At 36.8% G+C, this 461,373-nt stretch carries 433 protein-coding genes, 4 tRNA genes and 1 pseudogene (2 of these 438 cut by a window edge); 257 read left to right on the forward strand and 181 right to left on the reverse strand.

Translation table 11 applies throughout. From position 1 onward, the window contains the following. From K9M53_RS00755 to K9M53_RS00780, 6 genes are all read right to left on the reverse strand, one after another. Positions 1-855 carry the 5' portion of a lipopolysaccharide biosynthesis protein gene (locus K9M53_RS00755; RefSeq protein ID WP_224017047.1) on the reverse strand. The gene continues 525 nt to the left of window position 1, outside the view, so 855 of the gene's 1,380 nt are visible here — the first part of the coding sequence; the start codon lies at positions 853-855; the stop codon falls past the left edge of the window. Between the two features lie 36 nt (positions 856-891). Continuing rightward, positions 892-1,752 carry a glucose-1-phosphate thymidylyltransferase RfbA gene (rfbA, locus tag K9M53_RS00760; RefSeq protein WP_224017049.1) on the reverse strand — a complete coding sequence of 287 codons (861 nt, stop codon included), beginning with the start codon at positions 1,750-1,752 and terminating at the stop codon, positions 892-894. Further along, complete coding sequence (gene rfbB, locus K9M53_RS00765) at positions 1,752-2,801, reverse strand: dTDP-glucose 4,6-dehydratase (RefSeq protein WP_224017051.1); 1,050 nt, start codon at positions 2,799-2,801, stop codon at positions 1,752-1,754. Before rfbB ends, rfbA begins: the two co-directional genes overlap by 1 nt. 70 nt (positions 2,802-2,871) lie before the next feature. Further along, on the reverse strand, positions 2,872-3,939 hold the full coding sequence (locus K9M53_RS00770; RefSeq protein WP_224017052.1) for a glycosyltransferase: 1,068 nt from the start codon (positions 3,937-3,939) through the stop codon (positions 2,872-2,874). Between the two features lie 111 nt (positions 3,940-4,050). Continuing rightward, a complete protein-coding gene (locus K9M53_RS00775) occupies positions 4,051-5,253 on the reverse strand; it encodes a hypothetical protein (protein WP_224017054.1) in 1,203 nt (400 codons plus the stop codon). A 52-nt stretch (positions 5,254-5,305) separates the two neighbouring features. Continuing rightward, positions 5,306-5,935, reverse strand: coding sequence for a sugar transferase (locus K9M53_RS00780; RefSeq protein ID WP_224017055.1), 630 nt, complete (start codon positions 5,933-5,935; stop codon positions 5,306-5,308). A 187-nt stretch (positions 5,936-6,122) separates the two neighbouring features. On the opposite strand from K9M53_RS00780, the gene K9M53_RS00785 reads away from it, so the two are divergent. The 3 genes from K9M53_RS00785 to K9M53_RS00795 are packed head-to-tail and all read left to right on the forward strand — an operon-like array spanning position 6,123 to position 9,012. Continuing rightward, entirely contained in the window at positions 6,123-7,133 is a 1,011-nt protein-coding gene (locus K9M53_RS00785) for a glycosyltransferase family 4 protein (protein ID WP_224017057.1), read from the forward strand. Between the two features lie 59 nt (positions 7,134-7,192). After that, the gene (locus K9M53_RS00790) at positions 7,193-8,026 is read left to right on the forward strand and encodes a 2OG-Fe(II) oxygenase (protein WP_224017059.1); all 834 of its coding nucleotides are present in this window, start codon (positions 7,193-7,195) and stop codon (positions 8,024-8,026) included. Between the two features lie 38 nt (positions 8,027-8,064). Then, positions 8,065-9,012: a class I SAM-dependent methyltransferase gene (locus tag K9M53_RS00795; protein WP_224017060.1), complete on the forward strand. Its 948-nt coding sequence runs from the start codon at positions 8,065-8,067 to the stop codon at positions 9,010-9,012. A 4-nt stretch (positions 9,013-9,016) separates the two neighbouring features. Here the strand turns inward: K9M53_RS00795 and K9M53_RS00800 are convergent, their stop codons facing one another. Next, positions 9,017-10,090, reverse strand: a complete 1,074-nt coding sequence (locus tag K9M53_RS00800; RefSeq protein ID WP_224017062.1) for a glycosyltransferase — start codon at positions 10,088-10,090, stop codon at positions 9,017-9,019. Between the two features lie 153 nt (positions 10,091-10,243). Here K9M53_RS00800 and K9M53_RS00805 point away from each other — a divergent pair, with 153 nt between their 5' ends. Both K9M53_RS00805 and K9M53_RS00810 read left to right on the forward strand, forming a co-directional pair. Further along, positions 10,244-11,353 (forward strand): glycosyltransferase family 4 protein, encoded by a 1,110-nt coding sequence (locus tag K9M53_RS00805; RefSeq protein ID WP_224017064.1) that lies wholly within the window; start codon positions 10,244-10,246, stop codon positions 11,351-11,353. A 24-nt stretch (positions 11,354-11,377) separates the two neighbouring features. Next, the gene (locus K9M53_RS00810) at positions 11,378-12,289 is read left to right on the forward strand and encodes a glycosyltransferase family 2 protein (protein ID WP_224017066.1); all 912 of its coding nucleotides are present in this window, start codon (positions 11,378-11,380) and stop codon (positions 12,287-12,289) included. On the opposite strand, the gene K9M53_RS00815 is transcribed toward K9M53_RS00810, so the two are convergent. The 5 genes from K9M53_RS00815 to K9M53_RS00835 are packed head-to-tail and all read right to left on the reverse strand — an operon-like array spanning position 12,253 to position 19,821. After that, on the reverse strand, positions 12,253-13,587 hold the full coding sequence (locus tag K9M53_RS00815) for an O-antigen polymerase (RefSeq protein ID WP_224017067.1): 1,335 nt from the start codon (positions 13,585-13,587) through the stop codon (positions 12,253-12,255). The genes K9M53_RS00810 and K9M53_RS00815 overlap by 37 nt on opposite strands. A 37-nt stretch (positions 13,588-13,624) precedes the next feature. Beyond that, entirely contained in the window at positions 13,625-14,959 is a 1,335-nt protein-coding gene (locus tag K9M53_RS00820) for an O-antigen polymerase (RefSeq protein WP_224017069.1), read from the reverse strand. Further along, the gene (locus K9M53_RS00825) at positions 14,959-16,221 is read right to left on the reverse strand and encodes a lipopolysaccharide biosynthesis protein (RefSeq protein WP_224017071.1); all 1,263 of its coding nucleotides are present in this window, start codon (positions 16,219-16,221) and stop codon (positions 14,959-14,961) included. Before K9M53_RS00825 ends, K9M53_RS00820 begins: the two co-directional genes overlap by 1 nt. Before the next feature lie 9 nt (positions 16,222-16,230). After that, entirely contained in the window at positions 16,231-17,298 is a 1,068-nt protein-coding gene (locus tag K9M53_RS00830; RefSeq protein WP_224017073.1) for a Wzz/FepE/Etk N-terminal domain-containing protein, read from the reverse strand. Between the two features lie 21 nt (positions 17,299-17,319). Next, positions 17,320-19,821 carry a polysaccharide biosynthesis/export family protein gene (locus K9M53_RS00835; RefSeq protein ID WP_224017074.1) on the reverse strand — a complete coding sequence of 834 codons (2,502 nt, stop codon included), beginning with the start codon at positions 19,819-19,821 and terminating at the stop codon, positions 17,320-17,322. 174 nt (positions 19,822-19,995) lie between these two features. Here K9M53_RS00835 and abc-f point away from each other — a divergent pair, with 174 nt between their 5' ends. Continuing rightward, complete coding sequence (gene abc-f, locus K9M53_RS00840) at positions 19,996-21,888, forward strand: ribosomal protection-like ABC-F family protein (RefSeq protein ID WP_224017076.1); 1,893 nt, start codon at positions 19,996-19,998, stop codon at positions 21,886-21,888. A 47-nt stretch (positions 21,889-21,935) separates the two neighbouring features. On the opposite strand, the gene K9M53_RS00845 is transcribed toward abc-f, so the two are convergent. After that, on the reverse strand, positions 21,936-22,478 hold the full coding sequence (locus K9M53_RS00845) for a hypothetical protein (protein WP_224017077.1): 543 nt from the start codon (positions 22,476-22,478) through the stop codon (positions 21,936-21,938). 163 nt (positions 22,479-22,641) lie between these two features. Here K9M53_RS00845 and K9M53_RS00850 point away from each other — a divergent pair, with 163 nt between their 5' ends. The 4 genes from K9M53_RS00850 (at position 22,642) to K9M53_RS00865 (ending at position 25,135) form a co-directional block, all read left to right on the forward strand. Further along, positions 22,642-22,935, forward strand: a complete 294-nt coding sequence (locus tag K9M53_RS00850; RefSeq protein WP_224017079.1) for a hypothetical protein — start codon at positions 22,642-22,644, stop codon at positions 22,933-22,935. 47 nt (positions 22,936-22,982) lie between these two features. Next, complete coding sequence (gene obgE / locus K9M53_RS00855) at positions 22,983-23,981, forward strand: GTPase ObgE (RefSeq protein ID WP_224017081.1); 999 nt, start codon at positions 22,983-22,985, stop codon at positions 23,979-23,981. 90 nt (positions 23,982-24,071) lie between these two features. Beyond that, entirely contained in the window at positions 24,072-24,977 is a 906-nt protein-coding gene (locus K9M53_RS00860; RefSeq protein ID WP_224017083.1) for a diacylglycerol/lipid kinase family protein, read from the forward strand. A 53-nt stretch (positions 24,978-25,030) separates the two neighbouring features. After that, positions 25,031-25,135 (forward strand): 30S ribosomal protein THX, encoded by a 105-nt coding sequence (locus K9M53_RS00865; protein ID WP_224017085.1) that lies wholly within the window; start codon positions 25,031-25,033, stop codon positions 25,133-25,135. 13 nt (positions 25,136-25,148) lie between these two features. Here K9M53_RS00865 and pdxH read toward each other — a convergent pair whose 3' ends face one another. Both pdxH and K9M53_RS00875 read right to left on the reverse strand, forming a co-directional pair. After that, complete coding sequence (gene pdxH, locus K9M53_RS00870) at positions 25,149-25,790, reverse strand: pyridoxamine 5'-phosphate oxidase (protein ID WP_224017088.1); 642 nt, start codon at positions 25,788-25,790, stop codon at positions 25,149-25,151. A gap of 46 nt (positions 25,791-25,836) precedes the next feature. After that, entirely contained in the window at positions 25,837-26,340 is a 504-nt protein-coding gene (locus K9M53_RS00875; RefSeq protein ID WP_224017090.1) for a hypothetical protein, read from the reverse strand. Between the two features lie 181 nt (positions 26,341-26,521). Here K9M53_RS00875 and K9M53_RS00880 point away from each other — a divergent pair, with 181 nt between their 5' ends. The 3 genes from K9M53_RS00880 (at position 26,522) to K9M53_RS00890 (ending at position 29,642) form a co-directional block, all read left to right on the forward strand. Next, positions 26,522-27,064, forward strand: a complete 543-nt coding sequence (locus K9M53_RS00880) for an RNA polymerase sigma factor (protein WP_224017092.1) — start codon at positions 26,522-26,524, stop codon at positions 27,062-27,064. Continuing rightward, entirely contained in the window at positions 27,061-28,563 is a 1,503-nt protein-coding gene (locus K9M53_RS00885) for a hypothetical protein (protein ID WP_224017094.1), read from the forward strand. Before K9M53_RS00880 ends, K9M53_RS00885 begins: the two co-directional genes overlap by 4 nt. A 71-nt stretch (positions 28,564-28,634) precedes the next feature. After that, positions 28,635-29,642, forward strand: a complete 1,008-nt coding sequence (locus K9M53_RS00890; protein ID WP_224017095.1) for a hypothetical protein — start codon at positions 28,635-28,637, stop codon at positions 29,640-29,642. Between the two features lie 74 nt (positions 29,643-29,716). Here the strand turns inward: K9M53_RS00890 and pyrH are convergent, their stop codons facing one another. The 10 genes from pyrH to K9M53_RS00940 form a co-directional block, all read right to left on the reverse strand. Then, complete coding sequence (gene pyrH / locus K9M53_RS00895) at positions 29,717-30,430, reverse strand: UMP kinase (RefSeq protein WP_224017097.1); 714 nt, start codon at positions 30,428-30,430, stop codon at positions 29,717-29,719. Positions 30,431-30,568: 138 nt separating this feature from the next. Next, positions 30,569-30,841, reverse strand: coding sequence for an HU family DNA-binding protein (locus tag K9M53_RS00900; RefSeq protein ID WP_224017099.1), 273 nt, complete (start codon positions 30,839-30,841; stop codon positions 30,569-30,571). A gap of 332 nt (positions 30,842-31,173) precedes the next feature. Beyond that, entirely contained in the window at positions 31,174-31,944 is a 771-nt protein-coding gene (locus K9M53_RS00905) for an exodeoxyribonuclease III (RefSeq protein ID WP_224017101.1), read from the reverse strand. A 56-nt stretch (positions 31,945-32,000) separates the two neighbouring features. Further along, positions 32,001-34,697: a methionine synthase gene (metH, locus tag K9M53_RS00910; protein WP_224017103.1), complete on the reverse strand. Its 2,697-nt coding sequence runs from the start codon at positions 34,695-34,697 to the stop codon at positions 32,001-32,003. A 120-nt stretch (positions 34,698-34,817) separates the two neighbouring features. Next, positions 34,818-35,837: a homocysteine S-methyltransferase family protein gene (locus tag K9M53_RS00915; RefSeq protein WP_224017104.1), complete on the reverse strand. Its 1,020-nt coding sequence runs from the start codon at positions 35,835-35,837 to the stop codon at positions 34,818-34,820. A gap of 297 nt (positions 35,838-36,134) precedes the next feature. After that, positions 36,135-37,040: a DUF5777 family beta-barrel protein gene (locus K9M53_RS00920; protein WP_224017105.1), complete on the reverse strand. Its 906-nt coding sequence runs from the start codon at positions 37,038-37,040 to the stop codon at positions 36,135-36,137. 4 nt (positions 37,041-37,044) lie between these two features. Beyond that, a complete protein-coding gene (locus K9M53_RS00925; RefSeq protein ID WP_224017107.1) occupies positions 37,045-37,590 on the reverse strand; it encodes a YceI family protein in 546 nt (181 codons plus the stop codon). 2 nt (positions 37,591-37,592) lie between these two features. Then, entirely contained in the window at positions 37,593-38,033 is a 441-nt protein-coding gene (locus K9M53_RS00930) for an OB-fold putative lipoprotein (RefSeq protein WP_224017109.1), read from the reverse strand. A 50-nt stretch (positions 38,034-38,083) separates the two neighbouring features. Beyond that, positions 38,084-38,704, reverse strand: coding sequence for a recombination mediator RecR (recR, locus tag K9M53_RS00935; RefSeq protein ID WP_255580654.1), 621 nt, complete (start codon positions 38,702-38,704; stop codon positions 38,084-38,086). A gap of 93 nt (positions 38,705-38,797) precedes the next feature. Then, complete coding sequence (locus tag K9M53_RS00940; protein ID WP_224017113.1) at positions 38,798-39,394, reverse strand: ribonuclease HII; 597 nt, start codon at positions 39,392-39,394, stop codon at positions 38,798-38,800. 66 nt (positions 39,395-39,460) lie between these two features. On the opposite strand from K9M53_RS00940, the gene K9M53_RS00945 reads away from it, so the two are divergent. The 4 genes from K9M53_RS00945 to K9M53_RS00960 all read left to right on the forward strand — a co-directional run bounded on the left by K9M53_RS00945 (position 39,461) and on the right by K9M53_RS00960 (position 43,839). Continuing rightward, on the forward strand, positions 39,461-40,399 hold the full coding sequence (locus K9M53_RS00945; protein WP_224017115.1) for a COX15/CtaA family protein: 939 nt from the start codon (positions 39,461-39,463) through the stop codon (positions 40,397-40,399). 67 nt (positions 40,400-40,466) lie between these two features. Then, positions 40,467-42,683, forward strand: coding sequence for a patatin-like phospholipase family protein (locus K9M53_RS00950; protein WP_224017117.1), 2,217 nt, complete (start codon positions 40,467-40,469; stop codon positions 42,681-42,683). A gap of 20 nt (positions 42,684-42,703) precedes the next feature. Further along, positions 42,704-43,114: an SET domain-containing protein gene (locus K9M53_RS00955; protein WP_224017119.1), complete on the forward strand. Its 411-nt coding sequence runs from the start codon at positions 42,704-42,706 to the stop codon at positions 43,112-43,114. 74 nt (positions 43,115-43,188) lie between these two features. After that, entirely contained in the window at positions 43,189-43,839 is a 651-nt protein-coding gene (locus K9M53_RS00960; protein WP_224017121.1) for a porin family protein, read from the forward strand. A 68-nt stretch (positions 43,840-43,907) separates the two neighbouring features. On the opposite strand, the gene tsf is transcribed toward K9M53_RS00960, so the two are convergent. The 4 genes from tsf to rplM form a co-directional block, all read right to left on the reverse strand. Beyond that, positions 43,908-44,732, reverse strand: coding sequence for a translation elongation factor Ts (tsf, locus tag K9M53_RS00965; protein ID WP_224017123.1), 825 nt, complete (start codon positions 44,730-44,732; stop codon positions 43,908-43,910). A 109-nt stretch (positions 44,733-44,841) separates the two neighbouring features. Further along, positions 44,842-45,723, reverse strand: coding sequence for a 30S ribosomal protein S2 (rpsB, locus tag K9M53_RS00970; RefSeq protein WP_224017125.1), 882 nt, complete (start codon positions 45,721-45,723; stop codon positions 44,842-44,844). Positions 45,724-45,816: 93 nt separating this feature from the next. After that, positions 45,817-46,206: a 30S ribosomal protein S9 gene (gene rpsI, locus K9M53_RS00975; protein WP_224017127.1), complete on the reverse strand. Its 390-nt coding sequence runs from the start codon at positions 46,204-46,206 to the stop codon at positions 45,817-45,819. Positions 46,207-46,216: 10 nt separating this feature from the next. After that, positions 46,217-46,660 carry a 50S ribosomal protein L13 gene (rplM, locus tag K9M53_RS00980; protein ID WP_224017129.1) on the reverse strand — a complete coding sequence of 148 codons (444 nt, stop codon included), beginning with the start codon at positions 46,658-46,660 and terminating at the stop codon, positions 46,217-46,219. Between the two features lie 506 nt (positions 46,661-47,166). Here rplM and ligA point away from each other — a divergent pair. From ligA to K9M53_RS01000, 4 genes are all read left to right on the forward strand, one after another. Further along, positions 47,167-49,260 carry an NAD-dependent DNA ligase LigA gene (gene ligA, locus K9M53_RS00985; RefSeq protein WP_224017131.1) on the forward strand — a complete coding sequence of 698 codons (2,094 nt, stop codon included), beginning with the start codon at positions 47,167-47,169 and terminating at the stop codon, positions 49,258-49,260. Positions 49,261-49,352: 92 nt separating this feature from the next. After that, entirely contained in the window at positions 49,353-49,916 is a 564-nt protein-coding gene (locus tag K9M53_RS00990) for an NUMOD4 domain-containing protein (RefSeq protein ID WP_224017133.1), read from the forward strand. A 116-nt stretch (positions 49,917-50,032) separates the two neighbouring features. Further along, positions 50,033-50,290, forward strand: coding sequence for a DUF7660 family protein (locus K9M53_RS00995; RefSeq protein WP_224017135.1), 258 nt, complete (start codon positions 50,033-50,035; stop codon positions 50,288-50,290). 37 nt (positions 50,291-50,327) lie between these two features. Continuing rightward, positions 50,328-50,990 (forward strand): DUF2461 domain-containing protein, encoded by a 663-nt coding sequence (locus K9M53_RS01000; RefSeq protein ID WP_224017137.1) that lies wholly within the window; start codon positions 50,328-50,330, stop codon positions 50,988-50,990. 307 nt (positions 50,991-51,297) lie between these two features. On the opposite strand, the gene K9M53_RS01005 is transcribed toward K9M53_RS01000, so the two are convergent. Together K9M53_RS01005 and K9M53_RS01010 are read right to left on the reverse strand one after the other, a co-directional pair. Continuing rightward, complete coding sequence (locus tag K9M53_RS01005) at positions 51,298-52,182, reverse strand: cupin-like domain-containing protein (RefSeq protein ID WP_224017139.1); 885 nt, start codon at positions 52,180-52,182, stop codon at positions 51,298-51,300. A 216-nt stretch (positions 52,183-52,398) separates the two neighbouring features. Beyond that, a complete protein-coding gene (locus tag K9M53_RS01010) occupies positions 52,399-52,848 on the reverse strand; it encodes a hypothetical protein (RefSeq protein ID WP_224017140.1) in 450 nt (149 codons plus the stop codon). A gap of 391 nt (positions 52,849-53,239) precedes the next feature. On the opposite strand from K9M53_RS01010, the gene K9M53_RS01015 reads away from it, so the two are divergent. The 3 genes from K9M53_RS01015 (at position 53,240) to K9M53_RS01025 (ending at position 58,419) form a co-directional block, all read left to right on the forward strand. Next, the gene (locus tag K9M53_RS01015; protein WP_224017142.1) at positions 53,240-56,863 is read left to right on the forward strand and encodes a gliding motility-associated C-terminal domain-containing protein; all 3,624 of its coding nucleotides are present in this window, start codon (positions 53,240-53,242) and stop codon (positions 56,861-56,863) included. A gap of 3 nt (positions 56,864-56,866) precedes the next feature. Continuing rightward, positions 56,867-57,877, forward strand: a complete 1,011-nt coding sequence (locus tag K9M53_RS01020; RefSeq protein WP_224017144.1) for a PorP/SprF family type IX secretion system membrane protein — start codon at positions 56,867-56,869, stop codon at positions 57,875-57,877. A 119-nt stretch (positions 57,878-57,996) separates the two neighbouring features. Beyond that, on the forward strand, positions 57,997-58,419 hold the full coding sequence (locus K9M53_RS01025) for a response regulator (RefSeq protein ID WP_224017146.1): 423 nt from the start codon (positions 57,997-57,999) through the stop codon (positions 58,417-58,419). Here K9M53_RS01025 and K9M53_RS01030 read toward each other — a convergent pair. Continuing rightward, on the reverse strand, positions 58,406-59,185 hold the full coding sequence (locus tag K9M53_RS01030; protein WP_224017147.1) for a sensor histidine kinase: 780 nt from the start codon (positions 59,183-59,185) through the stop codon (positions 58,406-58,408). The genes K9M53_RS01025 and K9M53_RS01030 overlap by 14 nt on opposite strands. 81 nt (positions 59,186-59,266) lie before the next feature. Between K9M53_RS01030 and K9M53_RS01035 the strand changes: the two genes are divergently transcribed. Next, positions 59,267-59,548, forward strand: coding sequence for a hypothetical protein (locus K9M53_RS01035; RefSeq protein ID WP_224017149.1), 282 nt, complete (start codon positions 59,267-59,269; stop codon positions 59,546-59,548). Between the two features lie 56 nt (positions 59,549-59,604). Here K9M53_RS01035 and K9M53_RS01040 read toward each other — a convergent pair. After that, positions 59,605-59,676 (reverse strand) — tRNA-Arg (locus K9M53_RS01040). Between the two features lie 85 nt (positions 59,677-59,761). On the opposite strand from K9M53_RS01040, the gene K9M53_RS01045 reads away from it, so the two are divergent. Next, the gene (locus K9M53_RS01045) at positions 59,762-60,412 is read left to right on the forward strand and encodes a tetratricopeptide repeat protein (RefSeq protein ID WP_224017151.1); all 651 of its coding nucleotides are present in this window, start codon (positions 59,762-59,764) and stop codon (positions 60,410-60,412) included. A 66-nt stretch (positions 60,413-60,478) separates the two neighbouring features. On the opposite strand, the gene K9M53_RS01050 is transcribed toward K9M53_RS01045, so the two are convergent. The 3 genes from K9M53_RS01050 to K9M53_RS01060 all read right to left on the reverse strand — a co-directional run bounded on the left by K9M53_RS01050 (position 60,479) and on the right by K9M53_RS01060 (position 62,790). Further along, entirely contained in the window at positions 60,479-60,835 is a 357-nt protein-coding gene (locus K9M53_RS01050) for a hypothetical protein (RefSeq protein WP_224017152.1), read from the reverse strand. Between the two features lie 21 nt (positions 60,836-60,856). Then, positions 60,857-61,993: a PA0069 family radical SAM protein gene (locus K9M53_RS01055; protein WP_224017154.1), complete on the reverse strand. Its 1,137-nt coding sequence runs from the start codon at positions 61,991-61,993 to the stop codon at positions 60,857-60,859. 173 nt (positions 61,994-62,166) lie between these two features. After that, positions 62,167-62,790, reverse strand: coding sequence for a 2'-5' RNA ligase family protein (locus K9M53_RS01060; RefSeq protein ID WP_224017155.1), 624 nt, complete (start codon positions 62,788-62,790; stop codon positions 62,167-62,169). A gap of 113 nt (positions 62,791-62,903) precedes the next feature. On the opposite strand from K9M53_RS01060, the gene K9M53_RS01065 reads away from it, so the two are divergent. The 3 genes from K9M53_RS01065 (at position 62,904) to K9M53_RS01075 (ending at position 64,931) form a co-directional block, all read left to right on the forward strand. Continuing rightward, on the forward strand, positions 62,904-63,350 hold the full coding sequence (locus tag K9M53_RS01065; protein ID WP_224017157.1) for a LexA family protein: 447 nt from the start codon (positions 62,904-62,906) through the stop codon (positions 63,348-63,350). After that, positions 63,347-64,627, forward strand: a complete 1,281-nt coding sequence (locus K9M53_RS01070; protein WP_224017159.1) for a Y-family DNA polymerase — start codon at positions 63,347-63,349, stop codon at positions 64,625-64,627. The genes K9M53_RS01065 and K9M53_RS01070 overlap by 4 nt, the downstream gene beginning before the upstream one ends. A 112-nt stretch (positions 64,628-64,739) precedes the next feature. Further along, entirely contained in the window at positions 64,740-64,931 is a 192-nt protein-coding gene (locus tag K9M53_RS01075) for a hypothetical protein (protein WP_224017162.1), read from the forward strand. A 56-nt stretch (positions 64,932-64,987) separates the two neighbouring features. Here the strand turns inward: K9M53_RS01075 and K9M53_RS01080 are convergent, their stop codons facing one another. After that, positions 64,988-65,596, reverse strand: coding sequence for an L-threonylcarbamoyladenylate synthase (locus K9M53_RS01080; RefSeq protein WP_224017164.1), 609 nt, complete (start codon positions 65,594-65,596; stop codon positions 64,988-64,990). A 115-nt stretch (positions 65,597-65,711) separates the two neighbouring features. Between K9M53_RS01080 and K9M53_RS01085 the strand changes: the two genes are divergently transcribed. The 3 genes from K9M53_RS01085 (at position 65,712) to K9M53_RS01095 (ending at position 69,531) form a co-directional block, all read left to right on the forward strand. Then, on the forward strand, positions 65,712-66,635 hold the full coding sequence (locus K9M53_RS01085; protein ID WP_224017166.1) for a PfkB family carbohydrate kinase: 924 nt from the start codon (positions 65,712-65,714) through the stop codon (positions 66,633-66,635). A gap of 2 nt (positions 66,636-66,637) precedes the next feature. Then, positions 66,638-67,003, forward strand: a complete 366-nt coding sequence (locus tag K9M53_RS01090; protein WP_224017168.1) for a hypothetical protein — start codon at positions 66,638-66,640, stop codon at positions 67,001-67,003. Between the two features lie 128 nt (positions 67,004-67,131). Next, a complete protein-coding gene (locus tag K9M53_RS01095; RefSeq protein WP_224017170.1) occupies positions 67,132-69,531 on the forward strand; it encodes a hypothetical protein in 2,400 nt (799 codons plus the stop codon). Positions 69,532-69,599: 68 nt separating this feature from the next. Here K9M53_RS01095 and K9M53_RS01100 read toward each other — a convergent pair whose 3' ends face one another. Together K9M53_RS01100 and K9M53_RS01105 are read right to left on the reverse strand one after the other, a co-directional pair. After that, complete coding sequence (locus K9M53_RS01100) at positions 69,600-70,184, reverse strand: hypothetical protein (RefSeq protein WP_224017171.1); 585 nt, start codon at positions 70,182-70,184, stop codon at positions 69,600-69,602. 83 nt (positions 70,185-70,267) lie between these two features. Next, positions 70,268-72,925 carry a lamin tail domain-containing protein gene (locus K9M53_RS01105; RefSeq protein WP_224017173.1) on the reverse strand — a complete coding sequence of 886 codons (2,658 nt, stop codon included), beginning with the start codon at positions 72,923-72,925 and terminating at the stop codon, positions 70,268-70,270. A gap of 418 nt (positions 72,926-73,343) precedes the next feature. Between K9M53_RS01105 and K9M53_RS01110 the strand changes: the two genes are divergently transcribed. Next, positions 73,344-74,336 carry an aspartate-semialdehyde dehydrogenase gene (locus K9M53_RS01110; protein ID WP_224017175.1) on the forward strand — a complete coding sequence of 331 codons (993 nt, stop codon included), beginning with the start codon at positions 73,344-73,346 and terminating at the stop codon, positions 74,334-74,336. Between the two features lie 102 nt (positions 74,337-74,438). Here the strand turns inward: K9M53_RS01110 and K9M53_RS01115 are convergent, their stop codons facing one another. Next, a complete protein-coding gene (locus K9M53_RS01115; RefSeq protein WP_224017177.1) occupies positions 74,439-74,936 on the reverse strand; it encodes a hypothetical protein in 498 nt (165 codons plus the stop codon). Between the two features lie 56 nt (positions 74,937-74,992). On the opposite strand from K9M53_RS01115, the gene K9M53_RS01120 reads away from it, so the two are divergent. Continuing rightward, on the forward strand, positions 74,993-75,499 hold the full coding sequence (locus K9M53_RS01120) for a cupin domain-containing protein (RefSeq protein WP_224017179.1): 507 nt from the start codon (positions 74,993-74,995) through the stop codon (positions 75,497-75,499). A gap of 11 nt (positions 75,500-75,510) precedes the next feature. On the opposite strand, the gene K9M53_RS01125 is transcribed toward K9M53_RS01120, so the two are convergent. The 3 genes from K9M53_RS01125 to K9M53_RS01135 form a co-directional block, all read right to left on the reverse strand. Further along, positions 75,511-76,623: a hypothetical protein gene (locus K9M53_RS01125; RefSeq protein ID WP_224017180.1), complete on the reverse strand. Its 1,113-nt coding sequence runs from the start codon at positions 76,621-76,623 to the stop codon at positions 75,511-75,513. A gap of 9 nt (positions 76,624-76,632) precedes the next feature. Continuing rightward, positions 76,633-77,856 (reverse strand): MFS transporter, encoded by a 1,224-nt coding sequence (locus K9M53_RS01130; RefSeq protein ID WP_224017183.1) that lies wholly within the window; start codon positions 77,854-77,856, stop codon positions 76,633-76,635. An 83-nt stretch (positions 77,857-77,939) separates the two neighbouring features. Next, a complete protein-coding gene (locus K9M53_RS01135; RefSeq protein ID WP_224017185.1) occupies positions 77,940-78,884 on the reverse strand; it encodes a helix-turn-helix domain-containing protein in 945 nt (314 codons plus the stop codon). A 264-nt stretch (positions 78,885-79,148) separates the two neighbouring features. Here K9M53_RS01135 and gyrB point away from each other — a divergent pair, with 264 nt between their 5' ends. Both gyrB and K9M53_RS01145 read left to right on the forward strand, forming a co-directional pair. Next, on the forward strand, positions 79,149-81,128 hold the full coding sequence (gene gyrB, locus K9M53_RS01140; protein ID WP_224017187.1) for a DNA topoisomerase (ATP-hydrolyzing) subunit B: 1,980 nt from the start codon (positions 79,149-79,151) through the stop codon (positions 81,126-81,128). Positions 81,129-81,250: 122 nt separating this feature from the next. After that, entirely contained in the window at positions 81,251-81,451 is a 201-nt protein-coding gene (locus K9M53_RS01145) for a hypothetical protein (RefSeq protein ID WP_224017189.1), read from the forward strand. A 146-nt stretch (positions 81,452-81,597) separates the two neighbouring features. Here K9M53_RS01145 and K9M53_RS01150 read toward each other — a convergent pair whose 3' ends face one another. Both K9M53_RS01150 and atpA read right to left on the reverse strand, forming a co-directional pair. Further along, positions 81,598-82,293: a zinc metallopeptidase gene (locus K9M53_RS01150; RefSeq protein WP_224017190.1), complete on the reverse strand. Its 696-nt coding sequence runs from the start codon at positions 82,291-82,293 to the stop codon at positions 81,598-81,600. A gap of 126 nt (positions 82,294-82,419) precedes the next feature. Then, positions 82,420-84,000: a F0F1 ATP synthase subunit alpha gene (gene atpA / locus K9M53_RS01155; RefSeq protein WP_224017192.1), complete on the reverse strand. Its 1,581-nt coding sequence runs from the start codon at positions 83,998-84,000 to the stop codon at positions 82,420-82,422. A 145-nt stretch (positions 84,001-84,145) separates the two neighbouring features. Here atpA and K9M53_RS01160 point away from each other — a divergent pair, with 145 nt between their 5' ends. Next, a complete protein-coding gene (locus tag K9M53_RS01160; protein WP_224017195.1) occupies positions 84,146-87,955 on the forward strand; it encodes a M4 family metallopeptidase in 3,810 nt (1,269 codons plus the stop codon). A gap of 156 nt (positions 87,956-88,111) precedes the next feature. Here the strand turns inward: K9M53_RS01160 and K9M53_RS01165 are convergent, their stop codons facing one another. The 5 genes from K9M53_RS01165 to K9M53_RS01185 form a co-directional block, all read right to left on the reverse strand. Beyond that, entirely contained in the window at positions 88,112-89,956 is a 1,845-nt protein-coding gene (locus tag K9M53_RS01165; protein ID WP_224017197.1) for a 2-oxoacid:acceptor oxidoreductase subunit alpha, read from the reverse strand. 261 nt (positions 89,957-90,217) lie between these two features. Continuing rightward, a complete protein-coding gene (locus tag K9M53_RS01170; RefSeq protein WP_224017199.1) occupies positions 90,218-90,757 on the reverse strand; it encodes a CvpA family protein in 540 nt (179 codons plus the stop codon). Between the two features lie 63 nt (positions 90,758-90,820). Continuing rightward, positions 90,821-91,273 (reverse strand): GatB/YqeY domain-containing protein, encoded by a 453-nt coding sequence (locus K9M53_RS01175; protein ID WP_224017200.1) that lies wholly within the window; start codon positions 91,271-91,273, stop codon positions 90,821-90,823. A 31-nt stretch (positions 91,274-91,304) separates the two neighbouring features. Continuing rightward, positions 91,305-91,649, reverse strand: a complete 345-nt coding sequence (gene gldC, locus K9M53_RS01180) for a gliding motility protein GldC (protein WP_224017202.1) — start codon at positions 91,647-91,649, stop codon at positions 91,305-91,307. A gap of 28 nt (positions 91,650-91,677) precedes the next feature. After that, positions 91,678-92,745: a glycosyltransferase gene (locus tag K9M53_RS01185; RefSeq protein ID WP_224017204.1), complete on the reverse strand. Its 1,068-nt coding sequence runs from the start codon at positions 92,743-92,745 to the stop codon at positions 91,678-91,680. On the opposite strand from K9M53_RS01185, the gene K9M53_RS01190 reads away from it, so the two are divergent. From K9M53_RS01190 to K9M53_RS01200, 3 genes are all read left to right on the forward strand, one after another. Beyond that, positions 92,726-94,162 (forward strand): TolC family protein, encoded by a 1,437-nt coding sequence (locus tag K9M53_RS01190; RefSeq protein ID WP_224017207.1) that lies wholly within the window; start codon positions 92,726-92,728, stop codon positions 94,160-94,162. The genes K9M53_RS01185 and K9M53_RS01190 overlap by 20 nt on opposite strands. Before the next feature lie 14 nt (positions 94,163-94,176). Beyond that, positions 94,177-95,271 (forward strand): efflux RND transporter periplasmic adaptor subunit, encoded by a 1,095-nt coding sequence (locus K9M53_RS01195; protein ID WP_224017208.1) that lies wholly within the window; start codon positions 94,177-94,179, stop codon positions 95,269-95,271. Positions 95,272-95,392: 121 nt separating this feature from the next. After that, the gene (locus K9M53_RS01200; RefSeq protein WP_224017210.1) at positions 95,393-98,548 is read left to right on the forward strand and encodes an efflux RND transporter permease subunit; all 3,156 of its coding nucleotides are present in this window, start codon (positions 95,393-95,395) and stop codon (positions 98,546-98,548) included. A gap of 5 nt (positions 98,549-98,553) precedes the next feature. On the opposite strand, the gene acpP is transcribed toward K9M53_RS01200, so the two are convergent. The 18 genes from acpP to K9M53_RS01290 form a co-directional block, all read right to left on the reverse strand. Continuing rightward, positions 98,554-98,886, reverse strand: coding sequence for an acyl carrier protein (gene acpP / locus K9M53_RS01205; protein ID WP_390687165.1), 333 nt, complete (start codon positions 98,884-98,886; stop codon positions 98,554-98,556). A 201-nt stretch (positions 98,887-99,087) separates the two neighbouring features. Continuing rightward, the gene (locus K9M53_RS01210; RefSeq protein WP_224017212.1) at positions 99,088-100,800 is read right to left on the reverse strand and encodes a HAMP domain-containing sensor histidine kinase; all 1,713 of its coding nucleotides are present in this window, start codon (positions 100,798-100,800) and stop codon (positions 99,088-99,090) included. A gap of 1 nt (position 100,801) precedes the next feature. Beyond that, positions 100,802-101,920, reverse strand: coding sequence for a sensor protein KdpD (locus K9M53_RS01215; protein ID WP_224017214.1), 1,119 nt, complete (start codon positions 101,918-101,920; stop codon positions 100,802-100,804). A 113-nt stretch (positions 101,921-102,033) separates the two neighbouring features. Continuing rightward, positions 102,034-102,597: a K(+)-transporting ATPase subunit C gene (locus tag K9M53_RS01220; protein WP_224017215.1), complete on the reverse strand. Its 564-nt coding sequence runs from the start codon at positions 102,595-102,597 to the stop codon at positions 102,034-102,036. 34 nt (positions 102,598-102,631) lie between these two features. Next, complete coding sequence (gene kdpB / locus K9M53_RS01225) at positions 102,632-104,689, reverse strand: potassium-transporting ATPase subunit KdpB (RefSeq protein WP_224017217.1); 2,058 nt, start codon at positions 104,687-104,689, stop codon at positions 102,632-102,634. Between the two features lie 134 nt (positions 104,690-104,823). Then, positions 104,824-106,539, reverse strand: a complete 1,716-nt coding sequence (gene kdpA, locus K9M53_RS01230; protein ID WP_224017219.1) for a potassium-transporting ATPase subunit KdpA — start codon at positions 106,537-106,539, stop codon at positions 104,824-104,826. A gap of 18 nt (positions 106,540-106,557) precedes the next feature. Then, on the reverse strand, positions 106,558-106,638 hold the full coding sequence (gene kdpF / locus K9M53_RS01235; protein WP_224019165.1) for a K(+)-transporting ATPase subunit F: 81 nt from the start codon (positions 106,636-106,638) through the stop codon (positions 106,558-106,560). 152 nt (positions 106,639-106,790) lie between these two features. Further along, positions 106,791-106,997, reverse strand: coding sequence for a hypothetical protein (locus K9M53_RS01240; RefSeq protein WP_224017221.1), 207 nt, complete (start codon positions 106,995-106,997; stop codon positions 106,791-106,793). A gap of 182 nt (positions 106,998-107,179) precedes the next feature. After that, positions 107,180-109,162: a KUP/HAK/KT family potassium transporter gene (locus tag K9M53_RS01245; protein ID WP_224017223.1), complete on the reverse strand. Its 1,983-nt coding sequence runs from the start codon at positions 109,160-109,162 to the stop codon at positions 107,180-107,182. A gap of 218 nt (positions 109,163-109,380) precedes the next feature. Then, entirely contained in the window at positions 109,381-110,724 is a 1,344-nt protein-coding gene (locus K9M53_RS01250) for a sigma-54-dependent transcriptional regulator (protein WP_224017225.1), read from the reverse strand. A gap of 44 nt (positions 110,725-110,768) precedes the next feature. Next, positions 110,769-112,046 (reverse strand): hemolysin family protein, encoded by a 1,278-nt coding sequence (locus K9M53_RS01255; protein WP_224017227.1) that lies wholly within the window; start codon positions 112,044-112,046, stop codon positions 110,769-110,771. A 28-nt stretch (positions 112,047-112,074) separates the two neighbouring features. After that, a complete protein-coding gene (gene gmk, locus K9M53_RS01260) occupies positions 112,075-112,647 on the reverse strand; it encodes a guanylate kinase (protein ID WP_224017229.1) in 573 nt (190 codons plus the stop codon). Between the two features lie 5 nt (positions 112,648-112,652). After that, a complete protein-coding gene (gene murA, locus K9M53_RS01265) occupies positions 112,653-113,960 on the reverse strand; it encodes a UDP-N-acetylglucosamine 1-carboxyvinyltransferase (RefSeq protein WP_224017231.1) in 1,308 nt (435 codons plus the stop codon). 220 nt (positions 113,961-114,180) lie between these two features. Next, positions 114,181-114,912, reverse strand: coding sequence for a DUF4290 domain-containing protein (locus tag K9M53_RS01270; RefSeq protein ID WP_224017233.1), 732 nt, complete (start codon positions 114,910-114,912; stop codon positions 114,181-114,183). Between the two features lie 94 nt (positions 114,913-115,006). Continuing rightward, the gene (locus tag K9M53_RS01275) at positions 115,007-115,399 is read right to left on the reverse strand and encodes a VanZ family protein (RefSeq protein ID WP_224017235.1); all 393 of its coding nucleotides are present in this window, start codon (positions 115,397-115,399) and stop codon (positions 115,007-115,009) included. Between the two features lie 3 nt (positions 115,400-115,402). Next, the gene (gene gcvH, locus K9M53_RS01280) at positions 115,403-115,780 is read right to left on the reverse strand and encodes a glycine cleavage system protein GcvH (protein WP_224017237.1); all 378 of its coding nucleotides are present in this window, start codon (positions 115,778-115,780) and stop codon (positions 115,403-115,405) included. Between the two features lie 73 nt (positions 115,781-115,853). Further along, a complete protein-coding gene (locus K9M53_RS01285; protein WP_224017239.1) occupies positions 115,854-116,603 on the reverse strand; it encodes a peptidylprolyl isomerase in 750 nt (249 codons plus the stop codon). Between the two features lie 16 nt (positions 116,604-116,619). Then, positions 116,620-116,973, reverse strand: coding sequence for a hypothetical protein (locus tag K9M53_RS01290; protein WP_224017241.1), 354 nt, complete (start codon positions 116,971-116,973; stop codon positions 116,620-116,622). Positions 116,974-117,137: 164 nt separating this feature from the next. Here K9M53_RS01290 and serS point away from each other — a divergent pair, with 164 nt between their 5' ends. The 4 genes from serS to K9M53_RS01310 all read left to right on the forward strand — a co-directional run bounded on the left by serS (position 117,138) and on the right by K9M53_RS01310 (position 121,506). Next, the gene (gene serS, locus K9M53_RS01295) at positions 117,138-118,406 is read left to right on the forward strand and encodes a serine--tRNA ligase (RefSeq protein WP_224017242.1); all 1,269 of its coding nucleotides are present in this window, start codon (positions 117,138-117,140) and stop codon (positions 118,404-118,406) included. A 31-nt stretch (positions 118,407-118,437) separates the two neighbouring features. Continuing rightward, the gene (locus tag K9M53_RS01300) at positions 118,438-118,734 is read left to right on the forward strand and encodes a c-type cytochrome (protein WP_224017244.1); all 297 of its coding nucleotides are present in this window, start codon (positions 118,438-118,440) and stop codon (positions 118,732-118,734) included. A 99-nt stretch (positions 118,735-118,833) separates the two neighbouring features. After that, positions 118,834-120,288 (forward strand): DUF1800 domain-containing protein, encoded by a 1,455-nt coding sequence (locus tag K9M53_RS01305; RefSeq protein WP_224017245.1) that lies wholly within the window; start codon positions 118,834-118,836, stop codon positions 120,286-120,288. A gap of 24 nt (positions 120,289-120,312) precedes the next feature. After that, complete coding sequence (locus K9M53_RS01310) at positions 120,313-121,506, forward strand: DUF1501 domain-containing protein (RefSeq protein WP_224017247.1); 1,194 nt, start codon at positions 120,313-120,315, stop codon at positions 121,504-121,506. Position 121,507: 1 nt separating this feature from the next. Here K9M53_RS01310 and K9M53_RS01315 read toward each other — a convergent pair whose 3' ends face one another. Continuing rightward, positions 121,508-122,107 (reverse strand): hypothetical protein, encoded by a 600-nt coding sequence (locus K9M53_RS01315; protein WP_224017249.1) that lies wholly within the window; start codon positions 122,105-122,107, stop codon positions 121,508-121,510. Positions 122,108-122,149: 42 nt separating this feature from the next. Beyond that, on the reverse strand, positions 122,150-123,829 hold the full coding sequence (locus K9M53_RS01320; RefSeq protein WP_224017250.1) for a peptide MFS transporter: 1,680 nt from the start codon (positions 123,827-123,829) through the stop codon (positions 122,150-122,152). A gap of 148 nt (positions 123,830-123,977) precedes the next feature. Here K9M53_RS01320 and purD point away from each other — a divergent pair, with 148 nt between their 5' ends. From purD to K9M53_RS01355, 7 genes are all read left to right on the forward strand, one after another. Then, positions 123,978-125,258, forward strand: a complete 1,281-nt coding sequence (gene purD, locus K9M53_RS01325) for a phosphoribosylamine--glycine ligase (RefSeq protein ID WP_224017252.1) — start codon at positions 123,978-123,980, stop codon at positions 125,256-125,258. Positions 125,259-125,440: 182 nt separating this feature from the next. Next, entirely contained in the window at positions 125,441-126,466 is a 1,026-nt protein-coding gene (locus K9M53_RS01330; protein ID WP_224017254.1) for a rod shape-determining protein, read from the forward strand. Between the two features lie 136 nt (positions 126,467-126,602). Next, the gene (mreC, locus tag K9M53_RS01335) at positions 126,603-127,460 is read left to right on the forward strand and encodes a rod shape-determining protein MreC (RefSeq protein ID WP_224017256.1); all 858 of its coding nucleotides are present in this window, start codon (positions 126,603-126,605) and stop codon (positions 127,458-127,460) included. A 4-nt stretch (positions 127,461-127,464) separates the two neighbouring features. Next, positions 127,465-127,998 carry a rod shape-determining protein MreD gene (locus K9M53_RS01340; RefSeq protein ID WP_224017258.1) on the forward strand — a complete coding sequence of 178 codons (534 nt, stop codon included), beginning with the start codon at positions 127,465-127,467 and terminating at the stop codon, positions 127,996-127,998. A gap of 103 nt (positions 127,999-128,101) precedes the next feature. Beyond that, complete coding sequence (locus K9M53_RS01345; RefSeq protein WP_224017260.1) at positions 128,102-130,243, forward strand: penicillin-binding transpeptidase domain-containing protein; 2,142 nt, start codon at positions 128,102-128,104, stop codon at positions 130,241-130,243. Further along, positions 130,243-131,592, forward strand: coding sequence for a rod shape-determining protein RodA (gene rodA / locus K9M53_RS01350; RefSeq protein WP_224017262.1), 1,350 nt, complete (start codon positions 130,243-130,245; stop codon positions 131,590-131,592). The genes K9M53_RS01345 and rodA overlap by 1 nt, the downstream gene beginning before the upstream one ends. 21 nt (positions 131,593-131,613) lie before the next feature. Then, a complete protein-coding gene (locus K9M53_RS01355; RefSeq protein ID WP_224017264.1) occupies positions 131,614-132,357 on the forward strand; it encodes an MBL fold metallo-hydrolase in 744 nt (247 codons plus the stop codon). A gap of 118 nt (positions 132,358-132,475) precedes the next feature. On the opposite strand, the gene K9M53_RS01360 is transcribed toward K9M53_RS01355, so the two are convergent. The 7 genes from K9M53_RS01360 to K9M53_RS01390 all read right to left on the reverse strand — a co-directional run bounded on the left by K9M53_RS01360 (position 132,476) and on the right by K9M53_RS01390 (position 138,393). After that, positions 132,476-132,901, reverse strand: coding sequence for a hypothetical protein (locus tag K9M53_RS01360; RefSeq protein ID WP_224017266.1), 426 nt, complete (start codon positions 132,899-132,901; stop codon positions 132,476-132,478). A gap of 9 nt (positions 132,902-132,910) precedes the next feature. Beyond that, a complete protein-coding gene (locus K9M53_RS01365) occupies positions 132,911-133,672 on the reverse strand; it encodes a hypothetical protein (RefSeq protein WP_224017268.1) in 762 nt (253 codons plus the stop codon). 31 nt (positions 133,673-133,703) lie between these two features. Beyond that, positions 133,704-134,261, reverse strand: coding sequence for an RNA polymerase sigma factor (locus K9M53_RS01370; RefSeq protein ID WP_224017269.1), 558 nt, complete (start codon positions 134,259-134,261; stop codon positions 133,704-133,706). Positions 134,262-134,337: 76 nt separating this feature from the next. Next, positions 134,338-135,297: a transketolase family protein gene (locus K9M53_RS01375; protein ID WP_224017270.1), complete on the reverse strand. Its 960-nt coding sequence runs from the start codon at positions 135,295-135,297 to the stop codon at positions 134,338-134,340. A 137-nt stretch (positions 135,298-135,434) separates the two neighbouring features. Next, entirely contained in the window at positions 135,435-136,490 is a 1,056-nt protein-coding gene (gene galE / locus K9M53_RS01380; protein WP_224017271.1) for a UDP-glucose 4-epimerase GalE, read from the reverse strand. 68 nt (positions 136,491-136,558) lie between these two features. Then, on the reverse strand, positions 136,559-137,707 hold the full coding sequence (locus tag K9M53_RS01385; protein ID WP_224017272.1) for an inorganic phosphate transporter: 1,149 nt from the start codon (positions 137,705-137,707) through the stop codon (positions 136,559-136,561). Positions 137,708-137,745: 38 nt separating this feature from the next. After that, positions 137,746-138,393 carry a DUF47 domain-containing protein gene (locus tag K9M53_RS01390; RefSeq protein ID WP_224017273.1) on the reverse strand — a complete coding sequence of 216 codons (648 nt, stop codon included), beginning with the start codon at positions 138,391-138,393 and terminating at the stop codon, positions 137,746-137,748. A 382-nt stretch (positions 138,394-138,775) separates the two neighbouring features. Between K9M53_RS01390 and K9M53_RS01395 the strand changes: the two genes are divergently transcribed. The 5 genes from K9M53_RS01395 to K9M53_RS01415 all read left to right on the forward strand — a co-directional run bounded on the left by K9M53_RS01395 (position 138,776) and on the right by K9M53_RS01415 (position 148,548). Continuing rightward, positions 138,776-141,862, forward strand: a complete 3,087-nt coding sequence (locus tag K9M53_RS01395; RefSeq protein ID WP_224017274.1) for a SusC/RagA family TonB-linked outer membrane protein — start codon at positions 138,776-138,778, stop codon at positions 141,860-141,862. A 35-nt stretch (positions 141,863-141,897) separates the two neighbouring features. Further along, positions 141,898-143,367 (forward strand): SusD/RagB family nutrient-binding outer membrane lipoprotein, encoded by a 1,470-nt coding sequence (locus K9M53_RS01400; protein WP_224017275.1) that lies wholly within the window; start codon positions 141,898-141,900, stop codon positions 143,365-143,367. A gap of 148 nt (positions 143,368-143,515) precedes the next feature. Then, positions 143,516-146,827, forward strand: coding sequence for a TonB-dependent receptor (locus K9M53_RS01405; RefSeq protein WP_224017276.1), 3,312 nt, complete (start codon positions 143,516-143,518; stop codon positions 146,825-146,827). 151 nt (positions 146,828-146,978) lie between these two features. Next, the gene (locus tag K9M53_RS01410; RefSeq protein WP_224017277.1) at positions 146,979-147,377 is read left to right on the forward strand and encodes a hypothetical protein; all 399 of its coding nucleotides are present in this window, start codon (positions 146,979-146,981) and stop codon (positions 147,375-147,377) included. A 76-nt stretch (positions 147,378-147,453) separates the two neighbouring features. Then, on the forward strand, positions 147,454-148,548 hold the full coding sequence (locus K9M53_RS01415; protein ID WP_224017278.1) for a hypothetical protein: 1,095 nt from the start codon (positions 147,454-147,456) through the stop codon (positions 148,546-148,548). 7 nt (positions 148,549-148,555) lie between these two features. Here the strand turns inward: K9M53_RS01415 and K9M53_RS01420 are convergent, their stop codons facing one another. After that, the gene (locus K9M53_RS01420; protein WP_224017279.1) at positions 148,556-149,626 is read right to left on the reverse strand and encodes a glycosyltransferase family protein; all 1,071 of its coding nucleotides are present in this window, start codon (positions 149,624-149,626) and stop codon (positions 148,556-148,558) included. Between the two features lies 1 nt (position 149,627). Then, positions 149,628-150,479: a UDP-2,3-diacylglucosamine diphosphatase gene (locus K9M53_RS01425; protein WP_224017280.1), complete on the reverse strand. Its 852-nt coding sequence runs from the start codon at positions 150,477-150,479 to the stop codon at positions 149,628-149,630. 412 nt (positions 150,480-150,891) lie between these two features. Here K9M53_RS01425 and K9M53_RS01430 point away from each other — a divergent pair, with 412 nt between their 5' ends. Continuing rightward, the gene (locus tag K9M53_RS01430; protein WP_224017281.1) at positions 150,892-151,482 is read left to right on the forward strand and encodes a hypothetical protein; all 591 of its coding nucleotides are present in this window, start codon (positions 150,892-150,894) and stop codon (positions 151,480-151,482) included. On the opposite strand, the gene K9M53_RS01435 is transcribed toward K9M53_RS01430, so the two are convergent. Beyond that, entirely contained in the window at positions 151,479-152,528 is a 1,050-nt protein-coding gene (locus K9M53_RS01435; protein ID WP_224017282.1) for a sensor histidine kinase, read from the reverse strand. The genes K9M53_RS01430 and K9M53_RS01435 overlap by 4 nt on opposite strands. A gap of 196 nt (positions 152,529-152,724) precedes the next feature. Continuing rightward, complete coding sequence (locus K9M53_RS01440; RefSeq protein ID WP_224017283.1) at positions 152,725-153,420, reverse strand: response regulator; 696 nt, start codon at positions 153,418-153,420, stop codon at positions 152,725-152,727. A gap of 173 nt (positions 153,421-153,593) precedes the next feature. On the opposite strand from K9M53_RS01440, the gene K9M53_RS01445 reads away from it, so the two are divergent. The 6 genes from K9M53_RS01445 to atpH all read left to right on the forward strand — a co-directional run bounded on the left by K9M53_RS01445 (position 153,594) and on the right by atpH (position 160,447). Then, entirely contained in the window at positions 153,594-155,816 is a 2,223-nt protein-coding gene (locus tag K9M53_RS01445) for a hypothetical protein (RefSeq protein ID WP_224017284.1), read from the forward strand. Between the two features lie 121 nt (positions 155,817-155,937). Further along, positions 155,938-157,752: an ABC transporter ATP-binding protein gene (locus tag K9M53_RS01450; RefSeq protein ID WP_224017285.1), complete on the forward strand. Its 1,815-nt coding sequence runs from the start codon at positions 155,938-155,940 to the stop codon at positions 157,750-157,752. 96 nt (positions 157,753-157,848) lie between these two features. After that, entirely contained in the window at positions 157,849-158,979 is a 1,131-nt protein-coding gene (gene atpB / locus K9M53_RS01455; RefSeq protein WP_224017286.1) for a F0F1 ATP synthase subunit A, read from the forward strand. Positions 158,980-159,016: 37 nt separating this feature from the next. Next, on the forward strand, positions 159,017-159,235 hold the full coding sequence (gene atpE / locus K9M53_RS01460; RefSeq protein WP_224017287.1) for an ATP synthase F0 subunit C: 219 nt from the start codon (positions 159,017-159,019) through the stop codon (positions 159,233-159,235). Positions 159,236-159,321: 86 nt separating this feature from the next. Beyond that, on the forward strand, positions 159,322-159,831 hold the full coding sequence (atpF, locus tag K9M53_RS01465) for a F0F1 ATP synthase subunit B (RefSeq protein WP_224017288.1): 510 nt from the start codon (positions 159,322-159,324) through the stop codon (positions 159,829-159,831). A gap of 52 nt (positions 159,832-159,883) precedes the next feature. Next, positions 159,884-160,447, forward strand: coding sequence for an ATP synthase F1 subunit delta (gene atpH / locus K9M53_RS01470; RefSeq protein ID WP_224017289.1), 564 nt, complete (start codon positions 159,884-159,886; stop codon positions 160,445-160,447). A gap of 75 nt (positions 160,448-160,522) precedes the next feature. Here the strand turns inward: atpH and K9M53_RS01475 are convergent, their stop codons facing one another. The 13 genes from K9M53_RS01475 to pdxA all read right to left on the reverse strand — a co-directional run bounded on the left by K9M53_RS01475 (position 160,523) and on the right by pdxA (position 174,333). Then, positions 160,523-161,467 carry a DUF6089 family protein gene (locus K9M53_RS01475; RefSeq protein WP_224017290.1) on the reverse strand — a complete coding sequence of 315 codons (945 nt, stop codon included), beginning with the start codon at positions 161,465-161,467 and terminating at the stop codon, positions 160,523-160,525. A 91-nt stretch (positions 161,468-161,558) separates the two neighbouring features. Beyond that, the gene (gene nth / locus K9M53_RS01480) at positions 161,559-162,203 is read right to left on the reverse strand and encodes an endonuclease III (RefSeq protein WP_224017291.1); all 645 of its coding nucleotides are present in this window, start codon (positions 162,201-162,203) and stop codon (positions 161,559-161,561) included. 50 nt (positions 162,204-162,253) lie between these two features. Then, positions 162,254-162,535, reverse strand: coding sequence for a hypothetical protein (locus K9M53_RS01485; RefSeq protein ID WP_224017292.1), 282 nt, complete (start codon positions 162,533-162,535; stop codon positions 162,254-162,256). A gap of 59 nt (positions 162,536-162,594) precedes the next feature. Continuing rightward, a complete protein-coding gene (locus K9M53_RS01490) occupies positions 162,595-162,891 on the reverse strand; it encodes an FtsB family cell division protein (RefSeq protein WP_224017293.1) in 297 nt (98 codons plus the stop codon). A gap of 215 nt (positions 162,892-163,106) precedes the next feature. Continuing rightward, the gene (gene eno, locus K9M53_RS01495) at positions 163,107-164,396 is read right to left on the reverse strand and encodes a phosphopyruvate hydratase (protein WP_224017294.1); all 1,290 of its coding nucleotides are present in this window, start codon (positions 164,394-164,396) and stop codon (positions 163,107-163,109) included. Between the two features lie 149 nt (positions 164,397-164,545). Continuing rightward, positions 164,546-165,448, reverse strand: a complete 903-nt coding sequence (gldA, locus tag K9M53_RS01500; protein WP_224017296.1) for a gliding motility-associated ABC transporter ATP-binding subunit GldA — start codon at positions 165,446-165,448, stop codon at positions 164,546-164,548. An 8-nt stretch (positions 165,449-165,456) separates the two neighbouring features. After that, positions 165,457-166,803: a PSP1 domain-containing protein gene (ricT, locus tag K9M53_RS01505; RefSeq protein ID WP_224017297.1), complete on the reverse strand. Its 1,347-nt coding sequence runs from the start codon at positions 166,801-166,803 to the stop codon at positions 165,457-165,459. A 312-nt stretch (positions 166,804-167,115) separates the two neighbouring features. Further along, positions 167,116-168,327 carry a DNA polymerase III subunit gene (locus tag K9M53_RS01510; RefSeq protein WP_224017299.1) on the reverse strand — a complete coding sequence of 404 codons (1,212 nt, stop codon included), beginning with the start codon at positions 168,325-168,327 and terminating at the stop codon, positions 167,116-167,118. A gap of 82 nt (positions 168,328-168,409) precedes the next feature. After that, positions 168,410-168,973 (reverse strand): glutathione peroxidase, encoded by a 564-nt coding sequence (locus K9M53_RS01515; RefSeq protein WP_224017301.1) that lies wholly within the window; start codon positions 168,971-168,973, stop codon positions 168,410-168,412. A gap of 6 nt (positions 168,974-168,979) precedes the next feature. Further along, positions 168,980-170,413 (reverse strand): choice-of-anchor Q domain-containing protein, encoded by a 1,434-nt coding sequence (locus K9M53_RS01520; protein WP_224017303.1) that lies wholly within the window; start codon positions 170,411-170,413, stop codon positions 168,980-168,982. Positions 170,414-170,448: 35 nt separating this feature from the next. Then, positions 170,449-171,150, reverse strand: a complete 702-nt coding sequence (locus tag K9M53_RS01525) for a ComF family protein (protein WP_224017305.1) — start codon at positions 171,148-171,150, stop codon at positions 170,449-170,451. Positions 171,151-171,233: 83 nt separating this feature from the next. Then, complete coding sequence (gene radA / locus K9M53_RS01530) at positions 171,234-172,601, reverse strand: DNA repair protein RadA (RefSeq protein WP_224017307.1); 1,368 nt, start codon at positions 172,599-172,601, stop codon at positions 171,234-171,236. A 640-nt stretch (positions 172,602-173,241) separates the two neighbouring features. Further along, positions 173,242-174,333, reverse strand: coding sequence for a 4-hydroxythreonine-4-phosphate dehydrogenase PdxA (gene pdxA / locus K9M53_RS01535; RefSeq protein ID WP_224017308.1), 1,092 nt, complete (start codon positions 174,331-174,333; stop codon positions 173,242-173,244). A 102-nt stretch (positions 174,334-174,435) separates the two neighbouring features. Here pdxA and rsmA point away from each other — a divergent pair, with 102 nt between their 5' ends. Both rsmA and K9M53_RS01545 read left to right on the forward strand, forming a co-directional pair. Then, on the forward strand, positions 174,436-175,191 hold the full coding sequence (gene rsmA, locus K9M53_RS01540) for a 16S rRNA (adenine(1518)-N(6)/adenine(1519)-N(6))-dimethyltransferase RsmA (protein ID WP_224017310.1): 756 nt from the start codon (positions 174,436-174,438) through the stop codon (positions 175,189-175,191). A 353-nt stretch (positions 175,192-175,544) separates the two neighbouring features. Further along, the gene (locus K9M53_RS01545) at positions 175,545-178,877 is read left to right on the forward strand and encodes a methylmalonyl-CoA mutase family protein (RefSeq protein ID WP_224017313.1); all 3,333 of its coding nucleotides are present in this window, start codon (positions 175,545-175,547) and stop codon (positions 178,875-178,877) included. A 181-nt stretch (positions 178,878-179,058) separates the two neighbouring features. Here K9M53_RS01545 and K9M53_RS01550 read toward each other — a convergent pair whose 3' ends face one another. The 6 genes from K9M53_RS01550 to K9M53_RS01575 all read right to left on the reverse strand — a co-directional run bounded on the left by K9M53_RS01550 (position 179,059) and on the right by K9M53_RS01575 (position 182,626). Next, on the reverse strand, positions 179,059-179,271 hold the full coding sequence (locus K9M53_RS01550; protein WP_224017315.1) for a hypothetical protein: 213 nt from the start codon (positions 179,269-179,271) through the stop codon (positions 179,059-179,061). Between the two features lie 106 nt (positions 179,272-179,377). After that, the gene (locus tag K9M53_RS01555; protein WP_224017317.1) at positions 179,378-179,737 is read right to left on the reverse strand and encodes a hypothetical protein; all 360 of its coding nucleotides are present in this window, start codon (positions 179,735-179,737) and stop codon (positions 179,378-179,380) included. 59 nt (positions 179,738-179,796) lie between these two features. Next, complete coding sequence (locus K9M53_RS01560) at positions 179,797-180,345, reverse strand: RNA polymerase sigma factor (RefSeq protein ID WP_224017319.1); 549 nt, start codon at positions 180,343-180,345, stop codon at positions 179,797-179,799. Between the two features lie 257 nt (positions 180,346-180,602). Next, positions 180,603-180,800, reverse strand: coding sequence for a hypothetical protein (locus K9M53_RS01565; RefSeq protein ID WP_224017321.1), 198 nt, complete (start codon positions 180,798-180,800; stop codon positions 180,603-180,605). 143 nt (positions 180,801-180,943) lie between these two features. Beyond that, complete coding sequence (locus tag K9M53_RS01570; RefSeq protein WP_224017323.1) at positions 180,944-181,663, reverse strand: hypothetical protein; 720 nt, start codon at positions 181,661-181,663, stop codon at positions 180,944-180,946. Between the two features lie 147 nt (positions 181,664-181,810). Continuing rightward, positions 181,811-182,626 carry an alpha/beta hydrolase gene (locus K9M53_RS01575; protein WP_224017325.1) on the reverse strand — a complete coding sequence of 272 codons (816 nt, stop codon included), beginning with the start codon at positions 182,624-182,626 and terminating at the stop codon, positions 181,811-181,813. A gap of 128 nt (positions 182,627-182,754) precedes the next feature. Here K9M53_RS01575 and rplS point away from each other — a divergent pair, with 128 nt between their 5' ends. Both rplS and K9M53_RS16065 read left to right on the forward strand, forming a co-directional pair. Next, the gene (rplS, locus tag K9M53_RS01580) at positions 182,755-183,114 is read left to right on the forward strand and encodes a 50S ribosomal protein L19 (protein WP_224017327.1); all 360 of its coding nucleotides are present in this window, start codon (positions 182,755-182,757) and stop codon (positions 183,112-183,114) included. Positions 183,115-183,314: 200 nt separating this feature from the next. Continuing rightward, complete coding sequence (locus K9M53_RS16065; protein WP_255580657.1) at positions 183,315-183,440, forward strand: hypothetical protein; 126 nt, start codon at positions 183,315-183,317, stop codon at positions 183,438-183,440. A gap of 34 nt (positions 183,441-183,474) precedes the next feature. On the opposite strand, the gene K9M53_RS01585 is transcribed toward K9M53_RS16065, so the two are convergent. After that, the gene (locus tag K9M53_RS01585; RefSeq protein WP_224017329.1) at positions 183,475-183,615 is read right to left on the reverse strand and encodes a hypothetical protein; all 141 of its coding nucleotides are present in this window, start codon (positions 183,613-183,615) and stop codon (positions 183,475-183,477) included. Here K9M53_RS01585 and K9M53_RS01590 point away from each other — a divergent pair. The 4 genes from K9M53_RS01590 (at position 183,614) to K9M53_RS01605 (ending at position 187,480) form a co-directional block, all read left to right on the forward strand. Then, on the forward strand, positions 183,614-183,847 hold the full coding sequence (locus tag K9M53_RS01590) for a Sec-independent protein translocase subunit TatA/TatB (protein ID WP_224017331.1): 234 nt from the start codon (positions 183,614-183,616) through the stop codon (positions 183,845-183,847). The two genes, K9M53_RS01585 and K9M53_RS01590, sit on opposite strands and share 2 nt — an antisense overlap. Positions 183,848-183,935: 88 nt before the next feature. Then, the gene (gene tatC / locus K9M53_RS01595) at positions 183,936-184,784 is read left to right on the forward strand and encodes a twin-arginine translocase subunit TatC (protein WP_224017334.1); all 849 of its coding nucleotides are present in this window, start codon (positions 183,936-183,938) and stop codon (positions 184,782-184,784) included. A gap of 34 nt (positions 184,785-184,818) precedes the next feature. Further along, a complete protein-coding gene (gene gatA, locus K9M53_RS01600) occupies positions 184,819-186,279 on the forward strand; it encodes an Asp-tRNA(Asn)/Glu-tRNA(Gln) amidotransferase subunit GatA (protein WP_224017336.1) in 1,461 nt (486 codons plus the stop codon). Continuing rightward, on the forward strand, positions 186,272-187,480 hold the full coding sequence (locus tag K9M53_RS01605) for a lytic transglycosylase domain-containing protein (RefSeq protein ID WP_224017338.1): 1,209 nt from the start codon (positions 186,272-186,274) through the stop codon (positions 187,478-187,480). The genes gatA and K9M53_RS01605 overlap by 8 nt, the downstream gene beginning before the upstream one ends. On the opposite strand, the gene K9M53_RS01610 is transcribed toward K9M53_RS01605, so the two are convergent. From K9M53_RS01610 to K9M53_RS01630, 5 genes are all read right to left on the reverse strand, one after another. Beyond that, on the reverse strand, positions 187,481-188,095 hold the full coding sequence (locus K9M53_RS01610) for an ABC transporter ATP-binding protein (RefSeq protein ID WP_224017341.1): 615 nt from the start codon (positions 188,093-188,095) through the stop codon (positions 187,481-187,483). A 95-nt stretch (positions 188,096-188,190) separates the two neighbouring features. Next, positions 188,191-188,988: an acyl-ACP--UDP-N-acetylglucosamine O-acyltransferase gene (lpxA, locus tag K9M53_RS01615; protein WP_224017343.1), complete on the reverse strand. Its 798-nt coding sequence runs from the start codon at positions 188,986-188,988 to the stop codon at positions 188,191-188,193. Positions 188,989-189,097: 109 nt separating this feature from the next. After that, on the reverse strand, positions 189,098-190,504 hold the full coding sequence (locus K9M53_RS01620) for a bifunctional UDP-3-O-[3-hydroxymyristoyl] N-acetylglucosamine deacetylase/3-hydroxyacyl-ACP dehydratase (RefSeq protein ID WP_224017345.1): 1,407 nt from the start codon (positions 190,502-190,504) through the stop codon (positions 189,098-189,100). A 101-nt stretch (positions 190,505-190,605) separates the two neighbouring features. Then, entirely contained in the window at positions 190,606-191,646 is a 1,041-nt protein-coding gene (gene lpxD / locus K9M53_RS01625; protein ID WP_224017347.1) for a UDP-3-O-(3-hydroxymyristoyl)glucosamine N-acyltransferase, read from the reverse strand. Positions 191,647-191,702: 56 nt separating this feature from the next. Next, positions 191,703-192,884 (reverse strand): HD domain-containing protein, encoded by a 1,182-nt coding sequence (locus K9M53_RS01630; RefSeq protein WP_224017350.1) that lies wholly within the window; start codon positions 192,882-192,884, stop codon positions 191,703-191,705. A gap of 205 nt (positions 192,885-193,089) precedes the next feature. Here K9M53_RS01630 and porX point away from each other — a divergent pair, with 205 nt between their 5' ends. Continuing rightward, on the forward strand, positions 193,090-194,646 hold the full coding sequence (gene porX / locus K9M53_RS01635; protein WP_224017351.1) for a T9SS response regulator signal transducer PorX: 1,557 nt from the start codon (positions 193,090-193,092) through the stop codon (positions 194,644-194,646). 30 nt (positions 194,647-194,676) lie between these two features. Here the strand turns inward: porX and K9M53_RS01640 are convergent, their stop codons facing one another. Next, positions 194,677-195,189 carry a hypothetical protein gene (locus K9M53_RS01640; RefSeq protein ID WP_224017353.1) on the reverse strand — a complete coding sequence of 171 codons (513 nt, stop codon included), beginning with the start codon at positions 195,187-195,189 and terminating at the stop codon, positions 194,677-194,679. Positions 195,190-195,407: 218 nt separating this feature from the next. Between K9M53_RS01640 and K9M53_RS01645 the strand changes: the two genes are divergently transcribed. The 4 genes from K9M53_RS01645 to K9M53_RS01660 all read left to right on the forward strand — a co-directional run bounded on the left by K9M53_RS01645 (position 195,408) and on the right by K9M53_RS01660 (position 198,744). After that, complete coding sequence (locus tag K9M53_RS01645) at positions 195,408-195,674, forward strand: hypothetical protein (protein ID WP_224017355.1); 267 nt, start codon at positions 195,408-195,410, stop codon at positions 195,672-195,674. 131 nt (positions 195,675-195,805) lie between these two features. Further along, positions 195,806-196,588: an MBL fold metallo-hydrolase gene (locus K9M53_RS01650; RefSeq protein WP_224017358.1), complete on the forward strand. Its 783-nt coding sequence runs from the start codon at positions 195,806-195,808 to the stop codon at positions 196,586-196,588. Positions 196,589-196,631: 43 nt separating this feature from the next. Beyond that, positions 196,632-197,567 (forward strand): ComEA family DNA-binding protein, encoded by a 936-nt coding sequence (locus K9M53_RS01655; RefSeq protein ID WP_224017360.1) that lies wholly within the window; start codon positions 196,632-196,634, stop codon positions 197,565-197,567. Between the two features lie 31 nt (positions 197,568-197,598). After that, the gene (locus tag K9M53_RS01660) at positions 197,599-198,744 is read left to right on the forward strand and encodes an acyl-CoA dehydrogenase family protein (protein ID WP_315857672.1); all 1,146 of its coding nucleotides are present in this window, start codon (positions 197,599-197,601) and stop codon (positions 198,742-198,744) included. Between the two features lie 50 nt (positions 198,745-198,794). On the opposite strand, the gene K9M53_RS01665 is transcribed toward K9M53_RS01660, so the two are convergent. Both K9M53_RS01665 and K9M53_RS01670 read right to left on the reverse strand, forming a co-directional pair. Next, positions 198,795-199,043 (reverse strand): HU family DNA-binding protein, encoded by a 249-nt coding sequence (locus K9M53_RS01665; RefSeq protein WP_224017363.1) that lies wholly within the window; start codon positions 199,041-199,043, stop codon positions 198,795-198,797. Between the two features lie 32 nt (positions 199,044-199,075). After that, the gene (locus tag K9M53_RS01670) at positions 199,076-201,325 is read right to left on the reverse strand and encodes a RelA/SpoT family protein (protein WP_224017366.1); all 2,250 of its coding nucleotides are present in this window, start codon (positions 201,323-201,325) and stop codon (positions 199,076-199,078) included. Between the two features lie 164 nt (positions 201,326-201,489). Here K9M53_RS01670 and K9M53_RS01675 point away from each other — a divergent pair, with 164 nt between their 5' ends. Beyond that, positions 201,490-201,981, forward strand: coding sequence for a hypothetical protein (locus K9M53_RS01675; RefSeq protein WP_224017369.1), 492 nt, complete (start codon positions 201,490-201,492; stop codon positions 201,979-201,981). 47 nt (positions 201,982-202,028) lie between these two features. Here the strand turns inward: K9M53_RS01675 and K9M53_RS01680 are convergent, their stop codons facing one another. Beyond that, positions 202,029-203,669 carry a GDSL-type esterase/lipase family protein gene (locus K9M53_RS01680; protein ID WP_224017372.1) on the reverse strand — a complete coding sequence of 547 codons (1,641 nt, stop codon included), beginning with the start codon at positions 203,667-203,669 and terminating at the stop codon, positions 202,029-202,031. Between the two features lie 246 nt (positions 203,670-203,915). On the opposite strand from K9M53_RS01680, the gene K9M53_RS01685 reads away from it, so the two are divergent. The 14 genes from K9M53_RS01685 to K9M53_RS01750 all read left to right on the forward strand — a co-directional run bounded on the left by K9M53_RS01685 (position 203,916) and on the right by K9M53_RS01750 (position 218,380). Then, positions 203,916-203,997 (forward strand) — tRNA-Leu (locus K9M53_RS01685). A 45-nt stretch (positions 203,998-204,042) separates the two neighbouring features. Further along, positions 204,043-205,410, forward strand: a complete 1,368-nt coding sequence (gene tig / locus K9M53_RS01690) for a trigger factor (protein WP_224017374.1) — start codon at positions 204,043-204,045, stop codon at positions 205,408-205,410. A gap of 177 nt (positions 205,411-205,587) precedes the next feature. After that, positions 205,588-206,280: a ClpP family protease gene (locus K9M53_RS01695; RefSeq protein ID WP_224017376.1), complete on the forward strand. Its 693-nt coding sequence runs from the start codon at positions 205,588-205,590 to the stop codon at positions 206,278-206,280. A gap of 92 nt (positions 206,281-206,372) precedes the next feature. Continuing rightward, a complete protein-coding gene (locus K9M53_RS01700; RefSeq protein WP_224017377.1) occupies positions 206,373-206,996 on the forward strand; it encodes a ClpP family protease in 624 nt (207 codons plus the stop codon). Positions 206,997-207,171: 175 nt separating this feature from the next. Then, on the forward strand, positions 207,172-208,413 hold the full coding sequence (clpX, locus tag K9M53_RS01705) for an ATP-dependent Clp protease ATP-binding subunit ClpX (RefSeq protein WP_224017378.1): 1,242 nt from the start codon (positions 207,172-207,174) through the stop codon (positions 208,411-208,413). 242 nt (positions 208,414-208,655) lie between these two features. Continuing rightward, positions 208,656-209,918 (forward strand): adenylosuccinate synthase, encoded by a 1,263-nt coding sequence (locus tag K9M53_RS01710; RefSeq protein ID WP_224017379.1) that lies wholly within the window; start codon positions 208,656-208,658, stop codon positions 209,916-209,918. An 89-nt stretch (positions 209,919-210,007) separates the two neighbouring features. Beyond that, positions 210,008-210,451, forward strand: coding sequence for a hypothetical protein (locus K9M53_RS01715; protein WP_224017380.1), 444 nt, complete (start codon positions 210,008-210,010; stop codon positions 210,449-210,451). Positions 210,452-210,520: 69 nt separating this feature from the next. Next, positions 210,521-211,798 carry an anthranilate synthase component I family protein gene (locus tag K9M53_RS01720; RefSeq protein WP_224017383.1) on the forward strand — a complete coding sequence of 426 codons (1,278 nt, stop codon included), beginning with the start codon at positions 210,521-210,523 and terminating at the stop codon, positions 211,796-211,798. Positions 211,799-211,911: 113 nt separating this feature from the next. Beyond that, entirely contained in the window at positions 211,912-212,403 is a 492-nt protein-coding gene (locus tag K9M53_RS01725; RefSeq protein ID WP_224017386.1) for a glucosaminidase domain-containing protein, read from the forward strand. Continuing rightward, positions 212,400-213,761, forward strand: a complete 1,362-nt coding sequence (locus K9M53_RS01730) for an SGNH/GDSL hydrolase family protein (protein ID WP_224017389.1) — start codon at positions 212,400-212,402, stop codon at positions 213,759-213,761. The genes K9M53_RS01725 and K9M53_RS01730 overlap by 4 nt, the downstream gene beginning before the upstream one ends. Next, positions 213,739-214,500 carry a DUF459 domain-containing protein gene (locus K9M53_RS01735; RefSeq protein ID WP_224017391.1) on the forward strand — a complete coding sequence of 254 codons (762 nt, stop codon included), beginning with the start codon at positions 213,739-213,741 and terminating at the stop codon, positions 214,498-214,500. The genes K9M53_RS01730 and K9M53_RS01735 overlap by 23 nt, the downstream gene beginning before the upstream one ends. 23 nt (positions 214,501-214,523) lie before the next feature. Next, positions 214,524-216,002: an MBOAT family O-acyltransferase gene (locus K9M53_RS01740; protein ID WP_224017393.1), complete on the forward strand. Its 1,479-nt coding sequence runs from the start codon at positions 214,524-214,526 to the stop codon at positions 216,000-216,002. A 228-nt stretch (positions 216,003-216,230) separates the two neighbouring features. Continuing rightward, on the forward strand, positions 216,231-216,800 hold the full coding sequence (locus K9M53_RS01745) for a hypothetical protein (RefSeq protein WP_224017395.1): 570 nt from the start codon (positions 216,231-216,233) through the stop codon (positions 216,798-216,800). Beyond that, positions 216,704-218,380, forward strand: a complete 1,677-nt coding sequence (locus K9M53_RS01750; RefSeq protein WP_224017398.1) for a T9SS type B sorting domain-containing protein — start codon at positions 216,704-216,706, stop codon at positions 218,378-218,380. Before K9M53_RS01745 ends, K9M53_RS01750 begins: the two co-directional genes overlap by 97 nt. Positions 218,381-218,387: 7 nt before the next feature. Here the strand turns inward: K9M53_RS01750 and K9M53_RS01755 are convergent, their stop codons facing one another. From K9M53_RS01755 to K9M53_RS01765, 3 genes are read right to left on the reverse strand one after another with little or no spacing between them, the layout of a single operon-like run. Next, complete coding sequence (locus K9M53_RS01755) at positions 218,388-219,602, reverse strand: alanine dehydrogenase (protein ID WP_224017401.1); 1,215 nt, start codon at positions 219,600-219,602, stop codon at positions 218,388-218,390. Positions 219,603-219,641: 39 nt separating this feature from the next. After that, the gene (gene tsaE, locus K9M53_RS01760; protein ID WP_224017403.1) at positions 219,642-220,049 is read right to left on the reverse strand and encodes a tRNA (adenosine(37)-N6)-threonylcarbamoyltransferase complex ATPase subunit type 1 TsaE; all 408 of its coding nucleotides are present in this window, start codon (positions 220,047-220,049) and stop codon (positions 219,642-219,644) included. A gap of 60 nt (positions 220,050-220,109) precedes the next feature. Further along, positions 220,110-220,562, reverse strand: coding sequence for a GNAT family N-acetyltransferase (locus K9M53_RS01765; protein ID WP_224017405.1), 453 nt, complete (start codon positions 220,560-220,562; stop codon positions 220,110-220,112). Positions 220,563-220,628: 66 nt separating this feature from the next. Here K9M53_RS01765 and K9M53_RS01770 point away from each other — a divergent pair, with 66 nt between their 5' ends. The 12 genes from K9M53_RS01770 to K9M53_RS01825 all read left to right on the forward strand — a co-directional run bounded on the left by K9M53_RS01770 (position 220,629) and on the right by K9M53_RS01825 (position 230,346). Beyond that, entirely contained in the window at positions 220,629-221,423 is a 795-nt protein-coding gene (locus tag K9M53_RS01770) for a thymidylate synthase (protein ID WP_224017407.1), read from the forward strand. Positions 221,424-221,432: 9 nt separating this feature from the next. Continuing rightward, on the forward strand, positions 221,433-221,924 hold the full coding sequence (locus K9M53_RS01775; RefSeq protein ID WP_224017410.1) for a dihydrofolate reductase: 492 nt from the start codon (positions 221,433-221,435) through the stop codon (positions 221,922-221,924). 113 nt (positions 221,925-222,037) lie between these two features. Further along, positions 222,038-222,835, forward strand: coding sequence for an O-methyltransferase (locus K9M53_RS01780; RefSeq protein ID WP_224017412.1), 798 nt, complete (start codon positions 222,038-222,040; stop codon positions 222,833-222,835). A 33-nt stretch (positions 222,836-222,868) separates the two neighbouring features. Then, on the forward strand, positions 222,869-223,993 hold the full coding sequence (locus K9M53_RS01785) for a Re/Si-specific NAD(P)(+) transhydrogenase subunit alpha (RefSeq protein WP_224017414.1): 1,125 nt from the start codon (positions 222,869-222,871) through the stop codon (positions 223,991-223,993). Between the two features lie 23 nt (positions 223,994-224,016). Continuing rightward, positions 224,017-224,325, forward strand: coding sequence for an NAD(P) transhydrogenase subunit alpha (locus tag K9M53_RS01790; RefSeq protein WP_224017416.1), 309 nt, complete (start codon positions 224,017-224,019; stop codon positions 224,323-224,325). 199 nt (positions 224,326-224,524) lie between these two features. Continuing rightward, entirely contained in the window at positions 224,525-225,877 is a 1,353-nt protein-coding gene (locus K9M53_RS01795; RefSeq protein WP_390687218.1) for an NAD(P)(+) transhydrogenase (Re/Si-specific) subunit beta, read from the forward strand. A 136-nt stretch (positions 225,878-226,013) separates the two neighbouring features. Further along, positions 226,014-226,547 (forward strand): hypothetical protein, encoded by a 534-nt coding sequence (locus tag K9M53_RS01800; protein WP_224017420.1) that lies wholly within the window; start codon positions 226,014-226,016, stop codon positions 226,545-226,547. Positions 226,548-226,555: 8 nt separating this feature from the next. After that, complete coding sequence (locus tag K9M53_RS16150) at positions 226,556-226,849, forward strand: Dabb family protein (RefSeq protein WP_224019167.1); 294 nt, start codon at positions 226,556-226,558, stop codon at positions 226,847-226,849. A 57-nt stretch (positions 226,850-226,906) separates the two neighbouring features. Next, positions 226,907-228,304, forward strand: a complete 1,398-nt coding sequence (locus K9M53_RS01810; protein WP_224017422.1) for a methyltransferase RsmF C-terminal domain-like protein — start codon at positions 226,907-226,909, stop codon at positions 228,302-228,304. A 53-nt stretch (positions 228,305-228,357) separates the two neighbouring features. Then, positions 228,358-229,347: a muramidase family protein gene (locus K9M53_RS01815; RefSeq protein ID WP_224017424.1), complete on the forward strand. Its 990-nt coding sequence runs from the start codon at positions 228,358-228,360 to the stop codon at positions 229,345-229,347. Positions 229,348-229,386: 39 nt separating this feature from the next. Continuing rightward, positions 229,387-229,989, forward strand: coding sequence for a nitroreductase family protein (locus K9M53_RS01820; RefSeq protein WP_224017426.1), 603 nt, complete (start codon positions 229,387-229,389; stop codon positions 229,987-229,989). Between the two features lie 51 nt (positions 229,990-230,040). Then, positions 230,041-230,346, forward strand: a complete 306-nt coding sequence (locus K9M53_RS01825) for a barstar family protein (protein ID WP_224017428.1) — start codon at positions 230,041-230,043, stop codon at positions 230,344-230,346. Positions 230,347-230,356: 10 nt separating this feature from the next. Here the strand turns inward: K9M53_RS01825 and fmt are convergent, their stop codons facing one another. Together fmt and K9M53_RS01835 are read right to left on the reverse strand one after the other, a co-directional pair. Next, entirely contained in the window at positions 230,357-231,340 is a 984-nt protein-coding gene (gene fmt / locus K9M53_RS01830) for a methionyl-tRNA formyltransferase (RefSeq protein ID WP_224017430.1), read from the reverse strand. Positions 231,341-231,379: 39 nt separating this feature from the next. Continuing rightward, positions 231,380-232,570, reverse strand: coding sequence for an exo-beta-N-acetylmuramidase NamZ family protein (locus K9M53_RS01835; RefSeq protein ID WP_224017432.1), 1,191 nt, complete (start codon positions 232,568-232,570; stop codon positions 231,380-231,382). A gap of 210 nt (positions 232,571-232,780) precedes the next feature. Between K9M53_RS01835 and K9M53_RS01840 the strand changes: the two genes are divergently transcribed. The 6 genes from K9M53_RS01840 (at position 232,781) to K9M53_RS01865 (ending at position 238,196) form a co-directional block, all read left to right on the forward strand. Then, positions 232,781-233,206: an FKBP-type peptidyl-prolyl cis-trans isomerase gene (locus K9M53_RS01840; protein WP_224017434.1), complete on the forward strand. Its 426-nt coding sequence runs from the start codon at positions 232,781-232,783 to the stop codon at positions 233,204-233,206. A gap of 108 nt (positions 233,207-233,314) precedes the next feature. After that, the gene (gene pepT, locus K9M53_RS01845) at positions 233,315-234,562 is read left to right on the forward strand and encodes a peptidase T (RefSeq protein WP_224017437.1); all 1,248 of its coding nucleotides are present in this window, start codon (positions 233,315-233,317) and stop codon (positions 234,560-234,562) included. Between the two features lie 115 nt (positions 234,563-234,677). After that, on the forward strand, positions 234,678-235,874 hold the full coding sequence (locus K9M53_RS01850) for a hypothetical protein (RefSeq protein WP_224017439.1): 1,197 nt from the start codon (positions 234,678-234,680) through the stop codon (positions 235,872-235,874). Between the two features lie 73 nt (positions 235,875-235,947). Next, positions 235,948-236,871, forward strand: coding sequence for an SPFH domain-containing protein (locus tag K9M53_RS01855; RefSeq protein WP_224017441.1), 924 nt, complete (start codon positions 235,948-235,950; stop codon positions 236,869-236,871). Between the two features lie 181 nt (positions 236,872-237,052). Further along, entirely contained in the window at positions 237,053-237,730 is a 678-nt protein-coding gene (locus K9M53_RS01860; protein ID WP_224017443.1) for a MotA/TolQ/ExbB proton channel family protein, read from the forward strand. Positions 237,731-237,785: 55 nt separating this feature from the next. Next, positions 237,786-238,196, forward strand: coding sequence for an ExbD/TolR family protein (locus K9M53_RS01865; RefSeq protein ID WP_224017445.1), 411 nt, complete (start codon positions 237,786-237,788; stop codon positions 238,194-238,196). An 8-nt stretch (positions 238,197-238,204) separates the two neighbouring features. On the opposite strand, the gene prmC is transcribed toward K9M53_RS01865, so the two are convergent. Further along, entirely contained in the window at positions 238,205-239,056 is an 852-nt protein-coding gene (prmC, locus tag K9M53_RS01870) for a peptide chain release factor N(5)-glutamine methyltransferase (RefSeq protein ID WP_224017447.1), read from the reverse strand. 113 nt (positions 239,057-239,169) lie between these two features. Between prmC and ribD the strand changes: the two genes are divergently transcribed. The 3 genes from ribD to K9M53_RS01885 are packed head-to-tail and all read left to right on the forward strand — an operon-like array spanning position 239,170 to position 241,137. Further along, a complete protein-coding gene (gene ribD, locus K9M53_RS01875; RefSeq protein ID WP_224017449.1) occupies positions 239,170-240,183 on the forward strand; it encodes a bifunctional diaminohydroxyphosphoribosylaminopyrimidine deaminase/5-amino-6-(5-phosphoribosylamino)uracil reductase RibD in 1,014 nt (337 codons plus the stop codon). A gap of 1 nt (position 240,184) precedes the next feature. Then, positions 240,185-240,802 (forward strand): IMPACT family protein, encoded by a 618-nt coding sequence (locus K9M53_RS01880; RefSeq protein WP_224017451.1) that lies wholly within the window; start codon positions 240,185-240,187, stop codon positions 240,800-240,802. Then, positions 240,799-241,137: an MmcQ/YjbR family DNA-binding protein gene (locus K9M53_RS01885; protein WP_224017453.1), complete on the forward strand. Its 339-nt coding sequence runs from the start codon at positions 240,799-240,801 to the stop codon at positions 241,135-241,137. The genes K9M53_RS01880 and K9M53_RS01885 overlap by 4 nt, the downstream gene beginning before the upstream one ends. A gap of 48 nt (positions 241,138-241,185) precedes the next feature. Here the strand turns inward: K9M53_RS01885 and K9M53_RS01890 are convergent, their stop codons facing one another. The 4 genes from K9M53_RS01890 to K9M53_RS01905 all read right to left on the reverse strand — a co-directional run bounded on the left by K9M53_RS01890 (position 241,186) and on the right by K9M53_RS01905 (position 244,792). Next, positions 241,186-241,932 (reverse strand): class I SAM-dependent methyltransferase, encoded by a 747-nt coding sequence (locus tag K9M53_RS01890; RefSeq protein WP_224017455.1) that lies wholly within the window; start codon positions 241,930-241,932, stop codon positions 241,186-241,188. A gap of 51 nt (positions 241,933-241,983) precedes the next feature. Continuing rightward, positions 241,984-242,592: a YdeI/OmpD-associated family protein gene (locus tag K9M53_RS01895; RefSeq protein WP_224017457.1), complete on the reverse strand. Its 609-nt coding sequence runs from the start codon at positions 242,590-242,592 to the stop codon at positions 241,984-241,986. 117 nt (positions 242,593-242,709) lie between these two features. Then, a complete protein-coding gene (locus tag K9M53_RS01900; protein ID WP_224017459.1) occupies positions 242,710-243,600 on the reverse strand; it encodes a 3-hydroxyacyl-CoA dehydrogenase family protein in 891 nt (296 codons plus the stop codon). A 4-nt stretch (positions 243,601-243,604) separates the two neighbouring features. Further along, positions 243,605-244,792, reverse strand: coding sequence for an acyl-CoA dehydrogenase family protein (locus K9M53_RS01905; RefSeq protein ID WP_224017462.1), 1,188 nt, complete (start codon positions 244,790-244,792; stop codon positions 243,605-243,607). 51 nt (positions 244,793-244,843) lie between these two features. Between K9M53_RS01905 and K9M53_RS01910 the strand changes: the two genes are divergently transcribed. After that, positions 244,844-245,308 carry a hypothetical protein gene (locus K9M53_RS01910; protein WP_224017464.1) on the forward strand — a complete coding sequence of 155 codons (465 nt, stop codon included), beginning with the start codon at positions 244,844-244,846 and terminating at the stop codon, positions 245,306-245,308. Here the strand turns inward: K9M53_RS01910 and pyrF are convergent. Further along, positions 245,305-246,126, reverse strand: a complete 822-nt coding sequence (gene pyrF, locus K9M53_RS01915) for an orotidine-5'-phosphate decarboxylase (protein ID WP_224017466.1) — start codon at positions 246,124-246,126, stop codon at positions 245,305-245,307. The two genes, K9M53_RS01910 and pyrF, sit on opposite strands and share 4 nt — an antisense overlap. Before the next feature lie 12 nt (positions 246,127-246,138). After that, on the reverse strand, positions 246,139-246,756 hold the full coding sequence (locus K9M53_RS01920; protein ID WP_224017468.1) for an FMN-binding negative transcriptional regulator: 618 nt from the start codon (positions 246,754-246,756) through the stop codon (positions 246,139-246,141). A 71-nt stretch (positions 246,757-246,827) separates the two neighbouring features. Between K9M53_RS01920 and K9M53_RS01925 the strand changes: the two genes are divergently transcribed. Further along, positions 246,828-247,244, forward strand: coding sequence for an EamA family transporter (locus K9M53_RS01925; RefSeq protein WP_224017470.1), 417 nt, complete (start codon positions 246,828-246,830; stop codon positions 247,242-247,244). 31 nt (positions 247,245-247,275) lie between these two features. Here K9M53_RS01925 and uvrA read toward each other — a convergent pair whose 3' ends face one another. Next, on the reverse strand, positions 247,276-250,137 hold the full coding sequence (uvrA, locus tag K9M53_RS01930) for an excinuclease ABC subunit UvrA (RefSeq protein ID WP_224017472.1): 2,862 nt from the start codon (positions 250,135-250,137) through the stop codon (positions 247,276-247,278). A gap of 350 nt (positions 250,138-250,487) precedes the next feature. Between uvrA and K9M53_RS01935 the strand changes: the two genes are divergently transcribed. Both K9M53_RS01935 and K9M53_RS01940 read left to right on the forward strand, forming a co-directional pair. Next, the gene (locus K9M53_RS01935; RefSeq protein ID WP_224017474.1) at positions 250,488-251,069 is read left to right on the forward strand and encodes an RNA polymerase sigma factor; all 582 of its coding nucleotides are present in this window, start codon (positions 250,488-250,490) and stop codon (positions 251,067-251,069) included. A gap of 117 nt (positions 251,070-251,186) precedes the next feature. Beyond that, a complete protein-coding gene (locus tag K9M53_RS01940; protein WP_224017476.1) occupies positions 251,187-252,125 on the forward strand; it encodes a polyketide cyclase in 939 nt (312 codons plus the stop codon). 2 nt (positions 252,126-252,127) lie between these two features. Here the strand turns inward: K9M53_RS01940 and K9M53_RS01945 are convergent, their stop codons facing one another. After that, positions 252,128-253,051, reverse strand: a complete 924-nt coding sequence (locus tag K9M53_RS01945; RefSeq protein WP_224017478.1) for a TIGR01777 family oxidoreductase — start codon at positions 253,049-253,051, stop codon at positions 252,128-252,130. A 133-nt stretch (positions 253,052-253,184) separates the two neighbouring features. On the opposite strand from K9M53_RS01945, the gene K9M53_RS01950 reads away from it, so the two are divergent. The 5 genes from K9M53_RS01950 (at position 253,185) to K9M53_RS01970 (ending at position 259,000) form a co-directional block, all read left to right on the forward strand. Further along, a complete protein-coding gene (locus tag K9M53_RS01950; protein WP_224017480.1) occupies positions 253,185-254,702 on the forward strand; it encodes a hypothetical protein in 1,518 nt (505 codons plus the stop codon). A 9-nt stretch (positions 254,703-254,711) separates the two neighbouring features. Further along, positions 254,712-255,689, forward strand: coding sequence for a DUF6427 family protein (locus K9M53_RS01955; RefSeq protein WP_224017482.1), 978 nt, complete (start codon positions 254,712-254,714; stop codon positions 255,687-255,689). 143 nt (positions 255,690-255,832) lie between these two features. After that, positions 255,833-256,504 carry a phosphoribosylformylglycinamidine synthase subunit PurQ gene (purQ, locus tag K9M53_RS01960; RefSeq protein ID WP_224017484.1) on the forward strand — a complete coding sequence of 224 codons (672 nt, stop codon included), beginning with the start codon at positions 255,833-255,835 and terminating at the stop codon, positions 256,502-256,504. A 76-nt stretch (positions 256,505-256,580) separates the two neighbouring features. Further along, on the forward strand, positions 256,581-257,036 hold the full coding sequence (locus K9M53_RS01965) for a protein-disulfide reductase DsbD domain-containing protein (protein ID WP_224017486.1): 456 nt from the start codon (positions 256,581-256,583) through the stop codon (positions 257,034-257,036). 41 nt (positions 257,037-257,077) lie between these two features. Further along, positions 257,078-259,000, forward strand: coding sequence for a protein-disulfide reductase DsbD family protein (locus K9M53_RS01970; RefSeq protein WP_224017488.1), 1,923 nt, complete (start codon positions 257,078-257,080; stop codon positions 258,998-259,000). A gap of 95 nt (positions 259,001-259,095) precedes the next feature. On the opposite strand, the gene icd is transcribed toward K9M53_RS01970, so the two are convergent. Further along, positions 259,096-260,361, reverse strand: a complete 1,266-nt coding sequence (icd, locus tag K9M53_RS01975; RefSeq protein WP_224017490.1) for an NADP-dependent isocitrate dehydrogenase — start codon at positions 260,359-260,361, stop codon at positions 259,096-259,098. Between the two features lie 143 nt (positions 260,362-260,504). Here icd and K9M53_RS01980 point away from each other — a divergent pair, with 143 nt between their 5' ends. Next, positions 260,505-262,889, forward strand: coding sequence for a T9SS type A sorting domain-containing protein (locus K9M53_RS01980; protein WP_224017492.1), 2,385 nt, complete (start codon positions 260,505-260,507; stop codon positions 262,887-262,889). Here the strand turns inward: K9M53_RS01980 and K9M53_RS01985 are convergent. Further along, complete coding sequence (locus tag K9M53_RS01985; RefSeq protein WP_224017494.1) at positions 262,878-263,360, reverse strand: hypothetical protein; 483 nt, start codon at positions 263,358-263,360, stop codon at positions 262,878-262,880. The genes K9M53_RS01980 and K9M53_RS01985 overlap by 12 nt on opposite strands. 150 nt (positions 263,361-263,510) lie before the next feature. On the opposite strand from K9M53_RS01985, the gene K9M53_RS01990 reads away from it, so the two are divergent. The 7 genes from K9M53_RS01990 to K9M53_RS02020 all read left to right on the forward strand — a co-directional run bounded on the left by K9M53_RS01990 (position 263,511) and on the right by K9M53_RS02020 (position 273,318). Then, the gene (locus K9M53_RS01990) at positions 263,511-264,539 is read left to right on the forward strand and encodes an FKBP-type peptidyl-prolyl cis-trans isomerase (protein WP_224017496.1); all 1,029 of its coding nucleotides are present in this window, start codon (positions 263,511-263,513) and stop codon (positions 264,537-264,539) included. A 65-nt stretch (positions 264,540-264,604) separates the two neighbouring features. Beyond that, positions 264,605-265,774: a hypothetical protein gene (locus K9M53_RS01995; protein WP_224017498.1), complete on the forward strand. Its 1,170-nt coding sequence runs from the start codon at positions 264,605-264,607 to the stop codon at positions 265,772-265,774. Between the two features lie 240 nt (positions 265,775-266,014). Further along, positions 266,015-267,811, forward strand: a complete 1,797-nt coding sequence (locus tag K9M53_RS02000) for a DNA polymerase III subunit gamma/tau (protein WP_224017500.1) — start codon at positions 266,015-266,017, stop codon at positions 267,809-267,811. A gap of 195 nt (positions 267,812-268,006) precedes the next feature. Next, positions 268,007-269,644 (forward strand): pyruvate dehydrogenase complex dihydrolipoamide acetyltransferase, encoded by a 1,638-nt coding sequence (locus tag K9M53_RS02005; protein ID WP_224017502.1) that lies wholly within the window; start codon positions 268,007-268,009, stop codon positions 269,642-269,644. Between the two features lie 197 nt (positions 269,645-269,841). Beyond that, entirely contained in the window at positions 269,842-270,906 is a 1,065-nt protein-coding gene (locus tag K9M53_RS02010; protein ID WP_224017504.1) for a hypothetical protein, read from the forward strand. A gap of 832 nt (positions 270,907-271,738) precedes the next feature. After that, positions 271,739-272,116, forward strand: a complete 378-nt coding sequence (locus tag K9M53_RS02015; protein WP_224017507.1) for a hypothetical protein — start codon at positions 271,739-271,741, stop codon at positions 272,114-272,116. A 176-nt stretch (positions 272,117-272,292) separates the two neighbouring features. Further along, positions 272,293-273,318, forward strand: coding sequence for a hypothetical protein (locus tag K9M53_RS02020; RefSeq protein WP_224017509.1), 1,026 nt, complete (start codon positions 272,293-272,295; stop codon positions 273,316-273,318). A gap of 138 nt (positions 273,319-273,456) precedes the next feature. Here the strand turns inward: K9M53_RS02020 and K9M53_RS02025 are convergent, their stop codons facing one another. Next, on the reverse strand, positions 273,457-273,822 hold the full coding sequence (locus K9M53_RS02025; RefSeq protein ID WP_224017511.1) for a hypothetical protein: 366 nt from the start codon (positions 273,820-273,822) through the stop codon (positions 273,457-273,459). Positions 273,823-274,238: 416 nt separating this feature from the next. Here K9M53_RS02025 and K9M53_RS02030 point away from each other — a divergent pair, with 416 nt between their 5' ends. From K9M53_RS02030 to K9M53_RS02105, 16 genes are all read left to right on the forward strand, one after another. Further along, positions 274,239-275,078 carry a hypothetical protein gene (locus tag K9M53_RS02030; protein ID WP_224017513.1) on the forward strand — a complete coding sequence of 280 codons (840 nt, stop codon included), beginning with the start codon at positions 274,239-274,241 and terminating at the stop codon, positions 275,076-275,078. Between the two features lie 167 nt (positions 275,079-275,245). After that, positions 275,246-275,590, forward strand: coding sequence for a nuclear transport factor 2 family protein (locus tag K9M53_RS02035; RefSeq protein WP_224017515.1), 345 nt, complete (start codon positions 275,246-275,248; stop codon positions 275,588-275,590). 711 nt (positions 275,591-276,301) lie between these two features. Further along, positions 276,302-276,979, forward strand: a complete 678-nt coding sequence (locus K9M53_RS02040) for a hypothetical protein (RefSeq protein WP_224017517.1) — start codon at positions 276,302-276,304, stop codon at positions 276,977-276,979. 107 nt (positions 276,980-277,086) lie between these two features. Beyond that, on the forward strand, positions 277,087-277,575 hold the full coding sequence (locus tag K9M53_RS02045; protein WP_224017519.1) for a hypothetical protein: 489 nt from the start codon (positions 277,087-277,089) through the stop codon (positions 277,573-277,575). 130 nt (positions 277,576-277,705) lie between these two features. Then, positions 277,706-278,920, forward strand: a complete 1,215-nt coding sequence (locus K9M53_RS02050) for an MFS transporter (protein WP_224017521.1) — start codon at positions 277,706-277,708, stop codon at positions 278,918-278,920. 148 nt (positions 278,921-279,068) lie between these two features. Continuing rightward, a complete protein-coding gene (locus K9M53_RS02055) occupies positions 279,069-280,298 on the forward strand; it encodes an isocitrate dehydrogenase (NADP(+)) (RefSeq protein ID WP_224017523.1) in 1,230 nt (409 codons plus the stop codon). Between the two features lie 66 nt (positions 280,299-280,364). Beyond that, positions 280,365-281,213: a DUF6263 family protein gene (locus tag K9M53_RS02060; protein WP_224017525.1), complete on the forward strand. Its 849-nt coding sequence runs from the start codon at positions 280,365-280,367 to the stop codon at positions 281,211-281,213. 211 nt (positions 281,214-281,424) lie between these two features. Further along, positions 281,425-281,745 carry a DUF6686 family protein gene (locus K9M53_RS02065; RefSeq protein ID WP_224017527.1) on the forward strand — a complete coding sequence of 107 codons (321 nt, stop codon included), beginning with the start codon at positions 281,425-281,427 and terminating at the stop codon, positions 281,743-281,745. A gap of 8 nt (positions 281,746-281,753) precedes the next feature. Further along, complete coding sequence (locus K9M53_RS02070; protein ID WP_224017529.1) at positions 281,754-282,905, forward strand: PepSY-associated TM helix domain-containing protein; 1,152 nt, start codon at positions 281,754-281,756, stop codon at positions 282,903-282,905. A gap of 79 nt (positions 282,906-282,984) precedes the next feature. Further along, on the forward strand, positions 282,985-283,695 hold the full coding sequence (locus K9M53_RS02075) for a YebC/PmpR family DNA-binding transcriptional regulator (protein WP_224017531.1): 711 nt from the start codon (positions 282,985-282,987) through the stop codon (positions 283,693-283,695). A gap of 167 nt (positions 283,696-283,862) precedes the next feature. Then, positions 283,863-285,185: an aspartate kinase gene (locus K9M53_RS02080; protein ID WP_224017533.1), complete on the forward strand. Its 1,323-nt coding sequence runs from the start codon at positions 283,863-283,865 to the stop codon at positions 285,183-285,185. A gap of 96 nt (positions 285,186-285,281) precedes the next feature. Further along, positions 285,282-285,680, forward strand: coding sequence for a thiol-disulfide oxidoreductase DCC family protein (locus K9M53_RS02085; protein WP_224017534.1), 399 nt, complete (start codon positions 285,282-285,284; stop codon positions 285,678-285,680). A gap of 2 nt (positions 285,681-285,682) precedes the next feature. Beyond that, a complete protein-coding gene (locus tag K9M53_RS02090; RefSeq protein ID WP_224017536.1) occupies positions 285,683-286,048 on the forward strand; it encodes a CoA-binding protein in 366 nt (121 codons plus the stop codon). A gap of 109 nt (positions 286,049-286,157) precedes the next feature. Beyond that, a complete protein-coding gene (locus tag K9M53_RS02095) occupies positions 286,158-286,616 on the forward strand; it encodes a hypothetical protein (protein WP_224017538.1) in 459 nt (152 codons plus the stop codon). Between the two features lie 91 nt (positions 286,617-286,707). After that, positions 286,708-288,294 carry a T9SS type A sorting domain-containing protein gene (locus K9M53_RS02100; RefSeq protein WP_224017540.1) on the forward strand — a complete coding sequence of 529 codons (1,587 nt, stop codon included), beginning with the start codon at positions 286,708-286,710 and terminating at the stop codon, positions 288,292-288,294. A 202-nt stretch (positions 288,295-288,496) separates the two neighbouring features. Beyond that, positions 288,497-288,970: a ribonuclease H-like YkuK family protein gene (locus tag K9M53_RS02105; RefSeq protein ID WP_224017542.1), complete on the forward strand. Its 474-nt coding sequence runs from the start codon at positions 288,497-288,499 to the stop codon at positions 288,968-288,970. Between the two features lie 70 nt (positions 288,971-289,040). Here K9M53_RS02105 and yihA read toward each other — a convergent pair whose 3' ends face one another. Beyond that, a complete protein-coding gene (yihA, locus tag K9M53_RS02110) occupies positions 289,041-289,637 on the reverse strand; it encodes a ribosome biogenesis GTP-binding protein YihA/YsxC (protein WP_224017544.1) in 597 nt (198 codons plus the stop codon). A 152-nt stretch (positions 289,638-289,789) separates the two neighbouring features. Between yihA and ubiE the strand changes: the two genes are divergently transcribed. Then, on the forward strand, positions 289,790-290,533 hold the full coding sequence (ubiE, locus tag K9M53_RS02115; RefSeq protein ID WP_224017546.1) for a bifunctional demethylmenaquinone methyltransferase/2-methoxy-6-polyprenyl-1,4-benzoquinol methylase UbiE: 744 nt from the start codon (positions 289,790-289,792) through the stop codon (positions 290,531-290,533). Next, the gene (gene porT / locus K9M53_RS02120; protein ID WP_224017548.1) at positions 290,518-291,237 is read left to right on the forward strand and encodes a type IX secretion/gliding motility protein PorT/SprT; all 720 of its coding nucleotides are present in this window, start codon (positions 290,518-290,520) and stop codon (positions 291,235-291,237) included. The genes ubiE and porT overlap by 16 nt, the downstream gene beginning before the upstream one ends. Before the next feature lie 86 nt (positions 291,238-291,323). Here porT and K9M53_RS02125 read toward each other — a convergent pair whose 3' ends face one another. Continuing rightward, entirely contained in the window at positions 291,324-293,045 is a 1,722-nt protein-coding gene (locus K9M53_RS02125; RefSeq protein ID WP_224017550.1) for a hypothetical protein, read from the reverse strand. Positions 293,046-293,081: 36 nt separating this feature from the next. Between K9M53_RS02125 and K9M53_RS02130 the strand changes: the two genes are divergently transcribed. The 5 genes from K9M53_RS02130 to K9M53_RS02150 all read left to right on the forward strand — a co-directional run bounded on the left by K9M53_RS02130 (position 293,082) and on the right by K9M53_RS02150 (position 298,937). Next, positions 293,082-294,422, forward strand: a complete 1,341-nt coding sequence (locus tag K9M53_RS02130) for a dihydroorotase (protein ID WP_224017552.1) — start codon at positions 293,082-293,084, stop codon at positions 294,420-294,422. A gap of 8 nt (positions 294,423-294,430) precedes the next feature. Further along, positions 294,431-295,747, forward strand: a complete 1,317-nt coding sequence (locus tag K9M53_RS02135; protein ID WP_224017553.1) for a MutS-related protein — start codon at positions 294,431-294,433, stop codon at positions 295,745-295,747. Positions 295,748-295,808: 61 nt separating this feature from the next. Next, positions 295,809-296,495, forward strand: coding sequence for a hypothetical protein (locus K9M53_RS02140; RefSeq protein WP_224017554.1), 687 nt, complete (start codon positions 295,809-295,811; stop codon positions 296,493-296,495). A 17-nt stretch (positions 296,496-296,512) separates the two neighbouring features. Then, positions 296,513-297,082, forward strand: a complete 570-nt coding sequence (locus K9M53_RS02145; RefSeq protein WP_224017555.1) for a hypothetical protein — start codon at positions 296,513-296,515, stop codon at positions 297,080-297,082. 61 nt (positions 297,083-297,143) lie between these two features. After that, complete coding sequence (locus tag K9M53_RS02150; protein WP_224017556.1) at positions 297,144-298,937, forward strand: ABC transporter ATP-binding protein; 1,794 nt, start codon at positions 297,144-297,146, stop codon at positions 298,935-298,937. Here K9M53_RS02150 and K9M53_RS02155 read toward each other — a convergent pair whose 3' ends face one another. Beyond that, positions 298,938-299,945 carry a GlxA family transcriptional regulator gene (locus K9M53_RS02155; protein ID WP_224017557.1) on the reverse strand — a complete coding sequence of 336 codons (1,008 nt, stop codon included), beginning with the start codon at positions 299,943-299,945 and terminating at the stop codon, positions 298,938-298,940. 129 nt (positions 299,946-300,074) lie between these two features. Between K9M53_RS02155 and K9M53_RS02160 the strand changes: the two genes are divergently transcribed. The 5 genes from K9M53_RS02160 to K9M53_RS02180 all read left to right on the forward strand — a co-directional run bounded on the left by K9M53_RS02160 (position 300,075) and on the right by K9M53_RS02180 (position 305,094). After that, positions 300,075-300,578, forward strand: coding sequence for a DinB family protein (locus K9M53_RS02160; protein ID WP_224017558.1), 504 nt, complete (start codon positions 300,075-300,077; stop codon positions 300,576-300,578). 20 nt (positions 300,579-300,598) lie between these two features. Next, complete coding sequence (locus tag K9M53_RS02165; RefSeq protein WP_224017559.1) at positions 300,599-300,976, forward strand: VOC family protein; 378 nt, start codon at positions 300,599-300,601, stop codon at positions 300,974-300,976. A 190-nt stretch (positions 300,977-301,166) separates the two neighbouring features. After that, entirely contained in the window at positions 301,167-302,714 is a 1,548-nt protein-coding gene (locus tag K9M53_RS02170; RefSeq protein WP_224017561.1) for a YifB family Mg chelatase-like AAA ATPase, read from the forward strand. A 69-nt stretch (positions 302,715-302,783) separates the two neighbouring features. Further along, positions 302,784-304,622: an ABC transporter ATP-binding protein gene (locus K9M53_RS02175; RefSeq protein WP_224017563.1), complete on the forward strand. Its 1,839-nt coding sequence runs from the start codon at positions 302,784-302,786 to the stop codon at positions 304,620-304,622. Between the two features lie 166 nt (positions 304,623-304,788). After that, the gene (locus tag K9M53_RS02180) at positions 304,789-305,094 is read left to right on the forward strand and encodes a hypothetical protein (RefSeq protein WP_315857673.1); all 306 of its coding nucleotides are present in this window, start codon (positions 304,789-304,791) and stop codon (positions 305,092-305,094) included. Between the two features lie 65 nt (positions 305,095-305,159). Here K9M53_RS02180 and K9M53_RS02185 read toward each other — a convergent pair whose 3' ends face one another. Continuing rightward, positions 305,160-305,603, reverse strand: coding sequence for a DUF2721 domain-containing protein (locus K9M53_RS02185; protein ID WP_224017567.1), 444 nt, complete (start codon positions 305,601-305,603; stop codon positions 305,160-305,162). 12 nt (positions 305,604-305,615) lie between these two features. After that, entirely contained in the window at positions 305,616-308,051 is a 2,436-nt protein-coding gene (locus K9M53_RS02190) for a TonB-dependent receptor (RefSeq protein ID WP_224017569.1), read from the reverse strand. 207 nt (positions 308,052-308,258) lie between these two features. On the opposite strand from K9M53_RS02190, the gene K9M53_RS02195 reads away from it, so the two are divergent. Next, positions 308,259-308,954: a response regulator transcription factor gene (locus K9M53_RS02195; protein ID WP_224017571.1), complete on the forward strand. Its 696-nt coding sequence runs from the start codon at positions 308,259-308,261 to the stop codon at positions 308,952-308,954. Between the two features lie 105 nt (positions 308,955-309,059). On the opposite strand, the gene ruvB is transcribed toward K9M53_RS02195, so the two are convergent. Next, entirely contained in the window at positions 309,060-310,094 is a 1,035-nt protein-coding gene (gene ruvB / locus K9M53_RS02200) for a Holliday junction branch migration DNA helicase RuvB (protein WP_224017573.1), read from the reverse strand. Positions 310,095-310,239: 145 nt separating this feature from the next. Here ruvB and K9M53_RS02205 point away from each other — a divergent pair, with 145 nt between their 5' ends. The 4 genes from K9M53_RS02205 to K9M53_RS02220 all read left to right on the forward strand — a co-directional run bounded on the left by K9M53_RS02205 (position 310,240) and on the right by K9M53_RS02220 (position 314,784). Further along, entirely contained in the window at positions 310,240-311,280 is a 1,041-nt protein-coding gene (locus tag K9M53_RS02205; protein ID WP_224017575.1) for a sensor histidine kinase, read from the forward strand. 18 nt (positions 311,281-311,298) lie between these two features. After that, a complete protein-coding gene (locus K9M53_RS02210; RefSeq protein ID WP_224017577.1) occupies positions 311,299-312,018 on the forward strand; it encodes a LytR/AlgR family response regulator transcription factor in 720 nt (239 codons plus the stop codon). A 438-nt stretch (positions 312,019-312,456) separates the two neighbouring features. Beyond that, complete coding sequence (dnaB, locus tag K9M53_RS02215) at positions 312,457-314,019, forward strand: replicative DNA helicase (protein ID WP_224017579.1); 1,563 nt, start codon at positions 312,457-312,459, stop codon at positions 314,017-314,019. A gap of 54 nt (positions 314,020-314,073) precedes the next feature. After that, positions 314,074-314,784 carry a 16S rRNA (uracil(1498)-N(3))-methyltransferase gene (locus tag K9M53_RS02220; RefSeq protein WP_224017581.1) on the forward strand — a complete coding sequence of 237 codons (711 nt, stop codon included), beginning with the start codon at positions 314,074-314,076 and terminating at the stop codon, positions 314,782-314,784. Here the strand turns inward: K9M53_RS02220 and K9M53_RS02225 are convergent. After that, a complete protein-coding gene (locus K9M53_RS02225; RefSeq protein WP_224017583.1) occupies positions 314,779-315,840 on the reverse strand; it encodes a quinone-dependent dihydroorotate dehydrogenase in 1,062 nt (353 codons plus the stop codon). The two genes, K9M53_RS02220 and K9M53_RS02225, sit on opposite strands and share 6 nt — an antisense overlap. Positions 315,841-315,963: 123 nt before the next feature. Here K9M53_RS02225 and K9M53_RS02230 point away from each other — a divergent pair, with 123 nt between their 5' ends. Then, positions 315,964-317,142 carry an acetyl-CoA C-acyltransferase gene (locus tag K9M53_RS02230; RefSeq protein WP_224017587.1) on the forward strand — a complete coding sequence of 393 codons (1,179 nt, stop codon included), beginning with the start codon at positions 315,964-315,966 and terminating at the stop codon, positions 317,140-317,142. A 160-nt stretch (positions 317,143-317,302) separates the two neighbouring features. Beyond that, positions 317,303-319,963: an MGH1-like glycoside hydrolase domain-containing protein gene (locus tag K9M53_RS02235; RefSeq protein WP_224017589.1), complete on the forward strand. Its 2,661-nt coding sequence runs from the start codon at positions 317,303-317,305 to the stop codon at positions 319,961-319,963. A 66-nt stretch (positions 319,964-320,029) separates the two neighbouring features. Here K9M53_RS02235 and K9M53_RS02240 read toward each other — a convergent pair whose 3' ends face one another. Then, positions 320,030-321,532 carry a lipopolysaccharide biosynthesis protein gene (locus K9M53_RS02240; RefSeq protein WP_224017591.1) on the reverse strand — a complete coding sequence of 501 codons (1,503 nt, stop codon included), beginning with the start codon at positions 321,530-321,532 and terminating at the stop codon, positions 320,030-320,032. A gap of 90 nt (positions 321,533-321,622) precedes the next feature. On the opposite strand from K9M53_RS02240, the gene K9M53_RS02245 reads away from it, so the two are divergent. After that, entirely contained in the window at positions 321,623-322,261 is a 639-nt protein-coding gene (locus K9M53_RS02245; RefSeq protein WP_224017593.1) for a hypothetical protein, read from the forward strand. 84 nt (positions 322,262-322,345) lie between these two features. On the opposite strand, the pseudogene arfB reads toward K9M53_RS02245, so the two are convergent. Beyond that, a pseudogene (gene arfB, locus K9M53_RS02250) lies at positions 322,346-322,726 on the reverse strand (alternative ribosome rescue aminoacyl-tRNA hydrolase ArfB); the annotation flags it as partial. A gap of 127 nt (positions 322,727-322,853) precedes the next feature. Here arfB and K9M53_RS02255 point away from each other — a divergent pair. The 6 genes from K9M53_RS02255 (at position 322,854) to K9M53_RS02280 (ending at position 329,271) form a co-directional block, all read left to right on the forward strand. Beyond that, positions 322,854-323,612 carry a geranylgeranylglyceryl/heptaprenylglyceryl phosphate synthase gene (locus tag K9M53_RS02255; protein WP_224017597.1) on the forward strand — a complete coding sequence of 253 codons (759 nt, stop codon included), beginning with the start codon at positions 322,854-322,856 and terminating at the stop codon, positions 323,610-323,612. A 206-nt stretch (positions 323,613-323,818) separates the two neighbouring features. Beyond that, complete coding sequence (pheT, locus tag K9M53_RS02260) at positions 323,819-326,245, forward strand: phenylalanine--tRNA ligase subunit beta (RefSeq protein WP_224017599.1); 2,427 nt, start codon at positions 323,819-323,821, stop codon at positions 326,243-326,245. A 95-nt stretch (positions 326,246-326,340) separates the two neighbouring features. After that, positions 326,341-326,628 (forward strand): hypothetical protein, encoded by a 288-nt coding sequence (locus tag K9M53_RS02265; protein WP_224017601.1) that lies wholly within the window; start codon positions 326,341-326,343, stop codon positions 326,626-326,628. A gap of 1 nt (position 326,629) precedes the next feature. Next, positions 326,630-326,911, forward strand: a complete 282-nt coding sequence (locus K9M53_RS02270) for a cell division protein ZapA (RefSeq protein WP_224017604.1) — start codon at positions 326,630-326,632, stop codon at positions 326,909-326,911. Positions 326,912-327,248: 337 nt separating this feature from the next. Beyond that, positions 327,249-328,814, forward strand: a complete 1,566-nt coding sequence (gene rny, locus K9M53_RS02275; RefSeq protein ID WP_224017606.1) for a ribonuclease Y — start codon at positions 327,249-327,251, stop codon at positions 328,812-328,814. Positions 328,815-329,043: 229 nt separating this feature from the next. Next, complete coding sequence (locus K9M53_RS02280) at positions 329,044-329,271, forward strand: hypothetical protein (RefSeq protein WP_224017608.1); 228 nt, start codon at positions 329,044-329,046, stop codon at positions 329,269-329,271. Positions 329,272-329,280: 9 nt separating this feature from the next. Here K9M53_RS02280 and K9M53_RS02285 read toward each other — a convergent pair whose 3' ends face one another. The 3 genes from K9M53_RS02285 to K9M53_RS02295 form a co-directional block, all read right to left on the reverse strand. Continuing rightward, positions 329,281-330,792, reverse strand: a complete 1,512-nt coding sequence (locus K9M53_RS02285; protein ID WP_224017609.1) for a V-type ATP synthase subunit I domain-containing protein — start codon at positions 330,790-330,792, stop codon at positions 329,281-329,283. 201 nt (positions 330,793-330,993) lie between these two features. After that, entirely contained in the window at positions 330,994-331,752 is a 759-nt protein-coding gene (locus K9M53_RS02290) for an HNH endonuclease (protein ID WP_224017611.1), read from the reverse strand. A 14-nt stretch (positions 331,753-331,766) separates the two neighbouring features. After that, positions 331,767-332,003, reverse strand: a complete 237-nt coding sequence (locus tag K9M53_RS02295; protein WP_224017613.1) for a hypothetical protein — start codon at positions 332,001-332,003, stop codon at positions 331,767-331,769. Positions 332,004-332,511: 508 nt separating this feature from the next. Between K9M53_RS02295 and K9M53_RS02300 the strand changes: the two genes are divergently transcribed. Further along, entirely contained in the window at positions 332,512-333,126 is a 615-nt protein-coding gene (locus K9M53_RS02300) for a hypothetical protein (RefSeq protein WP_224017615.1), read from the forward strand. A 76-nt stretch (positions 333,127-333,202) separates the two neighbouring features. Here K9M53_RS02300 and K9M53_RS02305 read toward each other — a convergent pair whose 3' ends face one another. Beyond that, the gene (locus K9M53_RS02305) at positions 333,203-333,385 is read right to left on the reverse strand and encodes a hypothetical protein (RefSeq protein WP_224017617.1); all 183 of its coding nucleotides are present in this window, start codon (positions 333,383-333,385) and stop codon (positions 333,203-333,205) included. A 43-nt stretch (positions 333,386-333,428) separates the two neighbouring features. Further along, entirely contained in the window at positions 333,429-334,064 is a 636-nt protein-coding gene (locus K9M53_RS02310) for a hypothetical protein (protein ID WP_224017619.1), read from the reverse strand. Positions 334,065-334,276: 212 nt separating this feature from the next. Here K9M53_RS02310 and K9M53_RS02315 point away from each other — a divergent pair, with 212 nt between their 5' ends. Beyond that, entirely contained in the window at positions 334,277-334,747 is a 471-nt protein-coding gene (locus tag K9M53_RS02315; RefSeq protein ID WP_224017621.1) for a hypothetical protein, read from the forward strand. Positions 334,748-334,935: 188 nt separating this feature from the next. Continuing rightward, positions 334,936-336,636, forward strand: a complete 1,701-nt coding sequence (locus tag K9M53_RS02320) for an OmpA family protein (protein WP_224017623.1) — start codon at positions 334,936-334,938, stop codon at positions 336,634-336,636. 542 nt (positions 336,637-337,178) lie between these two features. On the opposite strand, the gene K9M53_RS02325 is transcribed toward K9M53_RS02320, so the two are convergent. From K9M53_RS02325 to K9M53_RS02350, 6 genes are all read right to left on the reverse strand, one after another. Further along, positions 337,179-337,364, reverse strand: coding sequence for a hypothetical protein (locus tag K9M53_RS02325; RefSeq protein WP_224017625.1), 186 nt, complete (start codon positions 337,362-337,364; stop codon positions 337,179-337,181). Positions 337,365-338,074: 710 nt separating this feature from the next. Continuing rightward, positions 338,075-339,493: a Glu/Leu/Phe/Val family dehydrogenase gene (locus tag K9M53_RS02330; RefSeq protein WP_224017627.1), complete on the reverse strand. Its 1,419-nt coding sequence runs from the start codon at positions 339,491-339,493 to the stop codon at positions 338,075-338,077. 93 nt (positions 339,494-339,586) lie between these two features. After that, positions 339,587-339,808, reverse strand: coding sequence for a CcmD family protein (locus tag K9M53_RS02335; protein WP_224017629.1), 222 nt, complete (start codon positions 339,806-339,808; stop codon positions 339,587-339,589). Continuing rightward, positions 339,801-340,475 (reverse strand): cytochrome c biogenesis protein CcsA, encoded by a 675-nt coding sequence (ccsA, locus tag K9M53_RS02340; RefSeq protein WP_224017631.1) that lies wholly within the window; start codon positions 340,473-340,475, stop codon positions 339,801-339,803. Before ccsA ends, K9M53_RS02335 begins: the two co-directional genes overlap by 8 nt. A 46-nt stretch (positions 340,476-340,521) precedes the next feature. Next, positions 340,522-341,178, reverse strand: a complete 657-nt coding sequence (locus tag K9M53_RS02345; protein ID WP_224017632.1) for a heme exporter protein CcmB — start codon at positions 341,176-341,178, stop codon at positions 340,522-340,524. Positions 341,179-341,251: 73 nt separating this feature from the next. Next, positions 341,252-341,821 (reverse strand): thymidine kinase, encoded by a 570-nt coding sequence (locus K9M53_RS02350; protein WP_224017633.1) that lies wholly within the window; start codon positions 341,819-341,821, stop codon positions 341,252-341,254. Between the two features lie 108 nt (positions 341,822-341,929). Between K9M53_RS02350 and K9M53_RS02355 the strand changes: the two genes are divergently transcribed. The 10 genes from K9M53_RS02355 to K9M53_RS02400 all read left to right on the forward strand — a co-directional run bounded on the left by K9M53_RS02355 (position 341,930) and on the right by K9M53_RS02400 (position 352,223). Further along, positions 341,930-342,676: a hypothetical protein gene (locus K9M53_RS02355; RefSeq protein WP_224017634.1), complete on the forward strand. Its 747-nt coding sequence runs from the start codon at positions 341,930-341,932 to the stop codon at positions 342,674-342,676. A 194-nt stretch (positions 342,677-342,870) separates the two neighbouring features. Next, positions 342,871-344,001 carry a DegT/DnrJ/EryC1/StrS family aminotransferase gene (locus tag K9M53_RS02360; protein ID WP_224017635.1) on the forward strand — a complete coding sequence of 377 codons (1,131 nt, stop codon included), beginning with the start codon at positions 342,871-342,873 and terminating at the stop codon, positions 343,999-344,001. A gap of 7 nt (positions 344,002-344,008) precedes the next feature. Beyond that, a complete protein-coding gene (locus K9M53_RS02365) occupies positions 344,009-345,319 on the forward strand; it encodes a UDP-glucose dehydrogenase family protein (protein WP_224017636.1) in 1,311 nt (436 codons plus the stop codon). Positions 345,320-345,342: 23 nt separating this feature from the next. Beyond that, positions 345,343-346,326 carry a UDP-glucuronic acid decarboxylase family protein gene (locus tag K9M53_RS02370; RefSeq protein WP_224017637.1) on the forward strand — a complete coding sequence of 328 codons (984 nt, stop codon included), beginning with the start codon at positions 345,343-345,345 and terminating at the stop codon, positions 346,324-346,326. Between the two features lie 98 nt (positions 346,327-346,424). Beyond that, complete coding sequence (locus tag K9M53_RS02375) at positions 346,425-347,714, forward strand: nucleotide sugar dehydrogenase (protein ID WP_224017638.1); 1,290 nt, start codon at positions 346,425-346,427, stop codon at positions 347,712-347,714. Between the two features lie 48 nt (positions 347,715-347,762). Beyond that, positions 347,763-348,752, forward strand: a complete 990-nt coding sequence (locus K9M53_RS02380) for an SDR family oxidoreductase (protein ID WP_224017640.1) — start codon at positions 347,763-347,765, stop codon at positions 348,750-348,752. A gap of 56 nt (positions 348,753-348,808) precedes the next feature. Beyond that, entirely contained in the window at positions 348,809-349,366 is a 558-nt protein-coding gene (rfbC, locus tag K9M53_RS02385) for a dTDP-4-dehydrorhamnose 3,5-epimerase (protein WP_224017642.1), read from the forward strand. A gap of 3 nt (positions 349,367-349,369) precedes the next feature. Further along, positions 349,370-350,242 carry a dTDP-4-dehydrorhamnose reductase gene (rfbD, locus tag K9M53_RS02390; RefSeq protein ID WP_224017644.1) on the forward strand — a complete coding sequence of 291 codons (873 nt, stop codon included), beginning with the start codon at positions 349,370-349,372 and terminating at the stop codon, positions 350,240-350,242. A 35-nt stretch (positions 350,243-350,277) separates the two neighbouring features. After that, positions 350,278-351,465 (forward strand): THUMP domain-containing class I SAM-dependent RNA methyltransferase, encoded by a 1,188-nt coding sequence (locus K9M53_RS02395; protein ID WP_224017646.1) that lies wholly within the window; start codon positions 350,278-350,280, stop codon positions 351,463-351,465. Between the two features lie 29 nt (positions 351,466-351,494). Further along, a complete protein-coding gene (locus tag K9M53_RS02400; RefSeq protein WP_224017648.1) occupies positions 351,495-352,223 on the forward strand; it encodes a hypothetical protein in 729 nt (242 codons plus the stop codon). A gap of 87 nt (positions 352,224-352,310) precedes the next feature. On the opposite strand, the gene K9M53_RS02405 is transcribed toward K9M53_RS02400, so the two are convergent. After that, positions 352,311-354,044 carry a T9SS type B sorting domain-containing protein gene (locus tag K9M53_RS02405; protein ID WP_224017650.1) on the reverse strand — a complete coding sequence of 578 codons (1,734 nt, stop codon included), beginning with the start codon at positions 354,042-354,044 and terminating at the stop codon, positions 352,311-352,313. Positions 354,045-354,120: 76 nt separating this feature from the next. Continuing rightward, positions 354,121-355,119, reverse strand: a complete 999-nt coding sequence (locus tag K9M53_RS02410; RefSeq protein WP_224017653.1) for a beta-ketoacyl-ACP synthase III — start codon at positions 355,117-355,119, stop codon at positions 354,121-354,123. Between the two features lie 121 nt (positions 355,120-355,240). On the opposite strand from K9M53_RS02410, the gene ruvA reads away from it, so the two are divergent. Together ruvA and sov are read left to right on the forward strand one after the other, a co-directional pair. Then, complete coding sequence (gene ruvA, locus K9M53_RS02415; RefSeq protein WP_224017654.1) at positions 355,241-355,825, forward strand: Holliday junction branch migration protein RuvA; 585 nt, start codon at positions 355,241-355,243, stop codon at positions 355,823-355,825. 33 nt (positions 355,826-355,858) lie between these two features. Next, positions 355,859-363,166, forward strand: coding sequence for a T9SS outer membrane translocon Sov/SprA (gene sov, locus K9M53_RS02420; RefSeq protein ID WP_224017656.1), 7,308 nt, complete (start codon positions 355,859-355,861; stop codon positions 363,164-363,166). Between the two features lie 42 nt (positions 363,167-363,208). Here sov and K9M53_RS02425 read toward each other — a convergent pair whose 3' ends face one another. Both K9M53_RS02425 and K9M53_RS02430 read right to left on the reverse strand, forming a co-directional pair. Continuing rightward, on the reverse strand, positions 363,209-364,240 hold the full coding sequence (locus tag K9M53_RS02425; protein ID WP_224017658.1) for an LLM class flavin-dependent oxidoreductase: 1,032 nt from the start codon (positions 364,238-364,240) through the stop codon (positions 363,209-363,211). A 90-nt stretch (positions 364,241-364,330) separates the two neighbouring features. Continuing rightward, entirely contained in the window at positions 364,331-364,711 is a 381-nt protein-coding gene (locus K9M53_RS02430) for a hypothetical protein (RefSeq protein ID WP_224017660.1), read from the reverse strand. Between the two features lie 183 nt (positions 364,712-364,894). Between K9M53_RS02430 and K9M53_RS02435 the strand changes: the two genes are divergently transcribed. Together K9M53_RS02435 and K9M53_RS02440 are read left to right on the forward strand one after the other, a co-directional pair. Then, a complete protein-coding gene (locus K9M53_RS02435) occupies positions 364,895-365,731 on the forward strand; it encodes a hypothetical protein (RefSeq protein WP_224017662.1) in 837 nt (278 codons plus the stop codon). 133 nt (positions 365,732-365,864) lie between these two features. Further along, the gene (locus K9M53_RS02440; protein WP_224017664.1) at positions 365,865-366,140 is read left to right on the forward strand and encodes a hypothetical protein; all 276 of its coding nucleotides are present in this window, start codon (positions 365,865-365,867) and stop codon (positions 366,138-366,140) included. Between the two features lie 74 nt (positions 366,141-366,214). Here K9M53_RS02440 and K9M53_RS02445 read toward each other — a convergent pair whose 3' ends face one another. The 4 genes from K9M53_RS02445 to K9M53_RS02460 all read right to left on the reverse strand — a co-directional run bounded on the left by K9M53_RS02445 (position 366,215) and on the right by K9M53_RS02460 (position 373,196). Next, complete coding sequence (locus K9M53_RS02445) at positions 366,215-368,575, reverse strand: 3-hydroxyacyl-CoA dehydrogenase/enoyl-CoA hydratase family protein (RefSeq protein ID WP_224017666.1); 2,361 nt, start codon at positions 368,573-368,575, stop codon at positions 366,215-366,217. A 120-nt stretch (positions 368,576-368,695) separates the two neighbouring features. Further along, the gene (gene metG / locus K9M53_RS02450) at positions 368,696-370,834 is read right to left on the reverse strand and encodes a methionine--tRNA ligase (RefSeq protein ID WP_224017668.1); all 2,139 of its coding nucleotides are present in this window, start codon (positions 370,832-370,834) and stop codon (positions 368,696-368,698) included. Between the two features lie 81 nt (positions 370,835-370,915). Beyond that, positions 370,916-372,649 (reverse strand): hypothetical protein, encoded by a 1,734-nt coding sequence (locus K9M53_RS02455; protein ID WP_224017670.1) that lies wholly within the window; start codon positions 372,647-372,649, stop codon positions 370,916-370,918. After that, the gene (locus tag K9M53_RS02460; RefSeq protein WP_224017672.1) at positions 372,636-373,196 is read right to left on the reverse strand and encodes an RNA polymerase sigma factor; all 561 of its coding nucleotides are present in this window, start codon (positions 373,194-373,196) and stop codon (positions 372,636-372,638) included. Before K9M53_RS02460 ends, K9M53_RS02455 begins: the two co-directional genes overlap by 14 nt. A 109-nt stretch (positions 373,197-373,305) precedes the next feature. Here K9M53_RS02460 and K9M53_RS02465 point away from each other — a divergent pair, with 109 nt between their 5' ends. Both K9M53_RS02465 and K9M53_RS02470 read left to right on the forward strand, forming a co-directional pair. After that, positions 373,306-374,328 carry a S66 peptidase family protein gene (locus K9M53_RS02465; RefSeq protein ID WP_224017674.1) on the forward strand — a complete coding sequence of 341 codons (1,023 nt, stop codon included), beginning with the start codon at positions 373,306-373,308 and terminating at the stop codon, positions 374,326-374,328. A 2-nt stretch (positions 374,329-374,330) separates the two neighbouring features. After that, on the forward strand, positions 374,331-375,230 hold the full coding sequence (locus tag K9M53_RS02470) for a S66 peptidase family protein (protein WP_224017676.1): 900 nt from the start codon (positions 374,331-374,333) through the stop codon (positions 375,228-375,230). 43 nt (positions 375,231-375,273) lie between these two features. Here K9M53_RS02470 and K9M53_RS02475 read toward each other — a convergent pair whose 3' ends face one another. Beyond that, entirely contained in the window at positions 375,274-377,244 is a 1,971-nt protein-coding gene (locus tag K9M53_RS02475; protein WP_224017678.1) for a KUP/HAK/KT family potassium transporter, read from the reverse strand. Between the two features lie 499 nt (positions 377,245-377,743). Here K9M53_RS02475 and K9M53_RS02480 point away from each other — a divergent pair, with 499 nt between their 5' ends. Together K9M53_RS02480 and K9M53_RS02485 are read left to right on the forward strand one after the other, a co-directional pair. Continuing rightward, positions 377,744-378,496 (forward strand): DUF6089 family protein, encoded by a 753-nt coding sequence (locus tag K9M53_RS02480; RefSeq protein WP_224017680.1) that lies wholly within the window; start codon positions 377,744-377,746, stop codon positions 378,494-378,496. A 189-nt stretch (positions 378,497-378,685) separates the two neighbouring features. Next, positions 378,686-379,387: a DUF4197 domain-containing protein gene (locus K9M53_RS02485; RefSeq protein ID WP_224017682.1), complete on the forward strand. Its 702-nt coding sequence runs from the start codon at positions 378,686-378,688 to the stop codon at positions 379,385-379,387. 72 nt (positions 379,388-379,459) lie between these two features. On the opposite strand, the gene K9M53_RS02490 is transcribed toward K9M53_RS02485, so the two are convergent. Then, the gene (locus K9M53_RS02490; protein ID WP_224017684.1) at positions 379,460-379,831 is read right to left on the reverse strand and encodes a DoxX family protein; all 372 of its coding nucleotides are present in this window, start codon (positions 379,829-379,831) and stop codon (positions 379,460-379,462) included. 103 nt (positions 379,832-379,934) lie between these two features. Here K9M53_RS02490 and K9M53_RS02495 point away from each other — a divergent pair, with 103 nt between their 5' ends. Further along, positions 379,935-380,318, forward strand: coding sequence for a winged helix-turn-helix transcriptional regulator (locus tag K9M53_RS02495; RefSeq protein WP_224017686.1), 384 nt, complete (start codon positions 379,935-379,937; stop codon positions 380,316-380,318). Here K9M53_RS02495 and K9M53_RS02500 read toward each other — a convergent pair whose 3' ends face one another. The 3 genes from K9M53_RS02500 to K9M53_RS02510 all read right to left on the reverse strand — a co-directional run bounded on the left by K9M53_RS02500 (position 380,319) and on the right by K9M53_RS02510 (position 382,721). After that, positions 380,319-380,873, reverse strand: a complete 555-nt coding sequence (locus tag K9M53_RS02500) for a hypothetical protein (RefSeq protein WP_224017688.1) — start codon at positions 380,871-380,873, stop codon at positions 380,319-380,321. It lies immediately after the preceding gene. Positions 380,874-380,937: 64 nt separating this feature from the next. Continuing rightward, entirely contained in the window at positions 380,938-381,345 is a 408-nt protein-coding gene (locus K9M53_RS02505; RefSeq protein ID WP_224017690.1) for a DUF4293 family protein, read from the reverse strand. Between the two features lie 95 nt (positions 381,346-381,440). Further along, a complete protein-coding gene (locus K9M53_RS02510) occupies positions 381,441-382,721 on the reverse strand; it encodes a serine hydroxymethyltransferase (protein WP_224017692.1) in 1,281 nt (426 codons plus the stop codon). Between the two features lie 276 nt (positions 382,722-382,997). Here K9M53_RS02510 and K9M53_RS02515 point away from each other — a divergent pair, with 276 nt between their 5' ends. From K9M53_RS02515 to K9M53_RS02530, 4 genes are all read left to right on the forward strand, one after another. After that, positions 382,998-383,996, forward strand: a complete 999-nt coding sequence (locus tag K9M53_RS02515; protein WP_224017694.1) for a sugar phosphate nucleotidyltransferase — start codon at positions 382,998-383,000, stop codon at positions 383,994-383,996. An 87-nt stretch (positions 383,997-384,083) separates the two neighbouring features. After that, complete coding sequence (locus tag K9M53_RS02520; protein ID WP_224017696.1) at positions 384,084-385,025, forward strand: NAD(P)H-dependent flavin oxidoreductase; 942 nt, start codon at positions 384,084-384,086, stop codon at positions 385,023-385,025. A gap of 195 nt (positions 385,026-385,220) precedes the next feature. After that, positions 385,221-387,488 carry a polysaccharide biosynthesis/export family protein gene (locus K9M53_RS02525; protein WP_224017698.1) on the forward strand — a complete coding sequence of 756 codons (2,268 nt, stop codon included), beginning with the start codon at positions 385,221-385,223 and terminating at the stop codon, positions 387,486-387,488. 9 nt (positions 387,489-387,497) lie between these two features. Continuing rightward, positions 387,498-388,514 (forward strand): GumC domain-containing protein, encoded by a 1,017-nt coding sequence (locus K9M53_RS02530; protein WP_224017700.1) that lies wholly within the window; start codon positions 387,498-387,500, stop codon positions 388,512-388,514. Positions 388,515-388,528: 14 nt separating this feature from the next. Here the strand turns inward: K9M53_RS02530 and K9M53_RS02535 are convergent, their stop codons facing one another. After that, positions 388,529-390,136 (reverse strand): NAD(P)/FAD-dependent oxidoreductase, encoded by a 1,608-nt coding sequence (locus K9M53_RS02535; RefSeq protein ID WP_224017702.1) that lies wholly within the window; start codon positions 390,134-390,136, stop codon positions 388,529-388,531. Positions 390,137-390,255: 119 nt separating this feature from the next. Then, positions 390,256-390,654, reverse strand: coding sequence for a DUF3127 domain-containing protein (locus K9M53_RS02540; RefSeq protein ID WP_224017704.1), 399 nt, complete (start codon positions 390,652-390,654; stop codon positions 390,256-390,258). Positions 390,655-391,209: 555 nt separating this feature from the next. Here K9M53_RS02540 and dnaA point away from each other — a divergent pair. The 3 genes from dnaA to K9M53_RS02555 all read left to right on the forward strand — a co-directional run bounded on the left by dnaA (position 391,210) and on the right by K9M53_RS02555 (position 393,016). Further along, complete coding sequence (dnaA, locus tag K9M53_RS02545) at positions 391,210-392,643, forward strand: chromosomal replication initiator protein DnaA (RefSeq protein WP_224017706.1); 1,434 nt, start codon at positions 391,210-391,212, stop codon at positions 392,641-392,643. 176 nt (positions 392,644-392,819) lie between these two features. Beyond that, positions 392,820-392,908, forward strand: a tRNA-Ser gene (locus tag K9M53_RS02550). 33 nt (positions 392,909-392,941) lie between these two features. Further along, positions 392,942-393,016 (forward strand) — tRNA-Pro (locus K9M53_RS02555). A gap of 328 nt (positions 393,017-393,344) precedes the next feature. Here K9M53_RS02555 and radC read toward each other — a convergent pair. Next, a complete protein-coding gene (gene radC, locus K9M53_RS02560; RefSeq protein ID WP_224017708.1) occupies positions 393,345-394,046 on the reverse strand; it encodes a RadC family protein in 702 nt (233 codons plus the stop codon). A 66-nt stretch (positions 394,047-394,112) separates the two neighbouring features. Here radC and K9M53_RS02565 point away from each other — a divergent pair, with 66 nt between their 5' ends. The 4 genes from K9M53_RS02565 to K9M53_RS02580 all read left to right on the forward strand — a co-directional run bounded on the left by K9M53_RS02565 (position 394,113) and on the right by K9M53_RS02580 (position 398,637). Beyond that, positions 394,113-395,063 (forward strand): ribose-phosphate pyrophosphokinase, encoded by a 951-nt coding sequence (locus tag K9M53_RS02565; protein WP_224017710.1) that lies wholly within the window; start codon positions 394,113-394,115, stop codon positions 395,061-395,063. Positions 395,064-395,307: 244 nt separating this feature from the next. Continuing rightward, a complete protein-coding gene (locus K9M53_RS02570) occupies positions 395,308-395,931 on the forward strand; it encodes a 50S ribosomal protein L25 (protein WP_224017712.1) in 624 nt (207 codons plus the stop codon). 119 nt (positions 395,932-396,050) lie between these two features. After that, positions 396,051-397,904: a membrane protein insertase YidC gene (yidC, locus tag K9M53_RS02575; protein WP_224017714.1), complete on the forward strand. Its 1,854-nt coding sequence runs from the start codon at positions 396,051-396,053 to the stop codon at positions 397,902-397,904. Positions 397,905-397,995: 91 nt separating this feature from the next. Next, a complete protein-coding gene (locus tag K9M53_RS02580) occupies positions 397,996-398,637 on the forward strand; it encodes a hypothetical protein (protein ID WP_224017717.1) in 642 nt (213 codons plus the stop codon). Positions 398,638-398,688: 51 nt separating this feature from the next. Here K9M53_RS02580 and K9M53_RS02585 read toward each other — a convergent pair whose 3' ends face one another. After that, positions 398,689-399,048: a hypothetical protein gene (locus K9M53_RS02585; RefSeq protein WP_224017719.1), complete on the reverse strand. Its 360-nt coding sequence runs from the start codon at positions 399,046-399,048 to the stop codon at positions 398,689-398,691. Between the two features lie 157 nt (positions 399,049-399,205). Between K9M53_RS02585 and K9M53_RS02590 the strand changes: the two genes are divergently transcribed. The 3 genes from K9M53_RS02590 (at position 399,206) to K9M53_RS02600 (ending at position 402,242) form a co-directional block, all read left to right on the forward strand. Beyond that, positions 399,206-400,627: a tetratricopeptide repeat protein gene (locus tag K9M53_RS02590; protein WP_224017721.1), complete on the forward strand. Its 1,422-nt coding sequence runs from the start codon at positions 399,206-399,208 to the stop codon at positions 400,625-400,627. A gap of 107 nt (positions 400,628-400,734) precedes the next feature. Continuing rightward, the gene (locus K9M53_RS02595; protein WP_224019168.1) at positions 400,735-401,505 is read left to right on the forward strand and encodes a phosphosulfolactate synthase; all 771 of its coding nucleotides are present in this window, start codon (positions 400,735-400,737) and stop codon (positions 401,503-401,505) included. Next, positions 401,505-402,242, forward strand: coding sequence for a shikimate dehydrogenase family protein (locus K9M53_RS02600; RefSeq protein WP_224017722.1), 738 nt, complete (start codon positions 401,505-401,507; stop codon positions 402,240-402,242). The genes K9M53_RS02595 and K9M53_RS02600 overlap by 1 nt, the downstream gene beginning before the upstream one ends. On the opposite strand, the gene K9M53_RS02605 is transcribed toward K9M53_RS02600, so the two are convergent. The 3 genes from K9M53_RS02605 to K9M53_RS02615 are packed head-to-tail and all read right to left on the reverse strand — an operon-like array spanning position 402,239 to position 403,797. After that, on the reverse strand, positions 402,239-402,670 hold the full coding sequence (locus tag K9M53_RS02605) for an acyl-CoA thioesterase (protein WP_224017723.1): 432 nt from the start codon (positions 402,668-402,670) through the stop codon (positions 402,239-402,241). The genes K9M53_RS02600 and K9M53_RS02605 overlap by 4 nt on opposite strands. 5 nt (positions 402,671-402,675) lie before the next feature. Beyond that, positions 402,676-403,257, reverse strand: a complete 582-nt coding sequence (rdgB, locus tag K9M53_RS02610) for an RdgB/HAM1 family non-canonical purine NTP pyrophosphatase (protein WP_224017724.1) — start codon at positions 403,255-403,257, stop codon at positions 402,676-402,678. A gap of 39 nt (positions 403,258-403,296) precedes the next feature. After that, positions 403,297-403,797: a hypothetical protein gene (locus tag K9M53_RS02615; protein ID WP_224017725.1), complete on the reverse strand. Its 501-nt coding sequence runs from the start codon at positions 403,795-403,797 to the stop codon at positions 403,297-403,299. Positions 403,798-403,849: 52 nt separating this feature from the next. Between K9M53_RS02615 and K9M53_RS02620 the strand changes: the two genes are divergently transcribed. From K9M53_RS02620 to K9M53_RS02640, 5 genes are all read left to right on the forward strand, one after another. Next, complete coding sequence (locus K9M53_RS02620; RefSeq protein WP_224017726.1) at positions 403,850-404,914, forward strand: branched-chain amino acid aminotransferase; 1,065 nt, start codon at positions 403,850-403,852, stop codon at positions 404,912-404,914. 150 nt (positions 404,915-405,064) lie between these two features. Then, positions 405,065-405,445, forward strand: coding sequence for a 30S ribosomal protein S12 (gene rpsL, locus K9M53_RS02625; protein WP_224017727.1), 381 nt, complete (start codon positions 405,065-405,067; stop codon positions 405,443-405,445). Positions 405,446-405,483: 38 nt separating this feature from the next. After that, positions 405,484-405,951, forward strand: coding sequence for a 30S ribosomal protein S7 (gene rpsG / locus K9M53_RS02630; RefSeq protein ID WP_224017728.1), 468 nt, complete (start codon positions 405,484-405,486; stop codon positions 405,949-405,951). Between the two features lie 178 nt (positions 405,952-406,129). Beyond that, positions 406,130-407,710 carry an NAD(P)/FAD-dependent oxidoreductase gene (locus tag K9M53_RS02635; protein WP_224017729.1) on the forward strand — a complete coding sequence of 527 codons (1,581 nt, stop codon included), beginning with the start codon at positions 406,130-406,132 and terminating at the stop codon, positions 407,708-407,710. Beyond that, on the forward strand, positions 407,691-409,229 hold the full coding sequence (locus tag K9M53_RS02640; protein WP_224017730.1) for a hypothetical protein: 1,539 nt from the start codon (positions 407,691-407,693) through the stop codon (positions 409,227-409,229). Before K9M53_RS02635 ends, K9M53_RS02640 begins: the two co-directional genes overlap by 20 nt. A gap of 162 nt (positions 409,230-409,391) precedes the next feature. Here the strand turns inward: K9M53_RS02640 and K9M53_RS02645 are convergent, their stop codons facing one another. Further along, positions 409,392-410,069 (reverse strand): hypothetical protein, encoded by a 678-nt coding sequence (locus K9M53_RS02645; RefSeq protein WP_224017732.1) that lies wholly within the window; start codon positions 410,067-410,069, stop codon positions 409,392-409,394. Positions 410,070-410,391: 322 nt separating this feature from the next. On the opposite strand from K9M53_RS02645, the gene fusA reads away from it, so the two are divergent. Beyond that, positions 410,392-412,545, forward strand: a complete 2,154-nt coding sequence (fusA, locus tag K9M53_RS02650; protein ID WP_224017734.1) for an elongation factor G — start codon at positions 410,392-410,394, stop codon at positions 412,543-412,545. A 127-nt stretch (positions 412,546-412,672) separates the two neighbouring features. Here the strand turns inward: fusA and K9M53_RS02655 are convergent, their stop codons facing one another. After that, entirely contained in the window at positions 412,673-415,618 is a 2,946-nt protein-coding gene (locus K9M53_RS02655) for a T9SS type A sorting domain-containing protein (protein WP_224017736.1), read from the reverse strand. Between the two features lie 423 nt (positions 415,619-416,041). Here K9M53_RS02655 and K9M53_RS02660 point away from each other — a divergent pair, with 423 nt between their 5' ends. The 3 genes from K9M53_RS02660 to K9M53_RS02670 all read left to right on the forward strand — a co-directional run bounded on the left by K9M53_RS02660 (position 416,042) and on the right by K9M53_RS02670 (position 419,757). After that, entirely contained in the window at positions 416,042-416,374 is a 333-nt protein-coding gene (locus K9M53_RS02660) for a helix-turn-helix domain-containing protein (RefSeq protein ID WP_224017738.1), read from the forward strand. Positions 416,375-416,495: 121 nt separating this feature from the next. Continuing rightward, positions 416,496-417,107, forward strand: coding sequence for a dihydrofolate reductase family protein (locus tag K9M53_RS02665; RefSeq protein ID WP_224017740.1), 612 nt, complete (start codon positions 416,496-416,498; stop codon positions 417,105-417,107). A 169-nt stretch (positions 417,108-417,276) separates the two neighbouring features. Continuing rightward, positions 417,277-419,757: a gliding motility-associated C-terminal domain-containing protein gene (locus K9M53_RS02670; protein WP_224017743.1), complete on the forward strand. Its 2,481-nt coding sequence runs from the start codon at positions 417,277-417,279 to the stop codon at positions 419,755-419,757. Positions 419,758-419,790: 33 nt separating this feature from the next. On the opposite strand, the gene K9M53_RS02675 is transcribed toward K9M53_RS02670, so the two are convergent. Continuing rightward, a complete protein-coding gene (locus K9M53_RS02675) occupies positions 419,791-419,991 on the reverse strand; it encodes a hypothetical protein (RefSeq protein ID WP_224017745.1) in 201 nt (66 codons plus the stop codon). Between the two features lie 448 nt (positions 419,992-420,439). On the opposite strand from K9M53_RS02675, the gene K9M53_RS02680 reads away from it, so the two are divergent. Continuing rightward, positions 420,440-422,032: a hypothetical protein gene (locus K9M53_RS02680; RefSeq protein WP_224017747.1), complete on the forward strand. Its 1,593-nt coding sequence runs from the start codon at positions 420,440-420,442 to the stop codon at positions 422,030-422,032. A 49-nt stretch (positions 422,033-422,081) separates the two neighbouring features. Here K9M53_RS02680 and K9M53_RS02685 read toward each other — a convergent pair whose 3' ends face one another. Further along, on the reverse strand, positions 422,082-423,383 hold the full coding sequence (locus K9M53_RS02685) for a glycosyltransferase 87 family protein (protein ID WP_224017749.1): 1,302 nt from the start codon (positions 423,381-423,383) through the stop codon (positions 422,082-422,084). A 197-nt stretch (positions 423,384-423,580) separates the two neighbouring features. On the opposite strand from K9M53_RS02685, the gene K9M53_RS02690 reads away from it, so the two are divergent. The 26 genes from K9M53_RS02690 (at position 423,581) to map (ending at position 437,855) form a co-directional block, all read left to right on the forward strand. Beyond that, positions 423,581-423,871 (forward strand): hypothetical protein, encoded by a 291-nt coding sequence (locus tag K9M53_RS02690; RefSeq protein ID WP_224017751.1) that lies wholly within the window; start codon positions 423,581-423,583, stop codon positions 423,869-423,871. Between the two features lie 113 nt (positions 423,872-423,984). Then, positions 423,985-424,620 (forward strand): porin family protein, encoded by a 636-nt coding sequence (locus tag K9M53_RS02695; RefSeq protein ID WP_224017753.1) that lies wholly within the window; start codon positions 423,985-423,987, stop codon positions 424,618-424,620. Between the two features lie 76 nt (positions 424,621-424,696). Then, on the forward strand, positions 424,697-425,422 hold the full coding sequence (locus tag K9M53_RS02700) for a ribonuclease H-like domain-containing protein (protein ID WP_224017755.1): 726 nt from the start codon (positions 424,697-424,699) through the stop codon (positions 425,420-425,422). 124 nt (positions 425,423-425,546) lie between these two features. Further along, positions 425,547-425,852: a 30S ribosomal protein S10 gene (rpsJ, locus tag K9M53_RS02705; RefSeq protein WP_123122649.1), complete on the forward strand. Its 306-nt coding sequence runs from the start codon at positions 425,547-425,549 to the stop codon at positions 425,850-425,852. Between the two features lie 129 nt (positions 425,853-425,981). Continuing rightward, positions 425,982-426,599 carry a 50S ribosomal protein L3 gene (rplC, locus tag K9M53_RS02710; protein WP_224017756.1) on the forward strand — a complete coding sequence of 206 codons (618 nt, stop codon included), beginning with the start codon at positions 425,982-425,984 and terminating at the stop codon, positions 426,597-426,599. 2 nt (positions 426,600-426,601) lie between these two features. Beyond that, complete coding sequence (gene rplD, locus K9M53_RS02715; protein ID WP_224017758.1) at positions 426,602-427,231, forward strand: 50S ribosomal protein L4; 630 nt, start codon at positions 426,602-426,604, stop codon at positions 427,229-427,231. A gap of 6 nt (positions 427,232-427,237) precedes the next feature. Beyond that, on the forward strand, positions 427,238-427,537 hold the full coding sequence (rplW, locus tag K9M53_RS02720) for a 50S ribosomal protein L23 (protein ID WP_224017760.1): 300 nt from the start codon (positions 427,238-427,240) through the stop codon (positions 427,535-427,537). Positions 427,538-427,598: 61 nt separating this feature from the next. Further along, entirely contained in the window at positions 427,599-428,438 is an 840-nt protein-coding gene (gene rplB, locus K9M53_RS02725) for a 50S ribosomal protein L2 (RefSeq protein ID WP_224017762.1), read from the forward strand. Between the two features lie 60 nt (positions 428,439-428,498). Then, complete coding sequence (rpsS, locus tag K9M53_RS02730; protein WP_224017765.1) at positions 428,499-428,771, forward strand: 30S ribosomal protein S19; 273 nt, start codon at positions 428,499-428,501, stop codon at positions 428,769-428,771. A 19-nt stretch (positions 428,772-428,790) separates the two neighbouring features. Next, positions 428,791-429,135, forward strand: a complete 345-nt coding sequence (gene rplV, locus K9M53_RS02735; protein ID WP_224017767.1) for a 50S ribosomal protein L22 — start codon at positions 428,791-428,793, stop codon at positions 429,133-429,135. Positions 429,136-429,175: 40 nt separating this feature from the next. Then, positions 429,176-429,967 carry a 30S ribosomal protein S3 gene (gene rpsC / locus K9M53_RS02740; RefSeq protein ID WP_255580668.1) on the forward strand — a complete coding sequence of 264 codons (792 nt, stop codon included), beginning with the start codon at positions 429,176-429,178 and terminating at the stop codon, positions 429,965-429,967. A 70-nt stretch (positions 429,968-430,037) separates the two neighbouring features. Next, positions 430,038-430,460, forward strand: a complete 423-nt coding sequence (gene rplP / locus K9M53_RS02745; RefSeq protein ID WP_224017769.1) for a 50S ribosomal protein L16 — start codon at positions 430,038-430,040, stop codon at positions 430,458-430,460. 41 nt (positions 430,461-430,501) lie between these two features. Then, positions 430,502-430,711 carry a 50S ribosomal protein L29 gene (gene rpmC, locus K9M53_RS02750; protein WP_224017771.1) on the forward strand — a complete coding sequence of 70 codons (210 nt, stop codon included), beginning with the start codon at positions 430,502-430,504 and terminating at the stop codon, positions 430,709-430,711. A 22-nt stretch (positions 430,712-430,733) separates the two neighbouring features. Then, positions 430,734-430,994 (forward strand): 30S ribosomal protein S17, encoded by a 261-nt coding sequence (rpsQ, locus tag K9M53_RS02755; protein WP_224017772.1) that lies wholly within the window; start codon positions 430,734-430,736, stop codon positions 430,992-430,994. A 93-nt stretch (positions 430,995-431,087) separates the two neighbouring features. Next, positions 431,088-431,456, forward strand: a complete 369-nt coding sequence (gene rplN / locus K9M53_RS02760) for a 50S ribosomal protein L14 (RefSeq protein ID WP_224017774.1) — start codon at positions 431,088-431,090, stop codon at positions 431,454-431,456. A gap of 65 nt (positions 431,457-431,521) precedes the next feature. Beyond that, positions 431,522-431,860, forward strand: a complete 339-nt coding sequence (gene rplX / locus K9M53_RS02765; RefSeq protein ID WP_224017776.1) for a 50S ribosomal protein L24 — start codon at positions 431,522-431,524, stop codon at positions 431,858-431,860. After that, on the forward strand, positions 431,860-432,426 hold the full coding sequence (gene rplE, locus K9M53_RS02770; protein WP_224017778.1) for a 50S ribosomal protein L5: 567 nt from the start codon (positions 431,860-431,862) through the stop codon (positions 432,424-432,426). The genes rplX and rplE overlap by 1 nt, the downstream gene beginning before the upstream one ends. 42 nt (positions 432,427-432,468) lie before the next feature. Continuing rightward, positions 432,469-432,738, forward strand: a complete 270-nt coding sequence (gene rpsN, locus K9M53_RS02775; protein WP_224017780.1) for a 30S ribosomal protein S14 — start codon at positions 432,469-432,471, stop codon at positions 432,736-432,738. Positions 432,739-432,809: 71 nt separating this feature from the next. Next, positions 432,810-433,208: a 30S ribosomal protein S8 gene (rpsH, locus tag K9M53_RS02780; protein WP_224017783.1), complete on the forward strand. Its 399-nt coding sequence runs from the start codon at positions 432,810-432,812 to the stop codon at positions 433,206-433,208. Positions 433,209-433,291: 83 nt separating this feature from the next. Continuing rightward, entirely contained in the window at positions 433,292-433,846 is a 555-nt protein-coding gene (gene rplF, locus K9M53_RS02785; protein WP_224017784.1) for a 50S ribosomal protein L6, read from the forward strand. A 64-nt stretch (positions 433,847-433,910) separates the two neighbouring features. Further along, complete coding sequence (rplR, locus tag K9M53_RS02790; RefSeq protein ID WP_224017785.1) at positions 433,911-434,267, forward strand: 50S ribosomal protein L18; 357 nt, start codon at positions 433,911-433,913, stop codon at positions 434,265-434,267. A 28-nt stretch (positions 434,268-434,295) separates the two neighbouring features. Then, a complete protein-coding gene (rpsE, locus tag K9M53_RS02795) occupies positions 434,296-434,814 on the forward strand; it encodes a 30S ribosomal protein S5 (RefSeq protein ID WP_224017786.1) in 519 nt (172 codons plus the stop codon). Between the two features lie 73 nt (positions 434,815-434,887). Then, the gene (rpmD, locus tag K9M53_RS02800; RefSeq protein ID WP_224017787.1) at positions 434,888-435,070 is read left to right on the forward strand and encodes a 50S ribosomal protein L30; all 183 of its coding nucleotides are present in this window, start codon (positions 434,888-434,890) and stop codon (positions 435,068-435,070) included. Positions 435,071-435,123: 53 nt separating this feature from the next. Beyond that, positions 435,124-435,573, forward strand: a complete 450-nt coding sequence (gene rplO / locus K9M53_RS02805) for a 50S ribosomal protein L15 (protein ID WP_224017788.1) — start codon at positions 435,124-435,126, stop codon at positions 435,571-435,573. 75 nt (positions 435,574-435,648) lie between these two features. Continuing rightward, the gene (gene secY / locus K9M53_RS02810) at positions 435,649-436,980 is read left to right on the forward strand and encodes a preprotein translocase subunit SecY (protein ID WP_224017789.1); all 1,332 of its coding nucleotides are present in this window, start codon (positions 435,649-435,651) and stop codon (positions 436,978-436,980) included. Positions 436,981-437,051: 71 nt separating this feature from the next. Beyond that, entirely contained in the window at positions 437,052-437,855 is an 804-nt protein-coding gene (gene map / locus K9M53_RS02815) for a type I methionyl aminopeptidase (protein WP_224017790.1), read from the forward strand. Between the two features lie 3 nt (positions 437,856-437,858). On the opposite strand, the gene K9M53_RS02820 is transcribed toward map, so the two are convergent. From K9M53_RS02820 to K9M53_RS02835, 4 genes are read right to left on the reverse strand one after another with little or no spacing between them, the layout of a single operon-like run. Further along, complete coding sequence (locus K9M53_RS02820; RefSeq protein ID WP_224017792.1) at positions 437,859-438,518, reverse strand: response regulator transcription factor; 660 nt, start codon at positions 438,516-438,518, stop codon at positions 437,859-437,861. Continuing rightward, positions 438,511-439,293 carry a sensor histidine kinase gene (locus K9M53_RS02825; protein WP_224017794.1) on the reverse strand — a complete coding sequence of 261 codons (783 nt, stop codon included), beginning with the start codon at positions 439,291-439,293 and terminating at the stop codon, positions 438,511-438,513. Before K9M53_RS02825 ends, K9M53_RS02820 begins: the two co-directional genes overlap by 8 nt. Further along, complete coding sequence (locus K9M53_RS02830; RefSeq protein ID WP_224017796.1) at positions 439,280-439,942, reverse strand: hypothetical protein; 663 nt, start codon at positions 439,940-439,942, stop codon at positions 439,280-439,282. The genes K9M53_RS02825 and K9M53_RS02830 overlap by 14 nt, the downstream gene beginning before the upstream one ends. 32 nt (positions 439,943-439,974) lie before the next feature. After that, a complete protein-coding gene (locus K9M53_RS02835; RefSeq protein ID WP_224017798.1) occupies positions 439,975-440,487 on the reverse strand; it encodes a hypothetical protein in 513 nt (170 codons plus the stop codon). A 293-nt stretch (positions 440,488-440,780) separates the two neighbouring features. Between K9M53_RS02835 and K9M53_RS16155 the strand changes: the two genes are divergently transcribed. The 11 genes from K9M53_RS16155 (at position 440,781) to K9M53_RS02890 (ending at position 453,112) form a co-directional block, all read left to right on the forward strand. Beyond that, entirely contained in the window at positions 440,781-441,065 is a 285-nt protein-coding gene (locus K9M53_RS16155) for a response regulator transcription factor (protein WP_390687754.1), read from the forward strand. 111 nt (positions 441,066-441,176) lie between these two features. Continuing rightward, on the forward strand, positions 441,177-441,323 hold the full coding sequence (locus K9M53_RS02845) for a hypothetical protein (RefSeq protein WP_224017799.1): 147 nt from the start codon (positions 441,177-441,179) through the stop codon (positions 441,321-441,323). A 69-nt stretch (positions 441,324-441,392) separates the two neighbouring features. Further along, positions 441,393-441,791: a hypothetical protein gene (locus K9M53_RS02850; RefSeq protein ID WP_224017801.1), complete on the forward strand. Its 399-nt coding sequence runs from the start codon at positions 441,393-441,395 to the stop codon at positions 441,789-441,791. A 69-nt stretch (positions 441,792-441,860) separates the two neighbouring features. After that, a complete protein-coding gene (locus tag K9M53_RS02855; protein ID WP_224017803.1) occupies positions 441,861-442,208 on the forward strand; it encodes a hypothetical protein in 348 nt (115 codons plus the stop codon). Between the two features lie 71 nt (positions 442,209-442,279). Next, positions 442,280-443,077, forward strand: a complete 798-nt coding sequence (locus K9M53_RS02860; RefSeq protein WP_224017806.1) for a porin family protein — start codon at positions 442,280-442,282, stop codon at positions 443,075-443,077. 35 nt (positions 443,078-443,112) lie between these two features. Next, positions 443,113-443,910, forward strand: coding sequence for a hypothetical protein (locus K9M53_RS02865; protein ID WP_224017808.1), 798 nt, complete (start codon positions 443,113-443,115; stop codon positions 443,908-443,910). 25 nt (positions 443,911-443,935) lie between these two features. Beyond that, positions 443,936-447,616: a gliding motility-associated C-terminal domain-containing protein gene (locus tag K9M53_RS02870; protein ID WP_224017810.1), complete on the forward strand. Its 3,681-nt coding sequence runs from the start codon at positions 443,936-443,938 to the stop codon at positions 447,614-447,616. Positions 447,617-447,630: 14 nt separating this feature from the next. Continuing rightward, positions 447,631-448,677, forward strand: a complete 1,047-nt coding sequence (locus K9M53_RS02875; RefSeq protein ID WP_224017812.1) for a PorP/SprF family type IX secretion system membrane protein — start codon at positions 447,631-447,633, stop codon at positions 448,675-448,677. Between the two features lie 10 nt (positions 448,678-448,687). Beyond that, positions 448,688-450,256, forward strand: a complete 1,569-nt coding sequence (locus K9M53_RS02880; protein ID WP_224017814.1) for an NHL repeat-containing protein — start codon at positions 448,688-448,690, stop codon at positions 450,254-450,256. A gap of 61 nt (positions 450,257-450,317) precedes the next feature. Then, entirely contained in the window at positions 450,318-451,766 is a 1,449-nt protein-coding gene (locus tag K9M53_RS02885) for a carboxypeptidase-like regulatory domain-containing protein (RefSeq protein ID WP_224017816.1), read from the forward strand. A gap of 119 nt (positions 451,767-451,885) precedes the next feature. After that, positions 451,886-453,112, forward strand: a complete 1,227-nt coding sequence (locus K9M53_RS02890; protein ID WP_224017818.1) for a BaiN/RdsA family NAD(P)/FAD-dependent oxidoreductase — start codon at positions 451,886-451,888, stop codon at positions 453,110-453,112. 2 nt (positions 453,113-453,114) lie between these two features. Here K9M53_RS02890 and K9M53_RS02895 read toward each other — a convergent pair whose 3' ends face one another. From K9M53_RS02895 to K9M53_RS02910, 4 genes are all read right to left on the reverse strand, one after another. Beyond that, complete coding sequence (locus K9M53_RS02895; RefSeq protein WP_224017820.1) at positions 453,115-453,573, reverse strand: hypothetical protein; 459 nt, start codon at positions 453,571-453,573, stop codon at positions 453,115-453,117. A gap of 235 nt (positions 453,574-453,808) precedes the next feature. Further along, positions 453,809-455,713, reverse strand: a complete 1,905-nt coding sequence (gene rpsA, locus K9M53_RS02900) for a 30S ribosomal protein S1 (RefSeq protein WP_224017822.1) — start codon at positions 455,711-455,713, stop codon at positions 453,809-453,811. A gap of 279 nt (positions 455,714-455,992) precedes the next feature. Beyond that, positions 455,993-456,649, reverse strand: coding sequence for a hexitol phosphatase HxpB (gene hxpB, locus K9M53_RS02905; protein ID WP_224017824.1), 657 nt, complete (start codon positions 456,647-456,649; stop codon positions 455,993-455,995). A gap of 24 nt (positions 456,650-456,673) precedes the next feature. Continuing rightward, a complete protein-coding gene (locus K9M53_RS02910; RefSeq protein ID WP_224017825.1) occupies positions 456,674-457,408 on the reverse strand; it encodes an SIMPL domain-containing protein in 735 nt (244 codons plus the stop codon). Between the two features lie 87 nt (positions 457,409-457,495). Here K9M53_RS02910 and K9M53_RS02915 point away from each other — a divergent pair, with 87 nt between their 5' ends. After that, positions 457,496-458,263, forward strand: coding sequence for a lysophospholipid acyltransferase family protein (locus K9M53_RS02915; RefSeq protein WP_224017826.1), 768 nt, complete (start codon positions 457,496-457,498; stop codon positions 458,261-458,263). A gap of 46 nt (positions 458,264-458,309) precedes the next feature. Here K9M53_RS02915 and K9M53_RS02920 read toward each other — a convergent pair whose 3' ends face one another. Further along, positions 458,310-458,831: an acyl-CoA thioesterase gene (locus tag K9M53_RS02920; protein WP_224017827.1), complete on the reverse strand. Its 522-nt coding sequence runs from the start codon at positions 458,829-458,831 to the stop codon at positions 458,310-458,312. Positions 458,832-458,905: 74 nt separating this feature from the next. On the opposite strand from K9M53_RS02920, the gene K9M53_RS02925 reads away from it, so the two are divergent. Together K9M53_RS02925 and K9M53_RS02930 are read left to right on the forward strand one after the other, a co-directional pair. Next, the gene (locus tag K9M53_RS02925; protein ID WP_224017828.1) at positions 458,906-460,126 is read left to right on the forward strand and encodes a proline dehydrogenase family protein; all 1,221 of its coding nucleotides are present in this window, start codon (positions 458,906-458,908) and stop codon (positions 460,124-460,126) included. A gap of 62 nt (positions 460,127-460,188) precedes the next feature. Next, positions 460,189-460,659, forward strand: a complete 471-nt coding sequence (locus K9M53_RS02930) for a hypothetical protein (protein ID WP_224017829.1) — start codon at positions 460,189-460,191, stop codon at positions 460,657-460,659. 1 nt (position 460,660) lies between these two features. Here K9M53_RS02930 and K9M53_RS02935 read toward each other — a convergent pair whose 3' ends face one another. Further along, a protein-coding gene (locus K9M53_RS02935) for an ABC transporter substrate-binding protein (protein WP_224017830.1) crosses the window boundary here: on the reverse strand, positions 460,661-461,373 show its 3' portion. It continues 460 nt past the right edge of the window; only the last 713 of its 1,173 coding nucleotides appear in the window; its start codon lies beyond the right edge, outside the window; it ends in the stop codon at positions 460,661-460,663.

A 461,373-nucleotide genomic window follows, 5' to 3' on the forward strand; every position in this document is an offset into this window, starting at 1 on the left:
GGGAGAGAAAAGCTGTGTAATTAAAAAGTTATCAGTAGAAAAAATAACAAGAACAGCAATTTGTATGATGAAAAACTTTATACCTAACGACATTACATCATGTAAATAAAGCTTATTAAAATAACGAAAGGAAGGAGCGATGTTTTTATAAATGGTTTTAAAAAGATATAGAGAAACAAAAATGTTTACAATAAGAGGAGCTGCCGAAAGCACAATCCCTATTACCAATAATGGATGCGACGTGCCGCTGTACTTTACAAATAGCGTAGCTGCTAATATCAGCAATTGAATGCAGAGCGACAGAATATTACCTTTACCTGTTTTATGATTGGCTGCATATATGGTTTGAATGAGTCCTGCAACGAAGTTTAACAGCGTGCAAATAAAACAACTATACGCCAGTAACAGTAATTCTGATTCACGAACAGAAGGCGCATTTAATAGTTTATTCCATGGAACAAAAAATCCTGCTATTGAAAAAATAAGTACAAAAGAAAGAAACAAAAAAGATAAAAAAACATAGGTAGTGCTGACAATGATCTTTCCTTTCTGAAAGTCGTTTTCGGCTAGAGATTCTGTCAATTTATTTCTTAACCCATTACCTAGCCCAAGGTCAAAATAAGTAAACCAGCCTGTTATTGAAAACAACGTAATCCAGATGCCGTATTCTGTTTTGTTTAAAACAGTTAATATGATCGGTATTTGCAGAAAACTTAAGAAGATACTAAGCCCTCTTGTAACAAAGCCCACACCAATATTTTTGACAACGCTTTTATTTCGTTGGTTGGTATTGGAAAAAAATTTAGCAGCTACTGTACTTTTGACTTTATTGATAATATGGTTAGATACTGCCATTAACTACTTAATAAAGCCATTTCTTTTTAATGAAAATTAACCTACTATCCTTTTCAGGTATTCGCCATAGCCGCTTTTCTTTAATTTATCTGCCAGGGATAATAATTGTTCTTTGTTTATGAAACCCATGCGATAGGCAATTTCTTCCAGGCAGCCGATCTTTAAACCTTGTCTTTTTTCTATCACTCGTACATATTCTGTTGCATCACTTAAAGAATCAAAAGTGCCTGTATCCAACCAGGCAAAGCCTCTGTCCAGCACAGCTACTTTTAATTTATTTTTTTTCAGGTAGATTTCATTAACCGTAGTTATCTCATACTCTCCTCTTGCACTTGGCTGAATATTTTTTGCAATTTCCACTACATCATTATCATAAAAATACAGACCCGGAACAGCATAATTACTTTTAGGTTGCGCTGGCTTTTCTTCAATGCTTATCGCATTAAAATTTTTATCAAATTCAACAACACCGTAGCGTTCAGGATCGCTTACCGGGTAAGCAAAAATTACAGCACCATTCGGATCTGCAGAATTTTGTAATAATTTACTAAAACCACTTCCATAAAATATATTATCACCCAAAACCAATGCTACGCTGTCTTTGCCAACAAATTTTTCGCCTATCACAAATGCCTGCGCCAGCCCGTTAGGAACCTCCTGCTTTGCATATTCGATCTTACATCCCCATTGCGAGCCATCACCTAACAAACGCATGAACTGCGACTGATCTTCGGGAGTTGTAATGACTAAAATTTCTTTTATGCCTGCTAACATTAAAGTGCTTAGAGGGTAATATATCATGGGCTTATCGTAAATAGGCATTAATTGTTTGCTGATGCCCATTGTAATGGGATAAAGCCTGGTGCCGCTTCCGCCTGCAAGGATTATTCCTTTCATTATCTTTTGTGATATTGTTGTTCGTAATAGTTTTGATAGTTGCCGCTGGTAATATCATTCAACCATTGTTGATTGGCTAGATACCAATCAATGGTTTTGGAAATGCCTTCTTCAAATTGTAAAGAGGGCAGCCAGCCTAATTCATTCTTTAATTTAGTTGCGTCTATAGCATACCTTAAGTCGTGACCGGCACGATCTTTAACATAAGTAATTAATTTTTCCGATGCGCCTTTTTCTCTGCCTAATTTTTCATCCATCTGGCGACATAATTCTTTTACCAGGTCGATATTGGTCCATTCGTTATGTCCGCCGATATTATAAGTTTCACCAATAGCGCCTTTATGGAAAATAACATCAATAGCACGCACATGATCTTCTACAAACAACCAATCACGTACATTTTCGCCTTTACCATATATAGGCAACGGTTTATTATTGATGATATTATGAATACAAAGCGGTATCAATTTCTCCGGAAAATGATATGGACCATAATTGTTTGAGCAATTAGAGATTTTTACAGGAAAATGATAAGTATGATAAAATGCCCTTACCAAATGGTCTGATGATGCCTTTGATGCAGAATAGGGGCTGCGTGGATCATAAGGCGTTTCTTCCGTAAAAAATCCTTCAGCACCCAATGAGCCGTACACTTCATCTGTAGAAATATGATAGAATATCTTTCCATCAAAATTTCCTTTCCAGTATTCTTTAGCTGTTTGTAATAAAGAGCCTGTGCCTAATACATTGGTGGTTACAAATGCCAGGGGATCTGTAATGGACCTATCCACATGGCTTTCTGCAGCGCAGTGTAAAACGCCGGTAAACTGGTGCTCTTCAAACAGCTTACGCAATAATTCAATATCCGTAATATCGCCTTTTACAAAAGTATAATTAGGCTTGTTTTCAATATCTTTTAAATTTTCAAGGTTACCTGCATAGGTAAGCTTGTCGATATTAACTATTTTATAATCGGGATATTTTGTGACAAATAATCTGGTAAGATGTGACCCAATAAACCCTGCACCACCTGTAATTAAAATCCGCATTGACATTGCTTATAAAGTTTTTTGGCTGCAAATATAATATGTTATTGCCAGTAAGACGAAGAGTGGCATATTATGAAAATAAAGACAAAAAATTCTCTTTATTGGCAACAACACTATACCTTTTCTCTATTTTCTTCCTGCCATCATTGCCCATTTGCTGGCGTAGTTGTTCATCACAGATCAATTTTTCAAAAGCATTTATCCATTCCGATTCGGTTTTGCATAAAAAACCATTGATATTTTCGTCTACTATCTGCTGATTTACTCCAATCGGCGAGGCCACTACCGGAATACCCAATGACATAAATTGTATCAGTTTAAAACCACTTTTACCTTTAGATACTTCATCATTGCTTAAAGGCATAACACCGATATTAAATTGCATCAGATCTGCAATTTCAGTGGCTTCTTTCCATTCTATAAAACGGAAGCTTTTTAACGGAAGATGTGGGTTCTGGTCGGCAATTACAATAAACTCAAAATCGTGATGCTGTTCCAGTTGTTGCAGCACAGGTACTATTTCATTCAAATAATGCAGTGTTGAAAAAGAGCCCGTCCAGCCAATTACTACTTTTTCAGTAGCCTGGTCCTTAATTACATTATGTTTATTAATGGTATCAACACAGGTGGGATTAATAATCACCGACGGATTATATTGAATGGCATAATTGTATAAATAATCGTTTCCTACAGATACTTTATAAGCTCGCCGGCAATTCTTTTTTACTTTCCAAAATGCTTTGGTAAACTTTGCCCATGAATTATTTGTAGATATTTGCGGGATCCAGATAGCATCATCAAAATCGTATATTAATTTCTTTCTTAAGATTTTTGAATAGATCCATTCAAAAACCGGTGGACCAACCGGCGCTGCTTCTCTTAAAACAAAAACATAATCGTATTTTGAAACTATAAATAAAGATTGAAATCTTCTTATAAACCCTTTTAAAACACCGATCGCTTTTTGAAAGATCCTGCCTTTTTTATAAAGAATACTTCTTGCATAATAATCCCAAAAGAAAACAGTATCATATTCAAAGCCGGCGTCTTTAAGCACTTGCTCATATATTTCTACCCTAAACCGCTCGGAAGGATATATTTTTTTTGGAAATGGAACTACAAAAAGGATCTTTTTCATCAGCAAGTCTCTATAGCAGCAAGGCGGTTTATGTTTTTTGCCAAAGATAGCAGAATAATTGTGTGAACAGGGATTTTTCTGCACCGATAAAGTGCATTTACAGGCAGAGTTTTAACCATTTTTATATTCTTTATTGGTCAATTTTAATACTTGAAATAATACTACATATACCAATAATTGCACCGGTACAATCAAAGAGAATATATAAATGCTTTTAAATAAAAACGACAGTAAAAAAAAACCAACACCAATAACGCAACTCATCAAATTAAGCAGGTTTATTTTGGAGATAATTCCCTCTTTAAATAACACATAAGTGACCAGGTTTACAGGCAATATCAATAAAGAGCTAATAACAAAGGGTATAAAAAGCAGCCAATCATTAGTGATATCTTTTTGTTTAAAAATATAAAAGCTTATAAGGAGTTGGCAGATGATAATGCCTGCAGAGAGTACTATAAAAAGCTTATGCTTTAATAAATTACCGATAGATGCATTGGTTTCGTCTCCCAGCTTTCTATATAAAATAGGCGCCAGTGAAACAATAACCCCACTGGCAACTTCAGGAAATTTTGCCAAGAAAAGATAATAGCTTTTTAAAGATGTATCTGCTAGAAATACCATGCCAGTAAGACTTACTGCAATCAGCAGCTGATCTAACCGAAACATTATAAAATTGCCAATCTGTTGTAATGGAACATGATAGCTTAACAGGGCAATAGCTTGTTTTTCTCCTTTATTTCTAAATAAAAAAGCTAAAAGTATGCGTACTAATGAAGATAATACAGAGCATATAAAAATGACATTAATTGAAAGTTGATGAATATTGTAAGCGATAAAGATCAATATAAATACCAGTGGGTTGCCTAACAAAGTTAAGAGAGCTGAGTTTTTAATTCTATTGCTTATGCTTAACTCTGTGCTGATGGCTATCGTAATTGCTTCCATTGCAATAGTAATCGCTAATGCCGATGCATAAGTAGGTCCTTTTATAAGGCCAATAACAATGCAATAAGCTATTGTGAGCGGAATGATTCTTTGTTTAATGAAAGCGCTGAATTGTGTAGTATTGTTTGGCTGTAGCCGTGCCAAGATCATTTGATCAATACCATATTTTGCAATAGTAATGCCCAGCCATTGCAATTGAATGAAATTAAGTAAGAAGATGGTAGATTCCTTATCCGAAGGCAATAACCGGTTAGAGGAAACTAAAAAAATCAACAGGGCAGAAAGCGCTCCGGGAAAAAGCAATAGAAAAGAATCGATGGCTGTTTTAGTATAACCTTGTACGTTATTTTTTTGCAGTTGCTTCAAGAAAACCTGTTTTAGCTAAACTTAAAAAGAAAAGATAGCCATTATTTCACAATTACAAACCTTCCATAGTTGTTACAACATTAATTGTTTTGGCAAGGATCTGAAAATCTAGCTTTACAGAATAATTGTTGATGTAATACAGGTCGTATTGCAGTTTTACCAGGTTTTCTTCAGGTGTAGCAGTAGGATTATTTACCTGCGCTAATCCTGTAATGCCTGGCTTTATAATATGACGATACTGATAAGAGTTATTTGCCTGAATATATTTTTCAACTATCTCTACTCTTTCAGGACGAGGGCCGATCCAGCTCATGTCGCCTTTTAATACATTGAACAATTGAGGCAGTTCATCGATCTTTAATTTTCTTAAAAACAAACCAACCTTAGTTATACGGCTGTCATTTTTCCTGGTAAAATCCACATAACCTTCGGGGCAATGCACCATTGTACGTATTTTGTAAATGGTAAAGATCTTTCCATTTAAACCTACTCGTTTTTGCTTAAAGATAAGCGGGCCGCCGGAAGAGATCCACATAGCTAAGCAAGCCAATAAAATAATAGGTAATGCTAAAGGCAATAATACAAGTGAGAAAAGAATATCAATTATTCTTTTAACCAGCAGTTTAATAACAGGGATTTCCTGTACCGACAAGTAATTTACGGAATCGTTAATAGTCACCATAATACTAATTCACTATGTCTGAAAAAAGTTTTGGTAAAATTTAGATCATTAAGTGGGTTTAAATTGTAGTCGGTACTGTAAAAATAAGCAATAACAGGACAAAAAGTTAAATATTTACGCAATCGAGGCCAAAAACAGCCTGAAATTAAAAGGATTTTTAAAACGTATATATTTGCAGCTCTAACTGATGAATTATTATTCGTTTCTCTGCTTTGGGGTTTCGCTGATAATGAGCATGCTCATTCAGGTTATTTTTATCCGATTGTCTCATAAAAGAGGCATTTTTATAGATCATCATGAAAGCGATCTGCCTCAAAAATTTCATAAAAATCCTACGCCAAGGGTAGGAGGTGTTGGCGTTTTTATTGCTTGCTGGATCTTTTGTTTTGTAGGTAAAACCGGCTTTTTACTGTTGTTCTGCGCATTGCCTGCTTTTTTAGCCGGGCTGTTTGAAGATATTTACCTCAATTTCAGCCCCAATAAACGATTGCTGATAATGTTTGCTTCGGGCATTTTACCGGCTATTTTATTAAACACTGTTGTTACCAATTTTGGATTGTTTACTTTAAATTATTCAAGCGGTGTATTCATCAGCTTTATTGCTATCATTGGCTTAATTAACGGAGCAAATATGATCGATGGTTTTAACGGGCTTTTATCAGGCACGGCAATAATCATTTTTGGCTCTTTTGCTTATATGTGCCATCGTTTTTTTGATGGTGAATTATTTATAATAAACGTAGTAATTGTTGCTGCTATTATCGGCTTTATATTTTTTAATTACCCGAAAGGAAAGATCTTTTTGGGCGATGGAGGTGCATATATTCTTGGATTTTTTATGGCAGTAATGGCAATGCTGATCTCGTGCCGACATACACAAATTAGTCCCTTTTTTGTGTTGGTTTGCATTGCATATCCTGTTATGGAAGTTATTTTTTCATTCATCAGAAAGGGAATTATTGAAAATTCTTCACCATTTCATCCGGATAGTAACCATTTACATATGCTGATAAACAGAGGCGTTGTGAAAGGGAAAAACTCACAAACTGTTTTTGTGATATTGCCTGTTGTATTTTTTTTTAATATAGCAGCAATTTGTTTTTATAATAATCAAACGGCTTTAATTTTATTTGTTTTATTATTTGTTATTATATACCTGATGTGTTATGCTTTTTTATCAAAAGCGAAGGAAAACTAAGGTATTGCGCTATGTAATGATTTGCTTTTAAATTAATATAACTTCGTAAAAAGTATAAGATGGATTTTCTAAATATCAGTATCGAGGAATTATTAGAACTAGGAAAAAAGCATAGTGCGGAGTATCAAAATGCGGCTCCTTTTCCTAACATTTATTTTGATGATTTTTTCAATGCAGATGCGTTAAAAAAAGTATTGTCTGAGTTTCCCGAGCTCGGTAATGATAAAACAGATATTAAGTTTGAAAATCCTTATCAATTAAAACTAGCTACCAAAGGCGAATACAGGTTTGAAGATGCAACAAAAGCATTTGTACATTTTTTAAATTCTCAACCATTTCTTGAGTTTCTACAAAACTTAACAGGTATAAAAGAAACGTTGTTGCCTGATCCATATTTTGAAGGCGCAGGTTTTCATGAAATAAAACCAGGAGGTTATTTAAAAATGCACGTTGATTTCCATAAACACAAAACGAGTTTATTGGATAGGCGGGTAAACATACTTGTATATCTTAATGAAGATTGGAAAGATGAATATGGCGGCCATTTTGAATTGTGGGAAAGAGATATGAGCAAATCTGTTAAACGTATTTTACCCGTATTTAACAGGCTGGCAATTTTCAGTACAACTGATTATTCATGGCACGGACATCCGGATCCACTAACATGTCCGCCAGACAGAAGCAGACGTTCTTTAGCATTATATTATTACACCAATGGCAGGCCGGCAGAAGAAGTTCAGGTAAAAGATGATGAAAGAACATTAACCACTTTTGTAGGACGCAAAGGAATGGATGCGAATGTAAATAAGTATACTACGATCAGAACTATTGCAAAAAGTATTCTTCCCCCTATTATATTCATTGCGGTAAAAAAAATTCGTAATAAGCCTTAGTACATACAGTTAACTAAAGTAAATAGCCTAGAATAAAAATGAATCAAGATAATTTAATCGAACTGTTTATTTGTCCGTGCTGTTTAAGGTCTTCTATTGAAAAGACAGATGCCGTTGCTTTTCGCTGTATCGATTCTTCTTGCTATGGTTATCAGCAAAAATTTTCCATTATAGATAATCAACCCGTCTTAATCGATTTTCGCAATTCTATCTTTAAGAAAGAAAATTATACAAATGAACAGTTAGGAAAAGTGCAGCACAGGCGTAAAGGAAAATTACATTCTATTATCAAAACAATAATTCATGGTAATGGAATTAAAAGTAAAATAGAAATTAAGCGTTTTGTTGATATTCTTATAAAAGACAATCCCAAGCCAAGACTTTTAATTGTAGGTGGTGGTGCTATTGGAAATGGGGTTAAAACAGTATATGAAACTACAGCCATGGATATTGTTTCATTCGATGTATATCTGTCTGAAAACACTCATTTCATAGCAGATGCACATCAAATTCCTTTAAAAAATGAGTCTTTTGATGCTGTAATTGTACAAGCTGTATTAGAGCATGTTACTAATCCTGCCAGGGTTGTTGAAGAAATATACCGGGTGCTGAAACCTAATGCGTTGGTTTATGCTGAGACTCCTTTTATGCAACAAGTACATGAAAAAGCATATGATTTTACCCGGTTTACAGAAAGCGGACACCGCTGGCTTTTTAAAAATTTTGAATTAATTGGGTCAGGACAACTTACAGGGCCGGCAGAAGCGCTTAAGTGGAGCATTCGTTACTTTTTTGCCGGTATTTTTAGAAGTAAAAAAATAGGACAGCTTTTTAGTCTTTTGTTTTTCTGGGTTCGCTTTTTTGACGTAATAATACCTTCAAACTACCAATCAGATGGAGCTTGCGGGGTCTTCTTTTTGGGAAGAAAAAGTAATAGCACAATTACGGAACAAGATATTGTTGCTTTTTACCGGGGTGTGAAATAACTGATCAGGAAAAAAGAGATAGGAAGTTATTTTTATTGGATTCTACACTATAAAAAGATTCTATTTTTTCTCTTCCTTTTTTCCCCATGCGTTCACGCAATTGATGATCCACAATTAATTTCTCCAGACTATCGATCCACTCCTGTTTTGACTGGCATAAAAATCCGTCTATTCCTTCCTCTATAATTTTTGTATTAACTCCTACAGGCGATGCCACTACCGGTATGCCTAATGCCATAAATTGAATTAATTTGAAACCACATTTACCCAACGTATAATCAGTTTCATATAAAGGCATCATACCAATATTGCTTTCTAATAGATCTGCAATCTCAGAATCTTCTTTCCAATATTTAAACACAAAATTTTTCAACGGCAGAGCCGGATTTTGATCGGCGATCACTAAAAAATCAAAATCATACTTTTTTTCAAGTTCCTGTAGCGCCTCCAGCACGTAATTCAAATGTACTAATGTAGAAAAAGAACCTGTCCAGCCAATAACCAATCTTTTTCCATTTAAATGTTGGTTCTTTATTGAATTATGAGAAAGCTTTGTATCAACACAAGTTGGATTTAAAAAAACATTTTTACTATAATTAGATGCATAATTGTACAGGTAATTATTTCCTACAGACACCTTATATGCCCATTTACAAATATGCCCAACCTTCCAGGTTGCTTTAAAGCTTTTTGCAATTAAATTATTTTTAGATGCCTGTGAGATCCATATGGCATCATCAAAATCATAGATAATTTTTTTTCTAAATACCCTGGTGAATAGCCACTCAAAAATCGGTGGTCCAATAGGCGTCGCTTCTCTTAAAATAAAGATATAATCGTATTTGGGAAGTAATGGTAATAAGGCAAAGCGTCTTGCAAAGCCTGCCAGTAATCCTAAAAATTTCAACACCCCATTGCCTTTCTTATATAAAATGGAATAAAGCCTGGCACTCCAGAAGTATTTTGTGGTCAGTTCAAATTGATGCTCCCGTAATATATCTTCGTACAATTCTATCCTGAATCTGGCAGATGAATTAAGTTTTTTTGGAAAAGAAACAACAAAAAGAATTTTTTGCATGATAGTAAAATGCTGAAAGTTCTCAAAGTTAAGTAATGTACACAGCATCTTTTAATTATATATTAAAAGGAGAAAGAACAAGTTGCATATACATTTGTAATAGACTAATACAAGCTTTAAATTTGCTCTTTTTACGGGCATTAACTCAAAAATATGTTAGTTGTTTTTTCGGGAAATTGTGGCAGAAGTTTATATCATTTTAGATTAGCTGCTGTAAAAAAAGTTCAGGAACTTGGTTTTACAGTAAAAGCTGTTTTGCCGGAAGATGAGTATATTGATAGACTTAAAGCCGAAGGAATAGACATTATATTGATAAAACAGATGCAACCTTCGGGAACTAACCCTGTTCAGGATTATAAATTGTACAAAGAATATTTAAAAATTTATTCTCAAATAAATCCTTCCTTAATTTTCGAGTACACTATAAAGCCACATATTTACAGTACCCTTGCTGCAAAAAAACTTAATATACCATGTATCGCCATTGTATCGGGCTTAGGATTTTCATTTACTCACTCGGGAATTATTCCTTCAATTGCCAGGAAAGTATATGGTTTTGCATTACAAAAGGCAGAACAGGTATGGTTTTCAAACAATGATGATAAATTGTTTTTTGAAAAAAAGAAATTTGTAGATAAAAATAATTCCGTTCTATTAAATGGCGAAGGTATTGATACAGATCATTATCAATATGCTCCAATTGATTATAGCAAACGCTCTTTCATTTTAATGGGAAGGCTTCTTTATGATAAGGGTGTTAAAATATATTATGAGGCTGCTTTGAAATTAAAGCAAAAATATCCACATATTGTTTTTAAAATACTAGGATTTACTAACCATGAAGATCCACGTTCTGTAAGAGCAGAAGAATTGCAGGACTGGGTAAAAACCGGCGCTGTTGAATATTTAGGTTCAACAACCAATGTTAAACCTTTTATTGAAGATAGTACCTGTATGGTTTTACCTTCGTTTTATAAAGAAGGTATGTCAACGGCCTTAATGGAAGCTGCATCAATGGGGCGACCTCTAATAACAACCAATATTGCAGGATGTAGAGAACTGGTAAATGACGGCAAAAGCGGTTACGTTTGTGTTCCCCAAAATGTTGATGATCTGGCAGAAAAAATGGAATTGCTTATAAATATGAGCGATGATGATTTATATGCAATGAGTAAAAACAGCCGGCAAAAAATGATAGAAGAATTTAGTATGCAGCGGATATTACCGATATACGAAAATGCTGTAAGGAAAATTGTAAAATAGAATTATTCAACTAATTAATTACGTGTGCATATTGACATTGTTATAGTAAACTGGAATAGCGGTGATTTTTTAAAGAAATGCATTAAGTCTGTTTTTACGGAAAAAAATATAAATCTTATCAATAAGGTTATTGTGATTGATAATGCTTCCAAGGATAATTCTTTAGAAGGGCTTGTAAAAAACGACAAACTGGTTTTTATAAAAAATGAACAGAACCTGGGTTTTGCCAAAGCATGTAATCAAGGATTTGAAATTTCAGATGCAGCATATGTTCTTCTTCTAAATCCCGACGCTCAACTCTTAGAAGCTACCTTACAAGATTGTTATCAGTATATGGAAGCGCATTCGTCGATAGATATTTTGGGCTGCCAGTTATTGGATGATGACAATAATATTACTGCAAGTTGCGGGCGTTTTCCTACTCCAAAATCTTTTTTTTATAGGTCGCTTGGCCTAACGAATCTCTTCCCAAAAGTTTTTACACCTCCGGAATTAATGTATGATTGGGATCACTTGGAAAGCAGGTATGTCGATCAGATCATCGGGGCTTTTATGTTTATCCGTAAAAATGTTTTTGAAAAGATCGGTTATTTTGATGAGCGTTTTTTTGTGTATTCTGAAGAGCTCGACTTTTCAAAGCGATTGGCGAATGCAGGAGGTAAAAGTTATTATAACGCAGACATTAAAGCTATTCATAGCTGTCACGGTTCTACAGACTCTGTTAAAGCTTATCGGCTTTTTTTGAATAATAGAAGCAGGTTATTATGTGCAAAGAAACATTTTTCAAAATCGGGCTACTTGCTTACACTAATAAGCACTTTGTTTTTTGAGCCGGTTTCAAGAATATTTTTTTCTTTGATTAAATTCAAGTTCAGAGAAATCATAGACATAGTTAAGGCCTATGCATTATTATTTAAGTTTGTATTGTTAGGATAGTGCTCTACTCTATAATTTTTAATTAAAATCTTATTGATAAAGCATATAATTTCAACAATAACAATAATTTGTATCCACATAGAAAATAAACTAAAATACTGATCCTCGAAGAAACTTAAGAAAAGTGGGAAGAGCATAAATATATAATAAAGCGAAAATTTGATGCTTTTATAATATTTAAATCGATTAAAAAACAGGGTGTGTAAAAACCCTAAAAATGCAATTATCAAAAAAGCATATAGGCTACCAAAGTCTGCAATATAAGGTCCGTATAAAGCATATACATTAGTGGGGTAAGGGACAAAAACATATTCTTCTATAAGTGGCCGTACAACGCTGTTTCGATCTATACCTGTTTCAAATAAAACTCTTTTAAATGTTCTCAAAGTTCTGTCTCCTGTATCATCCGGTTTAATATTATCAATGTATGTGCCACAAGCATTTAATGGAGTAAAAGCATAAATAGCAATTGATTCAATAGCAGACTTTGAGTTTTCATTCAATGAATTATCCGCATGACCTCCCTTGGAATAAAAGGCAATACCAATAATGCTAAACACTAACAGAAATGCTATGCAAGCAATTAATACTTTTTTTAATGAAAAGCTATTACTGTATAAATAGCTGGAACCGAAATAAATTGCAAATAACATTACATAGTACGTCCTTCCTGTAGTGAAAATAATATATACCAGATTAGCAATTATTGAAACTACCAACAATATTCGACTAAATTTTTTATCGTTTGAGTTAAAATATAAAATAAAATTTAGTGCAAGAGCAATAAAGGAGAGTGTTACCAAATATTTAGAAGGACCAATATCTACGTCGCCATAACAAAGTTCTGTACGAATGCCTTCAAAAAAATTTTCTGTTTCCGATAACAAGAATAAATTGAAGCAGGCTTTAATAAAAAATGGCAATCCTACAATTACAACAATTGTACAAGTCAGACATAGATATTTGTTTAAGCTCAAATTGGTTTCTTGTAAAAAGGTTGTTCTTTTTATTGTATCAACGGGTGAATATATAGCCTGCAACAAAGCTCCTAAAGTAAAGAAAACAACCCCACCCAAAAAAACGAGATGAGTAGAAATGCTAAGCTTAAAAAGGTCTTGTAATACTGTATGGCGAACTATAAAGTGAAATAAAATTATAAAAAACCATAGAAATGAAAATAAGATAGCAGGATGAAAAACTTGTCTTTTAAATATGAGAAGATTTAATCTCCAGGCAAAAAAATGGAGCAGTATAAATAAAATCTCAATTAATATGGTGTCTGATTGTAAGCTTCCCATCAACCTCGTTTCTTTTATAAATATACAATAATGAAAATTAAAAGAGATTTTTGCTAAAAGATATATTATTGGCATTGAGCTTATGCCTATTCAAAATATTATTTATAAAGCAGACAATTTCTACCATAACAATAATTTGTATCCACATAGAAAACAAAGTAAAATATTGATCTTCAAAAAAGCTTAAAAAAAGCGGGAACAGCATGAATGTATAATAAAGAGAAAACCTCATGTTTTTATAAATTCGGAGATTATTGAAAAGCATAGTATGTAAAAATCCTAAAAAGGCAACTACTAACCATGAATATAATTTTCCATAATCTGCAACATAAGCACCATATAAAGCATAAACATTTGTGGGATATGGCACAAAAACATACTCTTCAATAGCCGGGCGCACAACAATATTGCGATCAATACCCGTTTGATACAAGATTTTTTTAAAAGTTCTTAATGTTCTATCTCCTGTATAATCAGGCTTTGCATTATCTATCTTGGTGCCGCAAGCATTTAACGGAGTAAACGCGTAAATGGCAATAGATTCAATGGCTGATTTTGAGTTTTCATTTAAAGTATTATCTGACCTGCCGCCTTTAGAATAAATAGCAATTCCAATAATACTAAATACAAATAAAAAGCCTATACAAGCCAACAAAACTTTTTTTAATGAAAAGCTATTACTATATATATAACTGGTGCCAAAATATACAGCAAATAGCATCATGTAATAAATCCTTCCTGTAGTAAATACAATATAGATAAGATTAATAATTATTGATGAGATTAACAATCTTCTGCTAAGTACTTTATTGGCAGAAGTAAAATATAAAATGAAATTTAGTGCAAGTGTAATGAAAGACAGCGTTACAAAATATTTGGTTGGTCCGATATCTACATCACCATAGCAAAGTTCAGTACGAACTCCTTCCAGGAAATTTTCTGTTTCAGATAATAAAAACAGGTTAAAACAAGCTTTAATAAAAAAAGGCAACCCAATTGCAACTAAAATTGTACAGGCTATACACAAACGTTCATCTAAAATCAAACCCCCTATTTCAATAGCCTGCGGATGCTTTTTTTTTATGGTATCGCCCCGAGAAAATATCGTTTGCAAAAAAGCCCCAACTGTAAAAAAGACAACTCCTATTAAAAAAACAAGATGAGTGGAAAAACTTAGCTGAAAAAGATCCTCCAGTATTGTATGACGAACTATAAAATGGAATAAGATCATGAAAAACCATAAGAAAGAAAATAGAATAGCAGGGTGAAAAACTTGCTTTTTAAAAAGAACAACATTCACTCTCCACATAAAGAAATGTAGTAGTATAAATAGAATATCTGTAAGAATAATAATTAAACTAGCATCTCCCATTAAAAATGTTTTTCCGGAAAAGCATTAATTTTTCTTTTTATGAAATATACAACAAAAAGTAAGTATATAGAAGCGGCTACAAAGTAACCTGCCGGATAGAGGAGGGGTGTCTTTGCACCACCTAATAATAAATAAACAACCAATTGTATTACAAAAGCGAGTATTACAATACTTAACAAAAGCTTACTCATACGCTTCAACTCAAAATATTTATGAGCTACCATTGCAATTTGAAATACAAAAGTTCCCAATATCACTATAAGTCCCATTTGCTTATATAGAATTATAGACGGAATTTTTAATATGCTGAATAAAATTGTAGCACCAAACAGCCAATAGCAAACGCAACAAGCTACCATTAAAATAAGCTCTAACAGTATAATGCGATAAAGTGTTTTCTTTATTGTTTCCTTTTGGTTTAAGGTATAAGCCTCTGCTAATAATGGAAAAAGAGTAGTTAAAATCGGAGACAACGCCAATACTATCGTTTTGGATAACATATCAAATATAGCCTGGTAATTACCTTGCATTTCTGCTCCGAATGTTTTCAAAATAAAGATCTTGTCAATATAAGATAGCAGGTATGAAAAAATATACCAAAGCGAAAAAGGTCCTCCATAATCAAGAAATTTTTTAAACAATTCTTTTTGTTCACCCATTTCTGTTTTAGCCTGTAGAAAAACCGGCACATTTATTTGCTTGTATATGTATGCTATGGAAACTGTGTATGAAACAATTATACAAGAATAAAGTACATATAGGTTATTGATACCTAAAACAAAATAAAAAAGAAGCCATGCTATGAGATAAAGCACACTTCTTATAAGTTCTGAGTATATGTTCTTTGCAGATTTCTTGGATATCTGTATAATAGACAATCCCACTGATTGCAATGAGCATACGAGTGTAATTAAAAAAAATAAAAAACTATCAATAAGGCTTCCTGTAAATATGAATACGGTAATGATCATAGGGAGTAGTATGATCAATTGTGATTTCCAGAAAAATTTAAATACGTTTCTTACAAATAATTCTTTGTCTTGATAAAAATTATAAAAGAGTAACACACTTTGCACCAACCATCCCGATAAAATAGATGAACAAAGAAGGGCGGCATAAAAAAATATAGCATACTGTCCATACAATTCAGCGCCGAGCGTTCTTTTTAGTATTGGAATAAATGCTCCTGTTATAAGGGCAGGAAGTATTATACTTAGTAAATAATTAAGATAATCTTTTTTAAACCTGCTAAAAATATCCATGAAGTTTTTTTATTCATTCTTTCCTGATGCAGTATCGGAATAATCATTAATGGTTTTTGATTTGGCCATAAACCAAAAAATAAACGATAGAATAGCAACTCCTAAGAATGCAAACAGAACAGCCATTTTTAATCTGCTCATTTTAATTCTTTTCATTGGGTAATCAGCACCATCTATTATTTGCATCAGAGGAATTTGCTTTAGATATTGATAGCGGGCCAGTTCAAGGTTTTTAAACAATTCTGCATAAGCGCCTCCGTATGTTTGCATGTTTAACTGTTGCTTTAGAACAGGCACTTGGCCTTTAGAGAAAGCAGGATTTAAATTAGCATCCTGGATATCAGCTTTATTCGAAATGCTTTGATCCATATTACCTTTCATATAGGCAACCCTGTCTTCCAGAATCTCAAGCGTTTGGCGTGATTTCTTGCTGCAGATGTCTACATAAAATTCATTCGTTTTTGTTATCAACTTATCGGTAAAATCTTTTGTGAATTTTTCGTTTAAGCTAGTTACATTAACATTGTAGATATTTAATTTCCTATCAGGTCTTTCTGCAGTAATATAATCTCTTACAAAAATGTTGTAAGTATTCAATAATATGCTGTCTTGTAAATAAGAAAGATTTTCTTTAGTTATACCTGGTAAATAGTCAACATTTGCTGCATTGCCTTTAGCTGATTTCTTATAATCAGTGATCGTAAAATAATAGCCGATCATGGTGTAAGGCTTGTTGTCAAAAGTATCTACTGATAATAGAACACTTTCAACAATCCTTCTGCTTTTCATTATTTCCAATATATTATCTCCAATAAAAACATTTTTACCGTCGCCACCGAGATTTACACCAAACTGAGCTGCCAGGCTCAAGGCTCCCGATAAGCCAGATTCTGCCCCGCCGTCATCCAATGCAAAAACTAAATTACTTTGATATGCGGGCTTTTTTAAAGATGCATATACAATTCCACCAATTGCAGAAATTAAACCAACAGCAAGAAATAGCCATATCTTTTTAACTATGAAATTTTTAATTTCAGCTAGCTTACTTACGATAAATGAGTTACTGTTTCTTTCCATTTTAAGAAATAAAATTAAGTTTTATTTTCTTGTACTAATTATCACATTCGCTACAATTGCCAAAGCAGAAACTATCAAGGACCATTCGCCCAATGATATTCTGGTTTTATTAGCTGTTGATTTTTGAGGTACAAAAATTTCTGAACGGGAAGTCACTTCGGGATAATTTTTAAAGAATAAGAAATGCCTTACCTTACTCGCCCTTCCATCAGGGTAAATAACCATTATGCTCGATTTACGCCCCTGTGGTGTCACGTTGCCTGATTTTTGAATATAATATTTTACACTTCTTCCTTTCTCAAATGGAATAATAGTTGGAAAAAAGACCTCGCCGCTCACTTTTACTAAATTGGTATTTCTATCAATTGTAACGATGTCTCCATCCTCCAATATCATGTTTTCTGAGCTGGAAGGATTTTCCAATGCTTCCTTTAAATTAATACTGATAATATCGTAATTCTTATATATCTCATTCTTGATTCTTGGATTTGCCTGTAAGCTATCCTGGTTAAGATTCAATAGCTTGGTCAATGTTTTCTCCCGTTCTTCGGCTGATTTATTTTTATCGGAATATCTTCTGATCACAATAGTAGAAGAATCGGCATTAGATGTAAAGCCACCGACTCTTTTAATAAGATCAGCAACTTTGTCGCCACTGCGTTTTAAAACATAACGCCCCGGATTGATTACCATTCCATCAACAAACACAGAGCGTTGCCTGCTATAGCCCGAACGTTGTTTTACAATAATTATATCCGATGGCTTTAAAATAATATCCATTGTTGTGCTGTCGGCTATATTGGCATTAATGATCTCTGTTTGCAAATAATTATTTTGAGTAACCTGCGCATTTTTAATAACTCTCGCAATTTCAACATTAGAAGGGTCTCCAAATTCTGTTAATCCACCGGCAGTAAGTATTACGTCTCTTAAGGTTATATTTTCCGCCCATTTGTACGTGCCGGGTTTTTTAACCAACCCATCAATACTAACAGTTTGCTCGTTTCTTAGATCAAAAATTGAATAAACGGTAACGCTGTCATCTTTTTTTAATACCACATTACTGCTACCGTTTAAAATAGAATCAATATCAAACGATAATTGATAAGGCGTTCTATCAGAATTTAAGCGACTGATGCTTCCGCGTTTGCTATATACATCTTCTTTAACGCCCCCGGCTTTTTCTATTAGCTCTTTTAAAGTAAGCCCCGAGCTCAAGGCATATTCTCCAGGACGCATAATAGCGCCTTTAATGATCAGTTTGTTTTCAAATCGGTTTAATAACTTTCCAACAACAATTGAATCGCTTGATTGAGGTTTGTAAATAGCATATTGTTCTTTTGTCAAATCATTTATTCTTCTGTCCTTTTCAGTAAGCTGATAAACAGTAACTCCTGCTTTGTACGCATCATCAGCAAAGCCGCCACTAAAGCTTAATAGGTCCTGAAAGGTTTCATTGCCCTGCATTTCATACTTGCCTTTGTGCTTTATATTCCCGTTTAAAATTACACGGGTCGTGTAGTACGGAATACGTATCACATCGCCTTCGCGTAATAATACATTATCTTTTTGATCGCCTTTCAGCAAAAAATTATACAAGTCCACCTTTCTTTTAATGTCATTACCTCTTATTAATTCTATATTTCGGTAACTACCGTAATCCGAAGGCCCGCCGCATAAATACAAAAGATTAAACAAAGTAGTTAAGGAAGAAACTGTATACGTGCCGGGTTTTTTCGCCTCTCCGATAACGGTAACGCGTACACTTCTTATTTTACCGAGGCTTATTTGTACATCGGTTTGCCCGCTTCCAATAGCCTTGTAAATAGTAGCTCTAAGTTTTGCCTTTATTTTGGCAGATGCTTGTTCTATGGTTAAACCCGTTACGTATAAAGGACCAACTTGCGGAATGTAAATATTGCCTTCTTCGTTTACAGTTAAATTATAGGTTCTTTCGCTGAAGCCAAAAACATTAACGATCAACTCATCATCAGGACCTAATATGTAACCGGCAGGAGTGGGGATGCGCAAATTAGGTTCAAATACCAGACTGCTTTCTGTAAAAAGTTCCGACCCGAAAATACTAAGATCGCTCTTTACTTTTTTCATGGGTGTAGAGTAGGCATCTCTATTAGCATCTCTGTCCTTTTTATTCCTGTCCTTACTAGTATATTTTGATTTTATATAAGCTGTAGAATCCTGCATTTCATTGTCATCATCGTCCTCATTATCGCTGTTTTTTACATTGTCAGTTTCTTTTGGCTGCCCTAATGCATCAATACGCTCTTTTAGCTTATCAATTTCACTGGCAGGCATGCCTCTTTGCGCCAGTGCGGTATAGACTGTTTGTTCGGACAAACCATTGGACAATGCTTTTTGATAGTAAGTTTTAATTTCCTTATCCGACAGATCATCAACCTTAACAGATGAAAGATCTTCTGATAATAAACTTGCCTGTGCCGAAGCAACAAGTTGAAATAGAAAACAAAAAAAGATCAAAGCAATGCCACGCTTAAAATTCATAAAACAATAATTAATGCAAATTTTAAAAAAGAAACCGGTGAAAGGTAGATTTGTTGTATAGGCAAATAAGCATTTATAGTTGTGGAGTCGCAAATGTAAGAAACTATATTGGAAAAAAGAATATAAGCGCCTGCAAATAAGGCTTTCACGCTTTCTTATGGTAACTTTGCGCCCATGCATTACGCCTCGGTAGAAAACATCAGTAAGTCTTTCGGAATCAGGACACTTTTTAAAAATATTTCGTTTCATGTGGAGGAAGGCGATAAAATAGCCTTTGTTGCCCGGAACGGCAGCGGAAAATCTACTTTATTAAAAATTATTGCCGGCTTGGATACGCCCGATAATGGCACTGTTTGGGTAAATAAAGAAGTAAAAGTTATAATGCTTGAGCAGGATACTGTTTTTGATGAAACAAAAAGCATTTGGGATAATGTATTACGCCTGGATAATCCGGTAGTGAAGGTGGTGAAAGAATACGAGATGTTTTTAGAACAGGAATCGGAGGATATTGATAAGCTTACAGAATTAATGTCGAGAGTAGATGAGCTAAATGCGTGGAACTTTGAAAGTGAATTGAAGCAGATATTGGGAAAGCTCAACCTGCATCACTTGAATGAGCCTGTAAAAAATCTCAGTGGCGGCCAACGAAAAAGAGTGGCATTGGCGCAGGCTTTAATAGAAGCTCAATTACATGAAGGCCGATGTTTATTGATATTAGATGAACCTACCAATCACTTGGATGTAGGAATGATCGAATGGTTGGAAGATTTTTTGTCATCACAAAAAAGCACACTGTTATTAGTTACCCACGACCGCTATTTTTTAGATGCCATCTGCAACGAAATACTGGAAATGGATGACGAAAAAATTTATGTTTATAAGGGCGATTATGACTATTTCTTAGAGCAAAAAAGTCTTCGCCATGAAGTTCAGCAAAGCGAGTTGCAAAAAGATAAAAATATTTTCAGGAAGGAGCTGGAATGGATGCGCAAACAACCTAAGGCAAGAACCACTAAATCGAAATCAAGACAGGATGCATTTGCTGAAATTGAAGACAGAGTAAAACAGCAAAAAGACGAAACAGAATTGAGCTTGCAGGTTAAAATGACACGATTAGGTGGAAAGATCCTGGAAATGAAAAAGATCTACAAATCATATGGCGATAAGGTTTTAATAAAAGGATTTGATTATACTTTTAAACGTGGGGAACGTGTAGGGATTGTTGGAAAGAATGGCGTTGGTAAATCAACCTTTTTAAAAATTGCTTTGCACGAAGAACAGCCGGATAGCGGAAAGATCAATCATGGCGAAACCGTAGTGTTTGGAAACTTTAACCAGGAAGGACTTCGATATAAAGAAGATAAAAGAGCTATTGAATATGTAAAAGACCTGGCAGAGTTTTTTCCGTTGGCAGATGGCAGTAAGATCAGCGCCAGCCAGTTCATGGAAAAATTTGGCTTTAATGCCGAACAACAATACACGCTTTTAAGCAAGTTAAGCGGTGGAGAAAAAAGACGCTTACATTTAATGAGCGTTTTGTTTCGTAACCCTAACTTTTTAATATTGGATGAGCCTACCAACGACCTGGATCTGCAAACGCTAAGAACATTAGAAGAGTTTTTATTGGATTATCCCGGCTGTATATTAATAGTTAGTCACGACCGCTATTTTATGGATAGAATGGTGGATCATTTATTTGCATTTGAAGGAGATGGAGTGATAAGGGACTATCCTGGTAATTATACGCAATACAGGGAAGCAGTAGCCAAAGGAACATTAACGGACGACAGGCAGATAATAAAAGAACAGTCATCAAAACCCGTTGCAGAAACCGTTCTTGCGCAAGAGCCTAAAAAAGGACTTTCATTTAAAGAGAAGCGTGAATTTGAATTAATAGAAAAAGAAATGCCGGAACTTCAGAAAGAAAGATCATCATTAGAAGAAAGAATGAATTCCGGTTCTTTAGCATATGATGAATTGCAAAAAGCTGCAGAACGGGTTGGCACCATAACACAATTATTAGATGAAAAAGAAATGCGTTGGCTCGAGTTGAGCGAACGCATTTGATAATATACTTTTTAGTTGCCTTTGCAAGAAAAAGTTTGGCGGAGTTTTTAATTTGTTACAGTTCTTCCCTTCATTTGTCTTTTTTGAATATTGGTTGTTTTCACCCATTTGGCATCTATTTTAACAGCAGCTTCTGTTCCGGTAGATTCTATGTGGTAACGCTTACCTTCATAAGTAATAATGCCATAATCGCTTACCCAATTATCCGCTAATATTCTGTAAGGATCATCTGCAGTGCCCGCTTTTGTTCTGCCAAAGTTTAAAAATTTTCCATCTCCCATTTCAAATGAAATAGAAACTTTGTCTGGACCTGAATAGGTACAAACACCTGGTGTTCCTTTCTTTAAAGTAATGATGTTTACATAGTGCCCATTCTCAAACTTAACAGCCCCAGATGCAACCTTGGTTTCACCCTTATCCAGTTCTCTTTTTAAAACAACATCTCTATCAATAAAATATTGAATTTTTGAAAGAGGCACCGAGTTGGCTTCTACCCGCTTTCTAATGTTTGCACTAAAATAAGTTTTGCTGCTGCTGCAGGAAGATAAGATCACCATGCTTACTAAGCCGACATAAAAATAATTTTTCATAATACTTGTTTTCGTAAAAGCCATAGACACTAACTGATTTAAAAAGTTTATTGGTTAAATGCACATTAACATGCAATTTATAATATCAACGGTTATATTAACAACTCACTTACATTTAAGTAATATTTTTATCGTCATAATACTAATACTTTAAATATTTTTTATGTCTCAATCCAATAATAAATCACCGCATATTTTAAATGCTTCTTCGAATCTGTTAGGCATTTGCTTTGTAGTACTTACTTCATTAAAGATTTTAAATATTTCTCAAAAAACAATTATTGACGAAATAACAACGGTTGCTATTATATTATTTATGGGTAGCTGTACACTTTCATTTTTATCCATTCGTAATAACAATAACAAGATTGAACGAATAGCAGAGTATTTATTTTTGGGAGGGATCGGCTTGTTATTTTTAACCACGTTGCTGTTTACGTTCAATATAATAGCTTAAGTTTAAAGCTTTCATCCTAAACCTTTCACCTTTCCTATCTTTGCCGCATGGAAAAATCCAACTTTGTTGATCAAATACGTATTTTTTGCAGAAGCGGGCATGGAGGTGCCGGCAGTAAACATTTTATGCGTACTAAATACAATGCAATGGCAGGGCCGGATGGTGGCGACGGTGGACGTGGCGGGCACATCATTTTAAGAGGAAATAATCAACTTTGGACATTATTGCATTTGCGTTATTATAAAAATGTATTGGCTGAAAACGGAGAGCATGGAAATAAAAACAATAGTACCGGCAGAAACGGTAAAGATATTATTATAGAAGTTCCTTTAGGAACTATTGCACGGGATGAAGAAAGCGGAAAAAAAGAAATTGAGATATTGGAAGATGGACAGGAGGTTGTATGGATGAAAGGTGGACGTGGTGGATTGGGAAACAGCAATTTTAAAACGGCAACTAACCAGGCTCCGGAATATGCACAACCCGGCGAAGAAGGGATAGAAGGATGGAAAGTGCTGGAGTTAAAAGTATTGGCAGATGTGGGATTGGTGGGCTTTCCCAATGCAGGAAAATCAACGTTGTTATCATCTATAACGGCAGCAAAACCTAAAATAGCGGATTATGCATTTACTACATTAACACCGCAATTGGGTATGGTAGAATACCGCGATGGTAAAAGCTTTTGTGTTGCCGATCTGCCGGGGATAATTGAAGGCGCTGCAGAAGGAAAGGGATTAGGTCATCGCTTTTTGAGGCATATAGAACGGAACTCTATTTTACTTTTTGTGATCCCTGCAGACAGCAAAGACCATAAAAAAGAATATAAAATATTACTGAACGAATTAAAGGAATACAATCCTGAAATGTTGCAAAAGAATTTTGTGATTGCCGTTAGTAAAAGCGATATGCTGGATGAGGAGTTAAAAGCTGCCATTAAAAAAGAACTACCTAAAAAAATACCACATATCTTTATTTCATCTGTTATTAATCAAAATTTAAATGAGTTAAAAGACCTGTTGTGGGCTGAGTTAAATCGAAAAGAATAATAACTTTAAATTCCAGATAACAGTATCCAATTCTTAATGTAAAGACTTTACAAATCTGTAATTTGCAATCTATAATTTGTCAATCTCACGATGCAGCGTAAAATAATTTATTTTATTAATCCGGTTTCAGGAATACAAGACAAAGCTACACTGCTGAAAATGATCGAGGAGAAAACCCGCCAACGCCAGGTCAAATATGAGATAGAACATACCAATCCACAAGGCAATTATTTTTATTTAAAAGATAAGATAGATGCCGAAAATATTACAGATATAGTTGTTTGCGGAGGAGATGGAACTGTTAATCAGATTGCGAGCGCTTTAATAGATATTGATATAAATGTTGGTATTATTCCTGTGGGAAGCGGTAATGGGCTTGCATTAGCAGCTAAGATCCCCAAGCAAATTGATAAAGCCATTGACTTGATCTTTACGGGCAAAGCTTCTTATATAGACGCTTTTTTTATTAATGATAAGTTCAGCTGCATGTTATGTGGTTTAGGCTTTGATGCACTGGTAGCACATGAGTTTGCCAAACAGCCAAAAAGAGGGTTGGCTACTTACGTAAAACAAACTGCGATACATTTTATTACTGCCGAGCCTTACACGTTTGAATTAACCAGCATGGGAAAAAGCTTTTCTACGCAGGCATATTTTATTTGCATAGCCAACAGCAATCAATTTGGCAACCAGGTTACTATTGCGCCGCAGGCAAGCTTAAATGATGGATTGTTGGATATTGTAGTGGCGCAAAGCACCAGCAAGCCAAAGCTGTTGTGGGAGATAATCAAACAGGTGCGTAAAGGAAAAGTTCAACCCAATCAAAGCGAATATTCAAGGCAAAAAGATATATTGTATTTTCAGACAGATAAGCTAATCATCAATAATCTTTCGATGGCACCCTTGCATATAGATGGAGAGCCTGCTTCTACAGGAAGAAAATTTATCATTGAAACAATTCCGGGTGCATTTAGACTGATACAGCCTGTAGCATAAGCTTAAAATGCTTTATATTTGATCTCTTATTTTATACTAACAACAATTACAACATGGGACGTGGAGACATTAAAACAAAAAAAGGTAAAATAGCAAAAGGTTCTTTCGGTAAAGCAAGACCCGCAAAAGCTAAGAAAGCGGCTGCTAAAAAAGCATAAACTTAACCGTTAGTTAAGGAGCCAGGCGCTCAATTTTCCAATTATTATCTTTTTGTAAGCTATATTGAATTCTGTCATGGAGGCGATTAGGCCTTCCCTGCCAGAATTCAATTTGTTTTGGTACTATACGGTAGCCGCCCCAGTGCGGCGGACGTGGAATGTCTTTTCCTTTGAATTCTTTTTCATAAGCTAAAAAACTTTCCTCGAGCTCATTTCGAGTGCTAACCACTTTGCTTTGAGGCGATGCCCATGCTCCAATACGACTTCCCTCCGGCCGGGAAGCAAAATATACATCACTTTCTTCGGCACTTAATTTTTCAACAGTTCCTTCAATACGAACCTGGCGTTGTAATTCTTTCCAAAAGAAAAGTAACGCAGCCTGTGGATTGGATGCTAATTCCAATCCTTTATCACTTTCATAATTAGTATAAAAACTAAATCCTTTCTCATCAAATCCTTTTAATAAAACAATACGGGCAAATGGTTTTCCGGTAGGTGTTGCGGTAGCCAATGTCATAGCGTTTACTTCATCAATATTACTTTTGATAGCAGCATCCCACCATTTTGAAAATTGCTCTACCGGGTTTGCGGCAACATCCGATTCAGCCAACGACTGTAGTTTATATTCTGTTCTTATATCCGCTATTTTAGTCATCTTAATTTTCTTTTTGAAATTTCAAAATTCCCAATTCCATTGTAAGCTAACTTTCAGCAGCTAGCTTTTCTTTTAATTCATCTCTTTCTCTTTGTACAATTTCCAGCAGGCTTTCTAATTCTGAGATCTGGCTGGTTTGCTGTTGCAATTGCAAATTTCTGTTTTCCATTTCAACCAAACGGGTTTGCAGGTCGGTTAATTGAGTTTGCAGGTAAGTATATTGCTGTTGCATATCTTCCAATTGATGTTCAGTGCTCACGGCTGTGCCTAACTGTTTTTCAAGGTCCATTTCACGGTCGGCAGCACCTTTAGCTTGTTGTCGTAATCGATATAAATGATCTTGTAAAATATCGAGCTCTTCTAATTGATTATCAATATTGCTTTTTGTTTGAGTTACTTCACCCATTTTTCTTTTAAGAGCATCAATTTCTTCATTACGGGTGTCAATTATGTAGCGATACTCTTCCAATTGCGCTTTAAGGCTTTCGTTTTCTGCCATAAAATGCATTAATTGCAGTTGGGTATCATTTGGTTGTGTTGAATCGCTCATTTTTTAACGATACTGATTGCCGATTAGAAATAATTGTTAAATATCCCGTTAATTTAAGCCATCCATAATTAATAGTAAAATATAGCCGGATTTTTTGTAATTTAAACCACTGCAGGCGGGCAGCGTATGATCCGTACAAAGTATCTACGAAAGGTCGAGCCTGCTTAAAACGAAGAGCAATTTGACTGAAGAGCAATTAATAAAAGCTTGCATCAGGGAAGATGCCTCCAGCCAAAAGGAGGTATTTAACCGTTTTAGCGGCCGCATGTTAGGCGTATGTTACCGCTATGCCCGCAATGCAGCAGATGCAGAAGACATTTTGCAGGAAGCTTTTATTAAAGTGTTCAACAAACTTCACCAGTTTAAATTCGAAGGCTCTTTTGAAGGCTGGATACGGAGAATTGTGGTGAACACAGCGCTTAAGAAATATTCAGTTGCCCGTTATGAGAAAGAAATAGTTGGCTACGAGGTGAAGGATAAAGATGAAAGTATACTGGAGCCTTCGGCTTATTCGCACATAACGCAAAAAGAATTGATGGATTTGATTAATAATTTGCCCGATGGCTACAGAATAATTTTTAACCTGTATGTTATAGAAGGTTATCAGCATGATGAAATTGCAGAAATGCTGGGAATTCAACCCGGTACCAGCAGAAGCCAATTAGTAAAAGCCAGAACTATGTTACAAAAGCAAATTTTACAACTGCAAAAAATTGCCGTATGAGTAACGCAGATAACTTTGATGAACATATAAGAAGCGAATTCAGTGATTTTAATCCCCAGGTACCTCGGCATATCTGGGATAATATTGTTGCAGAGCGTGAGCGCAGAAAACCTGCTGGTTTTTGGTTTAATCTTTTTAATAATAAGGCAGGTATGTGGGCAGGATTGATTGCTGCCGGAGTAGTGGGTATATTATTGCTTGCAAAAAATAACAATACTTCTATTACAGACGAATTAAATGAGCAAAAAACTATTACTACTCAACCTATCAACAATAATGCAGGCTTAAAAGATAATAATGCAACGAATGCTGTTGTAGGAGTGAAAGAAAAAACCAATACAACGATAACTGCTTCTAAAGATCTTGTTGCAGCAGAAAAAAATCCGTCTTTCAAAAGAAGTAGAAGTAATACATTGGTTCATTCCGGGAATTCAGAATATAATATCAACAAAGCAAATAACAATAGCAATGCTATTGCAAAAGCAAATAAAGATAATAATATTACAGAGGGTTTGCCATCACAACAAAATACGTTGTCTTTTTATAAAAGATCAAAAGGGAAGTTTTCATCTTTTAAAAGCAGAACAAATAGTGTCATTAATAACGGCTCTGAAGAAGATGTAAATGATATAGCAGAAGATAATATTTCAACAAGTACGACTTTTAATTTCTTAGCATTATCTCAATATTCGCCATCAACAGTAGAAAAAAATTCTTTAGTGATGAATGATAACTTATCACTAAAGAAAAAGCCAACGCCCGATATCAACCTGCCCGAATGTCCTACAATAGAAAAAGACGCTGCAGGAAATAAACGTTATTTTGAAGTGTATTTAGGTCCGGATTATGGAGTAAGAACACTTTCAGATACCGCCAATTCTGTTTACCTGCAAAAAAGAGAAGAAACCAGCCGCTTCACGTATGGATACAGTGCCGGCGTTCGTTACACAAAAGTATTTAGTAACGGAATGAGCGTAAGAGCAGCGCTTAACTACAGCCAGATAAATGAGAAATTTACTTTTATACAAGGCAATATTGTGCAGGTAACTTATACCATCGACCCTAATACAGGCGATACAACAGGTAGTTATACTGTTACAGGCTCCCGTTATAAAACTACCTATAATGCCTATCGCAGCATCGATATTCCATTAACCATCGGTTATGAATTAGGTAATGGAAAAATACATGCAAATATTAATGCAGGAATAGTTGCCAATATTTATAGCTGGCAAAGAGGAGATATATTGGATACTAATTTTAAACCTGTTGATATTACTACCGGCAAAGGATCTACTTTCTATCAATTTAAAACCAATGTAGGCTTAGGCGTTACAGGGGGCGCATCTATTTATTATAAAATAAATGAACAATTGCATTTCCTGGCTGAGCCTTATGTGAGGTATAATTTTCAACCGATGGGTACCAACAATCTTTCATTACAACAAAAATATACTACTATCGGCTTGCGGTTAGGCTTGCGGTTCGATATCCCTTAAAATCCAGTCAGGCAGCACATTTGAGAAGTAAGGTATCTGCTAAGTGTGAAGCTGCAAATAAAATGAAGCTAATGAGAAAAACATACACGATTACATTTTTATTGATAACGTTGGCATGGTTAAGTTCTTGCACTAAAGATACGGATGTGTTTATTGCAGATGCGGGACAAATAACGCAGCCCGATAGCACGTGGTATTCTTCCCTCACTTCTAATATGCCGATAAATGACCTGCAGAAGGGATTACAATTGCGTCCTGATGTAGATACAATAACAATTGATGGGATCAATGATAATTCAATTTATTCTTCTTCGGGTTTAAGCTGTACAATCCCGGCAAATAGCCTTATTGATTCTAATGGCATACCTGTTACCGGAACCATAAATATTGAAAGTTATTTATTGCAAAAAAAAGGAGAATTATTAAGAATGGGATTGCCTACTGTTTGTAATGGTAAATTATTGGTATCTCAAGGTGTCTTTTCAATTGAAGCTAAAAAAGATGGGCAAAAATTGAAGTTTGCAGATAGTGCAATTTTGTCTTTTAGTTATCCCCGCATTATTACAAATCCTCAACAAGCAGTACAAAAAGTACAGCTGTTTGCGGGAAGTGATACCAACGGACAATTTAACTGGAATTTATTACCTCCAAATGATTCTTCAAATTTTATATTGCCAACCGATCAATTATACTTTAGTAATATTACTTATGCAAATTTAAAATGGATCAACTGCGATTATTTTTATGCTGATACTTTAGCAGGAAAAATTACTATCGCCGTAAAGCTACCTCCTTATTTCACTAATGTTAATACAAGTGTAAGTATTGTGTTTGATGATATTCGTTCTGTAACTGGTGCTTTTCCTGATATTGCTTCAAAAAAGTTCAAGAGTGATAAATTACCTGTAGGGCTAAATGCAAAAATTGTAACTGTTACAAAAGATGGTAATTTTTATTACTTAGGCACAAAAGAGTTTACAACAGAGCCACCATCCTCTGATGATGGAACTCAATTGGTAAATGTCACTCCCGGGCGCTGTACATTGAATGATATTAATACATTACTAAATTCTTTATAAACTTTTGCTTGCTTATATATACAAAAGCTTCAGTTTAATTACTGAAGCTTTATTTTTTAAGAGAATTTTTTTGCTTATCCTTTCACCAGTGTTCCTACTTTTTCGCCTGTAACTACTTTTAATAAATTGCCGGGCGTATTCATATCAAAAACAATAATGGGCAAATTATTTTCCATGCAAAGAGTAAATGCAGTCATATCCATTATTTTTAAATTTTTGCTGATGCATTCATTGAAAGTAATGGTTTCGTATTTTTTTGCATTCGGGTCTTTTTCGGGATCAGCTGTGTAAATGCCATCTACCCTGGTTCCTTTTAAGATAACATCTGCATTAATTTCAATAGCTCTTAATGAACCAGCCGTATCCGTTGTGAAATAAGGGTTGCCCGTACCTGCGCCAAAGATGACCACTCTTCCCTTTTCTACATGACGCATCGCTCTTCTGCGTATATAAGGTTCTGCAATTTGTTCCATTTTTATAGCGCTTTGCAAACGGGTGTATACTCCTGCTTTTTCTAAACCACTTTGTAATGCCATCCCATTAATAACTGTTGCCAGCATTCCCATATAATCTCCTTGTGCACGCTCTATGCCTGTTTCCGCTTCATTCATACCACGATAAATATTACCTCCTCCTATAACGATCGCCACTTGCACGCCTAAAGCTGTTACTTGTTTTATATCCTTTGCGTAACGAGAAATCACATCACTATCAATTCCATAGTTTTTATCGCCCATTAATGATTCACCTGAAAGTTTTAATAAGATCCGTTTGTAAGCAACAGCCATTATAATTATTTTTTAATAGAAATTTTTGTGAGAAAATTAATGAACACAAATATCATTAATCATTTTTAAAAGTAATGCTTAAAAAAAAGCAAGATATAAATGAATATATCTTGCTTTTTTAATGCGATTGGTCAAGCATTACAATTTAGCTGATAATTCTTTACCCGCTTTAAACTTAGCTACTTTTTTAGCTTTGATTTTGATAACAGCACCTGTTTGTGGGTTACGTCCGTTACGTGCAGCTCTTTTTGAAACAGAGAAAGTTCCAAATCCAACTAAAGTAACTTTACCGCCACCTTTTAAAGTTTTAGTAACTGCTTCTACAAAAGAATCTAAAGCTGCATTAGCTTGAGTTTTTGTAATCTCAGCATCATCTGCAATTTTTGCAATTAATTCTGCCTTGTTTGCCATAATAAGTGTGTTTGATTTTTTAACGGTAACAAATATAGAGGCTTTTTAATTGCAACAAAATTTTTTCTATGATTTTTTATTGTGAAGATTTTGCTGTAATGTAGTATTGGCGTGGGATTTGTGAAAAATTATAGAGTATATTTTATAAGTTGTAAATTGAATGATAGGCTGAAATGCTTGACAGGCAAGGGTTTTAAGAGATTGTCTTTGAAAGCCTGTATTCATGCGGGTTTGCGGCAATATACAAATGTTTTATTCTTAAAAAAGAATTAATTTTTGTTTTGCACATTTATTGCACAGGAGATATTATTGACAACAAATAAAGATGAATACTATTTTGTTTTTATTTCCAGAAAGATCGGGCAGTGATCACTTTGCTTTACATCAGGATAAATATCGGCGCTTACCAATTGCTTTTTTAACGGCTCTGTTACTGTAATATAATCGATACGCCATCCCTTATTATTTAATCGAACACTTGGAAAGCGCTGGCTCCACCAACTATAACGATGCGGTTCTGTATGAAATTCCCGAAATGTATCGATCCATCCGCTTGCTAAGAACTTATCCATCCATGCTCTTTCTTCAGGTAAAAAACCACTGCTGTTTTTATTTCCTTTCGGATCATGTATGTCGATTTCTTTGTGTGCAATATTATAATCGCCACACAATATGATTTTAGGATGTTTCTTTTTTAATTCATTCAGATAATTATAAAATTCATCCAGCCATTTATATTTGAATTGCTGGCGTTCATCGCCGCTTGTGCCAGATGGAAAATAGGCATTGATCAATCGTATATCGCCAAAGTCCAATTGTATTACTCTTCCTTCATCGTCGCTTGCACCATGCCCATTCCCAAAAACAACATTTGTTGGTTTTATTTTTGTAAATACGGCAACGCCACTGTATCCTTTCTTTTGCGCACTGAACCAATGATGTTCAAAGCCCAACGCTTCCAACAGTTTCACATCAACATCATCTTTGGTCGCTTTTGTTTCCTGCAGACAAATAATATCAGCAGGATCTGTTTTTAACCAATCAATAATGCCTTTTTTTAAAGCAGCACGAATGCCATTTACATTATAAGAGACGATGCGCATGATGTGTTAGATTTTTGAATTTTGTGTATAGATAAACTCTTTGCGCTTAAAATATTTTAAGCATACTCTAAAATAGGACTTAACCATCTTTCTATTTCTTCAATAGGCATTTCCTTTCTTTCAGCGTAGTTCACTACCTGGTCTTTTTCAATTTTGCCAACGCCAAAATATTTACTTTCAGGATTAGCAAAATACCAACCGCAAACCGAAGCCGCAGGATACATCGCCAATGATTCAGTTAATGTAATACCGGTTGCTTCTTTACCTCCTAATAGATTAAATAATTTATATTTTTCTGTATGATCAGGACAAGCAGGATAGCCCGGTGCCGGACGAATGCCTAAATATTTTTCAGCGATCAGGTCTTCATTGCTTAAATGTTCATCTTTTGCATAACCCCACAATTCTTTTCGTGTTCTTGTATGTAATAATTCTGCAAATCCTTCTGCTAAACGATCAGCCAATGCTTGTAAAGTGATTTTATTATAATCATCATGTGCTACCTCAAACTTTTTAATATGTGGTTCAATACCCTCAATAGTTACAGAAAATGCACCAATATGATCCTGGTAATTTTTTTCTGCAGGAGCAATAAAATCTGCCAACGACATATTCGGTTGGCCTTCTGCCTTCTTAATTTGCTGACGTAAAAACTCTAATTTTAAAGTTGATGAATTTGCTTTTACATCTACTGTATCAGCAGCAATTTTATTAGCCGGCCAAAAACCAACAACACCTTTTGCACTTAACCACTTTTCATCAATGATCTGTTGGAGTAATTTTTTAGCATCATTATAAAGCTTGGTTGCTTCTGCACCTACTTTTTCATCGCTTAATATTTGAGGAAATTTACCGTGCAATTCCCATGCAATGAAGAAGGGCTGCCAATCTATGTATTCAGCGATTTCAGCTAAAGAATAATTTTCAAAAATCTTTGTTCCGGTAAATGTTGGGGCCACCGGAGTGAATTTATCCCAATCAACTTTAAAAACATTTTTTTGCGCTTCTTCAAAACGTAAATAATTTTTTATCACTTTCTTCTTACCAAAGTCTTCTTTTATTTTATCATATTCTTTTTTAACTGCTTGAAGAAAGCCTGGTTTTTGCTCTTTGCTTAATAAGCTACCAGCTACGGTTACACTACGACTTGCATCCAATACATGAATAACGCCATTGTCATATTCCGGTGCGATCTTTACAGCGGTATGTGTACGGCTTGTAGTGGCACCCCCGATCAATAGTGGAATATCCAGTTGCTGGCGTTTCATTTCTTTGCCAATATGCACCATTTCATCTAAAGAAGGAGTGATCAATCCGCTTAACCCAATAATATCAACATTGTGCTTTTTTGCTTCTGTTAAAATTTTATCCGCAGGAACCATCACACCCAAATCAATAATATCATACCCATTACAACCTAATACAACACCCACAATGTTTTTACCAATATCGTGCACATCGCCTTTTACAGTTGCCAACAATATTTTTGCAGCACCGCCTTGTTGTGCATTGGGATTATTTCTTTTTTCTTCTTCGATGAAAGGAGTTAAAACAGCCACGGCTTTTTTCATTACACGAGCGCTCTTAACTACCTGTGGCAAAAACATTTTACCTGCGCCGAATAGATCACCCACAATGTTCATTCCATCCATTAGCGGACCTTCGATCACCTCCAACGGCCTTGGATATTTTTGACGAGCTTCTTCTGTGTCAGCATCAATATAATCAGTAATACCGTTCACTAATGAATGTGCCAAACGTTTTTCAACCGGTTCATTACGCCATGCTTCATCTTTAACTTCTACTTTGCCTTTTGCTTTTACAGTATCTGCAAATGTGATCAGTTTTTCAGTAGCGCCGTTATCATCATTATTTTTATTAAGAATAACGTCTTCGCATAATTGTTTTAATGTTGGCTCAATATCATCGTAAATAACCAATGCGCCAGCATTTACAATGCCCATATCCATGCCCGCTTTTATAGCATGATACAAGAACACGCTATGAATGGCTTCACGCACATGGTCATTACCTCTGAAAGAAAAGGAAACGTTACTTACACCACCGCTTACTTTCGTCAGCGGCATTAGCCTTTTTATTTCACGGGTTGCTTCAATAAAATCAACTGCATAATTATTGTGTTCTTCAATACCGGTAGCAACGGCAAAAATGTTCGGATCAAAAATGATGTCTTGCGGAGCGAAACCAACCTGCTCCGTTAATATTTTATACGCACGATGACATATTTCTATTTTACGAGCTTCTGTATCTGCCTGACCAACTTCATCAAACGCCATTACAATTACGGATGCACCATAACTTTTACAAACGAAAGCCTGCTCAATGAATTTTGCTTCGCCTTCTTTCATTGAAATAGAGTTCACAATACACTTGCCTTGCACACACTTTAAACCAGCTTCAATAATTTCAAACTTACTACTGTCGATCATCACCGGGATTTTTGCAATGTCCGGTTCAGCCTGCAATAAGTTTAAAAATGTTGTCATTGCCGAAACGCCTTCCAGCAAGGCGTCGTCCATGTTTACGTCAATTATCTGTGCACCGCCTTCCACTTGCTGACGAGCGACACTCAACGCTTCTTCATAATTTCCTTCTTTAATTAAACGTGCAAATTTTTTACTACCGGTAACGTTTGTACGCTCACCAACGTTTACAAAATTTGTTTCCGGACGAACAACTAAAGGCTCCAATCCGCTTAAACGTAAAAAAGGTTTTATAATATTTTGTTCCATTTTTTGTACTTAGCTTTTATGCTACTATTAAGCATTGTCGTGAACTTGTTCTGTTATCCATTTCTTTCAGTGAAAGAAATGAGATAATCTCTCTTGCACGACACAATTCTATTCATCTATCTATGCAAAACTTTCTTCCACAACAGGTAATTGTCTTGTTGTGAATTTTTTCACTGCATCTGCCATGTGTTTAATATGATCTGGAGTTGTGCCGCAACAACCACCAACAATATTTAAGAATCCTTCTTTTGCCCACTCTTCAATGATATGCGCTGTTTCATGCGGCTCTTCATCATACTCGCCAAAAGCATTTGGCAAACCTGCGTTGGGATAAGCAGATACAGCACAAGTGGCTATCTGCGATAACTCTTCAATGTGCGGACGCATTTGCGTAGCACCTAAGGCACAATTTAATCCAACACTTAAAGGATTGGCATGTGCTACAGAAATATAAAATGCTTCCAATGTTTGGCCGCTTAAAGTTCTTCCTGAAGCATCGGTAATAGTTCCCGAGATCATTATCGGTAATTCAGGGAGGTTATTATTTCTGAAATAATTTTTTGCAGCGTAGATAGCCGCTTTTGCGTTTAATGTATCAAAAATTGTTTCGATCAATAATACATCTGCTCCGCCGTCAACCAAGCCTTTTATTTGTTCGGTATATGCAATGGCTACTTCATCAAATGTTACTGCACGGTAACCGGGATTGTTTACATCAGGCGATAAGCTTAATGTTTTATTTAACGGTCCGATGGCACCTGCAACAAAACGTGGTTTGCTGGGATCTTTTTTTGTGTATTCATCGGCTGCTCTGCGTGCACATTGTGCAGATGCGACATTTAATTCGTATGCCAATGCCTGCATATCGTAATCTGCCTGGGCAATAGTAGTGCTGCTGAATGTATTGGTTTCAATAATATCAGCACCGGCTTCCAAATATTGTTTGTGAATGCCTTCAATAATTTGTGGTTGCGTAATGCTCAACAGATCGTTATTACCTTTTACATCAGTATGCCAATCTTTAAAGCGTTCGCCGCGATAATCTGCTTCTTCTAATTTATGACGCTGTATCATAGTGCCCATTGCGCCATCAATAATTAATATTCTTTCTTTAAGACAGTCTTGAATTGTTTTGCTCATAACTTTTTCCTCCTTTTGCCTTTGTCTTTTTTGACGGAAAGGCATTTTTGTTTTTAGACAGTAACGAGTTTATTGTTGAAATTGGTATGCCGTTTAAGTGAGTGACACAACGATGTTGAACATAGTTGTTAAGCTGACCCCAAAAAATCAATGTATAAACTGATAAACGACAATCAACCTGTGAGAGTTATAGAGATTGGTTCGTTTATTAGTTCGATTTTTACAGGCTGAACAATAAACAAATCCGCCTGAATTGCGGAGGCAAAGTTAATGGATGTATTACGGATTACAAAATGTTTACCAGCCGGACTTTGCCTTTTTGGAAACATTGAAAACACGGGAAAGATTGAATCCAAAGCCGATCTCGCCCTTATCCCACTTACCCGTGGTTTCGGCAATGAAAGCCTTGTCTGTCATACCTTGTGTGTTGGTGAAATGGAGCTGGAATACGTGACCGCCGGTTTCAATATCAATACCAATGGAAAGAACGTTGGCGGAGCCGGGCTCCTGTGTAGAAGGTAATTGGTAATAGTATTCTGCATTAAGGCTCATGTGCCGGGTAATTTTTTGGCGACCGCCGATGCCAATGGCAAAATCAACCGGGTGTGAGAAAGAAAAGAACGAAGCCTGGTCTTTTACAATGAAGGCTGGCATTATTTGCAAGGATAAATTTTCAGAGAATTTTCTTCCGATCACTAAAGTTGTTGCTACGCTTGTTCTGTCTGCCGCATCAAGCGTTTTGCCAATCACTTCATCTTTTAGCGTATTGTAAGCTACTGTAGCAGCAAGGTCTACTGTTACAGGCATATTGATTTTGCCGGTTGATTGGCGTAATATTTTCCACTTGAAAAATGCATCATATGTTTTTTGATAAGTAGTATGCCCGATACCGACCATTAGTGATTTACTGATTCCATAATCAAAACCGAGGCGCATAGAAGCATTGTCTAAACCAAAAAATTCATAAGCGCCACCGTTTAATGAACTAAAGCGATGATCGATACGAAGATCCAAAACTCCGGGAGCTGTTGTTTCTACAGATTGTCCGTTTATTAAGCGGGTGGTTTTAAAAGTAGCAGTAGTATAAATGGTTTTGGCGGAGTCCTTTTCTAACTGAGCCATTACATCTGTAGTGTCTTGAGCAATTGTATAGTTACTGAAACAGAAAATGAAAATGAAAGCAGGTAGTATTTTTTTTATCATAGCATTATATTTTGTTTGGATAGGTGCAAGCCACCGTTATTTCAATAGTTTCGGCAACATTGTTTTTTACAATGCTGATGTTTATTTTATAATCTGATAAATTGATCTTGAATTTTGAATTGGAAGAGATAACGCCGTTTTTAACAGTGATGGTTCCGGTTGCAGTTACTTTATTAGTAACGCCGTGAATGAAAAGATCACCGGTTACTGTAGTATTGTACGTTCCGTCTTTAGTAAAATTGATATCGCTGAGGTTGGTGATCTTTCCTTTAAAAGTTGATTTTGGATACTTTTCACTTTCCATGTAATCTTCATTAAAATGCTCTTCCATAGTGGCTTTTGGAAAGTGAAAGCCTGTATTTAATAAAGAGAATTGAATTTCGCCTGTGGCCGGATTGATAACGCTTAATACTTCGTTGTTATCTGCTTTAATGTCTTCCAGCTTAGCCTTGGAATAAAAAGAGATCAAGCCGTTTTTAGTATAAAACTTTTGTGCATTGCTGCCAATAACAGCAAACAAACACAATATTGAAATGAATATCTTTTTCATAATTAATTATTTTCTGCAACATAACATCTTACCAAAATAACATCGCCGGGTATGCCCAGGTCTGCATCGCCGCCGTTGTAACCGTTGCATATTCCTTTAAGGGTTATGGTATGATCGAATATGATATTATTTATATCGCCTTCCATGGTACAATTGATAGATGCGTTTTGTTGCGCTGTGTTTAACAGTATGATTTTTTGTTTTAAATTATTTATACTAGAATCGGCAATAACACCGGTTACTTCAACGATCTTGTTTAGATATTTTGTTCTTGCTGCCGCCGAATCTTTAATAAAGCTATTGTACAATTCATTGGCTGTTACTTTGATGGCTGTTGCATCTTTTACATCTTTATGCGGCTTGTTCCACATATAAAATCCAACTGCGCCGGCAACTGCAATAATAAAAACTATTATTAAAATTATTTTGAATCTATTGCTCATTGGTGAAATACTATCGGTTATAAATGAAGCTTGGTTGCCTTCGTAAATAATTATCCTTCATTAATATAATGCTCTACCGGAATACGATTACTGATGCTTTTTGCCAGGGTCATTTCATCGGCATATTCCAGTTCGCCGCCAAATGCAATACCACGGGCAATGGTGGTAATCTTAACCGGGGTATTTTTTAATTTCTTACTAATATAGTAGACTGTTGTATCGCCTTGTATATTGGGGTTGAGCGCAAAAATGATCTCTTTGATTTCTTCCTTTGAAATACGCTGTATCAATGAATCGATATTCAATTGTTCGGGACCAATTCCATCCAAAGGAGAAATAATTCCGCCCAATACATGATAAACCCCATTGAACTGTTGTGTACTCTCTATCGCAATCACGTCTCGAATAGTTTCCACCACACAAAGCGTTTCATGCAGGCGTGAGCGATTGGAGCAAATATTGCACAAGTCATTATCAGAGATATTGTAGCAGCGGCTGCAAAAGCGAATCTCATCCCGCATTTTAGTAATAGTATCGCCAAAATAATTTACTTCGCCTTTATCTTGCTTAATAAGATGTAAGACCAAACGTAAGGCAGTTTTTTTACCAATGCCGGGAAGCTTTGCAAATTCATTTACCGCATTTTCTAAAAGAGAAGAAGAAAAAACCATATCCAAAATTAATTAAACTTTTCTCACAGAGATACAGAGATCACAGAGTATAAAATTTGTTGCTCTTCGAGCGCTTTGTGTACTCTGTGAGACCTAAAATATTTGTAATTGCGCAGGAATAATATTGAAGCTCTTGCGGTGGTATTTACAAATTCCGTGTTCTTCAATAGCCCGGCGATGCTCGGCTGTGCCGTAGCCTTTATTACTTGTCCAGCCATAATGTGGAAATTCATCGTGCAATTGCTGCATGTATTCATCCCGGTAGGTTTTGGCTAAAATACTTGCAGCGGCAATGGATGCGTATTTGCCATCGCCTTCAACTATACAGTGATGGGAGATTTCTTTATATGCTTTAAATCGATTGCCATCTACCAACAAACTTTCGGGAATAATTGACAATGCATCTAAAGCCAGGTGCATGGCTTTAAAAGATGCCTGCAAAATATTTATGATATCTATTTCATCATTATCTATAGATGCTACAGCATAAGCAATGCTTTCTTTTTCGATTATTGGACGAAGGAGATTTCTGACTGATTCTTTTAATTGTTTACTGTCGTTTAATAATGGATGATAAAAGTTTTTAGGAAGAATAACAGCTGCCGCAAACACAGGTCCTGCATAACAACCACGACCGGCTTCATCCAAACCGGCTTCAACTAATTTTTTATTAAAAAAAGATTGCAGCATTAAAAATAATTGCAGGTAACAAAAATAACATTGTTGCTTTACTAACTTTGCGGCAATTTATTCACAATGCGATTTATTAAAGGTTGGATAGTTGCAACGTTTGTTCTTACTTTTTTAGTAATTATTGCAGGCGGAGTGGTGCGAACTACACAAAGCGGAATGGGTTGCCCGGATTGGCCAACCTGTTTTGGTAAATGGATACCACCAACCAATGCATCTGAATTGCCTCCCGATTTTGAAAAGTATTTACGTAAGCAGGATATTGATCATACGTTTAATGCCTTTCACACCTGGATAGAATATTTTAATAGATTGTTTGGGGCATTATTGGGCTTGTTTGCTATTGTGCAAGTTGCATTGCTGTTTCCTAAAAAAGAAAGCTATAAAAAAACATATCGATTATCTGTTGCTTACCTGGCTATAGTGTTACTCACCGGAATTTTTGGGGCAATTGTAGTAAAGTTAAATCTGTCTCATGCAAGTATTTCTGTTCATTTATTTTTTGCGTTATTGTTATTACAAATTCAACTGGCGTTAATACTTTCACTTAAATCATCTTTAGCCGCTATTCATGTAGAAAAAAGAGTAATTCAATGGCTGGTTATTTTTTTAGCATTATTAGTAATACAGGTATCCTTAGGTACTAATGTGAGAATGTATGTAGATAATGTTTCCAAAATCTTACATTACGAACAGAGGGAAACCTGGCTGGCTGCCACGCCTGTAGCTTTTTTAATTCATCGTAGTTTTTCCTGGGTAGTATTGTTAAGTATAATTGGCATCAGCTGGTATTGCAGAAATAATCAGCTTATAAATAAGAAAATATTCTTGTTAGCTACCATTATCATAGCAAGCATGATAACCGGCATTGTTCTTTTTTATGCTGATATGCCTGCCGTTGCTCAACCAATACACTTGTTCTTAGCAAGCTGCGCCATTACACAAACCATTTCTATTTTACTTCAGACTAAAACAAATAAGGTTTCGGATACGTTAAATAGCTAGCAAGCTGTACAGATTTTGTTGATTGTGTGCTTATTTAAGTACTTTTAAGAAAGGAACCACAGTCCAAATGCGCCGACTACTCAACGATATTTTCTATTCTTTTCCCGTACAGCTTTTTATTTTACATTTTCGTAAATATCAATTGCTGCTGGTGTTTTGGTTTATTCTGATCAGTACGATCGACAGTAATTTTATGAAAGGCTATGGCGCCGATGCTTTGTTTTTTGTTCCGGAGTATTTAGGTAAAACATCACCCTTAAGTATGGCGATTGTAGGCGTTGCAATAGGCGTGTTTTTTATGAGCTGGAATATTACGACGTTCATACTGCATAGCAAGCGATTTAAATTTTTAGCAACTACCTCCAAACCATTTTTAAAATATTGTATCAACAATGCAATAGCGCCGCTGCTGTTCTTAATTTTCTATTTTATTCGACTTTCACAATTTGACAGTAACCGTGAATTATTGACCGGCGGCCAAATTGTTTTATTGTTGCTGGGTTTTATCGGAGGCCTATTGTTATTACTTATTTTCTCTTTTGCTTTTTTCTTTGGCGCTGATAGAAGGATACTGAAGACCATTGCACCTGTTATAGCGGACCCCAAAATGTTCAAGAAAAATTATGATCCAACAGTAAACCCACAGCAGGATGGATTTGGGATGAAGGTCAGTTATTTTTTCAGCAGTGGATTCCGGTTAAAAAAAGCAAGAAGTGTCTCGCACTATAGCCAGCTTTTTCTAGATAGGATTTTTAAACGTCATCATTTTGCCGGAATGATCGGTGTTTTGCTGGCATTTATTTTTTTGGTGATCGTTGGGTTCTTTTTAGATGTAAAAGCATTCCAGGTGCCGGCGGCTGCAAGTATCATCATATTTTTTGCCATTATGATCGCTGTTATTGGAGCGCTTACGTATTTTCTGCAAAGCTGGAGTATGGTATTTATAATTGTATTGGTAGTGGTGTTGAATATTTTATATACCAATGAGATCATAGACCCCAGAAACAAAGCATATGGATTGAATTACGATAATAAAACAGAATATCCCAATTATACCAAGCAATCTGTACAAAGGTTATGCCCCCCGCAAACCATACAGCAGGATAAAGAGAACATGCTGCAAATTTTAGAGAATTGGAAAAAGCGACAAACTTCAGAAAAGCCGGTGATCTTTTTTGTAAATGTAAGTGGCGGCGGACTTAGAAGTGCTACGTTTACAATGAATGCTTTTCAGCAATTAGACAGCATTACACACGGGCAGTTCATGAAACAAACTTTTTTGATCAGTGGCTCGAGTGGTGGTATGCTGGCAGCAACTTATTACCGTGAACTATATCGTCAAAAACAAAATAATCCTTCTATCAATTTGCATAGCAACCGATATACAGATGATATTACACAAGATCTGTTGAACCCGGTTTTTTCATCTATGTTTAACAGGGATATATTTTCTCCTGCACAACAATTTTCGATTGCACCTTACAGCTATGTGAAAGATCGTGGGTATGCTTTTGAAGAAAAGCTGGATGAAAACTCTGAAAATATTTTGGGCGGCCAATTAAAGGATTATTATACAGATGAAAGAACGGCGACAATACCTATGATAATTTACAATGCCGTAGTAACAAGAGATGGAAGAAAGTTGATAATGGGTACACAGCCTCTCAGCTTTATGATGAAGCCTTCATTGTATGCAGCGGATAGCAATTATAGTCCGGATGCAGTAGATTTTTCTTCTTTCTTCGCAAAGCAGGACCCACAGAATTTAAGAATACTGACAGCATTAAGAATGAATGCGACATTTCCTTATGTATTGCCAAATGTATGGTTGCCTTCTACCCCGGTAATAGACGTAATGGATGCAGGGTTACGGGATAATTTCGGACAGGAAAATGCCTTACGTTTCATAGATAATTTCAGAGACTGGTTGGATAAAAATACGGGCGGAGTTGTAATTATTAATATGCGGGACCGGTTGAAAGATAACTGGCAACATCCGTTGGTTACCGGTTCTGTTACGGATATTTTTACAAAGCCAATGGCAATGCTGCAATACAATTGGTACAAGCTGCAGGATTATTACCAGTCAGACCAGTACGATTATCTAAAAGATTCTTCTGCTAATATTCATCGGCTTACTTTTATGTACGAACCTGAAAATGAAGATAAGGGAGCTGAACTTAATTTTCATTTAACTGCTGCTGAAAAGAAAGATGTTATATCTTCATTCAATTCGCAATACAATAAGCAAATGGTTAAAGAGCTTTTATCTTTAATAAAATAATTTATTTTTCATTTTTATTTATGGATGCAAAACAACTGTTGGCAGAGCTGCGTAATGAAACGTATGTAATGATAAAACCTTCACCGATCGATGGTATTGGAGTATTTGCTATCAGGGATATACCTAAAGGTTGTCGTAGTATGTTTTCAAAAAACATGGGTGAATGGATACCAATTCCTAAAATTGAAATTGATTCACTGCCCAGGCATTCCAAACAATTGGTGGAAACCTATTGCTTATTTGATGACGACCAGTATTTTGTTCCGGACTATGGATTTAAAGTAATGGACCTGGTTAATTACCTGAATCATTCTGAAACACCTAATATCATTTCTATTAATGATGGTGAAGTGTTTGAAGCCATAAGAGATATTAAGGAAGGAGAAGAACTTTTGATCAATTATGGAGATATTGTTGAATCTGATGAATAGATGATTTTATAATATGTGCTGATTCTTTTATACTTTAGCGAGCACGAAAAATCTTAAAAACTAAAACCTACACGATGAAAAAATTAACGGCAACACTTTTTGCCATAGCTTTCATTTGCTCTATTTCATTCGCACAAAACAAGATCAGCAATCAATCTTCACAAACTATCTCCGATAAGGGAACCTGGGAACTCACCCCAAACATCGGGTTTAATTTTGCATCCTTGCAGGCAAATTCCTATCAACAAACAGCTTCAAAAGTTGGATTGAACATTGGAGCTTCAATAGAATATTATATTTCGGACAGATGGAGCTTTAAAGGTCGATTAGCTTTTGATCAAAAGGGATGGGGCAACGGATTTATTGTGCCGGATAATGGACCATCTTATACTACTGATTTTACGCTGAATTATGTTACAACCACTTTACTAGCAAGCTATCATTTTGCAAAAAAACGAAACTGGTATTTGCACTTCGGGCCTTATTTTGCTAATCTTATCAGTGCCAGTGAATCCGCAGGTGGTATGGATGTTAAAGATGCTTTTAGCAGTGGTGATATTGGATTAGATGCCGGTATAGGAGTAAGATTACCTATATCTGAAAAAGCAAAAATAATTATAGAGTATGACGGGCAAAGCGGATTTGGCAATGTATTTAAAAGCGGAACAAATGCAACTACGCTGCGAGGCAGTTTTAATTTCGGAGTAAATTTAAAATTCAATTAAAGACATAACAATAAAAGAAAAGAGCGAAACATTTGTTTCGCTCTTTTCTTTTTATTTCATTCAGGTTATTAACCTAATGCTACTCTTTTAAAGTCTGTTACTTTTAGATCAGCAGCAACTCCTTTTAAGTATTCAGCAACAGATTTATTGTTGTCTTTTACGAAAGGCTGTGCTAACAATGTGTTTTCTTTAAAGAATTTAGCCAGCTTACCTACGGCAATTTTTTCAGCCATTTCAGCAGGCTTGCCTTCTGCTTTGATTTGCTCAATAGCTATTTCTTTTTCTCTTTGAATTGTTTCGGCAGAGATAGATGTTTCATCAACTGCTAATGGATTCATCGCAGCAATTTGCATGGCTACGTCTTTACCGGCTTCTTCAGCTTCTTTAGTTAAGCCAACCAAAACGCCCATACGGTTTGCACCGTGTATGTAAGAAGCAACATAAGGAGCTTCTACTCTTTCAAATTTAGAAATAGCGATCTTTTCACCGATAGCAGCTAATTTATCATTGATAAGATCCGCTACTTTAGCGCCGTTGATCAGTACTTCATTCAACTCATCCACACTTTTTACATTGTTGGCGATTGCTGCATCAGCAATGCCTTGCGCAAACGCAACGAAGTCTGCATTTTTACTTACGAAATCAGTTTCGCAACTGATGCATAAAACGATACCTGCTTTGTTATCTGCAGTTGTTTTTGCTAAAACAACGCCTTCTTTAGCTTCACGGTCGCTACGTTTAGCAGCCACTTTTTGACCTTGCTTACGCAACCAGTCGATTGCTGCTTCAAAGTCACCATTGCTTTCTGTTAAAGCTTTACGACAATCTAACATTCCTGCGCCGGTTGTTTGACGCAATTTATTTATATCAGATGCTGTTATTGTTACACTCATAAATGAGAATTAAAAATTAATAATTAAAAATTTAGGACAGTTCGACATAATAACAACAATTGATGTTAATTGTTGAACTGCACTGTAATTGAACAAACTTACTGCTCAATTATCTTGGGCCGCCTGTACCAGCTGGTCTTCTGCCACCTGCGCCTGGTCCTGGAACCCTGCGCTTAGGAGCATTACCACTTCTGCGTCTGCCACCATCTTCGCCATCAGCTTGTTGTTCAAAACGTCTTGCTTTTGCTTCTGCTGATTCTTCAGCTTCTGCATTGCTGTCGTCTTCATCTTTTTCAGCCTGGCGTTCAGCTAAACCTTCTGCAATAGCAGCAGTAAGATAATTAGCAATAATAGCAATTGACTTAGTAGCATCGTCGTTTGCAGGAACTGCAAAGTCAACTTTGTTAGGATCGCAATTCGTATCAACCATACCAAAAGTAGTGATGTTCAAACGTTTTGCTTCTGCCAATGCAATGTGCTCGTGACCAATGTCAACCATGAACAAAGCTGCAGGGATACGGCTTATTTGCGCAATACCGCCCAATACTTTTTCCATTTTGTCTTTATCACGTGTTAAGGTTAAACGTTCTTTTTTAGTAAGATTATCGATGCTGCCATCGTTCAACATTTTTTCAATGCTCTGCATTTTTTTAACGCTCTTACGCACTGTGTTGAAGTTCGTCAACATACCACCCAACCAACGTTCGGTAACAAAAGGCATGTTTACTTTTTTAGCGCAATCCGAAACGATTTCTTTCGCTTGCTTTTTAGTAGCAACAAACATTATTTTTTTACCGCTTTTTGCAATTGATTTCAATGCAGCAGCAGCTTCCTGTAAACCTTCTACGGTTTTGTTCAGGTCAATAATGTGAATACCTTTTTTTTCTGCAAAGATGTAAGGCAACATTTTTGGATTCCATTTCTTTTTCAAATGTCCAAAGTGTACACCTGCATCAAGCAATTGTTGTTGTAAGGAAGTGTTATTTTCCATTGTCTATTATTAAAGTAGTTTATTATTAGTTTAGCTTCAAGTCTCAAGCTGCGAAGAGTAAAACCCTTGTGGCTTGCATCTTGTAGCTGATTATTAACGTTTGCTGAACTGGAAGCTTCTTCTTGCTTTTTTGCGACCTGGTTTTTTACGCTCAACAGAACGTGGATCACGTTTAAGCAAACCTGCTGCTTTTAAAGCCGGGCGATAATCAGCATTTACCTGTAACAAAGCACGGGCAATACCTAATTTAATTGCTTCAGCCTGTCCTTTTACACCACCGCCTTGTGCATTGATAACAACGTCAAATTTGTCAGTAGCTTCAATAGTTTTAAGCGGAGATTCTACCTGGTTTTGTAAATAAACCAATGGGAAATATGCTTTATAATCTTTACCGTTTATCGTTAACTTACCATTACCCTTGCTTAAGAAAACACGGGTTACAGCTTCTTTACGACGACCAACAGCGTTTTTTTGTTTTTCCATTATTTAAAAATTAGAACGTTAATGTTTGAGGTTTTTGAGCTGAATGAGAATGTTCGCCACCTGCATATACAAATAATTTTTTGTACATCTTGCGACCTAAACGATTTTTAGGCAACATCCCTTTAACTGCTCTTTCAATAATAACTTCAGGACGACGTCTTTGAAGATCTTTTGCAATTTCTTCTTTACGTCCGCCGGGGTAACCGGTAAAGTGGTCGTACACTTTTTCGTCTAATTTGTTACCGGTAAATTTTACTTTTTCGGCATTAATAAGAATGATAAAATCGCCGCAATCAACGTGTGGAGTAAAATATGCTTTGTTCTTACCACGAAGAACAGCAGCAATTTTAGAACACAAGCGACCAACGGTTTGATTAGTACCATCCACAACATACCAGTTGTGCGTAACGGTAGCCTCGTTCGCATGCTTTGTAGTGAAATGTAATTTGCTCATTATTTATTTTTTTTTAGATTCGCCGCTATCCCGGCGATTTTTAAAATGGAGTGCAAAGGTGCAGCTTCGTAAATTGTTTTCCAACAAAATGTGCAATTATTTTTATCACGCCTTTGTAATTGATTGATTTTCAGTAAAAATTTTGATGTTATTTTTTTATGACACCAACTTTTGAGCGCTGATTAGGCTTTGACGGCAACGCTCCGTTGAAAAGTATTGCTACTATTGGGCTTTAATTAAAGCGAATTGTTTCACGCAAAGAGGCAAAGGATACAAAGCACGCAAAGTTTTTTATTTGAAATTATATACGAAAAGATGCAGAATCTTCAAACCTAAGAATAGAATTACCAATGCTGAAGCTACAGTAGTACAAAAGATGAATATAGCTGTCTGGCAGGAACGGGCCGTCATCGTTCCTACCTTGACTTTTTTTGTTACTTTTTTGTGTCAAGACAAAAAAGTAAATAAAGAGCTAACAATTTAACTTTGAACCCTACCTATTATATATGTATACAAAAGAACAAACTCAGCAGCTTCAAAAGCTTACCAATGAATGGATGTCATCCGGCAAAGCCGATAACAATACTATAGAACAATTAAGAGACGTACTTCGCTTTCATGAATACCGTTATTATGTTTTAAACGATCCATTAATTAGCGATGTAGAATACGATGGTTTATATAAACAATTAGAAAATTTTGAAAAAAGCAACCCCGATGCCATAACTCCCGATTCTCCTACACAGAGGGTAGGCAGTAGTTTAAATACTTCATTTGTTACGGTACAGCATATTGTTCCTATGTTAAGCCTCGAGAACAGTTACAATGCTGACGACCTCATTGATTGGGATAGAAAAGCAAGGGAACTAACGGGATTGGATAAGGTGGAATATTGTATTGAGCCCAAATTTGATGGAGCCAGCATTTCTCTTATCTATGAAAACGACTTACTAACGAGAGCGGCTACACGAGGTGATGGAGTGGAAGGCGAAGAAATAACCACCAACATCAAGCGAATAAAGTCAGTGCCGCTGTCAGCCAAATTTTCTACTTACGATATTGAGCAAATTGAAATTCGTGGGGAAGTGATGATGAACAAGAATAGCTTTAAAAAATATAACGAACAATTGCAGGAGCAAAACCTGCTGCCATTGGCAAATCCACGCAATGCAGCATCCGGCTCTTTGCGTATGAAAGATCCAAAAGAAGTTGCGAAAAGAAACCTCGAAGCATTTTTATATAATGTAAGTTTTCTTACAAATAAAACTTCCAATGCACACACCAATGTGAAATTGCCAACACATTCATCCATGCTGGAAATGTTGTGGCAATTAGGTTTTCATAGTCCTAAAGCAGAAAAAAAAGTAGTGAAAGGAATTGATGACGTTATTCAATACGTAAATGAATATGAATACAAGCGGGATGATCTGCCATATGAAATAGATGGCATGGTGATTAAGGTAAATGATCTGTCACTGCAGGACAAAATGGGAATGACAACGCATCATCCGCGTTGGGCAATTGCTTTTAAGTTTAAAGCAAGGCAGGCAACCAGTAAATTAATAAAAGTAGAATTCCAGGTTGGACGCACAGGCAGCATTACACCGGTGGCTAAAATAGAGCCGGTACCGATTGGCGGTGTCACAGTTTCTTCTATCTCTCTTTTTAACGAAGATGTGGTGCGTGAAAAAGATTTGCATATTGGCGATACGGTTTTGGTAGAACGTGCGGGTGATGTGATTCCATATATTGTAAAACCTTTGGCGGAGCTAAGAGATGGAACAGAAAAGCCGATCATCTTTCCAAAAAATTGCCCTGTTTGTGGTGATGAACTGGTTAAGCCTGAAGATGAAGCAGTGTGGCGTTGCGTAAATATCAATTGTAAAGCGCAGGTGGTAGAACGCATTATTCATTTTGTAAGTAAAGATGCAATGGATATTAAAAGCTTTGGTGAGGCCAATGTTCGCAAGTTTTATGAATTGGGTCTGCTAAAAGACGTTCCGGGTATTTACCAATTGGATTTTGATGTCATCAGTAAACTGGAAGGGTTTGGTAAAAAATCTATCGATAATCTTCACACTGCTATTGAAAATTCTAAAACGCAACCGTTACACAGGTTAATATTTGCACTGGGTATTCGTTACGTTGGAGAAACTACTGCCAAAACACTGGCACATAAGATCACCAACTTGCTTGATCTGAAAAACTTTTCAGAAGAACAATTGCAACAGTTTGATGATGTTGGCGTAAAAGTTGCAGCTAGTATTTACCAGTTCTTTGGTAATAAAGATAATATCGAAATGCTGCACAAGTTGCAGCAATTAGGTGTTCAATTGGAAAGCAGTAAACAACAATTAGCCGTTGGCGATAGTTTGGCAGGTAAAATGTTTCTGTTTACCGGAACGCTTGAAAAACTAAAACGCAGCGATGCGGAGGAGTTGGTTGAAAAGAACGGTGGCAGCATAGTCGGCAGCGTTACCAGCAAATTAAATTACCTGGTAGTGGGTGCCGATGCAGGAAGCAAATTGGAAAAAGCCAAAAAGATCCCAGCCATAAAGATCATTAGCGAAGAAGATTTTATTAAAATGATTCCGAAATAGCGAATATTTTTTTTATATTTATAACAGGTTCTTAATAAAATTTTGTACAGGCATATTTGTTGCATGTACTCACTTAATAAAACGATGTTATTATGGTCAAGAAAATTGCCGGAGAAACATGGAAGCAACTTCAGTTTGGCGGCCGCAATGCTCTCCGTAAAAAATATGCAATCTCTTCCTTAGGACGTGCTGCCAGTTATACAATTACTGTATCTGAAGATGGAAAACTTTTGGTGGGTTCTCTTACTTCCGGTTATAGAACATTGAACTTACATATTGGTGATGGTAACGGAACTATTTACCTGCACCGGGAAGTAGCCAAATTGTTTTTAAAAAAGCCATCTCCTAAATACAAATATGTAATTCATCTTAATCACAAAAAAAGTGATAATAATTACAAAAATTTAAAATGGGCTACGTTAGAAGAAGTGAGCGAGCATCAGCAAGGTAGTCCACAAAAAATTGCGTACAAAAAGCGACAAGCCAGTAAAACCAATGGGCTTAAGCTGTCAGCAACCCAGGTTAAAACAATTAAAGACACACTTAAAAACCCCAAGCGTAAGCTTACTTACAAGCAATTGGCAACTAAATATAAAGTAAGTGAAATGACATTATATAGAATAAGAAGTGGTGAAAACTGGAGTAAGGTTAAGTAAACTTTAAATTGAAAATTTATAAAGGAATTGAGCAATTCGTGCATCAATTCCTTTTTTATTTTGTAATATTTTTGAAGATAGATTTGTATAGATTACAAAATACTTATAACCAATTTATGAATAAAATACTTAATGATTTTAAAGTAACGAATAGGTTAGCTTTTATAGAGTTTTTTAATTTGCTAAGACAAGATTTATTAGGTAACCCTGAAAATTGGGAGAACAAAACATTACCTGATTTTTTAGAGGCTTTAAGTTCTTGTACAGAAGATATTCAAGGTTATTACAGCAATATGAAACAAGAAATAAATGTCAATAATCCAAATTGGCAAGTGTTTGCAGATATTTTTAAATCAGCAACAATCTACGAATAAGCGTTTTGTTAGATTAATAATATAATTTTTTTACTTCATGCTACAATCCTCTACTTTAAAATTTTTAAAAGACTTAAAGAAGAATAATAACAAACCTTGGTTTGATGAGAATCGAAAAATTTATGAGCTGGCAAAACAGGATTTTATTTCGATGGTAGAAAAATTAATTACTGGTATTGCAAAATTTGATGCACCCATCGGAATATTGAAAGCAAAGGATTGCATTTTCAGAATTAATAGAGATATACGTTTTAGTAAAGATAAAAGCCCTTATAAAACCAATATGGGAGCGTTTTTTACCCGCAATGGGAAAAAAAGTCCTGACGCAGGTTATTACATTCATTGCGAACCGGGGCAAAGTTTTATCGGCGGCGGATTATATTTGCCAATGTCTCCTTTATTAGCTAAAGCCCGACAGGAAATTGATTACAATTTTGATGAATGGAAAAAGATCGTCAACAATAAAAATTTCAAAAAATACTTTCCGGAGGGTGTTGATGGAATTGAAGTTTTATCACGTCCGCCAAAAGGATATGCGGATGACAACCCTGCTATTGAATTTTTAAAAATGAAAAGCTTTATCGTTTCGCATGCCGCTGAAGATAATTTGCTGACTGATAAAAATTCAACAAGTAATATTCTGCAATCCTTTGCAGCAATGAAACCTTTCCTGGATTTTTTGAATAATGCTATTGAATAGTTTCAAACAATGAATCTGAGAAAACAAAGCCTATAAGAATATCCGTTATTATTTCGTCTTTCTTTGTGCGGTTACAAAACCTCCATTAAAAAAGATGGCCAGTGATAAAAATCACCGGCCTTGCTTACCTCTGAAACCACAAGAAAAAAAGGTAAAAATATTTTTATGTTATAAAGGATATATAAAATTGAATCTTGCAACAGCACATAGCTGTCACATCACCGGTTTAAATAAGATTGGAGGAATTTGGGTTAGCGACCAAGCAGACCGTAAAGTTAATATATTCTCGAAATAAATATAATTTTTTTTAAGAATCTTTCTGAGAAAGTTCAATTTCTTTAGAAGCAGCAGTTAAAAGTTGGGTTTTTTTATGTTCATACCACCATTTTGGCGCTGTTTTCTTCATCAAAGTATCAATATTTCTCATTCCAAAAAGGTTCCATACGCCATGCAATTTGCCCGTCAGCGTATTTTGCATAGCCCTTAAGCTCATAGCAAAGCCACTTTCCAGGTATTCCATATGATGCCAGTAGCCAGCGGGCATAAATAAAGTATCGCCATGTTCCAAAATAACTTCGTAACCTTTTGCCAGCTTTGCTGCCGGAAAACTTTTGTAATCAAACTTATTGTAATAATTGGCGTAATTAGCCATGCTTAAAACTTCCCACGGTTTTCGATATAGCTTGTGTTGTTCCTCGTAAGGAAATAATAGTACTCTTTTTTTACCCAGGAACTGCGTATGTAAAATGTGGCTCAGGTCAATATCAAAATGCATATGTGTTATAGAGCCTTCCCCGCCAACAAATAACATAGGATATTTCTTTACAAAGCCTTTCATTAAATGTTCCGGCCATTCAAAATCCTTTACCAGTTGCGGGGCATGCTGAAAAATATTAAATAAAAAGATCCTCAATTCCAACGGACCTTTTTTTACCTGTTGTAAATAATCACCAAATTTCATGTAATCATCTGCCGTATTGATCGGTGTGTAAGCATCGCTCTTTATATTATTATAAACACCCACCTTGGTTTCGCCCACTACTTCAGTAAAATAATCCCAATTCCATTTGTTATATGCGGACCATTGCTTCGCAAGTCCGGTGATCACTACCGGCTCTTCGGCATTGTAATAATTTGCTTTAAAATTCTCAGGAGAAATGGTTTCAATCTTGTCAACAGGTTTTAGCAACATAGCACAAATTTGATGTGCAAAATTAAAGATTAAACCAATCTGGGCTGTCAACAATATGTCAATGTTCACCAACGGTCCGGGCTGTACGCTGCAAGTACGCCACGCCCCAGGGGGACTGCCTCCGCACCAATCTTCAGCGTGCTTTTCGCTTCCATCCCGCAGCTTTTCAACATTTTTTTATAATCATCTATTAAAAAGCACACGTCAAATCACCACTCAATCAAAATAATAATGACAGCCGATAGCAGCCTGGTAAAACTCTACTTTGCTAACTTCTACAGAAAGATTTTTGTATAAAAAAGTCAACCCATATCCACCTATCCAATAATTGCCATCAGCCTTTTCACTGCTTGATAAAAAGCGATAATACCCACCGCCGGATAAAATAAATGTGGTGTTCTCGCCTGTATTCCAACCATAACCAACACGTCCTCCTAAATAAAAGGGGCTTACACCACCGGTAAATGAACGTTGATCATACTCTGCTACAATAAGTCCATTGGGATCAAATACTTCATTGAACTGGTAGCCAAATCGTAAATTCATTAACGGTGAATTACTCATACCCGGACGGAATGCCAAACCAAGGTTATAACCACCATACATTTGAGCATTTACATTGTACGCAAAGAAAAGCATACAACATGCTACCAATAATTTTTTCATCAATAAATTTTAAATAAGAAATAATACGGTTACCAAACAGGTGTTGACCTTAGCGTGTAATTATTTTCGAAGGATAAATGAAACTAAGCGGATATTGCGACAAGCATAATCAGTACCTGCACAAGATAAGTAAAATTTATCTTATATATCAACTGTTCCTTGCTATAAAAAATAAATATTAAAAGGTTAAAGACACATAGAGTTCACAATATCTTAATCAATTGATAACTCTGCAAAATCAATATTATTGGCATAATCAAAGATTTTTGTGGCTTTGAATTATTTCCAAATTCTAATTCAGCGGAAATCCGCCCACTCTCCGAAAAACAGTTTAACTGAGCTTATTTGTAAGCTGCTTTGCACAGAGTTAATTTATGTGAAATAGTATTTTATGTTTTTACGCTTCAAAAAAATCTTATTAATTATTGTAGAGTGTATTGGCATATTTCTATTGTCACAATCTTCTGTAAAAGCTCAAAATATACTTTATTTTCAGGGCTTTGAGGGTATATGCGATAATTGGAGTACGTCCGGTGCTGTACAGGTTACCGCGGGTACCCAACGTACAGGCAGCCATTCGGGAAGAGTAGGAAACCAGAACAGTACACTTACACTAGCTTCTGCCAATGTTACGGGCTACTCCGGTTTACTATTAAATATTTATCATTCCGTAAATGCAGGGCAGGGTCCGGGCATGGATACGAGAGAAGGCGCTCTTATACAAATAAGTCTTAATGGTGGCGCATTCACTACTATTGGTCGCGTGAGCGGATATAATGACGCACATTGGGCATTCGGTGCAACCGGCGCTCCCAACGGAGGACCATCAGCAGGTTGTAGTGTGTACACAATGCCCAATCCTGTTACTTATAATATTCCTAATGGCACTACATCAGTACAGGTAAAAGTAGTAACAGTAAGAGCAGGGAGTTGCAGTGCTTTTAATACGGCAATGAACAATGCAACACCGTCCAGCTTTGATCGAGCAGATGAAGGTATTTATATTGACGATGTACAAATTACTACTACCACACCTTTGCCTCCTGTGTTGGTACTTACTTCGCCTGAACCTTCAGATACGCAGCATATAATTTCCTGCACCAATACAGCTATTGATAATATCACTTATTCGGTTAGCGCAGGCGGTGGTACAGTAACAGGATTGCCACCCGGAGTTACGTATGCAAACAATAATGGTGTATTAACTATCAGCGGCTCTCCAACTGCAGATGGTAATTATAATTATACAGTAAAAGATGTTTGTTCCGGAGAAACATTAACAGGATTGATCACGAAGCTAACGCCAACTTCCACCAGTGTAGATTCAGAAAATGTGTGTACCGCAGGTCTTCCTTATACATGGAATGGAACAGCTTACAGTTTAGCTGGTAGCTATGTTTATCATACTACCAATGCCGCAGGTTGTGATTCTGCAGTTACTTTAGTTCTTTCTGTTACGAATGATGTTACTAAAAATATTCCTGTGAGTGTTTGCGAAAACTTACTGCCATATGTATGGAATGGGAACTCTTATACTACAGCCGGCTCTTATGACTATCACACAACAAACGCAGCAGGATGCGATTCGACTGCTACATTGCAATTAACCATTTTAAAATCTACTGCCAGTCCCACACCTGTAAGTATTTGTGAGAATTTACTGCCGTATGTATGGAATGGCAATTCTTATGCTACAGATGGTTCTTACGATTATCATACAACAAATGCCGCAGGTTGTGATTCTACTGCAACATTAGTACTAACCGTATTAAAAGCCTCAAGTAGTTTTACACCTGTAAGTGTTTGTGAGGCATCTTTACCATATTCATGGAATTCTACTCTTTATGATAGCAGCGGCTCTTATGATTATCATACCATCAATGCTGCGGGTTGCGATTCCAGTGCAACGTTGGTGCTAACAGTTTTGAAAGCCACTAATAGCTCTACACCTGTTAGCGTATGTGCCTCTACGCTACCTTATCAATGGAATGGCAATTCTTATACTACAGATGGCTCTTACGATTATCATACAACGAATGCTGCAGGCTGTGATTCCACTGCTACGTTAGTATTAACTATTTTGCCAACTCCTGTTACTTCTATCAACCCTATAAGTGTCTGCGAAAATTTATTACCGTATGTATGGAATGGTAACTCTTATGTTACAGCCGGTTCGTATGATTATCACACAACGAATGCCACAGGCTGTGATTCTACTGCTACGTTAGTATTGACGATATTAAAAATATCAGGCAGCACTAATCCTGTAAGCGTTTGCGAATCAGCATTGCCATATGTATGGAATGGCAGCTCTTATACTACAGCCGGCTCATATGATTATCATACAACCAATGCTGTAGGTTGTGATTCTGCTGCAACGTTGGTATTAACAGTATTAAAAATGTCCAGCAGCACTAACCCTGTAAGCGTTTGCGAAAACTTATTACCATATACGTGGAATGGCAGTTCTTATAACAATAGCGGTTCCTATGATTTTCATGCTATGAATGCTGCAGGTTGTGATTCTACTGCAACCTTAGTATTGACAGTATTAAAAACAACAAGCAGCACCACTTCTGTAAGTGTTTGCGCAGGATTGCTACCATATGCATGGAATGGTAACTCATACAGTACAGCCGGTTCTTATGATTATCACACAACGAATGTTGCAGGTTGCGATTCCACTGCTACATTGGTGCTGACCATATTACAGGCGCCTACTAATTCCATCAACCCAATTAGTGTTTGCGAAAATTTATTGCCATATGTATGGAATGGTAAATCGTACAATTTGCCCGGCTCTTACGACTATCATACAACGAATGCTGCGGGTTGCGATTCCACTGCTACATTGGTGCTGACAATATTGAAAACATCTAAAAGTGTTACACCTGTTAGCGTATGTGCCTCTACGTTACCATATCAATGGAATGGAAATTCGTACAACACTGCCGGCTCTTATGACTATCATACAACGAATGCTGCAAGTTGCGATTCCACTGCAACTTTAATATTAAGTGTATTAAAAGAAACAAGCAGCTCTACAGCTGTTAAAATTTGTTCTTCTGCATTACCTTATACCTGGAATGGCAACGCATATAATGCAGCAGGGTCATATGATTATCACGCTACCAACGCAGTTGGCTGCGATTCAACCGCAACACTTATTTTAACAGTTTATAAACCGGCTACCAGTATCATAACAATAAAAATATGCCCCACTGATCTGCCATATATATGGAATGGCAATTCTTATACTACAGATGGTTCTTACGATTATCATACCATCGGAACAGGAGGTTGTGACTCTATTGCAACATTGGTATTAACTATATTGAAAGCAACCAATAGTGTAACTACAATAAATGTATGTAACACAAACCTTCCTTTTGCCTGGAACGGGCAGGCATATACGCAATCAGGAACGTATGTAATGCATGTTCCAAATGTTGCCGGCTGCGATTCTTTAGTTACATTGCAATTAACTGTTATTGACAATGATTTCAATGTAGAACTATCCGCCTCTGACAATGATGTGCTTCCGGGCGCTGCTATTTCTCTAAATACTTCAGGTACTTCCGACTATCACATATTATCATGGAAACCCAAACAGGATTTTCTTTCACAAACATCTTTGAATCAAAACCTGATTGCTAAAAAAACCACGGACATTATAGTAACAGCTATGTCGCAATTAGGATGTTTAGATACGGTTAGCTTACGATTGGTTGTAAAAGACGTAAATGACTTTTTTGTACCCAATGCATTTTCGCCTAATAATGACGGTTCAAATGATTTCTTCTCGGTATATGGAAGTTCGGTAAGCAGTGGTAGAATGTCGGTATATAACCAATGGGGACAATTGATGTTTGAAACTGCTGATATTAAAAAAGGATGGGACGGCACTTACAAAGGAAAGCAACAGCCTGCCGGAGTATATAACTATATCGTAACTGCGGTTATGTATAATGGTGCAGCTATAAATACAAAAGGAACTATAAATCTTATACGATAGATAATGCGAAGAAAGGGTTTACTATATTTTATTTTATTTATTGGTATTTTCAATAAAACAACGGCGCAGGTCGATCCTCATTTCTCGCAATTTTATGCATACCCATTATATCTGAATCCTGCATTAACCGGCGTGCTGGATGGCGATTACAGGGCAACCGCTATTCATCGCAATCAATGGAATGTTTTCGGAGCCCCTTTTGTTACCACCGGCATATCTGCAGATATGACCACTAAAAGCAAACTAAACGTAGGTATAAATATATTTGATCAAACTGCCGGCGATGGTGGTTATAATTATTTGCAAGGCGCACTTTCCTTAGCATATTCAGGTTTACAATTGGATGCAAAAGGCTTTAAAAAAATAATCATCGGTTTGCAGGTAGGATTTATCAATCGTAGATTCGATCCCGCAAAATTAAAATTTGGTGATCAATGGGTATTCGGCACAGGCTATGATCCCAATATAGTTTCTCACGATCTGTTATCAACCACTTCTGCCACCACGTTTGATGCCGCAGCAGGTATTGCTTATTATGATAATGATCCGGACAAATCAGTAAATCCTTTTATTGGATTTTCTATGGATCATCTTACACAACCGGTAGATCCTTTTTTATCAACAGGCTTAAAAGAAAAGCTCCCATACCGGTATACAATTCATGGAGGATTAAAATACTTTTATACAGAGCGGGTAAGCATTACACCTAATTTTATTTATATGCAGCAGGGAAATGCAAATGAGATAATGATAGGTGCTAATGTGCAGGTACCTGCAAATCCCGCATCGCAAACAGATATAATTGGTGGAATAAATTATAGATTGAACGATGCAATATCTCCTTTTGCGGGCTTATATTTTAATCATGTTACGATTGGAGTAAGCTATGATATCAATACTTCATCATTAGGTAAAGCAGTAAAAAATACCAATAGTTATGAGTTATCATTAACTGTAACCGGGAAGCGAGTAGCAACAGATAATTCTTTCCGGTGTGCTCCGCCAAGATTTTAAGACAAAAAACGCTGTTCTCTTAATTTGTTGTTAATGAATTACTTATCTATTGAGTATTTTTTCGAGTTGTCTTATAAAACCTACAAAATAAAGAGAATACCTGTTTTAATTTTACCATTATGAATACTTTAAAGGGAGTATTGATCGTAGATGATGAAGATATAATAGTAAAAGGATTACAATATCTCATTTCGGCAAACTTCCGTGATTATATTATTAAAGGGGCATCTTCGCTTAAAGAATTAGATCAATCCCTTATTGCAAATGAATACACGCACTTGATTCTTGATCTAAATCTTAAAGACGGCAATTCTATTGATATACTTCCCCGGCTCACTATACAATATCCGGATCTTTCCATACTTATTCATAGCATGGTTTCTGACAAAGAAACGATAGATAAACTAATGCAATTCAAAATCGCAGGTTTTCTTAATAAAAGATCCGGCGAAAAAGAAGTGTTAAATACCTTACAGAATTTTTTAAATAAAGGATGTCGTGATAGCAATACTCCTGAAGAAAAAAAAACTAACTATTTCTAAAGATCAGGATGGTTTTTGTTTTATTGGGTATTTCTGCTTCAAACAAAACCTTGATAGTTATTTTTCTACTCAACTCATCTACTACTTTTAAACCAAGTCCTTCCAATCCTTTAGAAGAACTATTGTTTGCTATGATCTGTTCATACTGTTGCTGGCTGAATGGTTCACCTTCGTTAGTAATGGATAAAGTAGTGTAAGGCAGACCACCTATTGATTGTTCTGCGCTGTCAATAGTAATAGTACTATTAGGGATAGCTGCTTTAATGGCATTTTGTAAAAGATTACGGATAATAGTTTGTAAAAAATCAGGATCGGTATATACCAACACAGATTCATTTACGTTGTTTTCAATTGTAATATTCTTTGCTTCAATGGTAAGTGCTAATAGTTGCAGGCATTGAGATAGAAGTGAGAGTAATGATACATTTTGATAAACTGTTGTAAATTGGTTTAGCTGCGTTTTACTCCAGAGCAACAAATTTTCCATTGTTTCCAACAATGAGCCGGCTGCAGTTTGTAATTTATTATTTAAGTTTTCCTTTTCAGTTTCTGTAAACAAATGTGGCGCTTTTTGCTGTAGTTTTAAAAACTGATGAACGTGATGAATAGGTGAGCGGAGATCGTGGCTTATAATACCAAATAATTTTGCTTTTACGGCAATACCGGTTCCGCTTAAATGTGTTTGTGTAAATCCAAGAATTTCTTTACTGCTGTAATTGTATCCGCTGCACCAATCCCATCCATTAAACTTATCCCATTTTTGCACTATGTTAGAAGGCCCGACAGGTAAAAGGAAAAGTAATCGACTCCAAAGATGGCTCCGCTTTATCTTCCATATCAGTAAAGGGTGAAAAAACAGCGACCATTACTAAACCCGGCAACATTGAAAGTAGAAGCAAAAGCAATATCCAACGGAACGATCAATGTTATATTAAGTAATTCAAAAGACAATCTTGTTGCATTCTTCAACGTAAAAGCGGCACCCGGTATAAAAAACAAATTCCTATATTTTATAATGCCGCCTGGTTGGAGCCATACCGGTGATCATAAAACTGCTAAAGCAACTTTAAAAAAATATCTTGAGGAAGAACAAAAAACCCAAAGCCATTATCTAATTGACAGCTTTTGAGATTGTATGATTTAAGCAAAAAGCAGCTATATCTGTTTATTTGTATTAAAACTTAGTAGTCCCAGCAAGAATCGAACTTGCATCAAAAGTTTAGGAAACTTCTATTCTATCCATTGAACTATGGGACCAATATTGAGCGGCAAAAATACTATCACAAATCAGAAATCACAAATCCACTATCGTGCCCTATCTTTGCCATCCAATTTTATATGTATGAAGTGGTTGAACACGATTATCAAATACCGTTTACAATTAGGTATTCTTTTTTTAGCGCTGGCAATTTTTACCAATATACAAGCTGGTTTTTGGCCTTCATTTATTTTATATTTGATAGCAGTGGTGCTGATTGTAGGGCATTTTATTTTTGGCCCGCTACGTTTAATACAGGATGCTATGGAGCAGGGGGATATGGAAGGAGCCAAAAAGGTAATTAATTCTATAAAATTTCCGGGGTTGTTGATCAAACCCGTTCGCTCGGTGTATTATACTATTAAAGGCAATCTGGCAATGGTTGACCAGGATTTTGATACCGCTGAAAGGCTAATGAAGAAGAGCCTCGATATGGGTATGCCGATGAAAGAAGCTGAAGGCGCCAACAAATTGCAATTAGGAATGCTCGCCATGCAAAAAGGCGATCTAAAACAATCGGAATCTTATATCCGTGCAGCTATCCGTTCAGGATTGCCTGATAAAGAAAATGAAGCAGCAGCCTACTTACAGCTATCTTCTATCATGATAAACAAAAGAGAGTTTCGAGCAGCAAAAGAATATTTCAGAAAAGTAAAAGCATTAAAGCCTACTACTCCGCAAATTGTTGACCAGGTAAAGCAAATGGAGAAATATATTACCCGTATGCCGGGATAATTAAAAAAAACTTAATAAAAAGCCTCTCAAATTTTGAGAGGCTTTTTATTAGCGATCTTAAAATCATTAATAAGGCAACGTCAAAGCATTTTTATTAATTTCCGGTTTATAAATATTTTTTACAAACGAAATATTATTCTGTAGCCAATCTTCATTCGTTGCCCAGGCAATACATTTTTTTATAAATTCATTTTCCCAGTTTTGGCTAATGATAGTTTGGTCGGATTCATTTCCAACAATAAAGTCTTTTAGCTTTGCATCAAAGTAAGGAATAGAAACAATAAAGTCTACGATCTCTTCATCTGTAACAGCAATGGTTTCATTTGCTACACTCTCTACAGAGATATTACGACGCAGATAAATGGTAGTATTGATAGACCTTTCAATGATGTTTACTAAATAATCCCCGGTTATTGATGTCATAAGTTTTATCGATTTAATTTCTCAAAATAATTTTCCCTGTCCGCCCGGAACTCTAAATAATTTTGTATTCAAGCTCCACTCTTCTGCATTCATATTATACAGCTTACCGTATTTTTTATATTGCTGATTTACTAATTGCGCAATATTTCCTTCGCCCCGCATGCGCACGCCCCAGCGGGTATCATTCACTTTTCCATCATGACTTTGCTCTACTAAATGCCAAACTTTATCTGCATGATTCGGAAAGTTTTTATACAGCCAATCGTGAAATAAGAATTTAATAGCGCCATTTAAACGGATAAAAGTATAAGCAGTAAAAGTGGCACCGCAATCAGCAGCAGCTTTCATGATGCGTTGCATTTCGTGTTCATTCAAACCCGGGATCATTGGTCCCATCATTATTCCCATGCGCACACCGGCATTGCTTAACTCTTCAATTACTTTTAATTTTTGCTTGGCGGTGGTAGTACGCGGCTCCATTACTCTGCGCAGATCTTCATTAAAAGAAGTAATGGAAACCATGGCTGATACAATTTGTTTCTTCGCCATTTCCTGTAACACATCTTTGTCTTTTAATATCCATGAGTTTTTTGTGAGTATGCCAACCGGCTGATTAAATTCGTTGCATACTTCCAGCATCGCTCTTGTTAAACGATAAGTTTGTTCTGCCGGTTGATAACAATCTGTATTTCCGCTTAACATGATGGGAGTACAAACCCATTTTGGATTCATTAAGAACTTGCGTAACAGTTGTGGTGCATTTTTCTTTACAATTATCTTTCGTTCAAAATCCAAACCTGCACTGTAACCCCAGTATTCATGAACATTACGTGCATAACAATAAATGCAGCCATGTTCACAACCGGCATAAGGATTCATACTATAGCTCATGCCCACATCCGGACTTGCAACATTGTTTACAATGGTTTTTGATTGTTGCTCTATGTATTGTGTCGGCACATTTGTTTCTTCCCAATCATCAATACCTTCAATATGTTCTTTGGTAGATTCATTTTTTATGAACTTATTTTTTGTATTGAATTGTGCTCCTCTGCCTTGTAGGTACTGAGATGTCTCTTCCTGTGATTTTACATTTACTTTATGATGGTCCTGCCGAAGATTCATTTGCTTGGCAGATGGTTTGGAGTTATTATCCATTATTATTATTTTGTTTCACGCAAGCTGCAAAGAGTTAAAGCGCAAAGATTTTTTGTTGAATATTATTTCAGACTTAAAAGTTGCTAATAGTTGACAGCGGTATACGTACAAGTGAAAGATGCTTCGTTTCTCAGCACAGTTTCCACAATGCCGAAATTTAATAGTACCGCTCGTTACATAAATAACTCGCCTTGTGTCGTTGCCGGTATCAGCAGGTTTTGAAATTCCAGCCGCTGCACAATTTGATAGCGCATTTCACCAACAGGTCGTTTTAATAATAACATGGCGTCGGCTATAAATCTTCCCGTAAAATGTTTGTGACTGTATTCCAACCAGCCTTTTTCATATTGCCAGGGTAAAAGTTTACGGGCAATCGTTAAATGCGGTTCCAAAATAAAGTGTGGCTTATTGTCCTCGTTTAGTTTCATTAAACGTTGAGCTTCACTGCGAATTTGCTTTACCAAACTTTGTATCGGCAATTTTGATAGTATATTAATATATATGGTATGCGATGGAAAGCTGCCGTAATCTTTCAATTCTATTTTTATGGGATGAAATGACATGGCAATTGCCTTTAAACGATTCAATAATCTTTCTTCCAGCATTTCGTATTGTACAAAATTTACCAATGTGATATGAGGTTTGCTGTATAAAGCCGTATCGGATTGATAGGTATCATGAAACTGCTGCTTTACATGCATGATCTTATTACGCAATTCTTCATGTGGATTCAGCACCAGTAAATATTCATATACCCTGTAACCGGGTATACTGTTGAGTTCTTTAATGTTTTTCATATTTAAATTTTTTTATGCCTGATGTATGTAGTACAAACTCTAAACCAAACTTGTTTTACCAAATAATTTAGTATAAATTTACTAAAATATTTAGTCAAACAAAATTAATTTTTATGGAGGATGAACTTTTTTTTAGCAGTACTTATAAGGGGAGTAAACAATTTAAGCAACAAGATGTACCGATGGCTAATGCAACCGGCTTTGGCGCTGCTGCCGATGATTATATGGAACGTGGCATAGATCTGAATGAACAATTGATCCGAAATAAACCGGCAACATTTTTCTTTAAGATGAATAGCAACGCTATGAATGGTGCCGGCATTCAAAGTGGAGATATATTGATTGTTGACCGTTCTGTGAAAGCAATAAGCGGAAAAATAATTATTGCAGCGATTGATGGAGAGTTGGTAGTACGTCGCTTATCACAAACAATGAATCGCATCATACTGCAGGCAGAAAACAGGCAATTCAGAGATATTGTTGTGGAAGAGTTTACCGCATACCAGCCTTGGGGCGTTGTTACCTGCGTTATTCATATTCTTGAAAAAGGATTGTTATGAAAGCTGTAGTAGATTGTAATAGTTTTTATTGTTCCTGCGAACGGTTGTTTCAACCGCACTTGGACGATCGCCCTGTTGTGGTGCTGAGTAATAATGATGGATGCATTGTTTCCCGCAGCGATGAAGCTAAAAAGATCGGCGTTGAAATGGCAGGACCATATTTTAAAGCAAAACCATTGATAGATAAATACAATGTTGCAACGTTTTCTTCTAATTATAATTTGTATGGCGATTTAAGCTGGCGTGTAATGGAAACATTAAAAATGATCCTGGGAAGAGAGAATGTAGAAGTATATTCTGTTGATGAAGCCTTTTTAAATTTAGATGAATTTGAGAACGCTGATCTGTATGAAGTCGGTTTATTCATTCGCCAAACTGTAGAGCAATGGACGGGGATAAAAGTATCTGTAGGTGTAGCGCCAACAAAAGTGTTATCGAAAGTTGCCAATCATCTTGCCAAAAAAAATAAAAAAGAAACACAGTGTGTAGTGGTACTGGATAATGAAGAAAGTATTGCCGGTGCATTGCAACAAACGCCTGTTGGCGAGATATGGGGCGTAGGTAGAAAATATGCAGAGAAGCTACGGATGTACTTATTATTTACCGCTTATGATTTAAGTAAGAAAACAGAAGAATGGGCAGGTAAAAATATGGGAGGTATAACGGGCGTGCGTTTATTGAGAGAATTGAAAGGCGAAGATGCAATTTTTTCGGACAATGAATTGATAAATAAAAAGATGATCGCCACTACAAGAATGTTTGGTCGTATTGTTGATGATATTAATGAGATCAAAGAAGCAGTGGCTACTTATACTTCAAAAGCTGCAGAAAAATTACGTCGACAACAAAGTGCTGCTACTGTAATAAGCGTGTTTATGGTTACAAAAGGAGAAGATCATAACATCGGTTTTCATCGCGGTAAAAGCATTGGAAGTTACACTACTTTGCCTTTTGCAACATGTGCCACCAACGAATTGATTAAACCGGCATTAGAATTAGTAGAACGTTTATATGAGAAGGACAAACTCTATAAAAAAGCCGGCGTAATGTTAAGCGGATTGGTTCCTGATGAAACCATACAGGGAAATTTGTTTGTTCCTGAAACAGACAATAACAAACGTTTTTTAATGAATACAGTTGATAATGTAAACTTCGCTATGCGCAACGATGTAATAAAATTTGCAGCATCCGGCACTAAAAAAGATTGGAAAATGCGACAGGAACTGCGTAGCCCAAGATATACTACCCGGTGGAATGAACTAATGGAAGTGAAATAACAATTGCTTTACAATTGCAAAAGTTTTCTTAAAGGAAATTCGTGTTTAAACTTTGTTTTCAATAAAACATCTATTTAGTAAAAGAATTAAATAACAATTAAAAACATTTTTTATGAAATCGAAATTCTTCCTTGCATCAATTGCAACATTAATATTGGCTTTTGGAATCAGTACAGCGAATGCTGCTCCTGTAAAACCTCCGGTTAAACATGGTACCGAAATGCGGGTAAACAAAAAACAGGTAAAAAAACATCATCATAAACACCACCACAGACACCATAAAGGAATAAGACGCGTTAAGTAGTTTTTGTTTGAAACATGGGTAATGATAAATGCTTCGGGATAGACCCGGAGCATTTTTTATGCAGCCCATTCGCCCAATCCTTGGCGTAATACTTTCCAATCGTCGGTAGTACAATCAACAACAGTAGAAGGAACCATTCCGCCAATGCCACCATCAATAACTATGTCCACCAGGGTTTCAAATTTTTTATACATTAATTCAGGGTCGGTGTATTCTTCTACCATTTCACCGGGTAACGATGTGCTCAAAATAGGATTACCGGTTTCCTGTAAAATGGCGCAGCAAATCTTATTGTCCGGCACACGCAAGCCAATAGTTGATTTTTTGCTTTGCAGTATTTTAGGCACCTGCTTACTGGCAGGTAGAATAAATGTATAAGGCCCGGGCAAATGATTTTTTAATACACGGTAAAGTGGAGTGTCAATACTTTTAGTATAGTCGCTTAGATTACTAAGGCTGCTGCAAATGAATGATAACTGCGCTTTTTGAATGTCTATATTCTTAATGCGACAAATTTTTTCAACGGCTTTATGCTGAAAAATATCACATCCTAAACCATAAATGGTATCAGTAGGATAAATAATGATACCGCCATCTTTCAGGCATTCGGCTACCTGCTTAATCAACCTTGGTTGAGGGTTTTCAGTATGAACCTGTATTAACACAATGGTAATTTTATTGTTTTGTAAAAACCTTTCACAACTTAGCAAAAACACTTTGCAATCCACTACTTTTGCATAGTTTTTTAGAAATCAATTTTTATACCATTTAAAATTAATTATGTCTGTAATTACAGTTGGCACCATGGCTTTTGACGCTATTGAAACGCCTTTCGGAAAAGTAGATAAGATAGTAGGAGGTTCCGCAACATATGTTGCGTATGCTGCAAGCAATTTTGTACAACCTGTACAACAAATCTCTATTGTTGGCTACGATTTTCCTAAAGAAGAAATGGATTCATTAAAAAAGTTGGGTGTTCAGTTGGAAGGTGTAGAAATTGTTCCCGATAAAAAATCTTTTTTCTGGAGTGGTAAATATCATTTAGATATGAACACCCGTGATACATTGGTTACAGATCTAAACGTGTTGGCAGATTTTAAACCTGTTGTACCGGATAGTTATCAAGGAGCAGAATTTGTAATGTTAGGAAATTTGGCTCCTGAAATACAACTGAGTGTGATCAGTCAATTAAAAACAAGACCAAAGTTGATCGTAATGGACACCATGAATTTTTGGATGGACATTGCTTTGGATGGATTGAAACAAGTATTGCAAAAGGTAGATGTATTATTAGTGAATGATGGGGAAGCAAGGCAATTAAGCGGTGAATTTTCTTTAGTGAAAGCAGCCCGTAAAATATTAACCATGGGTCCAAAATTTTTGATCATAAAAAAAGGAGAGCATGGTGCATTACTATTCCACGAAAATCATGTTTTCTTCGCACCTGCGTTACCGTTAGAAGAAGTGTTTGATCCCACCGGTGCCGGAGATACATTTGCGGGTGGCTTCATCGGTCATTTAGCAAAAACAAAAGACATCAGCTTTGAAAATATGAAGACTGCTATTATTGTTGGTAGCGCTTTGGCGAGTTTCTGCGTAGAAAAATTTGGGCCTGAAAGAATAAAAGAAATAACCAAAGAAGATATTGACAGAAGATTAGCAGAGTTTGTACAATTGGTAAATTTTGATATTGATTTAGTATAACTATGGCAGACGCAATAATATTAATATTTCTTTGTTGGGGTATTTCAATTAAAGCCAGGAAAAAAGGGCTAAGTTCCATACGATGGATATTTTATACCATCGCTGCCTGGTTTGGGGCTGAATTGTTTATTGGCGCTCCGCTTGCATTATCATTGTCACATATAAATGCGGAACAGTTGCGGAACATGGTTTTAAATCCTACTTCCAATGCAGATCTTTCTCAATTGCTTTTATTTGAACTAATTGCATTAATGGCTGCTTTCGGCGGTTACCTTGTGATAAGATATAATTTAGAAAAGAAACCGGATTATGACGATAACGAGAAAAAAGATGTGGGTATCGATGATCTAAAACCTCCGGTAAAATAACTAAAGCTCCTCATTGCCAAATGGGGAGTTTTAATTTATACTGTTTAGCATCTTATTAATATTTTTTCTGCCAAATAATAATTTACTTTATACATAGAAAATAAGTAACTGCCATGAAGAGAAACCGCATGTTTAAATTTTTATCTTTCATTGTCATTGTTTTACTCTTTATTCAACCTGTTAAGGCACAGCATATAGATTCATTATTAAATCAATTAACTGCCCAATATCAGCAGGAAAAAATTTATGTGCAGTACGATAAAGGATATTATTTTTCCGGCGATACCATTTGGTTCAAAGCTTATATTACCACAGTAAACCTGGCACCTGCATTAAGTAAAACGATATATGCAGAATTGTTGGATGATAAAGGAAAATTATTACAGCGGAAAGTAATGCCGGTAATTCAATCGGGAGCGGCATCAGCGTTTGAATTACCCGATTCATTAAAATCATCAACATTGTACGTTCGTGCTTATACACAATGGATGCTCAACTTCGATTCCTCTTTATTATATATAAAACCTATTTCTATTATCAATACTTCTCAAGCACCCAAAAAACCAATTGCCTCATTATATACGTTATCGTTTTTTCCTGAAGGTGGTGACCTGGTCGCAGGCATTGCTTCCAAAGTAGCATTTAAGGCAGTTGATCAAAAAGGAATGCCGGTAGCGGTTTCAGGCAATATTGTTGATGAAAAGAATTCAAAAGTGACAGCCTTTTCGTCTGTACATGATGGTATGGGATATTTTACGCTTGATCCCTTGGCAGGCAAGCTCTACAAGGCACAATGGAAAGATAAAAAAGGAACGTTGCATGAAACTGCCTTGCCAACAATAAAAGAACAAGGAGCAACATTAGCGCTTACCTATGAAAATAATCGCGTTAATTATAGTATCTCAAGAACAGATGGTGTTGATGAATCGTTCAAAAAATTTTCCGTTATAGCGCATATCCAACACCAATTGGTTTACAGCGCTAAAATTAATATGGCTGCTAAAAACGTAGTGAATGCATATATTCCTGCAGACAGTACTATTGATGGCATTATGCAGGTAACCTTATTCAATGCGGATGATGTGCCCGTTGCCGAACGTATTGTTTTTGTTAGCCAGGGAAATTATTTTTTTAATACGGATCTGCATGCTATTGAAAAGAATATTATCAAGCGTGGTCACAATGTGTTGCAGATAGATGTTGGCGGAACGTTAAACACCAATTTGTCTATTGCTGTTACAGATGGTGATTTAAATCCTGTTTCGGGTAATGAAGACAATATTTACTCTTCTTTATTATTGAGCCAGGATGTAAAAGGATATGTGTATAACCCTGCTTATTATTTTTCAAGTGATGATGATTCTGTAAAACAACATTTAGACCTGGTAATGATGACAAACGGTTGGCGTAGGTTTAAGTGGGAGGAATTATTGGTCGGTAAATGGCCGCAATTAAAATATTCCATCGATAGCCAAATATCAATACAAGGCAAGGCATTTGGATTAACCTCGATTGCTTTAAAAGGAAAAGAGTTGACGGGGATCCTTAAAACAAAAAATACATCTACCAATATGTTTATAATGCCATTGGATAAAGCCGGGCAATTTAAACAAAGTAATATGTATTTTTTTGATACGGCTAAATTGTTTTATCAATTCAATAACGATAAGGATAAGATATTTACTTCTACGGCGAGTTTCTCTTTTAGTAATGGTTTTGCAAAACCCCCGTTTTCATCACTTCAACAATTAAATGATCTTTTTATAAATCCTATAGATAGTTCTTTATGGAAAAAAAATAAACTTATTGCAGATCTGATTCACAAAGAATTTTTAGAAAATGAAAAAAAGATAAAGCTACTAACCACTGTTACGGTAACTGCTAAAATAAAATCCAAGGAGGAAAAAATGAATGAAGAATATACTTCAGGATTTTTTTCCAGCGATGACGCACATACGTTTATATTGGAAGATGATATATCGTCAAGTTCCTATTCAAGTATTATTAACTACTTGCAAGGAAAGGTAGCTGGGCTGCAAATCTATACGGATGGCAGCGGCAATGCTTCGGCTTCGTGGAGAGGAGGTACTCCGGGCTTTTACCTGGATGAAATGAGCAGCGATATGAGTGCGATGCAATCAATACCTGTTGCAGACATTGCTATGATAAAAGTTTTTCCGCCTCCATTCTATGGAGGTTCAGGAGATGGGTCAGGTGGTGCTATTGCCATTTATACAAAAAAAGGCAGCAGCCGAAACCCGGACATAAAGGGGTTGGATTTTGTTTCTATTGTTGGGTATTCGCCTATTAAAGAATTCTATTCTCCTAACTATGAAACAACTACCGATTTTTCAGCTCCTGATTATCGCACTACGCTTTACTGGAATCCTTATTTGATAATGAATGCAAAACGAAGAAGAATAACCATTCCTTTTTATAATAATGATCAATGTAAAAAGATCAGAGTTATAATTGAAGGCGTAAATGAAAATGGACAGTTAACGCACGAAGAAAAAATATTTCAATAAAAGTGCTATAAAATAATAAGTCCAGCATAATTTTTAAAATTATGCTGGACTTAAACGATAAAAATAATCTAGAAATTTTTGCTCGCCAATTCCATTTCTGCAGATAAACCTTCTATTTTAATTTCTCCATACTGATCCGACCAATAAGAGGTTTGATCATTGAATGCATTTTTAAAAGTTGTTTTTATTTTTTTGCAAATAAATGTTCCTGCAGGTACCGTAACAGATTCATTTAATGATTCAAGCTCGTGATAATACGTTTCTGAAGGCGTTATTCTTGTCCATTTGTCACCAACCTGCGCATTGGTAAATTTCAAAATAGGCTGATCAGGACCAATACTTTCTCCGTCATCATACGTACATAAAAATCCATTTGAATAATATTCAAATGCCGTGCTTTTATCATTATCAAACGTAACAGCTAATGTAAATATTCCATTATTGTTGGCGGTTATTTCCTGCGTGGAGGTAGAATAACTGAATGCAAGGATTCCTCCTGTTATATTGTACACCCATTTATTACCTGTTTTTAAATAGGTGATTGGAGGATTAGGGTCGGCTTTAACACCACCTGAACTGGCATCATCTTTTTTACAGGAATACAAGGATATAATAGCGCATAGCGCTAATGCCGGAATACGAACTTTTTTCATTTGTAGGTTTTTTAAAATTTGGGAATTATGTTATAGAACAAATATATATAATTTGTTTTGATGATGTTCCCGATAAACATAAATTAGTTCTTTCTTGCCAATACAACAGTATTCTTAAACTGTTTTGTTTTTCCTTGCAGGTTAAATATTTCTGTATAGATCACATACACGCCAACAGGGAGCTTCGCATTTTTATCATTCAATCCATCCCAGCGATAAAATCCTTTTATACCGCAAAGTGCATTCTTTTGCAGGTAGCGTACCGGCCTTCCTGAAGCATCAAAAATTGTTATGTTGGCAACATATCCCGGCTCAGGAAAATTATAATCGATCGTTGCAAAATCATCTTGCCCATCATTGTCAGGAGAAAATACAGATGGAGAAACAGTTATCTCACCTTGCACCTGTTGATCTAAGCGGTATTGAGAATTTTTATAAGTAGGTGTTCCATATCCAACACTTGTGGCAGCAGAATGCCAGTTGCTCTGTTGTTGTGGTTGTGTAGTGTCATCAGAATTGATTCTTTCCAAAGCAACGCCTTCTGTATTATGGATCAGCGGAAATTGCCATTTGTCTGTATAATCCACTTCATCAATTATGGTTTGGTCTCCCGTGCAAAGTATCACATACCCCTTATCATCACTATAAGATGGCATACTCGGTACCGTTACAAAAGCGGTAGTATCTTTTACATAAAAATCTCTGCGTACAATAGCCGGATTAGATGTTGCCACTACATACTGTTGCGGTTGTAACAGCTGACTTGCACTGCTTAATTTTTGTAAACTTCCTATAGCTCCTGTTGTGCTGCTGCGATTGGCAATATAAACAGTGCTCAAATCAATTACTTTGTTACTGCGATTGTATATTTCAACATAATCAACACCCGAGGGTTGTAAATTGATGGATGGAATAGGATTGTATAATATTTCATTTACCACGAGGTCAAAAGGCGCAACAGGAGAAGCAACTAATAAATTGGCTGAATTGGTAGCGCCGATCAGGTTGCCTAAGCAATCTGTAACATTGCTTGCTGTAATTGTATATTGAGTACCTGTAACCAATGGAGCACTTAATGTAATATTAACGGAATTGTATAACGGACCAACTGCTGTTGCGGCACTAACAGTTAAATTATTAGTGAGTGTGTAATTAGAAATGGCAGAACCGGAGATACTATCCAATGATTCATCGAAGTTGATAACAATGTGCGTTGGATCTGTAACAAAAGCGCTTAAAAGTTTTGGACCTGTTACATCTGCAGTTCCTCCGTTTACTGAATTAACGGTGCCGGGTGTTCCGCCACGAGGGTCGATGCTTGCTGTCCAATTGGAAGCACCTGAGCATGGGCTCGTAGTGTTGATCATTTCCAATGTCCAGCCGCCATCTTTCTTTGTATCATCTCCAAACCAGTCAGGAGAATAATTTACAGCGTGAATGGTTGCTCCATTATTGTCCACCAACGTAAGCAATTCACCTGAATTATTTAATGAAGGAAAACTGCTTACACCCAGTACATCGCCATAAGCCGACATATCTGCAACAGAACTTGTACCACATAAAATTACATAAGAGCCGGGTTGCAAAACAAAGGAAGTAAAAGCGCCGCTTTGTCCTGTAGCATCTTTAATTCGCCAGCCTTGCAGATTGATGGCAGAGGAAGAAGTATTCTTCAGTTCCACCCACTCTCTTTCAGGCAGGCTGACAGCAGGTGTTTCATCGCTCATGATCTCATCAATTACCACATCATATTTTTGAGCTGTATAAGGAGCAAAATAAGTGAAGCTGGTAGTTCCATTACTAATTGCATTACCCGAAATATCTTTTACTCCGTTGATGGTAAGCGTATTGCTTACAGCATTTGCAAAACCGGCAGAAAAGGTTAAATGTACCAATGCGCTATTGCTTACATCTAATGCGGCAGTTGATGGGGCGCCTAAATTATTATTGGCTGAATAATTATTGATGTCCTGTGCTGTAGTAGCATCTAACGCTTCATTAAACAATACATCTACTGTTGATGGTAATGTAACAGCGGAGGATTGAATAAGCGGTGGGGTAACATCGGGCGTGTAAGGTTGCACTACTATGCTATCGAAATAATGATTTTTACGTGGAGTAGCCGCGTTGCTTTCCGTAATTAATATGCCAAAGAAAGAAGAGGTAGTATAAGTAGCATCCACTGCAGAGCCTTCGCTGCTGTAATTGGTACCACCGGTCATGTCACGATATAATATCCATTGATTGTTGGCATCCCGTACTACTTTAATGCGGATCAGGTTATTACTGGAACTTGATACTTCGTTATTTAATCCATCAATTAAACGGGTTGTATCATTTGCACCTGTGCTACCTTTTTTAAATAAACAGATTTCTTTTTGAGTACCGCCGATGCGTACAAAGTAACCTGAAGTGGCGCTCGCCGTTAGATCGCTTGCAGAAGCAATTAAATAAACATCTACGTAATTGGCGCTGCTAACGGAGAATTTAAGATTTACGAAAAAACTCCATTCGGCAGTAGTAGCTAAAGTATTGGCAGTACTTAAATAGTATTTAATAGAGCTTGCGCCCACAGCATTGCTTTGCAGTTGCGATGATGTGTTTACGATGAAGCTGTCGGTATTACCAATCCAGGTGGGATTATTGGTAAAGTCGCCATCGGTAAAAGTTTCTGAAAATTGTGCAGACCCGGTTAGCACTGAAAATAATAACGAAAGGCAGAAAATCAATTTTTTCCTCATAAATAGCAAATCTTGTTTTTTAAAGATAATGACTTTATATAATACTCAGTTCATTGTTTACCTGCTTTGTGATAAGTTGCTATTGTTCAATATAAAAATACGTGATGACGGGCTGCGGGATGTAAGCGGAAAGCCCGCTGAAGCTAAGTGTGTGGGCTATGTGGCGGACTTGTAGCGTACAACCCGAACCACTGATGAATAAAGCGGTGCAGCCGATAGCCCATAAAAATTATTAATTGCCAATTATAAATTATTAATTAAAATGCCTACATTTGCGCCCACAATGATGAACAAGAAACATACAAAGACCACCAAGACGTTTTCCCAAAAGGAAGGTTAATGGTATTTGTTTGTTCTACAATATTCACAAGCCTTCCTCAACGGGAAGGCTTATTTTTTAAATTTAAAAACAAATAAAATGAAAGTTGCCGTAGTAGGCGCTACCGGCTTGGTAGGCAGCAAAATGTTGCAGGTTTTAGCAGAAAGAAATTTTCCTGTGGATGAATTAATTCCTGTTGCTTCTGAAAAATCAATAGGTAAAGAAGTGGAATTTAAAGGAAAGAAATATAAAGTAGTTGGCTTTGAAGATGCAATTAAAGCAAAGCCTGCTGTAGCTATATTTTCTGCAGGTGGCAGTACCTCGTTAGAGCTGGCACCAAAATTTGCTGAAGCAGGTATTACGGTTATCGATAACTCATCGGCATGGCGCATGGACCCTACTAAAAAATTAGTAGTGCCGGAAGTAAATGCCAATGTATTGACGAAAGACGATAAGATCATTGCAAATCCTAACTGCTCTACCATCCAAATGGTATTGGTGTTAAAACCTTTGCACGAAAAATATAAAATTAAAAGAGTAGTGGTTTCTACTTACCAAAGTGTTACCGGTACAGGCGTTAAAGCCGTTGATCAATTATTTAATGAACGTAAAGGCGTGGAAGGTGAAATGGCTTACAAATACCAGATTGATCTGAATGTAATTCCGCAGATCGATGTGTTTACAGAAAACGGTTACACGAAAGAAGAAATGAAGATGATCAAAGAAACCAACAAGATCATTGGCGATAATTCTATTAAAGTAACGGCAACGACTGTACGCATTCCTGTTATTGGCGGGCATAGCGAAAGTTTGAACATTGAATTTGAAAATGATTTTGATGTAGAAGAAGTAAAAGCATTATTAAGCAAAGCTCCTGGATTGGTGTTGCAGGATGATATAGCGAATGCTGTTTATCCAATGCCATTAACAGCGCATGAAAAAGATGAGACCTTTGTTGGTCGCATCCGCAGAGATGAATCACAAGCGAATACATTGAACTGCTGGGTGGTGAGCGATAACTTGCGTAAAGGCGCTGCTACTAATGCTATACAAATTGCAGAGTATTTGCAAAGTAAAGGTTTGTTGAATTAGAGCTGAACGAAGATTGATAACAGATATATTATGATAAGGCTCCGATTTTTCGGAGCCTTATATTTATTTCTTTGTGCGCTTTGTTTCTCTGTGAGAAATCATTTAAAACAATCCCCATTCATCTTCACAATCGTCTTTTTCAAAAGTAGCTACCCACTCTTTAAAAAGTAAACGGAAGTTTTGCATTTCATCCTTTATTACCTTTTCGTGTTTTTCATCTGCTAGTCCCATTAATACAGATACGCCTATTTGTTCCATTAGCTGAATACAGTTTACACGAATAATGGCGGCATTTTCCATTTTAATGATATAAAGCGTATCGCCGGCAGCACTCATAATTTTGGGCGCAACTACCATTAGATTTTCTATGATGAGCTTTTGCGTAAAACCTTGCTCCTCATCTTCGGGCAGCGATTCGGCAAAAGCAATCGATAAATGAAAAACATCTCTCCATTTATTATAAAGCGTTTCGGCTATCTGTATTGCTTTATTGGTTTTCCATTCTTCTCCTTCTTCATTATTAAGCCGTAAAAATTTATCATCCCATTCCGGCAGAAAAAATAACTGTCCCAGGTCCATATTAATTTTTTGAGGAAACAAAGGAACGATTCATTTTAATAAATAACGTTATAATTTTGCGATTCCTATTTTATACAATGACAGTGACACCTCAACAGCTTATTAAGCAATTCAGTTTACAACCGCATCCGGAAGGTGGTTATTATAAAGAAACCTATCGTTCTGCAGAAGTAATTCCTGTAAAAGTTCTGGATAAACGTTTTAAAGGAGACCGGAACTTTTCAACCGCTATTTACTTTTTATTGGAGCAGGGTAATTTTTCTGCTTTTCATAAAATACAAAGTGATGAATGCTGGCATTTTTATGCAGGAGGCTTGTTGTTGATCCACGTTATACATATCAATGGAAAATTTGAAACCATCAAATTGGGAAGTGATCTGCAAAAAGGTGAAGTGTTTCAATATGTAATACCTGCCGGTTGCTGGTTTGCAAGCGAACCTGCACCAGGTACAGAGTTTAGCTTTGTAGGTTGTACCGTTGCTCCGGGTTTTGATTTTGACGATTTTACTTTGGCTAAAGCTGATGTATTGGCAAAAACTTTTCCTAAGCAGGAAACAATTATAAGAAGATTGTGCAGGCAATAATAAACGTATAGTTAATCTTGTGCATTTTTGGCAGCTAATTTTTTCTTCAACATCTTATCAATACGCCACATAATTATCCAATACAATGGCAAGAGTATAGGATATAATAAAAGGCAAAAAAATACGTAGCCATGAAACCGGCTTGCGCTGCTTCCGATAATAGTATCAATGAAGTCAAATGAAAAGAGGTAAATGAATAAAACAGCAAGCGGTATAACCAGGCTTCCAATTATTACCGCTAATGAGAATTTTTCTGTTGGATATCTATTTCGATAATGGCGAACTGTTCTTAAATGTAACATGAAGAATAAGATGCCCGATATGACTGCTATTCCAAAAGGATCGATAAATACTAAAACCTTTGCCAATACATTGATTTTCGGCATATAGTTAATATCAATATAGTCGTCAGGAAGCTTATTGAATGACCAGCTATTGCTTTGTTGAATTGTTTTTCCGTTTGGCTCACCTAAATTGGTGGTGAATGGTTTGGTATCGCCTTCGCTTTCAACATAGACATCCAATTTACCAAAGGATTTCCAAAATTTAGCAGGTGTCAAAGAATAACGGAAGCTGTGTTGAGCAACCCAATCATTGCGGTCTGTCCATGCATTGGCAGTGTATTCTACTCTTATTTTATGAGTGCCTTTCGTTAAGCTGGCTTCAAAGTATTTCAGGTCATTGATTTCATAATTAGATTGATAATTTTCGCTCCAGTAAATTGTGACAAATGGAGAATTGCTATAATTGCTTGCTTTTTTAATGGAATTTGCAAACACTGAAAACGGAGAATCATTAATATTTTTATAACTGTCGGGTATTTGTTGTACAGTTACTTTTTGATCATCAACCCAAACTATAAAATCATCTTTATAATTTTCTGCATAAAAAAGTAAAGGAATTTGCTTGCCCGTGCTATCGGTTTCAATTGAATATTCAACAACATATTTTGCTGTAGTAAATTCTTTATTAATGCTGATGTGGATAGTTTCGGAAAGAATATTAATGTCTTTGCTGGAAAAAGGAGCACTTGTTTTTGTTCCTTCCTGAACAGGAGAAGCCATGTTTGCCTTACTATGTAAAGCAAACAATAATGATATAATAATTAGAAGCTTCGTTTTCAAAATGTATGATTATGTTTCTACAAAATTCAGATCCTTACCAAAACTTTCTTTTGTATAATACGCAGCTATTACAGCCATCGCCATTAAAATAATTCCTGTTATCCATCCGCCGGAAACATAATGACCGGTTAGGCTTCTTATCCCCCTAAACAATAGCAATATTAATGGCAGCCCTCCACGCACCATGTTAGGAATGGAAATAGCAGCAGTTGCTCTTAAATTAGTTCCAAATTGTTCAGCAGACATTGTAATGTATAAAACAGAAAAGCCCGAACCAAAGCCTAATCCGGCACAAAGCCAATACATTCTTTCTGCGCTTCCCCCCGCTTGCAAAAAATATAAAATGGTAAATATGCCTTGAATGATAAAGAAAGTAAACAATGCTTTTTTTCGGCTTTTTAAAATATTGCTTAAGATACCTGCGGCAAGATCGCCAAAGCATAAAGCAAAGTATTGATACATGACCGCTTTACCGGGATCAACGTTGGCAATGCCCATTTCTTTTCCAAACTTGTCTGCAAACGTTATTAAAACACCAATGGCATACCAAACAGGTAAGCCAATTATAACGCCACGCATGTATCGAAAGAACCTGTCTTTGTTGGTAAAGAACATAAAGAAGTTGCCGCGTTCAATAGTTGTTTTCTTTACTTCATCATACATGCCGCTTTCGAGTATGCTTACACGCAACAGCAATAATAATAAACCGATACCGCCGCCAATGTAATAGCACAATCTCCAATCCTGGAAATAATTGTATACTTCATATGCTAATACAGCACCTAGTACACCTAAGCTTGTAATAATAGCAGCAGCAATGCCTCTTTTTTCTTTGGGTAATATCTCGCTTACCAATGTAATGCTGGCACCCATTTCACCCGCCAATCCAATGCCCGCAATAAAACGTATGATGATATATTGAGGGATAGTGTGTACCATACCGTTAGCAATGTTGGCAATGGAGTATAATAAAATGGAACCAAACAATACATTTAATCTTCCTCTTTTATCACCGAGTACGCCCCAGAATATGCCGCCAACAACCAGCCCTATCATTTGTATACTGATGATCCATTCACCGGTATTGGTTATTTCATCGCCTCTTAATCCTAATGCAGCTAAGCTTGGTTTGCGAATGATGCTGAACAATAATAGATCGTACACATCTACAAAAAGCCCTAAAGCGCCTACAATAACGGGAAGAGAAAATACACTGTATTGTTTTTGATTCATGAAGCCTTCGTTGTTAATTAAGGGATGCTCAAAGATACTTCACTATGTATAATAGCAATGTCGATCCTGAAGGTAAAATGTGATTAATGTAATAATAGCTCACAGGGCTTAATGCCGGTGTGCTTTTTAAAAGCTGTACTAAAGTGAGAGATGGAAGAGTAGCCCAGCATTAAAGAAACTTCGGTAACGCTTAAGCCTTTATCGTATAAAAGATATTTGGCGTGTTCCATGCGTTGGCTTTGGTAAAAATCGAAGATAGTAGTGCCAAACATTTCTTTAAAGCCTTTCTTTAAATAACATTCGTTGATAGCAACTTTGCGACTTAATTCTTTAATGGTCAACGGCTCACCGATATGCTGTAATAACACTTCTCTTGCTTTGGTGATCTTTTCCCTGTCATCAGCGTTAGCTAAAAACTTGCAGGTAAACACTTCTTCTTTTTCAGTGCCGATGCCCAACATGCAATCCATGCTGTATAGCAATAGGATTTGCGTTTGTGCATTAATGAAAATATTTGCTCTTGTATCTGTGTAAGCATGATTGAGTAACGACTCGATCGTCATGCGTGTTTTATTACACAGCGGCAAAATTTTAGAAAAGGATGATTTATGTGTGAAAGAAAGAACTTCTTCAGTGATATTGATATTCTTATTGTCTTTTGCAAATTGAGTAAGGTAAGATGGTTTAAAACTAAAGCTTAACACATCTACGCTTTCAATTTTTTCGTTGCACGATCTTTTTGATTCTGTGATACAACCATTGCATTGTGCTTTTGATTCGTTGCAATACATATTGCCTGCAATACAAAAGCGTAGTTCTAAATAATTAGCTTCGGGGTTGTTTTTTTCAAAATGATATACAAGCATGCCCGAATCTTCAAAACTGAATTGAGGCACTTTACGGTAACGCCTGATCTGGTAATTTATAGAACCCGGAACAAGGCGATCAACATCCTGTAATAGCTCCATTTCATCCAATAACATCGGACGTTTGTTAGCAATATTCAGTATGTCGATGGGATTATGCATAAAACGGTTGCGAAGATAGCGCATATAGGGCAGGACGAATGCCACGGTTATGTAAAAAAGCAAGCAAGATATATTGAATATTATTCGTAAGCAATGCCCTTAAAATCAATCAAAAACCAGCTTTCAAAAGTGAAAAATTGCTTGTGGAAATCTTTGTAAAAATATATCTAATTTGACTCGTTTAAATGCTGTACAACCCTTTATTTGTGGTATATTTGCAGACGGTCGATTTTAGAAAAAATTAAAGCGAATTTCCTCCCATTTATGAGTACAGAAACTGAAGAAGTAATAGCCCCCGCCACCAACGGTTATGGTGCAGATAGTATCCAGGTTTTAGAAGGTTTAGAAGCAGTTCGTAAGCGCCCTGCCATGTATATTGGCGATATCGGCGTTAAAGGATTGCATCATTTAGTATATGAGGTTGTAGATAATGCTATTGACGAAGCCTTGGCGGGTTATTGTAAAAATATCATTGTTACTATTCATGAAGATAATTCTATAAGTGTAGATGATGATGGTCGTGGTATCCCAACGGGTATCAATACCAAAGAAAAAAAATCAGCTTTAGAAATAGTAATGACGGTGTTGCACGCCGGTGGTAAGTTTGATAAAGACACCTACAAGGTTTCCGGAGGTTTGCATGGTGTGGGTGTAAGTTGCGTGAACGCATTAAGCACCAAATTGCATGTAACAGTAAAAAGAGAAGGTAAAATATTTGAACAGGAATATAAGATCGGCGTTCCCCAATATGAGGTTCGTGAAATTGGCGTGAGCAACGAAACCGGAACATTGGTTCATTTCTGGCCAGACACATCTATCTTTACTGCAAATGTTTATAATAAAGATATTTTAGAAGGACGTTTAAGAGAATTAGCCTTCTTAAACAGGAAAGTAACCATTACTATAAATGATCTGCGTGAGAAAGATGATAGTGGCAATACTTACTCTAAAACATTCTATAGCGAAGGTGGTATCATCGAGTTTGTTGAAATGTTGGATAAAAATGCCAATCGCCAACCATTATTGCCATCAGTAGTGTATTGCGAAGGAAGAGATGAGAATACCAATGTAGCGGTAGAAGTAGCCATGATCTACAATACCGGCTACCAGGAACATTTATTCAGCTACGTAAATAATATCAATACCATTGAAGGTGGTACGCATGTTGCCGGTTTTCGTCGTTCTATAACAAGAGTGTTTAAGGCATATGGCGAAAAAGAAAGCATGTTTGAAAAAGCCAAGGTAGAAATTGAAGGGGATGATTTTCGTGAAGGCTTAAGCGCTATCATTTCTGTAAAAGTTCCCGAACCACAGTTTGAAGGACAAACAAAAACCAAACTCGGTAACTCCGAAGTCATGGGCGTGGTGGACACTACTTTAAGTCGTGTATTGGAAGCATACTTGGAAGAAAATCCAAAGAATGCAAAGACCATTATTCAAAAAGTAATATTAGCAGCACAGGCAAGAGCAGCGGCCCGTAAAGCCCGTGAAATGGTACAACGCAAAAGCGTTTTAACCGGAGGCGGATTGCCCGGTAAATTGGCGGACTGTTCTGATAAAGACCCAATGCGCTGCGAATTATACCTGGTAGAAGGGGACTCGGCTGGTGGTACAGCCAAGCAAGGCAGAGACAGAAGCTACCAGGCAATACTTCCTTTACGTGGTAAGATCTTGAACGTGGAAAAAGCAATGGAGCATAAGATTTACGACAACGAGGAAATAAGGAATATGTTTACGGCAATGGGTGTAAAAATTGGAACCCCCGAAGACCCTAAGGCTTTAAATACTTCCAAACTTCGTTATCATAAGATCATTATTATGACCGATGCCGATGTGGATGGAAGTCATATTGCTACGTTGATCCTTACATTCATCTTCCGTTATATGAAGGAATTGGTAGAGCAGGGGTATATCTACATTGCACAGCCGCCGCTTTATCTTGTTAAAAAAGGGAAAGAGCAGGATTATGCGTGGAATGATGTAGAAAGAAAAGGCTTAATTGCTTTGTTTGGGCAGGGAAAAGACGAATCGGTAACTACACAACGATATAAAGGTTTGGGAGAAATGAATGCAGAACAATTGTGGGAAACAACCATGAATCCTGCAACCAGAACCTTAAAACAAGTTACCATTGAAAGTGCTGCTGAAGCAGACAGGGTTTTCAGCATGCTAATGGGCGATGAAGTGCCTCCCCGCAGGGAATTTATTGAAACGCATGCCAAATATGCTAAAATTGATGTGTAAGCAATAGTTATCCCCAAATAAACATGGGGTATTGCAGAGGAAAACATATTTGCTATCTTTATCAATGTTAGGATTAGTCCTTACAAACAAGATATTCTACTAACTATTAAAAACTTATTATTATGGCAACTCCATTAACAGCGTATAACGTAAAAACAAAAGAAAAAAATGTTACCATGCATGACGCAGTAATTACTAAAACTGCCCGTGGTGGATACATGGCTCAAGGCAACGACGGAAAAGGCAACAAATTGACTTCTTTATTAAGTGAAGCAAAAGCATTACAGGCTATAAAAGAGGGTGTTGCAAAACAAGGCTGGTAATTAATTATCTGTAAATATTTGTAGAGCTATTCTGCTTAAGCGGAATAGCTTTTTTATTTGGTAGAATTTGCATTGAAACATTTATTAATGTAAACAATAATGCCTGTTCACAATGAACAGGCATTATTATTATTTAAACTACTATCTTAATTTCTGCTCCTGCCATTATAGATCAAAATATAATAAGCCAAAGTAGCAATGGATGATAAAGCGGCTACCACATACGTAAGCGCTGCCCATTGCAATGCATCTTTTGCTTTATCATGTTCCGGAGTAGTGGTTATTCTTGCTGTATCCAGCCATTTTAAGGCTCTTGCAGATGCATCAAACTCAACAGGTAAGGTAATTACAGTAAATAAGGTAGTTACGGCAAATAATACAATTCCTGCCAATAATAAAGTTTGATTACCGCCGCCAAAACCCATAAATCCAATTCCGGCTAAAATTATCCATTGAGAAAGATTAGTGCTAACCTGTGTAACCGGAACTAATTTACTACGAAGCGTTAACATAGAATAGGCACTTGCATGTTGTACAGCATGCCCACATTCATGCGCTGCAATGGCTGCTGCAGCTATATTTCTTCCTGCATAAACATCAGGACTAAGATTTACGGTTTTATTTGACGGGTTATAGTGGTCCGATAAAAAACCGTCTACAGAGATTACCTGTACATCATAAATGCCATTATCACGAAGCATTTTTTCTGCTATCTCCTTTCCGCTTAAGCCGCTTGTAGTGGGCATTTCACTGTATCGTTTAAACTTGCTTTTTAATCTAAACTGCACTATCATACCTATCGCCATAAAAACAATAGAGATGCCTAATATTCCTAATGTCATTTTTAAAAATTTATAATACGATTGAACAAATAATATTCCACCTTATTTTATATGACAAAGTTACAGCAATAACAAAAAAAGCTGCTTCATTTCTGAAACAGCTTTCTATAAAAATTATTTAATTTTTTATTTTTTATACTGACCAACTAATGATTTAGATAAAGCAACTACTTTATTGATGCCATCATCCGATAAGTTACCTTTCTTGAAATCAGCCAATACTTCAGGATGTTTGTTTTCCAATTCCAATAAGAAATGTTCTTCAAACTCTCTTACCCTGTTAACCGGAACTTCTCTTAATAAACCTTGTGTTCCTAAGTAGATGATCGCCACTTGCTTTTCTACTGAGAACGGAGTGTATTGAGGTTGTTTTAAGATCTCCACGTTTCTTGCCCCTTTATCAATTACACTTTTAGTAGCAGCATCCAGATCACCACCAAACTTACTGAACGCTTCCAACTCACGATAAAGCGCCTGGTCTAATTTTAATGTACCGGCAACTTTCTTCATCGATTTAATTTGAGCGTTACCACCCACGCGACTTACCGAAATACCCACGTTAATGGCAGGACGAATACCGGCGTTGAATAAGTTGTTTTCCAAAAAGATCTGCCCATCTGTAATAGAGATTACGTTAGTAGGAATATATGCAGATACGTCACCCGCTTGTGTTTCAATAACTGGCAATGCTGTTAATGATCCGCCACCTTTTACCAAATGCTTGATAGATTCAGGAAGATCATTCATCTGCTTAGCAATATCATCTCTTGAAATGATCTTAGCAGCTCTTTCCAATAAACGGCTATGTAAATAGAATACGTCACCAGGATATGCTTCACGTCCCGGAGGTCTTCTTAATAATAAGGATACCTCACGATAAGCCACCGCCTGTTTAGAAAGATCATCATAAATGATCAATGCAGGGCGACCTGTATCACGGAAGAACTCACCGATAGCAGCACCTGCAAATGGAGCATAGAACTGTAAAGGAGCTGGCTCAGAAGCAGAAGCGGCAACGATGGTAGTGTAAGCCATTGCGCCATTTTCCTCTAAAGTCTTCATAATACCGGCAATGGTAGAAGCTTTTTGCCCGATCGCTACATATATACAGTAAACAGGTTTACCTGCTGCAAAAAATTCTTTTTGGTTGATGATCGTGTCGATCGCAATAGCAGTTTTACCGGTTTGACGGTCACCAATGATCAATTCACGCTGGCCACGACCGATAGGGATCATCGCATCGATCGCTTTGATACCGGTTTGCAAAGGTTCTTTAACCGGCTCACGATAGATAACCCCGGGTGCTTTACGCTCCAAAGGCATTTCGTATAATTGACCGCTTACAGGACCTTTACCATCAATTGGTTCACCTAATGTATTAATAACACGCCCGCTTAAGCCATCACCTACTTTAATAGAAGCGATCTCGCCCGTGCGTTTTACTTTATCACCTTCACGGATCTCGCTGCTTTCCCCCATCAATACCACACCCACATTGTCTTCTTCAAGGTTCAAAGCGATCGCTTTTACGCCATTTTCAAATTCAACAAGTTCACCACTGCGTACATTGTTCAATCCATATACACGGGCAATTCCATCACCCACTTGTAATACGGTTCCTATCTCTTCTAAACTTGCCGAAGCATTAAAATTGGTTAACTGCTGGCGAAGAATGGCTGATATTTCATCAGGTTTTATATCCGGCATAATTGCTTAATTAATTAGTTATAATAATAGGTCTATTTTTCAGGCTGCAAAGGTAGGGGACGCAGGTTTAGAAACAAAATAGAACGGGGAAAATTTAGGCTTAAATAATTTATTTCGCTAATTTGTAGCCGTCTAATATCAACCCATGCGCCAATTCTACTGTAGTTCAAAATACGTGTTTTTGATTTTGTTGATCTGTGTTGTGTCTAACAGCGCAAAAGCACAGTTATCCCCTCAAAAAAAGATATTAAATGAAAATCTGGGCGATTCCTCCTTTAAAAAGAATATTAAAGCGGATAAAAAGATAGTTACCGCATTATATGATGCAGCCAGGCAAACACCCCGATTGGTTACTTTTAAAAAAGAAGATGCCTATCGTTCTTCTGAATCTGATGCCGTATTAAAAGAGATATTGCCTGTAAAAGCCGGCGTTGATGTTCTTAAAAAGAAAAATGAAAATAATCCCGATAAAACAGTTAGCGTTTACCGTTATCAGCAATATTTTAAAGGAATAAAAGTAGAGCAGGGTTCTTATGCCGTTGTTTTAAAAGATGGTAACATCTCTTACGCCAGCGGCGAGTTTTACGTATTGGATAAATTGAAAAGCATTGTTCCGAATATTACAGATTCTGTTGCATTGAAAAATGCACTCACAAGTGTAGGGGCTACTTTATATAAGTGGCAGGAAGAGGGCGCTCAAAATGCAACGGTGGGAAAATACCCGGTGCCGGAATTGGTAATTATGCAGGATTATTATGGTGATGAAGGATTGGTACTGGCATATAAGTTTGATATATATGCAGTAAAGCCGCTTAGCAGGAATATTGTTTATGTGAGCGCAGTTACGGGTAAGGTGATCTATAAAAATCCATTGATCCATCATGCCAATGCTAACGGTACAGCAGACACGAAATATAGCGGAACAAAAAATATTACTACAGATAGTCGTTTTGGATCTTATCGATTGAGAGAAACAAGAGGTATTGCTTCGGGAATCGAAACCTACAACATGAAGAAGGGCACCAATTACAATACAGCCGTAGATTTTACAGATGGTGATAATAATTGGACGAACGCTGAATTTAATAATGCCAACCAGGATATTGGAGCGTTGGATGCACATTGGGGCGCTGAAACAGTATATGATTATTGGCTGAACAAGCACAATAGAAAAAGCTGGGATGGGAATGATGCCAAAATAAAAAGTTATGTGCATTATGATAATGCCTACGACAATGCTTTTTTTGATGGCAATGAAATGAACTATGGAGATGGAAGCTATCCTGTTCCCGGCGGGTTTAAAATATTAACCACCTTAGATATTTGCGGACATGAAATTGGACACGGCGTTTGTTCTTCTACCTGCGACCTGGTTTACAGCAGAGAATCAGGTGCTATGAACGAAGGCTTTAGCGATATTTGGGCGTCATGCATTGAGCATTATGCAGATCCAACTGCATCGCAATATGATTATTGGCTAATTGGAGAAGATGCAACAGCGGATTATGTAAGAGGCGTTAACAGGGATGCATTGAGGGATATGAAGAATCCTAAGGCACAGGCGCAACCGGATACTTACCTGGGTCAATACTGGCAGGATGCAACAGTGTCGGGATGCCCAAGCCCTAATGAAACTACCAACGATTATTGTGGCGTTCATACCAATAGTGGTGTTTTAAATCATTGGTTTTATTTAGTAACAGAAGGCGGCAGTGGAACCAATGACAATGGAAACTCTTATCAATTCAGCGGACTCGGTTTTGATGAATCGGAGCAAATTGCTTTCTTAACGGAAACATCTTTAACAGCTACTTCTGTATATTCCGATTGCCGGGATGTTTCTATTAATGCTGCTACCACTTTGTACGGCAGCTGCAGTAAAGAAGTAGAAATTGTAACGAATGCCTGGTATGCCGTTGGTGTAGGCGCTGCATATGTTCCCTGCGTTCCTACTGTAAGCTTTAATAAAGCTGCAGAGAATATCTCTGAAACAGCTTCTCCTAATATAAGTTGTCCTCCTTCTAAAACCATTACATTAACTGTGTCGCTTTCTTCAGCGGCATCAGCTCAAACAGATGTATCCTTGCAATTAAGCGGAACAGCAGTTGCGGGTATTGATTATACCGTCTCGCCTTCTACTGTTTCATTTGCAATAGGAGAAACAGGCCCCAAAAATATAACCATCACTGTTTTTGATAACGAGGTGATTGACAGCACCAGGACTTTAACTATCAGTTATCTCGTAAATGCAAATGGAGGAAATGCAGTTGCAGGCAATTCATTTAATACATATGCGCTTACTATAACAGATGATGATATTGCTCCACATGCTTCTTATGTAAATACGGTTGCTTATGGAAATTATACAACTGGATTAGCAACCAGTGCTTTTGCAGATGCGGCTTATCGAGATAAAAAGATACAACATATTTATTCTGCTGCTGATCTAAAATCATATGGATTGGTACCCGGCACTATTACAGCCATTGCAGTAAACGCATCGGAAACATCTCTTACAGGAAACGTGTATAAGAATTTTAATTTTGCTGCAGGATTTTCTTCCAGCACAAGTATCACCGGTTCCTATATCAGCGGATTAACCAATGAATATAGCAACAGTGCATTTACACTTGCCAGCAGTTGGAACACCTTTTCTTTTTCTACTCCGCTTGTTTGGGATGGCGTATCAAGCCTGGTATTACAATTCTGTTATAATAATACAAGTAATGGCAACAGCGATGATGCGTTAGAAGGAGAAGATGCAGGAGCAGGAAGCAATGTTACAGCATATCAACGTGCCAATTCCGGAAGTGCGGATGGCTGCTCATTCACCAGCGTTAACAATACACAATACCGGCCAATTTTAGCAATAACAGAAACTGTTCCTCAAACCAATGCAGAAACAACAATGGTTTCCGATACTGCCACATTAGGTCCTAATAAAGATGTTTACTTCTACTCTTCCACCGGCAAAATAATGGCTCGTGTTAAAAATCTTACTGCTTACGATTACGGTTGTACGAAAGTGAGTATTGATAGAATAGGTTCTTCTTCATCACAATTCTGGAATGTTGTTCCCAATAATTATTTAGCTTCCAAATCATTTAGAATAACTCCAACAAACAATACCTCATCAGGTCATTACCAGGTTACCTTATACTATACTGCGGCAGAAATAACAGGTTGGCAAACTGCAACCGGTCAATCGTGGAATAATGCACAAATGGTAAAGGTAACAGACGGGCATTATGTGCCGGATGTTAGTCCTTCAACGCCGTTTACAAGCAGTGTTATGGTTGTGAATGCTACTCACGATACATTAGGAACTAATTATACATTGCAAGCTGATTTTAATAACGCGGGCTTTTCGGGTTTTGGTGCCGGTATTCCGGGTTCGGTAGCAGTGTTGCCTGTAACCATTACTGAGTTTAACGGCTACAATAAGAACAGCTTTGCAGCACTGCAATGGATCACCACTTCGGAATATGGCAACAAAGGATTTGAAATAGAGAAGAGTTACGACGGGACCAGTTTTCAGGATATTGGATTTGTATTTGGCGCTACTAATTCTTTAATGACAAATACATATTCTTTCGATGACAATGTTCGTTTGTCTTCTGTTCAATATTATAGGTTAAAACAAGTTGATGAGAACGGAACTGTTACTTATTCAAAAACTATTGCCATTAAAACAAGCTCTATACAGGAGTTGAATTTGCTGAGTGTTACCAATCCATTTAACAGCAGGATAAACTTAGACTTTAATAAAGCTGTAAATGGCGTAGTTAAAATTGATCTGATGGACATAACAGGAAAGACTATCCTAAAAGCACAACAATCTTCTTCGTCAAATACTATCAGCTTTAATATTAATAGTAAGCTAAGCAGCGGAAGCTATATTTTAAAAGTGATGAACGGAACAGACACGTTTATAAGGAAGCTATTGAAACAATAACATAAAAAGCTTTTCTACGCTTTAATAAAAGTTGAATAACGATATTCGGTTGCAGTGAGTGACACAACGATGCTTAATGGTAGCACTACAGCTTATTACATAAAATAAAAATCCTGCACTTGTGCAGGATTTCAATATTTTTCACGCTTAAGATGATTATAAAAACTTCTTGATCTCGTCGATCATTTCGCCTTTGGTAATAGGAATACCCATTATCTTATTATATCCTTTCGCATCTACAAAATAAACATCACGGATGATCTTTATTAATTGGCCGTTGTTAATTTCCGGAATTATAACGTGATCAAAATTCTTAAGGATTTGTCCTAGGTTTTTAGGGAAAGGACGAACATAACGTAAATGCGCATGAGAAACAGCATGACCTTGTGCCTGCAAATCTTTTACTGCACTTTTAATAGCACCGTAAGTGCTTCCCCAACCTAATACCAATACTTTTCCTTTTTCAGGACCGCTATCTAATTTTTGCTCAGGAATATAATCAGCAATTTTATCAACCTTAGCCTGGCGCGTTTTAACCATGTGCTGGTGGTTTTCATTGTCGTAGCTAATGTTACCGGTGATGTCTTGTTTTTCTAATCCCCCTACACGATGCTCTAAGCCCGGTGTACCCGGAATAGCCCATGGACGAACTAATTTTTCATCTCTTTTATATGGCATTAATTTTTCTTCGCCTTCATCTAACTTTTCTTTGAAATTTACTTTTATTTCAGGTAGATCTGCAGCTACAGGGAATTTCCAGGGCTCTGCACCATTGGCAATATAACCATCGCTTAAAAGAATAACCGGTGTCATATGCTGAACACTGATGCGTACCGCTTCAAATGCTACATCAAAACAATCACTTGGAGTAGAAGCAGAAATTACCGGCATCGGACATTCACCGTTTCTACCATAGTATGCTTGTAACAGATCGCTTTGCTCAGTTTTGGTTGGCAAGCCTGTACTTGGTCCGCCACGTTGAATATCCACGATCACCAAAGGAATTTCCAGCATTACCGCCAAGCCCATTGCTTCCGCTTTTAGCGCCATACCCGGACCGCTGGTAGTGGTAAGACCTAAGCTGCCGCCATAACTTGCGCCAATTGCAGAAGCAATCGCAGCAATCTCATCTTCAGCCTGGAATGTTTTTATTCCGAAAGTTTTGTATTTGCTTAATTCGTGTAAGATATCGCTGGCAGGAGTAATAGGATAGCTTCCTAAAAACAATTGCAAGCCGCTTTTTTCAGCAGCAGCGATCAAGCCATACGACAAAGATTGGTTACCCATAATAGAACGGTATGTTCCCGATTCCATCTTTGCTTTTTCAACTACGTATCTCGTATCAAATGTTTCAGTAGTATCGCCATAGTTATATCCGGCGTGTAATACACGGATATTACTTTCTAATATTTCTGCTTTTTTGCCGAATTTCTCTTTCAGGAACTCAATCGTATTATCCATGTTACGATTGTACATCCAATATAAAAAGCCCAGTACAAACATGTTTTTTGCACGGTCTTTTTCTTTAGTTCCCATCGTGATATCCTTCAATGCTTCACGAGTCATCTTGGTTACATCCATTTTAATAACGTTGTAACCTTCCAGGCTATCATCTTCCAATGGATTTACACCTTCAGCATAATTTGCTAAACGTAAATTCTTAGAATCAAAACCATCTGTATTGGCAATAATAATACCACCGTGTTTTAAGCCTTTTAAATTTACTTTTAATGCAGCGGCGTTCATTGCTACCAATACATCACAGGCATCACCCGGAGTAAAAATGGTATCGCTGCTAAAACGAAGCTGGTAACCACTTACACCCGGCAACGTACCTATTGGGGCACGTATCTCCGCAGGAAAATCCGGGAAAGTTGCCAAATCAATACCCATCAAAGCCGTGTTGTTGGTAAACTGGCTTCCGGTTAATTGCATACCGTCGCCGCTATCGCCGGCAAATTTGATAACTACGTCTTGTAGTACTTGTTCTTTTGTGCTCATAATCGTTGAACTATCGCAAGCTTATAATTAAAAATGAAGCGCAAGTTACGCCGCATTTTTCTTATCTGTATTGTTTTTGGTTATTTTATACGGAAACGTTGCCAAAGAGAGAAAATTCAAATTATTGACGGCAATCTAGGCTATGATCCTTTGAATTTGGATTTTTTGGTACGGGCCGAAGTTTTTCATGGCGGCATCTTTGTGTCACATTTCTTTCATCGGCAGTACTATTATTAAGCGATGACGGAACCATTGCCGCAATTATTTGGAAACCTGCGTAGCAACACCTTCAAAAAAGCTTTCTAATTGCTTGAACAGGTTTTTAAAGATAGGGATCAGGTCTCCGATCAGGTCAATTGCTTTTGGGCCGATAGGTTTTATGTACGGATATACTTTTGATGCCTGGATGGTATTGCTGCTCAGCAAATGGATCTTTTCTATATAAAAAAGAAAAATACTGAAAACGAGCGTGTAAAGTACTATGTATATTAATGCACCGGCCATCCGATTGGCAAAGCCCAACATTACGGCTTCTGCCGTTTTTTGGGTAAGCCTTCCGATTAAACGGACTAAAAAAACAGCTCCAATAAATACTAATATATACGATACAAACGGCAACCATTTCTCGTAACTCTTATTACCATCTGCCAAACGATTCGCCACTACTGCTGATAATTTTATGGCAGCTGCCATACCAATAAAAATAGCTGCAAAAGAAAATGCAGCTACTACTAATCCATTTCTGTACCCTTTAACGGCTACGATTATTATGAGTATTATATATATAACATCTATGAGCATGGCGTGAGCATCATGAGGTCTCAAACATAAAAATCAATTTCACGTTTGACGTCTTACGTTTTGTTATTTTGTAAGCAACTCTTTCACCGCAGCGCTGATAGCTTTTCCATCTGCTTTGCCTGCCAATTGTTTGCTGGCAACGCCCATTACCTTACCTAGATCAGCAACTGAGGATGCACCTGTTTCAGCAATGATGGCAGTAAGCGCTTCTTTTAATTCAGCTTCGCTCAATTGCTTTGGTAAAAATTTTTCTATTACAGCAATTTCTTCTTTTTCTTTTTCTGCCAGATCAGCCCTACCTTGTTTTTCAAAAATCTCTAATGAATCTTTACGCTGTTTCATCATTTTTTGTAAAAACTTTTGTTCTACTTCTTCATTGATCTCTCCTCCGGCGCCGGGTTCTGTTTTTGCTTTTATTATTTCAGCTTTAATCGCTCTTAATCCGCGTAAAACTGCTTCATTCTTGCTTTTCATGGCGTCTTTCATTTCTGCCATTATTTGTTGTTCTAAACTCATGTCTTATAATTTTGAAGGTTTAAACTTAGAACTATTTCTGTTCTTTTATTTGTAATGCTCTGAATTTATCGAAGAAATTCTTTGCAAATGTTTTCATGTCTTGTGTCAATTCTTCCTGCTGTGTGGCTCTTTTAAATGTATCTGCCATTGTCATCATCATTTGATAATAAAAATCAGCCATTTCATCTACCATCATGTCTTTTGTCCAAAGGTCGATCCGCATAGCAGTTTTATCTATGCCATCCCAAAATGCAATGCACATAGCTTTTGCTTTCTGTGCTTCTTCTGCCGTTGAGCCCGATGCACTCCAGCTTATTTGTTCCGGAATTTTGTTCGGGTCGAGCAACACATCTATTTTAATGCTGGATTGATTCATATTCTTTTTTTGAGGATGCAAAGATAAGCTATACTGTTTCTAAAATTGCCTGCCATAATAGCTCTGCAGACTTATCCCAATTAAACTGCTGCCATTGATGGCGGGACTTTTCAATCAGCTCATTCCGTTTGTTCTCATCTTTAAATAGCAACATCATTTTATCTGCAATGTCTTCATGGTTGGAATTATCAACATATAAAGCCGCTCCATCGCATGTTTCGCCAAAAGCTTCTATATCTGATGCAATAACAGGAACATTGCATTTTAATGCAGCTGCCAAATACATATCAAAATCATTATACAACGATACCGTTATATATGTATAAGCTGCTGCAATGATTTTTGCCAATTCATTTTCAGCGATCGCAGGCAAAACTTTTACATCGTTTCGGTATTTATATGTTTTCAGCAATTCATCAAACTCATTATTGGAATTAGTTGCTGCAATTAGTAATTGCATATTGCTTTTTTGCCGTTTCTTGAAAAAAGAAAATGCTTTTAATAATGTAAATAAATTATGAATGCTGCTTAGAGAACCGGCGTATAAAAAATATTCTTTGCCTTCTGCATATTTTTCTTTTATTGATTCTCTTTCATTAAAATCGATCGACTGATATAGATCATTTAGCCCAAAAGAGACAATGCTCATTTTGCTTTCATCAACCTTGTATTTCTCTAATAAAGTTTTTGTTATGGATTGAGAAATGCCAACAATGTTATTTGCTTTAATGTAAGATGGCGCAGCAAATTTTTTATAAAATGCAGCAACTTTCTTTTGTAACAATTTCGGATAGTGCAGAAATGCCAGGTCATTTACCAATAACAATTGTGGCGTTTTGCTTCGCAATGAACATAACCCGTTTGTATTAATTAAAACTGATGCTTTTATTTTTCTAACTTTTATTGTAAGTTTATAATTATACCAAAGCTGCCATAAAAGATTGTTGTTGCCAGGCTTGCCGATAATAAGAGATGAACAGTTTTTAGGCAGTGAATTTGTATCAAATTCTTCATCTGCAACAAACATGAATTGATGTGCAGAATGTTTAGTTGCAATTCTTGTAAAACATTCGTTAATGAAAGCTTTTTTTGCCACACTATTTTCTTTGTCAATGTCTTTTATGTTTATTACTATTATCACGTTTGCAAAAGTAATGAACACACTTAACAACGAGATAACATCTTTTAATAACTACTTAACTCAACGCATAATAGCTTTGCGTCCACATTTTTTATTTATCCCGATGCGAAAGGTATTTTTTGTATTTACGATTACGTTATCCGTTCTTACCCAAAAAAGTTTAGCACAAGCTGATACTACTACTATATCTGTTGCCGATGCAGAAAAGATCTTTTTACAAAAGAATCTTTTTTTATTGGCAGCTAAATATAATATTGACGCCAACAAGGCATTGATACGCCAGGCAAAGCTCTGGGATAATCCTGTTTTAAATACTGATCAGAATATTTATGATGGAAAATTTTTCCGTCATGATGCAGATAACGGTCAGGTGTATGTGCAATTACAGGAATTGATACGCACAGCAGGTAAGCGTAACAAAGCGGCTCAATTAGCAACGGATAATACCAAAATCTCTGAAGCACAATTTGATGACCTGGTAAGAACATTGCGTTATGCATTAAGAAGTGATCTGCATGAAACGCATCACTTACTCAGGATAAAAGCGGTGTATGATGCAGAGATCGCAGAAGTGCAAAAGCTTTCTGCGGGCATGGATGAATTATTGAAAGCGGGTAACATTTCTGTAAAGGAAAACATGCGCATTAAAGCATTGTTGTTTGGTTTACAAAATGAATTGGTAAATGTAGAAAGCCAGCTATTACCTATCCAGGCTGAAATAAAATTACTGCTACAAAATACCGATGGTAAATTTATAAAGCCTTCTTTTGATTATCAATTACCGGATATTATTAAAGCTTCCATTCCTGATAATGACAGCTTAATGAAACTGGCATTGGCAAACAGAACCGATATTAAGATCGCACAATCACAACTTGATTTTCAAAATCATAATTTGATCTATCAAAAAGCACTGGCAAAAGCAGATGTTACAGTAGGTACAGAGTTTGATCAGCGTAATAGCTATGCGCCTAATTACTTTGGGTTGGCTATTTCATTGCCGATAAATATTTTTAATCGTAACCAGGGAAATATAAAATCTGCACAGGCAAGCATTCTACAACAAAAAGCGGTAAGTGATCAAACACAGTTTAAAGCACAGAATGATGTAACAACTGCCGCTGATAAATTAAGGTATTTTCAAAGCATCAACAATCTTCAACAGCTTTCTTTTTCAGATCAATACGATGCATTGTTTCAAAACATGCTGAAAAGCTATCAGCAACGCCAATTAAGTTTATTGGAATTTATAGATTTTATAGACGCCTACAAAGACACCAAATTAAAATTGGTTGACCAACACAACAGCTTATTGAAAGCCGCAGAAGATCTAAACTATGCGGTAGGTACAGATTTAATTAAAGACAATTAATAGTATTTATAAAGATGAAATTATCCTTTACATTATCTGCAATTGCATTAACAGCAATGCTTTTTTCGTGCAGTGAAAAGAAAACGGAAGCGCCTGTCAAACAACAATTTTGTTTGAGCGATACATTTAAACAAATGATCACCATTGATACGGTGAAAACCTGCAATGTGGAAGACGAGTTACAATTAACCGGGGAAGTGAGTTTTAATGAAAACCAGGTAGTAAAAATATTTCCAAACAGCAGCGGACAAGTGTTGGAAGTAAAAGTATCTATGGGTGATAAAGTGCAGAAAGGACAAGTGTTAGCTGTAATGAAAAGTGCCGATGTAGCGGGTAATTACAGTGATTTGAACAATGCTGATGCCGACCTGGCAATTGCTAAAAGCCAATTGGATAACGAAGAGTCATTGTACAAGAATGGTATTGCCAGTCAACGTGAATATGAAGAAGCAAAACAGGATTATCAAAAAGCATTGGCAGCAAAAGAAAAAATAAATGCTGCTATCAATATTAACGGCGGCGGACAGACGAAAGCAGGTGGCTTGTATAATATTGTTGCTCCAACAGATGGTTATATTGTTGAAAAGAATGTAAATGCAGGAAGCTTTATACGACAGGATATGGGAAATAATCTTTTCACTATTTCTGATTTGAAAGAAGTGTGGGTTTATGCGAATGTATTTGAAGCCGATATTCCAAAAGTAAAGCAAGGATATCATGCATCCATTACAACATTGGCTTATCCTGATAAAGTATTTAATGGCACTGTTGATCAGATAAGTGAAGTGCTTGATCCGAATAACAAAACACTTCGTGTCCGTATTAAATTGCCAAATGATGGTTTGCAATTAAAGCCTGAAATGTTTACTACGGTTAAGATCGATAACACAGAAGGAGTAAGTGCTATATGCATTCCAAAGTCAGCCCAGGTCGAGTCTTATGGCAAAACGTATGTGGTTGTTTATAATAGCGATTGTGATTTAAAAGTTGCACAAATTGATGTTTTAAAAGTGGTCGGCGACAGGTTATACATTAAAGATGGGTTGACGGTTGGACAAAAAATAATAACCCGGCAAGCACTTCAATTATTCCAGGAGTTTACAGATTAGTTTGGTGAATGGGCAATCTTGAATAGTGAAATCTTTTAGAGATATTATTCACAAACAAATTTTCACGGTTGACCATTCACGATTGACTTAATATAATTAAAATAGAACAGCAATAACATTTATGGTTAAGCTTATAAAAAATATTATTCACTTTTCATTACGCCACCGCTACCTGGTTTTCTTTTTAACAGCAGTGTTGGGAGTGATCGGCTTTGTTAGTTATAAAAATACGCCTATTGAAACATTTCCTGATGTTACCAATACGCAGATAATTATTATTGCACAATGGCCCGGTCGTAGTGCTGAAGAGGTGGAAAAATTTATTTCTATTCCACTGGAAACAACGCTGAATAGTGTTCAGAAGAAAGTGAACCTTCGCAGCACGTCTGCATTTGGGCTTTGTTACATCCGCATTATTTTTGATGATGATGTAGATGATGCGTTTGCACGGCAACAGGTAATTAGTCGTTTAGGTAATGCAGACCTTCCTGATGGCGTAAAGCCGGAAGTTGAACCACCTTATGGTCCCACGGGAGAAATTTATCGATACACATTAAGCAGCAAAACCAAATCTGTTCGTGATTTATATACTATACAGGATTGGGTGCTGGATAAACAATTTAAACAAGTGCCCGGTGTTGCAGATGTAAATAGTTTTGGAGGCGAAGAAAAATGTTACGAGATAAGTGTTAATCCTGATTACTTAATTAAGTATGGTTTATCATCGCTGGATGTTTATAATGCTGTAGCAAAGAGCAATGTGAACGTTGGTGGCGATGTGATTGAACGTAATGGGCAGGCCTATGTGGTAAGGGGTATTGGATTATTGGATAATAAGGAAGAAGTTGAGAACGTAATTGTTACTAAAATAAATGGTGTTCCTATTTTGGTCAAGAATGTTGCCAGTGTAAATGAAACAGGAAAACCAAGACTGGGGCAGGTTTCAAGAGATAATGATGAGGACGTGGTAGAAGGAATTATAGTAATGCGGAAAGGAGAAAACCCCAGTGAGGTATTAAAATTAATAGAAGACAAGGTTAAGTTTTTAAATGATAAAGTGCTACCTGCCGATGTAAAGATCAATACTTTCTACGATCGCACGGAGCTAATGCATTATGCACAGCATACAGTTATTCATAATTTATTGGAAGGCATCATACTCGTAACGGTAATTGTATTATTGTTCATGGCTGATTGGCGTACAACGGTCACCGTTAGCATTATCATTCCTTTATCCTTATTGTTTGCATTTATCTGTATGCGCCTGAAAGGAATGACGGCAAACCTTTTGAGTATGGGTGCTGTTGACTTTGGTATTATCATAGATGGCGCTGTGGTAATGGTGGAAGGGTTGTTTGTTGCGTTGGATCATCGTGCAAAAGAAGTAGGGATGGAGAAGTTTAATAAGCTGGCAAAGCTTGGATTATTCAAACAAGTAGGAACCGAAATGGGTAAAGCCATCTTCTTCTCTAAAATAATCATTCTTACTTGTCTTGTTCCCATATTCGCTTTCCAAAAAGTAGAAGGAAAAATGTTTTCGCCATTAGCGTATACATTAGGTTTTGCGTTGTTAGGTGCTTTGCTGTTCACACTCACGTTAGTGCCGGCATTATCAAGCATCTTATTAAAAAAGAATGTAAGAGAGAAGCACAATCCTGTCGTACTGTTCTTTGAAAATGGCGTTAGTGCTCTGTTCAAGCGAGCTTATAAATTTCCTAAAATCAGTTTGCTGATCGCTATATCAATAATGGCAGTAACGTTCTTCTCTGCAAAATTTTTAGGAACAGAATTTTTGCCGGACCTGAATGAAGGTGCTTTATGGGTAGAGGCTGAAATACCGATGAGCGCTTCATTACCGCAGGCAATGGTTATCTCAGATAAGATGGTGCAGATATTGCATGAGTTCCCGGAAGTAGAGCAAACCTTATCGCAGGTGGGAAGAACTAATGATGGTACCGATCCCAAAGGCTTTTTCAATATTCAAATACAGGTAGATCTAAAAGATGAAGAGCAATGGCGTAAAGGCTTAACAGAAGATGATCTGATCGATAGCATGGATACACAATTAAGAAAGATCCCTGGCGTAGTATTGAATTATTCGCAACCGATACGTGATAATGTAGAAGAAGCTGTTGCCGGTGTAAACGCCTCCATGGCAGTAAAAATATTTGGGCCTGATTTTAATACACTTGATTCCTTGGCAGAGAAAGTAAAACAACAAATGGCTAATGTGCGTGGTGTTGATGATCTGGGTATACTTAGAAATTTAGGTCAGCCTGAATTTAGAATTGAATTGGATCAACAAAAAATGGCCTTGTATGGTGTAAGCACTGCCGATGCACAAGCAGTGATTGAAATGGCGATTGGTGGTAAAGCTGCTACTCAATTGTATGAAGGTGAAAAGCGTTTTGATGTTCGTGTTCGTTATGCAAAAGATTTTAGAGATACGGAAGACAAGATCAAGCAATTGATGGTGCCAACACAAGATGGCATTAAAGTTCCAATTAGTGAAATTGCAACAGTGAGAACATTGACCGGACCTGCGTTTATCTATCGTGATAATAACATGCGTCACATTGCGGTTAAGTTTTCTGTTCGTGAAAGAGATTTAGGAAGCACTATTGCGGAAGCACAGCAAAAAGTAGCCGATGCAGTTAAGTTACCGCAAGGATATACTACTACATGGAATGGTGAATTTGAAAACCAGATACGTGCTACCAATACATTAAATAGAGTAGTGCCGCTTTGCTTACTCGCCATCTTTATCATTTTGTTTATTACCTATGGTAATGTAAAAGATTCATTGCTTACAATATTGAATGTGCCGTTTGCATTGATAGGAGGAATATTGGCATTGCATATTACCGGAATAAATTTCAGCATTAGTGCCGGTATTGGTTTTATTGCCTTGTTTGGTGTGTGTATTCAAAACGGTGTGATATTAATAAGTGTGTTCAAGAAAAATATAGAAGCTAAGATGCCGTTGGATACTGCTATTTTCGAAGGTGTTAAGTCTCGTGTACGCCCGGTAGTTATGACGGCTTTAATGGCGGCTATTGGTTTGATGCCGGCGGCAATATCACATGGTATAGGAAGTGAAACACAAAAACCATTAGCAGTTGTGGTAATTGGTGGATTGGTTACGTCAACAATATTGACATTATTAATACTGCCGATACTGTATGCAATGGTTCATAAATTGATACACGACAGATCGCACAGGAACCTGTTGCATAAAATAGGAATATTAAGCAAGGTGGAAAAACCCAATCAATAAAAAGATTAATTGAATTGGGTAACAGGATCAAGCGTAGCAGAAGCTAATTCTTCTTTTACTTCAGGGGCTACAATTGGTTTAGCTGCCGGAGCAACATGTCCTAATGAATTATTAATATAATCTGCTAATAAACCTACAGTAGTTAGTTTTTCAGCATCTTCATCATTAATTTTTATGCCGAATTCTTTTTCTGTAGCCATTATTAATTCATAAACATCCAATGAGTCTGTTCCCAAATCATCGCTAAAAGATGTTTTCAAAGTAAGCGCATGTGCATCTACTCCCAATTTATCAGATATCAATTGAAGGAGTCTTTCTGTGGTTTTTTCTTTGTTCATATTATTGTTTTCAATTATTGAGTATAACGACGTTTTTCTATGTGGTAGTATAAAACAGGGAGGCAAATTTGCTTGCTTCTTTAGTTAATTAGCTGTTAACTAAAATTTCTACTACAATAATAAATTTGATGGAATATTGCAAAAGCCTGTAATAGTAATGCTTACAGGCGAAGAGATTAAAAAAGTAAGAAATTGTTAATTTTAAATAGCAGTGGATTTATTACCTGATGCAATCATGGAAAAGCCGAAAGTGCTTCCTTCGTTTATTACACTCTTTACCCAGATAATACCATGCTGCGCTTCGATAAATTCTTTTGAAATGGCTAAGCCTAAACCGGTTCCGCTTTTTTCTCCCGTGCCGGGAACCTTAAAATAACGATCAAATATTTTTGGCAGGTATTTTTTTTCTATTCCTCTGCCATGATCTTTCACTGCAAACTCTACAGCATCGGTTTGTTTATAAAGATTGATTTCAATGGTTGAGTTTTCGGAAGAATATTTAATGGCGTTGGTTAAAAAATTGATCAGCACCCAGGTGGTTTTTTCTTCGTCTACATTAATTGCAGGAAGATCAGATTGGATAGTTGTTTTTAGCTCTATGCTTTTTTGTTGCGATTGAAACTTTATCGCCTGTATGGCATGCTCTAAAATTTTTTCAGGAAAAACAGGTTGAAACTTTAACTGAATATTGCCGGTTTCCACCTGTGTCATATTTAATAGTTCGCCGGTAATTTTTAATAAACGATCAGCATCTTCACGTACACTGCCGATCAATTCTTTTTGCTCATCACTTAATGCACCAATACGATCATCACTTAATAATTGAGCGCTCATCTTAATAGAAGAGATAGGTGTTTTCAATTCATGAGAAACCGTTGCAATAAAATTTGTTTTTGCTTCATTCAATTCATGGAATGGTGTAATGTTACGCAATACGATCACCTGTCCAATTATTTCTCCTCCGTCCAATACATTGAAAGTGTCTTTATTAAAATAGCTTTCTTTATTATCCGCATAGATCTTTAATTCTTTCTTGTTGGTTTGCTGCTGCAATAAAGTACGCATCAGGTCATTTTGCAAAGCCACATCAGGCGCATATTTATTAATGATCTGTTCCTCTTTTAATCCTAATATTTTAGCGGCTACTTCATTTAAAAACAAAATATTTTTCTTTGCATCCAATCCAACAATACCGTCTTTCATTTGATTGATGATGGTTTCAATGCGTTTCTTTTCAAATTTTAATTTGGCAAGATTGCTGTTTTCAAATTCATCTAATTTTTCTGCCATTATATTAAACGCATTTGCCAAATCGCCAAACTCATCTTTCTGTTCTAAGTGAATGCGCTTTTGATAATTTTTTTGAGCGATTGCTTTTATACCTTCTGATAGAGCCCTGATCGGATTTGCAACAGCGCCCGGAAAATTTACCACCAATGTAAACGCTATCAATGTAAGAATAACAAACATGGATGTAAGCCACACAATTGCTTCCTGCGAATCCTCATGCGTAGCATGGTTCTTACGCATGATGGCAACCTGGTTAATATTGTTGATGCTTTGTATAGCCTGGATAATGTTGCTTCTGTAACTTAAGTTTGAAGGGTCTTTTTTAAGCGATTCAAAATTCTGTCGCAATTGTTTGGTGAATTCTCCTTCACCTTGTTCCGTTACATTTTTTTCCTGCCTTTGTAAATTATTTTCAAATGTGTTTAATGCAGATGAATCTTTTGATATATCATTCAGCACTTTCAGCATGTTATTATCATATACCAGCGTTTCGTAATTATTCTTTAATATTTTATCAGCATCAGAACTAAACTGCGTGATATAATAAATGCCCGCTATTCCAAAACACAGAATAACTAAAAACAGAAAACCGAACGCCAGCCTTAGTTTGTTTTTTAATCGCATGTCAACTCAATATTACAATGTCTATATCAGATGCTGCCAATTTATTCAGCAACTGGTTAAACACTGCGGTTTTTAAAATAATGTTCATCAAATTCAAGTGTGGTTTTCCAATACAAATAGTGCTGATCTGTTTTTGCGCCGTTGCTTCAAAGATTGCTTTTGCAATATTCTTGTTCTTTATTTTTATTACTTCAGCGCCTAATTCCGTTGCCAGCTTAAAATTATTTATTAAATGACGTTGTGCAGCTAATCCAATTTTATCTCCTTGCTCTTTCGGTGTTTGCACATATAATAAATACCATCTTGAATTATAATAAGAAGCCAGTCTTGCTGTTTTACGAATTACTTTTTTTGCAATTTCATGATTACTGCTGATACAAGCCAGGAAGCGCTCAGCCTTTAAATGCCTGGGTATTTCCGTTTCTATCTTTCGTTCAACCTGCGATGCCACTTCTTTTAATGCCAGCTCACGCAGCTGAAGAATTTTTTCTGACGCAAAAAAATTCTTTAACGCAATTTCAATTTTATCTTTCGTATAGATTTTACCTTCCTTTAATCTTGTTACCAGTTCATCTGCAGTAAGGTCAATGTTCACTACTTCGTCTGCTTCGCTTAATACAATATCAGGAATTCGCTCAGCAACACTAATACCTGTAATGTCTTTTATCTCTTCGTTTAAGCTTTCTATGTGTTGAATGTTTACAGCACTTATCACATTAATGCCGGCATTTAAAATGTCCATCACATCTTGCCAGCGTTTTTCATTTTTACTTCCTTCAATATTAGTATGCGCCAACTCATCTATGATAACAATTTCCGGGTGAAGATTTAATACCGCCTGCATATCCAACTCATCCAACTCTTTTCCTTTGTAAAATAATTTTCTGCGTGGTATTAAAGGAAGCCCTTCTATTAATGCATGTGTTTCTTGCCTGTTATGCGTTTCAATATACCCGATCTTAATATCGACACCATTTCGTAATAGTGTATGTGCTTCCTGCAACATGCGATACGTTTTTCCAACACCGGCACTCATGCCGATATATATTTTAAACTTGCCGCGTTTTGAACGACGGATAAGATCCAGGAAATGTTCTGCGTCTTGTTCTTTATCAGGCATTGTTATTATTTACTTCACTGTAATTTCTGTCAAAATAATCATTTGCGAAAAAACCCCTCTCTTTTGTGAGAGAAGGGTTGGTCTACAGTACAGCAACCAACTGGACCTAAACACTATTTTAATTCAGCTAAGCCCACGTTTAGTTTCAGTACATTAACACGTGCCGGACCTAAACTGTTAAACAAGGGCTTTGCTGTTGTTGATTGAATAAGAGTGATGATCTTTTCTTTTGGAATTTTTCGTGTGCTGACAATCCTGTCTACCTGCACATAAGCTGCTTCAGGCGAGATGTCGGGATCCAATCCGCTTCCCGAATTGGTCACTAAGTCTGATGGAATATCTTCTTTTTTTACAGTTGGATTATGCACCAGGAAAGTATCTATATTAGCCTGAACAGTAGCTAAATAATCAGCATTGGTAGGACCTTTGTTAGAGCCTGCTGAACCCGCTGCATTATAACCAACAGCCGAAGGGCGTCCCCAAAAAAAGTTGTCTTCTGTAAACTTTTGCCCAACATTCGCATAGCCTACTACTTTTCCATTAACTGTTACAGTTTCTCCTTTACCTGCACCGGGAGCGAATTTTGCAATTCCTGCTATCAATAACGGATATAGTACCGAACATATAACAATGAATACAAGCGTTAACATTAAGGAGGGCAACAAATATTTTTTCATAACTTATTTTTTAATCTTTTTATTCAATAGAACTTTACATAAACAGGCCTAATGCCATATCAATTAATTTGATCCCGATGAATGGCGCAATGATACCGCCTACACCATAGATCAAAATATTTCTGCGTAATAATGCACTGGCGCCAATTGGTCTATACGCAACGCCACGTAATGCTAAAGGAATAAGAATAGGAATGATGATCGCATTGAAAATTACTGCGGATAGTATAGCGCTTTCGGCACTTTTCAAGTACATAATATTCAATGCCTGTAAACTCGGAATAGAAACAATGAACAATGCAGGAACAATTGCGAAATATTTTGCCACATCATTGGCAATGGAGAAAGTAGTTAATGTTCCTCTTGTCATTAATAATTGTTTTCCTATTTCAACGATCTCGATCAATTTAGTTGGATCATTATCCAGGTCAACCATGTTGCCTGCTTCTTTTGCTGCTTGTGTTCCGCTGTTCATCGCAACGCCAACATCAGCTTGTGCCAATGCAGGCGCATCATTAGTGCCATCGCCCATCATCGCAACCAGCTTACCACCTTGTTGTTCTTTTTTGATATAATTCATTTTGTCTTCAGGCTTTGCCTCTGCAATAAAATCATCCACACCTGCTTTTTCTGCAATGAATTTTGCTGTTAAAGGATTATCACCGGTTACCATTACTGTTTTAACGCCCATCTTACGTAAACGTTGAAAGCGCTCTTGTATGCCGGGTTTAATGATATCCTGTAATTCAATAACGCCTACTATTTTTTCATTTTGGCTAACAACTAACGGAGTTCCACCATTGGACGCAATGCTTTTTACTTTTTCTTCTGTTTCTGAAGGAAAACTATTTCCTGCTGCAGCTGCAATTTTTTTAATAGAATCAAAAGCTCCTTTACGTATGCGGATATCACCCATGTCAATACCGCTGCTTCTTGTTTCAGCAGTAAACTCAATGAATCTTACTTTATCAGTTTGTAAAGAAGGAGCTTTGATGCCTCTCTCATTACCTAATTCAATAATTGATTTTCCTTCCGGTGTTTGATCAGCTAAAGAAGATAACACACATGCTTCTATAAAGATCTCTCCAGCAATATTATTAGCGGGCCAAAAATTAGTTGCCTTTCTGTTACCAATTGTAATTGTTCCTGTTTTATCTAATAATAAAGTATCCAGGTCACCGGCTGTTTCCACGGCTTTGCCACTTTTAGTTATAACGTTTGCACGCAAGGCTCTATCCATTCCTGCAATACCAATAGCGCTTAACAGTCCACCAATAGTGGTAGGAATTAAACAAACATATAAGGACACAAATGCTGCAACTGTGATGGGAGTATTTGCATAATCAGAAAATGGTTTTAATGTTACGCAAACAATCAGGAAGATCAATGTAAAGCTTGCCAGCAAAATTGTTAAGGCAATTTCATTGGGCGTTTTTTGACGGGATGCACCTTCTACCAATGCGATCATCTTATCTAAAAAACTTTCGCCGGGTGCTGTAGTAACACGAACCTGTATTTTATCGGATAAAACTTTTGTACCACCGGTAACAGATGATTTGTCGCCACCCGCTTCCCGTATTACCGGTGCAGATTCTCCGGTGATAGCAGATTCATCAATAGTGGCAATACCTTTTATAATTTCACCATCCATCGGTATGGTATCACCCGCTTCACAAAGAAACACATCTCCTTTTTGTAGTTGAGAAGAAGGAACAATTTTAACTTCATTTACGTGCATATCTCCTACAGGAAATATTTTTTTAGCGGGTGTTTCTTCTCTTGTTTTACGTAAGCTGTCTGCCTGCGCTTTGCCTCTTGCTTCTGCAATCGCTTCTGCAAAATTGGCAAACAAAACAGTTACTAATAGAATAAGAAATACGGCAAAATTATAACCAAGATTTCCTTGTGATCTTTCACCGGCCAATATCCATATGCAAACAGCTAACATTATTGCTGTTCCAATTTCTACCGTGAACATTACAGGATTACGAAGCATTATTCGTGGGTTCAGCTTAACAAATGATTGCTTTAGCGCATCTTTTACCAGCGAAGCTTCGAATAATTTATTGCCTGTGTTTATGTGCTTTGACATTGTGTTCTTTTTTTTACTTTTTTTATAATGAACTTTATACGGCATCAGTAATTAATATTTTTATTTTGTGACCAACTTTAAATCTTTAATCAACATCGTTGTGTCACTCTCTTGTACTGCATTACTTTATTCAACTATTTTATTCCAAAATATTCTGCTATCGGACCTAGTACCAACGGAGGGAAATAAGACAAGGCGGTAACAATAATAATTACACCAAACGTCATTGCTCCAAAAGTGATAGAATCTACTTTTAGTGTACCCGCAGATTCGGGAACATATTTTTTCTTAGCCATTATTCCAATAATTGCTATTGGGCCAATGATTGGAAGAAATCTTCCTAATAGTATTATTAAGCCGAGCAAAACATTCCAGAAAATATTGTTACCGGTAAGCCCGGCAAAAGCACTACCGTTATTGGCATTGGCAGAGGTGACCGCATACATCATTTCCGAAAATCCATGGTAGCTTGGGTTGTTAAGCCACCCTGAAGGTTTATATGCCCAATCAGCATTGCCATAATGAAGCAAAGTATAAGAAGCAATAGCTAAGCCTCCTTTAATAAGAAAAGCAGATAACAAAGTGACTAGCGCTGCAATTTTTACTTCACGGGCTTCTACTTTATGCCCCATGAATTCAGGAGTTCGTCCAACCATCAACCCTGATATAAATACTGCAATAATGATATAGATGAAATAATTAAGTATGCCAACTCCGCAACCACCATAAAAGCCATTCACGAGCATACCAAGCATTTGCATCAATCCCGATACTGGCATATAACTATCATGCATACCGTTTACTGAGCCAGTAGAAATAATTGTTGTAATAATGCTCCAGTAGCCGGATGCAGCTGGACCAAATCGTACTTCTTTACCTTCCATAGCACCAGTCGCTTGTGCAATGCCCATTTTAGCAATTTCAGGATTGCCGTGTATTTCAGAAATAACTGTAGGTATTACCAGGCATAACAAGCCTACTGTCATCACTCCAAAAATTACATACGCAAATTTTTTACGTTTAAGATAAAAGCCCAGTGCGAAGATCATTGCAATGGGTATGAGTGTCTGTGCAATAATTTCCAACATATTAGTAAAGTAATTGGGATTCTCTAATGGATGAGCAGAGTTGGCGTTGAACCAGCCACCACCATTAGTTCCTAAATGTTTAATAGCGATCATACCGGCAGCAGGTCCGCGGGATACTTGCACTGTATAACCTTGCATTGTTGTAATGGTATCTTTACCATCATAGCTTGCAGGCGTACCATTAAATGCAAGCAATAGAGCAATTACAATACAAATGGGTAATAATATTCTTGTAACGGTAACTGTTAGAATATGCCAAAAATTGCCAAGATTATTTGTGGTCTTTTCTTTTAACCCATTAAACAAACCTACTAAACAGGCGATGCCTGTCGCAGCGCTTAAAAATTGTAAGAAAGTAATTACAAACAATTGCGTTAAATAAGTAACCCCTGTTTCTCCGGAATAATTTTGCCAGTTTGTATTTGTAATGAAACTGATAGCAGTATTGAAACTCAGATCCGGCGTCATATCAGGGTTTCCATCAGGATTTAAGGGCAAATGTGATTGAAACAAAAACATGAAGAAAGCATATACAAACCACAACATATTTATGGAAAGCATAGCTTTTAAAAATTCTTTCCAATTCATTCCTTGTGCAGGATTAATACCCGAAATGCGATAAATGAAACGTTCAACCGGTTTCATAAAATCGAAAAATGTTTTTTCTCCGCCAAATACTTTTGCAACGTATTTTCCCAGCGGGTATGCCAGCAGCACAGTAAGAACGAATGAAACGATTATACCTGTTATTTCTGTATTCATTATTTGGTTATTTAAAAATTAAAACTTTTCAGGGCGTATTAAAACATACAAGAGGTATATAAACACCACAATGGAAAGAATAAAAAGTGCTATAAACATGTTTATTTAATTAATGGTTGTAAAAGTTATTCCAAACAATAGAGGTTAAATATTTTCAAAAAAATCGATCGCTTTAAAAAATAGAATAAAGCAAATGATAGCTATTGTGAATAAAATAATTGGTAGCATAAGATTGTACTTGTTGATGAAAATTATTTATTGCCAATAGTTTTGCGAGGAGTAAAAAGCGGTAACAGAATGCATGCGACGAATACCAAGAAGAGAACTACTGTTTGCGTTACTCCATTTGATTCAGTTGCGATCATATTTTCACTTGCCGCAAATGTTGCCTGAGCTATGATTGTGAGTAGTAAAGCCATACAAGCTTTTTGCCCGTGTTTATTAATTAATGTTTTCATTGTGAATAATTTTGAAACATATAATGCCAAAGCTATGCCCGGGATAGCGGAGAAAAATTAATAATTGAGAAAAGCCTTATTGGTATTGAGTTTTAGTAGTTTTTATATGCTGTACAATTAAATAGTTATAACAAAAAACCTTTCCAATTTGGAAAGGTTTTTTCATTTTAGAAAGGGCTGTCTTAATAATGCATGGGTACTTGCGATAACTCAGTCCTTTGCAATTTTACACTAGTTGCCGGTGCAATTACCATTGGTATGTTTTCAATTTCAGTATCACTCATATCCAGACCAAATGCTTTTTTATCACTTTGAGCTAATTCTTTAATAGCAAAATAGGAGCGAAGTATAAAACCTTCCCTGGAAGAAAATTCATTTTCTACCGATAAAAATTTCTCGATAATTACATACCGTATATCTGTAGAAATTTCTTTTGTATTGCTACATCCATAACGTGCACCTCCTTTTACATCGTAATAGTCCATCGTTTCCTCCAATACTTTTCTAAAAAACAAATGAACTCTTGGCTGTACACGAAAGCCTAAGTTAAAATCAACACGTATAATTTTATCAGGCACCATTTCGTCAACAGTATATTCCATTGTATAAGGTTCATCGGTGCGGTTGATATGTACAAACCAATAAACATCGGCACGCTTGGGGCGCTTCTTTAAAATGGAATCTATAATTCTGCTTTCAATATTTTTTTTATTGTTTGCTTTTGTGAGATAAACGAGATGTGTTGCATATTTAGGAATAGAAGTGTCGAAGCTTAATTTTTTTAACGTATCAAAATGCTGCATAAAATTTTCAAAGTGTAAAAATCGATTGGATATCTTTCTTGCCTTGAACCAAACATACATGGTAAACACTAACGATATTTCGAAAATAAGGAACTGCCAGCGTTTCGCCAGCTTTACAACATTGGCAACAAAGAATGATGATTCTACCGAAATAAAAATAACCAATATCAATGCAATTATTAACGGCGACCATTTTTTTACAAACTTCATATAATAAAACATCAGCGTAGTTGTCATTATCATTGCAACAGTAATAGAAAAACCATAAGCTACTACCATTGAGTTGGAGTCTTTAAAATATAACATCATACCAACACATCCTGCGTATAAGATCCAGTTAATGCTCGGAATATAAATTTGCCCGCGTACATCCGTTGGATATTTAATTGTGATACGCGGCCAAAAATTCATGCTAACAGCTTCGCTTATCAATGTAAACGATCCGCTTATCAATGCCTGGCTGGCAATAATAGTTGCCAATGTTGCAATAACAATTGCCGGAATTAAAAACCAATGTGGCATTATTTCGTAAAAAGGATTTAATCCACCCAACGTTGTTTTGCCGCTATGTAACAGCCACGCAGCCTGACCAAAATAATTTGCTACCAATGCTACTTTTACAAATATCCAACTGACTTGTATGTTTTTTTTACCGCAATGCCCGAGGTCACTGTACAGTGCTTCGGCACCGGTAGTACATAAAAACACAGCGCCTAATAACCAAAAACCATTCGGATATTTTACTAGTAATTCAATTGCATAATAAGGATTGAATGCAGCAAGAATATTCGGGAAGTGAAAAATTTGAATGATGCCCCAAAACATTATCATGCTAAACCACAAAAACATTATCGGACCAAATGCACTGCCCACCACTTTTGTTCCAAATTGTTGAAAGAAGAAAAGCAATGTAATGATACCGATGACAATGCCAATAGTAAGTGCGTTACCGGGTACAATTATATTTTCCAAACCATGCACACCGTTTAATCCTTCAATTGCAGATGCAACTGAAATAGGTGGAGTAATGATTCCGTCTGCCAATAAAGTAGCGGCGCCTAATATAGCCGGAAAGTAAAGCCAGTGGCGGTACCGCCAAACCAAAGCGTATAAAGAAAAGATGCCGCCTTCGCCGCGATTATCTGCCTGCAGCGTTAATAAAATGTATTTGAAAGTTGTTTGTAAGGTTAGTGTCCAGAACACGCAGGATATACCGCCGTACACCAATTCTTTTGTGATTGGGCGATTGCCGATGATAGAGCTGAACACATATAGCGGCGAAGTTCCGATATCACCGAATATGATTCCTAAAGTAACTAAAAGCCCTGCGGCCGTTACCTTTTTTAATTGGTTTGTCTGCATACAGTTTAAGTTTAGGTTGGTTGCTATAAAACGTTGCAGGCAAGAATCGTGTTACTGTTTTAAACTTTTAGGTGTAACCTCTTTAAGTATCAAAATTTATTCCGCAGGAAGTTAGGAGTAATGAAAGCCTTACAGGTTACTGATCTTAAAGAAATAATATATTTATTGGAATGATATGGACCATGCAGAAATGGAAAGGTTTTTCCAAAATGGAAAGGCTATTGAATATCGTATTCTTTGATCTTGGCGTATAAAGTAGTAAGTCCGATGCCCAACAATTTAGCAGCTTTGGTTTTATTTCCTTCAGCTACTGCCAGCATTTTTTGTATGTGTGCTTTTTCAATATCACTTAAACTGTAATGAGTAGAATCGGAGTGGGAAGGGGCACTAAAGCGAAGTTCGATAGGAAGATCATTTGCAGTTAATTCATTTCCGTTACTAATGATACAAGCCCTTTCAATTACATTTTTCAATTCACGGATATTACCCGGCCAGGAATATTGTTTTAACGTGTCCAAAAATTCATTACTGAATTTTAATAAAGGCTTATTGATTTTAGCGCAGAACAGTTCAATAAAAAATTCAGTTAATGCCTGAATATCGGGCACACGTTCCCGTAAGGATGGTAGTTCAATCTGAAAAACTGATAAGCGATAATACAGATCTGAACGAAAATGATTTTGCTTTATTTCTTCTTCCAAACTTCGGTTGGTAGCAGTGACAATGCGCACATTCACTTTAGTTGGTTTGGTGTCACCAACTTTTATAAACTCGCTTGTTTCCAACACACGCAATAGTTTTGCTTGTAATTCAACCGGCATTTCGCCAATCTCATCTAAAAAGATTGTGCCCTCATTGGCTTCTTCAAACAATCCTTTTTTATCTTTTATAGCTCCTGTAAATGCACCGGCTTTATGCCCAAAAATTTCACTTTCTAAAATCTCTTTACTAAAAGCGCTGCAATTAACTGCTACAAAGGATTTGCCGTTTCTGTTGCTGGCATGATGAATAGCTTGCGCAAAAACTTCTTTACCGGTGCCGGTTTCGCCGGTTAATAAAACAGTTGTATCCGTTACTGCCACTTTACGGCCTAATTCAATGGCTTGCTGTATGGGCTTTGATTTGCCGATAATAGATTCAAATGAATATTTGGAACCTACCAATTTTTCCAATTGCTTAACTCTCTTTTGCAATTGCGCTTTTTCCAATGCCCGGTTTAATAAAGGAATGATCTTTTCATTATCATCGCCCTTCATTATATAATCAAAAGCGCCGTTCTTCATTGCTTGTACGCTATCGGGCACATTACCATAAGCAGTCAATAAAATAATTTCTATGTGAGGATATTTTGTTTTTATTTCTTTTACAAAATCAACACCATTGCCATCAGGAAGCTTTACATCACACAATACAATGTCGATCTCATCTTTCTCCAAGATCTTTAACCCCGATTTAAGTGAGCCTGTTTCTGTAACGGTAAAATTTTCTAATTTAATGATACGTGCAAGAAGGTTGCGTAGCTTTTCTTCATCATCAATAATCAGTACATTGGAAGAGGACATTTATTAGAATTGAGAAAGCAAAGGTAGACGTTTATCTGAAATTGTTATTTCAACACTCTCAACTTCACAGTTTCAATTCTTGTATCACTTACATTTAAAATATCAAATTCGTAATTGCCGATGATGATCCTATCTTTTTGCTTGGGAATATCTTCGTGGTGTTGAATGATATAACCGGAGAGCGTTTCCGCTTCTTCATCTTCCGGAAAGGCGAGTCCAAATTTTTCTGTAATGTAGTCCAGTTCTAATCTTCCGCTGAAAATAAAATCAGTAGTAGATAATTGTCTTTCTACAAAATCTTCAGTATCATATTCATCCCTGATATCACCAAAGATCTCTTCTAAGATATCTTCCATGGTTACAATACCTGCCGTGCCGCCAAACTCATCAATAACCCAGGCAATACTTTTTCTTTCCTTAGAAAATTTATTCATCAGATCCGTAGCACTCATACTTTCCGGTATAGCAGGTATTGGCAATAAGATCGATTGAATGGTAGAAGGATTTTTAAAAAGATCTAACTGGTGCACATATCCTAAGATCGTATCAATATTTTTATCAAACACGATCAGCTTGCTTAATTTACTGTTGATGAATTTTTCTTTCACATCTTTTATAGAAGTGGTGATATCAATGCCGTAAATTTCTTTTCTTGGAATTAAGCATTCACGCACTTTCACTTCACTAAGCGATAACGCATTTTCAAAAAGCTCTTTATTTATCTCCGCACTTTCTTCTTCATCATAATTTTTGCTTTGCTGTACAAAATGCTCCAGGTCTATTTTTGTAAATGCATCTTTTTTGTTTTTAAGATTTACATCAAACAAATATTTCAAGATCCATTCGGCGATGCTAACAAAAAACATTGCCAGCCACCCTAAAGAAGAAAAAAAGAATCGAACAATATACGTTAGAAAGCTGCTGCTGATAATGTTTTCATTCTTTGCACGGAAAATAGCTTTGAATGTAAATTCAACAAAAAGTAATAAGGTGGTTGATAAAAGTGTTTCAACAATTAAGCGAATGTAAGTATTGCTGATATTTATTTTATGCCAGAACTTGAGTTCCCAAAGCGGTTCCATAAAGCTGCTCCACAATAAGCCGTATGCTACCAATAAAACATTAAAACCCACTAAAGAGGTTCCTATAAATTTTGCCGGATTATCGGCATATTCACTCCATATTTTTCCGCTGAATGTTCCTTGCTTTTTCTTTAATTCAATAGAAAGCTTATTAGCCGACACAAATGCGATCTCAATACCGGAAAAAAATCCAATTAATATTAGTGAAAGAAAGATTGAAAGAAGTGCTGTCCAGTCCATATTATCACAAGTTATACGAATTTAATAATTATATAGAAATAAAGTTGGATACAATTTGCTCGGCTTTGTTACAAGCCTTTGTCAGATCATCATTCAATATTATTTCATCAAACTGTTCTTTAAACGATAATTCATAAGAGGCTTTATTAACTCTCGCCATCAAAGACTCTTCGCTTTCTGTCCCCCTGCTTTGCAAACGTTTTTTTAATTCCGCAACAGAAGGCGGCTCAATAAAGATTGTAAGAGACGTTTGAGGAAATTGCTGCTTCACATGAATGGCTCCCTGCACATCAATATCCAGCACAGGGATTTTTGATTCACTCCAAATGCGATGCATCTCTGATTTCAACGTGCCGTAATATTTTCCTTCGTACACCATTTCCCATTCTATGAATTCATCGTGCTGTATTTTATGTTTAAATTCTTCCTGGCTCATAAAATAATAATCAACACCATTCTTTTCTTCGCCTCTTGCCTGACGTGTAGCAGCTGAAACAGAAAATGACAATTGCGGAAACGTCTGCATCAAATATTTTGTGATGGACGTTTTTCCTGCACCCGATGGAGCTGTAATGATTATTATTTTATTTTGATACAACATATCTTTTAATCAATTCTTATTATTTCGGCACCTAATTTTCTTAAGCGTTCATCTATGTTTTGATAGCCTCTGTCTATTTGTTCAATATTTTGAATAACGCTTTTTCCTTGTGCACTCAACGCTGCAATTAACAATGCAACACCCGCACGAATATCAGGGGAGCTCATAGTGATACCTCTTAACTGTTGTTTACGTTCCAATCCGATTACCACTGCACGATGCGGATCACACAAAATGATTTGAGCGCCCATCTCAATTAATTTATCTACAAAGAACAAGCGGCTTTCAAACATTTTTTGATGTATCAACACGCTGCCCCTTGCTTGTATCGCTGTAACTAAAACAATACTCAACAGGTCTGGAGTAAAGCCCGGCCAAGGATGGTCGTAAATCGTTAACACACCGCCATCCATAAATTTATGAATCTCATAAATATCCTGCGCAGGAATATGAATGTCATCTCCTTTAAAATTGAGTTGGATACCCAATTGCTGAAATTTTTCAGGAATAATGCCAAGATGTTTAATGCCTGCACCTTTAATGGTGATATCGCTTTGTGTCATTGCTGCCAAACCAATAAAGCTGCCTACTTCGATCATGTCGGGCAATACGGTATGTTCGGTTCCTTTTAAATAATCAACACCTTCGATCTTTAATAAATTACTGCCGATACCGTTGATCTTTGCTCCCATGCGATTGAGCATTTCGCAAAGCTGTTGTAAGTATGGCTCACAGGCAGCATTATAGATCTCTGTTATACCGCTTGCCATTACAGCTGCCATTACCAGGTTAGCCGTTCCCGTTACACTTGGTTCATCCAGCAACATTGTAGTGCCTTGTAAGCCCTTAGTGTTCAAATGAAAAAAACCATCATCACTATTGTATTCAAAAGAAGCGCCTAATTTTTGAAAGCCGATTATATGCGTATCTAATCTTCTTCTTCCAATCTTATCACCACCGGGTTTGGGTATATATGCTTTTTTAAATCTAGATAACATAGGACCGGCAAGCATTACAGAGCCTCTCAGTCTTCCGCTTTTTTTATGATACTCTTTGCTGTGTAAGTATTCAACATCTACATCATCTGCCTGGAAAGTGTACGTGCTGCTGTTTATTTTTTCGATCTTCACTTTCATTTCTCCTAATAACTCGATCAATAAATTCACGTCAATGATATCGGGAATATTTTTGATCGTTACTTTTTCAGGAGTAAGCAATACCGCTGAAACGATTTGGAGCGCCTCGTTTTTGGCGCCTTGAGGAATAATTTCACCTGATAATTTTTTCCCGCCTTTTACTTCAAATGAACCCATCGTTATTTAATAATTTAATTGTGCTTTGTTTTTATTTCACGCAAAGAGCGTTAAGAAGATCAAGGCGCAAAGATTTTGCGCTGTAAATATTAATTATTAAAAAGAATCTTCAAAATTTTAGTCTTTCAAAATCCTACCCAAAGAAAGATTTTGAAAAGCGTTTAAAATAAAACCCTGACATTAATAAAAATATCAGGGCTTTAAAATGCTTATTTGATTTTTAATATCTTTTTTTAAAGTTGCGGTTATTATTGTTGTTCCGGTTATTATCACGTCCGCCACCACCTCTGTTGTCTCGTCTGCCACCACCGTTATTATTGTTTCTATTGTTGTCTCTGTTATCTCTTCCACCAAAATTTTTGCGATAGCCGCCACCATTATTACTTCTGTAGTCTTCGCTGCTTCTGTTGTCGGTGCGGTGTTTTACAAACGGACGATTATTAAATTCTAATTGTCCTTCAGTAATAGTATGTAACTCGCTTTGGATATTATCATCATGCACCAGCTCTTTATGCCAGTTGCTGTATGTAAGCTTCATGTAATAAGCAATGGCATTGGCAAAGCCTTGACGCTTTTCTGGATTTTCTTCATCCAATGCCTTATCAATTACTACTTCAATATTTTTCCCAAGATGATTATAACGGGGATATCTTTTCGGATAGCGTAAACGTTCAGGTTTTGCTTTTAAGGTTTCTTTAGTTGGGATGGGGTAAGGACTTTCCACATCCAACTTAAATTCACTTATCAAAAACAAATGATCCCATAGTTTATGACGGAAGTCTTCAACATTTTTTAAATGAGGATTTAAAAAACCCATTAACTCAATTAACGCTTGTGCGTTACGTTGTCTTTTTTCGGCGTCTTCAATAGACAATACAAATTCCACCATCTTTTGGATATGACGGCCATATTCTCTCATGATCAAATGGTTCCGTGTGGTGTTGTACTCCATGTTCTCTGTATTCAGCATATATCTACAAAAATAGTGAAAACTAAACCAAGCTGCAAGTTTGCTAACAGCTATTAAGCCATATGAGCCTATAATATTAAGATTTTGTATATCTTTTCTTGCTAAAGAAGTAACCAATGGCGGCGCCAATTGAGTCTGCCAGCCAATCGAGGGGATCATAAGTCCTTCCTACGATCCAGAATTTTTGGATCAATTCGGTACAATAGCCCCAAATACTGGTGGCTATGGCAATGTATAAAAAATACTTTTTTCTTTTTTCGATGGAGATGGAAGTATTCTTAAACGGCCAGCAAAACAGGGTAGTTAACATGCCAAAAACTCCCATATGAACCACTTTGTCAAAGTCCAGTTCGTCTAAGAAAGTTTTCGGAATATCTTTTCCCGGTAATGCAATCAATGTCAATACAAAAGCAAACCAAATAATGCCCGGTATAAATTTTAAGAAAGAAGGTTTGCGTAGATCTTGCATCAATTAGCTGACTAAAGCAGTGTATGCTTCTGCGGTTAATAAAGATTCGATATCTGCAGGATTAGAAGTTGTTACTTTAATTATCCAGCCTTCTCCGTAAGGGTCTGTGTTTATTAATTCGGGTTGCGATTCCAATGCAGGATTGATTTCTATAACGGTACCGGCTATCGGCAAAAACAAATCACTTACTGTTTTAACAGCTTCAATAGTTCCGAAGATTTCTTCGGCTGCCAATGTTTTTCCATTGGAGGTAATATCTACAAAAACAATATCGCCTAATTCTCCTTGTGCAAAATCGGTAATTCCGATAGTGGCTGTGTTTCCATCAATTGAGATCCATTCGTGATCTTTAGTGTAGCGAAGGTTTGCGGGTGCATTCATAGCAAGTCAGTTTTTCAAATTTTAAAGGTGTATTCAATACTGCAAAATAATAATTTTATTCAGTTTATTGCAGTTATGGTTTTATAATTTCAATTTTCATCCTGATATCAGTCAAAGGACGATCATTACCATCTTTTGCTGCAGCCGAAATTTTATCAACTGCATCCATGCCTGATTCAACTTCTCCAAACACTGTATAGTTCTGATCTAACCAGGGAACACCGCCGATTGTTGTATAAGCAGTTCTTTCTTCCGGCGTGAATTTTCGGTTCATTCTTAATTCAAACTGATTCAATTCATCATTAGAAAATATTCTTCCCGTTACAATATAGAACTGGCAAGCGTTGCTGGATTTCATCGGATTTACGTTGTCGCCATTTCTTGCAGCAGCCAGTACACCGCGTTTATGAAATAAATAAGGTTTGAATTCTGCAGGAGTCATCGTCATTGTATCGCCACCATTTCCTAAAAATGCGCCGGGTGCTGCATTTTTACTGGTAGGATCGCCGCCTTGAATCATGAAATTGGGAATTACCCGATGAAACAGTAAGCTGTCATAAAATTTTTGTTTTACCAGCTTTACAAAATTATTGCGATGATTAGGTGTGGAGTCGCTCAGTTTAATAACGATAATGCCTGAATCGGTAGTGATCTTTATACGTACGTTTGAAAGTGTTTTAGGAGCAATAGGTTTAGCCGCTATTTTTTTTGTAACAACCGGTTTTTTTGCAGGAAAGCTTTTTTTTACTTGTGCAATGCTGCTAAAAGCGAAACAGTTTATCAGCATACATAAAAAAGATGCTGCAACAATTTGTTTTTTCATTTTGTAAGATTCTAATTTATTGGTCTGTAAGAATATCGCTAAAATACAGCAGTACATGATCTTTTAAAAAATTTTCCTGCTCAAATAAATTGAAAGGCGGCAATTCTTTTAATTGTTTAAAATGCGGCCAACCTTCCTCATCATGTCCTTCCAATACATAATAACCACTTTGAGAAAGCACCGTACAAACGGCAATGTGCATCAGGTCTTGCTTTTGTTCCTTGGTGTATTCCTGCTGCCCGTGTCCTAATTCCTGAACACCAATTAAAAAGAGTATTCCATCCATTTCGGGCTTGATACCTAATTTCTCTTTTAATTTTATCCGGAGCTTGAGCCAACGTATTTGTAGATCGTCTTTTGCAGATTGCATACACAAATTTATGGATTAAGGAAGGGAAGTTTATCTTTGCACGCACCTTATTATAGTTGAATAAGGAATAAAAAGTATAAGTGAGTGACACAACGATGTTCAATTGAGATAAAATGTTGATGTCAAAAAAATAAATAGAATAAAATAAATCATCGTTCAGAAAAATGTTACAGATCAATTTTATCAGGCAGAATGCGGACTTAGTAAAGGAAAGATTAAGCGTAAAAAACTTTTCGGATTTGGGTTTGATAGATAAAATTTTGCAAGCCGATGAACAACTGCGGAAGTTAAAAACGGAAACCGAAACCTTGCAGGCATCGATGAATGCAGCCAGCAAAGAGATCGGCATGTTGATGGGTAAAGGCGATAAAGCTGCTGCTGAAGAGAAAAAGCAAGAAGTTGCGCAACATAAAAACACTTTGCAACAATTAAATGAACAATTGGTAGTTGCAGAAAAATCGTTACATGATGAAGTGGTAAAGCTTCCTAATCTTCCCAGTACTTTGGTTCCAAAAGGAAAAACTCCGGAAGACAATGAAGTGGTTCGTGAAGCCGGTGTAAAACCAACATTGCCTGCAAACGCAGTTCCACATTGGGATTTGATAAAGCAATATGATTTGGTGGATTTTGAGACCGGCGCAAAAATTACCGGCAGCGGATTTCCTTTATACAAAGGCAAGGGGGCAAAATTGCAACGTGCGTTGATTCAATATTTTTTAGATTATAATACTGCAGCTGGTTATACAGAGTATTTACCTCCGCACATGGTGAACGAAGCTACGGCTTACGGTACCGGGCAATTGCCGGATAAAGAAGGACAGATGTATCATGTAACGGAAGATGGATTTTATTTGATACCGACTGCGGAAGTTCCGGTTACAAATATTTATAGAGATGAAATTGTAAAGGAAGAAGAATTGCCCATCAAGATGACGGCATATACGCCTTGTTTTAGACGTGAAGCCGGCAGCTTTGGAAAAGACGTACGAGGATTGAATCGTGTGCATCAATTCGATAAAGTTGAGGTGGTGCAATTGGTACATCCCAATAAGAGTTATGAAGTGTTGGATGAAATGGTAACGCATGTAGAAAAATTATTGAATGCATTGGAATTGCCGTATCGCATTCTTCGTTTATGCGGTGGCGATATGAGCTTTGCTTCTGCACTTACTTATGATTTTGAAGTGTACAGTGCTGCACAGGAGCGTTGGCTGGAATGCAGCAGCGTAAGCAACTTTGAAACATTTCAAACCAATCGTATGAAGATTCGTTACAAGGATGTTAATGGTAAAACACAATTGGTACATTCTTTAAACGGTTCTTCATTAGCCTTGCCAAGAATAGTGGCTTGTTTGTTGGAAAACAATCAAACCGAAAAAGGAATTATGTTGCCGAAAGTATTGCATAGTTATTTTGGTGCCGATACTATTTAATGCTACATTTATAATTGTAAAATAAACCGCAATGAAAAAATATTTTGTAGCGCTTACATTAATCGCTTTTGTTTGGAGCTGTTCTCCTAAAACTACTCCAACTACAACTACCACGACTCCTGCACCTGCAAAGCCTTCCGGTGATGTAGCGGCGGGTAAAGAAACTTATGAAGCAAAATGTGGTCGCTGTCATGGCTTACCTAATCCCGGTGATTTTACTGCTACAAAATGGCCCCATATTATAGATGAAATGGCTCCTAAAGCTAAACTGGACGGTACTGAAACAGCAAATGTGTTGGCGTACGTTTTAGCAAACGCAAAACAATAATTCAACTGAATTAAATTAAGTTTATGATTGGTTAAACCTTGTATTTGTTGCAGGGTCTGACAGGCTGTTTTTGTATATTGCAACAACACCTTCACTGCCATGATCATAACCAATCGTTTAAAAAACCAACATCTTCTTTGGCGTGCAGGCTTTGGGCCAACGGCAAGTGATGCTCCCTCGCTTGGTAACATCTCGCAAAAAAAAATGTGGGAACAATTAATAAAATCTTCTTCTAAATCTCCGGATAAAATTAATGTAGCTTCTAATCGTTTCGATGGCTTGATGCAAGGCATTAAGGATATTGAAAAAATGAAGGAGCTGAGTAAAGAAGACAAGAAAGAATTGCGCCGCCAGTCTGCTGATGATTTGAAAAATCTGAATGTAAGCTGGATGAATGAAATGATTACAGGCAAAGATCAGTTGCGTGAAAAGATGAGTTTATTCTGGCATGGACATTTTGCATGCAGAGTTATCAATATTTATTTTCAACAGGAATTGTTAGATGTCATTCGTCAAAATGCATTAGGAAATTTTGGCGACTTATTAAAAGGTGTTAGCAAGAGTGCGAGCATGTTACAATTTTTAAATAACCAGCAAAACAAAAAGCAGCATCCTAACGAAAACTTTGCCCGAGAAGTAATGGAATTATTTACAATGGGCAGAGGTAATTATACAGAAGAAGATGTTAAAGAAGCAGCAAGAGCCTTTACAGGATGGGGTTTTAATCTGCAAGGTGAATTTGTTTTCCGGGAAAAACAACATGATGACGGAGGTAAAACTTTCTTAGGTAAAACAGGGAATTACAATGGCGATGATATTATAGATATTTTATTGGAGCAGTCACAAACATCGGTTTTCATTACTAAAAAGCTGTATCGCTTTCTTGTTAATGAAGATATAGATAGTACTAAAGTAGATTGGTTGGCAAAACGTTTTCATCAAAGCAATTATGATATAAAAAAATTGCTGACTGATATTTTTACTGCAGATTGGTTCTATGAAGAAAAAAATATCGGCACACAAATAAAATCACCGATTGTATTGCTGGCGGGCATCAGAAGAATATTGCCGTTGCAATTAAGCGATGATTTGTCACAATTACTCTTTCAAAAAGCATTAGGACAAACATTATTTTATCCACCCAATGTAGCAGGCTGGCCGGGCGGTAAGAATTGGATCGATAGCAGCACATTGATGTTACGGTTACGCATACCCCAAATAATTGCAGCGAATGAAACCATCAACATACAAACCAAGCCTGATGATGATGTAATGATGGGTATGAGTAGTGAAGAGCGCATGGCCGCAAAGATGAATAAAGACTATGCTGATAAAGGAGTGAATGTAACAGTGGATTGGAATAGTGTAATAAACATGTTTGACAATGTATCACGAGATCAGTTATTGCAACAAATTTCCGACACTTTATTGCAGTCGCAAAGTCGTGTAAATACTACAGTTTTAGAAAAATATCTGAAGACAGATACAAGAGAAAATTATATTAAGAGTGCTATGATAAATGTGATGAGCACGCCGGAGTATCAATTGTGTTAGTTGAATAATTTAAAATGATTGTCTATGTTAATCAAACGCCGTGAGTTTATACAAGTAGGTTCATTAGCAACGGCATCGTTGATGTTGCCAAAGTTTTTAAAAGCTTTTGAAGTGCCGCGATTGGTTCCTGCGGGAAATAAAATAGTAGTAGTTATTCAATTTAGCGGAGGCAATGATGGGCTGAATACTGTGATTCCGGTACGTAATGATATTTACTATAGCTCACGTCCTAAGTTGGGAATTACAAAAGATAATGCTTTATCACTTACTGATGAAGTTGGTTTGCATCCTTCATTAACAGGTTTAAAAAGTTTGTATGATGATGGAAGCCTGGGAATATTAAACAGTGTTGGTTATCCCAATCCTGATCGTTCCCATTTTAGAAGCATGGATATTTGGCAAACAGCCGCCAACAGCAATGAATATCTTACTTCAGGTTGGATCGGACGTTACCTGGATGCGCAATGCATTGGCTGCGATAAACCTACACAGGCATTGGAAATAGATGATATTTTAAGTTTGGCTTTAAAAGGACAAAACAAAAATGGATTGGCATTTAAAGACCCACGCAAACTATACAGCAGCAGTAATGAAAATTATTTCAAAGAAATTAATGCCGGTCATCATCACGAAGAAGAAACGGTAGACTATCTGTATAAAACAATGAGCGAAACACTTAGCAGTGCCGATTATATTTATAAACAAAGCAAATTACATCCTACCGGCTCAGAATACCCAAAAACAGGATTAGGCAAAAGCTTAAAGACAATTGCATCGCTTATTTTATCAGATATCAATACCAAAGTATATTATGTTTCCTTAGGAAGTTTTGATACGCATGTTGGTCAGGAGAATAAGCAGAAGCAATTGTTCACTGAATTTAGTGATGCTGTTAGTGCTTTTACTGCAGATATGAAAACGAACAATCGTTTTGATGATGTATTGTTATTTACATTCAGTGAATTTGGAAGAAGGGTTTCTCAAAATGCCAGCGGTGGCACGGATCATGGTACAGCGAATAACATGTTTTTGATCAGTGGTGCATTAAAACAAAAAGGAATTATCAATGCAATGCCAGATCTATCTGATTTACAAGAAGGCGATTTAAAATATAAGATGGATTTTAAAAATGTATATGCTACGGTTTTAAATAAATGGCTCAATGCAGATGATGCATCGATATTGGGAAAACAGTATGAACTGCTGAATTTTATTTAGCCTATTGTTCTAGTACTTCAATTTTAGCGAGAAGCTTTTTGTTTTTTCTTTTTGCTGATAATCCACTTGAAAATTTAATGGCGCCAAATAAAATAGCTCCCCAGGCAATAATATAAATTCCTCCTGAAGCCCTTGCATGAGTGTATGTTACTAAGGTTATGAAAACTCCTAAAAGAAAAGAAAGTCCGCCGGCTAGCATTTTAGTATCATAATCGTCCACAATAGTTTTTAACTTATCACTGGTTGTTAATAAAAGTTTCTTTCCTTGTTCTTCATCTAAACCTCGTTCAAGAAGTCCTTTTAAAATTTCATCGTCGCTTGTTCCTTTTTCTTTTTCTTCAAAAATAAACGACCAAATAAGTTTGTTGAAATCATCTTCACTGGAAACCTTTAAATCTTCAATTTTTCGCTGATGAATTTCCTGTTTGGTTTGCTCTGCGGATTCTATATAGGCTTGATCAAGATTGCGTTTAGCAAATTCTTCCTTTAATGCCAGTAAAGCTTGAGGCGGAAGGGTATGTCCATCTTCAACTGCTAGGTTTATCAGTTGAGTATCCAACATTTTTGAATAAGTTTCTTTAACGCTTAGAATGTCGATCATTCTTAATTGTATTTAATGCTTCATGCAATCAACCACTTACAATTATCTTACCCCATGCATCATTTTCTTTAATACCGGTGTAAGCGAAAATAATAACGCTGCTGCTAATCCGCACAACACAACAAATACCATGAAAAACTCAAATAGGTTATGAATAGTAAATCCGGCAAACACCGGGTTATGCATACTGATTTTTTCAGCAGTTAAAAATTTAACTTGTTCAGCGGTAGGAACAATTTTATTATCTAAAACTCCTTGCAGATCTATTCCCACTTTTTTTGCAGCAGCAAATTGTTCACCGGTTGCAGGTAATATAGAGCCTAATGTTCCAGCCAGTGCATAGCCGGAAGCGTTAGATAAGAAGAATACGCCGTATAATAAGGAGGAAAAGCGTTTTGGCGAAAGTTTTCCTACCAATGAAAGTCCTATAGGAGATAAACATAATTCACCAAAAGTTTGTATCAAATAAAGCAAGATGAGCCATTTTACCGCAAGTAATCCATTGTTACCAAGGTCTTTTACATTAAAAGCAATAATGAAATAGCTTAATGCAATCAATGCAAGCCCGATGGCTTGTTTAAACGGAGAAATAGGTTCTTTACTTCGTGCCCTTAGTTTATCCCACAAAATGCTGAATGGTACTGCAAATACTACTACAAAGATCCCGTTAAAAATTTGCACCATCGATGGCGGCATATCCCAGCCAAAAAAGTTTCTGTCTGTTTGATTGTCGGCTATAAATGTTAAGGAAGAACCTGCTTGTTCAAAAGCAGCCCAAAAGAAAATAATAAAGAAGGAAACAATATAAATTACAATGATTCTATCACGTTCAACCTTAGTAATAGAGCCGTCGGAAATAATTAATCCGGCTAATGTAAGACCACTTGCGTATATAATTGAATAGATAACATTCTGTCCAAAAAAATAATTAAAACAAAAAGCTAAAACAATAAAAGCAATAACAGAAATTATCAATGATTTATTAGAAAAATGAGCTTTTTGTGATTCGCCTTCTTCATAATCCGATACAATATTCTTTGATGGCAGATCCCCGATAGGTCTCCCTTCTGGTGTTACTACATATTTGTTTTTAAGAAAATAAAAAGTGGTAGTTCCGAGGATCATTGCTATAGAAGCGGCTAAGTATCCCCATTTAAAAGCAAATACATCTCTTACGCCGTTTTTATCTACTACATCTCCTAAAATAGGACAAATGAGCTGTCCTAAAAAAGCACCGATATTTATACCCATATAAAAAATGGTGAACGCAGTGTCTAGTTTTGTTTTTTCGGATTTCGGATAAAGGCTACTAACCATGCTGGAGATGTTTGGCTTAAAAAAGCCATTTCCAAAAATGATAACTCCCAAGGCTACGTACAACAAGGTTTTTGCTAATTCAAGATTAGAACTAAAAACGTTGGCGCTGATAAATAAAATGAATTGTCCTATTGCCATTAAGGCACCTCCTAATATTATGCAGTATCTATTTCCTAAAAATCTGTCGGCAATAAAACCTCCTAACATTGGCGTTAAATAACATAACCCTAAAAACCCTCCATAGATCAATGATGACTGTTCTTTACTCATCATTAGGGCGCTGACAATAAAAAGGGTGAGAATTGTCCGCATTCCGTAAAAATTGAAGCGCTCCCACATTTCTGTGCCGAATAGAACCCATAAGCCTTTTGGATGTCTTTGTTTCTGTACGTTTAGTTCAGTCATGTTCATCATTTAATTACTCAATGTACCAATTTTCCGCTTTATTAAAAAGATGCTTTTATTGGAAGATGTTATTATCTGTATAACTTATTATTGTAAACAATACTATCTATATTATTTTCGCAAAAACATTTAAAATTTTTTTATTCCAATGAAAATCTTACTCGTAGGGGGTGGCGGACGTGAACATGCATTAGCCTGGAAAATACGCCATAGTCATTTATGTGAGCAGCTCTTTATTGCTCCCGGTAATGCAGGTACCGATCTTTGCGGTGAAAATGTAGATATCAAGGCAACAGAGTTTGATAAACTGGCTGACTTTTGCCTGGAAAAAGAAATTGATATAGTAATTGTTGGGCCTGAAGAGCCGCTGGTAAAAGGTATTTACGACTTCTTCAAGAAAAAATCTTCCACAGAACATATACATGTTATCGGTCCATCAAAAGATGCAGCGCAGCTGGAAGGCAGTAAAGCTTTTGCGAAAGAATTTATGCATCGTTATAATATTCCAACGGCTACTTACAAAGAATTTACTTTGTCTAATTATGAAGAAGGTGTTGAATATATCCGCAATCACCCGTTACCGGTAGTTTTAAAGGCAGATGGTTTGGCTGCAGGTAAAGGTGTAATTATTTGTACCAATCGCTTAGAGGCACTGGCAGAATTTGAATTAATTATTCAGCGTGCAAAATTTGGGGAAGCAGGCAAACGTGTAGTAGTAGAGCAGTTTTTAGAAGGTATTGAAATAAGCGTGTTTGCATTAACAGATGGAATCAATTATGTTTTATTGCCGAATGCAAAAGATTATAAAAGAGTTGGTGTAGGCGATACAGGTCCCAATACGGGAGGTATGGGTGCTGTTAGTCCAGTTCCATTTGCAGACGATGTTTTTATGGAAAAAGTAAAAACAAGGATTGTTGAACCAACGGTTACAGGTTTAAAAAAAGACAAGCTTGAGTATAAAGGAATTATCTTTTTTGGATTGATTAGCGTTAAGGATGAACCTTATGTTATTGAATATAATTGCCGTTTTGGCGATCCGGAAACAGAAGTAGTAGTGCCTCGTATAAAAAATGATCTGGTAGAATTATTAGTAGCAACCTCACAGCAACGCTTAAACGAAATAAAGATTGAAATAGATGAACAAACTGCAGTTACAGTTGTGGCAGTTAGTGGCGGCTACCCGGATGGGTATCAAACAGGTAAAGTTATTGAAGGGCTGGATGATTCAATAATTGAAGGTTCTATCATTTTCCATTCAGGAACACAAAAAGTGGATGATAAAGTGGTAACAGCCGGCGGGCGTGTATTAACTGTTACATCTTTTGGTGATACGATACGAGAAGCAGCAGAGCAGTCTACGTATATGCTGGAGCAGATCTATTTTGACGGTATTTATTTCAGGGAAGATATTGGATATGAGTTTAAGTAAACGTGAATCGTTAGACGTGAAATAGAAGAATGGCCACCACTAAGGTTTCTCATTTCACTTCTCACGTATTACCAACATTTCCTTAAAACTCTCTAAAATAAAAATTGGGCATTGTTAATTCGGATAATTTCCTTCAACTTTGCTACCATTACTAACAAGCGGCTTTTCTTTTATATATTCCTATGGGCTTATTTAACTTTTTCACGCAGGAAATTGCGATGGATCTGGGTACGGCAAATACCCTTATCATATTTAACGATGAAGTAGTAGTAAACGAACCTTCCATTGTTGCTTTAGATAGAAACAATCCTAAAAACATTTTAGCAGTGGGTAAAAAGGCATTGATGATGCACGAAAAGACCCACGAAAGCATACGAACGGTACGTCCGTTGAAAGATGGTGTAATTGCCGATTTCAACGCTGCCGAGTTGATGATCAGGGAGATGATCAAAATGATCTACCCTAAAAAACCACTGTTTGCACCAAGCTGGCGGATGATGATCTGCATACCAAGCAGCATTACAGAGGTAGAAAAACGTGCTGTAAGAGACAGTGCGGAACAGGCGGGCGCTAAAGAAGTGTATTTGATACACGAACCAATGGCGGCGGCTTTGGGTATCGGTATCGATGTGGAAGAACCCGTTGGTAATATGATCATCGATATTGGTGGTGGTACTACAGGTATTACCGTAATTGCATTGGCAGGTATTGTGTGCGACCAAAGTATTCGTATTGCAGGGGATGAGTTTACTGCAGATATTATGGAGGCTTTGCGCCGTTATCATAGTTTATTGATCGGAGAACGCACAGCAGAACAGATCAAGATACAAGTGGGCGCTGCATTGAAAGACCTGGATAATCCACCGGATGATATTCCTGTAAATGGTCGCGACCTTGTAACCGGTATTCCAAAACAGGTAATGGTAAGCTACCAGGAAGTGGCGGAAGCGCTGGATAAAAGCATCTTCAAAATTGAAGAAGCAATATTAAAAGCTTTGGAAACAACACCTCCTGAATTAGCAGCAGATATTTACCGTCGTGGATTGTACATTACCGGTGGTGGTGCATTGTTGCGTGGATTGGACAAAAGAATTGCCGCAAAAATTAAGCTTCCTGTTCATGTAGCAGATGATCCGTTAAAAAGTGTGGTAAGAGGTACGGGAATTGCGTTAAAGAATTATGACAGGTACCCGTTTGTAATGCGGTAAAACTATTCCAAATACCAAAGTCAGGGTTCCAGTGGTCTTCAAAATAGTTTTCAATTAATCCAAAAACTCTTCACTTGGAATTTGGAACTTGTTTTTTGGGATGGATAGTTGGAATTTGCAATTTTAAATCTCTTCGGTGCGTAATATCTTTTTCTTCATAAAAGTTTATTTTAACCTGATTATTTTCCTGCTATTACAGGCAATAAGCATTTATCTCATTGTACATTATAACCGTTACCACAGTGCTGTTACCACAGCTTATCTCAGTGAAGTTACCGGCAAAGTAAATACACAATACAATAAAGTAGAATACTACCTTCAGCTTAAAAAGACCAACGATTCATTAGTTAAAGCAAACGAGCAATTATATAATAAGCTCAAAGCTGATTTTGATTTGCCGGATACTGTCAGCAAAATCGTGATAGATACCATGAAGTTGGATTCTTTGCAACCGTATCGTAAGTATAGATACATGAATGCAAAAGTGATCTATAACTCTGTTGCCATGGAAAATAATTTTATTGAATTAGGAAGAGGAGCAACCGGAGGCATAAAAAAGGACATGGGAGTTATTAATACCAACAATGCGGTAGTGGGTATTGTAACAGATGTTAGTAATAACTATGCTATTGTAATGAGCTTATTGAACAAGGATAGTCATACCAGCGTAAAACTTAAAAAGAGCGGCGAGTATGGCACTGTAGTTTGGGACGGACAGGAGCCTAATGTTTTAACATTAAAGGAAATTCGTAAAAGCGCTAAAGTAGTAAAAGGCGATACCGTAGTAACAAGCGGACTTGGGCTGATCTTCCCTTATGGATTGCTGGTAGGTACGGTATCTGAAATTGTTCCAGATAAAAGCAGCAACAATCTTTTTATAAAAATAAGGTCAGCGGCAAATTTTTATAGCTTACAATATATTTATGCCATTGAAAATTTAAAGAAGGAAGAGATCAATAAGTTATTAGAAAACGCAAAAAAGAAAGCACAGTAAGGGAATGAGCACTGCATTAAAACACATAGTACGCTTTATTGTTTTTATACTGGTACAGGTATATGTGCTTGATAAAGTGCATATACACTACATGATAACACCTTACATCTATTTTCTTTTTATTTTGTGGCTGCCCTTTAACATGAAACGCAGCGTACTAATGATCGTTGCTTTTTTATTGGGAATTACGTTAGACAGCTTTCGTCATAATCCCGGCTTTCATGCGGCAGCCTGTGTGCTTATTGCATACATACGCCCTTTTCTTATTAACCTGCTTATTCCGCAGGAAGGTGCAGATACCAATTACCAGGAACCATCTGCAAAAAGTTTAGGAGGTTTCGGTCCATATGCTACTTATATCGCCATTCTTGCGCTTGTTCACAATGCCTGGTTGTTTTTATTAGAAGCCTGGCAGTTTGCCAATCTTTGGTATTTTTTGGTAAAAACATTGTTATCTACCATAATAAGTTTACTATTGATATTGGTAACGGAGATAATGTTTACCCGCAAACAGAAGTTCAGAACAAATACGGTTTAATTTTTTTTGTTAACAAACTTCTATACTATACCCAACATCGTTGTGTCACTCACTTGTACGGCATACCTTTGTTCAACAATCAAGATAAAATCAATTAAGCAGCGTGCCTGTTTTCAATCAATCTCGTAAAACATCTATACAGCTCATCTTCATTGCTATGTTTGTAGTTATCATAGCAAGATTGCTCACCTTACAGGTATTCTCCAACAAGTATAAAATAATGGCTTTGGACCAGGGTATCTTTCGTAAGATCATTTATCCTGACAGAGGTATCGTGTACGACAAAAAAGGAAAGGTGATGTTGGATAATACCAGCATTTATGATCTGATGGTAGTGCCTGCAAAAATAAAAGGCGTTGATACCATGGCGCTTTGTAATATCTTAAATATAGATACCGTTGAGTTTAAAAAACGAATGGCAGATCTCATCTTTAAGAATACAAAAATTCGCCCCTCTATTTTCGAGGCGTTGTTAAGTGAAGAATCTAAAGCCAGGTTAGATGAAGTGATGTTTAAGTTTGAGCCGGCATTCTATTTACAAGAGCGTTCTGTGCGCAACTATCCTTATGATGCCGCAGCAAACGTATTGGGTTACATCGCTGAGGTAGATACCAATTATCTCAAAAAACATAAAGATGAAGGGTACGCTGCAGGTGACTATGCAGGTATGACAGGGATTGAACATACCTATGAAAAAGTGTTGATGGGTGAGCGAGGTATTGAATATTGGAAACGCGATAATAAAAATCGCTTAACCGAAAAATTAGAAAATGGAAAGTATGATACTGCAGCTGTAGCCGGCCAGGCAATACACACGTCTATTGATATTGAACTCCAGGAATTAGGCGAAAAACTAATGCAAAATAAATTAGGGTCTATTGTGGCTGTAGATCCTAAAACAGGCGGTATACTGGCAATGATAAGTGCCCCTACGTACCAGCCTAAATACTTAACAGGGAATCAACGTCGTAAACATTTTTCCGAGTTATTCTTAAATCCGGCATTGCCATTATTGAACAGAACGGTAAGTGCCACCTACTCTCCGGGTTCTACTTTTAAAACCTTACAAGCTCTGATCGGTTTGCACGAAGGTGTTATTACTACTGATTTTAGAGTGACCTGTAGCGGTGCTTTTTATGGTTGCGGTTATGGAAAACCAATGAAATGCCTCGATAAAGGAACCTTTGATCTGCGTAGCGCCATCACTATTTCTGATAATACTTATTTTGCTACTGTAATGCAACGGGTGATTGATAATTCTAAATACCCGACAATTGACAGCAGTTTGTCTAATTGGGATAGGTACATGTCTGCATTTGGATTAGGACATAAATTGGGAGTGGATGTTCCTTCTGAAAAACGTGGAAATATTCCAACACCGGAATATTTTAATAAAACATATGGTAAAGGCAGATGGAATTATTGCAATTTTCGTTCGGTAAGTATTGGTCAGGGGGAAGTAAGTGTTACTCCATTGCAGGTAGCTAATGAAATGGCGTATATCGCCAATAAAGGATGGTATTATATTCCACATGTAGTGGATTCAATTGAAGGTGGTGACAAATTTGGTTTGATGGATTCTTATAAAATAAAACATACACCCACAGACATTCCGGATAGTGTGTTTGAAGCCGTGCGTGATGGTATGCAAGGTGTGGTTGACAGGGGAACAGGTATCGGCGCCAAAATAAAAGACATTGTTATTTGCGGTAAAACAGGAACAGTAGAAAACTATTATCACGGCGAAAAGCAACCCAATCATACTTTCTTTTGTGGCTTTGCTCCAAGAGAAAACCCCAAGATCGCTATTATGTGTGTAATAGAAAACAGTGGTCACTTTGGTGGAACCTATTCTGCGCCAATTGTAGGATTGATGATAGAAAAGTATTTAAAAGATTCTATTACCGATCCGGCTAGATTGAAGCAAATAGAAACATTGTCTAATTTAAACTTAATGCCTAAGCGTATTTATCTGGAAGTTCGTCGGCAGGATTCTTTGCGCCATTCAAAGGACTCAGCATATTTATTGGCAAAAGGTTATATTAAATTGATAAAAGATTCTATTGGCTTAGAAGATGATCCGACCGATATCGAAATTCCAAATGCCAATAAAGAAAGGACAATAGCAAAGGATAAAGAACAAAAGAATAACAACACTGATAATTCAGCAAAAGAAAAAGCGCAGGGCATCTTACCAAATGACGATAGAGAGATAAAAAGAGATACTGCTAAAAAAGAAAATTAATGTACCAGAAAAACCCGTCAATAGCAAAAGGGGCAGATTGGATCATGATAGTGCTGTACATACTAATGGTAAGTATAGGATTGCTTTGCATTTTTTCGGTTGAATATAAAACAGGCGATAGTGTTATTCAATCGTTTATAGGGTTCAAAAAAAATTATAGCAAACAGCTTTTTTATTTTGGCGCTTGTGGCTTACTGGCAATTTTTATTTTACTGACAGATAGTAAGTTATTTACTGCAATGGCTAATCTTTCTTACCTGGCGGGTATTTTATTGATACTGGCAACGTTTGTGGTAGGTAAGGAAATTAAAGGCTCTAAAAGTTGGATACCATTAGGTTTTATGAACCTGCAGCCGGTAGAATTGTGTAAGATCTTTGTATCGTTGGCATTAGCAAAATATTTAAGTCAACAGGAAGTTGATTTTAGCAAACAGCGATCGCAATTGATTGCAGCAGCCATTGTATTTTCTCCGGCCGTGTTTTCTATAATGCAGGGAGAGACCGGACTGGCATTGGTTTATTTTGCTTTTTTAATTCCTATGTATCGTGAAGGATTGCCACCCGGCTATATGATCGTAGGTGCGGCAATGGGAGTTCTGTTAGTGGTATCATTATTATTTTCTGCAAAAACATTGATCATCGCATTCTCTATTGTAGCTGTTCTGCTCATTGCTTTAATGCGACGTACCATTTTTAAGAGAAATCGCCAATTGCTTATACTAATAACTATTATCTGGCTGTTCTGCAGCTTATTTGTTGGGGTAGCAGTACCATTTGTTTTTAAACATGTTTTAAAAGGTTACCAGGCAGATAGAATATTCAGCATGGTGGGCGTAGATAATCCATTTGCAGATAAATCAGCAGCACTGGATGAAGTTGAATTAAAAAAGAAAGAAAGAAAAAAACAACAGCAGGCGTATAATGTAAAACAATCCAAAATAGCTATTGGATCGGGTGGTTTTTGGGGACGAGGCTTTTTGCAGGGAACACAAACGCAGGGCGACTTTGTGCCGGAACAACACACCGATTTTATCTTTACTTCTGTTGGTGAAAATTTTGGTTTTGTCGGTAGTGCTTTATTAATGTTGCTTTATCTAGGCTTATTATTCCGGATCGTTTTTATTGCGGAGCGGCAACGAAGTACTTTCTCAAGAGTGTATGCGTATAGTGTTGCCGGTATTATTTTCTTTCACGTATCTGTAAATATTTGCGTTACTATCGGGTTAGCTCCTGTGATTGGTATAACATTGCCTTTAATAAGTTATGGCGGCTCATCGCTGCTTACATTTACCATTTTACTTTTTATCTTGATCAAACTGGATGCCGACAGGCAAATGGTATTAAGATAATTGTCTCAATTAGACTTTGATATGAAGATATTTCCATTAGGTGAAGGCGCATTTACGGTTGATAAAACAAAACAGTTTATTCCTTTTGAATTAAATAAAGATGATCTGCAACAGCGGCCAACAGGAAGCCTGTTGGTAGAAATTCAGCCATTCGCTATTATTACGTCAAAAGATATTTTATTAATAGATACAGGGCTTGGGTTTAATAATAAGAACGGCGTATTGCAAATTCATCAAAACTTATTGGATAATGGGATTAATCCTGCAGATGTAACAAAAGTATTGATGTCGCATTTGCATAAGGATCATGCAGGCGGCATAAGTAAAGAAGATGAAATTTTACATCAACGTTTTTACAGTTTTCCCAATGCCAAATATTATCTGAATAAAGATGAACTGGAGTATGCCTTATCAAAGGGAAGTCCATCTTATATAACAAAAGATTTTGCGATGTTGAAAGATTCAGATCATGTGGTGCTAACGCAGGGTAATGGAATTATTGATGATTATATAAAATATGAAGTTACCGGTGCACACTCTCCATTTCACCAGGTGTTTTGGATAGAAGAAAATGGTGAGATAATATTTTTTGGCGGAGATGATGCGCCTCAACTACAGCAGATGAAAAGCAAGTTTATTGCAAAGTATGATTATGATGGAAAGAAATGCATGGAGCTTCGGCAGCAATGGTGGCAAAAGGGACAACAGGAAAAATGGACATTTCTTTTTTACCACGATATAAAATCCCCGGTGTTTAAATTTTAGGATAAAAAAAAGGCCTGCTCTAAACAGAGCTGGCCGTTGCTAACCTATGAAAAACACCTACTACAAATCTATATCAAAAAACATAGATTCCAAATAAAAAGTTAAAATTTTTTGAGGATTAGCTACGGCGCAGGCTTTGGCGAAGGAAATGCTGATTACCGTCAGCTTTACGATTCCGTAATTGCTTGATTAACAGTTCCCGGAAACGATTTTCGGCATCAAATAATTTATTGGTCCTATCAGCACCAATAATAGCAATAAAGCGTTCTTTATAGCTTTTTCTTACGTTCAAGATCTTTTCATCACGCCCAATTACGTCAGGATTATCGTGATAGCTTTTATAAATCGCTTTTGTTTCTTGTGAGTATTGGTTGTAAACCGGCCAGAATTTTTCAGCTTCCTGTGGAGTAAGATTCAACTCTTTACTAATAAACGCAACCTTTAACGCTTCAATATTCTGCTGCCTGTTTCCGGGTTGCCCGTTTTGCGCTTTTACAAAGCTGATTACGAATAAAAAAGATATTAGTAAATAGATTTTCTTCATGCTTCCGGCTTAATTATTAGTTTGGTTGATAGTGGTTTTCTCTAAAAAATTATCCAGCGTTTTATCGTCTATAAAATAATCATCTGCATTTGGCAATGCATTTTCATCAATGCTTGACGATATAGCTGCCATATCATCATCGTTGCCATATTTTTCCAGGTAATTCGTAATGGCATCTGCCGGCAAGTTATTCAGCGCATCATCAAATTGCTGCTGGTTCATTTTAATGCCTGTTTCCACCGTTGGATCTAATGATGCCAATTGTACGCCTGTATGGTTACTGCCTGTAAATTTATAAACTCCCACCGCAAGTGCACCGGTTATTACTGCAGCCGCAGCGTATCTTATAAAAGAATTACGCTTGTGCATTGAAATAACTTTGGCAGGCTGTGGTTTTGTTTTGGCAAGAACGATATCTGGTAAAGATTGAAAATAGTTGGCAGGAACCCGGAATACCTGTTCTCCTTTAATGCTATGTAATAGAGGCGATAAGCTTTTTATTTCTTCATCACTGCTTTCATTTTGCTGTTTTATTCTATTGAGGATCTGGTTGGACAGATCATCGAAGTAACCTTCCGGAACAGCAGCTTTCATTTCTTTAGAGATATTGTCTACACAAGTGTTGTTATTGTCAGTTACACAAGCCAATAAGGTTTCTGGAAGTACAGAAAAATAATCATCCGGCACGGTAAAAACATTTGTTTTTTCCATGTCGGCTATAAAAGGACTTAGTTCTTTTAATTCACTCCTTATGTCATCATTCAAATTCATTTTCTGTAAGACGTTGACACATGCACCAAGTTTAATTACTGTTTAGTATAAAATTCTCTATCTTTTTTACTGCGTGATGATAGCTTGCTTTAAGTGCGCCCTCACTGGTTTCCAGCACACGGCTCATTTCTTCGTAAGGCATTTCATCATAATACCTGAGATTGAAAACGATTCGTTGTTTTTCAGGCAGTTGCTGAATAGCCAGTTGCAGCTTCCATTCCAGCTTATTAGCATCAAAATTTTTATCTGCTTTTAACTGGTTGCTTAATCCGTTTTCTACGTCGCTTAGCGAAATAGCGCTTTTTCTTTTTTTCTGCTCTAAAAAAGTAAGGCTTTCATTGGTAGCTATACGGTACAGCCACGTGTATAATTGACTGTCCTCTCTAAAATTATCCAATCCCTTCCACACTTTAATAAACATATTCTGCAGTACGTCGTTCGCATCTTCATGCTCTACCACCATTCTGCGGATATGCCAGTATAAACGTTCCTGGTATTTTTTTATAATACCCGTATACCCTCTTTCCCTGGTGGCAGGGTCTTTAAATTGGAGCAATAGTTCCTGATCGCTAAGATGTGTTACTGCCATATATCTAAAGCATAAAAATACAATAAGAAAGCCAATCAAACGATTGGCTTTAAATATTTTAAAAATACCGGTTTAATTATTTTGATTTTCTTGCAATTGCTTTTTCAGCAGCAGCCACAATATGGTTTTCATCTAAACCATATTTAGTAAGCAATTCTGTAGGTTTACCACTTTCGCCAAATGTATCGTTAGTGCCTACATATTCAATAGGTATAGGTAAATTTTTAGTTGCTACCTGCGAAATGCTGTCACCTAAACCGCCAATGATGTTATGTTCTTCGCAAGTAACGGCGCATTTGGTTTTGGTAATAGATGCTAATACAGCTTCTGTATCCAGTGGTTTGATCGTATGAATATTGATCACTTCTACACTGATTCCTTTTGCTTCTAAAATTTTTCCGGCTTCGATCGCTTTCCATACTAAATGACCGCAGGCAAAAATGCTTACATCTTTACCATCAGAAAACTTTTGTGCTTTACCAATTACAAAATCTTCTTCTTTTGTAAATATTGGCCAAACAGGACGACCAAAACGTAAATAGACCGGACCCTCATATTCAGCGATTGCAATAGTAGCCGCTTTTGTTTGATTATAATCGGCAGGAACAATAACTGTCATTCCCGGTAGCATCTTCATTAAGCCAATATCTTCCAATATTTGGTGTGTAGCACCATCTTCTCCTAATGTTAACCCTGCATGCGATGCACAGATCTTTACGTTTTTTCTACTGTACGCAACAGATTGACGGATCTGATCGTAAACACGCCCGGTTGAAAAGTTTGCAAAAGTAGTTGTATAGGGAATTTTACCGCCGATAGTTAATCCGGCTGCAATACCTATCATGTTTGCTTCTGCAATACCGCACTGGATATATCTTTCAGGAAATTGTTTTATAAAATCATTTAATTTTAATGAACCCGCTAAGTCGGCGGTTAATGCTACAACATTTTCATTTTTTTTGGCTGCTTCTACAATGCCATCACCAAAACCACTGCGGGTATCTTTATTACCTGTTACCTGGATATCATTCAACATAAAAAATCGTATTTATAAAGGGAGCGCAAGATAATTGAATTTTTGCAAAGAAGGATTGTCAATAGTGAATAGGCAATGATGAAAATGTGTTAAAGAATGAGCGGGCGAAATTTCACTATTGAAAATTCACCATTCATTTAATTCAGCACAGCGTTTTTACCGCCAAAAAAGTTTTCATCGTTTTTAATTTTTTGCTCCCATTTCCAGGCAGTTGCCATCATTTGGTCAATATCGTATTGAGGCGTCCAGTTGAGTTCATTTTTTGCCTTATCGTTATTTGCATAAATAGCAATAACATCTCCATTGCGACGAGGACCTAATGTATAATTTAATTTAACGCCTGATACTTTTTCAAATGCGGCGATAACTTCCAGTACAGTGTAGCCATTACCTGTACCTAAATTAAACACATCGCAATTGGTTTTATTTTTATTTTCTATAAGATAATGTAACGCCAATGTATGCGCATGGGCAATATCGCATACATGAATATAATCGCGTACACAGCTTCCATCACGTGTTGGATAATCGGTTCCATAAACATGCATTACGGGAATTTTACCGATAGCAGTTTGGGTAATAGCCGGTACTAAATTAGCCGGTTTTCCCAACGGAATTTCACCAATATTTGTTGATGGATGAGCGCCAACAGGATTGAAATATCTAAGCAAAATAGCCTTGTTATTTCCGTTTTTAACGGTTTCGGAAACTACAATTTCACCCATTTGTTTAGTATGTCCATATGGTGATTCGGCAGGACGTAAAGGAAATGATTCTGTTACAGGAATTGAATCGGGGTTGCCATAAACAGTGCAGGAAGAAGAAAACACAAAGTTTGAAATATTGAACTCCTGCATACATTTTAAAATGTTTACCAATGAAGTCATATTGTTATCAAAATACATCAATGGATTTTCAACCGATTCACCAACAGCTTTGTATGCTGCAAAATGAATGATCCCTTTTATATCTTTATTCTCTTCAAATACTGCACGGGTATCATCAAAATTGCACAGATCAATTCTGTAGTTTTTTATTTTCTTACCTGTAATTTTTTCTGCCCCCTCTAAAATGAAAGCATTGCTTCTTGAGTTGTTGTCTATCGAAATAACATCATAACCATTTTGTATCAGATCAACAATAGTGTGAACACCAATATAACCACATCCACCTGTGACAAGAATTTTTTTCATGTTGCAAAGAAAAAGAAAATCGCTTACTGAGAATAAGCTATGAAGAAATTTTTATATAAAATATTATGCTATTTTATAAACAGATGCAGTATGTGATATACTATCATCGCTAATAATGCACTTACAGGAATGGTTAATATCCATGCCCAAATAAGATTGATAGTAACCCCCCAACGTACAGCACTTAGCCTTTTGGTAGCGCCAACACCCATAATAGAACCGGTTATTGTATGAGTAGTACTAACGGGAGCTCCTAAATTAGCAGCAGTAAATAATGTAATAGCGCCGGCTGTTTCAGCACACACGCCTTCCAGTGGAGTTACTTTGGTAATTTTGGTACCCATCGTTTTTACAATTTTCCATCCACCGCTCATTGTACCAAGCGCTATTGCAGAATAACAAGTAAGAGGTATCCATTCGGCGTGAGATAAAGCATCTCCAACATTACTGTAATGCCCCATTGTAACCAATGATGCTGCAATAATACCCATTACTTTTTGTGCATCGCTGCCACCATGACCTACACTTAATGCAGCTGACGAAACCAACTGCAGTTTTTTATACATGTTAGCTGTTCGGTAAGCATTCTCTCCTTTAAAATAATTATATAAGAAGGCGCATATGAATATGATGCCAAGGGAAAGCAAAGCGTATTTTTCAAACATTCCTTTTTTGCTGTGTTCAAAAGGAACAAAGAAAAAGCATGTCAACATAATAACTGCCAGAATTCCTACCTTGACCCACACACTTTTTTGTACAAATATTAATGTGATAATAATGGATATGATCATTCCTATTAACGGAGCCAAGACAATAAAAAGAACCGTTTTATAAATACTTCCGGAATCAATGCTTCCAAAACCATTATAAGCAACTGCAGCACCGGCAAAACCTCCGATTAAAGTATGAGAAGAGGAAGAAGGTATGCCATACCACCAGGTAATTAAATTCCAGATGATGGCTGCAATTACACCCGACAGTATCACTAAAAGAGTGATAGAATCTTTATGAACGGTTTTAGCAACCGTATCAGCTACTTTAAAATCGGTGAAAATATAATACGCTACAAAATTAAAAACAGCTGCCCACACAACTGCCTGGAATGGTGTAAGCACTTTAGTAGAAACAATAGTGGCTATAGAGTTAGCCGCATCGTGAAAACCATTAATGAAGTCGAAAATGACGCATAAAACGATGATCACTACTAATAATACCATAAAAAATTAATTTGGAAATTTTCGTTGAGCGTTAGTTGTTATGCGTATTTAACAATGATCGATTCTATAACATTACCGGCATCCTCGCATTTATCAGTAACAATCTCCATTACCTGGTATATTTCTCTTTTTTTAATTACTTCTTTTGCATCAGTTTCAACAGCAAACAAACGCTCAATACTCATATCAAAAATATCATCAGCCTGGTTTTCTATGCTGTTGATTGCAACCAAAGCATCTGTGATCTGGCGCATGTTTTTCATATTGCGCAATTCAATTACGGCTTTATATACATGATGGCATCCGGCAGCAATTAACTCTGCCATTTTTTGCATGCCTGTATCATTTGGATTAACGCGGTAAAAGTTTATTTTTTTGGCAGAAGCATAAATATAGTCTGCAATATCATCCAGTGCAGATGCCAGGTAGTGAATATCTTCTCTATCGAAAGGAGTAATGAAGTTTTTACCTAGCTCTGTAAAAATATTGTGAGTGTAATCATCATTCACATGCTCCATGTCTTCTATTTCCTGTATCAATTGCGCACGCTTATCAAAGTCTGGTTCGTTTACAACTTCTTTTAACTTTTCACCCATTTTGATCAGCTCTTCCGCAACGCTTTCAAATAACTGATAAAAAACCCTGTCTTTAGGTAAAAATATTTTAAGAATGGAATTTAATGCCATAACCGTTAGTTTAAAATTGGCGCAAAAATAGAGTTATTGTAGATACCCGTAAAAACTTTATCAATGATAACTATTAGTTAATATGATATGTTATTATTTTTTAAATATTCTTATTATGCAAGTTTTGTACGGTGGAGAGGCAATGTAACATTTATTAATTATAATAAGATTAATTTGAATTAGTTTTAAGTAACTGAGATGATATTTAGAAAATAATTAAATAAAAGCTAAAAACATTGAGTACACGCTAAAAACAATATGTCAAAAAACATCTTTTTTGAATTTTTTTTATTTCACGCAGCAAAAAAAAAATTCACCTTGTCTTGTTTTTTGTTAAAGATTATCTAAATTTAACTTATTATTGATAACGTAAAACAAAGCTATGAGAAAAATTGCATTACTATTGACAGTGCTCTTATGTAGCACTGCACTCGTCTTTGCTCAGTCGCAGGTAAAAGGAAAAGTGACTGATTCTAAAGATGGTTCACCATTATCCTCGATATCAGTAAAAGTAAAAGGAACAACATCGGGAGCCAGTACGGCGGCTGATGGTTCATTTACAGTTGATATTACGGGCTCTTCTGCTACTCTTGAAATTTCAGGAGTGGGGTTTACTCCTAAAACAATTAAAGTATCTGCAGGTGAGACAGTTTCAGTCTCGCTTGAAAAGGCAACTCAGAATTTAACGGAAGTTGTTGTAACCGCCTTAGGTATTAAAAGAGAAAAAAGGCAGCTTACGTATAGTACGCAGGAAGTAAACGGTGAAAGTGTTGTACAAGCAAAGCAAGATAATTTGGTAAATGCTCTTGCAGGAAAGGTTTCCGGTGTTTCTGTAATTAATTCAAGCGGTATGCCAGGTAGCCCTTCCCGTATTGTAATTAGAGGAGCTACATCTCTTTTAGGAGAAAATCAGCCTTTGTTTGTAATAGATGGGGTTCCTATCAGCAATGAAGAGTCGGGCGCAATTGATGTCTTTGGACAAGGGGCTAATAATGTAAGGCTTAATCAGGGAAGTACCTCAAACAGGGCAATTGACCTTGACCCAAGCATAATTGAATCTGTAAACGTATTGAAAGGAGGTGCTGCTACTGCCTTATATGGTGCACAAGCTGCAAGAGGAGCTATTATCATTACCACAAAAACAGGAGGAGGAAAATCTTCAAAACCTACAGTAAGTATTAGTTCCAGCCTGAAATTTGATAACGCTATTTTGGCTGAATATCAAAATAAATATTCTCAGGGGCTTGATGGTTTATTTATCAATGGAAGTATTCAAGGTACAGCCAGCAGCCAATCCTGGGGAGCAAGAGTTGATACTTTAAAGGTTGATGGATCGCCTGTTAAAACATATGATCCAAGAGCCATATTTTTTAGAACCGGTAAAACCACAGATAATAATATCAGTATTTCGGGAGGGTCTGAAAAATCAAATTATCTAATCTCTTATTCTTATCTAAATAATGAAGGTATAATACCTACAACAGCATTTACAAGAAATGCATTTTTTGCTAAGTTCTCTAATCAGATCACTAGTAATTTAACTGCAAACATAGAAATTAACTATGTAAATACAGTTAATGATAGAACACAGGAAGGTAATGGTTTAAGTAATCCGATATGGGCTATTTACCCTGCACCTATTACATGGGACCCGCTTCCTGCAACATGGCCTGATGGTACTCAAAGATTGTACAGAACCTTGTCAAGAAACAATCCTTTTTTCGTGCTTGATAATTCTGGCTTTCAATCAACAGTAAATCGTTTTATACCTGTTGCAAGTTTTGTATATACTCCAACTAAATGGTTAACTATCACAGAGCGTGTTGGTACCGATATCTTTGCAGACAATTCAAGGTATTATGAAGCCAGCACAATTAATAACGGCGTATTTAGCGGTGCCGGTGGGGTTTCAAACCGCTTGGAAGATTATCGTCAGTTTAATCATGACTTTATTATTAGTTTTCATAAAGAGCTGTCTAAAGATCTTTATGGATCTTTATTGTTAGGTAATAATCTTCTTTCTCAATTTACAGATACTTATGTTCAATCGGGAGTAGGTCTTGCACTTCCTGGTTTTTATAATATTAGTAATGCAGGTACTATATTATCAAGCGATAATGTAGTACGATATAGAAAAGTAGGTTACTATGCACAAGCTAACCTGGAGTATAAAAAAATGTTGGATCTGAGCTTAACCGGAAGATATGATGGTACTTCGGTTCTTAACCCTGATAAGCAATATTATCCTTATGGTTCTGCCGGGCTAGGATTTATTTTTACGGAACTTATGAATAAGAGTGATGCGTTTAGTTTTGGTAAAGTGCGTATTTCTTATTCTGCAGTGGGTAATGATAATTTATCTCCTTATTCACTAAGTACACCATTTTTATTAGGTACCAATATGCCTGCAATAAACAATGTTAATTTCCCATACAATGGTGTTAATGGGGCAAAACTTACCACTGCATTGGGTAATCCTAATTTAATAAATGAAAGTTTGAACGAATTTGAAGTGGGATTAGAATTGAAATTCCTTAAGAATCGTCTTTCATTTGATGGGTCTTACTTCGATAGAGAATCTAAAAACCTCTTAAGTCAGACTCCTATTGCATCTACTTCTGGTTTCTTTACTGGTTTTCAAAATGTGGGACAAATTCAAAACAAAGGGATAGAGTTTTTAATAAGTGGAAATCCTGTAAAAACCAAAAACTTTACATGGGATGTAAATTTGAATTTTACTCGTATACGTAGTAAGGTAATTACTTTAGGACCAGGTGTTAATAGTATTCAGTTAGGTGGATTTGGTAATGCAGGTGTTTTTCTGTTTAAAGATCAACCGTACGGAATATTATACGGACTACAATATGTAAGAAATGATAAAGGACAAATTGAAGTAGGGGATGATGGATTACCGATCTCTTCAACAGATTTTGGACCAATAGGTAATACTAATCCTGATTTTACTATGGGACTTTCAAATACATTTACTTACAAAAGATTATCACTTAGCTTCTTGATTGATTATAAAAAAGGAGGCGATATTTTGAATTTGGATGATAACTATATGTGGTTTTATGGAACTTCAAAAATAACAGAGGCCAACAGAGATAAGCCTTTTGTTGTTGGTAATTCGGTTTATGCAAGTTCAGGATTGCCTAATACCACACCTGTTAGTGCACAGGATTACTGGAGTACAATTTCAAGTATAACAGAGTCTAACATAGAAGATGGAACATATGTTAAACTGCGTAATGTAACAGCTGCTTATACTTTTGGAGCAATTAGAAAAACTCCTTTTAAATCTTTGACAATTAGTTTTAGTGGAAATAATTTGTGGTTCTATCTTCCTCATTATACAGGTAGTGATCCGGAAGCGAGTGTTTCAGGAGGAGATAATGGACAAGGAGTTACTAATTTTCAAACGCCAACAACCAGGTCTTATATCGTAGGTGTAAAAGCAACATTCTAATTAAAACTCCAATCATTCATTTTAAAATTTTTCAAATGAAAAAGAAAATAATATACAGTCTAGTTTTAACAGCAACAATTCTTACGATGGGAGGGTGTAAGAAATTCTTAGATGTTAACACGGATCCTAATAACCCTCTTCAGGCGCCTGAGTCTTTGATTCTGCCTCCCGTAATTGTTGACGTTTCTACTGTTGTTGCCGGAGGATCTTTTTCCGTACAAAACACATCAGGGATAGCGGAAATAACTTCTTACTGGATGCAGCAGATATCTTTAAACCAGCCATTGCCGCAATTTGAAAGTTATAAATTCACTACTGGAGACGGCGAGTACTCATTTGGTGATATATACTATAATTTAATGCAGAACATTAAAAGAATGGGGGATGTAGCGAAAGCTAATAACGACCATTCTTATGGCGTGATATCAAAAGTATTGATGGCGTATTCAATAGGAGTTACTACAGACATGTGGGGTGATGTGGCTTATAGTGAGGCTTTTGATGGTAATTTGCATGCAAAATATGACAAACAGGAAGATATTTATACTGCAATTCAAGCCATGTTGGATAGCGCTATTGCTGAGAATCAGTTAGATCCAGGACTTTCTGTTCCTGGTGACGATGATTTCTTGTTTCATGGAGATATGAGCAAATGGGAAAAATTTGCTTATGCTTTAAAAGCAAGACACTACATTCATTTGACTAAAGCACCTGGTCATGATGCAGTTACTCAATCAAACTTAGCTTTAGCTGCATTAGATCATGCCTTTACAGGTACAGATGATGAGGCTACCGCAAATTTTTATACGGGATCTGCAGGTCAGGAAACTCCTTGGTATAAAAATACAGAACTAGCTCAGGGGGGTGTTGTGTTGGGCGCAACTTTAATTGATTCTTTAATTGCCAGATCGGATCCACGTTTACCTATCATTGCTAATAAAGGTTCACAAGACAGTTATTTAGGTAGAATAAGCACTTCCGATGTTGTTCCTGATGTTACAATTTATTCAACTTTAGGATATTCCTTAGGAGGAGCTGATATCAATGATGTTATCACTACGGGAGCTTCAGCTCCCATTGCAATCCTTCCTTATTCAGAGCTTGAATTCATAAAAGCAGAAGCTACTTTTAGAGTGTCTGGAGCTGCTGCAGCACAGCCAATTTATCAACAAGCTATTACAGATAATATGGTTAAATTGGGACTTAGCGCAAGTGATCCTAATGTAACTGCTTACCTGGCTGCAAGAGGTACATTAACAGATGGCAACGCTTTACAAAGAATTATGGAAGAAAAGTCAATTGCAGATCTTCTCTCTATTGAAAATTTCAACGACTGGCGTAGAACAGGCTATCCTAATTTAACTATAGTAGCAAATCCTGAAGCTGGAATTACTACCATTCCAAGAAGATTTCAGTTTGGTACTCAAGAAGTGACCTCAAACCCACAACCTGAGAATACTAATGTTAAAATTACAGATAGAGTATGGTGGGATGCAGCTCCATAATATAATATTTTAATAATGTATATAAAAAAGCTACTCAATCGAGTAGCTTTTTTTATTTATACATTCCAGCATCACTTAACAATTTGGTAACCTTTACGTAACATTGGCATAATTGTTAAGACGTCTCTTTGCGCAAAAATTAACTAGCATGAAGACAAAGCAATTACTATTTTCTTTGCTTACAGTATTTTCCCTTATTACCACAAATGTTTTTTCTCAAGAAACCTCAGCCACGTTAAGTGGAAATGTTAGCGATGAAAAAGGCACTCTGGTTCAAGGAGCTACAATACTTGTTAAGCACGAGCCAACGGGCGCGACGTACACTACACAAACGAACAAAAAAGGGCTTTTTTCGTTTCCAACTTTAAAAGCAGGCGGCCCTTACACTATAACCGTATCGTTTACAGGGTTTTCTACAGAAACATTTGACAATGTTAGTCTTACCTTAGGCAATAACCCGGATGTAAGCGTTGTTTTAAAACAAAGCACCAAAAATTTGGAAGCAGTTGTTGTTAGCGGTGCTAAAAGAAGTTCAGGTATAGGCAGAGCACAATTAAATGCTTTACCAACTATCGGACGTAGCTTAAGTGATTTCACACGTTTAACTCCTCAATCAAATAACAACTCTTATGGCGGTTCCAACTTTCGCTATAATAACTTAACTATTGATGGTGCTGCTAATAACGATGCGATCGGTTTTAGTAACTCCTTTGGTGGTGTTAGTGGTGGTGGTCAATCAGGTGCAGCAGGCGCCGGTACACGTACTAATCCATACAGCTTAGATGTTATTCAGGAAGTACAAGTACAATTGGCTCCATACGATGTGAAAATCGGAAACTTTACCGGAGGTAGCGTAAATGCAGTAACTAAAAGTGGCGGTAACGATTTTCATGGATCTATCTATGCTTATGGACATAACCAGGCATTAGTAGGAACCAGTGTTGATGGGAAAAATTCAAAAATATATAACACTTATTACGATCATCAATACGGGGCAACCTTAAGCGGTCCTATTATGAAAAATAAGGCTTTCTTTATTGTAAACTATGAAGGATCGCGTAATGAAGTTCCAACTTTTTATAATGCAGGTGACCCGGGTGCTGCAATGACTTTATTAGAAGCACAACAAATAACTAATGCGTTAAAAAAATACAATTTTAGTCCCGGCACTTATGGACCAAATAAAGTATTTACTAATAGTGATAAGGTTTTTGGACGTTTAGATTTTAATCTTAATAACAAAAACAGTTTAACATTAAGAGGTATTTATACAAGCGGTTCAGGAAATAACATTGAACGTACTACAACTAATTTTCAATTTTCTTCTACTGACTTTACTCAACATACCGACAACCTTAACCTGGTTGCCGAGTTAAAAAGTAAAATCAACAATGAAGCAAACAACCAATTAATTGTAAGTTATATAAAGGTTCATGAATACAGAGATTTCCCTGCACCATTAGATTCAAATGGTAATGCATCAGGTGTACCGGCATCAGCATTTGTTGATATCGATAATGGACGTATCTGGTTAGGTACCTGGAGAGAAGCTGCTATCTATAACATGAAGCAATCTACAGTTGAATTGACGGATAACTTTACATTAAATAAAGGAATTAATAAATTCACTTTCGGTACTCATAATGAGATATATGATCTTTCTTACGGATTTATCAACTCATGGAATGGTCGTTGGGAATATGCAGGTGGTTTAAATTCTTTCCTTGCAGACAACCCTTCTCGTATTCGTAGCGGTTATACTTTTGATTCAACAAAAAATAACAGGAACGGCTTATACAATGATTTACCTGGTAGCAACTTTACTGTAGGTTTATTTAGTGTGTATGCACAAGATGAAATTGCAGTTAACAAACGTTTTAAAATAACTCCGGGTGTAAGATTTGATTATTCTAAATTATTAAGTTCACAATTCCCATTAGATCCGGCTTTAAACGGAACACGCAATTATGTTGCGCCTGCTGATAGTGCAACTTATTCACATACTCCATTTAGCCAATTTAATAATAAGTGGCTTGGGCAGGTAACGATATCTCCACGTTTAGGATTTAGCTTTGATGTTAAAGGAAACCAATCTTTAGTGATCCGCGGAGGAACAGGAATATTTGTAGGTCGTATGCCATTTGCATGGATGGGATATGCTGCTACATTAAGCGGAGCAAACCTGGGGAATGTTGACTACAAACCTTCTAGCGGTACAGTAGTGCCATTAGCTGTTGACCCAACACAATTGATTTCAACATTAAGAAATATTCCTGCTGCTACAAATGCAACTAAACTGCATGAAGTAGATCTAATTGATAATAACTTTAAATTACCTACTGTTTGGCGTTCAAACATTGCTGTTGATGTTAAATTCGGCAAAGGGTATAAAGCTACATTTGATGCGATGTACACAAAAACATTGTATGATGTTATGTTCCAGCAGATCAATATCAAAGACAGTGGTGTACAATATTTCAGCACAGGACCAACTCAAACTCCGTATTATGCAACCGGTGCTAAAAACAATTCGGCTTATACAAACATCTATTTCTTAACAAATACAACACAAGGATACCGTTATAACTTAACAGCACAGATCAATAAAACATCAGACAATATTAAATTGGGTGCAGCACATTCATTTAATTATTTCTGGAGCGCTGCTTATACTTATGGAATGAGCAAAGACGTTAGTAACGGAATTCGTAACTCTTTCCAAAGTAATTACGAATTAAACCCAACAATAAATCCGGAAAATTCACCATTGGCATTCTCTAACTTTGACTTGCGTCATCGTATAGTAGCAACATTAGGTGGTAGCTTTAGATGGAATGATGTACACACGTCTTCAATTGCATTCTTCTATTCAAATCAATCCGGAAGCCCTTACTCATTGATTTACACAAGTGCTCCTTTTGGTAACTCTTCTAATGCTCCTTTGGTATATATTCCAAAAGCACAAAGCGATATCAACTTAGCTGATTATAAAAAAGCTGATGGAACAACTTATACTGCAGCTCAACAATGGACAGATTTAAACAACTTCATTAATGGCGATGATTATTTGAAAAATCACAGAGGCGAATATGCAGAGCGCAATGGTTTACGTACTCCATGGAATCAGCAATTGGATATGAAACTTCAGCACGAGATACATTTAAGCAAAACAAACAAGTTTAAAACCTTAGTATTAAGCTTTGATATGTTGAACGTATTGAATTTCATCAATAACAATTGGGGTCATATTTACTTTGTTACAAACGTAAATAACTATACAGTTAACTTCCTGAAATTTGTTAAAGATGCAAACGGAAAAGCTGTAGGCACACCGGCAAGCGGTTATTTACCAACGTTTAACTACCTGGCGCCGCCTGCAGGTTCAAACAATCAGTATTATACAGTTGATCCGCTTAATAGCCGTTGGCAAGGTCAAATGGGCGTTAAGTTCAACTTCTAATAAAATTTTAATAGCATAGCAATCAAACAAGTTCCTTAAGCAAATAGCAAATTTTCTCAAGCTTGTACCACCCGATAATCTTATCGGGTGGTTTGTTTTTTATGTATTTATAGTGTGTCGCCTTGAAGCAAACAATTGTATATTTGGCGTCATGAAAAAGATAATAATCGCCTTGTCAATAATAGCTATAGCAATGTCTTGCAATCACCCTGATAAAGAATTGAAAGCAACTATAGCTAATGCAGATAGTGTATATGTTCAATATTTTTCCGGAGATCAAAACAATGTAGCCACAATAAGAAGCATTAAAAACACGGATACTTTAAACAAACTTACTGAAGCAATTACAGCTACAACTATAAATGGCAAATCAAATTGCGGATATGATGGTTCTATTCATTTCTTTAAAAACAATGTAGTAGTACAGGATGTTTATTTCAAAATGAACAATGAAGATTGCAGTCAATTTACTTTTATACAGAATAATAGATCTGCAGCAACTAAATTATCTGCCGATGCGAAAAAGCTATTGACAGAATTAAAAAAATAATTTCCTTAACGCAAGCATAAATTTCCCTTTACTATTTCATTATATAAGATGATAAAATTTGCAAAACATCTCCTTAATGAAATACCTCGTAATTGCTTTTCTGCTAGCAGCCAATACGGCCGTTTGCCAGGATACAAATAGTCCTAACATTTTTATTATTACTACAGATGGTTTTCGTTGGCAGGAAGTGTTCACGGGTGCAGATTCCTCTCTTTTATTCAACTCATCATATGTGGACGATACAGCTACGTTAAGGTACTTGTATTGGGCAAACACTGCTGAAGAACGCAGACAAAAATTAATGCCTTTTTTGTGGAATTACGTAGCACAAAAAGGACAATTATGGGGCAACAGAAACTATGGGAACGATGTGTCAGTAATAAATCCTTATAAAATATCTTATCCGGGTTACAACGAATTGCTTACCGGTTATAACGATTGGTTCATAAGTCTTAACAGGAAAACGTATAACAGCAATTCTAATCTTTTGGATTACTTAAATAATACGGATCGATATAAAAACAAAGTTGCCGCATTTGGCTCATGGAAATTATTTAAGTACATATTGAATAACCCTTCAAGCAATCTTCCTTTAAATTGCGGTTACCAGCAAAGCGAAGATGATACGCTTACTCTTACAGAAAAAGCAACGAATTATATAGAAGCAACAAGTAATGAAAATAAAGAGGCTACACGTCGTGACATGTTGACTTTTACATTAGCTGCAGAATACATAAAGAAGAAGCACCCTAAAGTTGTATTTATTGGCTTTGGCGAAACAGATGAATTTGCACACAATGGCAGATACGATTTGTATTTAAACCAGGCAAATCTCTTTGATAAATTTTTGGCAGAACTATGGCAGCTAACGCAGACGGATAAATTTTATAAGAACAAGACGCTGTTTTTTATTACTACCGATCATGGAAGAGGCGATAAACCAACAACATGGTCAACCCATGGCTTTTGGGCAAAGGGATCAAAAGAAACATGGTTGGCAGAATTTGGAGCCGATATTCAACCATTGGGAGAAGTAAAAGAAAAAGACAGTATTCACACTATACAGTTTCCACAAACTATTGCGAATTACCTGGGAGAAGATTTTAGGGCAGACCACCGGGTAGCCGCCGCTTCCCAAATATTATTGTCTGCAACTACTATCAATAAATAACAGAAAACTATAAAGCAGCTTTAGGAATAAAGATATCTGCGGGACTTTGAATAATATCTCCGCTGAATTTTTCCTTTGATAGATTTTTGAAAGATTTTCTTTGTGCCAAAACGAGGTCAATTATTTTATCGGTCTCATCCGGAAAATCAACTTTTATATTTTGTTCATTTTCCAACCAATGCTTTACTTTATCAGCGTGTTTGTTTTTTAGGCTTTTTAAAACCGGTACACCAAATTGTTTCGCACCTGCTGCATTACAATGTTGTTCATATTGATTCTTCATTGGGATCACTATGACCTTTTTGCCCATGTATAAAGCTTCTGCCGGTGTTTCAAAACCACCTCCACTGATGATTCCTTCGCAGCTTACAAAGCTTTCAGCAAAATCATCATTATTAACAGGACGTACCCAGCAATTTTTTTCTACAAATGATTTTTTGGTATGCTTAGAAAATATATGCCAGCGAACGTTTTTGAACTGACCTAAAAATTTGATTAGTTTTTCTTCGCTGTAAGCGGGTAAATAAACAGTGTAATGCCCTTTGTTGCTTATCTCTGCATTGCGAATTTCCTTACGGATGACAGGAGTAAAAATGTTTTCGCTGTATTTTTTAAAATGGAAACCTACGCCAATTTTACAAGGCGCATAATATTTTAAAACCATCAAAGCAAAAGGATCAAACTTGTCCGGGCGTGGAGCATTTTTATCAAGTATTGCAAATTGATGGCTCATGGAAACGCAAGGCACGTGCTTGATCTTACAAGCCCATGCGCTCACCGGTTCAAAATCATTTATTACCAGATCGTAATCTTCAACAGGAAAATTTTTTATCTCGCTCACAAATCTTTTAGATTGCATTTTTTTGAAAGTAGCGTAGAAATCTATGCCTCCTTTTTTACCAAATACATAACTAAAGCCTTTGCGTTTATATTTTACTTCATGGTTTAGTTTTACTTCAGCTTCAGTTCCACTTATTAAAATATCGAGATCGCATTTCTTTTTTAGCAGAGGGATGATTTCTGTTGCACGGCTGATATGTCCGTTGCCTGTAGCTTGTATGGCGTAGAGAACTTTCATTTTAAGATGCTAATTCAAAATCCTGCATCATCATTTTAAATAACTCGGCAGTACGTAAATAAGCGGCTTCATCCATATAATAAGAATCATTCAATTCTTTTACCTGGTTGTCTTGCTGATATTGATATACACTCCAGTTATCATCTGCATATTCCAATGCAGTCAAATTTTCGATCCAGTCGCCGGAATTTAAATATTGTACGCTGCCTTTTGGTGTAACAATCTTACGATCGCACGGTTGATGGATGTGACCGCAGATAACATAGTCATATCCTTTTTCAATAGCTATTTCAGCAGCAGTATTTTCAAAGCTGTTGATATATTTTACGGCGCTTTTTACAGAGTTTTTTATTTTTTTGGAGAGAGAGATTTTTCCTCTTCCCATTTTTTTGCTGATGTAATTGATGAATGTATTTATCATTATCAATGTATCGTAGCCAACAGCACCCAGCTTCGCTAACCATTTACTGTATTTCATCGTAACATCAAACACATCTCCATGAAATATCCAACTGCGTTTATTGTTATTATGATGAATGATCAGCTTGTTTACAATATGAAAATCGCCAATAGAAAAGTTTTCAAAACGACGCAACATTTCATCGTGATTGCCGGTAACGTAATATACTTTAACCCCACGGCTAAGCATACTCGTAATTTGCTTTATCACCTGCATATGCCCTGCCGGCCAGTATTTCTTACTGAACTGCCAGATGTCGATAATGTCGCCGTTTAAAACTAAAATGGATGGATCGATGGTGGAGAGGTAACGGGACACTTCACTTGCACGGCATCCATAAGTGCCTAAGTGAACATCAGAGATAACCGCTACATCTATTTTTCTTTTTTCCAAGGGAAGCGATATAGTTTGCATGCAAAGTTCCTTCACTCATATTTATTAATTGTGAATATAAGGTTACCAAAATGTAAATTCATTTGGTAAATATTTCATAACGCAGCATTCATGCAGGCATAACATGAGGCATATACATTTGATAAGACAAACAAATAAGGGTTAGTAAATTATTTGTTGGGCAGGTAAATTTTCTCTTTGTGCATCGGGTGGAATTTCTATTCTACCCTTTTTTTATTCAATTTTTTTCGGCACTACTGCGTTTATTCGTTATCGTTGTTCATGACTATAATGCTCTTTATTACTCTTCATGCAAACGCTGATTGCAAATAAAAGAATACTATTAAAATGGAATTAGTAATTTACCAATAAATGAATGTGTAAAAATTCAAGATGACGTATGCCGGTTAAGATGAAAGTATTTTTGGTTCTTTACTTTTTTGGAATTCCTCTTTTAGTTGGTTTTCTTATCTATTTTAAAAGAAAGAAACTAGATGCTGATAAAAATTATTATGCGCCTAAAAAACAAAAACAAAATCGGGCAATAACAAAAGAAGAAAAGAACATTATTTATGTAGCAAGTGCATTTGAAAATAAAGAGCTCTTTAGTAGTCGTGCAAAAGAAGTTGCACAAACTATAGAATTTGATAAAGCGATCAAGCTGAAAGATTATTTTCATAATAACCCGCCAGTGCCGGAAGACCTGCAACAGCCGTTATCTAAATATGGGATTTTGGGAGTGTGGATGGAAGTATGTCAAAATTCTATTTTTGAGATCTTATACAATTACAACGAGAAGGCGATACCGATAATATATCCTATTGCCTTTGGCGTATACGATTGGACTCAATACAAAGCAATTGATCTTTTATTTAGATTTATGAAGGAAGGAATAAAAAAAGATGAAATTATAGCAGCGCTTAAAAAATTTTCTGAACAAACTTCAGATGAATATTTAAAAGATCAGATTAAGAATGAATTAAGTAAATATATATCGGATTAATCCTTTTTGCTCTCTAACGTAAAACCAAATGTGGAACCAACATCTAACGAACTACGAACGTGAATAGTTTGTCCGTGAGCTTCAATAATATGTTTACAGATAGCTAAGCCTAACCCGCTGCCACCGATTTTTCTGCTTCTTGCCTGGTCTGTTCTGTAAAAGCGTTCGAATATCCTTTTCAAGTGCTCTTCTGCAATACCGGCGCCATCATCGCCGATTTCAATTAAAATAAGCTTGCCGTCGATTTTATATACACTTGCCTCAATTGTGCCATTTTTTTTCCCGTATTTAATGGCATTCTCTACAAGATTGATAAGTACCTGGCGTATTTTTTCTTTATCTGCGAAAACGCTTAAAGGCACTTCGCATCCTTTTTTAATAATTAAGCGAATGCTGTTTTCTTCTGCTTTTATTGATAATGTTTCATACACTTCTTTTATCAGGTCCTGGATAATAAAGTTTTCTTTGTATAGTAATTGTTCACCGCTTTCTAATTTAGAAATTTCATCCAGGTCATTTAACAGGTTTACCAGCCGATCTATATTGCGGGACGTGCTGCTTAAAAATTTACGATTTACTTCAGGTTTTTCCAGAGCACCATTTAATAAGGTATCGACATAACCTTGTATGGCAAATATGGGAGTCTTTAATTCATGCGAGAGATTTTGTAAAAACTCTTTACGGAAGGCCTCATTCTTTTTTAATAATTCGATCTCTGCTTTTCGTTGCTCTGCCCATTTCTCTACGTCTTCTCTAACTTCATCAATGCTTTTTTGCGGTAAGATATTTTTATAATAAAACTCTTCCCGTTTACTTGCCTTTGTTTGATAAATAAGCTTATAGATGAGTTTTATTTTACGATAGATGAAACGTTGCACCATGAATAATATCAGTGCAAAGCTTCCTAAAAATACCACCAGCAATGTAATCAACGCAATCCACCAGACAGGCTTAAAATAATATAGTGCTGCAGCAATTGGCGCAGATAAACAAAATGCTGTTAATGCAGATAATTGTTGCGGCGAAAAATTCTTAGTTGGGAGCATCTCATCCAAAGTACGTAAAAATTTATGAATGAAAAATCAGAGTTATGAATGAGGGATAAGTAGAAAAAAGCAATATAGGGTCAGTGTTCAATAAAGATATTCAGTACAAGAGAGTGACACAACTATGGTGGGTTGAGGCCAAATGCTTGTTACAAGATAAAAGCAAAATATAATAATTCCCTTAAGGAATCAGATGCTACATTTCAAATTTATAACCAACACCTTTAACGGTGGTGATACAATCCATGTTTAATTTTTGGCGGATCTTTCGAATGTGCACATCAATAGTTCGATCGCCAACAATTACTTCGGTACCCCAAACCTGGTTCAATATTTCATTGCGTAAAAAAACCTTTCCCGGGCGGGATGCAAGTAATGCCAGCAATTCAAATTCTTTTCTTGCTAATATTATTTCGTTGTTGTGAAGATTCACCAAATATTTTTCACGGTCTATCTGCAGATCACCTATTTGCAAAAGTGTAACAGTTTCTGATTGATGCCCGTTTGTACCCTTTTTATTAGAGACTCTTCTGAACAAAGCATTTACCTTACTAACCAAAACTTTTGGACTTATCGGTTTGGTCAAATAGTCATCTGCGCCGGTTTCCAATCCCCGTATTTCAGTGCCCTCATCGCTTAATGCTGTAAGGAAAACAATTAATGTGTCTTTGAATGCAGGTTGAAGGCGAAGGATATTACAAACCTCAATGCCGTTTTTGCCCGGCATCATAATGTCTAAGATGATCAGATCCGGCTGATGCATTTTTGCCAGTTCAATTGCTTCATCTCCATTCTTTGCGGTAAATACTTCGTACCCTTCTGCTTGCAGGTTAAATTGAATGATTTCGAGGATATCGGCTTCATCATCTGCAATTAAAATTTTTTTACTCATAAGCCAATTGTATACGCAAAATTAAACTATCATAGTAAGCCAAACGTCAGTACTGACGCTAATCTGTATTATCAAATTGTTAACCAACAAATAACAAGATGTTTGATTACTAGCGATAATCAACGATATTTGCATTGAGCCTCTTTAACTTATCTGACATACGGTGCTGATTTATGAAAAAACTTATTTCCACGTTAATATTATTCTTTGTATTTATAAGTGCGTTTGCATTTGATAATACCGTAAAAGATACGTCAAAATATCCTATCACACGAGCTTACTTTCACGAATTAATAGATAAAGAACAAAAGCAATGTGATGCAGCCGATGGCAAGCAGGACGGAATGATCAGGGCAACCGCCAATGATGAGATCAACCTGCAAATTACTGATGCAGTTATTAGAAAGGTTGATGAATTGCAGGATTTTATAGAAGCCGATACCGGCATTAATACCAACCAGCAAAAAGTTACTTATCTCCGGTTTATTGAACAAATGGTGAGAGAGTATAGGGCAGGATGGCGATCAAGGCAGTTAAATCCAACATTGGCTCCTGAACTTGTGAATGGTTTTGAAAAAATGTGTAAAGCAAATATCAATGACCAAAGCATAGCACCTTTTTTTACTAATCTTCATTATGAAGCAGGAAAGATTCTTTCAGAAATATTTAAAGCAAATAAAGGATACGGCGATGCCAGGAAAGCGTTATTTCTGAAATTTTGCGCATTGTATCCAGAAAAAACGTTATCGCAAATAGGACAGTATGCAAATGAACCTTTTGCAGATAGCTTGTTAGCTGCAGCCGCTTTGCGTGATCCTGTGCAATTATATTCTTATGCCCAGGCAGCTTATTCTCCTGAAGGCAAATTGATCCATCGAAGTAATGATCCTGTAGTAAAACAAATTGCACTGTTAAGCAAAACACCAAGAGCATTGTTATACTTTCCTTTCTTAGATAATATCTTAAAGGGTAGCCAATCCATTGATAGCATAAAAAAATATGTTGGCACAGATGAGCGGGGTTATGATAGTGTTGGTTATTATAAGCTGCTGGTAAAAACAGAAATAAAATACAGTATGCGCCTGGCAAGCGGCGACACACCGATCGCTATGTTTGGACCGAATGGCTTACGGGATATGCTGCAACGTAAAGCGCTAGAACATTTTATTACGCCCATTAATAATTTGCATGAAGAAACGAATTTGGATATTCGTATGCGAGCACTGAATCCGTTGTCTGCCGAAGATATTTATTACATGATCGTAATGGGTGAAAATGATATTTATACCTCAAGCTATAAACACAGTTTTGCCCGTATGCTGCAAAGGATGGGAGACCGCCCACGTACCGATTATTTGTTGATGAGCGTAAATATGGATTATTTTAAGAAGTTTATAAAGATGGCTGCCAACTTCAATCACCTGGATACTTTTTTACGATTGATGCCATCTCGTAATTCAGAGATATTGATGAAAGCTTTTGTTGATAACCTTGACAAATCAAGCAGCCTGGAAGATGCAGTAGATGTAGCAGATAGCTATAGCAGCATCAAGAATAAAACTTTATTAAATAATATCTTACAAAATGTTATTGCTAACGAAGATCGCAGTATTGAAGAAAACAGTAACAGGGGAAAAGTTATTTACGGGTTGCTAAAAACAATTTTCTTATCAGCAAATGACAGTAAGATCGATCTTACAAAAGAGATCGGTATCCCTTCTATTTATTCCGTTGATCATAAATATTTAGTGGATGATAGTGACAGGGTAATTCAACAGGTTTTCTTTTTTGGTGATGATGATGGCAAAACAAATTTCAAAAATTTCATTGCTTCGTTTTCTCCAAACGATTGGCGGATAACAATGGAAAAAGAATGGGCAACTATTAAATCATTAAGGGGTAAAAAGGTTTGGATATTCGCTAATCGGCCATTAGAAACAGATGACAATTTAGATGACTCGGCGCAAATACATTTGAGCAGGTATCTCACAAGAAACGATCTGTATCCAACGGTTGTAATTCACCGTGGTCACAGTTATTGGTTGCCGCGTACTATAGACAGAATGCCCGCCAATGCAAAAGTGATCGTACTAGGCAGCTGCGGTGGCTATAAAAATTTAAAACAAATACTAGAGATCTGTCCCGATGCACATATCATTTCTACTAAAGAAATAGGCAAAGGCGATATTAACCGCCCGATATTAAATTACCTGAATCAAACATTCATCACGGGAAAAACTTTGTACTGGCAGGATATGTGGACGAACCTGACCAAGCTTTTTTCTACTGACCCCAATAAGGAAGTGCGTGAAAGCTGGGACGACTATGTGCCTCCTTATAAAAATCTCGGCGCCATATTTATAAAAGCTTATAACAAAAAGATGGAAGGAGAGTAGTTTTGTGACTAACACCTGATCATTATTCATCATTCTTGTGTCACTCTCTTGTACTGCATATCAATATTGAACTTTTATTAAAGCGAAATGTTGAATATTCATCAACACGTAACTTTGTACTATGAGCGAGCAAACTGGAAAAAGAAAAAAAGTAGTAGATACATCATTGCTTCGCCGTTTATTGGTTTTTGTCACTCCCTACAAAGGCAAATTTTACTGGTCAATTTTTTTAGCTGTTTTTTTGGCTGTACTTTCTCCCATCCGTCCATGGCTTATTCAACTAACATTAAATAAGGGATTAAAAGCACATGCGGTTGGTTTTTTGCATAGCCCTTCACAAGTGATCATCGGTATTACGATCATTCAAATTGTAATACTTTTGATAGAGTCTGCCTGTCGTTTTGTATTCTCCTTTTATACATCCGCATTAGGACAAAGCGTTGTAAAAGATATGCGTGTTGCTACCTATAATAAAATACTTCATCTCAACCTTTCGCAATACGACAAAACACCCATCGGTACTTTAACTACACGTACAATAAATGATATCGAAGCGATCAATGATATTTTCAGTGATGGATTAATTCCCATTGTTGCGGATCTGCTTTCTATTGTGGCTGTATTATTGTATATGTTTTTTGTTGACTGGAAACTAACATTGGTTTGTATTGCTCCTTTTCCAATATTGATCATAGTAACTTATTATTTTAAAGAAAGTGTAAACAAATCTTTTATGCGTGTGCGCAATGCGGTAGCAGCATTAAATGCGTTTGTACAGGAGCATATTACAGGCATAAGCGTAGTACAGGCTTTTGCAGCAGAAGAAAGAGAAGCTAAAAAATTTGATGCGATCAATAAAGAACATCGCAACGCCAACATCCGTTCCATAATGGCATATTCGTTGTTTTATCCCATAGTAGAATTAATATTGGCATTTTCATCGGGCTTATTGGTTTGGTGGGCTGCTAAACAATCTATTTATGTAACCGATGATAAAGCAGTAGAAATAGCAGGCATAGTAACTTCCTTTATTTTATGTTTGAATTTATTGTTTCGTCCGTTACGTGTAATTGCCGATAAATTTAATACGCTGCAAATGGGAATGATCGCAAGCGAACGTGTATTTAAAGTATTGGATAATCCCGATAGTGCTGTTAATGAAGGCAAGTTTATTCCCGAACATGTTTCAGGTAATATAGAATTTAAAAATGTTTGGTTTGCCTATAATGAAAATCATTACGTATTAAAAGATATCTCTTTCACAATAAATAAAGGAGAAACCTTAGCAATTGTTGGACATACGGGAAGCGGTAAAACATCTATTATCAGTTTGATAAACCGGTTGTACCATATTCAGAAGGGTGAAATAAAAGTGGATGATCATAATATTGAAGATTATGATTTGTTTCATCTGCGTAGTAAAATAGCAGTGGTATTACAGGATGTTTTTTTGTTCAGTGCTTCTATACGGGATAATGTTACACTTCGTAATAATGCTATTTCAAAAGAACAAGTAATAGAAGCTGCAAAACTTATCGGCATTCATGATTTTATTATGCGCCTGCCAGGAGATTATGATTATAATGTAATGGAGCGTGGTGCTACACTTTCTTTAGGACAACGACAGTTATTATCTTTTGTTCGGGCTTTATTATTTGATCCATCCATATTAATATTGGATGAAGCTACTTCTTCTATCGATACAGAAAGCGAACACTTGATTCAAAGAGCCATTGACAAATTAATTGCCGGAAGAACTTCTATTATTATTGCGCATCGCTTAAGTACAATTCGTAAAGCAACTAAAATCATTGTATTGGACAAAGGTGAAATAAAAGAAATAGGCACGCACATAGAATTACTTCAAAAGCAAGGGTATTATTACCAGTTGCATAAAATGCAGTTTGAAAAACAACTGGAACAATCTGAAGCTTGATTTTCATAAAAAACCCTTTTCAGGGCTTAAATATTTCCTTTCTTTTCGCTTTTTACCCTATGCTTCCTTATCTTTGCGCAAAATTTAAGGTAGTACATGTCGTTAAAAAGCATAAAAGCATTACTGGTAGCGGGTTTCAGCGCAGTTATATTACTTTTTTCGAATATTTCGCTTGCGCAAGAACCTGCTGCTGCAGAACAACATGCTACTGCAGAAAATGCAAAGCCTGAAGAAGGCAAATTCAACGTTACTGAAACCATTTTAGAGCACATTAAAGATGCGCATAGCTGGCATTTATGGGGACACACTTCTGTTTCATTGCCAATTATTCTTTATACTGATAAAGGACTGGAATTCTTTTCTTCTTCAAAATTATTGGACGAACACCATGAACCAATAGCTTATCAGGCGAATTACAATTATAAATTGGTAGGTGGTAAAATTAAAGTTGTGGGTGAAGATGGAACTGTTGATGTGGCAGCTTCAAAAAAAGTGTGGGACTTTTCCATCACTAAAAATGTAGCATCTTTATTAATTACGGTTACTTTATTACTTATCATATTTTTAAGTGTAGCCAAGGCCTATAAAAAAACAGGGGTATCATCTGCGCCAAAAGGATTTCAGTCTTTTATGGAACCATTGATCTTGTTTGTAAGGGACGATATAGCAAAGCCGAATATTGGTCATCATTACGCTAAATACACTCCGTTTTTATTAACGGTATTTTTCCTTATCTGGATCAATAACATGTTGGGACTGGTTCCGTTCTTTCCGGGTGGTGCTAACGTAAGTGGTAACATTGCTTTTACCATGACATTGGCTGTTTGTACGTTTATCCTGGTAAATATCAATGGTAATAAATCTTATTGGGGACATATTTTCTGGATGCCGGGTATGCCCATCGCAATGAAAATATTTTTGGCACCGATTGAATTATTAGGAGTGTTTACAAAACCTATCTCATTAATGATTCGGTTGTTTGCGAACATTACAGCGGGTCATATTCTCGTATTAAGCTTAATTTGTTTGATCTTCATATTCAAAAGTGTTGCTGCATCTACCATTGCAGTACCTTTTTCAATTTTCATCAGCATGATAGAATTATTGGTTGCTTTTTTACAGGCATTCATTTTTACCATGTTGGCGGCAATGTATATCGGTATGGCAATTGAAGAGCATCATCATCATGGTGATCATGATCCGCATTACAACGAAACAGAAGATTAATAAACTCTTTTTTTATAACAATTAAAAACACAAAAAAATGGCAGGAATTGTAGGTAGTGTTGCTGCGATTGGTGCTGGTTTAGCTGCAATTGGCGCAGGTATCGGTATTGGTTTGATCGGTAAAGGAGCAGTAGAAGGTATTGCTCGTCAACCGGAAGCGGCTAATGACATTCGTGCAAACATGATCGTAGCTGCGGCTTTCGTAGAAGCGGTTGCTCTGTTTGCTGTGGTAGTTGCCCTATTGGGTAATGGTTAATCCACCAACTTTTTACAGGCTTAAAGCACAGGGCGGAGAGCCTGTAATTTTTAAATTTTGATATTTTCAATTTTCAATTATAAGATATGTTGTTAGAAATAAATCCTTTAGTATTACCTGATATCGGTTTGGTATTTTGGAGTACTATTTCCTTTTTGATTTTATTGTTTGTGTTAGGCAAGTTTGCCTGGAAGCCAATAATGAAAGCTATTGGTGAAAGAGAGCAGGGGATTGCAGATGCGATTGCATCAGCAGAAAAAGTAAAGTTGGAAATGGCGCAATTGAAAAATGACAACGAAGCTTTATTGATCAAAGCACGTGAAGAAAGAGCACAATTATTAAAAGAGGCAAAAGAAACAAAAGATAAAATAATTAACGAAGCAAAAGAAGAAGCAAAATCACAAGCATCTAAAATAATTAACGATGCACAGGTGGTGATCAATCAGCAAAAAATGGCTGCCATCAATGATTTAAAAAATCAAGTTGGAAATTTAGTAGTTGAAGTAAGTGAAAAGGTTTTAAGGCGTGAGTTAAGCAATAAGACAGAACAGGAAAACTACATTAAACAATTGGCAGAAGAAGTAAAATTAAATTAATTGCTGGGTGAATGTGAATTGCACAGCATTGTCAGCATAGTAAGATAATAAAATGGATAATCCACGGTTAGCATCACGATACGCAAAAAGCTTGATTGATCTTTCAATCGAGCAAAACAAGCTGGAAGCGGTTTTCAACGATATGAAAATGTTGAAATCCATTTGTGGTATTAGCCCCGAATTTGTGAGCATGTTGCGCAGCCCAATCATTCTGGCAGATAAAAAAGCGAAAATCATAGCTGCCGTTACCGAAGAAAAAACGGATGCGCTTACATCGGCTTTTATTCATTTATTGGTAACAAAGAACCGGGAATCAAACCTTCTTGAAATTGCTTCGGCATTTATCGATCAATATAATGAGATCAAAAATATTCATTTGGTAAAACTAACTACAGCAGTGGCTATCAGCGATGATGTAAAGCAGTCAATTGTACAAAAGGTAAGTACAATGCCGGGCATTGGTACAGTAGAATTAGAAGCTACTGTTAATCCTAATTTGATTGGTGGTTTTATTTTGGAAACAAATAATAACCTGGTTGATGCAAGTATTCTTCGTGACCTAAAGGATGTGAAGAAACAATTCTTAAATAATGAATACATTCATAAAATAAGATAAATAAAAACAAATTATCTTGACATAAATAAAAATTCCGAAGCATGCTTCGGAATTTTTATTTATGTATTTTTTCTATTACCTAACTTTTTCTCTACCCATTATTAATCCTAGTTTTAAATTGAAGGTAAAATAAGAATCATTGTTGTAGTATTTACCTCTTAAACTACCAGGGCGGGAAATGTATTTAGGATTAATGTTTAAATTTCGGTTGTTCAAAAGCAATGCATCTGTTAATTGTTGCCCTTGTAAATGCTGATAAAATAATGCCGTTGGAATATATCTTGTACTTACGTCATCTAAATAATCTGTATTTAAAATTCTAACCAAACATTCTGCTCTTACATTTAATAAGCTGTTTACTTCATATCTAAAACCTATACCAACCGGAATGTTCATTTGCTGCAATTTGTACTCATTACGGCCTGCAACCCATCCTTCACCCTCTGTATGCAAAGGTTGCAGATCAACCCATCTTCCATTTAATAAAGCTTGAGGATTAAATGAGAATAGTCCAATTCCACCCATTATATAAGGTGAAAAGGTAGGAGGTTGTTTATCCTTACTTTCCCAATCAACAAAAATAAATAAGGGGTGAAACTCTGCTATTAAAGCAATTTCTGAGATATTACTTCTAAAGCTTAAATTTCTCTCGTAACGGCCTTCAGTTGTAGAGGCTACATTTTTTAGAATACTATCATAAGCTCCGATTTGTCCAAAAGTAGCTTCTAACCGTAACCCCACCGCATATTTATAAGTGGCACTGAAATAAACACTTCCTCCAAGTTTGGTGTTTCCGTAATTAAGATCTTTTACGAATGGCTTACCAATACCCTGGTTACCACCTATGTCTGTTAAACAGTTCATAGCTGCCACAGAAGCGCCTAGCTCAAAGGTTACTTTATTATCATAATAGTTATTGTCGTAGTAGTAATATTGGGCAGCCGACTTTTCTACCGTAAACAGTAGTAAAAAAATTGGAGTCAAGAGGTATATAATAGCCCTGGTTCTAGTTCTGGTCATGCACAAGTTTCCTTTTTATATAAGGTGTTATGGTCAGCAAGTGATGATAAGGGAAGTTCTGCAAATAAAACGATTATTCTTCAATAATATTTCACTCCTGTGTAATATTATTATAAAACTTACAGATTCTTCGTAAACCGCATTCGTTGCATTTGGGATTTCGAGCAGTACAGATATATCGACCATGCAAAATCAGCCAATGATGCGCTTTGTAAATATATTGTTTTTCGATGTACTTAACTAATTGTTCTTCTGCTGCTTTTGGTGTTTTTGCATTAATAGTTAAACCAATTCTTGCACTTACCCTAAAAACATGCGTATCTACTGCCATATTCGGTTGCTTGTCAATCACAGAAGTGATAACGTTTGCGGTTTTTCTTCCTACTCCCGGTAGCTTAATTAACTCATCAACTTTCATGGGAACGTTGCCGGAAAAATCCTCCTCCAACATTTTTGCCATGCCGATCAAATGTTTGGTTTTATTATTGGGATAAGAGATACTTTTTATCAATGGAAAAAGTTCATCAAAAGTAGCTTTACTCATCGCCTTTGAATCTGGATATTTTTCAAAAATGGAAGGAGTGGTAAGATTCACTCTTTTATCGGTGCATTGTGCTGAAAGAATTACAGCAACCAATAATTCAAAGGGGGTATCATACAATAATTCTGTTTCTGCGTCGGGAGAATGCTTTAAAAAATAGTTGATGAAGTCTTGATACCTTTCTTTTCTCGTCATAAAAAAAGTGCCGCTTTGGGCGGCACTAAAATTAATTTAAAATTGTTTAATTAAGATTCTGTTGTAAGTTCTCTTGTTGCTTTTTCAGCGTAATCAACAATTTTATCTACTGATTTTTTGCGTGGTGAGAAAAGATTCAGTGTGTCTAAGCGTTTTTGAGCCGAGATAATTACCTCGTATTTTTCACGAAGTTCCCAATCTGATTCCAGTGCTTTCCTGATAGCAATGGTTTTTTCAGTAGAAGCCTCGTTGTACGCAAACTGCACTAAATCCTCTAAATTAAAGCTGTGCATAGGCAAATTTAATTGCTTGTTTAAAAATTTATTATCCATATCCACATCTATAAACGCACCATTACCCGTAATATTGCGTTTCAGGAAACTTTTGTATATTATTTAGCTTGTACTACAAACAGGTCTTCATTATCTTTTTTCATCATATATTTTTCCCGTGCATATTTCTCAATGGTTTGAGCATTGGTTTTTAACTGATCCAGCTCTTTTTTAGTATCAGTTATAAGCTGATTAAGATGCAGTTCATTCTTTTTTAATTCGCCTAACCTTGCTCTATGACCCATGTCAGATTTGATGTCATTCGGATCAAAGAAGAACATCCATACAACAAAAAAAGTACCTGTTAGCAAGTACTTATTTTTTAACCAAGATGGTATTGAGTTAAGAAGTTTCAACGTGTATATTTTTGAGTTAGTAAAAATTTGGGTTTTAAGTGCTGTGAGCAAAACATAAATAATGATGCCATGATGTATGCCGATGAACAAAATGATTCTCTTATTTCTTTTACTAAAAGAAATGGATAACAGAACAAGTTCACAACGCTGTGGCTATGAAAAAACTACAGCCGTATCAAAATCATTATTATAAGAACTTAAAACCCAAACTATAATTACTTACCAAATTTAATCTTTCCTTTTGGATAAATTCCGCTTTCGCCTAACATTTCTTCAATGCGGATCAGCTGGTTGTATTTAGCCATGCGATCAGTACGTGATGCAGAACCGGTTTTAATTTGTCCGCAATTTAAGGCAACAGCTAAGTCAGCGATCGTAGTATCTTCTGTTTCACCACTTCTATGACTCATGATGGTGTTGTAACCATTGTTTTGAGCCATGCTAACCGCATTAATAGTTTCAGTAATAGTACCAATTTGATTTACTTTAACCAGCAAACCGTTGGCAGTATCTTCTTTAATACCTCTTTCTAAACGGGTAACGTTTGTAACAAAAAGATCATCACCCACTAATTGGACTTTTTTACCGATAGTGTCCGTTAAGTTTTTCCAACCAGCCCAATCATCCTCTGCCATACCATCTTCAATGCTGCAGATTGGATATTGCTTAGCCCAGCTTTCCCAGAATTTAACCAACTGGTCGCTGCTTAATTCTTTACCTGAACTTTTATGGAAAACATATTTCTTCTTTTTAGCATCCCACAACTCGCTGTTAGCTGCATCCATAGCAATCATAATTTGACTGCCTGTTTTAAAGCCTGCTGCCTGGATTGCCGTTAATACTGTTTCAATAGCTTCTTCATTACTTTGGATGTTTGGAGCAAAACCACCTTCGTCACCTACGTTAGTGCTGAAGCCTTTTTTCTTTAATACACTTTTTAATGCATGGAAAATATCAACGCCCCATTGCAAACCTTCGCTAAAAGACGAAGCGCCAACAGGCATTACCATAAATTCCTGGAAATCGATTTTATTATCGGCATGCGCACCACCATTCAAAATGTTCATCATCGGGATAGGCAATGTTTTAGCATTCGTACCGCCGATGTAACGATATAAAGGAAGATTTGCTTCCAACGCTGCTGCTTTTGCAACCGCCATACTTACCGCTAATAATGCATTAGCACCTAATTTGCCTTTGTTAGCAGTTCCGTCTAAAGCGATCATGGCGGCGTCAATACCGGTTTGATCAGCAACATCCCAACCTAATAAATTATCAGCGATGATTGTATTTACATTTTTTACTGCTTTCAACACACCTTTACCCTGGTAGATTTTTTTGTTGCCGTCACGCAATTCAACTGCTTCGTGAATACCGGTGCTGGCACCGCTTGGAACGGCTGCACGACCTAAGTGTTCGTTTTCTGTTAATACATCAACTTCAACGGTGGGGTTACCGCGACTGTCTAGAATTTGTCTTGCATGAATGCTGGCTATGTAGCTCATGATTTGCTTGGTTTAAATTTTTATTTGGTTATTGTTTAATCAATGAAGAAAGTTAGCTGCCCAGGAATTGGGAAATTTCTTACTGTGTGCAAAGAAACAAAAAACCCGCATACAGTGCGTATTTGGCGGAATAAATTTCTATGAAAAACTTAGTTGGTAAGGCTGCGGAAAATATTTTCCAGGTTATTATTACTGTTGGTTAAAGAAACAATATTGAGGTTGTTTTTAATACTTAACTCTAATAATTGTTTTTTTACATTATCAGGATTGGCAGTATTTAGTTTCCAATTGTTCTCTTGCTTCTCAACATTGATCACATCTTGTAAATTACTTAGCAATGTTGGATCTATCGTTTCTTTAAATTGAACGATTACCGTTTGTGTTGAATTATTATTCTTTTGAAGATTACTTAGCTTATCATCTGCAACAATTTCTCCTTTATTGATAATGATAACTCTGTCGCAAATGGCTTCTACTTCCTGTAATATGTGAGAGGAGAAAAGTACCGTCTTACTTTGTCCGAGCTTTTTTATTACTTCTCTTATTTCTATGATTTGATTAGGATCTAATCCACTGGTAGGTTCATCTAATATCAACACTTCCGGGTTGTGAATTAATGCGGCGGCTAATCCAACACGTTGCTTATATCCTTTACTTAGTTGACCGATCTTTTTATTGGCTTCCCTGGTTAATCCAACCGTTGCAATTACATTTTCTATTTCCGGTTTCCTGTTTTCAATGTTATGCACGCCACATAAAAAATCTAAATACTCTCTTACATACATATCGTAATACAGCGCATTAGATTCCGGTAAATAACCAATTTTCTTTTTTGTGGAAAGTGAGGAAGAGTCTACGTTTTCGCCGCATACTGTTGCATTCCCGGAAGATGCTTCCAGGTATCCTGTAATAATTTTCATGGTGGTTGATTTACCTGCACCGTTTGGTCCAAGGAAACCAACAATTTCACCTTTGCTTACACTGAATGAAATATTGTTTACGGCTTTTTGTTCGCCGTAAATTTTAGTAAGATTATTTACAGTGATTGACATGAAGAAAATTAACTTTCTTGTTTTGGAGGACGATTATCCTGTCGTGGTTGATTATTATCTCTACGTTGTTGAGGACCTCTATTTGGATTTTGCCCCTGCTGCGGATTTCTTGGTTGCTGATTTCTTTGCTGAGGGTGTTGTGGCCTGCCTTGTTGATTATTATCCCTGCGTTGTTGAGGACCTCTGTTTGGATTTTGCCCTTGCGGATGATTGTTATCTCTGCGGTGTTGATTCGGGTTTCTATCGTTGCGTTCTTTTTCCCTTCTCTTGCGACTGTTCTTTTCTAAGCTACGTAAACTGATATGCCCCACAACGTCTACAAATTCCGGTTCTACTTCTTTTGGTTTATTGCTTACAACTTCCACCGCTTCTAATTCTTCCGGCTTAATGCCTTGCATGTTCAGCGATTTTATTTTGCGAACTCTTTCAATGGTAAGCGGGTATTGCTTAGTGCTGTCAGACATGCCAAACCACATCAGGTTTCTAAAAATATCTTTCTTTACTAAAAATGCTCTGCCTCTTGCAATCTCTATTGTTTCGCAGTTATCAGGAAAATGTTGCAATGCATCTAAATAAGTATCCAATTCATAATTCAGGCAACATTTTAAGCGACCACATTGACCGCTTAACTTGGCTTGATTGATACTTAAATTTTGATAACGTGCTGCGTTGGTATTTACACTTTTAAAATCGGTGAGCCAGCTGCTGCAACAAAGCTCTCTGCCGCAACTGCCGATGCCGCCTACCTTTCCTGCTTCCTGGCGGGCGCCGATCTGCTTCATTTCTACCTTTACTTTAAATTCGCCGGCATATATTTTTATTAGCTCTCTAAAATCAACTCTGTCATCAGCAATATAAAAGAAGGTTGCTTTTCTGCCATCCGCCTGAATTTCCACTTCCGCCATTTTCATATCTAAATTCAGTTGCTTGGCTATAGCCCGACTGCGAATCAACACATCTTTTTCTCTTGCTTTTGTTTCTTTTAATTTGCTTAAGTCAGCATCATTGGCACGGCGCAAGATCTTTTTTATATCCTGGTCGTTTTCTTTTATCTCGTGCTTCTTTAATTGTAAGCGTACCAACTCGCCGGTTAAGTTTACCATTCCTACATCAAAACCACTTACACCTTCCACCGCAATCCAATCACCTTTTTCGAAAAAGTAATTGGTATTGTTTCTGAAATAATCTTTGCGACTTCCGTTATTAAAACTTACTTCTACAATACGACATCCGCTTTCGGGATCGCTGAAAGGTAAATTTGCCAGCCAATCGTACACGTTCATACGATTGCAGCCGCCGCTACTGCAGGCACCATTATTTTTACAACCACCGCTTCCGCAACTTCCACAACCCATGATAATTAGTAATTAATAATTTAAAATTGATAATTGTGTAAACAGATTTTATCTGTGTACTCTGTGTCTCTGTGAGACAAAAATTATTTGAGGAGAGTTTTTATGAACCAAGCAAAAGATCGTTATTAAGCTTCATTGATCTTGCCTTAGGCTAGACACTCTTGTATCATATTATATGGCAATTAAAGATAAATATTGGTATGCCGTATAAGTGAGTGACACAACGATGATGAGTATAGCTAAAAAGATTGCTCAATAAAAATAATCGCACCGGTTCAATCGCAACGCCGCAAATTCAAAATCACTTCTTCCTCAATTGACCAAAATTAACGAATTGTTGCTAATAATATGATAAAGCTTGATGGAAAGCGCATGAAACAGCATTTTGGAGTTGGCATTGCGCTCTATATAATAACTGGCTTTGTCGAGTTCGTTAATGATGGCTTCCTGCTGCGGGATACTGCATAGTTTGTTGAGCCTTTGGGCAAAATCGAGCTCCGGACCTTGATTTTCGCTAATCGACTGGAAACTTCTGGCTCTTACCGCTTGTTCCAGTAGGTGCGTAAAATATTTTAAGAATTGTTTTTGATTTTCACGCCCTTGTTTACTGATCTCTTCTATCCATTTAACCTGAGCTGCCGGACCGGTTTTTAAAATGGCGTTTAGCCATTCCCGTAATAAACTGTGCCAATCGGCTTCGGCATGTTGCAATAATTGCAAGGCTTCTCTGTAATTTCCCTCGGCAAGTGCTGCTACCTGGTGAGCTTTTTCTATGTTGGCTCCAGACCTTAATTCCAATGCAGCTTCTACTTCTAAATTAGAAAGCGGAGTTATTTTTACTAATTGTGTTCTTGATAAAATGGTTTGTAAAATTTCACTTTCGTTTTCAGCCACAAAAATGAATAATGTATTAGGCGGTGGCTCTTCAATCAGCTTTAATAATTTATTTCCTTCCTTGCCCAAAAACTCGGGCATCCACATGATCAATGTTTTATACTCGCTTTCAAAACTTTTTAAATTAAGCTTTCGGATGATCTCGTTGCATTCTGCTGCAGTTATATTTCCTTGCTTATTTTCTGCGTTGATGGATTGCAGCCAATCATATACATTGCCATAAGTATATAGGGAGGCAAATTCCCTCCACTCGGTTATAAAATCAGTGCTAACGGGTTTTTCTCCTGATTTTTTTGTGATGACAGGATAAGAAAAATGAATATCGGGATGAATTAGCTTTTGTGCTTTGATGCAGGAAGGACAAACGCCACAGCTGTCAGTTTGAACTTGTGAGTGGGGAGTTGAAGATGTAGGCTCCTCTTCAAATAGTGATGGTCCAGCTTCTTGAGGAGTAGATTTTCCATTTACTTTTTCGCAAACAACATATTGCGCAAAAGCCATGGCTAACGATAATCCACCGCTTCCTTCTTTTCCTAAAAACAATAATGCATGGCTCAAACGATTGTGTTGAACCATCTGCACCAACTTTTCTTTTATATGTGTCTGACCTATTACGTCTTTGAATTGCATGAGATTAAGAATTCGTCAATCGTGAAAAGTGAAACGTGAAAATCAAAGTGTCTGCATTTCTTTCACGTCTGACGCCTCACGTCTAAAGCTTATTGATCACTTCCTCGCTTAACACACTTGTTTTATGAAAGATAACAGTGATAAGATTTCCATTTTCGTCTAACAAAAATTTTGTGAAATTCCATTTAATAGGATCATCAAAACCTTTTTGATTTGCTTTGGCAATTAGGTATTGATAGATAGGGGCAATATCATCGCCCTTAACCGAAACCTTTGCTGCCATTGGAAAACTAACGCCGTAATTTTTTGTACAGAATTCTTTTATTTCCGCATTGGTGCCGGGTTCCTGCTCATGAAAGTTATTTGCCGGAAAGCCTACAATAACCAATTTGCCTTTATACTGCTCATATAATTTTTCCAAATCGGCGTACTGAGGTGTATTACCGCAAAGTGATGCAGTGTTCACGATCATTATTTTTTTGCCTTTGAATTTTGCAAAGTCGATAGTATCGCCCGTTAAGCCTTCTACTTTAAAATCATAGATGGAAGTATCTTTTGTTGGTGCTGTGGTTTGCATTGCTGCAGTATTATTGTTTTTTGCTGCGCAGGATAATAGAATTGCGCCTGCTAATAGAAACTTTATCATAATAAATTATTGTTTTTCGTAACAGCCTATGTCAGTTAAATTATTAACAACTCTGGACTTATCATCCAGGTCTAAAGTAAATGAAGTAGGAGTGCCTGCATCAACGGCCGGCGATTGCCTTTTAGTAATATGAAAATCGAATATTCTTCTATTTACATTAATGCTGTCAAACTTTGGATCAGCATTTGGAATAGAAGTATCGAAATTGATATTCGTTAGGTTGCTTTTTGCTTTATATAATGAATGATTAAGCGTTACTATACTGCTGCCGCTTTGTTTGTTTACAACTACTTCATCATCTACACTTCCATAATCACCCCAAATAATACAGTTGGTAAAACTGGCTGTTAAGGTGTTAATTGTAGAAGCAGTTTCGTCATTATCACTTGCCTGCAATACAGGATTTTTATGCGTAATATAACTATTGCCAAACGTTGCAATAGTGCAGTTGGTGAACGTGTAATTACCTCCGTTATTCAATGATACATTGCTGCCACAATTACTGATCAGACAATTATCAGCATTTATAAAACTGTTATATCCATATAAGCCTACATCATAAGCATTGTCAATTATGCATTGATGCAAGGTTAGTTTTGGATTGGAATTGTTAGAAGCGCTATCAATCACCAAGGCCTGGTATGCATTTTTTATAACGGTATGTGTTAATGCGCTGTTTACGCCTGTAGAGCGGAAATAAACTCCCGGCCAGCTTGCCGGCAGATCTTTGTAAACTTCATCCAGCCTGTCTCCTGTAAAAACTACATTACTGTCTTCTGTTCCATTGGCAATTAAAGTGCCGTCAACGATAAACGGAGCATCAGCATGTGAGTAGATCCGAACGCCTTTATCAAGTGTCAACGTTACATTTTTGTCTACTAATATCAAGCCTTGAATTACATAAGGCAGATCATTTGTCCAGGTAGTATCCTTATCAATAAGCAAGCTATTTATGAAATGTGCATTTTGCCCATATGCTTGTAACTGAACAAATTTAGTAACGCCATTATAATTTATGAGAATACTATCATTTACAATAAATGGCAAATTGGTTGCTGCCGGATTGATGTTCACGGTTACAAAAACATAAATGCTGTCATTGGCAGCAATCTCAATATTATTGGCTTCATTAGCCGGAATACCATTTATATTAATTGTAAATGGAGAAGTATTGCCCCCCATCAGTTTTACCTGGCTTAATAATATTTTTTGATCGTTATTGTTTGCTATTCTAAATGTTTGTGTTACCGAACCAACAGAAGTAAACACCGTGTCGAATTTTATAATGGTATCGCTGGTAGTTAAAGATGCATTAGGGCTTGTGATGAAAGAATCTTTTGAGCAGGAGGATAATATAAAAAAAGAAAAAGGTAAAAGGCAGAAAATGAGACGTGAGACGTGAGTCGTGAGTCGATTATTTTTCCGATGTCTTTGAATCATCTCCAAATTTATAATACAAAATACAATTGGTGAATTTATTTTGCAGCAAAGGCTAAAGTAGCAATGTTAAGAGTTGTTCCTTCTGCTTTTAAGATTGCCTGTCCGCAAGATTCGAGAGTGGCACCAGTGGTAATTACATCATCTACCAGTAAGATGTTTTTGTTATGTAAAATGCTTTCATTTTTTACGACAAAGCTTCCCTTTACATTTTCCCATCTTTCTGTTCTGTGTTTGCGTGTTTGCGTTTCCGTAAAACGCAGGCGAATTACCCTGTTAGTTAAAACAGGAATGTTCATTGCGGAAGAAATGCCATTGCAAATAACAGTTGCCTGGTTATAACCACGCTTGCGTTCTTTATCAGGATATAATGGTAACGGGATCAAATAATCTATATTTTGAAAGCGATTACTGTTTAACAAGCTTTTGCCCATCAACTCACCCAAATAAAAACCTATCTCCATATTGTTTTTATATTTAAGCTGATGAATAAGTGCTTGTATCAATGATTCTTTTGCAAAATAAAATTCAGCATGAGCAGAAGTAATAGGTATTCTTCCCCAAAATATTTTTTCTATTGGGTTATTTGCATGCTGTGCAAAATTGCTGTGAGGAAGTTCGTTGATGCATTTTAAACAGAGCAAATTGGTGTCATCTAAAATATCGCTGCCGCAACCATTGCATACATGCGGATAAAATAAGTGAAGTGTATCGGAAAGAATGGTTTTAAATGAGTTCATGTTTATTAAGCTACGGTAAAAGTTAAAACAAATGCCGATAGCAGAATAAATTTTGACATAACTCATCAAGTATCATATCCAACTTAAAACAAATACTGGTACAATTCCTCTACTTTGCCCAATGCAACAACTTCAATATCAAATTTCAATTTGCCGATAGATTTTGAATTGTACTTGCTCAATATAATTTTAGTAAAACCTAATTTTTGTGCTTCAGCAATTCGCTGTTCAATCCTGTTCACAGCTCTTATCTCTCCGCTTAAGCCAACTTCGCCGGCAAAACATATAGTATGATTTAACGGAACATCTTCATAACTGCTCAATAAAGCGCTTACAATTCCTAAATCGATGGAAGGATCTTCTACTTTTAAACCACCGGCAATATTTACAAACACATCTTTCATTCCAAAATTAAATCCGCCACGTTTTTCCAACACAGCTAGTAATAACTGCAAGCGACGCAGATCATAACCGGTAACTGTACGTTGCGGCGTTCCATAAACACTTTGCGTAACCAATGCCTGTGTTTCTATCAATAAGGGGCGCATTCCTTCTATAGTTGCAGCAATTGCAATTCCACTTAGTGCATCTTCTTTTTGCGTAATTAATATTTCACTTGGGTTGGTAACAGGCTTCATTCCTTCGCCTGTCATTTCATAAATGCCTAATTCAGCAGTAGATCCAAAACGGTTTTTCAACGTTCGTAAGATTCTGTAAGCATAATTACGGTCACCTTCAAATTGAAGAACAGTATCTACCATGTGCTCCAGAATTTTCGGACCGGCAATGGTTCCATCTTTAGTAATATGACCAATTATAAAAACGGGCGTGTTTGTTTCTTTGGCAAAACGCTGTAACTCACCGGCGCATTCGCGGATCTGGCTTACACTTCCGGCGCCTGATTCAACAAATGATGATTGCAGTGTTTGGATTGAATCAACGATCACCAATTGCGGCTTTAATTTTTTTATTTCCTGGAAGATTGCTTGCGTATTGGTTTCTGTAAGCAAATAAAAATTTTCATTCTGAATACCAATTCTATCAGCACGCATTTTAATTTGCTGTTCACTTTCTTCTCCGCTAATGTATAATGTAGTAATGTCTTTTAGCTGTAGTCCATCTTGCAAAAACAATGTTGATTTACCAATGCCAGGCTCACCGGCTACTAATACAATACTGCCTGCAACAATACCGCCACCTAATACCCGATTCAATTCAACATCAGTAGTTACGATTCTTTTTTCTTCAGCGCTGGTAACCTCATTAATTGAAATGGTTTTTATTTTTCCATTGCTTCCGTAATCTTTCCAATCATCTTTTTTATCGCTGCCTTTTACGGTTACTTCTTCTACAAATGTGTTCCATTGATTACATGATGGACATTTGCCTAGCCACTTTGCACTTTCATATCCGCAGTTCTGACAAAAGAAGGATGTTTTTGTTTTACTCATTCACTGTAATTAAAAATTGAAAATTAAAAATTAATAATTGTTTTTGGTTGGATTATTTTGATACTGGCATTTGTTTTTCTTCAACATCGTTATGAACTTGTTCTGTTACTCCTTTCTTTTAGTAAAAGAAAGGATATAATCATTACGTTCATGGGTATTGCTACTATTAAACTTTAATTAAAGCGTACATAATCTTTAATTAAAAAGGCAATTAGAAATTAAATTGTGCGATGAAAAAATATTCAAGAAGAGAAATAAATAAAAAGTAAAAGGGCCAACATTTAAGTTGACCCTTTGTACTTACTAACCCATTAAATTCTGTTGCTAAATTACAAATTACACCCACATAAAAAAATAAATTTTGCCAGATGTGCATAAGTTTTTCTAACGGGAACGCTTAGGGTAGGTATGAGGAATAATTTTTATAAATATTTGATATTCAATTATATATAAAAATGTTTAAGCGTAAAATTTTTTTAAATTTCTGAAGAAATCATAACAAAAATTTGACAAATAGCAGAATAGTAAGCCCAAATTATATAATTATTAAAGATAATATATTTGAGTTGTTTAAGCCTGTTTTAGGAAAAATTTTAAAACCTCTTAATGCATGGACTTATAATTTAGGGCTTAACATGAATTATTCCGGAATTTCAGTTATTTTTTCGTCCACAGCATTGGCAACTATACGATTCGTTACCTTTTTAACAGGGTTGCTTCTTTGCTCTTCATACTCTTTCCGGTTTTTTATAATGTCAACTGCTTTAAAGATCGCTTCTCTAAAGGAAGATTCATCTGCTTTATTTTTTCCGGCAATATCAAATGCAACACCATGGTCCGGAGAAGTACGAATGCCATTCAAGCCAGCCGTATAGTTAACGCCTTCTCCATGCGCTAATGATTTAAAAGGAATCAAACCCTGGTCGTGATACATTGCCAATACTGCATCAAATTTTTCGTGATGACCACGTGCAAAAAATGCATCGGCACTATAAGGACCAAAACAGAAGATATCTTTTTGCTTGGCGTCTTTAATAGCCGGACGAATAATTTCTTCTTCTTCTTTACCAATCAACCCTTCATCGCCTGCATGAGGATTTAATCCCAGCACAGCAATTTTAGGCTTATCAATTAAAAAATCTTTTTTAAGGGAATTATTAATTATCTGCAGCTTGCTTAAAATATTTTCTTTAGTAACATATTTTGTGATCTCTTTCACAGGAACGTGTTCTGTCAGCAATGCCACACGCATGTTTTCTGCTACCATGAACATTACCACATCCTGTACACCGAATAAATTTTTTAAATAAGGAGTATGTCCTGTGAAGTTAAACTCTGCTGATTGAGTATTCTTTTTATGAATCGGAGCTGTAACTAGTCCATCTATCTTACCTTCTTTCAAAGCTTGCCCTGCAATTTGTAAACTTTGTACAGCATATTTGCCTCCTGCATCCGTTAATTGTCCGGGAGTAATATTTACTTCTTCTTCCCAGCAATTGTAAAGGTTTATTTGCTTGTGATTAATACGGCTGGAATCTTTAATACTCGAAAAATTGAAATTAATATCAGGAACACCTTTGCGATAAAAGTTTAATACTTTATTGCTGGCAAAAATTACCGGTGTACATATTTCTAACAAACGATTATCACTAACCGTTTTTATTATTAATTCTAATCCTATTCCATTAATATCGCCACAGCTGATGCCTATAACGGGTCTTTGTTCACTCATCTTAAAAATATTAGTTTGTAAAAGTACGATAATATGTAAAAAGCCAAAAGGTAAGTCAAAAGAAGCCACCGTTTTCACTTTTTAGTTTTTACTTTTGACTTTATGGAGTACACACTCAAAAAATCGCTGGGGCAACATTTTTTAAAAGATGAAAACATCATTCGTAAAATAATTGATGCTTTACAGCAAGGTGAATTTGAACGTTTGTTGGAAGTCGGTCCCGGAGGAGGAGCGCTTACTAAACATCTGCTGCAAATTCCCGACATCGATTTTAAAGCAGTAGAGCTGGATACGGAAAAAGTAGATTTTTTGTCAAAAAAGTATCCTTCAATAAGCGGTAAAATAATTCATCAAAGTTTTTTAGATATTGATGCTCCTTTTGATAAACCATTTACTGTGATTGGAAACTTCCCTTATAACATCTCTACTCAAATTTTATTTAAAGTATTAGATTGGAAAGAAAATGTGCCTGTTGTAATAGGGATGTTTCAAAAAGAAGTGGCGCAACGTGCGGCTGCAAAAGAAGGAAGTAAAATATATGGTGTGCTAAGTGTATTGATACAAGCTTACTATGATGTTGAATATTTATTCGATGTAAGCAATCAATGTTTTACTCCACCGCCAAAAGTGGAAAGCGGCGTTATTCGCTTAACAAGAAAAATTACTCCCATAAATGTAAAAAGTGAGCGGGCTTTTGAGGTTTTGGTAAAAACTGCGTTTAACCAACGCCGTAAGACATTACGGAATGCTGTAAAAGCGCAATTTACTACCGAGGAATTACAAGATGAGATTTTTAATAAAAGAGCAGAAGCTTTGTCTGTAAATGATTTTGCAGCGCTTACGTTTAAGATGAGATAATATGAAAAAGCCTCTCACTGCTATTTTGTATTATTTGTTTGTGTTTGTCATTGTGTTTATTTGTCATAAATGTTTTCGGAGCGGGCCATGTACTCCCAATTTTGATATCTTGGCTCCTTTGGCTTTTTCCTTATTGGGTATTCTCTTATTCATTATTAATCTTGTAAAAACTATCAGAGGAAATAAAACGAGTAGATCGTTAACTATAATTCATTTAATAGGCTGTCTCTTTTTATTTGTGTATTTATATTACTTCTAATGAGATACTCGGCAATGGCTTTTTTATTTTGTAACTTTAATAGACGATTGTGGATAACACAAAAAATCGGGGAATCAGATAAATTCTATAAATCATGGTTCAGTCAGGAAATAAAGTTCGCATTATAACAGCCGCTTCCTTGTTCGATGGACACGATGTTGCCATCAATATTATGCGTCGCATTATGCAAAGCATGGGCGCAGAAATTATTCATTTGGGACACAACAGGAGCGTGGCTGAAATAGTAGAAGCTGCTATTGAAGAAGATGCCAACGCCATTGCTATAACAAGTTACCAAGGTGGACATTTAGAGTTTTTCAAATACATGAAAGACTTGCTGGATGAAAATGGCTGCGGACATATAAAAATCTTCGGCGGCGGCGGCGGAACGATTCTTCCGAGCGAAATAGAAGAATTGCATAATTATGGCATAACCAAAATTTATAGTCCTGATGATGGAAGACATTTAGGTTTAGAAGGAATGATCAAAGATGTTGTTGAAAGAGCGGCAACTTCTAATTTAATATTGGAAAAACATAACTGGAATGGCAAATTGCCTTTACAAGAAGTAAAAGATATTCGTCGGATTTCAAGAGCAATTACACTGGCTGAAAATGAACAGGATTATTCTTCACTATTGAATGAAATAAGATCAAAAAATTCTTCAAAAAATATCAAGCCTGTGATACTCGGTATTACCGGAACTGGCGGTGCCGGCAAATCTTCTGTAACAGATGAATTGGTGCGACGGTTTTTAAATACATATACTGATAAAACGATTGCAGTAATCTCAGTCGATCCAAGTAAGAAGAAAACGGGTGGAGCATTATTGGGAGATAGAATTCGTATGAACTCCATTTCATCACCAAGAGCATACATGCGCAGCTTGGCAACAAGAGAAAGTGATAAAGCGTTAAGCATACATGTGCAGGAAGCTATCGACATTTGTAAAACAGCCGGATATGATTTCATCATTTTAGAAAGTGCAGGCGTTGGACAAAGTGATGCTTCTATTTTGGATTATGTAGATACCAGCATTTATGTAATGACACCCGAATATGGCGCAGCATCTCAACTGGAAAAAATCAATATGTTGGATTATGCAGATATTATCTGCATAAACAAATTTGATAAAGCCGGCGCTTTGGATGCTTTGCATGATGTGCGGAAGCAATACAAACGCAATCACAATTTATTTACTGCTAAAGATGAAGACTTGCCTGTGATTGGCGCCATTGCTGCGCAATTCAATGATGCAGGCGTAAATGAATTGTTTGAAAGAGTGATGGAGAAAGTTGCCCAAAAAACCGGTGTACACTTTGGGAAAGAGATAGAACATCATCCACATGTGAATGATACTATTAATCAGTCACAGATTATTCCGCCAAAGAGAGTTCGTTATCTCTCAGAAATAGCAGAAGAAATTATTCATTATAATAAAGAAGTAGAAGAGCAGGTTGCGATTGCATCTAAACTGTATCAAATAAACGGAGCATTGCAATTAGTGAGCAAAAATGAAGAGCTGCAGTCAATAAAGAATGAACTAGAATCAAAGCTTCTTTCATCTAACAAAAAATTAATAGATGGCTGGGAAGCGCTTAAAGAAAAGTACAGCAAAGATTTTTTTGAATATACCATTCGTGATAAAAAGATAAAACAGCCGTTCATACAAAAAAGTCTATCCGGCACTGTTATACATAAAATATTATTGCCCAAGTATAAAGATTGGGGAGATATTTTAAAATGGCAGTTACAGGAAAATGTTCCGGGAGAATTTCCGTTCACCGCAGGGGTCTTTCCTTTAAAGCGAACAGAAGAAGACCCTACAAGAATGTTTGCGGGTGCAGGCGGACCGGAATCTACCAACAAACGTTTTCACTATTTAAGTTTAGAGCAACCTGCGAAGCGCCTCAGCACTGCATTTGACAGTGTTACCTTATACGGAGAAGATCCCGATTATCGACCTGATATTTATGGAAAGATCGGTAACAGCGGAACAAGCATTGCCACGATAGACGATGCAAAAAAGTTATACAGCGGTTTCGATCTATGCGATGCAAAAACTTCTGTTAGCATGACCATTAACGGTCCGGCACCTATGCTTTTAGCGTTTTTTCTGAATGCAGCTATTGATCAGCAATGCGAAAAATGGTTAGGAGAAAATGCAAATACTTTAATGAAGGATTTGGAAAACCTTCCAATATATAATGGAGAATTACCTCAAAGCAATAACGGTTTAGGGTTAAAGTTATTAGGACTCAGCGGTTCTGATATCTTGCCAAAAGAAGAATATGAAAAAATTAAAGCAAAAACATTAGCAGTTGTTCGCGGCACTGTACAAGCGGATATTTTAAAAGAAGACCAGGCGCAAAACACCTGTATTTTTTCTACAGAGTTTGCTTTAAAATTAATGGGCGATGTGCAGGAATATTTTATTCAAAATAAAGTACAGAATTTTTACAGCGTAAGTATCAGCGGTTATCATATTGCTGAAGCCGGCGCTAATCCTATAACACAGCTTGCTTTTACATTAGCAAATGGATTTACTTATGTAGAATATTATTTGAGTCGAGGAATGAAGATCGATGATTTTGCACCAAACTTTTCTTTCTTCTTTAGTAATGGAATGGATATTGAATACAGCGTCATTGGCAGAGTAGCTCGCCGCATTTGGGCAAAAGCAATGAAGCATAAGTATAAAGCCAACGAACGTTCGCAAAAATTAAAATATCATATTCAAACCAGCGGAAGAAGCTTGCATGCGCAGGAAATAGATTTCAACGATATACGAACTACGTTGCAGGCGCTCTACGCTATTTATGATAACTGCAATTCGCTTCATACTAACGCTTACGATGAAGCGATAACCACACCAACAGAAGAAAGTGTTCGTCGTGCAATGGCGATACAGTTAATTATTAACCGTGAGTTAGGTACTGCCAAAAACGAGAACCCGATGCAGGGAAGTTTCTTAATTGAAGAAATGACTGACCTTGTGGAAGAAGCCGTGCTCAATGAATTCAATCGATTAACTGAACGTGGTGGTGTATTAGGTGCGATGGAACGAATGTACCAGCGCAATAAGATCCAGGAAGAAAGTCTTTACTACGAAACATTAAAACACAATGGGGAACACCCGATCGTGGGCGTCAATATGTTTTTGAATAAAAAAGGCTCTCCTACAATTCTTCCAAACGAGGTTGTTCGTTCTAACAAAGAAGAAAAGGATGCCCAGGTAAATGCGTTGAATTTTTTTCATAATCTACATAACAATAAAAGTGCAGAAATGTTGAAACGTTTGCAACAAACTGCGATTAATAATGAAAATATTTTTGCTGAATTAATGGAAACAGTAAAGTATTGTTCTCTCGGTCAGATCACGCATGCGTTATATGAAGTCGGCGGACAATATAGAAGAAATATGTAAGATATTTTTGTTACAAACATTTGTTCTTTCTTCAGCATCGTTGTGAACTTGTTCTGTTATCCATTTCTTTTAGTAAAAGAAATGAGATAATTATTTCGTTCATCGGCATTGCTATTATTGAACTTTTATTAAAGAATAGAATTGCAATGATTTCTCTATTCACCATAGACCATTCACATTATCATTCCAATTCTTTACAATAATATCCGGCATTCAACAAGATGCTTTCAATTTCTTTTGGCGATAGATCATTCGCCTCAATACGTAAAATATTATCGCAATCATTTAAATCAACATTCCAGCGGTTAATATTAGGATGAATATCTAAAGTATTTTCAACAGCACTAATTTTCTTCTTATTAGTCAAATTGGTTTTAAATACTAATATCTCCATGTTGGTTGGTTTTGGTTGATTAATGTGAATGGTCAATGGTGAATAGTGAAATTTTCGTTAGTCTTATTATCAGTTATTTTTTCACCATTGACTATTCATTCACATCTCATGCTTCTTCGTTTGCTTTTTCGTCTCTATCTCTTCTCCATCCGCATCTGCTTTTCCATTCTGCTTTCCATTTTTCTCTTTCTTCAGGAGTCATGTTGCTGAATTTTTCCTGCATTTTTTGTCTCCACATTTCATGGCGTCCACCGTGACATCCACCACGACCTTTAAAGCCGCCGAATAAAATCTTGCTTAACACTAATATTCCTAAAGCCTGCCAATACGTAACAGCTTTAACTCCTAACACGGCAACTAATACGCAATTCCATAATCCCATTACGACCAATCCAAAAAGGAATATGCCAACAATTACCATCGGGATGATCATGAAAAATTTTCTTCTTCTAAATTCTGGTCTCATTGTAAATATTTTTATTGTTTTAATAATTGTCTTCGCCAAGCTTAGACTGACAATTGTTTTTAATAATTTAATAATTCGTTTCTAAGATTCGCTAATCGTTCTCTCAAATGCAGCACTGCATAACGTTTACGGCTAATGAGTGTGGCCACACTTACACCGGTTTGTTCAGAGATAATTTTAAATGGAATGTCTTCTAATTCGTTTTGGATAAAAACATTTTTTTGTTCTACAGGTAATTCATCTAATGCTTGTTGCAATTCTTCCCAAAATAAATTTCTTATATAAGCTGTTTCAGGTGAGTTATCATCGGCTATTAAAAACTCTCTCCAATCAAAACTGTCATCATCATTGGATGCAGCAACAACATCATCTGCCAACGGTAATTTTTGTTTACGATAGCTGTCAGTAACCTTATTACGTGCAACAGTGAATAACCAACTGCTTACCTGTTCAATAGGTGTAGTATTGCCGGCAAATTGGTAAAAAACTTCCTGTAAAATATCTTCTGCATCTTCATTGCTGTTAACGCGTTTGCGGATAAATCCAAACAAGCGCTTGCCATAAGCCTTAATAGTATCAGTGATATTATTATTCCGTTCTGCAGTCATTGTGTTTGGTATAGCCAGTGCCTTATCCATATATAACAAGGTAGACGGCGGACAAGGCCAAATATTTTAAAAACAGGAAAATATTTTAGTGATGTTTGAAGTATTGTATTTCCCTTTCGTGTTTCCTGGCTGCTTCTAAGGTAGAGAAAGTACCTAAATTTTTGCGTCGATTGGTCTTTGTATCTTTTGTACGGGAATATATTCGGTATTCTCCCGATTTTAATTTGCGAATCATAACCAAAGATTTAAAGTGTTATTTATGCTCTATTGTCATCATCATCTAAATCGTCGTCTTCATCAATCTCATCATCCGGAATTCCGCCATTTACATGCTTAGTGTCATTGGCGGGAATTAATTTTTCATCCACTTCATGACCGGCAGCATAGATATGCATATCTTCCAAAGCATTCATATTATCTTCTTTGCTGCCAGGTATTTGTTTTTTCTTTTTCATGACAAACAGTTTACTATATATGCCCTGAAAACTGTGCCATAGTTGATTGGAAATTCCAAATAGCAAATAACAAATCTCAAATAAGTCGAAATGGCAGCTAAATCATGAAATGCGCTGTGTTGTCTGCGGCCCTATAGGACAATTTACGCGGCAGCCGATGAAATGAATTTTACCAGGCATCTTTTGGCAATAGGTAATAATGTTTCTTCCAAAGGGAATTTAAGAGAGGTTTCTACTGCGTACACAGCTGGATTTGGCAAATCGCTGCGTTTACGGATCAATTCATATTTAATATGCTCGTAAGTAGTAGCAATGCTGCGATACCACATATCGATATAAGCCGTTTTTATGCTGCGGTATTTTTCTTCACTTTTTTCAAATATAGAAAGACGATATTGATACACTCGAGTATCTTTTTCATCGCCGGTGTTGAGGAAGAAATAACCCTCGTTGTTATCCAACGGAACAATACCAATAGGAGTGATGTTTATTTTAGTTTCTACAAATTCGTATATCTCAGCGCCATTGCTGATGGTTTGTTTGATAGTATTGGCAGAATAATTAATAATATCTTCCAATTCCTGCATCATTTCATCATCTTCGATCAATTGCTCGTATAGCCATTGCAGCTTTTGCATTTGTATGCCGGATAATTTTTTAGGAAACTGTTCCTGCAGAAATCGTTTATTTTCTCTAAAAGCTATGATATTGTTGTAATGAAAAATTATATCCGCTAATTCGGGATATAACATATTTTGACGAAAACAACTGTTCACCTCCTGCAGATAAGCAAGAAGCGTGTACTTCTTTAGCTCAAAGTCTATATAGCCTTCAGCAAACCAGGTTTCAGAAAGTGTTCTCATATTCGTGTAATGTGAATTTACGGAAAAGATTTCAAGAAAAGTCAGCAGAATAGCAGTAATTGGTTTACAAGGCTGCTATGAAAATATGCTGCACAAGAGAGTGACACAAGGATGTTGAATAGAGAATTAATGCCGGCGCAAAAAGTCTTATTTATACTTATTAAAATAATTTCTGAAAAACAATAACTGGTATTTTACCGCATTTGCCCAATAGTCCCAATTATGTTCACCGGGACGTTCTATATAATCATGCTGAATTTTTAAGGATAACATTTTTTCATGCAATTGATGATTGATTGTATAAAATCCATCGCTTGTTCCACAATCAATAATAAATGCCAGCGAATCAGAAGGTTTATAATTTTCTATAAAATTGACAGCAGAGTAATCGTGCCAGTAAGGATTGTTGGTTGTGGTATCGCCAATGCGTTTTATAATATCATATTTATTATGAGAAGAAAGCAGATCGACGCCCCCACTCATGCTTCCACAAGCACCGAACAATTCAGGATGACGAATGCTTAAAAATAGAGCGCCATGTCCCCCCATGCTTAAACCGGCAATAGCTCTTCCGTGTTTATTTTTTATGGTTCGATAATGAGTATCGATGTATTTGATCACTTCTTTAGAAATATACGTTTCATATCTCATGGTCGAATCAACAGGGCTATCAAAATACCAACTGCTAAAACCCCCATCCGGGCAGATCAATAGCATCTGGTAATCGTCTGCCTGTTTTTTTAAGGAAGGCACTTTTTGTATCCAGTTAGAATAGTTCCCGCTGTAACCGTGCAATAAGTAAACCACAGGATAATTGCTTTTTTGTGTTTTATAGGAATTAGGGCTTATTACCACGCAGGAAATGCTTTTTTTCATAGCAGCACTATAAATAGTAATAGTATCCACAGTAGCAGCAGTGCAAAAAAAGGGTAGCAAATAGAAAAATATAAAAAGTTTTTTCATAATATAAAATATATTTATGCGGCTTTAAGCCTATTCAGACAGTAATTTATGCTCATTTTTTTAATCTTGTAATTAGTTTTGAAAATTAGCGGGAGTTCTTTACCTTTGCACTCCTTAAAATTTAGGTTATGAACGCAGTAGCATTTGTACACGAACAATTGGCAACAAAAAAACAAGTTCCTTCTTTTAAAGCTGGAGACAATATTACCGTTAATTATAAAATTATTGAAGGTAATAAAGAGCGTATCCAAAGCTTCAAAGGCGATGTGATCAAACGTCAGGGAACCGGCGCTACTGCAACATTTACTGTTCGCAAGATCAGCGATGGCGTAGGTGTTGAGCGTTTATTTCCTACAAACTCTCCTAATATCGATAGCATCGTATTAAACAAAGTTGGTAAAGTACGTCGTGCTAAATTATTTTACCTGCGTGAAAGAAGCGGTAAAAGCGCTCGTATCCAGGAAAAAAGAATGGCGACGACTTCTTAACAAAACTTTTGGTATAAGATTTTCTATTGAAAATCAATTATTTTTGCGTACTTTGTATTATAAGCCTACCCTATATCTGAAAATTGGAACGATTGTTGGCTAAGGCGATAATATACCAATCATTCCAATTCCTCCGACAAGACCTTTCCCCCTAAAGCAACGATTATTGCTTATTTCTTAAAATTTAAAATGATTAAATCATGAGAAAGGTTATTTTATTTGCTATTGTTGCAGGATTGGCTCTTGCAATTGCATCTTGTTCAAGGGGAATTACACCGTATGAAGCGGCTAATGGAAAAGCTAAATGCGGTCGTTACATCAGGTAATTATTTATTTGAAGTCTCACTTGTCCCGAACTTATTAAAGGAGGTCTATTTTTAGATCTCCTTTTTTTGTAGCAATAAAATTTACAATGCTTACCGGAGTAACTGTTAAATGTGTTTCTTGTTGTGTTTTTTGTTTTACCTTTACATCTTCATTCACAGTTAAAAATACAAACATGGGAGATTTATTTAGTGGCCCGCACATGATATTGATAATATTGGTTGTGCTGCTTTTGTTTGGAGGTAAAAAAATTCCCGAACTAATGCGTGGTTTAGGAAGCGGCATCAGAGAATTCAAAGATGCTAAGGATGGTGTAAAAAGAGAGATCAAAGACCAATTGAATAGTGAATCGAACAAAGAAGTAGCTGCCTCAAACAGTTCTAAACAGATTTCGTCTGACACACAGTAATAACCAAAAATCATCTTTTTTTATAAACAAAACCTCGCAGTAATTTTGCGAGGTTTTGTTTATAGGCATTTTATATCCCTAAAATTTCATGAAATTTTTCAATATAGGTAAAGGCGACAATTCAAGGGCAGAAATGTCTTTTTTTGAGCATTTAGATGTATTGCGCGGGCATCTTTTTAAATCAGCTGTTGCTGTTGCGTTAGGCGCTATTGTAATGGTAGTGTTTGATGATCTGATCATCAAGAAAATTTTGATGGGCCCAACACACAAAGATTTTCCTACTTATACTTTTTTGTGCAGGCTTGATCAGCGTTTTAACCTAGGTGACAAATTGTGCATGGGAGAAATAAATGTAAAAATGCAGAGCACAACAGTTGCAGGACAATTTGGTGTGTTCTTTAATATTATTTTGATAGGTGGTTTTATTATTGCGTTTCCATATGTATTTTGGCAATTTTGGAAATTTGTACGACCGGCTTTGTCATCAAAAGAATTGAAAAATTCAAGAGGTGTCATCTTTTGGGTTTCTTTTCTTTTCTTTATCGGAGTATTGTTTGGGTATTTTGTAATTGCTCCTTATACTGTTAGTTTTTTTGCTCATTTTTCAATAGATGATAATATTGAAAACATATGGACAATAGGAAGCTATTTCAATACATTGGTGCCGCTTATTTTAGGTGCAGGACTTGCTTTTCAACTTCCGTTAGTGATGTATTTTTTAGCTAAAGTAGATGTGGTAAGCGCTAAATGGTTAAGAAAGGTCCGCAGGTATGCTATTATTATCATGTTGGTTTTATCGGGTATTATAACGCCTCCGGATATGTTAAGCCAGATAATATGCACCATTCCGTTACTGATCTTATATGAAATAAGTATTTTACTTTGCGCAAAAGTGGAAAGAAGAAAAGCGAAGGAAAGCGTTGTAGAATGGAGTTAGGCGTATAAATAATTTAATCTTTAAAAAAATAGAAGTGTTTTTATTCAACTCAATAGACGAATATCATCAACAACTTATACAAGGTAATACATCCTGCGAAGCAGTAATAACACATTACTTGCAGCAAATAGATAAGCATAAAGAGCTAAATGCGTTTGTAAATATTTATAAAGAAGAAGCCTTGAAACGGGCAGCAGCGTTGGATGAAAAACGGAAACAGCGTGAGCCATTAAAAAAATTACACGGAGTTGTTGTTGCTATTAAAGATGTTATCTGTCATAAAGATCATGAAGTAACTGCATCTTCAAATATTTTAAAAGGTTTTAAGTCTATCTATAACGCTACATCTGTTCAAAAACTATTGGATGAAGATGCTATCATCATTGGCTCCTGCAACTGTGATGAATTTGCAATGGGCAGTTCCAACGAAAATTCCTCATACGGTCCGGTATTGAATGCATTTGATACTACTAAGGTTCCCGGCGGTTCTTCCGGTGGAAGTGCTGTAGCTGTGCAAGCCGGCATGTGCATGGTAAGCTTAGGAAGCGATACAGGAGGTTCAGTACGTCAGCCTGCTGATTTTTGCGGTATTGTTGGTATTAAACCAACTTATGGAAGAATATCCAGGTATGGATTGATCGCTTATGCTTCTTCATTCGACCAGATAGGAGTTTTTGGAAATACCATTGAAGATGTAGAAAAAACGCTAGAAGTTATTTCTGGCCCCGATGATTTTGACAGTACAGCCATTCAGCAAGGATCATTAAATTTTTCTTCCTCCAACAATAAAGAAAAAAAATATCGTATCGCTTATTTCAAAGAAGCAATTGAGCATGAGTCGCTGGATAAAGAAATAAGTAACGGCATTAACAAAACGTTGGAACAATTAAAAAATAACGGAAACACTGTGCAAGCAGTTGAATTTGATCTGTTGGATTATGTGGTACCTGCTTACTATGTATTGACCACTGCAGAGGCAAGCAGCAATTTAAGCCGCTTTGATGGTGTACGTTACGGGCACAGAACAAAGGAAGCAGTTACCGACCTGGTGGATTTTTATAAACGTACACGCAGTGAAGGTTTTGGCAAAGAAGTGCAAAAAAGAATTTTATTAGGGACTTTTGTGCTAAGCGCGGGCTATTATGACGCTTATTATAGCAAAGCACAAAAAGTTCGTAGGTTATTAACGGATAAAATCGCTGCTATCTTTAAAGAATACGATGCAATAGTTTTACCAACATCGCCCACTACAGCTTTTAAATTAGGAGAAAAAACAGACGATCCCATTGCAATGTATCTTGCAGATATTTATACCGTTTTTGCAAATCTTACCGGTGTGCCTGCCATATCGGTTCCTCTTTACAAACACAGCAACGGCATGCCTTTTGGCTTACAGGTAATTACCAATAAGCAGGATGAACTAACTTTGCTGGAGTTTTCCAAGGTGTTGATGCAACACTATAAAAGCTATCAGCATCTTGCAACAAATGAATAATAAAACAATTATATTATTGTTTGCATTTTTATTATTTGCATTTGCTGAAAAAAGTTTTTCTCAGTCTATTGATTCTGTTCAACCTGGCACTATAGTGGAAGACACCACAAAGGAAGATGCATTGATTAAAGAGGTGGTTAAATCATCTAAAGCACCTAAGAAAGATAAGGTGCAGTATTTTAGCCAGGTAACCAAATACGGATTTAAAAATTTATTCTCCAATTATAATTATAATTCAAACATTCCTTACACTTCACAGGTAAATCCCAACGCCGAAAATTTTATACAGGATTACATGAAATCTCATGGCACCTATTTGCAAAAAATGAAAGATTGGGGACAACCTTATTTTACTTTGATCGAAAATGTTTTGCAACAATATGGTTTGCCACATGAGTTAAAATATGTTGCAGTAATTGAATCGAATTTACAAACCCAGGCGCTTTCCAACAAAGGTGCTTGCGGCCCCTGGCAATTAATGCCGGGTACAGCACGTCAATTGGGTTTAACGATTAATAATTATGTAGATGAGCGAACTGATTATTATAAGAGCACAAATGCGGCTGCAAAATACTTACTGTCGTTGTATGGACAGTTTCATGATTGGTTATTGGTGATGGCGGCTTATAATGGCGGTGCAGGAAGAGTTTCAAGTGCTATTAAAAAATGCGGCAGCAATAATTTCTGGAACCTGCAATTTTATTTGCCTGAAGAATCAAGAACGTATGTAAAACGTTTTATCGCTACGCATTATATTATGGAGGGTGGCGGCGGTATTACAACCAATGTAAACACCGATAGTGCTTTGGTTTTTGATAACAGTACTGATGTAACAAGAACGAGTTATAATTCAATTGGAGTAAACCCGTATTATAAACAACCTTCTTTAACTTCTGCAGAAAAGGATAATGTACAAACAATGAACATTTCCGGTAAATACAATGCTGCCATTATTGCTAAAAACCTTTCGATGAGCATGGAAACTTTCGATCGCTATAATCCCGGTTTTGCGGGTATGATCTCAAGTATAGGTAATTATGATCTTCGATTGCCTGCTGATAAAATGGATCTGTTTGTTGCTAATAAATACCAGATATTAAATGAAAGTGTACAAGCGCTTCTGGGTGGCCTTACTATCCCTGATACGAAAACAGTTTATCCTAAAAAAAGTACTAAGGCTAAAGTTGCAAAAAGAAGATAATTACAATTTGTATCTACTCACGTCCAACACTTCATCACAAAAACTATATTCCTGTTTATCATTGCTGCTTATGATCACTAATTTATTTGCAGTATGATCATTTATAAGTTGATGGTATAATGCAATGCCTGTTTCATCTAAATTGGTAGTAGGTTCATCTATTAATAAAACATGTGTATTGCTGAAAAATGCCTGGGCTAATTTTAAACGCTGTTTCATACCGCTGCTGTAATAACGGATCTGTTTATGTGTGGCTTTTTCCAAGCCAACAATCGCTATTATCTCTTTAGAAGATTGTGTTAGTGGCTTGAATTGAATATGGAAATCCAGGAATTCTTTAGCTGTCATTTCTTCTATTAATTCAAGATAAGGGGCAATAATAGAAATGTGCTTGTATATATTTTCTTCTGGTAATGATGCGTTGTTTATTGTAAATTGAAGTTTGCCTTCATTATGCGAAACAGCGCTGCCGATCACCTGTAATAAAGTAGATTTGCCGGAACCATTAGCTCCTGTAATGGCATATTTTTTCCCGCCAATAAATTGATAATCGATATGCCGGAATATCCAATCCCGGTTATAACGTTTGCCAATATTGTTTAAAGTGATTTGCATTTTCAGATACACAAAGGTATGCCGTGCAACTGAGTTCCGATGCATCGTATAGCAAAAACGATGTTGAATAAAAATTATGAATGCTGAGATGCAAACTATTCTTCGTCTGTACTTCCCTTTGTAAAACGTTTAATAATGCCGCGACCGCTCTCCCGAATAAAGGTTACAATTTCATCCCGTTCATCTGTAGCGGCTAATTCTTCTTCAATATAATTAAGTGACTGCGTGGTATTCATCCCTTTATTATAAATGATGCGATAAATATCCAGGATATCGTTTATGCGTTGCAGTGAGAACCCCCTGCGCTTAAGACCGATGGAGTTTACGCCGGCATAGCTAAGCGGCGTACGACCAGCCTTTATATAAGGGGGTACATCTTTACTTACTAATGAACCGCCACTCACAAATGAATGTTGACCGATCTGTACAAATTGATGCACAGCACACATTCCGGCTAAGATGGAATAATCACCCATTATTACATGACCTGCCATTTGAGTGTTATTGCTCATGATACAATTGTTGCCCACGATACAATCGTGTGCTATATGACTGTAAGCCATTATAAGGCAATTGTTACCTACTTTGGTCTTCCACTTATCTTTACTGCCACGGTTAATGGTTACAAACTCACGAATAGTAGTATTATCACCGATCTCTACGGTAGTTTGTTCTCCTTCAAATTTTAGATCTTGCGGAATAGCTGCGATCACAGCTCCCGGAAATATCCGGCAATTTTTCCCGATGCGGGCGCCTTCCATGATAGTAACATTGCTGCCTATCCAGGTGCCTTCACCTATTTCTACGTTAGGATGAATCACACTGAATGGATCGATCTTTACGTTAGTGGCAAGCTTTGCATTAGGATGAATGTATGTGTGAGGATGAATCATAATTTTAATGTGCTAATCCGATAATGTGCTAATCTGCTAATTACAAATTGAACACTTTTTTTAATTTTATTTTATCCTGCTAAGTGCCATTAACCTATTAGCTAATGGTTTAATTTCTTTTTACTAATTGCGCTGTCAGGTCCGCTTCTGTACAAAGCTTGTTGCCAACATACACACTTCCTTTCATTACGCAAATACCACGACGAATAGGTTCTGCCAATTCCATTTTTAAGATCATGGTATCGCCGGGCACTACTTTTTGTTTGAATTTACAGTTATCTATCTTTAAAAAATAGGTATCGTATTGCCCTTCAGGCATGGCATTGATACATAAAATGCCTCCTGTTTGTGCCAGCGCTTCTATTTGTAAAACACCTGGCATTACAGGGTTTCCTGGGAAATGTCCCTGAAAAAAATATTCGTTGAACGTTACATTTTTAATACCTACGATCAAAGTAGGAGTAAGCTCAACTATTTTATCTACCAACAAAAATGGAAAACGATGTGGCAACGTTTTTTCAATTTGTTGCTGTGTATAAACCGGCGGTTGATTGGGATCATAAATAGGAATATCCTTTGTATGCTTGTTCTTCTTTATGTATTGCTTTATTTTTTTTGCAAACTCAACATTGGTGCTGTGTCCGGGTCTGTTTGCAATAATATGTCCTTTAATGGGATAGCCGATCAAAGCCAGGTCGCCGATCACATCCAATAATTTGTGTCGTGCAGGTTCGTTAGGGAAACGCAATTCAACATTATTGAGATACCCTTCACTTTTAACTTCTACTTTTTGTCTGCCAAAAGCTTTCGCCAGGCGATTCATTTCATCTTCTGTTACTGTTTTATCTACCACAACAATTGCGTTATTAATATCACCGCCTTTGATCAGGTTATTATCCAGCAACATTTCTAACTCATGTAAAAAACAAAAAGTACGACAGGGCGCTATTTCTACTTTAAAATCTTTCATTGATTTTAAACCTGCATGTTGTGTTCCCAGTACCGGGCTATTAAAATCAATAAGGGTAGTTAATTTATAATCCGTAGATGGAAGCGCTGTCATCTCCACCCGCTTTTTTTCATCGTAATAAGAAATATTATTATCAATCGTGTACCAGGCTTTTGCAGCGTCTTGTTCCAGCACACCGGCTTCCTCAATTATTTTTATAAAAGGAGCGCTGCTTCCATCAATAATAGGAACTTCAGGTCCATTTAATTCTATCAAACAATTATCAATACCCATTCCAACCAGGGCAGCCAATATATGCTCTACTGTACTTACTTTAACAGGACCTTGTTCTAAAGTAGTTCCTCTTGAAGTATCAGTAACCAGGTCACAGTCAGCTTTAATGGCAGAAGTTCCTGCTAAGTCGGTTCGTTGAAATTGAAAACCAAAGCCGGGGTTGGCAGGCTTTAATATCATGTCAACATTAATGCCTGTATGAAGCCCCGTTCCTGAGATTGTTATGGTTGAAGCTAATGTATGTTGCTTGTCCGGGTTAAAGTTTGAGTCCATCCGGCAAAGATAGATATTTAGAGTTGATAGTTGCAGTTGATAGCCTGCTTTACAGTGTAAAAAAGATCATAAATTCAGCTATATGCAAAAGGATAAAAAGGTCATTTTTCGATGAGCTCTTTTATGATCCGCTCCAATTCTTTGATGCGTTTTTCCAACTCAGGTAAGTTTCTGTTTATTGCCTGGCTTCGCAATGCAGCAGTATAGTCAAAAGCCGGAGAGCCCGTTACTGCAGTATTAGGTATTTTAATAGACTTACTTACACCACTTTGAGCATTTATTTTACTTCCATCTGCAATTTGAATATGTCCTACCAAACCAACTTGCCCACCAATCATTACGTTATTCCCAACCTTAGTGCTTCCGCTAATACCTGATTGCGCTGCAATTACGGTATTGTTGCCAATTTCTACGTTGTGTGCTATTTGTAATAGGTTATCGAGTTTTGCACCTGCTTTAATAATAGTGCTTCCTATTGTTGCTCTGTCAATTGTAGTATTAGAGCCTATTTCCACATTATCTTCAATTACCACATTGCCTATTTGAGGAACTTTTTTATAGCTGCCATCTGCCTGAGGAGCAAAGCCAAAACCATCGCTGCCAATAACGGTGCCGGCATGTATCACTACGTTTTTTCCGATCACACAATCGTGATAGATTTTTACACCGGGATGGATGATTGTATTTTCTCCTATAATGACATTATTACCTACAAAAACATTTGGAAACAATTTTACATTGTTATCTATAATTACTTTTTCGCTGATGTATGTAAAAGCCCCGATAAAAATATTTTCGCCTTTTTTGGCAGTAGCATGAATATATGCAGGCTCTTCAATTCCCTGCATTTGCTGCGTTTGTATTTGCTGATACTTGTCTAATAAAATGGCAAAGGCACTGTATGCGTCTTTCACACGGATAAGCGTACACGAAACAGGTTGCTTTAACTCCTGCGATTCATTGATAATGACAACAGATGCCTGTGTACAATATAAAAAATCTTCATACTTGGGATTGGCTAAAAATGCTAATTGACCTTTTTGCGCTTCTTCTATTTTACCAAAAGATGCAACAGTTTCATTGGGGTCGCCTTCTATTTTACCATTGATGATGGCGGCTATTTGTATTGCGGAAAATTGCATAGCTGAATTTTGTGCGTCAAGTTCCTGGTATAAAAGTGATTACCTGAAACCTGCGACTATCTTAAATAACAAATGTAATATTTTTTGATCTTGCCTTTAAGGTTTTGATTGATAAGCGCATTATCTACTTCTGAAATGTCTTTTATAGTTCCATCCTTAAATAAGATATGGATGTTTTCATCTTCAAAATTGTATGTGCTGCTTATTGCTTCACCGGTAAAGACAAGCCATTCTGCATCTTCGCTGCTTATAGATAATTTTTTTGCAACTTCTTCGATCTTTTCCTGCAGTCTTTTTTTGTTAATTGGCTGTGAGGAATATTCTACTTTTAATAATTGCCGGTTGATGATGCCATTGCATAAGGTAGAGAGCACTTTGTCACTTTGCATGCTCCATATTTTCATTGTAGCTAACACATCATGATCGTCTATATTACAAAATTCTTCTAAGGTTGCCGTATGTTTAGATGAATGGATAAAACTGCTTAAAATTCCCGGTGTTTCAGCATTGATATGTTTTGCTCTTTTAATGATTTGTTTCAGCATTTGTTCAGCGCACAAAACTGTTTTATGCAAATACACCTGCCAGTACATCAGCCTGCGTGCTACCAAAAATTTTTCGATAGAATAAATTCCCTTTTCTTCTATCATCAGTCCGCCATTGTGAACTACCAGCATTTTTAAAATGCGATCATAACCAATAACACCCTCGCTTACACCTGTAAAAAAACTATCACGTGTCAAATAATCCATTCTGTCAACATCCAGCTGACCACTTAACAGTTGATGTAAGTATTTTTTTGGATGCTTGTCTGTAAATATATCCAATGCAGTTTGCAATTGACCGTTAAACTCTTTGTTGAGCTCGTTCATTATGCGCAATGATATTTCTTCGTGGTGCACATTTTCTACCAGGATATTTTCCAATGCATGGCTGAAAGGCCCATGTCCTATATCGTGCAGTAAAATGGCAATTTTGGCTCCTTGTTCTTCTTCTTTTGTGATTTCAACACCTTTTCCTTTTAATTCAATAAGCGCACAGCTCATTAAATGATATGCGCCCAATGAATGATGCAATCTCGTATGCACAGCGCCAGGATAAACCAAATGTGCCATTGCCATTTGATGTATGCGTCGTAGCCGTTGATAATAAGGATGTGCGATGATCGCAGCAATCAATTCATCGTCAATAGTGATAAAGCCGTAAACAGGATCGTTAATGATTTTGCGAAAAGGCATTAATAGTAAAAACTTTTTTGTTAAAAGATGTACAAAGTAAAACAAATCTCTAAAGCATCCATAGATTAAATTAAATTTGTAATGAACGCAGTTAAAATGCTGAGAACTGCAGCGCCGTAAAAGAGAGTGACACAACGATTCCTGATAGTAGTACTTCGGCTAAGGACATAAAGAACAAACATCAAAAATTATTAATTAAAAAAACATGAGTTCAACAAAAATACTTTGGGTTGATGACGAGATTGACAGCCTTACATCGCAGATACTTTTTTTGGAAAACAAGGGATATGAAGTGAATACAAAAACCAACGGTTTTGATGCCGTGGAATTTGTAAAAGAGAATATTGTGGATGTAGTGCTGCTGGACGAAAGTATGCCTGGCATTACCGGCTTGCAAACTTTGCAACAGATAAAAGAAGTGAATAACAATTTGCCTGTAGTAATGATCACCAAAAATGAAGCAGAGAATTTGATGGATGAAGCAATCGGTTCACAGATCAGCGATTATTTAATAAAGCCCGTAAACCCTAACCAGGTGTTATTGAGCTTGAAAAAAATTATTGATAATAAAAGGCTGGTAGCAGAAAAAACTACCTCTTCTTATCAACAAGAGTTTAGAAACTTATTCATGGCGTTGAACGATAACCCGGATTACAATGGCTGGATGGACATTTATAAAAAATTAGTGTACTGGGAACTGGAGATGAAAAAAAGCGATAGTCCTGAAATGCAGGAAGTTTTTCAATCGCAAAAATCTGAAGCCAATACGGAATTCTTTAAATTTATTTCTAAGAATTACGCGTCATGGGTTGGACCTAAAAGCGTTGATAGCCCGATAATGAGTCATACGGTAATGAAGTATAAAGTGTTGCCGCATGTTGAAAAAGGAATTCCTTTATTTTTTGTATTAATAGATAATTTGCGTTTTGATCAATGGAAAAGCATTCAACCGATCTTCAATGAAAGCTTTAGAATATTGGAAGAAGAAACATTCTATTCCATTTTACCAACAGCTACACAATATGCCCGCAATGCTATTTTCGCGGGTGCGTTACCGGTAGATATAGAAAAAAAGTTTCCGGTGCAATGGAAAAATGATGATGAAGAAGGAGGAAAGAATTTATTTGAGGAGGAATTTTTTAAAGCACAATTAAAACAATTGGGCAAAAGTGATCTAAAATATTCTTATACAAAGATCACTAATAACAACGATGGACAAAAGCTGGTTGATAACATTCATAATTTATTGCAAAACGATATTAATATTATTGTTTACAACTTTGTTGATATGCTGAGCCACGCACGTACAGAAATGGAAGTGTTGAAAGAGTTAGCCGGTGATGAAACGAGTTACCGAAGCATTACACAGAGCTGGTTTGAACATTCTCCATTACACCAGGCGCTTAAAAAAGTTGCCGATAAAAAAATGACCTTAATAGTTGGTACCGATCATGGAAGTGTGCGTGTAAAAACGCCGGTAAAAGTTATTGGCGACAAACAAACCACAGCTAATCTTCGCTACAAGCATGGACGTAACCTTAACTACGAACCTCGGGATGTATTGGCTTTCCGCGACCCTCGTGAAGCAGCGTTGCCGGTGCCCAATGTAAATTCATCCTATATTTTTGCAAAAGGAGATGTGTTCCTTTGTTATCCTAATAATTACAATCATTTTGTAAATTATTATCGCAACACATTTCAACATGGTGGCGTAAGCTTGGAAGAAATGATCGTGCCGATTGTGCGAATGACTAATAAATGATTTTTTGGAAGAATAGAGCTTATTTAATTACTACTTTTTAGTCGCTGTTTTTTGTTTGAGTAGCTTACGTTTAATTAAGTTATAGTTTATAGTAAAAGTTTCTTCATTAATTGGAATGCAGGCTATTTCTTCAAAACTATTTTTTTTAAGCTCTATAATGTGAAATGTATTTGAAAGAGAAAGATCAGCCCAATCAACGCAGTAGCCTATTTCATCCTTCCCGTCATTATTCATATCTCCTAAGTTTTTAAAAAGAGTAAGTCCACATTGTGATCCTTTTATAACAATGAAAGTATCAACATTTGGAATAGATGTATATAATCTGCTAATAGGTAGTTTTTTTATGACCAGCTTGATATTATTTTCCCAATCAACACTATCCATGATCTTACTTGTTTCTTTTCCGGTCAGGCTACTAATGTATGATTCATAAACGGTGTCAATAATTTTATCGCCATTAAAATCACCTGTAATAGAAAGGCGTTTGCCAAATTTCGAATAAGGAGATTGTGTTGAATCTGTAATAGCAATTGCTTTTTTCATTAATTCCTTACTGGAATTGCCGGAATTACAACTCTGAAGGATCGGGATTAACAAAAGCAAATAAAAATATCTCGCCATTTATTATTGTTGTTCGTCAAATATAAATCACAATGCAAAGTATTTATTAACGTTTGTTGAAAAACTTTTTTCATAATTAATTGTAATAGATAGAAGTTGCACTGTTTTTAACCCATTTTGTTCTAAAAGAGAATTTTGCGATGAAATATACACAAACCACCCTTGATAAAATAGAGAGAATTGTAGAAGAAGGAGGTTACTTGCTTCGTTATGAGAAGGGAACTTTTCAAAGCGGGTACTGTGTTTTAAAAGAAAAGAAAGTAGTAGTGTTAAATAAATTTTTTCAAACAGAAGGAAGAATAAATACACTGGTAGATCTATTACCGCAATTAGATATTCACATCGATTTACTCACACATGAAAGCCAAAAAATGCTTGACGAGGTAATGAGCATAGAGCATGAGTAAAGAATAGTCTCATTAAGGCAGAGAAAAAGAATTTACTTTGGTGTCTGTGAAAGTTTTTCAAAATATTTCCCTCCTAATTACATAATGCCCTGTGTTTCTGGACTCTGTAAGAATAGTTTTATTTTTGTACAGTGAGCTATCCTCCATTAAAAATAACATTTTTGGGAACCGGCACCAGTAGCGGTGTTCCGATGATTGCCTGCGATTGTGAGGTTTGCACATCTACCAATAAAAAAGATAAACGTTTACGCAGCAGCATTTTGGTACAAAGTGCAACAACAACTTTAGTAGTAGATACAACGCCTGATTTCCGTTATCAAATGTTGAGAGAAAATGTAAAAAAGCTCGATGCAGTTCTATTTACACATCCTCATAAGGATCATATTGCAGGGTTGGACGATGTAAAAGCATTTAATTGGTTTTTAAAAAAGCCAATGCAGATATTTTCGAATGCATTAACGGAAGAGGCATTAAAAAGAGAATTTGCCTATGCCTTTGCTGATAAAAAATATCCGGGAATACCGGAGTTAACGTTAAACACCATTGATGAAAGCAATTCCTTTACAATAGGCGATATTACTGTGACACCTATTTTGGTTTGGCACTTAAAAATGCCGGTATTGGCTTTTCGTTTTGGTGATTTTACCTATATTACTGATGCCAATCGTATCGATGAAAGTGAGAAAGAAAAAATAAAAGGCAGTAAGATAATGGTAGTAAATGCATTGAGGCACGATAAACATATCTCTCACTATACATTAGATGAAGCCATTGCGCTTGCCCGCGAACTGGAAATTCCTCAAACTTATTTAACGCATATCAGCCACCAGTTGGGTAAATACGAGGACGTAGAACCTACGCTTCCGGCCGGAATAAATTTAGCTTATGACGGGATGCAACTTTTGATAGGTTAAAATCTTCATAGTAGAGATTCTTGACCCTTCAAAATATGATCATATGCTTAACAAAGAAACGTATTCCTACTTTTCTTTTACAAAAAAAGAACGCAGAGGTATCCTTGTTTTAGTTTCCCTTATTTTATTTTTTCTCCTTATTCCTTTTACATATTCTCTTTTTAACAAGCCAAAACAATATAGTCATGAGGAGTTTGAAAAAGAAATTACGCAATTGCAATCGGCACAAAAAACAGATAGTTTTAGTAAAAACAATTTTGAAAGAAACATTGCCTTATATAACGAGCCAATAGAAAATAAAGAAGTAGAATTACCAACCGAATTATTTTATTTCAATCCTAATACACTTGATGCGGCAGGATGGAAACGTTTAGGAATAAAAGATAAGACCATTGCAACCATACAGAAATATTTATCGAAAGGCGGCAAGTTTTATAAGCCGGAAGATATTGGTAAAATATGGGGAATTGCTCCTGATAAAGCACAGCAATTAATTCCTTACATAAACATTGAACCTAAACAATTATCTAATTATGCTCAAACTTTTACTTATGAAAAGAAAGAATATAAAAAAGAAATTGTTTTGGTTGATATAAATGTAGCGGATACAACTGCTTTTATTGCATTGCCCGGAATAGGAAACAAGCTTGCCAACAGGATAATAAACTTTAGAAATAAACTAGGTGGGTTTTACTCTGTTGAACAGGTTGGAGAAACATTCGGCTTGCCTGATTCTACTTTTCAAAAAATAAAACCTCGGTTACAATTAAATATTACCAACCTTGCTCAAATAAATATCAATACAGCCACTGTTGATGAAATGAAACAACATCCTTATATGCGTTATGCCATTGCCAATGCAGTGGTGCAATATCGCAATCAACATGGAAATTACACTTCTGTTGCTGACGTCAAAAAAGTTGTTTTAGTGACGGATGAAATTTATAAAAAGCTTTCACCTTATTTAAAAGTTGATTAAATTGTAGTACAACTAATACAGCAGCACGGTTATGTCAATGAATTTTGAAATAGATGAAGTTACACAGCAAGTAGCTCAAACAGCAAGAGATTTTGCCAATCAATATATTAAGCCATTTGTAATGAAATGGGATGAAGCACAGGAGTTCCCGATAAAAATATTTAAGCAATTGGGTGAATTGGGAATGATGGGAGTGTTGGTTCCTGAAGAATATGGTGGTGCAGGTTTAAGTTATTTTGAATATAATGTTGTGATACAGGAAGTAGCCAAAGTATGTGGCGCAATTGGATTAAGTGTGGCAGCACATAACTCCCTTTGTACCGGGCATATTTTAAGTTTTGGCAGTGAAGAACAAAAGAAAAAATATCTGCCCAAATTAGCTACCGCAGAATATATTGGTGCCTGGGGATTAACCGAAGCTACTACCGGTAGTGATGCAGGAAACATGAAAACAACTGCCGTAAAAGATGGAGATGACTGGATATTAAATGGAACTAAAAATTGGATCACTCATGGTAAAAGCGGTGATGTGGCTGTAGTGATCTGTAGAACAGGATTGCCTCGTGCAAAGGATAGTTCCACTGCGTTTATAGTTGACCGTGATACTATGGGTTTCAGTGCCGGTAAAAAAGAAAATAAATTGGGAATGCGTGCCAGCGAAACTACCGAAATGATCTTTGATAATTGCAGGATACCAGATGCAAATCGGTTAGGCAGCGTAGGTGACGGGTTTCACCAGGCCATGAAAGTATTGGATGGCGGTCGTATCTCTATTGCTGCATTAAGCTTAGGCATTGCGAAAGGCGCTTATGAAGCAGCACTTCAATATTCAAAAGAAAGAAAGCAATTTGACCAACCTATTGCCAACTTCCAGGGAATATCTTTTAAGCTGGCCGACATGGCAACTGAAATCATGGCTGCTGAATTATTAATTAATCAGGCCTGTGATCTAAAGAACCGTAAACAACCGGTTACAAAAGAAGCAGCGATGGCAAAATATTATGCAAGTGAAGTAGCTGTGAAAGTAGCAACCGAAGCCGTACAGATATTTGGAGGATATGGCTATACAAAAGACTTCCCGGTAGAAAAATTTTATCGCGACAGCAAGTTGTGTACTATTGGCGAAGGAACCAGTGAAATTCAGAAATTAGTTATCAGCAGAGAAGTATTAAAATGATTTTCTCGCAGAGACACAGAGTTTTTCTCTGCGCCTCTGCGAGATATAAATTACAAACCGAATTTTCCTTTCAGATCTCCTAAAAAGTCTTCTGCTTTATCGGTAATATTATCCATAATTCCTGAAGAAGAGCCGTCGGTAGCGGTTCCGCCGCTTTGCTGGCTAAATAAGTTTTCTACAGCACCTTCCAGCATCGGGAATTTTTCTTTTACAAAATTCTTTACAGCTTCAATGGCTCCGTTAGCTTGTTCTTGTGTTAAGCCAACTTTTTCTACTAAATGATTGATTAGTTCTTGCATTTTATAAAATTTAATTTTGTTATTAATAAGCCTTACTCTGTATCATATCTTTCTACTCTTTCAATTCCCGGTAAAGTTAGTAAGCGATCGCATAATTCATCCAATTCTTCTCTATCGTGTACAAATATTTTTATGTTGCCTTCAAATACACCTTCTTTTGCTTCGATCGTCATGGCGGAAATATTAAACTTCATTTCACCGCTTATTAAATTAGTTATTTTATGGATCACGCCCACATCATCCAATCCAACAATTTTTAATCCTGTTAAGAAAGAAATTTCTTTGTTCTTTGCCCATTTGGTTTTTACAATGCGATGTCCATAATTTGCCATTAACCTGGCTGCATTCGGGCAATTGGTGCGATGGATCTTCAAGCCTTCTCCTGAAGTTACAAAGCCAAATACATCATCACCGGGAATTGGCTTGCAGCAATTTGCCAAAGAATATTTTATACGGTCGCTGCTTTCACCAAAAATTATAAGCTCAGTATCTTTTTTATTAAATACTTTTTGAGTGTGATCAATTTCAGCTTTGTCCTCTTCAACGTGATGTGGCTTTTCCTTTTTAGGCTGCTCCAGGCGTTCGCCCAAAACATGAAACTCTTTTAACTCTTTAAGATCTATTTCTTTAATAGCAATTTTATAAAAAAGATCAAGGTGAGAATTGAGTTTATAAAAAGCTACTACTTCATCAATATTACCCGGACTGAATGTTGCTCCAATTCCTTCAAACTTACGTTGCAGCGTGTACTTGCCATCATCAGCAATCGATTTCTTCTCTTCCCGTAACGCATCCTTTATTTTAGTTCTTGCTTTGGCAGTAACTACAAAATTCAACCAGTCCTCAGTTGGCTTTTGCTTAGCACTGGTGATAATTTCAACCTGGTCACCGCTTTTTAATTTATAACTGATAGGTACCAGTTTGTGATTTACTTTGGCGCCAATACAACGACTACCTACTACAGAGTGAACCATAAATGCAAAGTCCAATGCTGTAGCACCCGCCGGCAACATCTTCACATCTCCTTTAGGGGTGTACACATATATTTCTTCAGTAAGAAAAGAAGTTTTAAAGTCTTGTAAAAAATCTATTGTGTTACTGTCCTGGTTAGCAAGCGCTTCCCTTATCTGATGAAACCATTTGTCAAAGCGACTTTCATCGGTGGTGCCTTCTTTGTATTTCCAATGTGCGGCCAAACCTTTTTCAGCAATCTCGTTCATACGTTTGGAGCGTATCTGCACTTCCACCCATTTTCCCTGCGGCCCCATTACTGTTGTATGTAATGCTTCATATCCATTGCTTTTCGGATTACTCAGCCAGTCTCTTAACCGTTCGGGAGAAGGATTGTATTCATCTGTAATAGTACTGTACACTTTCCAGCAATCTTCTTTTTCTTTATCAGGAGCAGAATCAACGATTATTCTTATTGCAAACAGGTCATACACTTCTTCAAATGTTACCCCTTTCTTTTTGATTTTACTCCAGATAGAATGAATGCTTTTAGGACGGCCATAGATATCGAATTTAACGTCACTCTTTTCCAGTTTTTCTTTTAACGGGCGAATAAAGTCATTAATATAACGGGTACGTTCACGCTTGGTATCATTCAACTTTTGCGCAATGGAACGATAAGCTTCAGGTTCGAGATATTTCATCGATAGATCTTCCAACTCTGTTTTTATGGAATACAATCCCATACGATGCGCCAACGGTGCATATACGTAAACGGTTTCGCTGCTTATCTTCAATTGCTTCTCCCGTTTCATGCTATCGAGCGTACGCATATTGTGGAGGCGATCAGCTAATTTTATAAGGATTACTCTTGGGTCATCCGTTAACGTTAGTAATATCTTTTTAAAATTCTCTGCCTGTTGCGTGGTATTGCTGTTGGCGTCCATCACGGTGCTTATCTTAGTAAGCCCGTCTACTATTTTGGAAATCTCATTTCCAAATTCGTGCTGAATATCTTCCAGTGTTACGTCCGTGTCTTCAACAGTATCATGCAGCAATGCGCAAATGGTACTACGAACCCCAAGCCCGATCTCTTCCACGCATATCAATGCCACAGCGATAGGATGAAGAATGTAGGGCTCGCCGCTTTTACGACGCATCGTTTTATGCGCTTCTACAGCTATTTCAAAAGCAGTACGAACTGCTTCTTTATCGCCGGGTTTCAACTTTGGCTTTAATGCCCGTAATAAGCCGCGGTACTGGCGCAGTATCTCTTTTTTTTCTTCTTCCTCGCTTAAATTGTACTTATGTATTTTAACGGTGGTTTCCATGCATTACGAATTTACGTAAAAGGGATGAATGAGAGATTTAGGTTATTTTAGTGAAAACGATGTAAAAGTATATTTGTTGTTAGATGAAACTCTTATTGATTTTTATTTTTTTGAGCATAAGCTACCTTTCTTATTGCCAGGAGGATTTGCAAAACATTTATGCAATGACAATTACCAGTAGGCTAAAGAAAGAAGGATATGTTTCCCGGAAAAAGATCATTTTAAATGATTCGACTCAACAGGATTTTAAAAACACGAGATCTTTCCTAATATTTATAAGCAGGCATAGCATACATTTCGATAGTGTCCATAATAAATTCGATACTACTGCCTGGTTTGGAAATTTTAAGGAATTGAGAGATACAGTGTTTTCGTTAAGACCTTATTTTTCATCTTCTGATTCCATTAAAGTAATGTCGCAAACAGATCTGCATAAAATAGGAGGCTGGAGTGGTTTTTATAAAAAGTTTCCTAAATATGCCGGTATTGTTTCTCTGTCTCCTGTTTATTTTGATAAAAGCCGAACAAAGGCGTTTGTTTGCTTGGATCTGGCCAGAACTAAATGCGGTACCGGAAACCGCAGCTATCATTATTTTAAAAAAGATGATAAGGGAATTTGGTATGCTGTCTCAAACCTAATGGCGTTTTTACAATAGATTTGAAAAGACAGAAAGTTGCCGGTATTTAAACCACGCCCAAAAAATTATTTTAAAAATTTTCCATTTTGTATTTGTGTTCCGGTAATTAGCTGAAGATAATATTGTCCTGCCGGAAAATTCCCTACTGGCACCACTTCATTCGTTTTCCATCGTTTGCTCAAAACTCTTATACCTGATTGATCATAAATATTTAATATGCCGGATGAAATGGAAGATGAAGTCAGTTTAATATAATCATTGACCGGGTTAGGATTTACCTGCAATGCCGGTGAAAGGTTATCTTTTGCAGCTGATATAATATTGCTGTAAGTGATTCCGCCATCTTTATCGATCATTTTCATTCTATAATAAATAGCAGGTAAGTTTTTCGCAGACATATCATTGTATTCATACAAATTATTTCCATCTCCCTTTGTTGATATTGTACTTACTGCCTCAAAACTTTTTCCGTCAACAGAACGTTCAATTATAAATTCTTTTGTGTTCAATTCATTTCCGGTTGCCCATTTAAGCTGAATTCCATTTTCGCTTTTAGCGGCATTAAAAGAAAGCAATTGTAACGGTAATGGAACAGAAGTAGTAAAGCTGAATGTGTTTTTGTCGTTAATACCTTTAAAGGAAATATTGTCGCTGTTAAAAAAAGCACCCTGCTCAATTAATAAATAATATTTAGTAGCATTACTCAGCATTGTATTAAAATGTAAGCTCACATTGCCGCTACTTAAAACAACGTTGTAATCGTTGCCCGTAAAAGATTCTACCAATGCATCATTACTAAATCTTCTAAGTTCAATTTTCCCTGTTCCGGTGGTGGTGATGGGTTTGTCAAAGTTTAGCGAAACAGTTAAATTCCTGTTGGCATTGGTGCTGTTATTTTCAGGGTTTGAATGCATGATCACCGGAGGTGTAAACCCTAAGCGTGTGCAAATTGTATCCAATATTTTTTTAGATACAACACGGGAAAAGAAAATATAATGTCCCGAATTATTCACATGGATGTCATCCGATTTATAACTGGTAACAATTTTGCCATCCGCGTCCGCAACGGTGCTCCAAAAGTCTAACGCTTTATCTCCGAATTGTGTATATACCCAATCCCGCTGAGCTTTAAGAGAATCTCTCATACTATTGCTGATATCATTCCGCGGTTGTGAAGTAGTCACCCAAACCGGCACATTGGCTGCATCAGCCAATGCTATAGCTCTTGCATAGTTTGCTTTTTGTTCCGAAAGCCAGAATCCATTTGCAACATCATTCGTAGGTAAATTAATAATGATAGCGTCGGGATTATAACTTAATGCAGCAGTAATATTCCTGCCCGCATCCGGCGATGGACGATCAGAAGGTGGTGTAAAACCTGTTGGACATAAAACCTGGTAAGTAGTGTAACCTCCCAAAGCAAGATTGATAATATTGCTGGAAGCATTTTTTGATCTAACGTAAGCAGCAAAGCGACTTACATATGAACTATCCATAGTGCTGGCACCGGTACCAAAAGAGGTAGACGACCCTAATACAACAATGGTATAAGCATGAATACAATTAATAACATCCGTATCAGTAGGAGGTACAAACAAAGAATGCTTTGAAAATTCTTTATTTATTATATAGTGAGGACCACCCTGAGTAGAATACATTGATATGCATGCAATGAATATCAATGCAAAAGCAGATAGTTTTGACATAAATTCTTTTAATTAATTACGAAAAGGAATAGTGGAATTTTTTATAGGTACGATTCTCCGAAGGATATTATAATACGAAGGATAAGAAACTGTAATTGTTGCTATAAAAGTAAACTCTATTTTTGAAATAAAAGATATATGCTTTCAAAATATTCTCATTTTTAGTAATAATATAATCTTCCTTTTAATCTTTGCCTGATTTACCTTAATTTTGCACCCCCAATACGTTTTCAACTCGAAAACAACCCGGATGTGGCGAAATTGGCAGACGCACTAGACTTAGGATCTAGCGGAGCAATCCATGTAGGTTCGACCCCTATCATCCGGACAAAAGCTTTCAGCATTAAGCTTTAAGCTAAAAGCTAGAAAAGAAATGGCTACAGTAACAAAAGAGAACATCGGTTTATTGAACGAAAAGTTAACCGTGAAGTTGAGCAAGGAAGATTACTTTCCTTCGTTTGAAAAAAAATTAAAAGAATACAGCAAGCAAGCAAATATTCCAGGTTTTAGAAAGGGCATGGTGCCGGTAGGAATGGTGAAAAAAATGTACGGCTCTTCTTTATATGCCGACGAAGTTTTACGTACCGCCGAAAAAGAATTATACAATTACATCAGCAACGAAAAGCCAGACATTTTCGCCCATCCGTTAGCACTTACCGCGGATATTCATAAGCTTGACCTAAACAATCCTTCTGAATACGAATTTGGTTTTGAGATTGGTTTAAAACCATCTTTTGAAATTGCTCCGTTGAGCAAAGCCAATCTTACTTTTCATAAAGTAAAAGTTACCGATGAAATGGTGCAGGATGAAATCAACCGCATGCAGATCAAAGGAGGTAACATGACAGAACCCGAAGTAATTGATAACGATGAAAATGTGGTAAATGTTTTATTCACTGAATCGGATGCAAGCGGTAATGTTATAGAAGGCGGTATTACAAAAGAAAACTCTTTATTACTTAAATATTTCAGCCCTGCTTTGAAAGCACAATTAATGGGCAAAAAGAAAGATGATACTGTTGTTTTTCAATTAGCACAAAGCTTTGAAGGCGATAAGCTGGAAATGATCTTACAAGATCTTGGTTTTGCAAAAGATGACACAGCTGCAGCTCAAAAATATTTCAAACTAGCCATAACAAAAGTTGGATTGGTTGAAAAAAGAGCATTGGATGAAACCTTTTTTAATGAAGTATTTCCAGGTGCAGCAGTTGCAACAGAAGATGAATTCAGAAATAAATTAAGAGAAGAGATTCAACAATATTGGGATAGCCAAAGTCGTAATCAATTGCACGACCAGATATATCATTTTCTGTTAGATGAAACAAAGATGGAATTTCCTGAAGCTTTTTTAAAACGTTGGTTACAAAACGGCGGCGAAAAGCCAAAAACTGCCGATGAAGCAGAAGCGGAATTTCCTTTGTTCAGCAGCCAATTAAAATGGACATTGATCAGCGATAAATTAGTTAAGGATAATAATTTGGAAGTAACGCAACAAGAGCTGAGAGATTTCTTAAAGCAGGAAGTTACCCGTTATATGGGCAACATGAATTTAGGCGATGATACAAGCTGGTTAGACAGCTATGTTGACCGCATGATGCAGGACGAAAAACAAATTGACGGAAGTTATCGTCGTTTGATAACTGAAAAATTATTTAACTGGGCGCAAAGCCAAACCACTCCTAAAGAAGATGAAATAACTCCTGAAGGATTGGCGGCGATACAGCATCACCATCATCATTGATCTGAATTGGATTTATGAGATAAAATGATTGAAACCTTTTGCAAAAGCAAAAGGTTTTTTATTTTAAAATGATTTCTTATTTATTCGTGGCAGCCCGCCAAAAAGTCGCATTATTTTTTTCAGCACACTATTTGGGTTATTCAATCCACTATATTTGTTACACAATAATCTTTGTATATGAATTTTGGAAAAGAATTTGAAAAATACGCCGTAAAACATCGCGGCATCAGCAGTAATACATTGGATGGTTATATTAAACATAATGTAACCAATCTTACACCAAACATTATTGAAGAGCGTCCCATGAACATAGCAGTAATGGACGTTTACAGCCGTTTGATGATGGACAGGATCATCTTCATGGGTTACCCCGTAAGTGATGAAGTGGCTAATATCATCACTGCACAATTATTGTTTTTGGAGAGCACCGATCGTACGAAAGATATTCAAATGTATATCAACTCCCCGGGTGGAAGTGTATATGCAGGTCTTGGAATGTACGATACAATGATGTTCGTTACACCTGACATTGCAACCATTTGCACAGGCATTGCAGCAAGTATGGCAGCCGTATTAATGTGTGCCGGATCAAAAGGTAAACGCACAGCTCTAAAGCATAGCCGTATTATGTTACATCAGCCAAGCGGCGGAGCTGGTGGACAAGCTTCCGATATTGAGATCACCGTAAACGAGGTGAAAAAATTAAAGAAAGAATTATACGAAGTAATTGCCACTCATACCGGGCAACCTATTGAAAAGGTTGCGGAAGATTGTAGTCGTGATTACTGGCTTACTTCTTTAGAAGCAAAAGATTATGGTTTGGTAGATGAAGTATTGTTGGTAAACCCCAAAAAACAAAAGAAAGATTAATCTATAACATTGATTCCTGCTAATTGCACAGATGAATGAACTACTTTACATAGTGCAATTAGTTTCAGTTCGTGAAATAAAACCAATAAAAAATGAAATTATATACAAACTACCGCACACGGTTAAACGAAGATGAAGAGCCTAAAGAAGCTCCCGAAAATCCAATGGAAAAAATGATGGGTAGCTGGCAGTTCGACAAAAAATTTATAGAGCAACGAAAGATATTTTTATGGGGAGTAGTAGATGACAAAAGTGCTCGTGATATTACAGCACGCCTGCTTTATTTAGAAGCCATTGACCCGGGAAAAGAAATTACGTTTTATATAAATAGTCCTGGAGGTATTGTAACCAGTGGTATGGTAATGTACGATACCATGCAAATGATAAGTTCACCTGTAAGCACCGTATGTATGGGGATGGCTGCCAGTATGGGAAGTATCTTATTAAGTGGTGGCGCAAAAGGTCGCAGGTTTATTTTTCCTCATGGCGAAGTTATGATACACCAGCCAAGCGGCGGTGCACAAGGTGTAAGTGCTGATCTGGAGATCATGGCAGAACAAATTAAAAAGACCAAAGAAATGGGCGCTCGTATTTTGGCAGAGAATTGCGGACAAACTTTTGAAAAAATAATGAAAGACTTTGATCGTGATTACTGGATGGATGCGAAAGAATCAGTAGCCTATGGAATTGTGGATGGCGTGATCGACAAGATCTAAGTATGTTTTTAATTCATAATATTAGCCTTGCGGAAGCAAGGCTTTTTTGTATTTCAGTATCTTTTGTAGGATTATTCTCCTTTCTCACAACATTTTGTTCAAGATTTACGTCAAATAGCTATAAATAGTGAATCTCATTGATTAAATTTGCGATTCATTCGGTAAAATAATTTTAATGGCTAAACAGCAAACTTTACACTGTTCGTTTTGTGGAAGAAACCGCGATGAGGTTAAAATACTCATTGCCGGTCAGGAAGGGCATATTTGTGAGAACTGCGTAGAGCATGCACAGGAAATTATCGGACAGGAATTAATGGCTTATCCTGATTCTAAAAATGTAACAAGTGGTATTGGCAAATTGACTGTCAGAAAACCGATCGAAATAAAGAAATTTTTAGATGAATACGTGGTTGGCCAGGACGATGCGAAGAAAGTACTTTCAGTAGCAGTTTACAATCATTATAAAAGATTAAGTCAGAAAATTGAAAATGATGTTGAGATTGAAAAAAGCAACATCATTATGGTAGGAGAAACAGGAACGGGTAAAACATTATTGGCAAAAACAATTGCTAAAATGTTGAATGTTCCGTTTGCGATTGTGGATGCAACGGTATTTACAGAAGCAGGTTATGTAGGGGAAGATGTGGAAAGCATGTTAAGCCGCTTATTACAGGCTTGTAATTACGATGTAACTGCTGCAGAAAAAGGAATTGTATTTATTGATGAAATAGATAAGATAGCACGTAAAAGCGATAATCCTTCAATTACACGTGATGTAAGCGGAGAAGGTGTACAGCAAGGATTATTGAAGTTATTGGAAGGAACAGAAGTATTAGTTCCACCACAGGGAGGGCGTAAGCACCCTGAACAAAAGTTGATCAAAGTAAATACACAAAATATATTGTTTATCTGCGGTGGCGCTTTTGACGGTGTTGATAGAATAATTGCCCGCCGTGTAAATACACACTCTATCGGGTTTAATGTAAATAAAGAGCTACAGGATTTTCAACAAAAGAATTTATTGCAATTTGTAAATGCAGTAGACCTTAAACATTTTGGTTTGATACCTGAATTATTAGGTCGTTTGCCGGTAGTTACTTACCTGAATCCATTGGATGCTGAAACCTTACGCAGCATTTTAACACAGCCTAAAAACAGTCTCATCAAGCAATTCACTCGTTTGTTTGAATTGGAAAATATTGAATTGAAATTTGAACCTGCAGTATTCGACTTTATGGTTCAAAAGGCGTTGGAGTATAAATTAGGTGCTCGTGGCTTACGCAGTATCTGCGAAAGTATTTTAACCGATGCAATGTATGAACTGCCTTCTCAAAAAGTAAAAACATTTGAAGTAACGCTGGAATATGCAGAACGTAAATTCAACAGCAGCAAAATGAGCATGTTGAAAGTGGCTTAGTTTATAGGGTTACCAGTTTATTTGTTTATAGTTTTCTACATTTTTTCCTTCTGCTTTCAGTTTATTAGGTAGATGTTTTTTTTCCATTTATTTTTACGGCCGCTTAAAATTGATATACAGATTAAATCTGAGATCGTTGAATGATGGTATGCTGTGCAAGAGAGTGACACAACGATGTTGAACAAAGAACTAAATGCTCGTAACAAAATAATAAATATCCAATCTTAAATATTCAGTAATAAATGATAGATGTAATTCTGGGTCTGCAATGGGGCGATGAAGGAAAAGGAAAAATTGTAGACTATTTTGCTCCTAACTATGATGTGATTGCACGATTCCAGGGAGGTCCGAACGCAGGGCACACGCTGTATTTGAATGGTAAAAAAGTAGTGTTGCACCAGATTCCCAGCGGTATTTTTCATGAAGATAAAATAAACCTGATCGGTAACGGCGTAGTGTTGGACCTGGTTACTTTTAAAAAAGAATGTGAAAGCGTTGCTGCATTTGGCGTTGATTATAAAAAGAATTTGTACATCAGCGAACGTACACATTTGATCTTGCCTACGCATAGAGCATTGGACAAAGCGAGTGAATTGGCAAAAGGAAACGATAAGATTGGCTCTACCTTAAAAGGTATTGGACCAACGTATATGGATAAAACCGGTCGCAATGGTTTACGAGTAGGTAATTTGCTGGATAAAGATTTTAAGACTCAATACGAGTCATTAAAAGCGAAACATCAGCAGATGCTGGACAATTATAATTTTAGTGAAGATATCAGCGCGTGGGAAAATGATTTCTTTGAAGCAATAGAATTTATCAAAGAATTTAAGATCGTAAATGGCGAATACTTTATCAACGAAAAACTTAGAGAAGGAAAAAGAATATTAGCGGAAGGTGCTCAAGGAAGCATGCTGGATGTAGATTTTGGAACTTTTCCTTTTGTTACCAGCAGCAATACAATTTCTGCGGGTGTGTGTACCGGGTTGGGTGTAGCACCGCAAAAAATTAAAGAAGTATTTGGTATCACAAAAGCTTACTGTACTCGTGTAGGTAGTGGTCCTTTTCCAACGGAGTTGCATGATGAAACCGGTGAGTTAATTCGGAAGATCGGAAATGAATTTGGAAGCACAACAGGAAGACCTCGTCGTTGTGGATGGATTGACTTGGTAGCACTTGATTTTGCATGTATGATAAATGGTGTTACGCAATTGATCATTACTAAAACGGATGTATTAGATAGCTTGGATGAATTGAAAGTGTGTACGGCGTATAAAATTGATGGCGAAGAGAAAAAGTGTGTACCGATGCAATTGAATAAGATAGATGCCGTACCGGTGTACAAAAGCTTTCCGGGTTGGCAAAAGGATATTACAGCAATCAGTTCGTACAATGATTTTCCGGGTAAACTGACAGAATACCTGGATTATTTGAATAATTATCTGAAAGTGCCGGTTAAATATATCAGTAATGGACCAAACAGGGAACAATTGGTAACGGCATAAGGCAAAAAATATTATTAAAAAAATTATCAATTTTTTTTGGCTAATTAAAAATCTCTAAGAAATTTTACAGTGCAATAAATTGGTTAACTATGGCTGCAAAATCTGACAACGAAAAAAAGACAACTCCAAAGAAAGCTGCTCCTGAAAAGAAAGCAGAATCGAAAGCATCTTCTAAAGCAAAAAAAGACGAGGATGAAGATGATGATGACGATGATTTTGAGGAAACTCCCAAAGCTGCAAAAGGAAAAGCTTCTAAAAGCAAGGGTGAAGACGATGACGATGATGATGATTTAGAAGAGGAAGATGATGATAACTGGGGTAAAGAAGATGAAGACGATAGTTGGGATCCTGACTTTGAAGAGTTTGATCTGCCTAAATCGAAAGGTAAAAAATCAACCGGCGGTGGTAGCGGTGCTAAAAAAGGCAAAGGTGATGATGATGATGACGATCTTAAAATGGACGACTTTAAAGACCTTGGCTTTGACGATGACTTAGGCGGCGGTGGCGGCTTTGATGATGACGATGATTTTTAAGCGTGCATCGTGAAAAGTAAATCGTGAAATATCAAGTTTGCTTTTCTTTGCAGGAAGTAAACAATATACGTGAAAGAAGGTCAATCTTTTTTAATAGATAATTTTAACGACTTTAAAATAAAGATGTTGAATTGGGCAAACCGGTTCAACATCTTTTGTTTTTTAGATAATCTCCATTACAATTTTAATGAACCGGCTTTTGAATGTTTGTTGGCAGCAGGTGTACAGCACCGCATTGAAATGCAGGCAGGAAAGGCATTTAACGGCTTAAAGGATTTTTATTCTCAGCATAAAAATAAATGGTTGTTCGGGCATTTTGGGTATGATCTTAAGAATGAAACCGAGCAATTACAATCAAATAATTTTGATGGAATCGGCTTTGCAGACATACATTTTTTTGTTCCTGAAATTGTATTGCAGTTAAATGAAAGGCAGCTAACTGTTTTTTGTGATGGTGATGCGGCAGCAATTTTTAAAAATATTTCCGAACAAACAATTGCAGAAGAAAATAGCCAGGCATCTTTTGAAATTAAAAACAGGATCAGCAAAGAAGATTATATAAGCTCCATCAAAAAAATTCAACAGCATATTTTACGTGGCGATTGCTATGAGTTGAATTTTTGCCAGGAATTTTTTGCCCAACCTGTTACAATAGATATTCTTTCTACTTATAAAAAATTGTCTGCTGTTTCTCCTAATCCATTTGCAGCATTGTATAAGGTAAATGACCGGTATTGTATCTGTGCAAGTCCAGAACGTTATTTAAAAAAAGCAGGAAATAAAATTTTCTCTCAACCTATTAAAGGAACATCAAGCAGAAATGAAAATAAAAATATTGACGATGCCAATAAGCAGCATTTATTAAACAGTCAAAAAGAAAAGAGTGAGAATGTAATGGTGGTGGACCTAGTAAGAAATGATCTTAGTAAAATTTGTAAAGAGGCCACAGTTAAAGTAGATGAGTTATTTGGCATTTATAGTTTCCCGCAGGTGCATCAAATGATAAGTACCATAAGCGGAGAAATTAAAGATGATATTGATTGGGTTAATGCTGTGAAAGCTACTTTTCCGATGGGTTCTATGACCGGCGCTCCTAAAAAAAGAGTAATGCAATTGATTGAGCAATACGAGCAAACCAAACGTGGATTGTTCTCGGGCTCTATTGGCTATATAAACCCAAACGGTGATTTTGATTTTAATGTAGTGATAAGAAGTACTTTGTACAATGCTGAAGCAAAATATCTTTCTTTTCAAACCGGCTCTGCTATTACATTTTATAGTAATGCAGAAGAAGAGTATAATGAATGCTTGCTGAAAGCAGCAGCAATAAAATCAGTATTAAAGTAATTGGGTTGCATCTTATAAAAAGCTAATTATCAACACCCCGTTGATTTTTATATTCTTTATAACATGCCCATTTGTATTTTTAGATTGTTATATTTATGGTATAAATAATTGCCATGAATAAACTTCGATTGCTGTTAGTGGCTGTATTTCTGGTAAGTTCAAGCCTTTGCCCGGCACAAAAAGTAACCACAAGCTATATAGAAAAATATTTGCCTTTAGCAAAAGAGCTATCAACGCAATGGGGTATTCCGGTGGCAGTTATTTTAGGTGTTTCTATATTAGAATCGGGAAGTGGTACCAGTATTAATTGCAGGCAATTGAACAATTTTTTCGGAGTGAAGGGAAAGAATCATTTAAGAAAGAGAAAAACAAAATATAAGCAATATATATCCGCACGGGCGTCGTTCGAAGATTTTTGCAGGATATTATCAACAAAAAAATATTATGCAAAACTGAAAGGAAATACGAATTATAATTTATGGTTGACAGCGATGAATCACCATAATTATGCAGGTGCTAAAGATGTGTGGGGTCCAAGAATTAGATCACTTATTAAAAAACACAGGCTGATGAAATATGATCAGCCGGATGCGGTTAGTCAATGAATGTAAAAAAGAAAGTATTGTTGTTTAATATTTTTTTCCTGTTGCTGCTGTTGGCGGCAACTTTTTTATTTGAATGGAAACCAACCCTTGCCGGTGAAAGTATGCGACGGGTAAGCATTTTAGCTGATATACAAAAAGACAGTCTTCGGGATAAGATTGCAATATCCAACACAACCGATTGTACAACCGTTGCCAAACAAAATATTTCGATAAAGAATTACGCTACTTATAATGGTTTGATCAACTCGTCGGGTAAAGAATTTGCTCTGCAGGATTTCTTGCAAAAATTATTGGAGCTTAAACAAAAGAAACGGAAAAAAATACGCATTGCTTATTTTGGGGATTCGATGATTGAAGGCGACCTGATCACTGCTGACATACGGGAACAACTGCAAAATATTTTTGGAGGAGGTGGGGTTGGGTTTGTACCTGTAACTTCAATTGTGGCCGGTTTCAGGCAAACGGTTATCCATTCTTTTTCTTCTGATTGGAAGGATGTAAATTTTAAATCGGATGATAAAGCCGGTAGCGACCTGTTTATTTCCGGGCATAGTTTTTTTGCCGGAGAAAACAGTTGGGTAAGTTATAAAACAGTAAATCGTCCACACTTAAATAGCTTTAATACAGTTTCGGTGTTGTATGGAAAACCTGCCGAAGGAGAAAGTAATTCAGCTACGCTAACTATTAATGGCAATGCACAAGCAATTACTGCAACAGGTTTATTCAATTCTTTTGAGACCAAAGTAAATGAAGGGAAAGAGTTGAAACTTGGGTTTTCATCTCCTGACATTCCTTTGTATGGTGCAGCCATGGAAGCCGACAGCGGAATTGTAGTAGATAATTTTTCATTCAGAGGGATCAGTGGCGTAGAGTTTAAATATTTTTCAGAAGAATTTTTAAAACAAGTGCAACAAGAACGTCCATACGATCTGCTGGTATTTCAATATGGCCCTAACTTGTTATTTAAACCTAATCTCACAGATTTTAGTTGGTATCAAAAAATGATGTTGCCCGTATTGAAAAAAATTCATGGTTCTATTCCTGATGCAGACATGCTGATAATCTCCACCGCTGACAAAAGTTTTAAATACGATGATGGCTGGCATACTGCCAAAGGAGTGCAGCCGTTGATTGATGTGCAATACGGTATGGCAAAAAATTGTGGCGCAGATTTTTTCAATTTATATAACGCCATGGGCGGTGAAGATAAGATGGTGAGTTGGGTACAAGGCGATACAGTATATGCCAATAAAGATTATACGCATGTAAATTTTAAAGGAGCACATCGATTTGGTAATTATATTTTCAATGCAATTATGAAAGAATATGATGATTTTGAAAAGCACCCTACTAAGTAGTTTAATTGCATTGCTGGCTTTTGTTAAACCTGCTGCTGGACAAAACATAGGTAATCAGATAATGAATGAACAGGAGCTGAAGCCGATAAAAGAAAAGATAAATAATGCGGATTCATTGCCTACTTTAATTAAGGTGTTACACATTGGGGATTCACACATTAAAGGCGGCGTTTTCTCACAACAATTTATGGAGAAGTTGAATAATTATTATACAGGAAAATATCACGGGAACCTGTTTTTTAACTTCCAATGGTTTTGTAAGATCGGAACAAAATATTCTGATTATAATGAGCTGGCAGAATTAGATAAACAATTAAAAGAAGAACATTTTGACCTGGTGATCATTTCACTAGGAACAAATGATGCGTTTTCCGGTTCATCTAAAACAAATTTTTATGAGAAGATAGATCACCTGGTAAGTAAGATAAAGAGATTAAGCCCGGCAGCTTGTATTTTAATTACCACTCCTTCTGACGCATTGCGCTATAATAAACAAAGAGGGGCTTATTTATCGGAGCCTGAAATAAAAAATGTGACGAATACTTTAATAAAATATGCAGATGAGCATGCTGTTGCATATTGGAACCTGCACCAGGTAATGGGAGGAGAATATTCCATTAATAGTTGGGTGCAAAAAAAACTGGCTCAACCCGATAGGATACATTTTACACCGAAAGGGTATACTATACTGGCTGATTGGTTGTTTACGGCCTTCATAAACTCAATGCAGGGATTATAATTCGTGCTTAAATTGTGATATCAATGCAATTAGATTTTAATAAACTTATTGAAGAACTTTCTTACAATCCTAAAGAACCTCTGTTATTCAACAGCGGCTTTTTTATCTGGTTCTTTGCATTGTTCATTATCACGTATTCGCTGGTAGCACATTACAGGAATGCAAGAGTGATAACATTTGTACTGTTCTCTTTATATTTTTTCTACAAAGCTTCCGGATGGTTTGTAGGGCTGGTATTGCTTTCTGCGGTTATTGATTTTACACTATCCAATCTTATTTACAAAACGATCAATACACATAAAAGAAAGGCATTGCTGGTTTTAAGTGTTGTACTTAATCTTGGAATGTTGTTTTATTTCAAGTACACCAATTTCTTTATTCAATTATACAATGAGGCTTGCAATGGACATATACATCCATTGAATTTGATATTGCCTGTTGGTATTTCTTTTTACACATTTGAAAATTTGAGTTATACGGTAGATGTCTATCGCGGACATTTTAAACCCGTCAGCCGGTTTATAGATTACTTGTACTTTCTTTCTTTTTTTCCAAAATTGATGATGGGACCAATTGTACGTGCTGCCGATTTTTTGCCGCAATTGAACAAGCCTTATTTTGTAAGTAAAGAAGATTTTGCATCAGGTTTTTATCTCATTTTTTCCGGCTTATTTAAAAAGATCGTTATCTCCGATTTTATCAATGTAAATTTTGTTGGTTACATTTTTGATGATCCAAGCAAGCATACAGGGTTGGAATGCTTGCTCGGCGTATATGGCTATGCGCTAGTTATTTATTCTGATTTTTCCGGTTACTCCGATATGGCGATTGGTATTGCCAGGTGGTGCGGATTTAATATTCCTCCCAATTTTGATTCACCTTATCAAAGCAGTTCTATTACTGAGTTTTGGCGCAGGTGGCATATCTCTTTATCAAGCTGGCTACGTGACTATCTCTATATCCCGTTAGGAGGTAACCGAAAAGGAAAAGTTCGCCAGTATGTAAACTTATTCATCACAATGTTATTAGGTGGTTTTTGGCACGGCGCTAACTGGAATTTTATCATCTGGGGTGGTATGCACGGTGCTGCATTAAGTGTTGACAAAGCAAAAGATTGGGTATGCGATAAATTGCGTATCAACAAAAAACAGGTCATCTTAAAAGCAATAGGTATAATTGTCACGTTCAACTTCGTTTGCTTTTGCTGGATATTTTTCAGAGCTAATTCATTAGGCGATGCACAAGCAATGCTGCATCAAATATTTTTCAATTTTGATGGAAGTGTTTGGAAAGAATTATATTCTAATTATCAATCTGTATTTCTAATAATGTTGATTGGATTTGTATTGCATTTTGTAACAAAAAAGCAAGAAGATACCATTAAAAACTCTTTAGTAAATCTTCCATTAGCCGGTTATCTTACGATTGCTTTTATTCTCTTTTTTATTTTCATTCAAATAAAAACAGCCGAGCCTGTAATGCCGGTTTACTTGCAATTTTAAAAATACGCTACTTCAAAAATTTGTAACCAGATTAAGACTAATTGTTATTTAATCTTTTCATTACCATTGACTTAAATCAAAATTTTTGTTTTTGTTGACAAATGTCATCCCTTAATTTTGTTGGTATCGACAATGACTTTACTTTTTAGTTTACTTGCGTTTCATTTTTCTGAAGGCAATGGAATCTAAAAAAGTTTTTAAATGTTGATTTTTTAAGTACCCATCCCAATGAAAACAATTTTTGTTATAACAATGCTATTGGCTGTTTTGAGCAGCTCTTCTCAAAACTGTTTTGATACTTCTTATAAAAAGTTATTGAGCAGCCCCGGCTCTATTTTAAATAGCAATCAATATATACTTAATAAAGACGGCAGTTCAATTTTGATCGGAAGCGTTATTGATTTAAGTACTTACGATACATCTGTTAATGTTATTAAGCTTTCATCGGCAGGCACCATTGAATGGTCGAAGAAAGTAACTATGCCGAACGATTTTTTATCTTATGGCAGTTTATCGTGGGAAGCAACCATATTATCTAATACTGATATTGTTTTATTGTTGAAAGGAAGTATATCTAACGGACTTACGTTGATTAAATTTAGTAGTTCAGGTAATTTAGTTTGGGTTAAAAGAGTACTGCCTGATAATACCGATTACCTGGATATGGAAACAGCGAGATTGTATTTGTTTGGAAATGATCTTTGGATATCCTGCATGGCGCAGCAACAGGTAGACATGTACACACAGCTATCAGGGAATACTATCTTAAAATTGATACTGCTGCTAATGTGCTGTTGAATAAATTTTATTACAATTCAGATGCCTGTAGCGATATAGTTCCTGCAACCCTATGTGAAAGTGCAGATAGCATTATTGGTATTGGCAGAATTTTTTATCGCACCTGTGTTAATCGGCCAACTGGCAGCAATCAGCAGGAAAATAAATATTATGGAATGAAGATCAGTAAAAACAGCGGCGAACTGGGCAAAACCGTTTATTGTTCTATTACTAACAATGTGGATTATTTTCAACCAGGTACAGGTGGCTATGCGCCTTTATCTTCTAGCTACATAAATACAACAAAAGATAGTTTTTATTTAGTATCTCTAACAAATCGTGTAAATGGAAATACAGCTTATGGCAGCTATAAAATAGGATTTGATTCAACGCTTACTTTTTACGACGGATCCGTTTATTATCATACGGATAAAGCATTGCCTCAATTAAGCAGGCTTGATATCGACGCTAATAATAATGCAAATATTATTTTTTGGGATACCCGTAGCGCTGTACAATATATAGCTGGGTTTACGGGAGACAGTTTTATATATCAACAAAAACTGAATGCCCCGGTTAATGCATTGGAAAGCTACCCGGTAGATTATCCTTTTGTATATAAAAGCCAATACTTGTGTGTTGTTGGTAATTATATTGGTATGCGCAAAGGGTTTTTACAGATAACACAATTTACCGGCAGCGAAAAAAAAGATGATTGTTTCAGACAAGATGTAAATTTTATTCAAACGGCTCCTGTACGGGTAACAAGTGTTGCTTCTTCTTTCTTAAATAAGCTGGATGGCTCATTGGTAAAAACTATTGTTGTTCCTGCCAGTACAACAGATCTTCTTATTACAGTTACATCATCCTGCATGCAGGTAAATAAAACAGTTCTGCCTGCTGCTACGCTTAATTTAGGAAGAGATACGATTTTATGTACTAATAAAATTTTTCAACTATCTCCTAATAGTAAGTTTAAAAATTATTTGTGGCAGGATGGTTCAACTAATTCAACATACATGGTTAAACAAACAGGGCAATATTTTTTACAAGCAACCGATTATTGTAGTGCTATTGTTTCAGATACGATCAATGTAACAATAGATACTATTGGACGTTTTTTAAATACAACCGCAGCTGTTTGTGAGAACAATAATTTAACTATTGAACCTGACCGTTCGTTTGATCACTACTTGTGGAATACCGGAGCTACAACTAAAAGCTTAACTGTTCAACACGCGGGAAAATACTGGCTTACAATAACCGCCGATAATTTGTGTAATCTTACGGATACTATTACTGTAACAGAAAAAGATTGTGCGGCAGGATTGTTTGTTCCGGGATCATTTACTCCTAATAATGACGGATTGAATGATGTACTTAGACCTGTAACTTTTAATACGAGTATTATTCAATCTGATTTTTTAGTGTATGCCCGTTCCGGTCAATTAGTTTTTAAAAGTACAGAACTTAACAACGGTTGGAATGGAACTATAAACGGCACACAACAAAACACAGGAACCTTTATATGGATCTGGCGATATAAATTAAACAGCGGAGTAGAAGAAGTACAAAGAGGAACGGTATTACTGTTACGATAATTGTAGCCTATCGCTTACTTGCGATCAATAAATTCAGATCGGTATATTTTAAATGAAAACGTTCACTTAAATAAAAATTGGTGAGCGCTCCTTTGAACATATAAATACCGCTACGGATATTGATACGATACCAAACCATATTTTCAATACCGCCATCATCGGCAGTATCTAATAATAACGGCATCAATACATTGCTGATAGCCTGCGATGCTGTACGGGCAAAGCCGCTTGGTATATTCGGCACACAATAATGTATTACATTATATTTTCTGAAGATGGGATTTTCATGTGTAGTAACCTCGCTTGTTTCAAAAACGCCGCCACGATCAATACTCACATCTACAATAACAGTACCCGGACGCATATTGCTTACCATATCTTCGGTAACTACGATCGGCGCTCTGCCTGACATGCCGGACAATGCACCTACCGCCACATCGCAGGTTTTTAACTGCTTCGCCAAAATTTTAGGTTCAATAACGGAGGTCCACAAGCGACCCCCTATATTATTCTGTAATCGTTTTAAACGATAAATGCTGTTATCAAAGATCTTTACACTGGCACCCATTGCGAGTGCTGTACGAGCGGCATATTCACCAACGATACCGGCTCCAATAATAATAACTTTTGTTGGAGGAATTCCGCTGATGCCTCCAACTAAAACACCTTTTCCGTCATTGGCATTGCTTAAATATTGCCCGGCGATGAGCATAACAGCGCTGCCTGCGATCTCACTCATGCTGCGCACTATAGGATTATGTCCACCATCGTCTTTTAAATTTTCAAAGCTTAATGCAGTGATCTTTTTGTCCATCATCTTCTGCAGTATTTCACGCTTCATGACTGGTAGATGTATGGGAGAGATAATGTATTGTCCCGGTTTAAGCAACTCACATTCGGCTTCGCTGACAGGAGCGCTTTTTACCAGGATATCACTTTCATAAACCGCTTTTTTATCGTACGCTATTTTAGCGCCTGCATCACTGTAATCTTTATCAGTATAGCTGGCGCCATCACCGGCTTTACTTTCCATTATAACTCTATGCCCATTGGCAATCATTACACCAACTGCTTCGGGAGTAAGTGCAATACGGTTCTCGTTAAAAGATGCTTCTTTAGGAATGCCAATAAAAAGTAATTCGCCTTTGGGTTTTACGTCGAGCATTTCTTCCATTGTCTCGTACGTAAACGAAGGGGATATAACGGGTTTAGATGTAGCCATGTGGTAAATTAAAAATTAAAAATCAAAAATTACAAATTATTACCATTGTATTTTTCTTGTGCTTTCGTTAATAACCGAAATAGTTATGTACAGCGTGTTATCAGGGAAGAGATCGGGAGCTTTTTCCGGCCATTCTACCAGGCAGGTATTCCCTGAATACAAACAATCTTCTACTCCGGCATTGATCGCTTCTTCATTACTTTTTAATCGGTATAAATCCAGGTGATAAACAATATCACCATCGATCGTATTATATTCATTGATGATAGAAAAAGTAGGGCTGCTTACAACGTCTATGACCTTTAGCGCTTCGCAGAGTGTGTGAATAAAAGTGGTTTTACCGGCGCCCATTTCTCCATGAAAAGCAAAAACTTTTTTATCGCCGGCATTATTCAATAATTTAATTGCAATCTCTTTAATAGTATCAAGATTAAAACTTATATACATTTGGCAAAGATATTTTTCATTGGCGGTAAATAGAATTAAGAGCACTAAAAACTACGATTTTTATAATGGCAAAGCTCCATTCAGCCATTCACCGTCAAACTCAACATTACCTAGTTTTTTATAGAAATTGATGGCAGGTTCGTTCCAATCCAGCACTTGCCAGGTAATGCCACTGAATTTTTTCTCTTTCGCTTCCTGGATCAATGCATCAAACAGTAATTTACCAATCCCTTTACCACGATATTCTTCGGTTACCAGTAAGTCTTCGACGTACATACGCTCTCCTTTCCAAGTGCTGAAGCGGATATAGTATAAGGCAAAGCCAATAACAATCCCCGCTTCCTCAGCTACAAATGCCCACCAGGCAGGCTTTTCGCCAAAGCCACTTTTTGCCAGATCATTAAAATCGATAATAACTTCCTCTGGCTTCTTTTCATATAACGCTAATTCATGCACCAGCTGCATTATTTGCTCGCAATCTTCTTTAAGCGCTTTTCTGATAGTTATATTCATAGCAAGGGCAATTTACCTTAATAACTTTTCACTTTTCACTTTTTACTTTTCGCTTAATTTGCAGTTATGCAGCAGTATTTAGATTTACTTCAACATATTATTGACAAGGGTGCTGATAAAAGCGATCGCACCGGAACAGGTACTCGTAGTGTATTTGGTTATCAAATGCGGTTCGATTTGAACAAAGGATTTCCGATGGTCACAACAAAAAAGACACATTTAAAAAGTATCATTTACGAATTGCTTTGGTTTTTACAAGGCGATACCAATATTAAATATTTAAAAGATCATAACGTAAGCATTTGGGATGAATGGGCTGATGAGAATGGAGATCTTGGTCCGGTGTATGGCAAACAATGGCGCAGTTGGGAAGGTGCCGATGGAAAAGTGGTAGACCAGATCTCTGATCTAATAAAACAAATAAAAACAAATCCTGATAGCAGAAGATTAATTGTGAGTGCGTGGAATGTGGCTGATCTTCCAAAGATGAAGCTGATGCCTTGTCATTGTTTGTTTCAATTTTATGTGGCAGATGGAAAATTAAGCTGTCAATTGTATCAAAGAAGCGCTGATGTGTTTTTAGGAGTTCCTTTTAATATTGCATCGTATGCATTACTTACAATGATGATTGCACAGGTTTGCGATTTAGGTGTAGGAGATTTCGTGTGGACGGGCGGTGATACGCATTTATATAATAATCATTTTGAACAGGCCCAATTGCAATTAACACGTACGCCGTTTCCTTTATCACAGATGAAAATAAATCCTTCAGTTAAAAATATTTTTGATTTTAAGTTTGAAGATTTTGAATTGGTAAACTATCAATCACATCCGGCAATTAAAGCGCCTGTTGCTGTTTAAAAATTAGTTATGATAATCTCTCTTATAGTTGCAGCTTCTGAAAACAATGCCATTGGTAAAGACAATAAGTTGCTTTGGCATTTGCCCAACGATATGAAGTTTTTTAAAAACACTACCTGGGCAATGCCTGTAATTATGGGGCGCAAAACATTTGACTCTTTAAAGAAAGCATTACCAGGCAGGATCAATATTGTTATCACCCATCAAAAAGATTGGAAAGCAGAAGATGCTGTTATTGCTAAAGACTTAAACGATGCAATGAAAAAGGCAGAAGCTACTCATTGCAAAGAAACATTTGTAATTGGCGGCGGAGAGATCTTTAAGCAATATTTAAAAGTAGCAGATAAAATTTATATAACAAGAGTACATGCAGATCTTGAGGGCGATACTTTCTTCCCTATAATTGATGAAAAGAAATGGAAGCTGGTTTCAAGTGATGATTTTAAGAAAGATGAGAAACATAAATACGATTATTCATTTCAGCTTTGGGAGAAAAAATAACAGCCTCCCCACCCCCTCCCAAGGAGGGGGTGATAAACACTTCAAAGAATGAAAAGCTTTTTAAATAATTATTTTCTTCACAAAGTCCCCCAACGGGGGATTTAGGGGGCTTTATGTATTCCACTTTCAAACTAGCCAAAAAATATCTTCACTACTATTTTACTGCATCCAATGGTAAAGGTCACGGCGTACATTCTCCGTTTGTATTCGATTTTATTATAAAAGTGTTGCAGGATAAAGAACAGTACGATTGTTATCAGCAAATAGAAGTTGTAAGAAAGCAACTCATCAGCAATACACAAATAATTCATGTAGATGATTTTGGGGCAGGCTCTACCGTAATGAAGCAGAATGAACGAAAAGTAAGCGACATTGCCCGTTCATCCCTTAAGCCAAAAAAATATGCGCAATTATTGTTCAGGATAATACAATATTACAAGCCGCAAACTATTGTTGAATTAGGAACATCTTTAGGCATCACTACCTCTTATTTAGCATTAGGTAATGACAATGCAACTGTTTATACTTGTGAAGGCGCACCGGCTGTAGCTTCTATCGCAGAACAAAATTTTGATCAGCTTAAGGTAAAGAATATTGAAATAGCACAAGGCAACTTCGATGAAACATTGCCTTCTGTTCTTACTAAAATAAAAAATATAGATTTTGCTTTTGTAGATGGTAATCATCGTAAAGAACCAACGTTGAAATATTTTCATCAATTGCTTCAATATTCAGGCGATCATACCATTTTGATTTTTGATGATATTCATTGGAGCAAAGAAATGGAAGAGGCCTGGCATGAAATACAACAGCATGAGGCTGTAACACTTACAATCGACCTGTTTTTCATTGGCATCGTTTGCATGAAAACCGACTTCAAAGTAAAGCAGCACTTCTCAATACGGTATTGATTTTTTACTATCTTCGCCGCAATTTATAAAGCTATGACTGTTGGCGTTTTAAAAGAACCTACTTCGGAAACAAGAGTTTCCCTGCTTCCTGAACATTTAGCAACATTAAAAAAGTGGAAAGTGGATGCATTGATCGAAAGCAATGCAGGCGCTTCTTCTTTTGCAAGCGATGATAAATATGCAGAAAGCGGTGCGAAAATTTCCGATCGCAATAATGTGTTAAGTAATTCGGATATTATATTATCTATAAACCCATTGACTGATGCTGATGTTGCAACGTTGAAACCGGGTGCAGTAGTGTTGGGCGTATTTCAGCCGCTGTTCAATGCTTCATTAATAAAAACCTGGGCAGCAAAAGGCTTAAATGTTTTCAGCATTGATATGATACCTCGTACAACCCGTGCGCAAAGCATGGATGTATTGAGCAGCCAGGCAAACATTGCGGGCTACAAAGCGGTGTTGTTAGCAGCTAATAAATACCCAAAATATTTTCCCATGTTCATGACGGCAGCCGGAAGCATTCCGCCTGCAAAGATGCTGATATTGGGTGCAGGTGTAGCAGGCTTGCAAGCTATTGCAACTGCAAAGCGTTTGGGTGCGGTGATTGAAGTGTTCGATACTCGTCCTGCAGTGAAAGAAGAAGTAATGAGCTTGGGTGCAAAGTTTGTAGAAGTGGAAGGAGCTGCCGATGCAAGTAAAGCCGGCGGTTATGCAGTAGAACAATCAGAAGAATTTATGCAACGTCAAAAAGCAAAGATTGCTGAAAGTGTTGCCAAAGCAGATATTGTGATTACTACAGCGCAAATTCAAGGACGTAAAGCGCCAATATTAATTACGCAACAGATGATCGAAGGAATGAAAAGCGGTTCAGTGATCATTGATATTGCTTCTTCAACCGGCGGTAATACAGAGCTTACAAAAAATAATGAAACAGTTGTACACAACGGCGTTAGCATCATCGGAAACTCTGCATTGGCGGGTGATATGCCAAGCGATGCAAGTAAGTTGTATGGTAAAAACGTTCTTAATTTTTTACAATTGATTATTGATAAAGAAGGTCAATTACATTTAAACTTTGAAGATGATTTAGTGAAAGGTTCCTGCATGGCAACCAATAACGAAGTAACCAACGACAGAGTAAAAGCGCTTTTGGCGTAAAACCAAATAAATAATTTTTGAAGATGGAAAGCATTTTAAATTTTATATCAGAAAATCAACAGATCATCTACATCGTAATACTGATGATATTTGTTGGTATTGAAGTGATCGGTCGTGTACCAAGCGTGCTGCATACACCATTGATGAGTGGCGCCAACGCTATTCACGGAGTAGTAATTATCGGGGCTATCATTGTAATGGGACAAGCACCTACTGATAATTACCTGGCATTGATCTTAGGATTTTTGGCGGTAGTATTGGGAACATTAAACGTGGTAGGTGGCTTTGTTGTTACCGACAGAATGCTGGAAATGTTTAAGAAGAAAAAATAATGCCCCAACCCCTAAAGGGGCTTCCGGCGCAGCTTTTATAAAAAAGTACTTTTATACAATTGGCAATTAAAAAGATTTTTTAAAACTAAAACTCCTCATAACTCCCCTTTAGGGGTTGGAGGCAAAATATATTATGGGACTCAGTTTACTTACTCTTTGCTATCTAATAGGCTCAATAACTTTTATAGTTGGTCTTAAAATGTTATCCAATCCTGCTACTGCCCGTAAAGGGAATTTAACAGCAGCATTTGGTATGACGATAGCTATTATAGGAACTATCTTCTTATATAGAAATGATGAGGGACAAAAATTAGGTAACTACCTATGGATATTTGCCGGTTTGGCAATTGGTGGTATTGTAGGAACATTAGCTGCTAAAAAAGTAAAGATGACCGCAATGCCTGAAATGGTAAGCCTTTTCAACGGTATGGGCGGCGCTTGTGCGGCATTGATATCATTGGTAGAGTTCAATCACTTATCACATGAAATTGCAACACAGGGAATAGCAGTGGCGCATACAGGAAAATTATTGGTAATAGGATTAGGTTTATTAATTGGTAGTGTATCCTTTGCCGGTAGTATGATAGCCTGGGGTAAACTAAATGGTAAAGTAAAAGATTTCAGTTTCGCCGGACAAGGATTATTGAACATGATCTTTTTATTAGTTGCAATTGCAGCGGTAATATACCTTATCATCGACCCGACACAAGGACATTTAATCTATGTAATACTTGTATTGGCTTTATTGTACGGTATATTGTTTGTAATGCCGATCGGAGGTGCCGATATGCCGGTGGTAATTTCTTTATTGAACTCGTTTACCGGTGTGGCTGCGGCTTTTGGTGGTTTCTTGTATGATAATAAAGTAATGTTGACTGGTGGTATTTTAGTGGGTGCCGCAGGTACTTTATTAACGCTGTTGATGTGTAAAGCCATGAATCGCTCTTTAAAAAATGTATTGATTGGTTCATTCGGCGGTGGCAACAAGGCAGCAGCAGCAGGGGGTTCAAAAGAGCAAGGTGCTTACAAAGAGATTTCTTTAAGCGATACAGCAATGGTAATGAGCTATGCTACAAAAGTGATGATCGTTCCCGGTTATGGTTTAGCGGTAGCACAAGCACAGCATACCTGCCACGAGTTAGAAAAAATTCTTACTGAAAAAGGAGTAGAAGTTAAATATGCTATTCACCCGGTTGCAGGTCGTATGCCTGGTCACATGAACGTATTATTAGCTGAAGCAGATGTTAGTTACGATGTATTACTGGAAATGGAACAAGCCAATGACGAATTTAAAACTACAGATGTAGTGTTGATATTAGGTGCGAATGACGTAGTAAATCCTGCGGCTAAAAATGATCCTTCATCACCTATATATGGAATGCCTATTTTAGAAGTAGAGCAGGCAAAATCTGTTATCGTTAATAAGCGTAGTATGAAACCCGGTTATGCAGGTATCGAAAATGACCTGTTCTTTCAGCCAAAAACATCCATGCTTTTCGGGGATGCTAAAAAAGTATTACAGGACTTGGTTACAGAAATTAAATCAGTTTAAAAAACTTTCAGGATAATTTTATGTAGTAGGCTGCAATACTACTATTCAACATTGTTGTGTCACTCACTTGTGCTGCATGCCTATCTTCGTCGTTTACTTTGTACATTTGATGAGTTTAATTTTAAAATAAATTAAAATGACACCAAGAACTTTTTTTACTATAGTAATTAAAATCTTAGGTATCTATATTGTACTTGAATCCTTATCAGTAATTGCACAATTTATTTCTACGTTTTTTTATTATAAGAATGATGGTGATAGAAGTTGGCAGGAAATGGCATATTCGTCGTTTGTGATCTGTTTGGTAATTGGAGTTTATTTATTGGTCCTGCGTGTTCTTGTTTTTAAAACAGATTGGGTTATTGATAAATTAAAACTTGATAAAAATTTTCCCGAAGAGAAAATTGAAATTAATTTACATCGCTCAACAGTATTAAGCATAGCCGTAATTGTTATTGGAGGATTAATTTTTATTGATGCACTTCCGCTTTTTTGCAAGCAGGTGTTTATTTATTTTCAACAAAGATCTCTTTTTAGAGAAAACTTTGTTCAACAACCAACAAATGGCTGGATAATATTTTACGGTGCAAAAGCATTTGTTGGAGCTTGTATTGTAATTTATCAGCGAACAATTGTAAATTTTATAGAATTTAAAAGAAAGAAAATATAAATCATGTTATCTCATCAGTATTCTTCTGGTTAAAACCGGAAACAACTGAACAACAAAAAGCAGAATTTAAAGCAGCGTTAGAATCTTTAAAAGGTGTTGAAACCATACAATCAATCTATATCGGAACACCTGTTCCTTCTATCAATCGCCCTGTGGTAGATACAACTTACAGCTTTTCATTATTAATTGTATTTAATGATCTGGCTGGGCATGATGTTTACCAAATACATCCTCTACACAAAGCATTCTTAGATGGCTTTAGAACATATTGGGATAAAGTGATAATCTACGACGCAGAATAACAAAGGTGATCATTATTTATCTAGCCGGGTTATTTTTATCTTTGATAAAATAACTCAGTGAACGATTTACCTATCTCTTTATTAAACTCATTAGAGAACTTACAAGGCTTCAACAAAGAGGCATTTCAAAGCGTACATCAATCCGGAGAACAGGTTACTTCTATCAGGTTCAACAATACTAAAATTCCAAATTATAAATTCCAAATCGCAGATCTGGAAACTGGAATTTGGGATCTTGAATTTTCAAAGATTCCATGGAATTCCCACGGCTATTATCTTTCGCAGCGGCCTTCCTTTACACTTGATCCATTATTTCATGCAGGGGCTTATTATGTACAGGAAGCCAGCAGTATGTTTTTGGAAGAAGTAATTAAGCAAACAGTTGATCTTTCTGCTTCAATAAAAGTATTGGACTTATGTGCAGCTCCCGGTGGCAAATCAACCTTGATACACTCTTTAATTTCAAAAGATAGTTTGCTTGTAAGTAATGAAGTAATCAAAACAAGAGTAAACATCTTATCAGAAAATATGACTAAATGGGGCGCCGCTAATGTAATTGTTACAAACAATGATCCCAAAGATTTTCAACGACTGGAAAGTTTTTTCGATATAATTGTAGTAGATGCTCCTTGCAGCGGTAGTGGTTTGTTTCGGAAAGATAATGATGCCATTACAGAATGGAGCGAAGAAAATGTAAACCTCTGCAGTCAGCGGCAGCAAAGGATTTTGGCAGATATACTCCCGGCTTTAAAAGAAAATGGCGTGCTTATTTATTCTACTTGTTCTTATTCAAAGGCAGAAGATGAAGATATTGCCAACTGGTTAACGAAAGAGCAAAAATTGATAAGTTGTAAATTATCGATAAATAATGAATGGGGAATAGTAGAAACTCAGTCTGCAGAAACCAATGCTTACGGTTATCGCTTTTATCCTGATAAAGTAAAAGGGGAAGGTTTTTTTATTGCAGCTTTCAAAAAGCAGTCTACAGAAAACCATCTCCGACAAATTAAAAATCTAAAAAACCAGGCAAAGCTATCTGCCAAAGAAATTGACACGATAAAACCATATATACAAAACGTAGATGATTATATTTTCATAAAACAATACGAAGATATTTTAGCATTACCTGCAAGCCTTGAAAATGACCTGGGTATCATACAATCGTCTCTATATATTAAAAAAGCAGGTGTAAAACTGGGTTCTATTATCCGTAACGAATTAATACCGGATCATGAACTGGCAATGAGTACACTGCTAAATAATGACTTGCCTGCCATAGAAGTCGATAAAGAAACTGCGTTGAATTATCTTCGTCGTTCAGATATAAAGCCGGACGTTGATCATAAAGGATGGCTATTGATCAGTTACCAACAGATTCCTTTGGGATGGGTAAAAGCCCTGCCCAATCGCATTAATAATTATTATCCCAAAGAGTGGCGTATTCTGAATAAGTAATACAACCGCAACCATTAAATTTCTCATATTTTTGTAAAAGAAAAACTTACAGCATGAAGCGCTTAATAATAATATTGTTTTTATTGCCATTGTTTGCAGTTGCTCAAACAACATTAAAGGTGGAAGGAACTTCGCCTAATTTGTATATTCTTCATACGGTGGTAGCAAAAGAAAATTACTATAGTATCGGGCGTTTATATAATATCAGTCCGAAAGTATTTGCACCTTATAATAATCTTACGTTAGATAAACCTTTAAACCTGGGACAAACCATTAAGATCCCTCTAAATGAAACCAACTTTTCCCAGGGAACAGCGGCAGGAGATGGAGAAGTATTGGTGCCGGTTTATCATACGATAAAAGATAAAGAAGGATTGTATCGTGTAAGCACCAATTATAATAAAGTGCCTGTTGCAACATTAAAAACATGGAATAAGTTAAACGGTGAAGTGGTTGACAACGGCACAAATTTGATCATCGGGTATTTGAAAGTAAAAAAAGACCTTTCAGCATTTGCGGCACAGGGAACTACAGCACCTGTTGCTACTGCTCCTGTAAAAAAAGAAGAAACATCAAAAGAAGTTCCGCCTACACCTAAATCTGCACCTGTTAAAGAAACAAAGAAGGACGAGGTTGTTGTAGCTCCTCAACCCAAGCCTGAGCCTAAAAAAGAGATATCTACAGAAACAGTAGTAACTACACCTGTAGTTGGAAAAGGATTTAACGGAGGCATCTTTAAAGCAGATTACAATAAGCAGGTGTCGGGCAATGATGTTGCTTCTGAAAGTGGCGCCGGCAGCATTTTTAAAAGTACCAGTGGTTGGGAAGATGGTAAATATTATTGTTTGAATAATACAGCCACTCCGGGTACCATTATTAAAATAACGAATCCTGCTAATGGAAAAAGCGTGTATGCGAAATCGTTAGATGGTATTCCTGATATTAAGCAAAATAATGGGCTGGCTGTTCTAGTCAGCAATGCAGCTGCATCTGAATTAGGAGTTGATGGTAAGTTTGATTGCAAGCTGGAATTCAGTAAATAATTATAAGCCTGTCAGCCTGCGCTTGCCAAAGAAAGGCTGATGAAAACATTTTACACAATGGAGAACTCATTTTCTGTTCTTTCTTCAATTATAAAAGAACGTAGAAGTACCAAACCTGCACAATTGAATGGCAGTGTCATTCCTGATGAACAGGTAGAAAAATTATTAGAGCTGGCAGATTGGGCACCCAATCATGGAAATACAGAACCATGGCGCTTTATAGTGTATGCAGGCGCTGCAGCAAAATCATTTTGTAAAGATCATGCTGATCTGTATAAACGTATGATACCTGCCGAAAATTTTATGCAGGGCAGTTATGATAAGATCATTGAAAATGGGAATCATGCTTCGCATATAATTGTTGCTGTTATGCAGCGTGGCAAGTTGCCAAAAATTCCTTTGTGGGAAGAAGAAGCTGCAACTGCCGCCGCGATGCAAAACATTTTGTTAGGCGCTACAGCGTTGGGTATCGCATCTTTCTGGTCAACAGGCGGCATGGTACATAATCCGGCTATGAAAGATTTTTTGCAGTTAAATGAACATGACCGTGTAATGGGTATTTTGTTTTTAGGATACAGCGATGCAGAGAATAAAGGCAAGCGTACCATTCCTTTGACAGATAAGGTGAAATGGGTGAGTTGATTTTGTTACCGGCATTTGTATTTCAATACGCCATATCTTTTTCAGATATAAATGAACAGGAAGCAAGTTATAATTAACGGTAATAATTTCGAAACTTTAGAAGAATTTTATTCTGAGATGGATAACGTATTTACTAAAGATCTTGATTGGACCACTGGACATAACTTAGACGCTTTTAACGATTTATTAAGAGGAGGTTTTGGTGTTTATGAATACAAAGAACCAATACTATTGATTTGGGAAAATTCAGCTAAAAGTAAAATAGATTTAAGCTCGTTGAAAGAAAATAAAACTATTTATGAAATCCTGTTAAGTATTATAAGCGAACATGACCATATTCAATTTATCGAAAACTGAAAGAGTTGTTTTATACAAACCGATGCCCTCTTAAAAAATCGTCTACATTCATTTTCTTTTTTCCTTCCAATTGTAATTCAGTAATATTAATATAGCCATCTGCAGCAGCAAATTGAAACGAGGTTTTATTATCTATTCTATATTTTCCCGGTTCTATGGAAGGAGTAGTTTTTTCTTTATTCGCTTTGTATATCTTCAACAGCTTGCCATCTAAATGCGTAAATGCAGCAGGATAAGGTGATAAACCCCGAATTAAATTATATACTTCATCAACCGGTTTGGTCCAATCTATCTTGCAAGTATCTGTAAATAGTTTAGGAGCGTGTTTAATTGAGTATTGAGTATTTTCTTGAGAGATTTCTTTAATTGAACTATTTGCTATTCCTTCAACAGTTTTTACTAATAATTGTGCGCCTACTTCTTTCATTTCGTCATGCAACTCACCCGCCGTTTCATCGGCACGAATAATAATTTTTTCCTGTAATAAAATATCCCCAGTATCGATCTCATGTTTTAATTTAAAGGTAGTTACTCCTGTTTCTTTTTCGCCATTAATAATTGCCCAGTTAATAGGCGCAGCACCACGATATTGAGGTAATAATGATCCATGCACATTAATAGTTCCCATTGGGGGCATATTCCAAACCACTTCCGGTAACATTCTGAATGCTACTACAATTTGCAAGTCAGCATTCAATGTTTTAAGCTGTTCTAAAAATTCAGGAGATTTTAATTTTTCAGGTTGCAAAACATTCAGACCATTCTCAACTGCATATTTTTTTACAGCGCTTTGCTGCAAGTGCATTCCACGCCCTGCGGGCTTGTCGGGAGCTGTTACAACACCAACAATATTCATTCCTGCTTTTACCAGCGCATCTAATGATGCTACAGCAAATTCAGGAGTACCCATAAATATAAGTCGCCCCCCTTTCTTTCTAAAGGGAGTATTGGAAGCATTATTCAATTCAGAAGTATTATTTAATTCGCCGTTCATGTTAGTGCTAAAAATTATTGAGCGTTGGTTTCCCCTTGGTTAGGAGGTAAAGTCCTTATACAATAAATATTTCTTACGTATTGTTTTAAATTTTTTCAAGTCAGCATCCCAGCTTTTTCTGATTTCTGCTTCTGTTTTTCCTTGCTTTACTTGTTTTGCCAGCAGATCACTGCCTGCTAATTTATTAATGAAATCATTCTTTAAAAAGAAACTATCCTTGCCCGGGAATAATTTATAAGCAGTCAACAAATATTGCAGCTGGATCTTTCCATTTACTTTTTTCAATACGTCTTCTTTTGTTCCTGATAAATTCCATCCATAACAGGTTTGATAGAAACATTTGCTGCTTTTGGCTCCTGCATTGGGTTTAGGAGTAAAGGAATATAAATATTTTGGTAAAGAAGGGTGCCCGAACAATTGAAAAGGTTTATCGGTTCCACGTCCTTCACTTAATACAGTGCCTTCAAAAAAACAGGTAGAAGGATACCAATAAATGCTTTGCATCTCTTTTAAATTAGGAGATGGATTAACAGGTAAATTATATTTACTGTTGTGATCGTAATTTTTGCATTTAATTACCAATACATGAAAAGGGGTGTCGATGGTAGGTTTTGCAGCGATGTTGTAACTGTTGATCTTATTCGCTTCGGGCGTTAACCATTTTTCTCCTGCAAGCATCATAGCATATTCTCCTATTGTCATTCCATAAACAATTGGCACAGGCTGCATGCCGATAAAACTTTTAAACTTCATATTCAATACCGGTCCATCAACATAAAACCCATTTGGATTGGGACGATCCAATATTAATAATGGCTTATGATTTTCCAATGCAGCTTCCAGTAAATATTGCAACGAAGAAATATAGGTATAGAACCGAACGCCTACATCCTGTATGTCAAAAACCAATACGTCTACGTCGTTCAGGTCGCCTGCAGTAGGCTTGGTATGATTTCCGTAAAGACTTACGATCGTTAACCCTGTTTTTGTATCGGTAGAATTAGATAGCTCTTCTCCCGCATCGGCAGTTCCTCTAAATCCGTGTTCCGGGCTAAAAATCTTTACCACAGTAATACCGCTTTTTAATAAAGTATCTACCAGGTTCGTTTGTTTTACCATGCTGGTTTGATTGGCAAAAACCCCAACCCGCTTGCCTTTTAGTAAATGAAAATACATGTCGGTACGTTCTGCACCCGGAATTATTGCCGGTTGCGCTTTTATTTGAACCACAAAAAATAATAAGGAAATTATAATGAATTTAAGGTGCCTCATTGTTCAAAGGTCAATAAAGTTTTTTTAATTCGCACAGGTAGATTTTAATTTATAAATTGCAAGCCATTTGCTTGGTTTTTGTTGAGTAAAAACAAAAAGTACAAGTGAGTGACACAACGATGCTGAAGAAAGTTTTTCAGCTGATTACAAAAAATAAAAACAAAAATTATGCAAGCAAAAAATGGCGATAATGTGAAAGTGCATTATACAGGTAAATTAGTGAACGGTGAACAATTCGATTCATCTGCAGGACGTGAGCCTTTGGCTTTTACTGTAGGTGCCGGACAAATGATCAAAGGTTTTGATGCCGCTATTCCGGGCATGAGTGTTGGAGATAAGAAAACGATCAATATTCCTGCAGAAGAAGGTTATGGCGAACGTTCAGAAGAAGCGATCATTGAATTTCCAAAAGAACATGTGCCTGCCGATATGATCCTAACTCCGGGTCAGCAACTTACTTTAACCAATCAACACGGACAACCGGTTCCGGTTGTAGTAGTGGAAGTAAAAGATGATGTGATCATTTTAGATGCGAATCATTTTTTAGCAGGAAAAGAATTGGTGTTTGATATTGAGTTGGTAGAGATCGGGTAGTTCATAATCAGAATTCCGTCAGTCTGAGCTTGTCGAAGACGAATAATATAAAAGCAGTTTATCATCTAAACTGCTTTTGTTATTTTTATACTTCCTTATTTATTTTTTATGATTGATATTAACAAAGATGACCTGACTGAACGTTTTATGCGTTATGTACAGGTAGATACGCAAAGCAATCCTGAAAGCAGCACCTATCCTACAACAGAAAAGCAAAAAGATCTTAGCAAGCTATTATGTGCTGAATTGAAGGTAATGGGCATTGCCGCAGAAACAGATGAATATGGTTACGTATATGCTACAATTCCTTCCAACAGCAATAAAGAAAATATTCCGGCTATTTGTTTTTGTGCGCATGTGGATACAGCGCCGGATTGCAGCGGTACCAATGTAAAGCCGATCCTTCATAAAAATTACAATGGTAATGATATTGTATTGCCGGATGACAATACACAGGTATTGCGTACAAGCGATTCTCCTTATTTAAAAAAGCATATTGGCAGCGATATCATTACTGCAAGTGGTACTACTTTGTTGGGTAGCGATGATAAATCGGGTGTAGCAGTGATCATGCAGGCAGCAAAATATTTTGTAGATAATACAACTGTTAAGCATGGGGATATTAAAATATTGTTTACGCCTGATGAAGAAGTAGGAAAGGGTACAGCAAAGATCGATATGAAAAAATTGGGAGCACAATTCGGGTATACTTTAGATGGTGGCGATGCCGGAAGTTTGGAAGATGAAACGTTCAGCGCTGATGCATCAACGATAACTATTAATGGAATTATTGTACACCCGGGTTGGGCAAAAGATAAATTAGTAAATGCATTAAAGATTGCCGGCGCTGTTTTGGATGCTTTACCCAAAAATGAATGGAGTCCTGAAACAACAGAAGGCAAACAAGGTTTTGTGCATCCTGTGGCTGTAAATGGTATTGCAGAAAAAGCGAGCATACAATTTATAGTAAGGGATTTTACATTAAGTGGATTGCAGCAGCACCATGCAAGATTAAAAAAAATAGCAGAAGAAGTAGTAGCAAAATATTCCGGAGCAACAATGGAATATAGTATTGCGGAACAGTACCGTAACATGAAAGAGATATTAGACCAACATCCGCAGGTGGTGGCTTATGCAGAAGAAGCCATACAGCGTACAGGCTTAACTGTTATTAAAGAAAGTATTCGTGGAGGAACAGATGGCAGCAAGTTGAGTTATATGGGCTTGCCTTGTCCGAATATTTTTGCAGGTGAACAAAACATTCACAGCAAATTAGAATGGGTAGGAGTGAATGATATGGCAAAGGCTGTTGAAACGATTGTTCGGTTAAGTATGATCTGGGAGGAGAGGAGTTGATTACAATGTTAAAAATTATTTACAACCTCAGCGAAGCATTTCGTTTAACATAGCTTTTGTTTTCCAACATATATTTTCGTTTCATTAATTGCTAATTACCTAAAAATTGCCATTTATGAAACAAAAACACCTGGCATTCATTTGCCTGCTCATCTATTCATGCAATCAACCTAAAAAAGAAAATACTTCAACATCACAAACATCTACACAACCTCCAACAACCATTATTAATAATTCAGCAGAAGCAACTGTTTTTAAGTTGATACAACCTAATGAGCCTCCACAAAAGATCACCGTTTCTGCAAAACAAAAGACAGAAGTAATTGGAAAAAAGAAATTGAAAATTACTGTTGATCCTGCTAACCTGGAAACAGAAAATGGAACACCTATCGGCGATAAAATAGATATAGAATTAAGAGAAATGACTAATCCTACAGACTTATTTTATAACAATGCACCCACCGTTTCAGATGGCCAGCTATTGGTTTCGGGTGGAGCTTATTACATTGGTATGAGCTCTAATAGAAATAAGCTGAAATTGAAGATTGGAAAAACGTTATCCATCCAGGTTCCTAAAACAACTGATAATGAAATGCAACTTTTTTATGGAGACAGAGATACCTTAGGCAATTTGAATTGGATACCTGCAGATGCAACGTTTAAGAAAACAAAATCAGAAACATCCAATACGATGGCAGTGCAAAAACCAATTGCCTCAAAACCTATAGATAAAAAAGATTCCAAAGTAATGAAAGGAGACCTTGACAGGTTATTGGATTATGCTGATAGTAATGGAGGCAGAATGTCTGCTTTGCGGTTCAGAAGCCTTGTAGGAAGTAAAGCGGATGAAGAGGTAGATGGAAGTGATTTCAGTGTTAAAACAATAGAAACAATTGATAGTGTCAGCGGCAAAAAGGTAAAGCAACTGGAAACTATTTATTATTCTCCGGTGGAAATTAAAAATATTGGCTGGATCAATTGTGACAGGTTTTATAGCGTACCCAACAAAACTCAAATTAAATGTGAGTTTGATACAGCATCGCAAATTAGTTATGCAACAGTGTACATCATATTTAAAAATATCAATAGCATGCTTACGGAAAATATTTTTAAAAAAGATTCGGGGTTTTCTTCATTGTACACTCAAATTCCGGTTGGAGAAAATATTAAGATCATAGCCGTTGCAAATACAAAGGGTAAATTTTATTCTTTTAAACAAGATGTCATTGTAGAAAATGATACGAAGGTTAAAATAAAATTGACGCCTGTTAATGTTTCGGAATTAAACAGGCAAACCTTTGTTTTAAATTAGGCTTGATATAGAATAAAGTTTTGTTGCCGACTTCATAAAAATCGCTACCTTACTCCCCTAAATTTTATTCACTATGGAGATATCAGGCATTGTATTGCTCGTAATTGTTTTAGCAGCAGTATTTGGTTCCTTTGTAACTATTAACCAGGGCACTGTTGGCGTAATTACTGTATTCGGTAAATATCGCCGCGTAATGCGACCCGGATTGAATTTTAAAGTTCCTTTCCTGGAACAGATATACAAACGCATCAGCATTCAAAATCGCTCCGTTGAGTTGGAGTTCCAGGCGGTAACCAACGACCAGGCAAATGTTTATTTTAAATCGATGTTATTATATTCTGTATTAAACCAGGATGATGACACCATTCAAAATGTAGCATTTAAATTTATCAGCGACAAAGACCTGATGCAGGCATTGGTAAGAACCGTGGAAGGAAGTATCCGTGCTTTTGTAGCAACTAAAAAGCAAGCTGAGGTGTTGAATGTACGTCGCGATATTGTAGAAAACGTAAAAGAACAGGTAGATCTTACATTGGAAACATGGGGTTATCATTTACAGGATCTGCAAATAAATGATATTACGTTTGATGAAGCCATTATGACGAGCATGAGCAAAGTGGTTGCCAGCAATAACCTGAAAGCGGCAGCAGAAAACGAAGGACAGGCGTTATTAATTACTAAAACAAAAGCTGCTGAGGCAGAAGGTAACTCGATAAAAATATCTGCCGAAGCAGAAAAGCAGGCAGCGCAATTACGTGGACAAGGCGTTGCATTGTTTAGAGAAGAAGTGGCAAAAGGTATGAGCCAGGCAGCGGAACAAATGAAGCAAGCAAACCTAGATACCAATGTGATCCTATTCAGTATGTGGACAGAAGCCATTAAAAACTTTGCGGAATACGGAAAAGGCAACGTGATATTTTTAGATGGTAGCAGCGAAGGAATGGAAAAAACCTTGCGCCAGATAATGGCGATGCAACAAATGGGAGATAAAAAGTAAAAGTTGTATATAAATAAGTTGAAGTGCTGCATTTATTGCGGCACTTTCTTATTTTAATGCAATTAGGTGTAACCAAGATTAACAATTTTTTACACGCAGTTTGCACATTCGCAACGTTTAAGTTTTCATATTGCATATATAAAAACTTATAAGGTACATTTGCAACGTAAATAAATAAACTATGTTCGATATTTTATTACAGGCAGATACAACGGCAGCGGCTGCAGCAGCGGCTCCCAAAGTAGAGTCCGTATGGTCTATGCTTGCAAAGGGTGGTCCGTTAATGATACCGCTTTTCTTGTTGTTTGCATTAGCCGTCTTCTTTTTTATAGAACGATTGATAGTTATAAACAAAGCAGGTAAGATAGCAGATAATTTTATGAGCATTATCCGTGACCAGGTTGTTAGCGGAAATATTACTGCTGCAAGAAGCCTTGCAAAAAATACCGACAATCCTGTTGCAAGAATTATTGACAAAGGAATTCAACGTATTGGTAAACCAATTGATGCCATTGAAAAAAGCATGGAGAATGTTGGTAAATTAGAAACATATAAGCTGGAAAAAAACCTGGCTATATTATCTGTAATAGCCCGTATAGCGCCGTTATTTGGTTTTGTAGGAACCATTGTAGGGCTGGTATTATTATTAAAAGAATTTGCAACGATCAGCAACCCTTCGGTAGGACAGATCGCTGATGCCATGTATGTAAAGCTTATCACATCAGCAACAGGCATTATCATTGGTATCCTGGCATATTTAGGTTACAGTTATTTAGACACTCAAATTAATCGCTCGGCTAATAAAATGGAATCGGCAAGTTCTGAGTTCATAGATATTTTGCAGGAACCGACTAAATGATTTTCTCGTTAACGGTTTTGGTTAACCAATGTATGAGTAATTACACACAATCATCATGAGTTTTAGAAGAAACAATTTAAGAGAGGCTCATTCCGAAGTGGACGCAGGTCCGCTTAATGACATTCTTTTTATATTACTTATGTTTTTTTTAATGATATCTACATTGGCTAATCCTAATGTGATAAAAATGAGCGTACCTCGTGCAAAAAGTGATACCAAGACCAAGCAAAGCGTTGTAGTAAGCGTAGATAAGAATAAGAATTTTTATGTCGGTTCTAAAAAGATCTTACCCGATTCATTAGAATCTGCATTAAGAAAATATATTAATGAAGGAGATAGTATTAAGCCTGCAGTAGTAATTAATGCCGATTCATTAACAGACTGGGGCAACGTGGTAAGAATAATGAAAGTAGCGAAGCATTTGGGAGCGGCTACTTCAGCAACTGTTTCAGGCAGCGATAAATGATCCTCCAATTAATTTCTAACGATCACTATTCTTTCTTTTCCATATAGATCTCTTTTTACATCTGCATAGTTATATTGTAAAGAGCGAAAATGCAGTGCTACCTGTTGCGCAAAATTTTCATGTGTTTCCAAAAATATTTTCCCGCCGTAGTTGAGATGATCTTTGCCGAAGGCGGCTATCTTTTTGTAGAATAACAGCGGTTCTTCATTTGGTACAAATAAAGCGGAATGCGGTTCGTATGCCGTTACATTTTTATTTAATTCTTTTTCTTCATTAGCCGGAATGTAAGGCGGGTTGCTTACGATGACGTCAAAAGAGGGTAAAGTCTCCCAGTTCTCTTCATTTAAAAAATCAAGTTGTATAAAATTAACGGCAGCTTTTTGCTCAACAGCGTTTTCTCTCGCAATAGCAAGCGCTTCTTTACTGAAATCGATAGCAGATACTTCACTTGCCGTTAAATGTTTTCTCAGCGCAATGGCAATGCAGCCGCTGCCGGTACCAATATCTAAAATAGTAGGACTGATTTTGGACTTTTCAGCATTAATTATTGATTCAGCGAGTTCTTCGGTTTCAGGTCTTGGTATCAATACATGCTCGTTTACTTTCAGCTTCATATTATAAAACCATGCTTCACCTAGAATATATTGCACAGGCTTGTATTCAAGTAATTGCTCGAGGCAATTCGTTAGTTGTACGTGATCGGTTTTACTGAGCAGCTGTAAAGGATTTTTGATCAGATCAGCCTTTTTAATTTTTGCCACCGATTCAAAAACCCAATCTGTAATGGAAGTAGCTTCACTTAAAGGATAGATGCTTTGTATCTGTAATAAAAAATTCCTGTAGATATCTTTAGCTGTCATTGATACAAATGTAGTGAATGACGAATAGTTAATAACGAAAACCTGAAGTCAATATTCTATAATTATCTTTGTATAGTTTATAATATTTACAGTTGATCATTCACGAAACATATATGCAGCGTTGCTTTGAGTTGGCAAAACTCGGGGCAGGTAATGTAGCCCCTAATCCTATGGTAGGCGCTATCCTGGTTTATGACGACAAAATTATTGGCGAGGGACATCACAAAAAATATGGCGAAGCACACGCGGAAGTGAACTGCATCAATAGTGTAAAAGAAGAAGAAAAAGAATTAATCCCTAAAAGCACCTTGTATGTTTCGTTAGAACCTTGTGCACATTATGGCAAAACACCTCCTTGCGCCGATCTAATCATCAAACACAAAATTCCTAATGTAATAATTGGGTGCAGAGATAGCTACGATGAAGTAAACGGCAAAGGAATTGAAAAATTGAAAGCTGCCGGTGTAAATGTTATTGTTGGCATTTTGGAAACAGAGGCGTTGGAATTAAACCGACGATTCTTTACATTCTATCAACGCCATCGCCCGTATGTGATCTTAAAATGGGCACGAAGCAATGATAATAAAATTGCTAATGCTGATCTGTCAAGAGTATTCATAAGTAATGAAGAAGTCAATCGCTTGGTGCATAAATGGCGTAGCGAAGAAGCTGCAATTTTGGTAGGAACCAATACTGCTTTGCGTGATGATCCTTCTTTAACAACAAGATTATGGCAAGGTCATAACCCCGTAAGATTGGTTATTGATAAAGAACTAAAACTTCCGTCATCATTGCATTTATTCGATAATACTGTTAAGACAGTAATCTTTAATAATGTAAAAAATAAAGAAGAAGGGAATACGAGCTATTATCAATTAAAGACGACGTCACTAAAAGAGATCTTGAATGTTTTATATGAACAGAAGATCCAAAGCATGATCGTAGAAGGTGGCAGCAAACTCCTGCAAGCTTTTATTGATGAAGGTTTGTGGGACGAAACGAGAATAATTACGAATAATGAGCTATCCATTCAAAATGGATTAAACGCCCCTGTTTTAAAGAATGATATATTCATAAAGGAAGAGGTTATCAATAACAATAGCATTGGTTATTACAAGAAGAAATAAAATGAGCGAACAAGATATTTACTACACTATTGAAAAATCTTCTGTTGCCGAGTTTAAAGATCGAGGAAGTAAATTCATTGCATATGTTTTTCCGATCATGAGCGCTGCTGAATGTAAGATCCACTTGCTGCAATTAAAAAAGGAGCACTCTAAAGCAGTGCATCATTGTTTTGCATATCGTATCGGTACAGATGGGAATAACTTTCGTAGTAATGATGATGGGGAACCTTCGGGTTCTGCAGGCAAACCAATATTAGGACAAATTGATAGCAAGCAACTCACCAACGTTCTGGTAATTGTAGTACGTTATTTTGGTGGTACATTATTAGGTGTGCCGGGATTGATTAATGCGTATAAAACTGCTACGGCGTTGGCATTACAGCTTACACCTATTGTACAAAAGCAGGTTGAGATTACTTATGATGTTCAATTTGATTATACACAGATGAATGAAGTGATGATGGTGTTAAAGCAATATCAATGCACTATTATTAACCAGGAAATGCAATTGTTTTGCAGTATTACAGCAGGTATTCCTAAACGAAGTGAGCAAGATGTTTTGTATCATTTGAATGAGCTTAAAGGTGTTTCTATAAACAAACAAAAACCGAACGCATGAATGTAGAAGATATAAGAGACCATGTTTTACAAAAACCTGGTGTAACGGAAGGTTTTCCTTTTGGAGAAACGGTGATCGTATTCAAAGTGAGCGGCAAAGTATTTTTATTGGTTCCATTAGATGAAGCTACGCTACAATTCAATGTAAAGTGCGATCCTGATCATGCCATTGAATTAAGAGAAGAATATCAGGATAATGTATTGCCAGGTTATCACATGAATAAAAAACATTGGAACACTGTTATTGCCGGAGGCAGATTAACGAACAAGCTGCTGCTGCAATTCATCGACGATTCTTATAATTTAGTGCTGCCCAAAACTTCAAAAAAGAAATAAGATAACAATAGCAGTGCTGCTTCAAAGCCTCGTTATGAATTTAAAGGATCAGCCTTTCTTTGCTACGCACATCCAATCCCATGGATATGGTTCCTGCAGCCACTTTGGAGGGTTATTAAATTCTGTTTTCCAGGTGTAATTTATTTTCTCTACCCGTTCAACAGTAAAGCCTTCTAAAGAAAGTAATAGTTGCAATTCTTCTTTTAAATAATGTTTGGTAGGAACGTTGTCAATATCCGTTACACCTTGTTTGATATTGTTTGCCAGTTCAAATGCCTTCTTGCTCGATTCAATTTTTTCATCATGATCGCCATCCACATTCCATCTATTAGCAATGATATTTGTATATAATTTCGATTCTAAAGATGGAACAACCAATATAAGTATACCTTCTTTATTAATGCTTATTGATAAGGACTGAAAAAAGTTAATGCGTTTTTTTAAAGAATCAGTTAGAATAGCATTGATACAAATAGCCACATCGCAAGGAGTAACACTTAATTCATCAGCGCTCATATCGGAACGTACATAATCAACATTGGTGAATTGAGGATATTTTTCTTTTGCTATTTGCAGGTTGGTAGCGGAAATATCAACTGCTATCACATGTTTAAAACTGCTTGCCAATAGAGGTATCCATTTACCTACAGCACAGCCAATATCTATAACACTTTTTTCTCTTGACGCAGCCTGCTCAATGGCCGAAACAATAAGTCCTGATGTGTCATTACGCAATACATCAAATATTTCTTCTTCGTAATTAGGAGCAATGGTTTCCCAGTATTTTCTATCCATATGCGTTACCGTTAGTATATGAAAATGTAAAAGCCTAAAAATAATTAAAAATTACTTCTTTTGATACTTCCAGTTTCTTCCTTTCCCTTCTGCTATCCATTCAACGGCAGTTTCTATTCGGCGATCTCTTGTTTCTTCTGTTTTTGCTTCAGTTATCCATTCCACGTACTCTTTCTTGTGCGAATAAGCAAAATCATCAAACACCTGTAACGCTTTTTTATTTTTACTCAATGCTTTTATAAAATATTCGGGGATCACCAATACTTTTTCTGAGACTGCTTTTGGTTTGGAAGCTGCTTTAACTCCCTGCTCATTCAACTGCATTGCCTCTTTAACAAATGCTGCCAGTTTTTTGGCAGAAGGCAGATCTCTTATTGAAGTTATTCTTCCCAAATGTCCCATGGCACCGGCTTCTCCTCGTGGTGTCAAGCCCTTAATTAACTTTCCTTTCCAAAATCCAAATACGCAATGCTGCTTAAATGCCGCCATGCTGCACATCATTTCACCTTTATAATCAAAGTGCGGAAAGCCCCATTTGATTTTTTCTTCTACTGTAGGACAAGCCTTGTGTACCACTTCACGTAAATGTTTTAAAATAGGTTTTGCAAAATCGGCAGATTTGTCAATATAGGCGTCAATAAGTTTGGTTCTATTCCCCATTAATTATTTTTATTTTGAAGTAAGCTAAGGTACTACTATTAAACATCGTTGTGTCACACAATAGCTGCCCAGGATATTGCGCAGCTCAATTTTAATTGCGAATGACAAAATGTAACATTACTTGAATTGTGGGCTAACTGTTAGATCTTTATTTCCAGGCTGATAGATATAAAACCCTTCGCCACTTTTCACACCCAGCTTCCCGTTATTCACCATATTGATCAATAAAGGACATGGAGCGTATTTTTCACTCTTAAATCCATCGTATAAAACATTGATGATATTCAGGCAAACATCCAATCCGATATAATCAGCTAATTGTAAAGGTCCCATTGGGTGCGCCATTCCTAATTTCATTATGGTGTCGATCGATGCAACACCCGCGACCCCTTCATGCAAACTGTAGATCGCTTCATTTATCATTGGCATTAAAATACGGTTGGCGATAAATCCCGGCGCATCATTCACTACACAGGGGATTTTTTCTAACTGTTTGCTTAGTTCAACAATTGCGTTGGTTACTTCTTTTTTTGTTTCCCTGCCGTTAATGATCTCTACCAGTTTCATTACAGGGACGGGATTCATAAAGTGCATGCCGATCACTTTATCAGCACGTTTGGTAACAGCTGCTATTTTTGTAATAGAAATGGAAGAAGTATTGGTAGCTAAAATGCAATCTGCAGGAGCTGTCTCATCCAGTTGTTTAAAAATATTTAGTTTGATATCTGCGTTTTCTGTGGCGGCTTCTATAACCAATAATGCATTTTTAACTCCTCTATTTATATCAGTTGATGTAATGATATTATTTAGCGTAATTGCTTTTTGTTCTTCTGTACTTGTTCCTTTTGCAATCTGACGTTCGAGATTTTTAGCAATAGTTGCAATTGCTTTTTCCAATTGAGCAACATTGATATCGATGAGCGTTACTTTAAAATTATGTTGTGCAAACACATGTGCAATGCCATTGCCCATAGTTCCGCTACCGATAACTGCAATTTCCCTGATCATAATCTTATTTAAATGCATTAAATCCTGTTATATCCATTCCCGTTATAAGCAGATGAATATCGTGTGTTCCTTCATACGTAATAACACTTTCTAAATTCATCATATGGCGCATAACAGAGTACTCGCCTGTAATGCCCATACCACCCAGCATTTGCCTTGCATTGCGGCAAATATTGGCAGCTACTTCACAGGCATTTCGTTTCGCCATTGAAACCTGTTGTGGGTTTACTTTTCCTTCATTCATTAAAACTCCCAGACGCCAGTTTAATAACTGGGCTTTTGTGATCTCGGTGATCATCTCTGCCAGCTTTTTTTGTTGCAGTTGAAAAGCCCCGATCGGTTTATCAAACTGAATACGTTCTTTACTATAACGCAAAGCCGTATCATAACAATCCATTGCAGCGCCGATAGCCCCCCAGGCAATTCCATAGCGAGCTTTTGTTAAGCATCCTAATGGACCCTTTAAGCCTTGTACGTTTGGTAAAATATTTTCTTTAGGAACTTTTACATTGTCAAACACCAACTCACCTGTAGCGCTTGCACGCAAGCTCCATTTGCCGTGAGTAGTAGGAGTGGAGAATCCTTTCATATCTCTTTCTATGATCAATCCCTTTATTTCGCCGCTTTCATCTTTTGCCCATACAACGGCAACTTGCGCATAAGGCGCATTACTGATCCACATTTTTGTTCCGTTTAAGATAACATACTCATCGCCGTTATCTTTAATATTGGTAAGCATGCTTGATGGATCGCTGCCATGATTGGGTTCGGTTAACCCAAAGCAACCGAGCCATTCACCGCTGGCCAATTTTGGTAAATATTTTTTTCGTTGCGCTTCACTGCCGTATTGATAAATCGGATACATTACCAGGCTTCCTTGTACCGAAGCAGTAGAGCGGACGCCGCTATCACCACGTTCCAGTTCCTGCATCATTAATCCATAACTGATATAGTCTAATCCCCCGCCGCCGTATTGTTCCGGAATCGTAGGACCGAAGCATCCTAATTCGCCCAGCTGTTTTACAATATGCTCAGGGAATTCAGCACGTTGCGCATAATCTTCTATAATAGGCGATATTTCTTTTTTTACATAATTGCGTACTGTTTCACGAATTAGTTTATGCTCTTCCGTTAGCAGCTCATCTACATTAAAATAATCAGGAGATTGGAATAGATCTGTTTTGGCAGCCATGCTAAGAAATTGAAGATTATAAATAACAAATTTCAGATTACTTTTATAGTAATGAAATTGATAGTTAAGGTACGATTATTAATTCTATTTTTTATTGTAGCTACTATTGTGAGTGGGGTTACTGCTTTTCCGCTAGAAACAGAATTACATTGGGTGTTACAATATAAAAATAGTTTACCGGTGGCAATGGGCAATTGGCTACAATCGTGTTATGATGCCTTGGTAGAAACAAATAAAAAATATCCCATGCTGGCCTATGGTTATGATTGGCTGGCATTTGCACATATTGTTATTGCAACGGCATTTGTTGGACCTTTGATAAACCCGGTAAAAAACAGATGGATCATTGAATGGGCGATGATCGCATGCATCATGGTTTGGCCATTGGCTTTAATTGCCGGACCAATAAGAGGTATTCCGGATTTTCATATTCTTATTGATTGCTGCTTTGGAATATTCGGTTTAATTCCTTTGGTCATCTGCAGAAAGTGGATAAAACAATTCGAAATCGCTTAAATATACTTTTCCATTTCCTGTTGATATTGTAATGCTGCTTTTCTAGCCTCCTCGGCAAAATTTTCTTTATCACTTGCAAAAATTACTGCTCTGCTAACGTTTACGAGTAACCCAATACCGTTATTCTTTCCATATTTTGTTACTTCTTCTAAACTGCCACCTTGTGAGCCAACGCCGGGCACTAGTAAAAAATGTTCAGGAACTATTTTCCGAATAGGTTCAAAATCTTTTGCTTTGGTAGCACCTACTACAAACATTAGGTTATCGACACTTCCCCATTCACTTACTTTTTGTAACACCCTTTCATATAAAAATTCATCAGCGTTGTTAGTCGCCTTATCAACAACTTTTAATTGTTCAAAATCTTTACTTCCGGGATTGCTGGTTAATCCTAAAACGATCGTCCATTTGTTTTTATATTCTAGAAAAGGTTTTACGCTGTCTTCGCCCATGTAGGGCGCGACAGTTACTGCATCAAAATTCAATGTTTCAAAAAATGCTTTGGCATATTGAGAAGAGGTATTGCCAATATCGCCTCGTTTTGCATCTGCAATTTTAAAATGTTCTGAAGGAATGTAATTGACTGTTTGTTCCAATGCCTGCCAGCCTTTTACTCCCAATGCTTCATAAAAAGCGGTGTTTATTTTATAGCTTACGCATAAGTCTTTTGTTGCATCAATGATCGCTTTGTTGAATTGAAAAATTGCATCCGGGAGTGATCGGAGATGGGGTGGTATCTTTGTAATATCGGTATCCAGGCCAATACATAAATAAGATCTTTTTTGCTTTATCTGTTCAATCAGAAATTGACGTGTCATAATGCGGTATAATTAGATTATTCTTTTTTTTATTTCCTCTGCAATCAGCTTGCTTTGCTCATCGTTTCTTTTTAATAATTGCTCAACGATATTTTCACGATCGGCTTTATCTCTATTCTGACTAAGCTTAAAAACATTTTCTATACTTTCCACTTCAATAGTAAAACCAACGATGGCTTTGATCATTCGCTGTACATATTCATCACTTAAATTCGTAAATGCGGCAGCGGTTTCTATTCCCTCATATTTATTGGTAATTGCTTTTATGGCATTATACGTGCCTGCTTCATCTGTAAATTGTAGTTTTCCTTTAGCATGAACTGTCATATAGTTCCAGGTGCTTGCTCCTGCAGGGTTAGCATACCAGCTTGCACTAATATAGCAATGCGGACCATTAAAGATCACTAATACCTTTTCATTTTTTTCAAATGACCTATGATGATCGGTATTCTTCATTAAATGACCCGATAAAATGATTTTACCGTCGTCATTTATTTGTATTTCTAATGGAATATGCGTAGCTACAGGATATTGCTCATCAAAGCCGGTAATAATTGCAAAGGGATTTTCTTTAATAAATGCAATTACGCTGGCATGATCTTCTTCGGTGAAGTAGGGGAGCTTGTACATTGCTGCAAAATTAACCATTCGCAAAAAACCATTCTTAATTTTCTTAACTTGGTTTAAATAAATTTTATACTATGTGGTGGATATACGCTTTACTGTCGGCATTATTTGCTTCACTTACCGCCATCTTTGCCAAGTTGGGAGTTGTTGCTGTTAATTCAAATTTAGCAACGGGAATACGAACGATCGTAATATTAATAATGACCTGGTGTATTATTTTGTCAAGAGGAGAAGCAAAAGAAATCTCTTCATTATCTAAACAGCATATTTTATTCCTGGTTATTTCAGGTATTGCAACGGGGTTGTCATGGTTATTTTATTTTAAAGCGCTGCAGGTTGGCAATGTATCGCAAGTAGCACCTGTTGATAAATTGAGCGTTGCATTGACGATCGTTTTAGCGGCAATTTTTTTAAACGAAGCGTTAACCTTAAAAACAGCGATTGGCGCAGGATTAATTATTGCCGGAACTTTTGTATTGATATTGAAATAATAAATAGAGAAACCTTAGTTGATCACTCAGTTTATAAAAATTTACCTGTATAACTTGTTTTAGATTTTTTCAAGTCTGCCGGAGTTCCTGTAAACACTAAATTGCCACCATCTGCACCGGCTTCGGGTCCTAAATCAATTACCCAATCGGCACTTTTAATTACATCTGTGTTATGTTCAATTACTAATATAGAATGCCCTTGGTCTATCAGTGCATTAAAAGAAGTTAACAGTTTTTTTATATCATGAAAATGAAGACCAGTAGTTGGTTCATCAAAAATGAATAAGATCTTGTCGGCACTTTTTCCTTTGCCTAAGAACGATGCCAGTTTTACACGTTGCGCTTCGCCGCCGCTTAATGTATCGCTCGATTGTCCCAATTTTACATATCCCAATCCCACATCACTTAAAGGTTGAATTTTCCGTGCAACATCCACTCCATCTTTATCCGATAAGAAAAAATCAATGGCTTCATCAACACTCATCTCTAACACATCGTGAATGTTTTTGTCTTTGTATTTTACTTCCAGCACTTCTTCTTTAAAACGTTTGCCGCCACATACTTCACAGGTTAAATGCACGTCAGCCAAAAACTGCATTTCAATGATCTGTTCACCTTCCCCTTTACAGGTATCGCATCTTCCTCCATCCACATTAAAAGAAAAATGTTTAGGTTGAAAGCCTCTGAGTTTGCTCAAGGGTTGTTTACTAAAAAGGTCTCTTATTTCATCATAAGCCTTGATATAAGTAACAGGATTGCTCCTTGAAGATTTACCGATCGGGTTCTGGTCAACCATTTCAATTTGTGCAATGCTGTCAATGTCTCCTTTGATGTTTTTATGCAGGCCGGCTTTATCACCGCCAAACTCGCCTTTTAGTTTTTGTAAAGCAGGATATAAGATCTGTTTTACTAATGTTGTTTTACCGCTTCCGCTAACACCGCTTACTACGCAAAACACATTTAATGGGAATTCAACTGTAATGTTTTTAAGATTATTCTGTCTTGCCCCTTCTACCGTAATGCTTCGTTTCCATTTACGAATAACAGCAGGCGGTTCAATTTTTAATGTACCGCTTAAATATTTTCCCGTCAGGCTACTCTTGTTTTCGATCAGTTCATCATAATTACCAAAAGCAACTACTTCGCCACCCAAATGACTTGCCAAAGGCCCCATATCAATAATATAATCGGCTTCTCTCATCATCATTTCATCATGTTCCACCACCACAACTGTATTATCCAGGTCTCTTAATTCTTTCAATACATTTATCAGTCGTTCTGTATCACGGCTATGTAAGCCGATAGATGGTTCATCTAAAATATATAATGAGTTAGTGAGATTACTTCCCAGGCTTCTGGTTAATTGAATACGCTGACTTTCGCCGCCACTTAATGTATTTGCCAAGCGGTTTAATGTAAGATATCCTAAACCAACATCCATTAATGTTTTAATGCGATGATTGATCTCCAATAAAATTCTTTTGGCAACTTGCTTGTCAAATTCGCTTAATTGTAACTCATTGAACCAAACCTGCAGATCTTTTGTCGGCATTTTGCATAATTCACCAATATGCTTACCGTTTACTTTTACATACAAAGCTTCTTTGCGTAAGCGATATCCTTTACATTCAGGACAAGTAGTTCTGCCACGATAGCGACTCAATAAAACGCGGTATTGAACTTTGTATAAGTTTTGTTCTACTTCTTTAAAGAAATCATTAATGCCGTTTGCATAACTATTTCCTTCCCACAATACATTTAATTCTTTCTCATTCAGATCGATGATGGATTTGTGAACAGGGAAATCAAATTTTTTGGCTGCCTTTACAAAAGCATCCTTCCATGCACTTAATTTTTCACCTTTCCACGGAGCAACAGCACCTTCGTAAACGCTTAATTGTTTATTAGGAATTACAAGGTCTGCATCAATGCCCAGCACTTGTGAGAATCCTTCACAAACGGGGCAGGCACCATAAGGATTATTAAAAGAAAATAAATTCGGAACAGGCTCTTCAAAACGGATGCCATCCAGTTCAAACTTATTGCTGAAATGCAAATTATCTTTTCCGTTTATTTCTAAAGACATTTCTCCATCGCCTTCATAAAAAGCAGTACTAACGGAGTCGCTTATGCGATGCTTATCATCTTCATCAAATTCTTTTATAACCAACCGGTCTATTAAAATATATGGTGTGAACCGTGCATTGTTACCTGTAAATTTTTGTTTCAGCTCTTTGTCGCTCAATGCAAGAATATCCTCAATAGAAAGAGTTTCCCCTTTCTCATTTTTACCAGTTACCGTTTCACGAATATATATCCTGCTAAATCCTTTTTGCAATAAAATATTCAGCTCTTCTTTTACATCCCGTTTGGCATGTTGTTTAAAAGGAACGAGCAGTAACACTTTATCGCCTTCTTTTAAATGTTCAATAGCTTTCACTACATCTGTTACATCATCTTTCTTAACTTCCCTTCCGCTGATGGGTGAAATGGTTTTACCAACACGGGCATATAGTAAACGCAGGTAATCATAGATCTCTGTCATACTGCCAACAGTACTACGAGGTGTGCGGGTAATTACTTTTTGTTCAATGGCAATGGCAGGGCACAAGCCTTTTATATAATCAACATCCGGCTTGTTCATACGTTGCATGAACTGGCGGGCATAAGCGCTTAGGCTTTCTGCATACCGGCGTTGTCCTTCTGCAAACAAGGTGTCAATTGTTAAAGATGATTTACCTGAACCTGAAACACCTGTAACTACGATTAATTTATTTCGGGGAATAGAAACCGTAACGTTCTTTAAATTATGAACTCTTGCTCCTTTAATTAAAATAGAATTACTATCGCTGGAAGAAATTGTATTGCTCTTGCTGATGGTTTGTTGTTTCATTCTTTACTATTACAAATTTACAGATTGAATAGTTGTAAATTTTGGAATTGCCGAATTGCTCATCTTGAAATTGCAAAATATCTAATTCCGGAATTTCCTAATTGTAAATTTCAAAATTTTTGCCAGGTCGAGTAATAACCAGTACTGTAGCATATTGCACCCCTGAACAAATTTTTTTAAAAAATATTTGAAAAATATTTGGTATTTCAAAAAAGGCTACTATCTTTACATCTCCAATATCTAATAAAAGTGAAAAGCCAAGAGCCTTCCACAGGCAACCTTCGCTAAAATTTCCCTCTTTATTTTTTATTGGAATCCAAACAAAATCCTAACATCAAACATTTGTATTTATGAAAAGCCTAATCAATTGTACCGATCAACAATTAGTACACCTGTATCTCGATGGTAACGCAGACGCACTTTCTACTTTAGTGAACCGTTACAAAGACAAAATTTTCACATCTATTTACTTACTGGTTAAAGACAAATACTTAGCTGAGGATTTGTTTCAGGACGTGTTTATCCGTGTAATTGACACATTGAAAAGTGGTCGTTATACCGATGAAGGTAAATTTTTGCCATGGGCATTGCGTATTGCACACAATTTATGTGTAGATCATTTCAGAAAGATCAAACGTAACCCAAGCATCAAAACCAGCGATGATCATGACATTTTTGAAGTGTTGAATTTCTCTGAGCCAAGTGCTGAACAAACAATGATGCAAGGTCAAAGTCACGACCGCATCAGAAAAATGATCGACCTTTTACCGGAAGATCAAAGAGAAGTGATCATTTTACGTCACTACGCTGATCTAAGCTTTAAAGAAATTGCTGATCTTACAAAATGCAGTATCAACACGGCTTTAGGTCGTATGCGTTATGGTTTGATCAACTTGCGTAAGATGATGGTAGAAAAACAAATAGCTTTATAGTTTTGTAACCCCCTCATATTGACAAGACCCTTCATATAGTGAAGGGTTTTTTATTTTATTTTATGTTCAGCAGATAATTTGTTCCTGTAATTTCTCAAATGTGTTTATCTTGTTTTTGTGAAAAACATACTTAACGACAAGAGCTTTCATCTTTCAATAACAATTACCATCATTTTTATTGGCACCGGTATTGCTTTTTTATTTTTAGGATTGGTTGATTACAGTTGGGTATTGTTTCTTTTATTGCCTGTGGTTTTAGGTGTGGCAATAGGAACAATGAAAACAAGAAAATATGCATTGCTGGGAGCTGTTATAACTACCTTGCTTTTACTCATAGGGATATACATTCCCGGCCTTTCAGGTATCATTTGTATTGTAATGGCCATCGGGTTGGTAGTGCCTCTTATCTTTTTAGGATATGTAATTATACGATTGATCAAACGATACAGGGAAATAAAAGATTCTAATAAGCTTTCCGTATTGGTTATTCCGTTGTTACCGTTTTTATTTGCTGCGCCTATTGAACATTTTTTTAAAAAGGATAAGCAGCACATAATGGAGGTAAGAACCGAAAAAATATTTAACTATACTCCGGAACAGGTTTATGATGCAATAAAATCTGTAGATACCCTTGATGCCGAAAAACCTTTACTGCTGAAATTTGATCTGCCGATTCCCACAAAATGTGTATTGGAAAAAGAAGAAGTAGGTGGTTTACGAACATGTTATTTCAGAGGCGGAAGATTAAGTAATGCTGATTTTGGCGGCGGTACTATTACAGAAAAGATCACACAACTGGAAAGAGGAAAGGTTTTAAAAATGGACGTTATCAGCTATAATCTCATCGGCAGAAAATGGTTGGGTTTTAAGCAGGCTATTTATTATTTTGATAAAGTTGGTAATAGCCGTTGTAAACTAACAAGAGTAACCACTTATACTTCCGTACTAACGCCGAGGTTTTATTGGCAACCAATGGAAGAGATCGGTATTCAGCAGGAGCATGAATATGTATTTAATAACCTGGAAAAAGATCTTCAAAAAAAATATGGTAATTGATATTATACTAATTCCTTTAATGCCTCATCAATGGTTGAGTATAAGAATTTAAAACCGGCGTCCAATATTTTTTGATTGCTCACTGTGGCGCTTTTCAATACTTCTATACTTTGTTCTCCCAATATCAATTTTAAAATAAATGCAGGGACATTTATCGGGATAAAAAACTTTCCTTTCAGTTTTTTTGCTAAAGCAAGCATCAGGTCTTTATTACAAATCGGTTGTACTGCTACTGCATTGTAAACGCCCTGCAGGTCTTCTTTCTCAATAGCATCAATGTATAAATTGCAGAGGTCATCAATGTGGATCCAACTTATTATTTGCTTTCCTGTTCCTAATATGGCGGCAATGCTAAATGTCAGCGATCTTTTAAATTCGGGAAAAGCTCCGCCACTCTTACTTAATACAATTCCTGTACGCAGCTTTACCAAACGTTTTCCTAATGCAGTTACAGGTTCAATGCTTTCTTCCCAAAGCTTGCAGGTTTCTCCTAAAAATCCATTGTCAGCTATATTGGTTTCAACAAAAGGCACTACCGGGTTTTTATCGGCACCATACCATCCAATGGCAGAGGCATTGATCACAGCTTTTATGTTATTTGGATATTTTGTTAATGCTTGCACGATCAATTGGCAACTTTTTACCCTGCTCTGCTGTATCAATTGTTTATATGAAGCGTTCCATCTTTTATCCATTACACCTGCACCTGCCAGGTTAATAATATAATCGGCTTTGCCAATAGCGGTTGTGTCAATCGTTCCATTTTCCGTATTCCATTCTGCATATTCAATAAGATCGGAAGTTCCTGACCGGCTATTCGCAATCTTTCTTGTCAGAATAATTACTTTATAATTTCGCTTAGTTAGTTTTTTGCTAAGCGCTTTCCCCACTAATCCTGTGCCGCCTGCAATTATTACTGTTTTCATTATGCCGTTATTTGTTATTATAAAGTTACTTCATCTATTCAGTAAATCATATTCATTCAATTACAGTTCGATCAAATCTTAATAAACCATTAAAACCTTGCTTATACATTTAATAATGGCGTAATTTTATAGCATGAGTCGCTGCCATTTTTTATATAGATATTTATTCATTGCACTTACTATAGTGTTTTTGGGAAATTCTGCGCCTGCACAAACAATTACTTATTCGGAACCAATGAGCGGGCGTGTTGCAGGGTTTGATGTTATTGCTAAGATGAATAATAACTTTCTTATCCTTACTAATAACAAATCTACCTACAGTATCAATGTTTTTGATAATGATATGAAGCTGCAGGACGCTACCGAGCTCAATTTCATGCAGGGCAAAGTTTTAAAAACGAGCTATGTTGTTTATCCTGATTTCTTTTATTTGTTTTACGAGTTTCAGCAAAAAGGCATTTCTCATTGTATGGCCGCCAAACTAAACAGCAAAGGAAAATTATTGGCTGATCCCGTAGAATTAGATACTTCAAAAATTGAGGGCGACAATAGTATTTATAACGTTGTTAAAAGCGATGATAAAAAGCAGATCATCATTATTAAAGTGCTTCAAAAAAAAGGTAATCTATATTATGCCAGCAAATTGTTCAATGATAGCTTAGCGCTATTGCATGCAGGAAGAGAATCGATGCCGTTTGATGATAATAGGAATGTATTAAGCGATTATTTGATAGATAACGATGGCATACTTGTTTTTACCAAGGCATACCGGAAAGGCAACCGGCAAAATATCAGTCAGCTTAGCCTGGTAACTAAAATGCCTTATGCCGATTCGTTTGTGGAGAAGAGCTTGCCCTTAAATGATAATTACCTGGATGAAATAAAATTAAAAATAGATAATTTCAACAGGCATTATCTTATCAGCTCATTTTATTACGATCAACGTCAATCTAATATCGACGGTATTTATTGTAACATTTGGGATAAACAAACTACTACACCCCTATATAATATTTTTACTCCTTTGCCTGAATCGTTGAAGCAGGAAATAAAATCGGGAGGAAGTACCAAACAGGCATTGAATAACTTTTTCATTCGCAATGTGATTGTAAAAAAAGACGGGGGTTATGTGCTGATGGCGGAAGATTATTCTACTCAAACCAATAATTATTCCAATCCATGGAATCGCTGGGATTATTTATACGGAAGCCCTTTTGGTTACAATCCTTATTATTATAATCCGTATATGTATTGGTATCGCCCCTACAACGACCCTTATTATAACCAAACAACCCGCTACTTTTATAATAATGTGTTGGTGTTAAATATTGACAGTACCGGTAAGCAGGAGTGGAATACCATTTTGCATAAAGAACAAAGTGCAGACAATGACGAAAGCTATCTTTCTTTTCTGTCCTACAATGTTTCAGGCGAAATTCACCTGCTTTATAACGAAATAGGACGTCGTAAAACATTGATGCAGGAAAGCGCTATTACACAGGAAGGAGTGATCAACCGTAATCCTCTTTTAAAAACTACCGATAATGATTTTGAGTTTATGCCTAAATTTGGCAAGCAGGTAAGTGCAAGACAGGTGATCGTTCCATGCACTATCCGCAATAGTATTTGTTTTGCTAAAATTGACTATTAAAATTTCTTTGTGACAGGAATCTTCAAGGCTAATAATCCTTATAATACTTTTTTACTTTTCATATATGGGTTGCTGTTAAAGTTGCCGATATTTTTGCACCCCGAAATCCCTTCCATCGACCCTATCGATGGGTTCCTGTTTAAAGAAATGCTGCGCAAAATGCAATTGGTCAATATGCCGGCAATTGTTTACCCGCTTATAACATTTTTATTATTGTTTACCCAGGCTATAACATTCAACAAATTGGTTTCCGACCAAAAGCTGCTGCAAAAGCCCAATTACTTAACGGGTATGAGCTACCTCCTCATCACATCATTGTTTAAAGAGTGGAGTATTCTATCTGCATCCTTAATTATAAACACGTTACTGGTTTGGGTTTGGGCACGCATGAGCTCTTTATATAATAACCCGCATGCACAAACAACATTGTTCAATATCGGCATGGTGATTGGTGTTTCAACATTTTTTTATTTTCCTTCTGTAGCTTTTGCTGCATTAATAATATTTGCATTGATCGTTACACGGCCTTTTCGTTTATCAGAGTGGCTCATTGCTTTGTTGGGAATCATCACTCCCTATTATTTCTTATTGGCCTATGTTTTCCTTACCGATAAATGGCAAGGGTATAAGTTCCAGGGAATCGCAGTCAGTTACCCCAAATTTCACCAATCGGGCTGGGCGTTGGCGGCTATTATTATTGTATTATTTGCCTCTATTGTCGGGGTGTTTTTCATACAACAAAATCAGCGGCGGCAGCTGGTGCAAACCCGAAAAAGCTGGAATCTCGTTTTTCTCTACTTCCTGGTGGCTGTTTTTATTCCCTTCATCAATGCTACTTATTCATTTCAGCACTGGATACTTTCTGCTATTCCGCTCTCAGTTTTTATGGCGAGCGCTTTTCTATATCCTACCAAAAAATGGTTTGCCCTTACTTTACATTGGATAATTGTTTTATTTGTAATTGCCTTCAGTTATTTCGTAAGCTAATTGTAAATTTGCGTGTAATTTTTTTAGCAACGGGCTAAGTGCCACTATTGAACATCGTTGTGTCACTCCCTTGTACAGCATATTATTATTCAACCATTTTGAAATTTGGCATTGGCAAATTTTGAGATCAAATAAATTAATAGATGAAATTCGGCGTAATCGTTTTCCCCGGCAGTAACTGCGACAGAGACATGATCGAGTGTTTACAAAAAGATCTAAAGCAGGAAGTAATTGAGCTTTGGCATAAAGACAAAGATTTAAGCATGTTCACTACCGATGATTGTATCGTATTACCCGGTGGCTTTAGTTATGGCGATTATTTACGTTGCGGTGCCATTGCACGTTTTAGCCCGATGATGCAAAGCGTAATTGAATTTGCCAATAAAGGCGGCAAAGTGTTAGGAATCTGCAATGGATTTCAGATATTATGTGAAAGTGGCTTGTTGCCAGGCGTTTTATTGCGTAACAGCCATCAACAATTTGTGAGTAAGAACGTATTTATAAAAGAAGCTGCCGCAGAAGGCAGTCACGCATTAAAAATTCCGGTGGCACATGGCGAAGGGCGTTTTTTTGCTGATGATAAAACCATTGAGCAATTGGAAATGCATCGCCAGATCATCTATCGCTATTGCGATGAAAAAGGAAGTGTAACACCGGGAAGCAATCCCAACGGTGCTGTACATAATATTGCAGGCATCTGTAATAAAGAAAGAAATGTATTTGGCATGATGCCGCACCCGGAAAGAGCTTCCAGCACAAGCCTGGGTAATGAAGATGGTAAAAAAGTATTTGCGCATTTATTCGGCATCAATTAAAAGAATTTATTGTTTTAATATTCTTTAACAACTTATCCGCTTAATCGTACGTTAATTAGATGAGTCAAAAATCGCAATGAAAAAATCACTACTAATTTGCTTTTTAATTTTTGTGGCTGCCTTTGCGCATGCGCAAATAATTAATCCTGTTAAGTGGACATATTCTGCCAAGAAAATAGCGGATAAAACCTACGAGATACACATTACTGCAGTAATCGATGACAAATGGCATATATACGCACAAGATGCAGGAGAAGGTCCGGTTCCTACATCTTTTGTCTTTGCAAAAAATCCGTTGGTTACTACCATTGATAAAGTAAAAGAAATAGGCAAGCTGGAAAAAGCGTACGACGAGAATTTCAGATCAGAATTAAAATATTACGAAAAGAAAGTGGATTTTGTACAAAAGATAAAACTAAAAGCAGCTGCATCCACAACCGTTAAAGGCACCCTTACGTTTATGGTATGTAACGATCGTCAATGTTTACCGCCAAAAGATATTCCTTTTAGTGTAACTGTTGGCGGTAAATAACTACTTGGTGACTTTGGTTAATTAATTTCAACAAATAAATCATGCAAGCAAAAAAAGCAACATTAGTTTTTATAGTGCTGTTTTTTATAGTGCATGTCTTCTCATTCGCACAAGATTCTTTTTATGTAAAATGGAATCCCTCTGTTCAAAAAATTTCAGATAATACGTACGAGCTTTACCTTAAAGCCTCTGTAGCCAATAACTGGTATGTGTATGCAAAGAGTAATGAAATAGAAGATATAAATGGCATACAAATACATTTTACTGATTCGTTGGCTGTACAAAAACAAGGAGAAATTCAGCTTAACGGTACAATCAAATCCATTAATGATAAGGTCTTTAATAAATCTGCAACTGTTCTGACCAACGATTTTGAAATAGTCCAAAAGTTAAAGACCAATTCAACAATAGCTGCTTTAAAACTTGTTCTATCGTATAATGTATCGAATACTGCAGCAGTTAACCCTGAAGATTATAAATTCACACCGGAAGAACAAAAACTATCTGTTGCTTTACAAGAAGGTACAACAGTTTCATCGGGCAATCGAATTTTAATACCAAGCATAGACATTAATAAACCCGTTAGTAACTGTGGCGGCACTGAAACTTCTTCCAACAATCTTTGGCAAATTTTCTTTTGGGGAATTTTAGGCGGATTGGTCTCTTTGCTGACTCCGTGTGTGTTTCCAATGATCCCGCTTACCGTTTCTTTTTTTACAAAAAAATCCGGCAATAAAAGCAAAGGTATTTTTAACGGGGCGCTGTATGGCTTTTTTATCTTTCTTATTTATGTATTACTAAGTGTTCCATTTTATTTTATTGAGAAAAATAATCCTGAGATATTAAATAACATTTCTACCAATGCCTGGCTGAATGTTTTTTTCTTTCTTGTTTTCGTATTCTTCGCCATTTCATTTTTTGGTTATTACGAAATTACCTTGCCGGATAAGGTTACTAATTCTGCCGGCTCCAAAGCAGGCATTGGGAATATCATCGGCATCTTTTTCATGGCACTAACATTGGCGATCGTTTCTTTCTCCTGTACGGGACCTTTGTTAGGAACATTGGTTGTTAGCTCGCTTAATCAACATGGAGGCGCTTTTCAATTAACAGCAGCAATGGCAGGCTTTGGCATTGCATTCGGATTGCCTTTTGCATTGTTTGCAATGTTCCCTAATTTATTAGACAAATTGCCGAAATCGGGTGGCTGGCTCAATTCATTTAAAGTAATATTGGGATTTTTAGAACTTGCTTTTGCCTTTAAGTTTTTATCTAATGCTGATTTGGTAGAACATTGGGGAATTTTAAAAAGGGAAATCTTTATCGGCATCTGGATCATCATCGGAATATGTTTGACGCTTTATTTATTGGGAAAAATAAAATTTCCGCATGATTCGCCAATTAAAAAATTAACTAAGGGAAGAATATCTCTTGCGGGCATATCAGGCGCATTTACAGTTTATCTCTTTTTAGGATTGCTGAAAGTACTTCCTCTTTCCTTGATTAGTGGTTTCTTGCCGCCATTACATAGTACTGCGTACCATGATTATGAAGAAGGATTAAAAGTGGCAAAAGCAGAAAATAAACCCATTTTATTGGACTTTACAGGATACGCTTGTGTAAACTGTCGCCGAATGGAAGAAAATGTTTGGAGCCAATCGGATGTTCATGCATTAATGCAAGACAGGTTTGTTGTTATTTCTCTATTTGTAGATGACAAAAAACCATTGCCATCTGATCAACAGTTTACTTATAAGTCCGTTGGCGGAACAGAAAAAGAGATTGTTACTTACGGCGATAAATGGGCAACGTTTGAAACAGAAAATTTCAAACAAAACTCTCAGCCTTTATACGCCATTATCAGCAATGATGAAAAGCTATTAACCAATCCGGTTGGTTATACGCCTGATGTGAATGAATATAAACATTGGCTGGAATGTGGGTTAAAAGCTACGGGTAAATAGCTACGCTGTAATAAAAGACGAATGAAAATATGCCGATACAGTGAGTGACACAACAATGCTTAATAGTAGCACAAATGTTCGTTACAAGATCTTATTTACAAATTCTTAATTAACTCATCCGCAAACTCACTCGTTTTTAAAAGCGTTCCTTCTTTCATCAAGTTATAAAAATCGATCGTCACCGTTTTGTTGCGAATGGTTCTGCCCAAAGAATTGGTAATTAATTCAGCCGCATCACGCCAGCCCATGTATTCAAACATCATCACTCCACTCAAGATCACACTCGATGGGTTCATGGTATCCGTGTTTGCAAAACGAGGTGCCGTACCATGTGTGGCTTCAAACACAGCATGCCCGGTATTGTAGTTAATATTAGCACCCGGCGCTATACCAATACCGCCAACCTGTGCCGCTAATGCATCGCTTATATAATCACCGTTCAAATTCAATGTTGCAATCACGGAATAATCCTGTGGCGCCAATAAAGCCTGTTGTAAAAAATTATCGGCAATAGCATCTTTAATAATTACTTTACCACCAATAGAGGATAGTTTCATTTCTTCATTTGCTACAGCTTCACCGCTTTCCTTTTTTGTTTTTTCCCATTGTTGCCAGGTGTACACTTCACCTGCAAACTCACGTTCTGCCAGTTCATAACCCCATTGTTTAAAGGCGCCTTCGGTGAACTTCATAATATTTCCTTTATGAACAATTGTTACCGATGGCAGTTTATTTTCAATAGCATATTTGATAGCAGCACGAATCAATCGTTCACTTCCATCTTTACTCACAGGTTTAATACCAAACGATGTGGTTTCGGGGAAACGGATCTTTTTAACGCCCATTTCATTTATTAAGAAATCACGCAGCTTGATAGCTTCGGGTGTCCCGGTCATGTATTCAATACCGGCATAAATATCTTCTGTGTTTTCCCGGAAGATGACCATGTTCACTTTTTCCGGTTGCCACATCGGCGAAGGAACACCTTCGAAATATTTTACAGGGCGTAAACAAACATATAGATCTAACTCTTGTCTTAGTGCAACATTTAAACTTCGAATGCCGCCACCAACCGGCGTTGACAAAGGTCCTTTAATAGACAATACATATTCTTTAAATGCCTGCATGGTTTCATCAGGCATCCAGCTACCGGTTTCATTGAATGCTCTTTCGCCGGCCAATACTTCTTTCCATTCTATCTTTTTTTCTCCATTGTATGCTTTTGCAATTGCTGCATCAAATACACGCACGCTTGCTTTCCAGATATCAGGCCCTATACCATCGCCTTCAATAAATGGTATAACAGGATAGTTGGGAACCATGAGTTTGCCATCGTTCCCCATAGTAATTTTTTCTGCCATAGTTGGTAAATTTTATTACGAGTGAGGTATTGTAAATATACAAAAAAGACTTGACGTAAAAATTACACGATAAAGATTTTTTTACTTGCTCTATAATCTAACTTACATTTATAGTTTAACGCTAACATTATAAACAACACCGTATGAGAAAATTCTCTACACTACTTCCTATTGCATTATTGTTTCTCTGTAACGCCAACGCACAAACGGCGCCTGTTGCACAATCTGTAACCAGTAAAGTTATTTGTGGTTATCAAGGGTGGTTCAATTGTTATGGAGATGGTTCTGCAGTTGCAAGATGGAAGCATTGGAGCAACGGAACATACCAAAGTAATGCAGGAGCGCCGGCTCCCAATTTTGTTACATTTGAAGCATATCCTGATGTTTCGGGTTATGCTACTTCTTCCCTATTTCAAACAGGCTTAGGGAACTTAGGAGATGGTTCTGCTGCAAAATTATTTTCTTCTTATAAACAGGATGTAATTGATACGCAGTTTCATTGGATGCAGCAATACGGCATTGATGGTGTGGCGTTACAACGTTTTATCGGCGAAACCTTTGACGGAGTTTTTAAAGCAAACAGGGATAGCGTTGCTGCAAGAATAAAACGGGTAGCAGAAAAATATCAGCGTGTATTTTATTTAATGTATGATATCAGCGGATTGGATGTAACGAAATTCGATTCTATTAAAACCGATTGGCAAAATAATATGGTGGGTAAATTACAATTAACATCATCACCTTATTATGTACATCAAAATGGCAAGCCGGTAGTTTGTTTGTGGGGCTTTGGGTTTACCGATCGTCCGGGGGATGCCTCGCAATGTATAGATGTGATCAATTGGTTCAAGAACAATGGGTGTTTTGTAATTGGTGGTGTGCCTACGCACTGGCGTACGTCTGACAATGATTCAAAAACGGGATTCAATAATGTGTATGCCAGTTATGATATGATCTCTCCTTGGAGCGTTGGAAGATTCAATGATAGTACTTCGGCAGATAATTTTAAAACACAGCAATTAATTCCCGACCTGGCATATTGCAATAATAACAATCTTCTCTATCAACCTGTAGCATTCCCCGGTTTCTCATGGTCGAATTTTAATGGCGGCTCGCAAAACCAGATACCGAGAAATAAAGGAGAATTCTTTCAACGCCAGGTTTACAATATAAAACAAAGCGGTATTGGCAATATGTATGTTGCTATGTTTGACGAATACGATGAAGGAACGGCTATTGCGAAAATGGCAGATAGTTATTACTCCATTCCTAACAATCAATATTTTTTAACCGCCAGTGCAGACGGCACTTATATCTCTCCCGATTTTTATTTGCGATTGGTTGGCAAAGCCACTAAAGCCATTAATGGAACCGAAACTGTTACTAAATATGTTTCTATTCCTTATTCTGCTGGACCTATTTGGTTTAGAACAGGTGTTGAACAAAAATATGATGCGCAACTTTCCTGGACAGATTCACCGGAACCAACCATGACACCCACTAACGTTATCGGCTATCTTGGAAACGGCAACCCGGAGCTGGGTACTGTTGATGAATTAAGTCATATCGGTGGCTATTCACTACGCTATGCCGGAAGAGATAATTCTGCTGTTACTTCTTCTTTTTATTTCAGGGCATTTGATGTAAACATTCCTGTTGATGCCAATACTACGTTAAGCTTTTGGACATACCCTCAATCCGATCTTGCCCGTTATGTTTCTGTTGACCTCTTATTATCTGATGGAACCCGCATGAGTACTTACGGTACTACCGATATCAATGGCATTGCCATGCGTCCATCTGCAGGAAGAGGAACGGTGAATTCATGGGAACGAACTATTTCAAACATCGGTCAAACGATCAGCGGGAAAACGATTGCACGCATATTGATCGGCTATGATCATCCTGCCGAAACAGGCGATTTTAGAGGCTATATAGATGATATTGCTATTTATGAAAATACAGAAATCACTGTTCCGTTAACACTCTTAAATTTTACCGGGAACATTTATAATGCTGCTGCTGATTTACAATGGGCAACTGCTAGTGAAGTGAATGCTTCTTCTACAAGCATTGAAAGAAGTTATGACGGAGTAAACTTTGCATTTATTAATTCCGTTGCAGCAAAAAATTCAGTGATCTATAACTCCTATACTTACCAGGACGAAACCTTGCAGTTCAATGCTGATAAAGTTTATTATCGTTTAAAGTTTATTGATAAAGATGGCTCATCAAGATATAGTAAGGTTGTGCAGTTATCTATTCAGCCTGCTGCTATTGCGTTGAAGTTATCGCCTAATCCGGCAAAAAGCTTTGTGCAGTTAAGTCTTTCATCAGCAACCAACCAAAAAGGAATTATCAGCATAACGGATGCTGCAGGAAAAAATGCCATTACAAAAACAGTTACACTTGTTAAAGGGTACAATACATTGACTGTTTATGAAATCAATAAATTAATACCCGGCATTTATAATGTTCGGTTGAATACGAATGGCAGTATGCTGGTCGCGTCTTTATTAATTGAGTAAGCGATTCTTTTTATCGTTATCGTTTAAACAGGCTTCAGTAAATGCAATAGTTTCTTTATCATGTTGTATCATGCCGGTAGGTGCATTGGCATTTGAAATAAAAAGCTGCTTGCCGGCTTCATTGATCGTATCGCCTTGCAGCACTTTGGCTTCGTACAACCGTTTGATTATTTCTTTTTCATCCGCTATAGGAAAGCGCTGTACCTTCTTGACTTTTACTTTACTGGCATCTGAAAGAAATTCGACTTTTAACAGCCTGGTATCTATTCTTGTTGTTCGTACAAGTGGCGTTCCCTGTAATGAAAGGATAACAAATACCATGTCATCGTCAATAGGATCTTCTACATTGATGCCGTTTATTTTACAATACAAAGTGTCATTTACAAATACGTCGTGTTTTTTTATTTTAACGTCCTGGGCGTTGGTAACAAAAGGGATTGCTAAAATGATAGAGAATAAAAGCTTTTTCATTGTTATGATCAGTTTTGATAATTCTAAAGTATAGTTTTTTTATTGTAATTATAGATATTCACAATTTTTACGGAGGAAAAATCATAGAATATAAAGTATTTCATATTTTAGCCGCTCTTAACCTTATTTTTTAAATTGTTATTTATAAATATGAAAAAAGCAATCACGCTATCTATATTTTTTGCAATAACCCTGTTTGCTAATACCAATGGCTTTTCACAGGCAAAAACCACCGCATTTCAAAAGTCTAAAAATGGAATGCTATACCAGATAATTTCAAATGGTCAAGGCAGAAAATTGATGTATGGCAATTTCTTTGAAATACAGGTAGATCAATTTTATAAAGATGCTCAAACGGATACTATCCTGATGAGTTCAAAAGAAAGAGGGGGTCAAATGGGTAAATTAGACTCTACAAATATTCCCGCTGACTATTTTTTGATCTTTAAAAAAGTTAGAAAGGGAGATAAGGTTATTGTAAAAATGCCTACTGATATTATTATTAAGAATAATCCCCATGTTCCATCGTTTATAAAAAAAGGACAATTTTTAGTAACTACTTATAAGATCGTAAATATTTATACAACACAACAGCAAGTAGATAGCGCACAAAAAAAGTTGGCGGAAGCGATGTCCATTAAAGATTCTATTTACAAATCGCTACAAATGATTAAAGATGATAAGATCATTACTGATTATTTAGCCAAGAATAATATAGTTACTGTTAAAGCGCCCAAGGGTACTTATGTACACATCATTAATCCGGGAGAAGGCAATTTATTGGACACTGGTGTAGTTCCAAAAGTAAAATACAAAGGTTGGTCTATGTCAACAGGAAAAGTTTTCGATTCAAATATAGATTCTTCATTTAAACATACAGACGCCTTTTCAGTTGATCTGAAACCTGAAGACAGGCAAGTAATAGAAGGATGGTTAGATGCTTTGCCTTTATTGAAAAAAGGAGCAAAAGCAACAATATTTATTCCTTCTTCTTTAGCATATGGTAAAAGAGGAGCCGGAGCCGATATCAAGCCGAACGAAAACCTGGTTTTTGATGTAGATATCGTAGATGTAATTTCAACTGCTCAACATAGAGTGGAAGCACAAGCAGAAGCCGAAAAAAGAGCAATGATGCAAAAGCAATACATGGATTCAAGTAAAAGCAATAAAGGAAACTAAATTTCACCGGTCAGGTATATTGCTATTGCACCCTCGTTCTCACAATTACAATTATTTTTGCACTCATGCAATTGATTCCTGTAAATGATAAAGTAACTGCAAAAGAATTTTTGCAGGTTGCTGTGGAGCTATACAAGAACGACACCAACTGGATACGTCCTTTGGATAAAGACATCAACGAAGTATTTGATACCAAGAAGAACAAAGCATATCGTTTTGGCGAAACTGCCCGCTGGGTATTAAAGGATGATAATGGGAGATTGATCGGTCGCATTGCTGCATACGCAAATAAAAAATACCGGAACAAAGGCGATGATGTACCTGTTGGCGGTATTGGTTTTTTTGAATGCATCAATAACCAGGATGCCGCTGATCTTTTATTCGACAATGCCAAGCATTGGCTGATCCAACATGGCATGGAAGCAATGGACGGACCTATCAACTTTGGTGAGCGTGATCGTTGGTGGGGATTGGTTACCAAAGGACATGATGAACCTTTGTATTGCATGAATTATAATCCGCCATATTATGTTGCCTTATTTGAAGATTATGGTTTTCAACCTTTTTTTGGACAGGTTTGCTTTGGCATGGATCCCAAAAAGCCTTTTCCAAAAAAGATATATGATCGTCATGCAAAATTTTCTAACGATCCCGATTTTTCATCAAAGCATATTGATAAAAGCCAGCTGGAAAAATTTGCACAGGATTTTGTAACCGTTTATAATAAAGCATGGGCAGGGCATGGCGGCTTAAAACAAATGGCAAAAGAACAGGCTGTTATTTTATTTAAGACCATGAAGCCGGTAATGGATGAAAAAATAATTTGGTATGCATATCATAAAGACGAACCTATTGCGATCTTTATAAACTTGCCCGATCTCAATCAATGGTTTAAATATCTGAATGGAAAATTCGATCTGTTGCACAAACTAAAATTTCTCTGGGTGAAGAAAAACAAGCCCAATAAAAAACTCACCGGTATTGTTTTCGGAGTAGTTCCCGAATGGCAGGGCAAAGGAGTTGACAACTATATTATTGTTGAAGCCTCTAATAAATATATTATCACCAACCAATCACCTTATAGCGAGTATGAGATGCAATGGATTGGCGATTTTAATCCTAAAATGATAAATGTTGCCGAAAGCCTTGGAGATGTATTTCGCAATCGCAACCTTACTACGTATCGCTATTTATTTGACAGAATGAAAGAGTTTAAGCGCCATCCAATGGTGTAATATTTCTAATTAGTGTTTTCTGATTTTATAATTTTCAATAAATGTAATTCTCTCTAGATCTAAGAGTAGAATTACCAATGTAGAGTTTACAGTAGTACAAATGCTGAGTATTGCTGTACCGACAAACGGGCGGTATATCGTTTGTCGGCGGCTTTTTGGGTTACTTTTTTTCCGCAAAAAAAGTAACAGGAAAAACACTAATAAGAACTCTCATTGTTTTTATTAACTTGCAATCATTGTATGGATAAATTCATTGTTTCAGCACGTAAGTATCGTCCGCAAAATTTTTCTACTGTTGTAGGACAAGCGCATATTACCACCACTTTAAAGAACGCCATCAAAAATAATCAGCTGGCACACGCCTTTTTGTTTTGCGGTCCACGTGGCGTTGGTAAAACAACCTGTGCAAGAATATTAGCTAAAACGATCAATTGTGAAAACCAGACAAAAGACGGCGAAGCTTGCAACACTTGCAACTCCTGTGTTTCGTTCGATGCAGGCATCTCTTTAAATATACATGAGCTGGATGCGGCAAGCAATAACTCCGTAGATGATATCCGTTCATTGGTAGAACAGGTTCGCTTTGCGCCACAAGCCGGTAAATACAAAGTATATATCGTGGACGAGGTGCACATGTTAAGCGCTTCTGCATTCAATGCCTTTTTAAAAACGTTGGAAGAACCGCCGCCTTATGCCATTTTCATCTTAGCAACAACAGAAAAACATAAAATACTTCCAACCATTTTAAGTCGTTGCCAGATATTCGACTTTAAACGTATTACCAACAATGATACGGTTGAGCATCTGCAGGAGATCTGTGACAAAGAAGCAGTAACTGCTGAAAAATCTGCATTGCACATCATTGCGCAAAAGAGCGAAGGTTGTATGAGAGATGCGCTCAGCATCATGGATAAGATCGTAAGCTTTACCGGCGGACAACTCACTTATCAAAACACCTTAGAGCATCTTAATATTTTAGATGAAGATTACTATTTTAAATTATTGGATAGCCTGCAGCAACAGAATTTAGCAGATGCTATGCTGATGTACGACGAAATAAACCGTAAAGGCTTTGAAGGTGACACCGTATTGGAAGGCTTTGCAGAATTTCTCCGCAACTTATTGGTAAGTAAAGATGCGAAAGTTGCCATGCTGTTAGAAGTAGCAGAAGACTTTAAACAAAAGTATTTGCAAACAGCACAAAAAATTGCGCCCTCTTATATCATCAGTGCTTTAAATATTTTAAACGAAGCAGGCATTAATTACAAGCAAGCCCGCAACAAACGGTTGCATGTAGAGCTCACCATCATCAAGCTTTGCTATTTGCAGCAGGCATTGGAATTGGTAAGCAACGAAGGCGGTGTAAGTAAAAAAAAACTGATTGATTCAACAAAGGCAGTAGCATTTAGAGCGTTGCCAATAAGAGAGGCAACAAGGCAGGAAGGTAACAAGGCAACAAGTGTTAAGCCTTCTCAAAATGAAGCTAAATTAATTATTGAACAACCAAAGGAATCATCAATTCCTGCTCCTAAGTTTGAAACGTCGAAACCCCAAACTGCTGCTACCGAACAACCAGCTACCAGTGCCGGGTTATCTTCTTTAAAAGCCATCCGCAATAAAGTTGCGCAGCAAAATAAAAGCAACAATACATTAGCCAAACAATTAACCGAAGAAGAGTTGTATGCCTGCTGGGGCATCTTCATTGAAAAATTAAGAGAAAGAAAAAATCACTCTGCTGTTACCAATTTTAAATTAGCTACGCTGAAAGTAATAGATGAAAATTCCATTAACATCATTACAGAAAGCGAAATACATAAAAGCTTTGTTGAAAATGAACGGGCAGAGCTGATCGTTTACTTACAGGATTACTTCGGCAACCGCTTGCTTACGTATCAAATACAGGTAATAGAAAGAGAAAAAACAGGCAAAGAAGAACCCCGACCTTTAAATACCAAAGAACAATACCTCCGCATTATTGAAGAATATCCCTTAGTAAAAGAGCTCAAGGATAGATTACGATTAGAATTGGATTTTTAAAAGCAGGCACTAAGCCAACGAGGCAACAAGTTTTGCCTTTCCCTGTTGCCTTATTGGCTCTTTAACCTTGCTGCCTCAATGCCTCCTTAACTCCTTGCCTTCTCCCTTCGGAAACGTTACCATTATAACCTTTGGGTTTTCCAACAGATTTGCAGTAATTTCGAACCTCATTTATAAAAAATATCCCTGAATATTATGGCTGAAGTAATACGAATGCCCCTTATGAGCGATACCATGACAGAAGGTGTGATTTCTGAATGGCATAAAAAAGTTGGCGACAAGGTAAAACCCGGCGACGTTCTTGCCGATGTAGAAACCGATAAAGCCACCATGGAGCTCGAAAATTATGTAGAGGGCACTTTATTATATATTGGTGTTGAAAAAGGCAAAGCCGCCAAGGTTGACGGCATCTTAGCTGTTGTAGGTAAAGAAGGCGAAGACTATAAAGGATTATTAGGTGGCGATGCCGCACAGGCTTCTCCCGCCGCTGCACCTGCAGCCACTCCGGCTCCGGCAGCAGCCCCAACCGCCGCTCCTGCTGCTGCAAAAGTTGCCTTACCCGCCGGCGCAAAAGAAATAAGAATGCCGCTGTTAAGCGATACTATGACAGAAGGAAAGATCGTATCGTGGAATAAAAAAGTAGGCGACGCGGTAAAAGCAGACGATGTATTAGCCGACGTGGAAACCGATAAAGCTACGATGGAAGTAGTAGGGTACGAAGAAGGCACTTTATTATATGTAGGTGTAGAAGCCGGACAAGCCGCTAAGGTAAACGACATCATTGCGATAGTCGGTAAGCCCGGAACTGATGTCAGCGCTTATGTAGCCGCAGAAAAATCAGGAGCCAATAATGCCGCCGCTGCACCTGCAGCCACCGCAGCTCCCGCCGCACAAACAGCAACACCTGCACCATCCGCACCACAACCCACCGCTGAACCTGCCCCATCTTCTAACGGAAGAATAAAAGCCTCTCCTCTTGCAAAAAAATTAGCCGCCGATAAAGGAATAGATATTTCTAAAGTTACCGGGAGTGGCGATAATGGGAGAGTTACTAAAAAAGATGTTGATAGCTATAAGCCTGCAGACGAGAAACGTCAAACGGCAGAAGGTAAACCGGCTGCAGCTGTACAAGCCTTTGCACCGGTTGGACAGGAAGGCTTTACCGATACGCCTGTTACGCAAATGCGCAAAACCATTGCCCGCCGCTTAAGCGAAAGCATGTTCACAGCGCCGCATTTCTATCTAACGATGGAAATAAATATGGACAATGCCATTACCTCCCGTGCAGCGATAAACGAAGTAAGCCCGGTAAAGGTATCGTTCAACGATATGGTGATCAAAGCCTGCGCTATGGCATTGCGTGTACATCCTGATGTAAACAGCAGCTGGCTGGGCGATACGGTTCGTCATAACCAGCACATACATATTGGTTCTGCATTAGCATTGCCGGATGGATTGATCGTTCCGGTGATACGTTTTGCCGACCAGAAATCATTGTCGCAGATCGCTGCCGATGCAAAAGCTTTATATCAAAAAGCAAAAGATAAAAAGATACAGCCTGCTGAATTCAGCGGTGGCACATTTGCCGTATCTAATTTGGGAATGATGGACATTGAACATTTTACTGCCATCATTAACCCGCCGAACAGCGCTATATTGGCTGTAGGCGCTATTAAAGAAACCGTAGTGAAAAAAGGCGATGGTTTTGGTGTAAGCAGCTTTATGAAAGTTACCCTTAGCTGCGACCACCGCAGTGTTGATGGCGCCGTTGGTGCAGCCTTTTTACAAACATTGAAAAAGTATTTGGAAAACCCGGTTACCATGCTGGTATAATTTCCACTGCATAGTTATTGAAAGCGAAGTTTTAAAAAGCTTCGCTTTTTTGTTTTTGGGAAGTGGGCATTTGTTCTTTGTGGAGCATCGTTGTGTCACTCACTTGTAGGGAAAAATTCTATTAAGCAATATTATACTCCATATTTTTCTTCCTCATCTTATCATATCTTCAATCGTAAAATACAATCCAGACAATCATGAAGCAAGTAGTTTTATTATCAGCTTTATTCTTCTGCTTTACGCAATCAAAATCACAAACCAATTCTACAAATGAAATAGATAGTTTATTGGAGAAAAAAATAACTATCAATCAATTTTGCTTGTGCAAAACAACTTTAAGCAACTTACAGTCATCATATAAAGATTTAAAAGAGACAGCTATAGAGGAAATGGATTTCGGAAAAAGATGTGGGAGTGGCGGAGATTCTCGTTATACAAATGGCAAAGGTTATTACACAGAACAATATCCCGGCATAATTTTTCAAAAAGACCCAAATGAAGGTTATATAAGTAAATTTAGACTTACTAAACAATTTGTAGGAAAACTTCCTGATGGTACTCCTATTAATTTGAATAATTTATTACTGAAAGATTTAATTAAGCAGTATCCTGAACCACTTTTTAAATGGTCTTCACGAGGTTGTTCAGATTATTGGACATATACAAATGATACTATTTCTTTTTTTCTAAAAATCGATGTAAATAAAAAGCCACAATACCCATTAGATGAAGCGTATTATTTAAATCGCCCTGTAGATGCTATTGACGTGTTTATTTCGTGTTATAGTGTTTTCAATAAAAATAATTCAATACAATTATTTGCTCCTGATGAACCTATGTACTTCCTGGATGATATACGTACTAACAAAAGTTTTTTAGAAAATTCAGGACTTACGCAAAATGAGATTGCTTTAGTAAGAGTATTTAAAGATTCAAATGCTATTAGGCTAGGCGGAAAAGACGCAAAGAATGGCTTAATTTATATTTATACAAAAGAATTTGCAAGAGATGCTTATTGGAATTATTTTAAATTGAAATCGGAAGACTACAAAAACTCAATCACTTCTTTAGAAATTGAAAAGAAAGTAACATATATATTAAATGATAAAGTTCTTGAAGATAATTATGAAGGAGACCTTTACAGTATTAATGATGATAATTTTATAGAACTAAAAGTTATTAGTAAAGAGCAATTAAAAAAAGATTATAAGGTTTCAAATAAATCTTTTGGTGTGGTTATTAAATCAAAGGATAAAAAATAATAATTATTTCCTTCGCCTTGGTTCGTGTCCAAGAACCATTCGCCTTGGTTCGTGTCTCACGAACCATTTTAATAAAATACATTTTCATTACCTCTTCTTCGCATCTTCACCAGTAACTGCATAAGGCGCCTCTTTTGGTTCGGTATCGCCGAAGGCGGTATTGAAAAAAATGCGCAGCATATTTTTTTCAAAGAAGCAAAAGCAGCGCCGTTGAAGTTACGCTGCCCCGCCGGCAGAGGAGGCGAAAGCTTCAAACTTCAAACATCATCAATAAATTGCAATTCTTTTCTGTTACTTTTTTTTGCGGAAAAAAAAGTAACCAAAAAAAGCCGCCCGAAAAAGATTACATCCCTTTTTGGGGTTGGTTCCCTGATGTAACTTTTGTACTACTGTAAACTCAACATCAATAATTCTGCTCTTATAATTTATACAGTATACTATTCTATATCTTCTTTTAAATACAAATGCTTCTAATTTCCACTTTCACGCAAAAAACTACGTTTTCATCGCACAAATCGTAGAGTTTGATATCAAACCCCACGATTTTATCGCAAAAGTCGTCGACTTTTACTATCACAGTGGGAATTTGATAGCAAAACTTACCGACTTTGACGATAAAACCACCGACTTTATCGTCAAAGTCCACGACTTGCATGCACAACTCTGCAACTTCATCATAAGAACCGGCAACTTTACTGTTAAAATGTACATTTCTTAGATAAATGTCAACCTTTTTCGTATCAGCTATCGCAGCGTGTCAGTTGCTTTTACTATCTGTAGTTTGATCAACTTGATCTTTAGATCCATTCACTAACAATTAAAACTAAATTTCATGGCTACAAAAACAAAAGGCAGGGTAGTGCTTTCTACAAATGCAAGAGAATCTCTTAAACTGGCTGAAAACGTGTACACCAAACACCAGGCAGATGGTAACGCTTCTATTTTACTTTCTTTAGAAGATGGTTTAGATTGGGCGGTTACCGGTCCAAAAATTAACACCTGTCTTGCCAAGCACGAAGAAGCGGAGCAATTGGCTAAGGATGCCGAAAAGGCTTATCGGGATCGAGATGCCATGCTTACTGAAATTAACGGCATTGTGATAGCAAGTAAAAATCTTTTAAAAGGTAAATACACTAACAATCCCAAAGCGCTTGGTGATTGGGGTTTCGTAGTAGATGATACGCCAAAAGCCAAAAAGAACAAAGAATAAGGTTGAGGAATGTTTATAAGGTAAAGCCTTCATCGAAAGATGAGGGCTTTTTTTATTAATAAAAACTTCACATAATATAATTCAATTTATTTTTAACCCAACCTTTCTTTGAAAAAAGAAATATCTTATAAGGATGTGATAGCACTCTCATTATTATTATACTAAAACAACTGATTATGAATTTCAAATGCATCAAAACAATCTCTCCAAAAAACCTTATCGCTGTATTGCTGGCAGCAATTATGTTTACCGGTTGCAGCAAAAATAGTGACACCGGCAACCCGCCCGGTTCTGGCGGCACTGTTGAAAGCGGCGTGTATATTGCAGGCACTTCCAATAATGTTGCCACTTATTGGAAAAACGGCACTATCGACAGTCTTACGCATACAGGCTCTTTTGCACAAGCAAAAGGAATAATTGTTACCAATACAGACATTTATATAGCCGGTGCCGAAGGAGAAATAATTAAGTATTGGAAAAACGGAACACCTACCAGGCTTTCTGTCGCCGACCATCAAAGTGGTGATGCAAGATTTGCTTATATATCGGGTAACGATTTTTATGTAGTAGGATACGAAGACGGAGGAGGAGCAGATTATGTTGCCAAATACTGGAAAAACGGTGTGGAAACTGTTTTACAAAATGGATTGCAGGCTCGAGCCATACAAGTGGTAGGTAATGACGTGTATGTAGTTGGCACATCGGTTGATGGTAAACCCGTTTATTGGAAAAACGGCGTACCGGTTTACCTGCCTTTTGTAGATAATTATGGCAATGCTAATTCAATTTGCGTGGTAGGTAATGATGTATATGTTGTGGGAGACGAGTCTGGTTTAAATCAAACACCGCATTCCATTTATTGGAAAAACGGAATTGCAACTAACCTTGCAGGAGGAGATGGAGGCTCACCCAAAGCAATATGTGTTGTAAATAATGATGTTTACATTGCCGGCTATACAGGTAGTGCCATTCCTGCATATTGGAAAAACGGCACTATAAATAACCTGGCAAATCCTAATACGGAACGCGGATATGCTTATTCCATGTGTTTTTCAGGAAATGATATGTATATATGTGGTGGCTTTTATCCTGATCAATTAGGAATGAGTAATGAAAGAGCAGCTTACTGGAAAAACGGAGTAAGGACCGATCTTACTGATGGAACAAACACTTCTTCTGCATACTCTATCTTTGTAAAATAAATTTTAAATTATTAAAAAATTAAAAGGGGGTAAAGCAAGATATCTTGCTTTACCCCCTTTTTTACTGATGCTTCCGCCGTTGTTGGTCGCCTGAGGTAACTATATACCTGTTAGACCATGTAATTCAATTTTTTAATGCTATTTGTTTTTAGATTTTACACGATGAACCATGGCGGCCATTGCAGGACAATTTGAATAAACTAAGGCAGCAACTTCCTTACTTACACTTTTAAGATCTTCTTCTGTAAGATTAGAGATATCTTTTTTTGTTTTTTCCTGCGCATATCCTATAAGCATGTCTAAATTATCCGTTACACATTTTGTGAGCATTCGTTCTGCATCATTATTATTATTGACAGAGTTGGTATCGGTTTTGGAAATGCAATCACAAACTGCATTGATTAACTTTTCTTTAGATTGAGATAATTTTGATGTGTCATTTTGTGCAGAAGCATTCAAAGAAAAGAATAAAGTAGTAACAAGTGTAAAGTGTATAAAGGTCATAGATTATAATTTATACAAACCTACTAAAAGGCTGCTAATGCAGCCTTAAAGAAAGTCTCTTTGCCTTGATTCGTGTCCCACGAACCATTTTAATAAAATATTTCATTACTTCATCCTCCCTTTTTCACCAGTAACTGCATAAGGTGCCTCTTTTGTTTCGGTGCCACCACAGGCGGTATTGAAAAAAATGCGCAGCATATTTTTTTCAAAGAAGCAGAAGCAGCGCCGTTGCAGTTACGCAGCCCCGCGGCTGTGGAGGCGAAGGCTTTTATTGTTGTTTGCAATTCGAATTAAGAGAACTTACATCAAAAAAACCATCCTGTTTAATAGATCAAAAGCACTTGCAGCAAAGCAATTGAAATCTCATTCGTTGCTATAAAAATTCATTTTAAAGAATTAGATTTAAGAAAAAAAACATGAAACTGCTTTTTACATTTATCCCCGGTTTCCTTTTTATTTTAACAGCGCAAGCACAAAACGTTGGTATTGGAACTGCAGCACCTATCAATAAATTTACTGTCAGGGTAAATGGGTTAGGTATTACGCAGGAAAGTGCCGATAGCACTACACGAGTGGGTTTTTATGTTGCTTCGCATAATGCGTATGTGCAAACCCATACAAAAGACAATCTTAATTTTGCTACCAATAACGGCTTAGCAGCCATAACGCTGGATACGCTTAATAATGTAGGTATTGGCACTACTACTCCTGCAGCAAAACTGGATGTAGAAGGTACCGTAAAGTTGAAAATAGGCACACCTGATTATGGAGATGTATTAACCAGCGATGAATTTGGAAATGCTACCTGGCAAGCGCTACCCGCCTATTTCAAGGGATTTAAAGCTTATGCAAACTCTAATCAATCTATCTTTAGCGGAAGCGCTTATTATACTATTAGCTTCCCTACCTACGATTATAATGATGGGCTTTATTTTAATACCACCACATCTAGTTATGTAGCGCCCGTTGCCGGTGTTTATCATTTTGATGTTACCTTGGTATGGTCGGTAACTGCTAACGCTACTGCTTATCCTATTATTACTATTATTGGTGCAGGTTCCTTTGCCACTGCTGTTGGCAGATCGCAAACCATTGTTCCTGCCGGCTTTTCGGGCACATTAACTACACAGGTATCTATGGATGAAAAATTAACTACAGGAGAAGCCATTATTGTGCAAGCTTCACAATCATCTTCCAGTACGCAAACGGTTACAGGAACATACCTTACCAGCTTTAACGGGCATAGAGTTTATTGATCCTATTTTTATTTTAAAAGAGGATTCGACAAAAATGCGCAGCCCCACCGGCTGTGAGGCGAAAGCTTCAAAGTTTGTACAGCATCAATAAGATCATTTTCGGCTGTTGTTGATCGCCTCACCAACAACAGTAAACATGTAACTTCGGCTTTCTAAAATTTATCTCTTTGCAATACCAACAACTCCTCCAAAAAGCCTACGCATCTTTCAATGCCCGTGATATTGATACCGTATTATCCTTACTGCAACCCAATGTACATTGGTCAAACGGTTGGGAGGGCGGTTATGTAACCGGTCATGATGAACTGAGAGAGTACTGGACAAGGCAATGGAAAGAGGTCGATCCCATTGTAGAGCCTATTAACATTACACAACTCCCCGATGGTCGCGTAGAAGTAGAAGTACAGCAAACAGTAAAAGATCTGCAAGGCACTATTGTTTTCGATGGAATTGTAAAGCATATCTATACTTTCAACAATGGTTTGATACAACAAATGGATATTGAAAAATAATAGAAGCGTTTAAATTCTATCAATAATTAATCATCGCCGCTTTTTGCCACGTTTCGCCAGGCTCAACATGACAAAAAGCTACCACTCCAACATTTCGAAAAGTTGTCAGTCTGAGCTTTAAAGCTTTGTACAGCATCAATAAGATTATTTTACCCGCAATTTTCTTATGTTACTTTTTTTGCGGAAAAAAAGTAACCAAAAAAGCCGCCGACAAACGATATACGGCCCGTTTGTCGGTACAGCTATATTCAGCTTTTGCACTACTGTAGCTTCAACATTAATAATTCTATTCTTAGTTTTATACAGTATAATATTCATTTGCCTTGGTTCGTGTCCCACGAACCATTTTAATAAAATATTTCATTACTTCATCCTCCCTTTTTCACCAGTAACTGCATAAGGCGCCTCTTTTGTTTCGGTGCCGCCGCAGGCGGTATTGAAAAAAATGCGCAGCATATTTTTTTCAAAGAAGCAGAAGCAGCGCCGTTGCAGTTACGCAGCCCCGCGGCTGTGGAGGCGAATGCTTTGAATTAAATGCATTTTAATTTTAGAAAACAAGTTTTATGAAAATCCGTCTTTGACAAACTCAGACTGAATTTCTAATACTTCAAAAAATAAAGATCTTACCCAACCCTTTTTCTTTCTTACACAGTTATATAAAATGTAGAAGAAATTATTCATTCAGAATTATTTCATCCTGCATTATTATATATGAAAGCAAAAAAATTATTCTTTAGCATTCTTGCATTGGTAACTGTTAATATCGCTATTGCGCAAGACATCGTTATCACATCACCCGATATTAAATTTCCGGAAGAGGTTACCATTACCGGCTTAGTAAAAAATGAAGCAGGCACTCCGCTTGCAAATGCTACTGTAAAAACTGTATTTGGAGATGCTTATTTTACAGATGGTAACGGGCAATTTTCTTTCTCCTTAAAAAAAGAAAAAGTAATACCCCAAAGCATCTTTATAAGCTACGATAGTTTGGTAACGGAAGTAAGAAGTTATCATCCGGTAATGGCAAACACCGATTATATGATTACACTTTATAAACCCGTGCAATGCTGTTGCCCTCAGCACCATTGTGATGAAATAAAGCACGCATCGTTAAAAATGTATTTTGAAGAGAACAGCATTGTGTTATCGGAACAAACCAAAAAGCAGCTGGATAGTATTTCAGGCATGGCAAAAGAATGTCCTTCAACGATCATACGGCTTACCGTATATGCAGATTATAAGAAAACGCTTCAACGATTGGCAGATGAAAGACTCGATGCGCTTAAAAAATACCTGATCGAACAGGATGGTATCTCTATCGATAGAATTAACCCCGGCAAAACAACCACTACTTCCAATGCCAATAGCGTTGATATCAAGTTGGAGTAAAGGCGTCAAAATGCATGCATTATTATGGCTTATCCTCTCTCAAAAAACCATTAGCAATTACTGTTTTATTAGGTTATCTTGTAGGTCAACCATAAAAACTTACAAACATGAAAAAGTTAATTGTGATCTTCAGTCTGTTCCTTCTTTTAGGAGCAAATGCCTTTTCACAGGAAATGAAAGAAAATGGAATCATCTACATCACACATCCCTATATCGACATGGTAAATAATTCTATGAACGCTTATGTAAAACAGGACAATGCGGCTTTCGGTAAAATTTATTCAGACACTGCAAAATTCTGGGCATCGGGTATGGATAAACCTATTGGCATTGCAGATGCCATAAAAATGTGGAGCACAGATTTTAAGTTTTACGACAGCATTAAAGTATTGACCGTAGGTTATCCTGATTATTTACATTATAAAGACCACGATTCCAAGATCGTTCAATCCTGGTGGACATGGGTAGGTAAATCAAAACGAACAGGAGCTACCGTAAAAGTTGATTTTGTACAATTCGACGGTTTTAACAGCGCAGGTAAAATAGATTTTGAAGGCATGTACGGCGATTTTTCAAAAATGGAAAAAGAAAAATAAGCAACCAAAATAATATTCATTTCAAAGCGGCTTTATGCCGCTTTGTTTTTATGTAGCTTAAAATATAAAGTTCATTCAAAGCAACATTTGGTCAGTATAAATCTTAAATTGGTATTTCAACTAACAGACCATGCCAAAACCAACCTATACTAAACCATTTTATTTTCTTTTTTTAGTATTACCTACAGGTATCAGCAGCGGTTTTGTGACCGTTACCTTGCCATACCTGCTCACACACCGTGGTTTTTCTGTTACTGCAGCAACAATAATTGCAGCGGCAGGTGTATCGGCAAATATTTGGCGATTTGTTTGGGGTCCGCTTGCCGATCTTACGCTTACTCTTCGTAAATGGTATGGTATAGCAGTATTGGCTACCATTATTACGTTGCTGGCGCTTTGCTTTATTCATTTTAATCCAAAAGATACTATACTGTTAACTGTTTTGGTTTTTGTATCACAGGTGGCGGGAACATTTGTGATGCTGCCTGTTGGAGGTTTTATGGCCAATCGTATTGAAGCGCATCATAAAGGAAGAGCTTCGGGATGGTTCCAGGCAGGCAATGTAGGAGGAACCGGATTGGGGGGTGGCGTGGGATTATGGCTCGCTAGTCATTATAACATAACGATTGCTGCTATTGGGCTATGTGTGATGTGTATTTTATCAGGTTTGGTTGTATTGCTGATACAGGATGTAGCAAGTGATAAAGAGAAAAGCTTTGAAGGGGAATTAGGCTTAATGGGGAAGGATTTGCTAGAAATGATAAAAATACCAATAGTGTTATTTGTTATTATATTGATCTTATTACCGATCGGTTCCGGGGCAGCGAATAACGTTTGGTCGGCTATTGCAGATGATTGGAAAGCCAGTGCAGATAGGGTCGCCCTGGTTACAGGTATAGTAGGTGGAATTGTTGGTGGTGTCGGCAGTATTGCCGGAGGTTTCATTGCTGATCGTTTTGGCAACTGGGTAGCTTACTTGGGAATAGGTGTGTTGTGTGCGCTGGTTACAGTGATAATGGCTTTATTGCCTTACCATCCTGATGTGTACACCGGTGGTGTATTGGCATATAATTTTACTACAGGCATGGCGTATGCTGCATTTTCTTCTATGCTGTTATATGCCATTGGTAAAAAGAATGCTTCTACTAAATATTCACTGCTTTCATCATTTGGTAATTTGCCGGTAATGTATATGACAGCTTTTGATGGATGGATACATGATAAGCATAGCAGCAAATATATGCTGGTTGCCGAAGCTGTTGTTGGTATCCTATTCGTATTGATCTCTGCCGTTGTTCTAAAAAGAATGATGATGAAAAAGTTAGTGCCGGAAATAGTAGAATAAACTTCATATCTTAATATAGTTCCTTTCTCTTCAAGCTTCCGCAAACGATTTCGGGAAAAAATTACTCAATTATTGTTGAAAAAGTACAAGGGAGTGACACAACAATGCTGATTATCGTTACTTTTGCTCACTTAAAAAAAAATCTCAAATGGCAAAAATAAAAGTAGCAAATCCCGTGGTAGAACTGGATGGTGACGAGATGACTCGTATTATCTGGAAATTTATTAAAGACAAACTGATCCTTCCTTACGTGGAAGTTGATATAAAATATTTTGACTTAGGCGTTGAACATCGTGATGCTACCAACGACCAGGTTACCATTGATTCTGCTAACGCTATCAAACAATATGGCGTGGGTATCAAATGCGCAACTATTACACCGGATGAAGCTCGTGTAAAGGAATTCAACTTAAAGCAAATGTGGAAATCGCCAAACGGAACTATCCGTAATATTTTGGATGGCACTGTTTTTCGTGAGCCAATAGTGATGCAAAACGTACCACGTTTGGTTACTAACTGGACGGCACCGATCATTGTGGGTCGTCATGCATTTGGTGATCAATACCGTGCAACCGATACCGTTATTAAAGGCAAAGGAAAATTAACTATGACCTTTACTCCTGAAGATGGCGGCGCTGTACAAACGTTTGAAGTATATAATTTTAAAGGTGATGGCGTTGCAATGAGCATGTACAATACAGATGAAAGTATTATAGGTTTTGCAAGAAGCTGTTTTAATATGGCTTTGAGCAAAAAATGGCCGTTATATCTTTCTACTAAAAATACCATTCTTAAAAAATACGATGGTCGTTTTAAAGATATTTTTGAAGATATCTATCAAAATGAATTCAAAGCAAAGTTTGATGAAGCAGGCATTGTATATGAACATCGTTTAATTGATGACATGGTGGCATCTGCATTAAAATGGAATGGCAACTTTGTTTGGGCTTGTAAAAATTATGATGGCGATGTACAAAGCGATACCGTTGCACAAGGCTTTGGCTCTTTAGGCTTGATGACCTCTGTATTGGTTACTCCTGATGGAAAAACATTGGAAGCAGAAGCTGCACACGGTACTGTAACACGTCACTACCGCGATCATCAAAAAGGCAAACCAACTTCTACTAATCCCATTGCATCCATCTTTGCATGGACAAGAGGTTTAGCATTTCGTGGAAAGTTAGATGGCAACCAGGCGTTGATCGATTTCAGCAATGCATTGGAAGCTGTTTGTATTGAAACAGTTGAAAGCGGCAAGATGACAAAAGACCTGGCTGTTTGTATTCATGGCAATAAAGTAAATCATGGTGAACATTATTTGTACACCGAGGAATTTTTAGATGCTATTGATGAAAATTTAAAAAAGAAATTGGCGTAAGATATTGATCATATCATGTAAAGGCAACAATTCATTGTTGCCTTTATTTATTGTAAACTTTTATTTATGCGTTTAGTAAGAATAAGTATTTTATCGTTGTTGTTGAGTGTGTTTTGTTATGCAGGTTTTTCGCAGGCATACACTATAAAAATGCGAATGAATGTAGGAGATACATTCAACTATGCTACAAAAATGGATCTGGACATGAACATGCCTGCACAGGACATGACTATGACCATCAATGCGGATATACGATGCTTATTCAAAGTGCTTCCAAATGACAGCATGGGATTTAAGCAATTGCAAATGACCTATAAAAAAATGAAGATGCGGAATAGTTACTTATCTGCACATAATTCAGATAGTGCAATGGATATTATTGAAAACAAATTTGTCGGAAGATCCATTGTATTGAAATTATCAAAAGATAACCAGGTAATGGAAGTAGTTGGGTTAACTGAATTGCTGAATAATGAGACAAATGAAACCTATCGTACAATGGCAAAAAACATGTTTTCAAAAGAGCAGGTGAGTAATCTTTTTGGAATGATGTTTAGCATGTATCCTTCTACACCGGTGAAGATCGGCGATAGCTGGAAAAGCAATGCCAATGTAAATATAAATGGTATCAATATGATCGTTGATTTTACGTATTCTTTGTTGGATGTGAAAGATAATTTGGCTTCCATCGGTTTAAGTGCAGTGATCAGCAGTTCAGGCAGCATAAGCGTCCAGGGAACGGAATTGCCGCTTAAGATGGATGGAGATGAGAAAGGAACGCTTTCTATAAATATGATCAATGGGGGGTATATGCACAATGCGAATTATACAATGGGCATTAATGCCGAGATGCAGGTGGCTGATCAGAAATTTGCAATGATATTGAAAGGAAATTATGCATTGACGGGCAATTAAATAACGTTTCTCTTAGTATAGAATGCCCGGCAGGTTCCGGGCATTTTTATTTAAAAAGAGTTTGAATGACAAACTTCTAAAGGCTATCAATCTTCGTTTGTCGAAGAAGGTCTTTTAAAAATTGGTATTATTTCTCTTTTCGTAAATCATTTTCCTTTTTTTGATAGCCATGTTGAAAGAAAAAAAGGACGTTTGTACAAATCGATCTCTCATGTGTCAATTTCAGCAATTGTATTTTAGTGATGATGGCTACGTAGTGCGTTGTAAAAAATGCGATCATTTCCAGGTAGGCTTTGCGAGCACCATGCTTACTGTTAATGAAAAGGATTTTGATATCCTGCTGGCCATTGTAAAGAAAAAATTGAATACAGAAATACAAACGAACCAGCTTGTAAAAAGTATTATCATACCCACTCCTTATACCGGCGTAAAAATCTTGCTCACACAACAGGAATTGCAGAAGCTACATGCTATGTTGGAAAACGCCGACAGTGAAATAAAAGCATTGGCACTTTTGGATCTATTTGAATGATTGCCTGAATGTCGTTTAAAAAAGCTATAGGAAAAATTCACCTTTGGCTCGGACTTGCATCCGGGCTCATTGTTTTTATAATTGCTATTACCGGCTGCTTGTTCGTTTTTCAAAAAGAAATATCTGAAGTGGTTTGGAAGAAAACTTTTTTTATCGAACCAAAGCAAACAACCGTTCTTCCTTTAAGCACATTGCAGGCAAAAGCCCAGGCAGCATTAGGTGATCAACCGGTTAAATATGTTACTACCTATAAAGCGCCTGATCGTGCCTGGGAGTTCATGGCTTATAAAACCAATGATACTGCGCTTACTTATTTCGGTGTAGCGGAGTATTATCGATCGGTTTTTATAGATCCTTATGACGGTCATATAACGGGCATTTTAGACTATAAATACAATTTCTTCAACATTGTAAAATACATTCATTGGAGTTTATTGTTGAATACAAAATATGGGCAGCCAATTGTTGGCTATAGTACGTTGGTCTTTGTCCTTCTTTTGATTAGCGGGTTCATCTTATGGTGGCCCAAACGATGGAATAAACATACTAAAGAGCAGGCGTTTACAATAAAATGGAAAGCAAGGTTCAAACGATTGAATTATGACCTGCATAATGTATTGGGCTTTTATAGTCTGATCATTTCATTAGTGATTGCATTAACCGGCATGGTATGGGCTTTGAACTGGTTTCAGACAACCGTGTACGTTATTGCTTCCCGTTCGATAACGCCTCCTGTACACATCGAAGTAAAGTCAAATACACCGGTAATACCCACTACACAAAACCCTTATGATATTGCTTACGCCGCTGCTGTGAAACGATTACCCGGCACAAGTGTATGGAATATTGAACCTGTAAACGGAAAAGATGCAACGATTGATATTACCGGTTATGCTGATGCTGATGTGTATTATAAATACGATGAATTGAAATTTGATCAATACACCGGTAAATTCTTGCATAAAAAAAATTATAAAGAAGCCAATGCCGGTGAGCGGTTGATCTATATGAATTATGATATTCATGTAGGCGCAATTGGTGGTATTCCCGGAAAGATCATTGCATTCCTGGCTGCGTTGATTGCAGCGTCTTTACCTGTTACAGGTTTTATTATTTGGCTAGGCAAGCGAAGGAAAAAGCCGGCCACCACTATCCATTAAAAAGCCTCCTATGTCTTGCACCTGCAAAAATTTTATTTCCCTAAATTTGCAGCCGCTTATTGTAGTCAATTAAAATTTTATGGGAAGAATTTTTGAAGTTAGAAAAAGCACCATGTTTGCCCGCTGGGATAAAATGGCCAAACAGTTTACCCGTATCGGTAAAGAGATAGCCATTGCTGTTAAAGCCGGTGGTCCGGATCCTGATAATAACCCTGCTTTGCGCCGTTGCTACCTTAATGCCAAGGCGGTAAATATGCCGAAAGATCGTGTGGAAGCGGCTATTAAAAGAGCGATGGGGAAAGACAAAACGGATTATGAAGAGATCGTGTATGAAGGGTATGGTCCACATGGTGTAGCAGTAATGGTAGAAACAGCCACGGATAATTCAACAAGAACAGTTGCGAATGTGCGCATGCACTTTACCAAAGGACACGGAGCTTTAGGAACGAGTGGAAGTGTTGCCTTTACGTTTAATCGTATGGGTGAGTTTAAGTTAAAAAATAAGGGGCAAAACATTGATGAGCTTGAATTAGACCTTATTGATTTTGGATTGGAAGAAATCGGGGAAGACAGCGAAGGCAATATCATTGTTCGTACTGCTTACAATGAATTTGGCAATATGAGCAAGGCATTGGAAGAAAAGGGCATTGAAGTGGTAAGCGCTGAATTAACGCGTATTCCTGCCAATACGGTAGAGTTGAACGAAGAACAATCGAACGAAGTACTGAAAATGATCGATATGCTGGAACAGGATGACGACGTTCAAAAAGTATATCACAATCTGAAATAGAACGTAGTATCTTGAATTTTTTAAAGCCGGTTTGTTGCCGGCTTTTTTAGTACGGTTATCTGCTAAAGAAAAGTTATTTGCACAGGCTTGGTGCAGGTTTTATACAAAAAATTCGGTTGCTAAACCTTCTCCGTTTATCTTTGCGCTCCAAATAAAAAATGATTGTAATGAAAGTAATGAAGTTCGGTGGCACCAGCGTTGGAAAGCCTGAAAGAATGCATGAAGTTTCTAAATTGATCACAAAAGATGAAGAATCAAAAATTGTAGTGCTATCTGCTTTAAGTGGCACTACCAATTCTTTGGTTGCTATCAGCGATGCGTTATCAAAAAATGATAAAAAAGCAGCTAAAGAAAAGATAGACACATTAGAGGGGCATTATCACAACTTCATTAAAGAACTGGTTACAGGCGATGCCGCTTATGCTAAAGCAAAAACCATTGTTGCAGAACATTTCGAGTTTTTAAATATCACGTTAAAAATATCTCATAACGAAGCTTTATATAAAGACATTTTAGCGCAAGGCGAATTGCTTAGCACTAAGCTCTTTTGTCTTTTCTTAGAAGAAGCAGGTATCGATCATCAATATTTAGCTGCGCTGGATTTTATGCGTATTGACGAACACGATGAACCGGCTTTGGATACTATTAAAACATTGTTGGAACAAACGCTGAAGCAATATCCCGATAAAAAAATATTCATTACACAAGGTTATATCTGTCGCAATGCAAAAAGTGAAGTAGATAACCTGAAAAGGGGAGGAAGCGATTACAGCGCTTCATTAATTGCTGCCGCTACCAATTCTACCGTTTGCGAAATATGGACTGATATTGACGGCATGCATAATAATGATCCCCGTATTGTAAACAAAACAAGACCTATTGAACAATTAAGTTTTGATGAAGCTGCTGAGTTAGCTTATTTCGGTGCAAAGATCCTGCATCCTACCTGCATTTGGCCGGCACAGCTGGCAAAGGTTCCTGTTAAGTTACTAAATACGATGCAGCCGGAAGCAGCAGGTACCACTATCCAGGAAGAAGCAAGCTCTGACGGCGTAAAAGCAGTAGCAGCAAAAGATGGTATCATTGCTATCAAAATAAAAAGCAGTCGAATGTTGCTGGCATATGGTTTTTTAAGAAAGATATTTGAAGTGTTTGAAAAATACCGCACTTCTATTGATATGGTAACTACTTCTGAAGTGGCTGTTTCTTTAACCATAGATAATGATGCTTATTTATCACAGATCGTTGAAGAATTAAAAACATTCGGAACGGTTGAAATAGACAATGACCAAACAATTGTTTCTATTGTAGGAAACGAAATAACAGAAACAGAAGATCTATTGGAGAATCTTTTTGAAACATTGAAAGGCATTCCTGTTCGCATGGTTAACTATGGTGGCAGTCGTCATAATATCTCTATCTTAATTCCAAAGGCGTTTAAAGAACAAACATTGCAACAGCTTAATAAAGGGTTGTTTGGATTGGAATAATTTAATCTTTTCATAAACTAAAAAGAAGTCGGTCTGAAAAGATCGACTTCTTTATTTGTAAACCAAAACCAATATCATTTGTTTTAACTTGCAAGCATGCATGAAAAGCGGATCATATTATTTGATGGAGTTTGCAATCTTTGCAACCGTTCCGTGCAAACAGTGATAAAGAATGATCCACAAGCCAAATTTGTGTTTGCATCCTTACAAAGTGAAGAAGGCAAGCAATTATTAAAACAATTCGATCTGCCGGTAAGTAAGCTGGACTCTTTTGTATTACTGCAGGATGATAAAGCTTATACGCAATCAACAGCCGCATTAAAAGTAGCGGCTCAAATAAAAGGAGCCTGGAAGTTGCTGGCTGTATTTTTGATAGTTCCTAAGTTTATACGGGATGGGGTATATGATTGGATTGCCCGTAACCGGTATAAATGGTTTGGTAAGCAAAATGAATGTATGATCCCAACTCCGGAATTAAAAGCAAGATTTTTATAAGTATGGAAAAAAAGAAAACATTGGTAATTGGAGCGTCTGAAAATCCTGCACGTTATAGTTTTTTGGCTGTAAATAAGCTGGCAGTCAATCAGCACCCGGTAGTTGCCATTGGCAAAAAGAAGGGCAGAATAGGAAGTGTTGAAATTGAAACGGAAAAGCAACCTTTTGATAATATAGATACGGTTACATTATACCTGAACCCCGATCATCAAAAACAATATTACGATTATATCTTATCGCTTCATCCCAAACGGATCATTTTTAATCCCGGAGCAGAAAACATTGAATTATATGAACTTGCGCAAAAAAATAATATACAGCCGCAGGAGGCGTGTACGCTTGTTTTGTTAAGTACAGGTCAATATTAGACTTTTAATCCCCCTCTTATACAATATTTCCCTAAAAGCCCCGTTATATTATAGTTTCGGATGCTTCGGCATCAAATCCAAATATCTGTAAAACAAAAAACAAATCTGTATGAAACACCTTGCCAATTCTACATTGGTAGTGATACTGTCCCTTTTCACAGTTGTCACGTTTGCTCAGCAAAAGTTGAGCGCCAAGCCAGCACTTTTTAAAAGTTTCCCGAACACCATTTTATGTAAAGAAGCCGAATTAAATGAGCCATTTACCGCCGTTAAAGGAAAAAATGTAACGCTCAAATTTTCAGGCACTTCTTATTTTTCGGGAGAAGTGATCAATAACGTAACTAAAAGCAAATCACTGCAATATTTATCAGTTCGTTTAGCCAACCTGGATAATGCTGTATTAGCATTAACCAAAAGGGTAGATGAAAAGAATAATGTTTTTTATGTTGGTCATATCATCAATCCAAAAAATTCAGATGCATTTGAATTAAGAAAAATGAAAGATGGTTCCTACCAATTTGTAAAAATTGATTTAGACAAATTATTGCCGGCGTGTTCACCGGAATAACACAAAAGATATTTACGACCCGTACCCATGAAAACTGAAAATCCAAACACAACATTCCATGTAAAAAGTGGAACATCCAAAATCCAGACAAATGAAAAATCTTTTAAATCACGTATCGCTGTTGCTTTTGACAGCTTTATTAATGTCGTTCAGCGGCTTTTGCACCCCTAAGCTAAATAGCTATCCGGCTGCTCAACCTACTATCTATCTTGATTTTGATGGATATTATGTAAACAGTCCTGTATGGAACGGTGGCGTTCCGTTTCAGGCCGATGCAGCAGGAATGACAGACGCACAGATTACCGAAGTATTTAATCGTGTTGCTGAAGATTATCGTCCTTTCAATATTAATATAACTACAGATGAAGCTGTATTTAATGCAGCGCCGGCTACTCAAAAAATAAGAGTAGTGGTTACTCCTACCAGCGCATGGTATCCCGGTGTAGGTGGTGTTACTTATGTAGGTTCATTTACATGGGGTGATGAAACACCTTCTTTTGTATTTTGTAATCTTTTAGGACCCAATAACCCTAAAATGGTGGCAGAGTGTTGCTCACATGAAAGCGGGCACAGTCTTGGTTTATACCATCAATCAAAATGGGATGACAACTGTAATTTAGAAGCAGTATATAATGAAGGTGATGGTGCAGGTGTAGAATCCTGGGCACCTATTATGGGTAACAGTTACTACCGTAATATGACAGGCTGGTACAATGGTTTAACACCGTACGCCTGTTATCTTTCACAGGATAACCTTTCTGTTATCACTTCACAGAATGGCTTTACTTATCGCAATGATGATTATACAGACGATATCAATGCTACCCCAACTACTATAAATATGGCCGGCGATAATATCAATGGGGTCATCACTACACCAACAGATAAAGATGTTTTTAAATTTACAATGACAAAAACATCGAGTGTTCACTTAAGCATTAGTCCGTACAGTGTTGGCGCTAACGCTGATGGTGCGGATCTAAACGTGAAAGCAGATCTATATGATGGGTCTAAAAATTTGATCGCATCTTATAATCCTTCTGCTAAAATGGAAGTAACCATTGATACTTCATTACAGGCTGGTCCTTATTATATAGCTGTGTCAGGTTCGGGTAATGATAATACTACTAATTATGGAAGCTTAGGTTCATACACCTTGTCCAGCATGTCGACAGTATTACCTATCCAGGGAATAACATTAAAAGGAGATATCCAAAACAATCAACACGATCTGCAATGGAACATCATCACAACATCAGCTATTAAATCAGTAGCCGTAGAATATTCTACAGATGGAAAAAGCTTTAGTGGCTTAAGTGTTATTGCGCCATCTGACAATGCATATTCATATGCTCCTTTTCAAAAGCAGGATCTGTATTATAGGGTAAAAGCTGTTTCTGTTGAAGGACAGGTTATGTACTCTAATATCATCTCGTTAAAACAAGCAGGAGGCAGTAGTTTATTTACTGTTTCAACACTGGTTCGCAACAGTGTTTTGGTAAACGCATCCGAAAATTTTGTTTACGAATTGCATAATATTAATGGCACTTTGATCGTTAAAGGAAGTGGAATTCAGGGTTCAAATAAATTGAACATTGAAAATCAGCCAAGCGGCGTGTATGTGTTACAGTTGGTTGGCAGCAAAACAAAACAAATAGAACGCATTATAAAACAGTAAGGTAGATTCATGTGTAAGTTTAAGGGTCAGCGTAAGGGGCTGGCCCTTTTTTATTTTATCGCACATAACGAAGTAATTCCCACGATCTAATGTCTTAGCGCTTTTCCTACTCTTTGACTCTGGCGTGAAAAAATTGTTACGCATACACGAAAAATGTTGCAACATTCAATTTTTCCGTAACTTTAGAAAACCCCTCTTTAATATGTTATGGAGAAAATTTAATGGAGACCCCATCCAACTTCCCATAAAAGAAGCCGTTGAACAGGCTATCAAAAGGGAAACAGCAGCAGGAAATCATTTAAAAGTTTGTATCGGCACCGACAGCCAGGTAAAAGGTAAAGAAACCGAATTTGCTACGGTGATCGTTTTTTTACGTGAAGGACATGGAGGTTTCATGTTCATTCACAACGAAAAAACATTACACAAGTACAGCATTAAGGAACGTATGTTGGTAGAGGTCGCAAAAAGCATTGAAATTGCGTATGAACTTTGTAATCTTTTTACGGATTACAATGTTGATATGGAAGTACATGCCGACATCAACACCAACCCAAGCTTTAAGAGCAATGAAGCATTGCGTGAAGCGATGGGTTACATTCTCGGTATGGGCTTTGCCTTCAAAGCCAAGCCTGAAGCCTTTGCCAGCAGCAGTTGTGCTAACAAAGTGGTGAACTGATCTCCTTCTCTTATTTAACTGTAAAGTCTGTATAAACATACCGATAGTAGAATTGTCTCCTCTTTATTTATTACTCTTGGGTATTCTTTTCTTCGATCAAATTAAGAATATGATCTCTTCCCATTTTTTTTGCAGCGCTGGTAACAAAGTGTTGCGGTAAGAATTGCCATGTTTTTTTAAGCGTTTCTAAAAACGTCTTTACATTTTTTGCTACTATGGCTTGTGTTTCTTTGTCAGCTTTGGTAAATACCAATGCAAATGGCACCTGCCATTTATCTAATTGATTGATAAATTCGATGTCTATTTTTTGAGGAGAATGCCTGGCATCGATCAATACAAAAACCAATACTAAATTTTCACGCTTGCGTAAATAATTTTCGATCATCTGCTCCCATCTTCTGCGGCTGCGTTGGCTTACTTTGGCAAAACCATATCCCGGCAGATCAACCAAAAACCATTCATTGTTTACAATAAAATGATTGATCATTTGTGTTTTGCCCGGTGCAGAAGAGGTTTTAGCCAACTTTTCATTATTGCACAACATATTTATCAGCGACGATTTGCCAACATTACTTCTGCCGATAAATGCATATTCGGGTTTATCGGGTTTGGGGCAATCTTTTACATCAGGACTACTAATAAGATATTTAGCTGATTTAATAACCATGAACAAATATAGTTGTGAATAGTGAATGGTCAATGATGAAAATAGGTTGTTTGTTTTCTCAAATTGCTATATCCGCAGCAAATTATTGTAACAAAGATTTCACTATTGACCATTCACCATTCACTTGATTACATCCCGTATCTTTGCCCCGCATGACAGAGTTTGCTCACGATACAGTAGTTCCTTATAAAGAATCAGAGCTCAGCAAAAAGCAACAGGTGGCCAATATGTTCGATGATATTGCGTTCCGGTATGATTTTTTAAACCGCTTCTTAAGTGCAGGTATTGATGTGCGTTGGCGCAAAAAAGCATTAAAGCAATTGATAGCTGCAAAGCCTAAATTATTGTTAGATGTTGCCACCGGTACAGCAGATATGGCGATCATGGCATCCAATATGCTTGATCCTGAAAAGATCACCGGGATCGATATAAGCGAAGGGATGCTGGAAATTGGCCGACAGAAGATCGCAAAGCTTAACCTGCAAAACGCTATAGAGCTGTTAAAGGGAGATAGTGAAACAATAAGCTTTCCTGATAATACGTTTGATGCTGTAACTGTGGCATTTGGTGTTCGTAATTTCGAGAACCTGGAAAAAGGGTTATCGGAGATCAAACGGGTGTTAAAACCTACCGGTAAACTAATAGTATTAGAGTTTAGTAAGCCAACCACGCCTGTTATAAGCCAGTTATACAATGTGTACATGGAATGGATGGCGCCTTATATCTGCAAGCTTTTTTCGAGTAATCGTAAAGCCTACAGTTATCTGAATAAATCGATCCAAAAATTTCCCGAAGGGAAAAACTTTATAACCATTTTAAACAACCTGGGTTACATTAACACAAAATGTAAACCCCTGAGCTTAGGAATATGCAGCATCTATTGCGCAGAAAAATAATTTATATCGCTTTATTATTGGCATGTCCTGTAATGGGGTTCTCTCAATTGTTTCAAGAATTGAACCAGCAGGAGTTTGACCAAAAGATACTGCATTTCGGTATCAATGTCGGCTTTAATCAATCACATTTCAATTTTACACACCACGATCAGTTTTTGACACAGGATAGTGTAATGGACATTGAAAGCATCAACAGCACCGGTATTAACCTGGCCTGGTTGGTAAATTATAAAATAAGCGACCATTTTGATTTTCGCACGTATCCATTGGACCTTACTTTTTCTGAAAGAGCTTTTCAATATGCATTAAAATACCCGGATGCTATTAATGATGAAACTCCCATTACCACCAAAAAAGTACAATCTATTGCACTAAGCTTGCCGGTTACCATTAAATTCACCAGTGATAGAATTGGTAATTTAAAGGTATACACTATTGCCGGAGCTCGGTTGGATTATGATCTTGCAGCAAGCGCTTCCAGCGACAGAAATGTAGATGCCATCATCAAACTCAATAAGTTCGGTTATGGGTTGGAAGGTGGTATCGGCTTCCATTTATACTTCCCTTATTTTGTACTATCACCGGAATTGAAATTTGATTGGGGGCTTGCTAATCTACATAATCGTAATGCCAATAATAAGTACTCCAACAATATCGATAAGATATATGCCCGAATGGTTTCTTTCTCTTTAACGATCGAGTAAAAGTTAGTTCAATAAATAAGGATTCTATCTCATAAAAAAAGCGAAGCTTTCACTTCGCTAATTATCAATTCTAAAAATACTTATAATTAATAGTCATACATCCGCTGTGTTGCATTCCAGCGAATACCTAAAGAAAACAGAGTGGAGTTATTATTCAAAACCGGTTCTGCATCTACCTTATAAGTTCTTGTTTGAAATACAGCATCAATAAAAAGGTTCTCTTTTATTTCATACGATGCAGATAAATTCAAGTTCACACATTTAGCCAACACACCTGAACCTACACTAAAACCATAATCTCTTGGGCGTGTGGTGTAATCTAAGAATATATTGCTTCCAAAATTTTCTCCTGCAGAATCCAATCCCTGGCGGTACGCAATCACCTTAGCTTCTAAGTATAATTTATTAAGCGGACGATAACGGGCAATTCCAATTACTTCATCAAAATTAGCACCCAGCGGGTGTGCCATAGGTTGATTATAATTAGAATAGTTAGAAACAGAATCATTGTGTGTGTAAGTGAATGGACGAACAATGTTTCCTTCTAATTGCAGATCGAGATTTTTAATTTTAAATGCATCAATATATTTCACGCCTAATTGCACGCCTTGTTTGTTAGCCCACCAGCCTCTTGAATAATGCGTTATCTCATTTAATACAAATTCATTGAAAAGCAATTGTCCGTATACCTGCGCCTTATGCGCAACATTGGCTTTAAAATCCAATCCCACTGTAGTTTTATCGGGGCTTCCGTTCTGCTGTTGTGCAGCGATCAGGAAAATAACCGGGTTCAAATAAGAAAAATCATAATGGTCTGCACGGCTGAACATAACATTCTCAAATAAGCCCACATTTAACCACGGCGTAGCATTTAAGCTTAAATGATGCACCACGCCATATTTTTTGGGAAATTGATAATCGCCGCTGATATCAAGATTAGATCGTTGATTGATCAATTCCATGTAAATGGTTTGATAATTTAATTTCCAGATGCGCATGTTGAATTTTAAAAACAGGTAAGGAGCCGAATTGGTGCTCAGGAATAAACTACGATAGCCGTCTCCAATAAAATTCTTATCATATCCAAATTGAAAATCGAAATACTTGGCAACATTAAAATAGAAGGACCCCCTGTTTTCAAAATAATCATAGGCGGTAATATCGTTCTTAAAGTTTTTAAAATAACCTACTCCCGGTACATAAGGATATCCATTATTAGTATTTCGTTGTAGCGCATAAGAAGGCATTCTTTCCTGGTTGTCGGTTAAATAAAAAGAGAAGCCTACTTTTTTCGCTATCAATCCTCTTAATGTCAATCCTTTTGAATTTAAATATACCCGCTTGTCGTTACCACTTTCTTTTGCCTGTATTTGCTGAATTACAGGGTTAACTGCCAAATAAAAATCCTTGGTATCTACTTCATAAAAATTGGCTTTGGTTTTATAAAAAGTATTCAGGAAAGGCTTTTTGCTTAATGCAAAGTCTTTATTACTATCTATCCATTCCAGGTTATTGATCAATACTTCGTTGAGGTCATATTTATCGATCGCAGAAAGCGCATATTCCTTGCTGTTAGGATTCAACTTATTTAACGAATCTGCATTTTGTGCCTGTTGTGTAATTAATTTCCTGGTTAACGGACGGCTATTATAAAGTATCAAAGAAGGGTTGCGTTGTTGTTTGATGTCCAGTCGTTCAAAGAAATGTTCGCTTTTATCACCCTCCATCAGTGTAGTGGATTGGGCAAAAGAAAAAATCGGGCAAACAAAAACAATTAGCAGTTTGAATAAGCTTTTAATAATTTGCATCGTATTTGGTAATTTAACTTATAAGTTTTTCAAGATATGCAAAAATACCTTTTTAAGAATATACAAGTTGTAAATGAAGGAAAAACAACACCGTTAGACGTATTGACAAACGGTGAGCGCATTGAAAAGATAGCACCACAAATAAGCAACGCACGCAATGCGGTTGAAATTAATGGAGAAGGAAAATTTTTGCTGCCGGGAGCTATTGACGACCAGGTGCATTTTAGAGAACCCGGCTTAACCCACAAGGCAACTATTTATACCGAAAGTAAAGCTGCTGTGGCAGGAGGTGTTACCTCTTTTATGGAAATGCCCAATACAGTACCTAACGCATTGACGATCGAATTACTGGAAGATAAGTATAAGATCGCTTCTCAAACATCGCTGGCTAATTATTCCTTTTTTATGGGAACAAGCAATAGTAATGCTGATGAAGTGTTGAAAGTAAATCAATATAAGAACGATATCTGTGGTGTAAAGATCTTTATGGGTTCCAGCACAGGTAATATGTTGGTAGATAATTATCTCACGTTAGATAAAATTTTCAGGGAAAGCGAAATGCTTATTGCCACGCATTGCGAAGATGAAAAGATCATTCGACAGAATTATGAAAGAATAAAGGCTGCTAAGGGGAAATTATCTGCTGCCGATCATCCGCTGATACGCAATGAAGAAGCTTGTTTTGAATCTTCTTTTTCTGCCGTTCAATTGGCAAAAAAACATAACAGTCGCTTGCATATACTTCACATCAGCACCCAAAAAGAATTGCAGCTATTTGGCAACCTGCTTCCTTTAAAACAAAAATGGATCACTTCTGAAGTTTGTGTACATCATTTACATTTTACTGCAGATGATTATGCTCAATTAGGTTACCGGATAAAATGCAATCCTGCTATTAAAGCGGCTAATAATAAGGCCGGTTTGTGGGAAGCCTTGCTGGATGACCGTTTGGACGTTATTGCTACCGATCATGCACCACATACATGGGAAGAAAAGCAAGGTGATTACGAGCATGCACATGCAGGATTACCTTTGGTTCAGCACTCAGTGTTGCTAATGTTGAATTATTACAAGCAAGGAAAGATCTCTTTGGAAAAGATTGTTCAGAAAATGAGTCATGCAGTAGCCGATTGTTTTCAGATAAAAGACAGAGGATATATACGGGAAGGTTATTTTGCAGACCTGGCAGTGGTAGATATGAATAAAGAAACGACAGTTGCCAAAGAAAATATTTTGTATAAATGCGGATGGAGCCCCCTGGAAGGTGTACGTTTTCCGGCTGCTGTTACGGATACTTTTGTAAGCGGTGCACATGTTTATGGAAATGGTGTGTTCAATGAATCACAGAAAGGGCAACGATTACAGTTTAACAGGTAACAGATAATATGGAAATAGATAAAACAACTTTAAACGATCTTACAATATTTAGTTCCGAAGAAGAGTATTCTATTTTCAGCAAGTTTGATTTTTGTAAAACAATTAATGGCAAATACAAACTAAAAGAGAATTTTTCCGCTCCGTTATCTACTATCAATGAGATTAAAAATGTTCAGCTTACATTAAAGCAGATCATTGCCAAAATTGATAATTGGCCGCTGCATATTACCAATGGTACCATAATGGTGGTTGAAAGGTTTTATCAATCCACGCTTGATGAAATACCGTCTAACCCATCTTCGTTTACAGCGTACAGCTATAAAGTTTTTCATGCACCTGATTATTCGCTGGTAAAATATTCTACTATTCACGTATTTGATTTTATAAAAGGAATGCAGGAGTTGATAAAGCTTTTATTGAATGAAAACACTTCTTATCCTTTAAAAAAATTATTAGAGCGTGCACAACAGATACTTAATAAGAAGCAATTTGAAATAGTTACCAATAATGCTAAAGCTACCGATACAACTCCTGTGCAATGGTTAAAGTTGGCCAATTTTGTGCGCTATCATTACAAGCATAATATGGAAGATCTGCTGGAAATTCATGCGCAATTAGATGCCTGGTATAGTATGGCGACAGCAGTAAAACAGTATAAGCTTAATTTTCCAGAATTAACCGAGTCAGAACATCCTTTAATTGCGGCAAAACAATTGTACCATGTTTTATTGGAAACACCTGTGGCTTACGATATCGTGTTAAACCAGGAAAGTAATTTTTTGTTTCTTACGGGCGCTAACATGGCAGGTAAAAGCACTTTTATAAAGTCGGTTGGATCGGCTGTTTTTTTAGCGCATATTGGTATGGGAGTGCCGGCCGAAGAAATGCAACTGAGCAGATTTGATGGCTTGTTGAGTAACATTAATATGGCTGACAATATTATGAAAGGAGAAAGTTATTTTTATAACGAAGTGCAGCGAATAAAAGCTACCATTAATAAGGTTAACAATAAAAAGCATTGGTTGATATTGATCGATGAGCTATTCAAGGGTACTAATATACAGGATGCCATGAAGTGTTCATTTACAGTAATAGAAGGATTTTTAAAAATTAAAAATTCCTTATTCATCCTTTCCACTCATCTATACGAGATAGGCGAATCATTAAAAACCTATTCCAACATCAGCTTTAATTATTTTGAGACCACTATTACAGACGATCAGTTACATTTTAATTACCGGCTCAAAGAAGGTATTAGCAACGACCGGCTAGGCTATCTTATTTTAAAGAAAGAAGGGGTAGTAGATATGTTGCAGAACTTATGATGAATAGGATCGAAATTTATTCATCATATCAAAGTAATATGTATCTTGAGCATATACTCTTATGTCAACAATACGAAGCATACCTTTTTTCATTTTTTTTTTATTGCCATTAACTATTTTGGCACAAAATGATCTTACAAGTTTTGCAAAAAAGAAACAAAAGCCGAGATCAATAACAACAATAGCAACAGGTATTGGGATAGATATAAATTCGGATAATCAGAACTATACATTTACTTATATTCCTATAACTGTAACCTGGGTAAAAGCCTCGTATGAAAACATAGCTTTCATTGCCAAAGCTGAGCTTGGTATTCCTTTTGGAGCTTCAGGAAGTGATAGCGCTTATACGCTAAATCCATCTTTGCCATCATCTATTTCATTAAAGAAAAAAATAGCACCTTATTTATTTTCACTTGGAATAGGTTTAAGAATAAATGTACTTGAAAATAAAAAGAAACAACATTTATTGGTTGATTTCCTGCCGCTTGAAATTTTTAGTCAGAATTTTAATGTATCATATTCGAATTATGATAAAAGCAATTACGATATTATAAACCCTGATGTTGATCTTAACAGAACTTCACTTGCAATTGGTTTGGATATTGCATGGCAGACAACAGTATTTAAAAAAAATGTTTTTGTGACACTTGGAGTACAGACGCCGGTTTTTACAGGAACCGGTGACTACGAGCTGTCATATAAACTTATAACTCCTTTACAGTTAACTTTTGGCTATGGTTTTTAACTTTAAAATGATAACTAATGAGTAGAAACTTATTCTATATAATGGTTGTAAGTTTATTCTGTTGTATAAGTAGTTGTAAGAAATATTATTTTTATCCGGATGAAAATAATCCCGGACTTAGTCGATTTACTTCCAGGGATTATAATGTTGCCTCTGCGTATATTAATAACATCGCTTATGTTAATCCATTTTATAGTACTTTGTTTTCGCCCGATTCTGGTCCCACTCCTCAGGATATTTACATAAACAAAATAAATGCGGTCACCGGAGATACATTAAATCTTACATGGCATTTGGAAAATGGTGATTATCGAAGTTATTCTTTAAACATGTTACTGCCAGTTGATAATTCATTTGCTGTAGCTGATTTTATCAGGTGGAATGGCAAAATATTTCGCAATGTTAGTATAAGGCTCGATCAATTTTATGGAATAGGAAATCTTTACATCACTAAGCTCACCCCTGCGGAAGATGGTTCTAATGTATTGACATTTTCAGGATTATTTGACGGTGTTGTTAACGATACTATAATTATAACCAAAGGCCGGTTTGATTTTCCTGTAGCTGTCAATAGGCTTAATTTTTAAATATTCAACAAACCTACATTCAACGTAAATTTGCATCTTGCCCTAACCGGCATAGATACAAATGAAGAATTTTTTTAGAATAATCAGCTATATTCATATACCTAAGAACAAGCTGGCTTTATACATTTTTTATACATTATTAGGTACCTTCTTTTCAGTTTTTTCCATTGCGATGTTTGCTCCTTTTTTAAGTATTATATTCAATACTTCAGGTAGCAATGTAATAAACTCAAATGCGGTAGGAAGTCTTAAATATTATTTAAATGATATTGCCATGCGCAACAGGCTTTTGGCATTGGGAATTGTCTGCCTGTTTATTATTGCAGCTACCTTATTTAAAAACCTGTTCTTTTATCTTTCATATAGAATATCCAACCCGGTTAAGAATATGATCTCTTACGACTTCCGGTTACGGTTATACCAAAAAATATTAATGCTCCCCGTTGGTTTTTTTACAGATCAAAAAAAAGGCGATTTGATGAGCAGGATGATTGGAGATGTTAACGAAGTGAATGGAGCGGTTATCGGTTCGCTGGAATCGCTAATTAAAGATTCTTTGACCACGATCGCTTTTTTGGCATATATGGTGTACCTAAGTCCCCGACTTTCATTGTTCTTATTGATCGCACTGCCTATAACGGCTTTTGTAATTGGCCGCATTAACCGGAAGTTGAAACATTTCTCCAGTAATTATTCTGTGGTTTCCGGCGAAAGTTTATCGCATGTAGAAGAGACATTAACAGGGATCAAGATCGTAAAAGCATTTAATGCTGAGAAAAAGATGTTGCAGAAATTTAAATCGGGCAATTTAGAATTATTAAGGATATTAAACAGCATTTCAATCCGTAGAGATTTATCAAGCCCGCTTACAGAGTTAATGGGGGTAACAGTACTTTGCATGATCTTATTTGTTGGTGGCTTAACGGTGCTTTCTTCTCATTCTTTATCAGCCAGCGATCTGTTGAATTTTGTTTTTGGTTTCGCCATGATCATTAATCCTGCAAAAAATTTATCCGGCAGTATTTCTAATGTTCAAAAAGGAATGGCAGCTGTAGAGCGACTGGAAGAGATCATACAAGCGCCTATTGGTATAGAAGAAAAGCCTAATGCAATTCCTTTAACAGCGTTTAATAGATCTATTGAGTTGAGAAATGTAAGTTTTTCTTATGGCGAAAAGGACGTTTTAAAAAATATCAATTTAATTATTGAAAAAGGGAAAACAGTTGCATTGGTAGGTTCATCCGGTGCAGGTAAATCAACATTGGTAGATCTGATCCCACGTTTTCATGATGTTACTTCTGGTGAAATATTAATTGATGGAATAAACATTAAAGAATATACCATACCATCGCTGAGAAGCCAGATGAGTATCGTAACTCAAGAGCCAATTTTATTTAATGATACCATAGCGAGTAATATCGCTCTTGGAAAAGAAACATATACAGAGAATGAAGTAATGGAAGCTGCTAAAATAGCGAACGCTCATAATTTTATTATTTATAAAGAAGATAAATACAATACAAATATTGGTGATAGAGGAATGAAATTAAGCGGTGGTGAACGGCAGCGTGTAACGATTGCCCGTGCGGTACTGCAAAATCCTCCGATTTTAATTTTAGATGAAGCCACTTCTTCCTTAGATACAGAAAGTGAACGCTTGGTACAGGATGCGATTATTCATTTAATGCAGGACAGAACTTCTATTGTAATTGCTCACCGTTTATCTACGGTTCGTAATGCAGATGAAATAATAGTGCTGCAAAAAGGAGAAATTATAGAACGCGGCACACACGAATCGTTGATCGCATTGAACGGCTTTTACAGCAAGCTGGTAAATATGCAGGAAGTAAAATGATCAACCGATCGCCTGGAAACGGTTTCTGTATTCCACCGGTGATAAGCCTGTGATCTTTTTGAACGTATTACGGAAAGCTTTGTTGTCATTATATCCTACTGCGTACATCACTTCATTTACCTGGTATCTTGAAGTTTCCAATTGGCGCCGGGCAGCTTCAATTTTTAAATACTGTATATATTCTGCCGGAGAATATTGCGTTGCCTTGCGAAATCTTCTTTCAAAGTTTCTTCGGCTGAGAGAACAATGTTGTGCCAATTCATCTACATTGATCTTCTCAATATAGTTCTCCTCAATAAAATCTTGTGCTTTTTGTATTGCTTCATCTTCATGCATTTTAAATCCACTGAAAATAGAAAATGAGCATTGGCTATCGCGGTTAATTTCTACTTCAAAAACTTTTGAACAATAAATAGCTGTCTCCCTGTCAACATATTTTTCTACTAAATAAAGCAATAGGTTTAAAAAAGAATAGGCACCACCGTTAGTATAGATGCCTTGTTCTTCGTGCACTACCGCTTTTATTAATTCAACATCGGGGTACATCATTCTAAAGGCATCAAAAGCAATCCAATGTGTGGCGCATTTTTTTCCTTTCATTAAACCGGTGGCAGCCAATAAAAATGCGCCTGTACAAAGACTTGCAATTTCAGCTCCTTTTTTATAATGCGTAGCGATCCATTCTACAGCCTTTTCATTATGTTTTACTTCTTCAGGAATGTTACCGGCTAATGCAGGAAGAATGATCAGATCTGTATGTGTTACTTTATCAATCGTTGTGTGTGGCTTTATGCTAAAAGCGCCATCATACAATTTTGTTTCTTCTGTTATTCCTACCAGTTGAATCGTAAAGGGTAACGGTAATTCTTTTCTTTTAGCAACGGCATTTACTTCATTAAATACTTTAAAGCTTCCTATCACACTGCTTAATACGCAATCACCGGCAGGCACAAAAATTGAAATATGTTTATTGCCCGGTTTCACTACGTTTATCTTTTTGGTCGGCATAAAATTGATTTAATGTTACCTCAAAGTTATTTTCTTATTCTGTCGCAAACAACCCCTTAACTTGGCGTATTGGCACACCTTATTAACCATTGCTTCGCAATAGCTTTGAATTCACTAAAACATACAACTATGTCGTCTATTCAAACAATAGCAAAACAATTTGCGTTGCACAACAAACTTTTTAATAATGTACTGGAAGGAATTGAGGATGCACAAGGCGGAGAACGTCTTTCTCAGGAAGTAAATCATCTTCAATGGATTGCGGGCCATTTGGTAAATGCCCATTACGGAATGGCACCTATGTTGGGATTACAGAACTATAAGTTTCCCTACTGGGAGCTGTACACGGATAAAACCCAGCCACCGCCAAGCAACAGGGCTTTAGACACATCTTTAAAATACCCGCCGCTTTCAGAATTAAAAAAATACTGGAATGAGCTGGAGCCAAAATTCATTGAAGGGTTAGGGAAGTTATCTAATGAGCAATTAACTTCAGAAATGCCTTTTCCTGTACCTACAGGTAAAACAATGCTGGACTTTTTTACTTTTATCGCAAGTCATGATTCTTATCATATCGGTCAAATGAGTATTATTCGTAAATATTTAGGTAAGGGCGCTATGTCATATAATTGATCAACTAAAAAAATAAACAAATGAAAAATGTAATTAACTGGTTTGAAATTTATACTTCAGACTTCCAAAGAGCAAAGAAATTTTACACAGATGTTTTTAAAATTCAATTAACCGATTTGCCATCATCTCCAAATATGGATATGGAGTATGCAACGTTTCCGGGTGATATGAGCACACCGGGCGCTTCAGGGGCATTAGCAAAAATGGATATGATGAAACCGGGTGTAGGCGGCACTATGGTATATTTTCACAGTGAAGATATTTTAACTGAACAAAACAGGGTAGAAGCAGCAGGCGGAAAAGTAATTAAGGCCAAACAAGCCATCGGCGAATATGGTTTTATTGCCATCATAGAGGATACAGAAGGTAATATGATCGGAATACATTCGATGAAATAGATCATCAATTGTTTTAAAAGACAGATGCATGTGAGCATCTGTCTTTTTTATAGAGTTTACGCTTACTCTATAGATAGTATTATTTAGTTATTAATTGCGCATTTATACGTTTTTATTTGAGTTATATCAACTAAGTATAGTTAAAACTAACATTTATATTTGTTTACCTTTTTTACTTGTAATAAATATAATGTTAGTTAAAACTTTTGGTAGCGCAGTATATGGTGTTGAAGCAATTACTATTACTGTTGAAGTGAATGTAAACAACCAGGGAAAATCCGAAGCAGTAATTGTTGGCCTGCCCGATAGCGCTGTGAAAGAAAGTTTGCAGCGTGTAGAAAGCGCTATTAAAGATAATGGCTTTTACATGCCAAGAACCAAGCTGGTGGTAAATCTTGCACCGGCAGACATCCGCAAAAGCGGCTCTGCGTTTGATCTTCCTATTGCGATGGGCACATTGGCTGCAAGTGAGCAGTTAGATAACCCTGAAAAGTTAGCAGAATATGTTATCATGGGCGAACTTAGTTTAGACGGTACCGTTAGGCCCATTAAAGGAGCATTACCTATTGCCATACAAGCCCGAAAAGAGAATTTTACAGGTTTGATCGTACCTCAGCAAAATGCCCGTGAAGCGGCAATGGTGAATAATTTAAAAGTGTATGGTGTATCGCACATCAATGAAGTAATTGATTTTTTTAAAGATGAAAATGCATTACAGCCTGTAATTGTAAATACAAGAGATGAATTTGCGTATGCACAAAATAATTTTGATATTGATTTTGCAGATGTAAAAGGACAGGAAAACATAAAACGAGCGTTGGAAATTGCTGCTGCAGGTGGGCATAATGCAATATTGATCGGACCACCCGGTGCCGGCAAAACAATGCTGGCAAAAAGGCTACCAACAATACTGCCACCGCTTTCTTTAGTAGAAGCGTTAGAAACAACAAAGATCCATAGCGTTGCAGGTAAGTTGCCCGAAAATGCTTCTTTAATTTCTAAACGTCCATTTCGTTCCCCACATCATACTATAAGTGATGTAGCTTTGGTCGGTGGTGGCGGTAATCCTCAGCCCGGTGAAATCTCATTGGCACATAATGGCGTTTTATTTTTAGACGAATTGCCTGAATTCAAAAGAACCGTTTTGGAAGTGATGCGCCAACCGATGGAAGAAAGAAAAGTAACGATATCAAGAGCAAAAGTAGCATTGGATTTTCCTGCCAGTTTTATGTTGATCGCTTCTATGAATCCGTGTCCATGCGGGTTCTTCAATCATCCTGAAAAAGAATGTACTTGTCCGCCCGGCGCTGTGCAAAAATATCTGAACAAAATATCCGGTCCATTGTTAGATAGGATCGATTTACACGTGGAGGTTACTCCTGTTGCTTTCAGTGAATTATCTTCCTCCAAACAATATGAAAAAAGTGAAGCTATCCGTGATCGTGTGATGAAAGCCAGGGACATACAGGCAGAACGTTATAAAGAAGAAAAAGGGATATATGCGAATGCGCAGATGAGCAGTAAAATGCTGAAAGAAATTTGTGTTATCAATACCGTTAGCCAAAACTTATTAAAAGTGGCAATGGAAAAATTAAATCTTTCAGCACGTGCTTATGACAGAATTTTAAAGGTGAGCCGCACCATTGCCGACCTTGCTTCCAGCGAAGATATCAAAGCAGAGCATATAGCGGAGGCTATTCAATATCGAAATCTCGACAGAGAAGGTTGGGCAGGATAAAATAACTAATTTTGAAAAATTAAAGGTTAAACATTATTTAGTGGCTTAACCTGAAAGAAAATAATCTGAATGAAACTATTATTAAAATATTTAAAGCCATACAAATGGCTGGTAGTGCTTACGCTTGTTTTAGCTGCTATTAATATTGGCTTCTCATTGGTTGATCCTATTGTATTGGGTAAGTTGATCAACCTTGCCAGCACTCAGCAAAGTCCGGACGCACCTCATGTAAAATATGGTTGGCACGACTATATGTTTTTGAAATCGCATTTCATCAATAAAAATAAGAAAGCAGATAGTTTGTATGGGGTAGTATGGTTGTTATTAGCTTCCATTACGGTTGCCATGATAAGTCGTATTGCAAAAAATTTCCAGGATTATTTTTTGAATGTTGTCACACAAAAATTTGGAGCCAAAGTATTTACAGATGGGTTGCAACATGCAATGAAATTGCCTTATGCTGATTTTGAAGATCAACGCAGCGGAGAAACGCTTTCTATTCTCACTAAGGTAAGAACAGACGTTGAAAAATTCATGAACAACTTTATCAACATACTATTTGTTGTGCTTGTTGGGGTGGTGTTTGTTTTTATTTATGCAGCTCTTTTTATTCATTGGAGCGTACCTTTTGCCTACGTTTGTGGCATAGTAGTATTAACAGTTGTAACAAATCTTCTTAGCAAAAAAATAAAGGTCATTCAAAAAACAATTGTATCACAAACCAATGCATTAGCTGGTTCTACAACAGAATCCTTGCGCAATATTGAACTCGTGAAAAGTCTTGGACTTACAGAACAGGAAGTTGGGCGACTTAATAAAAACACGTATAAAATATTAGGGCTTGAATTAACAAAAGTAAAAAGGATACGCAGCATTAGTTTTATACAGGGCACAATGGTGAATACATTGCGTCAAATAATCCTATTTGTTTTAATGTGGTTGATCTTTGGAAGAGAGATGGATGCCGGACAGTTAGTAACCATGCAGGTGTTCTCCTTTTTTATATTTGGTCCATTACAGGAAATTGGAAACATCCTTCTTTCTTATAGAGAAGCAGAAGCGTCTTTGAATAATTTTCACGAATTAATGAGGAAGCCGCCGGAAAAAGAACCTGCAAGTCCAAAAACATTAGGCGATGTTAAAGAGCTTTCTTTTCAAAATGTTTCTTTTCAACATAAATCTGCTACTCATAAAGCAATTAATAATATAAGCTTTGATGTTAAGAATGGTGAAACCATTGCATTTGTTGGACCAAGCGGCAGCGGTAAATCTACCTTAATGAAATTGTTGGTAGGATTGTACAGACCTGAGGAAGGAGCCATTTATTATAATGGATTGGATGAAACTGCCATTCGTTTTGATGATCTGCGTAAACAAATTGGTTTTGTTACGCAAGACACAAATTTATTTAGCGGAACTATTAAAGAGAACCTGATGTTTGTAAATCCAGCTGCAACAGAAGAAGATCTAAGAGAAGTTTTACAAAAAGCATCTTGTACCAATTTGTTAGCAAGGGCAGAAAAAGGCTTGGAAACAATGATCGGAGAAGGCGGTTTAAAATTATCCGGCGGCGAAAAGCAACGTTTGTCCATAGCCAGGGCTTTATTACGAAAACCGCATTTATTAATCTTTGATGAAGCTACTTCTGCATTAGATTCTTTAACAGAAGAAGAAATAACAGATACGATAAAAGACATATCTTCTCAGCAAAACAGGATAACGATCTTGATTGCACATCGCTTAAGCACTATCATGCACGCCGATAGGATTTATGTTTTGGAAAAAGGCGATGTAGTGGAAACAGGTAATCATGATAGTTTATTAGTAGAAAAAGGATTATACTATGCCATGTGGCGCCAGCAGATCGGCGAAAGGAAAAAGATGCAGGCTCAACAAACCACCGCATAATTGCAGTTTGATTTAGTAACTTTGCAGTTCCATGACTGAAATTGAAAAATCTAGACCAAATTACCTTTGGAGTATTCTCACCATGAAATGCCCACGATGCAGGCGTGGCAAGATGTTTAAAGATTCGAACGCGTATAAAAAAATCTCACTGAAACATATTTTTGATATGCCGGAGAACTGCCCGGTTTGTCACCAAAAATATGAAATGGAAACAGGTTTTTGGTATGGAACAGGATATGTGAGTTATGCGTTGGCGGTAGCCGTATCTGTGGCTACTTTTATTGCCTGGTATGTACTTATTGGTATTTCGGTAGATGATAACAGGATCTTTTATTGGTTAGGTTTTAACTGCTTCTTTCTAATAGCGATTCAACCTTGGCTAATGCGTTTAAGCCGCGTTATTTATTTATATTTTTTTGTGAGATATGAAGATGATTATGAAAGTACCAAGCCAAAAGAGTTTGATGCGTAATTCAAATTTTGAAATTATAAGGCATAGACAATTGGCCAATCCCAATTAGTAATTCTAAAATGATCTTATTCATCTTCTCTTCTGAAAATATCTTTAAACAAATTAGATTCCGAAAGCTCCTCAATATCACTTAGCTCTAACTCCAGTGCCTTTGTACTTTTATTGATCTCGATTAAAGAAAGCAGCAATGAAGAGAATAAAGTTACAAGGCTAACCCCGAAAATATAATGCGCCCAATGCAGCCAACCTTTGTAAATAGCATAGATACAGAATATGCATAACAAAAAGCTGATCACACTAAACATCTGCATATAACGTATCAGGTTAATACGGGAACGCAAATTTTTTATCTGCCCGATAATATGTTTTTCTTTTGCACCACCTAAATATTCATCGTGTAAAGCTCTTATACGTGCAGAAAGTGCTAAAAATCGATTGGTATATGCCAGCATTATTAATGTAATAGCAGGGAAAAGTAATGCCGGTGTGTTAATTGTGATCTCCATCATACTGCCAAAATACTAATTTTTAAAACTTAACGGAAAATTCAGTTTAATACCAATGTTTCGCCCCATGTTATAAATGCCCATGTATTTTAAGCGGCTTAAATGATCCTGGTATACAACATCAAAAATATTATTGGCAAAAATGGAAAGATTAAAAATTGTTTTTCCTTGCTTATTGTTGAAGCCTGCACCAATGCCGGCATTTATCAAGGTATAGCCTGGGGTAGGTGTTTCTGTATTGTCAGTAAGGTACACCCGGTCTTGCGCAGCATACCAGGCCGCCTGCACTTTTACAAAAGCATTTGTAATGTTTGATCGTTTGCATTCAAAATCATAACGTAGCTCCGATGTTCCATGTAAAGGAGGAATAAAGGGAAGATATTTATTGCTGTCTGACTGTAACCTCGGATCTATATCTTTTGTTAATCCGTATACAGCAGAAATGCTGTTCTCAAAATGTAATGACTTTAATGGATGTATATCAATGCTTAACTCTCCTCCATACAACTGCGCTTTTCCTTGTTGAAATTGATAGGTTTGATTGCCTGCAACTATAACAGAATCGTTACCCGTATAGCTTAATAAACGTTGATTAAAAATATAATTAGATATAACGTTATTGAATACACTAAAATTGATGACCAACTTTTGAGAACTATAAGTCAGCCCTATATCCTCCTGCAAACTAAACTCAGGTTTAAAATCAGCATTACCTATTTGATAAATATTGGTTCCCGGGTGAACACCATTGGAAGATATCTCCGAAATGTTGGGCGCCCGGTAGCCTCGGGAAATATTTGCTTTAACAGCAAATTGGTCGGAGAAATTATAGGTTGCGCCAATGCTTCCTGAAAAACCTGAAAATGTATGATGGTATTTATAAAAAGGATTAGATGCTCCCACTGTATCTATGCCATATACGGGTTTATCAAAGCTACTAATGGCATCGGGTTTTGTGTACAGGGCATCATTATTAAAAGTACGAACATCATAGCGAATGCCACCTGCAATATCCAATTTGTCAAATGTTTTCTTCAGCATGGCAAAAGGCCCGATATCAAATTGATTGTAGGAGGGGATGATGAACTCTGTTCCATTAGTAACGATATTGTCCTGGTACATTCCATTAGCCCCTACCGTTAGGTTCCATCCGTTGAATTCAGGAGCAAAGTATTTTACATCGTAAGAGTAAGTATTTAATTGTAAAAATAACCCGGGTACGGTTTGATAGGGAACTTCGGGATGACTATATTCTCTGCGAATACTTCTTTGAAAGCCTCCGTTTATGGTAAGCTTTCCCTTACCCAATGAAAAGCGGTTAGTTGAATAGATTCGGTAATGTTGTACGTGCTGATGCAAAGGTGTTATTGTATAGGAACTTAATTCATCATCCGGAACTATTCTTCGCACTGCGTCATCTTCTGTAATTTGTTGAGTAAACTTTCCGGTAGCTGAATCCCTGCTGCCATCGGGAATTTCCTGCAGATCATCATACAGCGAAAGGCTTAAATGCGAATAACCCCAACTGCCATGCAATCCTAAATATAAATTGGCATCGGTTTCGTTAAACGCTGTATTGTAAACTCTGCCATCCATTTTGTTTTGATAATTTGTTGCCTGCTTATGTGATGCACGAGCGATCCACTCAAATCCATTTATACCTGTAGCACCTAACATAGCAGAACCACCAAACATTCCGTTATTCGTTTGATATTGAGCGCTAATATTTCCCATCATTTTTCCTGCAGGAGCAGGTTGCGTGGGAATTAAATTAACCACGCCTGCTAATGCATCTGAACCATAGGTTAAGCTTGCCGGACCTTTAATTACTTCAATTCTCTCAATAGCATCATCATCTACCTCAATGCCATGTTCATCCCCCCATTGCTGTCCTTCCTGCCGAACACCATCAAACAAGGTTAGTATGCGGTTATAGCCCAGCCCGCGAATAAAGGGTTTAGAAACATTTGGACCCGTAGTCAATGCGTTTACTCCCGGTACTTTTGCAATTGCATCAATTATATTGGTGCTCAAATTTTGTTGCAGGTATTGTTTATTTACCGTTATTATCGGCACCGGGCTTCGCAGTACTGACGTGGCTTTTGATGTACCAGTAACCACCACTTCACTTTCTTCCACAATAGATGTATGCATTTCAATATCAATTATCGTATTCCCATTGACAGTTATTGATCTCAATTGCCTTTTGTAACTAATGCTTTCAATAACTAATAAGTAATTTCCCTGGGGCAGGTTATTAAACCGGTAATGCCCACCGGTATCTGTGATAGCAATAACTTTTAGATCGGGTATACTGACTGTGGCGCCTGCAATTGGTAAATGCGTGCTGCTGTCGCTAACGGTGCCGGTTAGGGTATCTTTCACCGCAGCGAAAGAAGTTTGCAAATAAAGTAAGCCAACAAATAACAACAGTAGTTTTAAAATTCTCATGACGTAGTTTAAAAAAATGCAACAATATTGCAAATATATAAATAAAAAATGCAACAATGTTTAAATTTTGTTAAGCCAAGGTTATTCTAACGGTATATTATATGCTATATACTATCGGCATAATTAATTAGCTTTAACAAAAAATTACACGCTTCATTTTTATTTACTATAAATGAATTGGCGTTATTTGGTAATAAACTTTTAAATATGGAAACCGCAAAACCCAGAGTATTATTATGCGAAGATGACACAAACCTTGGCATGGTATTAAAAAACTATCTTGAATTAAACGATTATGATGTAACGTTAGAAAGAGACGGAAGGCTGGGCCTTGCTGCATTTCAACGTGAAAAATTTGATATATGCCTGCTGGATGTAATGATGCCGAATGTGGATGGATTTACATTGGCAGAAGAGATAAGAGATATTAATCCCGATGTGCCGCTTTTCTTTTTAAGCGCTAAAACAATGAAGGATGATATTATCCAGGGCTATAAACTGGGTGCAGATGATTACATCACTAAACCTTTTGACAGTGAGGTTTTATTATTGAAAATAAAAGCTATTCTGAAACGTAACGAAGAGTTACATAAGGAAGAAGTAAATGCAGAATATGATCTCGGAAAATATCATTTCAATCCACGTTTGCGTGAATTGATTTTTGAAGGAAAGGTGCAAACGCTTTCTCCAAAAGAAAACGAATTATTGAAGATGTTGAGTGAATATAAAAATGATCTGTTACCAAGAGAAACAGCATTGAAAAAGATCTGGGGAAGCGATACTTACTTTAATGGACGTAGCATGGATGTGTACATTGCCAAGCTGCGTAAATATTTAAAAGAAGATACTTCTATTGAGATTGTGAATATTCATGGCAACGGTTTTAGATTGGTAGTATCATAAGAGAATATCAAACATTTAGTATAAAAAAACTGCGACAGAAATGTCGCAGTTTTTTATTGATCTTACATTAAGCTTTTTTGCATCTCTTCTTGCTATCAAAAAATATTATTTAAACAATGTATTTGCATTACCACCTCTGTGCGGCATTTTTCCTAAATGCTTATATGCTTTTTCAGTAGCTTCTCTGCCTCTTGGTGTGCGCATAATAAAACCTTCTTGTATAAGAAAGGGTTCATACACTTCTTCCAGTGTGCCTGTTTCTTCACCAACAGCAGTAGCAATAGTAGTTATACCAACAGGACCACCTTTGAATTTTTCTATTATGGTGCTAAGAATGCGGTTATCCATTTCATCCAGTCCATGCTCGTCCACATTCAATGCTTTTAAAGCATGTTGCGTAATTCCTAGATCAATGTTGCCGTCATTCAGTACTTGTGCAAAATCTCTTACACGACGCAAGAGCCCGTTGGCGATTCTCGGTGTTCCCCTGCTTCTTCCTGCAATTTCTGCAGCAGCATTTTCTTTTATAGAGGTATTTAAAATTTTTGCAGAGCGCAGAATTATTTTCTGTAAGGTTTCTGCATTATAATATTCTAATCTTGATTTAATACCAAATCTTGAGAGTAAAGGAGCCGTTAATAAACCACTTCTTGTTGTTGCTCCTATTAAAGTAAAAGGATTAAGGTTTATCTGTACGCTTCTGGCGTTAGGGCCGCTGTCTATCATTATATCGATCCTGAAATCTTCCATGGCGGCATATAAATATTCTTCCACTACAGTACTTAAACGATGTATTTCATCAATGAACAATACATCATTGGCTTCGAGATTCGTGAGTAATCCTGCCAGGTCTCCTGGTTTTTCAATAACAGGTCCGCTTGTTTCTTTAATATTTACACCCAATTCATTGGCAACAATTCTGCTTAATGTTGTTTTTCCCAAGCCGGGAGGGCCGTGAAATAACACATGATCCAATGCCTCACCTCTTATTTTAGCTGCCTTTATAAATACACGAAGGTTTTCTATAGTTTGCGGTTGCCCGGAAAACTCTGCAATATCTTTCGGACGAATATTGTTTTCAAACTCCTTATCGGCAGCAGTTAAGTATTCTTTATCTGTATTCAAATTAGGATTTGCCATTGGTATTGTAAAACTAATCAAATTGTATGAACAACGATTTCAAATCATAGCTCGTCATTGGTAAATCGTGGTTTAAACTTTCATTTAACCATTAATCAAAACAAACCGTAAATTAGTAAGGCTTATTAATAGCTTTGTGAACTATATGTCGCGGGAAAATTTTAAATATTGGATTTGTCAAATTGTTGGGTGGGGTGCTTATGCTGGTATCTCCATATTTTTTTATCTCACCTTATCTACCCGTAAAATTGATAATTTCTTTTTGCTGGTGGCAATAGATATTTTGATCGGCTTGGGAGTTTCGCATTTAATGCGAATGGTTATCAAAGAATATAAGTTTCTACAAAATTATATACAAAAGCAGATCGTTTTATTCGGAATCACCATCATTGTTTTTTCAGTGGTATATGCGTGTGCTGACGTGGGTATAGAAAAACTCTTAGGGGTAAAAGATACAATGGGAGAAAATATTTCGGTATGGAATGAAATAGCCCGCAACAGTATCAATAACTTTTTTATTCTTTTTATCTGGAACCTTATTTACTACACTTATCATTATATTGAATTTAACCGTTTACAGGAGTTAAATACCTTAAAGTTGAAAGCATCTGTAAAAGAGCTTGAATTAAAAACGATCAAATCACACATCAATCCTCATTTTATATTTAATGCGCTGAATAGCATAAGAGCTTTGGTAGATGAGAATCCGGTGCGGGCAAGAACTGCTATTACCGAACTAAGTAATATCCTGCGCAGCAGCATGCAAACAGAAAAACTGGAAACGGTTCCTTTAGAGAGAGAGCTTAATATCGTAAAGGATTACCTGGCATTGGAACAAATGCGTTTTGAAGAAAGACTGAAAGTGGAATTAAAGATCGATGAAGACACATTGGAACAACCTGTGCCGCCAATGATGTTGCAAACACTTGTTGAAAATGCTATTAAGCATGGCATCAGTAAAAAAATGAATGGAGGTGTCATTCGTATCATATCCAGTTTTAAAAACGATCATCACGAATTGATCGTGCAAAATACGGGACAACTAAGCGGGCATTTTAACGAAGATGGATTTGGTATTCGCAGTACACAAGACAGGTTGAATCTTTTATATCACGGTAATGCTGTTTTTTCATTGACTAATTTAAATGATGAAATGGTGCAAACGAAAATTGTAATTCCTGTTTAATAATTAAAAATCAATTATATGCATAAAGCGATTATTATAGATGATGAACGGCTTGCAAGAAATGAATTGAAGAAATTATTATTGGATTTTCCGGAGGTGGAAGTGATTGACGAGGCTACCAATGCAACAGAAGGGTTTGAAAAAATAGAAAAGCATAATCCCAATTTGATTTTTTTGGATATACAAATGCCCGGCAAAACAGGTTTTGATATGTTGATGGAATTAGAAAGAGCTCCACACGTAATTTTTACTACTGCTTATGATGAATATGCATTAAAGGCGTTTGAGGTGAATGCATTGGATTATTTAATGAAGCCAATTGAGCCCCGTCGCCTAGCGGATGCGTTACAAAAACTGCAACAGGTAGAAGAAAAAGAGAACGGTGTTTTCAATAGAGGGATTTTAAATGAAAATGACCAGGTGTTTGTTAAGGATGGAGAACGTTGCTGGTTTGTAAAACTGGCAGAAGTGCGTATGTTTGAAAGTGTAGGTAATTATGCAAAAGTTTTTTTTGCAGGGAATAAGCCTTTGATTTTAAAATCGTTGAATGCGCTGGAAGAAAGATTGGATGAAAAAATATTTTTCCGTGCTAATAGAAAGCATATTGTAAACCTGCGTATGATTGAAAAGATAGAGCCTTATTTTAACGGTGGGCTGCTCCTGGATCTGCAGGGTGGTGAAAAAGTAGAGGTGAGCAGAAGGCAGGCAGTTAAATTTAAAGAGATGATGAGTCTTTGATCATTTTCTATGAGATGTAATAATACTAATTGCCATAGAACAAATACGTATATAGGTTTGCTCTTCCTTTATTTTACTGCATCTATTTAATTATTTCTGCCAAAGCACAACTTTCATAATAAAAAATCTCAAAATTTTCTGCATTATTTTTCCATTAATAAATTGTTCACAGTGCAGAAAAAAAATCGGAGCAAAAAAAATCTGTTGAAAAAAAATCACAATAGCAGGCTTGATGAGATTTTTACTTGTGCACAATCCTGTTAATAAGCTGTGGATTAAGTAATTTTGGAGTAGAATATGTAGTGGATAACGATTGTAAAACGTTGATATGTACACGCATGTTGATAAATCTGGAGTTTTTGATTTTATCTTAGTCGCCCTGCTTAAAAAAAGCAGCAGCCCAAACGAGATTTACTAACAACATTAAATTGAGACTGAATGGACCTTACTAACCTTAATACTGGCATTAAAAACAGGCGCAAACCTTCTTTGGATTTTGGCAATATGGTTTTTGGCAAAGTGCCCCCTCAATCCAAAGAGCTGGAAGAAGCTGTTTTAGGTGCCATTATGCTTGAAAAAAGCGCTTTTGATACCGTTATTGAAATTTTAAAAACCGAATGTTTTTATGTTGAGGCAAATCAACGCATTTTCAAGGCAATGCAAAGTCTTGCGCAAAAAAGTTTGCCAATAGATTTGTTGACGGTAGTAGAAGAATTGAAATTAAAGAACGAGCTGGATATTGTTGGCGGACCTTATTATGTTTCCAAACTTACCAATGCAGTTGTTTCTTCGGCAAATATTGAAGCGCATTCCCGTATCATTCTTCAAAAATTTATTCAACGTGAATTGATCCGCATCAGTGGTGAGATCATCGGCGATGCTTATGAAGATAGCACGGATGTATTTGATCTGCTGGACGATGCCGAAAGTAAATTATTCCAGATAACAAATAATCATCTTCGTAAAAACTTTGATGATATTAATACGGTATTGGTTAAAACCATTCAGCGAATTGAGGATATGCGTAACCGTGATGAAGATATTACGGGCGTGCCCAGTGGTTTTCCTTCATTGGATAAAGTCACTTACGGATGGCAGCAAACGGACCTGATCATCTTGGCTGCCCGTCCTGCTGTGGGTAAAACGGCATTTGCATTAAACCTGGCCCGTAGTGCGGCATTACATCCTACTAAGCCAACGGGGGTAGCTTTTTTTAGTTTGGAAATGAGTGCCGGACAATTGGTTCAAAGAATTTTGAGTGCAGAAAGTGAAATATGGTTAGAGAAAATTTCCCGTGGTAAATTAGAAGAGCATGAAATGAAACAACTTTATAAAAAAGGGATCGAACGTTTAAGCAATGCTCCCATTTTTATAGATGATACTGCTGCGCTGAATATTTTTGAATTGCGTGCTAAATGTCGCCGTTTAAAAAATAAGCACAATGTTGGTTTGATATTGATAGATTATTTGCAATTGATGAGCGGCGCCGGTGAGAACCGCAACGCCAATCGGGAACAGGAGATCAGCCGTATTTCAAGAGATCTGAAAGGATTGGCAAAAGAACTGCAAGTACCTATTATTGCATTATCGCAATTAAGTCGTGAGGTGGAAAAAAGAAAAGAAGGTAATAAAATGCCTCAGTTAAGTGATCTGCGTGAATCGGGTGCGATTGAACAGGATGCTGATATGGTAATGTTCTTATATCGCCCGGAATATTATGATATTACTGCCAACGAGTTTGGCGAAAGCAACAAAGGAGAAACGCACGTTCGTATTGCCAAGCATCGTAACGGTAGTTTGGAAACAGTGAAATTGCGGGCGCTCCTACACATTCAAAAATTTGTTGAAGATGAAGCTGACAATGGTTTTGCTGGGGAATTACCCGGTGGGGGCGGAAACTGGAAACCTGTAAAAACAGATGATGATAATGGTGCTAAACTATACATTCAAAAAGGAAGCAAAATGAATGACGGTGAATTTGATGATGAAACGCCGTTTTAATAATTAGCACTTAAAAATTTTTAGTAATCATTATTTGTTTTTATTGAATAATTAATGACTTCTCCTTTTTTTTACATAGATAATATTGATCCTAATGTTGTTGATGTTACTTTGAATGAAGAAACATCAAAGCATATCGTTCAGGTTTTGCGCATGCAAAACGACGAGCAGTTAAATCTTACTGATGGAAAAGGGCATCTATTTGAAGCAGTTATTACAAACAATAATAAAAAGCGCTGCGAAGTAAAGATCAATTCCAAAATTCAACATTCGCCGGCACAAAATCATTTTACAATTGCAATTTCTATTTTAAAAAATGCAACTCGTTTTGAATGGTTTTTAGAAAAGGCAACAGAGATTGGCGTGAGCGAAATTATTCCACTTGTCTGTAAAAGAACCGAACGCACACATTTCCGTTATGATAGAATGAATGGCATCTTGATCAGTGCTATGTTGCAATCGCAACAAACATGGCTACCTAAATTGCATCAGCCTGCTGAGTTTGATAAATTGCTGCAAAATAAATTCGATAACTACACAAAGCTGATCGCTCATTGCGAAGAGGAAACTAAACAATCCATCACCGATAAATTGATAAACCAATCAAATAATAAACTGATTCTGATCGGCCCAGAAGGTGATTTTACAAAAGAAGAGATTGAATTGGCTTTGCAGAACAACTTTGTTCCTGTTTCGTTAGGTAATACACGTTTACGTTCAGAAACGGCAGGGGTTGTAGCAGCTACGCTACTTTCATTATTATAATTCTTTTACGATGTTTTTTACAATGGCAGGTCCTTCATAGATAAAGCCTGTCCATACTTGTACCAATGATGCACCTGCATCCAGTTTTTCTTTGGCATCAGCAGCAGTAAAAATTCCACCGCTCGCAATAATGGGAATCTGCCTGTTCGTTTTTTTAGAAATGTATTGCACCATTTCAGTCGCCCGTTCTTTCACAGGAAGCCCACTTAGTCCGCCGGCACCGATCTTTTCGCTTTCTATTTTTGATTGCTGACTTAATTTGCTTCTATCGATCGTTGTGTTTGCAGCAACGAGTCCATCTAGTTTGATTTCTATAGCCAGATCAATAACATCATCAATTTGCTCCCAGCTCAGGTCAGGTGCTATTTTTAAGAGAATCGGCTTTTGAGTTTCAAATTTCAAATTTTGAATTTGCAAATTGACAAGTATCTTTTTTAATGAATCTTTTTCCTGTAACTCACGCAAGCCGGGTGTATTAGGACTACTCACATTCACCACAAAATAATCTACATAATCATGCAGTTTATTAAAACAAATTTCATAATCCTTCCATGCATCTTCGTTGGGTGTTACTTTGTTTTTACCAATATTACCACCAATGATCAAACGTGAAGTGTGAGGCGTAAGAACCGGCGATTGACGTTTCACATTTGTCGTCCATTTCTGAAGTCTTTCCACAATCACATCCGCTCCATCATTATTAAATCCCATTCGGTTTATAAGTGCTTTATCTGCCGGTAGGCGAAACAATCTTGGCTTATCATTGCCTGCTTGAGGTTTAGGAGTAACTGTTCCTATTTCAACAAATCCAAAACCCAATGCTTCCAGTTCATTTAAATAACGGGCATTTTTATCAAAACCTGCGCCCAATCCAACAGAATTTTTAAATGCAATATTGAATAAGGAATGTTGCGTATTTACTGTTGGCGTAAAACTTTTAGCAATGGTCTTTTTGGCAAGAGGAATTTTGCAGATAAATTTCAAAGAGTTCATAGAGAAATAATGAACTTTTTCTGGATCAAAGCAAAACAGAATAGAGCGTAGCAATTTGTACATAATGCCGCGAAATTAGCATACTGTTTTGGTTTTTGTTTTCAAACTTTAATTCTAACTTTGAATACAAGGTTGCATAAACAACTTTCGGTTTGGTTTGATTGTTATATGATAAAATAATTTTTTATGCAAGAAGCATATATTGTCGCAGGCTTTAGAACAGCCGTAGGTAAAAGTAAAAAAGGGGGATTTCGGTTTACCCGCCCGGATGACTTGGCTATTGAGGTTATAAGGGGATTATTAGCAAGCGTTCCTCAATTGGACGTAAAAAGAATTGATGATGTTATTGTGGGTAATGCAGTACCTGAAGCGGAACAAGGCTTACAGGTAGGTAGAATGATCTCTGCAAGGGCTGTCGGAATTCATGCAGCGGGGATTACTATTAACCGTTATTGTGCAAGCGGATTGGAAAGTATTGCGATGGCAACGGCAAAGATCCGTAGCGGCATGGCAGAATGTATCATTGCCGGCGGAACGGAAAGCATGAGCCTGGTACCAACAGCAGGCTGGAAACCTGTTCCGGCTTATTCTATTGCCAAAGAAGAGCCGGATTATTATTTGAGCATGGGATTAACAGCAGAAGCGGTGGCAAAAGAATATAATGTGAATCGGGAGGATCAGGATGAGTTTAGTTTTAAGAGCCATCAGAAAGCAGCGAATGCTATACAAAACGGTTATTTTAAAAGCGGTATTTTACCAATAACAGTAGAAGACGTTTTTGTAGATACTAACGGTAAACGACAAACGAAAAAATATATAGTAGATACAGATGAGGGAGTACGTACAGATACATCTGTGGAAGCGTTAGGAAAATTAAAGCCTGTATTTGCAGCAGGAGGAAGTGTAACGGCAGGTAATTCTTCACAAACGAGTGATGGCGCTGCATTTGTAATAGTTATGAGCGAACGGATGATCAATGAATTGGGATTGAAACCGATAGCAAGATTGGTGAGTTGCGCCAGTGCCGGTGTACATCCACGTATCATGGGGATTGGTCCTGTTGAAGCGGTGCCTAAAGTTTTAAAACAGGCAGGAATGAATTTATCGCAGATCGACCTGATCGAATTAAATGAAGCATTTGCTTCACAATCATTGGCAGTGATCCGAAAACTTGAATTAGATCCTTCTATTGTAAATATTAACGGAGGGGCTATCGCCTTAGGTCACCCATTAGGTTGTACAGGTTGCAAGCTTACTATTCAAATTATTAATGATATGAAACGTTTGAATAAAAAATATGGAATTGTAACAGCCTGTGTAGGTGGTGGACAGGGAATTGCAGGGATCATTGAAAATATAGATTAGCAGGTCTATTATAAATTTTAATGGCAAAGGCTTCTTTCTTTTTGCAGTAAACTTTTATTATTCCAAATTCCGTACTTTTATAAGGTTATTAATATCCATCGATTGTTTGTCATGAAAAGAATGTAGGAACGAATCCCCACATCTGAATAATTTGTGTATCATGGCAGCAGAACTTCAACGCTTATCAGTAAATAAAAAGAAACCTATTCCTCTTGAACAGTGGGGACCTTATCTTAGTGAACGTCAATGGGGAACTGTAAGAGAAGATTACAGTGCACATGGTGATGCCTGGGGTTACCTTCCGTTTAATCAATCACATTATCGGGCATATCATTGGGGCGAAGATGGATTAGGCGGCATTTCTGATTACTTTCAGAATCTTTGCTTTGCAATTGCATTATGGAATGGTAAAGATCATATTTTAAAAGAGCGTCTTTTTGGCTTAGGTAATTATGAAGGTAATCATGGCGAAGATGTAAAGGAGCTATATTATTACCTGGATAATATTCCTACCCATTATTACATGGAATACTTGTATAAGTATCCGCAGAACGAATTTCCTTATGAAGATCTAATTAATAAGAATCGACATCGCAGCAAAGAGGAACCTGAATATGAAATTTTAGATACAGGTGTTTTTGACAAGAATGAGTATTTTGATATAAAAATTACTTATGCCAAGCAAGGACCGCAAGACATCTATATTAAAATAGATATTACCAATCGAAATAATAAACCGGCTCGCATAACGGTACTGCCTACACTATGGTTCCGTAATCGCTGGATGGAACGATCGGTAGATGAAAAACCTTCCATATCATTAAAAGATAAAACCACTGTAAAGGCACAGCATGAACGGTTAGGAACGTATTATTTTTATTTTCAGCACCCCGAATTCACACTCTTTACCGAAAATGAAACAAATTTTCAAAAGGTAACAGGAGGACGCAATGCAACTCCTTTTGTAAAAGATGCTTTTCATGATGCGATTGTACAGGGATTGAACCTTGATTATCTCCGGAATAAAAAATCAGGTACCAAATGCGCACCTGTCTATAAACTTCAGATTGATGGAGAGGCAACAGAAACGATTTATTGCCGGTTAACTACCAGCAACGAAGACCGTCCGTTTGCAGGTAATTTTGAAAAGATCTTTACCAAAAGAAAAGAAGAAGCAGATGATTTTTACCGATTGATATTGCCAACGGGCATATCTGATGATCTGAGAAATATTCAACGAAGGGCTTTATCCGGGTTATTATGGAGCAAGCAATATTACCACTTTGATGTGGAGCGTTGGTTGTCTGCAAGCGATGGCATCAGTCCGAAAAACAATGGCAAGCAATATGGAAGAAATAAGGACTGGACACACTTAAAAAACCAGGATGTTATTTCAATGCCCGATAAATGGGAATATCCATGGTATGCTGCATGGGATCTTGCTTTTCACTGCATTTCATTGGCAATGGTAGATACTGTTTTTGCAAAACACCAATTATTGTTGATCATGCGGGAGTGGTATATGAAACCCGATGGACAATTGCCTGCGTATGAATGGAATTTCAGCGATGTAAATCCGCCGGTACAGGCATGGGCGGCAATGGAAGTATATAGAATTGAAAAAGAAATTACAGGGCATGGTGATATCATCTTTCTTAAAAAGATATTTCAAAAGCTATTGATAAATTTTACCTGGTGGATAAACCGTAAAGACAGCAAAGGCAATAATATTTTTGAAGGAGGATTTTTGGGGTTGGATAATATTGGTGTGTTTGACCGAAGCTTTCGGTTGCCGGGACAAATGCGTTTGCAACAGGCAGATGGTACCAGTTGGATGGGAATGTACGCATTGAACATGATGGACATGGCATTGGAAATATCCAAAGAAGACATAAGCTTTGAAGATACTGCTACCAAATTTTTTGAACACTTTGTATTAATTGCCGAAGCATTGAACGGCATTAACATGTGGAGCGAAACGGATAAATTTTACTACGATTCGCTGAATGTTGAGAACGGGGAAACATTACGATTGCGTATTCAATCAATAGTAGGATTAACAAGTTTGTTTGCGGTTTCTATAATGAGTAAAGAAACTTTTGCTAAGCTTCCTGATTTCAGCAAGCGTATCAATTGGTATGAGCAATACCGCAAGCGAAATAAATTATTCTGGCCAAATGAAGAGGGGAGCACGGGCGAAGGGTTACTGGTTTCCTTAGTACAAAAGGAAAGATTGGTGCATTTATTAAAACGGCTGTTGAATGAAGATGAATTTCTTTCCGATGGTGGCATAAGAGCTTTATCTAAATACCATAAAAAAAATCCTTATTCAGTAAACATTGCCGGAGTACATTATACTATTCAATATGATCCGGGAGATTCCACCTCCAATTTATTTGGCGGCAATTCCAACTGGCGCGGACCTGTATGGATGCCGATCAATTATTTGATTATTCGTTCCATTAAAAAATACGGAGAGTTTTACGGCGACACATTAAAAGTAGAGTATCCTGTTGGTTCCGGTGTGGAGTTAAACCTGGAAGAAGTAGCACAGGAATTAACCAATCGTATTATTAGCTTAATGGCAAAGGATGAAAATGGCAACCGGAAAATATTCGGTGATTATAATTGGTTTTACAGCCGTCCGGGTAATGAGGATCTGCTGATGTACTATGAATATTTTCATGGCGATAATGGAAGAGGGTTGGGTGCCAGTCATCAAACAGGTTGGACTGCATTGATAGCAGACCTTATCGGCTGGCGTCAAGTAAATGAAGAAGATTGGAAGAAGGAATGGTTTAAGAAACATGCTGTTTCATAAACTCAATGCTTACTTAATTCTTAGTGTTTTTATTGTCTTTGCTTCTTTACGTGAAATTCCTGCTACTTACCGTTTGAAAAATTTTCCAACAAAAGGTAAACGCTGAAAATCTTTTCTTTCAACGGTTCCTAAAAACCATACGTATAAGAACAACAGGAATGTAGCGAATGCTAAACTGAATATACGGTTATGCCATACATGTATCAATGCCTGGTGCAGGAAGAACAGCAATACAACAATTACCATATACACCGTTAGTTTTTTCCACGCATAAGGAATGTAATATTCTTTCTGTCCCCAGATAAAAGAAATTACCATCATGCTGCCATAGCACGCAAAAGTAGCCCAGGCACAAGCTAAATAACTGAAGTGCGGAATGAAGAAATAATTTATAAAAAGTGTAACACCCGCTCCGATCAGTGTAATATAAGCGCCGGCAACTGTTTTGTGTGTAAGCTTATACCAGATAGTTAAATTATAATAAATGCCTAAGAACATATTTGCCAACAGCAATATGGGTACTACTTTTAATCCAACCCACATTGTTTTATTGCGGATAAAATATTTCCATATGTCTAAATATAGTGCTACCACCAAAAACATGACCGTGATGGTTATTACAAAAAACTTCATTACACGGGCATAGGTTCGTTGTGGATTTTCACCTTCTGCAGTTTTGAAAAAGAAAGGTTCTGCTCCCATTCGGAATGCCTGGATGAATAATGTAATTAATAGCGAAAGCTTATAACAGGCGCTGTAGATACCCACCTGTGCTTCTGCATCCAATGTTGGTGTAGGTTTTGTCCACCACAAAAGCATGATCCTGTCAAAGGTCTCATTGATCATTCCTGCAAAACCTACTATTATCAGGGGAAGGGCATATACCATCATTCGCTTCCATAATACGCCGTTAAATCGAAAGCGGAACCCAAAAAATTCTTTCCATAATATGAGCAAAGTTGCCAGGGATGCAATTAAGTTGGCAATAATGATATAACCCACCGAGTAATCTTTAATATAAATGCTGCTTAAAAAGCTGCCCGGATTTTTTTCTACTATTATAGGCAACTTACTCACAAAAAAATAAGTCAATGCAATGGTAAGTAGGATATTGAAGATCCGGACAATGGCGAATTTAACAGGTCTTCCGTCTTGTCTGAGCTTGGCAAAAGGCAGCGTTGTTAAAGTATCTAAGGCAATTATTAAAATGCTGTAGGTAATAAATTCAGGGTGGGCTTGCAATTTTAAGAGGCTTGTAAGTCCGCTTTTGCAAAGTAATAATAAGCCGGTGAGAAATACAGTGCTGCCTATTATTGACAACATAGAAGTACTATAAATGTCGTTTTTATGAGTATCCTTTTGTATAAAACGGAAATACGTGGTTTCCATTCCATAAGTAAAAACAACATTGAGAAAAGGAATGGCGGCATATACCGTGCTCATTTGTCCGTATTCGCCTGTTAGAAGGCGAAGGGTTAAATAAGGTGTAAGCAAATAATTAAGAAACCGTGCGGCGATAGAACTAATGCCATACCACATTGTTTGACTGGCTAACTTTTTTATACTCAAATTGAATGGGTTTGAAGCAAATTTACCTTTTAATTTTAATTCTTAATTTCGACAATAAATTATCCTTTATTTTCAACCAAAACTTTTAATATGCGTAAACTGACCTTGATCTTCGGAGCATTATTTCTTTTTAACACCCATTCTAAAGCACAAGCTTATACCGGGCAATCAGACTTTAATAAAACAATGCAAAGTGCGGCAATTGTAGAATTGCCTTTTGAGAACGGAACCACTTCTGATGCTATCAATAATAAATTCAAATCGCTGGGGTACAGTAGTAAAAGCAGCGGCGATTATAAATTGTACAAAGGAATAAAATTGGCTGAGTTGGGCGACGGTACCTATGATATCTATCTTAAAGTAGATAAAAAGAGCAAAAAGGAAAAAGACAGATCCGTTGTGTATATGCTCATCAGCAGCGGCTATGAAAAATTTATTCCGGAAGCTGCCAATGCAGACCTTTTTAATAATGCAAAAACATTTTTAAATAATTTGATGCCATCTGTGGTGGCAGTTGACCTGGAAAATCAAATTACAGCACAGGAAGATGCCGTTAAGAAAGCAAATAAAAAATTAAGCAATTTGAATGAGGACGGTGAAGATCTTGCTAAGAAACAAAAAAAATTAGAACAGGATATTGCTGATAATAAAAGCAGCATTGCCAATCAACAAAAAGAAGTAGCAGCACAACAACAAATACTGGAAACACTGAAATCAAAAAGAAAATAATTTATAACAGGCTTATTTATAAAAGCGCCATTGTTTTGCAATGGCGCTTTGTTTTATATTGATTTTAAAAAGAATAGTTTCGACCTAGAATTTGATCTTACCACGTTCTTGCTTTAATTCGCTATTTCGTTTTTTATTATTCAACCGCTTTTCTTTTGCAGCTTTGCCGGGTTTGGTAGGCTTTCTTTTTTTAGGAACGATGAGTGCTTTGGTAACCAGCTCGTTCATTTTTTCAATAACGGTTTGTTTATTTCCTAGCTGGCTTCTTTCTGTTTGGCTCTTAACTAATAACAAACCCTCTGAAGTGATTCGGTTGACCAGTTTTTCTCTAATAAGATTTTTTTGCGTTTCATCAACTAATAAAGACGCAGCAATATCCCAATAGCCTTCCACCATTGTCTCCACTTTATTTACATTTTGACCGCCTTTTCCGCCGCTTCTGGCTGTTTTAAACCGTATTTCTGCTGAAATATCCATATTCGAATTTACCTTATCTTGCTGTAAACGCCTGCAACGAAACCATTCAAAATGGAATCTTTATTTCAGTAAGCAGATTTTTTTTTACATTTTTGCAATAACGAATAAGCAATTAATGGCATCAACCATACTCCATTCACTCACCGAACGCAAGAAACAAGGCAAAAAATCATTTGCTGTTCTAATTGATCCTGATAAGGTGAACAACAGCAGCATGGAACAATTGATCGACTTGTCGGTAGCTGCCAAAGTAGATTATTTCTTTGTAGGGGGCAGCCTGGTAATTTCCAATTATGTAGATGATTGTATAAAGCTTATTAAAGCCAACTGCAATATCCCGGTGGTACTTTTCCCCGGAAGTCCTTCGCAGGTAAGTAAATTCGCCGATGCTTTATTGTATTTATCATTGATCAGCGGTCGCAATGCAGAGTTATTGATCGGGCAGCATGTAATGTCTGCGCCTGTTATTAAGCAGAGCGGCTTGGAGATCATGCCCACCGGTTATATGGTGATCGACGGTGGCGCTCCAACCACTGTTTCTTATATCTCCAATGCAAGCCCTATACCTTCCGACAAAAATGAAATAGCTATGTGCACGGCTATGGCAGGCGAAATGCTGGGCATGCAATTGATCTATATGGATGCCGGAAGCGGTGCTAAAAAAGCTATTCCTGAGGGTATGATACAAAGAGTAGCACAATCTATCGAAGTGCCGTTAATTATTGGAGGCGGCATCATTCATCCTGAAAAAGCGTACGTAAACTGCAAAGCCGGCGCCGATGTAATTGTAGTAGGTAATGCCATTGAAAAGGATGCTTCACTTATTAAGGAAATGGCAGCTGCTGTGCATAGCATTCCTGTAAAAGCAATTTAATTTTCTATTTTTTGTAACCAACATTGAATATTACGCAACATCCTTGTGTCACTCCCTTGTACCGCATACTTTTATTGAACTTTCATCAAACGAATGCATTCCCCGCCCCGTTGATTTACGCTGATCTGCGAAACTAATCTGTCTTTATCTGCGGAAAACAGCACATCTGCATATCTTTGCAGCCAAATAAAAAATACCCGTAATAAATGACCATTAGTTATAACTGGCTGTCGGAATATTTACCTGAAAAAGTAGAGCCCGAAAAGCTGAGTAAAATATTAACCTCTATCGGACTGGAAGTAGAAAGCCTGGAAGCATTTGAAGAAATTAAAGGCGGCTTGCAAGGTATTGTGATTGGGGAAGTATTGGAATGTGCAAAGCATCCGGATGCAGATAAACTAAGCATTACCAAAGTAAACATAGGAACAGAAGAACCATTGCAAATAGTTTGCGGCGCTCCGAATGTTGCAGCCGGACAAAAAGTAGTAGTGGCAACCGTTGGTGCAACTTTATATCCTTCAGAAGGCGAGCCCTTTGCCATTAAAAAAGCAAAGATCCGTGGTACGGAAAGTTTCGGAATGATCTGTGCCGAAGATGAGATTGGTTTAGGTAAAAGCCACGCCGGTATTATGGTATTGCCTGCCGATACAAAAGTGGGCATTCCTGCTGCGGAGTATTTTCAACCGTACAATGATTTTATTTACGAGATCGGCTTAACACCCAATCGTATGGATGCGATGAGCCATTTGGGTGCGGCAAAAGATGTATGCGCTTACTTATCTCATCATAACAAAAAAGATGTATCGGTAAAATCTCCTTTTAAAAATAATTTTAAAGCAGATAATACCGATCTAAAGATCGATGTAAGCATCGAAAATAAAGAAGCTTGCCAGCGGTATGCAGGTGTAAGCATTACAGGGGTAACGGTTGCCGATAGTCCGAAGTGGTTACAGCAAAAATTAAAGAGCATTGGCTTACGTCCAATCAATAATATTGTAGACATCACCAATTTTATTTTACATGAAACCGGTCAGCCTTTACATGCATTTGATGCAGCAGCAATAAGCGGTAACAAGGTTATTGTAAAAACTTTACCGGAAGGAACACCGTTTGTAACCTTAGATGAAAAAGAAAGAAAATTATCAGCAGAAGACCTGATGATCTGCAGTGCTACTGAACCCATGTGTATCGGTGGTGTATTCGGTGGATTGAAAAGCGGCGTAAAGAATTCAACCACTGCCATCTTTTTAGAGAGTGCCTGGTTCAATCCCATCAGCATTCGCAAAACCTCTGTGCGTCATGGCTTGCGTACGGATGCTGCTACCCGTTTTGAAAAAGGGGTGGACATCAGTAATACGGTAAATGTATTAAAGCGTGCTGCCACAATGATAAAAGAAATTGCAGGCGGACAAATCGCTTCTGATATCATTGATGTGTATCCATCGCCAAAAGCGAAAACAGAAGTCTCAATTAAATATCATTACCTGAAAAAATTAAGCGGTAAAAATTATCATGGCGATACCATCAAACGTATTTTAACTGCCTTGGGTTTTGAAATATGTAAAGAAGGGCAGGATGAGATTCGTGTAGCCGTTCCATATAGCAAAACGGATATTTCTATTCCGGCTGATATCGTAGAAGAGATCATGCGCATTGATGGGTTGGATAATGTAGAAATTCCGGAAACCATCAGCATTGCACCATCCATTGAAACATTGGCAAATGAAACGGCGTATAAAGAAAAGATCGCTAACTTTTTAACCGGTGCAGGCTTTTCGGAAATATTCACCAACTCCATTACCAATAGTGCTTATTTTAGCGAAGACGTTTTATCTACAACGGTAAAGATGATAAACAGCTTAAGTGCTGAGCTGGATGTAATGCGTCCTTCCATGTTGGAAACAGGTTTGGAAACCATCGCTTACAATCTTAATCGCAAAAACAGCGACCTTCAATTATTTGAATTTGGTAAAACCTATTCAACCAGCGGCATTGGTAGTTATGATGAACAAGATCATTTATGCATTTTCATCAGCGGTAAAAAAACAATTGATAGCTGGAAGAATAAAGCGCAGCACAGCGATTTTTATTTTGTAAAAGGCGCTGTAGAAAGAGTAACGCAGCTATTGGGATTAACCATCAGCGAGTACCAGTCGCAGGCAGACGATAAGTTGAACATTGCCGTTCATGCGAAAATTAAAAATCAAACAATAGCCACTATCGGCGCTGTAAATAAGAAAACCTTGGAGCGTTTTGATATCAAACAGCCTGTTTTCTTTGCGGATATTGATTGGAAACAATTATTGGCGCTCAATAAAAAGATCGAGATCGAGTTCACCGGCATACCTAAATTCCCGGCTGTAAATCGTGACCTGGCAATTGTGGTAGACAGAAGCTTAACGTATGATGCCGTTGAAAAAGCCACCCAGCAGGCAAAAGTGAATAAATTAAAGTCAGTTAACTTGTTTGATATTTTTGAAAGTGATAAATTGGGTATCAACAAAAAATCCTTGGCGATCAGCTTTACTTTTTTAGACGAAGAAAAGACCATGACCGACAAAGACATTGATGCGATGATGAGCAAGATTATTGCATCGTATGAAAAAGAGCTCAATGCTGAGATAAGAAAATAATAAAATGGCTTCGACAAGCTCAGCCTGACAATTCAAAAAGCAAAACTAAAAGCTGTCAGCCTGAGCTTGTCGAAGGCGGTCGATGTAAAAATATAATGGCAGAACTGGACGAAAACATACAACGCATTAATCAAAAGCTTCAGCAATTGCTGAAGCAATACCAGTTGCTGCAAAAAGAGAATGAACGCAAGACTGCTGAAATAGCTTCCTTAAAAGAAAACAAAACCACCCAGGAAAATAAAATAACAGAGCTGCAGCAGCAGGTAATGATATTAAAATCTGCCGCAGGCGAAATGAGCGAAGCAGATAAAAAACAATTTGAGCGAAACATCAATCAATACGTAAAGCAGATAGACAAGTGCATTGCTTTACTAAGCGAATAATATGAGCGAACTCATTCCCGTAAATATTGTCATCGGCGACAGAACCTACCGCATTAAAATTGCCCCGGCAGACGAAGAATCTGTGCGCAAAACCCTCAAGATCATCAACGATAAAATAATAGAGTTCAAAACCCAGTTTTCCGGCAAAGACATGCAGGATTATGTAGCCATGGTTACCATCTGGTATGCTACCCAAATGACCTCCACCAATAACCCCGCCCTTGAACAGCAAATAACCGACTCCCTCCTCAAAATAGAGCAGCAATTAGATAAAGCGCTATAATTATTAGACCGTCTTCGCCAAGCTCAGACCGACAGCGTTTTTGATCTGAGTTATAACCACGACGAAACTTATACTTTCCAATTCTAAGAGTAGCATTCCCAATGCCGAAGTCACAGTAGTACAACAGCTTCATCAGGGAACCTAACGACAAACGGGCAGTCATCGTTTGTCGGCGGCTTTTTTGGTTACTTTTTTTCCGCAAAAAAAGTAACATAGCAGAATCTCTAATATAAAGAATCAATTTTTAAAGCTTATCTTCGCAGGCACTATCCTTAATAAAGAATTATGGGTAAAACACACACATATAAGAACATAAATTGTAAAAAAGAAACATTCAATGGAACCAACGATTATATACATTGTCATAGGTGCTGCAGCATTAATAGTGGGCATTGTACTGGGTAAATTAATTTTTGCCAAAAACACTCAAAAACAGATCGAAGAAGCGCAATCACAATCACAAACCATCATTAAAGAAGCCGAATTAAGAGCCGAAAACATTAAAAAAGAAAGAGAATTAGAGGCAAAGGAAAAGTTTGTACAACTAAAAGCTTCGCATGATCGTGACGTGATGCAGCGCAATCAGAAAGTGGTAGAAGGCGAGAATCGCATCAAGCAAAAAGAACAATCCCTCAATCAAAAAGAGCAGAGTTTAGAAAAGCACATTAAAGAAAATGATGCGATAAAAGAAAACCTCAATCGCCAGATAGAGGTAGTAAATCACAAGCGCAGCGAGCTGGAAAAACACCAGGAAGAACATATCCGCCGCTTAGAAAAAGTAGCCGGCTTATCAGCCGATGAAGCAAAGGCGCAGTTAATAGAAAGCTTAAAGCACGAGGCAGAAAGCAAAGCCATCGCCATTCAGCAGGAAATTATTGAAGATGCCAAAGCAAAGGCTAATAAGGAAGCCCGTAAAATAGTTATACAAACCATTCAGCGTACAGCCGCAGAACAAGCCATTGAAAACTCTATTACTGTTTTCAATTTGGAAAGCGATGAAATAAAAGGCTCTATCATCGGTAGAGAAGGTAGAAACATACGTGCTATAGAAGCCGCTACCGGTGTTGATTTAGTAGTAGATGATACCCCTGAAGCAATTGTACTTTCTTCTTTCGATCCGTTGCGCAGGGAAATTGCCCGTTTGTCTTTACAACGTTTAGTGGCAGACGGACGTATTCACCCGGCACGTATTGAAGAAGTGGTAGAAAAAACCAAAAAGCAACTGGAAGACCAGGTAATGGAAATCGGTGAACGTACGGCTATGGAGCTCGGCGTTCATGGATTGCATAAAGAGCTGATAAGAATGGTAGGACGTATGCGTTTCCGTTCTTCGTACGGACAAAACTTGTTAATGCACAGTCGGGAGACTGCCAACCTTTGCGCTATCATGGCGGCTGAGTTGGGCATGAATCCGAAGCTGGCAAAACGTGCAGGTTTGTTACACGATATCGGTAAAGTACCGGATGAAGAAACAGAATTAAGTCATGCTTTGTTAGGTGCTAAGTTGGCGGAAAAATATGGCGAGAACCCTGCGGTGGTAAATGCCATTGGCGCTCACCACGATGAAATGGAGATGCAATATGTTATCTCGCCGATCATACAGGCTTGCGATGCTATCAGCGGTGCCCGTCCCGGTGCCCGTCGTGAGATCATGCAGCAATACATTCAGCGTATCAAAGACCTTGAAAATATGGCATTGGGTTATACCGGTGTAGAAAAAGCCTATGCTATACAAGCCGGTCGTGAGTTGCGTGTGATAGTAGAAGCAGATAAAGTTACTGATGCCGACAGCGATAAGCTAAGCTTTGAAATTGCGCAAAAGATACAAACCGAAATGACCTTTCCCGGGCAAATAAAAGTGACAGTGATAAGAGAAAAGAGAGCAGTGAATATTGCGAGGTAATAAATTCCAAAAACAAATTCTAAATACCAAGCTGCAGGTTTTATACTTTGCAGCTTTTTTGTTTTTATGTGGTGAGGTTTGTAATACTATTGAACATCGGTGTATTATTCATTTATACGACATGCTATTGCTAATGTTTACTATATCTACTTATATTAGCTGTATAAATTAACAATTATCTTTTTTGAAACTTATGTCTTACAGTTTTAACACAGAATTTAAAGGGAATATGGAAGATTTATATAATAGGGCATTAAAGGAAAGTCAAAAATACAATGCTAAGATATCGGGTAACTCTAAAGCTGGAAACTTTGAAGCGACTGCTTTAGGAGCCCATTTTAAAGGTAGTTATAGTGTATTAGATAATATTATTAGGATATCAATTGATAAAAAACCTTTTTTTATTTCTAGTAAAATGATTGAATCTGCAGTAAACAGCTTTATAAAAGCGAAATGAAATATTTATTTAAGCTTGTTTCTCTTCTTCATTTTTCTTTTTAAATGGTAAAAATTTTTCTGCAAGTTTGAAAATTGGAGGACTGTCTTCATGCGATTTATTATCTAATGTTACGCTTGGATTTTGCGAGGTAATAATTACAAGCTGACCAACTAATTGTAGTAATACATCTTGATCAGTTATGCCATCTTTCATTAGTTCTTCAATTTGCATTTTATGTCCGTGGAATGATTTTGCATTTGTTTCTTTAAAGGCATATTCCTCTTGTAACCTTTTATATTGGCTTTGTTGCTTACTAGCATAACCAGCTAACCAAATTGTAGGAATGAAAAAAGGTAAATCTTTTAAAAGGGAAATAAATGCTTGGTTCAATGTAAGAGTTGTTTGAGCATTAAATTGGAAATATAGTAGTACAATGCTTAAGGCTGTCATTATACAAATTGTAGAAATAAAAATTACAGACCAAAATTGCAATGGTTTCTTGTAGCTTGCCTTTTGAATTTGATAAGCTTCTGCTAAGCCGGTACTAGTTGCACCTGGTAATAAGCCTTCTATTTCTGTAAATTGAGCTAGAAATCTAGTGTTTTGTTCGGCTAAAAAAGCTGCAATTTTGTTTTTTAAGTCTTCAGTTTCTTGTAGATAGCCATTGATCTGATTTCCTTCACTATCTTTTTTCCCAAAAATTTTGTCGTGAGTTGCTTCGATTTCAGATTGTAATGTTTTGGATTTTAAATTTAGCGCCTTATAATCATTAAGGTTTGAAACAATTTGCTCTTTTGTGGCTTTAATTTCTTGTTCCCATTCAGATGTATTTTTTTGGATGGCTTCAATAGATGTTTTTTCTGTTTCTATTTTTATTAAATACTCGTTAATCTTTTTTTCATTTTCAGAGGACTTCTGTTGCTTATCTTCAAAGTCCACGATTATTTTTTCTGCTTTTCCTTTAAGAACATTTACTTCTTCATGTATAGTATTAATATTTTTTACAGTAGATTCTTTGATAGTTGTTATTTCTTCTTGAACATTATCAATATTCCTTAATATAGTATCATTTTTTATTGTTAATTCATCTTTAAGAGTAGTTAGGTCTATATTTATTTTTTTTAAATCTTCAATATTCGAAGTAAGTAGAGCCAATTCTTGTTTTGCTTGAATAATTTCGACCTCGGTTCTCATTGGCAGACTATCGATAACTGATAAATAAGTATCTTTTATTAAAGATTTTATTCGGGTAATTTGTCTTAAAATAATTTCGAATTTACTTGGCGTTATATTATCAAATTTTGACTCAAGTTCTTTATTGATCTTTTCAAATACTTCAGCCAATTCTCTCTTCAAAATTATTGTTTCGAAATTGTTGTCATATTCCTTAAGTGGAATCAATAAAGCATCGCTTTGTATTAAAATATCTGTAATTAAGGCTCTTGATATTCCTAAAAAGCCTTTTAGGTCATTCTCGTCAGGAAAGGACTCATTAATAGTATTAATAAGCTGAGTCAGTTTTAATTTAGTTTGTTCCATAGATTAAGTTTAATGCTTTCATAAAAGCTAAAGTACTCAATTGAATTAGAAATTCCCATAGCTCTCCTCATCGATATTAATTGCTAAGGGGATTATATACCCGCCGCCCCACAGACACAGGGATCTGTCCTGTGCTACCTAGTTGCTAATTCTCTATACCTTGCTTAAATAACAAATAAGCAGCTTGTAATAATCAGTCCGTCAAGCCTTAAAATAATCATTGTGCACTTTCAAAAACTCTTTAGCAGGTAAAAATTTATCCGGGAGATTAATTTCCATTCCTTCTAACTTTAAAAAATTAGTATCTATACTATCAACAATATTCTTGCCTTTCAATTTTGAAGAAACTTTGATAGTATAATCTTTCGCACTAATTGTAATTAAACCTTTATCAAAAGCCCTATCATGCAAGGCATTTAAGCAAATGCCATTGGTTGGGTTCAATCTATTCTTACTGTCTTTGCTCCAAGGAACAATATGGCTGGCAATTAATAGGTCAGTATTATCAATGCCAGTAATGCAACAAGTGTTGTTATACGTTGCCAATATCATTGTTCTAAAAATGCATTGATTTACTCTCGTTTTAATTAATCTTTCTTTATCTAATCCTTCTTTAGTAATATCTGAAATATCTACATGATTCAATTTAACAATGGTTGTCTTCTTTTCTTTAGCTAATAATTTCTCACTTTCAAGCAATGCAGCATCCCAATTATTATAGAATTCATCCCAAACTTGTTTGTCAAGCTTACTTGCATTGGATGCGCCCTTAATTCCTCTCTCTTTTAAAGTAGGATCAAAACTTGCAAGGTTGCCTAATTTTAATGCCACCGATGAAGGTGTTCTGCCAATAAGATTTGCAAACTTTATAACTTCTGGATTGCTTTTATGCATTTTACCAAATGGTAGTTTGCAATAAAGATTTATTGCTAATACTAACTCGTTTCTGGTCCAAAGCATCTGACCTTCTTTCATTATGATTGGTGTAGTTTTATCTTGTAATCAGCAAATAGATATATCGCGTCAATATACTCTACCTCAGAATTGATACCCCACTGTATTTTCTCATACATCTTTTCAAATTCTTTTGCCCATGTTATAAAATCAGCAACTTTCTTTCTGCTATCAGCACAGTAATAATTTCTTTCTCCTGCGATGTATGCAATGTCTGCAACTGTCTCACACAAAGAGTATGTTTTATCTTTTCTCATAAAATACATTTGTATAAGAGATAAAGCTAACAATTCTATCTAAAATTGATTTAAATGAATACTCTATAAATCTAAGAGTAGCATTACCACTGCCGAAGCCACAGTAGCACCCAAGCTCCACATAGCTATCCGGCAGGAACGGGCCGTCATCGTTCCTGCCTTGAATTTTTTTGTTACTTTTTTGTTTCAAGACAAAAAAGTAAATAGAGAATATCTAACAAATAATTATCCTACATCAAGCATCTTGCTTCATACCACTACATCCTCAACATTTATCAATCTAAATCTTTAAAACCTTCATCACTTTAACAAACCATCGATAATTATCATGCCTCTCCATTTATATTTTTAAGTAAATAATTTTTTTATCTTAAAAACTGAAAACTATGGCATCAACATCCGAAACCGGTCACACCAAAAACGTAGCGAATTTTAAAACATTACTTTCATTTTTAAAGGCTATGGCGCTAAGTACAATCCTTCAAAAGCAGCATTAAAAATAGCAACGTTGGAAACACAGCTAGCCAATGCAGCAGACGCATTAAAGCAGGTAAAAGCAACCAAGACAACGGTAGACAATGCTACCAATGCACGCAAGGACATTTTTACGCCCATCAGGAAACTATGCACCAGGATAGTGAATGCACTCGCAGGCTGCGATGTGGATGAAGGGGTTGTTGAGAATGCAAAGACCATCAACGGGAAACTACAGGGAAAAAAAGCCTCCAAAGATGAAACACCCGAAACACCTGCCACTCCGGATACGCCCGTACCAAAAAAGATCTCCGCATCACAGCAAAGCTTTGATAATTTGGTAGATCATTTTGATAAGTTAGTTGAATTGCTAAAACAGCAATCCAATTATATACCGAATGAAGTAGAATTGCAAACAAGCTCATTAATTGCATTATCCGGCAATTTTACCACGGCAAATGATGCAGTGGTAGATGCCATTACAGAATGGAGCAATGCTATGATAGAAAGAGATCGCCGGTTATATGCTGCTAAAACAGGCATTATCGATACAGTGGCTGACGTAAAAGATTATGTAAAAAGTGTTTACAATGCAACATCGCGGGAGTATAAGCAGTTAAGCAGCATCCAATTCAAACATTCCAATTAAAGTTGAACCTGGACCTTGAAGAGTAAAAGATCAGCTAAAAAGTAAAAGAGGGTGGAAAGAATATTTCCACCCTCTTTTAGTATGTTGACGCCGGTAATAAGAATATTCGCTGCGGTAAAGAGAAAGTAAGCGTCGGCAAAGAGAATGTTTGTGTCGGCAAAAAGAAAGTAGCCACCGGTAATTTGGTTTTTTGCTCCCGTAAAAAGAAAGCAGCCGCCGGTAAAAAGAAAGCAGCCGCCGGTAAAGAGAAAGCAGGCATCTGTAAAAAGAATATTACCACCGGTAATAACGATGATTGTTTTCTATTGCAGCTTTACCAATATCACATTCATACTAAAGCTCCAGGAAGAAGTAGGCAACGGAGTACCATAAGTAGTAAACAAAGCACTGGCTTTAATAACATCACCCGTATCAAAATAAACAGTAGCTATCTCCGGCCACTCCGCAGGTACCATGCTGTAGGTATAGCCGCCTTCATATATTTCCATACTGTTTGCAGCAGCATGATGACTATAGATATGGCTGCCTTTGCGGTTTAAATAAATATAGCCATGCGTATCAAAAACACTACCGGAGTAGTTTTGTGTGTTCGACATATAGCTGGTTAATATAACAAGGTATTGTCCTGCATCCGTAACCACAAAGCTGTCGTTAGTAGGTACTTCCTGGTTGCGCACAGTAGAAGTAAACGTGCCAAAGCTAAATGTAGTGCCTGAAGAAACCAGCGATTTCCAAACACCTGCTTCATTCCCTTTTAATTCTGATCCATCGTATTTAATAGCACCCGGTGCATATACGGTAGAAGTGTTGCCAACTTTTACTGCACCGTTCACATCCAGCTTTTCCGATGGGGTAGTAGTGCCTACGCCAACATTTTGCGCCAGCAATACAGGGGATATCATAACCTGTAGCAATAAAAGCACTATGCCATTTCTCATAACTAAAAATTTATGATCAAATGTACAATGAAACAAAGCGAATAATATGTTTACAGCGATCGATTTTATTGATCATCGTGTATGAATACAAGTTAAATAGGTGTTCTTAATGATCGATACGGCTTAATATAATAACACGCACTTGTTACATAATTTTTGTATCGCTTGGTTTAGCAACGCTTGCCTGTTATATTTGATAAAACAACTTTATTATGAAAAAAACATTGATGGTTACTTATCCCGTTTTAGTGTTGATGCTCTTTTCTTGTTCAAAAGCAAAAGAGGCATTTGGTATTACTACTGCCACATGGCATGTTGGTACAGACACTTATACATCCACTAATGTGGTAAAAGATGGAACTACACAAGTAAGGGCTAACGGAACAAACTCAAATTCCATGCAGGTATTCTTTTCAGCTATTCCTGCAACCGCCGGCACTTACAAGGTAGTAAGCGAAACCAAAGCCGGTAATAATACATTGGCAAGTAATGAACTGGCAGTGGAGTTCAATGTGGGAGCCAACGATGTTTACTTGAGTACAGGGTCCGGTGATGTAATGGCGACAGTAACGGTTGATGGGAATGGAAATGTTATTGTAGATGTACCAACCATAGAGGTAGAGCATTTTGCAGGCGCAGGTTCGCTTGGCAAAACTACCGGTGACGGAGAACTGGAATATTAGTGTTGAGAAGAAATAATAAAAGCCGCTGTTAACAGCGGCTTTTTTGTGCAATAGCATGAACAGATCTAAGATGCTGCTTTATGCGCCACTAACAAAAAAAAACAGCAGTCTACCCAACCCTCTTTATCTCTTGCACAGTTCTATATATTGAGCTTCTCTTATACAGGAAGTAGTATATATTTGAAAATATGAACCGTTATCTTTTAACACTTATCCTTTTTTGTTGCTGCTACAGCTTAACTGCGCAAACAAAAGCTTCGTTTAAATACATCGTTTATTTTCCTTCCGATTCGTTTACTGTAACAGAGCAGTCAAAAGAAGCGTTTGAAGCAATATTGAATACTTACAGGCAAACAGGAAAAATAGACAGCATTGCTATAACCGGTTATACCGATGCAACAGGAAATGATGCATACAATATTGAGCTAAGTAAAAAAAGAGCAACAGATGTAGTTAATTGGTTAACGTTCTTTCAGGCAGAAAACAATAGTGCATTCTCCATAACAGCAAAATGGCTGGGCAAAGCAGACCCGGTAGAAAGCAATAATACTATACAGGGAAAGATGATGAACCGCCGGGCAGAGATATCGGTATATGCATCTCCTGCTTTGTTAACTATAAAGCAATTGTTTGAGGCAACGAAACTGAACCCCGATCGCTTTTGTATCAGCAATGATAGAGATACCATTTTAGTAGCCAAACACGGCACACTTATTTATATCAAAGCCAACAGCATTCAACTGCCGGAAGGCTATGGCTGTGCGCCTTGTATAACGGTAGAGGTAAAAGAAGCTTTGTATAAAGATGATATTGTAGCAGAGAATTTAACTACTGTTTCCGGTGATAATATTTTGGTGTCTCAATCAATGGTGAATGTGCAATTCAAGTGTGGAGACAACTTGTTGCAGTTAAAGCAAGGCAGTAATTATGTGATCATGTCGCCAACGGATGCACCCAATAACGGTAATAAAATATATAAAGGAGATTGGGACAGTACATTGGGTCATTTTGATTGGAAGGGCACCGATAGCACTTCACAAACAATACTGCCCATTCCTGCAGACCTGTTTAAAAAATGCGGAGGATGGCAGGATAAAGTGATATACGTTGATGATTGTTCTCATTGCTCATTGGTTTTTTGCGGCATTGGTAAATGGATGTCCGGCTGGTTCAGCGATGTAAAAAGACAATCAGCAAGAGATTATTTTTCGTGCAGACGAAACAAGCGGCAAACCGCTGCTGCAACAAAAAGAGCGATTGCGGCAGGATTTGCAAATCAAAGCCAGGCTTTGCAGGATTCGATAAGAAGCTTATATCAAAAGGCACAGAATGATATGCCGGAGATTCGATTGCCCTCTGATAGTGCTATTGCAAAAGCTCCCTGCAATGCCTTGCTGGAGTTACTGAAAAAAGAATATGCTATAAAAGATTCGTTGTTTAAGGAAAAGTATTTGGAAATGTCTTTGATGCGTATGCAGCAGAACGGTAACCCCATCAATTACCGCGATATAAACCAATTGCAATACAATGTATATGCAGTATCGCAAACCGGTTGGAGTAATATAGACTGGATGACGAAAGTGCCGGAAGATAAGCTGAAAACTATTTATGTCAACCTTGCGCCATCTGATTATACCGATTGTAAGCTGGTATTTAAGAACCGACGTACCATTATTCCGGCGAGCAGAAAACTAAAAGATCAATTTGTATTTCCATTCATACCGGTAGATGAGGAAGCTTATCTTTTAATAATAAATACCAATGCACCAAAAGGAAAAGTACAGGTACAGATATTGGATATTACTACTGGCGCACAAACCATAACACCTCAATTAGAAACAATTCCATTAGAGAAGTTCTTAGCATATTTAAAAACGTTGAATAAATAATTAGAGATTGCTATTATAATATTGCCATCGCATTTTTAGAAGGTTAACAACACTTCAAATTAAAAAGCTGTCAGTCTGAGCTAGTCGAAGACGGTCTTATAAAATATACACTTCAAGCCTAACAATAGAATTGCCAAAGTATAGTTTACAGACTAGGGAAGATGCGAAGAAAGTTGTGTGTTTCTTTATCAAATAGTAGAGTGTCAGTCTGAGCTAGTCGAAGACGGTCTTATAAAATATACACTTCAATCCTAACAATAGAATTACCAAAGTATAGTTTACAGACTGGTGAAGATGGGAAGAGAGTTGGTGTTTCTTTATCAAATAGTAGAGTGTCAGTCTGAGCTAGTCGAAGACGGTCTAATAAAATATACTCTCTTCAAGTCTAAGAATAGAATTACTAATGTCGAAGCCACAGTAGTACTACCGTTTAATCAGGGAACCCACCGACAAACGGGCTGTCATCGTTTGTCGGCGGCTTTTTTGGTTACTTTTTTTCCGCAAAAAAAGTAACATAAGAGCACTATGATTTATGATAACGCTTAAGCTTTAAAGTTTTCGCCTCCACAGCCGGCGTGGCTGCGTAACTGCACCGGCGCTGCTTTTGTTTCTTTGAAAAAATATGCTGCGCATTTTTTCAATCCCGCCTGCGGCGATACCGAACCAAAAGAGGCGCCTACTGCAGTTACTGGTGAAGATGGGAAGAAAGTTGTGTGTTTCTTTATCAAATAGTAGAGTGTCAGTCTGAGTTAGTCGAAGACGGTCTTATAAAATATACACTTCAATCCTAACAATAGAATTACCAAAGTATAGTTTACAGACTGGTGAAGATGTGAAGAAAGTTATGTGTTTATTTATCGAATAGTAGAGTGTCAGTCTGAGCTAGTCGAAGACGGTCTAATAAAATATACTCTCTTCAAGTCTAAGAATAGAATTACTAATGTCGAAGCCACAGTAGTACTACCGTTTAATCAGGGAACCCACCGACAAACGGGCCGTCATCGTTTGTCGGCGGCTTTTTTGCGTTACTTTTTTTCCGCAAAAAAAGTAATAGAAGAGAACTATGATTTATGATAACGCTTAAGCTTTAAAGTTTTTCGCCTCCGCAGCCGGCGTGGCTGCGTAACTGCACCGGCGCTGCTTTTGCTTCTTTGAAAAAATATGCTGTGCATTTTTTCAATCCCGCCTGCGCCGATACCGAAGCAAAAGAGGCGCCTTATGCAGTTACTGGTGAAGATGCGAAGAAAGTTGTGTGTTTCTTTATCAAATAGTAGAGTGTCAGTCTGAGCTGGTCGAAGACGGTCTTATAAAATATACTCTTCAAGTTTAAGAATAGAATTTTTAAAGCACAGATCACAGTAGTGTAAAATACAAAAGGCTGCGTATAGCAGCCTTGTCCGTTGATAGTCACCTGACCAACAACAAATAAGATACATAATTAAGGAAATATTCCCAGCTCAACATATGTAGTAGCTACTTTATTAATAGCGCTGACAAAAGCAGCCGTACGCATATCGGTTATAGCAGGATTACTATGCCATACATCAATGATCTCTCTTGTAGAAGTGATCATGGTTTCTTCCAAACCGCTATGCACCAGGTCAACTTCTTCTGGTCCATGATGAATGAAATTGCGTTCTAGCTCGCTTACCTTTTTACCGCTTAGTTCTTCTATTTGAGATAAGATATGTGCATTTAAGTTTTCAGTAAAACGTTTTTCCAAACGACCATAGCGGACATGGCTAAGGTTTTTTAACCATTCAAAATAACTAACCGTAACACCGCCGGCGTTCAAGTACATGTCCGGCACACAAACAATTCCTTTTTTAGCAAATATTTCATCTGCATCAGGCGTACAAGGTCCGTTCGCTGCTTCACCAACGATCTTTGCTTTGATGCGTGGTGCATTCTCGGCATTGATAACATTTTCCAAAGCAGCAGGAATTAAAATATCACATTCCAGTTCCAATGCATCAGCAGTATTGGTAATATTGGTAGCGCCGGGAAAATTTAAAATTGATTTTGTTTTATTCCGATGTTGAAATACATCTTCTTCATTCAATCCATCAGCATTGTAAATAGCGCCTTCATATTCTGCCAATGCAATTACTTTAGCGTCATGTTCGCGGAAAAATTTTGCAGTATGATAACCCACGTTTCCTAAACCCTGTACTACTACTTTCTTTCCTTCAATGCCTAATGGCAATTTGATCTTATCCATTACTTCGGGCATATTGCACACTTCACGGATACCAAAGAAAACACCCAGTCCTGTTGCTTCTTTACGTCCGCGTACACCACCTTGCGATACAGGCTTTCCGGTAACACAACCCAATGCATCAATTTCGCCGGGACGTAGCGATAAATAAGTATCAGCTATCCACGACATTTCTTTTTCGCCTGTTCCATAATCAGGAGCAGGAACATCAATGCCCGGGCCTATAAAATTTTTCTTTATTAATTCTGATGTATAACGACGGGTGATCTTCTCCAATTCATACACACTGTAATTTTTTGGGTTGATCTTGATACCTCCTTTAGCACCACCAAAGGGAACATTTACAATAGCGCATTTGTAGGTCATCAAGCTGGCCAATGCCATTACTTCATCCTGGTTTACAAATTCGCTAAAGCGGATACCTCCTTTACAAGGTGATTTATGCTGGCTATGCTGTACACGATACGCTTCAATTACTTCAATGGTTCCATTATCCCGTTTAATAGGGAAACGCATACGATATACGCTGTTGCAGGCTTTTATTTGTTGAAGAATTCCTTTGTCCCAATTGGTAAGCTGTGCGGCTTTATCAAAACTTTTGTTTACGTCGTCGAGGAAACTATACTCTGGTGCTGGCATAAAAAAGATATTTAGTGAGGCAATCGTTTTTTTATGTGAAACGTGAGACGTGATCAAACATTCAGCGTTGCATTAGTTTTCACGATTGACGTTTCACGGCTGTTCGTTTTTTTCTAGTTTACTTATTTTTCTGTCGATACTTATTACGTATAGGATCAGTCCTACTAAGATAGTAATACAAATTGCCATTACCACGTAAATTTTTCCGCTGCTGCGCATCGTGTCTTCTACCGGTTGTGCTGCCTGTGCATTGGCCATAACGGTTATGAATAAACTACAAACTAATAATAGCAATTGTAAAGATCTGTTACGCATGAATTAAACTTTTATCTCTTAGTAATTGGATTCGTATGCTGAGGGTGCTTATCCAAACGCCCAATAAGGTCCAGCCGATAACAGCAGGCCAAAAAACAAGTCGCATGGTAGCATCGAGGTCGGCGCCGTTTAAGCCGGGGTTACCCTGTACACCTTTACCACCGGGGTGTAAAGATTCTACCATTCTTGGTAAGATCATTATCAAAGGCACATAAATAAAATAAGCAAAGATGTTATACACGGCGCTTACTTTAGCACGCTTGTCAATATCCGTCATGGAGCTGCGCAATACCAGGTAAGCTAAATAAATAAGCAGTGCAATAGCTACGCACATCTGTTTGGGATCATTACTCCAGGGAGCGCCCCAGGTATAGTTTGCCCAGATCATGCCGGTGAATAGGCCTAAAAAACCAAGCAGGATGCCTGTTTGGGCAAATACTGAAGCATAAATATCATGTTTAAGATTAGAACTGTATAGGTACATCATGGAATAAACCAATGAAATACCCAGCAATATCATTTGTGCAAACCACATAGGCACATGAAAGAAAAGGTTGCGGATAGTCTGTCTTAAATTACCAATATCCGGAACATGTATTAAAAAGCCGGCTGTGAATGTGTAGAGTAATAATACTGCAGCTAATATTTTCCACCAAGATTTGTTCATACAATAATAGAATGCAAAATTAGGAACTCATGCATTATTGCAGCAATTAATCTTTCCATAAAAAAGGAAAAAGAATTATCGACAATGCAATTACCATAATGTTCAATGCTGCCAGTAATAATGTTATTTGTGTTACAGCCCCCGCTCTAAAAACCTCGCCAAATGCAGCTTTTGAAAGGCGTATTAATAATAACAGCTGCGGAATGATCAAGGGAAATCCTAAAATTGCCATTAATGCTGCATTTTGCTGTGCTTTGGCGGCTATTGCTGCCAGTAAAGTAAATACCAGGCTTAAGCTAAAGGCGCCCAGGCAAACAATGGCAATAAATTGCCCGGCATCAGCTAATGGATTTTTTAATAAGATGAAAAACAATAATAAGCTTAGTAAGCTCATCAACAGCATTAAAATAATATTGTAAATAAGCTTGGCTATAATGAATTCCTTTGCGCCGGTAATAGAGTAGAAGTATAACATCCTGCCACGGCTTTCCTGTAAAAAGCTTTTAGCTACAGCATTTACACAAACGAATAATTGTATTATCCAGAAAAGCCCGTTCCATACATTGGCTTCGGGTTTACTAACGGATAAGTATAGAACAAAAATGGTAGAAGCAACATATAATAGAATGCCATACAAGGTATGTTTTTGCCTTAGCTCAAGCAACAGGTCTTTTTTTAATAATGCAATCACTCTCTTTGTCATTCCTACTATAAAAGGTATTTTAATTCAGGAATTAAATTTGGAATTAGCTATTTGTGATCTGGAGCTTATTGTATCAGTCTTTCAAATTATAGCAGGTTCTGCACCTTGGTTCATATACATCTTTAGCACCTAATAAAACCTGTTCTTCATTAGCAGTTTTGCGATAGCTGATGTTGGCAATATTCCCGCACTTTACGCAAATAGCATGCACTTTAGTAATGTAGTCGGCAACAGACAATAAGTTAGGAATTTGTCCAAAGGGTTTTCCCTGGAAATCCATGTCCAGTCCTGCTACTATAACCCGAACGCCTTTTAACGCCAGCTGTTCGCAAACTTCTACAATATTATCATCTAAAAATTGCGCTTCATCAACGCCCACCACTTCTACATCGTGTGCCAATAACAAAATTTCTTTTGAATTCTTTACAGGGGTAGAGTGAATAGCATTGGTATCATGACTAACGATCTTCTCTTCATCATAACGTACATCAATAGCCGGTTTAAATATCTCTACTTTTAAGTTGGCGATCTTGGCACGTTTTAATCGGCGTATCAACTCTTCTGTTTTACCGCTGAACATACTTCCGCAGATCACTTCGATCCACCCGCGGCGCCCCGGCTTTAAATTTGGTTCAATAAACATTTACAATATTTTAAATACAGTTTGTAACTTTAAGCGTTATTTACAAAGATTGCGGTTTTGAACCACACATCAAAACCAAATTTATCAGCAACAAATAATTAAGAGGGTATGGAAAGAGTGGAAACACTTTTACAGAAATTACAACAACAATTTACCAATGGTGCCGATGCGGCACAATTGTTATTGACTGTACAAATGTTGCAGCATGAATTATTGCATTTACAACAAGCAGCGGGTCAGGAAGGTTCGGTAACGGTTTCCATGCCTTTAAATATAGTTGAAACAACAGCACCTGTGGCAATTACACCTGCTGCAAAGCCTGCCGAAGAAGAAAAGATCATCCAGGTATTACAGGTAGATGAAGCAGAGATCGAAGCTGAACTGGAGGAAATTAAACGTAATGCTGCTGCTAAGCAAAAGATCGGTTCGCAGAGCCGTCCGCAATTATTGTTTGAAGGAAATGATGACGATATTCCAACCCTGGCACAACATATTCCTGCTCCACAACCCGCTACTGCCATCGAAAAAAAAGAAGTTAACGAGCAAAATATCAGTACAGAATCATTGAACGATAAACTTAAGATCAATAAAATCGAGCTAAGCGAAAAGTTTAATGAGTCCGGTATCAAAGACCTCAAGAAAGCCATTGGAATAAATGATCGTTTTTTATTTATCAATGAACTGTTCAGGGGTGATGAGGCAATGTACGAGCGCAGTATTAAAACCATCAATAGCTTTTCTATTCTGGCTGAAGCCGAATATTGGATTCGCCGGGAGTTAAAAACAAAATTGGGTTGGATAGAAAGCGATACAGTAAAACAGTTTGATCAGCTTATCAAAAGACGCTTTACATAAGCCCATTCCGTTGATTACCCCTATCAACGCAAATTGCTCCGCATTATTTGTGATTAAAATTCCCGAAAGTCTACAGGAAAATTTCAAATTCCCAATATCGATTTACATCTTTTTGAATATGTCATATATTACTTTTTCAATCATTATCTTTGCGCCTGCCGGATAAAAAGCAGACATAATAAATTGTACGATATATGAGGCCATTGCAGATGGTGGACACAAAAACGCAGTATCAAAAAATTAAGCAGGAAGTAGATGCTGCTGTAATTGGAGTTTTGGAAAGCTCGCAATTTATTGGTGGTAAAGTGGTAAATGACTTTGCAGATAATTTAGCGAAATACAATGAAGTTAAACATGTAATTCCATGTGCCAACGGAACAGATGCTTTGCAAATTTCCATGATGGCATTGGAGCTACAGCCCGGCGATGAGGTGATTACTCCCTCTTTTACTTACATTGCTACTGTAGAAGCAGCAGCCCTCTTAAAATTAAAGCCTGTTTTTGTTGAAGTAGATAAAGAAACTTTTTGCATTGATCCTGCAGCATTAGAAAAAGCCATCACTCCCAAAACAAAAGCCATCATTCCGGTCCATTTATATGGTCATGCCGCTAATATGGAGGCTATAATGGCTATCGCACAAAAACATAACTTATACGTAATTGAAGATAATGCACAGGCAATAGGTTGTGATTATACTTTTGCAAATGGCAGCAAAAAAAAGACCGGAAGTATTGGGCATATCGGCTGTACATCTTTCTATCCTTCAAAAAATTTAGGCGCTTATGGCGATGCCGGCGCAATATTTACTAATGATGATGCGTTAGCTAACAGATTAAAAATGATAGCAATACATGGACAGGCAAAACGCTATTATCATGACATGGTGGGATGTAATTCAAGATTAGATGCTATTCAGGCAGCTATTTTGGATATAAAACTAAAACACCTTGACGAATATATTGATGCAAGAAGAAAAGCGGCGGCATTTTATGACAAAGCTTTTTCCGGCAATTCAGCCATCACCATACCTTACAGAGCAGCATACAGCAATCACGTTTTTCATCAATACACGTTGCTGGTAAATACTGTTAACAGAGATGAGTTGCATCAATATCTTGCAGACAATGGTATTCCATCCATGATTTATTACCCTGTTCCTTGCCATAAACAAAAAATGTTCGAAACGTTTGGTGGAAGTGATTATCACTTACCCGTTACCGATTGGTTAACTGAAAAAGTGATCTCACTGCCAATACATACCGAACTGGATGAAGAACAACAAACGTTTATTGTAAGTAAAGTATTAGAATTTATAAATAAATAAAATAAGTATGAAAATTTCAGTAGTTGGAACAGGTTATGTTGGATTGGTAACAGGTACCTGCTTTGCAGAAACCGGTAACACTGTTACTTGTGTGGACATTGATAAAAGCAAAGTAGATAAATTACAATCGGGTAAAATGACCATTTATGAACCCGGATTGGAAAAGTTGTTTTTAAGAAATCAAAAAGAAGGGAGATTACATTTTACTACTTCTTTGGAAGAAGGTATCAAAGATGCCAAAATTGTTTTCCTGGCATTGCCTACACCTCCCGGTGAAGATGGTAGTGCTGATCTGAAATATATTTTAGGAGTTGCTGATCATTTAGGGAAAATTTTAACCGACTATAAAGTAATTATAGATAAAAGTACAGTGCCTGTAGGTACTGCAGAAAAAGTACATGCCGCAATTGCAAAAAATATAAAAGTTGATTTTGATGTAGTGAGCAATCCTGAATTTTTACGCGAAGGAGTAGCCGTGGATGATTTTATGAAACCCGATAGAGTAGTGATCGGTACTGAATCTGAACGTGCTAAAAAAATATTGAACGATCTGTATGCGCCGTTTGTTCGCCAGGGTAATCCAATTATTTTTATGGATGAAAGGTCTGCAGAGTTAACCAAATATGCAGCGAACTCTTTCCTGGCAACTAAGATCACGTTCATGAATGAGATCGCACAATTATGTGAACGCTTAGGTGCTGATGTTGATCTGGTACGTAAAGGAATTGGCAGTGATGAACGCATTGGTAAACGATTTTTATTTCCGGGTATTGGTTATGGCGGAAGCTGTTTCCCTAAAGATGTTCAGGCATTGGAAAAATCATCGCAGGAAGTTAATTACGATTTCCAGATATTAAAAGCGGTGATGGATGTGAACCACCGTCAGAAACTACATTTGTTGCCTAAGATAAAAGCATACTTCAACAACGATCTGAAAGGAAAGAAGATCGCATTGTGGGGGTTGGCTTTTAAACCGAATACAGATGATATCCGTGAAGCACCGGCTTTATACATCATTGAAGAATTATTGAAAGCAGGCGCTACTGTTGCTACATTTGATCCTGAAGCAATGGAAAATGTAAAACAAATATTTGGCAATAAGATCAGCTTTGAAGAAACTCAATACGATGCATTGAAAGATGCGGATGCATTAGTGATTGCAACAGAATGGAGTGAATTCAGAACACCGGAATTTGATAAAATAGTTTCTTTATTGAAGAACAAAGTTATTTTCGATGGTAGAAACTTGTTCGACCTTGCGCAAATGGAACAACTGGGCTTTCATTATGAAAGCATTGGAAGAAAAGTAGTAAAATAATTTATCAACTTTAATTTTATATAGTGGCAAATAAAAGAGTTTTAGTAACAGGTGCAGCTGGTTTTTTGGGTTCACATCTTTGTGACCGATTCATTAAAGAAGGGTATGATGTTGTAGGGATGGATAATTTAATAACCGGCGACCTGAGAAATATTGAACATCTTTTTAAATTAAAAGAGTTTGAATTTTACAATCACGACGTTTCCAAATTCATTCATGTTCCGGGGCATATAGATTATATAATGCATTTTGCATCTCCTGCAAGTCCTATCGATTATTTAAAAATTCCTATTCAAACATTAAAAGTTGGTTCATTGGGAACGCATAATTGTTTGGGATTGGCAAAAGCAAAAGGCGCACGAATATTAGTTGCGAGCACAAGTGAGATCTATGGCGATCCATTAGTGCATCCGCAAAAAGAAGAGTATTGGGGAAATGTAAATCCTGTTGGTCCGCGTGGTGTGTATGACGAAGCAAAACGTTTCCAGGAAGCGATTACTATGGCATATCATACTTTTCACGGAGTAGAAACAAGGATCGTTCGTATATTCAATACATATGGACCACGTATGCGACTCAATGACGGAAGAGCACTGCCTGCGTTCATTGGTCAGGCTTTACGAGGTGAAGATCTAACGGTATTTGGAGACGGCAGCCAAACAAGAAGTTTTTGTTATGTAGATGATCTGGTAGAAGGTATTTACCGTTTGTTGCTAAGTGATTGTGTTGATCCTGTAAACGTTGGTAATCCTGACGAGATTTCGTTGAAAGATTTTGCGGAAGAAATTATCAAACTAACAGGCACTACTCAAAAGATTGTTTACAAGCCATTACCTAAAGATGATCCTAAACAACGTCAGCCGGAGATCAGTAAGGCAAAGGCAATATTAGGTTGGGAACCCAAAGTAAAACGAGCAGAGGGATTAAAAATAACGTATGAGTATTTTAAATCGTTACCCAACGAAGAGTTGTATAAAATGCCGAAAGAGTTTGAAAGCAGAAAATAGAATAAAGGCTTAAAGCTGCAAGCTATAAGGGATAAGTTTTAATATTAAAACTTCTTCTTGTAGCTTGCAGCTTGTTTCTTATAGCTAAAGTAAATTAAATGTATCAGGAGCTTTTAGATAAAAAAAAGAAATTAGCTGTAATTGGATTAGGTTACGTGGGGTTACCAATTGCATTAGAATTTGCCAAAAAGATTAAGGTTATTGGTTTTGATATTAATGCAAAGCGTATTGACATGATGAAGCAAGGCATTGACCCAAGCCAGGAGTTGAAAAAAGAAGCGTTTGATGGTTGTGATATTGAATTTACAAATGACCTGGAAGTTTTAAAGCAGGCATCTTTCTTTATTGCAGCAGTGCCTACACCAGTCGATAAAAATAATTTACCTGATCTTACTCCGGTTACTAAAGCCAGCGAAACTGTTGGTAAAGTAATTAAGCAAGGAGATTATGTAGTATTTGAAAGTACCGTATATCCTGGATGTACAGAAGAAGATTGTTTGCCGATCATTGAAAAATTATCAGGCTTAAAAAATATAAAAGATTTTAAAACAGGATATTCTCCTGAAAGAATAAATCCGGGCGATAAAGAGCATACCCTTGCAAAGATCATAAAAGTAGTAAGTGGTTGCGATGATGAATCATTGGACGTAATTGCAAAAGTATATGAACTGGTTGTTACTGCCGGAGTACATAAAGCATCTTCTATTAAAGTAGCCGAAGCGGCCAAGATCATTGAAAATACACAACGTGATCTGAATATTGCATTGATGAATGAGTTATCTATCATCTTTGATAAAATGAATATAAACACTTATGAAGTATTGGAAGCTGCCGGTACTAAATGGAATTTCTTAAAATTTCAACCTGGTTTAGTTGGTGGACATTGTATTGGAGTTGATCCTTATTACCTTACTTACAAATCAAAAAAATTAGGGTACGACAGCCAGGTTATTTTAGCGGGTCGTTCTATTAATGATGGTATGGCGGCGCATGTGGCGAAGAAAGTATTGCAACACATCATTCAGAATGATGGCAATGTTAAAGAGGCTAAAGTGTTGGTGATGGGTGCTACATTTAAAGAAAATGTAAGTGACATACGTAATTCAAAAGTGGCAGATGTGGTGAATGAATTAAAATCGTACTCATTGAATGTACATGTTACAGATCCTCATGCGGATAGCGAAGAATTGCAGCATGAATATGGCTTTGAATTAACATCGTCTTTAGCGAACGATTACGACGCTGTGATCATAGCGGTGCCGCATAATGATTTTAAAAGTAAGGGTGAAGATTATTTCAATAGTATTACGAAACAAAAAGCAATCATTGCTGATCTTAAAGGAATATATCGTAATAAAATAAGTAATAGAGTTTATTGGAGTTTATAAAAATTATAAATCTAGCACTTTGCTGATTCGTAATTACAACTTTGCACAATGGGTCAAACGTTTCATACAAAAGATTTAGGTCAGCTTTCATTTTTAGTTACAGGAGGCGCAGGCTTTATTGGTGCTCATATCGCTGAATATTTATTAAGCAATGGTGCCAAAAAAGTTCGTGTGTTGGATAACATGGTGAATGGTTTTAAAACAAATCTTAACATACTTTCCGCATATCCTGCATTTGAATTTGTAGAAGGTGATATAAGAGATTTAGAAACCTGCCAAAAAGCTTGTCAAGGAATTGATGCAATAAGTCATCAGGCAGCCCTGGGTTCTGTTCCTCGCTCTATAAAAGAACCGTTTTATACAAATGATGTAAATGTTGGAGGCTTTGTAAATATTTTAAAGGCAGCTGTTGATAATAATGTAAAGCAATTCGTATATGCATCATCATCATCGGTGTATGGAGATGAACCTTCTTTGCCAAAAGAAGAAACTAAGGTTGGAAATTGCTTATCACCTTATGCGGTAAGTAAAAAAGCAAACGAATTATATGCAGATGTTTTTGCAAAAGTGTATGGACTTAAAATAATCGGTTTCCGCTACTTTAATATTTTTGGTCCACGACAGGATCCCGATGGACCTTATGCAGCCGTTATTCCATTATTTGTAAAAGGTATTTTGAACAGAACACCTGTTTATATTAATGGAGATGGAGAACAAACAAGAGATTTTACTTTTGTTGAAAATGCTTTGCAGATAAATATCTTAGGGATGTTAACCGATAATGATGAAGCATTCAATAAAGTGTATAATGTAGCCATTGGAGAAAATTTTTCTATCAATTATTTGTATAATGCCTGCAAAGAATATTTAAAAAGCGATTTTGAAGCAACATTTAGAGAACCAAGAGCAGGAGATATCAGAAATTCTTTAGCAGATATTTCATTGGCTAAAAAATTGCTCGGCTATCAGCCAACAAAAAAATTTGAAGAAGGGTTGGTAGAGACGATCGAATATTTTAAACAACTCTATACTAATTAATAATTCCTTCGAATTGAAAAATTATTCATTCTTAATTATAAATTTTTAATTTAAAAATGGGCTTTACAAAAACAGATATTCCCGGTTTGCTGATTTATGAACCAACTGTTCATGGCGATAACCGTGGTTATTTCTTTGAGAGTTATAACGAGAAAACATTTGCAGATGCAGGTGTAACCATGAAGTTTGTTCAGGATAACCAGGCAAGATCTACTTATGGAGTTATACGTGGTTTGCATTACCAGTTAAATCCACATGCACAAACAAAATTAATCAGGGTATTGAGCGGTGCTATCATAGATGCAGTGGTAGATATTCGCAAAGGCTCTCCCACATACGGTAAGTCTTTTGCAATAGAATTATCTGCGGAAAATAAAAAGCAATTATTAGTACCAAGAGGATTTGCGCATGGATATTCTGTGATCAGTGAAACGGCTGAAGTATCCTATAAGTGCGATGGCTTGTATAGTAAACAAAGCGAAGGGGGGATCGTATATAATGATCCTGTATTACAAATAGATTGGAGAATCCCTGCCGATAAAGCTCTTGTTGCAGATAGAGATCTGCAGCATCCTTTATTAGCTGATTGTGTAAACAATTTTTCTTTTGAATAATTTATGCCTACAATTTTAGTCACCGGCGCCAACGGACAATTAGGGAATGAATTGCGTGTATTGTCTGCAGGTTATCCTCAATATGATTTTTTATTTGTTACACGTAATGAATTATCCATTGGCGATCTGGATGCAGTAACAAATTATTTTAATGAAAATAAAATTGATCATTGCATTAACTGTGCCGCTTACACTGCCGTAGATAAAGCAGAGAGCGATATTGAAAATGCATTTTTAATAAATGGTGAGGCAGTAGGGAATCTAGCTGCCGTTTGCAAACAACATGCTGCCAAATTTATTCATGTTTCTACGGATTATGTTTTTGATGGAACAGCCACAGAACCGATCAAAGAAGACAGGACTGTAAATCCTATTGGTATTTACGGTGCATCTAAATTGAAAGGTGAGGAGCTCGCATTTAAGAATAATCCGGATACAATTATTATTCGCACATCGTGGGTGTATTCCTCCTTTGGTAACAACTTTGTAAAAACCATGATGCGGTTGATGAAAGAAAGAGAAAGTATTAATGTGGTGAATGATCAGCGTGGATGCCCGACATATGCAGCAGACCTGGCTGCAGCTATCATGACGATAGTAGAAAAACGCTCAGCATTTAACACACAATATTCAATCTTCAATTATAGTAATTCAGGTAATATTGTTTGGTACGATTTTGCAATTGCTATTAAAGAGCTGATTGGAAGTAATTGCATTGTGAATCCAATTCCTACTTCACAATTTCCTACACCGGCAAAGCGTCCTGCTTATTCATTGCTGGATACTACTAAAATTCAGCAAACATTTGGAGTGGGTGTTCCTGAATGGAAAGAAAGTCTGAAAAAATGTCTTGCAATCTTAACGACAACCGCTTAAGCGAATAAATAATTTAGATGTAATTTCAATTTTACATGGAGTTATTTAAAACCAAAAGCCGCATTATTGTTACGTGTAGTAATAGGTTATCGCCATACCTGCAACAAGAGATCGCTGAATTGGGGTTTACACCTGTTCGTATCTTCAAAACAGGTGTAGAATTAAAAGGAACGCTGAATGATTGCATTCTGCTTAACCTGAACCTACGCTGCGCCAGCCAGGTGTTATTTTCAATAAAAGAATTTGAAGCCTATAATGCCGATACGTTATATAAAGTATTGTTTCAGTTTGAATGGGAAAATATTTTCAGCGGCGACGGCTATTTTTCAATAACAAGTAATGTAAGCAATCCTACCATTAATAATTCTCTATTTGCGAATGTAAAAGTAAAGGATGCTATTGTTGACAGGTTTAGAAATAAAACAGGTAAACGTCCTAACTCCGGCCCGGAATTAGATAAGACTGTTATCCATTTGTATTGGAAAGAATCTTACGTAGAAGTTTTTATAGATACTTCCGGTGAAACATTATCAAAACATGGCTATAGAAGGATTCCGGGAAGAGCGCCGATGCTGGAATCTTTAGCAGCTTCAACTTTATTGGCAACAAAATGGGATAGAAGATCTGCTTTTGTAAATCCAATGTGTGGCTCTGGCACACTAGCAATAGAAGCCGCTTTATTGGCAACCAACCGTATGCCCGGCTTATATCGTTCCAATTATGCATTCATGCATTTAATAGGATATGATGAAAGTTTTTACGCAATCCAACGTACACGGCTAACTGAAAAAATAATTGCTGTACCTGGTTTAAAGATCGTAGCAACGGATCTAAGTACAGATGCTGTCAATGTTTCAAAAATAAATGCCGGCGCAGCAGGTGTTGCAGATATGATCGATTTTGCTGTTTGTGATTTTGGCGACACATCTATTCCTGCAAATGAACCGGGGGTAATTTTCTTTAACCCTGAATATGGCGAAAGGTTAGGGGAAGAAACTGCCTTGCAGGCTATATATGCCCGCATGGGCGATTTTATGAAACAGCATTGTAAAGGTTATACAGGATATATTTTTACCGGTAACCTGGAACTGGCAAAAAAAATAGGATTAAAACCCAGTCGCCGCATTGAATTTTTTACCAGTAAAATTGATTGCCGTTTGTTTGAATATGAATTGTATAGCGGTACAAAAAGACAATCTAAGGAAGATGTACCTTCTACATAAAAAATATTTATATTCGTTCATAAACATGCATGATGAAGTACTCTTTTTGCTTTTTCCTTCTTATTATCTTTTTTAGCTGCGGTAAAACAGATACCAATACAAACACCAATAATCATAAAATGACGGCAGTTATTAATGGTGTTGTATGGAATTGTGATACGGTATTGATACAGAATGCAGATTCTTCTTATCAAATAAATTCGATTACAGGAATTGCCAACGGACAAAAAATAGAGCTGGACGTAAATGCATTCCCTCAACTATCTAATACGATAAACTTTCGACCTGCAGGAGTTAATGGTGCTATAGCATTTTCATCGTTAAAAGGAACTATTGTTTCATCGGGTATTGTTCAAATAGATTGGATGGCAACCAATACCAATTTACATTTTTTTGAGGTAGAGCGCTCAGTAGATGGAACAAGCTTTACGACAATTGGAAATGTGCAACCCAAAGCCAATGATGGTTCACAACAACCTTATTCTTTTTTGGATAACAATGCATTAAACGGTACAACTTATTATCGAATAAAAGCAACTGACAATACCGGGGGCGTTTTTTATTCTAATCTTATAAAAGTAAATACGTTACATCCCGGTACCCGTGCTTATTATAATCTTGTAGCCGGTTACAATGGAACTTTGTATTATAATAATGATACTGTAAATAACAAACTTACCGGAACATTTTCATTTGATGTTAATTACATGGGGACGATAATGCATGTTACAAATGGTAGTTTCAATATTGGATATTAAAGGGTACCAATATTCTGATTCTCTTTTTTGTACAAGTAAAGGATGTATTGATGACAATTGAAAAAATACATAATAGCAATAAGTAAATTATTGAATCACTAATACAGAACCTTTTAACTCGTACTTTTTATCGTTGATAATAAAACTTGCCAGCCAAACAAATGTTTGGTTGCCGGTAATAAAGCCATTAACCTTTCCGTCCCATTTGTTAGAAGGGTTGTATGATTCAAATACAATTTGTCCCCAACGATTATAAATAGTTAAATGATAATCGAAGATGGGACCTATTATTCCTGCCATACCAAACTTATCATTAACTCCATCTCCATTAGGAGTAAATGCGTTAGGAAAATAAACGCCTACACAATTACCATCTTTAATTAATATCGTATCGGAGCCCACACAGGTATTGCTATCTGTAACAGTAACCCAATAAACGCCTGGTTTCATTATTGTATAGGCTGAGGAGGTAGAACCATCCTGCCATAAATAAGTTTTGTAATTGCCCGGTGTTATTGTGAATGTTGTATCCGGGCATATAGTCATATCATTCCCTAAAGATACTTTTATAGGAGGTTGTTCTTTTATAATAAATGAAGATGTAGTTGCAGTACAATTATTCGCATCTTTAATTAAAACAAAATAACTGCCGGGTATAAGCGAATTGATTTGATTGCTGCTTCCTGTATTGCTATATAAACTTGTGTCTCCTGCCTGGATCGATTGCCAGCTATAATTAACAGGCACTGTGCCTGATGAAAGATTTGCTACAGCGGAACCATCGTTTAACTTACAACTGGTATAGGTATAGCTGACAGTTGCGGTTATAGGCTCGGGTTGAATAATAGCAACCGTTGTATTGATTTGGCAATGATTGTTATCTGAAACAGTAATTGTATAATTATTGGCAGCTAAGTTCACTGCTTTAAAACTATCACTTACATTAGGTTGCCATGAATAAGTATAAGGCAATGCACCTCCCGATGCATTTACAATAATAGCACCATCATTATCATCATAACACCGAAGGTTTGTTGATTTCGAGGTAACAATAAGCCCGGATGTTTGATCGTCTATTACAATATTATCAAAGGCAAAGCCATCATAGCTATTACATATTGTTCCTGCAGCAAAAACAAAACGAAAGGTTACTGATGATTTTCCTGCATAATTAGAAAGCATATGTTCTGCTGTAAGCCATTGACCGCTTCCTCCACCACCGCCACAACTACCGTTTCTGCCTGACGCACTTCCAGACCAACCGGATGAAGATGGCCCAACTGATAAATAACGAATGTTAGGGGAGTTAAACCAATTGGCATTGCCGCAATTTTTATCTCCTGCTGCGCCTACTGTTTGCCAGGTTTTACCAGCATCGGTAGAAGCTTGCAGTGTAGCACCATCGTATTGAGGTTCTGTATCCCAAAATACACTGAACTGAATAAATGGGTTCTTTAAATTGCTAAAATCAAAACAAGGACTTTGCACCCATTCAAGAGCATTGGATGCATAAGCGCCCGACGAAATACCGGTTACCCAACAATTATTTCCGGATGCTGCGCCTGTAATTACTTGCTTCTGCGGTGAACCCCATTGCCAATCATTGCCTGAACCACCGGCAAACCAATTGCCATTGCTGTTTTCAAAATCTTCATTGTATGGAAATGTATTAATTGGGGTAAGGCATTGCGATGATGCAGTGCAGAAGATCATACTAAAATAAATGATCATGAATGCACGAAAGGTTGCACTACTAATTACACGAATGGGCACTAATATAAAGTTAATTAGTACAAAATTATTCGTGTTCATCTGTGTCATTCGCTGTATAAAAAATTACAAAAACAAAAAAGCCGGAAAGCAGATCCGGCAATTATTATTTTTTAATTGCTGACTATTAATTAAAGTTGTATCCCCACTTAACAAGTGTAGCTCCCCATGTGAACCCTCCGCCAAAAGCGGCCAACACGATCATGTCGCCTTTTTTCAATTGTTTTTCCCAATCCCATAAACACAAAGGAATGGTAGCCGCAGTAGTATTGCCATAACGTTGAATGTTCAACATCACTTTTTCGGCAGGTAAACCAATGCGGTTGGCAGTAGCATCAATGATCCTTTTATTCGCCTGGTGCGGTACTAACCATGCGATATCATCGCCTGTTAAATTATTTCTTTGTAACAGGTCATAGGCAGCATCTGCCATACCTTTTACAGCTGCTTTAAAAACAGGTTGTCCATCCTGGAAAATATAATGTTCTTTTGCCGTAACAGTTTCAATAGAAGAAGGTTTTAAAGAACCGCCCGCTTTCATGTGCAGGTAAGCTTTGCCGCTTCCATCGCTTTTTAAAATACTGTCAATAATTCCGTTGCCTTCTGTATTTGCTTCCAGCAAAACAGCGCCGGCTCCGTCACCAAAAATGATGCAGGTAGTTCTGTCACTGTAATCCACAATAGCACTCATTTTATCAGCACCTACCACTATTACCTTTTTGTATTTTCCGCTTTCTATTAACCCCGCACCGGTAGTTACTCCAAACAAGAAGCCGGAACAAGCTGCGCTGAGATCAAATCCCCACGCATTAACAGCACCGATTTTATCGCAAACAATATTAGCTGTGGCAGGAAAAACCATATCCGGCGTAACAGTAGCACAAATCACACAATCGATCTCTTCAGGCGATATTCCTCTTTTTTTACAAATATCTTTTATGGCTTCTGCAGCCATATCGGAAGTGGCTAATCCTTCTCCTTTTAAGATCCTTCTTTCTTCAATACCCGTACGTGTTTTGATCCACTCATCGGTAGTATCCACCATTTTTTCCAGCATTGCATTGGTAAGTCTGAATTCCGGAACATACCCTCCCACAGAGGTAATGGAGGCAGTAATTTTTGACATAGTTTATAAAACGTTTTAACGTTATTAAGAGCGTGTGCAAAAATACAGTAAATACGCATTGCTTTCTTTAACGTGTTTGGTGATAAATAATTCCTATTTTCGCTACTGTGCAACTGCAATTATGTACGCTTATTTACAAGGAAGGTTTATTGACAAAACGCCGGCGCAGATCTATGTAGATGTGAATGGTGTTGGCTATGAAGTTAATATCAGCCTTAACACGTATTCACATATACAAAATATTGAACAAGGAAAGTTGTTTACTTACCTGCAGATCAAAGAAGATGCGCATGTTATATATGGCTTTTTTGATAAAACAGAAAAAGAGCTGTTTATTCAATTGATAGGTGTATCCGGAATTGGTGCAGCTACTGCCCGTATGATGCTGTCGTCCTTAAAACCAGAAGAAATTAGTCGTGCAATAGTTCAAAGCAACGTAAAGCTGTTAGAAAGCATCAAGGGAATAGGAAAAAAAACAGCAGAGCGGTTAGTTCTCGAATTAAAGGATAAAGTGGGTAAAACGGTTGCCGAAAATAATATTTTAGTTACTTCGGGCAATACTTTACAGCCTGATGCGTTGAATGCTTTAGTAGCCCTTGGAATTACACGTTCCATGGGAGAAGCAGCCGTACAAAAAGTATTATCGTTGGAACCCCACATCAGTGGTTTGGAAGAACTGATAAAAAAAGCTTTGAAAACTTTATGATGTAAGAAAATTCTACGTTAACTAAATTACCGGATGCTGTTTAAAAGAAAATTGATTTCAAACTATTTGAAATTGGGATTATTGCAGGTTGTACTGTCAATAGTCGTTTCTTCATCTTTGTTTGCGAACCCTGTTTCCCCTGTTACATACACTAATATTTCCTCAAAAGATTCATTACCTTTTCCTATTTCCGACAGGAGAGGAGATTATCTAAGCACTCCTAAAAGCACGTTCGATCTAAAAGATCCTTCTAACATCCAGGATTCAATTGCTTACGATCCACAAACGCATTTATACACAGTTTACGAAAAGATAGGCGATAAATATTATCGTACTCCTACTACTTACACCTTTGATGAATACTGGGCAATGGTGTCCAAACAGCAGCAAGATGATTATTTTAAAAAGCGTGCCAATACACTGGATATATTAAACAGGAAAATAACACAGCCTAAATTATCGATGTACGATAATTTATTCAATCGCTTATTCGGAAATGGCAAAATAGATATTATTCCACAGGGAAGTGTTAATGTAACAGCGGGCTACCAGGGGCAAAAGATCGGCAACCCAACATTACCGGAACAAGCAAGAAACAGTGGTGGGCTAGATTTTAATATGGATGCACAGGTAAATGTAAATGCCAATATCGGGGATAAGATGAAGTTCCCGATCAACTACAATACATTAGCCAATTTTGGACAGGAAAATCAATTGAAATTAGACTATACCGGTATTGATGATGAGATCGTAAAGAAATTTGAAGCAGGTAATGTTTCTTACAGCTCAAGAAGCACATTAATACCCGGTGCACAACAATTGTTTGGTGTAAAAGCACAATTGCAGTTTGGTAAATTGTTTGTTACCGCCGTATTAGCCAATCAAAAATCACAACGGCAAAGTGTAAACCTGCAAGGTGGTGCGGCATCGCAGGTTATTAATTTAAAGGCGGATGAATATGAGGAAAATCGTCACTTTTTGTTAGCGCAATATTTCCGCAGAAATTATAATAAAGTACTTTCAAACTTACCTGCTGTTACTTCGCCTGTACAAATTTTGCGTATGGAAGTTTGGGTTACCAACCATGTTGGTACAACAACGGATGCAAGAACGGTAGTAGGTTTAGCAGACCTGGCAGAAGATAGTCCGTACTTACAACCACCATTGATAAATGTTTTTGGCGGGTTGCCCAATAATAATTCAAATGATCTCTTAAGTCGTATAACCAGCAATCCTTCTAACCGTGACCCATCGCAGGTTTCAACCAATCTGCAGGGAATGGGGTTGTTTGCAGTACAGGATTTTGAAAAAACTTTCGCACGTAAATTAGATAGCACGCAGTATGTATATAACAGGCAGGTTGGTTACATATCTTTAAGTCAGCCTTTACAGCCGGATGAAGTATTAGCTGTAGCATATCAATATTCTTACAACGGTAAAATATACCAGGTGGGTGAGTTTTCTCAGGATGTACCGCCGGATAGTGCTACCGCTACTCAAAAAGTTTTATTCTTAAAATTATTAAAAGCTACTTCGCAACGTCCTGGCTTACCTATCTGGAAGTTGATGATGAAGAATGTGTATTCTGTAGGTTATGGAACATTAAGCCCAACTAATTTTAAGTTAGATGTTTTGTATCAAGAGCCAAGCTTAGGAGCTAAACGTTACGTTCCGTTTGGAGATAAGAATCAAGGACAACCGATTATTTCTTTATTGAATTTAGATAGACTGAATAATCAATTGGATCCTCAACCGGATGGTGTGTATGATTATGTAGAAGGTTACACAGTGATATCGCAATACAGTCGTATCGTATTTCCGGTACTGGAGCCGTTTGGTAGAGATCTGGCATCGCAGGTATATAACAGTGTGCCTACTAATGCAAAAGATACTTTGTTCTATGCATTGTATGATTCTATTAAAGCAGTAGCACAGCAATACCCGAATTTGAATCGCTTTCAATTAAAAGGTTCTGCAAGCACATCGGGCTCTTCTGATATAAGTATCGGGTACAATATTCCTCGTGGGTCCGTTACCGTTACTGCCGGCGGACAAACACTGGTAGAAGGAACAGATTATGATATTAACTATGATCTTGGAACTATCAAAATAATTAACCAGGCTGTATTAAATGCAGGCTTGCCTGTACAGGTGAATTTTGAAAATAATAACACCTTTGGTTTACAACAAAGAAGTTATACTGCATTGCGTTTGGATTACATGGCAAAAAACACCTCCAGCGAACAATTGAGTTTGGGCGCTACAATGGTTAAGCTAAGTGAACGCCCGTTCTTTACCAAAGTAAATTATGGTGAAGACCCGATCGATAACGTAATGTATGGTTTGGATGCAAGCTTGAAAAAAGACCTTCCACGCATCACAAAATTATTAGACAAGCTTCCTTTTTATTCAACAACAACGCCTACAACATTAAATGCATATGCAGAAGGTGCTTTATTTAAGCCGGGGCATGCGCCGCAAATAGGCAATGGTTCTGCGGGTGCTGTTTATATTGATGATTTTGAAGGAAGCGCTACGGGTATTGATCTGCGATTCCCTGCTATCAGCTGGGCATTGGCATCTACGCCATTAGGTGCTACAGATGCGAATGGAAATGAATTATTCCCTGAAGCAGGATTATTAAATAACCTTGATTATGGAAAAAACAGGGCTAAGCTGGCATGGTACCAGATAGAGCCTACATTACAACAATACCAGGGAACCAACAATCCACTGGGAACGAACCGTGCAGAGTTAAGTGATCCACGGGTGCGTATTGTTTATCAGAACGAGATCTTCCCGCAAAAAACAACCGACTTTGGACAAAGCCAGTTGGTAACATTCGATCTGGCTTATTATCCCAAAAACAAAGGACCTTATAATTTTGATATAACCAACATTAATAACGATAACACATTAAAAAATCCTGAAACAAGATGGGGTGGCTTAATGCGCAGCATTGATCAAACAGATTTTGAAACAGCCAATATTCAATTCATTGAATTCTGGATGCAGGATCCATATATAAGCAATAAGGTAAATCCTGCTCCGGGAAAACTATATTTCAACTTAGGAGATATTTCGGAAGATATTCTAAAAGACGGAAGACGTTTTTATGAGAATGGCTTACCAACACCTACAACACCTTCGCAGGTTGATAATTCTGTTTGGGGCAAATCGCCACGCAATCCAATTCAGCCAACCAACGCATTCAGTAATAATGCTGATGAAAGAGCTTTCCAGGATGTTGGTTTTGATGGCTTACCGGATGATTCTGAAAGAGTACAAAACAGTAGTTACTTACTTGCCTTGCAAACCCAGGTAAGCGGTGCTGCATTGCAAGCTGCTAATAATGATCCGGATGGTGATGATTACAGGCATTACCGCGATGCTGCATTTACAGGAAATGATGGTATCTTAAGCAGGTACAAAGATTTTAATAGTCCTGAAGGCAACTCGCCTGTGAATACCGGAAGCGCCTATTCTACTGCAGCAACATTATATCCTGATGGAGAAGATCTGAACCGTGACAATACGATGAATGAAACGGAACAGTATTTTCAATATGTGGTAAATATTGCGCCATCCAATGATCCAAGCGGTGTAATGGAAATTGGAAAGAATTTCATTGTTGATAAAAAAACGGTAGTAGTACATCCTGCGGATGGTTCAACAAGACCTGAAACATGGTACCAGTTCCGTATTCCTATTAGTGCGTATAATAATAAAGTAGGTAGTATTTCCGACTTTAAATCCATTCGTTTTATGCGCATGTTCTTGACAGGATTTTCGGATAGCATCGTGTTGCGTTTTGGTGAATTGCAATTAGAAAGAAATACCTGGAGAAATTATCAATATCAATTAGATTCTTCAGGCAACTATACACCTATTAACGACCAGGCAACTTTCAATGTAGGTTCTGTTAATATCGAACAAAATGATCAGCGTGCTCCATTACCTTATCGTACGCCTAAAGATATTCAACGTCAGCAGGTGCAAAGTAATAATGGTGTGAACTTATTATTGAACGAACAAAGTATGACGTTGCAGTTCTGTAGTTTGCCACAAGGTGCTTCACGAGGTGTATTTGAAACATTTGCCCAAAGAGATTTCAGATCATACGGTAATTTAGCAATGTACATTCATGCTGAAGCTAATCAAAAATTAGGAGGCGATCTGAAAGATACCGACATGGTAGCTATTGTAAGGATCGGTTCTGATTTTGTAAACAACTATTACGAAATTAAGATACCATTATATCTTACACCACTGGCAGCAGGTTCATTAAACCCTGATACAGATACCTATAACGATACCTTGTGGCGATCGATCAATAATTTAAATTTAGATCTGTCCTTATTACCACAATTAAAAGAACAACGAAATATAAATGGCAATGCAGGACATTTATATAGCCAGTTGCAATCCAACGGTCAAACCTATTCTATTTTAGGAGATCCTAACCTGGGAGAGGTGGATGGTGTTTTAATTGGTGTAAAGAACGTACATAACTCCAGCGCCTGTGGTGAGATGTGGGTAGACGAATTGCGTTTATCTAACATTAACGAACATGGTGGTTACGCTGCGGTTGGTAAATTAGATATGAACCTTGCAGACCTGGGTACGATCAGTGCTTCTGTAGCAACACACTCCAATGGCTTTGGAACATTAGAGCAAAAAGCCAATGAACGTTTCAGAGATGATTATACGCAATTTGATGTAGCTGCCAATTTGGAACTGGGTAAGCTATTACCTAAAAAAGCAGCTATCTCTATTCCTGTTTTTGCAAGCTATACACAATCGGTCAGCACTCCGGAGTATGATCCATATGACCTTGATATTAAACTGCAGGATAAGCTGGATGCTGCACAATCAAGCCAGGCAAGAGATTCCATACGCAATAATGCTGTTACATTCAACAGTACAAAAACCATCAACTTTACCAACGTAAAGAAAAATAAAACCAATAATAAAAAATCCAAGATATACGATATCTCCAACTTCGATCTGAGTTATTCATTTATTCAAATAAGCTCACATGATCCGTTAACGGAGTATAATGATATAACAAGGCACAGGGCGAATATCGGTTACAATTTCACATCACAACCTTCATACATCGAACCATTTAAAAAATTGAAATTCTTTAAAAAGAAAAACAAATCGCATTGGCTCGACCTGGTGAAAGATTTTAATTTCAATCTTGTTCCCTCTCAAATAAGTTTCAGAACAGATATCCAACGCCAGTTTGGGGTGTTGAAGCCACGTTCAATCGGGATAAGCAAGTACGATGTTCCTGAAACATACAACAAGTACTTTACCATGGAACGTGATTATATTTTCCGTTGGAATTTGACACGCTCACTCAACTTTAATTTGAATGCAGTTAATAACTCAAGAGTAGATGAACCATACGGACGTATTGACACAAAAGCAAAAAGCGATACGCTTTGGAATAATTTCTGGGACGGAGGAAGAAACACTAATTTTAATCAAACAGCGGATTTCTCTTATACCTTACCAACTTCCAAATTCCCTGCATTGGATTGGACAACGGTTAATTTAAAATACCAGGCTACCTACCAGTGGATAGGAGCATCATTGGCGGCTACTACCTTAGGCAATATATTAGAAAATGGCCAGCAGCAGGAAGCCACTGCGCAGCTTGATTTTACAAGATTGTATAATAAGTCTAAATTTTTAAGGGCATTGGATATGCCACAGGTGAAGAAAGAAAAAGCAGAAGTTAAAACCAAAACAGATACACTATTCCGGTTTGTTAGAAGAGACAGTATTAAGGTAAAAGAGATAAAACGTATTCGCACACGCAAAATAAAAGATCCGAACGCGATGCCTTATGTTGGCTTAGGTGCAAGGATATTCGGCAAGCTGCTTACCAGCATAAAACAAGTTAATATTTCACTTTCAGAAAATGCGAATACCCGTTTGCCGGGCTACACAGATAGCACACAATATGTTGGGCAGGATTGGAAAAGTATGCAGCCGGGCTTAGGCTTTATATTGGGACAACAACCGGATACCAGTTGGCTAAATGCTGCAGCTTCAAAAGGATTAATAACAAAGGACACTAATTTTAACAGCTTATTCCAGCAAACCTATACACAGCGGTTAACCTTAACTGCTCAATTAGAACCCGTAAGAGATCTGAACATAAGCATTAACGTTAGTAAGTCGTTCAATAAAAATTATTCTGAAACATTTAAATATGCAGATACCACCAACCAGGGGTTAAACTATCACTTCGGACATTTAACACCTTATACCGGTGGCGGCTTTGATATAAGTTATATTTCATTCGGAACGTTGTTTGGTCATTTCGATCCAAATCAGATATCTCAAACCTTTATCAATTTTGAAAATTACCGGAAAACGATATCGAAACGTTTGGGAATAGCTAATAAATATAATGTGGATGGCGCAAATGGCGCTAATACGTTGCCCGATGCGGAAGGATATTATTATGGATATAGTAAATATGCAACAGATGTATTGATCCCGGCATTTATTGCAGCTTATTCAGGAAAAGATCCTAACTCGGTCGGTTTATTAAATCAAAGCAACGCGAATATAAAATCCAATCCATTTAGTAATTTTTTACCGGAGCCTAACTGGAAGATCGATTACAACGGGTTAAGTAAGATAAAAGGATTTGATAAAATATTTACCAGCTTTACATTATCCCATGGTTACACAGGTGATCTGAGTATGAATGGATTTACATCAGCGTTATTATACCAGGATGTATCGCGTTATGGCTATCCATCTTTCTATGACCCGGGTTCTAAAAACTACGTTCCTTATTTCCTGGTGCCGAATATTACCATACAGGAACAGTTTTCTCCTTTAATTGGTATGGATATGACATTTACCAATCAATGGCAGGTTAAGTTCGAATATATTAAACAACGTACACTAAGTTTAAGTTTGGTCGATTATCAATTGAGTGAAACACGCTCTACAGAGTTTTCATTTGGTGCAGGTTATCGGAAACGTGGATTGAAATTGTTAGCCGGGTTGAATCTTCCTAAGTTTTTAAGCAAATCAGGGGGTAACAAACTGGATAATGAAATTAATTTTAGGGTAGATGTAAGAGTTAGAGATAATGCTACATCTAACAGTTGGCTCGACCAGGATAGTAAATATGCAACTTCAGGAAGTAAGGAAATAACAATATCTCCAACGGTAGATTATTATCTTAATAGTAAGGTAAACATCAAGCTTTACTTTGATCAGCGGCAGGTAATACCATATGTATCTTCCAGTGCTCCTATTACCACTACACGGGCGGGAGTACAGGTGAGGATATCATTAGCACAATAAAAATTTAATAGTAATAAAAAATAAGGAGTGAATATTCACTCCTTATTTTTTTAATGCTTCCCTTACTTTGGGCGCTATTTTAGTTCCGTAAATTTCAATAGACTTCATCATAGATTGATGAGAAGGTGCGCCAACATCCATATGCGCTGAAAAACGTGTTAGTCCGAATATTTCATGTAAGTATAAAATTCTATCAATCGCTTCTGATGCATCACTAATAATTAATGCTCCCTCTTTGCTTCTTCCGAAATCAAATTGAGAACGCTGATACGATTGCCAGCCGCGGCTTTTACCAACTCTGTCCATTTGTGCTGCATAAGAAGGATAAATTTCATCTGCTATCTCTTTGCTATCATCTCCAAAGAAAGCATGTACATGCACACCTACCTCAAATTTATTCATATCATGTTTAAAGTGCTGGTAGGCTTCTTTATAATAATTAAACAATGGAACAAATTGAGATGGAGAACCACCGATAATGGCAAATACTACCGGCAATCCATACTTTGCAGCCCGTACAACAGATTCAGGAGTGCCACCTACAGCCACCCATATTTTTAAATTATCGTTTACTGCTCTTGGTAAGATCAATTGATTATTTAAGTCGGGTCTTAATTTTCCTTTCCAGGTGATCGGATTCTCTTTATTTAATTTAACTAAAAGCTCCAGCTTTTCTTCAAACAGTTCCTCATAATTTTTAAGATTATAACCATAAACAGGAAACGATTCAATAAAACTTCCACGACCGGCTACTAATTCCGCCCTTCCGTTACTAAGTTGGTCTATAGTTGCAAAGCTTTGATATAATCTTACTGGATCAGAAGAGCTTAATACAGATACTGCACTTCCAAGTTTTATATGTTTAGTTACAGAAGAAGCTGCTGCCAATACGATCTCCGGAACAGAAACAGCATATTCTTCGCGGTGATGTTCACCAATGCCAAAGAAATCAAGACCTACTTCATCCATCAATTTTATTTCTTCTATCAATTGCTGCAATCTTTCTCCGGATGATTGAATCTTTCCGTCTTGGGCAATTTGCAGATCGCCGAACATATCTATACCTAATTCCATGTGTATTTTTTAATGAAGTTAAATGCTTAAAGCTAAAACAGGAATACTATATACAAATAGCAAAGTGAAGTTGTTTAAAATGGAGGGTATCTAATCAAGTTTTATATAAGTATCAGTATTTTCCGGTGTTTCTTTTTTGATCCATTTTTTGTGCTTATAACAGTAAAGGGATTGAATTTTTAATAGGCGGCTATTTTCAAAACGAATTAATTTTTTAAAATACCTTCTTCTTTTATCGCCTTCAATAATTATAATAGCGGGGTTGGTAGAGTTGTCAAGCGCATAAACAACTGTAAATAATTTTTTATTTTCTACCATTACATCGTAATGACTGCTGTCGATAAAATGTATTGTTTCAAATTGATCAATATTTGTCCAGTAAGTGCCAATTAGTTTGGTATAAGTTACAGACTGGCTATGCACGCTGATGGCTGAAAATATTACTATCGGTAATAGATATAGCTTTTTCATTGGGAAAGTTTTATCAGGTTGTATTCTTATAATAAAGATTGCGATCGGGTTAAATAGGATGCATTGATAGCCTTTTAGAATTGTTGACATAGATTAAATATTTCAGTTACAGTGGCAGGGGGATTTTCCCATTTTAAAAAAAGTAATCCATTATTATGTTCGCATTACGATTAGATTTTAAAAATGAGAGTAATTCGACACATCCCTGTATTACTGCTAATTCAATTGCTTTATAACAGCGTTAAAGCACAAAATTTTGCATTCAATAATAGCGGAGCATTGCCTGATACAAGTGCAATCGTAGATGTTACCAGCACTACAAAAGGTTTTTTGTTGCCTCGAATGACATCTTCGCAAGCGGCATTAATACCAAAGCCGGCTAAAGGATTGTTGCTTTATAATCAAGATATTGATGCGTTGCAATTAAATATCGGTACTTCTGCCAGCCCATCATGGCAAACGGTATCTTTTTTAAAAAATAGTTGGTTGGTTACAGGGAACAGCGGTATACCATCTGCGTCCAGGTTTATTGGTACTACGGATAGCGTGAGCTTACGTTTTCGTACCAATAATATAGCTAGAATGGTAATTGACAGTTTGGGAAGTGTAGGAATTGGTACCGCAACACCTAATGCAGCTGCTAAATTAGATATTAGCGGAAATGTTAAGCTGGGAACAACGGGAACAGTTATTAAAAACATAATTGCTTTTTCATCCACAATAAGCTCAACAGCTATCAATGCACCTAATACATCTGCTCTTAATGTGGCAGGTGTTAGCGTATTGGGAAGTTATTCAGCATCAGTTACAGATGTAACGGTCAATATTCCTTCGGGTAGTCAGCCTGGTACTACATCTGCAGTAGTGAATGTTTCACCCGGCTTCGATCTGCCGACAGGTGTTAGCATTGCATCGGCACGGCTCATTTCTTCTACCCAACTTAAAATACGTTTTTTAAATGCAGGTTCTGCAGCACAGTCACTAACAGGAATTCTTTACATTACCATTACGGAGTTTTGATATTCATAACCATTTAACCGAATTGTACTTTTGGGGCTTAGTAAAACAAAGAGGGAGCAAATCCCTCTTTTATTGTTTTTGTAAAAATGGCTGAATTATTGTTATACCTTGTTTATACTTTAAACTATAGGATATGAAAAAAGAAAATAAAAAGCACAGTAATTCTGAAGAAGACAAAAAATTTCCATTGCCGATCTATGATAAATCGGAAGATATTTATAATCAGCAAAAAGAACTGCCCCTGGATGAACAAAAGAATGAAGATGATAGATCGTTAGATGAAGGGCTTGATATACCAGGTGCGGAATTAGACGACGACAATGAAAAGATCGGTGAAGAGGATGAAGAAAACAACTATTATAGTTTAGGAGGAGATGACCATAATGATCTGGAAGAAGAGAAAGAATAAAGTTTACGGCAAAGGTTAAAGAATGCTCCTAGTGCATAAGTGATTAGTGATATTTTCTGATCTAAAAAGAAAAATTAGTTCCTCACCGGCTTACCGCCTTTCAATACACTTTGTATTCTTTCCAGCGTTTTCTTTTCGCCGCAAAGACTAAGAAATGCCTGGCGTTCAAGATCGAGTAAATATTGTTCGCTTACTACTGATTGCTCACTCAGATCACCGCCGCACATTACATAAGCTAATTTTTTTGTGATCAACACATCATGATCAGTAGCGCAGTTGCCACGCCACATTCCATTGATGCCTGCATACAAAGCGCCAAGCGCTGAGCGCCCCAATACTTTAATATCATTACGTGGAGCAGGTGCTACATATCCGTCATCGAACAATTCAATTACTGCTTTTTTTGCTTCTGCAATTCTTCGGGATTGGTTGATGCAAACAATATCCCTGTCTTTTTTATAGATGCCCAGATCGAATGCTTCCTGCGCAGATGTACTAACCTTTGCTGTTGCAATAGTAATGAAACGATTCATTAAGGTAATCGTTTCTGGTTCGTTGTGATGCATTTCATCGGCAGCACGTAACGCAAACTCTTTGCTGCCACCACCCGCAGGAATAACACCCACACCAACTTCCACCATGCCGATATATGTTTCTGCAGCAGGAATAATTTTGTCTGCATGCAAATTCAATTCGCAAGCACCACCTAATGTTAAGCCGTGCGGTGCTACTACAACAGGGATAGAGGAATAACGCACTTTCATCATCGTATTTTGAAAAGTGCGTACTGCCATATCCAATTCATCAAACTCCTGTTCAACAGCATACATAAAGAAGATGCCAACGTTTGCGCCTGCAGAAAAATTGTTACCACTATTGGCAATCACCAATCCTTTATATTTTTCTTCTGCCAATGAAACAGATTTGCTGATGCCTTCCAATACTTCGCCGCCAATGGTTCCCATTTTAGTATACCATTCTAAACCAAGCACATCATTACCTAAATGATACGTACGACAGGCGCTGTTTTTCCAAACGGTATCGTTCTCGAAATTTTTCATTACTATAAACGCTTCACCACCGGGAATTGGCTTGTATGCTTTGGAACGAACGTCGTAATATAAACGCTTTCCGTTTTCTACTTTATAAAAAGAAGTAATTCCTTTTGCTAACATTTCTTCTACCCATGGAGAAATTTTGAAACCAGCAGCTTTCATTGCTTCCGTGGTTTTTGTAACGCCTAAAGCATCCCAAGTCTCAAATGCGCCTATTTCCCAACCAAAGCCTGCCATCATTGCATCATCCAATCTATATAGCTCATCACTTATTTCAGGAATGCGATGTGATATGTAGGAAAATAAATTGGAATGAAACTGGCGGTAAAATTCACCGGCTTTATCTTGTCCCACAAATAATGTTTTGATCCTTGTTTTTAGCTCATCAATTGGTTTGGCTGTTTCAACTGTTGCAAACTTTGCTTTAGTTCGGGGTTTGTATTCAAATGTTTTTAGATCGAGTGTTAATATCTCGCTTTCGCCGGAAGCATTTTTTATCTTTTTAAAGAAACCTTGTTTGGTTTTATCTCCCAACCAACTGTTCTCTACCATTTTATTCAACCAGGAAGGAATGGTAAAGATTTCTTTCGCTTCATCATCCGGGCAATTATCATGTACTCCTTTAGCCACTTTAACCAATGTGTCAATTCCCACTACATCAGCAGTTCTAAAAGTAGCTGATTTAGGTCGGCCTATGATCGTCCCGGTTAACGCATCTACTTCGTCTATGCTTAACTGTAACGCATCAATCAATTTAAAAATTGACATGATACTGAATACGCCGATACGATTCGCTATGAAAGCAGGCGTGTCTTTACATAACACGGTCGTTTTTCCAAGATATAGATCGCCGTAATGCATTAAGAAATCTACCACTTCAGCATCTGTATATTTTGTAGGAATAATTTCGAGCAAACGCAAGTAGCGTGGCGGATTGAAGAAATGCGTACCGCAAAAATGCTTTTTAAAATCATCGCTTCTGCCTTCTGCCATTAAATGGATCGGAATGCCTGAAGTATTAGACGTGATCAATGTTCCGGGCTTACGGTATTTTTCTACTTCAGAAAAAATGGATTGCTTAATGTCCAATCGCTCTACTACTACTTCAATTATCCAATCGCAGGTAGTAATATCTTTCATGTTATCAGTAAAATTCCCTGTCTTAATTTTTTTGATGACATCTTTATGATAAACAGGAGAAGGATTGCTTTTTACAGCCGTGGCTAACGCTTCGTTTACTATTTTATTCTTATCACCTTCTTTACTTTCTATATCTAGCAATAAAACCTGTAATCCAATGCCTGCAAAATGGCAGGCGATGCGGCTGCCCATAACGCCGCTACCTAATACGGCAACTTTTTTAATGATTCTTTTTGTCATACGGCAAAATAGTTAGTTAAACAACTATCGTTACCGAAGTTAGTATTTTAATTACACGAATGGAAACGAATTAGGCGAATTTTTTGTGAAGAAAAAATCTTTATCAACCTTGATTTAAAATTAACTTACTCCACTACCGCCATCAATCTGATTTTCCGGAGAAACGAAATGAAGCTTTCCGTCTTTATCCTCTGCCATTAAGATCATTCCATTGCTTTCGATGCCTTTCATTTTACGAGGAGCAAGATTGGCAACAATTACTACTTGTTTACCAATAATGTCTTCGGGTTGGTAATGCAATGCAATGCCACTTACAATAGTGCGTTTTTCAAAACCTAGATCTACTTCCAGCTTCAACAGCTTATCTGCTTTTGCAACTTTTTCCGCTGATAAAATAATTCCTGTTCGTAGATCGATCTTTGCAAAATCATCAAACTGAATAGTTGGTTTCAATGTTGCAACAGTTGCTGTTAAATTATTTGTTGATGGTTTATTTGTTTCCATCTTTTTACTTCTTTCTTTTAGTTTTTCTATTTGTGCTGCTACTTCCGCATCTTCAATTTTCCTGAATAATAATTGCGGCTCACGTAAAGAATAACCAACACTTAACAGCTTGGATTTGCCTGCATTTTCCCATTCCAGCATTTTGTCTACCACTTTCATCATGTTCAACATTTTCTTAGCAGTGAAAGGCAGGAAAGGGTTAATGAAAATGGCGAGATTGGCTGTTAACTGTAAGCATACATGCAAGCAATTATCGATTGATTTTTGAGCTTCTGTTGTCGGTTGTCTGTCATCGTTGGTTTGCTTGGCAACGATCCACGGTTGTTTATCCTGCATGTACTTATTGCCCTTTCTTGCAAGGTCAATCACTTCAAACAGTGCATCTCTAAAGCGATATTCTTCAAGCAGATTTTCAATTTTTGATTTAGAACTTTCGATAGCAGCAAACAATTCTTTATCCGCATTATCGAACACATCAGCATGCAATACCGGAACCTTTCCTTTACACAACTTGTGCATCAGCACCCAGGTTCTGTTTATAAAATTCCCGAAAATAGCTACCAGCTCACTATTCACCGCATCCTGGAAACCTTTCCAGGTAAACTCACTGTCTTTATTTTCAGGTGCGATGGTAGTTAAATAGTAGCGCAGAGAATCTATCAACATATCACCTCCGTTTTCTTTCTTCACAAAATCATCAATATAATCCTGCATTTCAATGCTCCATCCACGACTGGTACTCATCTTATCACCTTCCAAATTCATGAATTCGTTGGCAGGAACATTATCCGGCAAAATATTTCCATGAAGCTTCAACATCACAGGGAAAATAATACAATGGAAAACGATATTATCCTTACCTATAAAATGAACAAGCTTAGTGTCTTTATCATTCCAGTAAGGTTGCCAATCTTTATTATTATCTAAAGCCCATTGCTTGGTAGCGCTGATATAACCGATCGGCGCATCAAACCAAACATACAATACTTTGCCTTGTGCATCTGTTAGTGGCACTTTTATTCCCCAATCCAGATCCCTTGTAACAGCACGAGGTTGTAAACCTGCATCCAGCCAGCTTTTACATTGTCCCAATACATTTGTTTTCCAGTCTTCTCTATGTTCCGCTAATACCCAATTTTTTAAGAACTCTTCGTGTTTGTTTAACGGCAAGTACCAATGCTTGGTTTGTTTTTTTATAGGAGGATTACCGCTTAATGTACTGCGTGGATTTATCAATTGCTCCGGACTTAAAGATGTTCCGCAACGTTCACATTGATCACCATACGCATTTTCGTTTGCACAAACCGGGCAAGTGCCCACAATATATCTATCTGCTAAAAATGTTTTTGCTTCTTCATCGTAGAATTGTTCAGTTTCTTTTATCTCTAGTTCACCTTTATCATTTAGAGCTGTAAAAAACTCCTTGGCTGTTTCATGATGAATAGGAGATGAGGTACGATGATAGATATCGAATGAGATGCCCAGATCGCCCATATTACTTTTCAGTATCTCATGGTATTTATCTACAATTTCTTTTGGCGTAGTTTTTTCTTTCATCGCCTGGATGGTAATAGCAGCACCATGTTCATCGCTGCCGCATACATATACAACGTCTCGCTTTTGTGCACGCAGGTAACGTACATAAGTATCCGCAGGTAAATAAGCGCCTGCTAAATGCCCGATATGCTTAAGCCCGTTCGCATAAGGAAGGGCTGATGTTATTAAGTATCTCTTAGGTTGTTTCATCGGCTGCAAAAATACTTGATAGCAGATTACTAAAAAATAAAAAAGCCATCACAGACGTGACGGCTTCGCTTGCTTACGAACAAAACAGAACTACCTGTTTATTTTGCTTATTGACGATTGCAGACGGGTTGTCGGAATTTCTTCAAATTGTAATCCTGTTATTTCGGTATTATTTATAATGGCTTCCTTTTTAGCCAAGACTGTTTTACCTTTTTTATTAATACCGAAACTAACAATGGTTACTTCTTCTCCAAGCGGTATGTCTGAAAATATCACCTGGTTTTTTATGGGCATTCCGTCCATTATGGATCGAACGCTTTTAAAGATCAATGTTGTATAATAATTTTTAGCAGTATCATTAAGTTTTACGATAATTGCTGTTTTCTTTCTTGGGTCATTGCTAAAGCGGTCACAATTGATCCATCCTAGCTGTGTTATATTGATGCTGTACCTGTTTTGTAATTGCTGAAAACCATTATTTATAAATTCATCTGCTGGTCTATCCATGATTGTTATTCCCCCCATGTTTTGTTGATCATTACTGTTAGTAACAGTATCAACAACTTCAATGGAATCCGAAGACTGCACCAATTGTAAACTTTTTATAGTTGATGTATCGTTTCTGCTTGCCAGTATTGGCAATTGGTATTTACCCGCTTCTTCTTTCGAAATCCAGACTGTATCACCTATCGCATTATGTGAAAAATCTACTGAATCATTGGTGGGCTGGGCAAAATAACCTCTCCATGAATTTCTAAACCTGATCTTATAGTAGCCATACTTTTTTAGTAAAAGATTTTTAAATGTTGAACGTGGAATACTTTCGTTTTCTGTGATGATAAAATATCCTATTCTTCCTTTTTTTGTTTCTTCTATTTTAAACGGTCTGTTTCTGATATCTAATACTTTTACTTCTGTTTTAATTGTTTGCGTAGAAATAGTTTGATATGCTGCAGGCTTAAGAACTTTTCTCTTCCTTAAAATATTTTTTTCAGTATAGTCGTTTTCCAGTCCTGCTATTGATTTATCAGTTGTTGTTACAGAAAAATATTCATGCTGCGCTTTCCAGTTAATTTCGCCTGAATTAAGCATTGTGCCTGTAAATAATTGCATTTGAGACATGTCTTTCGTTCCTTCCGGTAGATACCAACGAATGCTTTTGCCGGGTTTTAGATCAATGGATTTTCCATTTACAAATGCTCTTACTTCAATCATGCCCCCCGTAATTAATTGCTTGTCATTGCTCATTGTAGTAAGATGATTCAGCACCATATCGGAAGTTTTATAAAACTCACGTAGAACTATTTTTATTCTGCTATTTCCTCCAAAACTATTAGCCGGTATTAATAAAGATGTTCCTTGGCTGCCGGTCAAAATAGTGTCTTTATTATTAGCAATTATGAATACCTGTACTTTTTGATAAATATTGTCAGAAAGAGCTTTTAATAGCCCTTGTTTAACAGGTATAACGGTTGGTGTTGTGATAGTAAGTTCAGGCGTTGATGTATCTGTAATTGGAATAAGATTGTTTACAGAATTTTTATTTGAACCTATTGCCTTATTTGCACCGGTAGTTGAGATCGCTTTTTCATTTCCTTTTTTATTGAAAATAAAAATACCGGCTATAACAACTGTTGCGGATGTAATGATCCATGCCCAGTGATTGATATTGATCTTCGGAACTTTGGAAGAAGCGGGAGCCGGGTTAGCAGCAGGCAGCATGGTTTGCATCTGTTTCCAATGCGCATCCATGTTGCTTAGATCAGGCAACTGCTGATTCTCTAGCTGCTGTAATTTATTTTGTATGTTTTTATCCTGCTGCATTTACTTTTAATTCGATTTTAGAAAGGTTTTCTAATTTAGTTTTCAGTAGTTTTTTTGCTTCGCTCACATGCCATTTACTGGTGCCCTCGCTGATGTCTAACTGCTCTGCAATTTGCTTATGTGTAAAACCATCATATATGTATAGATTAAACACAGTAGCAGTAGCATTGGGCAGGGTTGAGATCAATTGCTGGATTTCCTTTCCGGATACCCTGTCAAATGCTTCGGGCGCCAGTACTATTTCATCTTCAGAAATATAGGATACGGATTGCTTGAAAATGTTTTTCTTTTTACAAAAGTCAATAGCGCAGTTAATTACAATTGTTTTAATCCATGATAATAGTTTTCCTTCATCGGTATATTTTACTAAATTTTTAAAAACTCTCAGCATTGCATTATTAAATATAATGCCGGCGCCATCTGCATCCCCACCATAGCGATAGCATATTTTTATCATTTCAGGATAACAAAGCCGGTACAACTGTTGCTGGGCAACCGTTTCGTTCTTTATGCATCCTTCAATGATTATCTGGAGGTTGTTGTTCAAAAATTTACGTTGAGTTAAAAATTGATTCATCTAATATATAGAACTATGAAGGAAGGAAAAAGGGTTGGGTATTTTTTAAAAAATATTTTAAATAAGCATAAATTAGAGGATGAACCGGAAAAATTTTCTTTCTTCTATTATTCCATTGGGTGCTGTGGCTTCGGGTATGCTTCGGGGAAAGGATATAATTGAAGAGTCACAGGCAGTTTCGAAAGTTCCTTTGTATTTAAAATCGGGCGACACCATTGGCATTTGCTGCACAGCTGGTTATATTTCTTTAGAAGATACTCAGCCTGCCATCAATAAATTAAAAGAATGGGGTTTCAAGATCCGGGTGGGCAGCACAATCGGCAAAAGAGACTTTACTTTTGGAGGGACTGATGAAGAGCGGCTGAACGATTTTCAGCAAATGCTGGATAACAAGATGATTAAAGCCATTATGTGTGCCAGGGGAGGATACGGCGCTATACGGATCATCGATTCAATCGATTTTTCACGATTCACCAATAATCCAAAATGGATAATAGGCTTTAGCGATGCTACAGTTTTACATTCGCACATCAATAGCAATTACAATATTGCCAGCCTTCACTCAAAAATGTGCAATAGTTTTCCTGCTGATTGGAGCACTGCAGAGCCAATACAGATCGATTCCATCGAATCTATCAAAAAATGTTTATGCGGTGATAAGATGACTTATACGATTGCCCCGAATACAAATAATAAACAAGGAATTGCAGAAGGCGAATTAATTGGCGGCAATTTAAAAACCCTTGAAACTCTTTCTGGTTCTATATCTGAAATAAAAACAGCCGGTAAGATCTTATTTGTAGAAGATACCAATGAATATTTGTACAGCATCGACAGAATGTTTTGGAACCTGAAACGAACCAATAAGCTATCCAAATTAAAAGCGTTAATTGTTGGTGGATTTAAAACAAAGAATGATGATGCCGGCGAAGAGTTTGGAAAAACAGTGGAACAAATAGTTTTAGAAAAAGTAAAAGAATATAATTATCCTGTTTGTTTTGATTTTCCTGTTGGGCATCAAAAAAATAATTTTGCGTTGAAGTGTGGAGTAAAACATACACTTACCGTTAACTCAACACAATGCACACTAACTGAAACCTGATTATGATAATTCCCCCATACTTAAAAAAAGGAGATACAATCGGCATTGCTTGTCCTGCCGGTTATATGGAAGCAGCAAAAGCGCAAGCCTGCATTGAAACATTGCAGCAATGGGGTTTTCAAGTAATGGTTGGTAAAACCCTGGGAAGCAATTCCGATAATTATTTTAGTGGTACTGATGAAGAACGGTTAGATGAATTACAGGCGATGCTGGATGATGAAAGTATTAAAGCTATTCTTTGCGGGCGAGGCGGTTACGGGGTAAGCCGGATAATTGATAAAATCGATTTTAAAAAATTCAAGCGAAATCCCAAATGGATAATTGGCTTTAGCGATATCACTGTTCTGCATGCTCACTTGAACAGCAAACTAAAGGTCGCATCGCTTCATGGGCCAATGGCCGGTGCTTTTAACGATAAAAATGAATTTGTACTTTCTTTACAAAAAGCACTAGCCGGTAAGAAAACAAACTATCACTGTGCAGTTCATTCATTTGATAGGCAGGGAAATGCAACCGGTGAATTGGTTGGCGGAAACTTAGCATTGTTGGTACATTTAATTGGCACGGCATCGGATGTCAACACAAAAAACAAGCTTTTATTTATAGAAGATATTGGAGAATATACTTACAATGTAGATAGAATGTTTCATCAATTAAAAAGAAGCGGTAAGCTGCAAAACCTTGCCGGGCTTATCATTGGTGGGTTTACAGATATGAAAGATACTGTTCGTCCTTTTGGTAAAACAGTATATGAAGTAATTAATGATATAGTTCAGGAATATACTTATCCCATCTGCTTTGGTTTTCCTGTAAGTCACGAAAAGGAAAACTACGCTTTAAAAGTAGGAGGGAAATATGAATTGAAGGTTGCTAAAACAAAAGTTAGTTTGAAAGAGCTATAACTATTTATTTTACGTAAAGCTGCAAAGAAAATACAGATGATCTTTATTCATCATCCTCTTCTATATACACCCTTCTCATCTTCAATTTATTAACCGGCGCAACGATCAGCGGGAATTTTTCTACAGATACATTTGACTGTGATAAGCCAAAGCCTTTTTCTTCGCTCAATGAAATTTCTTTTAACCAGAAATATAAGCGCATGATCAATCGCTCCATAAATGGCAATTCATTATCCTGCGATAAAAATTTCTCCATTACCACAAACTGAAAATCACCAACCATATTATTTTTCTGCTGACTTTCATAACGACTGGTAACATTCACTTCTTTATTCAATACCAGGTCTTCAATAACTTTTCTAAACATCAAATTCAAACGTGGTGCCATTCTAAAGCCCAGTCTAAATTCAACACGGATAATATCATTCGGAATAATATGGTCAACAATATAGTCGCAGGTATAAGGATCGTCCAATGTATCCACGTGTACAAACCAATAAATGTCGGCACGTTTAGGTTTGCCGCTTAATATCGAATAAACGATCTTATGTTCTATTTCTTTAGGATTATTGGCACTTGTTAGATACACCAGGTGCGTAGCATATTTAGGCACAGAAATATCATTGCTCAATTCTTCCAAACGTGGAATATATTCTTCCAAACGCACAAATTCTACGTAACGGTTTTTGATCTTTCTTGCCCTGAACCATATATACATTACAGCAAATAAAGCACCACCCATGATCAATGTTACATAACCGCCATGAGGGAATTTATCTAAGTTGGCAATTAAGAAACTTGTTTCTATAATTAAAAAAGTACCTAAGAAAAGCCAAATCAATAAGGGGCGTATCCTTCGTGATATCAGGTAGTTGGAAAATAAGATAGTAGTGGCCAACATGCACAAGGTAATTGCCAAACCGTAGGCAGCGCCCATAGCGCCCGAAGTTTGGAATTTTAATGCCACACCACAGCATCCTAAAAACAATAATGTATTAATGCCGGGAATAAATAATTGCCCTCTTGCTTCAGTAGGATAAACGATCTTCATCTTTGGCCATAAGTTTAAGCGAATGGCTTCACTAATGAGTGTGAACGAACCGCTGATCAATGCCTGGCTGGCAATAATGGCTGCAGCTGTAGCTATGATAACACCGGGTAACTGGAACCATGCAGGCATTATGCTGTAAAATACTTTCGATTCAAATAAATGGTTCGATTGATTTTTCAACAACCATGCACCTTGACCGATATAATTTAATATCAGGCAGATCTTTACAAATATCCACGACACACGGATGTTGCCTCTTCCACAATGGCCAAGGTCGCTATACAGTGCTTCCGCACCCGTAGTACATAAAAATACGGACCCCAATAGCCAGAACCCATTCTTATAGGTAGTCAATAATTTGATAGCATAGTAAGGATTGAATGCTCTAAAAATATCCATACTATCCGTGATATGTAATATTCCCAGTACTGCCATCATGCTAAACCAAATGAACATGATCGGCCCGAATAATTTACCGATAGATGCAGTACCAAACTGCTGCATAAAAAACAGGATAGCCAGGATGCCTAAAACGATATATACGATAGTTGTTTGATCAATATTGCTAAACCTGGGCAGGATCTTCAACCCTTCAATAGCAGAAGTAACAGAGATGGGAGGCGTGATCATACCATCTGCCAGCAGTGCTGCACCGCCGATCATAGCAGGTAATACCAGCCATTTACGTTGTCTGCGCACCAAGGTGTATAAAGAAAATATACCACCCTCACCGCGGTTGTCTGCCTTTAGTGTAAGAATTACATATTTAAGCGTGGTCTGTAAAGTAAGCGTCCAGATGATGCAGCTCAATGCACCAATGATTAAGTCTTCGGAGATAATGCGTCCGTTAATAATTTCATCAAAAACGTACAACGGTGAAGTCCCGATGTCCCCGTAAATTATTCCAAGGGCAACCACCAACCCGGCGGCTGATACCTTATTAATATCAATGTGTTTCGACACGGAAAAGTGTTTTGGTTGAATGCTGTATGGTATAGGTTGAAAAGCAGACACAAATGTAGATGTAAAATGAACACCAAGCAGCGAAATATTTATAAATCTTGCAGTTAGCAGCAATTCTTTATATTTTTTTTATATGGACGTGCCCCCAAGCTATCGCAAGGGGTCGGGCTTTCCGCTGCAAGTCCTTGCCGCAGCCCCAACGCACAAATCCTCAGCTGTAGGCTTTCCGCTTTAATCCCTCACGCAGGAATTGTTACAGCTAACTTATTAATGAGGCAAGTGTTTAGTAATAGAAATCATGCTAGTAGCATGGGGCTTATCCATTTTTAATAGAGCCGCATTTTAACAAACTTTATAATTATTCTTTTATAGTTTGGCATTATAATTTCCTCTTCATACAAACATTTCTACATCACTTTATTTACTGAATTAATCGTTGCCCGGTAAACTATTGTAATACCATTACACTGCTTTCATCATCTCATGTAAAACAATAAGTATGAAAGCCAAAATATTTTTTACAATAATGGTCATATCAGCATTCACTATTAAAGCCAATGCGCAATTGGCAAAAAATTTAAGCGTTGGCTTAGATGCAGGCGCTTATGTTTACCAGGGAGATCTGGTGCCGGCAGGTTTCGGTGCGCTTAATTCCTCTTCGTTAGGGATCAGTTTATATGCACAAAAGCCTTTCAGTAATTATTTATCGGTGCGATTGCAATTTGCTGCAGCAAGATTGCAAGCCAATGAAAGCAAATACAATACCCCCGCATACAGGCAACAGCGAAATTTTTCTTTTACTACTCCATTGAAAGAAATCAGCGGCTTGCTGGTATGGAATATTGCCGGTTCCAATTATACCAACTTTGGCATACAGCCTTATATATTTACAGGTATTGGGGTTTCCTTTATTAATACAACAGCCGACTCAAGCAGGATAAACAGGGATTATTTTAAAAACAGCAATATAGATACGTTGTTGGCTGCAGATAAAGCACATGGCACACCGGGATCGCTTCCTGTAATTCCTTTGGGAATAGGCGTTGACATTCCAATATCTGAAAGACTGGCTTTGAATGCAGAAGCTAATTATCGTTTTGCATTTACTGACTATATAGATGGTTTCAGTCGTTCTGCAAACCCTAACCTGGATGACCATTATTACAGTTTATCGGTAGGATTAAAATACCGGTTTACAGGTGGCGGCAGTTCAGGCAAGGGAGCAGTAGATTGTCCTAAATATTTATATTGATCCAATATAGATCCAATACCTCCAAGTAATATCCTTTGTAATAAAAACGGGGCTTACAACTAAGGCAAGATCTTTTTTTGAAAGATCTTGCCTTTATTTTTAATGCAACCTATACTGTATGTTATATGTCTTTGTCTCAATCAAAATTTATTAAAAAAAGAACCGGCATAGGTTCATTAATTTTACAGCATGAAAAAAATAATTACACTGGTAGTATTGTTCATTACATTTTCGTTCAGCAGTTGCGATGTAATTAAAAATGTTGGCAGTAACATACTTACACAGGGTGATGCTATTAGCGGCGTAAAAGAATTATTGTCGATGGGCAGCAATTTACAAAACGGAGCTTTTAGTAAAGATGCATTGATGGCTGCTATTCTTCCTAAAGATGTAAATTCTGTTTTACAAAAATTGCAACAGCTTGGTTTAGGCGGGCAAGTAGATAAGTTTACCAATAACCTTACCAATGCTGTAACTGAAACAGCCACAAAATCAGGACCTATATTTTTGTATGGAATAAAACAGATGACAATAGTAGATGCGATCACCATTGTAAAAAGTGGCGGCACTGCTGCTACCAACTATTTAAAAACAACTATTGGCGATAGTTTGCACAATGCAGTAACTCCTGTTATGCGTACAGCATTAAATCAATATAATATCGCTGATGAATGGGATAAATTAATAGGACCTGCAAAGATCTTATTAGGCAATAATGCAAAGCTCAATGTTAATTTGGATTACTTGTTAGCGGGCGTAGTTACGAATTCTATGTTTGATAAAATTGGTGAACAGGAAATAGCGATACGCACCAATGCCGCAGCACGCACAACTCCTACATTACAGAAGGTTTTTGGAACGGATTGGAATAAGACAGGGATCACTCAATAATATATTCAATCATTAAAGATAAAAGAGCCATGAATTTTGTCATGGCTCTTTTAGTAAAGACAAACTCCTCAGCTATTGCGCCGTTGCCAATCGTTTGCTTAATTCCGGGAAACGAATAACAGCTGTTATCCAAACAATAATTTCAATTATAATCGGGAACATAACTGGTTGCCCGTGCTCCAAATGTGTTGCAATGGCACCGCCTAAATAAGCTGCCAACAACAGCGTGCCTAATAATCCGCTGCGAGGAATTATAAAAAGTGAAATAGATAAAATTTCTACAATAGCAATCAGCTTTAAGGTATCTAACGATATTCCTAATGCTGCGGCACCTTGGGACGCTTGCGCTCCACCTTTTATCTTCATGAAAGCGCTGCTTATAAATACTAAAGCCAGTAATCCGGTGAATACCCAGCCAATGATCTTTCTTGTTTTTTGTGTCATAATTCTTTTTTTAGAACACAAAGCTATGTACCTTTACTATCTAAAAGATACCAGTTTCCTAAAGGATACCGGTATCCTTTAGGAAACCAATCAGTAAAGCAATATGTTATCAGATAAAATTCAACACACCTCAGAAAGCTGCACCAAAAGCATAGAAGCAGTTAGAGATACGCTTTATGTATTGAATGGAAAATGGAAGCTACCCATCATAATAGCGCTTAGCGAAGGACCTAAACGGTTTAAAGACCTGCAACGTTCTTTACAAACCATTACACCTAAAATTCTTTCGAAAGAATTAAAAGAATTGGAGTTGAATGAATTTATTACACGAACAGTTTATTCAACATCTCCTGTAACAGTAGAATATGAATTGACGAAGTATAGTCAATCTTTAAATAGAATAATTGGTGAAATGCGGGAATGGGGATTGCAACATCGTAAGAGGATCATGAATAGTAGTAAAAAGAAGATTGCTGCGTTGAAATAATCACTGTTGGATTATTTTAAGGTAATTTTCCAAAAGCATTTTTATCTCTTGAGCAGACTGTTTATCGTAAGCGTTAAAAAACTTTGTTTTATCTGCGTGATAAGTTGCCACCCATTTATAAAATAAGGCATGACGAATAGCATAAATTTCTTCTGCCTTTTTACCGTCATCGGTAGAAGAAGCTACAAGCGATTGCAATTGATTGTTTTTAAATAAATAAGTATAACGGATCAAATACTTGCCTCCGTAAAAATAATCATTGAATATATCTGAATCATATTCTATACTTGTTATTGTGTCTTTTGAAATACTTACTGATTCTACATTCCATTTAGTTTGGAAGACCTGGTTCCACCCAGTCAGGTAAGAAATATATGCCGGTTTTCTTGTCATAATCTGTCTTTCGTATAGGACAAAATCGTCTGCCAGCAAGGAGTCCATTGCTTTGAAATCTGCAGCAGCATAAATAGAATGAAAGTTGTTGAATAATTCTTTAGGAGTTTTTGCAGGAGTGGTAAAATGCAGCAATAAAATTATTCCAAGAAAATACTTCATAAAAATACTTTGATCGAAAGATAAAATATTTATTTCAACTCTTGATTAGGTTATTGCTTAGCACTTACCTAAGTCTTTCACTTTCCTTCACCATTTTATTATCCTTATAAATTGCCCTGGCAGCAAATACAAAAAAGAAAATTCCGCCGATATAGATCATTGACCAAAGTGTAGGATCGCCGGTTTTGAAATTTTTTATCTCGTTATAATAAAGATAAATGCAGAGTAATTGTAAGATTATGCCAACTATGCAAAGCCTTATTTGCACCGGTCTTTTTTTGTAGAAAAAAACTGCAATTAACGCAATGGCTGTTATAGCCGCTGATACAATTATTAATGGAATAGTTGCCGTAGCCGTTACCGCTGCAGGCGTTCCATCAGTATGAATACCATTAAAGCAAGGCAGCTTGAACGTTAATACTGCAAAAGCTGCTACTAATAATAACCATACTGATTGAATACGTTGTATCATGGCAAATAGTTTTAAGAATTATGTCTCCCAGAGACGCAAAGCACACAGAAAAATTTATTGATCATTTTATGCTTCACATCTCTGTGAGAAAAATATTATCCTAACTCCGGATATAAGACGAATTGCTCCATGAATTCGTTCACTTGTTTGCGAACTTCATTAATAATGTTATCATCATCCGCATTCATCAACACTTTATCAATCGAATGAACTACAAACGGAATATGTTCTTCTTTCAATCCACGGGTAGTAATAGCAGGTGTACCTACACGAATACCCGAGGTCACGAAAGCGCTTTTATCATCAAAAGGAACCATGTTCTTGTTCAATGTAATTTCTGCTTTTACCAACACTTGCTCTGCCTTTTTACCGCTGATATTTTTATTACGAAGATCGATCAGCATTAAATGATTATCTGTTCCGTTGCTGATCAGCTGATAGCCTTTATCTACAAACGCTTTTGCCATTGCCTGTGCATTGCTGATAACCTGTTTTGCATACACAGTAAATTCATCGCTCAATATTTCACCAAAAGAAATTGCCTTAGCAGCAATAATATGTTCCAACGGGCCGCCTTGAATGCCCGGAAATACTGCCATATCCAGTAAATTGCTCATCATTCTTAAATTACCTTTTACATCTTTCAATCCAAAAGGATTTTCAAAATCTTTTTTCATTAAGATGATACCGCCTCTTGGTCCACGTAAGGTTTTATGTGTGGTAGAGCTTACAAAATGGCAATGTTCAAATGGGGAGTTCAACAAGCCTTTTGCAATTAAACCGGCAGGATGCGCCATATCGCACCAAACAAAAGCGCCAATTTCATCGGCCACTTTCCTGATACGGGCATAATCCCAATCACGGCTGTATGCCGATGCACCACAGATAATTACTTTTGGTTTTTCTTCTCTTGCTTTCTTTTCCAATGTTTCATAATCAACCAAACCGGTTTCTTTAACTACGCCATACGAAGAAACATTATATAATTTACCGCTGAAGTTTACAGGAGAACCATGTGTTAAGTGCCCGCCCATGCTAAGATCCAATCCTAATATTTTGTCGCCTGCATTCAAAATAGCTAATAACACTGCTGCATTTGCCTGCGCACCGCTATGAGGTTGCACGTTGGCATATTCACAATCAAAAATTTGCTTTAAACGGTCAATAGCCAATTGCTCAGTCTGATCTACGATTTCACACCCTGCATAATACCTTCTTCCCGGGTAACCTTCTGCATATTTATTGGTCATTACGTTACCCATTGACTGTATCACCTGTAAGGAGGCAAAATTTTCAGAAGCTATCAGTTCAATTCCGTGGCGTTGACGTTGTAATTCTTTATTAATTAAGTCGAATACGATTTGATCTTTTGGCATGTTATTTTTTTGAGACTGCAAATATACAATGGCAAATTATAAATTGATTAAGGTTATGATCATGTAGCTAATATTTGTGCTGATATTAAACATCGTTGTGTCATTCCCTTGTACGGCATATCATCTTTGAACACTTTAGCAACAGTGTTATACCCCTCTATTCATTAGCATATCAGCGCATTAGCTTATTAGCACATTCCCGAATTACCAAAATATTCCTACCTTCACCCCTTGTTCTAAAAAATTCATTATTAGTAAAGACCATTTGGAAGGGTTATGAAAGCAGTAATTCCCGTTGCAGGAGCAGGCACTAAACTACGACCACACACCTACACACAACCTAAAGCTTTAATACCGCTTGCAGGAAAAACTATATTAAGCGTAATCATTGATCAGTTACATGAAGCCGGAATAAAAGATTTTATTTTTATTGTTGGTTACCTGGGAGAAAAAATACAGGATTATGTAAAAGCAAAATATCCTGATCTTAATTGCTATTTTGTTTATCAAAATCAACGTTACGGAACAGGTCATGCTATTGACCTCGCAAAAGAAATAGTAGGCAGTGAAGAAGTGTTTATTGTATTGGGTGATACTATTGCTGAATACAATCTGCATGAAGTGTTGGAATCTCCTTATTCTATGCTGGGCGTAAAAAAAGTAGATGATCCCCGCAATTTTGGCGTAGCAGAAATTGAAGAAGATGGCTTTATCAGCCGGGTAGTAGAAAAACCTTCTATACCCAAAAGTAATATGGCATTGGTAGGATTGTATAAGATAAAAGAGACCGATCTGTTGTTCAGTTGCCTGCAAAAGATAATGGCAAAAGCAGACAAGATGAAGAACACGGAAAGTCTCAGTTTAACGGACGCATTGGAATGTATGATCCAGGCGGGAGCAGAGTTTAAATCATTCAAAGTGCAGAACTGGTATGATTGCGGAAAAAAAGAATCGTTACTTGAATCCAATGCAGTGTTGCTGAAAAAATTCGGCGGCGGCGTCCCTGAAAAAGAAAAATACGAAAACACCATTATCATTCCTCCCGTAAGTATTGCTGAAGGCTGTGATATAAAAAACTCTGTGATTGGTCCCAACGTAGCAATCGGAGAACACACTGTTTTAAATTATACTATTGTTAAAGACTCTATAGTCGGCTCTTTCACTAAATTATACGATGTAGTATTAGATGATTCTTTGATTGGCAGCGATACCAGCATTAAAGGCGAAACCCGCTCTCTCAATATCGGCGATGATACAGACATTGATCTCGGATAATTGAAAATTTCAAATTATAAAGTTGCATATTGACTTTATTTGTCAACTCGATGATTAATTACTAATTTTTAGTATTAATTAAATGCAATGTTTTCAAACCGGATAACGCAGCTCTTCAACATTCAATACCCCATTATACAAGCCGGAATGGTTTGGGCAAGTGGTTGGCGTTTAGCCAGTGCCGTTAGTAATGCCGGAGGGTTAGGTTTAATTGGCAGCGGCAGTATGTATCCGGAAGTATTAAAAGAACATATACAAAAATGCAAAGCTGCGACTGATAAACCTTTTGGTGTAAACATTCCGCTATTATATCCTGATATTGATAAACATATCCAGATAGTAATTGAAGAAAAGATCCCCATTGTATTTACATCAGCCGGAAATCCTAAAACATATGCAGCATTATTAAAACAACACGGAATAACAGTAGTGCATGTAGTAAGCAGCAGTAAGTTTGCTGTTAAAGCACAAGAAGCGGGCTGTGATGCAATAGTTGCCGAAGGTTTTGAAGCAGGGGGACATAACGGAAGAGAAGAAACAACAACAATGGTATTGGTTCCGGCAGTTTGTAAAGTTGTTAATATTCCTGTTATTGCAGCGGGCGGTATTGCAACCGGCAGACAAATGTTGGCTGCAATGATCCTGGGAGCAGAAGGTGTTCAGATCGGTAGTCGCTTTGTAGCTAGTCAAGAAGCATCCTCACACATGAAATTCAAAGAAGCCCTTATTCATTCAAAAGAGGGCGATACCATTCTTACATTAAAACAATTAACTCCTGTTCGATTGATCAGGAATCAATTTTATAACCAGGTGCAAGAGCAAGAAAGCAAGGGGGCAATTGTTGAAGAACTTAAAGCATTATTAGGAAAAGGCAGAGCTAAAAGAGGGATGTTTGAGGGCGATCTGGAAAATGGGGAGTTAGAGATAGGGCAGGTTAGCGCTATTATTAATGATATCTTGCCTGCAGCAGACATTGTAAAGAACATATGGAATGAGTTCGCTGCAGTTATGGAAAATGCACTGAAATAAAGTATTATATTTGCCTCATTATAAAAATAAAGGAAAATTAACTCCCGACAAATGCAATTTAGTTTAGCGTTTTTTAAAAAAAGACACTCGGTTCTCTTATTCCTTTTTACAATTTGCTTTTTTATTTCTGCTCAATGCCAACCTCCGAGTACGGCTCCCCGGGAACAATCTTTAAATCAACAAAATATAAATGATGTGTTGCAGCAAAGTGGAATTGATCCCACACAAATGACACAACAAAATTTCAGAAAATATTTTGATGACAACAATAGTAAAAAGCCATCAAATGGTGCTGATATTAATAAATCAAATACAGAGGATGTAAAGAAGAATGAGAATAAAACACTCGATCACGACAGCACGCAAAAAGATAATATCAAAGCAGAGGCTTATAATCCTGAACAAACATATGGGGCCAATGTATTTCAAAACACAGCAACTTATAATGTCGGCGAATTATCTACTCCTCCATTAGATTACCCGATAGGCGTCGGTGATCATATTATAGTGGCGCTATGGGGCGGTGGTGAATACCAGGAAGATTATATTGTTGCAAAAGACGGCTCTATTTTTCCTGCCGGTCTTGGAAAAATAATGGTGCAGGGCTTAAAATTTGAAGCCGCACGTGCTTTGATTTATTCACGTTTTAAAAGCGTAGTGCCTGCCAGTACAAATGTAGAAATTACTTTAGGAGAGCCGAGATCGATCAATGTAAATGTAGGTGGGGAAGTGGCAAACCCGGGTCCTGTAACTATTTCGGCGTTTTCCAATGCATTTAATGTAATAGGATTGGCGGGTGGCATTACTCAATTTGGTAATTTAAGAGAGATACAAATTAAACGAAACGGAAGAGTGATCGATAGGCTGGATGTATATAAATATCTTACCTCAGGAGATATAGGCTCGCATATCTATCTTCAAAATAATGATTTTGTTTTAGTGACTTTTTATGAAAAGAAGGTGTTTGCAACAGGTCAGTTTAAAAGACCTATGTATTATCAATTAAAAAAAGAAGAAGGCTTAAAAGACCTAATCAGGTATTCAGGTGGTTTTACACCGGATGCTTTTACTTCTGATGTTAAAGTAATTCGCACTGAAAAAGAAAGCCAGGTGATCAAAGATGTTAATGCTACTGCCATTCTCAATATAACTAATCAAGACTTTGCGTTAAGCGATGGTGATATTGTAAAAGCAGATCTGATACGCCCGGGTATAACCAACAAAGTGGAATTAAAAGGTGAAGTAGCTTATCCCGGTAATTATGAATTAAGAAAAGGAGATCATTTGTTTGATGTGATAAACCGTGCAGGTGGCATTACTAAAAATACATATTTGCAAAGAGCATTTGTATTTCGTGGAAGTACAGGAGACTCTACTTCTATAAAATCAGACAGGTTGGAAATAGACTTAACAGATATAAATAAAGATCGGTTTAGTCTTGCCAACCCAAATAATATTTTATTAGAACCTAATGACATTATACAACTGTTCGCTTCTAATGAATTTTTAGATGAAGAGTATGTAGAGATTTCCGGTGAGGTGCGCAAACCGGGGAAAGTAAGAAGATATGGAGGTATGACCTTACAAGACCTTCTTTATTTATCCGGTGGATTAAAATCATCAGCTGAGTTTGGCAGGCTGGAAATATCTAGCATTGTAGATATGGATTCAGCCAAGCAAGGATTAAAACCTACGCGGACAGTTATACAATCTTATGCAGTGCTTTCCAACCTTGCTTTAGATTCTGTAGCATCGCATATAATGCTAAAACCATACGACCAGGTTTTTGTAAGAAAAAATCCAACTTTTCAATTCCAGGAAAATGTACAATTGTTAGGATTGTTTAAGTATCCCGGTCAATATTCTAAACTAAATAAAAATGAACGTCTGTCAAGTTATGTGAATCGTGCAGGAGGAGTAAGAGAAAATGCAGACCTATCCGGCGCTATCTTGTTTAGAAACAAAACCGATCTTTTTAGAGAATCAATTATAAATAATGGACGTTCAGACAGCAGCCTGATAGGCATGAGGGAACCTGTTAGCATTGATCTGGAAAAAGCATTAAGATCCCCCAATTCTAAAAATGATGTAGTACTGCAGGAAAACGATGTTATTTATCTACCTGAAATAAATCCTTTTGTAAGGGTGCAGGGAAAAGTGCAATCTCCGCTTAAAATAACCTTTGACAGCGATCACAAAAAGTTACTATACTATATTGATAAGGCCGGCGGTTTTGGTATTCGTCCCTGGAGAAAAAGGATTTATGTAACCTATGCTAATGGAAAGAGCAAACGTACAACCAATATTTTCTTTATACACTTTTATCCAAAGGTAGATCATGGTTCTGTTATTACAGTTCCCGAACGCCCGCAGGGAACCGATGTTGGAAATGTAGTTGTACAGGGTATTACAGCGACCATTCCTATTATTATTGGAGGATTTATTTTTAAGTATATAAAATAATTTAGCAGCGTGAATTCAAATGATTTTTTAAAAGCGGCTGTAGAAAAAGTAAGCAGGTTTAAAGCACTGATCATTACAATAAGTATTGTGGCTGCAGCGTTGTTTTTTATTGTTGCTAAATTTAAAACCATTCAATACACTTCAAAGGCTACACTTTTTCCATTAAATAATTCTTCCGAGAATGGCGGTCCGAATTCGTTGAGCGGACTTTTGGGGTTAGGGACTACCACGCAAAATTTTAATGTAGATGCAAGCGTAAATATTATCGAACTTACCAAAAGCCGGAATGTAAGAGAATCTGCAGCATTGATTAAACTGTCCGGAAAATGGAACAATAAAACCGTCGCAGAATTATTGATTGAAGAGGCCAATAAACATGCCTTTCCTTTAATTGGAGAAAAGATCAAAATGCCTACAGACAGTGCTTCCTTAGCAATGACCGGCGGCCAATTATTAGAACCGAGTTTAGATGCACGCTTAAATAAGAATGGTGTATTGGAATTAAATTTTACTTCTACTAATGAAGAATTAGTTAAGCCTGTTTCAGAGGCGATCATTTCAACTATTTCACAGTTTTATATCAACTTAAAAATTGAAAAAGCAACGTTAGACTATAAGTTTACACTGGTCAAAATCGATTCGTTGCAGCATGCGCTGGACTCATTGGATGGAAGAATTATAGGAATGCATAATTCAACTCTTTTTACTCCGGTAGATAAAATACAATATTCGTTACCAAAAGACAATATTGAAGAAGAAAAATTAAGAACCACCCGTGAACAGGATATTGCTATTAATAACAGGGAAGAAGCGGTGTGGAGGCTTCAAAAAATTACACCTATAGTTGCTGTGTTGGATAAACCCAATCCGCCTTACCAGGTAAAAAAAGCTTCATCACTCGTTTATGCAATTGGCGCATTTATTGTTGCAGCATTGCTGACAATAATTTTATTATTGTGGGAGTTATTAAAGCAATTGATCAAGGCTGAGATATCAAAAGCGATGTCTAAATCAACAAAGGCATAAGAATAGTTCTTATTTTAAATCACATTTGCAATTTGTATTGCTACTCTTTCGCCGTCCATTGCAGCGCTAACAATACCGCCTGCGTAGCCTGCACCTTCTCCACAAGGATATAGGTTTTTTAATTGAGGATGCGTAAGTAATGCAGCATCTCTTGGAATACGCACGGGAGATGATGTTCTGCTTTCTGTAGCTACTACAACAGCATCATTGGTAAAATAGCCTTTCATCTTTTTACCAAATTCAATAAATGCTTTTGATAAAGATCGATGGATGAAATCAGGCAATACTTCTTTTAATGAAACAGAAGCCAGTCCGGGTAAATAAGAAGAACCAGGTAATGAGGAAGAAAGCTTGTTATTACTAAGATCAGTCATGCGTTGCGCAGGAGCAACAAATTTTCCTCCGCCTGCAGTAAAAGCCTTTTGTTCCACTACTTGTTGAAACTGCATTAACGCCAATGGGCTATCAATTTGGAATTTAGAATCTGTATTTTGAAGTTTGTTATTTTGAATTTGTGATTTCAAAAACTGTACAGCTTCTTCAACTTCCACCTGAACTACCATTCCACTATTTGCATATGGATTATTTCTTTTAGATGGACTCCAGCCGTTTACCACCAGTTCATTTGGACCTGTTGCCGCAGGCGCAATAATTCCACCCGGGCACATACAAAAAGAGAACACTCCTTTATTATTTACCTGTTGAACCAAACTGTAGGATGACGGCGGTAAATTTTCATCTCTAACTAAGCAATGATATTGAATAGAATCAATTAAGCTTTGCGGGTGTTCAATACGAACGCCCAACGCAAAAGGTTTTGCCTCTATTAAAATATTCTTGCTGTGCAATAATTCAAAAATATCTCTTGCTGAATGTCCGGTTGCCAATATAATTGCATCTGCTTTAAATATAGAACCATCCTGTGTTTTAACAGCAACGATTTTTTCTTTATCAACAACAAAATCAGTAAATTTTTTTTCAAATAATACTTCGCCTCCGCAATCAATAATTTGTTGACGCATGGCGGTAATAATATGAGGTAATTTGTTAGTGCCAATATGCGGATGAGCTTCGTATAAAATTTTTTCTTCGGCACCAAAATGCACGAACAGGTTTAATATTCGGTTGATATCGCCACGCTTATTGCTGCGTGTATATAGTTTTCCATCGCTATAAGTGCCTGCACCACCTTCACCAAAACAATAATTACTTTCAGAGTTTACAATCCCTTCTTTATTTAACGCAGCCAGGTCTCTTCTTCTTGCCCGTACTTCTTTTCCTCTTTCTAAAATAATAGGTTGTATACCCAATTCAATTAATTGCAAGGCTGCAAACAAGCCCGCGGGTCCAGCACCCACAATAATTACTTTTTTATCGGCAGAATGAACATCTTTAAAATTAAATGGAAGAGAAGGGCGTTGTTGGTAAGGTTCATCAATAAATGCATTCACCGTAAGGTTGATCCAAATGGTTTTACTTCTTGCATCAATTGATCTTTTCTCAATAAAAAAACCGGTTATTGACTTTTCTTTTTTACCGGCAGTCTTTGCTATTAATGTTTTTACAACATCATTATTAGCAGCCTCGGAAGGTAATAATTTAAAGGAGAATTTTTGTTGCATGATAAACGCCGGATTTCAATTCCGGAAATTTAATTAGTGAATGGGTAATGGTGGATAATAAAATCTTCAAAAGTATTTAAACCAACGTGTTTTCACTATTGGCTATTCACCATTCACTTTTAGAATGGCAAATCATCTACTGCATCAGGCGATGTAGCAGAAAAAGTATCCAATGGTTCTAAATATTCATTATTGGTTTGCGGCGCAGCTTCGGCATTGCCTGCTTTTAAAGACTGTTCAATACGCCACGCATCCAGGTTAGTTATATAATTAACCTTTCCGTCTTTTTCCCAACGGCTACCTTTTATATTGAAATGTACTTTTATCTCATCGCCTACATTTACTCTGTCAACAATGGCTGTTTTATCCTGCACGCATTGAAACTTTACAAAATTTGAAATGGTCCTGTCACCGATTATGTCCGATTTCTCTACCACAAATTCTCTTGTTTTAAAAGTGCCTGTGCGCTGCACTGTATCATATTTAGCAACCAATTTGCCGCTTAATTCGTAACTCATAGTTTGTAATTGAAGGGTCAAAAGTAATTTTATTCTTTCACAAAAATCCAACGAGTTTTCCCACTTCAAATTTGCATACGATGCAACAAATTCTTATCCACACTCCTTATTAAACTCATCCTGTTTTTTAGTAAAGATTTAAAAAATAAAAAATAAAATTCAAAATAGGTGTAAAAATATTTGAATATCTTTTGTTCCTGAAATCGAAAAGAAGTTTTTCGTATTTGGTAAATAGCTCTAAATGGCTAAAATCCTTTATAGACAAAGAATTTGGTCAAAAGCCATCGTAAATTTTTTATAAAAAACCGGAGAAAAAAAAGGCTATATTTGGAAAAGTTGGTTGCAAATCTCTGAGAAGAAAAAAAATAAATTTTTCAAAATCCCATTCTGCTATTGCAAGTAAAAAAACAAGTGAATAAAAAATTTTTTTTTCAACAAATAAATTTGATATTCGCTGTCTTGCTCAATAAATTTGATTCAATGCATTTTGGAAAAAATATTTGAGTTTTTTAGGAAAAAATATTTACTCAACATAAATTAATTGCTTAAGGAATAATGGAGAAAGTTTTTGATAAAGTATGGTCGAACTGTTTGGATATAATCAAAGACATTGTTGAGTGGCAGCATTTCAAAACCTGGTTTGAACCAATCAAACCGGTAGCTCTTAAAGACAAAGTACTTACAATACAAGTTCCAAGTCAATTCTTTTTTGAGTATCTTGAAGAACATTATATAAGCTTATTAGCTAAAACGCTTAAAAGAGAGTTGGGGAAAGATGCCCGTTTGGAGTATCGTATAATGGTTGACAGTGGAAACAGTAAAAACAAACCCCTTACAGTAGATGTACCGGGTCAGGGATATAAATCATATTCAAACAACGAAATGGATTTTCCTTTAGTTATAAATAACCCCGTTAAAAACCCATTTGTGATTCCGGGTTTAAAAAAGATGCAGATTGATCCGCAGCTTAACAGCGCCTATACATTCGATTCTTTTATTGAGGGCGATTGTAACAGGGTGGCGAGAAGAGCGGGTAAAACTGTTTCTGAAAAACCGGGAGGAACTTCTTTTAATCCATTGGTGATTTATGGTGGTGTTGGTTTGGGAAAAACACATTTGGCACAATCAATCGGCAATGAAGTAAAAAGATTGCATGCTAACAAAGTGGTATTATATGTAAGCTCTGAAAAATTTATCAACCAGTTTATTGACCACAGTCGTAATAATGCCATCAACGATTTTATACATTTTTATCAAATGATAGATGTATTAATTATAGATGACGTACAATTCTTCAGCAGGGCAGAAAAATCACAGGACGCATTCTTCTCTATATTCAATCATTTACATCAAAGCGGTAAACAATTAATATTAACTACTGATAAGCCACCAAAAGACCTGGAAGGTGTTCAGGAACGTTTGTTAAGTCGCTTCCGCTGGGGTTTAAGTGCTGATCTGCAATCTCCGGATTACGAAACCAAGATTGAGATTTTGGAGAAGAAGATGAAGAACGATGGTTTGGATATGCCGAAGGAAGTTGTAAAGTACATTGCTTACAATATTAATAGTAACGTACGTGAACTGGAAGGTGCATTGATATCCTTGTTGGCACAATCTTCGCTCAACAAAAGAGAGATAGACTTAGAATTAGCTAAGAAAGTGTTACGGAATTTTGTCAAATCATCCAGCAAAGAAATTACCATTGATACCATTCAAAAAATGGTATGTGAGTATTTTGATGTTCCGTACGATAAGTTGTTACAAAAAACCCGCAAGCGTGAAATTGTACAAGCCCGCCAGATAACAATGTTCCTTGCAAAAGCATTCACTAAAAATTCATTGAAAACAATCGGTGAACATTTTGGAGGAAGAGATCATACTACAGTAATACACAGTTGTCAAACCGTTAAAGATCTAATGGATACGGATAGCTTGTTTAAAGAAAGCGTATTAGAGCTACAGCAGAAAGTTCAGTTGGCAGCCATGTAATCCCTATAAATTACAGATAACATATTTCAAATTCCAAATTCCAGAGCCTTTGCATCTTGGAATTTGGAATTTGTCTTTTTGGAATTTAGTTTTTTTTATTTTCCATTTCTTTCAATTTGTTTTGGGTATTACGTTGTTGAATTGTATTTTTGCCACCCTTAATTATTCAGGACTTTGGAGAGGTGCCTGAGTGGCCGAAAGGAACGGTTTGCTAAATCGTCGTACGGGTAACACTGTACCGTGGGTTCGAATCCCACCCTCTCCGCAAGAATAAAGATCTTTTTACCGGTTTAATGTTCGGGATGTAGCGTAGCCCGGTTATCGCGCCTGGTTTGGGACCAGGAGGTCGCAAGTTCGAATCTTGCCATCCCGACAAAATCAAAAAGCCTTTGCATTTATGCAAGGGCTTTGTTGTTTAAGTCTTGTAACGTCTCTATTATTTTTACAACTCAGTTTTATTATCCGAGTAATTTAATCTACAAATCATAGGCAAGTATCTTTTCGCATTCTCACCAGTAACTGCATAAGGCGTCTCTTTTGGTTTGGTATCGCTGAAGGCGAGATTAAAAAATGCGTAGCATATTTTTTTAAAGAAGCAAAAGCAGCGCCGTTGCAGTTACGCAGCCTCGCCGGCTGTGGAGGCGAAAGCTTTAAAATTTTATGGTAGTTATATACAGTGGAATCTTTTATCAAAGCGATAGTTACAAAATCCCTTCATCAGCAAAGCTGTAATAACCATCCTCACTCACAATAATATGGTCTATTATTTTTATATCGAAAAATTTAGCAGCTTCTTTGATCTTATAGGTCAGTTCTTCATCAGCCCTGCTGGGTCGTAAGTTTCCCGATGGATGATTATGACATAACACCAATGAAGTAGCATTTTCTTCCAATGCTTTTTTCAATATTATTCTCGGGTCTGCAACAGTTCCGGTAATGCCGCCTTTACTAATAATTTCGAAGTGATTTATTTTATTCGCCTGGTTTAAAAACAACACAGCAAACACTTCATAGTTATAATCTTTAATAATTGTTTGCAGGTAAGCAGCAATTTCCCTGCTGCTTTTCACAACAGGTTTATTCAACACCAAAGCTCCATGCCTTCTTCTCCCTAATTCTAGTGCAGCCGCAATGGTAATAGCTTTTGCTTCACCAATGCCTTTTACTTTTTGCAAGTCTTTCAAGGTAAGTTTTCCTAATTCATTCAGATTATTATCACCCAATTGCAATACTTCTTTTGCCAGGTCTACAGCAGATCTTTCTTTGCTGCCGTTATTGATCAATATTGCCAGTAGTTCTGAATCACTTAATGATATTGCGCCTTTTAATAAAAGTTTTTCTCTTGGCCGGTCATCAATTGCCCAGTTTTTAATAGACGTGGAAGCTTTGTTGAAATTTTTCATCACTAATAATTTAAACATCGTTATTTAATAATAATTTCGCACCACCTTATTACAATTACTCTTATTATGGAATCCAACGTAAAACTTTTCTCCGGCACTGGCTCTCGATATTTAGCAGAAAAAATCGCAAAAAAATTTGGCGAACCTTTAGGTAAGGTTAACATCCAAACTTTTAGTGACGGTGAAATAGGAGTAGAGTTCCAGGAAAGCATACGTGGACAATTTGTGTTTTTAATTCAAAGCACTTTTGCACCCACCGATAATATGATGGAATTGTTGTTGATGATTGATGCAGCAAAAAGGGCTTCGGCATATAAAGTAATTGCAGTTATTCCTTATTACGGTTATGCAAGACAAGACCGGAAAGATCGTCCACGAGTTGCAATCGGTTCTAAGTTGGTAGCTAATATGCTTACTGCAGCCGGCGCAGACAGAGTGATCACAATGGATCTACATGCTCCGCAAATTCAAGGCTATTTTGATATTCCGGTTGATCATCTCGAATCTTCAGCCATCTTCATTCCTTATATTGAAGATTTAAAATTATCCAACCTAACCTTTGCAGCACCTGATGTTGGTAGTGCCAATCGTATTCGTGAGATCGCTTCTTATTTTGAAGTGGAAATGGTTATCTGCGATAAGCACCGCAAACGTGCCAACGAAATTGCCAGCATGGTGGTAATTGGCGATGTTACAGATAAAGACATTGTACTTATTGACGACATTTGTGATACCGGTGGTACATTGGCTAAAAGCGCCGGATTATTAAAAGAAAAAGGAGCCCGCAGTGTTCGTGCTTTTTGTACGCATCCGGTGTTAAGCGGCAAGGCTTATGATAATATCAACAACAGTGTGTTGGAAGAGCTGGTTGTTTCCGACACTATTCCTTTAAAACAAGAGACAGGTAAAATAAAAGTAGTATCTACGGATGACCTATTTGCTACAGCTATTCGGAATGCTTTTGAAAATAAAAGCATCAACAGTCTTTTTCTTCGCAGCATGAGAGAGAAGAAGTAATTTCTTTTGGGCTGTCAACTTTAGTACATATTGAACACTGGTTCGGGCTGTTCGCTGCAAGTCCGCCACGGCCCAACGCACAAATCCTCAGCGGGCTTTCCGCTTCCATCCCCCAGCCTATCAGCGGAAATGCCAAAAATCAACAAACCCTTGCAGATTCTGCCTTGGCGATTAAATAAATCGTAGATCGTACGTCATAAACCGTAAATTTTCCTTACTTTTGCGCCTCATTAAAATTTTTAAAATGAAAACGATTACAATCGAAGGACAAATCAGGACCGAATTTGGCAAAGCAGCCACCCGCCAACTTCGCTCTGAGGAAAAAGTGCCAGCTGTAATTTATGGAGGTGCACAGGAGGTTAACTTTTCAGCTCCTGCAGCGGCATTTAAAAGCGTGGTGTATACACCCGATTTTACGGTTATTGATGTACAAGTAGGTGGTAAATCACACAAATGCGTGCTAAAAGATCTGCAATTTGACAAAGTAACTGACTCATTAGCTCACGTTGACTTTTTAGAATTAGTAGAAGACAAAAAAGTAGTAGTAACCTTGCCTATTAAATTTGTAGGTACTCCTGCCGGCGTAAAAGCGGGTGGTAAATTGGTTACTAAGATCAAATCGTTGAAAGTAAAATTGTATCCAAAAGATTTGCGTGAAAACATTGAAGTGGATATTTCGGCATTAGAATTAAACGGTAACGTTCGTGTAGAAGATGTAAAAGCAGAAAACGTAGAGATCATGAACTCTCCTCGTATTCCTATTGCATCCGTAACATTAACGCGTCAGCTGAAACAGGAAGAAGCTGCTGCTCCAAAAGCAGAAGCTGCAAAAGCACCTGCTGCTGCTGCACCTGCTGCGAAAAAATAAATCTAATTTTTTCTTATACAAGCCCCGTTCTGCGGGGCTTTTTTAATAATATCAATTAAGGTAAACTATTAAACCATAAACGGTTAAACTTAATTAACTTGCGCACTTAAATTTTAAATATGGGATTTGATAGAAATACGATAATAGGATTTGTGCTGATAGGGTTATTAATGGCTGGCTTCTTTTATTTCAACATGAAAGACCAGAATGCTTACGAAGCAAAACAAAAAATAATGGCGGATTCTATTGCACAGGTGCAAAGACAAGTAGCAATAAGAGATTCTGTTGCCTATTTAAAAAATCATCCTAAACAAGATAGTGTTAAAGCAGCAGGACCCATAAATGTTTTTAAAAAACAGGATAATGCAGTTGAACAATTAAGTGTATTGGAAAATGCGGTAGTTAAAATAACATTTACCAATAAGGGAGCACAGCCTAAATCGGTTGAACTAAAAAAGTATAAAACCTTTGATGGTAAACCGGTAATATTATTAAACAACGACTCTTCTAACTTTTCTTATAGAATAAATTCGGGAGATGGTGGAACTGCATCAATAAATGATCTCAGTTTTTCAAACGGAGTTGTAACAACCAACGCGGATAAAAGTCAAAATATTTCCTTTAGCTTAAAAGATTCAAGCGGTAAAGAAATAACACATCAATATACATTACATGCTGATGATTATTTGCTGGATTTTTCTCTTGGAATAAATGGAGCTGATAAATTAGTTACACAAAATACGTTGAATCTTTCATGGCAGGTAAGAGCAACACAGATTGAAAAAGATGTTCATTATGAAAGACAGCAAATGCAGGTTGGCTATTTAACTGATGACAAATACGATTTTGAACGAGGTACAGGCATTGGTGAAAAAACTTTTGAAAAGCCGGTTGACTGGTTAAGCGTTAAACAACAATTCTTTATTACGGCATTAGCAGATAAAAATAAATTTCAAAGCGCTACTATTGATTGGCGAGCACCTCTTGTTGATGATTCCGGTACCACCTTATTACAATCAACAGCTAATTTGCATCTGCCCTTAAATGGCAGCACTGCTGCTGTTCCCTTACAATTTTATTTTGGACCAAGCGATTATCATGTATTGAACAAGTATAATAATGGTATGTCTCAAATTGTACCTTACGGAAGCGGACTGTTTGCATTTGTAAAATATATTAATCGCCATGTATTATTACCGGTGTTTGATTTCTTAAAAGATCATGTGGTTAGCATGGGTGTGGTAATTCTTTTGTTGACTTTATTTATCCGCATCCTTACATCGCCAATCTTATATAAGAGTTATGTTAGTGGCGCTAAAATGAAAGCATTAAAACCGGAGATCGATAAGTTAAAGGAAAAATACGGCAGTGATCAACAGGCAATGAGCATGGAGCAAATGAAGCTTTGGAAAAGTGCAGGAGTAAGCCCGTTAGGAGGTTGTTTGCCGGCAGTGCTGCAGATTCCCATCTTTATGTCATTATACTATTTCTTCCAATCTAATATTGATTTACGTGGACAATCGTTTTGGTGGGCGAAAGATCTGGCGTCGTATGATGTAATTGCCAAACTTCCTTTTTCTATTCCTTTCTATGGAGATCATGTAAGCTTATTTACATTAACGGCAGTCGCAACAAGTTTATTGATCTCAATATATGGAATGGCTAACATGCAGGATAATTCAAATCCTGCTATGAAGTACATGCCTTACATTTTTCCTGTTTTATTATTAGGAGTATTTAATAGATTACCTGCAGCGTTAACATGGTATTACACCATTTCAAACTCAATAACACTTATTCTCCAGGTTGTAATTCAGAAATATATTATTGACCACAATAAGATATTAGCACAAATAGAAGAGAACCGTAAAAAGCCTGTAAAAATGAGCAAGCTGCAGCAGCGTATCCAGGAAATGCAGGAAAGCAACAAAAAAGCGCAGGACAATTTAAATAAGCGTAAAGGAAATATCTAATTCACTTCCTGTTAAATATTTACGACCTGTAAACTATTGTATTGTTTACGGGTCTTTTTATTATTACTATCTTTAAGGTAATAAGTTAAAAATGAAAAAAATTATACTATTAGGAGCAAGTCTTTTCTTTCTTAAATATCAATTGTTCTCTCAGAAAACGCTTTCAGAAGGAACGATCTCTTATACTACTTACATTAAAAATGCTGATAAAGGAAATGCTGTTACAGACAGTGCCACAACTACCATATATATTAAAGGTGGCTTAAGTCGTGTTGACCTGGTAAATGCTTTGGGTAACGAAACTACCATACACAATGCAAAAGATGGAAGCAGTGTGATTTTAAAACAATACAGCGGACAAAAGCTAATGATCACACTAACAAAAGATAACTGGGATGATAAGTTTAAAAAGTTTACCGGTGTAACATTTAAAACTACTGCCGAAACTAAAAAGATCAATGGTTATACCTGTAAGCAGGCAACGGCACAATTAGAAAATGGAACCTCAATAACAGTTTACTATACAACAGACATAACAGTCTTTGATAAGGAATATGAGCCTTTATTTAAAAATATTCCCGGTCTACCTGTTCAATATGAGTTTCAAAAAGGTAAAATGACGTTCTTATATACATTGTCTTCTATAGATTTTAGTCCCGTTGCTACTGCTAAATTTGATATCCCAAAATCAGGTTACCGGGTAATGACCTACGATGAAAGTCAACAGAAATAGTAATAAAAAAGCCCTCGATTTGAGGGCTTTAAAATGACTTTTAGTAAGCAATTATTTTGGCTGAATTACTAATTTGAAACCGGTATAACCTTTACTGCTTTCAGGCATTAGTATTTTGTGTTTGTAAGGAATAATATAAGTTGTATTCCCTTTTTGGTAAGTAACTATCGAGTTTTCAATAATGGAACTTCCAATAGTCTGAGTACCAGTCAAAAAGCTACCTTTATATTTTAAGCCTGATTTCAGGTTAAATAAAATCGAATTTCTTAAACTTGTAGTTGTGGTAATGTTAAGAGCAGCGGTAGCGGACTTTTTCTTATTCTTCTTGCCTGAGCCTCTATCAGTTATAGCAGCCTGAACAGTGCAGAACACCAAAGTCACCAAAAGCATCGTTGAGAATAATCTGTTCATCTAGATTAAATTTTACGTTACAAATATATTAAAACTTTACGGATTTGGCCCTAAGAGTTATCAATTTTTTTGACATTTTTTTAACCATTTTATTTAAAATAGTTAAAATATTGCTCGATATTTTAAATTTCATTAATTTACAGTAATCCAAGTCAACATGAGTAAATATCCATATCGCCAGGACAGGGAAGAAATGAGGGAATTACTGAACCAGTACCAAAACCTCAAAAACGGGAAAGCCCACTCCTTTATCGAGGAAGATTCTTTTGAAAAGATCATCGATTACTTTGACGAGAAAGATCAGCTAAAAGACGCTATTGAGGCGGCTGATTACGCTATTGAACAATATCCTTATTCCTCCTCTTTATTAATTAAAAAGGCAGATCTGCTCATTGCCAATAAACAATACAAAGAATCACTCTATTATTTGGGAAAAGCAGAAGTGCTGGATGTAAGTGATATCAATTTATATATATTAAAAACGGATGCCTATCTCGCCCTGGACCAGCAGGAAAAAGCTGCTGTCGTTTTGGAGGCTGCATTAGATTATTTCAGCGGTGATGAGCGCCTGGAGTTATTATTTGAATTGGCAGATGTGTACGATGACTACGAAAATTTTGAAAAAGTATTTGATTGCCTCAAAATGATTTTGGAGCAAGACCCCAATAATGAAGAGGCTTTGTATAAAATTTGTTTCTGGACTGATTTTACAGGCAGAAATGAAGAAGGTATCCGGCTGCATCAAAAAATAATTGATGATTATCCATTTAGTGAATTGGCATGGTTTAACCTGGCTGCAGCTTACCAGGGGATAAAACTTTATGAAAAAGCAATTGATGCCTATCAATATGCAGTAGCTATTGACGAAAAGTTTGATTATGCATGGCGTAATATGGGCGATGCTTATCTGCGTTTGAGAAAATACAAAGAAGCCATTGAAGCACTGCAAAAAGTATTGGAATTGTCACGTCCGGAAGACGTTATTTATGAAGCAATAGGGCATTGTTACGATAAGATGCAGAATTATGCCCAGGCAAGATTTCATTACAGAAAAGCAGTGCATTTAAACCAGGAAGATAGTCAACTACATTATAAAATAGCTTGTACGTATATGAACGAAAGTGAGTGGGAGCGGGCTATTAAAAGCCTGGAAGCAGCTATGCGTATTCACCCTTCTCAATCTGAATATAATTTAGCAATGGGACAATGTTACAGCGAATCAGGAAAAGTAGAAGAAGCTATTCAATATTTTGCGCAGGCATTAAAAATAAAACCTAAAAATGTCAATTACTGGCTGGAATTATTACGTTTTCTGTACAAATCAGACTGTTTTGAAGAAGGCGTTGAATATACAGATTATGCTATAAAACAAACAGCAGATAAGCCCATATTCCTATTTTATAAAAGCGCTTTTCTGTTCGCATTAGGTAAATCAAAAGAGGCGTTACTACAATTGGAAGAAGGAATGGCGAAAGCCCCTAAACTTATTAAGAAATTAATTGAATTAAATCCTGCTATATTGCAAAGTCAGCCGGTGGTTGATATTATTGCACGCTTTAAAAGAAATAAATCCATTTAATAATCATTAGTCCACTAATTTAATAGGGTTGTTAATTGCTTTAACAATGATGGTAGATTGCATTGTAGTGGTTATCTTTGCCGCACTTTTAAAAAAATCAGATGAGCATGAATTTTAATCTTACACAGATGCCTCAACGTAATCAAAGGCCTCGTACTCATGGCATTACTATGGTGATGGATAAAGGCTTAAGCATTGGAGAGGCAAAAAACTTCATGAGTATTGCTCACCCTCATGTTGATATTGTAAAGTTGGGATTTGGAACTTCTTTTGTTACACCTAATCTTAAAGAAAAGCTGGAAGTATATCGTTCATATGATATTCCGGTATATTTTGGCGGTACTTTGTTTGAAGCTTTTTTAGTTCGCAACCAGTTTAATGATTACATAAATGTTTGTAAAGAATTTGGGATCTCTTACATGGAAGTGAGTGATGGTTCTATTACAATTCCCCATGCAGAAAAATGCGCTTATATTGAAAAACTTACTAAGCATGGAACGGTATTAAGCGAAGTTGGAAGTAAAGATGCTGCACATATTATTCCTCCTTATAAATGGATCGAATTAATGAAAGCTGAACTGGAAGCGGGCTCCAGCTATGTTATTGCAGAAGCAAGAGAATCGGGGAATGTTGGCATTTATAGAGGTTCAGGCGAAGTGAGGGAAGGCCTGGTGCAGGAAATTTTAACTCAGATCCCGGAAGAAAAAATATTGTGGGAAGCTCCTCAAAAAGAACAACAATTGTATTTTTTAGAATTGATCGGTTGCAATGTAAACCTTGGCAATATAGCACCTTCGGAAGTAATTGCATTAGAAGCAATGCGTGTTGGTTTACGCGGAGACTCTTTCCATTTGTATCTTAATAAAGAAAATGCTTAATGAAGCTTTACGGTTTAATAGGTTATCCACTGGGGCATTCTTTTTCAAAAGAATATTTTACTAAAAAATTTGAAAGAGAAAACCTTACTGATTGTTCCTTTGAAGCTTTTCCTATACCAACTATTGAAGAATTCCCGGCGTTAATAAAAAACAATCCTTCATTAAAAGGTTTAAGCGTAACTATTCCCTACAAAGAGCAGGTTTTACAATACATTACAGAACTTTCAGACGAAGTAAAATTTATTGGCGCTACCAATAGTATTAAAATAAGCGGTGATAAATTAATTGGCTATAATACAGATATTATAGGTTTTGAACAATCGTTCTCCAGGCATTTAAAACCTCACCATAAAAAGGCATTGATATTAGGCACGGGCGGTGCGGCAAAAGCTGTACAATATGTGTTGCAAAAATTGAATATTGAATTTTTAACAGTAACCCGAAATGCTGAACTGAAGCATGGTTTCATCAATTACTCTTCCATAAACGAAGTTATAGGTAAGGAATATACAGTAATCATTAATTGTTCACCGGTTGGCACTTTTCCTAATGCAGATGTTTGCCCTGACATACCTTATAGCTTATTAACTTCTGATCATTATTTATTTGATCTGGTATATAATCCTGCTAAAACATTATTCTTACAAAAAGGAGAAGAGAAGGGCACAGCTATTCAAAACGGATACGATATGTTGGTGTTACAGGCAGAAGCAAGCTGGAAGATCTGGAATAGTTAATTCATAAGAATTGATTTTAAGCTCTCAGGTACAGCAACTACTTTCTTACTAGTATAATCGTAACAGATCATTCCTGTTTTAGCATTTGCCAATAAAACGTTTTCATCATTTCTTTTGGCAGATAATTGATAATACAATTCAAATCCAACTCTTGATATTTCTCCCGCAGATAATTTTATTTCAACGATATCTCCGTAAAAAGATTCACTCTTAAATTCAATAGCCAGGTCAGCCATTATCAATCCGCAGCCACCAACGTTTAGCTCGCTTAGGTCATGTTGTTGTAGCCATTGTACTCTTGCTTCATGAAGAATAGAAATAAATGAATCGTTGCCTACATGATTGCCGTAATTCAAGTCCGTTATACGTACAGGAATGGTAACAGTTCCAATTGCAGCGGAAGGTATTTCTATTTTAACTCTAGCCATTTTAATCAAACATTTTGTGTCAAAAAATCAATCAGTTTCTTCATCGCTTTTTTACGATGACTAAATAAATTCTTTTCTTCCATTTCCATTTCAGCAAAAGTTTTTTCGCTTCCGGCAGGAATAAAAATCGGGTCATACCCGAAGCCGTTAGTTCCTCTTTTCTCATCAATGATCTTTCCTTTACATATTCCTTCAAACTGATGTTCAATTCCGTTTTGTATTAACGAAATCACAGTTCTAAATTGAGCTTTCTTATTGTCAACATCTTTTAAATTCAATAATAATTTTTGAACGTTATCTTCAAAAGCCGCATGCTCACCGGCATAACGGGCGCTTCTAACTCCAGGTTCGCCGTTTAATGCTTCTACTTCCAGGCCGGTATCTTCACTAAAACAGTTCTTGCCGGTAAGCGTATAAATGGTAGAAGATTTTTCAGTAGCGTTCGCTTCCAATGTATTATGCGGTTCAGGAATATCTATATCAATGCCTGCTTCTTTTAAAGTAACTATATCAAACAAATTGCCTAATACTTTTCTTACTTCATTTACTTTATTCTGATTATTGGTAGCAAAAATTAATTTCTCCATTATATAAATATTCAGATGGTATCCGTTGTGTGAAACAAATTAAATTGAAAACACTTTTTTAAGACAGTTCCACAAATTCATTTTTTCTGCTTTGTCATTTTGCAGATTAATTAACGAAGCAGCAGCTAAATAAACCTGGTTATTATACGATTGTAGTTGATAAACCGGAAAAGCAATTGGCAGATCAATGACAGATGTTTCGATGCCAAAAAGAAAAACCTTTTCTGCCTTTAATTCGTCAACTATCGACTTATAAGTAAGTCCTTTGTTTTTCTCAACATTAACAATGGACACATCTTCCATTGTTAACTTGCAAGCAGATAAAATACCTAATAAAAAATTCAACTGTTCGTCCGGTAGATATAGTGCTTCTTTATCAGCAACCAAAATGGTAATTCGCTTATTGTTTTTACCTAATGATGAAATTTCTTTTGCAGTAGCAACAGAAGCACTCGTTTGCTTTACCTCAAATTCATTCAGAGATTTTTTATACAAATCCTGCAACACTATTGATGGTAATTGAATGTTATCTAAGCTCATTAGCGTAATTTTTTCTCTCTTTTTTCGTTACTTTGTAGTAAAATTAAGTATTATGATTGCAGCAACGGAATTTAACATTACAAGGGTACAGCAAAGTAAATTGAAAGATTTTGACATGGGAAATATTCCATTCGGAAAATATTTCACTGACCATATGCTGGAAGTGGATTATGAAAACGGAGAATGGAAAACTCCTGAGATCAAACCATATCAACCTTTATTGCTGGAACCATCGGTCGCTGCATTGCATTACGGACAGGCAATTTTTGAAGGCATTAAAGCATATAAAGATGCCGAAGGAAATGCTTTTATCTTCCGTCCGCAGGATAATTACAGAAGATTTAATATTTCTGCAGAACGCTTAATGATGCCTCCTGTTCCTGAAGAAATATTTATTGAAGGAATGCGTAAGTTAATCAGCATTGATAAAAGCTGGATACCTCAAAAAGCAGATCATTCTTTATATATACGTCCGTTCATGTTTTCTACAGATGCCGCCTTAGGCGTGCGCCCGTCAGAAACATATAAATTCCTGATCTTACTTTCTCCATCAGGTCCATATTACAGTGCGCCGATGCGTATTTATGTAGAAGAAACCTATACCCGTGCGGCTCCCGGCGGCGTTGGATTTTCTAAAAATGCAGGTAATTATGCAGCCAGCCTGTTACCGGCAGAATTAGCTAAAAAGAAAGGTTACGATCAGGTGTTGTGGACAGATGCGAATGAGCATAAATATGTACAGGAAGTAGGAACCATGAATGTAATGTTCATTATCGGGAATAAGGCAGTTACGCCCGGATTAGATGAAGGAACTATTTTAGCCGGTGTTACCCGGGATACAGTAATTACGTTATTAAAAGAATCAGGAATTGAAGTAGAAGAACGCTTATTAAGTATCGATGAATTGATAGAAGCATACAAAGCCGGAAACCTGAAAGAAGCTTTTGGTACAGGAACGGCTGCCACCATTTCTCCCATAAAAGAATTAAAATACAAAGATTTTGTAATGCAATTCGATATTGATAAATGGACAGTTTCTCCTGCTTTAAAGCGTAAACTCGATGCTATCCGCAACAGTAAAGAGCCTGACACACATAGTTGGATGGTAAAAGTATAATGATCGTTTTTAAGTAAAAAATTGATAATAAAAAGCCGTCTTTTAAGGCGGTTTTTTTATTTTCTCCCCAATTTGAAAAATTATTCTTTAGTAATTATCCATTTTTCAATTATTTTCCTACCTTTGCCGTCCTAAAAATAAAAGGTAAGAATGCCTACAATACAACAGTTAGTAAGAAAAGGAAGAGAAATTATCAAGGCTAAGAGCAAATCAAGAGCTTTGGATCAATGTCCTCAACGTCGTGGTGTATGTACAAGAGTTTACACTACTACGCCTAAAAAGCCAAACTCAGCTTTGCGTAAAGTTGCCAAAGTACGTTTGACTAATAAAGTAGAAGTTATTGCTTATATCCCTGGAGAAGGGCATAATTTGCAGGAACACTCTATCGTACTAATTCGTGGTGGAAGGGTAAAAGACTTACCGGGTGTACGTTACCATATTGTACGTGGTAGCTTGGATACTGCAGGTGTAAAAGACCGTAAGAAGAGCCGCAGTAAATACGGTACTAAAAAAGAAAAAGCTAAAAAATAACTCTAACCCTTAACAGGGCTGATAAAAAATAAACAACAATGCGTAAAGCACAAGCCAAGAAATTACCATTAGCACCAGATCCAAAATTCAATGATAAATTGGTTACACGTTTTGTAAACAATTTAATGTGGGAAGGAAAGAAAAGTGGTGCATACACTATCTTTTATGATTCTTTAGACAGAGTGGCTAAAATAACCAACGAAAATGGTTATGAAATCTGGAAAAAAGCATTGGCTAACATTACTCCAAGTGTAGAAGTTCGCAGCCGCCGTATCGGTGGTGCTACTTTTCAGATCCCTTCTGAAGTACGTGCGGACAGAAAAATATCTTTAAGTATTAAATGGCTGGTACGTTACAGCCGTGAAAGAAACGGTCGCAGCATGTCAGAAAAATTAGCGAATGAGATTGTAGCGGCAAGTAAAGGTGAAGGAGCTGCTTTCAAAAAGAAAGAAGATACTCACCGTATGGCAGAAGCAAACAAAGCATTTGCTCACTTTAGAGTTTAGAACGATTACTGATTTTTTATATAAAAGCCACTTACTTAAGTGGCTTTATTTTTTATAGTAGAGGTACTAAATTTTAGTATGATTTTGTGTATTTAAAGCAGCAATACATTAAATATCGTAATCTTGCAAAGTTTTTAAATTTTAACTCTTATTATAAAAGCCTAGGGGTTTATCCTCCATGAAAAAAGCAATAATTATTGGCGCAGGTCCGGCAGGTTTAACAGCAGCTTTTGAATTGCTGAAAAGAACTGATATACAACCCACTGTTTTAGAAAAATCGGGCGATATAGGAGGTATCAGTAAAACCGTTAATTACAAAGGAAACCGGATCGATATTGGCGGACACCGATTTTTTAGTAAGAGTGATAGGGTAATGAACTGGTGGCTCGATATCATGCCTCTGGAAGAATCTGCAAAAAAAGAATTTACCATCAATTACCGGAACAGGTCCACGCAAATTCTTCCTAACGAACAGAATGTAGCTAATAAAGATGCCAATAAGATAATGTTGGTACGTTCAAGACTTTCTCGTATTTATTTTTTGCGCCAGTTTTTTAATTATCCTTTAAAGCTTTCTTTGGAAACGTTACGAAAGTTAGGCTATAGTCGCTCTTTAAAAATCCTGGCATCTTATATTAAGATTCGCCTGCGACCTATAAAACCAGAAAAGAACCTGGAGGATTTTTTCATTAATAAATTCGGTGATACACTTTACAGAACCTTTTTTAAAGATTATACAGAAAAAGTTTGGGGCATCGCTTGTAACGAGATATCGGCTGATTGGGGCGCACAGCGCATAAAAGGTGTAAGCATTAGCAAGGCTATCTCGCATGCTGTAAAGCAATCCTTAGGAAAAAAAGAAAATGACATACATCAGAAGGATGCAGAAACCAGTTTGATCGAAAAATTCCTTTATCCCAAATATGGTCCCGGTCAATTGTGGGAAGAAGTAGCTGCACAAGTTAATAGTGGTGGAGGGCAGGTGCTGATGCATAAAAATGTTTCTAAGATTAATGTCAGCAATAATAAAATTGTTTCTGTTGAAATAACAGATGCTGTAACCGGTGAAGCACAACTATTGGAAGGGGATTATTTCTTCTCTTCCATGCCCGTGAAGGAGCTGGTAGCAAAACTGAATACCTCAATTCCTAATGATGTAAAAGAAGTGGCAGAAGGATTAATGTATCGTGATTTTATAACTGTAGGAGTTTTATTAAGCAAGTTCAGTTTAAATAAAAGCGCTGCTACAACAAGTAATACAGAGTTAAAAGATAACTGGATCTATATACAGGAATCGGATGTAAAAGTAGGCCGCTTACAAATATTCAATAACTGGAGCCCTTTTATGGTAAACAATAAAGATCATATTTGGGTAGGCATGGAATATTTTTGTAAAGAAGGAGATGAGCTTTGGACGATGCCCGATGAGGCGTTAAAAAAATTAGGGATGAGCGAGTTGGAGAAGATCGGGTTAATAAAACAGACAGATGTATTGGATACTACTATTGTGCGTATGGAAAAAGCATATCCTGCTTATTTTGGAACCTACGATCGGTTTGATACTGTGAAAGATTATTTAAATCAATTTGATAACCTTTTCCTGATAGGACGCAACGGAATGCATAAATACAATAACTCCGATCATAGCATGTTAACTGCAATGACGGCAGTTGACAATATTTGCAATGATCAGGTAAGTAAAGAAAATATCTGGGAAGTAAATACCGAACAAGAGTATCATGAAACAAAAGAAAAATAATACTCCTCCTTCAGTAAACACTGATAAAGCAACCACCAAAAAACAAACAAAAGCTGTGGTTGAAGCAAACCGGTTTTCTAAATTTATACGCACGCAGGAAAACCGCAAATTCTTTTGGAGTGCTGTTGGCATCAGCATTTTATATTTTATCGTTCTTCGCCTTTTGTATCCCGTTCCTTTATATTATCCCGATTCAAATACCTACATACAAGTAGCAAGAGATAACCAGGATATAAGCTTTCGTCCTGTGCAATACAGCCAGGTGATCCGTTTTTTTAAGGAGTTCTCAAATTCAGATTTTGCATTAATAGCCGGGCAATATTTCAGCAGCGTATTCGCCAATCTTTTTTTATTTTTTACCTGTACTTATTTTTTCAATTTCAGAAAAGCAAATAAGTATGCACTTTTTATCTTGCTCCTGGTAAATCCGCTGTATTTATTATGCAGTAATTTTATCTTATCCGATTCTCTTTTCAGCAGCTTATCTGTTGTATGGTTCACCTTATTAATTTGGATATTAAAGCGCCCGACCTGGTATTATACTGCTATACAATTGCTGCTCTTATTGGTGTTATTTAAATTAAGATATAACGCCATCATCTTTCCTTTTTTTACATTGATAGCAGTTTTATTAACCAAACAACAAATATGGCAAAAAGCGGTTACCGTGTTTGCCAATTTTGCTATAATCGGTGTATTGATCTTTGGTTTAATGAACACTACCGAGGAGGTTACCGGCACCCGCACCTTTTCTGCCTTTGGCGGATGGCAAATTGCGAATAATGCGATGTTTCTTTTACATAGTGATAGAAATATAGATACCACCCATATTGATGATGCGGATGTAAAAGATGTATATCGTTTTGTTAAGCATAACATGGATACTTCAAAAGCGGAATATGATACAGCAAATCTTACCGGTGTTTACATGTGGGATAAAGGAAGCCCTTTAAAAAAGTATGTAAATGTGTATGCGCAAAAGAATTTCAGCACCGGCTATTTTGAAGCATGGACAGCGCTGGGACCTATTTACAGCAAATTTGGGCAGGCAGTTATTTTTCAAAAACCCGGAGCGTACTTTAACCGTTTTATAAAGCCAAACAGTGCCGACTATTTTTTACCCTCTTTTGAAGCATATGAAGAATATTCCGCAAAGCCGGATACAGTTCAAAGGATTGTACAGGAGTATTATGGTTACAGCACTAACAGATCAGGGCGTAATCACCCTTGGGTATATACTTATTTGATCTATCCCTGGAAGTACATTTTCATGATATTGAATATTGCATTCCTGGCAATAGTAATAGTGTATTTGATCAGTAAAAAATTCAAAACCCAACCGGCACTTTTTAATAAAGCATTGATCTGTTATGGCTTCTTTTTTGTCGGGAATTTCTTTTTTGTGGTATTGTTAGCGCCTACTACCTTCCGCTATCATATTTTTATTATCACCTTAACGTTGCCCTTCCTGCTTTGGATATTTCAACAATTGATCAAGCCTGTTAAAACCCTCGAATAAGGAGTGTTAAATTTTGTTGTCTTATATTGCAAATATCAAATAAATGATATATCTTGTACATAGCTAAGATATACATGAATCTTAATTTATTTCAGAGCTACAAATAGGAAAACCAAAAGGAGGGAATTTGTTTCCCTCTTTTTGCATTAAAGGGTTTGTGAGTTATTTGACAGAACTTAAATAATCACCATTTATATAAAAATCATTCAAAGTTACTTTTGGAAAGGAGGTAAAGCTTGTCCATTCGTCTTTGATCAGTGTGCATTTATCTCTCTTAATTACATGCATTCTTTTAGTGCTGAAGTTTACATCAACAAAATTTCGCCCATAATTGCCGATAGTATTGCTTTCGCAGGCATCCAAAACCCAAAATGAATCTCCGCATGTGCCGATCAGCTCCCAATTATTGTGCTGGTAGCGAAAAACGTAGCTATCTGTCCACTTCCAGGCGCTGCCGCCAAAATGATTTATTTTTAAAACATTCTTTTTAAAGCTGATGCCATCATAAGGGTCACCATGAACGCCGCCGTCTCCTTTACTTAAAATAGCGCTGAAACATTTTGCATTAATGATATATCCTTTACCGGTGTTTTTTAAAATATAAATTGCCCTGGAAGAATCAAATTCATAATTTTTATCACCAGCATACTCCAATACCAAAGCCACGTCTTTTAGCTTGTCTCCATTAAAATCGGATTGGGCGGAGTCGATCACTATATATCCTTCCGGGAGCAAATTTTTGAATTTTCGGGTCAGTTTTACCTGTGCCGAACTATCCACTTGTGAAAAAGTAACAGTTGTTAGCAGAAATGCAACCGGGAAAAGGATAAAACGCTTCATTTTGCGGGATTTAAAAATGTTTAATAAAAGTAATAGGATAGCCGTGAATTACATAAATATTTGAGTTTGCAAATACAAAAATTCGAGTTAAATTTGCGCCGTCAAAAAGTACAACAGTAATTGATCTTGGATTGTATTTATTTGACATTATATGAGAGCATAAACTACATATCACCAACTCCAGTTCTACGGAGTGCATCCCCGGCAGGATCGGGATGAATAAAGAATCAACAGTACAAGAGAGTGACACAAGGATGATGAGTAAAGAACAACAGCTCGTTACCAAATTAAAAATTCACAATTAAAAATTAATAATTAAAATATGGCTGACTTAAAATTTCAACGAAACTTTGGAATTGCCGCTCACATCGATGCCGGTAAAACCACTACTACCGAGCGTATTCTACGCTATACCGGTATGATCCACAAAATTGGTGAAGTACATGATGGTGCTGCTACTACCGACTGGATGGAGCAGGAAAAAGAAAGAGGTATCACCATTACTTCGGCTGCGGTTAGTTGCCAATGGAATTTCCCTACTAATAAAGGTGTAAAAACTCCGGATACAAAGAATTACTATTTCAACATTATAGATACTCCGGGTCACGTGGACTTTACCGTAGAGGTTGAACGTTCAATGCGTGTTTTGGATGGTTTGATTGCACTTTTCTCTGCAGTGGACGGGGTAGAACCTCAGTCTGAAACCGTTTGGCGCCAGGCTAACCGTTATGGCGTACCACGTATCGGTTTCGTAAATAAAATGGACCGTGCAGGTGCTGACTTCCTAATGGTGGTTAAGCAGGTAAAAGAAATGCTAGGTTCTAAAGCAGTTCCTTTACAATTACCAATAGGTGCTGAAGATGATTTTAAAGGTGTGGTTGATCTGATCAAAATGAAAGGAATCATCTGGCACATGGAAACAGAAGGTATGACCTTTGATGAAATTCCTGTACCGGCTGATATGGTGGAAGAAGCAAACGAATGGCGTGCACACTTAGTGGAAGCTGTTGCTGAATACGATGATAAGTTAATGGAAAAATTCTTTGAAGATCCTAATTCTATCACCGAAGATGAAATGCACGAAGCTATCCGCAAAGCAACCATCGATTTAAGCATTGTACCAATGATGTGTGGTTCGTCTTTCAAAAACAAAGGTGTACAAACTGCGTTGGATGGTGTTTGTCGTTATTTGCCTTCTCCTTTGGATATTGAAGCAACAAAAGGTACTGATCCTGATACAGGCGAAGAATTGATTCGCAAACCGGATCCAAAAGAACCATTTGCTGCGTTGGCATTTAAGATCATGACCGATCCGTTTGTGGGTCGCCTGGCGTTCTTCCGTTGCTACTCCGGTCGTTTAGATGCAGGTAGCTATGTGTTGAATGTGCGTTCAGGTAAAAAAGAACGTATCAGCCGTATCATGAAGATGTTTGCAAACAAGCAAAACCCGATCGATTTTATCGAAGCTGGTGATATTGCAGCAGCAGTTGGTTTCAAGGAAATTAAAACCGGTGATACATTGTGTGATGAAGATCATCCGATCACGTTGGAAAATATGTTTATTCCTGAACCGGTTATCGCAATCGCTATCGAGCCTAAAACTCAGGCAGACGTTGATAAAATGGGTATGGCTATTGCCAAGCTGATTGAAGAAGATCCAACCTTGCGTGTAAATACAGATGAAGATACAGGACAAACCATCCTTCGTGGTATGGGTGAGTTGCATTTGGAAATCATCATCGACCGTATGCGTCGTGAGTTTAAAGTAGAAGTAAACCAGGGTGCGCCGCAGGTGGCTTATAAAGAAGCATTCAATACAACTGTTGAACATCGTGAAACGTTGAAAAAACAAACCGGTGGTCGTGGTAAGTTTGCGGATATCGTATTTGCATTCGGACCTGCAGATGAAGAATGGTTAAAAGAAAATGAAGGCAAGAGCTTCCAGTTTGTGAACGATTTGTTCGGAGGATCCATTCCAAAAGAATTTGTTCCGGCTATTACAAAAGGTTTCGAAACATCAATGAACACGGGCGTGTTGGCAGGCTATCCTGTAAACAACATGAAAGTGCGTGTATTTGATGGTAGCTACCATGATGTGGATTCTGATGCGATGAGCTTTGAATTGTGTGCGAAAGGAGGCTTTAGACAAGCAGGCAAAAAAGCAAAACCAATTTTGTTAGAGCCTATCATGAAAGTGGAAGTATTAACGCCTGATCAATACATGGGTGATGTAACAGGTGACTTGAACCGTCGCCGTGGAATTTTGGAAGGTATGGACAGCCGTAATAATCTACAGGTTATTAAAGCAAAAGTTCCTTTGAGTGAAATGTTCGGTTACGTTACACAGTTGCGTTCATTATCCAGCGGACGTGCGAGTTCTACTATGGAGTTCAGCCACTATGCACCTGCACCAAACAATATTGCAGAAGCAGTAATTGCTAAAGCAAAAGGTAAAGTACAGGTAGAAGAGGATTAATAAATGTTATCCTGAGCTTGGCGAAGGACTAAAATAGTAAATCCCCACTCAAGAGTGGGGATTTTTTTATGTAATTAGCTTTAGCAGTACTATTGGACATTATTATGTCACTCACTTGTACGGCATACTATTTATTAACTAATATTTTTTGAGTAGTAGTAGTTTGAGTTGTAACATTAAATAATTTTAAAACATACATTCCCTTTTCTAACGAAGAAACGTTGTACTTAAATTCATTTACTCCGGTAACAAGTTTTTTAGTATCACTTATAACAAGTTTACCGAAAGCATTATATAAAGAAACTTGTAAAGTAGCTGCTGTTTCTGACTCAACAGAAATGGTAAATGTGTTTTGTGCAGGAATTGGATAAACATTTGCCGCAGGTCTGTTTGTAAGCAGATCTTGAGGAAGAATAGTATAACAGGAAGATCTATCAAAACATCCATTTTGTTGTAATTGTACCGCATAATTTCCCGCAGTAAGTGCTATATAAGATTGATTAATTGCAGAGGAAATGGGGTTGCCCGTGTTACAGTCAATCCATTGATATGTCCCTATACCGGCATTTGCTTGCAACATTGTTTTTATTTTCGTAACAGATGTATCAGGAGCTTGCATCACAAAAACCCTCGTTGTTATGCTATCATAGCAATGTACATTGGGAATTACGCTTATATGCGTTTGGTTGCTTTGAATATTATATGCAGTTGAACCATCCGGAAACGTGAGATCTATTCCTGCACATACTGCTGTGTCTTGAGAAATATGGAGACTTGCTGCAACTTTAAGATTGGTAATAATTATGCTGTCGCAACCACTAAAAGATTTTGCAATGCTTTTATGACTTGTATCAAACTGAATATTATACAATGTAAAATTATCGGGGAAGGTATAATCGTTACCTGCACAAATTGTAAAGTACTCAGCCTGATAAACAGGAGGAGATGAAGCAATTAAATCAATAATTGTAGTGCTATCACATCCTCCAATGCTGGTTCTATAGCTGATATGACGATATGAAGAAGTGATGTTTTGTACTGTAGAATCGCCGGGTATAGCATAAGAATTTCCGTAACATACTTGTATTTGTTGATATTGTGAATAAACAGGATTCATTTTTACTATTACTGAAGTAGTATCAAAACAATATTTTGAAGAAGCGGATGTTAGTTTAAAATAATTAAGTCCTGTGCATGACCCTGTATAAACTGACTGAACTTGTGTAAGAGAATCAAAGGAATAAGGATAAGAATAGCAGGATGATTGTACTGTACATTTATCAAAAAGATTACCGGATAGCGATACGGTAATAAATGAGCCGCTGCAAACAGCAGAATCCGAAAGTTTTAATCGTAAGTCAGAAGGTATGCCCTTATAATAAAAGAAATTTTTGGAAATTGAATTGCCTTCTTTATCTGTAATAGTTAATGTAGTAGTAAGTGTATCTGAATTCATGAATAGCTTAGAGGAAAGTGCATTGGCATTTTCAAAATTTATGGCCGGCTGCCAATGATAAGTTAACCCGCCGGCACCATAATATTTAAGAATTTGTAAGCTATCAAAAGTTATTAAAACAGAATTATCACAAATTTTGATACTATCAACAATGTTATTAAATGTAAGTGGCATATAACCTAGTCTCTGATATTTACTAATAAATACATCATAATTTCCTTTGTTATATAAAGTGTATTGGGGCAAATTAGGTAACCCATTATTAGAAGTTACAATAGAATCTCCGGTAAAACTATCGCCAAAATAAATCGACTTGCCTGACATGCATTTAGTATACAGATTGTTTGCAATATTTGCTATTGGAGTAACAATTACTCTAGGGATTAAGCTATCAACACGGTTAAAGGCAGCATCTAAAACATTAATGTAACCGTTATAACCATTTAATAGTATCAGGTTATTATCTGTTGCGGGCTCCAATGTGTTTAAGGGGCTGAAGGGACTAATTCTATCATAGTTAAAAGCACTTTGATCAGGATATCCTGAACTAATAGAATTTATTCGTTTGCCATATTGGAACTGGCTTAATGTAACAGAATAGGATTCAAAAGAAAGATAATAACTAGCATCAATAAAACCCAAGCCATTGTTATTGATCTCAAATCTTCCAATACTAACGTCTCCAAATTTTCCTCCGCCTGATAAAAAATTAGCAGCATATTTTGTATTACCTGTAACAGATATGCCAGCTATAAAAGCGGATTGATTGGATTGCGGATAATAATAGGAGCTGTCGAGAACTACAGGACCTGAATGTTTAAATAATGCTACAATAGCAGTATCGTTAGCATCGTATTCTATGTTAACGTTTACAGGTTGTGCATATAATGGTTTTGCCCATTCTTCTTTACCATTCATATCATATTTTAGTACAGCGCCTCCTGAAGTAAACGTTGGAATGGCTAATGGATCAGAATAATAATAAGAGTTTCCGATATAAATTACAGGAGCACCATTAGGAGGAGTATTAGGAATTGCTGTGCTAATAAAAGTATTTCCAAACGTAAAAGCATTGGAGTAACTGCATCCCAAATAAATATTTCCCGAATAATCGATATCAATATCTGAATAAATTAAACTATCTCGTAATTTTCTAACATTAACTATATTCCCATTTTCATCTATTTCCGTATAAAGATTTTGTGGGGAAATTAAAGTGCTGGTTCCAATGGTTAATAAATTACTTTGGGATGAACATAACAAAGCAATTGTACTGCTATTGTTAACCTCTAATTGCCTTACATCATCATTGCCTGTACCACCAAAACTTTTAACCCAAATGGTATTGCCGCTTGTGTCCATCTTGGCAATAAAAATATCAGTACCTCCATTATTTGTTAAAGTAGTTCCATCCCAATTAATTGTTGGTGAAGTAAAATTTCCGGTTATGTACAGGTAGCCATTTTTAATTTTTATGTCTACTGTACTGTCATTCCCTGAGCCGCCGTACGATTTTGCCCATTCCCAATGCTGATAATTGCTCTGAGCAAATGATTGAATAGCTATTACACTTATTAAGATCAGCAGGGTTAAGGTTGCAAGCTTCTGTTTACACATTTAAGGGAATTTAGATATACTACTAAGGTATACAAAAATAACAATTCAGTTATTTGGTAGCGGTTAAAACGAATCTTGATTAATTTTAATCGCTCCCCATCAACTTCGTTTTGTATTTCTTCCACTGCGGTTTAAGCACTGTTGTATTTATTTTGTGTTTTATGTTCTGAGCTTTGTAAACCCTCTACATTTTTTGAAAGTTAGCATAGTGAGGTTTGCACATCCTCTATATTTTTTTGTATTTGGTAAAGGGAGGTTTGCACAACATTTATACTTTTATCTATTTAGTAAAACGAGGTTTATGCTGTATTAATAATGTTCCAAAATGAGCAACATTTTTTTAATAATTATCAACCTTATTCTGTAACCGGGAGGGTGGAGGTTATTCAAGCGTATTTTACTTTTGTATAAAACCAAAAGATTATGCTGTACCTCAATATTCAACGTGTAGCAGCCCTTCGTAACATAACCAATCTTCGTGGTTATCTTATTCAAAATGGCTTTAGTTCAAACATCGCCCATCGGATTGCCCATAATGCAGACAGCAATATAAAATTCCATTACCTGGAAAAATTATGTATCCTTTTTCATTGTACACCCAACGATTTGCTCCAATGGAAACCCGATGCATCTGCTAACATCCTGGAAAATGAACCATTAAAAAATCTTGATCATCCTTCTTTAGGCTATTTAAAAAACATAACGATCGAAGAGCTTACGACTATGCATCAAAAACTAAGCAATAAGGAAGGTTGATAGTGCTTCTGATGGTCACTTTATGAAACATCTTTCGCATAAAGCCCTACTATTGTCGTATTTAAACTACGATTCATCGTTTTTATTATCGAAATTTATATCATAATAAAACATACATACGATGCGAAAAATAACTGTCCTTTCAATGATCACATTAGACGGTGTTATGCAAGCACCCGGCGGACCAAAAGAAGATACATCAGGTGGATTTAAATATGGAGGCTGGACGGCACCTTATGGCGATAAAGAATTTGGTAAGGTGGTACAAAAAGAATTGAAGCCACCATCTGATTATCTTTTAGGTAGAAAGACATTTAAGATATGGGCTGCCTACTGGCCCAAGCATGCAGACTTTTGGCCCGGTATTAATAAGGGTACCAAATATGTGTTCTCTAAAAGACTGAAAAAATCTGATCCCCTGATAACGGGATGGAAAAACTCAGTACTAATAAAAAATGTAGATGATATAAAAAAACTTAAAAGATCAAAGGGAGCCGATATACAGGTTTGGGGCAGCAGCGAACTTATTCAACTATTACTTAAGCATGACCTGGCAGATGAATTAAGGCTCAAAATTTATCCTGTGACCTTGGGCAAAGGAAAAAAGCTTTTCGATAGTGGAATAATGCCTGCAGCATTTAAATTGGTTGATACTGTAGTTACATCAACAGGGGTTATCATTGCTCATTACAAGCGGGCAGGAAAAGTTAAAACAGCTAACATTGAAATTTAAGAACGATAAATGCTTTTGTTTAGGTTTTTCTTCTCAAATATTTCCTAAGATTCCTGTTCCTGTATCTCTTTACAATAAATTACCCTAAACATAATATTGACAAAGATTCCTGAGTATAAAAACCTCCTATCTTCATCAACTTCTTATAGCACAATTAGATCATGTTTTGATGAAAGGATTTTTATTTTCTATACTGGGAATAGTACTATGGCAAGGCGTTTATAGCCAAAATGAATTAAAGAACTGGTATTTCGGAACCGGAACAGACGGCATTACGTTCGTCAATAATGTGCCTCAGAAATTAACGAATAAAGTTTCCGGAGTTGGGTATGAAGGAATGGTAGTAGTAAACGATCCGCTTACGGGTGAAATGCTTTTTTATTCAGATGGCATACGGGTGGTCAACAAGCAGCAGCAGGTAATGACCAATGGCAGCGGTTTAACAGGTCATGTTTCCGGGGCACAATGTGTGCAAAGCTGCCCGGTACCCGGAACTTGTGCCAAACAGTTTTACCTGTTTACCAATTCAGCCTTCGATCTTACTCAGGGCAAAGTATCTTACTCTATTGTAGATTTTACCAATGATTCATTAGGCGTAGTTATTAATAAAAATACCTTGTTTTGGAATGGTCCTTCCGACCAGGGCATGTGTTTGGTAAACAAACCGAATACCAACGATTACTGGCTAATTGCCAACGATTTTGCCACCGCAAAGTTTAATGTATGGCCGCTAACGGCTACGGGTATTGGTACACCTATAGCATATACTTTTACCATTACAGGTTCCACCGCTGCATTGCAATACAGTAAAACAGCAAAAAAAATATGTGCTACCGGCTATGCAGCCAGGCTGGTAACTACTTTGGATTTTGATCCTGCTACCGGTGTATTAAGTAATGAAGTGCAATTAGCACCTTCGGGTTTTAGCGGCTCTGCTTATTCAAGGTTTTCGCCGGATGGAACAAAGCTGTATGTTGGATTGGGTAAAAATGGAGGGCCGGGTTCTTTATATCAATATGATTATACTACTTCTGTATGGACGGATATGAAAACCTGCTGCTATGCACATGATCTGAAAGTAGGGCCCGATGGGAAAATGTATTTCATCAATACCTATAACAGTCCGCAACCCATTAGCGTGATCGATTTTCCCAATTTAACTGCCGTAGGCAATGCATGTAATTATCATAACCTTACGTTTACTCCTGCTTTTAACGGCGAAGTAAGGCGGTTTCCTGAAACGGTTATATTGCCAACGCCTGTTATTGCTGTTACCGATACTGCAACAGTTGTAGGAAATACAGCCACCATTCAGCCCTTGACAAATGATATAAAATATGGCAACGATGTAATACTGCTGGATACGATATTGGTACAACCAAAATATGGTACTGCTACTATCAATGGTAATTCCATTAATTATACCAGTCATCAATGTGGCGTAATAGATACGTTGGTATATAGAATTAAGAACAATGATTGTGCTTCCGATACTTCACAGGTAGTTATAAAAACGCAGAGCTGTATTACAACAATAACTGTTGATACATCCATTTGCCGGGGGCAGAGTTACAGAGGATATAATACGACTGGCAGTTATACCGATGTGCTTAAAAATATTGCAGGAAGCGATAGCTTAAATATGATCATTCATCTTACAGTGAATGATAAACCATCAATTCAAAAAACTGCAGATACTACTATTTGTGCCGGTACTTCTGCAAAGATATTTGCAAGTGGCGGCAGCAGCTATCAATGGTCATCCACCCAAAGTATAGTAAATGCAAAAGCTGCTGCGCCAACAGTTACACCGCTTTCATCTCCGGCTGTATACTATGTAACTGTTACAGGTGCTAATACATGTGTCAATAATGATTCAGTTAAAGTATTCATTCGTCCTAAACCTTCTTTTTATGTTTCGCCCGATAAATTAGTTTGTACTACAGCTCCGGTACAATTACAAGCCGGTGGTGGCGATAATTATTTATGGAGTCCGAAAGCATTGGTTAGTGATGCTAACATACCGGAACCTTTTACTAATAGTGCTGATCCTGCAACAACCTACCGGGTAACGATAAGCGAATCGGTTTGTCACTATGATACAACACTAACTACAACGGTTACTCTATTACCTCCGCTTACTTTGCACATTACAAAATCGAATGACCTGGATTGCAATAATGGTTCGGCACAACTGCAAGCTTCGGGTGCGGAATTGTACAGCTGGTCGCCGACCAATGGATTAAATAATGCCGCTGTTGGAAATCCTGTTGCTTCTCCGTCTTCTACTCAAAAATATATTTTGACAGGAAGCACCCGCAATGGCTGTATTGGTTACGATAGCGTTATAGTCTATGCTGATTTTACCAATTCAAAGTCGGGCTATTATATGCCCAATGCTTTTTCGCCTAATAATGATGGAATAAATGATTGTTATGGGATTAAATATTGGGGAACGGTACAAAAGGTAGATTTCTCCATTTATGATCGCTGGGGTAACCTGGTGTTTTTTACAAATGACCCTGCAGATTGTTGGGATGGTACTTACAAAGGGCAGCCGCTCAATTCGGGTTCTTATAGTTATTATATTAAAGCCATTACCACTTGCGGAGTGGTAGATAGAAAAGGAAATATTATTTTGATAAGATAGATATTAAAAAGATCGCTGAGCTGTGAACATACATTAAATGAAGTAAGAGGCTATTAAAATAGCAGTCCCCGCACCAATTCCAATTACGCCTATCAACCTCATTGATTTTATATACTGATCTTTTTTTACTCTTCCTTGCGTTACAGGATTAGTAGAAGAAAAACGAAGATTTATACCCGGAAAGATAAGATACACGGCTCCCACAAACGCTACAATAAAACCTGCAGATTCCATATTTAAGTTAAGTTTCGTTTACTGCTTTTTTCTTGCTCGAATTTAGCGAACAAAGAACAATTCACATGATTTGACAGAATCCATTTAACCTAAAGTCATATTATTGGGCATAAATTTCATCCTGATAATATAAATTTTATAAAAAATTGCAATCGATTTCATTTTTTCAAAAAAAAGCATAATATTAGCACAAGCTATTGCTTGCAGACGATCTTATGGTTATAAGAAGAAGATAAAAAATAGCTTTCCCAAAGCTTTGCGTTTCTCCCTCGTTAAGCATTGTCATTCCATACCTTATTACGGAGATATTGGTTCACATAATAATTTGCCATTGTGCTTATCCCCTTTGAGCATGCTTATTCTGTGAGCATTTTCTGTTGCATAAACAGGAGAACAAAAATTTAAAAAGTATTCCCAATTCTTAATCACTATAATCAAAAAACAAACCATGAATCTATTAAAATCTCTTCTCCTAAGCTTTGTTGTGATAACGGGGCTTATCATTTCCGGCTGCAGTAAAGACAGTCCATCCGGCGGCACAACGCAAGCCGTTTACACGTTGGGCGGCGCTCCCGGAGCTTGTGCCGGCTTTACTTTAGGAGCCGGTAACTACATTGCAGGAACAGCGCTTGGTGGAACGAATACAGTTACTATTAGTGTTACTGTTACAACTGCAGGTACGTATTCTTTTACAACAGCTACGGTAAATGGCATTAAATTCAGTGCAAACGGAACATTCTCTTCAACCGGCGCACAAACGGTTACATTAGCGGGTAGCGGTACACCAACAGCATCCGGATCGTTCAGCTATTCATTAACAGGTGGTTCCAGCACTTGTACCTTTAGTGTTGATGTAACAAGTAGCGGTACCGGCGCAGCTGCATTTACACTGGGCGGTGGTCCGGGTAATTGCAGTGGTTTTACTTTGGGTGCAGGTACGTATGTAGCAGGAACTGCATTGAGCGGCAGCAATACTGCCAGTTTACAAGTGAATGTAACCACAGCGGGTACTTACTCTATTACTACGGGAAACGTAAATGGTATCTCATTCAGTAAGTCAGGAACATTTGCTTCAACAGGAACACAGACAGTAACCTTAGTAGGAACAGGTACACCGGCAGCTGCTGGTGCATTTAATTATACAGCAACGGCCGGTTCAAGCACTTGTACTTTTAGTGTTACAGCAACCAATGGCGCAGCTGCATTTACATTAGGAGGAAGCCCGGGAAGTTGCAGTGGCTTTACTTTAGGTTCGGGTACTTATGTGGTTGGCACAGCATTGAACGCAAACAATACAGCTGCTATGCAGGTTAATGTTACTGCTACCGGTAGCTATTCAATTAGTACGGCAACGGTGAATGGTATTTCATTCAGCAAGTCGGGGACGTTTGCTTCTACAGGAACGCAGACGGTTACTTTAGTAGGAACGGGTACACCGGCAGCTGCCGGGGCCTTTAATTATTCTGCAACAGCAGGTGCTAACAGCTGCACCTTTAGTGTTACGGCAACAGCTGCGGTTACTAACTCAGTTCAATTTAACGCCTGCGATAATGATGCTAACTGGGAAATATCAGGAGCAGATCCTCACGGTATACAAACAACCGGTCAAAAAGAAGGATCAGGCTGGCTGGAATCGGATCTTGTAAGTCCTCTTGATTATCTTCATTTCATCTACAGAAGCCCAACCCCTGTTAATGGAAATGTTACAGAAGCTACAGGACAATTAAAATTCTGGTTGTACGTATCGGATGTTACTCAATTAAGAATATCCAGCGTTGGTAAAGATCCGGGACAAATTGAATTGACCAGTTCCGGGCAATCGGATTTTTATGAGTACAACTGGAGTACTGATGACATATTCCCTACATTACACAATGGATGGAACGAAGTTAAACTTGACTTTAGTGCCGCTAACAAAACCCCTGATGGTGGTCCGGATCTAACCAAGTTTAATTTATTCCGTATTTATTTCTGGGTAAACTCAACTACTCATCCCACTTTGCAATTTGGTTTGGATGATTTAAGGATTCAGCAGAAATAGTAATTGGAATTTTAAAATACCAGGTGAAAGAATATAGCTATTCAAAACGCTATATTCTTTCACCTTTTTTATGCATAAGATCTTTATCAAACGAAAAAAACAACACAGCAAAAAGCAGTAGATATTCGCCGATTGTATGTTCCATTTTAATAAACTCAATGTTGACGATGTTCAAGGCAATACCAAGAAATAATACAAAATATTTCCAATTTATGCGTTGCCCAACAAAAGCTGTTATCAGCATAACGGGAAACAACCATTGAACTGTAGCATATTGATGCCTGTACACGGGAGAAAAAAGATCGGTTATCATCATCAATGTATAACCTAATAAAGCAGCCTGTAAAAGATCAATGCCATTTTTATGTTTAATAAACAAGACTAACAGCACCGCTATGCAAACCAAACAAAGCGCATTCATAACAGGCAGGCTTATCGTTTTTTTCAATATCGCTTTAAACACAACAAAGAAATTTCCATCTTCAGAATAAAGTGTACACTTGCCGGAAGATTGCAGCTTTTTTACTGCTGCCATATTAAATCCTTCTATTGTTGCATAACCGGGATCTTTATCTGTATTCACTTTTTCAACAGGGTATCCCTGGTAATTGGCGATCTGCATTTTTATATTCTTATAATAATCTGTCCATAAATTTCTTTCAGTGCTATTGATCACAGAATAGGAACACAACAATACAACCGGTAAAAAAAAGCATACTAAATAATTACGGGAAAAGCGGTTAAAGAAAAATGCAAGTGGTAAAAAAAAGAGTATTGCATTCGGGCGAATTAATATCAGCGTAATGCAGACAAATCCGGCACATACAGCATGAAGCAATTTTTGTTTTTTATTGATCAGCCAATAAAAAATGGCAGCAAGCATGGGAATAAATATATAAAGCTGCCCTAGCCGTATATGAGTTTTCCATGCTTCAGTAAATAAGAAGAGAATGGCAATGGATAATACCGCATACTGTTGAATAGTATTCTTTGCAAAAGAAAGTACGATCAATGTTGTAATAAGTAATGCAACATATTCCATGAACAGCCATAAGTAAGAAATGGTTCGCTGTTGCCAATTGGCAACCGGGTAAAGCAAGTGATGAAAAAAAGGGCTTGCAGTAATTCCGGAGAATTTATAATTATCCATTGTTGCAGGATCGTAATAACGCATGCCATCCGATATTTTCCACTTATAGAAATAAGGAGATACGCCATCTTCTTCTAACCGGGCGCCTACTATCCTGTTTCGCAGATCACTGGAGTAGCATTTTTCGAGATAAACATCCCGGTGAAAGCACCAGCCTGCTGCCAGCAGGTATATGCAAAAGAATAAGGCTTTGAATTTCAAATTTATTTATTAAAGATGCTAAGATAGCAAGGCTTACTGAAAGCTTATACCTTGTTTGAATTAACAAAGCAGTTGCAGGCATAACGTTTTAACAAACGATTGGCAAATGTTTTTTAAGTGTTAAGCAGGTTTGTTGGCATGTCTATTGTAATTAAACTACGGACATAGTTTCCAATCAAACCAAAAAATTAATAAACATGAAAAAGTATCTTTCAAAAATCATAGCAATGTTATTCATAGCAATAGCATTTTCATTTACGGCTTCTGCACAATTTGTTAGAGAACGACCAACTCACACCATAGTGGTTCGTACGGCTCCTCCTTCACCACGCCATGTATGGGTTGATGAAGATTGGGCATGGAGAGGAGGTAATTATGTTTATACGGGGGGGTATTGGGCAGAACCCAAACCGGGGCTTGTATGGGTTGCCGGTCATTGGAAGCACCGCAGACATGGATGGTATTGGGTTCCCGGACGTTGGAGATAAAATTAAGTTATGTTATGTATGAAGGCTTGCTTACCGCAAGCCTTTTTAATAATATTATAACGTTAAAGAAAGTATCTTGCTATGGATTCTATTTATAACCCATTAGTTTTTTTATGAAAAAATATTTTTTGATCGCAGCTGTATTGTTTGCTGCAAACTCATTTGCTCAAAAGAAAGATGTAGTGCCTATTGATAGGGAAAACTTTTTTCGTTTCGGCGTTAAAGGAGGTGTAAATATTAATAAGATAACGGGGCAATCCTATAGCGATGGATTTAACTTTAACTACCAGGCAGGCGTATTTTTTCAATTTAATTTCAGTCAGCGTTTTGGACTGCAACCCGAAATAAGCTTGGTGCAGTCTTCTACCACTTTTAATAATGATCCATCCGGACCTTACTATGATCTGTTCTTAGGCGGCTCACAGAAAAACGCCACTTTTAATTATTTAGAGATCCCTGTACTATTAAATATTAATGTTGGACAAAGCAAACATGTAAAACTACAAGTTGGTCCTTCTTACGGAGGATTATTGAGCAAAACAATTGATAATTTAAAGAATGGGAATACAGATAGTCTTAAGTATTCCAATGCAGACTGGAGTGCTATTGGCGGCTTATGGATCCAGCTGCCCTTAGTTAATTTTGGAGCAAGGTATAAATACGGACTAAATGATATTAATAATAGTGCTGTGAAAACAGAAGCCTGGCACAATCAATCTATACAGGTATTTGTAGGAGTTACTTTTTAAACATTTATCAATATTTAATTTTATTTAAAAGGATTGTACACCACAATCCTTTTTTAATTTTAATAAAACATCCGATATGATAACATCATTGCCATTGGAAAAATTCTTATTCATAGATATAGAAACTGTCTCTCAGTCAGAAAATTTTCAATTACTTACTGAAGAATGGAAAATGCTTTGGCAGGAAAAAGTGTTTCGTACATTACCCGATGGTGTTAGTGTATATGAATATTATCCTCAACGGGCAGGTATAATGGCAGAGTTTGCAAAAGTTATTTGCATCAGTATCGGGTATTTTAGAAAAGAAAATAACAATTACCAGCTTAGAATAAAATCAATTTATGGAGATGATGAAGGGCAACTGTTGCAATCGTTTATTCAAACAGTAAATCAATTAGAAGCTGCCAGCAATAAATGGAGCTTTACGGGGCATAATATTAAAGAGTTTGATATCCCTTTTTTATGCAGAAGATTATTGGTGAATAATTTGCCTATTCCTGCTTATCTCGATTTTCAGAATATGAAACCCTGGGAAACGAATTTGATAGACACATTCCAATATTGGCGCTTCGGCGACTACAAAAATTTTACATCTTTAAAACTACTGGCAGCAGCTTTGGGTGTTCCTTCTCCCAAAGACGATATTGACGGAAGCATGGTAGGAGAGGTATATTGGAAAGAAAAAGACCTGCAACGGATTGTAATATATTGCCAGAAAGATGTGGTAACGGTAGCCAATATCGTATTGAGGTTTAAAAACCAGCCTGTTTTGAAGGAAGAACAGATCATTTTTGTTAAATAAACCCGCCCTGGTATTATTTTCTGCTTTTTTCGACAAAAAACTTTCTTTTTCCCTTTGCTATTTCAAATCAACCCCGTACCTTCGCACTCCATTTTAAAAATAGGAATTTTAAAGTTCTTTACATATGTCACAAAGAATCAGAATAAAACTACAGTCTTACGACCACAACTTAGTTGATAAATCAGCAGAAAAAATCGTAAAAACTGTACGCAGCACCGGCGCAGTAGTAACAGGTCCTATTCCTTTACCTACGCATAAGAAGATCTTTACGGTATTGCGTTCTCCTCACGTAAATAAAAAAGCTCGTGAGCAGTTTCAATTGTGCACACATAAACGTTTATTAGACATTTACACCAGCAGCAGCCGTACAGTGGATGCATTAAGCAAACTGGATTTGCCAAGTGGTGTGGATGTTGAAATTAAAGCCTAATGAACCGTTTTTGCCAGGTTTAGCATGTTTGCTGAGCTTGTCGAAGCAGGCAGAAGGTAAGTTCTTGAAAGAAAAAATTTGAACACCTATCTCCGTTTTTCACGGAGCGCTGGGTATAAAACAGATACAATGAAAAGTATTATTGGTAAGAAAATTGGCATGACCAGTGTCTTTGATGCCAGCGGTAAGCAAACTGCTGTAACCATCATCGAGGCAGGCCCGTGCGTTGTTACACAAAAGAAAACGGTTGAAACCGATGGGTACAATGCTCTTCAGATAGCATTTGGCGATAAAAAAGAAAAACACTCCAACAAAGCCGCCATCAACCACTTTGCCAAAGCGCAAACTTCTCCTAAAAAAGTAATCAAAGAAATCCGCGATAGCGAAATAGATAAAAACATTGGTGAAACCATTACTGTTGACATTTTTGCCGAAGGCGATAAAGTTGAAGTAGTAGGTACTACCAAAGGTAAAGGCTTCCAGGGCGTTGTTAAACGTCATGGCTTTAGCGGTGTGGGTGAAGCATCTCATGGTCAGCACGATCGTCAAAGAGCACCGGGTTCTATCGGTAACTCTTCTGATGCGTCAAGAGTATTCAAAGGAATGCGCATGGCAGGCAGAATGGGGCAGGACAGAGTGAAATTAAAAGGTTTGAAAGTGGTAAAAATCTTCCCTGAGAAGAATTATATATTAATCAGTGGTTCGGTTCCGGGTCACAATGGTTCAATCGTTTTAATACAGAAATAATCATGCAAGTAGATATTTTAAATATACAAGGGCAAAAGACCGGAAGAACCATTGAGTTACCGGAAGAAATTTTTGGTGCAGAACCAAATAACCATGCTATTTATCTTGCTGTAAAGCAATACCGTGGCGCTCAACGTCAGGGTACGCATAAAGTAAAGACAAGAGCGGAAGTTCATGGAGCATCTAAAAAACTGCACAAGCAAAAAGGTACAGGTGGTGCTCGTAAAGGTAACTTACGTAACCCTTTGTACAAAGGTGGTGGTACTGTATTTGGTCCTAAACCTCATGGGTACGATATCAAGTTGAACCGCAAGGTGAAAGACTTGGCTAAAATTGGTGCGTTAAGCCACAAAGCAAAAGAAAATGCAATTGTGATTGTTGAAGATGTTACATTGAATGCACCCAAAACAAAAGAATTTGCAGGTATTTTAAAGAACTTGAATGTAGGTGGTAAAAAAGCATTGTTCGTAATACCTGAATACAACGATAATTTGTATTTAAGCTTAAGAAATATTCCCGGTGTTAGCGGAGGCTTATTGAGCGATGTAAATACATACGACATAGTAGATGCTAACGTGTTAGTGTTTACTGAAAGCGCAGCAAAAATTTTTACTGAAGAAGAAAAAGCATAAAAAATTATGAAACCGTCAGACGTTTTAATAAAGCCAATTTTATCTGAAAAGATAAATAAGCAAACTGAAAAGCAAAATCGTTATGCTTTTGTAGTAAACAGAAAAGCAAACAAGCTTGAAATTAAAAAAGCAGTAGAAAGCTTTTATGGCGTACAGGTTCAGGATGTGAACACTGCTGTAATTCCTTCTAAAGCTAAATCACGCTATACAAAAGCAGGATTCATCAATGGTCGTAAACCGGCTAAGAAAAAAGCTTTTGTAACAATTGCTGAAGGCGAAACAATTGATATATACGGAACCGTATAGATTTAAATAATTAATGAATGGTGGTCAGCACCGCAAAGTTTGACAAAAACAAAATTTAAAAATGGCACTAAAGAAATACAAACCGGTAACAGCAGGAACTCGTTGGAGAATTGGTAACGCTTATGCAGAAGTTACTACAAACGTTCCTGAAAAATCTTTACTTGAAAAAGTAAGTGGTACAGGTGGTCGTAACGCACAAGGTAGAAGATCTATGCGTTATATCGGCGGCGGTAATAAAATTAAATACCGTATCGTAGATTTTAAAAGAGATAAAAAAGACATACCTGCAAAGGTTGTTTCAATTGAATACGATCCAAACCGTACAGCATTCATCGCTTTGTTGAATTATGCTGATGGGGAAAAACGTTACATCATTGCTCCGAATGGTTTACAGGTAGGCGGTACCGTTACAAGCGGCGACAGCGTAGCTCCTGAATTAGGAAATGCTTTGATGATGAAAAACATGCCTTTAGGTACTGTTATTCATAATATCGAAATGCAACCCGGGCAAGGTGGTAAATTGGTTCGTAGTGCCGGTGGTTCTGCTCAGTTGACCAACAAGGAAGAAAAATACGCAATCTTAAAAATGCCAAGTGGCGAATTAAGAAAGATATTGATCAATTGCTATGCTACTGTAGGTGTTGTAAGTAACAGCGACCATAACCTTGAAAGCATGGGTAAAGCCGGACGTAACAGATGGAAAGGCATTCGTCCACGTAACCGTGGTGTTGCCATGAACCCTGTTGATCACCCGATGGGTGGTGGTGAAGGTAAAGCTTCAGGTGGTCACCCACGTAGCCGTACAGGTAAATATGCTAAAGGTGAAATTACTCGTACAAGAGGAAAAGGCTCTGACAAAATGATCATCCAGAGAAGAAACGGTAAAAAAATAAGTAAATAATTATACTGTTAAAATAATCCCGCCAACGGCGTGATGAATAAACGTAAATAAAAATAAAACATGGCTCGTTCAATTAAAAAAGGTCCTTACGTAGATGCTAATTTAGAAGGTAAAGTATTAGCTATAAATGAAGGAAAGAATAAGAAAGGTGTTATCAAAACCTGGTCTCGCCGTTCTACTATTACTCCTGATTTTGTAGGACATACTTTGGCAGTTCACAATGGCAACAAATTTATTCCTGTTTATGTAACGGAATTTATGGTTGGTCATAAATTAGGTGAGTTTGCACCAACAAGAAACTTTAAAGGACACTCAAGCAAGAAGATTGCTTAATTAAAAATATTAAATCGAAATGGAAGCAGTAGCAAAACTTAGAAACTATCCTACATCGCCACGCAAAATGCGCTTATTGGCTGATTTAATTCGTGGGTTAGATGTAGATAAAGCGTTGGGAGTTTTACAATTCAGTCCAAAGCATCCATCAGTGCCTTTATATAAATTATTAAAGAGCGCTATCAATAACTGGGAGCAAAAGAACAGTGATGTTAAAGTAGAAGATGCACAGTTAGTTGTAAAAACAATTTTTGTTGATGGAGGTAGAGTGATCAAACGTATGCGCCCTGCACCGCAAGGTCGTGGATACAAGATCCGCAAGCGCAGCAACCATGTAACTTTAATTGTAGACAGTAAAAACTAAATAAACATCCAGGTTAAAACTTGGAATTTAAATAAAAACTATGGGTCAGAAAACAAATCCAATTGGTGCCAGGTTAGGAATCATCCGCGGATGGGACAGTAACTGGTACGCTAACAAAAAAGATTTTGGAAAGAAACTGGTTGAAGATAACAAGATCAGAAATTATCTGAACGCTCGTATCAACAAAGGTGGTATTTCTAAAATAGTTATTGAGCGTACGTTGAATAAGTTGATCGTAACTATTCATACATCAAAACCGGGTATTATCATTGGTAAAGGTGGTGGAGAGGTTGATAGAATTAAAGAAGAGTTGAAGAAATTGACCGGCAATGCTGATGTTCAAATTAACATCCTGGAAATTCGTCGTCCGGAATTGGATGCAAACATAGTAGCAGATACAATCGCTCGTCAGATCGAAAATCGTATCAACTACAAACGTGCTATTAAAATGGCAATTGCTTCAGCATTACGTATGGGTGCAGAAGGAATTAAAGTAAAAGTTGGTGGTCGTTTGGGTGGAGCTGAAATTGCACGTAGCGAAGAAATCAAACAAGGTCGTACACCATTGCATACGTTACGTATGGATATTGATTATGCAAATGTATTTGCATTAACAGTATATGGTAAGATCGGTATTAAAGTTTGGATCTGTAAAGGTGAAGTATTGGCTAAGAGAGATTTAAATCCAAACATTTTAGCGAACGCCGGTAAAGAAGGTGGCGAAAGAAACTTTGAAAACCGCGGAGACAGAGGCGATAGAAGAGATGACAGAAGAGGCGGCGGCGACAGAAGAGGTGGTGGTGGAAACCGGGGTGGCGGTGGAAGAAGATAATTAGTAAAAATAGTATAACTGGTTTGTGTAAATCGTAAAAGAGAAATCACAAATCGTAAATAAGAACAGGATGTTACAACCAAAAAGAACAAAGCATAGAAAAGCGCAAAAAGGTCGTATCAGAGAAACGGCAAAAAGAGGTACAAGTATTTCTTTTGGTACGTTTGGATTGAAAGCATTAGAACCTATTTGGCTTACTAACAGGCAAATTGAAAGTGCTCGTCAGGCATTAACCCGTCACATGAAAAGAGAAGGGAATGTTTGGATCAGAATTTTCCCGGACAAGCCAATCACTAAAAAGCCTGCTGAAGTACGTATGGGTAAAGGTAAAGGTAACCCTGAATACTGGGCTGCAGTAGTTGAACCAGGACGTATCATTTTTGAAGCGGACGGTGTTCCAATGCAGGTTGCTAAAGAAGCATTTGAATTAGCAGCACAAAAATTACCTATTGCTACCAAGTTTGTAGTAAGAAGAGATTACGCAGTAGCATAATTATTAAAGATTCCAAATCTGGATTTTAAAAATAAAAAGAGATGGCAAAGAAAGCAGATTTTTTAGCGAGCATTAAAAGCTTAAACGCAGATGAACTGAAAGCAAAGATCAGTGAAGATGAATTGCGTTTAAAGAAAGTGTCATTCGCACACAGCGTAGCGCCACTTGAAAGCCCTGTAAGCATTCGTTTGCTTAGAAGAGACATTGCACGTTTAAAAACAGCATTAAGAAAAAAAGAATTAGGTTTTTAATTAAACCATTAAAAGTATAACAATGGCAGTAGAAAGAAATTTACGTAAAACAAGAATCGGGGTTGTATCCAGCAATAAAATGGATAAAACTATTACGGTTAACGTAGAAAGAAAAGTAAAGCACCCGATCTATGGTAAGTTCTTGAAAAAGACAACGAAGTTTCATGCGCATGATGAAAAGAACGAATGCAGCATCGGTGATACGGTAAAGATTGCAGAAACTCGTCCGTTAAGCAAAACAAAGCGTTGGAGATTGGTTGAAGTGGTTGAAAAAGTAAAATAGTATTTACAATTTGGGATATACAATTGTATAGCCTGCTATAAAAATTAAGTACTGATTTGGATTGAAAAGATCTAAATCTAAAATAGAAATAAAATGATTCAGCAAGAAAGCAGATTGAATGTTGCAGATAACAGCGGTGCCAAAGAAGTTTTGTGTATCCGTGTATTAGGTAACTCCGGACAGGACTATGCTAAAATAGGCGATAAAATTGTTGTTACCGTTAAAGATGCAATGCCTGCAGGTGGCGTTAAAAAAGGAACTGTGAGCAAAGCGGTTATCGTAAGAACTAAAAATAAATTACGTCGTAAAGATGGTTCTTATATACGTTTTGATGATAACGCTGTTGTATTGTTGAATGCATCAGACGAACCAAGAGGTACACGTATTTTTGGCCCGGTGGCTCGTGAATTGCGTGATAAAGGTTACATGAAAATCATTTCATTAGCACCTGAGGTTCTTTAATTAAAAAGTAAAAATTAAAAGTAAAACGGTTTTGTTTTTTCACGGTTTACTTAAAAGTTTATAAAATGAGTACAAGATTTAAACCCAAATTTAACATTAAGAAAGGTGATAACGTAGTAGTTATTACCGGTGAAGATAAGGACGTGACAAAACCACGTAAAGTGTTGGAAGTATTGGTAGAAGACGCTCGTGTATTGGTAGAAGGTGTAAACATCGTAACTAAGCACAGCAAGCCAACTGCTCAAAACACTAAAGGTGGCATCATAAAAAAAGAAGCACCTATCGCTATTAGTAATGTAATGCTTTGGGATGCTAAAGCAAAAGCAGCTACTAAAATTAAACGTGAAAGAAAAGACGGTAAATTAATTAGAGTATCTAAAAAATCAGGGGAGGCAATTAAATAATGAGCACAGAAAAATACACTCCGAGATTAGCAACCAAGTACAGCAAAGAGGTTGTACCTGCGTTGATGAAAAAATTCAGTTATAAAACTGTAATGCAAGCGCCAAAGCTTACTAAAATATGCTTGAACCGCGGTGTGAACGGCGCTGTTGCTGATAAAAAATTAATTGATGTTGCGATCGAAGAACTATCTTCTATCACAGGTCAAAAAGCAGTAGCAACAAACAGTAAAAAAGATATCTCAAACTTTAAATTGCGTAAGAACATTCCAATTGGAGCAAGAGTTACGTTACGTGGTGTAAAGATGTATGAGTTCTTAGACAGACTGGTTTCTGTTTCTTTACCTCGTGTACGTGATTTTAAAGGTATCAATGATAAAGCATTTGATGGTCGTGGTAACTATACATTAGGTGTTACAGAACAGATCATCTTCCCTGAAATTGATATTGATAAGGTAAATAAAATTACCGGTATGGATATCACTTTCGTAACTACTGCAAACACGAATGAAGAAGCGTTTGAGTTGTTGAAAGAATTAGGAATGCCTTTTAAAAATATTAAAAAGTAAATCAATTACGAGTACGGTTGTAATCGTAAATAAAGAATAACTATGGCAAAAAAATCGATAGAAGCCAGACAAAGAAAGCGTGAAGTATTACACGCTAAATACGCAGAAAAAAGAGCAGCGTTAAAAGAAGCAGGTGATTATGCAGCTTTGGATAAATTACCAAAGAATGCATCACCGGTTCGTTTAAAAAATCGTTGCCAGTTAACCGGCAGACCAAGAGGTTACATGAGACATTTTGGTTTATCGAGAAACATGTTCCGTGATATGGCTTTGCAAGGAAAAATACCAGGTGTAACAAAAGCAAGCTGGTAAGCCTTAACCCTTAAAAGGGAAAAGGAAGAGAAGAGAGTTTTAAAATTTTTAATTTTCAATTTTTAATTAATATGGTAACTGATCCTATAGCAGATTTTCTTACAAGAGTTCGTAATGCACAAATGGCTAATCACCGTATTGTAGAAATACCTGCTTCTAATTTAAAGAAGCGTATTACTGAGATCTTGTATGATAAAGGTTACATTTTGAAATACAAGTTTGAAGATGATAGCAAACAAGGCGTGATCAAGATCGCTTTGAAGTATGATCCATCTACTAAACTTCCTGCTATTCAAAGTTTGGAAAGAGTAAGCCGTCCGGGTTTGCGTACATATGCAAAACCAGAAGAGTTTAAACGTGTGAAGAATGGTTTGGGTATTGCTATCATTTCTACTTCAAAAGGAGTAATGACTGATAAAGAAGCAAAAGCTCAGAATGTAGGTGGTGAAATTTTGTGCAACATTTATTAATAAATACGGATTTGATAATTAAGCCTAAGTCGTGGCTGAACACAGATCTGGAATCGTAAATATTAAATCAACAAAAATCGACTATGTCACGTATAGGAAAAAAACCGGTAACTGTTCCAAGCGGCGTTACTATTACAGTTGGAAACGATAACATCGTTACAGTTAAAGGCCCAAAAGGAGAATTGAAGCAAGCTATCGACAGAGATATTACTGTTACTGTTAAAGATGGTCAAGTTGAATTTGGTCGTCCTACAGATCAGATCCGTCACAGAGCTTTACACGGTTTGTATCGTTCTTTGGTGAACAACATGGTGCAAGGTGTAACGGAAGGATATAAAAAACAAATGGAATTGGTTGGGGTAGGTTTTAAAGCTTCTAACCAGGGAAATTTATTAGACCTTTCTTTAGGATATTCTCACAATATTATTTTTGAAGTTCCTAAAGAATTGAAAGTAACTACTGCACAGGAAAAGGGACAAAACCCAACTATTACTTTAGAAAGTATCGATAAACAATTATTAGGTGCTGTTTGTGCTAAATTACGCAGCCTACGTAAACCTGAACCGTACAAAGGTAAAGGTGTGAAATTTGCCGGTGAAGTGTTGAGAAGAAAAGCAGGTAAAGCAGCAGGTAAATAATAATTAGTACAGTATCAAATTAGCAAATTATCTCCGGCAGTATCGGAGAGAAAAATAAAAGATCATGAGTAATACTAAAGCAAGCGCAAGACAAAAAATAAAATACCGCATTCGTAAAAAGATCAGTGGTGTTGGCGCTAAACCAAGATTGAGCATTTTTAGAAGTAATTCTGATATCTATGCTCAGTTGATCAATGATGAAAGTGGAGTTACAATTGCTTCAGCATCATCAAAAGATAAAGATATAGTTGCCCAAAAAGGAACTAAAACTGAAAAGAGCAAATTAGTAGGTGGCGCTATTGCACGTAAAGCAGGTGAGTTGGGAGTTAATACAGTAGTATTTGATCGTGGTGGATACATCTATCATGGTCGTGTAAAAGCAGTTGCTGAAGGCGCAAGAGAAGGTGGCTTACAATTCTAAATTATAAACTTTTTAATAAGTAATATACATGTCAAAAGCAAACGAAGTAAGAGTAAGGGCAGGTGAGTTGGAATTGAAAGAAAAAGTTGTTGCCATTAACCGTGTTGTTAAAACAACTAAAGGTGGTCGTGCATTTAGTTTCTCTGCATTGGTTGTTGTAGGTAACGGCGCCGGTGTAGTTGGACAAGGTTTAGGCAAAGCAAAAGAAGTTCAGGAAGCGATTACTAAAGGTATAGAAGATGCAAAAAAGAACTTGATTAAAGTTCCTATCATGCACGGAACAATACCTCACGATCAATGGTGTAAAGAAGGTGCTGCTAAAGTATTGATCAAACCAGCTGCTCATGGTACTGGTGTGATCGCAGGAGGTAGCATGCGTGCTGTATTGGAAAGCGCCGGTGTTACAGACGTATTGGCAAAAAGCCTTGGTTCTGCTAACCCACACAACGTGGTTAAAGCTACAGTAAAAGCATTGGCTACTTTACGTGAACCAATCACTGTTGCAAAAACAAGAACTGTTTCTTTAAAGAAAGTATTTAACGGATAAAAATGGTATAAGGTAAAAGGCATAAGGTATAAGACCTTTGACCTTAAACCCTACACCCTAAACCTTTCACAAGATGGCAAAGATTAAAATAACACAAGTAAAAAGCACAATAGACAGATCTGAACGTCAGAAAAAAACTGTTGCTGCTTTAGGTTTGAAAAAATTGAATTCTTCTGTTGAAGTAGAAGCTACTCCGCAAATTTTAGGAATGGTTACAAAAGTTAACCATTTAGTAAAAGTGGAACAATTAGGCTAATTATTAATTAAATCAGCGAGGGGTGATTCCCCGAAAGTTCAAAATCATATACAATGAAATTACACAATTTACAACCAGCAGAAGGCGCAACTCATAAAGAAAAACGCCTTGGTCGTGGTGAAGCAAGTGGTAAAGGTGGTACGTCTACAAAAGGTAATAAAGGTGGACAAAGCCGTGCCGGTTACAAAAGCAAAATGGCTCACGAAGGTGGTCAGATGCCGATTCAGCGTCGTATTCCAAAACGTGGTTTCAAAAACATTAACCGTATTGAATACAAAGTAATCAACTTAGGACAAGTTGATCATTATGCTGAAAAATATGGTATCCAGGAATTCAGTCTTCAAAATTTATATATAAACGGTTTAATTGGACAGTTTGATAGTATAAAAATCCTGGGCAATGGCGAAATAAAAGGGAAATATGCATTTAAAGTAAACGCAATAAGTGCTAAAGCCAAAGAAGCCATTGAAGCTGCCGGAGGTACTGTTGAAATAGTTAAATAAATTTCACGATATTTGCCGACGCATCGTAAGATGCGTCTTTTAGTTTGCCGCAAAAAATAAAAACGTTTCAAGTCTGTGAAGAAATTCATTCAAACATTAAAGAATATCTGGAGTATTGATGAACTGCGTAAAAAGATACTATATACGCTGTTGCTGATATTCATTTATCGTGTAGGTTCGTACATCGTATTACCCGGTATCAATCCAAATAAATTAAACAATCTTGCCAGCAGCACACAAAGCGGCATGCTGGGATTATTGGATGCTTTCGTTGGTGGAGCTTTTCACCAGGCATCAATTTTTGCATTGGGTATCATGCCATATATTTCTGCATCGATCTTTATGCAGCTGGTAACCATTTTGGTTCCGCAAATGGCAAAGATCCAGAAGGAAGGCGAAAGCGGAAGAAAGAAAATAAATCAATGGACACGTTATATAACCGTTGTAGTTACTGCATTTCAGGCAGCGGCTTATATTGGTTATTTAAGAAGCCCGGCGAATAGAGAAGCATTGATTCCCGGATACGGTGATCAATTATTCTGGATATCAACTGTAATTATCTTAACCGTAGGTACATTGTTTGTAATGTGGTTAGGTGAAAAAATTACTGATAAAGGGTTAGGCAATGGTACTTCAATCATTATCATGATGGGTATCCTGGCTAGATTACCGCAGGCATTCATACAAGAATGGTCTGCACGTATTAATAAAGGTGGGGGTGGTTTATTGATCTTCTTAATTGAAATAGCTTTCTTAGTTGCTATCATTATGGGATTGATAATGCTGGTGCAGGGAACACGAAGAGTAGCAGTACAATACGCCAAACAGATCGTAGGCAATAAACAGATCGGTGGTGCAAGAAACTTTCTTCCTTTGAAAGTAAATGCTGCCGGTGTAATGCCAATCATCTTTGCACAAGCCATTTTATTCTTACCAACTATTTTCTCCGGCTTTACAGGAGGGTCTAAGATTTTTACAGATCATACCAATCCTGTTTACATGCTTATTTATACAGTATTAGTAATTGTGTTCACCTTCCTGTACACAGCTTTGATCTTTAATCCAAAGCAAATGGCAGAAGATCTGAAACGCAGCAATGGATTTATTCCTGGTGTAAAACCGGGCGAGCCAACAGCTGATTACATTGGTACAATTATGGATAGAATTACATTGCCGGGAGCTGTATTACTAGCACTGGTGGGTATTTTACCAGGATTGTTCCAATTAGCGTTCAGCACGCAGCAAAGTTTTTCAACCTTTTATGGTGGAACTTCGTTATTAATTATGGTTGGAGTAATTTTAGATACGCTACAACAAATAGAAACGCAGTTATTAATGCGTCAATACGATGGATTAATGAGTGGAGGAAGGATACAGGGGAGACAAACGGTAGCATCAGGAATGTAAAAAATTCTTTTGTAAAAATATCTACCCCGACTGCGAATGTCGGGGTTTGTTTTAAAGCTAAGTTAAGCAGGATGATACATTATAAAACCAAGGCAGAGATTGAATTAATGCGTGAAAGCAGTTTGCTGGTGAGTAAGACCCTGTCTGAAGTAGCAAAGCTGATCAAACCCGGCATAACTACGTTGCATTTGAATGATGTAGCGGAACAATTTATAAGGGACAATGGCGGAACACCTTCTTTCAAAGGTTACCAGGATTATCCTTTTGCAGCGTGTATTTCGGTAAATGATGCAGTAGTGCATGGTTTTCCTACAAAGAATGAATTGAAAGATGGTGATATTGTTTCTGTAGATCTTGGTGCTTATAAAAATGGGTTTCATGGTGATAGCGCCTATACATTTGCATTAGGAACAATACCGGAAGAATCACAACAGTTGTTGAGAGTAACTAAGGAATCTTTATATAAAGGGATTGAAAAAGCAATTGCCGGTAATCGAGTTGGAGATATTGCTTTTGCGATACAGGATTATACCGAGAAGCAGCACGGTTATGGAGTAGTGAGAGAGTTGGTGGGGCATGGTTTGGGAAGACATTTACATGAAGATCCGCAGGTGCCTAATTATGGTAAACGGGGTACCGGCGCTAAATTAAAGGAAGGCATGGTGATTGCTATTGAGCCAATGATAAACCTGGGTACAAAAGATGTGTATCATGATGAGGACGGCTGGACAATTCGTACACATGATAGAAAACCTTCTGCACACTATGAACATAATGTTTGCATACAAAAGAATAAGGCAGATATTTTATCTTCTTTTGCTGAAATAGAAGCTGCTGAAAAAGCGAATCCGAATCTTTGCTCAACTTACTACTGAGAATTATAATTGCACCAATCCATTCTTAATAGCGTACAATACCAATCCTACTCTTGTAGAAACGTTTAATTTTTTAAACAGTGATTCTCTATAACCATCAACTGTACGTTCACTAACAAACATTTCCTTCGCAATTTCAAAATAGGTTTTCTCACTGCAGGCTAGTTTTAAAAAAGCAGTCTCTCTATCCGAAAGCTTTGCAAAAGCGCCAATAGCTGATCTGTTATCTGCCAATAGATTAATAGAACGTATTATTTTGTGAGATACAAGCTCATTATAAAAAAAACCATCTTTCAGTACATCATCAAAAGCCTGCTTTAATTCTTTGGGCTCAGCATCTTTTAATACATAACCCTTTGCTCCATGCTTTATCATTTTGATAATAGCTGTTTCAGCATCCATCGTGCTTAGCGCTAAAATGGGAATATCAGGATAATTAATAGTAACCCAACTAGCCAATTGATAACCATCCATTTCAGGCATGGCAATATCCAACAGCAATATATCCGGCAAATGTTGCGGCTTTAACTGCTTGATAAAATCAGTTCCATTCGCTGCATCAAACAATACCTTGTAACCCGGAAAAAGATTGATCAATGAGATCAAGCCTTTGCGGAACATAGTATGATCATCTACAACTGCTATGTACTTAATATCACTCATACGGTATTTTAATAGTTACAGTAGTTCCTTTATTTAGCTCACTTGCAATTATGCCGGAGCCACCTGTTAGTGCAGCCCTGTTTTTAATATTTAATAAGCCAAGGCCTTTATTATTGATTGCGATCTCTGCTTCATCAAACCCTTTTCCATTATCTCTGACCAGTACTTGCAGAACGTCCGGTAAATAACTAAAGTCAATGGTTACTTCTGAAGCGTGTGCATGCTTGATACAATTTTGTAACGATTCCTGTATGATACGAAACAGTATCAATTTTTTTTGCTCATCCATTTTTTGCTCAGCACCATTTAATGAAGTCACTACTTTTATCACGCCGCTATTATTAATATTGGCTGCTTCCATTGCAACTGTTTCATAAATTCCATGTAAGCGTATTCGCTCGCTGCTAAGGCTTTTGGAAATATTGCGTAGATCAGCCATTGCTTTACTTACATTCTCTTTCACTTCATTTAGCATATCCTTGCTTATATACTCACTCTCATTCATAATGTTTATCTGCACTTTGGCTAAGCTTAATATTTGTCCTACGTTATCGTGAATTTCCTGGCTGATGTAATTGAATGTTTGTTCTTGTATTTCGAGTTGAGTTTCTAAAATCGTTTTGTTGAAATTTTCAATCAATGTATCCTTATCTTTTATAGCCTCTCTTCTTTTTTTATGGTAATAGATGACAAATAAAATGATACTTACACTGAGTAGTGCAAAAAAAAGCCCAATGCATACAACAATTAATAAGTAGTCACTATTGCTTCCCAAGGTTAATTAAAATTTCACGTTTATTATTTTGGATATGAAAATATAAAGACATTCCCAAAAGAAGGTAATACAGAGGATCTAATAGCCCAAAGATTCTTATTAATGTATTTAATATTGTCGGGCTGTGTTTAAAAAGATAACTAAAGGAAATCCAATAGGCAAATTTTGTAGAAAAGTAAAATAAAGTGCTACTATTAAGCCAAAATAAGCCTGAAATAAAGAGTTTATCTTCCGAAAGAGTTCTTATCATCTCATAAAAAAATATCAGTGAAAACAACACTATTGCGCCAGTGTCAATACTAACAATACTATTGGGAAAATTTTGTCCATCAGAATTAATAATCAAAACAGTAATAAATAAAAAGACAATAAAACCAATAGTTAATGTCAATGCTTTTGTTGAGAGGCTACTCATTAGTGAATAATAAATTAAAGTAAATAAAACTATATGAAGAGGAGTGTAAATTTTGTAAACTGTTACATTTTCATGCATGGCACTCGCTAATATGTACGCAAGTACTTCAGCAAAAAAAGTTAAGGACAATAAAATCGTTAATAACCTAAATGCTATAACACTCCTCTTATAATTATATATTCCGTAAAGAGCGATTGTAAAAAGAATAATAAAATATACTACATCAATAAACATTTATTTTTCGTTTTTCTTTTCAGTATGAATTATTATTTGGGAATAGGAGTATGCCAATCAAATGCAACAGCCCCCGTTGCCTGTATACCCAGGCTATTTATTCCTTTTGTGACAATTGAATCTAAGCGGTTTGTTTTAATATTACGAGTTGCTGGCTCTACTATCACTGTATAATATGAAGCATGGGTTGTGTCTTTAGAGCCATCGTCATTTGTTTTCCATTGTCTTGCTAAAAAAATTTTTAATCCGTTAACGTTGTTATTAGCTCTTATATAATTTATTAAGGTATCTTCTACTTCCCAGCCAATAATTTGCTTTTTTGAAGCATCTTTAAGTCTGATCACAGGACTATGCTTTCTATATAACCTTGTCATAATTTCTGCATCTCCAGGATTCAATTGAGAGGTTTTAGAAAGAGGAGGGCCTTGAGCTTCCTGATAATTAACAAAGGTCAAATCTTCCTTTAAAAAATTATCATAAAAATAGTAAACGGCAAATCCCAGTAGGAATGCAAAAATGGCAATAAGGAAATTCATCTTTTTCATGTTTGTAAGTTTTTTGGTTAAGAAATTTTTGTGTGATTACCAAAGACAATATACTCTGCCACTTTCGATTTTGCAATAGGGTAAATCACTAATCTTCGGTTTTTCTGATCTTTCTTTCATAAAACCCTTTGTTGACAGGTGTTTTAATGATTGATGTTAGAATTAACTAGTTGTAAATACCTGAAATATACGGTGCCGCCTACCCGTAAAAATACCCCCACCTAAAAGGGCTATTCTCCCGTTGACAAGGGCTACCTCATGATAGTATGTTTGTATCGTAATAACAACAACGGATACACTATAACACCAAAGAGCTATTTTTTAAATGTAATAAAAAGCAAATATTCGCAATGCAACCAATACTAAACCCAATTGAGATGCTTACAAAAAAAGAGAGTCAAGTAATAGAATTATTGAAAGCAGGCATGTTGAATAAGGAGATAGCGGATAGTATGAATGTTTCGTTGCACACTGTTAAAAACCATCTAAAGAGTATCTATAAAAAACTGGGCGTGAGGAATAGGACAGAGGCGAGTGTTAAAGTTAATAGCGGATATAATCTCGTAGAGCATAAATAGCTATTGCAGAAATATAACCGGTACAATATCCATGAGTAATCCGTGTTCCGTAGTACGTACCCGCTTGAAAAATTGTCGATCGCTTTCCTGTACTGATTTACATTAAAAGAAATGAAACTCTTTGTATTAATCATCGCTATAATAGCGGCTGGCATTGTATTGTGTTTATTATCGCCCTTAATAATTGCAATAGAAATATTGTTAAGCATTGAAAGCTGGCGGCAACAAAAATTAGATCCTAGCAGCGTTATCAATTAATCGTACCCTTTTAGTAAACAACCGGTAAGCTGAAAACGGTTATTACAGAGTAGGCACAAAAAATTAAACATGAAAGAAAATACACTAAAAACAATTATCACTATGTTTTTCATCATTGGTTGTATAACAGCCAAGGCACAGTCCGAGTACGGACAATGGAGAACCACCTCTTGTTTTAAAGGAATTGATTTCTGCGTTAAAAAGGCTTCTTACAACGAGTCTGCAAGAAAATATGAATGGTGGGTAAAGTTTAGAAACAGGTATACGCAAACGATTTCTTTTGACTTTACTGCTAAAGAGAGCTACGTGACTTCTGCCAATACAACAGATAGAGTAACTATTAAACCTGGCGATGAAGGAGGAAGTTGGTTTTTAGTCGCTGATGCAAATTCTGTAAAAGTATTTGTTGATCATTTAAGATTTGGAAACGACGATTGGGGAACGGCATATGCACCCTGCGATAATTAATACAATATAAATAAAATAGAACCGGTAAGCCGAAAACGGTTATTAAAGAGTAGGCACAAAACAACTATTATGAAAAAGATTCTTATTACATTATTTGTTGCAACAGCATTATTAAGCTTGGCATCCTGCAAAAAAGAAGATACGGGAGGAAGCCCAGGAGGAGGAGGAGATACAGGGACCGGAATGTTTTGGTCTAACCAATATGGTAGCCCTATCCAGGTTTCTGTTGATGGTTATTCCGGAAGTGTAACTTCTTATTATAATCAAACAGATGCTCCTGACTGTGGCTCTTCAGGTTGTTTTAGCATAACCTTATCAAAAGGCTCACACAGTTTCACTGCTTCTGATGGTGACCACACTTGGTCAGGCAGTATTAATATTTCATCGTCCTGCAATACTATGTTGCTTCATTGGTAATAACAAATATCAAAAGCTATCTGAGAATTTTTTCCCAGATAGCTAATCTTAATCTAACAAAAACAAAAAAAATGAAACAAATATATCTGATCGGAATGCTTCTACTATTTCACTTTTTAGGAAAATCGCAGGATGTTATCATTAAAAATGATAAAAGCGAAATTAAGTGTAAGGTAACAGAAATAACAGATGATGTTATTAAATATAAAAGATGGGAATTGAAAGACGGACCGATTTACAATATTAAAAAACAAGAGGTCTTTATGATATTGTATGAAAACGGGCAAAGAGAAGTTATAAAAGCTACAGAACAGCCAACACAAACAGTGAGTTCTCCAGCACCGGTTACAACACCTACAAATAATTCGGTTGGATTGTATCAATCTATTTCAAGCAAGAATAATCGCAATTCACTTTTGGATACGGCTATAAATTATCAGGACATAAAAGTAAAATATATGCCAACTCGATTGCAATATGGTTTTAGCGATCCATCCTCTTTAAGCGTGGAAGGAGAATATCGTTTAGCAAAAAATGTGATGAATATTGGCGGAGCCTATGCGGTATATTTTCCAGATGGTTATAGCATGAGTATGTTCTCAATTTATGTGGCTCCTTATTTGGCTGTTAACAGAATGTCCGGCAAATATGAACAACAAGATCACGGTTTATTTTTATCAGGACGTATAGGGTATGGTTTTTTTTCCATAAGTGACAATTCCGGCTTCTCTGATAATTCGTCGGGTCTTTACTATGGTGCCGGACTTGATTATATTTTTCCTTCTTCAACTTTCGGACTTTCTTTTAGTGTGTACAAATACGATCAGAATGATCTTATATCTCAAGCAGGTATTTGCTGGAGTTGGTAAAACCGGAAACATTCAAGTTCAAATAATTTAATTGTATGAAAAAAAGAATTTCGTTGTGTTTGTTTCTTTTATTAAAAATGTTTTTTGGCTTTTCTCAAGACACATTGATATTGGAAGATGGAACAGAGAGATATGTAAAAATTGTAGAAGTTTCTGATGATAGTATTTCATATAAAATGACGGGTAATAAAACCGGCCCGGTTTATAGCATCGATATAGATAAAGTTTTTATGGCTGTGTATCCACATGGTAAGCGAGAAACTTTTTCTGGAGGAACCAATGCGGAGAATGTAAAAATAGCAACCCAACCTAGCAATACTGCAGCTGCAATACCCAAAACAATATCATTATCAGGCTATGGCTTTGATGCATATTTAAAAGTGTCTTCTGCAACTCCGGATAAGAAAGGAGTTTCATGTAATGCCACCATTGACGTATATAGTGGAGGAAGTTATTTTACTCAGATCTCATTTAATGCCTATCAACGTACAGATAAAAAATTAGATTTTCGAAATCTAACCGGCTCTTATTATAATAAAAGTTATGTACTAATGAATATTGTAACCGGTATGCCGTGTGATAAGTTATTGTTTCAAAAATACGAAAATGACTATGGCGTTGGTAATGGGTGGGCACTTCCTCCAAATTTTTTTTCATCACATGCAGATATTTGTTCTGTAGCAGTGTTTGATCCAACAAAAACCACCCGAAAATACTATACAGGTATCGGCACAGCTTATACATATAATTTGCTTGATTGTAACTCTATTGAAAAAGCAATATTATCCATTTCTCTTTTATGGCTTAAAATGAATTTTACAAAAGGAGATTAATTTTTCATAGAAATATATAATATTAATGAACCAGACTTCCGTCATAAAAAAGATTTTCTTAATAGGGCTTTATTTAGCAGCTCTATCCAACGTTACTTCCGCTCAAGGATTAGCGACCAATGCGAATGTAAGTTCTGTGCATCCCAACTTTAATTCTTTTACGACTTCAACCATGGCGGATAATAACGGACTTAATAAAGCCAATAGTTCAGTCAATATGAATCCCGATGGAATAGTTAATTACATTAATTCTCCCGTTCCTACAGCAATTGAAATTATTAATAAACGAACAGCAAATAGTAAATACTTTATTGATAAGAACGACGCATCCAAATTTTATATTCTTCAATCGCTTAATGCCATCCACTATAAAAAAAATGGGCAATGGCTTACGATGGATAAACGTATCTCTCCTAAAGGAAATAATATATATGAAGCCAGCTATCAACAGGAACCAATAGGCTTTGACCTGAATCGTAAAATGACGTACATAAAAACAAAGAGCGCAATCATTTACTTTAATAATTGGATCTTGAATGGAAACATCAATGGGCAAGAAACGATACTTGCATCTGCTGATTGGTCTGACTATACTATTGGGGATGATGGCATGTATATTAAAAATGTTTTTCCGGGAATTGATGCAGAGCTGCATGCTATCATTGGTGCTGTTAAAACAAATTTTATTGTTCATTCCAATAAATTCCCCCGGGCGCAACAATTAATATTTAAAGATGATTTTCAAACTACTGTTGCAGCTAAATTTGGTAACAGCTATTCAGGAGTCGATGAAGCAGATTATTTATTGAACAATGCAGCGGTATTGCATGTGGGGAAAGCGCTTGTGTATGACAAAAAAGATCCTAACCAAAATAAAAGCCTGGCATATGTAATTCGGAATAGTAGTATCGGCTTTTCAATAGAGGCAGATTATTTAAACACGCATTTAAATACCGGTGATGTTATAATTGACCCATTGGTAAGCAGTACTAATTCGACGGGGAGCTTGGTTGGTGGCGGTTCTGCCGGTAGTATATGTGATAATGTTTTACAGGTTCCTACCCCTGCAGCAGCAACAATCACAGCAATCTCGTATAGCTTTTCAGTACATGTTAATGTAGGTACAGGTATTGATGAAAACACATCTGTAAGCAGTGGTGGTTGCACAACAGGACCTTTGAGTTGCTGCACTACCTGTCCTAATGGGAATAATTGTTATAACAACGGAGTTTCGGTTGGTACATATAGTTCCGGGGCTATAGGCTTTACTGCTTTAAACTTTCTTTCATGCATGCCGGCACCTTCCTGTACTTCGCAAAATGTTCCTTTTATAGTACGCTATTGGAGTACTATTTCTTCAAATGGTTGTGATAATTCTTATGTTTCTCCCGATAACCCTTTTATAATAAAAATCGAAGGTCATACAGTAGAATTGCAAGGTATAGGTTCTTCTGCTGCTACAATTTGTAATGGACAAAGTGTAACACTTTTCTCATCAGGCATATACGGCGTTCCACCTTATACATATACATGGGATAATAATGGCGGTAATCAAAATTCTGTTATTGTTTCACCAAATGCTACCACTACTTATTCTGTTACAATAACAGATCAATGTAATAATACTGCTACGGGGCAGGTAACTACCAATGTAAATCCTGTTCCTTCCATAACAAGTGTAAGTAGCAATATGCCGGTATGTAGTGGAGATCAATTGCAATTGTCTGCATCATCGTCTGTACCCAATTCATTTTATAATTGGGTAGGCCCCAATGGATTTAATAGTGATCAGCAAGATCCGTTTATTAATAATATTTTTCTGGCAGCATCGGGTGATTATACTGTTATAGCTACCAGTAACGGCTGTTCCTCTGCGCCCGGTAAAACATCGGTTATTATAAAGCCTACGCCCGTGATAACATCAGCAACGAGCAATACTCCCTTATGTGCAGATGAAAATGGAGTAACATTGATTCTAAATGCTCAGTCATCATTACCTAATTCGTCCTATGAATGGACAGGTCCCAATGGATACACAAATAATAGCCAGTCGCCTTCAATTTTAAATGCTAACGTAAATGAAAGCGGCAACTATTCAATTGCAGCAACTCTAAATGGGTGTACATCTGTAAAACAAGATGTGAATGTAATAATAAGACCAATCCCAAAAATAACAACAGCAGGAAGCAACAGCCCAATTTGCGATACAAAGGATATTGATTTCTTTGCAACTTCATCTTTAACAGGAACTTCTTTTTCATGGAGCGGTGCCAACAATTTTTCAAGTGATATAGCATCTCCTGTAATTGCAAACGCTTCTATAAATAATGCAAAAGGAAATTATTTTATAACAGCTACAAAAGATGGTTGCGTATCTAAGACTGATACAGTGAATGTAATTATAAACCCTAATCCCGAAGTGCTGTTTTCTGTACCCTATGTTTGTAAAGGAATACAAGGGTCGTATGTGAGTGCTTCTACTATCGCAGATGGTACGTCTGCTGCGTTTAAATATTTATGGTCTTTTGATGATAATACTTCTGATACAGCCTTTGGTACCAGTAAACATACTTATTCAACAGCAGGAGTGCATAATACAGCTTTGCAAATTACAAGTAACAATGGTTGTATCTCTTCTTTATCACAACCGCTAATAATAAGCGATTATCCGGATGTACAGTTAACGTTTGATCCGGCAGTATGCAGTAATAGTATTGTAGAGATACAAAATAATTCTACATTAAATTATGGACTGATAAGCAAGTTTATTTTCTGGAAGAATGATATGGTTAATAAGGATTCTGTAATAGATGATAATCCTTTAGATAGTGAACAATATTCTTTTTCATATCCTGTTTTCGGATCGCCTTCACTTAAAGATTATACAATAAAAGCCCGGGTATATTCCGATGCCGGATGTTACTCAGATAAATTATATCCGATCCAATCATTAGCAAGCCCAAGATTGGTATTTAACCGGGTGCCTTTATTATGTTCAGCACATGCAGGAAATTATTTCTTTGATTATGCCGTAGATAGCTCTTCTCTTTTTGGCAAAGGTTATTACAGCGGTGATGGAATTGAATATTCCAATCAGATGAATGCTGCAGTAGCAGGCGTAGGCGATCATTTAATTAAATACACTTACACCTTGAGCGATGGATGTACAGATAGTGTGCAACGAAATGTAACTATCGGAGCACCCTCTATTGTTAATGCAGGTAATGAAGTTACCATACTGACAGAAGGCACTGCTTTTTTAAGAGCAGATGTTTCAGGCGGTTCTTCATGGACCTATTTATGGACACCTGCTACAGGATTATCTAATGATACCATTGCAAATCCCTTGGCGATTACTAATGATGACACACGTTACATGGTTACTGTTACGAATGAATTTTCTTGTGTTAGTGCTGCTTATGTACGTGTAAAGGTTACCGACAGGTTGTTTATTCCCAATGCATTCACACCTAACGGCGATGGTATAAACGATACCTGGCAGATCGATTACCTGAAAAGTTATCCTGATTGCGATGTAAGTGTTTTTAACCGGTATGGTCAGCTGATATACCGTTCAACGGGCTATAACACTCCGTGGGATGGGAAATGCCGGGGAACTGATATTCCGGTAGGGGTTTATTACTATATCATTAATACAAAAAGAAAAAAAGGAATAGTAAGTGGTTCACTTACCATATTACGATAAGTAAATATTATTTTATGCATGTCTTATCCATTATAAAAAAGATCTTTAAAGCTTGTCTGGCTATAGTATTGATACTGCCTGTTTCAAGTTTTGCTCAACAACGACCTTATTATACGCAATACATCCTAAATAATTTTATCATTAATCCGGCAGTGGCAGGCATTGATAATTATACCGATGTAAAATTGAGTTGCCGCAATCAATGGGTGGGATTGGAAGGAGCTCCTGTTACCGCTTACCTGACCATACAAGCGCCTTTGCAAAAAAGTGTATATGATGAAAGGGAAGATGCAACCAGTTATGGTATTGATGGAGAAAATCCATTAGGAAAGCCCTATTGGTTCAATTATAAAGCAGCGCCGTCACACCAGGGAATTGGTTTAACAATAATCAGTGATGAAACAGGGCCGCTTACACATTTCGATGCCTTTGCAAGCTTCTCTCATCACCAGCCGATATCAGCTAAAACTACTTTAGCAATGGGGCTTAGTGCGGGCTTACACCAGGTAAGTTTAGATGCAGATAAGTTAAATCTTTATACCAGTTCAGATCCTGCAGTTAATGCAAATGGACAATTAACGCAAATGAAACCCGATTTTGCTGCGGGTTTATTGTTGTACAATAAAAATTATTTCATCGGACTTTCGGTACAGCAGATCCTTTCTTCCCAACTCAGTTTTTCAGATAATATCATTCAATCTTCATCAGGAAAATTAGTGCCTCATTATTTTTTGGATCTGGGATATCGTTTTTATATCACGAATGATGTAAGTTTTTTGCCATCAGCAATGGTGCGCTATGTTAGTCCTTTGCCTTTTAGTATTGATTTGAACGGGAAAATTCAATATAAGCAATTGTTATGGCTGGGAGCTACTTATCGTTCCGAGGAAGGATTTGCAGCAATGGCAGGTATTAGTATAGGCAATGCCGTTAGTATAGGATATTCATATGATAAAACAATGTCTGACCTGAACCTCGTAAGCAATGGAACACATGAAATAGTTATAGGCTTCCTATTGGGAAATCATTATGGAAGCACTTGCCCTAGAAATGTTTGGTAAAACATAAAGTATGAAATACATAATTACTTTGTTCATCGGGTTATGGTCTCATTGTGCATTTGCACAATCGTGGGAATATGTTGGATCGCCTGGTTTTTCGGCAGGGAAGCCGGTTTACAATACTTCTATGGTTTTTGACAAGAATGGAATTCCTTTCATAGCATTCCAGGATGCGGGCAATAATAATGCAGCAACTGTGATGAAGTTCAATGGTATTAATTGGGTTACAGTTGGTAATGCAGGTTTTTCAGAACCTAATATAGGATTGATCTCATTGGCTATTAATAAAGCAGGTATTCCATATGTGCTTTATTCTTCTTCCCCTAATGGAAACGCAACCGTAATGAAATTGAGTGGCAATACCTGGATTGCAGTGGGTAATATACAATTTTCGGGAAGCAGTGCTTTTTCGCCGTCCATTGCAATAGACAATAATAATGTGCCCTATGTGGCTTATGAGGATTATGATAATAGTGATAAAGCAACCGTTATGAAATTCAATGGAACAGACTGGGTGGCTGTTGGCAAAGTAGGTTTTACACCAAATGCTGTGCAAACTATATCATTGGCATTTGATAAAAGCAATACTCCTTATATAGGTTTTCAAGATGGTGCAGGAGGACGGGCATCTGTAATGAAATTTACCGGCTCTGCCTGGGTGTATGTAGGTAATCAATGGTTCTCATCAACAGTGGCAAGGTATGTGTCATTTGTAATTGATAAAAACGATGAGCTGTATGTTGGGTTTGCTTCGGGAGATGTCGGCTTATCTATACCAACACTAATGAAATTCAATGGAACCTCGTGGATATATGTGGGTGGATATTTTGATGGAGCAAACTATGACTTTGATCCTACGCTTGCAGTAGACAATAATGGAATTCCATACTTCGCATTTATGGATGACAACACAGAAAATAATTCCGCTTCTGTGATACAATTTGATGGAAACAGTTGGGTGCCGGTAGGTGATGCGGGTTTTTCAAAGGGCTTCATTGGTTATTCACAAGATGTAGATCGTTCTTCTCTTTCAATAGCAATAAATGATGCCGGAATTCCTTATGTGGCGTATGCCGATTACTTTAATAATGCGAACGGAAAACTTAGCGTGATGAGATTTTCTCAATCACCTGCTGAAGTTCAGCTTTGTCCTTCTACAACAAGTACCACACTAACAGCAGGCATTATTGGAACTGCTTTTCAATGGCAAGTAAATACAGGCTCCGGATTTCAAAATATTGCCGATGGCAATAATTATAATGGAGCAACTACAGCATCACTTCAATTAAATAATATTTCAACCAATTGGTATGGGTATCAATATAAGTGCATTGTAGATGGTAAGAATAGTGATGTATTTATATTAAAGTTTTCAGACAAATGGATCGGTAGTATCAATTCGGCCTGGGAGAATACACAAAACTGGGGTTGCGGAATTATTCCTGATAGTAACACTGATGTCATCATTAATGGCGGCAATGTGGTATTGAGCACTAATGCAATTATAAGAAGCATAACCATCAAATCTGGCGCAACAGTTACACTTGATCCTGCTGTTAAATTAACAATATTACATTAATGAGATAACTATATACACAATAGAAAACAATCAGGAGTAATAACGCTTAAAAATTTATATCATGATACAGAAAAAAACTAAGCTGACATTGATCTTACTATTTACTTCAATTCTTTGCTTACACCTTTTAACCCGGTGCAGTAAAGACGCAGGTTCAACTTTTAGTGTATCCGGTACCGTATTAAATGAAGCCGGAACAGGAATAGCAAATGCTACTGTTAAAATTTCAGGAGAGACGGTACAAACGGGCAATGATGGAAGCTTTAAAATCTCAGGACTCTCTCATGCAGATATATATAAAGTAGAAGTAAATGCAGATGGATTTTTCACCGGGTATAAAAATGTAGATAATGTTGATGGTACTGATCTTTTTACAGAAATTAAGTTGTTGACAAAAAATGACCTTGGAACGATAATGCCCTCAGGAGGGCAAGCCGGCAATAAAGGATTGAGAGTGATAGCTCCCGCAGGGGCTTTTAAAAGTAATGATGGGCAAGTATATAATGGTAAAGTATATGTTGCTGCAAGATATGTTCAGGGTAATGATGTAAATCTTTCTGATCTAATGCCTGGCGGCGATTTTATGGCAAATGATGAAAACGGAAATGAAGGGGCAATGCTCAGTTATGGCTTTGTAGCAACAGAATTTAAAGATGAAAATGGCAATAAGTTAGTTGCATCGCCGGATGTAAAAGTTGGAGTAACAATTCCTGCAGGTGTTAACGATCCGGTTAGTAATGGAGCTAAATCCTGGGGTTATGATAGCCAGTTAGGTAAATGGACGAATGGTACCGGTATTACACAAACCAATGATGAATATTTTTATCCGGCTACTACGCTTTTTCAAAATATAGACAAGTGCACGCTTGATTTTGGAACGATAGAAGGACAAGTGCTTTGTACAGATAATAAACCTGTGCCTAATATAACGGTAAGAATAAAATCTACTAATTATAATAATGAGTATGTGGTTAAAACAAATGCAAATGGAAAGTATAGAGTTAAAGTAGCAGTAAAAGATGGTGCTGTTATTTTTAACTATAAAGTTTCTGCAGGCGGCAGCATAGTAGATGTAAATAATATACCGGTAAAAGGTAGTGCTACAGCACCGATAATAGTTACAGCAGATTGTAATGCAGGAGCGGGCGATAATGGATTAGGAAATTTTACTGTCGATGGAAACAACTTTTCAGGCCCGTGTTCTTCTACTCCCGATGTAAGTGCCTGTAGTGGCATTGATGTAGGTATCTTCACCATATCAGGCAGTTCATTTATTATTTACAATATGCCGCAAGCTTCATCAGGTAGTTTTTCTTTTACGGATGCATATCAATCTGTAGGTGGCTGCGACTTATATGGATTAACTACTTTAAGTACTGGCCCGGTACAATATGGAACAAAAAACGGAACGGTTACTAAAACCGGCGTCCGAAGCTTTACATTCTCCTGTACAGTGTATGATCCTTTAACAGATGCTACATACAATGCCGGTGGTAGCGGTACTTATTAGCTGATAGGATAAAACAATTATTAAGCAAAGAACTCTTTTGTTATGCCACATAGAATTTTCTATGTGGTTTATTTTTTAAAACCGGGTGGTTATTTCAATATTATCTTTGATGTTCTTTTATGAACAAACAAAGACTGATCATTATCGGAGGTGGAGCTGCCGGTTTTTTTTGTGCTGTAAATGCAGCACGATTAAATCCGGCGTTGCAGGTAACCATTATTGAAAAAACAAATAAGCTGTTAAGCAAAGTAAAAGTAAGCGGAGGCGGTAGGTGTAATGTTACACACAACTGCTTCAGCATTGCAGAGATGATCAAAAAATATCCAAGGGGTGCAGGCTTCTTAAAAAAAGCATTTCATCACTTTTTTACTACAGACACAATTGTATGGTTTAAACAAAGGGGTGTGGAGCTAAAAGCGGAAGCTGATGGAAGAATGTTTCCTGTTACGGATTCATCACAAACAATTATTGATTGCCTGATAAAAGAAGTCAATAAATATAACATAGAGATTTTAATGAATAGCGAGGTAAAGGAATTAAAAAGAATGGATGAACAATGGAATATTGAACTCTCAAATTCCCGGCTACAGACTGCCGAATACCTTTGTGTAGCCAGCGGCGGTTATCCGAAATCAGTACAATTTGAATGGCTACAGAAGGTGGGACATGCTATTGAATCACCGGTTCCCTCTCTCTTTACGTTTAACATGCCGGGTAATGCAATTACAGCATTAATGGGGGTTTCAGTAGAAAATGCTTCAATAAAAATTATGGGTACCAAATTATCGGAGCAGGGGCCATTATTAATAACACATTGGGGAATGAGCGGTCCGGCAGTTTTAAAATTATCTGCCTGGGGTGCACGTGAATTGCAAAGCAAAGAATATAAATTTCAAATTGCTGTAAATTGGGTTCCTTCTTTTAATGAAAATACATTGCGTGAAAAATTACAGCAGCTTCGTTTTGATATTGCTTCACAAAAGATCATTAACAGAAATCCATTTTCATTACCACAGCGTTTGTGGGAATATCTATTACAACAGTGTGACATAAACGAAAATACGCGTTGGGCAGATCTGCCTGCCAAAGAACAAAACAAGCTGATCAAAATTTTATGTGTACAGGAATTTGAAGTAAAAGGAAAAACGACATTCAAAGAGGAATTTGTTACAGCAGGGGGAATCTCATTAAATGAGATTGATCATAATACCATGCAAAGTAAAATTGTACCGAATTTATTTTTTGCCGGGGAGGTATTAGACATAGATGGAATAACCGGTGGGTTTAACTTTCAAAATGCATGGACAACAGGTTTTATTGCCGCTAAAGCTATTGCAAATAGTTAAAGCTATTTCTCCATCCAATCTTTTTCTTTAGGTGATCCAATGGCAAGTGATAAGGCGGTAGCAAAAACCATTAGTAATTGTATGATCAGGCTGTAACCAGTATTCTCATTAAACCAAAACAGCCATTGATTTTTTACTCCAAAGAAATTGGCAGAAAGCAATAAAAAAGACAGTACACAAACCAAGCTGCCAATAAACAGAAAAAGCGATGCTATAACTTTTGAAGAAATACTTTTTGCTTTTTTTATTTTAGTGAACAAAAAATAATCTGCTGCAAAAAATATAAGATAAGGCGTAATGGTTACGCAGTATTGAAAAATATTATCAGATAGTCTATTATTGAAAAGCGCTATGGAAAGTAGCTTAAAAACTAAAATAACCAATGCTATAGAAACAATAAAGCCGAACACAATACCCATCAATAGCATGGTTAAGCCTAAATACTTACTGAAGTTGTTCATAACTGGTGCAAGGTACGATGAGTTTCACACAAAGAAACAATGCCAGCAAAGTAAACAGTGTTGTTCCGCAGCTTTTTGCCTGCTGTTTGCTACCCGAAATCTACGCTTAGATAAAAGCTGAATAAAATATGCTGTACAAGCGAGTGACACAACAATGCTAAATAACAGCACTGGTGTTAAGTACATAAAAAAAGAGGTCATCATTGATGACCTCTTCGTATAAGACGATTAATAATTATTCGCTTTTTGCTTCGTCAGATGATGCAGCAGCATTGCCATCCATCTTTGCTTTCAAGTCAGCAAGAACACCTAAGTCACCCAACGTTGTTTTTTCAACTTTGCTTTGTAAAGCTTTTACAGCTTTTTTGGTTACTTCAGCTTCTGCTTTCTTTTCTTTGATCACTGCTTGCTTTTCTTCTTCAACAACTTTTTCCCAAATACGGGTGTGGCTTAACACGATGCGTTTGTCGTTACGATCAAATTCAATTACCATGAATTGAGCCGTTTCATCAGCACCGATGGTTTTACCATCTTCTTTCGCCAAATGACGGTTAGGAGCAAATCCTTCCAAGCCGTAAGGCAATTGAACTACAGCGCCTCTGTCATCTTTTTTAGTAACAGTGCCTTCGTGTATGCTGCCCACAGGGAAAGTTGATTCCAATGAATTCCATGGATCTTCTTCAATTTGTTTATGACCTAACTGCAATTTGCGGCCTTCTTTATCAATGTTCATAATAATAACATCGATGTTCTGACCAACTTTAGTGTATTCGTTAGGGTTATTGAAGCGTTTTAACCAGCTAAGATCGCTGATGTGGATCATACCGCCGATACCGGTAGCCAATTCAACAAATACGCCATAAGGAGTAATGTTTTTAACTACGCCGCTGTGTTTGCTTCCTTCCGGGAATTTAGTATCGATATCGCTCCATGGGTCGTTTGTCAATTGTTTAATAGACAAGCTCATTTTGCGGGCATCTTTATCCAATGTAACTACTTTAGCTTCATATTCATCACCTAGTTTAAAGAATTCTTTAGCGTTGATAGGAGTGTTAGCCCATGTAATTTCACTTACGTGAACCAAACCTTCCACACCTGGCATGATTTCAAGGAAAGCACCGTAATCTTCGATGTTCACTACCTTACCTTTTACTACTTCGCCTTCTTTAATTGATTCAGATAATGTATCCCAAGGATGAGGAGTTAATTGTTTCAAACCAAGACTGATACGTTTTTTGTCATCATCAAAATCCAATACCACAACGTTCAGTTTTTGATCCATTTTCAATACTTCTGAAGGATGGTTGATACGTCCCCATGAAATATCGGTAATGTATAATAAACCGTCTAAGCCGCCAAGGTCAAGGAATGCACCAAAGTCAGTAATGTTTTTGATCGTTCCTTCCAATACCTGACCTTTTTCCAATTTACCGATGATCTGAGCTCTTTGAGCTTCAATATCACTTTCGATAAGTGCTTTATGAGATACAACAGCATTCTTAATGGCTTCATTGATCTTAACCACTTTAAATTCCATTGTTTTACCAACGAATTGGTCGTAGTCAGTAACAGGCTTAACGTCAATTTGCGAACCCGGTAAGAATGTTTCCATTCCAAACACGTCCACGATCAAGCCGCCTTTTGTTTTGCTGGTAACCAACCCTGTAACAATTTCGCCGGTTTTGTGCAGCTCCACAATTCTTTCCCAGGCTCTTGTTGTACGAGCTTGTTTACGGCTCAGGTGAAGATTTCCGTTGCGGTCTTCTTTTTCAACTACCATAACTTCAATCAGGTCGCCTACTTTAATTCCGCCGGCAACATCTCTGAATTCGTTCAACGAGATCAAACCATCACTTTTAAAACCAATGTTTACAACAGCATCAGTTTTAGTGATCGCTTCAATAGTAGCTTGTACCATTTCGCCATCATTGATCTGTTTAAAAGTACCATCATACACCGCATCATACTTAGCTTTTTCATCATTGTTGTAGCTAGATACGTTACGTTTGTCAACGCTCCAATCAAAATCGTCGTGAGCAGTTTCCACTACAGGTGAATTTGTTGTCGCAGTAGTCTCAGCGGTCGGTGCTGCTGAACTCTCCTGTGCATCTGCGTTTAGTTGTTTGTTAATGAAATTCATAATAATATCCCGGTTTTTTAACGGGAGTGCAAAGTTACACAAAAAATTGTGGATTTTATAGCCTGAAAAGCAGATTTTTCAGGCGTTTTAGAGGGTTTTTACAGCAAAAAATGAAAATTTTGGAACAGACAGCAGTTTTTCATGGCAACATCGTTGTGTCACTCCCTTTTACGGCATAACATTTTTAAGCTTTCATTGTAGCGGGTTATAGTCCTTTATTCTATCGGTCATGAGAGCAGAATACTTTAAATGTTACAAGTCTAAAACTACATTTTCAGATCAAACCGTTTGTAAGAGCAGGTCATTAAAATTCTGCAAAGAAGATATCTTCAGATCTGCAGCACTCCATTTAGCATCGGTTAATTGTGCGTGTGCCGGAATAACTACACATTTCATTCTTGCTGCTTTAACGGCGATCATACCATTAAAGGAATCTTCAAAACAAATACATTCTTCCGGTTGCGAACCCAATGCTTCTGCGCAATTTAAATACACTTGCGGGTGTGGCTTACCGTAAGCAAGATCTTCTGCCGAATAAATAGCATTAAAATATTCTCCTATTTTTAAATGATTCATCACAACATCAATAACTGTTTGCGGCGAAGAAGTAGCCAGTCCAATCTTAAATTTACGGGAGATAAAGAAGTTGAGAATATGCGCTAATCCCGGCATTGGCTTGCCTTTAGTGATGATCTTTTCTGATACTTTTTGAATGATGCCGATGCGGGCTTCATCAGCATATTGCATAGAGATGTTATGTGCCGCAAACCACCATTGCACAAATTCTTTGGTACGCAAACCGGTGGTAATGGCATATTGTTCGTCGGTTACGGTTATATCATAACGTTTAAAAACTTCTGTGGCTGCTTCATTCCATAAAGGTTCGGAATCGATTAACAAGCCATCCATGTCGAAAATAACAGTGTTTAGTTTCATGCATGCAAAGATAAAAGAGGCATATTACTTTACTGCAAATACGACCTTTACTTTATAAACAAGTTTTATTTTTTTAAAATCAATAGAGGGAATATTGTCTACAATTTTCTCTTCCATGAGAATGCCATCTTTAGCTTGTCTATAATTTATTGCATTTTGATTTACGGAACTGTTTTCAGGTTCACCCGGCTCTTCAATTGTAATAGCTTCTCCAACTTTTTCATTAATCGCATCAGTAAGATAAATTGCTTTTTCTTTTGCAGCTTTTATTGCTTGAATTTTTAGTTGTTTCCTAAATTCCGATATTTTACTGTGGGAGGTCTTAAATACTCTAAAGTTAGTAGTAGCCTCATCATCTAAAATGGCAACCAAAGCATCCATTTTTTTTGAACCTTTAAATTTTATCTGATAAGAAATTGTTGAGTATAGATCCGGATCTTTTTTTCTTTTCTTCCAAAACCATGCTGCATAATTTGTTCCTGAGTAAGAGGCTATGCTAATGGCTGAATCCTCAATATCGACACTTTTACATTTATCTAAAAAATCGGCTTTTATTTTTTCAAGTTCAACTTTCTCTTCTCCTTTCTTTTTGTATTCTCTTAAATCAATTTGAACATAAATCTCATCCGGAACAATTTCCATATCGGCAGAACCCGAAACAGTAATTGTTTTAGGATAGGGGTTGCAGGTAGGTTGTGCTTGAGCAAAAACATATATGGAGCTTAAAAGCAAAGTCAGCATTGATAAGAATGTTTTCATAATTTTATGTTTATTTACGGCAAAGTATAAATTAAAAAAGAAAACAAATACATTTACGTAAGTTAAAAAATCATAAAAATTCTTTTCATGCCTGATTGGTTGCAACGAATAAAAGAAACGAGGTTTTTTAAAACTATTTTATACATCATCATCGGGATGTTTTCTTATCCCGGTATCAATATTATCAACAAGCTTACAATAAAAGGAACAGAAAATCTGGAAAACCTTCCTAAGAAAAATGTGTTGTTCGTAAGCAATCATCAAACCTATTTTGCAGACGTAATTACATTCATACACATTTTCTGTGCAGTAAGCTGGCGTAAGAGAAATAAACTGGGAGTGCCTTATTATCTGCTTTGGCCGTTTACACGGGTTAAATATGTGGCTGCCGAAGAAACCATGCGGAAGAATTGGCTGAGTAAACTGTTTACTATGGCAGGCGCTATAACGGTAAAGCGTACCTGGGTAAAAGATGGCAAAGAAGTAAGAAGAAATTTAGACCCAAGCGATACAAGAAATATAGAACGGGCATTAAAAGATAATTGGATCATTACATTTCCTCAAGGCACTACCAAACCATTTGCTCCGGGAAGAAAAGGAACAGCATTTATCATTAAACACAGTCGCCCAATTGTAATTCCTGTTGTTATCAGCGGCTTTTGGCGGGCATTCAATAAAAAAGGATTGAAGTTTAAAAAGAAAGGAACTTTGTTGTCTGTTACGTTTAAGCCACCGATGGTTATTAATTATGATGATACCACCGAAAATATTTTAGCACAGGTAATGGATGCAATTGAACAAAGTAAAGAGTACATGCTGAAAGGCCGCCATCATCACGCTACTGCAAATATTTAGCAAATTAAATTTACTTGTTGCTTCATGGGCTTCTTGCCTGTCTGCCTTAATCTTTACTTCCGATAAATAAAGCTCTCAACTCTTCTGCATCCTGGGGTTTCATTTTGCCCCCTAATATCAAACGCAATTGTCTTCTTCTTAACGCACCTTCGTACAATCTTTTTTCATCTTCTGTTTCCGGTATAATTTGATGTGCAATAGCCGCCGGTTTGCCCGTAGGATTTAAAGCTACAAAGGTGTAATACGCTTCATTGCTTTTATATTTTTGTTGCATCAATGAATCTTCACCCCATACCTTTAAATGTACTTCCATGCTGCTGGTGAATGCCCGGGTTACTTTTGCTTCTATATGAACAACATTGCCGATTTTAATCGGGTTTTCAAAAGAAATATTATCTACAGATGCAGTAACTACGGGTGCCCCACAATGCTTGGTAGCAGCCAATGCAGCAGCAATGTCCATCCAATACATTAATCGACCGCCCATTAAATTATTGAAAAGATTGGTATCATTCGGTAATACCAATTCTGTCATTATTATTAAAGAATCTCCTGGCTTTTTATCCATAAAAATATTTATGTAAAGATACTGAAAGCATATAGGCATCTGTTATTAAAAAAGAATTTTAGTAGATTTAGTAAATGATTTCTTTCGACAATACCGAATATGCTTTTGCCGGCAAATCAAAAATGGAATTAAAGAAAACATATTTTCTTTTTTCTATCATGAATATTCCATGGCTGATCAAGTTAGGGTTGAAGATCACTCCGCTTGCTATCAAGAATAAATTTCCTTTCATCAAGCCAACCATAAGAAACACCATCTTTCACCAATTTGTTGGAGGTGAAACATTAGAGCAAACAGCAAAAGTTGCTAATAAGCTACAGCAATATAATGTGCAGGTTATTTTAGATTATGGTGCAGAAGGAGGGCAGGACGGCGAACAAGGTTTTGATTTTGCAATGGATGAATTTATTCGTGTAATTAATTATGCGGCCACGCAAAAAAATATTCCATTCATGAGTATTAAAATAACAGCATTGGCACGCTTTGATTTGCTGGAAAAGATGGATGCAATGATGAATGATGATGAGGAAGGTTTATTCAAACGTTACGCTAAAGCTATCCAAAATTTGACTACTGATGAACAGGAAGAATGGGACAAAGTATGTGTGCGGGTATTGCTTATTTGTGAAGCCGCACAAAAAAACAATATTGGAGTTTTAATAGATGCCGAAGAAACCTGGATCCAGGATCCGGTAGATGCTTTAGCAGAAATAATGATGGAAAAATTCAATCAACAAAAACCGGTTGTTTATAATACGGTTCAATTATATCGGCATGATAGATTACAGTTTTTAAAAGATTCATTTGAAACAGCAACGATAAAAAATTTTGTACTGGCGGTCAAATTAGTTCGTGGCGCTTATATGGAAAAAGAACGTAAACGGGCAGACGAAAATCAGTATCCATCACCTATTCAGCCGGATAAATCATCTACAGATAAAGATTATAATGCTGCTATTGATTTTTGTTTTGGGAATATAGACAATGTCTCTTTTATCGTTGCATCGCACAATGAACAAAGTTGTATGCTGGCAGCGGAAATAGCAGAGAAAAAGACTATTGCAGCAGATCATCCACACCTCCATTTTTCTCAGCTGTATGGAATGAGTGATAACATAAGTTTTAACCTGGCAAAAGCAGGATTTAATGTAAGCAAGTACATTCCTTTTGGTCCAATTAAAGATGTAATTCCTTATTTAATGAGAAGAGCGCAGGAAAACTCCAGTGTTGGCGGACAATCAGGACGAGAGCTAAGTTTGATCGAAAAAGAATTAAAAAGAAGGAAAATAGGATAATAAGCAATAAACATCTTTGAAAAAATAAAATAAGGCTTTACATTGGTATAAAATTTTGCAATATGGAAGAAAATAAATCAAAGTTACCGGGCAATTTAAATGCACTAACCATTTTGACTTTTATAGGATGTGCTGTAGGATTAATATTTACTCTTGCTACGCCTTATCTTATGAAATTTTCTTTGAACATGATGAACAAAGCAATGGAGAATCCTGACAACGTTAACGCCAAACAAATGGCTCAAATGCAGGAAGCAAGACCGGCAATGGAAGCAGTAATGAATAATTCCACATCAATAATAATTGTTGGAATTATAGGAATTGCGTTATGCTTTATTGGCGCATTAAACATGCGTAAGCTTAAAAAAGACGGTTTTATTTTTTACGTACTGGGTCAAATAATACCTCTTGTCGGTAGTTATATCATATTAGGCAAATATGCGTTTTCTGATTGGAAAAGTTTTATAGGAATATTGATTCCTATTGTATTCATCGTTCTTTATGCTAATCACCGGAAGTATATGGTAAATTAAATTACCAGGCTTTTGAAATAATGCCGTTCAGGCTTTTTACAAAATACAAATGCTTATTCTCAAAGTAATCGGGCTGAGTGCTTTCTTTGTTTAATTCGATCGGGCGGAAATTAAAATCAGAAAAAACTTTGTACGTATTGTCATTTAAATGTTGCATCAAATCATCAGGATGCAATAGTAAAAGCTTGGTAAAAAGGTAGGTTGCTTCAAACCCTTTAAATGACATGTCGCTTGGTCTTCCTTTATACCGTTCAGCATAAGCGCCGGTTAGTATTTTACTGTAATCATCCCATTTATTATTAAAATAAGGAGAGGTGTAATAAACAGGGAAATCTTTCAGATCTTTCTTTGCCAGCACTTTAAAACCATCCCAATTCGGCATCCCGATCAATGTAATAGGATAGGTTTGATTCAATTCATTGCAGGCGTACATCAAACTGGAACAAAATGTTTCATCCAGACTACCACCAATAATAACTGTGTGTCGGTTGCTGTCCAATTTTTGTTTTAATATATCCGAGCTTAGTTCGTTGTCGTACACCAGTGTTTGAATATTCAACAATGGTTTACCATCCTGCTCATTTATTTTTTTTATATAGCCTGCGATCCTGTCTTCCTGTGTGCCTTTTTTGCGAACAAGAAATAGCTTATCGGTACCATGATTTTGTAATAGATAGCTAAAGATCGCTTCGCAATGTGATTTTAATGTAGAGT

Origin of the sequence: Ferruginibacter albus (assembly GCF_020042285.1) — a bacterium.
GTDB lineage: Bacteria > Bacteroidota > Bacteroidia > Chitinophagales > Chitinophagaceae > Ferruginibacter > Ferruginibacter albus.

Coding starts and splice junctions, on each gene's coding strand:
- K9M53_RS02225 (WP_224017583.1), bottom strand. CDS start 315,840: ATGTACAAATTGCTACGCTCTATTCTGTTTTGCTTTGATCCAGAAAAA.
- K9M53_RS01555 (WP_224017317.1), bottom strand. CDS start 179,737: ATGAGACCAGAATTTAGAAGAAGAAAATTTTTCATGATCATCCCGATG.
- K9M53_RS02165 (WP_224017559.1), top strand. CDS start 300,599: ATGAAAAATGTAATTAACTGGTTTGAAATTTATACTTCAGACTTCCAA.
- K9M53_RS01840 (WP_224017434.1), top strand. CDS start 232,781: ATGCAAGCAAAAAATGGCGATAATGTGAAAGTGCATTATACAGGTAAA.
- K9M53_RS01815 (WP_224017424.1), top strand. CDS start 228,358: ATGAAGCGCTTAATAATAATATTGTTTTTATTGCCATTGTTTGCAGTT.
- K9M53_RS01855 (WP_224017441.1), top strand. CDS start 235,948: ATGGAGATATCAGGCATTGTATTGCTCGTAATTGTTTTAGCAGCAGTA.
- icd (WP_224017490.1), bottom strand. CDS start 260,361: ATGGCAGAAAAAATTACTATGGGGAACGATGGCAAACTCATGGTTCCC.
- K9M53_RS01110 (WP_224017175.1), top strand. CDS start 73,344: ATGAAAGTTGCCGTAGTAGGCGCTACCGGCTTGGTAGGCAGCAAAATG.
- K9M53_RS01725 (WP_224017386.1), top strand. CDS start 211,912: ATGAATAAACTTCGATTGCTGTTAGTGGCTGTATTTCTGGTAAGTTCA.
- rfbC (WP_224017642.1), top strand. CDS start 348,809: ATGGGCTTTACAAAAACAGATATTCCCGGTTTGCTGATTTATGAACCA.
- K9M53_RS02095 (WP_224017538.1), top strand. CDS start 286,158: ATGAAACACCTTGCCAATTCTACATTGGTAGTGATACTGTCCCTTTTC.
- K9M53_RS02445 (WP_224017666.1), bottom strand. CDS start 368,575: ATGACAAAAAGAATCATTAAAAAAGTTGCCGTATTAGGTAGCGGCGTT.
- eno (WP_224017294.1), bottom strand. CDS start 164,396: ATGAGCTACATAGCCAGCATTCATGCAAGACAAATTCTAGACAGTCGC.
- K9M53_RS01755 (WP_224017401.1), bottom strand. CDS start 219,602: ATGGCTACATCTAAACCCGTTATATCCCCTTCGTTTACGTACGAGACA.
- K9M53_RS02330 (WP_224017627.1), bottom strand. CDS start 339,493: ATGCCAGCACCAGAGTATAGTTTCCTCGACGACGTAAACAAAAGTTTT.
- K9M53_RS01285 (WP_224017239.1), bottom strand. CDS start 116,603: ATGAAAAAACAAATTGTTGCAGCATCTTTTTTATGTATGCTGATAAAC.
- K9M53_RS01730 (WP_224017389.1), top strand. CDS start 212,400: ATGAATGTAAAAAAGAAAGTATTGTTGTTTAATATTTTTTTCCTGTTG.
- K9M53_RS01770 (WP_224017407.1), top strand. CDS start 220,629: ATGCAGCAGTATTTAGATTTACTTCAACATATTATTGACAAGGGTGCT.
- K9M53_RS02310 (WP_224017619.1), bottom strand. CDS start 334,064: ATGAGAAATGGCATAGTGCTTTTATTGCTACAGGTTATGATATCCCCT.
- K9M53_RS02270 (WP_224017604.1), top strand. CDS start 326,630: ATGAGCGAACTCATTCCCGTAAATATTGTCATCGGCGACAGAACCTAC.
- K9M53_RS00930 (WP_224017109.1), bottom strand. CDS start 38,033: ATGAGCAATAGATTCAAAATAATTTTAATAATAGTTTTTATTATTGCA.
- rplW (WP_224017760.1), top strand. CDS start 427,238: ATGAAACCGTCAGACGTTTTAATAAAGCCAATTTTATCTGAAAAGATA.
- lpxD (WP_224017347.1), bottom strand. CDS start 191,646: ATGCAATTTTCCGCAATACAAATAGCCGCCATCATCAATGGTAAAATA.
- K9M53_RS02285 (WP_224017609.1), bottom strand. CDS start 330,792: ATGGAACAAACTAAATTAAAACTGACTCAGCTTATTAATACTATTAAT.
- K9M53_RS02835 (WP_224017798.1), bottom strand. CDS start 440,487: ATGAAAAAGATGAATTTCCTTATTGCCATTTTTGCATTCCTACTGGGA.
- K9M53_RS00795 (WP_224017060.1), top strand. CDS start 8,065: ATGAATCAAGATAATTTAATCGAACTGTTTATTTGTCCGTGCTGTTTA.
- rplC (WP_224017756.1), top strand. CDS start 425,982: ATGAAAAGTATTATTGGTAAGAAAATTGGCATGACCAGTGTCTTTGAT.
- K9M53_RS02600 (WP_224017722.1), top strand. CDS start 401,505: ATGAAGCTTTACGGTTTAATAGGTTATCCACTGGGGCATTCTTTTTCA.
- gmk (WP_224017229.1), bottom strand. CDS start 112,647: ATGTTGTATCAAAATAAAATAATAATCATTACAGCTCCATCGGGTGCA.
- K9M53_RS00945 (WP_224017115.1), top strand. CDS start 39,461: ATGCGATTTATTAAAGGTTGGATAGTTGCAACGTTTGTTCTTACTTTT.
- K9M53_RS01450 (WP_224017285.1), top strand. CDS start 155,938: ATGAGCGAGCAAACTGGAAAAAGAAAAAAAGTAGTAGATACATCATTG.
- K9M53_RS01645 (WP_224017355.1), top strand. CDS start 195,408: ATGAAATATACACAAACCACCCTTGATAAAATAGAGAGAATTGTAGAA.
- K9M53_RS01910 (WP_224017464.1), top strand. CDS start 244,844: ATGAAATTGATAGTTAAGGTACGATTATTAATTCTATTTTTTATTGTA.
- metH (WP_224017103.1), bottom strand. CDS start 34,697: ATGGAACAAAATATTATAAAACCTTTTTTACGTTTAAGCGGATTGGAG.
- K9M53_RS01215 (WP_224017214.1), bottom strand. CDS start 101,920: ATGCCTGATAAAGAACAAGACGCAGAACATTTCCTGGATCTTATCCGT.
- K9M53_RS01310 (WP_224017247.1), top strand. CDS start 120,313: ATGTTAATCAAACGCCGTGAGTTTATACAAGTAGGTTCATTAGCAACG.
- K9M53_RS02925 (WP_224017828.1), top strand. CDS start 458,906: ATGATTTCTTTCGACAATACCGAATATGCTTTTGCCGGCAAATCAAAA.
- K9M53_RS02075 (WP_224017531.1), top strand. CDS start 282,985: ATGGGAAGAATTTTTGAAGTTAGAAAAAGCACCATGTTTGCCCGCTGG.
- gldA (WP_224017296.1), bottom strand. CDS start 165,448: ATGTCAATCACTGTAAATAATCTTACTAAAATTTACGGCGAACAAAAA.
- K9M53_RS02395 (WP_224017646.1), top strand. CDS start 350,278: ATGGAGTTATTTAAAACCAAAAGCCGCATTATTGTTACGTGTAGTAAT.
- dnaA (WP_224017706.1), top strand. CDS start 391,210: ATGGAGAAAGTTTTTGATAAAGTATGGTCGAACTGTTTGGATATAATC.
- K9M53_RS00990 (WP_224017133.1), top strand. CDS start 49,353: ATGGTCAAGAAAATTGCCGGAGAAACATGGAAGCAACTTCAGTTTGGC.
- K9M53_RS02465 (WP_224017674.1), top strand. CDS start 373,306: ATGAACCGGAAAAATTTTCTTTCTTCTATTATTCCATTGGGTGCTGTG.
- K9M53_RS02620 (WP_224017726.1), top strand. CDS start 403,850: ATGATTGCAGCAACGGAATTTAACATTACAAGGGTACAGCAAAGTAAA.
- K9M53_RS00865 (WP_224017085.1), top strand. CDS start 25,031: ATGGGACGTGGAGACATTAAAACAAAAAAAGGTAAAATAGCAAAAGGT.
- K9M53_RS00890 (WP_224017095.1), top strand. CDS start 28,635: ATGAGAAAAACATACACGATTACATTTTTATTGATAACGTTGGCATGG.
- K9M53_RS00800 (WP_224017062.1), bottom strand. CDS start 10,090: ATGCAAAAAATTCTTTTTGTTGTTTCTTTTCCAAAAAAACTTAATTCA.
- tatC (WP_224017334.1), top strand. CDS start 183,936: ATGAAATTTTTCAATATAGGTAAAGGCGACAATTCAAGGGCAGAAATG.
- K9M53_RS02890 (WP_224017818.1), top strand. CDS start 451,886: ATGAACAAACAAAGACTGATCATTATCGGAGGTGGAGCTGCCGGTTTT.
- K9M53_RS01900 (WP_224017459.1), bottom strand. CDS start 243,600: ATGATCAGGGAAATTGCAGTTATCGGTAGCGGAACTATGGGCAATGGC.
- K9M53_RS01150 (WP_224017190.1), bottom strand. CDS start 82,293: ATGACATTAGGAATATTAGGCATCTCTATTGTTTTTATGGCGATAGGT.
- rpsA (WP_224017822.1), bottom strand. CDS start 455,713: ATGAATTTCATTAACAAACAACTAAACGCAGATGCACAGGAGAGTTCA.
- K9M53_RS02290 (WP_224017611.1), bottom strand. CDS start 331,752: ATGCTTTGGACCAGAAACGAGTTAGTATTAGCAATAAATCTTTATTGC.
- K9M53_RS02150 (WP_224017556.1), top strand. CDS start 297,144: ATGAAGAATTTTTTTAGAATAATCAGCTATATTCATATACCTAAGAAC.
- gcvH (WP_224017237.1), bottom strand. CDS start 115,780: ATGAATGCACCCGCAAACCTTCGCTACACTAAAGATCACGAATGGATC.
- K9M53_RS01290 (WP_224017241.1), bottom strand. CDS start 116,973: ATGCAATCTGCAAAAGACGATCTACAAATACGTTGGCTCAAGCTCCGG.
- K9M53_RS02065 (WP_224017527.1), top strand. CDS start 281,425: ATGTGTCAATTTCAGCAATTGTATTTTAGTGATGATGGCTACGTAGTG.
- K9M53_RS01050 (WP_224017152.1), bottom strand. CDS start 60,835: ATGACATCAATAACCGGGGATTATTTAGTAAACATCATTGAAAGGTCT.
- K9M53_RS01695 (WP_224017376.1), top strand. CDS start 205,588: ATGAATTTTGGAAAAGAATTTGAAAAATACGCCGTAAAACATCGCGGC.
- K9M53_RS01320 (WP_224017250.1), bottom strand. CDS start 123,829: ATGACTGAACTAAACGTACAGAAACAAAGACATCCAAAAGGCTTATGG.
- K9M53_RS02635 (WP_224017729.1), top strand. CDS start 406,130: ATGAAAAAAGCAATAATTATTGGCGCAGGTCCGGCAGGTTTAACAGCA.
- rdgB (WP_224017724.1), bottom strand. CDS start 403,257: ATGGAGAAATTAATTTTTGCTACCAATAATCAGAATAAAGTAAATGAA.
- K9M53_RS02205 (WP_224017575.1), top strand. CDS start 310,240: ATGTCGCGGGAAAATTTTAAATATTGGATTTGTCAAATTGTTGGGTGG.
- rpsH (WP_224017783.1), top strand. CDS start 432,810: ATGGTAACTGATCCTATAGCAGATTTTCTTACAAGAGTTCGTAATGCA.
- hxpB (WP_224017824.1), bottom strand. CDS start 456,649: ATGAAACTAAACACTGTTATTTTCGACATGGATGGCTTGTTAATCGAT.
- K9M53_RS02615 (WP_224017725.1), bottom strand. CDS start 403,797: ATGAGCTTAGATAACATTCAATTACCATCAATAGTGTTGCAGGATTTG.
- K9M53_RS01860 (WP_224017443.1), top strand. CDS start 237,053: ATGTTCGATATTTTATTACAGGCAGATACAACGGCAGCGGCTGCAGCA.
- rplM (WP_224017129.1), bottom strand. CDS start 46,660: ATGAGCAAATTACATTTCACTACAAAGCATGCGAACGAGGCTACCGTT.
- galE (WP_224017271.1), bottom strand. CDS start 136,490: ATGAAAAAAATTCTTGTCACAGGTGGATGTGGTTATATTGGTGTTCAC.
- K9M53_RS02700 (WP_224017755.1), top strand. CDS start 424,697: ATGATAACATCATTGCCATTGGAAAAATTCTTATTCATAGATATAGAA.
- K9M53_RS00885 (WP_224017094.1), top strand. CDS start 27,061: ATGAGTAACGCAGATAACTTTGATGAACATATAAGAAGCGAATTCAGT.
- K9M53_RS00940 (WP_224017113.1), bottom strand. CDS start 39,394: ATGCTGCAATCTTTTTTTAATAAAAAATTAGTTGAAGCCGGTTTGGAT.
- K9M53_RS01785 (WP_224017414.1), top strand. CDS start 222,869: ATGACTGTTGGCGTTTTAAAAGAACCTACTTCGGAAACAAGAGTTTCC.
- K9M53_RS01640 (WP_224017353.1), bottom strand. CDS start 195,189: ATGAAAAAAGCAATTGCTATTACAGATTCAACACAATCTCCTTATTCG.
- K9M53_RS02500 (WP_224017688.1), bottom strand. CDS start 380,873: ATGAAGTATTTTCTTGGAATAATTTTATTGCTGCATTTTACCACTCCT.
- K9M53_RS02675 (WP_224017745.1), bottom strand. CDS start 419,991: ATGGAATCTGCAGGTTTTATTGTAGCGTTTGTGGGAGCCGTGTATCTT.
- K9M53_RS02670 (WP_224017743.1), top strand. CDS start 417,277: ATGAAAGGATTTTTATTTTCTATACTGGGAATAGTACTATGGCAAGGC.
- K9M53_RS01585 (WP_224017329.1), bottom strand. CDS start 183,615: ATGTTTGTATTTTTAACTGTGAATGAAGATGTAAAGGTAAAACAAAAA.
- ubiE (WP_224017546.1), top strand. CDS start 289,790: ATGACAGAGTTTGCTCACGATACAGTAGTTCCTTATAAAGAATCAGAG.
- K9M53_RS00845 (WP_224017077.1), bottom strand. CDS start 22,478: ATGAAAAATTATTTTTATGTCGGCTTAGTAAGCATGGTGATCTTATCT.
- K9M53_RS01820 (WP_224017426.1), top strand. CDS start 229,387: ATGAAAACATTTTACACAATGGAGAACTCATTTTCTGTTCTTTCTTCA.
- K9M53_RS01075 (WP_224017162.1), top strand. CDS start 64,740: ATGAAATCGAAATTCTTCCTTGCATCAATTGCAACATTAATATTGGCT.
- K9M53_RS01090 (WP_224017168.1), top strand. CDS start 66,638: ATGGCAGACGCAATAATATTAATATTTCTTTGTTGGGGTATTTCAATT.
- rplX (WP_224017776.1), top strand. CDS start 431,522: ATGAGTACAAGATTTAAACCCAAATTTAACATTAAGAAAGGTGATAAC.
- rplS (WP_224017327.1), top strand. CDS start 182,755: ATGAACGCAGTAGCATTTGTACACGAACAATTGGCAACAAAAAAACAA.
- K9M53_RS00950 (WP_224017117.1), top strand. CDS start 40,467: ATGCGCCGACTACTCAACGATATTTTCTATTCTTTTCCCGTACAGCTT.
- K9M53_RS02490 (WP_224017684.1), bottom strand. CDS start 379,831: ATGACACAAAAAACAAGAAAGATCATTGGCTGGGTATTCACCGGATTA.
- tsaE (WP_224017403.1), bottom strand. CDS start 220,049: ATGTATATAAGTTTTAATCTTGATACTATTAAAGAGATTGCAATTAAA.
- K9M53_RS00770 (WP_224017052.1), bottom strand. CDS start 3,939: ATGAAAAAGATCCTTTTTGTAGTTCCATTTCCAAAAAAAATATATCCT.
- K9M53_RS01330 (WP_224017254.1), top strand. CDS start 125,441: ATGGGCTTATTTAACTTTTTCACGCAGGAAATTGCGATGGATCTGGGT.
- K9M53_RS02535 (WP_224017702.1), bottom strand. CDS start 390,136: ATGCAACAAAAATTCTCCTTTAAATTATTACCTTCCGAGGCTGCTAAT.
- K9M53_RS00820 (WP_224017069.1), bottom strand. CDS start 14,959: ATGGGAGATGCTAGTTTAATTATTATTCTTACAGATATTCTATTTATA.
- pdxA (WP_224017308.1), bottom strand. CDS start 174,333: ATGAGTGAACAAAGACCCGTTATAGGCATCAGCTGTGGCGATATTAAT.
- K9M53_RS02005 (WP_224017502.1), top strand. CDS start 268,007: ATGGCTGAAGTAATACGAATGCCCCTTATGAGCGATACCATGACAGAA.
- K9M53_RS01890 (WP_224017455.1), bottom strand. CDS start 241,932: ATGGATAGAAAATACTGGGAAACCATTGCTCCTAATTACGAAGAAGAA.
- K9M53_RS01065 (WP_224017157.1), top strand. CDS start 62,904: ATGGAGGATGAACTTTTTTTTAGCAGTACTTATAAGGGGAGTAAACAA.
- K9M53_RS01340 (WP_224017258.1), top strand. CDS start 127,465: ATGAGCACTGCATTAAAACACATAGTACGCTTTATTGTTTTTATACTG.
- K9M53_RS01775 (WP_224017410.1), top strand. CDS start 221,433: ATGATAATCTCTCTTATAGTTGCAGCTTCTGAAAACAATGCCATTGGT.
- K9M53_RS02895 (WP_224017820.1), bottom strand. CDS start 453,573: ATGAACAACTTCAGTAAGTATTTAGGCTTAACCATGCTATTGATGGGT.
- K9M53_RS01220 (WP_224017215.1), bottom strand. CDS start 102,597: ATGAAAAAATATTTGTTGCCCTCCTTAATGTTAACGCTTGTATTCATT.
- K9M53_RS01390 (WP_224017273.1), bottom strand. CDS start 138,393: ATGGCATTAAATTCCATTCTTAAAATATTTTTACCTAAAGACAGGGTT.
- K9M53_RS01700 (WP_224017377.1), top strand. CDS start 206,373: ATGAAATTATATACAAACTACCGCACACGGTTAAACGAAGATGAAGAG.
- K9M53_RS01995 (WP_224017498.1), top strand. CDS start 264,605: ATGCAATTGATTCCTGTAAATGATAAAGTAACTGCAAAAGAATTTTTG.
- K9M53_RS02020 (WP_224017509.1), top strand. CDS start 272,293: ATGAATTTCAAATGCATCAAAACAATCTCTCCAAAAAACCTTATCGCT.
- K9M53_RS01275 (WP_224017235.1), bottom strand. CDS start 115,399: ATGCAAGATCTACGCAAACCTTCTTTCTTAAAATTTATACCGGGCATT.
- K9M53_RS01880 (WP_224017451.1), top strand. CDS start 240,185: ATGAGCGAACAAGATATTTACTACACTATTGAAAAATCTTCTGTTGCC.
- atpB (WP_224017286.1), top strand. CDS start 157,849: ATGTCGTTAAAAAGCATAAAAGCATTACTGGTAGCGGGTTTCAGCGCA.
- gyrB (WP_224017187.1), top strand. CDS start 79,149: ATGAGTACAGAAACTGAAGAAGTAATAGCCCCCGCCACCAACGGTTAT.
- K9M53_RS02565 (WP_224017710.1), top strand. CDS start 394,113: ATGGAATCCAACGTAAAACTTTTCTCCGGCACTGGCTCTCGATATTTA.
- K9M53_RS02655 (WP_224017736.1), bottom strand. CDS start 415,618: ATGTGTAAACAGAAGCTTGCAACCTTAACCCTGCTGATCTTAATAAGT.
- K9M53_RS01210 (WP_224017212.1), bottom strand. CDS start 100,800: ATGCGATTAAAAAACAAACTAAGGCTGGCGTTCGGTTTTCTGTTTTTA.
- K9M53_RS02230 (WP_224017587.1), top strand. CDS start 315,964: ATGCAAGAAGCATATATTGTCGCAGGCTTTAGAACAGCCGTAGGTAAA.
- K9M53_RS02850 (WP_224017801.1), top strand. CDS start 441,393: ATGAAAGAAAATACACTAAAAACAATTATCACTATGTTTTTCATCATT.
- K9M53_RS01130 (WP_224017183.1), bottom strand. CDS start 77,856: ATGAATCAAAAACAATACAGTGTATTTTCTCTTCCCGTTATTGTAGGC.
- fmt (WP_224017430.1), bottom strand. CDS start 231,340: ATGAACGGCGAATTAAATAATACTTCTGAATTGAATAATGCTTCCAAT.
- rodA (WP_224017262.1), top strand. CDS start 130,243: ATGTACCAGAAAAACCCGTCAATAGCAAAAGGGGCAGATTGGATCATG.
- K9M53_RS02645 (WP_224017732.1), bottom strand. CDS start 410,069: ATGAAGCGTTTTATCCTTTTCCCGGTTGCATTTCTGCTAACAACTGTT.
- serS (WP_224017242.1), top strand. CDS start 117,138: ATGTTACAGATCAATTTTATCAGGCAGAATGCGGACTTAGTAAAGGAA.
- rfbA (WP_224017049.1), bottom strand. CDS start 1,752: ATGAAAGGAATAATCCTTGCAGGCGGAAGCGGCACCAGGCTTTATCCC.
- nth (WP_224017291.1), bottom strand. CDS start 162,203: ATGACGAGAAAAGAAAGGTATCAAGACTTCATCAACTATTTTTTAAAG.
- K9M53_RS02640 (WP_224017730.1), top strand. CDS start 407,691: ATGAAACAAAAGAAAAATAATACTCCTCCTTCAGTAAACACTGATAAA.
- K9M53_RS01415 (WP_224017278.1), top strand. CDS start 147,454: ATGAAATACCTCGTAATTGCTTTTCTGCTAGCAGCCAATACGGCCGTT.
- K9M53_RS01670 (WP_224017366.1), bottom strand. CDS start 201,325: ATGGAAACCACCGTTAAAATACATAAGTACAATTTAAGCGAGGAAGAA.
- K9M53_RS02010 (WP_224017504.1), top strand. CDS start 269,842: ATGAAGCAAGTAGTTTTATTATCAGCTTTATTCTTCTGCTTTACGCAA.
- K9M53_RS01305 (WP_224017245.1), top strand. CDS start 118,834: ATGATCATAACCAATCGTTTAAAAAACCAACATCTTCTTTGGCGTGCA.
- K9M53_RS01195 (WP_224017208.1), top strand. CDS start 94,177: ATGAAATTATCCTTTACATTATCTGCAATTGCATTAACAGCAATGCTT.
- rpsI (WP_224017127.1), bottom strand. CDS start 46,206: ATGGAAAAACAAAAAAACGCTGTTGGTCGTCGTAAAGAAGCTGTAACC.
- K9M53_RS01015 (WP_224017142.1), top strand. CDS start 53,240: ATGTTTTTACGCTTCAAAAAAATCTTATTAATTATTGTAGAGTGTATT.
- K9M53_RS02015 (WP_224017507.1), top strand. CDS start 271,739: ATGGCTACAAAAACAAAAGGCAGGGTAGTGCTTTCTACAAATGCAAGA.
- K9M53_RS02595 (WP_224019168.1), top strand. CDS start 400,735: ATGAATTTTAATCTTACACAGATGCCTCAACGTAATCAAAGGCCTCGT.
- K9M53_RS02660 (WP_224017738.1), top strand. CDS start 416,042: ATGCTGTACCTCAATATTCAACGTGTAGCAGCCCTTCGTAACATAACC.
- K9M53_RS01935 (WP_224017474.1), top strand. CDS start 250,488: ATGAAAAGCCTAATCAATTGTACCGATCAACAATTAGTACACCTGTAT.
- ribD (WP_224017449.1), top strand. CDS start 239,170: ATGCAGCGTTGCTTTGAGTTGGCAAAACTCGGGGCAGGTAATGTAGCC.
- K9M53_RS02170 (WP_224017561.1), top strand. CDS start 301,167: ATGTTAGTTAAAACTTTTGGTAGCGCAGTATATGGTGTTGAAGCAATT.
- K9M53_RS01360 (WP_224017266.1), bottom strand. CDS start 132,901: ATGAAGAAAATCTATTTACTAATATCTTTTTTATTCGTAATCAGCTTT.
- sov (WP_224017656.1), top strand. CDS start 355,859: ATGCTGTTTAAAAGAAAATTGATTTCAAACTATTTGAAATTGGGATTA.
- rpsE (WP_224017786.1), top strand. CDS start 434,296: ATGTCAAAAGCAAACGAAGTAAGAGTAAGGGCAGGTGAGTTGGAATTG.
- tig (WP_224017374.1), top strand. CDS start 204,043: ATGGCTACAGTAACAAAAGAGAACATCGGTTTATTGAACGAAAAGTTA.
- K9M53_RS01405 (WP_224017276.1), top strand. CDS start 143,516: ATGAAGACAAAGCAATTACTATTTTCTTTGCTTACAGTATTTTCCCTT.
- rpsQ (WP_224017772.1), top strand. CDS start 430,734: ATGGCAGTAGAAAGAAATTTACGTAAAACAAGAATCGGGGTTGTATCC.
- K9M53_RS02425 (WP_224017658.1), bottom strand. CDS start 364,240: ATGGAATTAGGTATAGATATGTTCGGCGATCTGCAAATTGCCCAAGAC.
- K9M53_RS01715 (WP_224017380.1), top strand. CDS start 210,008: ATGGCTGCAAAATCTGACAACGAAAAAAAGACAACTCCAAAGAAAGCT.
- K9M53_RS02155 (WP_224017557.1), bottom strand. CDS start 299,945: ATGCCGACCAAAAAGATAAACGTAGTGAAACCGGGCAATAAACATATT.
- K9M53_RS00825 (WP_224017071.1), bottom strand. CDS start 16,221: ATGGATATTTTTAGCAGGTTTAAAAAAGATTATCTTAATTATTTACTA.
- K9M53_RS02365 (WP_224017636.1), top strand. CDS start 344,009: ATGAAAATTTCAGTAGTTGGAACAGGTTATGTTGGATTGGTAACAGGT.
- rplP (WP_224017769.1), top strand. CDS start 430,038: ATGTTACAACCAAAAAGAACAAAGCATAGAAAAGCGCAAAAAGGTCGT.
- K9M53_RS01630 (WP_224017350.1), bottom strand. CDS start 192,884: ATGCCTTTTCGCAAAATCATTAACGATCCTGTTTACGGCTTTATCACT.
- K9M53_RS02570 (WP_224017712.1), top strand. CDS start 395,308: ATGAAAACGATTACAATCGAAGGACAAATCAGGACCGAATTTGGCAAA.
- K9M53_RS02455 (WP_224017670.1), bottom strand. CDS start 372,649: ATGCAGCAGGATAAAAACATACAAAATAAATTACAGCAGCTAGAGAAT.
- K9M53_RS01545 (WP_224017313.1), top strand. CDS start 175,545: ATGGTTCAGTCAGGAAATAAAGTTCGCATTATAACAGCCGCTTCCTTG.
- K9M53_RS02195 (WP_224017571.1), top strand. CDS start 308,259: ATGGAAACCGCAAAACCCAGAGTATTATTATGCGAAGATGACACAAAC.
- K9M53_RS01865 (WP_224017445.1), top strand. CDS start 237,786: ATGAGTTTTAGAAGAAACAATTTAAGAGAGGCTCATTCCGAAGTGGAC.
- K9M53_RS01575 (WP_224017325.1), bottom strand. CDS start 182,626: ATGAAAAAACTTTTTATATTTTTCTATTTGCTACCCTTTTTTTGCACT.
- K9M53_RS00960 (WP_224017121.1), top strand. CDS start 43,189: ATGAAAAAATTAACGGCAACACTTTTTGCCATAGCTTTCATTTGCTCT.
- purD (WP_224017252.1), top strand. CDS start 123,978: ATGAAAATCTTACTCGTAGGGGGTGGCGGACGTGAACATGCATTAGCC.
- K9M53_RS01905 (WP_224017462.1), bottom strand. CDS start 244,792: ATGGCTGCCAAAACAGATCTATTCCAATCTCCTGATTATTTTAATGTA.
- K9M53_RS01160 (WP_224017195.1), top strand. CDS start 84,146: ATGCGCCAATTCTACTGTAGTTCAAAATACGTGTTTTTGATTTTGTTG.
- rplO (WP_224017788.1), top strand. CDS start 435,124: ATGAAATTACACAATTTACAACCAGCAGAAGGCGCAACTCATAAAGAA.
- K9M53_RS02430 (WP_224017660.1), bottom strand. CDS start 364,711: ATGAAAAAGCTATATCTATTACCGATAGTAATATTTTCAGCCATCAGC.
- K9M53_RS01200 (WP_224017210.1), top strand. CDS start 95,393: ATGGTTAAGCTTATAAAAAATATTATTCACTTTTCATTACGCCACCGC.
- rpsJ (WP_123122649.1), top strand. CDS start 425,547: ATGTCACAAAGAATCAGAATAAAACTACAGTCTTACGACCACAACTTA.
- kdpB (WP_224017217.1), bottom strand. CDS start 104,689: ATGTCAAAGCACATAAACACAGGCAATAAATTATTCGAAGCTTCGCTG.
- K9M53_RS02590 (WP_224017721.1), top strand. CDS start 399,206: ATGAGTAAATATCCATATCGCCAGGACAGGGAAGAAATGAGGGAATTA.
- K9M53_RS01095 (WP_224017170.1), top strand. CDS start 67,132: ATGTTTAAATTTTTATCTTTCATTGTCATTGTTTTACTCTTTATTCAA.
- K9M53_RS01375 (WP_224017270.1), bottom strand. CDS start 135,297: ATGTTGAATGATATCCAGGTAACAGGTAATAAAGATACCCGCAGTGGT.
- K9M53_RS02350 (WP_224017633.1), bottom strand. CDS start 341,821: ATGTTTATTGAACCAAATTTAAAGCCGGGGCGCCGCGGGTGGATCGAA.
- K9M53_RS02830 (WP_224017796.1), bottom strand. CDS start 439,942: ATGTTTATTGATGTAGTATATTTTATTATTCTTTTTACAATCGCTCTT.
- tsf (WP_224017123.1), bottom strand. CDS start 44,732: ATGAGTGTAACAATAACAGCATCTGATATAAATAAATTGCGTCAAACA.
- K9M53_RS02375 (WP_224017638.1), top strand. CDS start 346,425: ATGTATCAGGAGCTTTTAGATAAAAAAAAGAAATTAGCTGTAATTGGA.
- K9M53_RS02125 (WP_224017550.1), bottom strand. CDS start 293,045: ATGCAAATTATTAAAAGCTTATTCAAACTGCTAATTGTTTTTGTTTGC.
- rpsG (WP_224017728.1), top strand. CDS start 405,484: ATGCGTAAAGCACAAGCCAAGAAATTACCATTAGCACCAGATCCAAAA.
- K9M53_RS01300 (WP_224017244.1), top strand. CDS start 118,438: ATGAAAAAATATTTTGTAGCGCTTACATTAATCGCTTTTGTTTGGAGC.
- K9M53_RS01240 (WP_224017221.1), bottom strand. CDS start 106,997: ATGAAAACATTAATTAATAAACACGGGCAAAAAGCTTGTATGGCTTTA.
- K9M53_RS01990 (WP_224017496.1), top strand. CDS start 263,511: ATGAAAAAAGCAATCACGCTATCTATATTTTTTGCAATAACCCTGTTT.
- K9M53_RS01365 (WP_224017268.1), bottom strand. CDS start 133,672: ATGAATTTGAATGATGACATAAGGAGTGAATTAAAAGAACTAAGTCCT.
- K9M53_RS02160 (WP_224017558.1), top strand. CDS start 300,075: ATGTCGTCTATTCAAACAATAGCAAAACAATTTGCGTTGCACAACAAA.
- K9M53_RS02190 (WP_224017569.1), bottom strand. CDS start 308,051: ATGAGAATTTTAAAACTACTGTTGTTATTTGTTGGCTTACTTTATTTG.
- K9M53_RS02030 (WP_224017513.1), top strand. CDS start 274,239: ATGAAACTGCTTTTTACATTTATCCCCGGTTTCCTTTTTATTTTAACA.
- clpX (WP_224017378.1), top strand. CDS start 207,172: ATGGCTAAACAGCAAACTTTACACTGTTCGTTTTGTGGAAGAAACCGC.
- K9M53_RS02130 (WP_224017552.1), top strand. CDS start 293,082: ATGCAAAAATACCTTTTTAAGAATATACAAGTTGTAAATGAAGGAAAA.
- rplF (WP_224017784.1), top strand. CDS start 433,292: ATGTCACGTATAGGAAAAAAACCGGTAACTGTTCCAAGCGGCGTTACT.
- K9M53_RS02105 (WP_224017542.1), top strand. CDS start 288,497: ATGTTATGGAGAAAATTTAATGGAGACCCCATCCAACTTCCCATAAAA.
- K9M53_RS00850 (WP_224017079.1), top strand. CDS start 22,642: ATGTCTCAATCCAATAATAAATCACCGCATATTTTAAATGCTTCTTCG.
- gldC (WP_224017202.1), bottom strand. CDS start 91,649: ATGAATCAATCCAGCATTAAAATAGATGTGTTGCTCGACCCGAACAAA.
- acpP (WP_390687165.1), bottom strand. CDS start 98,886: ATGAACAAAGAAAAAACCACAGAAAGACTCCTTCAATTGATATCTGAT.
- K9M53_RS02470 (WP_224017676.1), top strand. CDS start 374,331: ATGATAATTCCCCCATACTTAAAAAAAGGAGATACAATCGGCATTGCT.
- K9M53_RS01370 (WP_224017269.1), bottom strand. CDS start 134,261: ATGGCAGTAACACATCTTAGCGATCAGGAACTATTGCTCCAATTTAAA.
- K9M53_RS00920 (WP_224017105.1), bottom strand. CDS start 37,040: ATGATAAAAAAAATACTACCTGCTTTCATTTTCATTTTCTGTTTCAGT.
- uvrA (WP_224017472.1), bottom strand. CDS start 250,137: ATGAAACAACAAACCATCAGCAAGAGCAATACAATTTCTTCCAGCGAT.
- K9M53_RS16065 (WP_255580657.1), top strand. CDS start 183,315: ATGAGAAAGGTTATTTTATTTGCTATTGTTGCAGGATTGGCTCTTGCA.
- K9M53_RS02505 (WP_224017690.1), bottom strand. CDS start 381,345: ATGATACAACGTATTCAATCAGTATGGTTATTATTAGTAGCAGCTTTT.
- K9M53_RS01190 (WP_224017207.1), top strand. CDS start 92,726: ATGAAAGCTTTTTTTGCCACACTATTTTCTTTGTCAATGTCTTTTATG.
- K9M53_RS01885 (WP_224017453.1), top strand. CDS start 240,799: ATGAATGTAGAAGATATAAGAGACCATGTTTTACAAAAACCTGGTGTA.
- ccsA (WP_224017631.1), bottom strand. CDS start 340,475: ATGAACAAATCTTGGTGGAAAATATTAGCTGCAGTATTATTACTCTAC.
- K9M53_RS01055 (WP_224017154.1), bottom strand. CDS start 61,993: ATGGATAATAACTCCAAACCATCTGCCAAGCAAATGAATCTTCGGCAG.
- K9M53_RS01085 (WP_224017166.1), top strand. CDS start 65,712: ATGTCTGTAATTACAGTTGGCACCATGGCTTTTGACGCTATTGAAACG.
- K9M53_RS02410 (WP_224017653.1), bottom strand. CDS start 355,119: ATGTCAAAAATTACTGCCTCCATTACCTCTGTGGGAGGGTATGTTCCG.
- dnaB (WP_224017579.1), top strand. CDS start 312,457: ATGGACCTTACTAACCTTAATACTGGCATTAAAAACAGGCGCAAACCT.
- K9M53_RS01270 (WP_224017233.1), bottom strand. CDS start 114,912: ATGGAGTACAACACCACACGGAACCATTTGATCATGAGAGAATATGGC.
- pdxH (WP_224017088.1), bottom strand. CDS start 25,790: ATGACTAAAATAGCGGATATAAGAACAGAATATAAACTACAGTCGTTG.
- map (WP_224017790.1), top strand. CDS start 437,052: ATGATACATTATAAAACCAAGGCAGAGATTGAATTAATGCGTGAAAGC.
- K9M53_RS02400 (WP_224017648.1), top strand. CDS start 351,495: ATGATGAAGTACTCTTTTTGCTTTTTCCTTCTTATTATCTTTTTTAGC.
- K9M53_RS02480 (WP_224017680.1), top strand. CDS start 377,744: ATGAAAGCCAAAATATTTTTTACAATAATGGTCATATCAGCATTCACT.
- K9M53_RS02185 (WP_224017567.1), bottom strand. CDS start 305,603: ATGATGGAGATCACAATTAACACACCGGCATTACTTTTCCCTGCTATT.
- K9M53_RS01780 (WP_224017412.1), top strand. CDS start 222,038: ATGTATTCCACTTTCAAACTAGCCAAAAAATATCTTCACTACTATTTT.
- K9M53_RS01570 (WP_224017323.1), bottom strand. CDS start 181,663: ATGAGAACACTTTCTGAAACCTGGTTTGCTGAAGGCTATATAGACTTT.
- K9M53_RS01420 (WP_224017279.1), bottom strand. CDS start 149,626: ATGAAAGTTCTCTACGCCATACAAGCTACAGGCAACGGACATATCAGC.
- K9M53_RS02865 (WP_224017808.1), top strand. CDS start 443,113: ATGAAAAAAAGAATTTCGTTGTGTTTGTTTCTTTTATTAAAAATGTTT.
- K9M53_RS01965 (WP_224017486.1), top strand. CDS start 256,581: ATGAAAAAATCACTACTAATTTGCTTTTTAATTTTTGTGGCTGCCTTT.
- K9M53_RS02265 (WP_224017601.1), top strand. CDS start 326,341: ATGGCAGAACTGGACGAAAACATACAACGCATTAATCAAAAGCTTCAG.
- K9M53_RS02335 (WP_224017629.1), bottom strand. CDS start 339,808: ATGCGTAACAGATCTTTACAATTGCTATTATTAGTTTGTAGTTTATTC.
- K9M53_RS02055 (WP_224017523.1), top strand. CDS start 279,069: ATGGCAAAAATAAAAGTAGCAAATCCCGTGGTAGAACTGGATGGTGAC.
- murA (WP_224017231.1), bottom strand. CDS start 113,960: ATGGGTTCATTTGAAGTAAAAGGCGGGAAAAAATTATCAGGTGAAATT.
- K9M53_RS02210 (WP_224017577.1), top strand. CDS start 311,299: ATGCATAAAGCGATTATTATAGATGATGAACGGCTTGCAAGAAATGAA.
- pepT (WP_224017437.1), top strand. CDS start 233,315: ATGATTGATATTAACAAAGATGACCTGACTGAACGTTTTATGCGTTAT.
- K9M53_RS02585 (WP_224017719.1), bottom strand. CDS start 399,048: ATGAACAGATTATTCTCAACGATGCTTTTGGTGACTTTGGTGTTCTGC.
- K9M53_RS00915 (WP_224017104.1), bottom strand. CDS start 35,837: ATGAGCAAAACAATTCAAGACTGTCTTAAAGAAAGAATATTAATTATT.
- K9M53_RS02930 (WP_224017829.1), top strand. CDS start 460,189: ATGGAAGAAAATAAATCAAAGTTACCGGGCAATTTAAATGCACTAACC.
- K9M53_RS02345 (WP_224017632.1), bottom strand. CDS start 341,178: ATGACAAAGAGAGTGATTGCATTATTAAAAAAAGACCTGTTGCTTGAG.
- K9M53_RS02880 (WP_224017814.1), top strand. CDS start 448,688: ATGAAATACATAATTACTTTGTTCATCGGGTTATGGTCTCATTGTGCA.
- rplB (WP_224017762.1), top strand. CDS start 427,599: ATGGCACTAAAGAAATACAAACCGGTAACAGCAGGAACTCGTTGGAGA.
- K9M53_RS01985 (WP_224017494.1), bottom strand. CDS start 263,360: ATGAAAAAGCTTTTATTCTCTATCATTTTAGCAATCCCTTTTGTTACC.
- K9M53_RS02510 (WP_224017692.1), bottom strand. CDS start 382,721: ATGCCAAAAGATCAAATCGTATTCGACTTAATTAATAAAGAATTACAA.
- K9M53_RS02605 (WP_224017723.1), bottom strand. CDS start 402,670: ATGGCTAGAGTTAAAATAGAAATACCTTCCGCTGCAATTGGAACTGTT.
- K9M53_RS02405 (WP_224017650.1), bottom strand. CDS start 354,044: ATGACACAGATGAACACGAATAATTTTGTACTAATTAACTTTATATTA.
- K9M53_RS01795 (WP_390687218.1), top strand. CDS start 224,525: ATGTTATCCAATCCTGCTACTGCCCGTAAAGGGAATTTAACAGCAGCA.
- recR (WP_255580654.1), bottom strand. CDS start 38,704: ATGGTTTTTTCTTCTTCTCTTTTAGAAAATGCGGTAAATGAATTTGCA.
- rplR (WP_224017785.1), top strand. CDS start 433,911: ATGAGTAATACTAAAGCAAGCGCAAGACAAAAAATAAAATACCGCATT.
- K9M53_RS01800 (WP_224017420.1), top strand. CDS start 226,014: ATGACACCAAGAACTTTTTTTACTATAGTAATTAAAATCTTAGGTATC.
- K9M53_RS01525 (WP_224017305.1), bottom strand. CDS start 171,150: ATGAACTCATTTAAAACCATTCTTTCCGATACACTTCACTTATTTTAT.
- rpmC (WP_224017771.1), top strand. CDS start 430,502: ATGGCAAAGAAAGCAGATTTTTTAGCGAGCATTAAAAGCTTAAACGCA.
- K9M53_RS02515 (WP_224017694.1), top strand. CDS start 382,998: ATGAAAGCAGTAATTCCCGTTGCAGGAGCAGGCACTAAACTACGACCA.
- K9M53_RS02085 (WP_224017534.1), top strand. CDS start 285,282: ATGCATGAAAAGCGGATCATATTATTTGATGGAGTTTGCAATCTTTGC.
- K9M53_RS02135 (WP_224017553.1), top strand. CDS start 294,431: ATGGAAATAGATAAAACAACTTTAAACGATCTTACAATATTTAGTTCC.
- prmC (WP_224017447.1), bottom strand. CDS start 239,056: ATGACAGCTAAAGATATCTACAGGAATTTTTTATTACAGATACAAAGC.
- K9M53_RS02860 (WP_224017806.1), top strand. CDS start 442,280: ATGAAACAAATATATCTGATCGGAATGCTTCTACTATTTCACTTTTTA.
- K9M53_RS02820 (WP_224017792.1), bottom strand. CDS start 438,518: ATGAGTGATATTAAGTACATAGCAGTTGTAGATGATCATACTATGTTC.
- K9M53_RS02910 (WP_224017825.1), bottom strand. CDS start 457,408: ATGAAAACATTCTTATCAATGCTGACTTTGCTTTTAAGCTCCATATAT.
- rpsN (WP_224017780.1), top strand. CDS start 432,469: ATGGCAAAAAAATCGATAGAAGCCAGACAAAGAAAGCGTGAAGTATTA.
- K9M53_RS01825 (WP_224017428.1), top strand. CDS start 230,041: ATGAACAGGAAGCAAGTTATAATTAACGGTAATAATTTCGAAACTTTA.
- K9M53_RS01665 (WP_224017363.1), bottom strand. CDS start 199,043: ATGCAAGAACTAATCAATCATTTAGTAGAAAAAGTTGGCTTAACACAA.
- rfbD (WP_224017644.1), top strand. CDS start 349,370: ATGCCTACAATTTTAGTCACCGGCGCCAACGGACAATTAGGGAATGAA.
- K9M53_RS01100 (WP_224017171.1), bottom strand. CDS start 70,184: ATGAAAAAAGTTCGTATTCCGGCATTAGCGCTATGCGCTATTATATCC.
- rpsB (WP_224017125.1), bottom strand. CDS start 45,723: ATGGAAAATAACACTTCCTTACAACAACAATTGCTTGATGCAGGTGTA.
- K9M53_RS01430 (WP_224017281.1), top strand. CDS start 150,892: ATGAAAGTATTTTTGGTTCTTTACTTTTTTGGAATTCCTCTTTTAGTT.
- K9M53_RS00780 (WP_224017055.1), bottom strand. CDS start 5,935: ATGGTGACTATTAACGATTCCGTAAATTACTTGTCGGTACAGGAAATC.
- K9M53_RS01605 (WP_224017338.1), top strand. CDS start 186,272: ATGAATAATAAAACAATTATATTATTGTTTGCATTTTTATTATTTGCA.
- K9M53_RS01005 (WP_224017139.1), bottom strand. CDS start 52,182: ATGTTGCTAAAACCTGTTGACAAGATTGAAACCATTTCTCCTGAGAAT.
- K9M53_RS01970 (WP_224017488.1), top strand. CDS start 257,078: ATGCAAGCAAAAAAAGCAACATTAGTTTTTATAGTGCTGTTTTTTATA.
- pheT (WP_224017599.1), top strand. CDS start 323,819: ATGACCATTAGTTATAACTGGCTGTCGGAATATTTACCTGAAAAAGTA.
- K9M53_RS01620 (WP_224017345.1), bottom strand. CDS start 190,504: ATGGACTCAAACTTTAACCCGGACAAGCAACATACATTAGCTTCAACC.
- kdpA (WP_224017219.1), bottom strand. CDS start 106,539: ATGAATACAGAAATAACAGGTATAATCGTTTCATTCGTTCTTACTGTG.
- K9M53_RS01710 (WP_224017379.1), top strand. CDS start 208,656: ATGATAGATGTAATTCTGGGTCTGCAATGGGGCGATGAAGGAAAAGGA.
- yihA (WP_224017544.1), bottom strand. CDS start 289,637: ATGGTTATTAAATCAGCTAAATATCTTATTAGTAGTCCTGATGTAAAA.
- K9M53_RS02665 (WP_224017740.1), top strand. CDS start 416,496: ATGCGAAAAATAACTGTCCTTTCAATGATCACATTAGACGGTGTTATG.
- pyrF (WP_224017466.1), bottom strand. CDS start 246,126: ATGACACGTCAATTTCTGATTGAACAGATAAAGCAAAAAAGATCTTAT.
- abc-f (WP_224017076.1), top strand. CDS start 19,996: ATGCATTACGCCTCGGTAGAAAACATCAGTAAGTCTTTCGGAATCAGG.
- atpH (WP_224017289.1), top strand. CDS start 159,884: ATGGATAATCCACGGTTAGCATCACGATACGCAAAAAGCTTGATTGAT.
- K9M53_RS02060 (WP_224017525.1), top strand. CDS start 280,365: ATGCGTTTAGTAAGAATAAGTATTTTATCGTTGTTGTTGAGTGTGTTT.
- rpsL (WP_224017727.1), top strand. CDS start 405,065: ATGCCTACAATACAACAGTTAGTAAGAAAAGGAAGAGAAATTATCAAG.
- K9M53_RS01895 (WP_224017457.1), bottom strand. CDS start 242,592: ATGGGGAATAGAACCAAACTTATTGACGCCTATATTGACAAATCTGCC.
- K9M53_RS02175 (WP_224017563.1), top strand. CDS start 302,784: ATGAAACTATTATTAAAATATTTAAAGCCATACAAATGGCTGGTAGTG.
- K9M53_RS01445 (WP_224017284.1), top strand. CDS start 153,594: ATGAAAAAACTTATTTCCACGTTAATATTATTCTTTGTATTTATAAGT.
- K9M53_RS01790 (WP_224017416.1), top strand. CDS start 224,017: ATGGAAAGCATTTTAAATTTTATATCAGAAAATCAACAGATCATCTAC.
- K9M53_RS01950 (WP_224017480.1), top strand. CDS start 253,185: ATGAGTCGCTGCCATTTTTTATATAGATATTTATTCATTGCACTTACT.
- rpsS (WP_224017765.1), top strand. CDS start 428,499: ATGGCTCGTTCAATTAAAAAAGGTCCTTACGTAGATGCTAATTTAGAA.
- K9M53_RS02360 (WP_224017635.1), top strand. CDS start 342,871: ATGAGGCCATTGCAGATGGTGGACACAAAAACGCAGTATCAAAAAATT.
- ricT (WP_224017297.1), bottom strand. CDS start 166,803: ATGGGTTGTGGAAGTTGCGGAAGCGGTGGTTGTAAAAATAATGGTGCC.
- atpF (WP_224017288.1), top strand. CDS start 159,322: ATGTTGTTAGAAATAAATCCTTTAGTATTACCTGATATCGGTTTGGTA.
- K9M53_RS01675 (WP_224017369.1), top strand. CDS start 201,490: ATGACAATTACCAGTAGGCTAAAGAAAGAAGGATATGTTTCCCGGAAA.
- K9M53_RS01400 (WP_224017275.1), top strand. CDS start 141,898: ATGAAAAAGAAAATAATATACAGTCTAGTTTTAACAGCAACAATTCTT.
- K9M53_RS01610 (WP_224017341.1), bottom strand. CDS start 188,095: ATGCAAATCACTTTAAACAATATTGGCAAACGTTATAACCGGGATTGG.
- K9M53_RS02870 (WP_224017810.1), top strand. CDS start 443,936: ATGAACCAGACTTCCGTCATAAAAAAGATTTTCTTAATAGGGCTTTAT.
- porX (WP_224017351.1), top strand. CDS start 193,090: ATGAGTTCAACAAAAATACTTTGGGTTGATGACGAGATTGACAGCCTT.
- K9M53_RS01565 (WP_224017321.1), bottom strand. CDS start 180,800: ATGAAAAAGAAAAAACAAATACCTGGCAGCAAAGAAGATAATATGAAT.
- K9M53_RS01440 (WP_224017283.1), bottom strand. CDS start 153,420: ATGAGTAAAAAAATTTTAATTGCAGATGATGAAGCCGATATCCTCGAA.
- K9M53_RS02245 (WP_224017593.1), top strand. CDS start 321,623: ATGCGTAAACTGACCTTGATCTTCGGAGCATTATTTCTTTTTAACACC.
- K9M53_RS01520 (WP_224017303.1), bottom strand. CDS start 170,413: ATGATTCAAAGACATCGGAAAAATAATCGACTCACGACTCACGTCTCA.
- atpA (WP_224017192.1), bottom strand. CDS start 84,000: ATGCCGGATATAAAACCTGATGAAATATCAGCCATTCTTCGCCAGCAG.
- K9M53_RS00790 (WP_224017059.1), top strand. CDS start 7,193: ATGGATTTTCTAAATATCAGTATCGAGGAATTATTAGAACTAGGAAAA.
- K9M53_RS02680 (WP_224017747.1), top strand. CDS start 420,440: ATGAATCTATTAAAATCTCTTCTCCTAAGCTTTGTTGTGATAACGGGG.
- K9M53_RS00955 (WP_224017119.1), top strand. CDS start 42,704: ATGGATGCAAAACAACTGTTGGCAGAGCTGCGTAATGAAACGTATGTA.
- K9M53_RS01135 (WP_224017185.1), bottom strand. CDS start 78,884: ATGCATAATCCCATCGACATACTGAATATTGCTAACAAACGTCCGATG.
- K9M53_RS01510 (WP_224017299.1), bottom strand. CDS start 168,327: ATGCAATTCAAAGACGTAATAGGTCAGACACATATAAAAGAAAAGTTG.
- K9M53_RS01120 (WP_224017179.1), top strand. CDS start 74,993: ATGACAGTGACACCTCAACAGCTTATTAAGCAATTCAGTTTACAACCG.
- K9M53_RS02070 (WP_224017529.1), top strand. CDS start 281,754: ATGTCGTTTAAAAAAGCTATAGGAAAAATTCACCTTTGGCTCGGACTT.
- K9M53_RS01590 (WP_224017331.1), top strand. CDS start 183,614: ATGGGAGATTTATTTAGTGGCCCGCACATGATATTGATAATATTGGTT.
- purQ (WP_224017484.1), top strand. CDS start 255,833: ATGAAATTCGGCGTAATCGTTTTCCCCGGCAGTAACTGCGACAGAGAC.
- K9M53_RS02090 (WP_224017536.1), top strand. CDS start 285,683: ATGGAAAAAAAGAAAACATTGGTAATTGGAGCGTCTGAAAATCCTGCA.
- K9M53_RS01550 (WP_224017315.1), bottom strand. CDS start 179,271: ATGGAGATATTAGTATTTAAAACCAATTTGACTAATAAGAAGAAAATT.
- K9M53_RS01395 (WP_224017274.1), top strand. CDS start 138,776: ATGAGAAAAATTGCATTACTATTGACAGTGCTCTTATGTAGCACTGCA.
- K9M53_RS01145 (WP_224017189.1), top strand. CDS start 81,251: ATGGCAACTCCATTAACAGCGTATAACGTAAAAACAAAAGAAAAAAAT.
- K9M53_RS01410 (WP_224017277.1), top strand. CDS start 146,979: ATGAAAAAGATAATAATCGCCTTGTCAATAATAGCTATAGCAATGTCT.
- K9M53_RS02435 (WP_224017662.1), top strand. CDS start 364,895: ATGAGAGTAATTCGACACATCCCTGTATTACTGCTAATTCAATTGCTT.
- K9M53_RS02320 (WP_224017623.1), top strand. CDS start 334,936: ATGAACCGTTATCTTTTAACACTTATCCTTTTTTGTTGCTGCTACAGC.
- K9M53_RS01165 (WP_224017197.1), bottom strand. CDS start 89,956: ATGAGCACAAAAGAACAAGTACTACAAGACGTAGTTATCAAATTTGCC.
- K9M53_RS01920 (WP_224017468.1), bottom strand. CDS start 246,756: ATGTACAAGCTCCCCTACTTCACCGAAGAAGATCATGCCAGCGTAATT.
- K9M53_RS00835 (WP_224017074.1), bottom strand. CDS start 19,821: ATGAATTTTAAGCGTGGCATTGCTTTGATCTTTTTTTGTTTTCTATTT.
- K9M53_RS00860 (WP_224017083.1), top strand. CDS start 24,072: ATGCAGCGTAAAATAATTTATTTTATTAATCCGGTTTCAGGAATACAA.
- K9M53_RS01765 (WP_224017405.1), bottom strand. CDS start 220,562: ATGAATATAACTATCAGAAAAGCGCTTAAAGAAGATTGCGAGCAAATA.
- K9M53_RS00995 (WP_224017135.1), top strand. CDS start 50,033: ATGAATAAAATACTTAATGATTTTAAAGTAACGAATAGGTTAGCTTTT.
- K9M53_RS01355 (WP_224017264.1), top strand. CDS start 131,614: ATGAAGATATTTCCATTAGGTGAAGGCGCATTTACGGTTGATAAAACA.
- K9M53_RS01010 (WP_224017140.1), bottom strand. CDS start 52,848: ATGAAAAAATTATTGGTAGCATGTTGTATGCTTTTCTTTGCGTACAAT.
- K9M53_RS01740 (WP_224017393.1), top strand. CDS start 214,524: ATGCAATTAGATTTTAATAAACTTATTGAAGAACTTTCTTACAATCCT.
- K9M53_RS02080 (WP_224017533.1), top strand. CDS start 283,863: ATGAAAGTAATGAAGTTCGGTGGCACCAGCGTTGGAAAGCCTGAAAGA.
- K9M53_RS01515 (WP_224017301.1), bottom strand. CDS start 168,973: ATGATAAAGTTTCTATTAGCAGGCGCAATTCTATTATCCTGCGCAGCA.
- K9M53_RS00875 (WP_224017090.1), bottom strand. CDS start 26,340: ATGAGCGATTCAACACAACCAAATGATACCCAACTGCAATTAATGCAT.
- K9M53_RS01945 (WP_224017478.1), bottom strand. CDS start 253,051: ATGAAAACAGTAATAATTGCAGGCGGCACAGGATTAGTGGGGAAAGCG.
- K9M53_RS00805 (WP_224017064.1), top strand. CDS start 10,244: ATGTTAGTTGTTTTTTCGGGAAATTGTGGCAGAAGTTTATATCATTTT.
- K9M53_RS01170 (WP_224017199.1), bottom strand. CDS start 90,757: ATGCTCATAGATGTTATATATATAATACTCATAATAATCGTAGCCGTT.
- K9M53_RS02520 (WP_224017696.1), top strand. CDS start 384,084: ATGTTTTCAAACCGGATAACGCAGCTCTTCAACATTCAATACCCCATT.
- K9M53_RS01175 (WP_224017200.1), bottom strand. CDS start 91,273: ATGAGTTTAGAACAACAAATAATGGCAGAAATGAAAGACGCCATGAAA.
- K9M53_RS02380 (WP_224017640.1), top strand. CDS start 347,763: ATGGGTCAAACGTTTCATACAAAAGATTTAGGTCAGCTTTCATTTTTA.
- rplV (WP_224017767.1), top strand. CDS start 428,791: ATGGAAGCAGTAGCAAAACTTAGAAACTATCCTACATCGCCACGCAAA.
- K9M53_RS02045 (WP_224017519.1), top strand. CDS start 277,087: ATGAAAAAGTTAATTGTGATCTTCAGTCTGTTCCTTCTTTTAGGAGCA.
- K9M53_RS01485 (WP_224017292.1), bottom strand. CDS start 162,535: ATGGATAATAAATTTTTAAACAAGCAATTAAATTTGCCTATGCACAGC.
- fusA (WP_224017734.1), top strand. CDS start 410,392: ATGGCTGACTTAAAATTTCAACGAAACTTTGGAATTGCCGCTCACATC.
- lpxA (WP_224017343.1), bottom strand. CDS start 188,988: ATGATTCATCCTCACACATACATTCATCCTAATGCAAAGCTTGCCACT.
- K9M53_RS01025 (WP_224017146.1), top strand. CDS start 57,997: ATGAATACTTTAAAGGGAGTATTGATCGTAGATGATGAAGATATAATA.
- K9M53_RS02540 (WP_224017704.1), bottom strand. CDS start 390,654: ATGAGTTACGAATTAAGCGGCAAATTGGTTGCTAAATATGATACAGTG.
- K9M53_RS02220 (WP_224017581.1), top strand. CDS start 314,074: ATGACTTCTCCTTTTTTTTACATAGATAATATTGATCCTAATGTTGTT.
- K9M53_RS02855 (WP_224017803.1), top strand. CDS start 441,861: ATGAAAAAGATTCTTATTACATTATTTGTTGCAACAGCATTATTAAGC.
- K9M53_RS02140 (WP_224017554.1), top strand. CDS start 295,809: ATGTCAACAATACGAAGCATACCTTTTTTCATTTTTTTTTTATTGCCA.
- radC (WP_224017708.1), bottom strand. CDS start 394,046: ATGAAAAATTTCAACAAAGCTTCCACGTCTATTAAAAACTGGGCAATT.
- ruvA (WP_224017654.1), top strand. CDS start 355,241: ATGTACGCTTATTTACAAGGAAGGTTTATTGACAAAACGCCGGCGCAG.
- yidC (WP_224017714.1), top strand. CDS start 396,051: ATGGGATTTGATAGAAATACGATAATAGGATTTGTGCTGATAGGGTTA.
- K9M53_RS02440 (WP_224017664.1), top strand. CDS start 365,865: ATGAAAAAAGAAAATAAAAAGCACAGTAATTCTGAAGAAGACAAAAAA.
- K9M53_RS02495 (WP_224017686.1), top strand. CDS start 379,935: ATGTTATCAGATAAAATTCAACACACCTCAGAAAGCTGCACCAAAAGC.
- K9M53_RS01850 (WP_224017439.1), top strand. CDS start 234,678: ATGAAACAAAAACACCTGGCATTCATTTGCCTGCTCATCTATTCATGC.
- K9M53_RS01060 (WP_224017155.1), bottom strand. CDS start 62,790: ATGAAAAACATTAAAGAACTCAACAGTATACCCGGTTACAGGGTATAT.
- K9M53_RS02000 (WP_224017500.1), top strand. CDS start 266,015: ATGGATAAATTCATTGTTTCAGCACGTAAGTATCGTCCGCAAAATTTT.
- K9M53_RS02920 (WP_224017827.1), bottom strand. CDS start 458,831: ATGGATAAAAAGCCAGGAGATTCTTTAATAATAATGACAGAATTGGTA.
- rpmD (WP_224017787.1), top strand. CDS start 434,888: ATGGCAAAGATTAAAATAACACAAGTAAAAAGCACAATAGACAGATCT.
- K9M53_RS02280 (WP_224017608.1), top strand. CDS start 329,044: ATGGAAGATTTATATAATAGGGCATTAAAGGAAAGTCAAAAATACAAT.
- K9M53_RS02025 (WP_224017511.1), bottom strand. CDS start 273,822: ATGACCTTTATACACTTTACACTTGTTACTACTTTATTCTTTTCTTTG.
- rplN (WP_224017774.1), top strand. CDS start 431,088: ATGATTCAGCAAGAAAGCAGATTGAATGTTGCAGATAACAGCGGTGCC.
- K9M53_RS02315 (WP_224017621.1), top strand. CDS start 334,277: ATGAAAAAAACATTGATGGTTACTTATCCCGTTTTAGTGTTGATGCTC.
- K9M53_RS01655 (WP_224017360.1), top strand. CDS start 196,632: ATGCTTAACAAAGAAACGTATTCCTACTTTTCTTTTACAAAAAAAGAA.
- obgE (WP_224017081.1), top strand. CDS start 22,983: ATGGAAAAATCCAACTTTGTTGATCAAATACGTATTTTTTGCAGAAGC.
- K9M53_RS02100 (WP_224017540.1), top strand. CDS start 286,708: ATGAAAAATCTTTTAAATCACGTATCGCTGTTGCTTTTGACAGCTTTA.
- K9M53_RS00815 (WP_224017067.1), bottom strand. CDS start 13,587: ATGGGAAGCTTACAATCAGACACCATATTAATTGAGATTTTATTTATA.
- K9M53_RS02885 (WP_224017816.1), top strand. CDS start 450,318: ATGATACAGAAAAAAACTAAGCTGACATTGATCTTACTATTTACTTCA.
- K9M53_RS01315 (WP_224017249.1), bottom strand. CDS start 122,107: ATGATCGACATTCTAAGCGTTAAAGAAACTTATTCAAAAATGTTGGAT.
- K9M53_RS01255 (WP_224017227.1), bottom strand. CDS start 112,046: ATGGACTGGACAGCACTTCTTTCAATCTTTCTTTCACTAATATTAATT.
- K9M53_RS01070 (WP_224017159.1), top strand. CDS start 63,347: ATGAAAGCTGTAGTAGATTGTAATAGTTTTTATTGTTCCTGCGAACGG.
- kdpF (WP_224019165.1), bottom strand. CDS start 106,638: ATGTTTATAGCACTTTTTATTCTTTCCATTGTGGTGTTTATATACCTC.
- rplD (WP_224017758.1), top strand. CDS start 426,602: ATGCAAGTAGATATTTTAAATATACAAGGGCAAAAGACCGGAAGAACC.
- K9M53_RS02355 (WP_224017634.1), top strand. CDS start 341,930: ATGGAAAGAGTGGAAACACTTTTACAGAAATTACAACAACAATTTACC.
- K9M53_RS01020 (WP_224017144.1), top strand. CDS start 56,867: ATGCGAAGAAAGGGTTTACTATATTTTATTTTATTTATTGGTATTTTC.
- K9M53_RS02295 (WP_224017613.1), bottom strand. CDS start 332,003: ATGAGAAAAGATAAAACATACTCTTTGTGTGAGACAGTTGCAGACATT.
- rny (WP_224017606.1), top strand. CDS start 327,249: ATGGAACCAACGATTATATACATTGTCATAGGTGCTGCAGCATTAATA.
- rsmA (WP_224017310.1), top strand. CDS start 174,436: ATGGAGTACACACTCAAAAAATCGCTGGGGCAACATTTTTTAAAAGAT.
- rpsC (WP_255580668.1), top strand. CDS start 429,176: ATGGGTCAGAAAACAAATCCAATTGGTGCCAGGTTAGGAATCATCCGC.
- K9M53_RS00905 (WP_224017101.1), bottom strand. CDS start 31,944: ATGCGCATCGTCTCTTATAATGTAAATGGCATTCGTGCTGCTTTAAAA.
- K9M53_RS02305 (WP_224017617.1), bottom strand. CDS start 333,385: ATGCCTGCTTTCTCTTTACCGGCGGCTGCTTTCTTTTTACCGGCGGCT.
- K9M53_RS02695 (WP_224017753.1), top strand. CDS start 423,985: ATGAAAAAATATTTTTTGATCGCAGCTGTATTGTTTGCTGCAAACTCA.
- K9M53_RS01105 (WP_224017173.1), bottom strand. CDS start 72,925: ATGAGGAAAAAATTGATTTTCTGCCTTTCGTTATTATTTTCAGTGCTA.
- K9M53_RS01980 (WP_224017492.1), top strand. CDS start 260,505: ATGAGAAAATTCTCTACACTACTTCCTATTGCATTATTGTTTCTCTGT.
- K9M53_RS01680 (WP_224017372.1), bottom strand. CDS start 203,669: ATGTCAAAACTATCTGCTTTTGCATTGATATTCATTGCATGCATATCA.
- K9M53_RS02845 (WP_224017799.1), top strand. CDS start 441,177: ATGAAACTCTTTGTATTAATCATCGCTATAATAGCGGCTGGCATTGTA.
- K9M53_RS02915 (WP_224017826.1), top strand. CDS start 457,496: ATGCCTGATTGGTTGCAACGAATAAAAGAAACGAGGTTTTTTAAAACT.
- K9M53_RS02040 (WP_224017517.1), top strand. CDS start 276,302: ATGAAAGCAAAAAAATTATTCTTTAGCATTCTTGCATTGGTAACTGTT.
- rplE (WP_224017778.1), top strand. CDS start 431,860: ATGAGCACAGAAAAATACACTCCGAGATTAGCAACCAAGTACAGCAAA.
- rfbB (WP_224017051.1), bottom strand. CDS start 2,801: ATGCGGATTTTAATTACAGGTGGTGCAGGGTTTATTGGGTCACATCTT.
- K9M53_RS00900 (WP_224017099.1), bottom strand. CDS start 30,841: ATGGCAAACAAGGCAGAATTAATTGCAAAAATTGCAGATGATGCTGAG.
- K9M53_RS02235 (WP_224017589.1), top strand. CDS start 317,303: ATGGCAGCAGAACTTCAACGCTTATCAGTAAATAAAAAGAAACCTATT.
- K9M53_RS02255 (WP_224017597.1), top strand. CDS start 322,854: ATGGCATCAACCATACTCCATTCACTCACCGAACGCAAGAAACAAGGC.
- K9M53_RS00830 (WP_224017073.1), bottom strand. CDS start 17,298: ATGGAAAGAAACAGTAACTCATTTATCGTAAGTAAGCTAGCTGAAATT.
- K9M53_RS01925 (WP_224017470.1), top strand. CDS start 246,828: ATGTGGTGGATATACGCTTTACTGTCGGCATTATTTGCTTCACTTACC.
- atpE (WP_224017287.1), top strand. CDS start 159,017: ATGGCAGGAATTGTAGGTAGTGTTGCTGCGATTGGTGCTGGTTTAGCT.
- K9M53_RS02580 (WP_224017717.1), top strand. CDS start 397,996: ATGAAAAAAATTATACTATTAGGAGCAAGTCTTTTCTTTCTTAAATAT.
- K9M53_RS02145 (WP_224017555.1), top strand. CDS start 296,513: ATGAGTAGAAACTTATTCTATATAATGGTTGTAAGTTTATTCTGTTGT.
- K9M53_RS01250 (WP_224017225.1), bottom strand. CDS start 110,724: ATGTCCTCTTCCAATGTACTGATTATTGATGATGAAGAAAAGCTACGC.
- K9M53_RS02050 (WP_224017521.1), top strand. CDS start 277,706: ATGCCAAAACCAACCTATACTAAACCATTTTATTTTCTTTTTTTAGTA.
- K9M53_RS01245 (WP_224017223.1), bottom strand. CDS start 109,162: ATGCAGACAAACCAATTAAAAAAGGTAACGGCCGCAGGGCTTTTAGTT.
- ligA (WP_224017131.1), top strand. CDS start 47,167: ATGTATACAAAAGAACAAACTCAGCAGCTTCAAAAGCTTACCAATGAA.
- K9M53_RS02180 (WP_315857673.1), top strand. CDS start 304,789: ATGCCGGAGAACTGCCCGGTTTGTCACCAAAAATATGAAATGGAAACA.
- K9M53_RS01745 (WP_224017395.1), top strand. CDS start 216,231: ATGAAAACAATTTTTGTTATAACAATGCTATTGGCTGTTTTGAGCAGC.
- K9M53_RS02875 (WP_224017812.1), top strand. CDS start 447,631: ATGCATGTCTTATCCATTATAAAAAAGATCTTTAAAGCTTGTCTGGCT.
- K9M53_RS00785 (WP_224017057.1), top strand. CDS start 6,123: ATGAATTATTATTCGTTTCTCTGCTTTGGGGTTTCGCTGATAATGAGC.
- K9M53_RS01385 (WP_224017272.1), bottom strand. CDS start 137,707: ATGGTATTATTAGTAGTGATCATCGTTTTATGCGTCATTTTCGACTTC.
- K9M53_RS00925 (WP_224017107.1), bottom strand. CDS start 37,590: ATGAAAAAGATATTCATTTCAATATTGTGTTTGTTTGCTGTTATTGGC.
- K9M53_RS01435 (WP_224017282.1), bottom strand. CDS start 152,528: ATGCTCCCAACTAAGAATTTTTCGCCGCAACAATTATCTGCATTAACA.
- ruvB (WP_224017573.1), bottom strand. CDS start 310,094: ATGGCAAATCCTAATTTGAATACAGATAAAGAATACTTAACTGCTGCC.
- K9M53_RS02485 (WP_224017682.1), top strand. CDS start 378,686: ATGAAAAAAATAATTACACTGGTAGTATTGTTCATTACATTTTCGTTC.
- K9M53_RS01045 (WP_224017151.1), top strand. CDS start 59,762: ATGAAGTGGTTGAACACGATTATCAAATACCGTTTACAATTAGGTATT.
- K9M53_RS01660 (WP_315857672.1), top strand. CDS start 197,599: ATGTCAATGAATTTTGAAATAGATGAAGTTACACAGCAAGTAGCTCAA.
- pyrH (WP_224017097.1), bottom strand. CDS start 30,430: ATGGCTGTTGCTTACAAACGGATCTTATTAAAACTTTCAGGTGAATCA.
- radA (WP_224017307.1), bottom strand. CDS start 172,601: ATGAGTAAAACAAAAACATCCTTCTTTTGTCAGAACTGCGGATATGAA.
- K9M53_RS02690 (WP_224017751.1), top strand. CDS start 423,581: ATGAAAAAGTATCTTTCAAAAATCATAGCAATGTTATTCATAGCAATA.
- K9M53_RS01560 (WP_224017319.1), bottom strand. CDS start 180,345: ATGACTGCAGAACGGAATAATAATATCACTGATACTATTAAGGCTTAT.
- K9M53_RS01475 (WP_224017290.1), bottom strand. CDS start 161,467: ATGACCAGAACTAGAACCAGGGCTATTATATACCTCTTGACTCCAATT.
- K9M53_RS01000 (WP_224017137.1), top strand. CDS start 50,328: ATGCTACAATCCTCTACTTTAAAATTTTTAAAAGACTTAAAGAAGAAT.